This window comes from Isoptericola jiangsuensis, assembly GCF_048320105.1.
Classification (GTDB): Bacteria; Actinomycetota; Actinomycetes; order Actinomycetales; family Cellulomonadaceae; genus Isoptericola; species Isoptericola jiangsuensis_A.
This window is the reverse complement of record NZ_CP182942.1, coordinates 1,020,595-1,475,584: the sequence shown is the minus strand read 5'-3', so window position 1 is coordinate 1,475,584 and position 454,990 is coordinate 1,020,595. Positions and strand designations below refer to the sequence as shown.

Annotated in this window: 411 protein-coding genes, 8 tRNA genes, 1 other RNA gene and 7 pseudogenes (2 of these 427 running past the window's edge); 271 read left to right on the top strand and 156 right to left on the bottom strand. The window is 73.1% G+C overall.

Going from position 1 to position 454,990, the window contains the following annotated elements:
• Window positions 1–455, top strand: the end of a protein-coding gene (locus ACNHYB_RS06960) for an ABC transporter permease (protein ID WP_418277700.1). The gene continues 745 nt to the left of window position 1, outside the view; 455 of the gene's 1,200 nt are visible here — the last part of the coding sequence; its start codon lies beyond the left edge, outside the window; it ends in the stop codon at window positions 453–455.
• Between the two features lie 132 nt (window positions 456–587).
• Here ACNHYB_RS06960 and galK read toward each other — a convergent pair whose 3' ends face one another.
• The 4 genes from galK to ACNHYB_RS06940 all read right to left on the bottom strand — a co-directional run bounded on the left by galK (window position 588) and on the right by ACNHYB_RS06940 (window position 4,880).
• A complete protein-coding gene (galK, locus tag ACNHYB_RS06955; protein WP_418277699.1) occupies window positions 588–1,817 on the bottom strand; it encodes a galactokinase in 1,230 nt (409 codons plus the stop codon).
• Window positions 1,818–1,872: 55 nt separating this feature from the next.
• Window positions 1,873–3,039 (bottom strand): Mrp/NBP35 family ATP-binding protein, encoded by a 1,167-nt coding sequence (locus ACNHYB_RS06950; RefSeq protein WP_418277698.1) that lies wholly within the window; start codon window positions 3,037–3,039, stop codon window positions 1,873–1,875.
• A 67-nt stretch (window positions 3,040–3,106) separates the two neighbouring features.
• On the bottom strand, window positions 3,107–3,616 hold the full coding sequence (locus ACNHYB_RS06945) for a DUF1003 domain-containing protein (protein ID WP_418277697.1): 510 nt from the start codon (window positions 3,614–3,616) through the stop codon (window positions 3,107–3,109).
• Complete coding sequence (locus ACNHYB_RS06940) at window positions 3,609–4,880, bottom strand: magnesium transporter MgtE N-terminal domain-containing protein (protein WP_418277696.1); 1,272 nt, start codon at window positions 4,878–4,880, stop codon at window positions 3,609–3,611. The genes ACNHYB_RS06945 and ACNHYB_RS06940 overlap by 8 nt, the downstream gene beginning before the upstream one ends.
• Window positions 4,881–4,995: 115 nt before the next feature.
• On the opposite strand from ACNHYB_RS06940, the gene ACNHYB_RS06935 reads away from it, so the two are divergent.
• Window positions 4,996–5,874, top strand: a complete 879-nt coding sequence (locus tag ACNHYB_RS06935; protein ID WP_418277695.1) for a general stress protein — start codon at window positions 4,996–4,998, stop codon at window positions 5,872–5,874.
• Between the two features lie 159 nt (window positions 5,875–6,033).
• Here the strand turns inward: ACNHYB_RS06935 and ACNHYB_RS06930 are convergent, their stop codons facing one another.
• Both ACNHYB_RS06930 and ACNHYB_RS06925 read right to left on the bottom strand, forming a co-directional pair.
• Window positions 6,034–7,551: an aminopeptidase P family protein gene (locus tag ACNHYB_RS06930; protein WP_418277693.1), complete on the bottom strand. Its 1,518-nt coding sequence runs from the start codon at window positions 7,549–7,551 to the stop codon at window positions 6,034–6,036.
• 62 nt (window positions 7,552–7,613) lie between these two features.
• Window positions 7,614–8,414 carry an alpha/beta fold hydrolase gene (locus tag ACNHYB_RS06925; protein ID WP_418277692.1) on the bottom strand — a complete coding sequence of 267 codons (801 nt, stop codon included), beginning with the start codon at window positions 8,412–8,414 and terminating at the stop codon, window positions 7,614–7,616.
• Between the two features lie 102 nt (window positions 8,415–8,516).
• On the opposite strand from ACNHYB_RS06925, the gene ACNHYB_RS06920 reads away from it, so the two are divergent.
• Entirely contained in the window at window positions 8,517–9,368 is an 852-nt protein-coding gene (locus ACNHYB_RS06920) for a PHP domain-containing protein (RefSeq protein WP_418277691.1), read from the top strand.
• A gap of 6 nt (window positions 9,369–9,374) precedes the next feature.
• On the opposite strand, the gene ACNHYB_RS06915 is transcribed toward ACNHYB_RS06920, so the two are convergent.
• Window positions 9,375–9,668, bottom strand: a complete 294-nt coding sequence (locus tag ACNHYB_RS06915; protein ID WP_418277690.1) for a DUF1905 domain-containing protein — start codon at window positions 9,666–9,668, stop codon at window positions 9,375–9,377.
• A gap of 102 nt (window positions 9,669–9,770) precedes the next feature.
• The gene (locus ACNHYB_RS06910; RefSeq protein WP_418277688.1) at window positions 9,771–11,444 is read right to left on the bottom strand and encodes a DEAD/DEAH box helicase; all 1,674 of its coding nucleotides are present in this window, start codon (window positions 11,442–11,444) and stop codon (window positions 9,771–9,773) included.
• A gap of 219 nt (window positions 11,445–11,663) precedes the next feature.
• On the opposite strand from ACNHYB_RS06910, the gene ACNHYB_RS06905 reads away from it, so the two are divergent.
• Window positions 11,664–12,386: a ferritin-like fold-containing protein gene (locus tag ACNHYB_RS06905; RefSeq protein ID WP_418277687.1), complete on the top strand. Its 723-nt coding sequence runs from the start codon at window positions 11,664–11,666 to the stop codon at window positions 12,384–12,386.
• 69 nt (window positions 12,387–12,455) lie between these two features.
• On the opposite strand, the gene ACNHYB_RS06900 is transcribed toward ACNHYB_RS06905, so the two are convergent.
• On the bottom strand, window positions 12,456–12,680 hold the full coding sequence (locus ACNHYB_RS06900; RefSeq protein ID WP_418277686.1) for a DUF3107 domain-containing protein: 225 nt from the start codon (window positions 12,678–12,680) through the stop codon (window positions 12,456–12,458).
• Window positions 12,681–12,854: 174 nt separating this feature from the next.
• Here ACNHYB_RS06900 and ACNHYB_RS06895 point away from each other — a divergent pair, with 174 nt between their 5' ends.
• Window positions 12,855–16,220: an ATP-dependent helicase gene (locus ACNHYB_RS06895; protein WP_418277684.1), complete on the top strand. Its 3,366-nt coding sequence runs from the start codon at window positions 12,855–12,857 to the stop codon at window positions 16,218–16,220.
• Window positions 16,217–19,891 (top strand): UvrD-helicase domain-containing protein, encoded by a 3,675-nt coding sequence (locus ACNHYB_RS06890; protein WP_418277682.1) that lies wholly within the window; start codon window positions 16,217–16,219, stop codon window positions 19,889–19,891. Before ACNHYB_RS06895 ends, ACNHYB_RS06890 begins: the two co-directional genes overlap by 4 nt.
• 6 nt (window positions 19,892–19,897) lie before the next feature.
• On the opposite strand, the gene ACNHYB_RS06885 is transcribed toward ACNHYB_RS06890, so the two are convergent.
• Window positions 19,898–20,821 (bottom strand): macrolide 2'-phosphotransferase, encoded by a 924-nt coding sequence (locus ACNHYB_RS06885; RefSeq protein ID WP_418277681.1) that lies wholly within the window; start codon window positions 20,819–20,821, stop codon window positions 19,898–19,900.
• Window positions 20,822–20,938: 117 nt separating this feature from the next.
• Here ACNHYB_RS06885 and nudC point away from each other — a divergent pair, with 117 nt between their 5' ends.
• Entirely contained in the window at window positions 20,939–21,934 is a 996-nt protein-coding gene (gene nudC, locus ACNHYB_RS06880) for an NAD(+) diphosphatase (protein ID WP_418277680.1), read from the top strand.
• A gap of 27 nt (window positions 21,935–21,961) precedes the next feature.
• On the opposite strand, the gene ACNHYB_RS06875 is transcribed toward nudC, so the two are convergent.
• Window positions 21,962–22,228: a mycoredoxin gene (locus tag ACNHYB_RS06875; protein WP_418277678.1), complete on the bottom strand. Its 267-nt coding sequence runs from the start codon at window positions 22,226–22,228 to the stop codon at window positions 21,962–21,964.
• 58 nt (window positions 22,229–22,286) lie between these two features.
• Here ACNHYB_RS06875 and ACNHYB_RS06870 point away from each other — a divergent pair, with 58 nt between their 5' ends.
• From ACNHYB_RS06870 to ACNHYB_RS06860, 3 genes are all read left to right on the top strand, one after another.
• Window positions 22,287–24,350 carry an ATP-dependent helicase gene (locus tag ACNHYB_RS06870; RefSeq protein WP_418277677.1) on the top strand — a complete coding sequence of 688 codons (2,064 nt, stop codon included), beginning with the start codon at window positions 22,287–22,289 and terminating at the stop codon, window positions 24,348–24,350.
• 141 nt (window positions 24,351–24,491) lie between these two features.
• A complete protein-coding gene (locus tag ACNHYB_RS06865; protein WP_418277676.1) occupies window positions 24,492–24,653 on the top strand; it encodes a hypothetical protein in 162 nt (53 codons plus the stop codon).
• A 166-nt stretch (window positions 24,654–24,819) separates the two neighbouring features.
• Entirely contained in the window at window positions 24,820–25,191 is a 372-nt protein-coding gene (locus tag ACNHYB_RS06860; RefSeq protein WP_418277675.1) for a WhiB family transcriptional regulator, read from the top strand.
• Window positions 25,192–25,271: 80 nt separating this feature from the next.
• Here ACNHYB_RS06860 and ACNHYB_RS06855 read toward each other — a convergent pair whose 3' ends face one another.
• Window positions 25,272–26,396 carry a ThiF family adenylyltransferase gene (locus tag ACNHYB_RS06855; protein ID WP_418277674.1) on the bottom strand — a complete coding sequence of 375 codons (1,125 nt, stop codon included), beginning with the start codon at window positions 26,394–26,396 and terminating at the stop codon, window positions 25,272–25,274.
• 126 nt (window positions 26,397–26,522) lie between these two features.
• On the opposite strand from ACNHYB_RS06855, the gene ACNHYB_RS06850 reads away from it, so the two are divergent.
• Window positions 26,523–27,077 (top strand): M48 family metallopeptidase, encoded by a 555-nt coding sequence (locus ACNHYB_RS06850; RefSeq protein ID WP_418277673.1) that lies wholly within the window; start codon window positions 26,523–26,525, stop codon window positions 27,075–27,077.
• 4 nt (window positions 27,078–27,081) lie between these two features.
• Here ACNHYB_RS06850 and ACNHYB_RS06845 read toward each other — a convergent pair whose 3' ends face one another.
• Window positions 27,082–28,533 carry a zinc-dependent metalloprotease gene (locus tag ACNHYB_RS06845; protein ID WP_418277672.1) on the bottom strand — a complete coding sequence of 484 codons (1,452 nt, stop codon included), beginning with the start codon at window positions 28,531–28,533 and terminating at the stop codon, window positions 27,082–27,084.
• A 187-nt stretch (window positions 28,534–28,720) separates the two neighbouring features.
• Between ACNHYB_RS06845 and ACNHYB_RS06840 the strand changes: the two genes are divergently transcribed.
• From ACNHYB_RS06840 to ACNHYB_RS06810, 7 genes and pseudogenes are all read left to right on the top strand, one after another.
• The gene (locus ACNHYB_RS06840; protein ID WP_418277671.1) at window positions 28,721–29,854 is read left to right on the top strand and encodes a PDZ domain-containing protein; all 1,134 of its coding nucleotides are present in this window, start codon (window positions 28,721–28,723) and stop codon (window positions 29,852–29,854) included.
• Between the two features lie 144 nt (window positions 29,855–29,998).
• Window positions 29,999–33,045, top strand: a pseudogene (locus ACNHYB_RS06835) (UPF0182 family protein).
• A gap of 98 nt (window positions 33,046–33,143) precedes the next feature.
• Window positions 33,144–33,220 (top strand) — tRNA-Met (locus ACNHYB_RS06830).
• Window positions 33,221–33,446: 226 nt separating this feature from the next.
• Complete coding sequence (locus tag ACNHYB_RS06825; protein ID WP_418277670.1) at window positions 33,447–33,716, top strand: DUF7218 family protein; 270 nt, start codon at window positions 33,447–33,449, stop codon at window positions 33,714–33,716.
• A 130-nt stretch (window positions 33,717–33,846) separates the two neighbouring features.
• A complete protein-coding gene (locus tag ACNHYB_RS06820; protein ID WP_418277669.1) occupies window positions 33,847–34,710 on the top strand; it encodes a transporter substrate-binding domain-containing protein in 864 nt (287 codons plus the stop codon).
• 4 nt (window positions 34,711–34,714) lie between these two features.
• The gene (locus ACNHYB_RS06815) at window positions 34,715–35,617 is read left to right on the top strand and encodes an amino acid ABC transporter permease (protein WP_418277668.1); all 903 of its coding nucleotides are present in this window, start codon (window positions 34,715–34,717) and stop codon (window positions 35,615–35,617) included.
• Window positions 35,614–36,372, top strand: coding sequence for an amino acid ABC transporter ATP-binding protein (locus ACNHYB_RS06810; protein WP_418277667.1), 759 nt, complete (start codon window positions 35,614–35,616; stop codon window positions 36,370–36,372). Before ACNHYB_RS06815 ends, ACNHYB_RS06810 begins: the two co-directional genes overlap by 4 nt.
• 131 nt (window positions 36,373–36,503) lie before the next feature.
• Here ACNHYB_RS06810 and ACNHYB_RS06805 read toward each other — a convergent pair whose 3' ends face one another.
• From ACNHYB_RS06805 to ACNHYB_RS06795, 3 genes are all read right to left on the bottom strand, one after another.
• A complete protein-coding gene (locus ACNHYB_RS06805) occupies window positions 36,504–36,881 on the bottom strand; it encodes a universal stress protein (protein WP_418277666.1) in 378 nt (125 codons plus the stop codon).
• Window positions 36,882–36,957: 76 nt separating this feature from the next.
• Window positions 36,958–37,410: a SufE family protein gene (locus ACNHYB_RS06800; RefSeq protein ID WP_418277665.1), complete on the bottom strand. Its 453-nt coding sequence runs from the start codon at window positions 37,408–37,410 to the stop codon at window positions 36,958–36,960.
• Between the two features lie 72 nt (window positions 37,411–37,482).
• Window positions 37,483–38,388, bottom strand: a complete 906-nt coding sequence (locus ACNHYB_RS06795) for a sulfurtransferase (protein ID WP_418277664.1) — start codon at window positions 38,386–38,388, stop codon at window positions 37,483–37,485.
• Window positions 38,389–38,555: 167 nt separating this feature from the next.
• On the opposite strand from ACNHYB_RS06795, the gene ACNHYB_RS06790 reads away from it, so the two are divergent.
• The 4 genes from ACNHYB_RS06790 to ACNHYB_RS06775 all read left to right on the top strand — a co-directional run bounded on the left by ACNHYB_RS06790 (window position 38,556) and on the right by ACNHYB_RS06775 (window position 43,000).
• A complete protein-coding gene (locus tag ACNHYB_RS06790; protein WP_418277663.1) occupies window positions 38,556–39,830 on the top strand; it encodes a GAF domain-containing protein in 1,275 nt (424 codons plus the stop codon).
• A 144-nt stretch (window positions 39,831–39,974) separates the two neighbouring features.
• On the top strand, window positions 39,975–41,498 hold the full coding sequence (locus ACNHYB_RS06785; RefSeq protein ID WP_418277661.1) for an aldehyde dehydrogenase family protein: 1,524 nt from the start codon (window positions 39,975–39,977) through the stop codon (window positions 41,496–41,498).
• A complete protein-coding gene (locus ACNHYB_RS06780) occupies window positions 41,498–41,920 on the top strand; it encodes a DUF779 domain-containing protein (RefSeq protein ID WP_418277660.1) in 423 nt (140 codons plus the stop codon). The genes ACNHYB_RS06785 and ACNHYB_RS06780 overlap by 1 nt, the downstream gene beginning before the upstream one ends.
• Before the next feature lie 51 nt (window positions 41,921–41,971).
• Window positions 41,972–43,000 (top strand): hypothetical protein, encoded by a 1,029-nt coding sequence (locus ACNHYB_RS06775; protein WP_418277659.1) that lies wholly within the window; start codon window positions 41,972–41,974, stop codon window positions 42,998–43,000.
• A 9-nt stretch (window positions 43,001–43,009) separates the two neighbouring features.
• On the opposite strand, the gene ACNHYB_RS06770 is transcribed toward ACNHYB_RS06775, so the two are convergent.
• The 8 genes and pseudogenes from ACNHYB_RS06770 to aceA all read right to left on the bottom strand — a co-directional run bounded on the left by ACNHYB_RS06770 (window position 43,010) and on the right by aceA (window position 50,328).
• Entirely contained in the window at window positions 43,010–43,489 is a 480-nt protein-coding gene (locus tag ACNHYB_RS06770; protein ID WP_418277658.1) for an HNH endonuclease, read from the bottom strand.
• A 234-nt stretch (window positions 43,490–43,723) separates the two neighbouring features.
• Complete coding sequence (locus tag ACNHYB_RS06765) at window positions 43,724–43,948, bottom strand: HNH endonuclease (RefSeq protein WP_418277657.1); 225 nt, start codon at window positions 43,946–43,948, stop codon at window positions 43,724–43,726.
• A 25-nt stretch (window positions 43,949–43,973) separates the two neighbouring features.
• The gene (locus tag ACNHYB_RS06760) at window positions 43,974–44,900 is read right to left on the bottom strand and encodes a hypothetical protein (protein ID WP_418277656.1); all 927 of its coding nucleotides are present in this window, start codon (window positions 44,898–44,900) and stop codon (window positions 43,974–43,976) included.
• Window positions 44,901–44,955: 55 nt separating this feature from the next.
• On the bottom strand, window positions 44,956–45,561 hold the full coding sequence (locus ACNHYB_RS06755) for a DUF6318 family protein (protein ID WP_418277655.1): 606 nt from the start codon (window positions 45,559–45,561) through the stop codon (window positions 44,956–44,958).
• A 147-nt stretch (window positions 45,562–45,708) separates the two neighbouring features.
• A complete protein-coding gene (locus tag ACNHYB_RS06750; RefSeq protein WP_418277654.1) occupies window positions 45,709–46,635 on the bottom strand; it encodes a CHAD domain-containing protein in 927 nt (308 codons plus the stop codon).
• A gap of 101 nt (window positions 46,636–46,736) precedes the next feature.
• Window positions 46,737–47,171: a hypothetical protein gene (locus ACNHYB_RS06745; RefSeq protein WP_418277653.1), complete on the bottom strand. Its 435-nt coding sequence runs from the start codon at window positions 47,169–47,171 to the stop codon at window positions 46,737–46,739.
• 84 nt (window positions 47,172–47,255) lie between these two features.
• Window positions 47,256–48,985: pseudogene (gene aceB / locus ACNHYB_RS06740) on the bottom strand (malate synthase A).
• 26 nt (window positions 48,986–49,011) lie between these two features.
• Entirely contained in the window at window positions 49,012–50,328 is a 1,317-nt protein-coding gene (aceA, locus tag ACNHYB_RS06735; RefSeq protein WP_418277652.1) for an isocitrate lyase, read from the bottom strand.
• 185 nt (window positions 50,329–50,513) lie between these two features.
• On the opposite strand from aceA, the gene ACNHYB_RS06730 reads away from it, so the two are divergent.
• Window positions 50,514–52,028 (top strand): helix-turn-helix domain-containing protein, encoded by a 1,515-nt coding sequence (locus tag ACNHYB_RS06730; RefSeq protein WP_418277651.1) that lies wholly within the window; start codon window positions 50,514–50,516, stop codon window positions 52,026–52,028.
• A gap of 114 nt (window positions 52,029–52,142) precedes the next feature.
• Here ACNHYB_RS06730 and ACNHYB_RS06725 read toward each other — a convergent pair whose 3' ends face one another.
• The 3 genes from ACNHYB_RS06725 to ACNHYB_RS06715 all read right to left on the bottom strand — a co-directional run bounded on the left by ACNHYB_RS06725 (window position 52,143) and on the right by ACNHYB_RS06715 (window position 55,424).
• The gene (locus ACNHYB_RS06725) at window positions 52,143–53,336 is read right to left on the bottom strand and encodes an acetyl-CoA C-acyltransferase (RefSeq protein ID WP_418277650.1); all 1,194 of its coding nucleotides are present in this window, start codon (window positions 53,334–53,336) and stop codon (window positions 52,143–52,145) included.
• Window positions 53,337–53,398: 62 nt separating this feature from the next.
• A complete protein-coding gene (nhaA, locus tag ACNHYB_RS06720; protein ID WP_418277649.1) occupies window positions 53,399–54,643 on the bottom strand; it encodes a Na+/H+ antiporter NhaA in 1,245 nt (414 codons plus the stop codon).
• A gap of 199 nt (window positions 54,644–54,842) precedes the next feature.
• Complete coding sequence (locus ACNHYB_RS06715) at window positions 54,843–55,424, bottom strand: DUF1697 domain-containing protein (protein ID WP_418277648.1); 582 nt, start codon at window positions 55,422–55,424, stop codon at window positions 54,843–54,845.
• Window positions 55,425–55,679: 255 nt separating this feature from the next.
• On the opposite strand from ACNHYB_RS06715, the gene ACNHYB_RS06710 reads away from it, so the two are divergent.
• Window positions 55,680–57,020, top strand: a complete 1,341-nt coding sequence (locus ACNHYB_RS06710; RefSeq protein WP_418277647.1) for a PhoH family protein — start codon at window positions 55,680–55,682, stop codon at window positions 57,018–57,020.
• A gap of 263 nt (window positions 57,021–57,283) precedes the next feature.
• On the opposite strand, the gene ACNHYB_RS06705 is transcribed toward ACNHYB_RS06710, so the two are convergent.
• The 4 genes and pseudogenes from ACNHYB_RS06705 to ACNHYB_RS06690 form a co-directional block, all read right to left on the bottom strand.
• Window positions 57,284–58,717, bottom strand: a complete 1,434-nt coding sequence (locus ACNHYB_RS06705) for a class II fumarate hydratase (RefSeq protein WP_418277646.1) — start codon at window positions 58,715–58,717, stop codon at window positions 57,284–57,286.
• 86 nt (window positions 58,718–58,803) lie between these two features.
• A complete protein-coding gene (locus ACNHYB_RS06700; protein WP_418277645.1) occupies window positions 58,804–59,439 on the bottom strand; it encodes a carbonic anhydrase in 636 nt (211 codons plus the stop codon).
• The gene (locus ACNHYB_RS06695) at window positions 59,436–60,359 is read right to left on the bottom strand and encodes a carbohydrate kinase family protein (RefSeq protein ID WP_418277644.1); all 924 of its coding nucleotides are present in this window, start codon (window positions 60,357–60,359) and stop codon (window positions 59,436–59,438) included. Before ACNHYB_RS06695 ends, ACNHYB_RS06700 begins: the two co-directional genes overlap by 4 nt.
• Window positions 60,359–60,570, bottom strand: a pseudogene (locus tag ACNHYB_RS06690) (exodeoxyribonuclease VII small subunit). The gene ACNHYB_RS06695 and the pseudogene ACNHYB_RS06690 overlap by 1 nt, the downstream one beginning before the upstream one ends.
• A gap of 173 nt (window positions 60,571–60,743) precedes the next feature.
• Between ACNHYB_RS06690 and ACNHYB_RS06685 the strand changes: the two are divergent.
• Window positions 60,744–62,363 (top strand): ABC-F family ATP-binding cassette domain-containing protein, encoded by a 1,620-nt coding sequence (locus tag ACNHYB_RS06685; protein ID WP_418277643.1) that lies wholly within the window; start codon window positions 60,744–60,746, stop codon window positions 62,361–62,363.
• A 27-nt stretch (window positions 62,364–62,390) separates the two neighbouring features.
• Here ACNHYB_RS06685 and xseA read toward each other — a convergent pair whose 3' ends face one another.
• The gene (xseA, locus tag ACNHYB_RS06680) at window positions 62,391–63,665 is read right to left on the bottom strand and encodes an exodeoxyribonuclease VII large subunit (RefSeq protein WP_418277642.1); all 1,275 of its coding nucleotides are present in this window, start codon (window positions 63,663–63,665) and stop codon (window positions 62,391–62,393) included.
• Window positions 63,666–63,811: 146 nt separating this feature from the next.
• Here xseA and ACNHYB_RS06675 point away from each other — a divergent pair, with 146 nt between their 5' ends.
• Window positions 63,812–64,852 (top strand): 4-hydroxy-3-methylbut-2-enyl diphosphate reductase, encoded by a 1,041-nt coding sequence (locus ACNHYB_RS06675; protein ID WP_418277640.1) that lies wholly within the window; start codon window positions 63,812–63,814, stop codon window positions 64,850–64,852.
• Between the two features lie 9 nt (window positions 64,853–64,861).
• On the opposite strand, the gene rmuC is transcribed toward ACNHYB_RS06675, so the two are convergent.
• Window positions 64,862–66,439, bottom strand: a complete 1,578-nt coding sequence (gene rmuC, locus ACNHYB_RS06670; protein WP_418277639.1) for a DNA recombination protein RmuC — start codon at window positions 66,437–66,439, stop codon at window positions 64,862–64,864.
• Between the two features lie 15 nt (window positions 66,440–66,454).
• On the opposite strand from rmuC, the gene ACNHYB_RS06665 reads away from it, so the two are divergent.
• From ACNHYB_RS06665 to ACNHYB_RS06585, 17 genes are all read left to right on the top strand, one after another.
• Window positions 66,455–67,327 (top strand): ABC transporter ATP-binding protein, encoded by an 873-nt coding sequence (locus ACNHYB_RS06665; protein WP_418277638.1) that lies wholly within the window; start codon window positions 66,455–66,457, stop codon window positions 67,325–67,327.
• On the top strand, window positions 67,297–68,907 hold the full coding sequence (locus ACNHYB_RS06660) for a hypothetical protein (protein ID WP_418277637.1): 1,611 nt from the start codon (window positions 67,297–67,299) through the stop codon (window positions 68,905–68,907). Before ACNHYB_RS06665 ends, ACNHYB_RS06660 begins: the two co-directional genes overlap by 31 nt.
• A 57-nt stretch (window positions 68,908–68,964) precedes the next feature.
• Window positions 68,965–70,017, top strand: a complete 1,053-nt coding sequence (locus tag ACNHYB_RS06655) for a GNAT family N-acetyltransferase (RefSeq protein ID WP_418277636.1) — start codon at window positions 68,965–68,967, stop codon at window positions 70,015–70,017.
• 52 nt (window positions 70,018–70,069) lie between these two features.
• The gene (ychF, locus tag ACNHYB_RS06650) at window positions 70,070–71,155 is read left to right on the top strand and encodes a redox-regulated ATPase YchF (protein ID WP_418277634.1); all 1,086 of its coding nucleotides are present in this window, start codon (window positions 70,070–70,072) and stop codon (window positions 71,153–71,155) included.
• A gap of 49 nt (window positions 71,156–71,204) precedes the next feature.
• On the top strand, window positions 71,205–73,076 hold the full coding sequence (locus tag ACNHYB_RS06645) for an ABC transporter substrate-binding protein (protein WP_418277632.1): 1,872 nt from the start codon (window positions 71,205–71,207) through the stop codon (window positions 73,074–73,076).
• A gap of 342 nt (window positions 73,077–73,418) precedes the next feature.
• The gene (locus ACNHYB_RS06640) at window positions 73,419–74,933 is read left to right on the top strand and encodes a peptide ABC transporter substrate-binding protein (protein WP_418277631.1); all 1,515 of its coding nucleotides are present in this window, start codon (window positions 73,419–73,421) and stop codon (window positions 74,931–74,933) included.
• Window positions 74,934–75,159: 226 nt separating this feature from the next.
• The gene (locus tag ACNHYB_RS06635) at window positions 75,160–76,086 is read left to right on the top strand and encodes an ABC transporter permease (protein WP_418277630.1); all 927 of its coding nucleotides are present in this window, start codon (window positions 75,160–75,162) and stop codon (window positions 76,084–76,086) included.
• The gene (locus ACNHYB_RS06630; RefSeq protein WP_418277628.1) at window positions 76,079–77,053 is read left to right on the top strand and encodes an ABC transporter permease; all 975 of its coding nucleotides are present in this window, start codon (window positions 76,079–76,081) and stop codon (window positions 77,051–77,053) included. The genes ACNHYB_RS06635 and ACNHYB_RS06630 overlap by 8 nt, the downstream gene beginning before the upstream one ends.
• A complete protein-coding gene (locus tag ACNHYB_RS06625) occupies window positions 77,050–78,810 on the top strand; it encodes a dipeptide ABC transporter ATP-binding protein (RefSeq protein ID WP_418277627.1) in 1,761 nt (586 codons plus the stop codon). Before ACNHYB_RS06630 ends, ACNHYB_RS06625 begins: the two co-directional genes overlap by 4 nt.
• Before the next feature lie 107 nt (window positions 78,811–78,917).
• A complete protein-coding gene (locus tag ACNHYB_RS06620; RefSeq protein WP_418277625.1) occupies window positions 78,918–80,672 on the top strand; it encodes a BCCT family transporter in 1,755 nt (584 codons plus the stop codon).
• A gap of 55 nt (window positions 80,673–80,727) precedes the next feature.
• Window positions 80,728–82,638: a translational GTPase TypA gene (gene typA, locus ACNHYB_RS06615; protein ID WP_418277623.1), complete on the top strand. Its 1,911-nt coding sequence runs from the start codon at window positions 80,728–80,730 to the stop codon at window positions 82,636–82,638.
• Between the two features lies 1 nt (window position 82,639).
• Window positions 82,640–83,629, top strand: coding sequence for a PIG-L family deacetylase (locus tag ACNHYB_RS06610; RefSeq protein WP_418277622.1), 990 nt, complete (start codon window positions 82,640–82,642; stop codon window positions 83,627–83,629).
• Entirely contained in the window at window positions 83,626–84,081 is a 456-nt protein-coding gene (locus ACNHYB_RS06605) for a DUF6113 family protein (RefSeq protein WP_418277620.1), read from the top strand. Before ACNHYB_RS06610 ends, ACNHYB_RS06605 begins: the two co-directional genes overlap by 4 nt.
• A gap of 1,081 nt (window positions 84,082–85,162) precedes the next feature.
• On the top strand, window positions 85,163–86,881 hold the full coding sequence (locus ACNHYB_RS06600) for a VanW family protein (RefSeq protein ID WP_418277619.1): 1,719 nt from the start codon (window positions 85,163–85,165) through the stop codon (window positions 86,879–86,881).
• The gene (locus tag ACNHYB_RS06595; protein ID WP_418277617.1) at window positions 86,881–87,771 is read left to right on the top strand and encodes a hypothetical protein; all 891 of its coding nucleotides are present in this window, start codon (window positions 86,881–86,883) and stop codon (window positions 87,769–87,771) included. Before ACNHYB_RS06600 ends, ACNHYB_RS06595 begins: the two co-directional genes overlap by 1 nt.
• The gene (locus tag ACNHYB_RS06590; protein WP_418277616.1) at window positions 87,768–88,799 is read left to right on the top strand and encodes a prephenate dehydratase; all 1,032 of its coding nucleotides are present in this window, start codon (window positions 87,768–87,770) and stop codon (window positions 88,797–88,799) included. The genes ACNHYB_RS06595 and ACNHYB_RS06590 overlap by 4 nt, the downstream gene beginning before the upstream one ends.
• Window positions 88,796–89,926, top strand: a complete 1,131-nt coding sequence (locus ACNHYB_RS06585; protein WP_418277615.1) for a prephenate dehydrogenase — start codon at window positions 88,796–88,798, stop codon at window positions 89,924–89,926. The genes ACNHYB_RS06590 and ACNHYB_RS06585 overlap by 4 nt, the downstream gene beginning before the upstream one ends.
• Before the next feature lie 10 nt (window positions 89,927–89,936).
• Here the strand turns inward: ACNHYB_RS06585 and ACNHYB_RS06580 are convergent, their stop codons facing one another.
• Window positions 89,937–90,248: a DUF6725 family protein gene (locus ACNHYB_RS06580; RefSeq protein WP_418277613.1), complete on the bottom strand. Its 312-nt coding sequence runs from the start codon at window positions 90,246–90,248 to the stop codon at window positions 89,937–89,939.
• A 70-nt stretch (window positions 90,249–90,318) separates the two neighbouring features.
• Between ACNHYB_RS06580 and fdxA the strand changes: the two genes are divergently transcribed.
• The 3 genes from fdxA to ACNHYB_RS06565 all read left to right on the top strand — a co-directional run bounded on the left by fdxA (window position 90,319) and on the right by ACNHYB_RS06565 (window position 93,274).
• The gene (gene fdxA, locus ACNHYB_RS06575) at window positions 90,319–90,636 is read left to right on the top strand and encodes a ferredoxin (RefSeq protein ID WP_418277612.1); all 318 of its coding nucleotides are present in this window, start codon (window positions 90,319–90,321) and stop codon (window positions 90,634–90,636) included.
• A 17-nt stretch (window positions 90,637–90,653) separates the two neighbouring features.
• A complete protein-coding gene (gene dapC, locus ACNHYB_RS06570) occupies window positions 90,654–91,802 on the top strand; it encodes a succinyldiaminopimelate transaminase (RefSeq protein WP_418277611.1) in 1,149 nt (382 codons plus the stop codon).
• Window positions 91,803–91,972: 170 nt separating this feature from the next.
• Window positions 91,973–93,274 carry a citrate synthase gene (locus ACNHYB_RS06565; protein WP_418277610.1) on the top strand — a complete coding sequence of 434 codons (1,302 nt, stop codon included), beginning with the start codon at window positions 91,973–91,975 and terminating at the stop codon, window positions 93,272–93,274.
• Between the two features lie 147 nt (window positions 93,275–93,421).
• Here ACNHYB_RS06565 and ACNHYB_RS06560 read toward each other — a convergent pair whose 3' ends face one another.
• Both ACNHYB_RS06560 and dapD read right to left on the bottom strand, forming a co-directional pair.
• Window positions 93,422–94,351, bottom strand: a complete 930-nt coding sequence (locus tag ACNHYB_RS06560) for a hypothetical protein (protein ID WP_418277609.1) — start codon at window positions 94,349–94,351, stop codon at window positions 93,422–93,424.
• Window positions 94,351–95,316: a 2,3,4,5-tetrahydropyridine-2,6-dicarboxylate N-succinyltransferase gene (gene dapD / locus ACNHYB_RS06555; protein WP_418277607.1), complete on the bottom strand. Its 966-nt coding sequence runs from the start codon at window positions 95,314–95,316 to the stop codon at window positions 94,351–94,353. The genes ACNHYB_RS06560 and dapD overlap by 1 nt, the downstream gene beginning before the upstream one ends.
• Window positions 95,317–95,404: 88 nt before the next feature.
• Between dapD and dapE the strand changes: the two genes are divergently transcribed.
• From dapE to ACNHYB_RS06535, 4 genes are all read left to right on the top strand, one after another.
• Window positions 95,405–96,517: a succinyl-diaminopimelate desuccinylase gene (gene dapE, locus ACNHYB_RS06550; protein WP_418278007.1), complete on the top strand. Its 1,113-nt coding sequence runs from the start codon at window positions 95,405–95,407 to the stop codon at window positions 96,515–96,517.
• A 9-nt stretch (window positions 96,518–96,526) separates the two neighbouring features.
• Complete coding sequence (locus tag ACNHYB_RS06545; protein ID WP_418277606.1) at window positions 96,527–97,306, top strand: TIGR00730 family Rossman fold protein; 780 nt, start codon at window positions 96,527–96,529, stop codon at window positions 97,304–97,306.
• A complete protein-coding gene (folP, locus tag ACNHYB_RS06540) occupies window positions 97,303–98,256 on the top strand; it encodes a dihydropteroate synthase (protein WP_418277605.1) in 954 nt (317 codons plus the stop codon). The genes ACNHYB_RS06545 and folP overlap by 4 nt, the downstream gene beginning before the upstream one ends.
• 140 nt (window positions 98,257–98,396) lie before the next feature.
• A complete protein-coding gene (locus ACNHYB_RS06535; RefSeq protein WP_083972980.1) occupies window positions 98,397–98,564 on the top strand; it encodes a DUF3117 domain-containing protein in 168 nt (55 codons plus the stop codon).
• 68 nt (window positions 98,565–98,632) lie between these two features.
• On the opposite strand, the gene ACNHYB_RS06530 is transcribed toward ACNHYB_RS06535, so the two are convergent.
• Entirely contained in the window at window positions 98,633–99,202 is a 570-nt protein-coding gene (locus tag ACNHYB_RS06530; protein WP_418278006.1) for an O-methyltransferase, read from the bottom strand.
• A 161-nt stretch (window positions 99,203–99,363) separates the two neighbouring features.
• Between ACNHYB_RS06530 and sigE the strand changes: the two genes are divergently transcribed.
• The 7 genes from sigE (at window position 99,364) to ACNHYB_RS06495 (ending at window position 105,525) form a co-directional block, all read left to right on the top strand.
• On the top strand, window positions 99,364–99,924 hold the full coding sequence (gene sigE / locus ACNHYB_RS06525) for an RNA polymerase sigma factor SigE (RefSeq protein ID WP_418277604.1): 561 nt from the start codon (window positions 99,364–99,366) through the stop codon (window positions 99,922–99,924).
• Complete coding sequence (locus ACNHYB_RS06520) at window positions 99,921–100,820, top strand: zf-HC2 domain-containing protein (protein ID WP_418277603.1); 900 nt, start codon at window positions 99,921–99,923, stop codon at window positions 100,818–100,820. The genes sigE and ACNHYB_RS06520 overlap by 4 nt, the downstream gene beginning before the upstream one ends.
• Entirely contained in the window at window positions 100,817–102,244 is a 1,428-nt protein-coding gene (locus tag ACNHYB_RS06515; protein WP_418277602.1) for a S1C family serine protease, read from the top strand. Before ACNHYB_RS06520 ends, ACNHYB_RS06515 begins: the two co-directional genes overlap by 4 nt.
• A 45-nt stretch (window positions 102,245–102,289) precedes the next feature.
• A complete protein-coding gene (locus tag ACNHYB_RS06510; RefSeq protein ID WP_418277601.1) occupies window positions 102,290–102,673 on the top strand; it encodes a twin-arginine translocase TatA/TatE family subunit in 384 nt (127 codons plus the stop codon).
• A gap of 64 nt (window positions 102,674–102,737) precedes the next feature.
• A complete protein-coding gene (gene trpS, locus ACNHYB_RS06505) occupies window positions 102,738–103,793 on the top strand; it encodes a tryptophan--tRNA ligase (protein ID WP_418277600.1) in 1,056 nt (351 codons plus the stop codon).
• Window positions 103,790–104,332 carry a 2'-5' RNA ligase family protein gene (locus ACNHYB_RS06500; protein WP_418277599.1) on the top strand — a complete coding sequence of 181 codons (543 nt, stop codon included), beginning with the start codon at window positions 103,790–103,792 and terminating at the stop codon, window positions 104,330–104,332. The genes trpS and ACNHYB_RS06500 overlap by 4 nt, the downstream gene beginning before the upstream one ends.
• A 161-nt stretch (window positions 104,333–104,493) precedes the next feature.
• On the top strand, window positions 104,494–105,525 hold the full coding sequence (locus ACNHYB_RS06495) for a YihY/virulence factor BrkB family protein (protein ID WP_418277598.1): 1,032 nt from the start codon (window positions 104,494–104,496) through the stop codon (window positions 105,523–105,525).
• Between the two features lie 207 nt (window positions 105,526–105,732).
• Here ACNHYB_RS06495 and ACNHYB_RS06490 read toward each other — a convergent pair whose 3' ends face one another.
• The 4 genes from ACNHYB_RS06490 to sdhC are packed head-to-tail and all read right to left on the bottom strand — an operon-like array spanning window position 105,733 to window position 109,231.
• Window positions 105,733–106,506: a succinate dehydrogenase iron-sulfur subunit gene (locus tag ACNHYB_RS06490; RefSeq protein WP_418277597.1), complete on the bottom strand. Its 774-nt coding sequence runs from the start codon at window positions 106,504–106,506 to the stop codon at window positions 105,733–105,735.
• Window positions 106,506–108,341, bottom strand: a complete 1,836-nt coding sequence (sdhA, locus tag ACNHYB_RS06485; protein ID WP_418277596.1) for a succinate dehydrogenase flavoprotein subunit — start codon at window positions 108,339–108,341, stop codon at window positions 106,506–106,508. The genes ACNHYB_RS06490 and sdhA overlap by 1 nt, the downstream gene beginning before the upstream one ends.
• A 54-nt stretch (window positions 108,342–108,395) precedes the next feature.
• Window positions 108,396–108,848, bottom strand: coding sequence for a succinate dehydrogenase hydrophobic membrane anchor subunit (locus tag ACNHYB_RS06480; protein ID WP_418277595.1), 453 nt, complete (start codon window positions 108,846–108,848; stop codon window positions 108,396–108,398).
• Window positions 108,848–109,231: a succinate dehydrogenase, cytochrome b556 subunit gene (sdhC, locus tag ACNHYB_RS06475; protein ID WP_418277594.1), complete on the bottom strand. Its 384-nt coding sequence runs from the start codon at window positions 109,229–109,231 to the stop codon at window positions 108,848–108,850. The genes ACNHYB_RS06480 and sdhC overlap by 1 nt, the downstream gene beginning before the upstream one ends.
• 171 nt (window positions 109,232–109,402) lie before the next feature.
• On the opposite strand from sdhC, the gene ACNHYB_RS06470 reads away from it, so the two are divergent.
• From ACNHYB_RS06470 to ACNHYB_RS06390, 17 genes and pseudogenes are all read left to right on the top strand, one after another.
• Complete coding sequence (locus ACNHYB_RS06470) at window positions 109,403–110,518, top strand: mannose-1-phosphate guanylyltransferase (RefSeq protein WP_418277593.1); 1,116 nt, start codon at window positions 109,403–109,405, stop codon at window positions 110,516–110,518.
• Window positions 110,515–111,678: an amidohydrolase gene (locus ACNHYB_RS06465; RefSeq protein WP_418277592.1), complete on the top strand. Its 1,164-nt coding sequence runs from the start codon at window positions 110,515–110,517 to the stop codon at window positions 111,676–111,678. Before ACNHYB_RS06470 ends, ACNHYB_RS06465 begins: the two co-directional genes overlap by 4 nt.
• Window positions 111,679–111,847: 169 nt before the next feature.
• Window positions 111,848–112,939, top strand: coding sequence for a BMP family lipoprotein (locus ACNHYB_RS06460; RefSeq protein ID WP_418277591.1), 1,092 nt, complete (start codon window positions 111,848–111,850; stop codon window positions 112,937–112,939).
• A 146-nt stretch (window positions 112,940–113,085) separates the two neighbouring features.
• Window positions 113,086–114,609 carry an ABC transporter ATP-binding protein gene (locus ACNHYB_RS06455; RefSeq protein WP_418277590.1) on the top strand — a complete coding sequence of 508 codons (1,524 nt, stop codon included), beginning with the start codon at window positions 113,086–113,088 and terminating at the stop codon, window positions 114,607–114,609.
• Window positions 114,606–115,970 carry an ABC transporter permease gene (locus tag ACNHYB_RS06450; protein ID WP_418277589.1) on the top strand — a complete coding sequence of 455 codons (1,365 nt, stop codon included), beginning with the start codon at window positions 114,606–114,608 and terminating at the stop codon, window positions 115,968–115,970. Before ACNHYB_RS06455 ends, ACNHYB_RS06450 begins: the two co-directional genes overlap by 4 nt.
• Window positions 115,967–117,259, top strand: coding sequence for an ABC transporter permease (locus ACNHYB_RS06445; RefSeq protein WP_418277588.1), 1,293 nt, complete (start codon window positions 115,967–115,969; stop codon window positions 117,257–117,259). Before ACNHYB_RS06450 ends, ACNHYB_RS06445 begins: the two co-directional genes overlap by 4 nt.
• A 2-nt stretch (window positions 117,260–117,261) precedes the next feature.
• A complete protein-coding gene (locus tag ACNHYB_RS06440) occupies window positions 117,262–117,651 on the top strand; it encodes a cytidine deaminase (protein ID WP_418277587.1) in 390 nt (129 codons plus the stop codon).
• On the top strand, window positions 117,648–118,943 hold the full coding sequence (locus ACNHYB_RS06435; RefSeq protein WP_418277586.1) for a thymidine phosphorylase: 1,296 nt from the start codon (window positions 117,648–117,650) through the stop codon (window positions 118,941–118,943). The genes ACNHYB_RS06440 and ACNHYB_RS06435 overlap by 4 nt, the downstream gene beginning before the upstream one ends.
• Window positions 118,944–118,953: 10 nt before the next feature.
• Entirely contained in the window at window positions 118,954–119,862 is a 909-nt protein-coding gene (locus ACNHYB_RS06430) for a hypothetical protein (RefSeq protein WP_418277585.1), read from the top strand.
• A 19-nt stretch (window positions 119,863–119,881) separates the two neighbouring features.
• Window positions 119,882–120,106 (top strand): hypothetical protein, encoded by a 225-nt coding sequence (locus ACNHYB_RS06425; protein WP_418277584.1) that lies wholly within the window; start codon window positions 119,882–119,884, stop codon window positions 120,104–120,106.
• A gap of 79 nt (window positions 120,107–120,185) precedes the next feature.
• On the top strand, window positions 120,186–121,289 hold the full coding sequence (locus ACNHYB_RS06420; RefSeq protein WP_418277583.1) for an adenosine deaminase: 1,104 nt from the start codon (window positions 120,186–120,188) through the stop codon (window positions 121,287–121,289).
• Entirely contained in the window at window positions 121,286–121,990 is a 705-nt protein-coding gene (deoC, locus tag ACNHYB_RS06415) for a deoxyribose-phosphate aldolase (RefSeq protein ID WP_418277582.1), read from the top strand. The genes ACNHYB_RS06420 and deoC overlap by 4 nt, the downstream gene beginning before the upstream one ends.
• A gap of 57 nt (window positions 121,991–122,047) precedes the next feature.
• Window positions 122,048–122,692, top strand: coding sequence for an ABC transporter ATP-binding protein (locus ACNHYB_RS06410; RefSeq protein WP_418277581.1), 645 nt, complete (start codon window positions 122,048–122,050; stop codon window positions 122,690–122,692).
• Window positions 122,689–123,663, top strand: a complete 975-nt coding sequence (locus tag ACNHYB_RS06405) for a hypothetical protein (protein WP_418277580.1) — start codon at window positions 122,689–122,691, stop codon at window positions 123,661–123,663. The genes ACNHYB_RS06410 and ACNHYB_RS06405 overlap by 4 nt, the downstream gene beginning before the upstream one ends.
• Window positions 123,639–124,253 carry a hypothetical protein gene (locus ACNHYB_RS06400; RefSeq protein ID WP_418277579.1) on the top strand — a complete coding sequence of 205 codons (615 nt, stop codon included), beginning with the start codon at window positions 123,639–123,641 and terminating at the stop codon, window positions 124,251–124,253. Before ACNHYB_RS06405 ends, ACNHYB_RS06400 begins: the two co-directional genes overlap by 25 nt.
• 59 nt (window positions 124,254–124,312) lie before the next feature.
• Window positions 124,313–124,840 (top strand): annotated as a pseudogene (locus ACNHYB_RS06395) (siderophore-interacting protein); the annotation flags it as partial.
• A 116-nt stretch (window positions 124,841–124,956) separates the two neighbouring features.
• Window positions 124,957–125,115 carry a hypothetical protein gene (locus ACNHYB_RS06390; protein ID WP_418277578.1) on the top strand — a complete coding sequence of 53 codons (159 nt, stop codon included), beginning with the start codon at window positions 124,957–124,959 and terminating at the stop codon, window positions 125,113–125,115.
• Window positions 125,116–125,221: 106 nt separating this feature from the next.
• Here the strand turns inward: ACNHYB_RS06390 and ACNHYB_RS06385 are convergent, their stop codons facing one another.
• On the bottom strand, window positions 125,222–126,997 hold the full coding sequence (locus ACNHYB_RS06385) for a phospho-sugar mutase (protein WP_418277577.1): 1,776 nt from the start codon (window positions 126,995–126,997) through the stop codon (window positions 125,222–125,224).
• Window positions 126,998–127,008: 11 nt separating this feature from the next.
• A complete protein-coding gene (locus tag ACNHYB_RS06380; RefSeq protein WP_418277576.1) occupies window positions 127,009–127,857 on the bottom strand; it encodes a purine-nucleoside phosphorylase in 849 nt (282 codons plus the stop codon).
• 54 nt (window positions 127,858–127,911) lie between these two features.
• Between ACNHYB_RS06380 and ACNHYB_RS06375 the strand changes: the two genes are divergently transcribed.
• A complete protein-coding gene (locus ACNHYB_RS06375) occupies window positions 127,912–129,363 on the top strand; it encodes an NAD(P)H-quinone dehydrogenase (protein ID WP_418277575.1) in 1,452 nt (483 codons plus the stop codon).
• Between the two features lie 40 nt (window positions 129,364–129,403).
• Here the strand turns inward: ACNHYB_RS06375 and ACNHYB_RS06370 are convergent, their stop codons facing one another.
• Together ACNHYB_RS06370 and ACNHYB_RS06365 are read right to left on the bottom strand one after the other, a co-directional pair.
• Window positions 129,404–131,401, bottom strand: coding sequence for an endonuclease/exonuclease/phosphatase family protein (locus ACNHYB_RS06370; RefSeq protein WP_418277573.1), 1,998 nt, complete (start codon window positions 131,399–131,401; stop codon window positions 129,404–129,406).
• Window positions 131,398–131,913 (bottom strand): NUDIX domain-containing protein, encoded by a 516-nt coding sequence (locus ACNHYB_RS06365; protein WP_418277572.1) that lies wholly within the window; start codon window positions 131,911–131,913, stop codon window positions 131,398–131,400. The genes ACNHYB_RS06370 and ACNHYB_RS06365 overlap by 4 nt, the downstream gene beginning before the upstream one ends.
• 85 nt (window positions 131,914–131,998) lie before the next feature.
• Between ACNHYB_RS06365 and ACNHYB_RS06360 the strand changes: the two genes are divergently transcribed.
• Window positions 131,999–133,288, top strand: a complete 1,290-nt coding sequence (locus ACNHYB_RS06360; RefSeq protein ID WP_418277571.1) for an MFS transporter — start codon at window positions 131,999–132,001, stop codon at window positions 133,286–133,288.
• A gap of 4 nt (window positions 133,289–133,292) precedes the next feature.
• On the opposite strand, the gene ACNHYB_RS06355 is transcribed toward ACNHYB_RS06360, so the two are convergent.
• Window positions 133,293–135,089: an acetyl/propionyl/methylcrotonyl-CoA carboxylase subunit alpha gene (locus tag ACNHYB_RS06355; protein ID WP_418278005.1), complete on the bottom strand. Its 1,797-nt coding sequence runs from the start codon at window positions 135,087–135,089 to the stop codon at window positions 133,293–133,295.
• Between the two features lie 184 nt (window positions 135,090–135,273).
• On the bottom strand, window positions 135,274–135,921 hold the full coding sequence (locus ACNHYB_RS06350; protein ID WP_418277570.1) for a Maf family protein: 648 nt from the start codon (window positions 135,919–135,921) through the stop codon (window positions 135,274–135,276).
• A gap of 147 nt (window positions 135,922–136,068) precedes the next feature.
• On the opposite strand from ACNHYB_RS06350, the gene ACNHYB_RS06345 reads away from it, so the two are divergent.
• The 7 genes from ACNHYB_RS06345 (at window position 136,069) to ACNHYB_RS06315 (ending at window position 141,618) form a co-directional block, all read left to right on the top strand.
• On the top strand, window positions 136,069–136,395 hold the full coding sequence (locus ACNHYB_RS06345; RefSeq protein ID WP_418277569.1) for a Dabb family protein: 327 nt from the start codon (window positions 136,069–136,071) through the stop codon (window positions 136,393–136,395).
• Window positions 136,392–137,330 (top strand): DMT family transporter, encoded by a 939-nt coding sequence (locus ACNHYB_RS06340; RefSeq protein ID WP_418277568.1) that lies wholly within the window; start codon window positions 136,392–136,394, stop codon window positions 137,328–137,330. Before ACNHYB_RS06345 ends, ACNHYB_RS06340 begins: the two co-directional genes overlap by 4 nt.
• Before the next feature lie 28 nt (window positions 137,331–137,358).
• Window positions 137,359–137,754 carry a DUF2000 domain-containing protein gene (locus ACNHYB_RS06335; protein ID WP_418278004.1) on the top strand — a complete coding sequence of 132 codons (396 nt, stop codon included), beginning with the start codon at window positions 137,359–137,361 and terminating at the stop codon, window positions 137,752–137,754.
• A gap of 16 nt (window positions 137,755–137,770) precedes the next feature.
• Window positions 137,771–139,159, top strand: coding sequence for a phenylacetate--CoA ligase family protein (locus tag ACNHYB_RS06330; RefSeq protein WP_418277567.1), 1,389 nt, complete (start codon window positions 137,771–137,773; stop codon window positions 139,157–139,159).
• Window positions 139,156–140,049, top strand: a complete 894-nt coding sequence (locus tag ACNHYB_RS06325; RefSeq protein ID WP_418277566.1) for an aminotransferase class IV — start codon at window positions 139,156–139,158, stop codon at window positions 140,047–140,049. The genes ACNHYB_RS06330 and ACNHYB_RS06325 overlap by 4 nt, the downstream gene beginning before the upstream one ends.
• An 80-nt stretch (window positions 140,050–140,129) precedes the next feature.
• Window positions 140,130–140,690 carry a hypothetical protein gene (locus tag ACNHYB_RS06320; protein WP_418277564.1) on the top strand — a complete coding sequence of 187 codons (561 nt, stop codon included), beginning with the start codon at window positions 140,130–140,132 and terminating at the stop codon, window positions 140,688–140,690.
• Window positions 140,674–141,618 carry a hypothetical protein gene (locus ACNHYB_RS06315; protein ID WP_418277563.1) on the top strand — a complete coding sequence of 315 codons (945 nt, stop codon included), beginning with the start codon at window positions 140,674–140,676 and terminating at the stop codon, window positions 141,616–141,618. The genes ACNHYB_RS06320 and ACNHYB_RS06315 overlap by 17 nt, the downstream gene beginning before the upstream one ends.
• 13 nt (window positions 141,619–141,631) lie before the next feature.
• Here the strand turns inward: ACNHYB_RS06315 and ACNHYB_RS06310 are convergent, their stop codons facing one another.
• The 3 genes from ACNHYB_RS06310 to ACNHYB_RS06300 form a co-directional block, all read right to left on the bottom strand.
• Window positions 141,632–142,447, bottom strand: a complete 816-nt coding sequence (locus ACNHYB_RS06310) for a TrmB family transcriptional regulator (protein ID WP_418277562.1) — start codon at window positions 142,445–142,447, stop codon at window positions 141,632–141,634.
• A 76-nt stretch (window positions 142,448–142,523) separates the two neighbouring features.
• Window positions 142,524–143,444, bottom strand: coding sequence for an AEC family transporter (locus ACNHYB_RS06305; protein WP_418277561.1), 921 nt, complete (start codon window positions 143,442–143,444; stop codon window positions 142,524–142,526).
• Entirely contained in the window at window positions 143,444–145,201 is a 1,758-nt protein-coding gene (locus ACNHYB_RS06300; protein WP_418277559.1) for a DUF885 domain-containing protein, read from the bottom strand. Before ACNHYB_RS06300 ends, ACNHYB_RS06305 begins: the two co-directional genes overlap by 1 nt.
• Window positions 145,202–145,324: 123 nt before the next feature.
• Between ACNHYB_RS06300 and ACNHYB_RS06295 the strand changes: the two genes are divergently transcribed.
• Window positions 145,325–146,239 carry an SDR family NAD(P)-dependent oxidoreductase gene (locus ACNHYB_RS06295; protein WP_418278003.1) on the top strand — a complete coding sequence of 305 codons (915 nt, stop codon included), beginning with the start codon at window positions 145,325–145,327 and terminating at the stop codon, window positions 146,237–146,239.
• The gene (locus tag ACNHYB_RS06290; RefSeq protein ID WP_418277558.1) at window positions 146,232–146,852 is read left to right on the top strand and encodes a TetR/AcrR family transcriptional regulator; all 621 of its coding nucleotides are present in this window, start codon (window positions 146,232–146,234) and stop codon (window positions 146,850–146,852) included. Before ACNHYB_RS06295 ends, ACNHYB_RS06290 begins: the two co-directional genes overlap by 8 nt.
• Window positions 146,853–146,865: 13 nt before the next feature.
• Here ACNHYB_RS06290 and ACNHYB_RS06285 read toward each other — a convergent pair whose 3' ends face one another.
• The 5 genes from ACNHYB_RS06285 to ACNHYB_RS06265 are packed head-to-tail and all read right to left on the bottom strand — an operon-like array spanning window position 146,866 to window position 150,572.
• Window positions 146,866–147,588 (bottom strand): tyrosine-protein phosphatase, encoded by a 723-nt coding sequence (locus tag ACNHYB_RS06285; RefSeq protein WP_418277557.1) that lies wholly within the window; start codon window positions 147,586–147,588, stop codon window positions 146,866–146,868.
• A gap of 50 nt (window positions 147,589–147,638) precedes the next feature.
• Entirely contained in the window at window positions 147,639–148,220 is a 582-nt protein-coding gene (locus tag ACNHYB_RS06280; protein ID WP_418277556.1) for a hypothetical protein, read from the bottom strand.
• Window positions 148,196–148,435: an acyl-CoA carboxylase epsilon subunit gene (locus ACNHYB_RS06275; protein ID WP_418277555.1), complete on the bottom strand. Its 240-nt coding sequence runs from the start codon at window positions 148,433–148,435 to the stop codon at window positions 148,196–148,198. Before ACNHYB_RS06275 ends, ACNHYB_RS06280 begins: the two co-directional genes overlap by 25 nt.
• Window positions 148,432–148,971, bottom strand: coding sequence for a hypothetical protein (locus ACNHYB_RS06270; RefSeq protein ID WP_418277554.1), 540 nt, complete (start codon window positions 148,969–148,971; stop codon window positions 148,432–148,434). The genes ACNHYB_RS06275 and ACNHYB_RS06270 overlap by 4 nt, the downstream gene beginning before the upstream one ends.
• A 23-nt stretch (window positions 148,972–148,994) precedes the next feature.
• Window positions 148,995–150,572, bottom strand: a complete 1,578-nt coding sequence (locus ACNHYB_RS06265; protein WP_418277553.1) for an acyl-CoA carboxylase subunit beta — start codon at window positions 150,570–150,572, stop codon at window positions 148,995–148,997.
• Window positions 150,573–150,707: 135 nt separating this feature from the next.
• On the opposite strand from ACNHYB_RS06265, the gene ACNHYB_RS06260 reads away from it, so the two are divergent.
• Both ACNHYB_RS06260 and ACNHYB_RS06255 read left to right on the top strand, forming a co-directional pair.
• Window positions 150,708–151,559, top strand: a complete 852-nt coding sequence (locus tag ACNHYB_RS06260) for a biotin--[acetyl-CoA-carboxylase] ligase (RefSeq protein ID WP_418277552.1) — start codon at window positions 150,708–150,710, stop codon at window positions 151,557–151,559.
• A gap of 48 nt (window positions 151,560–151,607) precedes the next feature.
• Entirely contained in the window at window positions 151,608–152,660 is a 1,053-nt protein-coding gene (locus ACNHYB_RS06255; protein WP_418277551.1) for an adenylate/guanylate cyclase domain-containing protein, read from the top strand.
• A 13-nt stretch (window positions 152,661–152,673) separates the two neighbouring features.
• On the opposite strand, the gene ACNHYB_RS06250 is transcribed toward ACNHYB_RS06255, so the two are convergent.
• Window positions 152,674–153,447, bottom strand: coding sequence for an SOS response-associated peptidase (locus ACNHYB_RS06250; protein ID WP_418277550.1), 774 nt, complete (start codon window positions 153,445–153,447; stop codon window positions 152,674–152,676).
• 129 nt (window positions 153,448–153,576) lie between these two features.
• On the opposite strand from ACNHYB_RS06250, the gene ACNHYB_RS06245 reads away from it, so the two are divergent.
• The 3 genes from ACNHYB_RS06245 (at window position 153,577) to ACNHYB_RS06235 (ending at window position 158,623) form a co-directional block, all read left to right on the top strand.
• A complete protein-coding gene (locus ACNHYB_RS06245) occupies window positions 153,577–154,809 on the top strand; it encodes a multidrug effflux MFS transporter (protein WP_418277549.1) in 1,233 nt (410 codons plus the stop codon).
• A 105-nt stretch (window positions 154,810–154,914) separates the two neighbouring features.
• Window positions 154,915–157,209: an esterase-like activity of phytase family protein gene (locus ACNHYB_RS06240; RefSeq protein ID WP_418277548.1), complete on the top strand. Its 2,295-nt coding sequence runs from the start codon at window positions 154,915–154,917 to the stop codon at window positions 157,207–157,209.
• Window positions 157,210–157,333: 124 nt separating this feature from the next.
• Complete coding sequence (locus ACNHYB_RS06235) at window positions 157,334–158,623, top strand: LCP family protein (RefSeq protein ID WP_418277547.1); 1,290 nt, start codon at window positions 157,334–157,336, stop codon at window positions 158,621–158,623.
• Here ACNHYB_RS06235 and ACNHYB_RS06230 read toward each other — a convergent pair.
• Window positions 158,600–159,541 (bottom strand): LysR family transcriptional regulator ArgP, encoded by a 942-nt coding sequence (locus ACNHYB_RS06230; protein WP_418277546.1) that lies wholly within the window; start codon window positions 159,539–159,541, stop codon window positions 158,600–158,602. The two genes, ACNHYB_RS06235 and ACNHYB_RS06230, sit on opposite strands and share 24 nt — an antisense overlap.
• Before the next feature lie 73 nt (window positions 159,542–159,614).
• Here ACNHYB_RS06230 and ACNHYB_RS06225 point away from each other — a divergent pair, with 73 nt between their 5' ends.
• Complete coding sequence (locus tag ACNHYB_RS06225) at window positions 159,615–160,232, top strand: LysE/ArgO family amino acid transporter (RefSeq protein WP_418277544.1); 618 nt, start codon at window positions 159,615–159,617, stop codon at window positions 160,230–160,232.
• A gap of 9 nt (window positions 160,233–160,241) precedes the next feature.
• Here the strand turns inward: ACNHYB_RS06225 and ACNHYB_RS06220 are convergent, their stop codons facing one another.
• Window positions 160,242–161,456 carry a pyridoxal phosphate-dependent aminotransferase gene (locus ACNHYB_RS06220; RefSeq protein WP_418277543.1) on the bottom strand — a complete coding sequence of 405 codons (1,215 nt, stop codon included), beginning with the start codon at window positions 161,454–161,456 and terminating at the stop codon, window positions 160,242–160,244.
• 350 nt (window positions 161,457–161,806) lie between these two features.
• On the opposite strand from ACNHYB_RS06220, the pseudogene ACNHYB_RS06215 reads away from it, so the two are divergent.
• The 3 genes and pseudogenes from ACNHYB_RS06215 to ACNHYB_RS06205 form a co-directional block, all read left to right on the top strand.
• Window positions 161,807–162,430 (top strand): annotated as a pseudogene (locus ACNHYB_RS06215) (ATPase, T2SS/T4P/T4SS family); the annotation flags it as partial.
• Between the two features lie 252 nt (window positions 162,431–162,682).
• Window positions 162,683–163,456 carry a nucleotide-binding protein gene (locus ACNHYB_RS06210; protein ID WP_418277542.1) on the top strand — a complete coding sequence of 258 codons (774 nt, stop codon included), beginning with the start codon at window positions 162,683–162,685 and terminating at the stop codon, window positions 163,454–163,456.
• Between the two features lie 432 nt (window positions 163,457–163,888).
• Complete coding sequence (locus tag ACNHYB_RS06205) at window positions 163,889–165,364, top strand: recombinase family protein (RefSeq protein WP_418277541.1); 1,476 nt, start codon at window positions 163,889–163,891, stop codon at window positions 165,362–165,364.
• A gap of 182 nt (window positions 165,365–165,546) precedes the next feature.
• Here ACNHYB_RS06205 and ACNHYB_RS06200 read toward each other — a convergent pair whose 3' ends face one another.
• The 6 genes from ACNHYB_RS06200 to ACNHYB_RS06175 all read right to left on the bottom strand — a co-directional run bounded on the left by ACNHYB_RS06200 (window position 165,547) and on the right by ACNHYB_RS06175 (window position 171,906).
• Entirely contained in the window at window positions 165,547–166,221 is a 675-nt protein-coding gene (locus ACNHYB_RS06200; RefSeq protein WP_418277540.1) for a recombinase family protein, read from the bottom strand.
• A 309-nt stretch (window positions 166,222–166,530) separates the two neighbouring features.
• Window positions 166,531–167,493 (bottom strand): hypothetical protein, encoded by a 963-nt coding sequence (locus ACNHYB_RS06195; RefSeq protein ID WP_418277539.1) that lies wholly within the window; start codon window positions 167,491–167,493, stop codon window positions 166,531–166,533.
• Window positions 167,490–169,964, bottom strand: coding sequence for a phage tail tape measure protein (locus tag ACNHYB_RS06190; protein WP_418277538.1), 2,475 nt, complete (start codon window positions 169,962–169,964; stop codon window positions 167,490–167,492). Before ACNHYB_RS06190 ends, ACNHYB_RS06195 begins: the two co-directional genes overlap by 4 nt.
• Window positions 169,965–169,966: 2 nt before the next feature.
• Complete coding sequence (locus tag ACNHYB_RS06185) at window positions 169,967–170,248, bottom strand: hypothetical protein (RefSeq protein WP_418277537.1); 282 nt, start codon at window positions 170,246–170,248, stop codon at window positions 169,967–169,969.
• A 987-nt stretch (window positions 170,249–171,235) separates the two neighbouring features.
• On the bottom strand, window positions 171,236–171,580 hold the full coding sequence (locus ACNHYB_RS06180; RefSeq protein ID WP_418277536.1) for a DUF2958 domain-containing protein: 345 nt from the start codon (window positions 171,578–171,580) through the stop codon (window positions 171,236–171,238).
• Window positions 171,577–171,906: a hypothetical protein gene (locus tag ACNHYB_RS06175; protein ID WP_418277535.1), complete on the bottom strand. Its 330-nt coding sequence runs from the start codon at window positions 171,904–171,906 to the stop codon at window positions 171,577–171,579. Before ACNHYB_RS06175 ends, ACNHYB_RS06180 begins: the two co-directional genes overlap by 4 nt.
• 617 nt (window positions 171,907–172,523) lie before the next feature.
• On the opposite strand from ACNHYB_RS06175, the gene ACNHYB_RS06170 reads away from it, so the two are divergent.
• The 7 genes from ACNHYB_RS06170 to tcmP all read left to right on the top strand — a co-directional run bounded on the left by ACNHYB_RS06170 (window position 172,524) and on the right by tcmP (window position 178,554).
• Window positions 172,524–172,838 carry a hypothetical protein gene (locus tag ACNHYB_RS06170; RefSeq protein WP_418277534.1) on the top strand — a complete coding sequence of 105 codons (315 nt, stop codon included), beginning with the start codon at window positions 172,524–172,526 and terminating at the stop codon, window positions 172,836–172,838.
• Entirely contained in the window at window positions 172,831–175,002 is a 2,172-nt protein-coding gene (locus ACNHYB_RS06165; protein ID WP_418277533.1) for a hypothetical protein, read from the top strand. Before ACNHYB_RS06170 ends, ACNHYB_RS06165 begins: the two co-directional genes overlap by 8 nt.
• A 132-nt stretch (window positions 175,003–175,134) precedes the next feature.
• Window positions 175,135–175,746, top strand: a complete 612-nt coding sequence (locus tag ACNHYB_RS06160; RefSeq protein ID WP_418277531.1) for a hypothetical protein — start codon at window positions 175,135–175,137, stop codon at window positions 175,744–175,746.
• Window positions 175,739–175,933 (top strand): hypothetical protein, encoded by a 195-nt coding sequence (locus ACNHYB_RS06155; RefSeq protein ID WP_418277530.1) that lies wholly within the window; start codon window positions 175,739–175,741, stop codon window positions 175,931–175,933. The genes ACNHYB_RS06160 and ACNHYB_RS06155 overlap by 8 nt, the downstream gene beginning before the upstream one ends.
• 2 nt (window positions 175,934–175,935) lie before the next feature.
• Window positions 175,936–176,664 (top strand): hypothetical protein, encoded by a 729-nt coding sequence (locus ACNHYB_RS06150; protein WP_418277529.1) that lies wholly within the window; start codon window positions 175,936–175,938, stop codon window positions 176,662–176,664.
• Between the two features lie 111 nt (window positions 176,665–176,775).
• Complete coding sequence (locus ACNHYB_RS06145; RefSeq protein ID WP_418277527.1) at window positions 176,776–177,270, top strand: hypothetical protein; 495 nt, start codon at window positions 176,776–176,778, stop codon at window positions 177,268–177,270.
• 114 nt (window positions 177,271–177,384) lie between these two features.
• A complete protein-coding gene (gene tcmP, locus ACNHYB_RS06140; RefSeq protein WP_418277526.1) occupies window positions 177,385–178,554 on the top strand; it encodes a three-Cys-motif partner protein TcmP in 1,170 nt (389 codons plus the stop codon).
• On the opposite strand, the gene ACNHYB_RS06135 is transcribed toward tcmP, so the two are convergent.
• Complete coding sequence (locus ACNHYB_RS06135; RefSeq protein WP_418277525.1) at window positions 178,541–179,287, bottom strand: DUF5131 family protein; 747 nt, start codon at window positions 179,285–179,287, stop codon at window positions 178,541–178,543. The two genes, tcmP and ACNHYB_RS06135, sit on opposite strands and share 14 nt — an antisense overlap.
• A 78-nt stretch (window positions 179,288–179,365) precedes the next feature.
• Between ACNHYB_RS06135 and ACNHYB_RS06130 the strand changes: the two are divergent.
• From ACNHYB_RS06130 to ACNHYB_RS06100, 7 genes and pseudogenes are all read left to right on the top strand, one after another.
• Window positions 179,366–180,013: pseudogene (locus tag ACNHYB_RS06130) on the top strand (CpaF family protein); the annotation flags it as partial.
• Window positions 180,013–180,870: a type II secretion system F family protein gene (locus ACNHYB_RS06125; protein WP_418277524.1), complete on the top strand. Its 858-nt coding sequence runs from the start codon at window positions 180,013–180,015 to the stop codon at window positions 180,868–180,870. The pseudogene ACNHYB_RS06130 and the gene ACNHYB_RS06125, both read left to right, overlap by 1 nt.
• Complete coding sequence (locus tag ACNHYB_RS06120; RefSeq protein ID WP_418277522.1) at window positions 180,867–181,802, top strand: type II secretion system F family protein; 936 nt, start codon at window positions 180,867–180,869, stop codon at window positions 181,800–181,802. Before ACNHYB_RS06125 ends, ACNHYB_RS06120 begins: the two co-directional genes overlap by 4 nt.
• 24 nt (window positions 181,803–181,826) lie before the next feature.
• Window positions 181,827–182,018: a hypothetical protein gene (locus ACNHYB_RS06115; RefSeq protein WP_418277521.1), complete on the top strand. Its 192-nt coding sequence runs from the start codon at window positions 181,827–181,829 to the stop codon at window positions 182,016–182,018.
• A 91-nt stretch (window positions 182,019–182,109) separates the two neighbouring features.
• A complete protein-coding gene (locus ACNHYB_RS06110; RefSeq protein WP_418277519.1) occupies window positions 182,110–182,469 on the top strand; it encodes a TadE/TadG family type IV pilus assembly protein in 360 nt (119 codons plus the stop codon).
• Window positions 182,466–182,969, top strand: coding sequence for a pilus assembly protein (locus tag ACNHYB_RS06105; RefSeq protein WP_418277518.1), 504 nt, complete (start codon window positions 182,466–182,468; stop codon window positions 182,967–182,969). Before ACNHYB_RS06110 ends, ACNHYB_RS06105 begins: the two co-directional genes overlap by 4 nt.
• A complete protein-coding gene (locus ACNHYB_RS06100) occupies window positions 182,966–183,427 on the top strand; it encodes a hypothetical protein (RefSeq protein WP_418277517.1) in 462 nt (153 codons plus the stop codon). The genes ACNHYB_RS06105 and ACNHYB_RS06100 overlap by 4 nt, the downstream gene beginning before the upstream one ends.
• Window positions 183,428–183,467: 40 nt before the next feature.
• Here ACNHYB_RS06100 and ACNHYB_RS06095 read toward each other — a convergent pair whose 3' ends face one another.
• Window positions 183,468–184,592 carry a pectinesterase family protein gene (locus tag ACNHYB_RS06095; RefSeq protein WP_418277515.1) on the bottom strand — a complete coding sequence of 375 codons (1,125 nt, stop codon included), beginning with the start codon at window positions 184,590–184,592 and terminating at the stop codon, window positions 183,468–183,470.
• A gap of 126 nt (window positions 184,593–184,718) precedes the next feature.
• On the opposite strand from ACNHYB_RS06095, the gene prfB reads away from it, so the two are divergent.
• From prfB to ACNHYB_RS06040, 11 genes are all read left to right on the top strand, one after another.
• Window positions 184,719–185,828: a peptide chain release factor 2 gene (prfB, locus tag ACNHYB_RS06090; protein ID WP_418277514.1), complete on the top strand. Its 1,110-nt coding sequence runs from the start codon at window positions 184,719–184,721 to the stop codon at window positions 185,826–185,828.
• A 174-nt stretch (window positions 185,829–186,002) separates the two neighbouring features.
• A complete protein-coding gene (gene ftsE, locus ACNHYB_RS06085; RefSeq protein ID WP_418277513.1) occupies window positions 186,003–186,884 on the top strand; it encodes a cell division ATP-binding protein FtsE in 882 nt (293 codons plus the stop codon).
• A gap of 3 nt (window positions 186,885–186,887) precedes the next feature.
• Window positions 186,888–187,799 carry a permease-like cell division protein FtsX gene (ftsX, locus tag ACNHYB_RS06080; protein ID WP_418277512.1) on the top strand — a complete coding sequence of 304 codons (912 nt, stop codon included), beginning with the start codon at window positions 186,888–186,890 and terminating at the stop codon, window positions 187,797–187,799.
• A 5-nt stretch (window positions 187,800–187,804) separates the two neighbouring features.
• Complete coding sequence (locus tag ACNHYB_RS06075) at window positions 187,805–189,346, top strand: peptidoglycan DD-metalloendopeptidase family protein (protein WP_418277511.1); 1,542 nt, start codon at window positions 187,805–187,807, stop codon at window positions 189,344–189,346.
• Window positions 189,347–189,455: 109 nt separating this feature from the next.
• Window positions 189,456–189,956 (top strand): SsrA-binding protein SmpB, encoded by a 501-nt coding sequence (gene smpB / locus ACNHYB_RS06070; protein ID WP_418277510.1) that lies wholly within the window; start codon window positions 189,456–189,458, stop codon window positions 189,954–189,956.
• A gap of 153 nt (window positions 189,957–190,109) precedes the next feature.
• Window positions 190,110–190,479, top strand: a transfer-messenger RNA (tmRNA) gene (gene ssrA / locus ACNHYB_RS06065).
• A 313-nt stretch (window positions 190,480–190,792) separates the two neighbouring features.
• Window positions 190,793–192,547, top strand: a complete 1,755-nt coding sequence (locus ACNHYB_RS06060) for a BCCT family transporter (RefSeq protein ID WP_418277508.1) — start codon at window positions 190,793–190,795, stop codon at window positions 192,545–192,547.
• Window positions 192,548–192,691: 144 nt separating this feature from the next.
• Window positions 192,692–194,650: a family 20 glycosylhydrolase gene (locus ACNHYB_RS06055; RefSeq protein WP_418277507.1), complete on the top strand. Its 1,959-nt coding sequence runs from the start codon at window positions 192,692–192,694 to the stop codon at window positions 194,648–194,650.
• A complete protein-coding gene (locus tag ACNHYB_RS06050) occupies window positions 194,647–196,365 on the top strand; it encodes an N-acyl-D-amino-acid deacylase family protein (RefSeq protein ID WP_418277506.1) in 1,719 nt (572 codons plus the stop codon). The genes ACNHYB_RS06055 and ACNHYB_RS06050 overlap by 4 nt, the downstream gene beginning before the upstream one ends.
• Window positions 196,362–197,528 carry an alanine racemase gene (locus ACNHYB_RS06045; protein ID WP_418277505.1) on the top strand — a complete coding sequence of 389 codons (1,167 nt, stop codon included), beginning with the start codon at window positions 196,362–196,364 and terminating at the stop codon, window positions 197,526–197,528. Before ACNHYB_RS06050 ends, ACNHYB_RS06045 begins: the two co-directional genes overlap by 4 nt.
• A 9-nt stretch (window positions 197,529–197,537) precedes the next feature.
• On the top strand, window positions 197,538–197,939 hold the full coding sequence (locus ACNHYB_RS06040) for a RidA family protein (RefSeq protein WP_418277503.1): 402 nt from the start codon (window positions 197,538–197,540) through the stop codon (window positions 197,937–197,939).
• Window positions 197,940–198,043: 104 nt separating this feature from the next.
• On the opposite strand, the gene ACNHYB_RS06035 is transcribed toward ACNHYB_RS06040, so the two are convergent.
• Window positions 198,044–199,066 (bottom strand): DUF4349 domain-containing protein, encoded by a 1,023-nt coding sequence (locus ACNHYB_RS06035; RefSeq protein ID WP_418277502.1) that lies wholly within the window; start codon window positions 199,064–199,066, stop codon window positions 198,044–198,046.
• Window positions 199,067–199,243: 177 nt separating this feature from the next.
• On the opposite strand from ACNHYB_RS06035, the gene ACNHYB_RS06030 reads away from it, so the two are divergent.
• The 8 genes from ACNHYB_RS06030 to ACNHYB_RS05995 all read left to right on the top strand — a co-directional run bounded on the left by ACNHYB_RS06030 (window position 199,244) and on the right by ACNHYB_RS05995 (window position 207,855).
• Entirely contained in the window at window positions 199,244–200,398 is a 1,155-nt protein-coding gene (locus ACNHYB_RS06030) for an ROK family protein (protein ID WP_418277501.1), read from the top strand.
• Window positions 200,399–200,468: 70 nt separating this feature from the next.
• Window positions 200,469–201,776 carry an extracellular solute-binding protein gene (locus ACNHYB_RS06025; RefSeq protein WP_418277500.1) on the top strand — a complete coding sequence of 436 codons (1,308 nt, stop codon included), beginning with the start codon at window positions 200,469–200,471 and terminating at the stop codon, window positions 201,774–201,776.
• A gap of 98 nt (window positions 201,777–201,874) precedes the next feature.
• The gene (locus ACNHYB_RS06020; protein ID WP_418277499.1) at window positions 201,875–202,828 is read left to right on the top strand and encodes a carbohydrate ABC transporter permease; all 954 of its coding nucleotides are present in this window, start codon (window positions 201,875–201,877) and stop codon (window positions 202,826–202,828) included.
• Window positions 202,829–202,985: 157 nt separating this feature from the next.
• A complete protein-coding gene (locus tag ACNHYB_RS06015; RefSeq protein ID WP_418277498.1) occupies window positions 202,986–203,747 on the top strand; it encodes a carbohydrate ABC transporter permease in 762 nt (253 codons plus the stop codon).
• 1 nt (window position 203,748) lies between these two features.
• Complete coding sequence (locus ACNHYB_RS06010) at window positions 203,749–204,741, top strand: ROK family protein (protein ID WP_418277497.1); 993 nt, start codon at window positions 203,749–203,751, stop codon at window positions 204,739–204,741.
• 61 nt (window positions 204,742–204,802) lie between these two features.
• Window positions 204,803–205,585 carry a glucosamine-6-phosphate deaminase gene (gene nagB / locus ACNHYB_RS06005; protein WP_418277496.1) on the top strand — a complete coding sequence of 261 codons (783 nt, stop codon included), beginning with the start codon at window positions 204,803–204,805 and terminating at the stop codon, window positions 205,583–205,585.
• A gap of 93 nt (window positions 205,586–205,678) precedes the next feature.
• Entirely contained in the window at window positions 205,679–205,996 is a 318-nt protein-coding gene (locus tag ACNHYB_RS06000) for a DUF3039 domain-containing protein (protein ID WP_418277495.1), read from the top strand.
• A 77-nt stretch (window positions 205,997–206,073) separates the two neighbouring features.
• The gene (locus ACNHYB_RS05995) at window positions 206,074–207,855 is read left to right on the top strand and encodes a DEAD/DEAH box helicase (RefSeq protein ID WP_418278002.1); all 1,782 of its coding nucleotides are present in this window, start codon (window positions 206,074–206,076) and stop codon (window positions 207,853–207,855) included.
• 141 nt (window positions 207,856–207,996) lie between these two features.
• Here ACNHYB_RS05995 and ACNHYB_RS05990 read toward each other — a convergent pair whose 3' ends face one another.
• From ACNHYB_RS05990 to ACNHYB_RS05980, 3 genes are all read right to left on the bottom strand, one after another.
• On the bottom strand, window positions 207,997–210,375 hold the full coding sequence (locus tag ACNHYB_RS05990) for a hypothetical protein (RefSeq protein ID WP_418277494.1): 2,379 nt from the start codon (window positions 210,373–210,375) through the stop codon (window positions 207,997–207,999).
• A complete protein-coding gene (locus ACNHYB_RS05985; RefSeq protein WP_418278001.1) occupies window positions 210,372–211,016 on the bottom strand; it encodes an ABC transporter ATP-binding protein in 645 nt (214 codons plus the stop codon). Before ACNHYB_RS05985 ends, ACNHYB_RS05990 begins: the two co-directional genes overlap by 4 nt.
• A gap of 99 nt (window positions 211,017–211,115) precedes the next feature.
• Window positions 211,116–211,445: a hypothetical protein gene (locus ACNHYB_RS05980; RefSeq protein WP_418277493.1), complete on the bottom strand. Its 330-nt coding sequence runs from the start codon at window positions 211,443–211,445 to the stop codon at window positions 211,116–211,118.
• Window positions 211,446–212,072: 627 nt separating this feature from the next.
• Between ACNHYB_RS05980 and ACNHYB_RS05975 the strand changes: the two genes are divergently transcribed.
• From ACNHYB_RS05975 to ACNHYB_RS05960, 4 genes are read left to right on the top strand one after another with little or no spacing between them, the layout of a single operon-like run.
• A complete protein-coding gene (locus ACNHYB_RS05975) occupies window positions 212,073–212,711 on the top strand; it encodes a recombinase family protein (protein WP_418277492.1) in 639 nt (212 codons plus the stop codon).
• A gap of 12 nt (window positions 212,712–212,723) precedes the next feature.
• A complete protein-coding gene (locus ACNHYB_RS05970; protein WP_418277491.1) occupies window positions 212,724–214,121 on the top strand; it encodes a Mu transposase C-terminal domain-containing protein in 1,398 nt (465 codons plus the stop codon).
• A gap of 12 nt (window positions 214,122–214,133) precedes the next feature.
• Window positions 214,134–214,940: an AAA family ATPase gene (locus tag ACNHYB_RS05965; protein ID WP_418277490.1), complete on the top strand. Its 807-nt coding sequence runs from the start codon at window positions 214,134–214,136 to the stop codon at window positions 214,938–214,940.
• A gap of 2 nt (window positions 214,941–214,942) precedes the next feature.
• Window positions 214,943–215,569 (top strand): recombinase family protein, encoded by a 627-nt coding sequence (locus tag ACNHYB_RS05960; protein ID WP_098462614.1) that lies wholly within the window; start codon window positions 214,943–214,945, stop codon window positions 215,567–215,569.
• Window positions 215,570–215,640: 71 nt separating this feature from the next.
• On the opposite strand, the gene ACNHYB_RS05955 is transcribed toward ACNHYB_RS05960, so the two are convergent.
• Entirely contained in the window at window positions 215,641–217,080 is a 1,440-nt protein-coding gene (locus ACNHYB_RS05955; RefSeq protein ID WP_418277489.1) for a nicotinate phosphoribosyltransferase, read from the bottom strand.
• Window positions 217,081–217,178: 98 nt separating this feature from the next.
• On the opposite strand from ACNHYB_RS05955, the gene clpS reads away from it, so the two are divergent.
• From clpS to ACNHYB_RS05930, 5 genes are all read left to right on the top strand, one after another.
• Window positions 217,179–217,493, top strand: a complete 315-nt coding sequence (gene clpS, locus ACNHYB_RS05950; protein WP_418278000.1) for an ATP-dependent Clp protease adapter ClpS — start codon at window positions 217,179–217,181, stop codon at window positions 217,491–217,493.
• The gene (locus tag ACNHYB_RS05945) at window positions 217,490–218,275 is read left to right on the top strand and encodes a DUF2017 family protein (RefSeq protein ID WP_418277488.1); all 786 of its coding nucleotides are present in this window, start codon (window positions 217,490–217,492) and stop codon (window positions 218,273–218,275) included. The genes clpS and ACNHYB_RS05945 overlap by 4 nt, the downstream gene beginning before the upstream one ends.
• A 120-nt stretch (window positions 218,276–218,395) precedes the next feature.
• Window positions 218,396–219,199 carry a glutamate racemase gene (gene murI / locus ACNHYB_RS05940; RefSeq protein ID WP_418277486.1) on the top strand — a complete coding sequence of 268 codons (804 nt, stop codon included), beginning with the start codon at window positions 218,396–218,398 and terminating at the stop codon, window positions 219,197–219,199.
• Window positions 219,196–219,999 (top strand): MBL fold metallo-hydrolase, encoded by an 804-nt coding sequence (locus ACNHYB_RS05935; RefSeq protein WP_418277485.1) that lies wholly within the window; start codon window positions 219,196–219,198, stop codon window positions 219,997–219,999. Before murI ends, ACNHYB_RS05935 begins: the two co-directional genes overlap by 4 nt.
• A gap of 10 nt (window positions 220,000–220,009) precedes the next feature.
• On the top strand, window positions 220,010–220,396 hold the full coding sequence (locus tag ACNHYB_RS05930) for a DUF3054 domain-containing protein (protein WP_418277484.1): 387 nt from the start codon (window positions 220,010–220,012) through the stop codon (window positions 220,394–220,396).
• A gap of 48 nt (window positions 220,397–220,444) precedes the next feature.
• Here ACNHYB_RS05930 and ACNHYB_RS05925 read toward each other — a convergent pair whose 3' ends face one another.
• The 7 genes from ACNHYB_RS05925 to ACNHYB_RS05895 all read right to left on the bottom strand — a co-directional run bounded on the left by ACNHYB_RS05925 (window position 220,445) and on the right by ACNHYB_RS05895 (window position 226,557).
• Entirely contained in the window at window positions 220,445–221,104 is a 660-nt protein-coding gene (locus ACNHYB_RS05925) for a non-canonical purine NTP pyrophosphatase (RefSeq protein WP_418277483.1), read from the bottom strand.
• Entirely contained in the window at window positions 221,101–221,835 is a 735-nt protein-coding gene (rph, locus tag ACNHYB_RS05920) for a ribonuclease PH (RefSeq protein ID WP_418277482.1), read from the bottom strand. Before rph ends, ACNHYB_RS05925 begins: the two co-directional genes overlap by 4 nt.
• Window positions 221,836–221,860: 25 nt before the next feature.
• Window positions 221,861–222,670, bottom strand: a complete 810-nt coding sequence (locus ACNHYB_RS05915) for a LytR/AlgR family response regulator transcription factor (protein ID WP_418277481.1) — start codon at window positions 222,668–222,670, stop codon at window positions 221,861–221,863.
• A 5-nt stretch (window positions 222,671–222,675) separates the two neighbouring features.
• A complete protein-coding gene (locus ACNHYB_RS05910; protein ID WP_418277480.1) occupies window positions 222,676–223,995 on the bottom strand; it encodes a sensor histidine kinase in 1,320 nt (439 codons plus the stop codon).
• Window positions 223,982–225,670 carry a cation acetate symporter gene (locus ACNHYB_RS05905; RefSeq protein WP_418277479.1) on the bottom strand — a complete coding sequence of 563 codons (1,689 nt, stop codon included), beginning with the start codon at window positions 225,668–225,670 and terminating at the stop codon, window positions 223,982–223,984. Before ACNHYB_RS05905 ends, ACNHYB_RS05910 begins: the two co-directional genes overlap by 14 nt.
• Window positions 225,667–226,008, bottom strand: a complete 342-nt coding sequence (locus tag ACNHYB_RS05900; RefSeq protein WP_418277478.1) for a hypothetical protein — start codon at window positions 226,006–226,008, stop codon at window positions 225,667–225,669. The genes ACNHYB_RS05905 and ACNHYB_RS05900 overlap by 4 nt, the downstream gene beginning before the upstream one ends.
• Window positions 226,009–226,092: 84 nt before the next feature.
• Complete coding sequence (locus ACNHYB_RS05895; protein WP_418277477.1) at window positions 226,093–226,557, bottom strand: hypothetical protein; 465 nt, start codon at window positions 226,555–226,557, stop codon at window positions 226,093–226,095.
• Between the two features lie 272 nt (window positions 226,558–226,829).
• Here ACNHYB_RS05895 and ACNHYB_RS05890 point away from each other — a divergent pair, with 272 nt between their 5' ends.
• Window positions 226,830–227,153, top strand: coding sequence for a DUF4212 domain-containing protein (locus ACNHYB_RS05890; protein WP_418277476.1), 324 nt, complete (start codon window positions 226,830–226,832; stop codon window positions 227,151–227,153).
• Window positions 227,150–228,826, top strand: coding sequence for a sodium:solute symporter family protein (locus ACNHYB_RS05885; RefSeq protein WP_418277475.1), 1,677 nt, complete (start codon window positions 227,150–227,152; stop codon window positions 228,824–228,826). Before ACNHYB_RS05890 ends, ACNHYB_RS05885 begins: the two co-directional genes overlap by 4 nt.
• 288 nt (window positions 228,827–229,114) lie before the next feature.
• Here the strand turns inward: ACNHYB_RS05885 and hpxO are convergent, their stop codons facing one another.
• Genes hpxO through uraD form a run of 3 tightly spaced genes read right to left on the bottom strand, consistent with a single transcriptional unit; the run spans window position 229,115 to window position 231,155 of the window.
• Entirely contained in the window at window positions 229,115–230,311 is a 1,197-nt protein-coding gene (gene hpxO / locus ACNHYB_RS05880; protein ID WP_418277474.1) for an FAD-dependent urate hydroxylase HpxO, read from the bottom strand.
• Between the two features lie 5 nt (window positions 230,312–230,316).
• Complete coding sequence (uraH, locus tag ACNHYB_RS05875) at window positions 230,317–230,646, bottom strand: hydroxyisourate hydrolase (protein WP_418277473.1); 330 nt, start codon at window positions 230,644–230,646, stop codon at window positions 230,317–230,319.
• Window positions 230,643–231,155, bottom strand: a complete 513-nt coding sequence (uraD, locus tag ACNHYB_RS05870) for a 2-oxo-4-hydroxy-4-carboxy-5-ureidoimidazoline decarboxylase (protein WP_418277472.1) — start codon at window positions 231,153–231,155, stop codon at window positions 230,643–230,645. Before uraD ends, uraH begins: the two co-directional genes overlap by 4 nt.
• A 153-nt stretch (window positions 231,156–231,308) precedes the next feature.
• Between uraD and ACNHYB_RS05865 the strand changes: the two genes are divergently transcribed.
• From ACNHYB_RS05865 to ACNHYB_RS05840, 6 genes are all read left to right on the top strand, one after another.
• Window positions 231,309–232,028, top strand: a complete 720-nt coding sequence (locus ACNHYB_RS05865; RefSeq protein WP_418277471.1) for a helix-turn-helix domain-containing protein — start codon at window positions 231,309–231,311, stop codon at window positions 232,026–232,028.
• A 109-nt stretch (window positions 232,029–232,137) separates the two neighbouring features.
• Window positions 232,138–233,523 carry an allantoinase AllB gene (gene allB / locus ACNHYB_RS05860; protein WP_418277470.1) on the top strand — a complete coding sequence of 462 codons (1,386 nt, stop codon included), beginning with the start codon at window positions 232,138–232,140 and terminating at the stop codon, window positions 233,521–233,523.
• Window positions 233,524–233,570: 47 nt separating this feature from the next.
• The gene (locus ACNHYB_RS05855; RefSeq protein WP_418277469.1) at window positions 233,571–234,674 is read left to right on the top strand and encodes an acetamidase/formamidase family protein; all 1,104 of its coding nucleotides are present in this window, start codon (window positions 233,571–233,573) and stop codon (window positions 234,672–234,674) included.
• Entirely contained in the window at window positions 234,671–236,296 is a 1,626-nt protein-coding gene (locus tag ACNHYB_RS05850) for an AtzH-like domain-containing protein (protein ID WP_418277468.1), read from the top strand. The genes ACNHYB_RS05855 and ACNHYB_RS05850 overlap by 4 nt, the downstream gene beginning before the upstream one ends.
• Complete coding sequence (locus ACNHYB_RS05845; protein ID WP_418277467.1) at window positions 236,293–237,525, top strand: pyridoxal-phosphate-dependent aminotransferase family protein; 1,233 nt, start codon at window positions 236,293–236,295, stop codon at window positions 237,523–237,525. Before ACNHYB_RS05850 ends, ACNHYB_RS05845 begins: the two co-directional genes overlap by 4 nt.
• Complete coding sequence (locus tag ACNHYB_RS05840) at window positions 237,525–238,847, top strand: allantoate amidohydrolase (RefSeq protein ID WP_418277466.1); 1,323 nt, start codon at window positions 237,525–237,527, stop codon at window positions 238,845–238,847. The genes ACNHYB_RS05845 and ACNHYB_RS05840 overlap by 1 nt, the downstream gene beginning before the upstream one ends.
• A 3-nt stretch (window positions 238,848–238,850) precedes the next feature.
• Here the strand turns inward: ACNHYB_RS05840 and ACNHYB_RS05835 are convergent, their stop codons facing one another.
• From ACNHYB_RS05835 to ACNHYB_RS05795, 9 genes are all read right to left on the bottom strand, one after another.
• The gene (locus tag ACNHYB_RS05835; protein WP_418277465.1) at window positions 238,851–239,438 is read right to left on the bottom strand and encodes a TetR/AcrR family transcriptional regulator; all 588 of its coding nucleotides are present in this window, start codon (window positions 239,436–239,438) and stop codon (window positions 238,851–238,853) included.
• Between the two features lie 118 nt (window positions 239,439–239,556).
• Window positions 239,557–240,360: an ABC transporter permease gene (locus ACNHYB_RS05830; protein ID WP_418277464.1), complete on the bottom strand. Its 804-nt coding sequence runs from the start codon at window positions 240,358–240,360 to the stop codon at window positions 239,557–239,559.
• The gene (locus ACNHYB_RS05825; RefSeq protein ID WP_418277463.1) at window positions 240,357–241,166 is read right to left on the bottom strand and encodes an ABC transporter permease; all 810 of its coding nucleotides are present in this window, start codon (window positions 241,164–241,166) and stop codon (window positions 240,357–240,359) included. The genes ACNHYB_RS05830 and ACNHYB_RS05825 overlap by 4 nt, the downstream gene beginning before the upstream one ends.
• On the bottom strand, window positions 241,166–242,017 hold the full coding sequence (locus ACNHYB_RS05820) for an ABC transporter ATP-binding protein (RefSeq protein ID WP_418277462.1): 852 nt from the start codon (window positions 242,015–242,017) through the stop codon (window positions 241,166–241,168). Before ACNHYB_RS05820 ends, ACNHYB_RS05825 begins: the two co-directional genes overlap by 1 nt.
• An 8-nt stretch (window positions 242,018–242,025) precedes the next feature.
• The gene (locus ACNHYB_RS05815; RefSeq protein WP_418277461.1) at window positions 242,026–243,138 is read right to left on the bottom strand and encodes an ABC transporter substrate-binding protein; all 1,113 of its coding nucleotides are present in this window, start codon (window positions 243,136–243,138) and stop codon (window positions 242,026–242,028) included.
• A 182-nt stretch (window positions 243,139–243,320) separates the two neighbouring features.
• Window positions 243,321–245,993 carry a molybdopterin-dependent oxidoreductase gene (locus ACNHYB_RS05810; RefSeq protein ID WP_418277459.1) on the bottom strand — a complete coding sequence of 891 codons (2,673 nt, stop codon included), beginning with the start codon at window positions 245,991–245,993 and terminating at the stop codon, window positions 243,321–243,323.
• Window positions 245,990–246,859 carry an FAD binding domain-containing protein gene (locus tag ACNHYB_RS05805; RefSeq protein WP_418277458.1) on the bottom strand — a complete coding sequence of 290 codons (870 nt, stop codon included), beginning with the start codon at window positions 246,857–246,859 and terminating at the stop codon, window positions 245,990–245,992. Before ACNHYB_RS05805 ends, ACNHYB_RS05810 begins: the two co-directional genes overlap by 4 nt.
• Before the next feature lie 2 nt (window positions 246,860–246,861).
• Window positions 246,862–248,220: an 8-oxoguanine deaminase gene (locus tag ACNHYB_RS05800; RefSeq protein ID WP_418277456.1), complete on the bottom strand. Its 1,359-nt coding sequence runs from the start codon at window positions 248,218–248,220 to the stop codon at window positions 246,862–246,864.
• Complete coding sequence (locus ACNHYB_RS05795) at window positions 248,217–249,344, bottom strand: XdhC family protein (protein ID WP_418277455.1); 1,128 nt, start codon at window positions 249,342–249,344, stop codon at window positions 248,217–248,219. The genes ACNHYB_RS05800 and ACNHYB_RS05795 overlap by 4 nt, the downstream gene beginning before the upstream one ends.
• A 44-nt stretch (window positions 249,345–249,388) precedes the next feature.
• Here ACNHYB_RS05795 and ACNHYB_RS05790 point away from each other — a divergent pair, with 44 nt between their 5' ends.
• Both ACNHYB_RS05790 and ACNHYB_RS05785 read left to right on the top strand, forming a co-directional pair.
• Window positions 249,389–249,985 carry a nucleotidyltransferase family protein gene (locus ACNHYB_RS05790; protein ID WP_418277453.1) on the top strand — a complete coding sequence of 199 codons (597 nt, stop codon included), beginning with the start codon at window positions 249,389–249,391 and terminating at the stop codon, window positions 249,983–249,985.
• A 169-nt stretch (window positions 249,986–250,154) separates the two neighbouring features.
• Window positions 250,155–251,792, top strand: a complete 1,638-nt coding sequence (locus ACNHYB_RS05785; RefSeq protein ID WP_418277452.1) for an ABC-F family ATP-binding cassette domain-containing protein — start codon at window positions 250,155–250,157, stop codon at window positions 251,790–251,792.
• Window positions 251,793–251,810: 18 nt separating this feature from the next.
• Here ACNHYB_RS05785 and ACNHYB_RS05780 read toward each other — a convergent pair whose 3' ends face one another.
• Complete coding sequence (locus ACNHYB_RS05780; protein ID WP_418277451.1) at window positions 251,811–252,392, bottom strand: NUDIX hydrolase family protein; 582 nt, start codon at window positions 252,390–252,392, stop codon at window positions 251,811–251,813.
• A 146-nt stretch (window positions 252,393–252,538) separates the two neighbouring features.
• On the opposite strand from ACNHYB_RS05780, the gene trxA reads away from it, so the two are divergent.
• A complete protein-coding gene (gene trxA, locus ACNHYB_RS05775; protein WP_418277450.1) occupies window positions 252,539–252,916 on the top strand; it encodes a thioredoxin in 378 nt (125 codons plus the stop codon).
• Window positions 252,917–253,006: 90 nt separating this feature from the next.
• On the opposite strand, the gene ACNHYB_RS05770 is transcribed toward trxA, so the two are convergent.
• From ACNHYB_RS05770 to bcp, 3 genes are all read right to left on the bottom strand, one after another.
• Window positions 253,007–255,994 carry a glycosyl hydrolase gene (locus ACNHYB_RS05770; RefSeq protein ID WP_418277449.1) on the bottom strand — a complete coding sequence of 996 codons (2,988 nt, stop codon included), beginning with the start codon at window positions 255,992–255,994 and terminating at the stop codon, window positions 253,007–253,009.
• A gap of 189 nt (window positions 255,995–256,183) precedes the next feature.
• Window positions 256,184–256,265, bottom strand: a tRNA-Leu gene (locus ACNHYB_RS05765).
• A 38-nt stretch (window positions 256,266–256,303) separates the two neighbouring features.
• On the bottom strand, window positions 256,304–256,777 hold the full coding sequence (bcp, locus tag ACNHYB_RS05760) for a thioredoxin-dependent thiol peroxidase (RefSeq protein WP_418277448.1): 474 nt from the start codon (window positions 256,775–256,777) through the stop codon (window positions 256,304–256,306).
• A gap of 96 nt (window positions 256,778–256,873) precedes the next feature.
• Between bcp and ACNHYB_RS05755 the strand changes: the two genes are divergently transcribed.
• The 5 genes from ACNHYB_RS05755 (at window position 256,874) to trmB (ending at window position 258,910) form a co-directional block, all read left to right on the top strand.
• Entirely contained in the window at window positions 256,874–257,227 is a 354-nt protein-coding gene (locus ACNHYB_RS05755; protein ID WP_418277447.1) for a GroES family chaperonin, read from the top strand.
• A 136-nt stretch (window positions 257,228–257,363) separates the two neighbouring features.
• Window positions 257,364–257,436, top strand: a tRNA-Lys gene (locus tag ACNHYB_RS05750).
• Between the two features lie 46 nt (window positions 257,437–257,482).
• A tRNA-Lys gene (locus ACNHYB_RS05745) sits at window positions 257,483–257,558 on the top strand.
• Window positions 257,559–257,615: 57 nt separating this feature from the next.
• The gene (locus ACNHYB_RS05740) at window positions 257,616–258,026 is read left to right on the top strand and encodes a pilus assembly protein CpaE (RefSeq protein WP_418277446.1); all 411 of its coding nucleotides are present in this window, start codon (window positions 257,616–257,618) and stop codon (window positions 258,024–258,026) included.
• Between the two features lie 98 nt (window positions 258,027–258,124).
• Window positions 258,125–258,910, top strand: a complete 786-nt coding sequence (gene trmB, locus ACNHYB_RS05735; RefSeq protein ID WP_418277445.1) for a tRNA (guanosine(46)-N7)-methyltransferase TrmB — start codon at window positions 258,125–258,127, stop codon at window positions 258,908–258,910.
• A gap of 95 nt (window positions 258,911–259,005) precedes the next feature.
• Here the strand turns inward: trmB and ACNHYB_RS05730 are convergent, their stop codons facing one another.
• Genes ACNHYB_RS05730 through ACNHYB_RS05710 form a run of 5 tightly spaced genes read right to left on the bottom strand, consistent with a single transcriptional unit; the run spans window position 259,006 to window position 263,565 of the window.
• On the bottom strand, window positions 259,006–259,620 hold the full coding sequence (locus ACNHYB_RS05730; protein ID WP_418277444.1) for an energy-coupling factor transporter transmembrane component T family protein: 615 nt from the start codon (window positions 259,618–259,620) through the stop codon (window positions 259,006–259,008).
• Window positions 259,617–260,300, bottom strand: a complete 684-nt coding sequence (locus tag ACNHYB_RS05725) for an energy-coupling factor ABC transporter ATP-binding protein (RefSeq protein ID WP_418277443.1) — start codon at window positions 260,298–260,300, stop codon at window positions 259,617–259,619. The genes ACNHYB_RS05730 and ACNHYB_RS05725 overlap by 4 nt, the downstream gene beginning before the upstream one ends.
• The gene (locus ACNHYB_RS05720; protein ID WP_418277442.1) at window positions 260,297–261,472 is read right to left on the bottom strand and encodes an acetyl-CoA C-acyltransferase; all 1,176 of its coding nucleotides are present in this window, start codon (window positions 261,470–261,472) and stop codon (window positions 260,297–260,299) included. The genes ACNHYB_RS05725 and ACNHYB_RS05720 overlap by 4 nt, the downstream gene beginning before the upstream one ends.
• On the bottom strand, window positions 261,469–262,881 hold the full coding sequence (locus ACNHYB_RS05715) for a class I adenylate-forming enzyme family protein (RefSeq protein WP_418277441.1): 1,413 nt from the start codon (window positions 262,879–262,881) through the stop codon (window positions 261,469–261,471). Before ACNHYB_RS05715 ends, ACNHYB_RS05720 begins: the two co-directional genes overlap by 4 nt.
• 3 nt (window positions 262,882–262,884) lie before the next feature.
• Window positions 262,885–263,565, bottom strand: a complete 681-nt coding sequence (locus tag ACNHYB_RS05710; RefSeq protein ID WP_418277440.1) for a biotin transporter BioY — start codon at window positions 263,563–263,565, stop codon at window positions 262,885–262,887.
• A 221-nt stretch (window positions 263,566–263,786) separates the two neighbouring features.
• Here ACNHYB_RS05710 and ACNHYB_RS05705 point away from each other — a divergent pair, with 221 nt between their 5' ends.
• Both ACNHYB_RS05705 and ACNHYB_RS05700 read left to right on the top strand, forming a co-directional pair.
• The gene (locus ACNHYB_RS05705) at window positions 263,787–265,277 is read left to right on the top strand and encodes a dihydrolipoyl dehydrogenase family protein (protein ID WP_418277439.1); all 1,491 of its coding nucleotides are present in this window, start codon (window positions 263,787–263,789) and stop codon (window positions 265,275–265,277) included.
• Window positions 265,278–265,336: 59 nt separating this feature from the next.
• A complete protein-coding gene (locus ACNHYB_RS05700) occupies window positions 265,337–266,248 on the top strand; it encodes an ATP-grasp domain-containing protein (protein ID WP_418277438.1) in 912 nt (303 codons plus the stop codon).
• A 49-nt stretch (window positions 266,249–266,297) separates the two neighbouring features.
• Here the strand turns inward: ACNHYB_RS05700 and ACNHYB_RS05695 are convergent, their stop codons facing one another.
• The 7 genes from ACNHYB_RS05695 to ACNHYB_RS05665 all read right to left on the bottom strand — a co-directional run bounded on the left by ACNHYB_RS05695 (window position 266,298) and on the right by ACNHYB_RS05665 (window position 270,755).
• Window positions 266,298–267,206, bottom strand: coding sequence for an ABC transporter substrate-binding protein (locus ACNHYB_RS05695; RefSeq protein ID WP_418277436.1), 909 nt, complete (start codon window positions 267,204–267,206; stop codon window positions 266,298–266,300).
• A gap of 30 nt (window positions 267,207–267,236) precedes the next feature.
• Window positions 267,237–267,968 carry an ABC transporter permease gene (locus tag ACNHYB_RS05690; RefSeq protein ID WP_418277435.1) on the bottom strand — a complete coding sequence of 244 codons (732 nt, stop codon included), beginning with the start codon at window positions 267,966–267,968 and terminating at the stop codon, window positions 267,237–267,239.
• The gene (locus ACNHYB_RS05685; RefSeq protein WP_418277434.1) at window positions 267,965–268,606 is read right to left on the bottom strand and encodes an ABC transporter permease; all 642 of its coding nucleotides are present in this window, start codon (window positions 268,604–268,606) and stop codon (window positions 267,965–267,967) included. The genes ACNHYB_RS05690 and ACNHYB_RS05685 overlap by 4 nt, the downstream gene beginning before the upstream one ends.
• Window positions 268,603–269,436 carry an ABC transporter ATP-binding protein gene (locus tag ACNHYB_RS05680; protein ID WP_418277433.1) on the bottom strand — a complete coding sequence of 278 codons (834 nt, stop codon included), beginning with the start codon at window positions 269,434–269,436 and terminating at the stop codon, window positions 268,603–268,605. The genes ACNHYB_RS05685 and ACNHYB_RS05680 overlap by 4 nt, the downstream gene beginning before the upstream one ends.
• Before the next feature lie 232 nt (window positions 269,437–269,668).
• A tRNA-His gene (locus ACNHYB_RS05675) sits at window positions 269,669–269,744 on the bottom strand.
• 112 nt (window positions 269,745–269,856) lie between these two features.
• The gene (orn, locus tag ACNHYB_RS05670; protein WP_418277432.1) at window positions 269,857–270,495 is read right to left on the bottom strand and encodes an oligoribonuclease; all 639 of its coding nucleotides are present in this window, start codon (window positions 270,493–270,495) and stop codon (window positions 269,857–269,859) included.
• Between the two features lie 5 nt (window positions 270,496–270,500).
• Entirely contained in the window at window positions 270,501–270,755 is a 255-nt protein-coding gene (locus ACNHYB_RS05665; RefSeq protein WP_418277431.1) for a hypothetical protein, read from the bottom strand.
• 213 nt (window positions 270,756–270,968) lie between these two features.
• Here ACNHYB_RS05665 and ACNHYB_RS05660 point away from each other — a divergent pair.
• A tRNA-Arg gene (locus ACNHYB_RS05660) sits at window positions 270,969–271,041 on the top strand.
• Window positions 271,042–271,073: 32 nt separating this feature from the next.
• On the opposite strand, the gene ACNHYB_RS05655 is transcribed toward ACNHYB_RS05660, so the two are convergent.
• The gene (locus ACNHYB_RS05655; RefSeq protein WP_418277429.1) at window positions 271,074–271,709 is read right to left on the bottom strand and encodes a transcriptional regulator; all 636 of its coding nucleotides are present in this window, start codon (window positions 271,707–271,709) and stop codon (window positions 271,074–271,076) included.
• On the bottom strand, window positions 271,706–272,101 hold the full coding sequence (locus ACNHYB_RS05650) for a DNA-binding protein (RefSeq protein ID WP_418277428.1): 396 nt from the start codon (window positions 272,099–272,101) through the stop codon (window positions 271,706–271,708). Before ACNHYB_RS05650 ends, ACNHYB_RS05655 begins: the two co-directional genes overlap by 4 nt.
• Before the next feature lie 58 nt (window positions 272,102–272,159).
• Between ACNHYB_RS05650 and ACNHYB_RS05645 the strand changes: the two genes are divergently transcribed.
• The 10 genes from ACNHYB_RS05645 (at window position 272,160) to ACNHYB_RS05600 (ending at window position 285,057) form a co-directional block, all read left to right on the top strand.
• Window positions 272,160–273,335 carry a PEP/pyruvate-binding domain-containing protein gene (locus ACNHYB_RS05645; RefSeq protein ID WP_418277426.1) on the top strand — a complete coding sequence of 392 codons (1,176 nt, stop codon included), beginning with the start codon at window positions 272,160–272,162 and terminating at the stop codon, window positions 273,333–273,335.
• Between the two features lie 120 nt (window positions 273,336–273,455).
• On the top strand, window positions 273,456–273,776 hold the full coding sequence (locus ACNHYB_RS05640; protein ID WP_418277425.1) for a DUF3467 domain-containing protein: 321 nt from the start codon (window positions 273,456–273,458) through the stop codon (window positions 273,774–273,776).
• A 72-nt stretch (window positions 273,777–273,848) separates the two neighbouring features.
• The gene (locus ACNHYB_RS05635) at window positions 273,849–275,504 is read left to right on the top strand and encodes a GTPase (RefSeq protein WP_418277424.1); all 1,656 of its coding nucleotides are present in this window, start codon (window positions 273,849–273,851) and stop codon (window positions 275,502–275,504) included.
• Window positions 275,501–277,084: a GTPase gene (locus ACNHYB_RS05630; RefSeq protein ID WP_418277423.1), complete on the top strand. Its 1,584-nt coding sequence runs from the start codon at window positions 275,501–275,503 to the stop codon at window positions 277,082–277,084. Before ACNHYB_RS05635 ends, ACNHYB_RS05630 begins: the two co-directional genes overlap by 4 nt.
• 53 nt (window positions 277,085–277,137) lie before the next feature.
• Complete coding sequence (locus ACNHYB_RS05625) at window positions 277,138–277,692, top strand: single-stranded DNA-binding protein (protein ID WP_418277422.1); 555 nt, start codon at window positions 277,138–277,140, stop codon at window positions 277,690–277,692.
• 101 nt (window positions 277,693–277,793) lie between these two features.
• The gene (gene ettA, locus ACNHYB_RS05620) at window positions 277,794–279,476 is read left to right on the top strand and encodes an energy-dependent translational throttle protein EttA (RefSeq protein ID WP_418277421.1); all 1,683 of its coding nucleotides are present in this window, start codon (window positions 277,794–277,796) and stop codon (window positions 279,474–279,476) included.
• Between the two features lie 186 nt (window positions 279,477–279,662).
• Complete coding sequence (locus tag ACNHYB_RS05615; RefSeq protein ID WP_418277420.1) at window positions 279,663–280,613, top strand: phosphotransferase family protein; 951 nt, start codon at window positions 279,663–279,665, stop codon at window positions 280,611–280,613.
• A gap of 82 nt (window positions 280,614–280,695) precedes the next feature.
• Window positions 280,696–282,798: an ABC transporter gene (locus tag ACNHYB_RS05610; RefSeq protein ID WP_418277419.1), complete on the top strand. Its 2,103-nt coding sequence runs from the start codon at window positions 280,696–280,698 to the stop codon at window positions 282,796–282,798.
• Complete coding sequence (locus tag ACNHYB_RS05605; RefSeq protein ID WP_418277418.1) at window positions 282,795–284,468, top strand: GTPase; 1,674 nt, start codon at window positions 282,795–282,797, stop codon at window positions 284,466–284,468. Before ACNHYB_RS05610 ends, ACNHYB_RS05605 begins: the two co-directional genes overlap by 4 nt.
• Window positions 284,469–284,559: 91 nt before the next feature.
• Complete coding sequence (locus ACNHYB_RS05600) at window positions 284,560–285,057, top strand: acyl-CoA thioesterase (protein ID WP_418277417.1); 498 nt, start codon at window positions 284,560–284,562, stop codon at window positions 285,055–285,057.
• A gap of 135 nt (window positions 285,058–285,192) precedes the next feature.
• Here the strand turns inward: ACNHYB_RS05600 and ACNHYB_RS05595 are convergent, their stop codons facing one another.
• The 5 genes from ACNHYB_RS05595 to ACNHYB_RS05575 form a co-directional block, all read right to left on the bottom strand.
• The gene (locus ACNHYB_RS05595; RefSeq protein ID WP_418277416.1) at window positions 285,193–287,619 is read right to left on the bottom strand and encodes a glycoside hydrolase family 9 protein; all 2,427 of its coding nucleotides are present in this window, start codon (window positions 287,617–287,619) and stop codon (window positions 285,193–285,195) included.
• A 160-nt stretch (window positions 287,620–287,779) separates the two neighbouring features.
• Window positions 287,780–290,548: a cellulose binding domain-containing protein gene (locus tag ACNHYB_RS05590; protein WP_418277415.1), complete on the bottom strand. Its 2,769-nt coding sequence runs from the start codon at window positions 290,546–290,548 to the stop codon at window positions 287,780–287,782.
• Between the two features lie 202 nt (window positions 290,549–290,750).
• Window positions 290,751–292,232, bottom strand: coding sequence for an endo-1,4-beta-xylanase (locus ACNHYB_RS05585; protein ID WP_418277414.1), 1,482 nt, complete (start codon window positions 292,230–292,232; stop codon window positions 290,751–290,753).
• A 198-nt stretch (window positions 292,233–292,430) separates the two neighbouring features.
• The gene (locus ACNHYB_RS05580; protein ID WP_418277413.1) at window positions 292,431–294,746 is read right to left on the bottom strand and encodes a glycoside hydrolase family 6 protein; all 2,316 of its coding nucleotides are present in this window, start codon (window positions 294,744–294,746) and stop codon (window positions 292,431–292,433) included.
• A 117-nt stretch (window positions 294,747–294,863) separates the two neighbouring features.
• Window positions 294,864–295,952, bottom strand: coding sequence for a LacI family DNA-binding transcriptional regulator (locus ACNHYB_RS05575; RefSeq protein WP_418277412.1), 1,089 nt, complete (start codon window positions 295,950–295,952; stop codon window positions 294,864–294,866).
• Between the two features lie 86 nt (window positions 295,953–296,038).
• Here ACNHYB_RS05575 and ACNHYB_RS05570 point away from each other — a divergent pair, with 86 nt between their 5' ends.
• Together ACNHYB_RS05570 and ACNHYB_RS05565 are read left to right on the top strand one after the other, a co-directional pair.
• On the top strand, window positions 296,039–298,696 hold the full coding sequence (locus ACNHYB_RS05570; protein WP_418277411.1) for a substrate-binding domain-containing protein: 2,658 nt from the start codon (window positions 296,039–296,041) through the stop codon (window positions 298,694–298,696).
• A gap of 94 nt (window positions 298,697–298,790) precedes the next feature.
• Window positions 298,791–301,463: a glycoside hydrolase family 48 protein gene (locus ACNHYB_RS05565; protein ID WP_418277410.1), complete on the top strand. Its 2,673-nt coding sequence runs from the start codon at window positions 298,791–298,793 to the stop codon at window positions 301,461–301,463.
• Window positions 301,464–301,506: 43 nt separating this feature from the next.
• Here the strand turns inward: ACNHYB_RS05565 and ACNHYB_RS05560 are convergent, their stop codons facing one another.
• The 4 genes from ACNHYB_RS05560 to ACNHYB_RS05545 form a co-directional block, all read right to left on the bottom strand.
• The gene (locus ACNHYB_RS05560; protein WP_418277409.1) at window positions 301,507–303,036 is read right to left on the bottom strand and encodes an SDR family oxidoreductase; all 1,530 of its coding nucleotides are present in this window, start codon (window positions 303,034–303,036) and stop codon (window positions 301,507–301,509) included.
• Entirely contained in the window at window positions 303,033–304,013 is a 981-nt protein-coding gene (locus ACNHYB_RS05555; protein WP_418277408.1) for a DNA topoisomerase IB, read from the bottom strand. Before ACNHYB_RS05555 ends, ACNHYB_RS05560 begins: the two co-directional genes overlap by 4 nt.
• Window positions 304,014–304,083: 70 nt before the next feature.
• A complete protein-coding gene (locus ACNHYB_RS05550) occupies window positions 304,084–304,977 on the bottom strand; it encodes an acyl-CoA thioesterase (protein ID WP_418277407.1) in 894 nt (297 codons plus the stop codon).
• Between the two features lie 64 nt (window positions 304,978–305,041).
• Entirely contained in the window at window positions 305,042–305,428 is a 387-nt protein-coding gene (locus tag ACNHYB_RS05545; RefSeq protein WP_418277406.1) for a globin, read from the bottom strand.
• Window positions 305,429–305,565: 137 nt separating this feature from the next.
• On the opposite strand from ACNHYB_RS05545, the gene ACNHYB_RS05540 reads away from it, so the two are divergent.
• Entirely contained in the window at window positions 305,566–305,805 is a 240-nt protein-coding gene (locus ACNHYB_RS05540; RefSeq protein WP_418277405.1) for a glucose PTS transporter subunit EIIB, read from the top strand.
• A 185-nt stretch (window positions 305,806–305,990) separates the two neighbouring features.
• On the opposite strand, the gene ACNHYB_RS05535 is transcribed toward ACNHYB_RS05540, so the two are convergent.
• Window positions 305,991–307,007 (bottom strand): mechanosensitive ion channel family protein, encoded by a 1,017-nt coding sequence (locus ACNHYB_RS05535; protein WP_418277404.1) that lies wholly within the window; start codon window positions 307,005–307,007, stop codon window positions 305,991–305,993.
• A 137-nt stretch (window positions 307,008–307,144) separates the two neighbouring features.
• On the opposite strand from ACNHYB_RS05535, the gene malQ reads away from it, so the two are divergent.
• Window positions 307,145–309,319, top strand: a complete 2,175-nt coding sequence (gene malQ / locus ACNHYB_RS05530) for a 4-alpha-glucanotransferase (RefSeq protein ID WP_418277403.1) — start codon at window positions 307,145–307,147, stop codon at window positions 309,317–309,319.
• A gap of 62 nt (window positions 309,320–309,381) precedes the next feature.
• Here the strand turns inward: malQ and pepN are convergent, their stop codons facing one another.
• On the bottom strand, window positions 309,382–311,979 hold the full coding sequence (gene pepN / locus ACNHYB_RS05525) for an aminopeptidase N (RefSeq protein WP_418277402.1): 2,598 nt from the start codon (window positions 311,977–311,979) through the stop codon (window positions 309,382–309,384).
• Window positions 311,980–312,434: 455 nt separating this feature from the next.
• On the opposite strand from pepN, the gene ACNHYB_RS05520 reads away from it, so the two are divergent.
• Window positions 312,435–313,316, top strand: a complete 882-nt coding sequence (locus ACNHYB_RS05520) for a hypothetical protein (RefSeq protein WP_418277401.1) — start codon at window positions 312,435–312,437, stop codon at window positions 313,314–313,316.
• Window positions 313,317–313,328: 12 nt separating this feature from the next.
• Here ACNHYB_RS05520 and ACNHYB_RS05515 read toward each other — a convergent pair whose 3' ends face one another.
• Window positions 313,329–315,341 carry a M13 family metallopeptidase gene (locus tag ACNHYB_RS05515; RefSeq protein WP_418277400.1) on the bottom strand — a complete coding sequence of 671 codons (2,013 nt, stop codon included), beginning with the start codon at window positions 315,339–315,341 and terminating at the stop codon, window positions 313,329–313,331.
• Window positions 315,342–315,430: 89 nt separating this feature from the next.
• On the opposite strand from ACNHYB_RS05515, the gene ACNHYB_RS05510 reads away from it, so the two are divergent.
• Together ACNHYB_RS05510 and ACNHYB_RS05505 are read left to right on the top strand one after the other, a co-directional pair.
• A complete protein-coding gene (locus tag ACNHYB_RS05510) occupies window positions 315,431–315,892 on the top strand; it encodes a ribose-5-phosphate isomerase (RefSeq protein ID WP_418277399.1) in 462 nt (153 codons plus the stop codon).
• 1 nt (window position 315,893) lies between these two features.
• A complete protein-coding gene (locus ACNHYB_RS05505; RefSeq protein WP_418277398.1) occupies window positions 315,894–316,886 on the top strand; it encodes an Fpg/Nei family DNA glycosylase in 993 nt (330 codons plus the stop codon).
• A gap of 28 nt (window positions 316,887–316,914) precedes the next feature.
• Here the strand turns inward: ACNHYB_RS05505 and ACNHYB_RS05500 are convergent, their stop codons facing one another.
• Window positions 316,915–318,216, bottom strand: a complete 1,302-nt coding sequence (locus tag ACNHYB_RS05500) for a GNAT family N-acetyltransferase (RefSeq protein WP_418277397.1) — start codon at window positions 318,214–318,216, stop codon at window positions 316,915–316,917.
• 90 nt (window positions 318,217–318,306) lie between these two features.
• On the opposite strand from ACNHYB_RS05500, the gene ACNHYB_RS05495 reads away from it, so the two are divergent.
• Window positions 318,307–318,651 carry an MGMT family protein gene (locus tag ACNHYB_RS05495; RefSeq protein WP_418277396.1) on the top strand — a complete coding sequence of 115 codons (345 nt, stop codon included), beginning with the start codon at window positions 318,307–318,309 and terminating at the stop codon, window positions 318,649–318,651.
• A gap of 122 nt (window positions 318,652–318,773) precedes the next feature.
• Here ACNHYB_RS05495 and ACNHYB_RS05490 read toward each other — a convergent pair whose 3' ends face one another.
• Complete coding sequence (locus ACNHYB_RS05490; protein WP_418277999.1) at window positions 318,774–319,805, bottom strand: LLM class F420-dependent oxidoreductase; 1,032 nt, start codon at window positions 319,803–319,805, stop codon at window positions 318,774–318,776.
• A gap of 194 nt (window positions 319,806–319,999) precedes the next feature.
• Between ACNHYB_RS05490 and ACNHYB_RS05485 the strand changes: the two genes are divergently transcribed.
• Window positions 320,000–320,311, top strand: coding sequence for a hypothetical protein (locus ACNHYB_RS05485; protein ID WP_418277395.1), 312 nt, complete (start codon window positions 320,000–320,002; stop codon window positions 320,309–320,311).
• A 61-nt stretch (window positions 320,312–320,372) separates the two neighbouring features.
• Here the strand turns inward: ACNHYB_RS05485 and ACNHYB_RS05480 are convergent, their stop codons facing one another.
• From ACNHYB_RS05480 to ACNHYB_RS05455, 6 genes are all read right to left on the bottom strand, one after another.
• Window positions 320,373–321,359 carry a DUF1648 domain-containing protein gene (locus tag ACNHYB_RS05480; protein ID WP_418277394.1) on the bottom strand — a complete coding sequence of 329 codons (987 nt, stop codon included), beginning with the start codon at window positions 321,357–321,359 and terminating at the stop codon, window positions 320,373–320,375.
• Window positions 321,360–321,398: 39 nt separating this feature from the next.
• Complete coding sequence (locus ACNHYB_RS05475) at window positions 321,399–321,869, bottom strand: hypothetical protein (protein ID WP_418277393.1); 471 nt, start codon at window positions 321,867–321,869, stop codon at window positions 321,399–321,401.
• Window positions 321,870–322,050: 181 nt separating this feature from the next.
• Window positions 322,051–322,662 carry a serine O-acetyltransferase EpsC gene (gene epsC / locus ACNHYB_RS05470; protein WP_418277392.1) on the bottom strand — a complete coding sequence of 204 codons (612 nt, stop codon included), beginning with the start codon at window positions 322,660–322,662 and terminating at the stop codon, window positions 322,051–322,053.
• Window positions 322,663–322,714: 52 nt separating this feature from the next.
• The gene (cysK, locus tag ACNHYB_RS05465; RefSeq protein ID WP_418277390.1) at window positions 322,715–323,650 is read right to left on the bottom strand and encodes a cysteine synthase A; all 936 of its coding nucleotides are present in this window, start codon (window positions 323,648–323,650) and stop codon (window positions 322,715–322,717) included.
• Window positions 323,651–324,110: 460 nt separating this feature from the next.
• Entirely contained in the window at window positions 324,111–325,199 is a 1,089-nt protein-coding gene (locus tag ACNHYB_RS05460; RefSeq protein ID WP_418277389.1) for a lytic polysaccharide monooxygenase, read from the bottom strand.
• Window positions 325,200–325,349: 150 nt separating this feature from the next.
• Window positions 325,350–325,420 (bottom strand) — tRNA-Gly (locus tag ACNHYB_RS05455).
• Between the two features lie 145 nt (window positions 325,421–325,565).
• Here ACNHYB_RS05455 and ACNHYB_RS05450 point away from each other — a divergent pair.
• Window positions 325,566–325,642 (top strand) — tRNA-Pro (locus tag ACNHYB_RS05450).
• 54 nt (window positions 325,643–325,696) lie between these two features.
• Here ACNHYB_RS05450 and ACNHYB_RS05445 read toward each other — a convergent pair.
• Entirely contained in the window at window positions 325,697–326,815 is a 1,119-nt protein-coding gene (locus ACNHYB_RS05445; protein ID WP_418277388.1) for a lycopene cyclase family protein, read from the bottom strand.
• 32 nt (window positions 326,816–326,847) lie between these two features.
• On the opposite strand from ACNHYB_RS05445, the gene ACNHYB_RS05440 reads away from it, so the two are divergent.
• On the top strand, window positions 326,848–327,291 hold the full coding sequence (locus ACNHYB_RS05440; protein ID WP_418277387.1) for a hypothetical protein: 444 nt from the start codon (window positions 326,848–326,850) through the stop codon (window positions 327,289–327,291).
• Here ACNHYB_RS05440 and ACNHYB_RS05435 read toward each other — a convergent pair.
• Genes ACNHYB_RS05435 through ACNHYB_RS05425 form a run of 3 tightly spaced genes read right to left on the bottom strand, consistent with a single transcriptional unit; the run spans window position 327,234 to window position 330,921 of the window.
• Complete coding sequence (locus ACNHYB_RS05435) at window positions 327,234–328,415, bottom strand: cytochrome P450 (RefSeq protein ID WP_418277386.1); 1,182 nt, start codon at window positions 328,413–328,415, stop codon at window positions 327,234–327,236. The genes ACNHYB_RS05440 and ACNHYB_RS05435 overlap by 58 nt on opposite strands.
• A gap of 47 nt (window positions 328,416–328,462) precedes the next feature.
• Complete coding sequence (locus tag ACNHYB_RS05430; RefSeq protein WP_418277385.1) at window positions 328,463–330,139, bottom strand: FAD-dependent oxidoreductase; 1,677 nt, start codon at window positions 330,137–330,139, stop codon at window positions 328,463–328,465.
• Window positions 330,136–330,921 (bottom strand): methyltransferase domain-containing protein, encoded by a 786-nt coding sequence (locus ACNHYB_RS05425; RefSeq protein WP_418277384.1) that lies wholly within the window; start codon window positions 330,919–330,921, stop codon window positions 330,136–330,138. Before ACNHYB_RS05425 ends, ACNHYB_RS05430 begins: the two co-directional genes overlap by 4 nt.
• A 98-nt stretch (window positions 330,922–331,019) precedes the next feature.
• On the opposite strand from ACNHYB_RS05425, the gene ACNHYB_RS05420 reads away from it, so the two are divergent.
• The 11 genes and pseudogenes from ACNHYB_RS05420 (at window position 331,020) to ACNHYB_RS05370 (ending at window position 341,082) form a co-directional block, all read left to right on the top strand.
• A complete protein-coding gene (locus tag ACNHYB_RS05420) occupies window positions 331,020–331,589 on the top strand; it encodes a dihydrofolate reductase family protein (RefSeq protein WP_418277383.1) in 570 nt (189 codons plus the stop codon).
• Window positions 331,590–331,670: 81 nt separating this feature from the next.
• Window positions 331,671–332,702, top strand: coding sequence for a cation diffusion facilitator family transporter (locus ACNHYB_RS05415; protein WP_418277382.1), 1,032 nt, complete (start codon window positions 331,671–331,673; stop codon window positions 332,700–332,702).
• A 34-nt stretch (window positions 332,703–332,736) separates the two neighbouring features.
• The gene (locus ACNHYB_RS05410; protein WP_418277381.1) at window positions 332,737–333,357 is read left to right on the top strand and encodes a DUF4190 domain-containing protein; all 621 of its coding nucleotides are present in this window, start codon (window positions 332,737–332,739) and stop codon (window positions 333,355–333,357) included.
• Between the two features lie 111 nt (window positions 333,358–333,468).
• A complete protein-coding gene (locus ACNHYB_RS05405) occupies window positions 333,469–333,837 on the top strand; it encodes a DUF4190 domain-containing protein (RefSeq protein ID WP_418277380.1) in 369 nt (122 codons plus the stop codon).
• A gap of 104 nt (window positions 333,838–333,941) precedes the next feature.
• A pseudogene (locus ACNHYB_RS05400) lies at window positions 333,942–334,136 on the top strand (helix-turn-helix domain-containing protein); the annotation flags it as partial.
• Window positions 334,137–334,754: 618 nt separating this feature from the next.
• Window positions 334,755–336,167 carry a trigger factor gene (gene tig, locus ACNHYB_RS05395; protein ID WP_418277998.1) on the top strand — a complete coding sequence of 471 codons (1,413 nt, stop codon included), beginning with the start codon at window positions 334,755–334,757 and terminating at the stop codon, window positions 336,165–336,167.
• A gap of 173 nt (window positions 336,168–336,340) precedes the next feature.
• On the top strand, window positions 336,341–336,979 hold the full coding sequence (locus ACNHYB_RS05390) for an ATP-dependent Clp protease proteolytic subunit (RefSeq protein WP_418277379.1): 639 nt from the start codon (window positions 336,341–336,343) through the stop codon (window positions 336,977–336,979).
• A gap of 46 nt (window positions 336,980–337,025) precedes the next feature.
• Window positions 337,026–337,739, top strand: a complete 714-nt coding sequence (locus ACNHYB_RS05385; RefSeq protein WP_418277378.1) for an ATP-dependent Clp protease proteolytic subunit — start codon at window positions 337,026–337,028, stop codon at window positions 337,737–337,739.
• 156 nt (window positions 337,740–337,895) lie between these two features.
• On the top strand, window positions 337,896–339,161 hold the full coding sequence (clpX, locus tag ACNHYB_RS05380) for an ATP-dependent Clp protease ATP-binding subunit ClpX (RefSeq protein ID WP_418277377.1): 1,266 nt from the start codon (window positions 337,896–337,898) through the stop codon (window positions 339,159–339,161).
• A gap of 75 nt (window positions 339,162–339,236) precedes the next feature.
• The gene (locus tag ACNHYB_RS05375) at window positions 339,237–339,614 is read left to right on the top strand and encodes a chorismate mutase (RefSeq protein ID WP_418277376.1); all 378 of its coding nucleotides are present in this window, start codon (window positions 339,237–339,239) and stop codon (window positions 339,612–339,614) included.
• Between the two features lie 220 nt (window positions 339,615–339,834).
• Entirely contained in the window at window positions 339,835–341,082 is a 1,248-nt protein-coding gene (locus ACNHYB_RS05370) for a hypothetical protein (RefSeq protein ID WP_418277375.1), read from the top strand.
• 90 nt (window positions 341,083–341,172) lie between these two features.
• Here ACNHYB_RS05370 and valS read toward each other — a convergent pair whose 3' ends face one another.
• Entirely contained in the window at window positions 341,173–343,947 is a 2,775-nt protein-coding gene (gene valS / locus ACNHYB_RS05365) for a valine--tRNA ligase (protein ID WP_418277373.1), read from the bottom strand.
• A gap of 103 nt (window positions 343,948–344,050) precedes the next feature.
• Here valS and ACNHYB_RS05360 point away from each other — a divergent pair, with 103 nt between their 5' ends.
• From ACNHYB_RS05360 to ACNHYB_RS05345, 4 genes are all read left to right on the top strand, one after another.
• Window positions 344,051–344,971 carry a bifunctional helix-turn-helix transcriptional regulator/GNAT family N-acetyltransferase gene (locus ACNHYB_RS05360; RefSeq protein WP_418277372.1) on the top strand — a complete coding sequence of 307 codons (921 nt, stop codon included), beginning with the start codon at window positions 344,051–344,053 and terminating at the stop codon, window positions 344,969–344,971.
• 62 nt (window positions 344,972–345,033) lie between these two features.
• Window positions 345,034–346,038, top strand: a complete 1,005-nt coding sequence (locus tag ACNHYB_RS05355; protein ID WP_418277371.1) for a TIGR03557 family F420-dependent LLM class oxidoreductase — start codon at window positions 345,034–345,036, stop codon at window positions 346,036–346,038.
• Window positions 346,035–346,910, top strand: coding sequence for a coenzyme F420-0:L-glutamate ligase (cofE, locus tag ACNHYB_RS05350; protein WP_418277370.1), 876 nt, complete (start codon window positions 346,035–346,037; stop codon window positions 346,908–346,910). Before ACNHYB_RS05355 ends, cofE begins: the two co-directional genes overlap by 4 nt.
• 239 nt (window positions 346,911–347,149) lie before the next feature.
• The gene (locus tag ACNHYB_RS05345; RefSeq protein WP_418277369.1) at window positions 347,150–347,938 is read left to right on the top strand and encodes an alpha/beta fold hydrolase; all 789 of its coding nucleotides are present in this window, start codon (window positions 347,150–347,152) and stop codon (window positions 347,936–347,938) included.
• Between the two features lie 24 nt (window positions 347,939–347,962).
• Here ACNHYB_RS05345 and ACNHYB_RS05340 read toward each other — a convergent pair whose 3' ends face one another.
• Window positions 347,963–349,231 carry an AI-2E family transporter gene (locus ACNHYB_RS05340; protein WP_418277368.1) on the bottom strand — a complete coding sequence of 423 codons (1,269 nt, stop codon included), beginning with the start codon at window positions 349,229–349,231 and terminating at the stop codon, window positions 347,963–347,965.
• Between the two features lie 97 nt (window positions 349,232–349,328).
• Between ACNHYB_RS05340 and ACNHYB_RS05335 the strand changes: the two genes are divergently transcribed.
• Both ACNHYB_RS05335 and ACNHYB_RS05330 read left to right on the top strand, forming a co-directional pair.
• On the top strand, window positions 349,329–349,808 hold the full coding sequence (locus ACNHYB_RS05335; protein ID WP_418277366.1) for a cold-shock protein: 480 nt from the start codon (window positions 349,329–349,331) through the stop codon (window positions 349,806–349,808).
• Between the two features lie 17 nt (window positions 349,809–349,825).
• The gene (locus ACNHYB_RS05330) at window positions 349,826–350,584 is read left to right on the top strand and encodes an ABC transporter permease (protein WP_418277365.1); all 759 of its coding nucleotides are present in this window, start codon (window positions 349,826–349,828) and stop codon (window positions 350,582–350,584) included.
• Between the two features lies 1 nt (window position 350,585).
• On the opposite strand, the gene corA is transcribed toward ACNHYB_RS05330, so the two are convergent.
• On the bottom strand, window positions 350,586–351,731 hold the full coding sequence (gene corA / locus ACNHYB_RS05325) for a magnesium/cobalt transporter CorA (RefSeq protein ID WP_418277364.1): 1,146 nt from the start codon (window positions 351,729–351,731) through the stop codon (window positions 350,586–350,588).
• Between the two features lie 276 nt (window positions 351,732–352,007).
• On the opposite strand from corA, the gene ACNHYB_RS05320 reads away from it, so the two are divergent.
• The gene (locus tag ACNHYB_RS05320; RefSeq protein ID WP_418277363.1) at window positions 352,008–354,332 is read left to right on the top strand and encodes a M28 family peptidase; all 2,325 of its coding nucleotides are present in this window, start codon (window positions 352,008–352,010) and stop codon (window positions 354,330–354,332) included.
• A gap of 113 nt (window positions 354,333–354,445) precedes the next feature.
• On the top strand, window positions 354,446–354,787 hold the full coding sequence (gene cutA / locus ACNHYB_RS05315) for a divalent-cation tolerance protein CutA (protein ID WP_418277362.1): 342 nt from the start codon (window positions 354,446–354,448) through the stop codon (window positions 354,785–354,787).
• A 219-nt stretch (window positions 354,788–355,006) separates the two neighbouring features.
• Here the strand turns inward: cutA and ACNHYB_RS05310 are convergent, their stop codons facing one another.
• From ACNHYB_RS05310 to ACNHYB_RS05300, 3 genes are read right to left on the bottom strand one after another with little or no spacing between them, the layout of a single operon-like run.
• Complete coding sequence (locus tag ACNHYB_RS05310; protein WP_418277361.1) at window positions 355,007–355,855, bottom strand: hypothetical protein; 849 nt, start codon at window positions 355,853–355,855, stop codon at window positions 355,007–355,009.
• A gap of 37 nt (window positions 355,856–355,892) precedes the next feature.
• Window positions 355,893–356,957 carry a glutathione S-transferase family protein gene (locus tag ACNHYB_RS05305; RefSeq protein WP_418277360.1) on the bottom strand — a complete coding sequence of 355 codons (1,065 nt, stop codon included), beginning with the start codon at window positions 356,955–356,957 and terminating at the stop codon, window positions 355,893–355,895.
• On the bottom strand, window positions 356,954–357,547 hold the full coding sequence (locus tag ACNHYB_RS05300) for an HhH-GPD-type base excision DNA repair protein (protein WP_418277359.1): 594 nt from the start codon (window positions 357,545–357,547) through the stop codon (window positions 356,954–356,956). The genes ACNHYB_RS05305 and ACNHYB_RS05300 overlap by 4 nt, the downstream gene beginning before the upstream one ends.
• A 58-nt stretch (window positions 357,548–357,605) precedes the next feature.
• Between ACNHYB_RS05300 and ACNHYB_RS05295 the strand changes: the two genes are divergently transcribed.
• The 4 genes from ACNHYB_RS05295 to ACNHYB_RS05280 all read left to right on the top strand — a co-directional run bounded on the left by ACNHYB_RS05295 (window position 357,606) and on the right by ACNHYB_RS05280 (window position 359,715).
• Entirely contained in the window at window positions 357,606–358,193 is a 588-nt protein-coding gene (locus tag ACNHYB_RS05295; RefSeq protein ID WP_418277358.1) for a GNAT family N-acetyltransferase, read from the top strand.
• Between the two features lie 10 nt (window positions 358,194–358,203).
• Window positions 358,204–358,581, top strand: a complete 378-nt coding sequence (locus tag ACNHYB_RS05290; RefSeq protein ID WP_418277357.1) for a DoxX family protein — start codon at window positions 358,204–358,206, stop codon at window positions 358,579–358,581.
• 103 nt (window positions 358,582–358,684) lie between these two features.
• The gene (locus ACNHYB_RS05285) at window positions 358,685–359,575 is read left to right on the top strand and encodes a hypothetical protein (RefSeq protein ID WP_418277356.1); all 891 of its coding nucleotides are present in this window, start codon (window positions 358,685–358,687) and stop codon (window positions 359,573–359,575) included.
• On the top strand, window positions 359,572–359,715 hold the full coding sequence (locus ACNHYB_RS05280; RefSeq protein ID WP_418277355.1) for a hypothetical protein: 144 nt from the start codon (window positions 359,572–359,574) through the stop codon (window positions 359,713–359,715). Before ACNHYB_RS05285 ends, ACNHYB_RS05280 begins: the two co-directional genes overlap by 4 nt.
• Window positions 359,716–359,767: 52 nt before the next feature.
• On the opposite strand, the gene ACNHYB_RS05275 is transcribed toward ACNHYB_RS05280, so the two are convergent.
• From ACNHYB_RS05275 to ACNHYB_RS05265, 3 genes are read right to left on the bottom strand one after another with little or no spacing between them, the layout of a single operon-like run.
• The gene (locus tag ACNHYB_RS05275) at window positions 359,768–360,613 is read right to left on the bottom strand and encodes an ABC transporter ATP-binding protein (RefSeq protein WP_418277354.1); all 846 of its coding nucleotides are present in this window, start codon (window positions 360,611–360,613) and stop codon (window positions 359,768–359,770) included.
• The gene (locus ACNHYB_RS05270) at window positions 360,610–361,692 is read right to left on the bottom strand and encodes a putative F420-0 ABC transporter permease subunit (protein ID WP_418277353.1); all 1,083 of its coding nucleotides are present in this window, start codon (window positions 361,690–361,692) and stop codon (window positions 360,610–360,612) included. The genes ACNHYB_RS05275 and ACNHYB_RS05270 overlap by 4 nt, the downstream gene beginning before the upstream one ends.
• The gene (locus ACNHYB_RS05265; RefSeq protein ID WP_418277352.1) at window positions 361,685–362,716 is read right to left on the bottom strand and encodes a putative F420-0 ABC transporter substrate-binding protein; all 1,032 of its coding nucleotides are present in this window, start codon (window positions 362,714–362,716) and stop codon (window positions 361,685–361,687) included. The genes ACNHYB_RS05270 and ACNHYB_RS05265 overlap by 8 nt, the downstream gene beginning before the upstream one ends.
• Window positions 362,717–362,885: 169 nt before the next feature.
• Between ACNHYB_RS05265 and ACNHYB_RS05260 the strand changes: the two genes are divergently transcribed.
• Window positions 362,886–364,457: a molybdopterin-dependent oxidoreductase gene (locus ACNHYB_RS05260; protein WP_418277351.1), complete on the top strand. Its 1,572-nt coding sequence runs from the start codon at window positions 362,886–362,888 to the stop codon at window positions 364,455–364,457.
• Between the two features lie 57 nt (window positions 364,458–364,514).
• Here the strand turns inward: ACNHYB_RS05260 and ACNHYB_RS05255 are convergent, their stop codons facing one another.
• The 3 genes from ACNHYB_RS05255 to ACNHYB_RS05245 are packed head-to-tail and all read right to left on the bottom strand — an operon-like array spanning window position 364,515 to window position 366,560.
• A complete protein-coding gene (locus ACNHYB_RS05255; protein ID WP_418277350.1) occupies window positions 364,515–365,153 on the bottom strand; it encodes a LysE family translocator in 639 nt (212 codons plus the stop codon).
• A gap of 4 nt (window positions 365,154–365,157) precedes the next feature.
• The gene (locus tag ACNHYB_RS05250; RefSeq protein WP_418277349.1) at window positions 365,158–366,066 is read right to left on the bottom strand and encodes an aminotransferase class I/II-fold pyridoxal phosphate-dependent enzyme; all 909 of its coding nucleotides are present in this window, start codon (window positions 366,064–366,066) and stop codon (window positions 365,158–365,160) included.
• The gene (locus tag ACNHYB_RS05245; RefSeq protein WP_418277348.1) at window positions 366,042–366,560 is read right to left on the bottom strand and encodes a GntR family transcriptional regulator; all 519 of its coding nucleotides are present in this window, start codon (window positions 366,558–366,560) and stop codon (window positions 366,042–366,044) included. Before ACNHYB_RS05245 ends, ACNHYB_RS05250 begins: the two co-directional genes overlap by 25 nt.
• Before the next feature lie 187 nt (window positions 366,561–366,747).
• Between ACNHYB_RS05245 and ACNHYB_RS05240 the strand changes: the two genes are divergently transcribed.
• The 38 genes from ACNHYB_RS05240 to ACNHYB_RS05055 all read left to right on the top strand — a co-directional run bounded on the left by ACNHYB_RS05240 (window position 366,748) and on the right by ACNHYB_RS05055 (window position 408,172).
• The gene (locus ACNHYB_RS05240) at window positions 366,748–367,596 is read left to right on the top strand and encodes a nitrilase-related carbon-nitrogen hydrolase (protein WP_418277347.1); all 849 of its coding nucleotides are present in this window, start codon (window positions 366,748–366,750) and stop codon (window positions 367,594–367,596) included.
• Between the two features lie 61 nt (window positions 367,597–367,657).
• On the top strand, window positions 367,658–369,091 hold the full coding sequence (gene hydA, locus ACNHYB_RS05235; protein WP_418277346.1) for a dihydropyrimidinase: 1,434 nt from the start codon (window positions 367,658–367,660) through the stop codon (window positions 369,089–369,091).
• Window positions 369,092–369,101: 10 nt separating this feature from the next.
• On the top strand, window positions 369,102–370,133 hold the full coding sequence (locus ACNHYB_RS05230) for a TIGR03842 family LLM class F420-dependent oxidoreductase (protein ID WP_418277345.1): 1,032 nt from the start codon (window positions 369,102–369,104) through the stop codon (window positions 370,131–370,133).
• Window positions 370,130–370,990 (top strand): ABC transporter permease, encoded by an 861-nt coding sequence (locus tag ACNHYB_RS05225; protein ID WP_418277344.1) that lies wholly within the window; start codon window positions 370,130–370,132, stop codon window positions 370,988–370,990. Before ACNHYB_RS05230 ends, ACNHYB_RS05225 begins: the two co-directional genes overlap by 4 nt.
• Complete coding sequence (locus ACNHYB_RS05220; RefSeq protein ID WP_418277343.1) at window positions 370,987–371,856, top strand: ABC transporter ATP-binding protein; 870 nt, start codon at window positions 370,987–370,989, stop codon at window positions 371,854–371,856. The genes ACNHYB_RS05225 and ACNHYB_RS05220 overlap by 4 nt, the downstream gene beginning before the upstream one ends.
• On the top strand, window positions 371,853–372,623 hold the full coding sequence (locus ACNHYB_RS05215) for an ABC transporter permease (protein WP_418277342.1): 771 nt from the start codon (window positions 371,853–371,855) through the stop codon (window positions 372,621–372,623). The genes ACNHYB_RS05220 and ACNHYB_RS05215 overlap by 4 nt, the downstream gene beginning before the upstream one ends.
• Before the next feature lie 58 nt (window positions 372,624–372,681).
• The gene (locus tag ACNHYB_RS05210) at window positions 372,682–373,827 is read left to right on the top strand and encodes an ABC transporter substrate-binding protein (RefSeq protein ID WP_418277340.1); all 1,146 of its coding nucleotides are present in this window, start codon (window positions 372,682–372,684) and stop codon (window positions 373,825–373,827) included.
• A gap of 103 nt (window positions 373,828–373,930) precedes the next feature.
• Window positions 373,931–375,262: an aspartate aminotransferase family protein gene (locus ACNHYB_RS05205; protein WP_418277339.1), complete on the top strand. Its 1,332-nt coding sequence runs from the start codon at window positions 373,931–373,933 to the stop codon at window positions 375,260–375,262.
• Between the two features lie 90 nt (window positions 375,263–375,352).
• Window positions 375,353–376,144: an SDR family oxidoreductase gene (locus ACNHYB_RS05200; RefSeq protein WP_418277338.1), complete on the top strand. Its 792-nt coding sequence runs from the start codon at window positions 375,353–375,355 to the stop codon at window positions 376,142–376,144.
• A gap of 268 nt (window positions 376,145–376,412) precedes the next feature.
• Window positions 376,413–379,769 carry an isoleucine--tRNA ligase gene (gene ileS / locus ACNHYB_RS05195; protein ID WP_418277337.1) on the top strand — a complete coding sequence of 1,119 codons (3,357 nt, stop codon included), beginning with the start codon at window positions 376,413–376,415 and terminating at the stop codon, window positions 379,767–379,769.
• Window positions 379,766–381,175: a bifunctional folylpolyglutamate synthase/dihydrofolate synthase gene (locus ACNHYB_RS05190; RefSeq protein ID WP_418277336.1), complete on the top strand. Its 1,410-nt coding sequence runs from the start codon at window positions 379,766–379,768 to the stop codon at window positions 381,173–381,175. Before ileS ends, ACNHYB_RS05190 begins: the two co-directional genes overlap by 4 nt.
• A gap of 85 nt (window positions 381,176–381,260) precedes the next feature.
• Window positions 381,261–382,256, top strand: coding sequence for a dihydroxyacetone kinase subunit DhaK (gene dhaK, locus ACNHYB_RS05185; RefSeq protein ID WP_418277335.1), 996 nt, complete (start codon window positions 381,261–381,263; stop codon window positions 382,254–382,256).
• Window positions 382,253–382,978, top strand: coding sequence for a dihydroxyacetone kinase subunit DhaL (dhaL, locus tag ACNHYB_RS05180; protein ID WP_418277334.1), 726 nt, complete (start codon window positions 382,253–382,255; stop codon window positions 382,976–382,978). Before dhaK ends, dhaL begins: the two co-directional genes overlap by 4 nt.
• The gene (dhaM, locus tag ACNHYB_RS05175; protein WP_418277332.1) at window positions 382,975–383,736 is read left to right on the top strand and encodes a dihydroxyacetone kinase phosphoryl donor subunit DhaM; all 762 of its coding nucleotides are present in this window, start codon (window positions 382,975–382,977) and stop codon (window positions 383,734–383,736) included. Before dhaL ends, dhaM begins: the two co-directional genes overlap by 4 nt.
• 58 nt (window positions 383,737–383,794) lie before the next feature.
• Window positions 383,795–384,394 carry a TetR/AcrR family transcriptional regulator gene (locus tag ACNHYB_RS05170; RefSeq protein WP_418277330.1) on the top strand — a complete coding sequence of 200 codons (600 nt, stop codon included), beginning with the start codon at window positions 383,795–383,797 and terminating at the stop codon, window positions 384,392–384,394.
• A 58-nt stretch (window positions 384,395–384,452) separates the two neighbouring features.
• Entirely contained in the window at window positions 384,453–386,162 is a 1,710-nt protein-coding gene (locus ACNHYB_RS05165) for an MDR family MFS transporter (protein WP_418277329.1), read from the top strand.
• Window positions 386,159–386,602: a DUF4233 domain-containing protein gene (locus ACNHYB_RS05160; protein ID WP_418277328.1), complete on the top strand. Its 444-nt coding sequence runs from the start codon at window positions 386,159–386,161 to the stop codon at window positions 386,600–386,602. The genes ACNHYB_RS05165 and ACNHYB_RS05160 overlap by 4 nt, the downstream gene beginning before the upstream one ends.
• Window positions 386,603–386,624: 22 nt before the next feature.
• Window positions 386,625–387,065, top strand: a complete 441-nt coding sequence (gene ndk / locus ACNHYB_RS05155; RefSeq protein WP_418277327.1) for a nucleoside-diphosphate kinase — start codon at window positions 386,625–386,627, stop codon at window positions 387,063–387,065.
• A 134-nt stretch (window positions 387,066–387,199) separates the two neighbouring features.
• A complete protein-coding gene (gene smc, locus ACNHYB_RS05150; RefSeq protein WP_418277326.1) occupies window positions 387,200–390,814 on the top strand; it encodes a chromosome segregation protein SMC in 3,615 nt (1,204 codons plus the stop codon).
• Window positions 390,815–390,824: 10 nt separating this feature from the next.
• A complete protein-coding gene (locus ACNHYB_RS05145) occupies window positions 390,825–391,145 on the top strand; it encodes a hypothetical protein (RefSeq protein WP_418277325.1) in 321 nt (106 codons plus the stop codon).
• A gap of 91 nt (window positions 391,146–391,236) precedes the next feature.
• The gene (gene ftsY / locus ACNHYB_RS05140; RefSeq protein ID WP_418277324.1) at window positions 391,237–392,403 is read left to right on the top strand and encodes a signal recognition particle-docking protein FtsY; all 1,167 of its coding nucleotides are present in this window, start codon (window positions 391,237–391,239) and stop codon (window positions 392,401–392,403) included.
• Between the two features lie 243 nt (window positions 392,404–392,646).
• Window positions 392,647–393,894, top strand: a complete 1,248-nt coding sequence (locus tag ACNHYB_RS05135) for an ammonium transporter (protein WP_418277322.1) — start codon at window positions 392,647–392,649, stop codon at window positions 393,892–393,894.
• Window positions 393,891–394,229, top strand: coding sequence for a P-II family nitrogen regulator (locus ACNHYB_RS05130; protein WP_402467729.1), 339 nt, complete (start codon window positions 393,891–393,893; stop codon window positions 394,227–394,229). Before ACNHYB_RS05135 ends, ACNHYB_RS05130 begins: the two co-directional genes overlap by 4 nt.
• 2 nt (window positions 394,230–394,231) lie before the next feature.
• Entirely contained in the window at window positions 394,232–396,100 is a 1,869-nt protein-coding gene (locus ACNHYB_RS05125; protein ID WP_418277321.1) for a DUF294 nucleotidyltransferase-like domain-containing protein, read from the top strand.
• A 44-nt stretch (window positions 396,101–396,144) separates the two neighbouring features.
• Window positions 396,145–397,779, top strand: a complete 1,635-nt coding sequence (gene ffh, locus ACNHYB_RS05120) for a signal recognition particle protein (RefSeq protein ID WP_418277320.1) — start codon at window positions 396,145–396,147, stop codon at window positions 397,777–397,779.
• Window positions 397,780–397,824: 45 nt separating this feature from the next.
• Complete coding sequence (locus ACNHYB_RS05115; RefSeq protein WP_418277318.1) at window positions 397,825–398,934, top strand: amidohydrolase family protein; 1,110 nt, start codon at window positions 397,825–397,827, stop codon at window positions 398,932–398,934.
• Window positions 398,935–399,106: 172 nt separating this feature from the next.
• Entirely contained in the window at window positions 399,107–399,523 is a 417-nt protein-coding gene (gene rpsP / locus ACNHYB_RS05110; RefSeq protein WP_418277317.1) for a 30S ribosomal protein S16, read from the top strand.
• The gene (locus ACNHYB_RS05105; RefSeq protein ID WP_418277316.1) at window positions 399,523–399,759 is read left to right on the top strand and encodes an RNA-binding protein; all 237 of its coding nucleotides are present in this window, start codon (window positions 399,523–399,525) and stop codon (window positions 399,757–399,759) included. Before rpsP ends, ACNHYB_RS05105 begins: the two co-directional genes overlap by 1 nt.
• A gap of 109 nt (window positions 399,760–399,868) precedes the next feature.
• On the top strand, window positions 399,869–400,414 hold the full coding sequence (rimM, locus tag ACNHYB_RS05100; RefSeq protein ID WP_418277315.1) for a ribosome maturation factor RimM: 546 nt from the start codon (window positions 399,869–399,871) through the stop codon (window positions 400,412–400,414).
• A gap of 1 nt (window position 400,415) precedes the next feature.
• Window positions 400,416–401,375 (top strand): tRNA (guanosine(37)-N1)-methyltransferase TrmD, encoded by a 960-nt coding sequence (gene trmD / locus ACNHYB_RS05095; RefSeq protein WP_418277314.1) that lies wholly within the window; start codon window positions 400,416–400,418, stop codon window positions 401,373–401,375.
• A 144-nt stretch (window positions 401,376–401,519) separates the two neighbouring features.
• The gene (gene rplS / locus ACNHYB_RS05090; RefSeq protein WP_418277313.1) at window positions 401,520–401,876 is read left to right on the top strand and encodes a 50S ribosomal protein L19; all 357 of its coding nucleotides are present in this window, start codon (window positions 401,520–401,522) and stop codon (window positions 401,874–401,876) included.
• Window positions 401,877–401,997: 121 nt separating this feature from the next.
• Entirely contained in the window at window positions 401,998–402,786 is a 789-nt protein-coding gene (gene lepB, locus ACNHYB_RS05085; RefSeq protein WP_418277312.1) for a signal peptidase I, read from the top strand.
• Entirely contained in the window at window positions 402,783–403,622 is an 840-nt protein-coding gene (locus ACNHYB_RS05080; protein WP_418277311.1) for a ribonuclease HII, read from the top strand. The genes lepB and ACNHYB_RS05080 overlap by 4 nt, the downstream gene beginning before the upstream one ends.
• Window positions 403,623–403,629: 7 nt before the next feature.
• Window positions 403,630–403,929, top strand: a complete 300-nt coding sequence (locus tag ACNHYB_RS05075; protein ID WP_418277310.1) for a DUF2469 domain-containing protein — start codon at window positions 403,630–403,632, stop codon at window positions 403,927–403,929.
• 132 nt (window positions 403,930–404,061) lie between these two features.
• Window positions 404,062–404,418, top strand: coding sequence for a YraN family protein (locus ACNHYB_RS05070; RefSeq protein ID WP_418277309.1), 357 nt, complete (start codon window positions 404,062–404,064; stop codon window positions 404,416–404,418).
• A complete protein-coding gene (locus ACNHYB_RS05065) occupies window positions 404,418–405,956 on the top strand; it encodes a YifB family Mg chelatase-like AAA ATPase (protein ID WP_418277308.1) in 1,539 nt (512 codons plus the stop codon). The genes ACNHYB_RS05070 and ACNHYB_RS05065 overlap by 1 nt, the downstream gene beginning before the upstream one ends.
• Window positions 405,949–407,163, top strand: coding sequence for a DNA-processing protein DprA (gene dprA / locus ACNHYB_RS05060; RefSeq protein WP_418277307.1), 1,215 nt, complete (start codon window positions 405,949–405,951; stop codon window positions 407,161–407,163). The genes ACNHYB_RS05065 and dprA overlap by 8 nt, the downstream gene beginning before the upstream one ends.
• Window positions 407,164–407,227: 64 nt before the next feature.
• Window positions 407,228–408,172, top strand: a complete 945-nt coding sequence (locus ACNHYB_RS05055; protein ID WP_418277306.1) for a tyrosine recombinase XerC — start codon at window positions 407,228–407,230, stop codon at window positions 408,170–408,172.
• Between the two features lie 13 nt (window positions 408,173–408,185).
• Here ACNHYB_RS05055 and ACNHYB_RS05050 read toward each other — a convergent pair whose 3' ends face one another.
• Window positions 408,186–408,893 carry a M23 family metallopeptidase gene (locus ACNHYB_RS05050; protein WP_418277304.1) on the bottom strand — a complete coding sequence of 236 codons (708 nt, stop codon included), beginning with the start codon at window positions 408,891–408,893 and terminating at the stop codon, window positions 408,186–408,188.
• Between the two features lie 466 nt (window positions 408,894–409,359).
• Between ACNHYB_RS05050 and rpsB the strand changes: the two genes are divergently transcribed.
• The 11 genes from rpsB to ACNHYB_RS04995 all read left to right on the top strand — a co-directional run bounded on the left by rpsB (window position 409,360) and on the right by ACNHYB_RS04995 (window position 420,112).
• Complete coding sequence (gene rpsB / locus ACNHYB_RS05045; protein ID WP_418277303.1) at window positions 409,360–410,325, top strand: 30S ribosomal protein S2; 966 nt, start codon at window positions 409,360–409,362, stop codon at window positions 410,323–410,325.
• 81 nt (window positions 410,326–410,406) lie between these two features.
• Window positions 410,407–411,246, top strand: a complete 840-nt coding sequence (gene tsf, locus ACNHYB_RS05040) for a translation elongation factor Ts (RefSeq protein WP_418277302.1) — start codon at window positions 410,407–410,409, stop codon at window positions 411,244–411,246.
• Window positions 411,247–411,405: 159 nt separating this feature from the next.
• Window positions 411,406–412,170, top strand: a complete 765-nt coding sequence (gene pyrH, locus ACNHYB_RS05035; protein ID WP_418277301.1) for a UMP kinase — start codon at window positions 411,406–411,408, stop codon at window positions 412,168–412,170.
• 44 nt (window positions 412,171–412,214) lie between these two features.
• Window positions 412,215–412,772 carry a ribosome recycling factor gene (frr, locus tag ACNHYB_RS05030; RefSeq protein ID WP_418277300.1) on the top strand — a complete coding sequence of 186 codons (558 nt, stop codon included), beginning with the start codon at window positions 412,215–412,217 and terminating at the stop codon, window positions 412,770–412,772.
• Complete coding sequence (locus ACNHYB_RS05025) at window positions 412,772–413,602, top strand: phosphatidate cytidylyltransferase (RefSeq protein ID WP_418277298.1); 831 nt, start codon at window positions 412,772–412,774, stop codon at window positions 413,600–413,602. The genes frr and ACNHYB_RS05025 overlap by 1 nt, the downstream gene beginning before the upstream one ends.
• 98 nt (window positions 413,603–413,700) lie before the next feature.
• Complete coding sequence (rlmN, locus tag ACNHYB_RS05020; protein WP_418277997.1) at window positions 413,701–414,810, top strand: 23S rRNA (adenine(2503)-C(2))-methyltransferase RlmN; 1,110 nt, start codon at window positions 413,701–413,703, stop codon at window positions 414,808–414,810.
• Between the two features lie 29 nt (window positions 414,811–414,839).
• A complete protein-coding gene (locus tag ACNHYB_RS05015) occupies window positions 414,840–415,361 on the top strand; it encodes a DivIVA domain-containing protein (RefSeq protein ID WP_418277297.1) in 522 nt (173 codons plus the stop codon).
• Between the two features lie 25 nt (window positions 415,362–415,386).
• The gene (gene dxr / locus ACNHYB_RS05010; RefSeq protein ID WP_418277295.1) at window positions 415,387–416,568 is read left to right on the top strand and encodes a 1-deoxy-D-xylulose-5-phosphate reductoisomerase; all 1,182 of its coding nucleotides are present in this window, start codon (window positions 415,387–415,389) and stop codon (window positions 416,566–416,568) included.
• 80 nt (window positions 416,569–416,648) lie between these two features.
• Window positions 416,649–417,914 carry a M50 family metallopeptidase gene (locus ACNHYB_RS05005; protein ID WP_418277294.1) on the top strand — a complete coding sequence of 422 codons (1,266 nt, stop codon included), beginning with the start codon at window positions 416,649–416,651 and terminating at the stop codon, window positions 417,912–417,914.
• 92 nt (window positions 417,915–418,006) lie between these two features.
• A complete protein-coding gene (ispG, locus tag ACNHYB_RS05000; protein ID WP_418277293.1) occupies window positions 418,007–419,170 on the top strand; it encodes a flavodoxin-dependent (E)-4-hydroxy-3-methylbut-2-enyl-diphosphate synthase in 1,164 nt (387 codons plus the stop codon).
• 48 nt (window positions 419,171–419,218) lie between these two features.
• A complete protein-coding gene (locus ACNHYB_RS04995; protein ID WP_418277292.1) occupies window positions 419,219–420,112 on the top strand; it encodes a GNAT family N-acetyltransferase in 894 nt (297 codons plus the stop codon).
• A 6-nt stretch (window positions 420,113–420,118) separates the two neighbouring features.
• Here the strand turns inward: ACNHYB_RS04995 and ACNHYB_RS04990 are convergent, their stop codons facing one another.
• Window positions 420,119–421,003 carry an Fpg/Nei family DNA glycosylase gene (locus ACNHYB_RS04990; RefSeq protein ID WP_418277291.1) on the bottom strand — a complete coding sequence of 295 codons (885 nt, stop codon included), beginning with the start codon at window positions 421,001–421,003 and terminating at the stop codon, window positions 420,119–420,121.
• 60 nt (window positions 421,004–421,063) lie between these two features.
• Here ACNHYB_RS04990 and ACNHYB_RS04985 point away from each other — a divergent pair, with 60 nt between their 5' ends.
• Window positions 421,064–422,905, top strand: a complete 1,842-nt coding sequence (locus ACNHYB_RS04985) for a proline--tRNA ligase (protein WP_418277289.1) — start codon at window positions 421,064–421,066, stop codon at window positions 422,903–422,905.
• Between the two features lie 172 nt (window positions 422,906–423,077).
• Here the strand turns inward: ACNHYB_RS04985 and ACNHYB_RS04980 are convergent, their stop codons facing one another.
• Window positions 423,078–424,253 carry a DUF4439 domain-containing protein gene (locus tag ACNHYB_RS04980; RefSeq protein ID WP_418277288.1) on the bottom strand — a complete coding sequence of 392 codons (1,176 nt, stop codon included), beginning with the start codon at window positions 424,251–424,253 and terminating at the stop codon, window positions 423,078–423,080.
• A 158-nt stretch (window positions 424,254–424,411) separates the two neighbouring features.
• Here ACNHYB_RS04980 and rimP point away from each other — a divergent pair, with 158 nt between their 5' ends.
• From rimP to truB, 6 genes are all read left to right on the top strand, one after another.
• The gene (rimP, locus tag ACNHYB_RS04975; RefSeq protein WP_418277287.1) at window positions 424,412–424,954 is read left to right on the top strand and encodes a ribosome maturation factor RimP; all 543 of its coding nucleotides are present in this window, start codon (window positions 424,412–424,414) and stop codon (window positions 424,952–424,954) included.
• 2 nt (window positions 424,955–424,956) lie between these two features.
• The gene (nusA, locus tag ACNHYB_RS04970) at window positions 424,957–426,045 is read left to right on the top strand and encodes a transcription termination factor NusA (protein WP_418277286.1); all 1,089 of its coding nucleotides are present in this window, start codon (window positions 424,957–424,959) and stop codon (window positions 426,043–426,045) included.
• Window positions 426,042–426,407 (top strand): YlxR family protein, encoded by a 366-nt coding sequence (locus tag ACNHYB_RS04965; RefSeq protein ID WP_418277285.1) that lies wholly within the window; start codon window positions 426,042–426,044, stop codon window positions 426,405–426,407. The genes nusA and ACNHYB_RS04965 overlap by 4 nt, the downstream gene beginning before the upstream one ends.
• 185 nt (window positions 426,408–426,592) lie before the next feature.
• Window positions 426,593–429,475 (top strand): translation initiation factor IF-2, encoded by a 2,883-nt coding sequence (gene infB, locus ACNHYB_RS04960; RefSeq protein WP_418277284.1) that lies wholly within the window; start codon window positions 426,593–426,595, stop codon window positions 429,473–429,475.
• Window positions 429,476–429,583: 108 nt separating this feature from the next.
• Window positions 429,584–430,012, top strand: coding sequence for a 30S ribosome-binding factor RbfA (gene rbfA, locus ACNHYB_RS04955; protein WP_418277283.1), 429 nt, complete (start codon window positions 429,584–429,586; stop codon window positions 430,010–430,012).
• A 7-nt stretch (window positions 430,013–430,019) separates the two neighbouring features.
• Window positions 430,020–430,982 (top strand): tRNA pseudouridine(55) synthase TruB, encoded by a 963-nt coding sequence (gene truB / locus ACNHYB_RS04950; protein WP_418277282.1) that lies wholly within the window; start codon window positions 430,020–430,022, stop codon window positions 430,980–430,982.
• Here the strand turns inward: truB and ACNHYB_RS04945 are convergent, their stop codons facing one another.
• Complete coding sequence (locus ACNHYB_RS04945) at window positions 430,983–432,125, bottom strand: ABC transporter permease (RefSeq protein ID WP_418277281.1); 1,143 nt, start codon at window positions 432,123–432,125, stop codon at window positions 430,983–430,985.
• A 128-nt stretch (window positions 432,126–432,253) separates the two neighbouring features.
• On the opposite strand from ACNHYB_RS04945, the gene ACNHYB_RS04940 reads away from it, so the two are divergent.
• The 7 genes from ACNHYB_RS04940 (at window position 432,254) to ACNHYB_RS04910 (ending at window position 439,358) form a co-directional block, all read left to right on the top strand.
• Complete coding sequence (locus ACNHYB_RS04940) at window positions 432,254–432,847, top strand: TetR/AcrR family transcriptional regulator (RefSeq protein ID WP_418277279.1); 594 nt, start codon at window positions 432,254–432,256, stop codon at window positions 432,845–432,847.
• Between the two features lie 63 nt (window positions 432,848–432,910).
• Window positions 432,911–433,885, top strand: a complete 975-nt coding sequence (locus tag ACNHYB_RS04935; protein WP_418277278.1) for a bifunctional riboflavin kinase/FAD synthetase — start codon at window positions 432,911–432,913, stop codon at window positions 433,883–433,885.
• Window positions 433,886–434,057: 172 nt separating this feature from the next.
• Window positions 434,058–434,327: a 30S ribosomal protein S15 gene (gene rpsO, locus ACNHYB_RS04930; RefSeq protein ID WP_418277277.1), complete on the top strand. Its 270-nt coding sequence runs from the start codon at window positions 434,058–434,060 to the stop codon at window positions 434,325–434,327.
• A gap of 209 nt (window positions 434,328–434,536) precedes the next feature.
• Window positions 434,537–436,792: a polyribonucleotide nucleotidyltransferase gene (locus tag ACNHYB_RS04925; RefSeq protein WP_418277276.1), complete on the top strand. Its 2,256-nt coding sequence runs from the start codon at window positions 434,537–434,539 to the stop codon at window positions 436,790–436,792.
• Between the two features lie 9 nt (window positions 436,793–436,801).
• The gene (locus tag ACNHYB_RS04920; protein ID WP_418277275.1) at window positions 436,802–438,142 is read left to right on the top strand and encodes a M16 family metallopeptidase; all 1,341 of its coding nucleotides are present in this window, start codon (window positions 436,802–436,804) and stop codon (window positions 438,140–438,142) included.
• Window positions 438,139–438,894 (top strand): 4-hydroxy-tetrahydrodipicolinate reductase, encoded by a 756-nt coding sequence (gene dapB / locus ACNHYB_RS04915; RefSeq protein ID WP_418277274.1) that lies wholly within the window; start codon window positions 438,139–438,141, stop codon window positions 438,892–438,894. Before ACNHYB_RS04920 ends, dapB begins: the two co-directional genes overlap by 4 nt.
• Window positions 438,891–439,358: a hypothetical protein gene (locus tag ACNHYB_RS04910; protein WP_418277273.1), complete on the top strand. Its 468-nt coding sequence runs from the start codon at window positions 438,891–438,893 to the stop codon at window positions 439,356–439,358. Before dapB ends, ACNHYB_RS04910 begins: the two co-directional genes overlap by 4 nt.
• A gap of 121 nt (window positions 439,359–439,479) precedes the next feature.
• Here ACNHYB_RS04910 and ACNHYB_RS04905 read toward each other — a convergent pair whose 3' ends face one another.
• Both ACNHYB_RS04905 and ACNHYB_RS04900 read right to left on the bottom strand, forming a co-directional pair.
• Window positions 439,480–439,968, bottom strand: a complete 489-nt coding sequence (locus ACNHYB_RS04905) for a hypothetical protein (RefSeq protein WP_418277272.1) — start codon at window positions 439,966–439,968, stop codon at window positions 439,480–439,482.
• Between the two features lie 85 nt (window positions 439,969–440,053).
• Window positions 440,054–441,292, bottom strand: coding sequence for an MFS transporter (locus ACNHYB_RS04900; protein WP_418277271.1), 1,239 nt, complete (start codon window positions 441,290–441,292; stop codon window positions 440,054–440,056).
• Window positions 441,293–441,409: 117 nt separating this feature from the next.
• On the opposite strand from ACNHYB_RS04900, the gene ACNHYB_RS04895 reads away from it, so the two are divergent.
• On the top strand, window positions 441,410–442,456 hold the full coding sequence (locus ACNHYB_RS04895; RefSeq protein ID WP_418277270.1) for a DUF308 domain-containing protein: 1,047 nt from the start codon (window positions 441,410–441,412) through the stop codon (window positions 442,454–442,456).
• Window positions 442,457–442,461: 5 nt separating this feature from the next.
• Here ACNHYB_RS04895 and ACNHYB_RS04890 read toward each other — a convergent pair whose 3' ends face one another.
• From ACNHYB_RS04890 to ACNHYB_RS04875, 4 genes are read right to left on the bottom strand one after another with little or no spacing between them, the layout of a single operon-like run.
• Complete coding sequence (locus ACNHYB_RS04890; protein WP_418277269.1) at window positions 442,462–442,968, bottom strand: N-acetyltransferase family protein; 507 nt, start codon at window positions 442,966–442,968, stop codon at window positions 442,462–442,464.
• 9 nt (window positions 442,969–442,977) lie between these two features.
• The gene (locus tag ACNHYB_RS04885; protein ID WP_418277268.1) at window positions 442,978–444,240 is read right to left on the bottom strand and encodes an MFS transporter; all 1,263 of its coding nucleotides are present in this window, start codon (window positions 444,238–444,240) and stop codon (window positions 442,978–442,980) included.
• Window positions 444,241–444,263: 23 nt separating this feature from the next.
• Window positions 444,264–444,584: an AzlD domain-containing protein gene (locus tag ACNHYB_RS04880; RefSeq protein ID WP_418277267.1), complete on the bottom strand. Its 321-nt coding sequence runs from the start codon at window positions 444,582–444,584 to the stop codon at window positions 444,264–444,266.
• Complete coding sequence (locus ACNHYB_RS04875) at window positions 444,581–445,285, bottom strand: AzlC family ABC transporter permease (RefSeq protein ID WP_418277266.1); 705 nt, start codon at window positions 445,283–445,285, stop codon at window positions 444,581–444,583. The genes ACNHYB_RS04880 and ACNHYB_RS04875 overlap by 4 nt, the downstream gene beginning before the upstream one ends.
• Window positions 445,286–445,419: 134 nt before the next feature.
• Between ACNHYB_RS04875 and dapA the strand changes: the two genes are divergently transcribed.
• Together dapA and ACNHYB_RS04865 are read left to right on the top strand one after the other, a co-directional pair.
• A complete protein-coding gene (gene dapA / locus ACNHYB_RS04870; protein WP_418277265.1) occupies window positions 445,420–446,343 on the top strand; it encodes a 4-hydroxy-tetrahydrodipicolinate synthase in 924 nt (307 codons plus the stop codon).
• 21 nt (window positions 446,344–446,364) lie between these two features.
• The gene (locus ACNHYB_RS04865) at window positions 446,365–448,050 is read left to right on the top strand and encodes a ribonuclease J (protein ID WP_418277264.1); all 1,686 of its coding nucleotides are present in this window, start codon (window positions 446,365–446,367) and stop codon (window positions 448,048–448,050) included.
• Here ACNHYB_RS04865 and ACNHYB_RS04860 read toward each other — a convergent pair.
• On the bottom strand, window positions 447,995–448,693 hold the full coding sequence (locus ACNHYB_RS04860) for a TetR/AcrR family transcriptional regulator (RefSeq protein ID WP_418277263.1): 699 nt from the start codon (window positions 448,691–448,693) through the stop codon (window positions 447,995–447,997). The genes ACNHYB_RS04865 and ACNHYB_RS04860 overlap by 56 nt on opposite strands.
• A 76-nt stretch (window positions 448,694–448,769) precedes the next feature.
• Here ACNHYB_RS04860 and ACNHYB_RS04855 point away from each other — a divergent pair, with 76 nt between their 5' ends.
• Window positions 448,770–449,180, top strand: a complete 411-nt coding sequence (locus ACNHYB_RS04855; protein WP_418277262.1) for a hypothetical protein — start codon at window positions 448,770–448,772, stop codon at window positions 449,178–449,180.
• Window positions 449,181–449,551: 371 nt separating this feature from the next.
• Complete coding sequence (locus tag ACNHYB_RS04850; protein ID WP_418277996.1) at window positions 449,552–452,110, top strand: DNA translocase FtsK 4TM domain-containing protein; 2,559 nt, start codon at window positions 449,552–449,554, stop codon at window positions 452,108–452,110.
• A 48-nt stretch (window positions 452,111–452,158) separates the two neighbouring features.
• Here ACNHYB_RS04850 and ACNHYB_RS04845 read toward each other — a convergent pair whose 3' ends face one another.
• Window positions 452,159–453,448, bottom strand: coding sequence for a CapA family protein (locus ACNHYB_RS04845; protein ID WP_418277261.1), 1,290 nt, complete (start codon window positions 453,446–453,448; stop codon window positions 452,159–452,161).
• A gap of 88 nt (window positions 453,449–453,536) precedes the next feature.
• Between ACNHYB_RS04845 and pgsA the strand changes: the two genes are divergently transcribed.
• The 3 genes from pgsA to ACNHYB_RS04830 form a co-directional block, all read left to right on the top strand.
• Window positions 453,537–454,151 (top strand): CDP-diacylglycerol--glycerol-3-phosphate 3-phosphatidyltransferase, encoded by a 615-nt coding sequence (gene pgsA, locus ACNHYB_RS04840; RefSeq protein ID WP_418277260.1) that lies wholly within the window; start codon window positions 453,537–453,539, stop codon window positions 454,149–454,151.
• Window positions 454,148–454,624, top strand: coding sequence for a CinA family protein (locus tag ACNHYB_RS04835; protein ID WP_418277259.1), 477 nt, complete (start codon window positions 454,148–454,150; stop codon window positions 454,622–454,624). The genes pgsA and ACNHYB_RS04835 overlap by 4 nt, the downstream gene beginning before the upstream one ends.
• 205 nt (window positions 454,625–454,829) lie before the next feature.
• Window positions 454,830–454,990, top strand: partial view of a helix-turn-helix domain-containing protein gene (locus ACNHYB_RS04830; RefSeq protein ID WP_418277258.1) — the 5' end (the start) only. It continues 169 nt past the right edge of the window; 161 of the gene's 330 nt are visible here — the first part of the coding sequence; it begins with the start codon at window positions 454,830–454,832; the stop codon falls past the right edge of the window.

The following is a 454,990-nucleotide window of genomic DNA, read 5'->3' as shown; positions in this document are numbered from 1 at the left end:
GCGTCCCCTTCGACGTGCAGCAGCCCTGGGACGAGGGCTTCGCCCTGGACGGGGCGACGCGCTGGATCATCCTCGGGGTCGGCGGGTTCGCCCTGCTGCTGGGCGGGCTCGGTCTGCTCAACATCGCGCTGGTCACGGTGCGCTACCGCATCCGTGAGATCGGCATCCGCCGGTCCTTCGGCGCGACCGGTGGCCGGGTGTTCTTCGGGGTGCTCATGGAGTCCGTGGTGGCCACGGCCGTGGCCGGCGTGGTCGGCGTCGTGCTGGCGGTGCTCGTGGTGAGGAGCATCCCGGTCGAGGCGATCTTCGGGGCCGGGCTGCAGGACGTCCCACCGTTCCCGTTCAGCGCCGCAGCCGTCGGCATGGTCTGCGCGGTGGGGATCGGAGCGCTGGCGGGGCTCGTCCCGGCGATCTATGCCGTGAAGGTCCGCCCGATCGACGCGATCCGGTACTGACCGGACCTGGCTGTCCCGGCCTGCACCGACCGACCTGCACCGACAGGCCTGCACCGACAGGCCTGCACCGACCGACCTGCACCGACAGGCCTGCGCAGAAGGGCCCGGGCGCGGGTCGGTCGGGACGGCAGGTCAGCGGGCCGGTTCCGACGGCGGCGCGAGCAGGAACCCCGGCGCGGTGAGTCCGGCCTCGGTGAACGCGCCGTCGACGGCCGCGACGACGCCGTCGACGTCCGCGGAGCGCACCAGCGCGATGGCGGACCCCCCGAACCCGCCGCCCGTCATCCGGGCCCCCAGCGCGCCGGCGGCGAGCGCGGTGTCCACCACGAGGTCCAGCTCGCGGGCCGAGACCTCGTAGTCGTCCCGCAGCGATGCGTGGGAGTCGTTCATCAGCGGTCCCACCTCGGTGATGCGGCCCCGGCGCACCAGGTCGGCGAACCGTGCGGTCCGGTCGATCTCCGACACGACGTGCCGGACGCGGGCGCGCAGCACCTCGGCGTCGGGCTCGGCGTCGAGGCGGGCGAGCGCGTCGTCGAGGTCCTCGGGTGCGACGTCGCGCAGGGAGGCGACGCCGAGCACCTCCGCCGCGCGTTCGCACGAGGCGCGGCGCCGGGCGTACTGGCCGTCGACGAGGGCGTGCTCGGCACGGGTGTCCACGACGAGCAGCGTCAGCCCCGCCGCCGTCAGGTCGAACGGCACCGGGGTCGCGGACTCCAGCGGCGTCAGGCCGGGGCGGCAGTCCAGCAGCAGGGCGTGACCCGCGGTGCAGCGCAGCGACGCCGCCTGGTCCATCCCGCCGGTGGGTGCACCGGCGATCTCGTTCTCCGCGCGCACGCAGGCGCCGGCGAGCGCGGCCCGTCCGGCGTCGTCGTCGGCCAGGCCGAGGCCGGCGACGGCGTCGAGCGCCACGGCGACGGCGCACTCGAGCGCGGCGGAGGACGACAGGCCCGCGCCGAAGGGCACGCACGAGTCGACGACGGCGTCGAAGCCGGGGACGTCGTGGCCCGCCTCGCGCAGCGCCCACGCGACACCGGCGACGTAGGCGCCCCACCCCGTGGTCGCCCCCGGGGCGACGTCGGCCAGCCGTGTCTCCCAGGTCTGCCCGGGCGCCTGCGCGGACGCGAGGCGCACGACGTCGTCGGTGCGGGGACGCAGGGCGACCCAGGTGCGGTGGGGGAGCGCGACGGGCAGGGCGAGCCCCGCGTTGTAGTCGGTGTGCTCCCCGATGAGGTTCACCCGGCCGGGAGCCGACCAGGTGCCCACCTCACCGCCGTCGTCGCCGAAGGAGGCGGCGAAGAGGGTGCGGACGCGTGCTCCGCCGTCGTCGGCGGTCCAGGACTCGAGCCACTCGGGAGACGTCATGGCGACCAGTATGGACGACCTGTGCACGCTCCCTGGACCGCGTCCCGCCGAGCGGTCAGGAGGGCCCGGAGACGGGAGTGACCCCGAGCTGCATGCCCGCGAGGCCCCGGCGGACGCCGGCGAGGCGACGGGCCACGTCGCGCAGGACCTGCGCACCCGGGGACTCCGGGTCGGTGAGCACCACGGGCGTGCCGGTGTCCCCGCCCTCGCGCAGCGCGAGATCCAGGGGCACCTGGCCCAGCAGGGGGACGTCCCGCCCGACCGTGCCGCTCAGCCGCTCGGCGACCCTCGCGCCACCACCGGACCCGAAGAGCTCCAGACGGGTGCCGTCCGGCTGTTCCAGCCACGACATGTTCTCCACCACGCCCAGGAGCCCCTGCGACGTCTGGGTCGCGATCGACCCGGCACGCTCGGCGACCTCGGCGGCGGCCTCCTGCGGCGTCGTCACCACGAGGATCTCGCTGGAGGGCAGGAGCTGCGCCACCGAGATGGCGATGTCACCGGTGCCCGGCGGCAGGTCCAGCAGCAGCACGTCGAGGTCGCCCCAGAACACGTCCGCGAGGAACTGCTCGAGCGCGCGGTGCAGCATCGGGCCGCGCCACACCACCGCCTGGCCCGCCGGGACGAACATGCCGATCGAGACGACCTTGACGCCGTGGGCGATCGGCGGCAGGAGCATCGAGTCCACGCGGGTCGGCTGCCGGTCCACCCCGAGCATGCGGGGGATCGAGAAGCCGTAGATGTCGGCGTCGACCACGCCCACGTTCAGGCCCTCGGCCGCCATCGCGACCGCGAGGTTCGCCGTCACGCTCGACTTGCCCACCCCGCCCTTGCCGGACGCCACCGCGAACACCTTCGTCAGGGAGCCCGGCTGGGCGAACGGGATGACCGGGTCGCCGCTGCCGCCACGCAGGCGCGAGCGCAGCGAGGCGCGCTGCTCCGGCGTCATGACCCCGAGCTCCACGTGCGCCGACGCCACACCCTCCACCGCCTCGGTCGCGGCCGTGACGTCGGCGACGAGCGTGCCCTTCATCGGGCACCCCGCCACCGTCAGGTCGATGCCGACGGTCACCCGGGCGCCGCCCTCGGCGTCCTCGGCGTCCTCGATGTCGACGGAACGGACCATGTCCAGCTCGGTGATGGGGCGGCGGATCTCGGGGTCGGCGACGGTCGCGAGCGCGGCGCGCACACGTCCGTCGAGGCCCTCGGTGACGGTGCTCATGCCTCGATCCTACGAGCGCGTCCTCCCGGCCCGGTGCCACGACCGGGTGCGCAGGTTCCCGACGCCCTCAGTCGTCCGCCGCAGCCGGCCGGGTACGGTCCGGCTCGCGCTCGTCGAGCTCCTCGAGGAGGTTGCGGATCTCCGAGCGCACGAAGTCGCGCGTGGCGACCTCGCCGAGTGCCAGCCGCAGCGCCGCCATCTCCCGCGCCAGGTACTCCGTGTCGGCGAGGTTGCGCTCGGCGCGCTGGCGGTCCTGCTCGGCGGTGACACGGTCCCGGTCGTCCTGGCGGTTCTGCGCCAGCAGGATCAGCGGGGCCGCATAGCTCGCCTGCAGCGACAGCATCAGGGTCAGGGCCGTGAAGCCGTTCGCCGCCGAGTCGAACCGCAGGTCCACCGGACCCCACGAGTTCCACACCAGCCAGACCAGGCAGAACACCGTGAGGTAGATGAGGAACCGCGGGGTGCCGAGGAACCGGGCGATGCCCTCCGTCGCCTTGCCCACGGCGTCCTGGTCCATGCGCGGACGGGGGATGAAGGTGCGCCTGGCCTCCTTCGGCTGGTCGAGACGGTCAGCCACGGGGCACCTCCTGCAGGTCCTCGTCCAGGTGCTCGCGCCAGTCGTCCGGGAGGATGTGGTCCAGGACGTCGTCCACCGACACGGCGCCCAGCAGCCGCTTCTCGGCGTCCAGCACGGGCAGCGCCAGCAGGTCGTAGGCGGCCAGCATCCGCGTCAACCGGCCCACCGGGGCGTCCGGCGTGAGCGAGCCCGAGTCGGTGTCCAGCACGGTCCCCACCGCCGCGTGCGGCGCCTCGCGCAGCAGCCGCTGGAAGTGCGCCACACCGAGGAACCGGCCGGTGGGGGTCTCCAGGGGCGGCCGGACCACGAACACCATCGACGCCAGCGCCGGCGGGAGGTCCTGCTTGCGGATCTGCGCCAGCGCCGTCGCGATCGTCGTCTCCGGGCCGAGGATCACGGGCTCGGTCGTCATCAGGCCGCCGGCGGTGTTCTCGTCGTAGGTGAGCAGCCGGCGCACGTCCTCCGCCTCGTCGGGCTCCATGAGCTCCAGCAGGCGGGCCGCCTGGTCCTCGGGGAGCTCGTGCAGCAGGTCGGCGGCGTCGTCGGGCTGCATCGCCTCGAGCACGTCCGCCGCCCGTCCGACCTCGAGGCGCGACAGGATCGCGACCTGGTCGTCCTCCGGCAGCTCCTCGAGCACGTCGGCGAGCCGCTCGTCGTCCAGGGCGGACGCCACTTCCTGACGCCGGGCGTCGCCGAGCTCGTGCAGCGCGTCGGCGAGGTCCGCCGGGCGCATCCCGTCGTACGCCTCGAGCAGCTTGGCGGCGCCCTGCTCCACGGTGGCCCCCGCGAGTCCCGACACGCTCTCGACGGGGACGACGAGCGTCTCCCCGCGACGACGCAACGACAAGCCTCGGGACGGTTGCCCGCGCCGGACGAACAGCTGGTCGACCATCCAGTCGCCGCTGCGCTGGCGCGTGATCGACAGGTCCTCCACCGTGACCTCGCCGCTGCCGTCCGTGAACCGCACCCGACGGTCCAGCAGCTCGCCGAGGACCAGCGACTCCGGTGGACGCTGCTCGAACCGGCGCATGTTCAGCAGGCCGGTGGAGATCACCTGACCGGCGTCGATGCTGGTCACGCGGGTCAACGGCAGGAAGACCCGCCGTCGGCCCGGCACCTCGACGACCAGGCCGACCGCCCGGGGCGCCCCCTGGGCGCGCACCAGGACGACGACGTCACGCACCCGGCCCACCTCGTCCCCGATCGGGTCGAACACCTGGGTGCCGGCGAGGCGTGCCACGAACACTCTGCTTGCCGCGCTCACGCCGTCAGCCTACGCGCGCAGACGGCATCGTTCCTGGTCGCCGTGCGATCGGTCGCGCGGCGGCGCCGCACCGGTCGTGGTGGTGGCGCCGCGACGGTTGGTACAGACTGTGCCCATGAGCTTCTCGCGCCCGAACCCCGTGCCCCGGGTCCCCACGCTGCCGCAGGGTGACGAGGTCGCCGCCTACGAGAGCTACCTGGAGGCGCAGAAGGCGGTGGACTACCTCTCGGACGAGAAGTTCCCCGTGCAGCACGTGACGATCGTGGGCACCGACCTGCGGATGGTGGAGCGGGTCACCGGGCGGCTCACGTACGGTCGCGTGGCGCTGGCCGGAGCACTGTCGGGCGCCTGGTTCGGGTTCTTCGTCGGCCTGCTGCTCACGCTGTTCGCCGGCGGCGAGACCACCGTGCTGCTCGTGGCGCTGGCGCTCGGTGCCGGGTTCGGCCTGATGTTCTCCGTGCTGTCCTACGCCTTCACCGGTGGTCGCCGCGACTTCACGTCGCAGTCCCAGATCGTCGCCTCGACCTATGCCCTGCTGTGCGCCTCCGAGCACGCCGGCGAGGCGCGGCGGATGCTCGCGGCCTCCCCGTCGGGGGTGGGCAAGCAGCGCCGGCCCGCGACGTCCACGGCGCCCTCCGGCCCGTCGGCGCCCTCGAACCCCTCGAACCCCTCGAACCCCTCGGCCCCCTCGGCTCCCGACCCGCGGTGGACGATGCCCGACGGCGCGCCCCGCTACGGCGCGATGCGGCCCGGCGCGGGTGGCGCTGCCGGTTCCGGTGCTGGTGGGGCGGGCACGCCGTCGGACTCCGGGACCTCCGGCTCGTCGACGTCGTCCGTCGCGGGTGGCGAGGGAGAGTCGCACCCGCAGCCGCCGTCCTCCGGCCCGGTGCCTCCGAGCACCGACGACGGGGCCGTCCCGCCCGCCGTCCCCGGCAGCACGACACCGCCGCCCGACGGCGACGACGACCCCTGGGCCCCGCCGCCCACCCGGTAGCCGCAGTCCTCGGCCCCGCCGCCGCATCCTCCTGCCCTCCTGCCACCACCACCTCGACTCGGCAGAGTGCCACCGATTCGGCACGGACGAGTGCCGAATCGGTGGCGGAGTGCCGAAGCGAGGGTCGCGGGCGACGGGCAGCGGACCGTGTCGGGCCGATCAGTCGCGCAGGCTCGCCATCCAGGCCTCGACGTCCTCCGGCCGACGCGGGAGCGCCGCCGACAGGTTCTCGTTGCCGTCGGCGGTGACGAGCACGTCGTCCTCGATCCGGACGCCGATGCCGCGGTACTCCTCGGGCACCGCCAGGTCGTCGGCCTTGAAGTACAGCCCGGGCTCGATGGTGAACACCATGCCGGGCTCCAGCACCCCGTCGAGGTACATGTCGCGACGCGCCTGCGCGCAGTCGTGGACGTCGAGGCCCAGGTGGTGCGACGTGCCGTGCACCATCCAGCGGCGGTGCTGCTGCCCCTCGGGCGACAGCGACTCCTCGGCGGAGACGGGCAGCAGGCCCCACTCCTCGAGCCGCGCGGCGATGACCTCCATCGCGGCGGCGTGCACGTCGCGGAACCTCGCGCCCGGCACCGCGACGGCGAACGCGGCGTCGGCGGCGTCCAGGACGGCCGTGTAGATGCGGCGCTGGACGTCGGTGAACACCCCGTCGACCGGCAGCGTGCGGGTCACGTCCGCGGTGTACAGCTCGTCGATCTCCACCCCGGCGTCCACGAGCACCAGCTCGCCCGGCCGGACCACGCCGTCGTTGGTGATCCAGTGCAGCGTGGTCGCGTGGTCCCCGGCGGCGGCGATGGTCTCGTAGCCCACCGTGTTGCCCTCGAGCCGGGCGTGGGCGTCGAACGTCGTCTCGATGACGCGCTCGCCACGGCGGTGCTCCACGGCCCGCGGCAACGAGAGCACGACCGCCTCGAACCCGTCGACGGTGCGCCCCACCGCCTCGCGCATGAGGTCGATCTCGAGGTCGTCCTTGACCAGGCGCAGCTCGGAGGCGGCTTCGGCGAGGGACTCGTCCGACGCGGTCTGGGCGACGCCGGCCTCCTCCCGGAGCGCCTCGACCAGCGCGGTGATCGCGTCGTCCGCCTCGGCGACCACGAGCACCTGCACGCCGTCGGCGCCGACGTCCTTGGCCAGTGCCTCGCGCAGCTCGTCGACGTGCCGGGCCTCGATGCCGGTCAGCGTGGTGACGTCGTCGAGGGTGGGGCGGGCACCGACCCAGAACTCGCCGTAGCGGGAGTCGGCGTAGAACTCCTCGGTGTTGCGCGGCGCGAGCGGGCGCACGTAGAGCACGGCGTGGTGGTTCGAGCCACCGTCCCCGTCACCCTCCTCGGTGGGGTGCAGCACGAGGACGGCGTCGGGCTCCTGGTCGGTCCCGAACCCGGTGAGGTGCGCGAACGCGGAGTGCGGGCGGAACCGGTAGTCGGTGTCGTTCGAGCGCTGCTTGAGCGGTCCGGCGGGAAGCACGAGCCGGGTGCCGGGGAACGCCACGGAGATCCGCTCACGACGGGCGGCAGTGAAGGCGGCAGCGGGCCCGGGGGTGACGCCCAGGTCGGGGCGGGGCTCCCAGCCGGAGGTGATGAAGTCCTTGAAGGCCTGGGAGGAGGGGCGGTGGGAGCGGTTGCTCCCACGGTCCTCGGCGGGCTGCTCGACGGGGGTCTTGTCGTTCATGGCCTCAGTCTCGCACCGAACCCTGGGGTGATGCCCGGTCGGGTGCACCGCCCGGGCGACCCTCACGCGCGGGAGAACTCGTCCAGGGCGCGCGACAGGATCCTGTTGTAGACGTCGGGGGCGTCGAGCTGGACGTCGTGCCCGGTGCGCGGCACGACCACCAGCGCGCACCGCTGCCCGGTGCGCAGGTAGCGCTGCTGCTGCCAGCGCAGGTGGCACCGGGAGCCGTTGACCAGGTAGACGGGTGCACGCACGGCGGCCAGGTCCGTGAGCGCCGACCGCCCCGCGAGCTGCCCGAGCGCGTCCGTGACCAGGTCCCAGCCGGGCCGCTGCACCGATGCCGACGTCCCCGACGTCTCGGGCGTCCCCGCGGGCACGGGGACCTGTGCCCGGCCCACCAGCCGTCGTCGGACCGCCGCCGCGGCGCGGGCGACGGCGTCCGCCACCGACCCGTAGGCGGCCACCGGCTTGCCCCGCGGGTCGGTGCTGCAACCCGAGGCGACCACGCCCACCAACCGTGTCCCCGGGTCGTCCGCGCGGCCGTGCCGCGCCGCCCACCCGAGGCAGACGTACCCGCCGAGGGACTGCCCGACCAGGACGACGGGCATGCCCGTCGGGAAGGTCGCCACGGCCTCGTCGACGACGTCGTACGCGCCCTCGAGGGTGAAGCGTTGCGACAGCCGGGCGCCGTGCCCGGGCAGGTCGACGGGCACGACCCGGTGCCCGGCGTCCGTCAGGTGCTTCTCCTGGGCGGCCCAGGTGCGTCCGTGCTGGCGCATCCCGTGCACCAGGACCACCCCGAGGCGCTCCGGCGTGCTCCGGGGGGCGGACGGGGCGGGTGGCGGGAGCGTCGTCGCGGTCATCCCTCCATCGTGGGACGCGGCGGGGGAGGGCGGGCGTCCGGAGCGGGCGGGGCCGGTGGAGAACGTGTGGTGGACGGGCGCCGGCTCCCTACACTGGGCGAGGTGATCGACCTCCACACCCACTCGTGCGTCTCGGACGGCACGGAGACCCCCGCTCGGCTGATGGAGTCGGCCGCAGCCGCCGGGCTCGACGTCGTCGCCCTGACCGACCACGACACCACCGCCGGGTGGGACGAGGCGGCGGCCGCCGTCTCCCGGACCGGGGTGGCGCTCGTGCGCGGGACAGAGATCTCCACCCGGGTCGTCGAGGCCGGTTCCGCGATCAGCGTGCACCTGCTCGCCTACCTGTACGACCCGGCGCACCCCGCGCTGGTCGCCGAGCTGCAGCGCACCCGCACGGCGCGCTACGAGCGGGCCCGCCGGATGGTCGACCTGCTCGCGCAGGACCACCCGGTGACGTGGGACGACGTCGTCGCCCAGACGCACGACGGCGCCACGATCGGGCGCCCGCACCTCGCCGACGCGCTCGTGGCGGCCGGCGTGGTGGCGAGCCGGGACGAGGCGTTCGCGACGATCCTGCACCCCGGGGCGCGCTACTACGTCCCCCACTACGCGCCCGGCACGGCCGAGACGGTCCGGGCCGTCGTCGCGGCCGGGGGAGTGCCGGTGCTGGCGCACCCGCGGGCGGGCAAGCGGGGGCGGGTGGTCAGCGAGGGGACGATCGCCGCGCTCGCGGACGACGGGCTCGCCGGCCTCGAGGCCGACCACCGCGACCACGACGACGCCGATCGCGCCCGGCTGCGGGAGGTCGCCGCCGACCTCGGCCTGCTCGTGACGGGTGCGAGCGACTACCACGGCGCGGGCAAGCTCAACCGGATCGGCGAGCACACCACCGACCCGGCGGTGCTGGCGGAGATCGCCGGGCGGGGTCGGCTCGAGATCCTGAGTCCCTGAGTCCCCTCAGAGGTCGATCGTCGAGAGCCGGACGTCGACCCGGGAGCCGGGGCCCAGCCCTTCGGCCCGGCGCACGGCCTTCTTCATCGGCAGGACGTAGCTCTCCTTCGAGGGGAACACCGACGTGCGCCACGTCGTCGCGCCGACGGTGACCTCGACACGGATCGAGCCGAAACCGCGCGGTGGCAGCGGCAGGTCCGCCAGCAGGTCGGACTCGTCCACGGGGACGGTCACGAACCACCAGGCGTCGTCCTGCCGAGCCTCCCACTGCCACAGCGGAGCCGAGAACGAGATCTCCATGCCGGCCACGCTACGGTCCGCCCCTGACAGGTGCGCGGACAGCAGGACGGGCGGGGCCTGCCCCCGAGGGGAGGCCCCGCCCGTCCGGCGAGGGTGCGCAGGTCAGCTGTCGGTGGGTGCGCCCCCGGCCGCGTTGCCCGCAGAGCTGCCGCCGCGGGTGCGGCGACGGCGACGACGACGCTGGCCCTCGCCCGAGCCCTCGGCGCCCGCGGGCTTCTCGCCGGACGACGCGGCGGCGTCGGAGGTGCGCTGCGACGGACGGCGGTCCGCGTCGCGGCCACCCTCGCGCTGCGAGCGCCCGCCGCCGGACCGGCCACCCGGGCGACCGTCGCGCGAACCGTTGCGACCGCCCTCGCGGCCACCGGAGCGCGAACCGCCACCCTGGCCGGCGCCCGTGCGCTTGCCGGTCTCGCCGAGGTCCTCGAGCTCCTCGGCGTCGAGGCCGCCGAGCGCCTGCTTGTCCCTCGGCAGGCGGCCCTTGGTGCCCTCGGGGATGCCGAGGTCGCTGAACAGGTGCGGCGACGACGAGTACGTCTCGACCGGCTCGGGGAAGCCGAGGTCGAGCGTGCGGTCGATGAGCTGCCAGCGGGGCACGTCGTCCCAGTCGACGAACGTGATCGCGGTGCCCTTGTTGCCCGCGCGGCCGGTGCGGCCGATGCGGTGCAGGTAGGTGCGCTCGTCCTCCGGGCACTGGTAGTTGACGACGTGGGTCACGTCCGAGACGTCGATGCCGCGGGCGGCGACGTCCGTGGCGACCAGCACGTCGATGTGCCCGTGGCGCAGCGCGCGCAGGGCCTGCTCACGAGCGCCCTGTCCGAGGTCGCCGTGGATCGCGCCGGCGGCGAACCCGCGCGCCCGCAGCTCGTCCGACACCTTGGCGGCGGTGCGCTTCGTGCGGGCGAACACGATGGTGCGTCCGCGTCCGTCGGCCTGCAGGATGCGGGCCAGCACCTCGACCTTGTCCAGCGCGTGCGCGCGGTAGACGACCTGGCGGGTGTTCTTGACGGTCGCGCCGTCGTCGTCCGGGTCGGCCGCGCGGATGTGGGTCGGCTGCTTCATGTACCGCCGTGCCATGGACACGACGGCGCCCGGCATCGTGGCGGAGAACAGCATGGTGTGCCGCACGGCGGGGGTCTGGGCGAGGATCCGCTCGACGTCGGGCAGGAACCCGAGATCGAGCATCTCGTCGGCCTCGTCCAGCACGACGGTCGCGGCGCGGGTGAGGTTGAGGTGACCCTGGTTGAGCAGGTCGACCATGCGGCCCGGGGTGCCGACGACGACCTCGACGCCACGGTTGAGCGTCTCGATCTGCGGCTCGTAGGCGCGCCCGCCGTAGATCTGCACGATGCGCACGGCGCGGTGGCGGGACGCCGTCTCGAGGTCGCGGGCCACCTGGGAGGCGAGCTCGCGGGTCGGGGCGACGACGAGCGCCTGCGGCTTGCCCGGTGCGGGCAGCGCGTCGAACTCGGGCTCACCGGGAGCGGCGACGCGGTGCAGCAGCGGGACGCCGAAGCCGAGGGTCTTGCCGGTACCGGTCTTCGCCTGGCCGATGATGTCGTGGCCCGACAGGGCCACCGGCAGCGTCATCGCCTGGATGGGGAAGGGGTGGGTGATGCCCGCGTCGCGCAGGGCCTGGACGATCTCCTCGCGGACGCCGAAGTCCGCGAAGCTGACGTCCTGGGCCTGGATGGCCGCGGGGGTGGAGAAGTCGGGTCCGTCGGAGCCGGTCGCGGGAACGTGCGCCGCGTCGTCGGCGGTGATGTCGGTGGTGGTCACTGGTGCCTTCGCATGTCGTCGGCGCGGTGGACCACGTGGTCAGACCGCGGATCGTACGCTGCGCCGAGGTGGTCGGCAGCCGATCGCGGAGGTGCGTCGCGCTGAGCGCGGGGGGTCATTCGTCGGGACGACCGGTCAACCGAGGTACGTCAGCCATGATAACGGACGTGCGAGGAGACGTGGAGGAGTCCTTCGTCACGTGCCACCTATCCTGGTCCGGTGAGCACCTCCCCGCGCGCCGACGGCGTCGACCCCGCGTCCGCACCGTTCCACGAGCTGGTCGGGTTCGCGGCCTACACCGAGCTCGCCGGCTTCGGCCTCCTGGCGGCGCTGTCCGTGGACGCCGCCGACCTCGCGACACGTCAGGCGCTCGCCGACGGTGCCGAGCGTGCGCTGGCACGGCAGCGGGCGCTCGTGGCGCTGGTGGCGCCGAAGGGCGGTCCCACGTCGGGCACCGCCGCGCAGGTCATGGCCCCCTTCGACGGCGTGCTGGCCGAGTTCGACACGCGCACCCGCACCGCCGACTGGGCGGAGGGCCTGCTCACGGGGGTCGTGGGTCACGGCGTCGCGCAGGACTTCTGCCGGGCGCTGGCGACCGGCGTGCCCGGCTCGCAGGGCAAGGACCTGCGCGCGGTGCTCGACCGGCTGGCCCACCCGTCGGCCACGCCGGGCGAGGCCGAGCCGATCCTGGTCCTCGGCCGGGCGGCCGCCGCGGACGACGTCCTCGCCTCCCGGTTGGCCCTGTGGGGCCGGCGTGTGGTGGGGGAGGCGCTGAACCTGGTGACGGGTCAGCTCGACTCCCGGCCGATGCTCGCCGGCCTCGCTGCCGACGCCGCCCGCGCGGCGGGTGCGGACGTCGGCAACGGGGGGCGCTCCTGGCTGGTCACCCGACTGACGGGCGAGCACACGCGTCGCATGGACCGCCTGCGGCTGGCGGCCTGAGCCGCTGGCCGGGGTCGGCGGCGCGTCCCGTCGGACGGGTCCGCGGACCCGTCCGCGCGGAGGCGACGCTCAGAGCGAGTTGAACCCGACGGGCCGCTGGTCGCCGCTGCCGATCTCGACGTAGCCGATGGTCGCCGCCGGGACGAGGACCTGACGACCGCGGGAGTCGGTGATCTCCAGCACGCCGTCACCACCGAGCGCCTTGCGCACCGTCTTGGCGAGGTCCTCGGCGCTCTGGTCGGTCTCGACGACCAGCTCGCGGGCCAGGTTCTGCACACCGATCGTGATCTCCACGTTGACTCCTTCGCGCGCGGGGCGCCGCGATCTGCGACGCCGGTTTCCAGCTGGTCCGATCCTATGCACGGCCGTGACCACCGGGTGGCGTCGTCCGCGCAGGGTGAACGCGGGCACCTGCGGCCGTCCGGGTGCGGGCGGGCGCTGTCGGTGGCACGTGGTCGAATCTTCCCCGTGAGCCCCCAGACCGCCGTCCGCCTCGTGCCGGCCCCCGCGCAGAGCGCCGGGGCCGGCGTCGCGCTGGACGAGACGCAGGCCGACGCCGTCGCGGCAGCCCTGGCGTCCCCGGCCACCCTGGTCGTGGGCGCGCCCGGCACCGGCAAGACGACGGTGGCCCGGGAGGTCGCGGTCCGTGCCGTCGCAGCCGGGACGGACCCGTCGCGCGTGCTCGTGCTGGCGGCTTCGCGGCGATCGGCCGCGCGCCTGCGCGACGACGTCGCCGCCCACGCCGGACGCACCATCGGTGCGCCGATGGTGCGCACGGCCGCGTCGGCGGCGTTCTCCGTGCTGCGCACGCGTGCCGCCGTGCTGGGCGAGCCGCCCCCCACGCTCGTCTCCGGTCCGGAGCAGGACCTGGTCCTCGCCGAGCTGCTCGAGGGCCGGCTCGAGGGCGAGGGCCCTGCGCTCCCGCTGCCGGCGGACCTCCCGGCCGAGGCGCTGGGGCTGCGGGGGCTGCGGCAGGAGCTGCGCGACCTGCTGATGCGTGCGGCCGAACGGGGCCTCGACCCCGTCGACCTGGCCGAGCTCGGGCAGCGTCACGACCGGGCGGAGTGGGTGCTCGCGGCACGCCTCTACGAGGAGTACCTCGACGTCATGACCCTGCGGGAGACCACGCCGGACGCCGGTGCCCGCTACGACCCGGCCGGCGTCGTCGACGAGGCGGCCCACGCCCTGACGACGTGGGACGACGTCGTCCCCGGCGTCGACGCGCCGACGTGGGACCTCGTCGTGGTCGACGACCACCAGGAGTCGACGGTCGCCACCGCCCGGTTCCTCGGGGTTCTGCACGACGCCGGGGCGCGGCTGGTGCTGCTGGCCGACCCGGACGCCGCCGTCCAGGGGTTCCGGGGTGCGGCGCCCGGGCTCGTGGGGCGGGCGGCCGCGCGGCGCGGCACCACCGGGGCCTTCGACGCCCGCACCGTGGTGCTGGGCACCGCCTGGCGTCAGCCGCCCGCGCTGCGGACGGTGACCCATGCGGTCACGCAGCGCGTCGCGACGGTCTCCGGAGCGCTGCACCGGGGCGCGGCGCCGCGCCCGGGCGCCGAGGCGGCCGAGACTCCCGGCGCGACCGGGGCGGACGAGGCCCGCGCCGAGGTCGCCGTGCTCGCCGGTGCCGCGCAGGAGGCCACCTACATCGCGCGCGAGCTGCGTGCCGAGCACCTGCTGCGCGGCACGCCGTGGGAGCGGATGGCGGTGGTGGCGCGCAGCGGTGACCGCCTGGCGTCGCTGCGTCGTGACCTGGTGGCCGCGTCCGTCCCGGTGGCGCTGCTCGGCTCCGACGTCCCGCTGCGCGACGAGCCGGCGGTGGTGCCTCTGCTCACGGCGCTGCGGGCGTGCGTCGCCCCGCACGGCCCGGAGCGGGTGCTGACGGAGCTGGACCCGACGTCGAGCCTCGACGCCGAGGCGGCGGCGCTGCTGCTCACCTCGCCGCTCGGTGGGCTCGACGCCGTCTCCCTGCGCCGGCTGCGGCGCGCGCTGCGGGCCGAGGAGCTCTCCGGCGGCGGCGGGCGGTCGTCGGACGCGCTGCTCGTCGAGGTGCTGGGGGACCCCGACCGCGCCGCCACGCTGCCGGGCGGCGTGCGACGCGGCCCGGTCGCCGTCGCCCGCGTGCTGGCCGCCGGGCGGGCGGCCGCAGGCGTCGAGGGTGCCACGGCGCAGACGGTGCTGTGGGCGGTCTGGGCGGCGACCGGGCTCGCCGACAGGTGGCGCGACCTGGCCCTCGCCGGGGGGCCGGCCGGGGTGCGGGCGGACCGCGACCTCGATGCCGTGCTCGCGCTCTTCCGTGCCGCGGAGACGTATGTGGAGCGCATGCCGGGAGCGCCGGTCGCGGCGTTCGTCGACTACCTCGACTCGCAGGACCTGCCCGCCGACTCCCTGGCCGCCGCCGCGACGGGCGCACGGTCCGTGGAGGCCCTCACCCCGGCCGGTGCCGCCGGGCGGGAGTGGGACGTCGTGGTGGTCGCCGGAGTGCAGGACGGGGTGTGGCCCGACCTGCGGCTGCGCGACTCCCTCCTCGGTTCCCAGGCGCTGGTCGAGCTGCTCGCGGGCCGTGCGCAGGACGCCCACGGCGTCGGCCGCGAGGCACGCGCCCAGGTGCTGGCGGACGAGCTGCGCGCCTTCGTCGTCGCGACCTCACGGGCGCGGCGGCGCCTGCTGGTCACCGCCGTCGAGGACGCCGAGGACGCCCCCAGCGTGTTCTGCGACCTGGTCGCCCCGCGCGGGGACGACGACGTGGAGGGACCGGACCCCCGCCGTGTCCCCGTCGGACCGCCGCTGGACCTGCGTGGCGTGGTCGCTGCGGCTCGGGCCGAGCTGGTGCGGGCCGCCACGGCGTCCCTCGTCGCCGACGCGGCGTCCAGCACCTCGCCGCCCTCGACGTCGGCGGTGACGCCGCCCGGGACGCCGCCCTCGACGCCGCCGTCGGGTCCGGTGCCGGACCTCGCGCGGGCGGACGCCGCCGCGGCACTCCTGGCCCGTCTCGCCGAGGCGGGGGTCGCCGAGGCCGACCCGCGCACCTGGTACGGCGTCGCGGAGGTCTCCAGCGACGCGCCGCTGTGGGAGCCCGACGACGAGGTGACGGTCTCGCCGTCCAAGGTCGACACCGTCACGACGTGCGCGCTGCGGTGGGCCTTCGAGTCCGCCGGCGGCACCGCTCCCGACGCCACCCACCAGACGCTCGGCACGCTCGTGCACAGCATCGCCGAGGAACATCCGTCCGCGCCGCTGACCGTCCTGCGCGCCGAGCTCGACCGGCGCTGGCCCGAGCTCGCGCTGCCCGAGGGCTGGCCCACGCGCCAGCTGCGACGTCGCGCGGAGGCGATGGTGGAGCGCCTCGCCGCGTACACGGCGGAGTCGGGTGAGCCGTTGCTGATCGAACCGGACTTCGACGTCACGCTGGGGCGTGCCCGGCTGCGGGGCAAGATCGACCGCGTGGAGGCCGACGGCGAGGACACGGTGACGGTCGCCGATCTGAAGACCGGCAAGAACGCGCCGTCCCAGGCGCGCACCGCCGAGAACGCCCAGCTGGGCGCCTACCAGCTCGCCGTCACCGAGGGTGCGCTCGACCTGCCGGAGGGCACGCGCAGTGCCGGAGCGCGTCTGGTCTTCGTGGGCACGGACACCAAGGGGCCGTCGCTGCGCCACCAGGGCGCGCTGGAGCCCCAGGAGGACGGGACGAGCTGGGCGCGCGCGCTCGTCGAGGAGGCGGCCGACACGATGGCGGCATCCGCGTTCGTCGCCCACGAGAACGACCTGTGCCCCCGGTGCCCGGTGCGGCGCAGCTGCCCCGTGCAGAGCGAGGGCAGGAAGGTGGTCTCATGACCCCGCGACCGTCGAGCCGAGCACCCGACGAGCACGAGCGCGAGCACCACCACGGTCGTGACCACCACGGTCGTGACCACCGCGCCGACAGCGACCCGTCGGCGCCGTCGCTGCTGGACGACGTCGACCGCGCCGCCCTCGACGTCCCGGGGCGCAGCGTCCAGCTCGGGTTCCCCGAGCTCGACGATCCCGCGTCCGCCCCCGGCGGCACCGTCGGCGAGCCCGGCACCGCTGCGGCCGCGGCGCACGACGGTCCCCGGCTGTCCGCCCGCGACATCGCCGAGCTCCTGCGGCGCCCGGCGCCCACCGACGAGCAGGTGGCCGTCATCGAGGCCCCGCTGGAGCCCGTGCTCGTCGTCGCGGGCGCGGGCTCGGGCAAGACGGAGACGATGGCGGCGCGCGTGGTGTGGCTGATCGCCAACCGGATGGTCGAGCCGGACGAGGTGCTGGGCCTGACCTTCACGCGCAAGGCGGCCGGTGAGCTGTCCACGCGGGTGCAGTCCCGGCTCGGCCAGCTCGCCCGCGTCCAGGGCCGCAGCGCGGACGACCTGGACCTGCTCGCCCGCCCCACGATCGCCACGTACAACGCCTACGCGGCGTCCCTCGTGGCCGACCACGGTCTGCGGCTGGGGGTGGAGCCGGGCTCGCGGCTGCTCGGCGAGGCGAACCAGTGGCAGCTCGCGGCCGAGGTGGTGGAGTCCTGGGACGGTGACCTCGGCACGGACAAGGCGGTGAGCACCGTCACCGGGGCGGTGCTGTCCCTGTCCGGTGCGCTGGGCGAGCACCTGCTCGACGTCGCCACCGCGCGCGACGCCCTGGACGACGTCGTCGCCCGCCTCGAGGCCCTCCCGCTCGGACCGAGGCAGAAGCAGCGCACCCAGGAGGTCGACAGGCTCGTCGCCTCGGTCGCGGAGCGCTCGCGGCTCCTCGACGTGGTCGCCGAGTACCGCCGGCGCAAGCGCCTGACGGACTCCCTCGACTTCGGCGACCAGATCGCCTTCGCGGCCGAGCTCGCCCGCACGGTGCCCGCGGTCGGCCTCGCGGAGCGCGCGCGGTACCGCGTGGTGCTGCTCGACGAGTACCAGGACACGTCGTACGCGCAGGTGGAGCTGCTGGCGGGGCTGTACGCGGGCGGCCACGCCGTCACGGCGGTGGGCGACCCGCACCAGTCGATCTACGGCTGGCGGGGTGCGTCGGCGTCCGGGCTCGCGCGGTTTCCCGAACGGTTCGCGCACGCGGACGGCGGACCGGCGGCCGTGCGCTACCTGAGCACGTCCTGGCGCAACGACGCGGCCGTGCTGACGGCGGCCAACGTGGCCTCGGCACCCTTGCGCGAGGGTGGCCCGACGGCGGCGGTGCAGGTCCCGCCGCTCGACCTGCGGCCGGGTGCCGGTACCGGCTCGGTGCGTGCCCACGTAGCCGCCACGCTGGAGGAGGAGGCGGAAGGTGTCGCCGACTTCGTCGAGGCCCGGTGGCGCCGTGCGGTGCGCCCGGACGGCGCGGACCGCGTCACCGCCGCGGTGCTGTGCCGTGCGCGGTCGCAGTTCGCGGCGATGGAGGTCGCGCTGCGCCGACGCGGGCTGCCCGTGGAGGTGGTCGGGCTCGGCGGGCTCCTCACGACCCCCGAGGTGGTCGACGTCGTCGCCCTGCTGGAGGTGGTGCACGACCCGTCCCGCGGCGACTCCCTGCTGCGTCTCCTGACGGGACCGCGCGTGCATCTCGGCGCCGCCGACCTGCACGCGCTCGGTGCGTGGGCGGCCGACCTGGCACGGCGGGACGCGCCCCGCCGTCCGGTCTCCGACGGCGACGCGCACGTCACCGGTGAGCCGGATCCCGCCGTCGTCGTGGAGGGGGACGTGACCGACCACCGTTCCCTCGTCGACGCCCTCGACGACCTGCCGGAGCCGGGCCGGGCCGCCCGCGACGGGCGCGTCCTGACGCCGGACGGCCACACGCGGCTCACGGCGTTGTCGCGGCTGCTGCGCGAGCTGCGCTCGCTGACGTACCTGTCGCTGCCGGAGCTCGTCGTCGCGGCCGAGCGCGCCCTGGGGCTCGACGTCGAGGTCGCCACCGCCGAGCTGCTCGCCGACGGGCTCGCCGCGGCAGGCTCCGCGCCGGGCGAGGGGGTGAGCCGCCGGGGACGCGAGCACCTGGACGGGTTCCGGGACGTCGCGGCGAGCTTCGCGCAGTCCGCCGACGTCGCCACCCTGGGCGCGTTCCTGGCCTGGTTGGGTGTGGCCGACGAGCGGGAGCGAGGCCTGGACATGCCGGTGCGCGAGCCGGACCCGGACGCCGTGCAGATCATCACCGCGCACGCCGCCAAGGGCCTGGAGTGGGACGTGGTGGCCGTGCCGGGACTGGTCGACGGCGTCTTCCCGACCCTTGCGGAGACGTCGAAGGGGCGGGCGGACAGCGGGTGGCTGACCGGTCTCGGCGACCTTCCGTACCACCTGCGCGGCGACGCCGACGACCTGCCCACGTTCACGTTCGCGCAGGCCAGCGACACCAAGGACCTCGTCGCACGGCGGGACACGTTCCGGCTCGACTGCGGCGCCCACCAGCTCGCGGAGGAGCGCCGTCTGGCCTACGTGGCGTTCACCCGGGCGCGCCGCGAGCTGTACTGCAGCGCCCACTGGTGGGGCAGCGGGTCGCGTCCTCGGGTGGTCTCGCCGTTCCTCATCGAGCTCGTCGAGGCCGGCCTGGTGGACGCCGGCTCGTGGGCGCCAGCACCCGACGGGACCGACAACCCGCGTGACGCGATCGAGCACACCGGCACGTGGCCGGCTCCGGAACCCGGCAGGGCCCCCCGGCGCGACGCGGGCGACGGGTCGCCTGCGGGTGACGCTGCGCCGGCGGACGGCCTCCTGGTCTCGCCCCGCGAGGTGCTGCAGGCCACGGCCGCGCGGGTCGCGGACGCGAGGCGCTCCGGCGCCGTCCCCGACGACCAGGTGCTCCTCGACGACGCCGGGCACGACCTCGTCGACCTCACGCGCGTCCTGCTCGCCGAACGGACCGAGCGTGACGACCCGCAGGTCGAGATGCCTGCGCACGTGTCGGCGTCGGGCCTGGTGCGCCTCGCCCGCGACCGCGCGGAGTTCGCCCGCCAGCTGCGTCGGCCGGTGCCCGTGGAACCCACGGTGCACGCACGGCGGGGGACGCTGTTCCACGCGTGGGTCGAGCAGTACTTCTCGTCGTCGTCCCTGATGGACGTCGACGATCTTCCGGGTGCCGACGAGCCCGACGTCGCGACCGACCTCGCGCTGGACGACCTGCGGCGACGGTTCGAGGACCTGCCGTGGGCCGCCATGGTCCCGGTCGCGATCGAGCAGGACGTCGAGACGCCGATCGGTGCGGTGATGGTCCGCTCCCGCATGGACGCGGTGTTCGTCGACCCCGACGCGCCGGCCCCGCAGGACGGAGAGCCGGCGGCGGTCGTCGTCGTCGACTGGAAGACGGGCAGCGAGCCGCGCGACCCCGCCGACCGGGCCCAGCGGGAGGTGCAGCTCGCCGTGTACCGCCTGGCCTGGTCGCGCTGGACGGGGCTCCCGGTCGAGAAGGTCAGCGCCGCGTTCGTGTACGTGGCGCAGGGGACGACGGTGCGTCCGTCCGAGCTCCTCGACGAGGAGGGCCTGGAGGCGCTGGTCCGCGGCGCCGAGCCCGGCCGCCCGTGAACCGGGTCAGGCGGGGGTGTCCTCGCGGGTCGCCTCGTCCAGGTCGGCCAGCATCGACTCGGCGTCCTGCACGACGTCGGGCAGTCCACGACGGACGCCGTGCAGCAGCCAGCGTGCCAGCGCCAGCTCCCCGACGAGCAGCGCACGGTCCACGAGCCGCGGGTCGCTGAGCTCGGTGCGCCGCAGCTGGTAGGCCTCCATGATCGCGTCCACGCACTCCGGCGGTGCCGCCGCGAGCAGCCAGGCCAGGTCGTCCGCCGGGTCCGCGACGCGCGCCTCGGACCACCCGGAGATGCTGGTCACGCGGGTGCCCGTGACGAGCACCTGGTCGGGGGCGAGGTCACCGTGCACGACGACGGGCTGGTACCGCCACAGGCTCACGTCCTCCAGGGCGGACTCCCAGCGTCGCAGCAGGTCGGTGGGCACGCGGCGGGTCGCTGCGGCCTCGTCCAGCTCCACGAGCCGGCGCTCGCGGTACTCCGCGGCCGTGTACGACGGCAGGCCGCACGCCTCGACGACGGCGGCGGGCAGCTCGTGCACGGCGGCGAGGGTACGGCCGAGGTCGGCGGCGAGCCCGGGTCCCGGGCGCAGGGCGGCGACGTCCAGGGGTGCTCCGGTGAGGCGGCGGTGCACGACGGCGCGCCCGCCCTCCGGGAGCAGCGCCGACCCGACGACCTGCGGGACCTTGAACGGCAGGACCCCGGCGTCGACGTACAGGTGCAGCGACTCCAGCAGCTCCACCTCGGCCTCGAGCGCCGCGCCGGCCAGGGTGGTCGCCGGTGCACGGACCAGCCACTCCTCGCCGTCGCCCGTGGTCACGATCGCGACGTCGTAGTCGCCGGTGACGTCCTCGGGGTGCACGCTGCGCGCGTCGAGGCCGGGAACGGCGGCCGTCGAGAGCGCGGCGAGGGCGAGGGGGCTGCGGGGCACGTGCTCACCGTAGTGCGCCGGTGGGGCGTGGCCGTCGTACGGGCGCGGGCGTGTCCTGGAGCGGCACGTTCCTGCGGTCCGCGTCCGGTGGCGCCGGCGATGCTCTACGGTCGCTGGGTGCATCCCCTGGACCTGCCGTTCACCCGGACCCGTCACGACCGGGCCGCCCGTCGCCGCGCCGAGACGGACGTCGTCGAGGCTTCGCTCGCCGACCCTGCTGCCCGGACCCTGGTGCTGCACCGCGGGCTCCTCGCCGTCGCCGGGACGCACGTCCCGACCGCCGCCCTGCTCGCGCCGGTCGGGCTGCCGGCGGGGCAGTGGTTGTTCCTGGGGGAGCACGACGGCGCACCGTGCCTGGCGCTCGTGCTGCCCGACGGCGCGGAGCAGGAGCTGCCGCCCGGTGCCGACGCGTGGCTCGGTCTGCGCGAGGTGGCCCGGGGGGCGGGTGCGGTGTCCGGCGCGGGGTCGGGCGGGCAGTCGGGCGGGCAGCCCGGTCCGGACGCCGTCGCCGACGCTGACGCCGAGGTCCTGGCGCACGGCCTCGCGGTCGAGGCCGTGGCGCTGGCGGGCTGGCACCGCACGCACGCGCGATGCGGACGCTGCGGAGGGCCGACGACGGCGGTGCAGGGCGGGTGGGCCCGGTACTGCCCGGTGGACGAGCGCGAGACCTACCCGCGGACCGACCCGGCGGTGATCATGGCGGTGGTCGACGACGCCGACCGTCTGCTGCTCGGGCACGCGGCCGCCTGGCCGGCGGGCCGGTTCTCCACGCTGGCGGGGTTCGTCGAGGCCGGCGAGTCGTTGGAGGACGCGGTGCGGCGGGAGGTCGCCGAGGAGTCGGGCGTCCAGGTGGGCAGCGGTCCCGGCGACGTCCTCTACCGGGGATCGCAGCCGTGGCCCTTCCCGGCGTCCCTGATGCTGGGGTTCCGGGCGCGGGCCACGACGACGGCGGTACGCACCGACGACGAGGAGGTCACCGAGGCGCGCTGGTTCACCCGCGAGGCGCTGCTCGCCGCGGTGACGGCCGGCGACGTGGGGCTGCCGGGCAGGCAGTCGATCGCCCGCGCGCTCATCGAGGAGTGGTACGGCGGCGAGCTGCCCGGCGCGTGGTGACCTAGGGCGGTGCCCCGCGGGGCCGCCTCAGCCGGCGAGCGCGGCCTTGACGTCGGCGAGCGACGGGTTGGTCGCGGCGGAACCGTCCGGGTAGACGACGGTCGGCACGGTGCGGTTGCCGCCGTTGACCTCCTCGACGTACCGGGCGGTCTCCGGCTGCTCCTCGATGTCCACCACGGTGTAGCCGATGCCCTCGGAGTCGAGCTGGGTGCGCAGGCGGCGGCAGTAGCCGCACCAGGCGGTCGAGTACATGGTGATGGTGCCGGGCGCGGGGAGCGTCGGGGCGACGGTCATGAAGATCTCCTGGGGATAACCGGTTCCGTGTGGGCAGCGCCTGCGACAATCGCAGACGATGGCAGTAGAGACCAACTCCCCGGGCACCCCGCTTCATCCCGACGCGATCCTCGACGCGCTCGATCCCGAGCAGCGCGAGGTGGCGCTCGCCCTGTCGGGGCCGGTGTGCGTGCTCGCGGGCGCCGGGACGGGCAAGACGCGTGCGATCACCCACCGCATCGCCTACGGGGTGCGCACCGGCGCCTACCCGCCGACGTCGGTCCTGGCGGTCACGTTCACGGCGCGCGCGGCGGGCGAGATGCGGACCCGCCTGCGCGACCTCGGCGTCGCCGGGGTGCAGGCACGCACCTTCCACGCCGCCGCGCTGCGCCAGCTCGGCTACTTCTGGCCGCGGCTCGTCGGCGGCGCGCCCCCGCAGATCCTGGAGCACAAGGCGTCCGTGGTCGCGGAGGCGGCGCGGCGGATCGGGGTCAGCGTGGACCGCATCGCGGTGCGCGACCTGTCCAGCGAGGTCGAGTGGGCGAAGGTCTCGCTGGTCACCGCCGAGGACTACCTCAAGGCGGCCGCCGCCGACGACCGTCCGGCGCCGTCGGGCTACGACCACCAGACGGTGGCCCGCCTGATCACCGCGTACGAGGACGTCAAGACCGAGCGCGGCGTGATCGACTTCGAGGACGTGCTGCTGATGCTCGCCGACATGCTGGGCTCGCACCCGCACGTCGCGGACCAGGTGCGCTCCCAGTACCGGCACTTCGTCGTCGACGAGTTCCAGGACGTCTCCCCGCTGCAGCAGTTCCTCCTCGACCAGTGGTTGGGGGAGCGTCGCGAGCTGTGCGTCGTCGGTGACCCGTCCCAGACGATCTACTCGTTCACCGGCGCGACGCCGCACTACCTGCTCGACTTCACGCGCACCTACCGTGACGCCCAGGTGATCCGGCTGGTGCGGGACTACCGCTCCACCCCGCAGGTCGTGCACCTCGCCAACGACGTCCTGCGCCGCGGGCGCGTGACGGGCGCGCTGGAGCTGGTCGCCCAGCGCCCGGCGGGACCGCCCGTGTCCTACACGACCTACGACGACGACGAGGCCGAGGCCGCCGGGATCGCGGCGCGGGCCGCCCGGCTGGTCGCGAGCGGCGTGCGGGCGAGCGAGATCGCCGTGCTGTACCGCACCAACGCGCAGTCGGCCGCGTTCGAGTCGGCGCTGTCCGACGCCGGGGTCAGCTATCAGGTGCGGGGCGGGGAACGCTTCTTCACCCGCCGGGACGTGCGGGACGCCGTCGTCCTCCTGCGGGGCGCGGCACGGTCCTCCGACCCGGACGTGCCGATGCCGGAGCAGGTGCGTGACGTGCTGGCGTCGGCGGGCTGGGCGGAGAAGCCCCCGGCGTCCCGGGGTGCCGCGCGCGAACGGTGGGACGCGATGCAGGCGCTCGTGGCGCTCGCGGACGACCTGGCCGCCGCGGCCCCGCAGGACGCCCCCGCCACGCTGGAGACGCTCGTGGCGGAGCTGTCGGAGCGCGCCGCGGCGCAGCACGCACCGACCGTCGACGGCGTGACGCTCGCCTCGTTGCACGCCGCGAAGGGGCTGGAGTGGGACGCCGTGTTCCTCGCGGGGATGAACGAGGGCCTCATGCCCATCTCGCTGGCGGAGACCGACGAGGGCGTCGCCGAGGAACGGCGTCTGCTCTACGTGGGGATCACGCGTGCGCGCGAGCACCTGGACGTCTCCTACGCGCGGGCCCGCAACCCCGGGGGGCGGGCGTCGCGCAAGCGCACGCGGTTCCTCGACGGCCTGTGGCCGGACGACCCTCGGGGGCGAGGCTCACGTGCCGGCGGGGCGAAGGGTGCCAAGGGGCAGGCGCGCTCGCAGCTCACGGGCGAGGCCGACGTCGCGCTGTTCGACGCGCTGCGCGAGTGGCGGCTGTCCGTGGCCCGGGAGACCGACAAGCCCGCCTACACCGTGCTGGGTGATGCGACGTTGGCGGCGATCGCGGAGCTGAGGCCTTCCTCGACGGCTCAGCTCGCCCGGATCAACGGCATCGGCCCGGCGAAGATCGACCGGTACGGGGACACGCTGCTGGCGCTCGTCGGCGGGTCGGCTGCGGGGGCTCACGGCGGGATCTGACGGCTCGCGAGGACGTCGACGAAAAAGTTCGAATAAAAGATGTGGCGTGCTCCGTGGGCGGGTCTATGCTCGTGCTGACCGAGTTCGTTCCGGCCGTCACCGAGAGGTGAGGGCCCGAGATCAGTGAGGAGGGGTGAAGTGATGAAGACCAAGCAGCAGATGATCGGTGCGGCCGAGATCTACGCGGGGGAGAACTCTGCCCTGCGCGCATTCGTGCCGTCCGTGCGTCGTCGCACGCGCCACGCAGGATTTCTTGCAGATATTTCACCCGACTCCGTTCCCTGGAGACCTCCGGTCGACTGACCGATCCAGGCCGCGGAGTCCACTTGGGACCCGCGGCCTTCGTCATTCCTCACCAGGAAGTCGGCCTCCTCGGCCGGACGAGCCGGCCCCCTGACACCAGGGGGACCATCCGCAGGTCCTGAACACCGACGTTCAATCAACACCCAGGACCTGACGGAGGAACATCGTGCGTCTCGCACAGCTGTTGGACGAGCGGCTGGTCGACGCGGCCCCCGCCGGTGGCAGCCGCCAGTGGACCCCCCACCAACCCGTGACCCAGGACCCGCTGGAGGTCGCCGAGCTGGACCGCCAGTTCGCCGAGCTCCTGCCCTGCCGGACCAACGACCCGGAGCTCTGGTTCGCCGAGCACACCGCCGAGGTGGAGCGCGCCAAGGCGCTCTGCCGCGACTGCCCGCTGCAGGCCGGCTGCCTGGCGGGCGCCCTCGAGCGTGCCGAGCCCTGGGGCGTCTGGGGCGGCGAGGTCTTCGTCGACGGTGCGGTCGTCGCGCGCAAGCGCGGTCGGGGTCGGCCGCGCAAGTCGGAGCAGGCGGCGGCCTGAGGGCCGCTCCGCCATGCCGAGCCGACGACGTCGAGCCCACGAGAGTCCGCTCTCGTGGGCTCGACGTCGTCCCGGCGGTCTCACGGCAGCCGGCCTCCAGGTGGTGTGACGCAGCCGCACCCCCGATGGGGCGCGAGCGGGCGCAGGCGCGGCACGGCGTCGGGCAGCCGGACCGTCGCGACGGCGTCGCTCAGTCCTGGTCGGCCCCCGTCGAGGTGCGCCAGGACCTGGCCGACGGCGATCGCGGCCGCGGTGGTGGCCAGCACCGTCTCCTGCGCCGCGGGCGGTTGCTCGCGCAGCTGGGCGGCCAGGCGGGGCCAGGCGGCGTCGACGTCTGCCTCCTCCCGGTGACGGCACCCCACGCAGGCCGACGTGCCCGGCAGGACGAACGGTCCGACGCTGACGTCGGCCTCGCCGACGACGAGGCTCAGGTGCGCGACCCCGAAGCTCATCAGGCGTGCGAAGCGTTCCGGCCGGTCGACGTGGTCGCCCACCACCACGACCGCTGCCGGCGGGGCGTCGTCGCGCCAGGGCGTCGCCGTCGCGGTGCGGGGGAACTCCTGGGCGAGCGCCGCCGTCAGACGCTCGTCACGCCGGTGGCCCACGTCCGCCTGCCGGTACGGGCCGAGACCGAGGTCGGAGATCTGCACAGGAGCGGCGTCGTCGAGCAGGAGCGTCCCGACGCCGGCGGCGGCGAGATGGCCCGCGACGAGCCCTCCGATCCGGCCCAGTCCCACGATCCCGACCCGGCGCGTCGCCCGGCGCGCGAGGGTGGTCATGCCGTTGCCGTCCGGCACGAGCGCCCCGAGGGCGGGCGCGTCGGCGGCACCGCCTCCGGCCGCGGCGACGTCGGGCCGGGTCCGGGGCGGTCGGACGAGGAATCCGCACGCGGTCAGCAGTCGGGTGATCTCGGCCAGGCGGGACTCCGTCACGCCGGACCGTCGCGCGGTCCGCGCGAGCGAGACGTGTCGGCGGGTGGAGGCGGCCTGCAGCCACCCGACCTCGTGTACGTCGAGGCCGTCGACCACCAGGGCCCAGCGGGGGTCGGTACCGAGCTGCACCTGGCCGTCGCCGCGGGCGAGCACCGGCGTGCCGGGGCGCAGGCACAGGTCCGCCGGCGGGTCGGGCGGCGCCGACGTCGGTGGCGGGGGTGCTGGTGCTGGTGCTGGTGCTGGTGGTCGTACGACTGGAGGCGACGGTGGCATGGCACGACGCTGCCAGGACGGGCCGGAGCGCGGGAACGGCGTCCACAGGGTGTGGAAAAGTCGTCTATGACCTGATCTGGTGTGTCCTGTCACACGTTCATGACGTGCTCCCGGTAGTGTCATGGCGTGGCCCGGGACTCGGTGGCGTCCGTCGAGGTCCGGCGGAGCCGCCGCCGGACCGCCACGGTGAGCGCGTACCGCGACGGTGACCGCACCGTCGTGGCCATTCCCGCGCGCTTCTCGCAGGCGCAGGAGCGTGAGTGGGTGGCCAAGATGCTCGCCCGCCTCGACGACAAGGAACGTCGTCGCCGCCCCTCCGACGACGAGCTCGTCGAGCGGGCCCGCGAGCTGTCGGCCCGCTACCTCGACGGGCGAGCCCGCCCGACCAGCGTGCGGTGGGCGGCGAACCAGGAGCGGCGGTGGGGGTCGTGCACCCTGACCGACGGTTCCATCCGGCTGTCGACGCGGTTGCAGGGCATGCCGGAGTGGGTCATCGACTACGTGCTCCTGCACGAGCTCGCCCACCTGCTGCACGCCGGGCACGGTCCCGACTTCTGGCGGCTCCTGGAGACCTACCCGCGCACCGACCGGGCGCGCGGGTTCCTCGAGGGCGTGTCCTTCACCTCGGACAGCTCCGACGGGACGCCGGACGACATCGACTCGGGGTCGACGCCGTCCTGACGGGTCACGACGGGCTGTCCGCCGGCGGGGCCTCGCCCCGCCCCTCCGCGGCGGCGTCGTCGGACTCCTCGAAGATCTGGGCCAGGGCGGCGTCCAGGTCGGTCTGCTCGTCCGCCTGGGCGGCGCGGCGGTCGGCGTAGCCGGCCGGGTCGTCGAGGTCCTCGTTGCCGGGCAGCAGGTCGGGGTGGTCCCAGACCGCGTCGCGCGCCTGAGGTCCCCCGGTGGACAGCAGGTGGGCGAACAGGGCGGCGGCGTCGCGTGAGCGGCGCGGCCGCAGCTCGAGCCCGACGAGGGACTTGAACGTGTGCTCGGCCGGTCCGCCGGCGGCACGACGTCGGCGGACCATCTCGCGCAGCGGCACCGAGTGCGGCAGGTGCGCGAGGGCGGCAGTGGCGGCGACCTCGGACACCCAGCCCTCCACGAGGGCCAGCGCGGTCTCGAGCCGCAGCAGCGTGGCCTCCTGCTCCGGGGTGTGGTGCAGGCCGAACACGTCGCCCGTCAGGGCGCCGCGCAGCGCGTCCGGGTTGGACATGTCGATGTCGCGAACCTGCTCCTCGAGCGCGTCCAGGTCGATGGTGATCCCGCGGGCGTACTGCTCGACGAGGCCGTGCAGGTGGGCGCGGAGCCACGGCACGTGCACGAACAGGCGGGCGTGGGCCGCCTCGCGCAGCGCCATGTAGAGCTGCACCTCCTCGTAGGGGGAGTCCAGGCCTTCGGCGAACTTCGCCAGGTTGGTCGGGAGCAGCACGGTCGCGGGCTCGTCGAGCAGCGGCACCCCGACGTCGGTCGCGCCGAACACCTCGCGCGACAGCGTGCCGGCGGCCTGGCCGACCTGCATGCCGAACACGGCCGAGCCGAGGGACCGCATCATCGCGGCGGGGTCGAGATCCGACAGCCCGCCGCCGGGGAAGACCGGCAGCCCCGCGGTGAGCTCGCCGGGCAGGCCGGCGCCGTCCTCGCCGAGCTGGTCACGCATCACGGTCGCGAGCGCGTCGGCCACCGACGTCGCCACGGGGGCGACGAGCCGCTGCCACGCGGGCAGGGTCGCCTCGACCCACTCGCTGCGGCTCCATGCCCGTGCCGGTCCGCCCGACGGCGGCAGGTCGGTCACGGCGTCGAGCCACAGCTCGGCGACGCGCAGGGCATCGGTCGCGGAGCGTGCCTGGCCGCCCGTCAGCGACGGGTCGCCCTCGGCGACGGCGACCTGGCGGGCCAGGTCGTGCGCCACCTCGGTGTTCACCGGGCCGTCGCCCGAGGTGAACATCCGCTGGAGCTGGCTCATCAGGTGCTGCATCGTCGCGGGGTCCGGGGGCGCACCGCCGAGCAGCGCCGCGGGGTCGAGACCCTGGGCGCGCATCTGGCCGAGCACCTCGTCGGTCCGGTCGCCGAAGATGCCGCGCAGGGCTTCGCGCATGCGTTCGTCGCGCTCGTCGGGGTCGTCGGGCAGGTCGCTCATGGCAGGTCGTCGGCTCCTTCCGGTGCGGCGCGTGCCGCACGCTCACGGTAACCGTGTCCGACGTCGCGGGGCGGTCGGCGGTTCCGGCTTTCGCTCTCGGCGCACGCCGCACGCCGCACGCCGCACGCCGCACGTCCCGGCGCGCTGCGCGCACGGGCGGGCGGCCGACATCGGCGATGATGGGGCGGTGAGCCTCGAACCCGACCCCTTCGCGCCCACGGCGCCCGACGCCGGCGCGGACGTGCGCCCCGGCGGCATGACCCCCCGCTCGGTGACGATGGTGGTCTCGCTGCTCGTGACCGCGGTGCTGGCCGGGATCCTCATGACCATGCCGGCGCCCTACGCGATCCGGACCCCCGGGCCCACCGAGGACACCCTGGGCGCCCAGGACGGCGGCGAGGGGCAGAGCGCGACCGAGGTGCCGCTCATCGAGATCTCGGGGGCGCAGACCTATCCCGCCTCCGGCGAGCTGCGGCTGACGACGGTGTCGGTGTACGGCGGTCCGGGCGGGGACGTGCTGCTCGGGGACGTGCTGTGGGGCTGGACGTCCGAGGAGCGGTCGGTGCAGCCGGTCGAGGCGATCTTCCCCGAGCAGGTCTCCAGCGAGCAGCAGCAGCAGCTCGGCCAGCAGCAGATGCTCAGCTCCCAGGAGTCGGCGACGGTCGCGGCGCTGACCGAGCTGGGCTACGAGGTGCCCACGACCATGACGGTGGTGGAGACGTCCCCGGGCACAGGGGCGGACGGCGTCGTCGAGGTCGGCGACGTCATCGTTTCCCTCGACGGCGAGCCCACCGAGACGTACGCCGAGCTGCTGGCGCTGCTCGACGACGTCGAGCCCGGTGCCGACGTCGTCCTCGGCGTGGAACGCGGCGGTGAGCAGGCCGACGTCACCGTCACCACCGGCCAGGGCGACGGCCGGGCCCTGCTCGGCGTGCTCATCGACCCGGAGTACGACTTCCCCGTGGACGTGACGATCCAGATCGACGACATCGGCGGCCCCAGCGCGGGCACCATGTTCGCTCTCGGGATCATCGACCTGATGACGGCCGAGGACGAGCTCGACGGCGCGGTCGTCGCGGGCACCGGCACCATGGACGTCGACGGCCGGGTGGGTCCGATCGGCGGCATCGAGCAGAAGATGTACGGGGCGCTGCGTGACGGTGCGCAGTGGTTCCTGGCACCGACGGACAACTGCTCCGAGGTGGTCGGGCACGAGCCGGACGGCCTGCAGGTCGTCGCGGTGGCGACCCTGTCCGACGCCAGGGCGGCGATGGAGGCGATCGGTGCGGGGGAGGGCGGCGACCTGCCGCGCTGCCCCTGAGCGCCGATCGTGACCGTCTCGTGAGCGTCCTGCTGCTGCACGGTGCGCAAAACGTGGGAACCTGGACGCACGCCGAGGCGTTGACCTGACGTCTGGCCTGCCAGCACGCGTCCCAGTCCCGAGCACAGATGAGGTGCCCGCACCGTGTCCTTCGCCCCACCCCGACGTCCGGACGGACCGCCGCCGGCCCGGCGTCGCAGCCCGCTGCTGATCACCCTGGTGGTGCTCGGCGCGCTGATCGCCCTGCTGCTGCTGCTCGTGAACTTCTGGACGGAGGTCCTGTGGTTCACCCAGGTCGGCTACGCCGACGTCGTGTGGACGCAGTGGATCGCCCGTGGCGTGCTGTTCGTGCTCGCCTTCCTCGTGATGGGCGGCGCGGTCTTCAGCTCGTTCTCGATCGGGTACCGCACCCGGCCGATCTACGCGCCCTCGACGCCCGAGCAGGCGACCCTCGACCAGTACCGCGAGGCCGTCGAGCCGCTGCGCAAGGTCGTCACCTACGCGGGCCCGGTGCTGATCGGTCTGTTCGCCGGTGTGGCCGCGTCGTCGCAGTGGCGCACGGTCCTGCTCGCCCTCAACGGGCAGTCGTTCGGCGAGGCGGACCCGGAGTTCGGCATCGACGTCGGCTTCTACGTGTTCACGCTGCCGGTGCTGCGCTTCGCCGTGAGCTTCCTGCTGACGGTCGTGGTGATCTCCGCGGTCGCCGCGGTGGTCACCCACTACCTGTACGGCGGGCTGCGCATCGGTGCGGTCGAGCCGGGCGCGTCGCGCACGACGACGGCGGCCCGCGTGCACCTCGCGGTCCTCGGCACGCTGCTGATGCTGCTGATCGGCGTCAACTACTGGCTCGACCGGTACTCGATCCTCACCAACCGCAACGACCGCTACGACGGCGCCTCGTACACGGACGTGCACGCCGTGATCCCGTCCAAGGAGATCCTCACCGGCGTGGCGGTCCTCGTGGCGGTGCTGTTCGTCGTGGCGGCCTTCCGGGACACGTGGCGCCTGCCCGCCATCGGCGTCGGCCTCATGGTCGTCGCGGCGATCGCCATCGGCGGGATCTACCCGGCCGTCGTGGAGCGCTTCCAGGTGCAGCCGAACGCGCAGGCGCTCGAGGCGCCGTACATCCAGCGCAACATCGACGCCACGCGCTCCGCGTTCGACATCGACGACGTCGAGACCCAGCCGTACGACGCGACGACGGAGGTCACGGCCGGTCAGCTCCGCGACGACGCCGACACGACCACCCAGGTGCGCCTGCTGGACCCGCAGGTCGTCAGCCCGTCGTTCCGCCAGCTGCAGCAGAACAAGCAGTTCTACAACTTCACGGACAACCTGTCGGTGGACCGCTACGACATCGACGGGGAGTCGCGCGACACCGTGATCGCGGTGCGCGAGCTGAACCTCGCCGGCCTGGCGGACCGCAACTGGATCAACGACCGCACCGTGTACACCCACGGCTTCGGCGTGGTGGCGGCGTACGGCAACCAGCCCGGACCGGACGGCCAGCCCGCGTTCTACGAGGGCGGCATCCCGACGCAGGGCGCGCTGACGGACCTGACCGAGGGGGGCTACGAGCCGCGGATCTACTTCAGCCCGGAGTCGCCGACGTACTCGATCGTCGGCGCCCCGGAGGACGAGGACCCCTGGGAGCTGGACTACCAGGCCGACGAGGAGGGCGGTCAGCAGGTCCTGACGAAGTTCCCGACGGACGAGGTCGAGGTCGGGCCCGGGATCGGCTCGTTCTTCCAGAAGCTGCTCTACGCGCTGAAGTTCGGCGACGAGGAGATCTTCTTCTCGGACCGCGTCACGTCCGAGTCGCAGATCCTCTACGACCGTGACCCGCAGGAGCGCGTGGCCAAGGTGGCCCCGTGGCTCACGCTCGACAACGAGGTGTACCCGGCCGTCGTGGACGGTCGCGTGAAGTGGATCGTCGACGGCTACACGACGACGGACGCGTTCCCGTACTCGACGAGCCAGGCGATGCAGGAGGCCACGACGGACTCGCTCACGCTGGCCGCCCAGGGCGTGCCGGTCGAGCTCCCGCCCGAGGTGAACTACATCCGCAACTCGGTCAAGGCGACGGTCGACGCCTACGACGGCTCGGTCACGCTGTACGCGTGGGACGAGGAGGACCCGGTCCTCAAGGCGTGGGAAGAGGTCTTCCCGGGCTCGCTGGAGCCGATCTCGGAGATCTCCGGCGATCTCATGTCGCACGTGCGCTACCCGCAGGACATGTTCAAGGTGCAGCGCACCCTGCTCGAGCGCTACCACGTGACGGACGCCGTCGCGCTGTTCACCGGCTCGGACGAGTGGCGCACGCCGAACGACCCCGTCACCGGCGGTGACCAGGGCAGCTCGAAGCAGCCGCCGTACTACCTGACGCTGCAGATGCCCGGCGAGGAGGAGTCCGCCTTCTCCCTGACGAGCACGTTCATCCCCGGCGGCAACACCAACCGCGAGATCCTCACGGGGTATCTCGCGGCGGACGCCGACGCGGGCAGCACCGACGGCGAGGTCGCCGAGGAGTACGGGACGCTGCGGCTGCTCGAGCTCCCTCGGGACTCGACGGTCCCCGGACCGGGTCAGGTGCAGAACAACTTCAACTCGAACCCGACGATCTCCGAACAGCTGAACATCCTCAGCCGGGGGACTCGGAGGTCGTGCGCGGCAACCAGCTCACCCTCCCGGTGGGTGGCGGTCTGCTCTACGTGCAGCCGGTCTACATCCAGTCGGGCTCCGGGACGCAGTTCCCGCTGCTGCGCCGGGTGCTGGTCGCCTTCGGTGACCAGACGGGCTACGCGGAGACGCTCGACGAGGCGCTGGACCAGGTGTTCGAGGGTGACTCGGGCGCCGAGGCCGGTGACGCGGCCGACGCGGAGACGGACGTGCCGACCGACGAGGTCGAGATCGAGCCCGACACGGGCGAGGACATCGAGGGTGCGACGCCGTCGCCCACGCCGTCCGCGACCCCCAGCGAGGAGCCGTCCGCCGAGCCGACCGGCACCACCGCGCCGTCGGGCGACCCCCAGACGCGTCTGGACGAGGCGCTGCAGGAGGCGAACCAGGCGCTGACCGACAGCAACGCCGCTCTGCAGGACGGTGACTGGACCGCCTACGGCGAGGCCCAGGAGCGTCTGCAGGCCGCGCTGGAGGACGCGCTGGCCGCCGAGGGCGAGATCTCCGAGTGATCGGCGCCGGGCAGGTGGGACGAGTTGTGACGTGCGTCCCACCTGCCCGGATCGATTGGACTTCGTCCGAATCGGTGGCGTAGTGTTCATATCACCGACGCGGGGTGGAGCAGCTCGGTAGCTCGCTGGGCTCATAACCCAGAGGTCGCAGGTTCAAATCCTGCCCCCGCTACCACCGGAAGGCCCCCGGTCAGCAGAAATGCTGACCGGGGGCCTTCGTCATGTCCGGACCCTTCCCCGGCCGTCCCCCTCGGATCTCCGACCTCGGATCTGCGACCTCGGTCCTCGGACCGTGGACCTCGGAACTCGGGGTTGCTCGACTCCTCTTGCGCGAAGATGCACGCCGCCGCCGCCGGGGCCACGATGAGGACGTCGTAGACGAACGTGGAAGGAGCAGGACGATGCCGCAGCGTGACCCCGGGCCCAGCGTCAAGGACGACGAGCTGTACGAGAAGCTCCGCGACGAGGGCAACAGCAAGGAGAAGTCCGCGCGGATCGCGAACGCCGCGGCCGACCGCGGACGCAGCAGCGTCGGCCAGAAGGGTGGCGAGTCCCCCGCGTACGAGGACTGGACGGTGGACGACCTGCGCGGCAGGGCCGCCGAGCTGGACGTCGAGGGCCGGTCGTCGATGACCAAGGACGAGCTGATCGAGGCCCTGCGCAACCACTGACCGGCGCGCCGGCGGACGGCGTGACGGGGAGCACAGCCGGCGCGGGTTCTGGGCAGGGCCCGGCACGCCTAGGCTCGAACCCGGCCCGCGACGGCGAACCGCGCCGTCCGCCCGAGTCCGGAGGTACCCCGTGCGAACCCGTGCACTGGCAGCGCTCGTCCCCGTCGTCGTCCTCGGCCTGGCCGCCTGTTCCGCGGACGACGAGAACGACCGGGTGCAGGCCACCCCGTCCGCGTCCGCCGGTGAGCAGGCGTGCGCCGAGGGGCCGGCCCTGGAGACGCTCACCGAGGGCACGCTGACGGTCGGCGCGGGCGAGCCCTTCGAGCCCTGGTACGTGGGGGAGCCGTCCAGCGGCGAGGGGTTCGAGTCCGCCCTGGTGTACGCGGTGGCCGACGAGCTCGGCTACGAGCCCGAGGACGTCGTCTGGCAGACCGTGACGTTCGAGCAGATCATCTCCCCGGCGATCAAGCCGTTCGACGTCGCCGCCTACCAGACGACGATCACCCCCGAGCGCGAGCAGGCCGTCGACTTCTCCAGCCCCTACCTCACGAGCCGTCAGGGCGTCATCGTGGCCGACTCGGGCTCCTTCGCCGCGGCCGCGTCGCTCGCGGACCTCGAGGGCGCCCGGGTGGGTGTCACGGCCTCGCAGACGTCGCGCGACGTCGCCCAGGCCGCCTGGGGCGACGCCGTCGAGGTGGTGCCGTACAGCGCGGCGGGGGACGGCATGACCGCGCTGAGCTCCGGCACGATCGACGCGATGGTCATGGACGTCGACCAGGGCGTCGCCGCCTCGACGGTCTACTTCCCCGACACGCACGTCGTGGGGACGCTCCCGGCGGTGGGGGAGCCGGAGCAGCTCGGCCTCGTCCTCGACCAGGACTCGCCGCTGACGCCCTGCGTGTCCGCCGCCGTCGACCGGCTCGAGGAGGACGGCACGCTCGACGCCCTGCGCACCGAGTGGCTGCGGTCCGACGACGTGCCAGAGCTCTCCTGAACCGTTGCGCGCTCCCGAGGGTCCCGACGCCCCGGCCGCCGACGGCGGCTGGGTGCCCTCGGAGCGCGCCCGCGCCCGCACGGACTACCGGCGGGCGCAGCACCGCAGGGCGTTGCTCGTCGCGGGCGTCGCGACGGCTCTCGTGGTGGTCGTGGTCGTCCAGGTCGTCACGACCGCCCCGGGCTGGGAACGCGCCCGGGAGGCGTTCTTCTCGCCCGAGCGGGCCTGGGAGGTGCTGCCCGAGGTCGCCGAAGGCCTGTGGCTGAACCTGCGCGTGTGGGTCGTGGCCTCCGTCGTCGGGCTCGTCGTCGGCCTGGCGCTCGCCCTGGTGCGGACCTCGCGGATCCCGGCGCTCTTCCCTGCACGGCTGCTGACCGTGCTGTACGTGGACGTGTTCCGCGGGGTGCCGGTCCTGCTGGTGATCCTGCTGGTCGGGTTCGGGCTGCCCGCGCTGCGCCTGGAGTGGCTGCCGGTCGGGGCGGCGTTCCTCGGCGGGCTGTCGATCGTGCTCGCCTACACCGCCTACCTCGCCGAGATCTTCCGCGCCGGCATCGAGTCGGTGCACCCCTCGCAGGTCCTCGCGGCCCGGTCCCTCGGCCTGACCCGTGGGCAGGCGGTACGCCGGGTCGTGCTGCCGCAGGCGGTGCGCAACGTGTCGGCACCCGTGGCGAGCACCCTGGTGTCCCTGCAGAAGGACTCGGGACTGATCTCGATCCTCGGCGCCGTGGACGCCATCCGCGCCGCCCAGATCGCCACCACGGGCGACTACAACTTCACGCCCTACGTCGTCGCCGGCGTGCTGTTCCTCCTGGTGTCGATCCCGCTCACGCGGCTCGTGGACGCCTGGTCGGCGCGCCAGGGCTGGCGGGGGAGCCTGCGCGGCAGCGGGGCGGGGTCGGTGCGATGAACGAGGCGCTGCTGAGCCTGCGCGGCGTGCGCAAGACCTACCCCGACGGTCCTGGGCGACGCGCCGGGCGCAAGGTCGTGCTCGACGGCATCGACCTCGACGTCCGCGAGCACGCCTGCGTCGTGCTGGTCGGGTCCTCGGGCTCCGGCAAGTCGACGCTGCTGCGCGTCGTCGACCTCCTGGAGGACGTGGACGACGGTCAGGTGCTGCTCGACGGCGTCGACGTCGCCGACCCCTGGGTGGACGCCGACGCCGTCCGGGCCCGCCTGGCGATGGTGTTCCAGCAGTACAACCTGTTCCCGCACCTGCGCGTGCTGGACAACGTCACGCTCGCCCCGCGCGTCGTGCACGGGCGGTCGCGCGCGGCGGCCGAGGAGTCCGCGACGGCGATGCTGGAGAAGGTCGGGCTCGCGCACAAGGCCCGCGCGTACCCCGACCAGCTCTCCGGCGGCGAGCAGCAGCGTGCCGCGATCGCCCGCGCGCTCGCCGGCGGACCCGAGCTGCTGCTGCTCGACGAGGTCACCTCGGCGCTCGACCCGGAGCTCGTGGGCGAGGTGCTGGACCTGCTGACGACCCTGCGCGACGAGGGCACCACCATGTTGGTGGCCACCCACGAGATGGCGTTCGCCCGCCAGGTGGCCGACGAGGTGGTGTTCCTGCACGAAGGACGCGTGCACGAGCGCGGCACCCCGGCGCAGGTCCTGGACGACCCGCAGCGCGAGCGCACCCGCGAGTTCCTGCGTCGGCTGCGCTGATCACGGGTCCGCCGTGCGCGCGGGGGCCGTGCGCGTGGGGGCCGCCCGCAGGACGCCCGGTGAACGGTCCTGGCCGCCGCGTACGACGGGGCGTGCCCGCCCCGGGTCGGCCGTGTCCGGGTGCCGCCGGGTCAGGCGTCGTAGGTGTCCTTGACGACGAGCACGGGCACCGAGGCGTCCAGCAGGACGCGCTGCGTCGTCGAACCCATGAGGAAGGTCCCCTCGCTGGACCGCTTGCGCGATCCCACGACGACGAGGGTGGCGCCGGCGGCGTCGGCCGCGTCGAGGATCGCGTCGGCGGGCTCGGTGTGCTCGTGGCGGTAGGTGATCGACGGCTCACCGGCGTCGACGAGCAGCGCTGCGAGGCCGGCGGGGGTCGGGGCGTCCGTTGCCTGCGGATCCAGGACGACGACGTGCAGCGGGAGGTCGCGGCGGCGGGTCTCGGCGAGGGCCGTGCGCACGGCGGCCTCGCCGTGCGGTGAGCTGTTGTAGGCCACGAGCACCGTCATGGGCCCACTCTCGCACATCCGGGCAGAGGGGTGCACCCAGGTCCCGCGGTGGCCCGCGACAGCCGTCGGCGTCCGCTCAGCCCTCGGCGGCGGCGAGCTGTTCGATGACCTGGCGCTTGGCCCGGGTGAGCATCCCGGTCATCCCGTTGAGCCGCAGCGCGCTCACCGCGCGGGTGAGGCCGAGCTGCATGGGGAAGTCCTCGGGGACGTCCACGACCTGCTGCGGCGTCAGACCGGAGAGTCCCTGGGCGAGGATCGAGGCGAACCCGCGGGTGGTGGGCGCCTCGGGCGGCGCCGAGGCGTAGAAGGTGACGACGCCGTCGGCGACCTCCGCGAAGGCGCGGACGGGCGACTGGCACTCCTCGACCTTCTCGAGCATGCCGGGTGCGGCGGCGTAGCGGTCCGGCAGGGTCGGGAGATCGCGGGAGAACTCCAGCAGGAGCTGCAGCCGCTCCGGCTCGGTCAGCGCGAGGAAGTCCTCGCAGATCTCCTGCAGCGAAGCGGGCAGCGGCTTCGGGTCGTCGGTCATGTCCCCATCATCTCGTAGCTCGGCGTGGTGGGCGCCCGCCGGTGGCGCCGGGCGCCCACCACGCCCGGAGGGTCAGGCCGCGGGGGCCTCGCCGGGCTGGTCCCCGGCGACGATGGGCACGCGCACCGCGTTGCCCCACTCGGTCCACGAGCCGTCGTAGTTGCGCACGTCGTCGATGCCCAGCAGGTAGCGCAGCGCGAACCAGGTGTGGCTGGAGCGCTCGCCGATGCGGCAGTACGTGATCACCTTGTCGTCGAGCTGCAGGCCGAGGCCGCCCTCGCGGTAGATGGCCTCGAGCTCGGCGCGGGGCTTGTAGGTGCCGTCCTCGGCCACGGCCGTCGCCCACGGCACGTTGTTCGCGGTGGGGATGTGCCCGCCGCGCAGCACCCCCTCCTCCGGGTAGTCGGGGATGTGCAGGCGCTCGCCGGTGAACTCCTGCGGGGAGCGGATGTCGACGAGGGGACCGTTGCCGAGGTGGGCGAGCACGTCCTCCTTGAAGGCGCGGAACGTGGAGTCGTCGCGCTCGACGTGGGGGTACTCGACGGCGGCGGGGGACGGGACGTCGGTGGTCAGCTCGCGGCCCTCGGCGACCCAGAGGTTGCGGCCGCCGTCGAGCAGGCGGACGTCCTCGTGGCCGAACAGCGTGAAGACCCAGGCGGTGTACGCCGCCCACCAGTTGTTCTTGTCGCCGTAGAGGACGATCGTCGTGTCGCGGCCGATGCCCTTGGACCCGAGCAGGTCGGCGAACCCGGGACCGTCCAGGTAGTCGCGCTCGACGGGCAGCAGCAGGTCGGTGTGCCAGTCGATCTTGACCGCGCCCGGGATGTGGCCGGTCTCGTAGAGGAGCACGTCCTCGTCGGACTCGACGACGACCAGGTCGGGGGACCCGAGGTTCGCGGCCAGCCACTCGGTGGTGACGAGGCGCTCAGGGTGGGCGTACTCCTGGAGCCGCGGGTTCGGGTCGAGCGAAGCAGACATCGTGTCCTCCGGTGGTGTGGGGTCTTGGGCCACCCTAGGGGTGGGCCGACCAGGGGTGACAAGTCGTGTCCATGATGTGGGACCAGTATTTGAGACGACTCACGGCGTGGCCCGAGCGTGCGCGTCCTACACTGACGGCACCACCGCACGACGACGTCGGAGGCGCCATGGAGCACCGACCCCACCCCCGTCCGGCACCGGACGCGCCGGTGCCGGCGAAGGCGGCCGCCGTGGCCCGCGACCGCCGCACCGTCCGCACCGCCTACGACCGGTTCCTCGTCACCGGCTCCGCACCGACAGGCCTCGACCCGCTCGTCGTCGCCTCGTGGCGTCGCAGCCTGCGATCCGGCGTCGACCCCGAGCACGTCCGCACCGCCGCGGCCATGGACGCCGCCGCGCTCGACGAGTACCGCACCTCCCACCCCCTGGCCGACGTCATGCCGATGGTCCGCGACCTCGTCGTCGACGGCGCCCGGGACGACGGCCTCGTGGTCGCCGTGTCCGACGACGTCGGACGCCTGCTCTGGGTCGAGGGCGACCCCCGCACCCGCACCGTCGCCGAACGCGTCGGCTTCCTGCCCGGCGCCGTCTGGCGCGAGCGCGACGTCGGCACCAACGCACCCGGCACCGCGCTCGCCACCCGCCGAGCCGTCCAGGTGCTCGGTGCCGAGCACTTCGCCCGCCCCGTCCAGGCGCTCAACTGCGCCGCCGCCCCGATCCACGGCCCTGACGGGCACATCGTCGGCGTGCTCGACGTCACCGGCGGGCGGGCCGCCGGGTCCAGCGTCGCGCTCTCCCTCGTGCGCGCCGTCGTCGCCGGCGTCGAACGAGAGCTCGTCCGGCTCGGCACCCAGGCGACCGCCGGCCCCCCGGTCGACGTCCGGCTGCTGGACCGCCCCACCGTCCGCACACCCCGGGGAGAACGCCGCCTCACCGGCCGGCACGCCGAGATCCTCGCGCTGCTCGGCGAGCACCCGAACGGGCTCAGCGTCGAGGAGCTCGCCGTCCTGCTGCACCCCGGCGACCTCTCCGCCGTGACCGTGCGGGCCGAGGTGTCCCGGCTGCGCCGCGCCGCCGGGCCCCTCGTCGTCGGGTCACGGCCCTACCGGCTCGCCCCCGGCGTCCGCACCGACGTCGCCGTCGTGCGCGCCCGCCTCGCCGACGGCGACGTCCACGGGGCGCTCACGACCTACACCGGCCCGCTCCTGCCCTGGTCCGTGGCGCCCGGTGTCGAACGTGCCCGCACCGAGCTCGCCGCGGAGATGCGCTCCGCCGTCCTGGCCGACGGCGACCCGGGAGCCCTCGACGCCTGGACCCGCACCGACGACGGCGCCGCCGACCACGCCGCCTGGAGCCTGCTCACCCGCCGCACCGCCCCCGCCAGCCCGCTCGGGGCCCGGGCCCGCGCCCACCTCGCCGTCCTGGACGCAGACCTGCGCTGAGCCGGCCCGCGGGCGCGACACCTCTGCAACGCCGCTGCAACGCCCCGTCCCTAGCGTGGGCACCACGACGCGACGACGCGTCGACGTCGGACCCGCACACCGGGCCCGACGGGTTGTGCACCGCACGCAAGGAGGCAGCGAGCCATGACCGTCTACGCGGCACCCGGACAGCCGGGAGCCATCGTCGAGTACCGCGCACGCTACGACCACTGGATCGGCGGCCAGTACGTGCCGCCCGCGAACGGCGAGTACTTCGAGAACCCCTCACCCGTCACCGGACAGACCTTCTGCGAGGTCGCGCGCGGAGACGCCGCCGACATCGAACGAGCCCTCGACGCCGCCCACGGCGCCGCCCCCGCGTGGGGCCGCACGAGCGCCGCCGAACGGGCCGGCATCCTCAACAAGATCGCCGACCGCATGGAGGCGCACCTGGAGGAGATCGCCGTCGCCGAGGCCTGGGAGAACGGCAAGCCCGTGCGCGAGACCCTCGCCGCGGACATCCCCCTCGCGATCGACCACTTCCGCTACTTCGCCGGAGCGATCCGCGCCCAGGAGGGCGGGATCTCCGAGATCGACGAAGACACCATCGCCTACCACTTCCACGAACCGCTCGGCGTCGTCGGGCAGATCATCCCGTGGAACTTCCCCATCCTCATGGCCACCTGGAAGCTCGCCCCGGCGCTCGCGGCGGGCAACGCCGTCGTCCTCAAGCCTGCCGAGCAGACGCCGGCCTCCATCCTGTTCCTCATGGACCTCGTCGGTGACCTGCTGCCGCCGGGCGTGGTCAACGTGGTCAACGGGTTCGGGGCCGAGGCGGGCAAGCCGTTGGCGTCCAGCCCACGGATCCGCAAGATCGCGTTCACGGGCGAGACGACCACGGGCCGCCTGATCATGCAGTACGCGTCGCAGAACATCATCCCGGTCACCCTCGAGCTCGGCGGCAAGAGCCCGAACATCTTCTTCTCCGACGTCGCGGCCGAGCGGGACGACTTCTACGACAAGGCGCTCGAGGGCTTCACCATGTTCGCCCTCAACCAGGGCGAGGTGTGCACGTGCCCCTCGCGGGCCCTCATCCAGTCGGAGATCTACGACCAGTTCCTCGGCGACGCGCTCGAGCGGACCCGGGCCGTCAAGCAGGGCAACCCCCTGGACACCGAGACGATGATCGGCGCGCAGGCCTCCAACGACCAGCTGGAGAAGATCCTGTCCTACATCGACATCGGCAAGGCCGAGGGGGCCACCGTGCTCACCGGTGGAGCGCGGGCCGAGCTCGACGGGGACCTGGCGGGCGGCTACTACGTGACCCCCACCGTGTTCGAGGGCAAGAACTCCATGCGGATCTTCCAGGAGGAGATCTTCGGTCCCGTCGTCGCGGTCACCGCCTTCGACGACTACGACGACGCGATGAAGATCGCCAACGACACCCTCTACGGCCTCGGAGCGGGCGTGTGGACCCGCAACGGGTCGACGGCGTACCGCGCCGGGCGGACCATCGAGGCCGGTCGGGTGTGGACCAACTGCTACCACGCCTACCCCGCCGCTGCCGCGTTCGGCGGGTACAAGGGCTCCGGCGTCGGGCGGGAGAACCACAAGATGATGCTCGACCACTACCAGCAGACCAAGAACCTGCTCGTCAGCTACTCGGGGCAGAAGCTCGGGTTCTTCTGATGGCGACGGCGACGCGCGTCGCCGTCACCCGCGACGCGGCCGGGCTGCTGGCCCGGCTGCGTCGCCGGCACGGCGAGCTGATGTTCCACCAGTCGGGCGGCTGCTGCGACGGGTCGAGCCCGATGTGCTACCCGGCGGGCGACTTCCTCACCGGCGACGCCGACGTCCACCTCGGCGACCTCGAGGTGGGCGCTGACCCGGACGGCGCCGCGGACGCAGGCGAGGCCTTCACCGTGCCGGTGTGGATGTCCAAGGCGCAGTTCGAGTACTGGAAGCACACGCACCTGACCATCGACGTCGTCCCGGGCCGGGGGGCCGGGTTCAGCGTCGAGGCACCCGAGGGCGTGCGGTTCATCATCCGGTCACGGCTGCTCACCGACGACGAGTCCGTCGCGCTGGCGGAGGCCGACCGGAGCCGCTGATCTCGGGCGACCCCTGTCCCGGGACACCCGGACGGGGTATGTTCTGGATCCGTGAGCACCGAAGTCGACGCCCTCCCGTCCGTCTCGTCCCTGCCCGCCTGGCTCGTGCCCTCGGTGTACCTGAACTGGTCCACCGAATGGCTGCGGGAGTCGGTGGCGATCGCCACGCGGTCGCGCGAGCACTCCCTGCCGGGCGGCCCCGACGGCCCGAAGCGCGGCGACGTCGTCGTCACCGTGCTCGGCGAGGCGGGCGTCGTGGCGTCCGTCGAGCTCATGGGCGCCTCCGACGGCGACTCCTGGGTGACCGACGAGCTCTTCGGCCCCGACCGCCCCATCGTGTGGGCCGACCTGTTCGACGGCGCCGACGCCTACATCGGCTCGTCGGGCTGGCTGCCCGCCGAGCACGCCCGCGCGGTGCTGGACGGCGTCGCCAACCAGTTCCACGACGGACCGGTGCACACCATCGACCCGGGCGACTGCGGCTCCGGGCAGACGGTGCCCGACGTGCACGTGCTGCGCCTCATCGGCCACCGCGCCGTCACCGGATGGGCCATGCGTCGCGAGGAGCGCTGCGCCACCTGCGAGCGGTTCGTCGACGTCCACGAGCTCCAGGCGCACGACGACGGCGCCGTCCGGCTCGGGACGACGACGGCCGGCGGACGCACCCTCGACCAGGTCATCCGCGACGTCCACCTGCTGTGCGCCCAGTGCCACGACCTCATGCACGAGCACTCGGTCACCTCCCAGCGCAACCGCCTGCGCCCCCAGTGCCCCGGCTGCGGGGTGCGCGGCCGCACCAAGCGCATCGTGTGGGGCATGACCTTCAGCGACGACGTCGTCAGCGCCGAGCCCGACGTCGTCTACGGCGGGTTCGAGGTGCCGGTGCCCACCCCGGAGTGGTACTGCACCGAGTGCCACGCGAACTTCGGAGCCACCGTCGTCGCCTCCCGCGTGCTCGACGCCAGCGGGCCGGCCGTCCCGCAGCCCGTCACCGGCGCCATCACCAAGGTGGGTGACGCGTTCCCCGCCGAGGTGACGGAGAACGGCGAACGTCGCTGGGAGACGGCCGACGAGAACTGACGGTCCGCGTCAGGCCGCGGCCAGCGGTCTGGTCCGCCGACGTCGTCGGACCAGACCGTGGTCGGCCGCCGGCACGTGGGGCGCCACGCGCAACGGCATCCCCGCCTCGAGAGGAGTGCGGTCCGCCTTGCGATGGTTGCAGGGCTCGCAGGCCGCCACGAGGTTCAGCCACGAGCTGTCGCCCCCGCGGGAGCGAGGGACCACGTGGTCGACCGTCTGGGCCGGTCCGCCGCAGTAGGCGCAGGCGCCGTCGCGCCGCTTGACGCCGTCCTTGGTGACGGCCGGGCGCCCACCGCCGCGGTACACCCAGCGCATCGTCACGTAGCGGACCAGCCGGAGCACCCGGGGGAGCGGGTAGGGGCCGAACGACGCGCCCTCCACGAACTCCTCCACGACGGCGACCTCGCGCACCAGCATCGTGATGGCGTGCTTCATCGACACGCGGTGCAGCGGCTCGTAGCCGGCGTTGAGGACCAGCACGTCGGCCACGGTCCTGCTCCCTCCTGGCGGTGCGCGCCGACCCTGCGGTCGGTGTGCGCTCGGCGGCTCCCTGCGGTGGACTGCTCGACGGCGACGGTCCGGGCAGGACCGTCGGACGGGTGCACTGTGGCGTCCGTCACGATGAAAGTAGAGGCGCGGAGGGCGGAAGTCCAGCACTTAGCGGATCGGAGGTCTTCCCGATGCGCCGATCTGAGGCTTTTGAAGGGATTGGTGCCCCGGTCCTCAGGTGGGGCCCATGGCCTGCGCGATGACCGGGACGTCGCCGAGGTGGACGTCGGAGCGGAGCAGCAGGCCGTTCTCGAGGACGTTCCTGGACGCGCCGTCGAACCGGTCGACGTGCGCGGCCTGAAGGATGGTGGGGTCGTCCGAACCGGTGACTGCGCAACGGCCGGCGCAGGCCAGCAGGAGGGCGGCACTCAGGAGCGACCGGCCCTGTCGGGCAGGCACGAGCTGCTCGCGACGGCAGAGGGCCTCAGCAGGTGCTGTTGCCGGACAGGTCGCTGCAGACCAGGCGCACGCGGGCTTCGGTCACCCGGACGGGGTCGAGGGTGGTCGTGGTGGTGATCTGACCGTCGATGGGCGTCCAGATCGAGGTCCCGGCGAGCTGGAAGCTCCCGTGCCAGGTGGTGACGAGCGTGGTCGTGACCTCGCCGCGATACCAGTCGCCCTCGTCGTCGCGCTCGGTGCCGGGGTCGACGTCGGGGTCGCCGAGGTGGGTGTAGCGGTGCGCCACCCATGAGGCGTCGGGCTCGGGGTCGCCGTCGACCCAGTGCCTGCCGGGGTCGGTCGTGACGAGGACGCCGCCTCCGGGGGAGTAGGGGTCGTCGAAGTCCCAGGCGAACTCGACCGGATCGGCGCGGATGACGACCGGGACGCCGAGGAGCTCCACCTCGGTGGTGATCGCGGTGGCCGTGGTGCTGGCGGGGTGGAACCGGTTGACCAGCAGCACCTCCCCGCCCTGGACGTCGGCCTGCGGGGTCGGGATGTGCAACCGGGCGAACGCGCGCTGCGCCTCGGCGGCGACGTCGGCCGGGGTGACGCACTCCCGGCCCGAGACGTACTCCGGCTCGCTGAACCCACCACCGGCCAGGGCGCGCTCCACCCACAGTGCCGGCAGCTCGACGGCGCCGTCCTCGCACGGAGCCGGGATGACCTCGAACTCCGCCACGCCTTCCGGACAGCCACCGATCGCGGTGTACCACCGGGGCTCGTCGAAGAGGTCCGCCTCGTCGTCCTCGATGCAGGTCGCGGAGTCGGCGCGAATGTAGCGGTCCTTCGGACCGTCGTGGTCGGCCGGACGGGTCCCGTCGCCGACGCCTTCTGCAAGAAATTCATCCTGCCGATCGTCGGCAAGGGTATCGATCTTCGGAGGGGGTGCAGGAGACGGAGAGTGAGTCATTGGCAGGAGCGCAAGCCCGATGCCCAGAACGTTCGTGACGACTGTACCCATCTGACTACTGGTCCAATCCTGTGATTCCGACGATGGTCCATCGACCGTTGTCTCGGACGACCTCGACCCGATTCATTGCGGACACCGCCTCCAAGCTCTGCACTTCGGCCCCGTTGGCGTCCACGAGCGACGCGGGCTCCACCGACGAGTAGACGTCGACGGGCCAGATTCGCGTTGCGCTGTCCTGTTCGTAGACGTGGTCGACACGAACTTCGGAATCTCCGCCTGTATAGGTGTATGCGCTGTCGGCGATGGTCTGGGCCTGCTCCAGACGGGCTGCGCAGGTGCTGCACTTCTCGTGGGACATGGCCTCCCACTCGGCGGTGTCGTTCGTCTTCATGATGTAGTCGTCGAGCTCGATGAAGTACTCCGCGGCCGCCGAGGCGCCCTCGTAGCCGTCGTCGTCCATCGCGGCGGGTCGTGGAGGAGCGACGATGACCGGGTCCGCCTCGCTCCGAGACGACGACGGGGCCGGCGCGGGTTCCGACGAAGCGGTGGCGTCGGGCGCCGGGCTCTGCCCGGTCGCGTCCGGAGGGGCGGGTGTCGTGCAGCCTGCGAGCAGTAGGATCGCAGCCCCGAGCGCGCAGAGGGCAGTGCGAGGGCGGGGCATCGGGGGCTCCTTCACCAGGGAGTCGACGGTGACAACCCGGACACCGTAGCGAAGGCGACCCTCGAGCGGCACGGCCCTGTGGAAAAGTCTCACCAGCTGGGCACCCGGGGCGACCCTGGGCACCCCGGGGACCTGTGCCGTCGGCGGTCAGTCCGTCGCTTCACGCAGGGCTGCGACGGCGCTCGCGGCCTCGTCGAGAGCCTCCCGGCCGCGGCGGCGTGCGGCATGCGCGAGCCGGTCGTACCCGGAGCGGTCGCCGCCACGGGACGCGACGGTGTCGCCGACCTCGTCGGCGTACCGGGCGAGCAGCAGCATGTCGCGGTGGTCGCCGAGCGTCGACTGGATCCGCTTGCCGATCTCCCCGAGCGCGCGCGTGGAGGAGCCCAGCACCTTGGTGGGGTTGCTCGTCACGGCACGGGCGGCATGGGTGAGTCGGCGGCCGGCCTTGCGGAGGCGGTGGGCGCGCGCCATCTCCTCGTCCTCGACGCCGCCAGGTGCGACGTCGACGTCGACGTCGGCAGTGGCGGTCAGGTCGACGTCGTCGGCGGCCCGCAGCGCCTTGGCGACCGCCTTCCGCAGCCGCTTGCGCGCGACCTTGCGTGCGGGCTTGCCGGCAGCCTTGCCCCGCGGAGGGGTGGCGACCCATCGCACCAGCTCGCCGGAGAGCTCGTCCCACTCGGGCCCCTGGCACCAGTCCACGAGCCGTCGGTGCGCCTCCGCGTGCCGCGTGTCGAGCGCGGAGACGAGGTGTGCGCGGGCGTCCAGGGAGACGCGCGCGTCCCGCCCGACGGACTCCACGTCGGCGCGGCGGACCTCCAGGTCGCGGGCGGTGCCGAGCACGTCGCCGAACCGTGCCAGGTGCTCCCGGAGAGCGGTGGCCTCGGCACGGTCGAACACGGGCCGGTACACCGACAGCACGGTGCGCAGCCGCCGGACGGCGGCGCGGAGCCGGTGGACGGCGTCGGGCTCGTCGGTGACCGCGGCCGGGACGCGCTGCTGGATCCGTCGGACGTGCTCGGCCACGACGTCGGCGAAGACGTCGGCTGCCTGGTCTGCTGCGCGCTGAGGTGCCATCGCCCCACGGTAGGCAACCCGGGCCCGCAGCGCAGCGGTACAGCAGTACGGCAGCACGACGGCGCAGGAGTGCAGCTCAGCTGCACGCTCCGGCCGAATCGCTACCCGGCGTCGTCCAGGGCGAGCGGCCGCACCGCGCGACCGTCTCCCACGTACAGCCCGTGCAGGGTGAAGCCGTGGGTGGCGGCCTGCTCGCGCAGGGCCACGTTCCAGGCCCTGTCGGAGTCGGTCATCGTCTGCCCGTCCGGTCGGACGTGGACGGCGACGACGCTGCCGCCGGGTGCGGACTGCTCGGTGACGGAGGCGATGACCATGCCGAACCGGGCGGCGTCGTCGGACCCGGGCAGCGCGGGGACGTCGCGCACGGGCACGGCGACGCCGGAGAAACGCCGTTCGGCGTCGATCCACGAGAGGCACAGGGTGCGACTGCGGGGCAGCGCCGCCCCGGCGAGCATGGTCGCGAGGTCGAGACGGTCGGCGTCGGACAGGACGAAGTCGCCGGGGCGGACCACGGCGGGTGCGGTGTCGGTGCTCATGCGTCAGACCCTGCCCCGCGCAGCGCAGACGCCGCCGCCGTCGTCCACAGGCTGTGGACGACGGCGGCGGCGCAGGGAGACGGATCAGAAGTACCGGGCGTAGGCCCCCGTCGTCAGGAACGGCGGGAAGTCGTCACCCAGGGCGACCTCGCGGAAGATCGACGACGCCCGCTCGAGCCCGTCGCCCGGCGTCCGCGGCGCCGTCCGGAGGAACTCGCGCACCATCGCCTCGCACAGGTCGCGCGTGATGGTCACGCCGTCCTCGGTGACGGTGCGGGAGTGCACCCACTGCCAGACCTGCGACCGCGAGATCTCCGCCGTCGCCGCGTCCTCCATGAGGTGGTCCAGCGCCGCAGCGCCCGTCCCGCCCAGCCACGAGGCGATGTACCGGATGCCGACCGAGATGTTGGTCCGCAGCCCCGCCTCCGTGACGGTCGCACCGCCGCGCCGCGCCGAGGCGACGTCGAGCAGCTCGGCCTGGCCGACCCGGACGTCGTCCCGCTGCCGGCCCACCTGGTGCGGGTCCTCGCCGAGCACGGCGTCGAAGGCCTCCCGGGCGATGCCGATGAGGTCCGGGTGCGCCACCCACGACCCGTCGAAGCCGTCGCCGGCCTCGCGCTGCTTGTCCGCACGGACCTTCGCGAACGCGGCCTCGGTGACCTCCGGGTCGCGGCGGTCCGGGATGAACGCGCTCATGCCGCCGATGGCGTGCGCACCGCGCCGGTGGCACGTGGCGACCAGCAGCTCGGTGTAGGCCCGCATGAACGGCGCCGTCATCGTCACCTGCGCGCGGTCGGGCAGCACGTAGGAGTCCCCCGCGAACGGAAGCACTTGATGACGCTGAACAGGTAGTCCCAGCGGCCGGCGTTCAGGCCGGCGCAGTGGTCGCGCAGCTCGTAGAGGATCTCCTCCATCTCGAAGGCCGCCGGGAGCGTCTCGATCAGCACGGTGGCGCGGATCGTGCCCCGGGGGATGCCGAGGGCCTCCTGGGCGACCTCGAACACCTGGTTCCACAGGCGGGCCTCGCGGTGGCTCTCCAGCTTCGGCAGGTAGAAGTACGGACCCCGCCCGCGGGCGATCAGCTCGGCCGCGTTGTGGAAGAGGTACAGCCCGAAGTCGACGAGCGACCCCGAGGCGGGCTGGCTCGACCCGTCCGTGCCGGTGTAGGCCAGGTGCTTCTCGAACAGGTGCCAGCCCCGCGGACGGAACACGATCGTCGGCATCTGCGTGAGCTCGGTGGTGCGCAGCGCGTAGTGCTTGCCGGGCGTGCGGCCACCGTCGGGGGACGGGCCGTCGAACGTCAGCTCGCCCCGGATCGCGGACCGCAGCGCGAGCTGCCCGCCGACGACGTTCGTCCACGTCGGGCTGGACGCGTCCTCGGCGTCGGCGAGCCACACCCTGGCTCCCGAGTTGAGCGCGTTGATCGTCATCTTCGGGTCGGTGGGCCCGGTGATCTCGACTCGACGGTCCTCCAGACCGGGCGCCCCCGTGGAACCGGCCACGCGCCACGTCGGGTCCTCGCGGACGGGCCGGGTGGTCGGCAGGAAGTCGGGGTCGGCGCCGTCGGCGATCTGCCGGGTCCGGCGCTGACGGGTCAGGAGCAGCTCGCAGCGGGCGTCGGCGAACTGGTCGTGCAGCAGCGCCAGGAAGTCCAGCGCGGCGGGGGTGAGGATCTCCTCGGAGCCGGGCACGTGCGGCCCGACGACGTCCACGGTGCCTTCCGCGAAGGTCGCGGAGTCCGCGAGGGCGAGGCCGCGCGGCGGCGTGTGCGGCGAACCGGTGGAGGAGCGGGGCGGGTCGGCGATGGTGGTCATGATGATCTCCCGGTGGCGGGTGCGAGTCAGAACTGAGCGGTCTCGGTGGAGCCGGCGAGGGCGAGGGTGGCGGCGTCGGGGTTGAGCGCCGTGGACACGCGGTCGAAGTAGCCGGTGCCCACCTCCCGCTGGTGCTTGGTCGCGGTGTAGCCGCGGGACTCGGAGGCGAACTCGGCCTCCTGGAGACGGACGTACGCCGTCATCTGCTCACGCGAGTAGCCGTGGGCGAGGTCGAACATCGAGTGGTTGAGGGCGTGGAACCCGGCCAGGGTGATGAACTGGAAGCTGAAGCCCATGGCGCCGAGCTCGCGCTGGAACTTCGCGATCGTGGCGTCGTCGAGGTGCTTCTTCCAGTTGAACGACGGCGAGCAGTTGTACGCGAGCATCTGGTCGGGGAACTCGGCCTTGACCGCCTCGGCGAACCGGCGGGCCAGGTCGAGGTCGGGGGTGCCCGTCTCCATCCAGATGAGGTCGGCGTACGGGGCGTAGGCGTGGGCGCGGGCGATGCAGGGCTCGATGCCGTTGCGCACCTCGTAGAAGCCCTCGCCGGTGCGCCCGCCGGTGAGGAACGGCTGGTCGCGCTCGTCGACGTCGGAGGTCAGCAGGGTCGCGGCCTCGGCGTCGGTGCGGGCGATGACCACGCTGGGCACGTCCGCGACGTCGGCGGCCAGGCGTGCGGCGTTGAGCGTGCGCACGTGCTGCTTGGTCGGGATGAGCACCTTGCCGCCGAGGTGGCCGCACTTCTTCTCGCTGGCGAGCTGGTCCTCCCAGTGCACGCCCGCGGCGCCGGACGCGATCATCGACCGCATGAGCTCGTAGGCGTTGAGCGGTCCACCGAACCCGGCCTCGGCGTCGGCGACGATCGGCGCGAGCCAGTTGCGGGTCGGCGTGCCGTTCTCCTCGACGTCGATCTGGTCGGCGCGCAGCAGCGCGTTGTTGATGCGGCGCACGACGGCGGGCACGGAGTTGGCCGGGTAGAGCGACTGGTCGGGGTACGTCTGTCCCGACAGGTTGGCGTCGCCGGCGACCTGCCAGCCGGACAGGTAGATGGCCTTCAGGCCGGCCTTGACCTGCTGCACCGCCTGGTTGCCGGTGAGTGCACCGAGGGCGTTGACGTAGTCCTCGCTGTGCAGCAGGTCCCACAGGACCTCGGACCCGCGACGGGCGAGCGTGTGCTCCTCGCCGACCGAACCGCGCAGCGCGACGACGTCCTGGGCGGAGTAGTCGCGGGTGGTGCCGGCCCAGCGGGGGTCGGTGGCCCACTGCTCGGCCAGGGCCTCGGCGGTGGCGACCTGGTCGCCGGGCCGGGTGGTCGTGGTCTGCGGTTCGAGCGTCGCGGTCATGATGATCGCCTTCCAGTCGTCGGAGCCTGCGGTGAGGGTCCGACGGCCCGTGCGCTGCTCGTGGAGCCTCGCCCGGGCCGCCGTCGTCGTCCCTCGATGACGACTCTGCGCCCTGCGCAACCCCTGTGGCGAGCGATCGTGAGAAGAAGTATCACGTTTCTTCTCCTTCCCAGAAGGCGTGGCGCATGTCACCCTCGAGCATGGCCCTGACGACGACGAACCGAGCGGCACCCGCCCTGCCGACCCCTCCGCCGACCGGCGAGGAAGCCGACGCCCTGACCATCGGACGGCGGATCCGGCACCTGCGCACCCGGCGCGGCATGACCCTGGCGGACCTCGCTGCCGCCATCGACCGCGCGCCGTCGCAGGTCTCCATGCTGGAGAACGGCAAGCGTGAGCCCACCATCGCGCGCCTGCAGGCCGTGGCACGAGCGCTGGGCACGAGCGTCGACGAGCTGCTCTCGCCCGAGGCGCCGTCGCGCCGCGACGCCCTCGAGATCGAGCTTGAACGGGTACAAAGAGGCCCGCTCTTCTCGGCGCTCGGGGTGAAGGAGGTCCGGGTGGGCAAGTCCCTGCCGACGGATGCCCTGGAGGCCATCGTGGCCCTGCAGGCCGAGCTCGAGCGCCTCCACTCCGAGCGAGCGCTGACCCCGGAGGAGGCCCGCCGCGCCAACACCGAGCTGCGGGCGGACATGCGCGCGCAGGACAACTACTTCCCGGACCTGGAGATGATCGCCCGCTCCCTGCTCGACGACGTCGGGCACACCCGTGGACCGGTGCCGCAGCGCGCCGCCGTCGACATCGCCGCCCACCTCGGGTTCTCCCTGCACTACGAGTCCGACCTGCCGCAGTCGACGCGCGCCGTCATCGACCGCCGTCACCACCGGGTGTACCTGCCCAGCGACGGGATCCGGGGGCGTTCCGACGCCCGCTCGGCGCTGCTGCAGGCGCTCGCGTCGCACGTGCTCGAGCACGCCGAGCCCCACGACTACGGCGAGTTCCTGCGCCAGCGCGTCGAGGCCAACTACCTGTGCGCCGCCCTGCTGCTGCCCGAGCGCGAGGCCGTGCGGCACCTGCGCGAGGCCAAGGAGGCGCGGGCGATCTCGATCGAGGACCTCCGGGACGCCTTCGCGGTGTCCTACGAGACGGCGGCGCACCGGTTCACCAACCTCGCCACCCGCCACCTCGGCATCGGGGTGCACTTCATGAAGGTCCACGAGTCGGGCGCGATCCACAAGGCGTACGAGAACGACGGCGTGCGGTTCCCCGCGGACGCGCTCGGGACGGTGGAGGGTCAGCACGTGTGCCGGCAGTGGACGGCGCGGGTGGTGTTCGGCCACGCCGACCGGCTCAGCCCCTACTACCAGTACACGGACACCCCGACGGGGACCTACTGGTGCACGTCCCGGGTCTCCAGCACCCCCGAGGGGCGGTTCTCCGTCAGCGTGGGAGTGCCGTACGCGCAGGTCAAGTGGTTCCTGGGTCGTGAGACGACGGCGCGGTCCACCTCCCGCTGCCCCGCGGACTCGTGCTGCCGGCACGCGCGTCCGCCCCTGGCGGAGCGGTGGGACGGGCACGCCTTCCCGAGCGCGCGCCCCCACGCCTCGATGCTGGCGGCGATGCCGTCGGGGGCGTTCCCCGGGGTGGACACCACGGAGGTGTACGAGTTCCTGGAGCGGCACGCGCCGGGCGCCGGGTGACGTCGGCAGGGGCGGCAGGGTCGGACGGCGGGCGGGCGGGCGCGCGCGGTGGGGCCGTGGGGGAGTGGTCGGGCGGGGCGTGGTCGGGCGGGGCGTGAGCGCCCTGGGCGAGGCTCAGGACTCCAGCAGCAGGGCCTCGCCCTGGCCCCCGCCCCCGCAGAGCCCGACGGCGGCACGTCCGCCGCCACGCCGGGCCAGGGCGTGCGCCGCGTGCACCGCGAGGCGCGCGCCCGACGCCCCGATGGGATGGCCCAGCGAGATGCCGCCGCCGTGCGGGTTCACGACGTCGCGCGACAGCCCGAGCGCCCGTGCGGACACCGCGACGACCGCCGCGAAGGCCTCGTTGATCTCGACGTGGTCGAGGTCGTCGGCCGACCACCCCTGGCGGGCCAGCGCAGCCGCGATCGCGCGGGCCGGCTGCGAGTGCAGCGACGTGTCGGGCCCGGCGACCTGGCCGGCCGCGCGCACGGTGGCGAGCACCGGCACCGACGCGGCGGCCGCCCGGCGGCGCGTCGTCAGCACCAGCGCGGCAGCGCCGTCGGAGATCTGTGAGGCGTTGCCGGCCGTGATCGTCCCCGCGGGGGAGAAGGCGGGCCGCAGGCGGGCGAGCGTCTCGGGCGTCGTGTCCGCCCGGATGCCCTCGTCGGCGGTCACGACGACGGCGTCCCCGCGGCGCTGCGGGACCTCCACCGGCGCGAGCTCGGCCGCGAGCACCCCGTCCGTCGTCGCACGGGCCGCCCTGCGGTGCGACGCCGCAGCCCACTCGTCCTGCTCGGGACGGTCCACGAACGCGTCGCCGACGTTGTCGTCCTCCGTGCCGAGGCCCATCGCACGACCGTCGAACGCGTCGGTGAGCCCGTCGCGCGCGACGGCGTCCAGCAGGGTGGCCTCGCCGTAGGGGAACCCGGCCCGCGCCCCGGGCAGGAGGTGCGGGGCGTTCGACATGGACTCCTGGCCACCCACGAGCACCACGGTCGCCTCGCCCGTGCGCAGCAGCCGTGCGCCGTCGATCACCGCGGTCAGCCCGGACAGGCACACCTTGTTGACGGTGACGGCGGGCACGTCCAGGGACAGTCCTGCGGCCACCGCCGTCTGCCGGGCGGGGTTCTGCCCTGCTCCGGCCTGGAGCACCTGACCGAGGACGACCGCGTCGACGTCGGCGGCGAGATCACCGGCGGCGGCCAGCGCCGCACGTGCTGCCACGGCGCCCAGCTCCACCGCGGACAGCGGGGCGAGCGCACCCCGGAGGCGCCCCTGCGGGGTGCGGGCGGCCGTGACGATGACGACGTCCTCGGGTGCGGTGTCCATCGGCGGCCTCCTCGCGGCGATGCTCTACCGACCACCGTACGCCGTCGGCCGGGCGCCGGAGGTCAGTGCTCCTTGCTGTCCTCTTCGTCGCCGATGAACGTCGTGACCTCGTCGGGCAGGTCGTCGCGGTTCATGTCGGGACCGCGCTCCTGCTTGGCGTCCCAGCGCAGCATGACCGCGCCGAGGACGGCCGCGATGACCGAGGCGATGAGGATCGCGGCCTTGGCGCCGACCGTGTGCTCGGAGTCCTCGCCGAACGACAGCTCGGCGATGAGCAGGGAGACCGTGAACCCGATGCCCGCGAGGAAGGCCACGGGCAGCAGGTCGCGCACGCCGATGCCCTGGGCGAGCCGCAGGGGGGTGATCCGGGTGACCAGCCAGGTGGTCCCCAGGATGCCGACGAGCTTGCCGACCACGAGCCCGCCGACGATGGCGAAGACCACCGGCTGCGAGAGGATCTCGGCCGGGCCGCCGCCGTCGACCAGGTTCACCCCGGCCGAGAAGAACGCGAAGATCGGCAGCGCCAGGCCCTGCGACCACGGCTTGACGGCGTGCTCGTAGCGGCTGGTGCGGGCCTCGTCCTCGCCGTGGGTCGGGCGGGCGGCGACGGTGAAGCCCATGAGCACGCCGGCGACGGTCGCGTGCACCCCGGAGGCGTGCATGAGCGCCCAGGCGACGAAGAACAGGGGGACCAGCAGCCACCACTTCGGGGAGCGGGTGCGGACGTACCAGCCGAACACGGCGATCACCAGCAGCGACGCGGCGAGCGCACCGAAGTGGATCTCCTCGGTGTAGAACACCGCGATGACGGTGATGGCGAGCAGGTCGTCGACGACGGCAAGCGTCAGCAGGAAGGTGCGGATCGCCACGGGCAGGCCCTTGCCGAAGACGGCGAGGACGGCGACGGCGAACGCGATGTCGGTGGCGGTGGGGATCGCCCAGCCGTGCAGCGCCCCGGAGTCGCCGAGGGTGATCACCATGACCGCGTAGATCGCGGCCGGGACGACCATGCCGCCGACGGCGGCGAGCATGGGCACGCCTGCCTGCTTGGGGTTGCGCAGCGACCCGGCGACGAACTCCTGCTTGAGCTCGAGCCCGACGACGAAGAAGAAGATCGCGAGCAGGCCGTCGGCGGCCCACTTCGCGAGCGAGAGGTCGAGGTGGACGTAGACCGGGCCGATGTACGCGGGGCCCACGACCGTCTGGGCCAAGGCCTCGTAGGTCTCGCGCCACGGTGAGTTGGCGAAGACCAGGGCGATGATCGCGGCGCCGATGAGCAGGGCGCCGCCGGTGGTCTCGCGGGACACCCAGCGCGCCAGGCGGGCGCCGAAGGACGGGTTGGACAGGTCGGTGCTCAGGGTGCACTCCTCGTTCTGCGAAGGACGTCGTCGAGTGCCGGTGTCTCAACCGGCGTCGCCGACCAGTCTTCCCGGCTCGCCATTGCCGGACACCTTACCGGCCGCGCCCGAGCGGGGGCGACGTACGGTGCGGGCCGCGTGGCGCGGATCACGGTCGCTCGTTCGCCATCGCGACGAGCCTGGTGACGGTGCGCCAGTTGCGCCCGGTCGTCCAGGTGCCGGCGGCCTCGTCGATCCGTGGGCCGTTCAGGCGGGTGCGGCCCAGCCCGTCGACGTAGTGCACGTACAGGGCGCCCTCGGCGGTGGCGAGCCGTTCGGGTCCGTCGTGCCGGGCGGCGAGCCGTGCCAGACCGTCGTCGTCCACGTCGCGGGGACCGAGGTGGAGCTGCAGCCGGGCGGGGTCCTCGTGGGCCGTCTCGGGGAAGGGGACGGCGGCGACGAGGCGTTCGAGCCGCGCGGCGGTGACGACCAGCAGCGGGACCTCGAGGCCCACCCGTCCGGCGAGGGCCGAGGCCAGCGCGTCCGCGACGTCCGTGACGTCGGCCGTTGGTGCGTCCGGTCCCGCGCCGTCGTCGACCGCGCTGCCGGCCGCGACCAGGTTGCCGCTGTTGGCGTACGTGCGGGCGTCGTGGAGGCCGGCGTCCGCGGCGGCGGAGCGCAGGTCCGACGCCGGGACGCGGCGGTTTCCCCCGACGTTGACCCCGCGCAGCAGCACCACGTACGTCGTCATCCCTCCATGGTGCCCCTCGGTCACCACGGTGTGAACTCTGCGTGACGAGTTCGCGACGCGCCGCCGCTGTGGTGCCGATCACAGGCTCACGGTCGTAACGTGACCGCAGGACGCCCACCCGCGGGCGTCCCCGGGAGGCCAACCGATGGAGTGCACGCTCCGTGCAGGAGGGCCGGCCCCGGTTCTCGTGCCTCACGTGCACGTGGCCGGTCGCCCGCCCCACCCAGCGTTCCGCTCTGCGCGAGGGAGCACATCGTGGCCCACACCGAAAACCCCAGCACCGACCGTCGGACGTTCGTCATCGACACGTCCGTCCTGTTGTCCGACCCCCGAGCGATCTACCGCTTCGCGGAGCACGACGTCGTCCTGCCCGTCGTCGTCGTCACCGAGCTCGAGGCCAAGCGTCACCACGCCGAGCTCGGATACTTCGCCCGCAGTGCTCTGCGGGCGCTGGACGACCTGCGGATCGAGCACGGCCGCCTGGACGCCCCGGTCCCGATCGGAGGGGACGGGGGGTCGCTGCGCGTCGAGCTGAACCACACCGACTCGCAGGTGCTGCCCGCCGGCTTCCGGCTCGGGGACAACGACACCCGCATCCTGTCGGTCGCGGCGAACTTCGCCGCGGAGGGGCTGGACGTCACCGTCGTCTCCAAGGACCTGCCGATGCGGGTCAAGGCGTCCGCCGTCGGGCTCCGGGCCGAGGAGTACCGCCACGAGCTGGCCGTGGACTCGGGCTGGACGGGGATGCGCGAGATCGCCGTGACGGACGAGCAGATGGGGGCCCTGTACGACGGGTCGGACGTCGAGCTCGCCGCGCTCGCTCCCGAGGTGGTCGAGGGCGCCTCGCCGCTGCTGTGCCACACGGGACTGGTCGTGCACGGCGGCACGGGGTCGGCGCTGGCGCGCGTGACGCCGGACAAGCACGTGCGGCTCGTGCGTGGGGACCAGGACCTGTTCGGCGTGCACGGACGCTCGGCGGAGCAGCGGGTCGCGGTCGACCTGCTGCTCGACGACGAGATCGGGATCGTCTCCCTCGGCGGCCGGGCGGGCACCGGCAAGTCGGCCCTGGCGCTGTGCGCGGGGCTCGAGGCCGTCCTGGAACGGCGCCAGCACCGCAAGATCATCGTCTTCCGGCCGCTGTACGCCGTCGGGGGCCAGGAGCTGGGGTACCTGCCGGGCAGCGAGTCCGAGAAGATGAACCCCTGGGCGCAGGCGGTGTTCGACACCCTCGGGGCGCTCGTCTCGCCGGCGGTGCTCGAGGAGGTGATCGACCGCGAGATGCTCGAGGTGCTGCCGCTGACGCACATCCGTGGCCGGTCGCTGCACGACGCGTTCGTCATCGTCGACGAGGCCCAGTCGCTGGAGCGCAACGTGCTGCTCACGGTGCTCTCGCGGATCGGTCAGTCCTCGCGCGTGGTGCTCACCCATGACGTGGCGCAGCGCGACAACCTGCGGGTGGGTCGTCACGACGGTGTCGCCGCGGTGATCGAGGCGCTCAAGGGGCACCCGCTGTTCGCGCACGTCACGCTGACCCGCTCGGAGCGGTCCCCGGTCGCCGCGCTGGTCACCGAGATGCTGGAGGGCCTGGACCTCTGACGTCCGGTGCCGGGAGCGTCAGGGGCGCCGCCAGGACCTCAGGTCGTGGCGGCGCCCCTGACGCGTGCGGTCCCGGCACAGCAAAAGGCGCGCTGCCTCGTGGAACCCCCCAGCCCCGCGCACCGGCAGCACGCCTCTCGCTTGACCCAGACACTAACAGGTGAGGTAAGGCTTACCAAAGGGGTGTCCGCCTGCTGAGACCTCCGTCACCCCGGGTGCGGTGGTGGACGTCCGACCGGGCCGGACGCCCACCGCCGCAGCGATCAGGCCTGCGGCGGACGCGTCATCGACAGCACGTCGAGCGCCTCGTCGAGCTGGGCCTCGGTGACCTCGCCACGGTCGACGAAGCCCAGGTCGAGCACGGCCTCCCGCACCGTGAGGCCCTGCTTGACCGAGTGCTTGGCGACCTTCGCCGCCGCCTCGTAGCCGATGACCCGGTTCAGGGGCGTGACGATCGACGGGCTCGACTCCGCCAGCGCTCGGGCGCGCTCGACGTTCGCGGTGATGCCGTCCACCGTCTTGTCCGCCAGCACCCGTGAGGCGTTGGCGAGCAGGCGGATCGACTCCAGCACGCCCTGGGCGATGACCGGGATCTGCACGTTGAGCTCGAAGGAGCCCGTCGCGCCGGCCCACGCGACCGTCGCGTCGTTGCCGACCACACGGGCGGCCACCATGAGCACGGCCTCCGGGATCACCGGGTTGACCTTTCCCGGCATGATCGAGCTGCCCGGCTGCAGGTCGGGGATCGCGATCTCGCCGAGGCCCGTGTTCGGGCCCGAACCCATCCAGCGCAGGTCGTTGCAGATCTTCGTCAGCGACACCGCGATCGTGCGCAGAGCGCCCGACAGCTCGACCAGGCCGTCGCGGGCCGACTGCGCCTCGAAGTGGTCGCGCGCCTCCGTGATCGGCAGGTCCGTGTCCTCGCGCAGCAGCTCGATGACGCGCTGCGGGAACCCGGCCGGGGTGTTGATGCCGGTGCCCACGGCGGTACCGCCCAGCGGCACCTCCGCGGCGCGCGGCAGCGCCGACTGCAGGCGCTCGATGCCGTAGCGGACCGCCGCGGCGTACCCGCCGAACTCCTGGCCGAGGGTCACCGGCGTCGCGTCCATGAGGTGGGTGCGGCCCGACTTCACCACGCCGGAGAACTCGTCCGCCTTCGCGCCGAGCGACGCCGCGAGGTGCTCCAGCGCCGGCACCAGGTCGCGCACGACGCCGGCGGTGGCGGCCACGTGCACCGACGTGGGGAACACGTCGTTGGAGGACTGCGAGGCGTTGACGTGGTCGTTCGGGTGGACGTCCCTGCCCAGCGAGCGCGTCGCCAGCGTCGCCAGGACCTCGTTGGTGTTCATGTTCGACGACGTGCCGGAGCCGGTCTGGAACACGTCGACGGGGAAGTGGGAGTCCAGCGCGCCCGAGGCGACCTCGTCCGCGGCGGCCACGATGGCGTCCGCGACGTCCTGGTCCAGCACGCCCAGCTCGGCGTTGGCGCGGGCGGCAGCCTTCTTCACACGGGCGAGGGCCTCGATGTGGCCCCGCTCCAGCGGTGTGCCCGAGATGGGGAAGTTCTCCACGGCGCGCTGCGTCTGCGCGCGGTAGAGAGCCTGGGCGGGCACGCGGACCTCGCCCATGGTGTCGTGCTCGATGCGGTACTCGGTCTCGGCGGCGGCGGTGCCACCGGCGACGATGTCGGAAGTCATGCGTCTATCGTGCCGCACCGACCACGGCGTCAGCGTGTGAGAGGTGTCACGCCGCGGCGGAGCGCCCCGCCGCGGCGTGACGCGCCTCAGGAGATCGGCTGCTCGCCGACGTCGCCCGCGACCTCGATCAGCCGTGCCGAGCCGTCGTCGAGGTCGTACTCGACGCCCACGATCGCGAGCCGGCCCGCGCTCACCGCGGCGTCCAGGGCCGCCGAGTAGCCCCGCAGCAGCGCAACCGTGTGCCGCACGTGCATGGTGCGCAGCCGGTCGGCGAACGGGGTGCCGTCCGGGCCGTCGGAGAAGTCCGCCAGCCCCGCGACCGACGGGATCACCTTGTCCACGACCGACCGCACGAACCCCGGCGGCTGCTCCCCGGTGCGCAGCGTCTGCGCCGTCGCGCCCACGGCGCCGCAGGAGTCGTGCCCGAGCACGACGAGCAGCGGCGCACCCAGCACCTCCACGCCGTACTCGATCGATCCCAGCACCGTCGTGTCGACGACGTGCCCCGCCGTGCGCACCACGAACAGGTCACCCAGACCCTGGTCGAAGATGATCTCCGCCGCGACCCGCGAGTCGGAGCAGCCGAACAGCACCGTGTGCGGGTTCTGCCCGGAGGCCAGCTCGTGCCGACGCGCCGCACCCTGGGACGGGTGCTCCGGCTCGTCACGGACGAATCGTTCGTTGCCGGACCGCAGCGCGGTCCATGCCTCGGTGGGGGTCATGCGTCCTCCAGCTCTCTCGCCCACGGCGGGTTCGCGCCCGCGCGGGACACCGTCACCGCCGCCACCGCCGCACAGCGCTCGAGCAGCCGCTCCACGGTGGCGAGGTCGATGGTACGCAGTGCCGCACGACGGTCCGCGCCGAGGAGGTCGGCCGCCCACAGGCCGTCCAGCAGCGCGCCCGTGAACGAGTCGCCCGCCCCCACGGTGTCGACCACCGCCACCGGGCGCGACGGCACGTGCACCTCTCCCGCGGCGGTGACCGCCGTGGCTCCCTCGCCGCCGAACGTCACCACCACGAGCGCTGCCCCGAGCTCGTGCACCCAGGACCGCGCCACGTCCAGGGGCGCCGTCCCCGCCGCGAGCCAGGCGAGGTCCTCGTCGCTGACCTTCACGACGTCGGCGAGCCGCACGAACGTCTCGACGCGCTCGCGAGCCGCCTGAGCCCCACCCATCAGCACCGGGCGGGCGTTCGGGTCGTAGGAGATCGTCGCCACCGCACGGGCCCGGGTCACCAGGTCCAGCACCGCGCCCGCACCCGGATCCAGCACCGCGGCGATCGAACCGGTGTGGACCGCGACCGTCCCGGCATCCGCCCCCGCCCCCGGTGGGACCTGCCACGTCAGGTCGAACTCGTAGGAGGCGCCGCCGTCGGCGTCCAGCGTCGCCCGTGCGACCGACGTCCGCTCGGCGCCGTCGCTGCCCGCCGTCGTCGCCACCCCCGACTCCGTCAACCAGGCCCGCACGACGTCGCCCCGTGCGTCGTCGCCCAGCCAGGTCGCGAGGCGGGCCGCGCGACCCAGGCGACCCAGCGTCAGGGCGACGTTGGCGAGGGAACCGCCCGGGTGCTCCGTGCTCGACCCGTCCGGCCGGGCCACCACGTCCACCAGCGCCTCGCCGACGGCGAGCACGTGACGCGCCATCAGCGGTGCTCGGCGGCGTCGGCCGCGCCCGACCGTGCGCCCGACTGTGCGGCCGCGAGGCGCTCGCGGGCGCCGTCGAGCCACTCCTGGCAGCGCGTGGCGAGCGCCTCGCCCCGCTCCCACAGGGCCAGCGAGGCCTCCAGCGGCTCGCCCCCGCCTCCAGGCGGGAGACGACCCGGACGAGCTCGTCGCGCGCCTGCTCGTACGTCAGCGTGCCGACGTCGGGCTGTGAGGTCCTGTCAGCGGTGGTGTCGGCGGCGGTGGTGTCGGCGGCGGCGTCAGCATCGGTCACGCACCCCAGTCAACCGCACCCCGCCGACATCCGGGACGGCCGGGCCCCCAAACGCGTTGCCCCGTGCCCTTCCGCCGTGCGATCTTCAGGCCATGGGTCATCTCGAGGTGGCGCACGTCGAGTACGTGCTGCCGGACGGACGAACGCTGCTCGACGACGTCTCCTTCCGCGTCGGCGAAGGCAGCACGACCGCCCTCGTGGGCCCGAACGGTGCGGGCAAGACGACGCTGATGAGACTCGTCACCGCGCAGCTGCGCCCCGACGCGGGCACCGTCACCGTCAGCGGCGGGCTCGGGGTGATGTCGCAGTTCGTCGGCTCCGTGCGGGACTCCACCACCGTGCGCCAGCTCCTCGCCGGCGTCGCCCCCGACCGGGTCCGGCACGCCGCTCGCGCCCTGGAGGACGCCGAGACCGCCGTCATGGAGGTCGACGACGAGGCCGCCCAGATGAGCTACGCGCAGGCGCTCGTGGACTGGGCCGAGGTGCAGGGCTACGAGGCCGAGACCCTGTGGGACGTGTGCACGACGGCGGCGCTCGGCATGCCGTTCGAGCGTGCCCAGTGGCGCGAGGTCCGCACGCTGTCCGGAGGTGAGCAGAAGCGACTGGTGCTGGAGGCGCTGCTGCGAGGGCCGGACGAGGTCCTGCTCCTCGACGAGCCCGACAACTACCTCGACGTCCCCGGCAAGCGCTGGCTGGAGGATCAGCTCCTCGCCACCCGCAAGACGGTCCTGTTCGTCTCCCACGACCGTGAGCTGCTCGACCGGGTGGCCGACCGCATCGTCGCCCTCGAACCCGGCCCCACCGGGACCGACGCCTGGGTGCACGGCGGCGGGTTCGCCACGTTCCACGAGGCACGGCGCGAGAGGTTCGCGCGGTTCGAGGAGCTGCGCCGACGCTGGGAGGAGAAGCACGCCCAGCTCAAGAAGCTCGTCCTCACCCTGCGCCAGCAGGCGGCCAACAGCCCCGACATGGCCTCGCGCTACCGCGCGTCCCAGACGCGTCTGCGCAAGTTCGAGGACGCGGGCCCGCCCCCGGAGCCGCCGCGCGAGCAGGACATCTCGATGCGGCTGCGCGGAGGACGCACCGGGACCCGCGCGATCATGTGCGAGGACCTGGAGCTCACCGGACTCATGAAGCCGTTCGACCTCGAGGTGTTCTACGGCGAACGGGTCGCCGTCCTCGGTTCGAACGGGTCGGGCAAGTCGCACTTCCTGCGTCTGCTGGCGGGGGACGACGTCGCGCACACCGGTTCCGCGCGCCTCGGTGCGCGGGTGGTGGTGGGCCACTTCGCCCAGACGCACGCCCATCCGGAGCTGGCCGGCCGCACGCTGCTGGAGATCCTGTGGTCGGATCACGCCAAGGACCGGGGCGCCGCCACCTCCGTGCTGCGTCGCTACGAGCTGCAGGGCGCGGCGGAGCGTCCGTTCGACCGGCTCTCGGGCGGTCAGCAGGCACGGTTCCAGATCCTCCTGCTGGAGCTGGGCGGCTGTACCGCGCTGCTGCTCGACGAGCCCACCGACAACCTCGACCTGGAGAGTGCCGAGGCGCTCCAGGAGGGCCTGGAGGCGTTCGACGGCACCGTGCTCGCCGTGACGCACGACCGGTGGTTCGCCCGTGGCTTCGACCGGTTCCTCGTGTTCGGCGCCGACGGCACCGTGCGCGAGACCCCCGAGGCAGTCTGGGACGAGGGGCGCGTGGCCCGCGCCCGCTGAGCGGTGCGTCGCCCCTGCTCGTGCCCGTCAGGCTCCGACCGACGTGACCGCGGCGTCCAGGGAACCGTCGGCGAGGCGCACGTGCACCGCGTCGCCGGTGGTGACGTCGTCGGCGGCCCGGACCACGGCGCCGTCGGCCCGCTGCACGACGGCGTAGCCGCGCTCCAGCGTCGAGGCGGGGGACAGGGCGCGCACCTGGCCCGTCAGGCGCCCCACCTCGCCCGCGCCCCGCAGCAGCGCCGCGTCCAGCAGGTGGCGGACGTGGCGCAGGTGCTGAGCGATCTCCGACTCGCGCTGGTCCACCATCGTGCTCGGCCGGGCGAGCACCGGACGGGACCGCACCGCGTCCAGGCCGTGCTGCTCCCGCGACAGCATGGCGGTCACCGACCCGCGGATGCGCTGGCGGGCCTGGGCGACCCGCTGACGCTCCTCCGCGACGTCGGGCACGATGCGTTTGGCAGCGTCGGTCGGGGTGGAGGCGCGGTAGTCCGCGACCAGGTCGATCAGGGGGGTGTCGGTCTGGTGGCCGATCGCGCTGACCAGGGGGGTCCGGCAGGCGGCCACCGCGCGCACCAGCGTCTCGTTGCTGAACGGCAGGAGGTCCTCCACCGAGCCGCCGCCGCGGGCGACCACGATGACGTCCACCTCCGGGCGGGCGTCCAGCTCGGCGACGGCCGCCCCGACCTCCTGCACGGCGCCGGCGCCCTGGACCGCGACCTCCCGGATCTCGAACCGGACCTGCGGCCAGCGGGCGCGGGCGTTGACGACGACGTCGTGCTCCGCCTTGGACTCGCGCCCGCACACCAGCCCCACGACCGACGGCAGGAAAGGCAGCGCACGCTTGCGGTCCGCGTCGAACAGGCCTTCGGCGGCCAGCACCGACCGGAGCTGCTCGATCCGGGCGAGCAGCTCACCCACGCCGACCTGGCGGATGCTGGAGGCGCGCAGGGAGAGCCGGCCCGTCTTGACCCAGTACTCGGGCCTGGCCTGCACGACGACGTGGTCGCCGTTCTGCGGCCGGGCGTCCAGGCCGTCGAACGCCCTGGTCAGCATGTGCACCGGCAGGGACGCCTCCACGTCGGTGTCCCGCAGGGTGATGAACTGCACCCCCGACCCGCCACGGTAGGTGTGCTCGACGACCTGGCCCTCGACCCAGACGCTGGTCATCCTCGCGACGTAGTCGCGGATCTTCGCCGACAGCAGCCGCACGGGCCACGGGCTGTGCGCGGTGGTGTCGGCGGCGCGCGCGGGCAGCGGCTGCGTCTCGGGCCCGGCACCGGGCGCGGGGTGGTCGTCGCTCACGTCCACCAGCATGCCGCACCCCACCCACACCCGGACCTGGACCCCCCGGACCCGCCCGGACCCGCCCGGACCGGTGCGCACGGGCGCGAACCGCTCCCGACGGTCACCGTCACACGCCCTCCACACCGGCCTCCTAGACTGGGTGCGTGACTGCGACCGCACCGGCCCCCGTCCGTCCCTCGACCAAGCGTGTGCTCCTCGCCGCCCCCCGCGGCTACTGCGCCGGCGTCGACCGCGCGGTCGTCGCCGTGGAGAAGGCCCTGGAGACGTACGGCGCGCCGGTCTACGTCCGCAAGGAGATCGTGCACAACAAGCACGTCGTGGAGACGCTGCGCGAGCGCGGCGCGATCTTCGTCGAGGAGACCGACGAGGTGCCCCACGGCGCGCGCCTCGTGTTCTCGGCCCACGGTGTGTCGCCCGCCGTCCGTGAGTCCGCGGCCGCCCGTGACCTCGACACGATCGACGCTACCTGCCCCCTGGTGACCAAGGTGCACAAGGAGGCCGTCCGGTTCGCCCGCGACGACTTCGACATCCTGCTCATCGGCCACGACGGCCACGAGGAGGTCGAGGGGACCGCCGGCGAGGCCCCGGACCACGTGCGGGTCGTCAACTCCCCGGAGGAGGTCGACGAGGTCGAGGTCCGCGACCCGAGCAAGGTCGTGTGGATCTCGCAGACGACGCTGTCGGTGGACGAGACGATGGAGACCGTGCGCCGGCTGCGCGAGAAGTTCCCCGAGATGATCGACCCGCCGAGCGACGACATCTGCTACGCGACCCAGAACCGCCAGGTGGCCGTCAAGAAGCTGGCCCCCGAGTGCGATCTCGTGATCGTCGTGGGCTCGGCGAACTCGTCGAACTCGGTGCGGCTCGTGGAGGTCGCCCTCCAGGCCGGAGCCCGCACGTCGTACCGCGTGGACCGGGCCGCGGAGATCGAGGAGTCGTGGTTCGACGGTGTGACGACCGTCGGGGTGACCTCGGGGGCGTCGGTGCCGGAGATCCTCGTCGACGACGTCCTGCGGCTGCTCGCCGACCGCGGATTCGGCCAGGCCGAGGAGGTGCGCACCGCGACCGAGGACCTGATGTTCTCGCTGCCGCGTGAGCTGCGGACGAGCCTGAAGGCGAGCGGCGCGCAGGACGGCCGGCCCCGGCCGGAGAAGCGGCGCGAGCTGCCGATCAGCCCGGCCTGACCGCGGGGCTCAGCCTGCCGCGGCGTCGGTCGACGACTCGGAGTCGCGCAGTTCCACGCGCAGGGAGAGCAGGCGGTGGTCGTCCTCCGCGAGGGAGTCGACGTCGGTGCGGCGCGGGTCCTCGTCGTCCGCCCCGGCGTCGATCGACACGACGCCCCCCTCCTCCGCGGCCAGGAGCTCGGGCTTGGTGATCGGTCGGGGCGTCTCCTGCAGACCCTTGACCTCCTCGATCTCGTCCTTCGCGTCGATGACGTCCAGCTCGACCATGCGCCGGGCCGACGTGAGGACGTTGCGCTCCAGCGAACCGATCATCGAGTTGTACGCCTTGGTCGACGCCTCCAGGGAACGGCCCATCTTGGTGACGTGCCCCGTCATGGTGACCAGGCGGGAGTGGAGCTGCTTGCCGACCCGCAGCACCTCCTGGGCGTTGTCGGCGAGGGACTGCTGACGCCAGGAGTAGGCGATGGTGCGCAGCATCGCCAGCAGCGTCGCCGGGCTGGCCAGGATGACGTTCTTGCGAGCGGCGTCCTCCATGAGGGCCGGGTCGCGCTCCAGCGCCGCCGACAGGAACGCCTCGGCGGGCACGAACATCACGACGAACTCCGGCGCGTGGTCGAACAGGTCCCAGTAGCGCTTTGACGCGAGGTCGTCGACGTGCTTGCGCACGTGGCGCACGTGGGCCGCCATGCGCTGCTCGCGCACCGCGGCGTCGTCGCTCTGCTGGGCCTCGAGGTAGCCGAGGAACGCGACCTTGGAGTCCACGACGATGCTCTTGCCGCCGGCGAGGTTGACGACCATGTCGGGCCGCAGCGTCTCGCCGTCGTCGTTGGTCACCTGCACCTGGACGTCGAAGTCGACCTGCTCGATCATCCCGGCCGCCTCGACGACCCGCTGGAGCTGCAGCTCGCCCCACGCCCCGCGCTCCTGCGACGACCGCAGCGCCGTCACCAGGTCGCTGGTGCCCTTGCGCAGCTCGCCGGAGACGTCCGCCAGGTGGCGCATGTTCTCGTTGATGCGCGAGTCGAACTCGATGCGCCGCTTCTCCTGCTCGACGACCTCGGCCCGGACCTTCTCCAGGCTCTTGCCGATCGGGTCCACGAGCGCCTTGAACGCCTCCTCGCGCTGGGCGAGGGTCTCGTCGTTCCTGACGGTCGTGGCCCGCAGCTTCTGCTCCGCGAGCTCGAGGAACTGCTTGTTGTTGCTGGACAGCACCTCGCCCGCCAGGGACTTGAACTGCTGGGCGGCGCGTTCCTGGTCACCCTTGGCCGCGGCGACCTGACGCTCGGCCTCGGCGCGCACCTCGGTGAGGCGCGCCTGCGCCTGCTCGTGGGCCACCGCGAGACGACGTTCGGTCTCCTGTGCCGCCACGGCGAGCCTGCGGTCGCCCTCGTCCTTCGCCGCCTGGACCTGCTCGCGCAGCCCTGCCACCTCGCGGCGAGCCGTGTCGAGCTCGGCGTGCCCGCGCACCGCCTCCATCTCCGCCGAGCGGTGCCGGCCGGCGGTGCGCAGCGCGTGCCACAACCACCCGAGCAGCACCCCGAGGGCGAGCGTGCAGGCCGCGATGAGCAGAACCGTCGTCGTCTCCATGCCGGTCAGGCTGTCATGCGCCACCGACAACCCCGGCCAGACGCTCCGCGGACCGACGTCATCGCCCACGGGCGAGCCGCTACGGTGGCCGGTGTGACCCAGCAGACACCACCGCCGGACCCTGGCGCCGCGCTGAGCGTGCGCGGGCTCTGGAAGCGGTTCGGGGAGAAGATCGCCGTCGCCGGGGTCGACCTGGACGTGCCCTCCGGGTCGTTCTTCGGTCTCGTCGGCCCGAACGGTGCCGGCAAGACGACGACGCTGTCCATGGCCACCGGTCTCCTGCGGCCCGACTTCGGCACGGCGCACGTGCTCGGGACCGACCTGTGGGCGCGGCCCGACGACGCCAAGCCGATGCTCGGCATCCTCCCGGACGGCCTGCGCCTGTTCGACCGCCTCACCGGGGCCCAGCTGCTGACCTACTCGGGCCTGCTGCGCGGGCTCGACCGGGACACGGTCACGACCCGCGTGGAGGACCTGCTGGTCGCGATGGACCTCGCCGACGACCGCGACACGCTCGTCGTCGACTACTCGGCCGGCATGACCAAGAAGATCGCGCTCGCCGGCGCCATGATCCACGCGCCGCGCGTGCTGGTGCTGGACGAGCCGTTCGAGGCCGTGGACCCGGTCAGCGCCGCCAACATCCGCGACATCCTGCGGCGCTACGTGGACGACGGCGGGACGGTGGTGGTGTCCAGCCACGTCATGGACCTCGTGCAGCGCGTCTGCTCGCACGTGGCGGTCATCGCGGGCGGGCACGTGCTGGCCGCGGGCACGGTCGACGAGGTGCGCGGCGCCCAGACCCTGGAGGACAGGTTCGTCGAGCTGGTGGGCGGGCGTCGGGACGCGGGAGGTCTGGAGTGGTTGCGCACCTCGTCCGCCTCCGGCTGACGCTCCTGGGCAACACGCTGCGGCGCAGCGTGTGGCAGACGATCGGGCTCGTCGTGGCGGCGACGTACGGGATGTCGATCGCCCTGCTGCTGGTCGGGGCGGCCGTCGTGGGCGGCGGGGCGAACCTCGCGCTGACCGCCCAGGGCCTCGTCGTCCTCGGGTCGGTGATCGTGCTCGGCTGGTGGTTCCTGCCGCTCTTCGCGTTCGGCGTGGACGCCACGCTCGACCCGATGCGGTTCGTCACCCTGGCGGTGCCGCGCCGTCGCCTCCTGCTCGGCCTCGCCGCGGCAGCCCTCGTCTCCGTCCCTGCTCTGGCGACGCTGCTGATCGGGGTCGGATCCGCCTTCGCGTGGCGCTCCGACCTGCCGGCGTTGCTGGCGGCCCTGGTCGGGGCCCTCGCCGCGCTGGCCCTGTGCATCCTGGGGTCCCGGGCGACCACCACGGCGCTCGCCCCGCTGCTCGACTCCCGGCGTCGGCGCGAGGTGCTGATGGTCGCCGCCGTGGTGCCCCTCGTGGCCGTCGGACCGCTCTTCGCCGGGCTCTCGGCGTGGGCGTCGAGGCAGAGCGCGTCGGGCACCTTCACCCTCGGCCGCGACGACGTGGCGGCCATGCTGGCCCCGCCGGTCCGGGTCCTGGCCTGGACGCCGTTCGGTGCCCCGTGGGCGCTGCCCGCCGCCGTGCACGAGGGCGCGTGGGGACGTGCGGCGGCGCTGGCCGGGATCATCCTGGTGTCGCTGGCGACCCTGGCCCTGGTCTGGGACCGGGCGATGGCCAGGGCGCTGGTCACCCCGCGCGGCGGCGGCGCGGCGAGCCGGGCGCGCGGGCTCGGCTGGTTCGGTCGGGTGCCCGCGACGCGGACGGGGGCCGTCGCCGCGCGGTGCGCCACCTACTGGCTGCGCGACCCGCGCTACACGGCGTCGTTGGCGATGGTGCCGCTGCTCCCCGTCGTCATCGTGCTCGTCGGGGTGACCACGGGTGCCGGCAGCGGGATGCTGCTGCTCGTCGCCCCGTTCGCCGCCTACTTCCTCGGCTTCGGACTGTCGAACGACGTCGGCTACGACAACACGGCGTTCGCCCTGCACGTCGCCACCGGCACCTCGGGCCTCGCGGACCGATGGGGTCGGGTGATCCCGGTCGCGGTCGTCGGGGTGCCGCTGGTCACCGCGATGGCCGTCGTGGCGGCAGGCGCCGCCGGGCGATGGGCGGCCGCCCCCGCCCTGGTCGGGCTGAGCCTCGGCGTCCTCGGCACCACGCTCGGCGTGTCCAGCGCGGTCTCCGCCCGCCTGGTCTACCCGGTCCCCAAGCCGGGCGAGAGCGCCTTCAAGACCCCGCAGGGCGCGACCGCGCCGACGGTGCTCGCCCAGACGCTCGCCTTCGCCGTCGTCCTCGCGCTCCTGCTCCCGACGCTCGTGCTCGGCCTGACGGCGCTGCTGGTGCCGAGCCTCGTGCTGGGCTGGGTGACGCTCGTGGTCGGGATCGGCTGGGCGGCGGTCGTCCTCGTCGTCGGCGTCCGGTCGGGCGCCCGCACCTACGAGCGGCGACTGCCCGAGCTGCTGGCCCGGGTCACGGCGTTCGCGTGACCGACGTCGCGCACCCGGTGGACCGGCGCTCGCGGCGAGCCTGACAAACTGGGGGGCGTGAGCTCTGTGAACGACCGACCTTCCCCGACCCTGCCCGACGACTGGACGGCGGTGGTCCCCGACCTCGACGACGTGCCCCGGCTGGGGGAGCTGCGCGGGCGGCAGGCCGAACCCTTCACCGGCTCGGCGGGCTTCGACACCGCGACCGTGGAGGCCGAGGTGGCCGGCCAGATGTCGTGGACGCGACGCCAGGTGGTCGTCAAGGACGTCGACGGCGTGGCCCGCGCCTGGGCGCACGCCCACGACCGCGCCGCCGGACGCGCCGTCATCGGCGTCGAGGTCGACCGCGAGCTGGAGCGTGACCTGCAGGACCGTCTCGCCGCCTGGTGCTACGCCTGGCTGGCCGACGCCGGCCGGGACTTCGCCCGGGTGCGCCAGCAGGACGCGACGCAGCTCGACGCGGGAGCGTTCGCCGCGGACGACGTCGGACGCGCGTGGCTGGAGGCCGCCGGGTTCCGCCGGGCCCGGTCGTGGTGGCAGATGACGCGACCGGTCGTCGCGGGGGAGGACGCCCCCGGGGCGCTCCCGGGCCCGAAGGAGGGCGTGACCGTGCGCCAGGTGGCCCACCACGAGAACGGCACGCCCGTGGCCGAGGACCTCACGGCGGTGCACCGCGTGCTCGAGGAGGCGTTCCGCGACCACTTCAACTCCTACATGGAGAGCTTCGCCGAGTTCGTGCAGCGCCTGCGGGAGGATCCCGGGCACCGGTGGAACCACTGGTGGCTGGCCTTCGTGGACGACCCGCAGGACCCGGACGCCGAGCCCGTCGCGGCCGGGGCCCTGGTCGCCACGGTCTCCCCGGCGGACGACGACGGCGCCGAGGGCACGTACGTCGACTACCTCGGGACGACGCCGCGGGCGCGTGGCCGCGGTGTCGCCACCGCGATGCTGCACACGGTCGTCGCCGACGCGGCGTCCCGCGGTCGCAACCGGGTGGGCCTCGAGGTCGACGCCGACAGCCCCACCGGCGCCGAGGGCCTGTACCGCCACCTGGGATGGCGTACGAAGTACGTCACGGAGTCCTGGCACCGCGACGTCGTCGTCGACTGAGCGCCCGGTTCGCTCGGAGCCCGGTCCCGGCCGACGCGTAGGATGGGCCGACGTGGCACTCACTATCGGCATCGTCGGCCTGCCCAACGTCGGCAAGTCCACCCTCTTCAACGCACTGACCCGCAACTCCGTGCTCGCCGCGAATTACCCGTTCGCGACGATCGAGCCGAACGTCGGGGTGGTGCCGTTGCCGGACGCGCGGCTGGACAGGCTCGCGGAGGTCTTCTCCTCGGAGCGCACGATGCCGGCGACGGTGTCGTTCGTCGACATCGCCGGCATCGTCAAGGGTGCGTCGGAGGGCGAGGGCCTGGGCAACAAGTTCCTGGCCAACATCCGTGAGGCGGACGCGATCTGCCAGGTGACGCGTGCGTTCGACGACGGCGACGTCGTCCGCGTCGAGGGCTCCACGGACGCGTCCGGCGACATCGAGACGATCTCCACCGAGCTCGTCCTCGCGGACCTGCAGACCCTGGAGAAGGCGCTGCCGCGGATGGAGAAGGAGGTCAAGATCAAGAAGGGCGACCCGGTCCTCTTCGCCGCGGCGAAGCAGGCCCAGGAGATCCTCGAGGCCGGCACCACCCTCTTCCAGGGCGCCGCCGCCGCCGGGCTCGACCTCGCCGAGATCGCCTCCCTGCAGCTCATGACGGCCAAGCCGTTCATCTACGTGTTCAACACCGACGACGCCGGCCTGGCCGACACGGCGATGCAGGAGCGGCTGCGCGAGCTCGTCGCGCCGGCGCACGCGATCTTCCTCGACGCGAAGTTCGAGGCCGAGCTCGTCGAGCTCGAACCGGCGGAGGCCGCCGAGATGCTCGCCGAGACGGGCCAGGAGGAGGCGGGGCTCGACCAGCTCGCCCGCGTCGGCTTCGACACCCTCGGTCTGCAGACGTACCTGACCGCCGGCCCCAAGGAGGCCCGCGCCTGGACGATCCGCAAGGGGTGGACGGCGCCCCAGGCGGCCGGCGTCATCCACACGGACTTCGAGCGCGGCTTCATCAAGGCCGAGGTGGTCTCCTTCGACGACCTCGTCGAGGCCGGTTCCGTCGCTGGTGCCCGGGCCGCCGGCAAGGCCCGCGTCGAGGGCAAGGACTACGTCATGTCCGACGGCGACGTGGTGGAGTTCCGGTTCAACGTCTGACCGGACGACGGGTGTGCCGAGGTCGCGTCGGGCGCCCTACGCTGACCCTGTGATCGCAGCCCCTGCCCTCGGACGACAGGTGACCACGAGGCGCCGGGGCGCGGTCGCGCTGCTGGTCGCCGGGGTGCTGGCGCTGACGGCCTGCACCTCCGAGAGCCCCCGGCCGGACCCTGCACCCCCGCCGAGCACCTCGGCGTCCGCCCCGGCGGAGGCACCGGCGGACCCGTGCCTCACCCCGGGCGAGGACCCGGGGTCCGTCGGACCCGCCGCCGACGCGATCACCACCTCGGCGGGCGAGGCGGAGCTGACCGGGTACAACACCCGGGCCCGTGGTGCGGACTCGACGGTGAACGAGGCCGTCATGGACCGCGTGCTCGGCTCCTTCTGGTACTGGGGCGCGGACGGCACGGTCTGTCGGGACACCGAGTTCGGGACCTACGAGGTCGTGTCCTCCGACCCGCTGCAGGTCGAGTACACGATCGACGCCGACGCCGTCTGGTCCGACGGTGTCCCGGTCACCGCGGCGGACCTCCTCCTGGACTGGGCGACCCAGGCGATCACGACGGACGGCACGGTGGTCGACAGCGTGGCCGACGGCGCCACCGCGCTGTTCGACCACACCGCCGGGCTGACCTTCGGCGACGAGGTGCCGGCCGGACCGCAGGCGGCGTCGGCCGACGCGAAGGAGGTCCGGTACGAGTTCGAGCGTGACTACGCCGACTGGCAGACCCTCGTCTCGGCCCCGCTGCCCGCCCACGTGGTGGCCGCCCACGCGGGTGTCACCGTCGACGAGCTGGTCGCGGCGATCCAGGAGCCGGACCTTGCGGTGCTCGGCCCGGCCGCCGAGTTCTGGAGCTCCGGCTGGTCGTTCGAGCCGGGTGCGGTGCCGGACGCCTCGCTGGTGCCGTCGTCGGGCCGGTACGCCCTGGCCGACGCGGGCCAGGACGCGGGGGAGCCCGGTGCGACCACCCTGGTCGCGAACGAGTCCTACTGGGGCACCCCGCCCGCCACCCGGGAGATCACCTTCCGCAGCACCTCCGCGGACGGGCTGGTCCGTGCCGTCCAGGACGGCGTGCTGGACGTCGTCGAGCCGCCGGCCTCCGTGGAGAACCTCACCCAGCTCGAGCAGATCGGCGGGGCGGTCACGGTCTCCACGGGGTCGACCTTCACCGCTGAGCACCTGGACTTCAACTTCCGTCAGGGCGTCTTCGCGGACAGCCTGGAGGCCCGCGAGGCCTTCGCCTACTGCGTGCCCCGTCGGCAGATCGTCGACGAGCTGGTCCGGCCGCTCGACGAGGACGCGGTCGTCATGGACGCGCGCGAGGTGTACCCCTTCGAGCCGGGCTACGACGACGTCGTCGAGGCGTCCTACGACGGGCGCTTCGACGACGTCGACCTGGACCTCGCCGCGGACAGGTTCGCCGCAGCGGGTCTCACCCCGGGGACCGAGGTGCGGATCAGCTATCCGGCGCCGAACCTGCGCCGTGCGCAGGTGGTCGCGGCGATCAAGGCGTCCTGCGACCGGGTGGGGTTCGACGTCGTCGACGCCGGCGACCCGGACTTCTACCGCTCGGTGCTGCACGCCGGGGTGCACGACGTCGCCCTGTTCGGCTGGGTGGGTTCCGGTACGGCCACCGACGGGGCGGCCGTGTCCGGCACCGTCGGCGCACAGAATCACGGTGGGTACTCCGACGCGACGGTGGACGAGGCGTGGGCGGCGCTGAGCGCGACCACGGACGAGGCGGTGCAGCAGGAGCAGACGGTGACCATCGAGAAGCAGCTGTGGGACACCCTCTTCAGCATCCCGCTCTTCGCTCACCCGAGCCTCCAGGCCCACCGGTCCGACGTGGAGGGGGTCCGGCCGACCGCCGGTCGCCAGGGCGTCGCGTGGAGCGCGGCGACGTGGGTGCGCACGTCCTGACGTGCGACTCCGCGCCGACGGCCGCAGAGTGAAGGTGTGCAGCGCTCGGGGGCCCGTGTTTCTGACCTGTACCAGTCAGGTCACGATTGAATCCCTTTCCCCGCGAATGCGTGATCGGGGCCACCAGGTGCAAGGTAGTATCCCGGCAATTGCTGCGGACCGCATCACGGGCCGCTCAAACCCGGTCACGGCCACCACGCCGTGGCGGGCACTCCCGACACTGGAGGACACGTGACACCTCGACGACGTATCGCAGGCATCGGCGCGTTCGCGCTGACCTCGGCCCTGCTGCTCTCCGCCTGTGGCAGCAGCGGTGAGGAAGAGACGGCCGAATCGGACGACATGGAGAGCGGTGCCAGCGCCGGCATCGTCTCCGTGAACGGCACCGAGCCGCAGAACCCGCTCACCCCCGGCATGACCAACGAGGTCGGCGGTGGCCTCGCCGTGAAGAACATCTTCGCCGGCCTGGTCTACTACGACGCCGAGGGCGCCACCCAGATGGAGATGGCCGAGTCCATCGAGTCCGAGGACAACCAGAACTGGACGATCACCATCAAGGATGGTTGGACGTTCGACGACGGCACCCCGGTCACCGCCCAGAGCTTCGTCGACGCGTGGAAGTACACCGCCGACCTCGACAACGGGCAGAACCAGCAGTACTTCTTCCACGACTTCGCCGGCTGGTCCGACGCCGAGAGCTCCGAGATCGCGGTCGAGGTCGTCGACGACCTCACCTTCACCGCCGAGCTCGTCGCGCCGTCCTCCGACTTCGAGCTGTGGCTGGGCTACTCGGCCTTCATGCCGATGCCCGAGGCGTTCTTCGAGGACCCCGACCTCTACGCCGACACCCCGATCGGCAACGGCCCCTACGTGGTCGACGAGTGGGCGCACGACAGCGTCATCTCGCTGCGCCCGAACCCGGAGTACCAGGGTGCGCGCACGCCGCAGAACGGCGGCATCGACATCAACATCTACACCGACGAGAACACGGCGTACAACGACCTGCTCGCCAACAACCTCGACATCATCACGAACGTGCCGTCCTCGGCGTTCCAGACGTTCGAGTCCGACCTCGGTGACCGTGCCGTCAACCAGCCGGCCGCCGTCGTCCAGGTCATCAACGTGCCGGAGTGGCGCGAGGAGTTCCAGGGCGAGGCCGGCACGATGCGTCGCCAGGCGATCTCCATGGCGATCGACCGCGACCAGGTCACCGAGACCGTCTTCGCGGGCACCCGCACCCCGGCGACGGACTTCACGTCCCCGGTCATCGACGGCTACTCCTCGGACATCCCGGGCTCGGAGGTCCTGACCTACGACGCCGAGGGCGCCAAGGAGCTGTGGGACCAGGCCGAGGAGATGGACCCGATCGGCGACTACACGCTGGAGATCGCGTCCAACGCCGACTCGGACCACCAGACCTGGGTCGACGCCGCGTGCAACACGATCCGCAACGCTCTCGACATCGGCTGCGAGTTCTACCCGTACCCGACCTTCGACGAGTTCCTGGACGCCCGCGACAGCGGTGAGGTGCCCGGCATCTTCCGCGGTGGCTGGCAGGGTGACTGGCCGTCGATGAGCAACTTCCTCGGCCCGATCTACGGCACGGGTGCCGGCTCGAACGACGCCCAGTACTCCAACGAGGAGTTCGACGCTCTGCTCTCCGAGGCCGGCCAGGCCGCCTCGCCGGAGGAGGGCATCGAGATCTACAAGCAGGCCCAGGAGATCCTGTTCCAGGACATGCCGGGTATCCCGCTCTGGTACAACAACGCCACCGCGGGTTACGCGGAGACGGTCGACAACGTCGCCTTCGGGTGGGACAGCGACCCGATCCTGTACCAGGTCACCAAGTCCGAGTGATCCCGGTCTGACCGTTCAGCGGCCGGCACGAACCTGTTCAACGGGTTCGTGCCGGCCGTTGGGCTGGCACCGGAGGGCCTGCGTCGCGTACGGTCGCGGGCGACCATCTTGACCCCTGGGCGGGAGCCGTCGTCGGCGACCGCCCTCCTCACTCGCCCCTGGCGCACAGCTCGGGGACCATGACCCGTCGTCCCGGAGACCCCGGGGCGAACGAGGAGAGACACGCATGCTCTGGTATCTCGGACGCAGGCTGCTCCAGGTGATCCCTGTGTTCATCGGCGCGACCCTGCTGTTGTACGCCCTCGTGTTCCTGCGGCCCGGTGACCCCGTGGCCGCGCTCGGCGGAGAGCGTGGCCTCCCCGAAGCGGTGCAGGACCAGATCCGTGAGCGGTACAACCTGGACGAACCGTTCATCATCCAGTACCTGCTCTTCATGAAGGGCGTCTTCACGCTCGACTTCGGTGTCGACTTCCGTGGCCAGGAGATCACGGACGTCATCACCCGGGCCCTGCCCGTGACCTTCCAGCTCGCCGTCATGGCACTGGTCATCGAGGCCGTCTTCGGTGTGCTCTTCGGCCTCATCGCCGGGATGCGCAAGGGCGGTCTGTTCGACAGCACCGTGCTCGTGCTGAGCCTCTTCGTCATCGCGGTGCCGACGTTCGTCATCGGCTTCGTGCTGCAGTTCTTCCTCGGCGTCCAGCTCGGAGTCTTCCCCGTCACCGTGGGACGAGATCCGACGTTCTACTCGTTGCTGCTACCAGCCATCGTGCTCGCGGCGACGTCGTTCGCCTACGTGATCCGGCTGACGCGCACGTCCGTCGCCGAGAACCTCAGCGCGGACTACGTGCGCACCGCGCGCGCCAAGGGTCTGAACCGGACCCAGGTCACCGGGCGCCACGTGCTGCGCAACTCGCTGATCCCGGTCGTGACCTTCCTCGGGGCGGACCTCGGTGCCCTGATGGGCGGCGCGATCGTCACGGAGGGCATCTTCAACATCAACGGCGTCGGAGGCACGCTCTTCCAGGCGATCCAACGGGGCGAGAACGTGACCATCGTGTCGCTGACCACCGTCCTGGTGCTCGTCTACATCGCGGCGAACCTGATCGTCGACCTCTTGTACGCCGCGCTCGACCCGAGGATCCGTTATGCCTGAGAACCGCATCGACACCACGGGTGCGCGCAAGCCGCGCCGTGGACAGGAGCACTTCGCCGCCGAGATCGACGAGGGCGGCCTCGGAGCCGTCGACGCCGTGCGCACCAGCGACGTCCCGTCGAACATGTGGCGCGACGCCTGGCGCGAGATGCGCCGTCGGCCCATGTTCTGGGTCGCGGCGGCCATCATCGTCCTGGTGGTGACCGTGGCTGCCTTCCCGAGCTGGTTCACCTCGGTGGACCCCCGGCTCGACTGCGAGCTGTCGAACTCGCTCCAGGGTCCGCAGGCCGGGCACCCCTTCGGGTTCGACTTCCTCGGCTGCGACATCTACTCCCGGACCATCTACGGCGCCCGGGCGTCGGTCGTCGTGGGTGTGCTCGCCACCTCGATGGTCGTCATCCTCGGTACCGCCATCGGGTCCGTCGCCGGCTACTTCGCCGGCTGGTTCGACACGGTGCTCTCGCGCCTGACGGACATCTTCTTCGCCGTCCCGCTGGTGCTCGCCGCGATCGTGATCATGAGCCTCACCGAGACCCGCACCTCGTTCACGGTGGCCATCGTGCTCGCCGCGTTCGGGTGGACGTCGATCGCCCGCATCACCCGCGGCACCGTCATGTCGGTGAAGAACAACGAGTTCGTCACCGCGGCGCGCTCGCTCGGCATGGGTCGCGGCGGCATCCTGGTGCGGCACGTCCTGCCGAACTCGGCCGCGCCGATCATCGTCTACGCCACGGTCGCGCTGGGAACCTTCATCGTCGCCGAGGCGACGCTGAGCTTCCTGGGGATCGGTCTGCCCCCGTCGGTCGTGTCGTGGGGCGGCGACATCGCCGCCGCGCAGCGCTCGATCCGCGTCGCGCCGCAGATCCTCTTCTACCCGGCCGGCGGCCTGGCCCTGACGGTGCTCGGCTTCATCATGATGGGTGACGTGGTCCGCGACGCCCTCGACCCGAAGGCACGGAAGCGATGACAGACCAGATCTCACTGACCGACGGCACCGAGGGCGCCCCGCAGGGGGCGCGTGGCGTGGCCGGCACGGACGAGCCGCTGCTCGAGATCCGCGACCTGGAGGTCTCCTTCACGACCACGAGCGGCGAGGTCAAGGCCGTGCGCGGGGGCAACCTCACCGTGTACCCCGGCCAGGCCGTCGCGATCGTGGGCGAGTCCGGGTCGGGCAAGTCCACGACGGCTCACGCCATCATCGACCTGCTGCCCGGCACCGGGAAGGTGACCGGTGGCTCGATCAAGTTCGACGGCCACGAGGTCACCGAGCTGTCCCGGCGCCAGATCGAGGAGATGCGCGGCCGGGACATCGGCCTCGTGCCGCAGGACCCGATGTCGAACCTCAACCCGGTGTGGCGCATCGGGACGCAGATCGACGAGGCCCTGCGCGCGAACGGGTTCTCCGGGGGCAAGGCGGAGCGCAAGGAGCGCGTCGCCGAGCTGCTGGCCGAGGCCGGCCTGCCGGACGCCGCCCGTCGCGCCCGGCAGTACCCCCACGAGTTCTCCGGCGGCATGCGTCAGCGCGCGCTGATCGCCATCGGGCTCGCGTCCCGGCCCAAGCTGCTCATCGCCGACGAGCCCACCTCGGCGCTCGACGTCACCGTGCAGCGCCAGATCCTCGACCACCTGGAGGAGCTGACCCGGGAGCTGGGCACGGCCGTGCTGTTCATCACGCACGACCTGGGGCTGGCCGCGGAGCGCGCCGAGCACCTCGTGGTGATGTTCAAGGGACGGGTCGTCGAGTCCGGTCCGGCACGCCAGATCCTCGCCGACCCGCAGCACCCGTACACCCGTCGGCTCGTCGCCTCGGCGCCGTCGCTCGCGTCCCGCCGGATCCAGGTGGCGCACGAGCACGGCGACGAGTCCGACCAGCTCATCGCCCACCACGGGGAGGTGGAGGTCGACGCCGCGGCGCCGGACGACGTCGTCGTGGCCAAGGACCTCACCAAGGTCTTCCAGATCCGCGGTTCCCGGCCGGGCTCCCACACGGACTTCAAGGCGGTCGACGACGTCTCCTTCCGTCTGGGGCGGGGCAAGACCCTCGCGCTGGTGGGGGAGTCGGGCTCGGGCAAGTCGACGGCGGCGAACATGGTCCTGGGGCTGCTGGAGCCGACGTCGGGCGTCGTCGAGTTCGACGGCGTCGACGTGGCCTCGCTGAACCCGAAGGCGGCGTTCGCGTTCCGTCGTCGGATCCAGCCGGTGTTCCAGAACCCCTACGGGTCCCTCGACCCGACCTACTCGATCTACTCCTCGATCGAGGAGCCGCTGCGGCTCCACAAGGTCGGCACCCGCAAGCAGCGCGAGGCCCGCGTGCGCGAGCTGCTCGACATGGTGGCGCTGCCGCAGTCGGCCATGCGCCGGTTCCCCAACGAGCTGTCGGGGGGCCAGCGCCAGCGCATCGCGATCGCGCGGGCGCTCGCCCTGCAGCCCGAGGTCATCGTCCTCGACGAGGCCGTGTCCGCCCTGGACGTCCTGGTCCAGGCGCAGATCCTCGAGCTGCTCGGCAAGCTCCAGGAGGACCTGGGGCTGTCGTACCTGTTCATCACGCACGACCTGGCCGTCGTCCGGCAGATCGCCGACGACGTCGTGGTCATGCAGAAGGGCAAGGTCGTCGAGCAGGCGACCACGGACGAGGTGTTCGACAACCCGCGCGAGCAGTACACACGCGACCTGCTCGCGGCGATCCCGGGAGCGACCCTGGAGGTCGACCCGATCGCGGGCTGACAACCCGAGGACCGGCACTGGACGCTGGTGAGCAGGGCCCACGGCCCCGCTCACCAGCGTTCCCGCTCACCAGCGTTCCCGCTCACCAGCGTTCCCGCTTGCCGGTCGTGAGCAGCCGGGTGATCGTGAACCCCATGGAACGTCGGCGCTCCACCCTGGCACCCGCAGTCTTCTACCCGGCCGGAGGACTCATCCTCCTCTTCGTGCTGGTCACCGTGGTCTTCGCCGACGGCGTGGCCGCGGTGATGTCGACCCTTCAGGAGAAGGTGATCAGCGGCTTCGGCTGGTACTACATCGTCCTCGTGGCGGTGTTCCTCATCTTCGCCGTCTGGGTCGGGGTGAGCCGGTTCGGCGAGATCACGCTGGGTCCTGACGACGAGGAGCCGCAATTCAGGCTGCCGGTGTGGTTCTCGATGCTGTTCGCGACAGGCATGGGCATCGGGCTGGTCTACTACGGCGTCGCGGAGCCGCTGGCGCACTTCGTCTCGCCCAAGCCCGGCGTCACGGGCGAGGACCCGTTCCTGGCGCAGACGGCGATGGGGCAGACTTACCTGCACTGGGGTTTCCACGCCTGGGGGATCTACGTCGTCGTCGGGCTGGCGCTGGCGTACGCCATCCACCGCAAGGGCCGTCCGGCGTCGATCCGGTGGGCGCTCGAGCCGATCCTCGGCGACCGCGTCAAGGGCTGGATCGGCAACGTCATCGACGTGCTGGCGATCTTCGGCACGGTGTTCGGCGTGGCGACCTCGCTGGGGTTCGGCGTGCTGCAGGTGGCCGCCGGCCTGGAGTACCTGGGGGTCGCGGAGGCGACGCTCGCCCTGGAGATGGGCCTCATCGCGGCGATCACCGCGGTGGCGGCCCTGTCCGTGGCCTCCGGGCTGGAGAAGGGCATCAAGTGGCTGTCCAACGCCAACATGATGCTCGCCGGGGTGCTGCTGGTCGTGGTGCTGGTGCTCGGGTCCTCGCTGTTCATCCTGCGCGAGTGGGTGCAGTCGATCGGCTTCTACTTCCAGAACGTCATGATGATGACGTTCGACACCCTCGCCTACCAGGGCGAGGCCGGCCTCGAGTGGGAGTCGGCCTGGACGATCTTCTACTGGGGCTGGTGGATCTCCTGGGCGCCCTTCGTGGGGCTCTTCATCGCCCGCATCTCCCGGGGCCGGACGGTGCGCGAGTTCGTCATGGGCACGCTCCTGGTGCCGATGATCGTCTCGACCGTCTGGTTCAGCGTCTTCGGCGGGTCGGCGATCCACCAGGAGCGCAACGTCCCGGGCTCGATGCTCTCGCCGGACCCGGTCACCGGCGACATGGTCGTCAACAGCGACACGGCCATGTTCCAGCTCTTCGACACGCTGCCGGGCGGGCCGTTCATGGCGGTCGCCGCGCTGATCCTCGTCATCGTGTTCTTCGTGACGTCGTCGGACTCCGGCTCGTTCGTGGTCGACATGCTCGCCAACGGGGGAGACCAGAACCCGCCGCTGTGGAGCCGCCTGTTCTGGGCGGTCCTCGAGGGCGGCGTCGCCATGGCGCTCCTCTACGCGGGAGGCCTGGCGTCCCTGCAGACCGCCGCCATCCTCACGGCCCTGCCCTTCACCCTGGTCATGATCGGCATGGCGCTGGCGGTGTGGAAGGCCCTGAGCGACGAGCACCGCGAGATGGCCCGGGTGGAGCGGCGCCTGCGGCGCCGCGAGATCACCGAGCACGTCACCGAGCACGTCACCGAGCACGTCACGGAGCACTTCTCCGAGCTCACCGGGCAGACCCCCGTGGTGACGGACGACCGTCCGGCGCGCCGGCGACGGTGGCGAGGGCCACGTCGCCGACGCCCCGGAACCGCAGACGACGACGGACCTACCGGGTAGGATGGATCGGCCCCGGGGTCCCGGCGGCCAACCTCCCACGGAAAGAGAACCGTTGATGTCTGTGCGCTCAGACCTGCGCAACGTGGCGATCGTCGCCCACGTCGACCACGGCAAGACGACCCTCGTGGACGCCATGCTGCGCCAGGCCGGCGCGTTCAGCGCGCACCAGCACGTCGACGACCGGGTCATGGACTCCGGCGACCTGGAGCGTGAGAAGGGCATCACGATCCTCGCCAAGAACACCGCGGTCCGGTACGCGGGTCCTGCCGCCGCAGCGGCCGGCGAGCCCGGTGGGATCACCATCAACGTCATCGACACCCCGGGCCACGCCGACTTCGGCGGCGAGGTCGAGCGCGGCCTGTCGATGGTCGACGGCGTCGTGCTGCTCGTCGACGCGTCCGAGGGGCCCCTGCCGCAGACGCGCTTCGTGCTGCGCAAGGCCCTCGCCGCCAAGCTGCCGGTCATCATCGTCGTCAACAAGGTCGACCGCCCCGACTCGCGCATCACCGAGGTCGTCGCCGAGGCGACCGACCTCCTGCTCGGGCTCGCGAGCGACCTGTCCGACGAGGTCCCCGACCTCGACCTCGACGCCGTCCTGGACGTGCCGGTCGTGTACGCCTCCGCCAAGGCCGGCCGCGCCTCCGTCGAGCAGCCCGCCGACGGCGCGCTGCCCGCGAACGAGGACCTCGAGCCGCTGTTCTCCACCATCCTGCAGAACATCCCGGCGCCGACCTACGACGAGGGCCACCCGCTGCAGGCGCACGTCACCAACCTCGACGCCTCGCCGTTCCTCGGGCGTCTCGCCCTGCTGCGCGTCTTCAACGGCACCCTGCGCAAGGGGCAGACGGTCGCCTGGGCGCGCCACGACGGCACGCTCACCCAGGTACGCATCACCGAGCTGCTCCGCACCGAAGCGCTCACGCGCGTCCCGGCGGAGTCGGCCGGCCCGGGCGACATCGTCGCCGTCGCCGGCATCGCCGACATCATGATCGGCGAGACCCTGACCGACGCCGACGACCCGCGGCCCCTGCCGCTCATCACCGTCGACGACCCGGCGATCTCGATGACCATCGGGATCAACACCTCGCCGCTGGCGGGCAAGGGCGGCAAGGGCCACAAGGTCACGGCGCGCCAGGTCAAGGACCGCCTCGACGCCGAGCTCGTCGGCAACGTGTCGCTGCGCGTGCTGCCCACCGCCCGTCCCGACGCCTGGGAGGTGCAGGGCCGCGGTGAGCTGGCGCTGGCCATCCTGGTCGAGCAGATGCGCCGCGAGGGCTTCGAGCTGACGGTCGGCAAGCCGCAGGTCGTCACCAAGGACGTCGACGGCAAGCGCCACGAGCCGATGGAGCGGATGACCATCGACGTGCCGGACGAGTACCTCGGTGCCGTGACCCAGCTCCTCGCCCAGCGCAAGGGCCGCATGGAGACCATGAGCAACCACGGCACCGGCTGGGTCCGCATGGAGTTCGTCGTCCCGGCCCGCGGTCTCATCGGCTTCCGCACCCGGTTCCTCACCGAGACGCGCGGCACCGGCATCGCCTCCTCCCTGTCGGAGGGCTACGAGCCGTGGCACGGCGTCATCGAGTCCCGGGCGACGGGCTCGCTGGTCGCGGACCGGTCCGGCGTCGTCACCCCGTTCGCCATGATCAACCTGCAGGAGCGCGGCTCGTTCTTCGTCGAGCCCACGCAGGAGGTCTACGAGGGAATGATCGTCGGTGAGAACTCCCGCAACGAGGACATGGACGTCAACATCACCAAGGAGAAGAAGCTGACGAACATGCGGTCCGCGTCGGCCGACAGCTTCGAGAACCTGGTGCCGCCGCGCAAGCTCACCCTCGAGGAGTCCCTGGAGTTCACCGCCGAGGACGAGTGCGTCGAGGTCACCCCCGAGGTCGTGCGCATCCGCAAGGTGGCGCTCGACGCCACCGAGCGTGCGCGCGCGGCGGCGCGGGCCAAGCGCGCCTGACGTGACGCCGTCGGGCCCGCTGCTGGCGGTGCACGCGCACCCGGACGACGAGACGCTCGCCACGGGTGCGCTGCTCGCCGCGTGGGCCCGGGCGGGGGAGGCGACCTGCGTGGTGACGTGCACCCGGGGCGAGCGGGGCGAGGTGATCGACTCCGCCTCGCACCCGACCGGGCTCGCGCACCTGGCGGGTGACGGGCCTGCGCTGGCCGTGCACCGCGAGCGGGAGCTCCACGCGGCCCTGGCGGCACTGGGGGTGACGGACCACGTGTTCCTCGACGCGGTCGGGGGGCACGACGACGGCACCCCCGTCCGCCTCGAGGACTCCGGCATGGCGTGGGTCGGTCCCGGCGTCGCCGGGCCGGCGCCGGACTCCGGCCCGGCGGCGTTCGTGCGCGCCCCGCTCGACGACGCGGCCTCCCGGCTCGCCGCCGTCGTCCGTGACCGACGTCCCGCCGTCGTCGTGACCTACGAGGCCGGCGGAGGCTACGGGCACCCGGACCACGTCCGGGCGCACGACGTGACCGTGCGGGCGCTGGAGCTCGCCGCCGACGCCACGGCGCCCCTGCCGGGCGGCCCGTGGGCGGCGACCCGGTGGGAGGTCGTGGCACCGTCCTCGGCCGTCCGTGCCGCCCGTGCGACGCTCGGCGCGGACCCGGGGGTGCGCCGGCTGCTCGCCGACGGCTTCACGCTGCCCGACCCGGACGGCGAGCTGCCCCCCGTGGCCGTCGCGGACGGTGAGGTGACCGGTCGGGGGCCCGGCGAGGGCGTCGTGGAGGTCGACGTCGCCGCAGTGCTCGACCCCCTGCTGGCGGCGCTGCGGGCGCACCGCACCCAGGTCCAGCAGGTCGCACCCCTGGACGCTCCCGGCGTGGTCGCCCGGTACGCCCTGAGCAACGACGAGCTGGCGCCGGTCCTGGCCGTCGCGCACCTGCGCGTCGTCGGTGGTGACGCCGGGAAAGGTGCGACGGCGCCGGTAGGCTCGGCACGGTGAGCGCGCCCACCCCCCACCACGCCCCGCCGCGGACCGAGCGGGCCGGGCTCCTCGGCGTCGTCGTCCGGGTCCTCATGGCCGTCGTCCTCGGGGGAGCCGTCGGGCTGATCGGCACGGTCGCCCATCGCACGCAGTGGGCCGACCTGCCGGGCGGGCTGGTGCTCGCCCTCCTCCTGACGGTCTCGGCCGCGATGATGTGCCGCGCGTGGTCGGGTCTGTCCACCCTGCTCGCGGCCGGCGCCGGGTGGCTCGTCGTCGTCCAGCTGCTCGCGACCACCGGCCCTGGCGGTGACGTCCTCGTCCCCGCCGACCTGACCGGCTACGTGTGGACCTACGGCGGCCTGGTGCTGTTCGCCGTGGCGGCTTTCCTGCCGTCCCGGTGGTTCTCCGACCAGGTCGCCCCGGAACGCGGCACCGATCCTGCCCCGCACCCGGCTCGACACCACGAGTAGGATCACTACTCGCGCGGAAACCCGTCGCGAGCAGGACGTCCCCCGGGGCAGACGCCTCCTTCGAGAACCAGCACGGAGCGTGTCGATGGGCCAGCCGACCGACGGCGACCAGAACCAGTCCGGTCCCGACGGATCGTCGTCGTCGGGCGCCGAGGACCCGTCGTCGACTCCTGCCTCGCCGCCTCGCGGAGCCGGGTCGCCCGCTGGTGCGTCGTCCGCGACGTCGCCGCTGGCGCTCCCACGGCGCACGCCGCCGGCCACCTCCGCTCCGGCGCCGTCCGCCTCGTCCGCCACGTCGCCGGCGGTGGCCACGTCGCCGGCAGGGGCCGCGTCCCCGGCTGCGGCCCCCGCACCGACCGCCTCGTCGGCCGCGTCGCCGACCGCGGTTGCCCGCCCGGCCGCCGCGCCCGCGCCCACCGCGTCGTCGGCACCTGCTTCGCCGTCACCTCCGCCGCCGGCTTCGCGGGCCACAGCAGCACCCGGCGCAGAGGCTCCGCCGCAGGCTTCCCGCGCAGTCCCGTCGCCGGGCGTCGCGCCGGCGGCCACCCCGGCGCCCACGACGTCGCCCGCCGCCTCGACACCGTCCGCCTCGACGCCGTCCGCCTCGACGCCGTCCGCCTCGACCCCGACTGCCGCGGCCTCGTCCGCCTCCGCCTCCGCTTCGCCTGCCTCCAGGAAGCCGCCGTCCACCCCGGCACCGGCCGCGGACGCCGGGGGGACGTCGAGCGCCGAGGACAGCGCCGAGGACAGCACCGCGGACAGCTCCGATGACGAGTCGACGCCCTATCAGCCGCAGGTACGCCGTTACGAGGAACGTCGCCTCGGCATCGTCGCCGCGCCCACGGGGCGCCCGTCGTCGGCGTCGGCCGGGACACCCACGCAGGCGATCCCGGCGGTCGCAGCGTCGGGGGCCGCGGGGGCCGCGGGGGCTCGGGCCGCGGGAGCGGCCGGGCAGGACCCGACCAGGCAGTTCTCGTCGCAGGCCCAGCCCTCCGCCGGCTCGGCCCAGCCCCCCGCCGGCCCGAGCGACGGCCCGATCGCGGGCCTGTCCGGCGACGGCGCTCCGAGCCGGTGGCCGAAGGTGCTGATCGGTGCGGGTCTGGCCGTCGTCGTGCTCGGGGGCCTCTACATGGGCGCCCAGTGGTTCGTCTCCGACGACGTCGCCAAGGGCACGACGGTGGCCGGCGTCGACATCGGCGGGCTCTCGGCCGACGAAGCGGTGTCCGCGCTGGAGTCCGAGCTGGGACCGCGCGCCGTGGAGCCGATCACCGTGCAGGCGGGTGACGCGACGAGCACGCTGGACCCGGCCGAGGCAGGGCTGACCTTCGACGCCCAGGCGACGGTCGACTCGGTCACCGGACTCACGCTGTCGCCGGGGCACCTGCTGGAGCACGTCGTCGGGGCCGGCGCCGTGGACCCGGTGGTCGACGTCGACCGCTCGGCACTGAGCGCCGCGGTGGAGCAGACCGGCACGTCGTTGGAGACCGAGCCCGTCGACGGGACGGTGCGGTTCACCGACGGCGAGCCCGTGGCGACCGACCCCGTGGACGGCACCCAGGTGGTCGTCGACGCCGCGGACGACGCGATCGTGGACGCCTGGCTCGTCACCACCGAGGCGATCGCTCTCCCGACCGAGTCGGTGCCGCCGGCCGTCGACCAGGCGGACACGGACGCGGCGATGGCCGAGGCCGAGCAGGTGGTCTCCGGGCCGGTGACGGTCCAGGTCGCCGATCAGAGCCCCGAGATCCCGGAGCGGGTGCTGGCCCGCTCCACGTCCTGGGTCCCGACGGACGGCGCGCTCGTGGCCCAGTACGACGGCGACCGCCTCACCAGCGCGATCGTCGACCGCACCGACGACCTGCTGCGCGAGCCCGACAACGCGCACTTCGAGTTCTCGGGCGGTGAACCCGTGATCGTCGGCGGGGAGACGGGCACCACCCTCGACCCGGACCAGGTGGCCGAGTCCGTCGGCGCGGCCGCCACGTCCACGGAGCGCACGGCGGAGGTCGAGCTCGTCGAGCAGGACCCCGAGGACTCGCGGGAGTCCCTCGAGGCGCTGGGCGTCAAGGAGGTGATCAGCGAGTTCTCGACGCCGTTGACCAGCGAGCCCATCCGCACGAAGAACCTGGTGCGTGGTGCCGAGCTCGTCAGCGGGACCCTGGTCAAGCCGGACGAGACCTTCTCGCTCGTCGACACGCTCTCCCCGATCGAGGTGTCCAACGGGTACTTCGCGGCCGGCGTGGTGAACAACGGCGTCCACTCCGACGCCGTCGGCGGTGGCCTGTCGCAGATGGCCACCACGACGTACAACGCCGGGTTCTTCGCCGGGTTCGACGACGTGGAGCACCGTCAGCACAGCTACTGGTTCAGCCGCTACCCGGCCGGTCGCGAGGCGACGATCTACGTCGGTTCGATCGACATGAAGTTCACCAACGACACCCCGTACGGCGCGCTGATGCAGGCGTACGTCTCCGGCGGTCGGCTGCACGTGAAGATCTGGTCGACGGAGTACTACCGCGTGGAGGAGTCGACGTCGGGCAAGCAGGACGTGGTGCCCGCCACCACCATCGACATGTCCAGCAGCGCGGACTGCTCGCCCTACCCGGGCGGTGAGGACGGCTTCGCCATCACCGTGTACCGCAAGGTCTACCTGGAGGACGAGCTCGTCAAGGACGAGTCCGACTTCTGGCGCTACAAGCCCGACAACGCGGTGTCGTGCTCGTCGGCGCGCGACGACGACAGCGCCGACCGCAAGGATCGCGACACCGAGCAGCCTGCTCGCGACGAGAAGGAGGACTGATGCTCGGACGGACCTCGCGCGAGTCCCCGGCGCACGCCGCGCTCGCCGCCCGCGGTGCCGGATGGTCGGGGGTCGCCACGGGCTCCCCGGTCGTCTCGGCGGTGACCGACGAGTCGACCGAGCTCCTCGACCTGGGAGCCATGCCGCAGGCGTTGGCCACGGTCGCCGGCATCGACGACCTGGCGGCGGTGGTGCACCTGGGCCACCCCGAGCAGCCGTCGCCGGAGCTGGAGCAGGCACTGCTCGACGGCGACTCCTCGCTGATCGTCACGGCGTCGACGGCGGTGCCCCGTCAGTGGGTCTGGGTCGCCCCGCCGGGCGGCGGTGGCGGTCAGGTGGTGGTCGACCAGGCCGGCGTGCGCGACTGCGCCGACCTGCTGCGCACGATGGGCGTCAGCCCGCGGCTCGTGCCCACCACGACGTCGGTGGCCGAGCGGGCGGCGATCGCCGGCGACCTCGGTTCGCTGGTCGTGGAGCGCTCCCGCGTGCCGGCTGGCTGGGAGGAGCTCCCGGGCAGCGAGCGTCTCGCCGGGCACGGGCCGGTCTGGTACGGGCTGCTCGAGTCCCGCGCCGGCTGGCCCCGCTTCGGCGCCGCGGCGCAGGTGTGGCTGGCGTTCGGTCCGTCGGACGACCACCGGGGTTCGCTGCGCCAGTCGTTGGGTGTGCTGGTCGACGCCGGGGTGGACCTGCAGCACCTGCGCAGCCATCCGTCGGCGTCCGGGCCGCACGTCTTCTTCACGTCGTTCCGGTGCCCGACGGTCGAGGCGCTGGACGCTCTCGTCGCGGACCTGACCGAGCGGTCGGTGGCGCACCGCACGCTCGCGGTCCTGCCGGGCGGGACGTTCGAGCCCGGTCCGGACGCGTTGTCGCCCCGGTGGGCGGGCGCGTGAGGATCGCCTACCTGGGCCCGGAGGGGACGTTCACCCATCAGGCGGTCCGTACGTGGGGCGCGGGCGTCGGCACCACGGGAGGCTCCACGGGAGTCGGTGCGGGACGTGGCCCGGAGGGCGACGCGCCCGGCCTGGGGGACGACGTCGTCGCGGTCCCGCTGGGTTCCGTCGGTGCGGTGCACGACGCCGTCGCCGCGGGCGAGGTCGACCTCGGGGTCGTCGCGATCGAGAGCTCGGTGGAGGGGCACGTCGTGCCCTCCGTGGACACGCTGCTCGCCAGCGCCGACGTCGTCGCGGTCGACGAGGTCGTCCTGCCGGTGTCGTTCGACGCGTTCGTCCGCCCGGGGCACGGCCCGTTGCGCGAGGTGACCGCCCATCCGCACGGGCTGGCGCAGTGCCGGCGCTTCGCCGCCGAGCACGACCTGGTGGCGGTGCCCGCGGCGTCGAACGCCGCGGCGTGCCGGGATGCGGGCCCGCACCAGGTCGCCCTCGGCCCGCGGCTGTGCGGGGAGCTCTACGGTCTGGAGACCTTCGCGGAGCGGGTGGAGGACTTCTCCGGGGCGCGCACCAGGTTCCTCGTGCTGGGACGACGGGCCGACGCGCCGGGACGGTTCCTGCGCGGACGCCACGGTGACGACCGCCCCGGTGCCGACCGGGACGGTGACACCTCCTGGCGCACGATGCTCGCGGTGACACCCGTGGTCACGGGCCCGGGCGTGCTCGCCCGGGTGACCCAGGCCTTCGCCGGTCGCGGGGTCAACATGTCGAGCCTGGTGACGCGGCCGCTCAAGGCGCGCGAGGGTCAGTACGTGTTCGTCGTGACGCTGGACGAGCCGCCGTGGCACGAGCAGGTGCGCGACCTGTGCGGCGACCTGCTCGCCGCGGGCGACGCCCTGAAGGTGCTCGGCGCCTATCCGGCCGCGCCGGGCGAGGGCGGCCTGGACGGCGTCCTGGCGGACCACACCCCGGTCGGGAGCGTCCGTGCGGGCGACTCCGCCACGGCCGTCGCCGCGGGACTGCTGTGGTGAGGGACGACGCGGTGCGGGACGACGCGGTGCGGGACGACGCGGTGCTCGGCGGTCCGGTGGGCGACGACGCGGCGGCCGGCGGGCTGCCCGATGCATCGATCGGCCGTGTCGCCGTCGTCGGCCTCGGGCTGATCGGCGGGTCGCTGGCCCGACTCCTGACGCTGCGCGGCGTGGACGTGGTCGCCACGGACGTGCTGGCGGCGTCGAGAGAGGCCGCCCGGCGCACCGGCCTGGCGGTCGCGGACGACGTGGCGGCCTGCGTCGAGGGCGCCGGCCTCGTGGTGCTGGCCGTGCCGCTGCGCACCATGACCGTGGTGGCCGAGCAGGTGGCCGCGCACGCGCCGGCGGGGGCGACGGTGACGGACGTGGGCAGCGTGAAGGCGCCGGTGCGGGAGTCCGTCGTCGCCGCCGGGCTGGGGGACAGGTACGTCGGGGCGCACCCGATGTCGGGGACGGAGCACAGCGGGTTCGAGGCGTCGGACGCCGACCTGCTCGACCAGGTGGCCTGGGCGGTGACGGTCGGCGACCAGGACGGCGTCGACGCCGACCGTCTCGCCCAGGTCCTCGCCCTCGTGACCGGCCCGTGCCGGGGGCGCGCCACCGTGCTGACGGACGACGTCCACGACGAGGCCGCGGCGCTGGTGAGCCACGTGCCGCACGTGCTGGCGACACAGCTCCTCAACGCGGCCACGGGTGCCCCGGTGGCCCGCGTGGCACAGGTGCTGGCCGCGGGCAGCTTTCGTGACGGCACACGTGTGGCGTACACGGACCCGGCGCGCACCGAGGCGATGGTCACGGCGAACGCCGCCTGGGTGGCGCCCGCGCTGCGCAAGGTGGTGCGCGACCTGGAGGCGGTGGTGCGTGACCTGGAGGCCAACGGCGCCGCCCACGAGTTCTTCCACGCGGCGGACCCGGCGCGTGCGGCACGCCGCGCCGGATCGGTCCGCGCACCCGGTCCGGACGCCCACCCGGTCCAGGACGCCGGCCTGTCCCAGGACGCCCAGGGGCCGGACGCCGGGAGCGTGGTCCCCCGCGAGGAAGGGTGGCCGGCGGTGCTGGTGCGCCGCTGCCTGCAGGGAGCCTTCGTCGTCGAGGTCTCGGCCACGCACGCCCGCCTCGCTGCCTGACGGCCGCGCCCTACCCGGCGTCTGGGTCGCGCCGCGGGTCCCGGCGCGGCGTCGGCCGCGGGGGGAGTCGCCTGACCGCGACGACGTCGTCGGCGGCCACCCGCACCTCGGTGCCGGCGCCCGGGTCCGAGCGACGGGCAGGGTCGCGGCGCAGCCGCACGCCGCCGTCGTCGATCGCGACGACGACGCCGATCACGTCGGTCCAGCGTCGCCCGCTGGTGGCGGCCTCGGTCGCGTCGAGGCGGCGCCGGACCACGACCCGGGCGTCCACCGGGATGTCTCGCCAGGTGGACGGATCGGGGTGGGCGTGCGGGGTTCTCACGTGAGCGATACTAGAGTTCCCCGTAGCACCGGAGCCCCGGGCTCCTCCCCGTCACCGGAAGGTAACTGCAGTGACCTACGTGATCGCTCAGCCGTGCGTCGACGTCAAGGACAAGGCGTGCATCGAGGAGTGTCCCGTGGACTGCATCTACGAGGGCTCCCGATCGCTGTACATCCACCCGGACGAGTGCGTGGACTGCGGGGCCTGCGAGCCCGTCTGCCCGGTCGAGGCCATCTACTACGAGGACGACGTCCCCGAGGAGTGGAACGACTACTACCGGGCCAACGTCGAGTTCTTCGACGACCTCGGCTCGCCCGGCGGTGCGGCGAAGATGGGTCTCATCGAGAAGGACGACCCGATGATCGCCGCCCTCCCGCCGCAGGCCTGACGCGCGGCCGGGCGTCGATGGGACTCGCCGACCTGCGCGACCTCGCCTATCCCTGGGACACCCTGGGGGACGTGCGTGCCACGGCCGCCGCCCACCCGGACGGACTGGTCGACCTGTCGGTCGGCACGCCCGTCGATCCGACGCCGCAGGTCGTGCGCGCCGCGCTCGCCGCGGCGTCGGACGCCCCCGGCTACCCGCTGACGTTCGGCACCCCTGCGCTGCGCGAGGCCGTGACCGACTGGTTCGCGCGGCGCCGGGGCGTGCCCGGGCTGGACCCGGACGGCGTGATGCCGACGATCGGTTCCAAGGAGCTCGTGGGCCTGCTGCCCTCGCTGCTGCGCCTCGGCCCGGGCGACGTCGTCGTGCACCCTGAGACGGCGTACCCGACGTACGACGTCGGGGCGCGGCTCGCGGGTGCGACCCCGCTGCCCGCCGACGACGTCGCGGCGTGGGCAGGGCGGTCCGACGTCCGGCTCGTGTGGGTCAACTCGCCCTCCAACCCGACCGGCGCCGTCGCGGACGTCGCCCACCTGCGCTCCGTCGTGGACGCCGCCCGCCAGATCGGTGCGGTCGTGGTGAGCGACGAGTGCTACGCCGAGCTCGGGTGGGATGGCGCGGCGGTCGACGCCGCGGGTGCCAGCGCCGTGCCGAGCATCCTGGACCCGCGGGTCACGGGCGGCTCGACCGACGGGCTGCTGGTCACCTACTCGCTGTCGAAGCAGTCGAACGTGGCCGGGTACCGGGCGGCGTTCGTCGCCGGCGACCCCCGGCTCGTGGCGGACCTGGTCGCCACCCGCAAGCACCTGGGCATGATCGTGCCCGCACCGGTCCAGGCCGCGATGGTCGCCGCGCTCGGTGACGAATCCCACGTCGCCGAGCAGCGCGAGCGCTACCGGCGTCGCCGCGACGCGCTCCTGGGTGCGCTGCGCTCCGCCGGTCTCGTCGTCGAGCACTCCGAGGCCGGTCTCTACCTGTGGACCCGGACGGCCGAGAACACCGCAGGTCCGGGCGCCTCGCGCGACCTCGCACGGCGCTTCGCCCGGTGGGGGATCCTCGTCGGGCCGGGCGAGTTCTACGGCACGGCGGGCTCCGCGCACGTACGGGTCGCGCTCACCGCGACCGACGACGCGATATCCCGCGCTGTGGCTCGCATCACAGCACCTTGACGCAGGGATTGGAACACCATGGGATAGGGGGGTAGTTTCATCCGCAGGCCGAGGCTGCTCTGCGGTCATGCCGTCCCTGACGGTCGTGGCAGGTAGCCCGTGACATTGCCAAGATTTCACGTGACCGGGACCCCGACGACGGGGGGCCGGACCCGTCAGGGAAGGAAGACATGACGTCCACCCACCAGACCCCTTCGGTCCGCCTGTCCGTCGACGACGCGGGGCACGACCTGTCGGTGGTCGGCGCGACGGAGGGCAACGACGGCATCGTCGTGTCGTCCCTGCTCAAGAACACCGGCATGGTGACGGTCGACCCCGGCTTCATGAACACCGCCTCCTGCGAGTCGACGATCACCTACATCGACGGTGACGAGGGCATCCTGCGCTACCGCGGCTACCCGATCGAGCAGCTCGCGGACAACTCGTCGTTCCTCGAGGTGTCCTACCTGCTGGTCCACGGCGAGCTGCCGTCGGCCTCCGAGCTGGAGGCGTTCACCGACCGTGTGAACCGCCACACGCTCGTGCCCGAGGCGTTCCGCACGTTCCTCGGCACCTTCCCGCGCGGCGGGCACCCGATGGCGATCCTGGCCTCCGCCACCAACGCGCTGGCCACGTACTACCCCGAGGCGCTCGACCCGCACGACGACGAGGCCGTCGAGCTCGCTACCGTGCTGCTGCTGGCCAAGACCCGCACGATCACGTCGTACGTGCACCGCGCCATGAAGGACGAGCCGCTGCTCTACCCGGACGCGGCCCGCGGGTACGTGGACGACTTCCTGCGGATGACCTTCGCGCGCCCCTACGAGGAGTGGCAGGCCAACCCGACGCTGGTCGCCGCGATGGACAAGCTGCTCATCCTGCACGCCGACCACGAGCAGAACTGCTCCACGTCGACGGTGCGCGTGGTCGGCTCCTCCAACGCGACGCTGTTCGCCTCGGTGTCCGCCGGCATCAACGCCCTGTCCGGTCCGTCGCACGGCGGCGCCAACGAGGCCGTGCTGCTCATGCTGGAGAACATCCGCAACGGCGACGACTCCGTCGAGACCTTCATGAAGAAGGTCAAGAACAAGGAGGACGGCGTCCGCCTCATGGGCTTCGGGCACCGCGTCTACAAGAGCTACGACCCGCGCGCCGCCATCGTCAAGAAGCACGCCGACGCCGTGCTCGACGAGCTGGGCGCCAAGGACGAGCTCCTCGACATCGCCCGCGGGCTCGAGGAGATCGCACTGAGCGACGACTACTTCGTGGAGCGCAAGCTCTACCCGAACGTCGACTTCTACACCGGGCTCATCTACAAGGCGATGGGCTTCTCGCCCGCGATGTTCACGCCGCTGTTCGCCCTCGGGCGCATGCCCGGCTGGATCGCCCAGTGGCGCGAGATGATCAAGGACCCGCAGACCAAGATCGGGCGCCCGCGCCAGATCTACACCGGACCGACCGAGCGCGACTTCGTGCCCGTCGAGAACCGCTGACGGTCCACCACCGCAGACGTCCGCCCCCGTGGCCCGGAGATCTCCGGGCCACGGGGGCGTCGTCTTCGGGGCCGGGGCCGGGGCCGGGGCCGGGGCCGGGGCCGGGCGCCGGGAGGCGGTGAGCCCGGAGGGCCGGGGCGACCCGGGTCAGTACAGCGAGGCCGGTTGAGGGCCGACGACGACCGTCACCCGCCCCTCCGGCTGCGGCTCGCCCTCGTCGACCAGGGTCCAGGCGCCGGTGCCCCGGGACCACACCTGGTCCGCGGCACGCACCTCGACGGCGCCGGTGGTGTCCGCGGTGGCGACCGCCCAGTGGGCCACGGTCCAGGTGGCGCGCTCCACCTCGTCGACCGGCAGGGCGGTCGCGTCGATCGCGAGGGCCACCCGGCCGTCGCCCTGCGGGTCGTCGACCTCGTCGACCGACCCCGTCGGCACGCCGAGGTCGCGCTCCAGCAGGTCGGTGAGCGTGGTGACGGCGGACGCGCCCGAGGGACCGTCCGCGCCCACGCCAGGCAGCTCGCAGGTCACCGACCCGGGGGAGTGGCCCGTCAGCGACGACGCCCAGGCGCGGGCCATCTGCTCGTGCTGGGCGTAGGCCTCGGGGAACGCCGAGCGCTGCACCTCCTGCGCGGCGTCGGTGACCTCCATGTCCTGCCAGCCGTCCACCTCGACGAGACCGTCGTAGAAGGCGTCGGTGGAGTACACCGGGTCCATGATCTCCTCGACCGTGCCCCACCCCTGCGACGGTCGCTGCTGGAACAGCCCGATCGAGTCGCGGTCGCCGTAGTCGATGTTGACCAGCCGGGACTCCTGCATCGCGGTGGCCAGGCCGATGGTCGCCGCGCGGGCCGGCAGGCCGCGCTGGACCGTCTGGCCCACGATCAGGGCGGCGTTGCCCGCCTGGACCGGGGACAGGGGGTGGTCCCGCCCGTCGAGGGTCGCCGCGCACCACTCGCGGGTCGCCGCAGGGTCGCGGGAGTCGAGGTACCAGACGACGGACGCGACCGCGGCGACCCCCACGGCGAGGATACCGAGCACGGCGCCGACCGGCGCAGCCGCCCGACGCCGTGGCGGCATCAGTTGGCGTGCAGCGCGGCGTTGAGCTCGATGCCGACGCCACCGCGGCCCAGCACCTCGACGGCGCCCGTGCGGGAGTTGCGGCGGAAGAGCAGGCCGTCGCGGCCGGAGAGCTCGCGGGCCTTGACGACGCGCGGCTCGCCCTCGTCGCCCATCTCGTCCAGCACCGTGACCTTGGTGCCCGCCGTCACGTACAGGCCGGCCTCCACGACGCAGTCGTCGCCCAGGGGGATGCCGAGACCGGCGTTCGCGCCGAGCAGCGACCGCTCACCCAGGGAGATGATCTCCTTGCCGCCTCCGGACAGGGTGCCCATGATCGAGGAGCCGCCGCCGACGTCGGACCCGTCGCCCACGACGACCCCCGCGGAGATGCGCCCCTCGACCATCGAGCTGCCGAGCGTGCCCGCGTTGAAGTTGACGAAACCCTCGTGCATCACGGTGGTGCCCTCGGCGAGGTGGGCGCCGAGGCGCACGCGGTCCGCGTCGGCGATGCGCACGCCGGTGGGCATCACGTAGTCGACCATGCGCGGGAACTTGTCCACCCCGTACACGGTCACCGGGGCGCCGGTCGAGGCGCGCAGCCGCAGCCGGGTCGCCTCGAAGCCCTCGACGGCGCACGGTCCGTGCGAGGTCCACACGACGTTGGTCAGCCTGCCGAACACGCCGTCCAGGTTGAGCCCGTGCGGCGGCACGAGCCGGTGCGACAGCAGGTGCAGGCGCAGGTAGGCGTCGGCGGTGTCGGCGGGGGCGTCGTCCAGGTCGATGCGGGTGAGCACGACCTGGACGTCCACCCGGCGCGCGTCGTCGCGCTGGGTCAGGGCCGCGAGGTCGGCGGGCACGTCGACGTCGTCGGGGGCGTCACCCAGGACGGGCGCCGGGTACCAGACGTCGAGCGTGGTGCCGTCGTCGGCGACCGTGGCGAGGCCGAGGCCCCAGGCGGAACGGGAGGTGGTGGTCGTGGTCATGCCCACCAGCCTATCGGCGCCGCGTGGCACGATGGGCTGCGTGACCGACCAGCACGCACCCGCCCCGCCCACCCGCTTCGACCCCCCGCTGGTCGATCCCCGGGTGGTGCCGTCGTCGGACCTGGTCGACCTGCTCGCGGCGGTGTGCGACGTCGAGTCCGTCTCGGGCGACGAGGCCGCCCTGGCGGACGCCGTCGAGGCGCTCCTGCGCGACCAGCCCCACCTGGAGGTGCACCGCGACGGCGACGCCGTCGTGGCGCGCACCACGCTCGGCCGGGACCGTCGGGTGGTGCTCGCCGGCCACCTCGACACCGTGCCGCTCACCGACCCGCCGAACCTGCCCGCCCGCCTGGAGGGCAGCGGCGACGACCGCGTCCTGCGGGGCCGCGGGACCGTCGACATGAAGGCCGGGCTGACGGTGTTCCTCGCGCTGGCGGTCGAGCTCGGCCGCCCCGGCAGCGAGCCGACGTCGGACGTCACCTACGTGTTCTACGATCACGAGGAGGTCGAGGCCACCAAGAGCGGCCTGGGCCGCCTTGTGCGCCACCGGCCCGACCTGCTGGCGGGGGACTTCGCCGTGCTCGGCGAACCGACGTCGTCGGGCATCGAGGGCGGCTGCAACGGCACGATCCGGGTGGAGGTGCGCACCCGCGGCAGGGCCGCCCACTCGGCGCGCGCCTGGCGTGGCGAGAACGCCATCCACGCCGCCGCCCCCGTCCTGGCCCGCCTCGCCGACTACGAGCCCGCCCAGGTCGAGGTCGACGGGCTCGTCTACCGCGAGGGCGTCAACGCCGTCGGGATCACGGGCGGGATCGCCGGCAACGTCATCCCCGACGCCTGCACCGTCACGGTCAACTACCGGTTCGCGCCGTCGCGCACCGAGGCGGAGGCCGAGGCGCACCTGCGCGAGCTCTTCGAGGGCTTCGAGGTCGTCGTCACCGACTCCTCGCCCGGCGCGCGCCCCGGGCTCGACGACCCGCTCGCCGCCGACTTCGCGGCCGCCGTGCTCGCCGCCACCGGTGGCGAGCCGCGGCCCAAGTACGGCTGGACCGACGTCGCGCGCTTCGCCCAGCTCGGCGTCCCCGCCGTGAACTTCGCCCCCGGCGACCCCATGCTCGCCCACGCCGACGACGAGCGCGTCCCCGTCGCCGAGCTGGCGGTCTGCCGCGAGGCGCTGCGCTCCTGGCTCCTGGGTGCCTAGGCTCGCCCCATGAGCGATCGCACCGACGACGGCGTACCCCAGACAGGCAGCGGCTACCGCAAGGGCCCCGTCCTGCTGCGCGGCGAGCACATCCCTGCCACCACCACCGACCAGCGCCTCCTGGCCCCCGGTGACGGGACCGACTGGGTCCACTCCGACCCGTGGCGCGTCATGCGCATCCAGGCCGAGTTCGTCGAGGGGTTCGGTGCCCTGGCCGAGATCGGGCCCGCCGTGTCCGTCTTCGGCTCCGCCCGCACCCGCCCCGACCATCCCGACTACGCCCTCGGCGAGGAGGTCGGGCGGCGCCTCGTGGAGGCCGGCTACGCCGTCATGACCGGCGGCGGCCCCGGCATCATGGAGGCCGCGAACAAGGGCGCCCTGCAGGCGCAGGGGACGTCGGTCGGCCTCGGGATCGAGCTGCCCTTCGAGCAGGGCATGAACGAGTACGTCAACATCGGGGTGAACTTCCGGTACTTCTTCGCCCGCAAGACGATGTTCGTCAAGTACGCCCAGGGGTACGTGGTACTGCCCGGGGGCTTCGGCACGTTCGACGAGCTCTTCGAGGCCGTCACCCTCGTGCAGACCCACAAGGTCACCGGGTTCCCCGTGGTCCTCGTCGGGTCGGACTACTGGGGCGGCCTGCTCGAGTGGGTGCGGTCCGCCGTCGTCGACCGCGGCATGATCAACCAGGCCGACCTCGACCTCATCCACCTGACCGACTCGGCCGAGGACGCCGTGGAGCACGTCGTGGAGCGCGGCCGCGCGCTCGCCGCCGAGTTCCGGTCGTGATCCCCGCGGCCGGCGCGCCGCTGGTCCTGCGCGGCCGCGAGGTGGGGCGCGACGCCGACGGCGCCGTCCGGCCGGTCGTCATGGCGATCGTCAACCGCACCACGGACTCGTTCTACGCGCCGGCGCGGCTGGCCGACGACGGTCCGGCGCTCGCGGCCGCGCACCAGGCGTGGGCGGACGGCGCGGCCATCCTCGACGTGGGCGGCGTGCGTGCCGGCGTCGGGCCGGAGGTCACCGAGGCCGAGGAGATCGACCGGGTGATCCCGTTCGTGGCGCAGGTCCGCGCCGAGGTCCCCGACCTGCTGGTCAGCGTCGACACGTGGCGCTCCGGCGTGGCGCGGGCCGCCGTCGAGGCCGGGGCGGACCTCCTCAACGACACCTGGGCCGGTCACGACCCGCAGCTCGTCGAGGTCGCCGGCGCGGCCGGCGTCGGCGTCGTCTGCTCCCACACCGGCGGGGCGCAGCCGCGCACCGACCCGTACCGGGTCGCCTACCCGGCGCACGACGACGACGGCGACCGCCACCACGACAGCGACGGCGCGGACCCGCGCGACGCTCTCACCCTCGACGTGCTGACCACGCTGCGCACCGCCGCCGAGCGCGCCGTGGCGTGCGGGGTGCCGCCGTCCTCCGTGCTGGTCGACCCCACCCACGACTTCGGCAAGAACACCTGGCACTCCGTCCACCTGCTGCGCCGCACCCAGGAGCTCGCCGCCCTCGGCCACCCCGTGCTCATGGCGCTGAGCCGCAAGGACTTCGTCGGCGAGGTGCTCGACGTCCCGCCCGACGCCCGGCTCGCCGGCACGCTGGCCGCGACGGCGCTCGCGGCGTGGCACGGGGCTCGGGTGTTCCGGGCGCACGACGTCGTGGCGACGCGGCACGCCCTGGAGATGGTCGCCGCCGTGCGCGACGAGGCGCCCCCGCGCGCGGCCGTGCGCGGGCTGGTGTGACCGGATCGTCGCTGGTCGACGGTAGAATGGTGCCGCACGCCTCTTCCCGGGTGGCCGTGTCGGCAGCGCGGACCCGCCGCCGAGGCGGCGGCAGGGTGCTGGCGGGCGAGGGAACCGGACAACGGAATGGAGAGCCACACATGGCTGCGATGAAGCCGCGGACGGGCGACGGACCGCTCGAGGTCACCAAGGAGGGACGCGGCATCGTCATGCGGGTCCCCCTGGAGGGTGGTGGCCGCCTGGTGGTCGAGCTGAACGCCACCGAGGCAGGCGAGCTGGGCGAGGCCCTCCAGGCCGTCGTCGGCTGAGCACCGCCGACAGACCCCGCACGAACCACGGGCACGGAGCGTCACGACGCTCCGTGCCCGTCGTGCTGTCAGCGACGCACGGCCAGCAGCAGGCCTCCGCCCAGCGGCACCATCGCGGGCACCAGCCGGTCGTCGTCGCGGAGCGCGGCGAGCGCCCGTCGGGCGTCGTGGGTGGCGTCGTCCCGCGCGGTCGCGTCGGTCACCCGACCGCCCAGGAGCGCGTCGGTGAGGGCCAGCACGCCGCCCGGTCGCAGCAGTCTCACGGCCGCGTCCAGGCAGGTCCCGAGCTCGTGGGGCTCGGTGCTCACCAGCACCAGGTCGTAGGCGCCGTCGGCCAGGCGGGGCAGGACCTGCGAGGCCGTCCGCGCGATCATGCGGGTGCGCGGCGCGGGCACGCCCTCCTCCGCGAAGGCCGCCTTCGCGGCGCGCTGGTGGGCGGCGTCGGGGTCGATCGTGGTGAGCACGCCGTCCGGTGCCATCCCGCGCAGCAGCCACAGGGAGGCGACGCCGCTGCCGGTGCCGATCTCGACCACGGCCCTGGCCTGGACCGCGGCGGCGGTGACGCGCAGCAGGGCACCGGTCGCGGGGGTGACGGCGGGTGCGCCGAGCTCGGCCCCACGATCGCGGGCACGGAGCAGCGTCTCGTCCTCGGTGAGGAACGTCTCGCTGAAGGCCCACGCGGCACCCTGGTCCTCGTGGGCGTCCGCCTCGGTCGTGATGCTGCCTCCTCGATCGCTGCGCTGATGCTACGTGGGAACCTCTCAGGTTGCTCGCACGTTCGCATGGGACGATGGCCACGATGACCAACAGCACCGACGTCGAACCCGAGACGACCGGTTGGGTCCCCCCGACGTGGGACCAGATCGTGCGCGAGCACTCCGCGCGCGTGTTCCGCCTCGCCTACCGGCTGACCGGCGACCGCCAGGACGCCGAGGACCTCACCCAGGAGACGTTCCTGCGCGTGTTCCGCTCGCTGTCGAGCTACACGCCGGGCACGTTCGAGGGCTGGCTGCACCGCATCACCACGAACCTGTTCCTGGACCAGGTGCGCCGCAAGAAGCGCATCCGCTTCGAGGCGATGGGGGAGGACGCCGCACGGGTCGAGTCCGGTGACGAGCGCACGCGGCCGGAGCGCGGGTTCGAGCACGCCAACCTCGACCACGACATCCAGTCCGCGCTCGACGCGCTGCGTCCGGAGTACCGGGCCGCGGTGGTGCTCTGCGACATCGAGGGTCTCAGCTACGAGGAGATCGCCGTGACCCTCGGCATCAAGATCGGCACCGTGCGCTCCCGCATCCACCGGGCCCGGGCGCAGCTGCGCGACGCCCTCGAGCACCGCCGGACGGAGCCGCGGGCGTGAGCGCGCACCTCGGGGACCTCGTGAGCGCGCTGGCCGACGGCCAGCTCCGCCCGCAGGAGACCGAGCGTGCGCTCGCCCACGTCGCCGCCTGCGACCTGTGCGCCGGCGAGCTGGCCGCGGCGCGCGCGTCCCGCCGCCGGTTGTCGGGTGCCTGCGAGGTGCTCCCGACGCCGGAGCTCACCGAACGGCTGCTGGCGCTGTCGGCGTCGATCCCCTCCACCGAGGGCGACCCGCTGCGGGCCCCGGACCGGGACACGGCGTGGGCGGCGCCCGAGGCCTGGCGCACCACGTTGACCGGCGACGTCGCGGGGGAGGCCCGCCGCCGTCGTCGCCGCCGGGCGCTGCTGGCCGGGGCCGGCGGCGTCGGGGTGCTGGGCTGTGCGCTCTTCGTCCTCGGCCAGGCACCGACGGTCACGCCCGACCCGTCCCGCGCCGCGGCGCTGACGACGCTCGCCGGGAGCGGTGCCGTCGGTGTGCAGGAGGTCTCCACGATGCAGGAGGACGGGCTGACCGAGGCGGGCTACGTGGTCCCGGAGGGGCTGCCGGCGTCCTACGAGGTGTCGGCGGTGCGCCACGACGGCGACGTGGTCGAGCTCGAGCTGACCGGCCCGGACGGCACGGTCATGGTGCGCGAGCAGCCGGGCCGCCTCGACACGTCGACCGCGACCACGACGTTCGACGGCGCGCCGGGCCACCGCGTCGTCGTGCTGTCCCGCGACCCCTGGCACATCGCCTGGCAGGCGGGCGACCTGGTCGTCGAGGTCACGACCGACGCGCCGCGCGACGTCCTGGAGCCCGTGGTCGCGGCGCTGCCCGCGCGTGACTACGATGCCGGGGTCCTGCCTCGTCTCACACGGGGCTGGTCGACCATGACAGGAGCGATCTTCCTTCCATGACCTCTTCCGACCCCTCGGACCTCTTCGCGCGGCCGGAGCCCGAGCCGCGGCCGACGACGCCGGAACCAGCGCCAGGGCCTCCCGCACCCGGACCTGCTGGCCCTGGACCGGCGGCGACCGGACCGGCCCCGGCGTCCGCCGCACCGCAGCCCGCCCCGGCGTCCGTCGTGCCCGCGGGGCAGTCGTCCGGGCACGCGGCGTCCGGGCGGCCGTCGTCGTGGGACGCGCGCCCGACGGCCCAGTACCCGACCCACCTGGTGCACCCGACGCCGTCGACGTCCGACACCGCCCCACAGGGCGCCGCCCGCCGTCCGCGCGCCCGCCTCGGCGCCGGCCGGACGGTGGCTGTCGCGCTGCTCGCCCTCGCCCTCGGGTTCGTCGGCGGGCTCGTGGGGTTCAACGTGGCCGACGGCGAGGACGACGCGCGGCTGGCCGACGCGGACCTGCCGGTCGCCGTGGACGACACCGACGGCGGCGCCGACTCCAGGCCCGCGGGGTCGGTCGCGGCGATCGCGGCGGACGTGCTGCCGTCCGTGGTCTCCCTGGAGATCTACGGCGACGACGGAACGGGCTCCTCCGGGTCGGGGTTCGTGCTGCGCGAGGACGGGTACGTCCTGACGAACAACCACGTCGTGGCCGGTGCCGTGGGCGGCGGGGAGATCGTCGTGGTGCTCGCCGACGGCAGCCAGCACGACGGCGAGATCGTCGGCCGCACCACGGACTACGACCTCGCCGTGGTGAAGATCGACACCGACGGCCTCGAGCCGCTCGTGCTCGGCGACTCCGACGACGTCGTCGTCGGCGACGCGGTGCTGGCGGTCGGTGCACCCCTGGGCCTCGACGCCACCGTCACGTCCGGCATCGTCAGCGCGCTGCACCGCCCGGTGCAGGCCGGCGACCAGGCGACGACGGCGTTCATCGACGCCATCCAGACCGACGCGGCCATCAACCCCGGCAACTCGGGCGGTCCGCTGGTGAACGCCGACGGGGAGGTCGTCGGGATCAACTCGGCGATCGCCCAGCCGCCCGGCTCGATGCAGGCGACCGGCAGCATCGGCCTCGGGTTCGCGATCCCGGCGAACCAGGCGCGGACCACCGCCGAGCAGCTCATCGAGACGGGCACCGCCACCTACCCGGTGATCGGGGTCCTGCTGGACGGCAGCTACACCGGGGAGGGCGTCAAGGTCTCCGAGGAGCCGCAGGACGGCGTCCCGGCCGTGACACCGGACGGGCCCGCCGACCTGGCGGGCGTGCGGCCGGGCGACGTGATCCTCGAGATCGACGGGCGACCGGTGTCGCGCAGCGACGAGCTGATCGTCGCGATCCGTGCCCTGCAGCCCGGCGACGCCGTCACGCTGCGGATCCGGACGGGCGAGGACGAGCGTGACGTGCGGGTCGTGCTGCAGGAGAGTGCGAGCGAATGACCCGGCGCTACCCGACCGACCCGACCCAGGGCTAGGCTGTCGCGCGTGCTGGGGATCAACGGGGCCGAGCTGGTCGTCATCATCGTCCTGGCGCTCGTGCTGATCGGGCCGGAAAAGCTGCCGCAGTACGCGGCGCAGCTGGGCTCGCTCGTGCGGCAGGGCAAGGTGCTCCTGCAGGACGCCAAGGGGCGCGTGGACGAGGAGTTCGGCGACGAGCTGCGCGACGTCGACTGGCAGCGGCTCGACCCCCGCCAGTACGACCCGCGCAGGATCGTCAAGGAGGCGCTCCTCGACGACGACCCGGCCCCGCGGGCACGCACCGGAGGTCGCGGTCCGGGCACGACGGCACGGGCCTCCGCGACGGCCGCTCCGGCGGCCCCCGCCACCACGACGGACCTGCCGGCGCCCTACGACGACGAGGCGACATGACCTGCACGGACCGGACAAACCTCGCATTGACGGCTCGGGCCGTCGACCTGCCAGAATGAGGGTCATGTCCGACGTCGTCAATGCACCGGGCACGCCGTCCGCGCCGCGCCCCCGCATCCTCTCCGGGATGCAGCCCACCGATTCGTCCCTCCACCTCGGGAACTACCTGGGTGCCCTGACCCAGTGGGTCGCCCTGCAGGACGAGCACGAGGCCCTGTACTGCGTCGTCGACCTCCACGCGCTGACCGTCAACCCCGACCCGGTCGCGCTGCGCGAGCGCACCCGCGCCACCGCCGCCCAGTACCTCGCCGGCGGTGTGGACCCCGCCCGCTCGGCCCTGTTCGTGCAGTCCCACGTGCCGGAGCACACCGAGGTCGCCTGGCTGCTGAGCTGCCAGACCGGGTTCGGCGAGGCGAGCCGCATGACGCAGTTCAAGGACAAGTCCGCCAAGCAGGGCACCGAGGGCACCACGGTCGGGCTGTTCACCTACCCGGTCCTCATGGCCGCCGACATCCTCGTGTACGACGCCGCGCTCGTCCCGGTGGGCGAGGACCAGCGCCAGCACCTGGAGCTGACCCGCGACCTCGCCGAGCGTCTCAACGCCCGCTTCGGCGCCGGGACCGCCGTCGTGCCGGACGCCCACATCGTCTCCGCCACGGCGAAGATCCAGGACCTGCAGAACCCCACCGCGAAGATGTCGAAGTCCAACGCGGGGGGCAAGGGGGTCATCTGGCTGCTGGAGGACCCGAAGAAGGCCGCCAAGGCGGTGAAGTCGGCCGTGACCGACGCCGACGAGTCCTACGCGGTGTTCTTCGACCGTGAGAAGAAGCCGGGGATCTCCAACCTCCTGACGATCTTCTCCGCCGTGACCGGCCGCGGGATCGACGAGATCGCCGCCGAGTACGACGGCCGCGGCTACGGCTACCTCAAGGTGGATCTCGCGGACGCGGTGGTCGCCTTCCTCGAACCCTTCCAGGAACGGGCCAACACGTACCTGTCCGACCCCGCCCAGCTCGACAAGGTGCTCGACGACGGAGCGGCGCGGGCGCGGGACATCGCCGGGGGCGTGCGCGACCGGCTGTTCGACCGCTTCGGGCTGCTCCCGAGGGGCGTCCGGTGAACCTGCCTCCGCGGGGTCCCGACCAGGCGCGTATCGGCATCGCGATCGCGGTGCCGGAGCCCTACGCGCGCCGTCTGCAGGACGCTCGCGCCGCCGTCGGCGACCCGCTCGCCGAGGCGATCCCGCCGCACATCACCGTGGTGGGGCCCACCGTCGTCGACGACTCGGTGCTCCCGGCGGTGGCGGAGCACCTGGAGAAGGTCGCCGGCGAGCTCGCCCCGTTCCGCGTCCACCTGCGCGGCACGGCGACGTTCCGGCCGATCTCCCCGGTCGTGTTCGTGTCCCTCGTGGAGGGGATCGGCGAGTGCGAGCTCCTCGAGGAGCTCGCACGCTCCGGGGTGCTCGCCCAGGAGCTGCGTTTCAACTACCACCCGCACGTGACCGTCGCCCACGACGTGCCGGATCCGGCCCTCGACCACGCCTTCGACACGATGAGCGACTTCGAGGCCGTCTTCGAGGTGGACGCCTTCTGGATGTACGAGCACGGCGACGACGGCGTGTGGCGCCAGGAGCGTTCGTTCGAGCTTCGCGGCGCCTAGCAGCACCGAAGCCCATCGGCTCCGAGGCCCAGCAGTCCCGGTGCCCATCGGCTCCGTGGCCGCCGGGAAGCAGGCCCGAGCACGTGCTGAGCGGCCCGCAGCCCGGGAGGCTCCCGGCGCGCGCCGCTGCCGCAGCGCACCCGCCCGGTTAGGGTCGTGGCGTGCCGGGACGGATCGAACAGCTGCGGGCCACCGCCATGCGCGTGGTGGAGTGGGCGAAGGACCTCCGCGAGGTGCGCGCCGTGCAGTGGTACCTGGCCCGCCGTGGCGCCCAGCTCTGCGGCGGCATCGCCTACTCGGCCCTGTTCTCCCTCGGTGCGGCGCTGACCATCGGGTTCTCCGTCTTCTCCTCGGCCCTGTCGCGACGCCCCGACCTGCAGACGGCGATCTACGACCAGATCGACACCTGGCTCCCGGGCCTCCTCGACAACGGCGACGGCAGCGGCGGCGTCGTGGCCGTGTCGGATCTCGACGTCGACACCGCGTGGAACCTCACCACGGCGGTGGCGGCGGTGGTCTTCCTGTGGACGGCGATCAGCTTCATGGGTGCGTTGCGGCACTCGGTGCGCTTCATGTTCGACGCGCCCGTGGTGGGTGTGAACCCCGTGCTGAACAAGGTGTGGCAGCTGGTGGGGTTCGCCATCCTCGGTGCCATGCTCGTCGTGTCGGCCGTCGCCAGCGTCGTCTCGCAGACGGTCGCCGGCCAGGTCGAGGCGTGGTTCGGCGACACGCGCGCGCTCGGGGTGCTGGTGGCCGCGGGGACGTTCTGCGTCGCCGTCGTCCTCGACGCCCTGCTGGTCTACCTGATCATCCGCGTCGTGGCCCGCGTGCACCCGCGTCGGCGCCGCGACCTCCTGATCGGCTGCCTCGCCACCGGACTGGTGACCGGAGGGTTGCGCTGGGCCGGGACGGCCGTCGTCACGGCGAGCGCGTCGCGCAGTGCGCTGCTGGCCCCGTTCGTGACGATCGTGGCGGTGCTGGTGCTGGTCAACTTCGTCGCCCGGGTGCTGCTGCTGCTCTGCGCCTGGATGTACGACCCGCCGCGTCTCGACGAGATCGCCCGTGCGGAGGCGGAGCTGGCGCAGATGCGCCGGGAGGAGGAGGTCGACCGGCTCGTCCACCAGGGGCGGGGTTCTGGCCGGCCGTACAGTCCCGTCGTCCGGGGCGTCCGGCGCGGGCTCTACGCCTTCTGAGCCTGCCGGCCGGCGGCGCCCCGCCGCCGGTCCGTACGTGCTGGCTCGCGGGGCCCTCGCCCACCCGGACGTGCTCCCTGGCGGTCTCGTCGGACGACGAGAGCCCGGCCGGCAGAGCGGCGCACGATCGTCCTCCACGACGTGGAGCGCCCCTGGGGCGCGTGGACGGGATCGTGCGCCGGTCCTGTCGACCGGGCTCTCACCGGATCAGAAGGCGCGGGTGATCATCGCCCGCTTGACCTCCTGGATGGCCTTGGTGACCTCGATGCCGCGCGGGCAGGCCTCGGTGCAGTTGAAGGTCGTGCGGCAGCGCCACACGCCCTCCTTGTCGTTGAGGATCTCCAGGCGCTGGGTGGCGCCCTCGTCGCGCGAGTCGAAGATGAAGCGGTGGGCGTTGACGATGGCGGCCGGGCCGAAGTACTGGCCGTCGGTCCAGAACACCGGGCACGACGACGTGCACGCGGCGCACAGGATGCACTTGGTGGTGTCGTCGAACCGGTCGCGGTCGGCCTGCGACTGGATGTTCTCGCGGCTCGGCTCGTTGCCGGTGGTGATGAGGAACGGCATGATCTCGCGGTAGGACGCGAAGAACGGCTCCATGTCGACCACGAGGTCCTTGACCACGGGCAGGCCCTTGATCGGTTCCACGGTGATCGGCTTGTCCGGGTTGACGTCCTTCAGGAGCGTCTTGCAGGCGAGCCGGTTGCGGCCGTTGATGCGCATCGCGTCCGAGCCGCACACGCCGTGCGCGCACGAGCGGCGGAACGTCAGCGAGCCGTCGATCTCCCACTTGATCTTGTGCAGGGCGTCGAGGATGCGGTCGGTGCCGTGCGCGGTGACCGTGTGCTCCTCCCAGGTGGGCTCGTCCGAGACCTCCGGGTTGAAGCGACGGATCCGCAGGGTCACCTCGAAGGTCGGGATCTCGCCGACCTTGGACTCCGGACCGGTGGTGTTCGCGGTGCTTTCCACAACAGCAGTCATCAGTACTTCCGCTCCATCGGCTCGTAGCGCGTCTGGGTGACGGGCTTGGAACCCAGGACGACCTTGTAGTCGTCGAAGGTCTCGACGTGGTCGAAGTAGCCCTCGACGTGACCGTCGGCGACGTCCGGGGCGGACGTCGGACGGCGGTACGCCATCGTGTGCAGCATGTAGTTGGTGTCGTCCCGGTCCGGGAAGTCCTCGCGGTAGTGACCGCCGCGGGACTCCTTGCGGTTCAGCGCGGCGACGACCGTCACCTCGGCGATGTCCAGCAGGAAGCCGAGCTCGATGGCCTCGAGCAGGTCCGTGTTGAACAGCTTGCCCTTGTCCTGCACGGAGACGTTGCGGTACCGCTCCTGCAGCTCGCGGACGTCCGCGAGGGCCTGGTTGAGCGACTCGCTGGTGCGGAACACCTGGGCGTTGGCGTCCATCGTGTCCTGCAGCGCCTTGCGCACGTCGGCGACGCGTTCGCCGTCGGGACGGTCGCGCATCTCGGAGAGCTGGGCCTCGACGCGGACGGTCGGGTTCTCCGGCAGCTCCTTGTGCCTGTCGACCGTCTTGGCGTAGGCGGCGGCCGACCGGCCGGAGCGCTTGCCGAAGACGTTGATGTCGAGCAGCGAGTTGGTGCCCAGGCGGTTGGAGCCGTGCACCGACACGCACGCGACCTCACCGGCCGCGTACAGGCCCTTGACGACGTTGTGCCCGTCGCGCAGCACCTCGCCGGCGATGTTCGTCGGCACGCCACCCATGGCGTAGTGCGCCGTGGGGAACACGGGCACGGGCTCGGTGTAGGGCTCGATGCCGAGGTAGGTGCGGGCGAACTCGGTGATGTCCGGGAGCTTGGCGTCGATGTGCGCCGGCTCCAGGTGGGTCAGGTCGAGCAGCACGTAGTCCTTGTTGGGGCCGGCCCCGCGGCCCTCGCGCACCTCGTTGGCCATCGACCGGGCGACGATGTCGCGCGGTGCGAGGTCCTTGATGGTGGGGGCGTAGCGCTCCATGAAGCGCTCGCCGTCGGCGTTGCGCAGGATGCCGCCCTCACCGCGGGCCGCCTCGGAGAGCAGGATGCCCAGCCCGGCCAGACCCGTGGGGTGGAACTGGAAGAACTCCATGTCCTCCAGCGGCAGGCCGCGGCGGTAGGCGAGCGCCATGCCGTCACCGGTCAGGGTGTGCGCGTTGGACGTCGTCTTGAAGATCTTGCCCGCACCGCCGGTGGCGAAGATGATCGCCTTGGCCTGGAACACGTGGATCTCACCGCTGGCGAGGTCGTACGCCACCACGCCGGTCGCGTTGACCTCGGCGCCGTCCTCGATGTCCTCGGTGGTGAGGTCGTGGTCGGTCAGCAGGTCGAGCACGTAGAACTCGTTGAAGAACTCCACGTCCTGCTTGACGCAGTTCTGGTAGAGCGTCTGCAGGATCATGTGCCCGGTGCGGTCCGCGGCGTAGCAGGCGCGGCGGACCGCGGCCTCACCGTGGTTGCGGGTGTGACCGCCGAAGCGGCGCTGGTCGATGCGCCCCTCGGGGGTGCGGTTGAAGGGCAGTCCCATGCGCTCCAGGTCGAGCACGGCGTCGATGGCCTCCTTGGCCATGATCTCCGCGGCGTCCTGGTCGACGAGGTAGTCGCCGCCCTTGATGGTGTCGAAGGTGTGCCACTCCCAGTTGTCCTCCTCGACGTTCGCCAGCGCGGCGCACATGCCGCCCTGGGCGGCGCCGGTGTGGGAACGGGTGGGGTACAGCTTGGAGATGACGGCGGTACGGACGTCCTTGGACGCCTCGAGCGCCGCTCGCATGCCGGCGCCGCCTGCGCCGACGATGACGACGTCGTACTGGTGGGTCTGCATCGGGGTCGATGCCTCCTGCGTGGGGATCAGCGGGCTGGGGGAGGTGCGCGCGGCTCAGGCCGTGCAGAACGAGGCGAGCAGCTCGGCCGGAGCGTCGGGCGGGCACGGGTCGAACGTGAAGATCACGAGCGTGCCGAGCACCACGGTGATGACGAACGCCAGGTAGAGCAGACCCTTGAGCACGCCGCGCGTGAGGTCCTTCTCGGCGTAGTCGTTGATGATCGTGCGCACACCGTTGGTGCCGTGGATCATCGCCAGCCAGAGCATGAGGAGGTCCCAGACCTGCCACAGCGGGTCGGCCCACTTGCCGGCGACGAAGCCGAAGTCGATGGCGTGCACGCCGTCGCCCACCATGAGGTTCATCCACAGGTGGCCGAAGATCAGCACGACGAGCACCACGCCGGAGGCCCGCATGAAGACCCAGGAGTACAGCTCGTAGTTGCCCCGGGTGGTCCGGCGTCGCGCGTAGGGCGAGCGCGGGGTGGGGATCGTGGTCTGCGTGCTCATCAGTGGCCACCTCCGAAGACGTTCATCAGGTGTCGGGGCAGGAAGCCCGCCATGGTGACCACGAAGAGGCCCATGACGACCCAGAGCATCACCCGGTGGTAGCGGGGGCCCTTCGCCCAGAAGTCGACGAGCGCGATCCGGATGCCGTTGAAGGCATGGAACACGATGGCGGCCACGAGGCCCGCCTCGCCGAGACCCATGATCGGCGTCTGGTACGTGCCGATGACGGCGTTGTAGGCCTCGGGGGAGACCCGCACCAGTGACGTGTCGAGCACGTGCACGAGCAGGAAGAAGAAGATGGACACGCCGGTCACGCGGTGCGCGACCCAGGACCACATGCCTTCTCGGCCGCGGTAGAGCGTGCCAGCGGGAGCAGTCGGCACGGGGGAGCCTCCATTGGCGGGAATTCGGTTCGTTGACTGACGTCACTGTAGTGACACCTTGTTGCGTTCCGGTCACAAGGGTGGAGGAGAACTGCGGGTTTGTGGTCATTCTGTGATTGATCGCACAGGCGTCACGTCGTTCGGGCCACGAGCGTCACTATGCTGCTTGACATGCCTTCTGCCATCCCGGGTTTTCGAGCCGTCATCCCTGCGGGCGGGGCCGGCACACGGCTGTGGCCCGTGTCGCGCGCCGGCGCGCCCAAGTTCCTGCACGACCTGACGGGGTCGGGCCGAACCCTCCTGCAGGGTACGGCGGACCGTCTGGCCCCGCTGGTCGGCGACGAGGGCCTCGTGGTGGTCACCGGTGAGCGGCACGTCGACGCGGTGCGCGCGCAGGTCCCCGCGCTGGGTGCCGACCAGGTCCTGGCCGAGCCGTCCCCGCGCGACTCGATGGCGGCGATCGGGCTGGCGGCGGCGGTGCTCGCCGAGCGGCACGGCGAGGTGGTGCTCGGGTCGTTCGCCGCGGACCAGGTCGTCACGGGCCAGGCGGAGTTCGAGCGGTCCGTGCGCGAGGCGGTCGAGGCGGCCCGCGCCGGCTACGTGGCGACGATCGGGATCGCCGCCTCGCGGCCGTCGGTGGCGTTCGGCTACGTGCACGGCGGGGCGCCGCTCGGCGTGGAGGGTTCGCCCAGCGCCGTCCACGTCACGGGCTTCACGGAGAAGCCCGACGCCGCCACGGCGCGGGAGTACCTGTCCTCGGGCGAGTACCGCTGGAACGCCGGCATCTTCGTCGTGAGCACCACGGTGCTCCTGGACCACCTCGCCCAGCAGCGCCCGGCCCTGCACGACGGCCTGCGCCGGATCGCGGCGGCCTGGGACACCCCGGACCGCGACGAGGTCGTCGCGGACACCTGGCCGTCCCTGGAGCGGATCGCGATCGACCACGCGGTCGCCGAGCCGGTCGCGTCCACCGGGGGCGTCGCGATGGTCCCCGGCTCCTTCGGATGGGACGACGTCGGCGACTTCAACTCCCTGGCGGCCCTGCTCCCCGCCGACGACGACGCGGGTTCCAAGGTGCTGGGCGAGAGCGCCGACGTGGTGCGCGTCCAGAGCGCCGGGTCGGTCGTCGTGCCGGCGGGCGGCCGTGTCGTGACGCTGCTGGGCATCGACGACGTCGTCGTGGTGGACACCCCGGACGCCGTGCTGGTGACCACCCGCGCCCGGGCGCAGCAGGTGCGGCGCATGGTCGACGCGGTCCGTGACCACGGACGGGGGGACCTGCTGTGAGCCGCCGCGTGGACGACCTCGTCGCCGGCCTGGAGGCCGAGCTCGTCGCGTTCCGGCGCGACCTGCACGCCCACCCCGAGGTGTCGGGCCAGGAGTTCCGGACGACGACGGTGCTGGCGGACCGGTTGCGCCAGGCCGGCCTGCGCCCGCGCCTGCTCCAGGGCACGGGGCTGGTCTGCGACGTCGGCGACGGGGTCGGTGAGCGCGGCCGGATCGCGCTGCGCGCCGACATCGACGCGCTGCCGCTCGAGGACGCCTGCGGCTGCGAGTTCGCCTCGACGGTGCCCGGCGTCGCGCACGCGTGCGGGCACGACGTCCACACCGCCGTCGTCCTGGGCGCCGGGCTGACCCTCGCCCGGCTCGCCGCGGAGGGCACGCCGGTGGGGGCGCGGCTGATCTTCCAGCCGGCCGAGGAGTCGATGCCGGGCGGCGCCCACGAGGTCATCGCCCAGGGTGCGCTGGACGGGGTCGTCAAGATCGGTGCGGTGCACGCCGAGCCGAAGCTCGACGTCGGCCGGCTGGGGACGCGGATCGGCCCGATCACCTCGGCGTCCGACATGGTGACGGTGACGCTCTCCTCCGGTGGCGGGCACACGTCGCGCCCGCACCTGACCGGGGACGTCGTCTACGCCCTCGGGCAGGTCATCACCCAGGTGCCGGCCGTGCTCGGTCGCCGGCTGGACCCCCGGTCCGGCGTCAACCTCACGTGGGGCGCCGTGCACGCGGGCAACGCGCACAACGCCATCCCGGCCACCGGCATGGCCCGCGGCACCCTGCGCTGCCTGGACGTGCGGGCCTGGGAGAAGGCCGGGCAGGTGCTCCAGGACGCCGTCGAGCAGGTGGTCGCCCCGTACGACGTCGACGTGACCGTGCACCTCGTGCGCGGGGTGCCGCCGGTGGACAACGACGCGGACGTCACCCACGCCCTGGAGGTCGCCGGGACGGCGACCCTCGGGGACGGCGGCGTGGTGCTCACCGAGCAGTCGCTCGGCGGCGAAGACTTCGCCTGGTACCTGACCAAGGTGCCGGGGGCGATGGCGCGGCTCGGGACGGCGACGCCGGGCGAGGCGCGGTACGACCTGCACCAGGGCGAGCTGCGGGTGGACGAGCGTGCCATCGGCATCGGCGCGCGGGTGCTGGCACGGTTCGCGCTGGGCTGAGCCCCCGGTGTGACGCAGGTCATTCCGAGCGTGTTCCCGTTCTATAACGACTCGGCCACGTCTGCTGGTTCTGTGCAGTTACCAGCCAGGCCTGTGGCTAGTCTGTGCGTCTTAGATCGTGAGATGGGATCAGCCCGTCCTCACGCCCTCACTGCGACAGGAGCTACTGGTGAAGAGTGCGATCCGTTTCACCGCCCTCGCCGGCGTGGCCGCGCTGACCCTCGCGGCCTGCGGCACCGCCCCCGAAGAGACCGGCGGTACCGACGAGTCGGCCGCGCCGGAGTCCGACTTCTCGGCCTGCATCGTCTCCGACCAGGGAGGCTTCGACGACAAGAGCTTCAACCAGCTCAGCTACGAGGGGGCGAAGAAGGCCGCCGAGGAGCTCGGCGCCGGCTTCAACGAGGTCCAGTCGACCTCCGCGACGGACTTCGCCCCGAACCTCCAGTCGCTCGTGGACGAGTCCTGCGACACCATCGTCTCCGTCGGCTTCGCCCTGTCGGCCGACACGGTCGAGTCGGCGAACGCCAACCCCGAGACGCACTACGTCATCGTGGACGACGCCGCGGACAACGACTTCGACGGCGAGACGGACGCGCCGAACATCAAGCCGCTGCTCTACAACACGGCCGAGGCCGCGTTCCTCGCCGGCTACCTGTCGGCCGGGTACTCCGAGGCGGGCAAGGTCGGCACGTTCGGCGGCGCCCCCTACCCGACCGTGACGATCTTCATGGACGGCTTCAAGCAGGGCGTCGAGTACTACAACGAGGCCAACGACGCCGAGGTCGAGGTCATCGGCTACGAGGGCGGCGAGGAGGGCGCGTTCACCGGCGACTTCGTCGCGAACGAGACCGCCAAGACCACCGCGACGAACATCCTGGACCAGGGTGTCGACGTGATCCTGCCGGTCGGCGGGCCCATCTACCAGTCGGCCATCGCCGCCATCGAGGACTCCGGTCGCGACGTGGCGCTGATCGGCGTGGACGCGGACTTCTACGAGTCCGACCCGACCACGCAGCCGTACGTCCTCACCTCCATCCTCAAGGCGATGGACCTGTCCACCTACGAGGCCGTCATGGCCTCCGGCCAGGACAGCTTCGACCCGACGGCGTACGTCGGCACCCTCGAGAACGAGGGCGTGGGCATCGCCCCGCTGCACGACTTCGAGTCGAAGGTCGACCCGGCGCTGTGGGAGGAGACCATGGCGCTCAAGGACCAGATCGTCTCCGGCGAGGTCACGGTCACGTCCTACCTCGACCAGTGAGCGGACCAGTGAGCGGACCAGCGAGCTGCTGAGGTCACGACGCTGCGGGACACGGGGTGCCTCCCCGTGTCCCGCAGCGTCGTGCGGCCTAGGCTGACCACGAGGCAAGGCCCCGAACGGACCGCGAGGAAGGCGGACGCACGACGATGAGGCTCGAGCTGCGAGGGATCACCAAGCGCTTCGGTGCGCTGGTGGCCAACGACCACGTCGACCTGGTGGTCGAGCCGGGGGAGATCCACTGCCTCCTGGGGGAGAACGGCGCCGGCAAGTCGACGCTGATGAACGTCCTGTACGGCCTGTACGACGCCGACGAGGGCGAGATCCTCCTCGACGACCAGGTGCAGTCGTTCGACGGCCCCGGTGACGCGATGGCCGCCGGCATCGGCATGGTGCACCAGCACTTCATGCTCGTGCCCGTCTTCACCGTCGCCGAGAACGTCATGCTCGGTCACGAGACCACCTCCGGCCCCGGCGTGCTCGACCTCGGGTCGGCGCGCGACGCCGTCCGCGCCACCGCGGACCGGTTCGGGTTCCAGGTCGACCCCGACGCCGTCGTCGAGGACCTCCCCGTCGGCGTGCAGCAGCGTGTCGAGATCATCAAGGCCCTCAGCCGGGACGCCCAGGTGCTCGTCTTCGACGAGCCGACCGCCGTGCTCACCCCGCAGGAGACCGACGAGCTGATGGGGATCATGCGCCAGCTCCGCGACGACGGCGTGGCGATCGTCTTCATCACCCACAAGCTGCGCGAGGTGCGCGCGGTCGCGGACCGCATCACCGTCGTCCGGCACGGCAAGGTGGTGGGCGAGGCCGCACCGACGGCGTCCGACGCCGAGCTGGCCTCGCTCATGGTGGGCCGCGCCGTCGAGCTCACGGTGCACAAGGAGGCTCCCCGCCCCACGGACAACGAGCTCGCCGTGCGCGACCTGGTGGTCTCGCTGCCCGGCGGCCAGGTCGTGGTCGACGGCGTGAGCTTCACCGTCCACGGCGGCGAGGTGCTCGTCGTGGCGGGCGTGCAGGGCAACGGCCAGACGGAGCTCACCGAGGCGCTCCTCGGTCTGCACCCCGACGCGGCCGGCTCCATCCGGCTCGACGGGTCCGAGCTCGTCGGACGGACGGTGCGCCAGGTGCTGGACGCCGGGGTCGGGTTCGTCCCCGAGGACCGTTCCACGGACGGCCTGGTCGGCGAGTTCACGATCGCGGAGAACCTCGTCCTCGACCGGACCGACGGCCCGCCGTTCGTCCGGGCCGGCAGCCTCCAGCTCGGCGCCCGCGACGAGTTCGCCCGCGAGAAGGTCCGCGAGTACGACGTCCGCACCACGGGCATCGACCTGCCGGTCGGCCGGCTGTCGGGCGGCAACCAGCAGAAGGTCGTGCTCGCCCGCGAGCTGTCCCGGGACCTGCGGCTCTTCGTGGCCGCCCAGCCGACGCGCGGAGTCGACGTCGGGTCCATCGAGTTCATCCACAAGCAGATCGTGGCGACCCGTGACGCCGGCATCCCCGTCGTGGTCGTCTCGACAGAGCTGGACGAGGCCGTCGCCCTGGGCGACCGCATCATGGTCATGTACCGCGGACGGGTCGTCGGGATCGTCCCGGCGGACACCCCGCGCGACGTGCTGGGTCTCATGATGGCGGGCATCGCTCCCGAGTCGACCGAAGGAGAGGCCGCGTGAGCGCCACACCGCCGAAGGGCGAGGAGCCCGGCACCCAGAACACCCTCGACGCGGCGCTCGACCACGTCGACGGCACCGTGGAGCCCGGCCTCGCCGAGGAGCTCGAGCAGGAGCGGGCCCGCGAGGCCGCGCTCGAGGTCGAGGAGTCGGGGGACCGGTGGCGCGACGCGCTGCGCCGGGCCACCTCCGGCGGCTGGGCCGTCATTCTCGGTGCCGTGGTGCTGGCCGTGCTGGCCGGCTCGCTGATGATCATCGTCACCGACACCGCGGTGCAGCAGGCCGCCGGGTACTTCTTCCAGCGCCCCGGCGACACGTTCGCCGCGGTCGGGGAGGCGGTCGGAGGTGCCTACTCGGCGCTGTTCCAGGGCGCGGTCTACAACTTCCGGGCGGACACGTTCGCCGCGGGCATCCGCCCCCTGACGCAGACGCTGACGAACGCGACCCCCCTCATCGCCGCCGGGCTGGGAGTCGCGCTGGCGTTCAAGGCGGGTCTGTTCAACATCGGTGGCCAGGGGCAGATGCTCATGGCCGCCACCGCCGCCGGCTGGGTCGGGTTCGGGATCACCGGCCTGCCGTTCCCGCTGCACCTGCTCGTCGCGCTCGTGGCCGGGCTCCTCGCCGGCGCCCTGTGGGCCGGCATCGCGGGCCTGCTCAAGGCCCGCACCGGTGCGCACGAGGTCATCGTGACGATCATGCTCAACTACGTCGCGTTCTACCTGCTGTCGTACTTCCTGGCGACGCCCGGCCTCATGCAGGCACCGGGCTCGGCGAACCCCAAGACACCGCCCATGCAGGAGTCCGCGATCCTGCCGAAGCTGCTCGGCGACCGCTACCCGCTGCACTGGGGCTTCGTGCTGGCCCTGCTGGCCGTCGTCCTGGTGTGGTGGATCCTCAACCGGTCCGCCGTCGGGTTCTCCTACCGTGCGGTCGGCGAGAACCCCCGGGCGGCCCGCGTGGCCGGCATCGACGTCCCGCGGGCCACGGTCTCGGTCATGCTGGTCGCCGGTGCGCTCGTCGGCCTCGCCGGGGTCTCCCAGGTCCTCGGCACCTCCACCACCGGGTTCGGGGCGGACATCGACGCCGGCATCGGCTTCGACGCGATCACCGTCGCGCTGCTCGGTGGCTCCAACCCGATCGGCGTCCTCGGTGCCGGCATCCTGTTCGGCGCGTTCAAGGCCGGCGGTTCCGCGATGCAGGCCTCCGAGGGCATCCCGATCGAGATCGTGCTCGTCGTCCAGTCGCTCATCGTGCTGTTCATCGCCGCGCCGCCCCTGGTCCGTGCCGTGTTCCGACTCCCGCAGCCGGGCAGCCGGCCCACCACGAAGCGGCAGCGTGCCGCGCGCAAGGAGGTGTCGGCATGACCACCGCCGTCCAGAACGCTCCCGGCGCCACGCCGGAGACGACCCGCCACGTCAGCACCGTGAGCTGGAAGACGACCGTCGGGCTCGGCGTCGTCCTCGTCCTGTACTGCCTGCTGCTGGTCCTGGTGCACCACGAGGGCAGCTCGCGCTTCGCGCTGTCCACGCCGAGCGACTTCTTCCAGCTCCCGGTGTACGTGATCCCGGCGATGGCCACCGCCTGGGTGTGCGCCGCGGTCGGCGCGGTGATGCTGGTGATCTCCGTCGTGGCCACGCGCGGCGCTCGGCGCACCCCGCTGTGGGCGGTGTCGGTGTTCGCCGTCGCCCTGCTGTTCGGCTTCCTGGCGTGGGCGTCGGCCGGCAGTCCCCGCGACCTGTCGGTCGTCGGCCTGCTCGGTGGCGCGCTCGTGCTGTCCGTGCCCCTGGTCTACGGCGCCATGACCGGCGTCATCGGGGAGCGCGCCGGGGTCACCAACATCGCGATCGAGTCGAACCTCCTCGCCGGGGCCTTCACCGCGGCGATCGCCGGGTCGCTGACGAACAGCCCGTGGGTCGGCCTGCTGGCCGCGATGGTCGCCTCCGCGCTGGTCTCCCTGGTGCTCGCGGTCTTCGCGATCACCTACCGGGTGAACCAGATCATCGTCGGCGTGGTCCTCAACGTGCTGGTCATCGGTCTCACCAGCTTCTTCTACTCGCTGGTGCTGGTGCCGAACACCGAGGCGCTCAACGCCACGACCCGCTTCGAGCGGCTCCCGATCCCGCTCCTGGAGCGCATCCCGGTGATCGGCCCGGTGCTGTTCGACCAGACGATCATCGTCTACCTCATGTACGTCATGGTGCCCGCGGTGTGGTTCGCGCTGTTCCGCACCCGGTGGGGGCTGCGGGTACGAGCCGTGGGCGAGCACCCGCGCGCCGCGGACACCGTCGGTGTCGACGTGCTGCGCACGCGGTTCCGCGCGCTGCTCATCGCCGGTGCCGTCGGCGGCATGGGCGGGGCCTTCTACACGGTGGTCTCCATCAACCAGTTCAACAAGGAGATGACCGCCGGTGCCGGCTTCATCGCCCTGGCCGCGATGATCTTCGGCAAGTGGGACCCGATCCGGGCCGCGCTCGCCGGGCTGCTCTTCGGGTTCGCGACGAACCTGCAGAACGTGCTCGCCGTCGTGGGGTCGCCCGTGCCGAGCCAGTTCATGCTGATGCTGCCGTACGTGGTCACGCTGTTCGCCGTCGCCGGCCTGGTCGGACGGTCCCGCCCGCCGGCCGCGCTCGCCGTCGCCTACACCAAGGAGTAGGGGTGACGGTCGACTGGGAGGCGCTGCGCACCGCGGCCCACGAGGTGTCCGCGCACGCCTACGCCCCCTACTCGGGGTACGGGGTGGGCGCCGCCGCGCTCGCCGACGACGGCCGCCTGCTGGTGGGCTGCAACGTGGAGAACGCCGCCTACGGCGTGACGCTCTGCGCCGAGTGCTCGCTGGTGTCCGCGCTGGTCACCGGGGGAGGGGGCCGCCTGACGGCGTTCACCTGCGTGGACGCGACCGGTGCGGTCATCACACCCTGCGGGCGGTGCCGTCAGCTCCTGTGGGAGCACGGGGGCGCCGACCTCCAGGTCGAGACGCCGGTGGGCGTGGTGCCCCTGAGCGAGATGTTGCCCCAGGCTTTTGGAGCGGAGAACCTGAACCGATGACCGAACCCTTCGACGCCGTCGACGTCATCCGCACCAAGCGGGACCGGGCCGAGCTGTCCGACGCCCAGGTGGACTGGGTCCTCGACGCCTACACCCGCGGCGCCGTCGCCGAGGAGCAGATGTCGGCCCTGGCCATGGCCATCCTGCTCAACGGCATGACGCGCGCCGAGGTGTCGCGCTGGACCGCCGCGATGATCGCCTCCGGGGAGCGGATGGACTTCTCCGGGTTGTCCCGTCCCACCGCGGACAAGCACTCGACCGGCGGGGTGGGGGACAAGATCACCCTCCCGCTGGCCCCGCTCGTGGCGGTGTTCGGCGTGGCCGTGCCCCAGCTGTCGGGCCGCGGGCTCGGTCACACGGGCGGCACGCTGGACAAGCTGGAGTCGATCCCCGGCTGGCGGGCCTCGCTGTCGAACGCCGAGATGCTCGCGCAGCTCGACGACGTCGGCGCGGTGGTGTGCGCGGCCGGCGCCGGCCTGGCGCCCGCGGACAAGAAGCTCTACGCCCTGCGGGACGTCACCGGCACCGTCGAGTCGATCCCCCTGATCGCCAGCTCCATCATGTCCAAGAAGATCGCCGAGGGCACCGGTGCGCTGGTGCTCGACGTGAAGGTCGGTTCCGGGGCGTTCATGAAGGAGCTGGACCAGGCGCGAGAGCTCGCGCGCACCATGGTGGACCTCGGCACCGACGCCGGCGTCCGGACCGTCGCGCTGCTCACGGACATGGCCGTCCCGCTCGGTCGCACGGCCGGCAACGCGCTCGAGGTCCGTGAGTCCGTCGAGGTGCTCGACGGCGGGGGCCCGGCCGACGTCGTCGACCTCACGGTCGCGCTCGCCGTGGAGATGCTCGACGGCGCGGGCCGGCCGACGGATCCCGACGAGGTGCGCCGTGCGCTGGGCGACGGCCGGGCCATGGACGCCTGGCGGCGCATGATCGCCGCGCAGGGCGGCGACCCCGACGCGGCACTGCCGGAGGCGGTCCACACCGAGCAGGTCGTGGCGGAGTCCGACGGCGTACTCGACACCCTCGACGCGTACGCCGTCGGTGTCGCCGCCTGGCGGCTCGGGGCGGGCCGGTCCCGCCGCGAGGACCCGGTCCAGGCCGGGGCCGGTGTGGAGATCCACGTGCGGCCGGGCGAGCCGGTGCGGGCCGGCCAGCCACTGCTGACCCTGCACACCGACACCCCGGAGCGGTTCGCCCGTGCGCGGGAGATCCTCGACGGCGGCTGGAGCGTCGCGCCGGTCGGCACGACGGTGCCCGACCGGCCGATCGTCCTGGACCGGATCGGCTGAGGAGCGGGGCGTGCCCGGGACGCTGCGACTCACCGACGTCGCCGCCCGGTTGCGCCTCTTCGCCGGCCCGCTGCCGCGGTGGGCCACCGGGTCCGCCACCACGTTCCCCGCGGTGCCGGCCAGGCCTCGGTCCCTCCCGCCCGACGTCGAGGAGCACCTGGCGGGGCTGCCGGCGTCGGACGCCGCCCGGGTCCGTGACCCGGCGGGCCGCGCCGCGCCGCCGCCGGTCTGGACGCCCCGCGCGCTGACGCTGCCGGGCGGCGGCGCCGCTCGCCAGGTCTCGCCGACGACGTGCGGGTCCGCGGTGCTCGCGGTGCTCGCGCTGGCCGGCGACCCCCGGCTCGCGCTGCGCCTGGCTCTCGCCGACGACCCCGCGGCCGGGTTCGCGGGCCTCCAGCAGACCCTGCAGCGTGCCTGCACCACGGGCCCGTCCGGGCTGCCGACCTGGCCCCGCGGGCTGGGCACGCCGCCGTGGGCGGCCGCGCGGCGCGCCCGGTACGGCGCGGTGCGCTACACCCACCGTGTCGTCGGGGGAGCCGACCACGTGGGCCGGTCCTCTCGCGGTGCGAGGGGGTCGGGCGGTGACGAGGCCCCTGGCGGGAGGGTGCTCCCCGCGGCGCTCCGGGCCGCGGCCGCCGGCGTGCCGGTCCCGCTCTACACCGGTGGAGACCTCTCGGGCGGGATCTCGCGCGCCCTACCGCGCCACGTCGTCCTGCTCACGGCGGTGCACGCCGCCGACACCCGCGGGCCCCGGGCGACGCTCTACGAGCCCTCGTCCGGCAGCCTGCACACCCTGCCCCTCGACCTGCTGCGGCGCGGCGCGGCCCCCGGGGACGCACGAGGCCTGGCGGCCCGGACCCGGGCGCTCGGCGGCTGGCCGCACGTCGTGTGGGCGGTCCTGCCGTGCACCCTGTCCTGACGGACGTCACCATGGACGGATGAGCACCACACCGTCCGACGCCTGGCGCGACGCCGGGCTCGAAGCACCCGAGGAGACCACCAGCCTCACCGAGGAGGTGACGTCACCGCGACCTGCCGCGGGCCAGGAGGACCACGTCCCGGGCTCGCCACGCCCCGACCTCGACGGGTCGGCCGACGAGGCCGACGTCGCCGAGCAGGCCGCCGCCGTCCCCGACGATCCGGACGACCCCGGCGCCGGGTGAGGCGACTCACCCCCGCACGGGCCCCTGCGGCGCCGGTGCGGTGCGGCGTCCGCCGGGTCGCGCCGGTAGGTTGGGCACCATGACCTCAGCGCTCCTCGACGCGATCCCCGACCTGCCCAAGGTCCTGCTGCACGACCACCTGGACGGCGGGCTCCGGCCGCAGACCGTCCTCGAGCTGGCCGCCGCCGTCGGGCACGACCTGCCCGCCCGCGACGCCGAGGCACTGGGCACCTGGTTCCACGACGCGGCCGACTCCGGTTCGCTGCCGCGCTACCTCGAGACGTTCGACCACACCCTCGCCGTCATGCAGACCCCCGAGGCGCTGGCTCGCGTGGCGAAGGAGGCGGTGCTCGACCTCGCTGCCGACGGCGTGGTCTACGCCGAGCAGCGCTGGGCGCCCGAGCAGCACCTCGCGCGGGGCATGTCGCTGGACGAGGCCGTCGAGGCCGTGCAGTCCGGCATCGAGGCCGGCGTGCGGGAGGCCGCCGCCGGGGGCCGCACGATCCGCGTGGGCCAGCTCGTCACCGCCATGCGGCACGCCGACCGGTGGCAGGAGATCGCCGAGCTCGCCGTCGCCCACCGTGACCGTGGCGTCGTCGGGTTCGACATCGCCGGCGCCGAGGACGGGTTCGCCCCCGACCGGCACGCCGGGGTGTGGCGCTACCTGGCGGAGCAGAACTTCCCCACCACCATCCACGCCGGCGAGGCCGCGGGCGCGTCGTCGATCGCGCAGGCCGTGCACCTCGGCCAGGCGGACCGCATCGGCCACGGCGTGCGGATCATGGAGGACGTGCGGCTGTCCGAGCACGACCGCACCGCCGAGCTCGGCCCGCTGGCGCACTGGGTCCGCGACCACCAGATCGTCCTGGAGGTGTGCCCGGTGTCCAACCTGCAGACCGACGCCGCCCCCGGCGTCACCACGATCGCCGACCACCCGATCACGCGGCTCAAGGAGCTGGACTTCGCCGTCACGCTCAACACCGACAACCGTCTGATGTCGCGCACGTCGTTGTCGCACGAGATGCGGCTGCTGGTCACCGAGGCCGGCTGGACGATCGACGACCTCGCCGACGTGACGCTGAACGCCGCCTGGAGCGCGTTCATGCACCACGACGAGCGTCGCGAGCTGGTCGACGAGGTCATCCTGCCCGGCTACCAGAAGGTCGAGGGAGCGCTGCGATGAGCACCGTGCCCACCACCGCGGCCGAGCTGGCCCGGTACGTCGACCACACGCTCCTCAAGCCGGAGGCGACCCCGGCGGACGTCACCGCGCTGGTGGACGAGGGCGCCCGGCTCGGCGTGTTCTCGGTGTGCGTGTCGCCGACGTTCGTCACGCACGCCGTCGAGGCCGCCGCAGGCCGGCTCGCCGTGGCGACCGTGTGCGGCTTCCCGTCCGGCAAGCACGCGAGCGACATCAAGGCCGCCGAGGCCGCCCGGTCCGTGCTCGACGGTGCCGACGAGGTCGACATGGTCATCGACGTCGGCGCGGCGAAGGCCGGTGGGTTCGACCTGGTGCAGGCGGACGTCGCCGCCGTGCGGGCTGCCGTCCCCGCCGACAAGGTCCTCAAGGTCATCATCGAGTCCGCCGCGCTGAGCGACGACGAGATCGTCGCGGTCTGCCGTGCCGCGGAGTCGGCGGGCGCCGACTTCGTCAAGACCTCCACCGGGTTCCACCCGGCGGGCGGCGCGTCGGTCCACGCGGTCGAGCTCATGGCGGCGACCGTGGGCGGGCGCCTCGGCATCAAGGCCTCCGGTGGTGTGCGGACCCTCGCCGACGCCCGCGCGATGATCGCCGCGGGTGCCACCCGGCTCGGGCTCTCCGGCACGGGCGCGGTGCTCGCCGGTTTCGACGGCGTCGACGCCCCGGCCGTCGACGGGTACTAGACCCGCCCGAGCGGGCGGCGCGAGGCCGGCGCCGCCCGCTCCGGTAGCCTCGCACGGGTGACAGCACCGGTCGTCGAGGTCCATGCCGCCACCCGCACGCACGGCACCGTCCAGGTGCTGGCCCCCGTCTCCCTGACCCTGCACCCGGGCCAGGCGTGCGCCGTCGTCGGGCCGAACGGCGCGGGCAAGTCCACCTTGCTGCGCCTCGTCGCCGGGACGGACACCCCCACGTCGGGGGAGGTGCTCGTGCTCGGGACGCCCGCCCGTGGGGCGCGGCTCGCGCACCGCGAGTCGATCACGCGCCTGCTCGGCCCGGCCCCCACCTACCCCGACCTGACCGTCGCCGAGCATCTGCAGCTCGTCCAGGTCGCCTGGGCGGGGCGGCACCCCGGACCCGACCTCGACGCAGCGCTGGCCGCCGCGCACCTGGAACGGGTCCGTGGGCAGTTCCCCGGGGAGCTGTCCTCGGGGGAGTCGCAGATGTTCGCGCTCGCCCTGGCGCTCTACCGGCCGGCGTCGCTGGTGCTGCTCGACGAGCCCGAGCAGCGCCTGGACGCCGCCTGGCGGCAGGTCGCCGTCGAGCTGGTGCTGGGGGCGCTCGACCAGGGCCGCGCCGTCCTGGCCGCCACCCACGACCCGGGGCTGCGCGAGGCGCTGGCCGCCCGGGGGCCGCTCGTCGAGCTCGACGAGCCCGCCCGATGACGGCGGACGCACCTCTGGTCATGGCGTACGGGCCGTGGCACCGGTGGGTGCGGGCCCTGCGGGCCCGTGGCGGTCGGCGCCGGGCGCTGTCCGACGGCGCCGACCCGCACGAGCGTGCCTACCTCGTCTACGGACTGGTGCTGGTCGTGCTCATGTACGCCCCGATCCTGTGGGCCGCGCTCGCCCGTGCTGCCGCGCCGCTCGCCGGGGGCGGGTCGGTCGGTGGGACGCTGGTCGCGACCGGGGCCGTCGTCCTCGGGGCCGCCGCCCTCGCCGGGGTGCTGCTGCACCGGTTCGGCGTCCCGTTGTGGGTCGCGCCGACCGACGCCGCGTACGCGCTGGCCGGGGTGTGGGACCCGCGGGTCGTCCTGTGGCGCCGGGTGCTCGTCCTCGTGACGGTGACGGCGGTGGTCGCGGGACTGGTCGGTGCGGCGGTGGCGTCCGGCGTGGTCGGCACCGAGGTCGGCCTCGAGGTCGGCGCGGTGCTCGCCTGGGGGGCGTGCGCCGCGGGCGCGGCGATGCTGCCCCTCGCGCTGGCCGTGGCCGCGCAGTGCCCCTCCTGGCGGACGGCGGCGCGCGCCGTGGCCGTGCTGATCGCCGCGATCGGGGCCCTGGTGGCGGTCCAGGGGCCCGGACTGGTCGTCCGTGACGCCTGCCCCGTCGCCGCGGCGCCCCCGTCCTGCGGTGCGGCAGCGCTGCTCGGCCCCCCGCCCGGGGTCGTCGGCTGGGCGGTGGCGCTCGCCGTCGTCGCGGTGCCGGTGCTCGTCGCCGTGCTGCCCCGCCATCTCGACGTCGATGCTGCGGCGGCCGCGGGGCAGCGTGTCGCGATGGCCGGTGCCGGGCTCCAGGGCGGTGACGCCGCGGGCGTGCGGGCGGTGCTCGGCCCGGCGCGGGCGGGCCGGCGCACGGCGGGGTTCCCGGCCCGGGTGCTGGCGCTGTCCCCCTCGTGGCTCGTGACCTGCTGGGGTTGAGGCGGCGTGCGGGTGCCGTGCTCGGGTCGGTGGTCTGCGGTGTGCTGGGCGTCGCGCTCCTGGCTGCGAGCGCCGGTGCCGGCGCGACGCTCGCCGTGGTGGCCGGCGCTCTGCTGCTGTACGCGGCGTCGGGCACGTGGGCCGCGGGGCTGCGGGCGATGGCCGAGCAGCCGGTGCCGGGCGGGCTGCTGCCCGGCCGGCTCGGACGGCAGGTCACGGCGCACCTGGTGGTGCCGGGCGTTCTCGCGCTGGTGTCCGGGGTCCTCGGGCTGGGGACGGCGGTGCTCCTCGGCGGCGGGCCGGGGTGGCGCACCGTCGTGCTGGTCGTCGGTGTGGTCGCGGTCGCCCTCGGGGCACGGGTCTGGGTGGCGGGGGCGAGCACCGTGCCGATCGCGCTCTTCACGCCGGTGCCGGGCCCCACGGGAGACCTCTCCATGGTCTCGGTGGCGGCGTGGTATCTGCGGGGCTGGTTGCTGGTGGGTGCTGCGGCCTGGGCGGTGGCCCGGTTCGGTCCGGTGGTCGGGGTGGTCTGTGTCGGGCTGGCACGGCTGCTGGTGCGCGCCGCCGTCCGACGTGCCGAGCGGGAGTGAGCCGGTGTGGGCCAGGACACACGGTCGCCGGTGTGCGCAGGAGGTTAGGCTCACCTTTGATGACAGACACCACCGAGCGCCGCGGCGCAACGCCGCCGGCCAAGCGCACGCCCCAGCACGCCACCGTCAGCGCCGTGCGACGGCTGACCCCTCACATGGTCCGGGTGACGGTCTCCGGCGGCGACCTCGCGGGGATCGACCCGACCGTCTTCACCGACCGGTACGTCAAGCTGGTCGTGGGGGAGCCGGCGGTCCCCGGTGGGCGCCCCGTGGTGCGCACCTACACGATCCGCGCGGTCCGGGACGGCGAGTGGGACCTCGACTTCGTCGTCCACGGCGACGAGGGGCTCGGGGGTCCGTGGGCCGCCCGGGTGCAGCCGGGCGAGGAGATCACGTTCCTCGGGCCGGGCGGCGGCTACGCGCCGGACCCCGAGGCGCCCTGGCACCTGCTGGTGGGCGACGACTCCGCCCTGCCAGCGATCGCCGCCGCCCTCGAGGCGCTGCCCGCCGGTGCCCGCGCGGTCGCGTTCGTCGAGGTCCCCGGAGCGGACGACGAGCAGCAGATCGCCACCGCCGCGGACACCACCCTCGTCTGGGTCCACCGGGGCGGCCGCGCGCTCACCGACGTCGTCCGGGCCGCGCACGCGGCCGGAGACCTGCCCCCGGTACGCCGCACGCCTTCCTGCACGGCGAGGCGTCCTGCGTGCGGGACCTGCGCCGCTGGGCACGCGCCGAGCTGGGAGTCGGCAAGGAACGCCTCTCGGCGTCGGGGTACTGGCGCCTCGGGCACGACGACGAGGCGTGGCGCGCCGCCAAGCGTGACTGGAACGCCGCCGTCGAGCAGGACGACGCCGCGCTCTAGGTGGACGCCGCGCTCCAGGTGGACGGCGGACGGCAGGCGGCGGACCGCAGACGTCAGGCGTCCCCGCGTGCCGCCGCGAGCAGCGCAGGGCCCGGCAGAACCCGGGTCACAGACCGAGGACGGCGGAGAGCTCCTTCTTCAACGTGCCGAGGCGCTCGCGGGAGGTCACGCGGGCCGTGCCGACGTCGAGCGCCGTCGCGTCCTCGGCCACCTCGGTGACGACCTCCAGGTAGCACTTCACCTTCGGCTCGGTGCCGGACGGGCGCACGATGACGCGCGTGTGGTCCTCGGCGAGCAGCAGCACACCGTCCGTCGGCGGGAGGCCGTCGTACCCGGCGGACAGGTCCACCACCGTCGACACGGGCGAGCCGCCCAGCGTCGCGGGCGGGGCGGACCGCAACCGGGACATCGTCTCGGGGATCTGCGCCAGGTCCTCGAACCGTGCGGAGAGCTGGTCGGTGACGTACAGCCCGTGCGCCCGCGCGACGTCGTCGAGGCCGTCCACCAGGGTGCGGCCGGCGGCCTTGAGGCGCGCCGCGAGGGACGCGACGACGACGGCGGCGCTGATGCCGTCCTTGTCCCGCACCGTGGCCGGGTCGACGCAGTAGCCGAGGGCCTCCTCGTAGCCGAACACGAGGTCGGGCGTGCGCGCGATCCACTTGAAGCCCGTCAGCGTCGTGGCGTGCGCGACCCCCGCGTCGGCGGCGATGCGTCCCAGCGCCCGCGAGGACACCACCGAGCTCGCGACCGTGGCTCCCGGTCGGCCCACGGCGCCCGCCACCGCCTCGGCGCCCAGCAGGACGCCCACCTCGTCGCCGTGGAGCATGCGCCAGCCGCTCGACCGGGCCGTCTCGACGCCCAGGTGTGTGCCCTGGGTGGTGTCCCGTACCGCGACGGCGCACCGGTCGGCGTCCGGGTCGTTGGCGATGACGAGGTCCGCTCCCCAGTCCTGCGCGAGCCCGAGCGCGAGGTCGATCGCCCCCGTCTCCTCCGGGTTGGGGAACGCCACCGACGGGAAGTCGGGGTTCGGGTCCGCCTGCTCCAGCACCGGCGCCACCGTGGTGAACCCGGCGTCCGCCAGGGCGCGTGCCAGCAGCGCCCCGCCGACGCCGTGCAACGACGTCGTCACGACGCGCAGGTCGGCGGCCGCCTCGACCGGCGCGGTGCGCAGCGGGGCCAGGGACGCCAGGTAGGCGCCGACGACGTCACGCTCCAGCACCGTCCAGCCGCCGTCGGCCCGGGGGACCTCGTCCGCGGGCGGCGCGCCGGCGATCCGCTCGGCGATGCCCGTGTCGTGGGGCGGCACGATCTGCGCCCCCTGACCGGCGTCCGTCACGACACGCCCGCCCAGGTAGACCTTGTAGCCGTTGTCCGCCGCCGGGTTGTGGCTGGCGGTGACCATGACGCCCGCGTCGGCGGTGAACCGCTGGACGGCGAACGCCAGCACCGGCGTCGGCAGCGGGGCGGGCAGCAGCAGGACCTCGGCGCCCGCCGCGGCGAGCACGGCGCACGTGTCGCGGGCGAAGTCCGCCGAGCGGTGCCGGGCGTCGTAGCCGACGACGACCCGCGGCCCGGCGCCCGGACCGAGGACGTCGGTGAGGTAGGCGCCCAGACCGGCCGCCGCCCGCGTCACCACGGCGCGGTTCATGCGGTTGGGCCCGGCACCCATCGTGCCGCGCAGACCGGCGGTGCCGAACTGCAGCGTGCCGTCGAACCGGTCGCGCAGATCGGCGAGGGTGCGCGGGTAGCGGTCGCCGTCGTCGGCACTGACGCGTTCGACGATGCGGCACAGCTCGTCGGCGTCCGTGTCGTCGACGTCGTGCCGGATCCAGGCCTCGACGCGGTCCAGCAGGGCGGGGAAGGGCTCGGTGGCGACGGTCATGACGGGTCTCCTCAGATCGCCCGGACGATGCGGGCGAGCAGGTCGCTGATCCGCGGGCCGGCGGCCTGCCCGGCCTCCAGCACCTCGGCGTGGGAGAGCGGCTGCGGGCTGATGCCCGCCGCGAGGTTGGTGACCAGCGAGACGCCGAGCACCTCCATGCCGCAGTGCCGGGCGGCGATGGCCTCCAGCGTGGTCGACATGCCCACCAGGTCGGCGCCGAGGAGCCCCGCCATCCGCACCTCGGCGGGGGTCTCGTAGTGCGGCCCGGGGAACTGGGCGTACACGCCCTCGGGGAGCTCGGCGTCCACGGACCGTGCCACCTCGCGCAGCCGGGCGGAGTACACCTCGGTCAGGTCGACGAACGTGGCGCCCTCCAGCGGGGAGCGGGCCGTGAGGTTGAGGTGGTCCTTGATGAGCACCGGCTGGCCCGGACGCCAGGCGACGTGCAGGCCGCCGCACCCGTTCGTCAGGACCACCGACGTGCAGCCCGTGGCCGCCGCCGTGCGCACACCGTGCGCGACGCGCCGCACGCTGCGGTTCTCGTACAGGTGGGTGCGGCCGCCGATGACCAGGGCGTACCGGGTGGAGCCGTCCGGCCGCTCGACCCGGATGGAACGCGTCGTGGCCACGTGCCCCTTGACCGACGGGCGGGCGAAACCGGGGATCTCGTGGGTGGGCACCTCCGCGACGACCTCGCCCACGAGCTCCGCCGCGCCGCCCCAGCCCGAGCCGAGCACCAGGGCCACGTCGTGGCCGGACACTCCCGTCGCCTCGGCGATGTGGGCGGCGGCGGCGTTGGCCACGTCGAACGGGTCGGTGCGGGGGTCGTCGAGGTCGAGGGTCGAGGCGTCGGTGCTCATGGCCCGAGCGTATCGTCGCCCGCACCCCCTCGCCGAGGCTGACAGAATGGTCCCGTGGCTTCCCAGAACTCTGTCCTCGCCGGTCCCAACCACAGCGTCGTCGTCGTCGGAGGTGGTCCCGGGGGCTACGAGGCCGCGCTGGTCGCGCGGCGTGCCGGGGCCGACGTCACCGTCGTCGAGCGCAACGGTCTCGGCGGTGCCGCCGTCCTGACCGACGTCGTGCCCTCCAAGACGCTCATCGCCACCGCGGAGTGGCTCACCATCGCCGAGTCTGCGCCCGAGCTCGGCATCCGCACCGGCGGGGCGCCCGTCGCGCCGGGCGACGACCAGGGCGCCCGGCGGGCGCTGGTCGACATGGAGGCCGTCAACACCCGTGTGCTGGCGCTCGCGGCCGCGCAGTCCGCCGACATCCGTGGGCGTCTCGAGCGTGAGGGCGTCACCGTCGTCGAGGGGTCCGGGCGTCTGGACGGTGCGAGCCGTGTGGTCGCCACCCCGTCCGACGGCGGCGCGGAGGTCGTGCTGGACGCCGACATCGTGCTCGTCGCCACGGGCGCCACGCCCCGCACCCTGCCGACGGCGGAGCCGGACGGCGAACGCATCCTCACCTGGACCCAGCTGTACAACCTGCCCGAGCTGCCCGAACGGCTCGTCGTCGTCGGCTCCGGCGTCACCGGCGCGGAGTTCGCGGGCGCCTACCAGGCCCTCGGCTCCGAGGTGGTCCTGGTGTCCTCGCGCGACCGCGTGCTGCCCGGCGAGGACGAGGACGCGGCCGAGCTGTTGGAGGGGGTGTTCCGCTCCCGCGGCATGACGGTCATGTCGCGCTCGCGCGCCGCCGGGGCCGAGCGCACCGCCGACGGCGTCGTGGTGACCCTCACCGACGGGCGCACCGTGGAGGGCTCGCACGTGCTCGTCGCGGTGGGCGGCGTGCCGAACACCGCCGGCATGGGGCTCGAGGAGGCCGGGGTGCGCCTGGCGGACTCGGGCCACATCGAGGTGGACCGCGTCTCGCGGACCTCGGTGCGTGGCGTCTACGCGGCCGGCGACTGCACCGGTGTGCTGCCGCTGGCGTCCGTGGCCGCCACGCAGGGCCGGATCGCGATGGCGCACGCCCTCGGCGACGCCGTCGCGCCGCTGCACCTCGGCAACGTCGCGGCCAACATCTTCACCGCCCCGGAGATCGCGACGGTCGGGTACTCGGAGCAGGCGCTGCGCGCCCAGGGCTCGCGCTACGTCACCACCACGCTGCCGCTGGCGCGCAACCCGCGGGCCAAGATGCACGGCGTCCGCGACGGGTTCGTCAAGCTGTTCGCGCACCCCGAGGCCGGCGTGGTCCTGGGTGGCGTGGTGGTGGGCCCCCGGGCCAGCGAGCTGATCTTCCCGGTGACGATCGCCGTCTCCGAACGGCTCACGGTGGACGACGTCGCCGAGACGTTCACGGTGTACCCGTCGCTGTCCGGCACGATCGCCGAGACGGCCCGCGTCCTGCACGGCCAGCTGACCCGCTGACCTGTGACCTGCTGACCTGCCTGGTTGCCGGGCGGGCCGCTCAGGGGAGGGTCAGCGTGGCGAGCAGCGGGCGGTGGTCGGAGTCGACGACGTCGAGCACCTCGAACGCCGTCGCCGGCAGGTCCGGCGTGGAGAAGATCCAGTCCACCCGGTAGCGCGGCACCACCGACGGTGACGTCAGGGCGGCGGGGTCGCCGACGGCGTCCTGGGCGCTGACCAGCCCCTCGTCGGTGATGGCGGTGATCTCGGCCCAGCCGGGCTCCGCGTTGAGGTCGCCCGCCAGCACGTAGGGGCCGGTGGGCGGCTCGGCGGCGAAGATCGCGTCGAGCTGCGCGAGCCGGGTCGCGTGGTTGTCCTCGCGGTGCTGCAGGTGGGTGGTGACGAGCCGCACGGGCGTGCCGTCCACGGTGACGGTCGCGGCCAGCACCGAACGCTGCTGGGGTCCCGTGCCGTACGGCAGCTCGATCCGGTCGAGGTCGGTGAGGTCCACCCGCGCGGGGTCCCACAGGAGCGCGTTGCCGAACTGCCGGTCCGCCGCCGCGGACCACGCGAGCTCCCGGCCGGTGGCGCGGGCCAGGTACGACGCGACGTCGGCGCCGCCGCCCAGCACCCAGCCGCGCGACGCCTCCTGCAGCACGACGACGTCCGCACCCGACGACGTCACGACGTCGGCCATCTCGTCGAGCCGCACCGACGGGTCGGAGCTGACCCCGTAGTGCACGTTCCACGACAGCACCCGCAGGGTGCCCGCCTCGTGGGGGGGACCGACCTCGGACGCGGACGCCGGCGCCACCGCGACGACGACCGTCCCACCCACGGCCAGCGCGGCCACCGCGCCGCTGAGCACGGCCGCGCCGGGCACCGGCACCGTGACCCCCTGGCGGGCCTGGACGACGGCGGGCAGGGCCACCGCCAGCGCGGCGACCACCGGGACCAGGCCGTTGGGGAACGGCAGGGGGACGTCGTAGTCGAGCTGGTAGACCAGCAGCGGCAGCGCGGTGCCGAGACCGACGGCCGCGGCCGTGCCCGTCAGCCACCAGGTGCTGCGAGGGTGCGCAGGCTGGGACCACAGCGGCGCTGCCGCGCGCGCGGCAGCGGCCGGGAGGGCGGTCGCGACCACCAGGAGCAGCCACGACACCATCGTGCTCGGCGGATCGACGCTCGGGGCCACCAGGAACAGCAGCCAGACGCCGATCACCAGGACGACGGACGCCGCCAGCGGTCCCGCCAGCGGCCGCAGCAACGACAGCGCGGCACCCGTGGCGAGCGTCGCGACCGCGAGCGCGCCACCGGCCACCACGAGCGGCAGGCCCGTGTCGGACGCGATGAACGCGGGGTTGGCGAACACCTGGACGCCGAGCGCCACGTACGGGCCGAGCACCCACAGGCTGCGCGTGCTCGGACCGGCGGGCCGGTCCCGGAGCTGCCACGCCTGCCACAGGGTGCCCGCGGACAGCAGGGCGACCACCACCCAGGCGGTGACCCCGGAGCGCCACACGGAGTCCCACGTCCCCAGGAGCATCCCGACGGCGCCGGAGCCGAGGAGCCCGAAGGTCACGCCCCGGGCGACGAGCGAGCCCCGGGCGGCCGGGGCGGCGGCACCGGGCTCCGGAGGGGGCTGGTCCCGCGCGGACGGTTCCGCCGTCGGCGCCGACACGAACGCCGCCACGACCACGAGGACGCCGAGACCCAGGGCGACCGTCGCCAGCCCGGCGACGTACCGCACCTCCCCGAGCGCCGGGGCGACGTCGACCGCCGCGATCCGGCCACCGAGGACCTGCAGGGCGAGCCGTGCCGCGACCAGGAGCGCCACCCCGACGAGCACCACCCGACCGGACACCCGCCGTCCCGCGACGAGTGCGGCGACCACCGCGGCCGGCGCCACGTAGGTGACGAGGGCGACGCCCGCTGCGGTCGTCACCCCCTGGGCGAACGCACGGTCCAGCAGCGGGCCGCTGGTGCGCACCAGCTCTGCCGCCAGCCCCGTGACCAGGGCGAGCAGGAACAGCTCGGAGCGTGCGCGCGACGCCGGGTTCACGCCGCCGAGGCTATCGCGAGCAGGGGCGCCACGGCGTCCGAGAAGGCCGGGTGCAGGGGCAGCGCGGCGAGCTCGGCGGTCGTCGCCCACCGCACCTCGATGCTCTCGGCGTCCGTCGCGACCGGCAGGACGTCCGTGCCGGGCGCGACCTCCGCCACGACCGTGGTGTACGACCACGGCCCGTGGTCCAGGACGTGCTCGCCGAGGACCCGTACCGCCGCAGGGTCGATGCCGGCCTCCTCGGCGGCCTCGCGCAGCGCCCCCGCGCGCGCCGACTCCCCGGGCTGCAACGCCCCACCGGGGATGCCCCACGTACCGCCCTCGTGCGACCATGCCGCCCGGTGCTGCACGACGACGCCGGTCAGGTGCACGCCGTCGTCGTCGACGACGCGACGCACCAGGAACAGCCCCGCCGCGCCGTGCAGACCCCAGTGGCGGTGGTCCCCGCACTCGATCCAGCCGTCGCCAGGACTCCGGTGGATCGCGTCACGGGGCGAGAAAGGGCTTGGCACGGGGCCAGGCTACCGGCGAAGGTTGACCCGTCGCCGTCCGCGCCACGCACGGTGCGCCGCCACCGACCGGGCCTGGAGGGCCGTCATGACCGAGCGTCACACCGCCCCTGAGGTGCAGGGCACCGCCGGGGCGCCGAGCGACCCGCGGTGGAAGCGCGACATCGCCGTCTTCCTCTCCGGGCAGACCGTCTCCCTGCTCGGCTCGATGCTCGTGCAGTACGCCGTCATGTGGCACCTGACCATCACCACCCGGTCCGGGTCGGTCCTGATGCTCAGCATCGTGTTCGGCATGCTGCCGCAGGCCTTCGTGTCGATCTTCGGCGGCGTGTGGGCCGACCGGCACCACCGCAAGCTGCTCATCGTCGGGGCCGACTCGGCGATCGCCGTCGCGACCCTCGCCCTCGCGCTCCTCATGGTGTCCGGCGTCGACGACCTCTGGGTCATCTACGTGGCGCTCGCGGTACGGTCGGCGTTCGCCGGCGTCCAGGCGCCCGGGGTGAGCGCGATGATCCCGCAGATCGTCCCCACCTCCCAGCTCGTCCGCATCAACGGCATCTTCCAGACCGTCCAGTCCGCGATGATGCTGCTCGCTCCGGTGGTCGCCGCCGCGATCTACGCCAACTTCGACATCGTGGCCGTCTTCTTCGTCGACGTCGTCACCGCGCTGATCGGCGTCGCCCTGGTGCTGGCGGTGCGGGTGCCGCGGCTGGTCCGCTCCGACGACGGCGCCACCCCGAGCTACTTCGGCGACCTCGTCGCCGGCGTGCGGTACATCCGGGCCCACGGCCCGGTGAAGTGGCTGATGACGGTGTTCGCCGTGACGATGGTCCTCGTCGGTGCGCCGTCGTACCTGACGCCGCTCATGGTGACGCGCACCTTCGGGGACGAGGTCTGGAAGCTCACCGCGAACGAGATCTTCTGGGCGGTCGGCATGCTGCTCGGCGGGATGGTGATGGCTGTCGTGGGGCCGCGCGTGACCCACCGGATGGGGTTGATCCTGGGGGTGGTGCTCGGCGCCGGCGTCTTCACGGCCGGGCTCGGTCTGGCCACCGACATGTGGGTGTTCTTCGCGTTCGGGCTCGTGGTCGGGACGTCGTTCACGCTGATGTCGGCCCCGGCGATGGCGATCCTGCAGGAGACCGTCGAGCCGGAGATGCAGGGCCGGGTCTTCGGGTTCGTCGGCATCGTCATGACGGTCGCGATGCCGCTCAGCATGGTCGTGTTCGGGCCGCTGGCGGACCGCTTCAGCGTGGAGAGCCTGCTGGTCGTCGCGGGAGTGCTGCTCACCGCGTTCGTCCTGGTGGTCCTGGCGATCCCCTCGGCGCGTCGCTCGTTGGCGGCGGTGTCCCGCCCGGCCGACCCACCCCAGGACTAGCGGATCAGGCCTCGTCGACGATGTCGCAGATCGCGGTCCCGGCGGTCACGCCCGCGCCCGGCTCGAGGGCCAGACCCTTGACGGTGCCGGCCCGGTGGGCGACGAGCGGCTGCTCCATCTTCATGGCCTCCAGGACGACGACGAGGTCGCCCTCGGCCACCGTGTCGCCCTCGGCGACGGCCACCTTGACGATGGTGCCCTGCATGGGCGAGGCGAGCGTCGTCCCGGTGGTGCCGCCGCCGCCGGAACGGGCGGCGCGACGGGCCGGACGCCGGCCGCCCCGGGCGTTGGCGGTGCGGGCGCGGGCCATGCCGAGACCGGCCGGGAGCACGACCTCCAGACGGCGACCGCCGACCTCGACGACGACTCGCTCGGGCTCGCCGTCGGCCTCGACGTCGTCGTCCGCGGGTGCCGCGGGAGCCGCCGGGGCGAGCGCCGCGAGCTGGTCGGTGAACTCCGTCTCGATCCAGCGGGTGTGCACACCGAACGAGGTCGCCGCCTCCCCGGAGGCCGGCACGAACGCCTCGGCGTCCAGCACGGCACGGTGGAACGGGACGACGGTGGGGATGCCGGCGATCTCGAGCTCGCGCAGGGCACGGCGGGCCCGTTCCACCGCCTGGGTGCGGGTCGCGCCGGTGACGATCAGCTTGGCGATCATCGAGTCGAACATCCCGGAGACGGAGTCGCCCTCGACGACGCCGGTGTCGACGCGCACGCCCGGGCCGGACGGCCAGCGCAGCGTCGAGATGGTGCCCGGCGCAGGGAGGAACCCGGCGGCCGGGTCCTCGCCGTTGATGCGGAACTCGAGCGAGTGCCCGCGCACGGTGGTCGATTCGTAGCCGAGCTCCTCGCCCGCGGCGATGCGCAGCTGCTCGCGCACCAGGTCGATGCCGGTGACCTCCTCGGTCACCGGGTGCTCGACCTGGAGGCGGGTGTTGACCTCGAGGAACGACAGGGTGCCGTCGGTCCCGACGAGGAACTCGCAGGTACCGGCACCCACGTACCCGGCCTCGCGCAGGATCGCGGTGGACGCGCGGTCCAGCTCGGCCTCCTGCTCGGGGGTGAGGAACGGGGCGGGGGCCTCCTCGACGAGCTTCTGGTGGCGACGCTGCAGGGAGCAGTCTCGCGTGGAGACGACGACGACGTTGCCGTGGGTGTCCGCCAGGCACTGCGTCTCGACGTGGCGCGGCCGGTCGAGGTAGCGCTCGACGAAGCACTCACCGCGCCCGAACGCTGCGACGGCCTCGCGCACCGCGGAGTCGTACAGCTCGTCGATCTCGTCGTGGGTGCGTGCCACCTTCAGGCCGCGACCGCCGCCACCGAAGGCGGCCTTGATCGCGATGGGCAGGCCGTTCTCGGCGGCGAACGCCCGGACCTCGGAGGAGTCGGCGACCGGGTCCTTCGTGCCGGGGACCAGGGGGGCACCGGCGCGCTGGGCGATGTGGCGGGCGCTGACCTTGTCACCGAGGGACTCGATCGCAGCCGGTGGCGGGCCGATCCACGTCAGCCCGGCGTCGATGACGGACTGCGCGAACCCGGCGTTCTCCGAGAGGAACCCGTAGCCGGGGTGGACGGCGTCGGCGCCCGAGCGGCGGGCGACGTCGAGCAGCTTGTCCACGTCGAGATAGGTGTCCGCCGCGCGGACGCCGTTGAGGGCGAACGCCTCGTCGGCGATCTGGACGTGCAGGGCCTGGCGGTCGGAGTCGGCGTACACCGCGACGGAGGCGATGCCGGCGTCGGCGCAGGCGCGGGCGATGCGGACGGCGATCTCGCCGCGGTTGGCGACGAGGACCTTCGAGATGGTGGGCACGGCTCACCGTAACGCGCCGTGCCCAGGTCGCCCGCACCCGTGCGGCATCGTCGTGGAAGTCTGTGTGGCAGGCCAACGGCCCTCGGGTGCGATTTGGAGGGTTCCCACATTGGCAACGGGCCCCGGCGCCCGGAGGTCGGGGAACGCTTGGTGGAATCGGCAGGTCGGGGCCCGATCAGCCTTCGCGCAGCGCGTGCCAGGGCACGTCGATCGCACCGAGCAGCTCGCGCAGCAGGGGCAGGCTCACGCCGACGACGCCGTGGTGGTCGCCCTCGATCCGTTCGACGTACGGACCGCCGATCCCGTCGATCGTGAAACCCCCGGCGACCTGCAGCGGCTCGCCGGTGGCGACGTAGGCGTCGATCTCGTCGTCGTCCAGATCGGCGAAGTGGACGGTCGTGGACGACGTCGCGCCGAGCGTGGCGCTCGTGCCGCCGTCCTCGGCGTCGCGCACGTCCACGATCCAGTGCCCGCTGTGCAGCACGCCGGAGCGGCCGCGCATGCGCTGCCAGCGCTCGCGGGCGACGTCGGGGGAGCCGGGCTTGCCGACGATCTCACCGTCGATCTCCAGCATCGAGTCGCAGCCGAGCACCAGGGCGCTCGGGCCGTCGGTGTCCTCGACGTGGTTCGCCACGGCCTCGGCCTTGGCCTGGGCGAGCGCGAGCACGGCGTCTTCGGGCGGCAGGTCGGCGAACCGGGCGCGGGCGTCGGCGAGCACGGCGTCCTCGTCGACCTCCGAGACGATCACGGTGGGCTCGACGCCCGCGGAGCGGAGCGTCGCAAGGCGGGCGGGGGACTGGCTGGCGAGCACGAGGTGGACCACGGTGCGACCTTAGCGGCCCCCGCTGTCCATGATGCAAGACGTTGGCGCTGACCTGTTGACGACGGCCAGGATGCCGTCCACGATGAAGTAGCCACCCAGGGGGTTACGCCCCGCGTCCGGCGTCTCGCTCACCCGAAGGGGCATCCCATGCTGAACGGCCGCGTCCTGCATGTGGTGACGTTCGAGCTGAACCCCGGTGTGCTGCGCGGAGACCCGCGAGCGGTCGATGCTGCGCTCATCAGCGAGGGGCACCCACGCCACATCCTCGAGATCGAGAGCTGGCGTTGCGGCTGGGACACCAGCAACCGTGCCGAGGCGGTCGACTTCGTGGTGCTCGCCACCTTCGCGTCCACGTCGGATCTGCGTGCGTTCCAGGTGCACCCCGACCATGCCCGCGGCAAGGCCGCATGGTCGGAGATCGCGACCTGGCGCGTCATCGATCTCGTCGAGTCACCTGATGGAGGCCAGACGTGACCCGCCACGGTGGCCTGGTGGCCGTCGTGGGCGCGGCGCTCCTGTGGAGCACGTCCTTCGCCGTCACCAAGGTGGTCCTGGATCAGGTGGGCGAGCTGACCCTGGGCGCGATCAGGTTCCTCGCCGCCGCCGCGGTCCTTGCCGTCGTGTGCGCCGTGACCTCGCAGAGCCTGCGTGGACCCGTGGAGGACCATCGCAACGCCGCGGCCCTCGGCCTCGTCGGCATCAGCGCCTACTTCATCCTCGAGAACTACGGGGTCGCGATGGCCACGGCGACCGATGCTGCGCTGATCGTGGCCTCGTACCCCGTCATCACGATGCTCGGCGAGTGGATCGTCCTGCGGTCGTCGCCCTCGGCGCTGATGGTGGTCGGCGCAGGCGTCGCGTTTCTCGGTGTCTTCCTGGTGGCCTACGAGCGTGCGCCGGAACCGGCTCCGGATCGCGGCTGGGGAATCCTGCTTCTCGTCATCGGTGGTGTCGTCTGGGCTGCCTACAACATGATGTCTGCCCGCCCGGCGTCCGCTCGCACGCGCCAGCGGTTCGGCGTCCTGGGCACCACGACGCTGCAGAACCTGTGGGGAGGGGTCGGATTCTGCGTCGCCGCCCTGGTCCTGCCGCAGAGCGCCACGTCGGGTGTCGACGGCTCGTCGTGGGTACTTGTGGCGTACCTCGCGCTCGGATGCTCGGCGCTCGCCTTCCTGCTCTACACCTTCGGCCTCACCACCATGCGGCCCGCCCAGGCGGTCGCCACCCTCAACCTGGTCCCCGTCTTCGGAGTGGTCTGGGCGGTGGTGATCGCCGGCGAGCAGCTCACCTGGGTGCGTGTCGTCGGCGCCGTGGTCATCGTGGCCGGCGTGGTGATGAGCACCAGCTCGCCGCGTCAACCGAAGACGGTCGGCGTGCTCCCAGAACCGAGAAGGACGACGAAGGAGTGAGAGCTTGAGCAACGCACCTCAGAGAAACGTGGTCGTGGTGGATCGCGACCTGGCCACCGGACTGGCCGTCAACGCCGCTTCCATCGCGACGTCGATGATCATCCACGCGGTGCCCGAGCTGATGGGTCCAGCGGTCAAGGCACGAGACGCCGAGCTTCCGGGAGTAATCCTCGTGCCGCTCCCCGTCCTTGGCGCTGACAGCGCGACACTGGAGGACCTGTGGAACCAGTGCCGTGGCGACGGCTCGGTGGTCGACCCCTTCCCGTTCAGCACCCTCGCCCAGAGCTGCAGGACGTACGACGAGTACGTGCAGCGGATGGCGGACTCGGAGATCGCCGACCTGCGGTTGGCAGCGCTCGGTCTGCACGGTCCGCACAAGGCGGTCAAGGCGCTGTGCGGATCGCTCCCCCTCTACTCCGGCTAGTGCGGAAGGCCTCGACATGATCCCTCTCGACGACGACGAAGCGTGGCGCCGCGCCAAGGACTTCACCGCCCTTCATCGGGCGCAGTGGTCCGGCACGATGGGCGCGGACCAGCTCGATGAGTACCAGCGGATGAACCTGGGTCGGACCCTCGATCACTGCCGGAACGGCTCACCGTTCTACCAGGCTCGGCTCAGCAGCGTCACCTCGACGACGCCGTTCCAGGCCGTCCCGTTGACCACGAAGGACGATCTGCGAACCCACCTCGACGACGTGCCGAGTCTTCGGCTCGACGAGTCGTGGGTCTACTACGAGACGACCGGGACGACCGGGACTTCCACGCCCTGCCCTCGGAACGTCGACGACTCCGTCCGCACGGCCGTCGCGCTGAGCGAGAGCTATCGAGAACTTCTGGCTCCGTACGGAAGGAACCTCGTCTTCGCCGTGATGGGTCCGACCGAACTGCACTCGACTGGAGACACGTTCGGGGACGTGTTTCGTAACCTGGGACATACGAGCGTCAAGATGTGGCCGCACTCGCCCGTCGTGGGGATGGGGCGCGCCGCCGAACTGCTGCACAGGCTGCAGGTCGACGCCATGGTCTGCACGCCAGGCATGGCGATCCTCCTGGCGCGCTACCTCTCTGATCACGGCATGCGTCCCGACAGCTTGGGCATGTCCGTCATCTTCACGCTCGGAGAGCTCGCCACACCCAGATTGCTGGAGCAGATCGGTCGCGTGTGGGGAACAGACGTTCACAGCTGCATGTACGCGTCCCAGGAGGCTTCCGTACTCGCCGTGCCGGGCCCAGACGGCGCCCTCAGGTCGACGCCTCTGAACTACTACTACGAGATGGTCGACCCCTCTACCGGCGATCTGTTGGACGACCGGCGGGAGGAACGCGAAGGTGAGCTGGTCGTCACGCACCTCTATCAGGGAGCCAAACCTCTGGTGAGGTACCGGACAGGCGACGTCGTCCGAGCGCGAGGCGTGGGGCAAGACTTCACGGTCGTCCCGGTCGGGCGAGTCCGCGACCGGATCGTCGTCGGCGGCCGAGACTACTCGGCTTTCGACTTCGAGGTAGCCCTGCTCGACGGCTGCCCGGAGTTTCTCGACTACCAGGTGACGATCGACGACCGGAACGGCCGGGACAGGCTCACGGTCCTGTTCGAGGCTCATGAGGACGCAAGGTGCTCCGGAGCGCAAATGGACCGGTACACCGAGGCCGTCCGACGCCACTTCGAGGTGCCCGTGACTGTGGCGTGGGGGCGGACGGACGAGCGAACGTCGACCGGCGCGATGGTCAGCTGGAAGGCGGCCCGGATCCGTGACCTCCGGTCATCGGGTGATGGTGAGGCCAGGTCGTCGGAGACGATCGCGGAGCAGCGGGCTGCGAGGATCGCATGACCACCTGGGCCTACCTGGACGGCCAGTGGGTCGATCCGGGCCGTCCGCACTTGAACTTGCACACGCAGGGGCTGCATTACGGCACGGCAGTGTTCGAGGGTATCCGGGCTTACCGGCAGGTAGACGGCGGGCCACCGGAGCCGTTCATGAGCGTCGAGCACCTCGATCGATTCCTCGCGTCGTGCGGGACGCTCCGGATCGATCTTTCCGAGTCTCGACAGGACCTGGAAGGGATCACGCGAGAGCTCGTCGCCCGGAGCGGGATCGAGGACGACTGCTACGTCCGACCCGTCGCCTTCAAGCGGAGTTTGTTGCCCGGCGTGCCGTTCGGCGTTCGGCTCCAAGGAGTTGGGCATGGGCTGTTCGTGACGGTCGTCCCCATGGCGACCCGCCTCGGTCGAGCGACCCGGCTTGGGGTGTCGACGGTCCGTCGGGTTCCCGACGTCTCCATCCCGACTAGGGCGAAGGTCAGTGGTGCCTATGTGGCCAGTGCTCTGGCGGTCGATGAGTGTGTCGCTGCCGGTCATGACGACGCCCTTCTCTTGACGGTGGACGGACGAGTTGCTGAAGGCTCTACCAGCAATGTCGTCGCCCGGATCGGGTCGTCGGTGGTCACACCGTCGATCGACCAGGGGATCCTCCCGGGCCTCACGCGGAAGGTGGTGCTGGAACTCGCTCGCTCTGCTGGCCTGCAGACCATTGAGCGCCCCATCGAGCTTGCCGAGCTGTACGCCGCTGACGAGCTGTTCCTGGTAGGCACGGGAGTGGAGATCGCGCCCGTCGTCACGCTCGGAGGCGTCGCAATCGGGTCCGGTGTTCCGGGGCCCTTGGTGCTCGACCTGTGTGACAGATTCGAGAAATTGGTGCGCAACCATGTTCCGAGGAGCTGACCGTGCTTTCGACGCGATCGTGCAATCTAACGCCCCACTTCGTGGTATCTGACCATCCACGACGAGAATTGGCAGCCAGCGTGGCCACACTCGGTCCCAGCGGCACGAGCAGCGAACGGGCAGCTGAACGACTGCTCGAGCTGCTCGGTTCTCCCGAAGGGGCAACTCTGTCCCTCTTCGACACCTACCAGGAGGCCAGCCGTGCCGTGATCGACGGTCGGGCGGCGCACCTGCTGGTGGCCAACGCTTTCCATGACGTCAACCTGTTCTACATGGATCCGCAGTTGTGCGTCGGCATTGTGTTTCACATGTTCACGCCCTTGTATGGGCTTGCCGCGCGCAACCTGGACACCCTTCGCGATGGAAGATCGCGCCAGCTCTCCGTCGTGTCGCATCCTGCGCCCGTCCCGCTGATCGCGGAGCTCCTTCCACCGGGGCTCGTCCTCGGCCCGGTCTCGGAAGCCTCTTCGACGGCGGCGGCCGCAACCTCGGTCGCGCGACGGGAGCATGACATCGCATTGACGACCGAACCCGCAGCGAGGGCCAGCGGTCTGACGTTCGTGTCCGGCATGAGGCCCATCGAAATGGTCTGGACGGCGTTCGTGCGGAGCGGGGAGGGTCTCGATGGTCGCGGTCGATGAGACGACACCGCGTTACAGTCCGGACCGGAGCCCTGACTTCTGGACGGAACTGGCCAGGGTGATGGAGGACGTACTCGTCCGGGCGGCGAACGGGGACGTGGCGGCGATCCCGCGAGGCATCGCACACTTGCCGTCGGGGGACGGCTTCGGGGTGATGGCCGCAGTCGACGCGGGCGACGGCTGGCCTGTCGTCGGGGTGAAGGTCGTGATGCTGCCCGCATCGCCGCGCGTCGGTGCGCCGTCACACCCTGGTTCGGTGCTGCTGTTCGATGCCAAGGATGGCGCTCTGCTCGCCAGGTTCGACGCCGATCTGCTGACCGGCCTGCGGACCGCTGCCACGACCGCTACCGTCACGCGTCGAGTACGTCCTGACGCGACATCGTTCGTGGTGATCGGGTCGGGCACGCAGGCGCGAGCGCACGTTCAGGCTCTGTCCGCACACTACCCGTCCGCGGATTTCGTGCTTTGGGGCAGGTCCGAGCAGTCCGCGCAGCGTCTGGCTCATGTCCTGCGCGCCGACGGGATCCGGGTGACGGCCGAGCGCGACCTGGCAGGCGCCCTCGCGTCGGCGGACGTCGTCACTAGCGTGACCTCCGCTCGCGAACCGTTCCTGGGGGCGAGACTCCTTGGTCCTGACGTGCACGTCAACGCGGTCGGCGCCTCGATCGCAGGACTTTGCGAGTGGCGACGGGATGTGTTCGACGTGGCGCAACTCCTGCTTTGTGACGACACGGGTGAGTGTGCTCGGCAGTCCGCCGAAGTCCCTGCCGACTGCCTCAGCAGGGCGTCGGACGTCGGCTGGCTGCTCAGACGCGGCAGCCTCGTCCCGATGGAATCGGGCGTGAGCGTCTACAAGTCTGTGGGAGTCGCAGCGCTCGACGTCGCGGCCGCGAAGTACTTGACCGACTTGGGCGGGAACGACTGCTGAGATCGCCCGAGCCTCAGCGCAGGGGGCCGTACTTGGAGCGCAGGAGCGTGAGCGCGGGACCGAAGGTGGCTTCCAGGACTGGTCCGTGAGCCTTCAGCATCTCCAGCTTGTACAGGTCGTGCCGGACGAGCTCGGTGATCGGCACGACCAGTCCGGGGTGCCTGGTCCATGCCGCGCGTGGTCCGTCGTCGCCCGAGACGTTGCCGGCGACCACCTCGCGGTCGTCCGCCGAGACGACGAGCCAGCGTCCTCTGAGTCCTCGTGTGACCTCGTCGGTGCCGGGGTGGGCGAACACGGTGGCGAACGGCATGTCGATGTCGCCGTAGGCGACGACGACCACCTCGACGCCTCGACTCGCGGCCGCCTCGAGCGATTCACGGAGCCGCTCGGCGTCGCCGCTCCAGATCTCGCACAGCAGCCGCTGCTCGGCACGGCTGACGACGCTCTCCGCACGGGCCAGGATCTCCGGGGCTCCCTGGAGGTCCCAGATCACGTCTTCGTCACCGGCGCGCGCGTGGTGGTCCCGCAGCACCGCCTCGGCGTCGGTCAACGCCCGGTCGGTGTGGCGGCGCTGAGCATCGACGAGCTCGTCCGGCGCGGTGGGGGAGTAGGTCTGCGGTCGGCTGTTGGAGACGCTCGCCGCGCCCTTCTCGACCAGGGATCCGAGCACCTCGTAGATGCGTCCGCGAGCGACGCCGGAGATCTTCGCCACGGCGTACCCGGTGCTCGGCGAGCTGCCCAGGAGCGCGAGATAGGCCTTCCCCTCCCACTCGGTCAACCCCAGCGCCCGCAGCTTGCGCGCCTGGTCCGCGTCGATCGCCTGGCTCACGCATCCCCCTGTCGAGTCGTGACATCGTAACGCCGACGATCGACCAGGCGGACGTGTGCGAGGCGATCCGCCGCGGTCACGTCAGCAGCACCGTCGCCACCAGCATCACGACGGGGGAGGCGAGCGTGGTCACCAGGACGATGTCGCGGGCCATGACGTCCCCGCGTCGGAACCGGGCGGCGTAGTTGTAGATGTTCTGCGCCGTGGGCAGGGCGGCGAGGGTGACGGCGGCGACCACCTCGGCGTCGTCGAGCCCGAACGCGTAGCGCGCCGCGACGAAGGCGACGGCCGGCATGACGACGGCCTTGAGCGCGGACGCCACGACGACGGGTGCTCGGCCCTCCTCGCCGCGCAGTGGCCGCGACCCGTGCAGCGACATGCCGAACGCGAGCAGGATCATCGGCACGGCCGCGCCGCCGAGGATCTCCAGGGGTGCGAGGACGACGTCGGGCACGCTCACGCCCGTCAACGACACCACCGCACCTGCGAGCGCACCCAGGATGATGGGGTTGCGCACCGGCTGGCTGAGCACGAACCTCCAGGACACCGTGCCGCTGGTGGTGGCGTCCAGCAGGAGCAGCACCAGCGGGCTGATGACGAGCAGCTGCAGCCCGATCACGGGGATCACGGCGGTGGCGTCACCGAGCACGTACACGGCCACGGGCAGGCCGATGTTGCCGGCGTTGACGTACCCGGCGCCGAGCGCCCCGATCGTGGCCTCCGGGACACGAAGACGGAACCAGACCAGGTTGACGACGACGAACACGGCGGCGACGGACACCGCCGCGACGAGCTGCACCAGCAGCGGAGCGCCCAGCAGGGCGCCGAGGTCGGCGTCGGACACGACGGTGAACAGCAGTGCCGGGCTCGCGACGAAGAACCCGATGCGGTTGAGCGCCGTCGTCGCGTCCGGGCCGCCGAGGCGCAGCCGCGCCGCGAGGTAGCCGGCGGCGATGACGACGCCGATGATCGCGAAGCCGGTGACGATCCCCTGCATCAGGCGAGCGCGTCGCGCAGCACGTCCAGCCCCACCGACCCGAGGCCGAGCGCGCGGGCGTGGAAGGCCCGCAGGTCGAGCTCCTCGCCGCGGGCCTGCGCGGCGGCCCGGGCTTCGTCCCGGACCTGCTCCCAGAGGCGCTGGCCCACCTTGTACGACGGCGCCTGGCCCGGCCAGCCGAGGTAGCGGTCCAGCTCGAAACGTAGGAAGGACTCGTCCATGTTGGCGTTGGCCGTCAGGAATCCCCACGCCTTGTCGGCGTCCCAGGTGCCGCCGCCCCACTGCTCGGGGCAGTCCTTGCCGAGGTGCACGCCGAGGTCGAGGACGACGCGCGCGGCGCGCAGGCGCTGGGCGTCGAGCATGCCGAACCGGTCGCCGGGGTCGTCCAGGCGGCCGAGGTCGGCCATGAGGCGCTCGGCGTACAGGGCCCAGCCCTCGCCGTGCCCGGACACCCAGCAGGCGAGGCGGCGCCATGAGTTGAGGGTGTCGCGGGCGGCCACGGCAGCGGCGCACTGCAAGTGATGGCCCGGCACGCCCTCGTGGTAGACGGTCGTGGTCTCGCGCCAGGTGGTGAACTCGGTGACGCCGGCCGGCACGGACCACCACATGCGGCCCGGGCGCGAGAAGTCGTCGCTCGGCGGGGTGTAGTAGATGCCGCCCGTCTGGGAGGGGGCGATCATGCACTCGATGGTGCGCACCGGGCCGTCGATGTCGAAGTGGACGCCCCCGAGGTCGGTGACGGCGCGGTCGGCCGTGGTCTGCATCCATGCGCGCAGCGCGTCGGTGCCGTGGAGCTGGCGGGCGGGGTCGGCGTCGAGCGTGGCGACGGCGTCGGCGACGGTCGCGTCCGGTCCGGCGATCTCCCGGGCCAGGTCCTCCTGCTCGGCGACGATGCGGGCCAGCTCGGCGAGGCCCCACTCGTAGGTCTCGTCGAGGTCGACGGCTGCGCCGAGGAACTCGCGCGAGTAGCGGGCGTACGCCTCGCGTCCGACGGCGTCGGCCTGCGGTGCCTGCGGGGCGAGCTCGGTCTCCAGGAAGTCGGCGAGCGCGGCGTAGGCCGTGCGGGCGGCGGTGGCCCCGCGTTCGAGCTCGGCGCGCACCAGGGAGCAGGCGGAGGACTCGTCGAGGACGCGGGCGGCGGCCTCGCTGCGCACGAGCGCCGTGAACGTGGAGTCCTCGCCCGCGAGGTCGCGGGACTGCTCGACGGCGGCGCGCACCTGCCGGATCGCGGCGACGCGGCCGCGCTCGGCGCTCCACCGCAGCGACTCGGTGTAGCCGGCGAGAGCCTGCGGGACGGCGTTCAGGCGGGCCGCGATGTTCTCCCACGCCTCGACGGTGCCCGTGGGTGCGACGTCGAACAGGTCGCGGAGCTGCTGCACGGGCGACTCGATGTTGTTGAGGCTGCGCTGCGGGTCACCGGCCTCGTGCTGCTCGACGGCGAGTCCGACACGCTCGCGCAGCGCGGCGAGCGTGACCTGGTCGACGTCGTCGACGGGAGCCTCGCCCGCCGTCTCGAGCTCGTCGAGGCGGCGCAGCAGGGCGCGGTCCACCTCGGCGCGGGCCTCGTGCCCGGCGGGGGAGAAGTCGGGGAGCTCGTGGTCGTGACCGGGCAGGCCCATCATCGTCGCGGCGATCGGGTGCAGGGCCGCGAGGTCCTTCACGTAGGCGTCGGCGACGGCGTCGAGCGGCGTCGGGGTGCGGGTGCCGGGAACGGAAGGAGTGCCCGAGGTGGGGGCGCCGGGGGTGTCGTGGGTCACCCGACGACCCTATCGCGTGGTCGGAAACCGCTTCCCGTGGCCTCGGGGGCAAGGGCTGTTGAGTTGACAGCGTCAACCTGGGTGCGCGCCCCATGCGGAAGCATCACGATCACGGGGGTGATCATGGACGGACCGGCGCTGATCACGGGCGCGACGTCGGGGCTGGGGCGTGCGACCGCCTTCGAGCTGGCCCGCCGCGGACACCCGCTCGTCCTGGTCGTCCGCGACCTGGATCGCGGGGAGGCGACCGCACGCGAGATCCGCGAGCAGCACCCCGGAGTCGTGATCGAAGTTCGTCACGGCGACCTGTCCGACCTGACCGGCGTCCACGTCCTGGCGGACAGCCTCCTCGTCGACGGCCTTCTCCCGCGCGCCGTGGTGTGCAACGCGGGACTGCAGGTCGTCGACGGCGTACAACGGACCGGCGACGGCCTGGAGATGACGATGGCGACGAACGTCGTGGGTCACGTCGCCCTGCTCGCGCCGCTCCTCGAGCACCTCCGTCCGGGTGCGCGCATCGTCACGCTCGGCAGCGAGACGCACCGTGGCGGACTGCGCGCGTTCGGGTTCCCCGCGGCGCGGTGGACCGGGATGCGGACGCTCCTCGACCCGCCCGCGGAGGCGCCGCGCAGCTCGAACGCCGGTCGCGTGCGCTACTCGACGTCGAAGCTGGCGTGCATCGCGCTGGCGTACGAGATCGACCGGCGCTGGCGCGATCGGGGCGTCCGCGCCGTGTGCTTCGACCCGGGGCTGATGCCCGCGACCGGGCTGGCCAGGGAGTATCCGCCGGCTGTCCGTGCCGTCTACGCGGCGCTGACGCCGGCGCTGGTGAGGATGCCCGGTGCGGGGAGCGTCAGCGAGTCCGCCGGGAACCTTGCCTGGCTGGCGGGCGACCCTGCCGCCGAAGGTCTCATGGGCTCCTACGTGTCCGGCCGGCGTGCCCGGAAGAGCTCTCCGGAGACCTACCGCGACGGGATCGGGGCGGAGATCTGGGAGACGAGCCTGGTGGCGGCCGGGATCGACCCTGTCGATGCGTGAGACGAGCCTCCGCGACGAGCTCGTCGTGGCGGCGACCCGACTCCTGGACGACGGCGGCCCGGACAGCGTCACGCTCCGAGAGGTGGGCCGGGTCGCCGGGGTCTCCCAGACCGCCCCCTACCGGCACTTCGCGAACAAGGCCGACCTGCTCGCCACCGTCGCTGCCCGGGAGCTGGACCGTCTGGTCGCCGCGGTCGAGGACCTCGTCGCGCACCGGAGAGGCCCGACCGAGATGCTGAGCACGGCTCTTCTGCACTATCTCGACTGGACCCGGAAGCGACCCGAGCGCTTCCGGCTCGTGTTCGGCCACTGGCCCCGGGAGAACGACGACCTGCGTTCCGCCGCCGCGCGCGCCACCGAGTCGATGGTCGTCCTCGTCGAAGGGGCGCAGGGCGCCGGTGCGCTGCCCCCCGGTGACCCGTGGCGAATCGGCGCAGCGATCCGCGCCTTCGTCCACGGTGTCGCGATCCTCGAGCAGAACGGACACCTTCTCGGCCGGGACCGGCTGCCGATGGACGGGGAGGATCTCGTCGAGTCGTTCCTCGCCGGTTCGGCGTACGGGGCCTTCCGGTGCAGTCCCCACGACGGCGAGCACCCGCGGGCGCAGCGCTGAGGCGCCGGAGGCGTCAGGCTGTCAGGAGGTCCCGCAGCTCCCGCCGGTGTGCCGCGGCGAGGCCGAGGGCGTCGAACGCCTCCGAGGTCCGTGCGGCGACGTCGTGGACGATCGGCACCGCGCGGGCGAGGAAGGCGTCCACCTGGGCGTCGGTCCACCCGCGCTGACGGTCCTGCGTGGGCGAGGCCGTCTCGGAACGGGCCATCTCACGGACGGACGTCGCGTAGTCGGCGGCGACCTCCTGCGGCGATACCCCGGCATTGCCCAGCAGCAGCGTGCTGAGCATCCCCGTGCGGTCGCGGCCCGCGCTGCAGTGCACGAGCACACCGGGTCCGGCGTCGGCGACGGCCTGCAGGCTCGTTCGCACGAGCGCCGGTTGGAGGCGCCAGTTGTGCGCCCAGTACTCGGGTGAGTCGAGGATCGGGAAGCAGACCCGGCGGAACTCGGGGTCGTCCTGGTCCTCGGTCGGCGCCAGGACGACGTCGATGCCGTCCCTGGCCGACCTCGCGACCTCCGGGTCGCCGTCGCGCCTGCCGACCTCGACGTCGCAGCGCAGGTCCACCACGGTGCGCAGGCCCCAGGCGCGGGCGTCGCCCCAGCCGCGCCCGGTGAGGAGCTCGCGCCGCGGCCCCCGGGCGACGCGACCGCAGCGGGTCGAGCCGGTCGGTGAGAGCGGGGTGGCGAGCCCGCCGAGGTCGCGGGAGTTCGGGTAGCCGTCCCAGGTCAGCGTACGCATCACGGCACGGTAGCGGCACGACGTCGCGGAGCGCGCTCCCCGGCCGGGAGTCAGCGTCCCGCGCGGCCTCGGAGCTCGTTGGCCCAGCCGCGGTGATACCGCGCGATGACGACGTCGGTGCCGGGCGCCCACCAGACCGCCACCGGGTCGCCGGGCCGGGGACCCGGCGCGTCGCCCTCGGCGACCATCAGCGACCAGGTGTCCTCGGCGGTCTCGTCATGGCGGGGATACGTCAGCAGGCCGCGCAGCAGGACGCCGTCGCCGGCGGGACGCTCCGAGACGGTCACCGAGCCCGTGGTCGAGCGGGCGTCCGCCCGCAGCGACTCCACCGCGCGGGTCTCCGTGGCCAGGCGCTGGTCGTCGCGGTAGCGGACCAGTGCCGCGACCGCGGTGACCACGAGCCCGCCCATGAGGCCGAGCATCAGCCACATCTCCAGCTCGCCGGAGGGCGCGTCGATCATCCGCCGCGCCACGTACACCCCGGCCGTCACCAGCAGGGCGGGCAGCCAGAGCCAACGCCGCACGAGTCCGGGTCGATCGGGCGCAGGCAGGTCACCGAGCGGCGCCTCCACCTCGGCGGGCGAGGACACCTGCTGCCACCGCACGCTCACGAGCGCAGGCTCCAGCGCCACGAGTCGATGTTGTGGCGGCCGGACCGGCCACCGAAGCTGCGGGCGGTGGCCGCACCGTTGCCGCGCAGGTTGCGTGCCCGGTTGGTCCACTCCTCGACGGGCGCGACGTCGTCGGGCAGGTCGTCGCGGGCGCTCACGGCCGCGAGCCCGGCCACCAGGGCCGCGACCTCGATGTCGTCGGGGGCGCCGCGCACCACCCGGACCGGCGGGGTCATTCGTCCTCCTCGTCGTCGGGGTCGTCGCCGAACCCCGGGGGCAGGCCGCGCGAGGCCGCCCACTCCATCACGTGGTACCCGCCGCCCACGAGCCGGGCGGCAGCCTGCACACCTGCCTCGTCCAGCAGCTCGATGACACCGTCGAGGGTCATCGAGGCCCCCGCGGGCGGGTCGGCCACGACGAACCCGAGGTAGAACGCCTCCGCGGGCACGGTGCCCTCGGGGAGCTCGCCCTCGTCGTCCTCGTCGTCGCCGGCCTCGGGCTCCCACACGGACGTCGTGAGGTCGGGGTGCATCCCGAGCGCGTCGTGCAGGGCGTCGAACAGCGTCGCGTTCAGCATGCCGACACGGTGCTCGAGGGCGAGGATCCGCGGATCCTCGTCGGCCTCCGCGGCACCGAACTCCGCGCGCACGCCCACCGCGGCGTCGACGTAGTCGTGCAGCGACGACGCCAGCCGGTCGACGGCGAGGTGGATGGGGTCCGGGTCCACCTCGCCCAGCGGAGCGGGGCCGTGGGTCGCGTCCTCGTGGCTCATCGGTCGATCTTCTCAGACGCCGGTCACAGCGGGATGTTGCCGTGCTTCTTGGGCGGCAGGCTGGCCCGCTTCGTCCGCAGGGCGCGCAACGCCCGCACCACCTGCACGCGCGTCTCGGACGGCTTGATCACGGCGTCGACGTACCCGCGCTCCGCGGCGTCCCACGGGTTCACGATCGCCTCGGTGTACTCGTCGGTCAGGCGGGCGCGCTCGGACTCGACGTCCCCGCCGTCGTCGGCCACCTGCTTCAGCGCGCGCCGCTGCAGGATGTTCACGGCGCCGGACGCGCCCATGACGGCGACCTGCGCCGTCGGCCAGGCGAGGTTGACGTCCGCGCCGAGCTGCTTGGACCCCATGACGATGTACGCGCCGCCGTAGGCCTTGCGGGTGATGACGGTGACCAGCGGCACCGTGGCCTCGGCGTAGGCGTAGATCAGCTTCGCGCCGCGACGGATGATGCCCTGGTGCTCCTGGCCGACGCCGGGCAGGAACCCCGGCACGTCCACGAAGGTCAGCACCGGGATGTTGAAGGCGTCGCAGGTGCGCACGAACCGGGCGGCCTTCTCCGAGGCGTTGATGTCCAGCGTGCCGGCCATCTGCTGCGGCTGGTTGGCGATGAAGCCCACGCTCTGACCCTCGACGTGCCCGAACCCCACGAGCACGTTCGGCGCGTACAGCGGCTGGACCTCCAGGAACGAGTCCGGGTCGAGCACCGCCTCGACGACGGCGCGCATGTCGTACGGCTGGTTGTCGCCGTCCGGGACGATCGTGTCGAGGACCTCGTCGTCGGGCGTGACCTCGAGGTCGACGTCGTCCTCGGGGGCGAACGTGGGGGCGTCGGACAGGTTGTTCTGGGGCAGGTAGCCGACCAGGTGGCGCACGTAGTCGATCGCGTCGTCCTCGTCCTCGCCGAGGTAGTGCGCGACGCCGGAGGTCGCGTTGTGCGTGCGCCCCCCGCCGAGCGTCTCGAAGTCGACGTCCTCGCCCGTGACCGTCTTGATGACGTCCGGGCCGGTGATGAACATGTTCGACGTCTGGTCCGCCATGACGATGAAGTCCGTCAGCGCGGGGGAGTAGACCGCCCCGCCCGCGCTCGGGCCGAGGATGAGCGAGATCTGCGGGATCACGCCCGACGCCGCGACGTTGCGTCGGAACATCTCCGCGAACTGCGTCAGCGCGGCCACACCCTCCTGGATGCGGGCGCCACCGCCGTCGGAGATGCCGATGATCGGCACCCCGGTGCGCAGCGCGAGGTCCTGCACCTTGGTGATCTTCTCGCCGTGCACCTCGCCCAGAGACCCGCCGAACACGGTGAAGTCCTGGGAGAACACGCACACCTGGCGACCGTCGATCGTGCCGTGCCCCGTCACGACGCCGTCGCCCGGCAGGCGCTTGGCGTCCATGCCGAAGTTGCGGCTGCGGTGCGTGGCCAGCGCGTCCAGCTCCACGAAGCTGCCCTCGTCGAGCAGGGCGTCGATGCGCTCGCGGGCGGACTTCTTGCCGCGTGCGTGCTGCTTGGTCCGGGCGTTCTCCTCGGGCTCGGTGATCGCGGCGGCGCGGCGGCGCTCGAGCTCGGCGAGCTTGGCGGCAGTGGTGTTCACCCTTGCGACCCTAGGTGCCGTGGTGTCTCGGATCGATGCGCGACAGGCCCGCAGGGTCGGGGCAGTTTTGTAGGAACCGCACAACGTGGCGCGTCGTGGTTCCGGCGAGCACCGACGGCGTAGGACGATGCCGCCATGACCCGCGCACCCCTCGACGTGGCCGCCCTGCGTCGCCGGCTCCTGGCTCCTGCCGGCCCCCTCGCCCGGCTCGACGTCGTCGACGAGACCGGCTCGACCAACGCCGACCTGCGTGCGGCCGCCGGGTCCTGGCCGGCGCCCGCCCTGCTGGTCGCCGAGCACCAGTCGGCCGGCCGGGGCCGCGCCGGACGCGCGTGGCAGACCCCGCCCGGTGCCGCCCTGGCGGCGTCGTTCCTGCTGGCGCCCCGGGTGCCACCGACGGCGCTCGGCTGGGTGCCGCTGCTGACCGGTCTCGCCGTCGTGCGCGCCCTGGCGCGGCACGGGATCACGGCGTGGGTGAAGTGGCCCAACGACGTGCTGCTGGCCGACGACGTCCCCCTCGACGGGTTCGGTGCCTTCCGCAAGGTCGCGGGGATCCTCGCGGAGGTCGTCCCGGGGGCGGGCCCGACGGGGACGGCGCGCGTCGTCGTCGGCGTCGGCCTCAACGTGGACCAGACGGCCGACGAGCTGCCGGTGCCCACCGCGACGTCGCTGGCGCTCACGGGAGGGCTCGCCGGGGACGGCCCGGAGCGGTCCGCGCTGCTGGTGACGCTCGTCGAGGAGGTGACCCGGCTCGTGGCGGACCTGGAGTCGGCGGGCGGGGACGCCCGTGCGGTCGGGATCTCCGCGGCGTACGCGACGGCGTCCTGCACGGTGGGGGCGACGGTCCGGGCCGAGCTGGCCGGAGGGAGCGCCGTCGTCGTCGGGCAGGCGGTGCGGGTGGCCGACGACGGTGCGCTGGTCCTGGCGACGCCCGCCGGGGAGCGGGTGGTCACGGCGGGGGACGTGCACCACCTGCGGCTGCGCTGAGCGTGGACGTCCAGCGGGCGCCCAGGTGACGAACACTACAGTGGGGGCGTGACCAGCAAGCCCTCGCACGAGACCCCGGAGGTCTCCTCGCCGCGCCTCCGCAGCACCGCACCGTCCGACATCGCCACGCGGATCGACGAGGAGATCCTCGGCGGTCCGCGGTGCTACGACCTCGAGGGCCTGCTGGAGGAGACCGGCCTGTCCCGGGAGTTCGTGGAGAACTACTGGCGGTGGCTCGGCCTGCCGGTCACGGACCGTCCCGAGGCGAGCTTCACCGCCGCCGACGTCCAGTCGCTGCGGGAGATCCGCGAGCTGATCGACGTCGGCGAGCTGGACGATCAGGCGCAGATGACGCTGATCCGTTCCCTGGGGCACACGGCCGACCGGCTGGCGCTGTGGCAGGTGGAGGCGTTCGTCGAGCACCTGGGGCGACGGTTCGATCTCGACGACGTCAGTGCTCGGCGCGCCACGCTGGACCGGATGCCGACCTTCGCCGACGTGCTCTCGCGGCAGCTCGACCACGCCTGGCGCCGCCAGCTCGCGGCGCTCATGGGCCGGTTCGCCACCGAGTTCGCCGACGGTGCCGAGGTGACGAGCGGGCAGCTCCCGCTGCGGCGGGCCGTCGGGTTCGCGGACATCGTCTCCTTCACGAAGCGGACCGCCGGGCTCGGGTCGCAGGAGCTCGCCGAGTACGTCCAGGTCTTCGAGTCGCGGGCGCGGGACGTCATCACCGAGGCCGGGGGCCGCGTGGTCAAGACGATCGGTGACGCGGTGCTGTTCGTGGCCGACGACGTCACCACGGGTGCCGAGTGCGCCCTCGGGCTGGCGGCGCCGCACGCCAGCGAGGAGGAGATCCCGGTGCGGGTCGGGTTCGTGTGGGGTCGGGTGCTGTCGCGGTTCGGCGACGTGTTCGGCCCGGACGTCAACCTCGCCTCGCGGATCACCGAGCTCGCCGAGCCCGCGTCCGTGCTGGTGGACCCGACGACGGCGGCGCTGCTGGCGTCGTCGTCCCGCTACGCGCTGACCGCGCAGGCCCCGCAGGCGGTGCAGGGGCTGGGTGAGATCCAGCCCGTGCGACTGCAGCGCTCCTACACCGGCTGAGGTCCCCGGCCGGTCAGCGGACGTCCTGGTCGCGCGGGTCGTCGTCGGCGTCCAGCAGCGAGGGGCGGTTGTTGCGCACGGATCCGACGGCGTCGCCGACCGGCCGTGCGGTGGTGGTGACCTGCGGTCCCCGGACGACGTCGGCGGCCTCCCCGGCGCCGACGGCCGGGTCGAGCCAGGTGTCCCAGACGTCACGCGGCAGGACCACGGGCATGCGGTCGTGGATGTGCTCGAGGTCGGGTGAGGCGGCGGTGGTGATGACGGTGGCCGAGACGAGCCAGCGGTCGGGGTCGTCGTCGGACCGGGTGGTGTCGCGCCAGAACTCGTACAACCCGGCCAGCGCGGCGACGTGGCCGCGCTCGGGGTGGATCCAGTAGGCCTGCTTGGGCACCTTGGCGCGGGCGGTGGCGCCGGCGGGCACGGGCAGCCTGCGCCACTCGAAGTAGCCGTCGGCGGGGAGCAGGCAGCGGCGCGTGGCGAGCGGCTTGGCGAACGCGGGCTTGTCGAGCAGGGTCTCGGAGCGGGCGTTGATCATCCGCGCGCCGATCGCGGGGTCCTTCGCCCACGAGGGCACCAGGCCCCAGCGGGCGAGCCGCATCGAACGGGTGATCTCGCCGATGTTCCTGCCCTCGATGCGCCGGGGGCGTTCGACGACGATCCGGACGTCGTCGGTGGGCGCGACGTTCCACGACGGCGGCAGCAGGCGCGCGTCGTCGGCGATCTCGGCGACCGCGAGGTCGTCGGCGATGTCCTGGGCGTCGCGGAAGGACGCGTAGCGGCCGCACATGTCCCCATGGTCGCGCACCCCACCGACATCGCCCCGGGTGCCACCGGCGCCGGGTCGCCGGAGCGGTTCCGTGAGGCGTGACACTCCGTGGAGGTCGACCCGATCGTATCGTTTCGATAGTATGCCGCCATGCCTGAGACCCCCTCCGGAGCGCCGTCGCGCGCCCGCTCGTCGTTCCGCTGGGTCGTCATGCTCGGGGCGCTCGCCGCGCTGCCGGCCTTCACGGTCGACATGTACCTGCCGTCGCTGCCCGAGATCGCCGCCGACCTCGGCACGTCCGCCTCCTACGCCCAGCTCTCCGTCTCGATCATGCTCATCGGCGGCGCCGCCGGGCAGCTCGTCATCGGACCGCTCTCCGACCGCTACGGACGTCGCGCCCCGCTGATGTGGGGGCTCGGCCTGCACGTGGTGACCTCCCTGCTGTGCGCCTTCGCACCCACCATGACCGTGCTCATCGGGCTGCGCCTGCTCCAGGGGTTCTTCAACGCGGCCTGCGGCGTCGCAGCCATGGCGGTCGTGCGCGACCGGTTCGTCGGCGCCGAGGCCGCCCGGATCCTCTCGCGACTCATGCTCATCATCGGCGTCGCCCCCATGCTCGCTCCCGCCTTCGGCTCCGCCGTCGCCGCCGCCGCGGGCTGGCGCTGGGTGTTCGCGTTCCTCGGCCTCGCCGGCGTCGCCATGGCCGTCGTCGTGTGGCGCTTCATGCCCGAGACGCTGCCGCCGTCCCGACGCCGGCCCGCCGGCGCCCGCAGCGTGCTCGGCGGGTACGCGACCCTCCTGCGCGACCGGCACTTCATGGCGCTCGCCGTCATCCCCGGCCTCGGCCAGGCCGTGCTCATGAGCTACGTCGTGGGCTCGCCGTTCGTGTTCCAGGAGTTCTACGGGCTCAGCCACACCCAGTTCTCGCTGTTGTTCGCCCTCAACGGGCTCGGCCTGGTCGTCTCGGCCCAGATCAACGCCTCGCTGGTGCGCCGGGTCGCGCCGATCCGGGTGCTGCGTGCCGCGCTGGTCATGCAGGGCGTCTTCGCCGTCGGTCTCCTCGCCGTCGCGATCACCCAGGCCGGCGGGGTCGTCGGGCTGCTCGTCATGCTCTGGATCGTCCTCGCGTTCCAGGGCCTCATCCCCGCCAACGCCTCGGCCATCGCCCTGTCGCGCCACGGGGAGCGCGCCGGCACGGCCGCCGCCGTCATCGGGGCCGTCCAGTCCGGCGTCGCCGGGCTGGTCTCGCCGCTCGTGGGCGTCCTCGGCGGTGACGCCGTCGCCATGTCCGCCGTCATGCTGGGCGCCTGGACCTGCGCGATGCTGGTCCTGGCGCTGGCGACCCCGGCCTACCGCCGCGGCGGCTGGGTCCAGCTCGCCTGAGCCACGGGGACGGGCAGCCCCCGTCCCCGAGGTTTCACCCACCGACAGCGCGAACTTCACCCGGTCGTCGCCCAGCGGCCTCCCTGCCGGGATCGCATGGTCGGCATGCGACGAACATCGAGGTCCGCTGCCCTTGTCCGTACCGCCGCGGCGACCACCGCCGTGACGCTCCTGGTCACCGCCTCGGCGGCGGCGGCGACGGCGACCACCGCCGCCACCGACCGCACCCACCAGAATGGCCGGCCCGACGACCACGGCACCCGCACCGTCGAGGTCCCCACGCTCGAGGGACGCGCCACCCTCAGCGCCGACTTCCTCGCCGAGGGTCCGCCGTCGGGGGCGCAGGCGAGCGCCGCCAACGGCCGCCAGGGACCGTGGGACGGTCAGGTCGTCCCGGGGTTCTCCGCCATGGTCGACAACGGGGACGGCACCTTCTGGGCCCAGCCCGACAACGGCTTCGGCACCCAGGCGAACTCCGCCGACTTCCTGCTGCGCAGCTACCTGGTCGAGCCGGACTGGGACACCGGGTCGCGCCGGGGCGGCAGCGGCGACATCGAGATCCTCGACCGCATCGACTACAACGACGCGAACCACGTGCTCGACTTCCCGATCGTCCACGAGGACACCACGGACCGGCTCCTGACGGGGGCCGACTTCGACGTCGAGTCCGTCGTGCAGGCCAAGGACGGCACGTTCTGGGTCGGCGAGGAGTTCGGGCCCTTCGTGCTCCACTTCGACGCCGAGGGCACCCTGCTCGACGCCCCGATCCCGCTGCCGGACGGCCTCGCGTCGCCGCAGAGCCCCTACCTGCCCGACGGTGCCGACGCCACCGTGCGGGCCAGCAGCGGGTTCGAGGCGATGAGCGCCTCGCCGGACGGCCGCTACCTCTACCCGATCGTCGAGAACGCCCTGGTCGACGAGACCGACGAGCGACGCCGCGTCGTCTTCGAGCTCGACACCCGTCGGGACCGCTACACCGGGCGCACGTGGAGCTACCAGACCGACCAGCCGGGCAACGTCCTCGGCGACGCGTTCACGGTCGGCCGGGGCGAGCTGTGGATCGTCGAGCGGGACAACTTCGACGGGCCGGCCGCCGTGACGAAGCGCGTCTACGAGGTGGACCTGGACCAGGTCGACGACGACGGCTTCCTGCGCAAGGAGCTGGTGCTCGACGCGCTGAACATCGCCAACCCCCGCGGCATCGACGCCGGCGAGGGCTACGGGCTCGACGAGACCTACGCCCTGCCCGTGCAGTCCTTCGAGACGGTGCTGCGCCTGCGTGACGGACGCATCCTCCTCGGCAACGACAACAACTACCCGGGCAACGCGGCGCGCGTGGCCGGCACCCCGGACGACACCGAGTTGGTCGTGATCGACCTCGAGCGCGAGCGGGTCCGCGACGACGGCGTCACCGTCGTCGGGCACCGCGGCGCCTCGGGGGACCGGCCGGAGCACACGCTGGCCGCCTACCAGCAGGCGATCACCCAGTGCGCGGACTACATCGAGCCCGACGTCGTGTCCACGGCCGACGGCGTCCTGGTCGCACGGCACGAGAACGAGATCAGCGGGACCACCGACGTCGCCGACCACCCCGAGTTCGCCGACCGCCGTACCTCCAGGACGATCGACGGCCGGACGGTCACCGGATGGTTCACCGAGGACTTCACCCTCGCCGAGCTGCGGACCCTGCGCGCCGTCGAACGGCTCCCCGAGGTGCGTCCGGACAACACACGCTTCGACGGTCTCTACCAGGTGCCGACGCTCGACGAGGTCATCGACCTCGCCCGGCGGTCCGTCACCTGCGACGGCGCGCAGGTCGGCGTCTACCCGGAGACGAAGCACCCCACGTACTTCGACTCGATCGGGCTCTCGCTGGAGGAGCCGCTGGTGGCCGCTCTCGAGGCCGACGGCCTCGACTCGCGGCGCGACCCGGTCATCCTGCAGTCCTTCGAGACGGGCAACCTGCGCGAGCTCGACCGCATGACCGACGTGCGGATCGCCCAGCTCGTCTCCGCGGGCGGCGCGCCGTACGACCTGGTCGCGGCCGGGGACGACACCACGTACGCGGACCTCGTCACCCGCCAGGGGCTGCGCGGGATCGCGCAGTACGCCGACGGCGTCGGCCTGGTCAAGGACCTGATCATCCCGCGCGAGGCCGACGGGACGCTCGGTCGGCCCACGTCGGTGGTGCGTGACGCGCACCGGGCGGGCCTCGAGGTGCACGGGTGGACCTTCCGGGCGGAGAACCAGTTCCTGCCCACCGACCTGAGGTCGTCGGAGGACCCGACCGCGCACGGCGACCTCGCCGCCGAGATCCACGCGTTCCTCGACACCGGGATGGACGGTCTGTTCGCGGACCAGCCGGGCCTGGCCGTCGACGCGATCGAGGCGTCGCACTGAGTCGTCGACGCCACCGCGGGCCGTGCCCGTCCCGACATCCCGGGGCGGGCGCGGCCCGCGTGCTCGTCCGACGTCTCGTGCCTCTCACTCCTCGCAGACACGACAAACGGCATACGATCGTTCAGTGACCAGTGATATTCCTCGGCACGCCGGAGCGCGCGCCGGCCATCCCGTGCGCCGATGGGTCGCCCTCGGGGCGACGGCCGTGCTGGCGTTCGCGGGGGTGGGCAGCGTCGCCGCCTACGTCGACCTGCGCTCGCAGATCGAGGTGTCCGACGTCGACTCGCTGCTGGGTCGCGACGCCGTGGTGCCGCGCGCCGAGGCCGTCGACGAGCCGGCCGACCCGTCCGACCCGTTCGCCGGGCAGGAACGCAACATCCTGGTCATGGGCACCGACTTCCGCGACAAGAAGAACGCGAAGATCGCCGGTGCCGGGGACGAGTTCCACTCGGACACGACGCTGGTGGTGCACATCAGCGGCGACCGCAGCCGGATCGAGGCGGTCTCGATCCCGCGCGACTCGCTGGTGGACATCCCGTCCTGCCCGCGCCCGGACGGCAGCACCACCGCGCCCCAGTACGGGGCGATGTTCAACACCGCGTTCGCGCTCGGCGGCGGTCCGGAGAAGGACGTCACCGGGGCCGCGGCCTGCACGATCCTCACCGTCGAGGCGCTCACGGGGCTGCGGATCCACGACCACGTCGTGGTGAAGATGTCCGGTGTGGTGGACATCGTGGACGCGCTCGACGGCGTGCCGATGTGCCTGCCCGAGCCCGTGGTGGGCGACAGCCGGTACAGCGACCTCGACCTGCCGGAGGGCAGGCAGGTGCTCGACGGCGAGACCTCCATCCAGTTCCTGCGGGTGCGCAAGGGCGAGGGCATGGGGCTGGAGTACGGCAGCGACCTCAAGCGGATCGAGCGCCAGCAGGCCTTCATCGACTCGATGCTCCGCGCCGTCCTGGACCAGAACCTCGTCACGGACACCCCGAAGCTGTACCGGATGGTGCGTGCCGCCCTGAAGGCGATGTCGACGAGCCCGGACCTGGCCAGCCCGAGTGCGCTCGCCGGTCTCGCGTGGAGCCTGCGCGACGTCGACCCGCAGAACATCGTCTTCCAGTCCGTGCCCGTCGTGGACTCGGTGTCCAAGCCGGGCCGGGTCGAGTGGACCGCGGAGGCCGACCCCATCTGGGCGAAGCTCGTCGCCGACGAGCCCCTGGTCGAGGAGCCCGAGCCCAGCCCGTCGCCGTCCGAGGACGCCACGGACGACGGCAAGGACGACGGCACGGACGAAGGCAAGGACGACGGCACGGACGACGAGGTCGTCGGTGACGACGACGTCGACGACGCCGAGCTGGTCGACACCGCCCCGGAGCCGTCCCCGGAACCGTCGCTACGTCCCGGCGTCTGCGCCTGAGAGCGGGGCCACCGGCGGCAGCGCGCGGCGGGCGTGCGTCCGCAGCGCGTCGGTGACCCGGTCGAGCACGCTCGATCGCAGCCGCCACTGCTGCAGGTGGAGCGGGACGTCCACCGTCTCGTCGGCGAGCGGCACGACGTCGTCCGCCGGTTCGAGCACGTCGAACCCCGCGCCAGGTCGGGGCAGCGGCCCCCACATGCCCCAGCCGAGCCCGTGGCGGATCGCGGACAGGAACTCCGCGGTCGACGGCACGTGGTGGCGCGGCGGGGCCGGCACGGGTGCGCCGGCCCGGTGGGCCACCCGGCGCAGCCAGGCGTCCTGGAGGTCGTCGCTGCGGGCGAAGACGACCATGGGCGCGGCGGCGAGCGTCCGCGGGGTGACGCCGTCGGGGAACCAGCGGGCAGCGAACTCCCTGGACGCGGTCGGTCGGTAGCGGGTCAGGCCCAGCGGCACCGAGGTGCACCCCTGGACGGGCTCGCGCCGGGAGGTGACGGCCGCCATGACGACGCCGGCGGGCAGGAGGTCGACGGTGCGGTCCTGGTCGGCGACGTGCACGTCGAAGCAGACGCCCTCGACGGCGGCGAGCGCCGGCACGAGCCAGGTCGCCAGGGAGTCCGCGTTGACGGCGAGGGGCACGGTGACGGGGCGGTCGCCGGACTCGGTGGGGCCGAGCTCGGCGGCGGCCTCGTCGCCGAGCAGCTCGACCTGGCGGGCGAGGCGCAGCAGGGTGCGTCCCGGGCTGGTGGGTTCGACGGGTCGGGTGCGGCGGACGAGCACTGTGCCGACGGAGCTCTCCAGGGCGCGGACACGCTGGCTGACCGCGGACGGGGTGAGGTGCAGGACGTGGGCGGCGGCGTCGAACGATCCCTCGGTGACGACGGCGGCGAGGGCGGCGAGCTGTCGGGTGTCCCAGTCCATGGATGAAGTATCGCTTCATCAATCGCAGAAAGAGTTGTTGGACTTCATCAGGGCCGCGTCCTAGCGTCGAGCCGTGCTCATCTTCCTCACCGGCCTCGGGTTCGGTCTGTCCCTCATCGTGGCGATCGGCGCGCAGAACGCCTTCGTCCTGCGGCAGGGGGTGCGTCGGGAGCACGTGGGCGTGGTGGTGGCCGTCTGCGCGGCGTCCGACGCCGTGCTCTACGTGGCCGGTTCGGCCGGCCTCGGCGCGCTGGTCCAGCGCCATCCGCTCGTGGTGGAGGTCGCGCGGTGGGCGGGTGCCGCCGTCGTGCTGGGGTACGGGGTGCTGGCCGCGCGGCGGGCGTGGCGCGGCGGCGACGAGCTGGTGGCCGCCGGGGGCACCGACGTCGTGGACGCCGGTCGTCGGGTGCGCCCGGTGGTGCTCACGGCGCTGGCGCTGACGTGGCTCAACCCGCACGTCTACCTGGACACGATCGTGCTGCAGGGCTCGGTCGCGGCCGGCTACGGGGACGCACGCTGGTGGTTCACCGCCGGGGCGGTGGTCTCGAGCGTGCTGTGGTTCGTGGTCCTGGGCTACGGCGCGCGCCTGCTGGCACCGTTCCTCGCCCGGCCGGGAGCGTGGCGCGTGGTCGACGGCGTCGTCGCGCTGATCATGCTGGCCGTCGCGGTCTCGCTGGCGGCGGGCGCGTGAGCCCGCCGGCTACCGCGAGGCCCTGCGGCCACGGAGGCCGCCGAGGCGGCCGACCGCCTCGTGCAGCACCTCGGGGCGCTTGACGAACGTGAACCGCACCCGCGAGCGCAACCGGTCGGCCGCCGTCGAGCCGGCACGGCAGAAGGCCGACACGGGCACGCCGACGACGCCGGCGAGGTCGGGCAGACGCCGGCACAGGTCGTGGCCGTCGTCGAAGCCGAGCGGTGCGCCGTCGGCGACCACGAAGTACGTGCCGGCCGGGACGACGACCTCGAAGCCGGCGGCCAGCAGGCCCTCGCAGAGCAGGTCGCGCCGGGCGGAGAGCGAGGCGGCCAGGGCGCGGGGCGTCTCGTCGTCCGCGAGGGCCAGGGCGATCGCCGGCTGGAACGCCGATCCCGAGGTGTAGGTGACGAACTGCTTCACCGTGCGCACGGCGGTGACCAGCGGCGCGGGACCGTGGACCCAGCCGACCTTCCACCCGGTGAGGCTGAAGGTCTTGCCCGACGACGACACGGTGAGGGTGCGCCCGGCCATGCCCGGCAGGGTCGCGAGGGGGACGTGCACGGCGTCGTCGTAGACGAGGTGCTCGTAGACCTCGTCGGTCAGGACCAGGAGGTCGCGCTCGCGGGCGACGGCGGCGACCTGCTCGAGCTCGGTGCTTCTCAGTACGGTGCCGGTCGGGTTGTGCGGGGTGTTGACGACGAGCAGCGCGGTGCGGGGTCCGACGGCGGCCCGCAGGGCCTCGGCGTCGAGGCGCAGCCCGGCGGTGAGCGGGACGGGCACGTGGGTGGCGCCCGCCATGGCGATCGCGGCGGCGTGGGAGTCGTAGAACGGTTCGAGGGTGACGACCTCGTCGCCGGGTCCGGTCAGGGCGAGGATCGCGGTGGTGAGGGCCTCCGTGGCGCCGGTGGTGACGAGGACCTCGGTGTCCGGGTCGACGTCGAGGCCGTAGTGGCGGCGCTGGTGGTCGGCGATCGCCCGGCGCAGCTCGGGCACGCCGTCGCCGGGGGAGTACTGGTTCCGCCCGGCGTCGATGGCGGCCTTGGCGGCCTCCTTGACGTAGTCCGGGCCGTCCACGTCGGGGAACCCCTGGCCGAGGTTGATCGCCCCGGTGCGGTGCGCGAGCGACGTCATCTCGGCGAAGATCGTCTGGGACACGGCGCCGTCGTCGGCGAGGAGGCCGGTCGCGGCGGCGACGGCTCGCCATCGTGGCGTGGTGCTCATGGGCCGACCCTACCGATCGCCCCGGGGCGGTGCGCCGAGCGCGGACCCAGGCCGACCCGGTGCCCCTGACGCGGTCTGACCACGTCCGCCATGTGAGAGCCGTGATGTGATGCGCGCCACACGGTCGGGCGGCAGGCGTGACTCGTGTCCCCCCGACGGGTACGCCGCTGACCAGCATGTTTACGGGCGGTCGTCGGGTCGTGACGGGGTCGGCGGGCCGCCGACGTCGTCCGAGGCCGATGTTGTCCACAGGTGTGGGAGCGCTACCGCACGGCGCTTCGCTACGCTCGCAGCGCTGGTGGAAGGTCCGGATTGTCCCCGACGGAGAGGTTGACCCGGTGACCATCGAAGTGACGCGGGACGACGGCGCGGACGTCCTGACGCGGGAGGTGCGCGAGCTCGTCCGGCGACGCGGCATCGACCCCGTGGCCGACCGCCCCGCCCTCGACCGCCTCGTGGCCGAGGCCGCCGCCGACTACGCCGAACGCGCCCTCGCCGGCGTCGTGCCGCAGCTCGCCGACTCCGACGCGGCAGCGCGCGGCATCGTGGACGCGCTGGGTGGGCTCGGCCCCCTGCAGCCCTACCTCGACGACCCCGAGATCGAGGAGATCTGGATCAACTCCCCGGCCCAGGTGTTCGTCGCGCGCCGGGGCATCAGCGAGCTCACCACCACCCTGCTGACCGCCGACCAGGTGCGCGACCTCGTCGAACGGATGCTCAAGGCCTCCGGACGCCGCCTCGACCTGTCCAGCCCCTTCGTCGACGCGACCCTGCCCGGCGGCGAACGGCTGCACGTGGTCATCCCGGACGTCACCCGCGACCACATGGCCGTGAACATCCGCAAGCACGTCGTGCGGGCCCACCAGCTCGACCACCTCGTGCGGCTCGGAGCACTCGGGCACCACGCCGCACGCTTCCTGGACGCCGCCGTCCGGGCGGGGTCGAACATCCTCGTGGCCGGCGCCACGCAGGCAGCAATCAAACCACGTGCTTACCGCTGGACCGTGGCCTGATGAGCGGGCGAGAGCGCGGGGGTGTGCCCGGTTGGCTACTCGTCGGCCTGATGGCCGCAGCCCTCGGAGTTGCGGTTGTGGTGCTGGTGGCACCGTAAGGGACGCACTACTGCCTGGCCTTCCACCTCCGAACTCAAGGACTCGACGTGGTCCAAGTAGTAGCAGGCCCGGACCTACTCACCAGGCGGGCCGCTGTCACCTATCGTTGGCTCCGTGTCAACTTCTGATCAGCCCATCCGGATCTTCATTGGCTCGTCCTCCGAAGGGAACTCGGTGGCGAGGAACTTGCAGGACGAGCTGGAGAGCATGTCCCTGTGCGAGGTCACGCGGTGGGATGTCAACGTGTTCGAACCTGGTGGATACACGCTGGACTCTCTGATACGGCAGGCGCGTTCGGTGGACTTTGCTGTCCTGGTGGCTACGGCGGATGACGTGGTAATCAGTCGTGGACAGGAGTCATCGTCGATGCGTGACAACGTGCTTCTGGAGCTGGGGATCTTCCTTGGCATTCTGGGGAGAGATCGTGCCTATCTGCTGGCAACGACTTCCAACATCAAGATTCCATCTGACCTCCTCGGTTTGACGCGCTTGGGCTACCAGAATCGGAGTGACGGCAACGAGAGGGCCGGAGTGAACGGAGCGGTGCTGCAGATCGAGCGCCAGGTCCGCACTCTTGGACCCCGAGTGGTTGATAGGACGCGCGCCAGTGCTGCTGGGACCAGCAGTAGTAGCGCTTCAACAGCGCTTGACGCGGAGATTGACTTACTCTGCACCAACGCGGTCGCACAAGGCTGGACGGTTCGGACCAATAGTCCTACGACCTTGAGGCTTCGCAGCCCTCAGGGTCGTAACCACACGCTTTCGAAAGGCAAGCCGGACGCGACACGCGTAGCCCTACGGCGGTTCGCGAGTCAACTCCGATCAGGCGGACTGCGAGTGAATCGGAGCATCCGCGGTCCTGTTGAAGAGTCGCCGCACTTGCCCTGAGGGCGGCATGCCCCCCTGTGTCGGCTGGCCGTGCGGCCCTGTCCAACCAGGGGGGCGGCGCTCCAACTCGGGCTCTACCGAGAACTCCCTACGCTTGCAGGGATCGCCGCGCCTCGATCGCGTAGCCATGCTCAGGTGGTGCAAGGCATCTCGCCTCATCATCGCCTCCTGGGTGATGATCACCTGGCTGGTGCGGCGACTCCCCGATCCTACGGCACATGATGTGGCGTACCCGTACCCGCCTGGATCGCCGAATGCCCCCATGCGGGTGAAACCACGCCGCTACGAATCGCGAGGACGATGACATGCCGGGGACCTAGCTTCCTCAGAGTGCTGGAACCCGCCTCAGCCCAAGCCGGGTAGTCGCCAGTATGTTCGGGGCGTAGCCTGCCGCTGGGCTGGCACCGTGCCAGCCCGGACCGGAGGTACCTCGTGCGCGTCGTCGTCTACGCCAGGCTCAGCGTCACTACCGAGGAATCGGTCAGCATCAGCCGCCAGATCGAAGCCGCCACGAAGTACGCCGACGCCCGCGGCTGGGAGGTGCTGGGGGAGCCGTTCGTCGACGATGGCGTGAGCGCCTCGAAGAACAAGCCGGAGGACCGCCCCGCCTGGCGTGCCCTGCTGGCTAGCGCCCGCGCCTACGAGGCCGTGCTCATCTGGAAGGTCGACCGGCTGGCCCGCCGCGTGCTCGACTTCCTCCACGCCGACGAGGCCCTGCAACAGCGCGGTGCTGGCCTGGTGGCCGTCGAAGACCCCATCGACATGACCACGCCGCAGGGCCGTGCCTTCGCGACGATGCTGGCCGTGTTCGCCGAGATGGAGGCAGCAGCCACCCGTGCCCGCGTCGCCGCCGCCCGCCGTCACCTGATCAGGGGCGGGCGTGCCGTGGGCGGTGCCGTGCCCTACGGCTGGCGCAACGTGCCCAACCCGCAAGGCCCGGGCATGGTCGTGGCCAAGGACCCCGACCGCATCGCCTACGTCGAGGGCATGGCGCAACGCACCTTCGACGGGCACACGCTCTACTCCACGATGCAGTGGCTCGAAGAAGTCGGTGCCCCCGCCCCCAGCGGCGACCGCTGGCACTACTCGACCGTCGAGCGCCTCCTGCGGCACCCGCTGCTCGCGGGCCTCACCACGTTCAACCCCGGCAACACCGACAGTCATCGGCGCGGTACCGAAGTTCTCCGCGGCGACGACGGGTTGCCCCTCGTCAACGAGGCGCTGGCGGTGCTGCCGCTGCCCCGCTGGCGGGCGCTTGTACGGCTCCTAGACGGTCGCGGGGACACCAGCCCGCAGGCCCGCCCCCGCGCCATGCGATCGAAGACCTCGGGAGTCCTCAGCGGCCTCGTGTGGTGTGGCGAGCACCCCGACCCGGTGCGCATGCACCGGGGCACCACGCAGGGACGCCCGTCGTACCAGTGCCCGCAGTGCTTCCAGACGGTGTCGTCGTACCTGGAAGAGTGCGTGGTCGAGAAGTTCCTCTGGGCCAAGTGCGAGTACGTGCGGTGGAACAAGGTCGAGTTCGTCGACGAGGGCGCCGCCGCGATGCTTCCCGAGATCGAGGCGCGTCTGCAGGAACTCGGCGAACTGATTACGCAGGAGCGTGACCGCGATGCCCGCCTGGCCCTGCTGGAGCAGGTGGACGCCCTGCAGGAGCTTCAGGAGCAGGGGCGACACGCAGACCCGGAGGTGCGGCTGGTCGAGTACGGCGAGGCCGTGTCCTTCGACGAGGCGTGGGCCAGTGCCGACGACGACACCGAACGGCGCGCGGTGCTGGGCGATGCCATAGAGCGAGTGCTCGTCAGGCGAGGCCGTCCGGGCAGGGGCAGCAGGGAGAAGACGGCGGAGCGGCTGACCTTCGAGTGGCGGTTCCCGGAGCAGGTCGGCCCGGTGGAAGATTCCCTATAGGGGCGAGAAACCTCGCGCAAAATTTGACGCGTGATCCGATTGGGACGTTTCTCATCCCGTACACGCAAACGACCCATGACCGCTATGGGCGGACGGCAATCTCCACGGTTGTCAGCCGACCCTCTGCGCCACGAAAACGCGCCTGGGGCACGCAAACCTCAGTCGGCTACGCGGGGGACCGTTCAGCCCTCGGCCACGGCGGCGCTCGTAGCGTCGAGCACCCGCTTCACGGTCGCCGGGTACCAACGGCCAGCGCCGGTCGGCGTCGTGTGGCCCTCGCCAGTCAGGGTGTCGGCGATCGCCTTGAGGGATGCCCCGCCCGCCCGAAGCTCCTGCACCCGTTCCGCCGTGCTGTCTGCCAGCGGCGCACGCGGCCGACCGCCGTTGCGCATGCGGTCGCGCACGTCATCGGGGAGCATCGCCATCGCGTCGCGGGTGCGTTCGGCAATGCGGCGGCGTTCCATCTCTGCGAACACCACGGTCACCTGAGCCATTGCCCGACCGGTGATGGTGGTGGTGTCGACCCCCAGGTCCAGGGCCACCACGCCCCAGCGCTGCCGCTCTGCGTCATCGAGGATGCGAGCGAAGTCAGCAACGGAGCGGGAGAGGCGGTCGACCTTCGACACGACGAGGGCTTCCGCCCTGCCCGCCTTCAAGTCGGCCAGCACACCCGCCAGCACGGGGCGGTTCTTCAGCGACTTGGCGCTGGCAGCGTCCTCGCGCCGGAGGTCCAGGTTCCACCCCCGGCGCTGGGCCTCCGCTTCCAGTGCGGCGATCTGCACTTCCGGGCCGATGTCCTGCTTGTCAGTGCTGACTCGGACGTACCCGATGACTGTGAGCGGGGCTGCTGTGGCCATGGCGCAAGCATACCATAACAGAAAGGGGTGCCCCATTACGTTACGGGCGTGCCTCCAACGCCGTCCGTACTCCGTCCAACCAGCCTTCTAGGCGTGCTCGGGTGACCTTGTCCAACTGGTCGTTGGGGTCCGGGGGCAAAGCAGCCAGCAGTGCCTCGGCCTGCTCGACGGCCTGGCGGAGTTCGTCGACATTCATGGGGTCACCTTTCCATCCGCGCCGTACGGCTCGCAGGGACACCGGGCGGGTTGCTGGCCCACCCGGTGCCCCTGCTACCGTTGAGAAGGCGTGAGGCAACGCTCGGTGATGACCTACCGGCCAGCACCGGCCAGGCTGGCGTAGTAGTCGGCGACGGCGCGGTCCTGAATCGGCTTGAGCGGCCAGGTCAGGGGGAGTGCGCAGCAGTCCGCGAAGGCGATGCCGCTGCCACAGTCGCAGTTTTCGGCCAGCAGCGGGGCGGCGTGGCACGCGATCCACGGAGTATCGCTTCCGCAGGAGCAGGGTGCCATCTGCGACGACGGGTGCATGGTTCCGGCCATGATGCTGACCAGGTCTTCGTCCGAGAAGTCGTGGAGGCGAGCGGTGCTCACGCCGTCACGCGTCAGGTGCGTGCGGTACAGGCTGCCGCCGACTAGCACCTTGAAGCCCGTGCTCGGGGGCATCTTGGCGCGGCTGTCTCGCACGAACTCGGCGAAGCCCACCAGGGCATCGTCGTCCAGGCCAGTGGGGATTTCGTAGTCCGACGACAGCAACATGGCCAGGTTGCGCTCGTGAATCTGCCGCGCCTCGTCGGTCGCGGCGTTGGCGACGACGTCGCCGCCGCGCTCCTCGACGCGCTCCCGCTGGTGCTCGTCTGAGCGGTACCCAACCGGGGTGGGGTGAACGAACACGTCAGAGGCGAGCGGCTCGGCGACGAAGTCATGTCGGGAGTTGAACACCGTAGTCGTGAAACGCGCCGCCGCGTCTGACCATCCGACGTGAAGCACGAGGCTGTCGGACGGTGTGTGGCGGAGGCCCGCCCAGATGCGGCGAAGGTGCCCCGGCGCTTCGTCGTTCACGACGTCGTAGGTAGAGGCGCTGAGGCTGTCGAGGGTCGCTACCCACGTCGCGCCCAGCGTGACGTCGCCCTGGGTGGCGACGGCCATCCGACGATGGGGGAAGGCATGACACTTGTCCGTGATGCCGAGTTCCCGGGCTGATGAGGTGTAGGCCCAGGTGTCGGTGGCGATGGTCGCCGAGTCACCGGCACTAGTGTCGATGTGGATGTACGTCATGGCTGGAATCTCTCTCCGGGATTGATGGTGTTGATGGCGTCGGTATGTGGACCTGCGACGGGGCCACCGAACGCGAAGCCGGGGCGGGTGGTACCGCCTGAGTTCGGAGTGGTGTTCGCGCCTCGTCGGATGATCTCTTCGACCCGTCGGGTGGTGATGGTGACGGTCTTGTCGTGGAGGTCGGCGAGCTCACCCTGGATGTTGTCGACCGTGGGGGTCACGTCGTCCTGAGCCGTGAGCAGGGTGGTGACGTTCTCGGGGATCAGCCCGTACTCGTCGGCGAGTTCGTGCGCAGCCTCCTTGGTCAACCCGGCGTCCATCGCCATGTTGACGAACTGCTTCCGGGCGCGCTGCATCTTCCCTTCGACGTCCTCGACGGAATCGCCGGACTCCCACATCGCCTCCGCCTGGTCCAGGGCAGCCCCGGCCACGTCGCGGAGTGCAGCCGAAGCGTCCCGGCCCGCCTGGGTGTTCAGATCGAGGCTGTCCTGGTTCTTCTTCAGCGTCTTGGAGTACTGCTCGGTGTCGTTGTTTGCCTCGCGGATGGTCTTGCGTGCGTCGTCGACGGACTGCTCGTAGTCGGCCATGGCCGCGTGTGCACCCATGTTGACCCCGGCCAGTTCCATCCAGGCGTCGATGGCCTCCTGGACCGCGCTGGTCTGGTACTCGACGACATCGGTGGTGTCCGCGATTGTGTCGGCTGCAGCACCCTCGGTCACGCCGAGTTCCTTGTTGGCCTCAGCCTTCTGCAGGACCTGCTTCTCCGCGTCGCTGAGGCTGCCCGCTGTGTCGTCGAGCATGTTGAGGAACTCGCGGCCACCAGCGCGGGCGTACTCCCTCTGGTTGTCGTAGATCGACGTGGCTTCGATGTTGCGCTCCACCGCCTCCGTCACGCGATCGACGTCCTCGGGAACACCCTGGATGTAGCCGACCATGTCCTGAATCGTGAGGCCGTAGCGCTTGGCCATGTCGATTGCCGACTCCGGGTCGCGCCCGAACATCTTTTCGACGATGTTGTTCTGGTCCTCCGACAGGATGTCCGTCAGGCTGGTGAGCGTCTCGTCTGTGGTGTTCCCGAACTGATCGAGGCTGCTCGCCAGGAAGTCCGTCTGGGCCTGGGCCTCTGCTGCTTCCTGCGCCCAGAGCGTGAGGCCAGCGGCAGCGACGGACAGCGCGGCTCCGACACCCCCCGCCGCGATGCCTGCCGTCTTCGCAGACAGGTTGAGCGCCTTCATCGCGTCGCGAGTCTCGTTGATACCGATCACGAGTTTGCCCATGCCTGCCAGCCCAAGCGCCACCAGGCCACCGCCGCCGATGATCGCCATGAGTGCCTGCTGTGCGCCGTCGGGCAGGCCATTCAGCGCGTTGATGACATCGGTGACGCTCTGCACGAGGCCCCGGAGCGGCCCATCTGCGCCCTCACCCATGCCGATGAGCAGCGTCTCGAACGCGCCACCGAGGGCTTCGAGGTCACCCTTCAGGTTGTCGAGGCGCTTCCCCGCAGCCTCAGCGGCGTAGCCTTGGTCGTCGACCTTGGCGATCCACTCGGTAAGGCCGTCCGCTCCCGCCTCGTAGAGGTAGTTCGCGGCGCGGTAGGCGTCGTTCCCGAAGATCTGTGCCAGCGCTGCGTTCCGCGTGGCCTGGTCCAGCCCGCTCAGACGATCCTGAAGTTGGCCTGCGAGGGCCTCCATCCCGATGAAGTTGCCGCTGGCGTCGTAGGCGTTGATGCCGAGCTTCTCCATCTCCTCGGCGGTCTTGCCTGCCGGGTTGGCCAGGGCGATCAGCATCGTCTTCAGGGAGGTGCCAGCGTCCGAGCCGATCATGCCGTTCTCGGCGAATAGGGCTAGCGTTGCTGTCGCATCGACGATGTCGATACCGAACGAGTGCGCGATGCCGCCTGCCTGGTTGAGCGCCTGACCGAGGTCGTCGGCGCTGCCCTGGGCCTTGCCCGCGCCAGCCGCGAGCAGGTCGGCGACGTGGGTAGCGTCCCCGCCTTCCAGGTTGAACTGGCCCATGGCCGACGCCATGATCTCCGCAGCGTTGGCGACGCTCATGCCCTCGGACGCCGCGAGGTCGAGAGCACCGGCTAGCGCGCCCCCGGTGATCTCGGCGGTCGTGAGGCCCGCCTTGCCGAGTTCGGTGATAGCACCGGCAGCCTCGGTCGCCGAGTAGACGGTGCTGGCACCGGCTTCCAGCGCTGCTGTGCGCAGAACCTCCATGTCGGCAGACGAGGCGTTCGTTGCACTCGACACGGTGCTCATCGCGGCGTCGAAGTCCGCGAACTTCTTCACGGCCAGCGCGGCAAACGCAGTGAGGCCGGTGCCCAGGAGGCCGATCTGGGTCGTCAGGTGGCTGAGCGCGGCCTCGTTCTTCTTGGTGGCATCGAGCATGGAGTTCGACGCCTTCTGCAGACCACTAGTCCACCGGCCTGTGGTCACGATGAGGTCGACGACGACGGTGCGATTGGTCATGGTCAGACCTCCTGGAGGACCTTGGAAGTGATGGCTCGTTGGGCACCGTGCATCTCACGAAAGGCAGAACCCATGAGCATCGCGCCGAGGCGCACACGCTCGGGGATGGTCAGGTGGTCGAGGCGTCGATTGATCTCACGCTCGACGTAGGCAGCCTCGAGGGCGGCTTCCGCTTCTGCGATACGCGTGGGATCACCGCAGCCTCCGCCGTTCGCGTGGCGGTGGGCCACCGCAAGACGCGCGGTGGCAGTTCGAACCGGGTCGAGTTCCTGTGGTCTGACCATTGCCTCAGGCTACCAAACAGTCGAACGAATGTTCGAATGTTTGGTACACTGGGGCTGTTCGGCCTAGTCCTCCGAATGGCTCCATCGGTCGGTGCAGCAGAAGAGGCCCTTGTCGCGCTCCATGTGCGACAAGGGCCTCTTCTGCGTCCGGCGTAGGACTGTTGAGCGCGTCCCTGGTGGTCGCAGGGCAGGCGGGTCTGGCGCAGGGCGGGGCCGTGTCGTGTGCGCCGCAACCGTCCGTGAGCAGCCTCTCGATGACGTCCTAGGAAGCTCTGTGTCGGCGGGAGGAAGCTGAAACCTAGACGGTTGCTCCGCGCAACCGCCCTGAGTTCCGCCGATGGGATGGGTGCGCGGAGCAACTATCGGATTCTCAGGCGCTTGCAGACGCCGAGGCTAGACCCGCTCGGAGTGCTGACGGCCTCCTGGGGCGTCGCAGGTGGCGGCGGGGGAGTGGCGTGCCTGAGCGCGCTGCGCGTGCGCCTCGCGCGCGTGAGGGCAGCGCTGGTGACTCTCCAGGAATTCTCTCGCCAGAACGCGGCCCGGTGGCCCGGTGACCCGGTGACCCGGTGGCCCGGTGGCCCGGTGGCCCGGTGGCCAGGTTGATTTGTTTTCCCGGAGTACTCAATCTGCTAAGATGTTCCGCGTAGCGGACCCCTCACCTTTCAGAGCGGGTCCGTTTCTCATGTCCCTGGTGCCCCGAACGGGGGTCGGCAGAGCCGTCATAGAAGGGGGTACCCCGTTGGCCGTTTTGAACGGGGTACGGGGTACGTGTACCCCGTTCGCTGGTGTGTTTGTGCCTGCTCCCCTATAAAAGTGGAGAGTTCTCTCTCTTTTTATAGTGTTTTTCACGGTTACACACCCTGTTACACACACGGAACGGGGTACGGCGTACCCCGTACCCCGTTCAGTACACGCGCCCCAAACCGCACGACAAGAGGCCCACCACCCGCGACAGGTGGTGGGGCTCTCAGGGCCACGCCGGGTTGGTCAGCGCGCGATCTGTCCAAACGGCACCGGCGACCAGTGCAGGTCCCGCTCGACCACATCGCCGAGCGGCCCTGCCGCGACGGATTCCAGTTCCGGCAGGTACACGTACCCCCACTCGCCGCCGTGGCCGAGGTCGCAGAAGCCGAACGCGTTGCCGGTGGTCCAGTCGGCCTCGACGAGCCACCAGTCGGCCGCGCCGATGAAGTAGTGCAGGTGCGCCACCTTGTCGGCGGCGGGGGTGTCCTCGGTTCCGTACAGCGGCGGCACGGCGGCGCGCAGGACGGCGGGAGGGTAGAAGTCGTGGCCGCGCCGCAGCCGCTGCGACTCCACGAGGCGGACGCTCACAGCGCCACTCGCAGCCAGGTGCCGTTGCCGCGCACGCTGCCGTGCCCTGCCGTGGCCCATGCCTCGACCTGCTCCTTGTCGGCGCGGACGTCGACGTTGCCCCGGTTCACGTACAGGGCACCGGTGCTGGTGCTGACCTTCTTGCCGATGCCGGCGAACTCCCCGGTGACCGTGATCCCGAGAAGCTCCGCCACGCGCTGTGCGTCGGCCAGACCCCGAGCAGGCTTCTCAGGAGCCGCGGGGGAGCTGGGGGAGGTGCTGGTGCCCGGCGTCGCCTTGCGAGCGGTACGCGTCGGCTCAGAGGTCTTCTTGACGGTGCTGGCCATGATCGTCTCCTTGACTATTCCGTGGGCTAGCCACCCACGCGGGTAGGCCAAACTTTGCCTGACGTGTGACCTGGCTCACAAACAGTCTGGTGAGGTGACGATTTACGGAAGCCCTGGTCAATAGGGGTGCAGATTGCATTGATGGGTATGTATGCTTCTGCTTGTCGGCCCAAGCAGTGGGCCGGTGGTACGGGTTGCAGCGGGTCGCTCCGCTGGCCTAGGGACTCGGCCCCGTGGAACGGGCAGGGTGTACGCATCTCCGGAACGTACGGAGGGCGGCGGCGGGGCAGGCAGCCCGCCGCAGGACATCGGTAGAAGCGCCGGTTGGCTACCGGACGGAAGACGGGCACCACCGAGATGGTGCCGGTGATGCCTACGGGCCTCATCAGAGGACTTCCGATGACACCCCTAGTCCCGCCTCTTCGAGCAGCGATTGCTCAGTTGGCGTCGCGCCACCGCCACCACCCGAATGACGCCATCCGCCTCGAAGAGGCCAGGCGTGACCTCAGCGCGGCTCGTGTCGCTGCCGCAATCGAGAAGGCCCTCGCGGAAGACTCGCTTCCGACGCCCGAGCAGCGCGCCGTCCTCGCCCAGATGCTTCTGCGCGGTGAGGCGAAGTGAGCGCCCGGGAGCGCGTTGCCGAGGCCCTGTGGCAGAACGGCTTCGCCGTCGAGGACGCCGGGTTCTACGCCGACGAGTGGTTGCGCGGCGACCAGCGCGGACAGCATCACTGGCTCGGCACGCCGGATGCCCATGACATCGAGGCGCACGCCCTGGTGGCCGTGGCCGCTGTGGCCCTCGCCGGGATGCAGCACGACCTCGCACTGAAGCTCCTGGCCGACGCGCAGGAGCGGATCACCTCCGGCGCGAGCCGGTCCGTCGCACACCGGGTCAAGGCCCTGCGTGAGTCCGGGGAGGTGCGCTGTGGCTGACCTCAAGTTCCCCATCGCCACCGCTCCGCGCAAGGACTCCAAGACGTGGACGCAGGGGTGGATCACCTGGGACGAAATGCTCGCCTGGCTGAAGTCGCCCGCGTCGGTGAAGGAGTGCGGCGGCTACGTGCTGGGCACATTCGACGGTGAACGCCGCACCCGAGAGACGGTGGTGTCGAGGGCAGCACTCACGCTCGACGTGGACACCCCCGACTCGAGTTTCATCGCCGACGCCGCGCTGAGCCTCGACGCACTGTTGCTGTGGCACTCGACCTACTCGTCTACGCCCGACGCTCGTCGGTACCGGCTGGTGATTCCGACAGATCGGGTGATGACCCCCGACGAGTACCGGCAGGCGGCTGCCGTGGTGATGCACCGCCTCGGCCACGAGCAGTTCGACCCAGGTTCGGCACAGCCCGAACGCTTCATGTACAAGCCGTCGGCGAAGAAGCCCGAGTGGTTCGAGGGGGACAGCCTGGCGGGCGACCCCGTCCGCGTGGACGACCTGCTGGCCGAGTGGGAGAACCTGCCGCGCGAGTCTGCCGAGTCGTTGGCGGCGTTGCCGCAGGAATCGAAGGACTCCGACCTTCCCGAGGTGCCGGTGCAGAACCCGGGATGGGTCGCGGCGATGCTCCGCAACATCGTGTTCGAGATGACCGTCTCGGACGGCGACGTGGGCAACCGCAACAATCGGCTCTACGGGCTGGCGCTTCGTGCTGGTCGCTTCATCGCACGAGGGCACCTGGACGAGGCCGAAGCCCGCGAGGAACTGACCGAGGCCGCGCTGCTCGCGGGCCTTGAACCCGGCGAGGTCGAGCGAACGCTCAGCAACGGCCTCCGCGACGGGCGGCAGCACCCCGCCGACCCGCCCGCGCCCCGTGCGACCACCGAGCTTCTGGCGCTGTTCGAGGCGACTCCGGTGCTCCGACACATCCGCCAGGCCGCGCTCGCGCAGTTGGTGTCGTCACCCGCGCTGCTCGCGATGGTGCTGGGCCGCGTGCTGGCCGAGGTGCCGCCCGAGGTCTGCCTGCCGCCCGTGGTGGGTGGGCGCGCGGCCCTCAACCTCGGGGTGCTGCCTGTAGGCGGCAGCGGGTCGGGCAAGTCGGCTCTGCTGTCCACATCGAGGCGGCTGCTCGGCTGGGCTGGCGAGTGCCAGAAGGTGGAGCTGGAGCGGAACGTCGGGAGCGGTGAGGGCATCGTCGAGACGTTCCTCAAGACGAAGCGAGTCCCGAACCCCGACAACCCGAGCACGAACATCACGACGAAGGTGCTCGTCGACGACCCCCGCCGCATTCTCATCGCGGACGAGGTCGACGCCCTGGCCGCGCAGTCGGACCGGGCCGGGGCCACGCTCTCGGCGACGGTTCGAAGCGCACTGACCGGAGGTTCGCTCGGGCAGGAGAACGCCACCGCGGAGCGCAGACGACACGTGCCCGAGGGGGAGTACCGCCTGGTGATGGTGGTGGGGGTGCAGCCGTCGCGGTCCGGTGCGCTGCTCAAGGACACCGACGCTGGCACGCCGCAGCGGTTCCTCTGGGTTCCTGCCACCGACGCGACCCTTTCGCGTGACCCGGTCGCGTGGCCGGGCGAACTGAACTGGTCGCCCCCGGTCGACCTGCCTGACGAGATCGACTACCCCGACCACATCAAGGCCGAGGTGCGCCACACCCGGTTCCTGCAGGCGACCGGTGCTTCGACCGACGAGACCAAGGGGCACCTGATGCTCCTGCGGCTCAAGGTGGCGGCGGCGCTCGCACTGCTGCACGGCGAGATGGCCATCACGGACCAGTGGTGGTCGCTCGCAACCACGCTCACCGACCTTTCGGTCGAGACGCAGGAGTTGTGTCGGCGCGCGCTGGGCGAGCAGGCACAGAAGGAACTCCAGAACTCGACGACCGCCAAGGCCCGCGCGCAGGCCGTCGCGGAGGACGCCGTGGCCGAAGACCAGGTGCGAACCCTGGCGAACCAGGTGCTCGGCAAGGTCCGCGAGGCAGGCGACGACGGCCTCCCGAAGAAAGCGGTTCGTCCACGCCCCGAGCGGCGGCACCTGCTGGACGAAGCCATCGACCACCTCGTCGCCAGCGGGCAGGTCGTCACGTCGGAGACCCGCGCTCGCAACGGCGGCATCTCGGTCCGCCTTCGCTACGCGGGGAGCGACCGATGAGCCGGAGCAGCAAGAACGTCGACGCGCTCCGGCAGCGCAAGGTCCGCCGCGAGGCCGAGCGCAGCCAGGCCAACCAACACCGAGACAAGTACGCGCATCTGTCGCGTAGGACCGACTCGAAGGAGAACCGCCGTGGATGACCGACCCATGCACCCGCTGCTCCTGGCGGTGCTCTACAAGGAGGCCGAGGACACCGGCGACGACGCGGACGTCGACTACTACTGGAACTGTCTGCTCGACGCCGCGCCGCAGATCACGATCGAGGGTGCTCCCGCCGAGTCCGTCAACGACCTGTTCAAGGCTGGACTGGGCGGGCTCTTCACCCTCGCATCGTGGGGCAGCGTCGACGCCCTGGACCTCCTCATAGAGCTCCTGCCGGACGAGCCCAAGCCCGCACCTCGCCCGGTGCAGTCGCGATCCTCACGCGAGCGTGTGGCGCGCCTCGGTGAGGACGTGGCCCTCAACCGGTTCCTGAGTGCGGCGTACGAAGTGTTCGGCGACGAGGCCTGGACCTCGCGGATGGCTGTCGAGCAACTCGGCGACGCCCTCCCAGTCCTTCCCGTCATCGGCAACCCGATCGCGCACCTGGGCACCTGGCTCAGGGGCCGTCGTGGCATGACCACCGCCGCAGGGCGTCGAGTCGACTGCCTCGGCAAGAGCCAGAGTCTGCCCGTCGACAGCCCCGACTGGGGCCGCAACCAGTACCGCATCACCATCACCGACAAGGAGAACTCCGATGCCTGACCTCACCGACGCCGAGTTCAGCGCCGCCCTCGCGGCGCTGAAGTCCGGCCAGCAGAACGACGCCCTCGACCGTGCGAGCCGTATGAACGACCTCAAGTCGCAGGGAGCGTCGCGCCGCGCCCGTGCCCGCGACCGCGCCGCGCTGCTCGACTCCATCAAGTCCGACCGCAAGAACAAGGAGGCCTGACCATGGCTGCGAAGACGAAGACCCCGACCACCTCCGACGCGCAGAAGGCCGTGGCCGCTGCCGAGTCCGACCTCGCCCGCTGGGAGAAGGCGCTCGCCGAGGCGAACGTCGCCCTGCTCACCGTGCGCGGCACGAAGCCGAAGTCGCCGGCGGAGGCCGACACCCTCGCCTCTGACCGGTCCACCGCCGAGAACCGCGTGGCCATCCTCGGCGAGGCTGTCGCCGAGGCGGAGTTGGCGGTCACCGCTGCGAAGGCGGACGTGCTGCTGGCGCTCGCGACCGAAGAGGATCAGCGGGCTGCTGCCGCCAACGCGCAGTGCGACTCCGCCCGGACCAAGATCGCCGCGCTGGAGGGCGACCTCAAGACCGCGAAGGCAGTGCTGGCGAAGGCGCTCGGCGAGGCGTCGCTGGCCGACACCCGTGCGAAGGTCCACCGCTACGCGGCGGCGAACCAGCAGGTGCCCGACGGTCTCACGGCCTACGAGGCGGGCATCGGTGACACGTTCGCCCGCCTCCAAGTGAGCGGGGCCGAGGTGATTCCGCCCGAGGCGCGCGAGTTCGCGGGCCAGTTCGCCCCTGAGGTCGTCGACGACGCCCCGTACGTCAACGGCTCCAAGCGCTACGGCGTCGGCTGGGAGGGTGCTCCCGACGACGACGCGGCCACGGTGCTCACGACCGGCGAGCGCACCCAGTCCCTCGACCCGGAGACGGCTCACCTCGACCGGGACTAGGGCGGCGGGCCGACAGCGCGGGTGGGAAGCCGCCCGCGCTGTCGGCGTCGCACGGTGAATTCACCCGTGGCCAGGCACCCTCACTACCCGTCACCTTGGAAGGATTCGGACATGAGCAACGTCAAGATGGTCGTGATCGCAGTCGTGACGCTGGTGGTGATCGCTGCCGGTGTGGGTATCGGTGTCACCGTGGCGCTCGACCACCGGGACAAAAAGCAGGCCGAGGCAGCCGCCGTGGCACTCGCAGCGGCGGAAGAAGAAGCCGCCGCCGAAGCGGAAGCGGCTGCCGCAGCAGAAGAAGAGGCCCGCGACCAGGAGTGTGCGGCTCTGACCGAGGGGTACATCGACGAGAACCTCAGCACCTACGTCGACCACGGCCCCGACTACGAAGCAGGCGACTTCCGCTTCGGTGAGAACGGGGCGAACCTGATCGCGCGGTACACGGCGGAGTGGGCTGGGGAGAACCTCGTACCCCTGGACTGCGCCGACGACTACTACGTGGACCTGTTCATCGCGGCGAAGGCCGAGGCGGACGCCTACATCGAGGTGAACGCGCCGAGCGCGAAGGAACTCGCGCCCGAGTACGCGGCCCTCATCGGTCACTGAGGAAACCCCGCCACGCCGGGTGAAAGCACCCTTTCCGGCGTGGTGAACACGCACCTGAATAGGACTTTCGCCCTATTCTTGGCGCGAACCCCCACCCGTCTCTCCGGAGGATCCGTGAACGCGTTCCATGAGGCGAAGAAGCCTGCCGCGGTGCTGAAGCACGCCATCTTGGACCAGTATGTGACGCCCTTCGCGAGCAAGACAGGAAGCACGTCGCCCGGAGGGCGGGTGGCCTTCATTGACGGGTACGCGGGGCCGGGGTACTACGAGGACGGGTCGGAGGGGTCAGCCGCGATGCTGATCCGGAAGGCTCACGAGCTGAAGGCGATGCAGCGCCCACGACGGGCAGAGCTTCACTTCGTGGAGCAGGACGCTGCGGTCGCCACGAGGCTTCGAAGCGTGGTTGAGAGAGAGGGGCAGGGCCTTGAGGTCACTGTCCAGGACGGGGACATCGCCGCTCACCTGCCCGGGTTGCTTGAGCATGCCAGTGGAATTCCGCTGTTCGCCTACTTGGACCCCTGCGGCCTCATCATCCCGATGGACCAGGTCGCCTCGATCTTCCACAGGCCGGGAAACCCCGCAGCGACCGAAGTCCTCATCAACCTGACCGCGCATCTCCGTCGCTTCGGGGGCATCTTGTCCAACGGAAAGTCGGACAAGAGCAGCGTGGCGTCGTTGAAGCGCATCGACGACGTCTGCGGCGGCACCTGGTGGCGCGACGCATGGTTGGAGAAGTGCCCCGACCAGGAGGCCTCCGACGACGACCGGACCGCTGCAGAACTGGCCGTCGTCGAGGGGTACGCGGCGAAGCTCCGTGAGCACATTGGGGTCGCAGGTTCGTGGGTGATCGACGTGCGCCCCCGTGCGGACCTCAAGCCGATCTACTACCTGATCTTCGCCACGCGCCACGTCGCCGGGATGACCACGTTCGGAGCGTCGTCTTCGCTCGGCCTGAAGGCGTGGCGGAAGTACCTCGCGAAGGCTGCTGCCCAGGACACCCTCTTCGGCGACGGCGGCGCGTGGGAAGAGGACTGGAAGGCCGCAGAGAAGGTGCTCGATGAGCAGTGGGTCCGCACGCTCGTCGAGCGGATCACCGCGGAGTTGGAGAAGGGGCAGCCCTTCAGCATCGCAGGAAACGACGAGATCCTGCGGGATGATCTGGCCGGTGTCGTGCGCAACACGCACTTTCGCGCGGCCATCAATCAGGTCCGTGCCGCTGGGAAGACCACGACGGAGACCAGGGGCGTGGAGAACTGCATGACGCTTGTGATCACGCCTGCGTAGTCAACGGCATCTCGTCCCAGAGCCGCCCGTCGAGTTCGCGCCCGTTGCTCTTCGGTGTGCGCCCACCCCATTGCTTGAAGAAGAAGGCGACGCTCTGTCGCTGGCACTCGTCGCGGAGTTCTCGTACCCACTCCGGGTCGAGTGGCCGATGGTTCGGACCACTCTCGCCACCCGCGATGAGCCAGTGCATCCCGGTCAGGTCGATCCCTGCGAGTGAGCCGAGCAGCGGCTCCGCGGAGACGAAGCGTGTCGCTGCTGGGACCGCGCGTAGTTCGTCCAGCCGCCACAACTGGTCCGTGGTCTCCACGCTCACACCGAGCCAGACGTTGCTAGGCCAGGGGAGTTCCCGAGCCATGCGTGCAGCACGACGGGGCCGCTTCGTCAGTACCTGGTAGGTGTGCCGAGGCGTCTCCGCCATCACCTTGAAGACCTCCTGGATGAAAGTCGTAGAGATCCGCGCGTGGAACAGGTCGGACATGCTGTCGACGAAGATCACCCGGGGGGCGGACCAAGACCTGGGGATGTTGAGCGCTGACGGGTGCTCGGTGATGGCGAACCCTGGGCCGCTAGTGCGTGGGTCACCGTCCACTTGATACTTGGGGTTGCCCATTGCCTTCAGTCGCTTGGCCAGCGTCAGCGCGTAGCAGTTGTCGCAGCCTGGGCTGATGCGGTCGCACCCCGTCGTGGGGTTCCAAGTCGCCTCTGTCCACTCGATCCCGCTGCCGTCCGCCATGAAGACACCGTAGGCCACGCGATGCGTAGGTTCGCGCATCGCGTGGCCCGACGTCAGGACATACCTCAACACCGTGGTTTGAGCACGGCCCGTACCCAGGCCGGCAAGACGACCATGCTCAACGCCCTCGCGGGCTCGATCCCGTCCGGGCAGCGCGTCATCTCCTGCGAGGAGGTCTTCGAGCTGCGCCTGCCCGTCCGCGACCACGTCGCGATGCAGTGCCGTCAGCCCAGCCTGGAGGGCACCGGCGAGATCCCGCTGCGTCGGCTGGTCAAGGAGGCGCTGCGGATGCGCCCGGACCGGATCGTGATCGGCGAGGTGCGCGAGGCCGAGAGCTTCGACCTCCTCGTCGCCCTCAACGCCGGTGTTCCCGGCATGTGCACCATCCACGCGAACTCCGCCCGCGAGGCGGTCACGAAGATGTGCACGCTCCCGCTCCTGGCCGGGGAGAACGTGTCCGCACGCTTCGTCACGCCCACCGTGGCGTCATCCCTGGACGTGGTCGTGCACCTCGGTGTGGCCCCGGACGGCGTGCGCCAGGTGCGCGAGATCGTGGCCGTCACGGGACGGGTGGAGTCGGACCGCGTCGAGACCGCGCAGATCTTCCACCGCCCGTCGGGGGCCCGCGGCGGGGACCTCGTGCGCGGCGACGGCTTCCCGACCGGCGTCGAACGGTACGAACGGGTGGGCATCGACGTGCACGCCGTGCTGGCGGAGGCCGGCTGATGGGCGTCGTGATCGGGATGACGGGCGGCGTCGGGCTCTTCTGCCTCTGGTGGTCATGCTGGGAACGGGTCCCCCGGCCGCGTCGGCGCAGCCGCCGGCACCAGGCGCTGCAGGACCTCCTGGTCCAGGCGGACGCGGGATCCGTCACCCCCGGCGGGCTGTACGCGTTCGCGGCCGGCGTCGCCGCCGTCGTCCTCGTCGTGGGCCTGGCGATCACCCGCTCCCCGGCCATCGCCTGCGCGTTCGCCGCCATCGCCGCGGTCGGCCCGGAAGCGATGGTCCGGGCACGGGCTCGCAAGCGCCGCGACGACCTGCGCGAGGTCTGGCCCGACGTCGTCGACCACCTCGCCTCGGGTGTGCGCGCGGGGCTGTCGCTGCCGGAGGCCGTGGCCCAGCTCGCCGAGCGCGGACCCGTCGCGCTGCGGGAGCCGTTCGGCAGGTTCGCCGCGGACTACCGCACGACCGGTCGGTTCGGCGAGTGCCTCGACCTCCTCAAGGAACGCCTCGCCGACCCCGTCGCGGACCGCATCGTCGAGGCGTTGCGACTCACCCGCGAGGTGGGTGGCACGGACCTCGGCCGCCTGCTGCGGAGCCTGTCGGAGTTCCTGCGCGAGGACGCCCGTACGCGCGGGGAGCTCGAGGCCCGCCAGTCGTGGACGATCAACGGGGCCAGGATCGCCGCGGCCGGACCCTGGATCGTCCTCGCGCTCCTCGCGTCCCGCCCGGAGACGGCCCAGGCCTACGACTCGGCCGCGGGCGTCGCGGTGCTCGTGGCCGGGGCGGGCTGCTCCCTGGTCGCCTACCGGCTGATGCGCAGGATCGGCCGCCTCCCCGAGGAGAGCAGGGTGCTGCGATGACCCTGGCGACCACCGGCGCCGTGCTGGGACTGCTCGGCGGGTTCGGTCTCGTGCTGATCGTGGCGGGCGTGCGGGGGCGTCGCATCACCCTCGACGAACGTCTCGCGCCCGCGCTGCGGCACCGCGACCGCACCTCGGTGCTGCTCCGCGTCGCGGAGGTGCGGCCCGGACGGTTCGGCTCGGTCGAGCGGCTCGTCACGCCCTGGGTGTCCGACCTCGCCACGTGGTTCGAGCGGTTGGGCTCGGGGCGGGCCGACGTCCAGCGCAGGCTCGACCGCGCGGGGTCCGCGGACACCGTCGAGCAGTTCCGTGCCCGACAGCTCGTGTGGTCCGCGCTGGGCCTCGCCGGCGGGCTGGCCACCGCCGTCCTCCTGGCGGCGACCCGGGGGAGCTCCGTCGTGGTGCTCGGTGCCCTGGTGCTGCTCGCCGGGGCGAGCGCCTTCGTCGCCTGCGACCTGCGGCTCTCGTCGGCGGCGAGCCGGCGCGAGGAGCGCATGCTCTCGGAGTTCCCCACCATCGCCGAGCTGCTCGCCCTCGCCGTGACGGCCGGGGAAGGCCCGGTGCAGGCGCTCGAACGGGTCTCGACCACGGCACGCGGGGAGCTGTCGAGCGAGTTCGGCGCGATGCTCGCCGAGGTCCGCGCGGGCGCGCCGATCGTGGGAGCCCTCGGTGCGATGGCCGACCGCACCGGGCTGCCCGCCCTCACCCGGTTCGCCGAGGGCGTCGCGGTCGCGCTGGAGCGCGGGACCCCGCTGGCCGAGGTGCTGCGCGCACAGGCGCAGGACGTCCGCGAGTCCGGCCGGCGCGCCCTGATGGAGGCCGGCGGCAAGAAGGAGATCGCCATGCTCGTGCCCGTCGTCTTCCTGATCCTGCCGATCACCGTCGTCTTCGCCGTGTTCCCGTCGCTCGCGACCCTGCAGATCGGGTTGTGAGCACCACCCATGGAAAGGTCAGACATGTCCCGAGGCCCGCAGCACCCCGATCCCACGACGCGCCCCGGTGCGGACGACCCGGAACGGGGGGACGTCCCGGGGTGGGTCCTGGTGACCCTGATGACCGCAGGCCTGGTCGTCGCGCTCTGGGCGCTCGCCGGACCGCTGCTGGAGCAGACCTTCAGCGAGGCGATCAAGAGCGTCACCGGACCGTGATCGCGGGACCGGCACGCACGAGCTCCTCGAGCACGAGCACGAGCCCCGCGCGCACGGCTCCACGTACCGGCCCGGGGAGCAGGGGTCGGCGGTGGCCGAGTTCGTCCTCGTCTCGGCGCTGGTGGTCGCGCTGTTCCTGGGCGTCGTGCAGCTCGCCCTGGCGCTGCACGTCCGCGGGCTGGTGATCGACGCCGCCGCTGAGGGCGCCCGCGTCGCCTCGCGCGCCGACGCGGACCTCGCCTCCGGCGCGGAGCGCACCCGGGCGCTGCTCCGCTCGGCGTTGTCGCCGCGGTACGCCGAGGACGTCGTGGTGGCGCGGACGGTGCAGGACGGCCTCGACGTCGTCGAGGTGACGGTGCGTGCCCCGCTGCCCGTGGTGGGGATCCTCGGCCCGGGCGGCTCGATGACCCTGACCGGTCACGCGTTGGACGAGGGACCGTGGGGCCGGTGACCGCCGGAGTGCCGGTCGACGCTCGCGCGCCACGGCCGGGTGCCGCCGCGCGGCACCGCGACGCGGCCGACCCCGAGGAGGGTTCCGCGCTGCTGGAGTTCCTGGCGGGCAGCGTGCTGTTCCTGGTGCCGCTGGTCTACCTGGTGGTCGCCGTCGGTCAGGTGCAGGCGGCCGCGTTCGCCGTGGAGGGGGCCGCGCGGGAGTCGGCGCGCGCCGTGGTGACGGCCGACAGCTCCGACGAGGGCGTGGAACGGGCGGCGGCTGCCACCCTGCTCGCGCTGGAGGACCAGGGCTTCGAGGCCGACGCCGAGGACGTGCTGGACCTGGCGTGCTCGCACGACCCCTGCCTCACCCCCGGAGCGACGGTCGGTGTGACCGTCCGCTACGAGGTGCCGCTGCCGCTGGTCCCGGCCGCGCTCCAGGGCTGGGTTCCCCTGGCCGTTCCCGTCGAGTCGTCGCACGTCGCTGCGGTGGGAGACGTCGCGGCGGTGCGGCCGTGAACCATCAGGGCGAGGAGGGTCGCATCCTGCTGCTGACCGTCGGCTTCCTGGCCGTCGGCCTGATGCTCGTCGCCGCGGTCGCCTCCGCCGCCTCGGTGCACCTCGATCGCAAGCACCTGTTCGACCTGGCGGACTCGCTCGCCGTCGCGGGCGCCGACTCGGCACGTGCCGCGGCCCACTACGCGGGTGCGGAGCCGGGGGAGTCGGGCTCGGACGTGGTGATCGTGCTGTCCGACGCCGAGGTGGCACGCGAGGTATCCGAGCACCTGGCGAGCCAGCCGGGGACGACGGCGCCGGGCCTGCGGGGCGTGCAGGTCGCCGAGGCGACGAGCCCGGACGGCCGCAGTGCCAGGGTCACCCTGGTCGCGACGTCCCACCCGCCGCTCCTGCGCTGGTTCACCGACAGCTTCACGGGCGGCTTCGCCCTGACGGCGACGGCCACCGCCCGCGCCGGGTGAGCGCAGGCGGTGGCCGTCGTGGTGCAGCGGGCGGCGCGGGTCAGCAGCGACCCTTGCCGTGCCGCTTCTCGGACTGCGGCGCCCAGCCGTCGTCGCCGGAGAGGTAGTCCGCGACCTCGTGGTCGCGGGCCTCGGTGCGGGTCAGCTGCGGGCGGTCGTCGTCGACCTTCGCGCCCGGACCGGAGTTGCGGTACTCGGCGTTGCTGCCCTCGGCCCAGTCGTAGCCCGACATGGTCGTCCACGGGTCGGCCTTGACGTGCGCGCCGAGCCAGGAGTCACGCACGACGACGCGGGGGTCGTTGTCCGGGGCGCTGCTCGGGTGCCAGGGCCGGCCGAGGAAGAAGCTGCCGTCCGCGGCGTCGGTGGTGAACCGCGAGCCCACCACGAGGAACCCGTGCGCGAAGTCCTTCGAGGTGCTGGGGGCGAACACGTAGCCGCTCGGGTCGGAGTCGCGGTCGAGCGCCTTGATCGTCGAGTCCTCGATGACGGCCGTGGCGCGTCCGAAGATGAAGTCGACGTCACCCTCGACGTAGCTGTCGCGCACGTACACGCGGGACGGCACGTCCGCGGACGGGGTGTCCAGGTAGAGGGTGTCCTGGTTGCCGAGGAACCGGACGTCGTCGAACACGATCTTGTCGGCGCGCGTCTTGACCGCGACGGCCTGGTGGCCGGAGATCTCGGGGTGGGCGGCCTCGTCGAACGCGTTCTCGAAGGTGACGGACGTGGCGTGGAACTCGGCCCCGGACACCGTCACGGTGGCGCTGCCGGTGGTGCCCCAGGTGCCGCCCTCGGGCTTGGCGGTCCCGGCGGCCCGGTCGTCGGTGATGACGACGTCGGTGGGGTCGCCGGTCGAGCCCACGAACGACAGGCGCGGGTGGGCGGAGTCGACGTCGACCCGGCCCTGGTAGACGCCCGGACGGATGAGGATCTCGATGCGCTCGGTCGAGTTCTCGGGGGCGAGGTCGATGGCCTCCTGGATCGTGCCGGCGTCCCCGGAGCCGTCCTGGGCCACGACGATGCGGGGACCGTCGTCGTGCCGGTCGCCGTGGTGGTGGTCGCGGTGGCCCCCGGCCTGGGCGGGGACGGCCGTCGCGAGACAGGCGCCCGCGGCGGTGAGCGCGGCGATCGTGCGGATCGCGGCGTGGTGGCGAGTGGTCGTGGGCATCGTTGCCTCCTGGTGTCGACGTCGACGTAGACCGCGAGAAACCGGTTCCCGACGGCGAGTGCAACGTTGTCACAGGTGAGCGCCGATGGCAACGGTCCACCCGACCCGGCGGTAGGGTGGGACATCGTGGCCACCATCGACTTCCCCGCAGAGATCAAGGGGCTCCGCTCCACCCTCGAGTCCATCGAGTCCGTGAGCGACCCCACCGCCCTGCAGGCGAAGGTCGACGACCTGTCGGAGCAGGCCGCCGCCCCCGACCTGTGGGACGACCCCGAGCAGGGGCAGAAGATCACCTCGGCCCTGTCCGCGACGCAGTCCGAGCTGGACCGGGTCGAGCGGCTGGCGCAGCGCATCGCCGACGTCGAGACGCTGGTCGAGCTGGGCCACGAGATGGACGACGCCGACTCCCTGGACGAGGCCGAGGCCGAGGTCGCCGCCATCCGCAAGGACCTGGACGCGCTCGAGATCCGCACGCTCCTGGCCGGCGAGTACGACGCGCGCGACGCCGTCGTGACGATCCGTGCCGGCGCCGGCGGCGTCGACGCGGCGGACTTCGCCGAGATGCTGATGCGCATGTACCTGCGCTGGGCCGAGCGCCACGGCTACTCCACCAAGGTCATGGACACCTCCTACGCCGAGGAGGCGGGCCTGAAGTCCGCCACGTTCGAGGTCAACGCCCCGTACGCGTTCGGGAACCTGTCGGTGGAGGCGGGCACTCACCGCCTGGTGCGGATCTCGCCGTTCGACAACCAGGGTCGCCGCCAGACGTCGTTCGCCGCCGTCGAGGTGGTCCCGCTCATCGAGCAGACCGACTCCATCGAGATCCCCGAGTCGGAGCTCAAGGTCGACGTCTTCCGGTCCTCCGGGCCCGGCGGCCAGTCCGTCAACACCACGGACTCCGCGGTGCGCATGACGCACCTTCCCACCGGCACGGTCGTGTCGATGCAGAACGAGAAGTCGCAGATCCAGAACCGGGCCGCCGCCCTGCGCGTCATGCAGTCCCGCCTGCTGCTCATCCGCCAGCAGGAGGAGGCCGCGAAGAAGAAGGAGCTCGCCGGCGACATCAAGGCGAGCTGGGGCGACCAGATGCGTTCCTACGTGCTGCAGCCGTACCAGATGGTCAAGGACCTGCGCACCGAGCACGAGTCGGGCAACACCCAGGCCGTGTTCGACGGCGCGATCGACGACTTCATCGAGGCGGGCATCCGCTGGCGACGGTCCGGCACCGCGTCCTGAGCTCCGGCACCGCCCTCTGAGGACCCGCTGACGCCCCGGATCGGGTTGTCCAGGGCAACGGACTGACCCGCGGCTCCTCGGCGTGTCCTTCCTCCCGGGTGCGGGGCCCCCGTGCGACTCTCGAATCCGGGTCGTCGCCCCCACCTTGGTGACGTGCCCGGAAAGGGGCACGTCGTGATCCGGTTCGAGAACGTCTCGAAGGTCTACGCGCGCGGCGCGAGACCTGCGCTCGACGACGTCTCCGTCGACGTCGAACGAGGGGAGTTCGTGTTCCTCGTCGGCGCCTCGGGCTCCGGCAAGTCCACGTTCCTGCGCCTCGTGCTGCGCGAGGAACGTCCCACGGACGGGCGCGTCTACGTCGCCGGCCGCGACCTGACCCGCCTGTCGTCGTGGCGCGTGCCCGGGCTGCGCCGGGGGATCGGCATGGTCTTCCAGGACTTCCGCCTGCTGCCCAACAAGACCGTCTACGAGAACGTCGCCTTCGCCCTGCAGGTCATCGGGCGCCCCCGGCACGCGATCCGCACCACGGTCCCCGAGGTCCTCGAGTGGGTGGGCCTGGACGGCAAGGAGAAGCGCCGTCCGCACGAGCTGTCCGGCGGGGAGCAGCAGCGGGTCGCCATCGCGCGGGCCTTCGTCAACCGTCCGCAGATCCTGCTCGCGGACGAGCCCACCGGAAACCTCGACCCGACGACGTCGCTGGGGATCATGCGCCTGCTCGACCGCATCAACCGCACCGGCACCACCGTGGTCATGGCCACCCACGACGACGAGATCGTCAACGAGATGCGCCGCCGGGTGGTCGAGCTCTCCACCGGCAAGATCGTGCGCGACGAGGCCGAGGCCGCGTACGGCCGACGCGAGGAGATCCTGCCCGCCGTCGGACCGGCGCCCGTCCTGGACGCACCCGGCCGCGGCGTGCCGGTCCAACGCATCACCGTCCAGCCTGAACCCGGTGACATCGCGGCCGAGGAGGCCGCCGAGCGCGCGGCCGACGAGGCCGACGAGCAGGGCCCCTTCGAGCTGTCGGGCACGGCCGCCGGGCGCGAGGAGGCCTGAGACGTGCGTCTGCAGTTCATCCTCGCCGAGGTCCTCCAGGGCCTGCGCCGCAACGCGACGATGGTCGTCTCGGTGATCCTGGTGACGTTCGTGTCGCTGACGTTCGTCGGTGCCGCCGCCCTGCTGCAGATGCAGGTGACCAAGCTCAAGGGCGACTGGTACGACCTCGTCGAGGTCTCGGTGTTCCTGTGCCCCGACGGCTCCACCGCCCCCACCTGCGCGGCCGGCGAGGCCGACGAGGACCAGGTCGCCGCGATCGAGCGCACCATCGAGACGGACCTGGGCGACATCGTGGCCACGACGTTCTTCGAGTCCAAGGCGGACGCGTTCGAGGCGTTCACCGCGCGCTACCCCGACGGCTACCAGGGCACCCAGCTCACCGAGGACGACATGCAGGCGTCGTTCCGGCTCAAGCTCGCCGACCCCGAGCAGTACCAGGTGGTCGACGACGTGCTGTCCGGACGTGACGGCGTGGAGGTCGTGGAGGACCAGCGAGCGGCGTTCGAGCCGCTGTTCCTGGCGCTCAACCGGGCTTCCCTGGTCGCGGTCGGGCTGGCCGCCGTCATGCTGCTCGCCGCCGCCCTGCTCATCATCACCACCATCCGGCTCTCCGCCGTCTCGCGCCAGCGCGAGACGGGCATCATGCGGCTCGTCGGGGCCTCGACCCTGTTCGTGCAGCTCCCGTTCATGCTGGAGGGAGCGATCGCGGCGCTCGTCGGCGCGGTGCTCGCCGTCGGCGGGCTGTGGGCAGCGGTGCAGTTCCTGGTGGTGGACTGGCTCGCCGCGTCGGTCGACTGGGTCGACCACGTCAGTACCGCCGACGTCCTGACCATCGCGCCGCTGCTGCTCGTCGTCGCAGTGGTCCTCGCCGGGGTGTCGTCCGCCGTCACCCTGCACCGGTACACGAGAGTGTGATCCCCATGGCCACCCCCGCCTCCCGAACCTCTCGCCTGCGCCGTGTCGTGGGCGCCGTCGTCGTCGCGCTGCTGGTCCTCGGACCGCAGTCGTCGCCCGCCCTGGCCGACGACCTCGACGACCAGCGCGCCGCCGCCGAGGCCCAGCAGCGCAAGAAGGAGGCGGAGCGCGAGGACCTCCAGCACGACCTGGAGGACGCCAACGACGCCTTCCGGCAGGCCGTGCTCGACCTCAACGAGGTGGAGGGCCGGCTGCCCGTCGCGCAGGCCGAGCTCGCCGAGGCGCAGGCGCGGCTGGCCGAGGCGCGTCGCAAGGCGGCGGTCCTGGCGGACCGTCTCACCGACGCCGAGCAGGAGGAGAAGGAGGTCTCGGGGCGGATCGAGGCGGACGAGGGCAAGACGGAGGAGGCCCGGTCCGACGTCGTGGCGATGGCGCGCGAGGCCTACCGGCGCGGCGACGACGTCAGCACGCTCGGGCTGGTCACGGGGGCGCAGTCCACCCAGGAGTTCCTCGAGGACGTCGCAGTGACGTCGTCCGCGGCGCGCAGCCGGTCCCGTGCGGTCGCGGAGCTGCAAGAGGCGGAGACGGTGGCCCGCAACCAGCAGGCCCGGCTCGACGCGATCCGTGCCACGATCGCCGACCTCAAGGCGGAGGCCGACGCGAACGTCGTGGCGGCCGAGGAGGCCGAGGAGGAGGCGGCGGAGCGCAAGGCCGAGGTCGAGCGGCTCATCGCCGAGCAGGAGGAGCTCAAGGCGACGATCGCGTCCCAGCGCGACGAGACGATCTCCGAGCTCGAGGAGAACGACGCCCAGCGCGAGTCGCTCAAGTCCGAGATCAAGGACCTCATCGTCAAGCAGGAGGAGCGGGACCGTCGGCTCGAGGAGGAGCGGCGCCAGCGCGAGGAGGCCGAGCGCAAGAAGCGTGAGGCGGAGGCCGCCGAACGACGCAAGGCGGAGCAGGAGGCGGCGGAGAAGGAGCGCGAGTCGAACAAGGGCGGCTCCGGAGGCTCCAGCTCGGGCGGCGGCTCCGGCGGCGGATCGTCGTCCGGCGGCGGCTCGGGCGGTTCCGGTTCGGGCGGCAGCTCCGGCTCCGGCAGCTCGGGCGGCTCCGGCGGCGGGGGCGGCGGCGGGTCGAGCTCCAGCGGGACGTTCCTGGGCTGGCCGACGGCGTACCACCACGTCACGAGCTCCTACGGCATGCGCTTCCACCCGGCCCTGAACTACTGGAGGCTGCACGCGGGCACCGACATCCGCGCCTACTGCGGCACCCCCGTCTACGCGGCGGAGAGCGGCTACGTCGAGAAGGCGTACTACGGCAGCGGCCCGGGCAACAACGTGCTCATCAACCACGGGCGGTACAAGGGCGACAGCGTGATGACCCGGTACCTGCACCTGTCACGGGACACGGTGTTCGTGGGGGAGAAGGTCGACAAGGGCGAGATCATCGGGTACTCGGGGACCACCGGCACCTCCACGGCGTGCCACCTGCACTTCGAGGTCTACGTCAACGGCGACACCGTCGACCCGATGAAGGGCTGGCTCGGCTGACGTCCTCCCTCCCGACACTGCCTACGCCGGGGAGAAAACGCCTGGACCGACGTCGTCGGACGCGTATCCTGGGACGTCGCGAGCCCACGCACCCGGGAGGAGGAAGCCTGTGTCCAACAAGGCCAAGGGCGCCAAGAAGAAGGCCGACGACCCGCGCAAGGTCGTGGCGAACAACAAGAAGGCGCGTCACGACTATGTGATCGAGGACGTGTTCGAGGCGGGCATCGTCCTGTCCGGGACCGAGGTCAAGGCCCTGCGGATGGGGCGGGCGTCGTTGCTCGAGGGCTACGTGGCGATCGACCGCGACGAGGCCTGGCTGGAGAACGTCCACATCCCGGAGTACTTCCAGGGGACGTGGAACAACCACGCGCCGCGGCGCAAGCGCAAGCTGCTGCTGCACCGCGACGAGATCGACCGGCTGGGCGTGAAGTCGCGCGAGAAGGGGCACACGATCGTGCCGCTGCGCCTGTACTTCCTCGACGGTCGCGCCAAGGTGGAGATCGCGCTGGCGCGAGGCAAGAAGGAGTACGACAAGCGCCAGACCCTGCGCGAGAAGCAGGACGTCCGCGAGGCCCAGCGCGCCATGCGCTCCCGCGAGCTGCTCGGCTGACGTCGGCCGGCCGGGGGAACCCTCGGGAGGACCGGCGGGAATTCTCGTGCGGCCGACGTCGTTGATCCACTACGATGGGAGACGTCGGCGTCCGCGCCGGCAGGTCCGGACCAGATTTCCTGGGTTGCTCCGGACCGGATTGACAACACCACAGGGGCTGATCGGTTTCGACGGTGGTCGTGCTTCAGAGTGAAGCGGGCCGAGGATGCAGACTCATCTCGTGAACGACTGTCTGTCAACCTATAGGTGCCGATAACAACAAGCGCACCGACTTCGCCCTCGCCGCCTGAGCGAGCCTGAAGTCCGTCGGCCCGGGGATGCTCTCGCCCCGGTAGCCGGCGTCATCTAGAGAGCCACTGCTCGTCGTCCCTGTCACCGGGGCGGCGGGGACTTCTTGGTGACTGGGCCCGTCCGCACCTTGTCTGCGTGAGTGCGGGGGCCGAGAAAAGCACAGCAGACTGCGCCCGGAGAAGCCTCCGAAAAGCGCCACCGGACCCGGGTTCGATTCCCGGCAGCTCCACAGCCCCGAGAGGCCCCGCCACGGCGGGGCCTCTCGCATGTCCGGACACCGCATGTCCGGACACCGCATGTCCGGACCCGCACGCAGGTCGCTGCCCTGTGCGCGACCCGCCCTGCCCCGCCCCGCCCCGCCCCGCCCTGCCCTGCCCTGCCCCGCCCCGCCCCGCACCGCACCACACAGCCCCGCCGCGGACTCGGCTGTCCGCCCGGATCGGCAGGAGATGCCCGTTCAGGTGGACAGCCACCGTCATCGTCGCCAGGGTGGAGGGCACCATCGCGGCGGGCGACCCCCGACGCACGACGGCGGGAGGATCCACGTGCCCCAAGGAAGACTCGACACGCTGGCCAAGCGGCTCGGCCTGCGGACGGACCCGACGATCTTCTTCGTCTCGGCCGGACTCATGGTGCTGTTCCTGGTGGTCCTGCTGATCTTCCCGACCCCCATCGGGCAGGCGTTCGGCGCCGGTCGCGAATGGGTGGTCACCAACCTCGGCTGGTTCTTCATCCTGGGGGTGACGATCTGGCTGGTCTTTCTCGCCTACGTCGCCCTCAGCCGGTACGGGCACCTGCGGCTGGGGCCCGACGACTCCCGGCCCGAGTACAGCAACCTGTCGTGGTTCGCGATGCTGTTCGCCGGTGGCATCGGCACGGTGCTGATGTTCTGGGGGGTGGCGGAACCCATCTCCCACTTCGGCAACCCGCCGTTCGCGGGCGTGGAGCCCTACTCGGCGGAGGCCGCCGAGGACGCGATGTCCGTGTCCCTGTACGACCTGGGGCTGCACACGTGGACGATCTTCACGCTGCCGGGCCTCGCGTTCGGCTACTTCGTCTACCGCCACGACCTGCCGCTGCGCGTCAGCTCGGTGTTCTACCCGCTCCTCAAGCAGCGGATCTACGGGCCGATCGGCAAGACCATCGACATCTTCGCCGTGCTGGGCACCCTGTTCGGCCTGGCGGTGTCGCTGGGGCTGGGCACCTCGCAGATCGGCGCGGGCATCAACCACCTGCTGCCCGAGGTGGACAACAGCATGTGGCTGCAGGTCGGGATCATCACCGTCCTGACCGCCGTCGCGGTGACCTCGATCGTCGCGGGGCTCGACAAGGGCGTGAAGCGGCTGTCGAACATCAACATCCTCATGGCCGTCGGCCTGATGATCTTCATCCTGATCTCCGGCGACACGATCTTCCTGCTGCGCCAGGTCCCGCAGAGCATCGGCGTGTACCTGCAGGACCTGACGGGCCTGGCCTTCTGGAACGACGCGATGTCGCCCTTCACCAAGGACGGCGGCTGGGGCTGGCAGGGTGACTGGACGGTCTTCTACTGGGCGTGGACGGTCACCTGGGCGCCCTTCATGGGCGTGTTCCTGGCGCGCATCTCCAAGGGGCGCACGATCCGGCAGTTCGTGGCCGGCGTGCTGCTCGCCCCGACGCTGTTCACCGTGGTGTGGTTCGTGGTCTTCGGGTGGTCGGCGATGGAGCTCGACGGCATCGGAGGGTCCGGCGGGGTGATCTCCGAGGCGGTGTCGGAGGACGTCGCCCTGGCGATGTTCACCTTCTTCGAGCAGTTCCCGGCCGCGACCCTCGTCTCCGGGATCGCGGTGGTCGTGGTGGCGTTGTTCTTCGCCACGTCGTCGGACTCGGCGTCGCTGGTGGTGGACATGCTCTGCGTGGGCACGTCGGACGCCGGGCCCACCCGGCAGCGCGTCTTCTGGGGCGTGAGCGAGGGTGCTCTGGCCGCGTCGCTGATCATCCTCGGCGGGTTGACGAACGCGGACGGCATCGGCGCCCTGCAGCAGGTGATCACCGTCATCGGGCTGCCGATCTTCGTCCTGGTCTTCATCATGATGTTCACCCTCCTCAAGGCGCTGCACGGTGAGCGGCAGGCCGCCGTCGAGGCGCAGTTTGCCGGGGTGCTGGCCAAGGCCGAGCACGGCCGCGGGCGGCCGAAGGTCGCGGGCCAGGGCCGGTCCCGGGGGCGTGAGTCGTCGCCGGAGCAGGCATCCGTGCCCGCGTCGGGGTCCGGGGACGGCGCCGACGAGTCGGAGGAGACGGGCGATCCAGGTCGGAGCTGAATTGTGAGGGATGCTGCGTAATGCCGCTAGGGTGACGGTGTGCTCGACGACACACCGCTCCCTGGGGCCCCAGCTCCCGCCGACCGGACCGCGACCGGGATGTCGGCAGGGTCGCCGACCGGTTCGCCGACGGGGTCGCGGCCGGTGACGACGGTGCCGGTGACGACGGTGCCGGTGACGACGGTGCCGGTGACGACGGTGCCGGCCCCGGTCCGCGCCGGTGACGGTTCCTCCGGCGGCTCCGGCGGCAGCATCGGCGACCGCACCGTCGTGCTCAGCGACGGCGTCCGTCTCGACGCCCATCCCGACCTGCGGGTCGCGGCGCGCTGGTGGCGTCGTGTCACCGAGGACGCCTTCGGCATCGACATCGTCCCCGGTGCGCCCGACGTCGCGGCGACGGCCCCGTCCGACGTCGCCGCGCAGGTCGGGCACGAGGGAAGCCCCGGCGAGCCGGCGCCGGTGTCGCGAGTCGTCCTCGACGTCGACGACACCCTTCCTGCGGGCGGCTACACGCTCGACATCGGTGCGAGCGCCGCCGTCGTCCGGGTGTGCGCCGCCGACCTCGACGGCGCGCACGCCGCCGTGCAGACGCTGCGCCAGCTCGCCGGGCCGCGGGCCTTCCGGCGCGCTCCCGTCCAGCCCGCCCGGCCTGCGCCGTCCGCGGACCGGCAGACCGCGCCGGAACCGAGCCCGCCGAATCCGACTGTGCCGGAACCGAGCCCGCCGACCGCACCCACCCTGACCCTGCCCACCCTGAACCTGCACGACGCGCCCGCGCACCCGTGGCGGGGCGTCCTGCTCGACGTCGCCCGGCACTTCCTGCCCAAGGCCGACGTGCTGCGCTTCGTCGACCTGGCGGCCGCGCACCACCTCAACGTCCTCCAGCTGCACCTCACCGACGACCAGGGCTGGCGGTTCACGTCGCACCGGCATCCGCGCCTGACCGCCGTGGGGTCCTGGCGGCGCGAGTCGACGGTGGGCACCTGGCGCACGGGTGTCGGCGACGGACGCCCGCACGGCGGGTCCTACACCCAGGACGACCTGCGCGAGATCGTCGCGTTCGCCCGGGAGCGCGGCGTCGTCGTGGTGCCCGAGATCGACGTGCCGGGGCACGTGCAGGCCGCGCTCGCAGCCTTCCCGGAGCTCGCCGCCCGCGACGGCGAGCACGAGGTGAGCACCACCTGGGGCATCTCTGCCGACGTCCTGGACCCCTCGGAGCGCTCGCTGGAGCTGTTCCGCGACGTGCTCGACGAGGTCTGCGACGTCTTCGACGCGCCCTTCGTCGCCCTCGGCGGCGACGAGGTGCCGACGACGGCGTGGCGCGAGCGACCCGACGTCGTCGCCCGGGCCGCAGCGCTCGGCCACCTCGACGACGACGGCGTCGGGGACGTGGCGCGGCTGCACGGATGGTTCCTGGCCCGGCTGGCCGACCACCTGCGCACCCGCGGCCGTCGCGCCGTCGTGTGGGACGAGGCGTTCGGTCCCGACCTGCCGCGCGACGCCGTGGTGCTGTGCTGGCGGGGGCACGCCGTCGCCGCGGACGCCCTGGCGGCGGGCCACGACGTCGTCATGGCGCCCGAGCAGCACACGTACCTCGATCACCGCGCCGGGGACGGACCGGACGAGCCGATCCCCGTGGGGTTCCTGCGCACCGTGGCCGACGTGCACGGGTTCGAACCGCTGCCGGCGGCCTTCCGTGCGGCACGGCCCGACGTCGCCGCGGCAGCAGGACGCGTGCTCGGCGGGCAGGCGCAGGTGTGGACCGAGCACCTCGACTCGGTGCGCCGCGTCGACTACGCCACCTATCCGCGCCTCGCGGCCTTCGCCGAGGCGGTCTGGGGGACGGGGCGCGGCCCGGACGGCACGCGCCGGGCCGGCACGCAGGAGTTCCTGGAGCGCCTCGAGCAGCACCACCTGCCGCGCCTGGACGCCTACGGCGTCGAGTACCGGCCACTGGACGGCCCGCACCCCTGGCAGCGGCGTCCCGGCGTGGCCGGCCACCCCCGCGACCTCGCTGCCGAGACCGCCGCGGGCGGCTGGACGGGCGTGGGCGGCTGGGTCGAAGGTCGCGACGGTGCCGAGCCCGCGGGAGACGGCACGTGACCGGCGTCCGGGGTGTCGACGTCGTGCACGGCGCCGTGCTCGCCCGACCGGACGGGACCACCACGGGCCCGGTCGACCTGCACCTCGGCGCAGGACGCGTCGTGGAGGTCCTGCCCGCCGGGTCCCGTCCGGGCCACGGCCGCACCCTCGACGCCGGCGGCCGCCTGGCACTGCCCGGATTCCTCGACGCCCACGTGCACGGTGGTGCCGCCGTGTTCGACGAGCACGTCCAGCACGCGCTGCTGCGCCAGGGCGTCACGGGCATCGTCGTGGGCGCGGACGGCATCGGCGCGGCACCGTCCGACGCACGGTCCGCGGCGTGGGCCGCCGGCTACTTCGCCGCGATCGACGGCGCGCACCCGGGCTTCGCCGGCGGCAGCGTCGGCGACCTGCTCGCCACCTACGACGGCACCACGCCGATCGGGGTGGCGACCCTCGTGCCGCACGCCACGCTGCGCTGCACCGTCATGGGCACCGCGCAACGGGCCGCAACACCCGCCGAGGTCGAGGAGATGGTGCGGCTCGCCACGCAAGCCTTCGACGACGGCGCGGTCGGCCTGTCGACCGGCCTGGAGTACGTGCCCGCCGCCTGGGCGGAGGCGGACGAGCTGGTCGCGCTCGCCCGGGGGGCCGCCTCCCGGGGCCTGCCGCACGTGTCCCACATGCGGGGGTACGAGGCGGCCGCCGGACCGGCGTTCGCCGAGCTCCTGGCGATCGCCGCGGCGTCCGGGGCGGCGACCCACGTCTCGCACCTGCACGGCCCGGCCGACGACCTGGTCCGGTTGCTCGACGACGCCCGCGCCGCCGGGCACGACGTCACCTTCGACTCCTACCCGTACCTGCGGGGCTGCTCGATCCTCGCGATGGTGGCCCTGCCCTCGTGGCTGCCGCTCGCCGACCCCGACGCGGCGCTCGCGGCGCTCGCCGACCCGCCCACGGCGGCCCGCGTGCGCGCGCACCTCGACGGTCTGGACGACCTGTGGCCGCGCGTCACCCTGGCGTGGGCGCCGGGCCTCGACGGCGTCGCCGGTGCCGGTGCCGGTGCCGGTGGGGCCGATGGCGCTGACGGGGTCGCCGGGTCGAGGCTGACGGACGTGGCCGCGCGGTGGGGCCTGCGACCCGCCGACGCCGCTCTGCGGATCCTGGTGGAGACCCGCTTGCGGGCCGGCTGCGTCTTCGCCCAGCCCCCGACGAACAGCGCCGCGTCCGTGCGGTCGCTGGCGAACCACCCGGCGCACCTGGCCGGTTCGGACGCGATCTACCAGCCGCTCGCCGGCGGCGGACGGCCGCACCCGCGCGGATGGGGCACGTTCGCGCGCTACCTGGCCGAGCACGTCGTCGCCACGGGGGACTGGACGTGGCACGACGCCGTCCAGCACCTCTCGGCGCGTGCGGCGGCGCGCTTCGGCCTGCCGGACCGCGGGCACCTGTCGCCGGGCGCCGCCGCGGACGTCGTCCTCGTGGACCCGGCGACGGTGAGGGACCTGGCCACCTACGACGCGCCGCGCACGCCTGCCACCGGGATCGACGACGTGCTGGTCGCGGGAACCGCCGTGCTCGCGGACGGCGACCTGACCGGGGCCACCCCGGGCGGCCCGCTGCGCGCACGGCGCCGGCCCCGCGCCACGGCAGGACACCGCGCCACGGCAGGGCTCAGCACCGCGGAGGGCCTGCCCGCCGCGGAAGGCCGAACCGCCACGGAAGGACGACGATGAGGATCGACGACCCGGGCCGCTCCTGGCCGCTGCTCACGGTGGACCGCGAGGCCCTGGAGCACAACGTCGCGACGGTGGCGGCCGCGGTGTCCGCGGCCGGTGCCGAGCACGCCCCGCACGTCAAGACCCACATGTCCCGGTCGATCTGGGCACGCCAGTCCGCCGCGGGCGCCTGGGGCGCCACCGTGGCGACCCCCGGCCAGCTCCGCACGGTCCGGTCCTGGGGTGTGCGGCGCGCCCTGCTCGCCAACGAGCTCGTCGACCCGCGCGACGTCGCCTGGTTGCGCGCCGCGCTCGACGCGGAGGGGCTCGACGCGGAGGGGCTCGACGAGGCGTGGGTGTACGTCGACTCGGTCCGCGGCGTGGAGACCCTGGCCGAGGGCGTGCGCGGCGCGGCACGGCCGGACGCCCTCGGTGTGCTGGTCGAGCTGGGCGTCCCCGGCGGCCGGACAGGGCTGCGCACCCGGTCCGAGGTCGTGGACCTGGCCGCGGTGGCGGCCCGGGCCGGCCTGCGCGTGGTCGGTGTCGCGGGCTACGAGGGACCCGTCGCTGCGGGTACGAGCGCGGAGGACCTCGCGGCGGTCCGGACCTGGTGCGGAGACCTGCGCGCGGCGGGCGCCCAGGTCGCCGACCTCGTCGACGGTCCGGTCGTGCTCTCGGCGGGCGGCAGCGCGTGTGCGGACGTCGTGCTCGGCGAGCTGACGCGGTCGGACGGAGCGCGGGTCGTGCTGCGCTCGGGCGCGTACGTCACCCACGACCACGGCCACTACCGGCGTGCCGACCCGTGGACGAGGCTCGGGACCGCCGCCCTGCGCCCGGCGATCACCGTGTGGGCCTCGGTGCTCTCCGTGCCCGAGCCCGGCATGGCGATCTGCGGGATGGGCCGGCGCGACGTGTCCTTCGACATCGACCTGCCCGTCCCGCTGCGGGCGCGAACGACGGACCGCGACGGGCGTCTCGGCGCCGCGCGGGAGGTCGACGCGCAGGTCACGGCGCTCAACGACCAGCACGCCTACCTGTCCGGGCCGGGGACCCGTGACCTGACGGTGGGGGACGTGGTCGCCTTCGGCATCTCGCACCCCTGCACGACCCTGGACAAGCACCGCACCGGGCTGCTCACCGACGGCGACGACGTCGTCGAGGAGCTGTCCTTCGATCTCTGAGGAGAACCCATGGCCAAGACTCCGATCAGCACGCCGGACGCACCCGCGCCCGCCCACACGTTCCACCAGGGGGTGCGGTCGGGCCCGTTCCTGCAGGTCTCCGGGCAGGGGCCAGTCGACCCGGCGTCGGGGGAGTACCTGCACGCGGGTGACGTCGCCGCGCAGACGACCCGCACGCTGGAGAACGTGCGTGCCGTCGTCGAGGCGGGCGGAGCGACGTTCGACGACGTCGTCATGCTGCGCGTCTACCTCACCACGCGCGACGACTTCGCGGCGATGAACGAGGCGTACGGGGCGTTCGTCACCGAGCACTGCCCGTCCGGGGTGCTGCCGAGCCGCACGACGGTGATGGCGGGGCTGCCCCGCCCGGAGATGCTGGTGGAGATCGACGCCTTCGCCGTCGTGCAGTGACCGGGTGACCGGCCCGGCCCGGCCCGGCCTGACGTGACCTGACCCGGCCCGGCCCGAGGCGACCTGACGTGGTTCGCCCGCGGGGCCTGCCGGGTCGGGGTCGCTCAGCGACGGACCAGCGCGGGCTCGCGCTCGTGGTCCGCGGCGGGGGCGTCGTCACCGGAGCCGGTGCCGTCGTCGGCCGGGCCGTCGTCGTGGGGTCCGGCGCCGTGGGGACCGGCGCTGCCGCTCGTCGGCGGTGCGTCGCTGCGGCGACGCCGCACGACGCGCACGACGAGCAGCACGACCGCGGCCAGCGCGAGCCAGGGGAGCAGGACGCCGAGCACGAGCACGATGGTCTGCACCGTGGCGCTCAGCGCGCTCCAGCCGGTGGCCAGGCCGTCGACGAAGCCGCTGCGAGGCGCCGTGACCGGGGCGGTGTCCGCCGTGATGGAGATCCAGATCGTCGACATGGCGACCTGGTCGGAGAGCGCGTCGCGCTGGGCGCTCAGGGCGTCCAGCTCCGCCTGGCGGGTGGCGAGCTCGCGCTCGACCTCGAGGAGGTCGGCGGTGGACCCGGCCGAGGCGAGGAGCTCGGTGAGGCGGTCGGTGGACGTCGTCAGCGCGGAGATCCGGGCGTCGAGGTTCTGCCCCTGGCTGGTGACGTCGTCCTTGGCGATCTCGACGTGGCGGACGGTGGCGACGTCGGACATGGCCTCGACGGCGCTGGTGGTGCGGTCGGCCGGGATGCGGACGGTCAGCGAGGCGTCGCCCGGCTCGCCGTCCGTCCCGGGGGACTCGGTGAGGCCGTCGATGCGTCCGCCGGCCTGCTCGACCATGCGGGAGATCTCCTCGGCCGTGGCGGCCGGGTCCTCGGCGACGAGGTCCATCGAGCCGGTGACGACGATCTCGCGGTCGACGACGGACGTCGCGTCGGCGGCGCTGGCGGCCTCGGCGGCGACGTCCCCGGACTCCGTCTCGCCGGACCCGTCGTAGGCGGCGTCGGGAGCGATCTCGGAGGTCATGGCGCCCGTGGCGTCGGCGTCGGACGCCGATTCGTCCCCGCTCCCGGAGCAGGCGGCGAGACCGAGCGTGAGGAGCAGGGCGGTCGCAGCGGCTGCCGCTCGGCGGGGCACCAGGAGGGTCATGGGCACGACGATAGGGCCCTGACCTGCCAGGACGCAGCACGTCTCGCGCGATCGTGATGCGACCGTGCCGAGACCGTGATCTGGGGGCTGTGAGTTCGGTCACGAACAGTAACGATCGAATAACGAAGGACTCCGGACGATAGACAAGGAATCTGTAAGGACGCTCTACTAACAAACATGACCACGACGACGACGCGAACCAGCCGCCGAGGGCTGGGCAGCGGACTGCGTGCCACCTCCAAGGTGCTCCCGGAGCACGCCCGGGCGCACAACCGCTCCCTGGTGCTCCAGCACCTCTTCCACGCCGGACCCACGTCCCGCGCGGACCTCGCCCGGTCCACCGGGCTGACCCGGGTCACCATCTCCGACCTCGTCGGCGTCCTGCTCGCCGAGGACCTCGTCGAGGAGCTGGGCACCCAGCCCGGCCGTCGCGTGGGCAAGCCGGCGATCCTCGTCGGCATGCGGACGGACGCCTACCAGATCGTCGCGCTCGACCTCTCCGACGACACCGTCCTGCGCGGTGCCGTGCTCACGCTGACCGGTGAGGCGGTCGAGCGTCGCTCGCTCGAGGCGGAGGGCCGACGCGGCGACGACCTCGTCGACCTCATCACCCGCTTCGCACGGCTCCTCGTCGCCAACGCGTCCCGCCCCGTGATCGGTGTGGGCGTCGGCTCCCCGGGCGTCGTCGACCCCGCCGGTCGCATCGTCGAGGCGCCCAACGTCGAGTGGGCCGACCTGCCGCTGGCCGCCGTGCTCACCGAGCGGCTCGGGCTGCCCGTGCACGTCGCCAACGACGCGAACTCGGCCGCCCTGGCCGAGTACACCTACGGCGGCGCCAGCGGCTCCACCCTCGTGCTCACCGTCGGCAAGGGCGTCGGCGCCGGCGTCATGGTCGACGGCGCCCGCGTCCACGGCGCCCGCGACGCCGCCGGCGAGCTCGGGCACGTCACCGTCGTCGACGAGGGCGGCCAGACCTGCGCCTGCGGACGCACCGGCTGCCTCGAGACGATCCTGTCCGCACCCGCCCTGCGCCGCGCCGTCGAAGGGCTCGACGCCCCGGCGGCCGACGCCGTCCTCGCGGACGTCGGACGCACCCTCGGCACGGCGCTCGCGCCCGTGGTCGGCGCGCTCAACCTCAGCGAGGTGCTGCTCGCCGGCCCGCCCGAGCTCCTCGGCGGAGCGCTGCGCGACGCCGTCCACCGCACGCTCACCGCTCGCACGATGCCGGTCATCGCGGCCGACCTCGACGTCCGGATGGCCGCGCTCGACGACGACGTCGTCCTCGCCGGCGCCGCCGTGCTCGTCCTGGGCGCCCAGCTCGGCGTCTCCTGACCTTCCACGTCCACCCCAACCCCCGGTGGTCGGCAGACCTGCCACCCACCCCAGTGAGAGGAAATCCCCAGTGAAGAGGAACCGTCTGGTCGCCGCCACCGCGGTGTCGACCGTCACCCTGGCGCTCGCGCTCACCGCCTGCTCGTCCGACACCGACGCGCCGGCCGACGACGCCCAGGCCGGCGAGTCCGGCGAGATGGCGTCGGGCGACATCCGCGTCTGGCTCGTCGGCAGCGACACCCCGGACGAGGCGCGCGACTACCTCAAGACCACGTTCGAGTCCGAGAACGAGGGCTCCACGCTCACCATCGAGGAGCAGTCCTGGACCGGGCTGGTCGACAAGTACACGACCGCGCTGTCCGGCTCGGACAGCCCCGACCTCGTCGAGATCGGCAACACGCAGGCCCCGGCCTTCACCTCGGCCGGCGCCTTCATGGATCTGACCGACGACTACGACGCGCTCGGTGGCGACGACCTGCTGCCCGGCTTCGTGGAGTCCGGCTCGTACGAGGGCAAGTTCTACGCCGCGCCGTACTACTCCGGTGCCCGCATCGGCATCTACTCGACCGACGTCACCGGCGACACCCCCGCGCCGACCACGTGGGACGACTACCTGGCGAACATCGAGTCCCTCGCCAGCGACGACGTCTCCGGCCTGTACACGCCGGGCAAGGACTGGCGCAACGGCATGGCCTTCGTGTGGGTCAACGGCGGCAACATCGCCACCGTCGACGACGCCGGCACCTGGACCGGTGGCTTCTCGGAGCCCGAGGCGATCACCGGCCTGGAGCAGCTCCAGGACGTCATGCTCAACGCGAACCACGCTCCGGCCGACTCCGACGAGACCGACCCGCAGGTGCCGTTCTGCGCCGGCGAGGTCGCCTACCTCACCGCGCCGAACTGGGTCCGCTGGTCCATCGCGGCGCCCGAGGATGCCGAGGCCCCCGGCTGCGCCTCGACCTACGGTGCCGAGGACAAGCTGCAGGCCTTCGCCCTGCCCGGCATGACCGAGGGCGAGTACGCCCCCGTGCTCGCCGGCGGTTCGAACGTCGCCATCCCGACCAACGCCCCGAACCCGGAGCTGGCCAAGAGCGCGCTGGAGATCATCCTGTCGGACGGCTACCAGCAGATCCTCGCCGAGAACGGTCTCGTCCCGGCCAAGGTCTCGCAGGCCCAGTTCATGGCGGACGACGCCTTCAGCCAGGCCGCGTCCAACGCTGCCGGTGCGGCGCAGCTGACCCCCGCCTCGCCGGCGTGGGCCGACGTCGAGGCCTCGGGCGTGCTGGAGGACTCCTTCGTGAAGATCGCCCAGGGCGAGGACGTCGCCACGGTGGCGGCCGAGCTCGACGCAGCCGTCGAGGAGACCCTCAACGGCTGACCTGACCGGTCGGCACGGCGGTGCCGGTGACCCACCGGCCACCGGCACCGCCGTTCCCCTGCCCGACGTCCGCACCAGCTCGACCCCGGAGCACCCCTGTGACCACCACCCCCGACGCGCCTCCCGCGGTCGCCGCGACCACCCGGCCGCCGCAGCAGCTGCGCGCCAAGCGGCCGACCCTCTTCCCCTACGCGCTGCTCGCCCCGGCGATCGCCGTGCTCGCCCTGCTGGTCGCCTGGCCGATCCTGCGACTGATCATCACGTCGTTCCAGGAGTACGGCCGCGCCCAGGCCTTCGGCGCACCGCCCGAGTGGATCGGGTTCGACAACTACACCGAGGTGCTGACCTCCTCGGAGTTCTACGCCGTGCTGGCCCGCAGCTTCGCGTTCATGGTCGTGGCCGTGGCCGTCACGATGGCCCTCGGCACCCTCGTCGCGCTGCTCATGATGCGTCTCGGTCGGGCGATGCGCCTGCTCGTCACCGTCGGGCTGCTGCTCGCCTGGGCGATGCCCGCGCTGTCGTCGGTGATGGTGTGGGGCTGGATGTTCGACACCCGGTCCGGCGTCGTGAACTACCTGCTGACGAAGATCACCGGCGACGACTGGACCGGGCACTCCTGGCTCATCGACCCGCTGTCGTTCTTCCTGGTGCTCGGCCTGATCGTGGTGTGGATGGGTGTGCCGTTCATCGCCTTCACCATGTACGCCGGGCTGACGCAGGTGCCCGTGGACACCCTCGAGGCGGCCCAGCTGGACGGCGCGAACGGCCGGCAGCGGTTCTTCCTCATCCAGGTGCCGTTCGTGCGCAGCATCATCCTGGTGCTCGTCGTGCTGTCGGTGATCTGGGACCTGCGGGTGTTCGCCCAGGTCTACGCCCTGCAGGGGATCGGCGGCCTGTACGAGAAGACCTCCACGCTCGGCGTGTGGATCTACCAGAAGGGCACCGCGAGCGGTGACTTCGGGTTCGCCGCCGCGGCCGCCGTGGTCATGGTCTTCATCCTGCTCATCATCTCCTTCTCCTACGTGCGCCAGACCCTCAAGGAGGACGACTGACCATGGCTGCCTCCACGATGCCCGCCACCGTCGCGGTGCCCGCCGCGTCCCGCCGTCCCGCGCGACGCCCCGTCCCCCGGCGCGACGCGCCGCCAACATCGGCTTCGGCCTCATCGCCGTCGTCGTCTTCGTCTGCTCGGCGTTCCCCGTCTACTGGATGGTGTCGTCGTCGTTCCTGCCGACGAACCTCATCCGCAACGTCACCCCGACGTTCTTCCCCGGTGCGGACTTCACGGTCGACAACTACGTGCGTGCCGTCACCGACGACACGCGGGCCGACTTCGTGCCCGCGCTGCAGACCTCGCTGACGGTCACGTTCCTGACGCTCGTCGCCGCGCTGGTCATCGCCTTCGTCGCGTCGGTGGCGATCGGTCGCTACCGGTTCCGTGGCCGCAAGCAGTTCATCGTCGCGATCCTCATCGTCCAGATGATCCCCGGCGAGGCGATGCTGCTGACGTACTTCCAGCTCATCGACGGCTGGCACATGCTCAACACGATCATGGGCCTGACGATCCTGTACGTCGCCATGGTGCTGCCGTTCACCATCTGGACGCTGCGCGGGTTCGTCACGGCGGTCCCCGCCGAGCTCGAGGAGGCCGCGATGATCGACGGCTGCTCGCGCACCCGGGCGTTCTGGAAGGTGACGTTCCCGCTGCTGGCCCCCGGCCTGGTCTCGACCGGCGTGTTCGCCTTCATCCAGGCCTGGAACGAGTTCGTGCTCGCGCTGGTGATCATGTCCCGCCCGGAGTCGATGACGCTGCCCGTGTGGCTGCGCACGTTCCAGCAGGCCACGAAGGCCACGGACTACGGGGCGCTCATGGCCGGCTCCGTGCTGGTCGCCATCCCGGTGGTCATCTTCTTCCTGCTCGTGCAGGGCCGGATGACCGGCGGCCTGGTCGCGGGCGCGGTGAAGGGCTGACGTGGACGAGTACCTCTCGGCGGCCCCCGTGCCGCCGCCCGGTCTTGCCGTCGGCCTGGACATCGGTGGCACCAAGACCCTCGGCGTCCTGCTCGCCCCGGACGGCGAGGTCGTCGCCCAGGCGCGGCTCGCCACCCGGCCCGGGCCCACCGACGTGCTGGACGGCGCCGTGCGCGCCGTCGAGGGCGTCACCCGGCAGGCCGGCGTGGCGATGTCCGACGTCGTCGGCGTCGGGGTGGGCGTGCCGGGCCTGGTGGACGCCGACGCCGGCACCGTGCGGCACGCGGTCAACCTCGGCATCGACGGTCGCCCGCTCGCACTCGCGGAGCTGCTCTCGGCGCGGCTCGGCGGGGTCGGCGTCGGGATCGAGAACGACCTCAACGCCGCCGCCGTCGGTGCGGCGCACCTGCTCGAGGCGGAGGAGGGCCACGGGTCCGCCGACCTCGCGTTCCTCGCGCTGGGCACGGGCCTGGCCGCCGGGCTCGTGCTGGACGGCCGGCTGCGCCGGGGCGCCCACGGCGCCGCCGGTGAGATCGGTCACGTGCCCGTGGACCCCTCGGGCCCGCCGTGCGCCTGCGGGCAGCGTGGCTGCCTGGAGCTGTACGCCTCCGGATCGGCCGTCGCCGCCCTGTGGCCGACGACGTCGGACCGTCCCGCGCCGGTCGAGCTGTTCGAGGCGGCCGAGCGCGGCCACCTCGACGCGATGCTCGCCCGCGACCGTTACGCGCGCGCCGTGGCCGGTGCCGTGCGCATGCTGGTGCTGAGCGTGGACGTGCGTCACGTCGTCCTCGGCGGCGGGGTCGCCCAGCTCGGCGACCCCCTGCTCGACGCGGTGCGCGGTGCGCTCGAGGACGAGTCGGCGGCCTCGGCGTTCCTGCGCTCGCTCGACCTGCCCGGCCGGGTGCGGCTCGCGCCGGGGCGGGTGTCCGTCGGCGCGGTGGGCGCCGCCGTCGTCGGTCGGGGGCGGTTCACGCTCCCGGCGTCCGCGGCCTGAGCGGCGCCCGCCCGCTCGCGGTCCTCACCCGGACCGCCCGAACCTTCCGGAAGGAGACCTCATGGAGGTCGTCATCGCTCCCGCCGAGGAGCTCGCCGTGCTCGCCGCCGACGCCGTGGAGGCGCTGCTGCGCCGTCGCGCCGACGCGGTGCTCGGGCTCGCCACCGGGTCGAGCCCGCTCGCGGTGTACGACGAGCTGGCACGCCGGCACGCGGCCGACGCGCTGTCGTTCGACCAGGCGCGCGGCTTCATGCTCGACGAGTACGTGGGCCTTCCCGCCGACCACCCGGAGCGCTACCGCAACGTCATCGCCACCGAGATCGCCGAACGGGTCGACTGGCCCGCCGACCAGGTCCGCGGTCCGGACGGTCTGGCGGAGGACCTGGCGGCCGCGTGCGCCGACTACGAGCGCGCGATCGCCGCGGCCGGGGGGATCGACCTGCAGATCCTCGGCATCGGCACCGACGGGCACATCGCGTTCAACGAGCCCGGGTCCTCGCTCGCGTCGCGCACCCGCATCAAGACCCTGACCCGCCAGACGCGGATCGACAACGCGCGGTTCTTCGGCGACGACGTGGACCTCGTGCCCACCCACTGCCTGACCCAGGGGCTGGGCACCATCATGGACGCTCGTCACCTGGTGCTGCTGGCCACCGGGCGGCACAAGGCGGAGGCGGTGCACCAGCTCGTCGAGGGACCGGTCTCGGCCATGTGGCCGGCCACCGTGATGCAGCTGCACCCGCACGCCACGGTGCTGGTCGACGAGGCGGCGGCGTCGCGCCTGCAGCTCGCCGCCTACTACCGCCAGACCTACGACGCGAAGCCGGACTGGCAGGGTCTGTGAGGCGGGGCGGTACCCGGCGCCGTGACGGGGCGGGCGCGGCGCCGGCGTGGGCCGGTCGGGGCGTGTCGGTGGCCGGTGCGTAGGATGGCGGCCATGAGCGACCCCCTCTCCACACCCCCCGCGGAGCCGTCGAAGGACACCGGTGCGGGCACCAGCGTCCTCGAGCGTCCGGACACGCGCGAGCAGGCCGCCGAGCCGGGGGACCACGAACGTTTTGCGCACTACGTGCGCAAGGAGAAGATCATGGAGTCGGCGATGTCCGGCAAGCCCGTGATCGCGCTCTGCGGCAAGGTCTGGGTCCCCGGTCGTGACCCGTCGAAGTTCCCCGTGTGCCCGATCTGCAAGGAGATCTACGACGGACTGAGGGAGCCCCAGGACGGCGGGAACGACCAGGGCGACCCGGGCAAGTGAGCGCGGGGCCGTTGCCCGGGTCGGAGTCCCTCGACCTCTTCGCCGCCGCCGCCGAACCCACCGAGGCCGCCAAGCCGCTGCCGCAGTCGCCGTCCGCGGTCGCGGCGTCCCACCTCAGCCCGGCCTACCCGCGCCGTGCACCGTGGGGCACGGCGTCGAACCTGCGGGCGTGGCAGGCCGAGGCGCTGAACCTCTACCAGGAGCGGGCCGCCCGCGACTTCCTCGCGGTCGCCACCCCCGGGGCGGGCAAGACGACGTTCGCCCTGCGCGTCGCCACGGAGCTGCTGGAGGCCGGGACCGTGCGGCGCGTGACGGTCGTCGCGCCCACGGAGCACCTCAAGCACCAGTGGGCCGACGCCGCGGCGCGGGTGGGCATCCGCATCGACCCGTCGTTCAAGAACAGCCAGGGACGCCACGGGTCCCACTACGACGGCGTCGCGCTGACGTACGCCCAGGTGGCCGCGAAGCCGGCGCTGCACCGGGCGCGCACCGAGACGGCTCCCACGCTGGTGATCCTCGACGAGGTGCACCACGGCGGCGACGCCCTGAGCTGGGGTGACGCCGTGCGCGAGGCGTTCGAGGACGCGACGCGCCGGCTCGCGCTGACGGGCACGCCGTTCCGCTCGGACACCTCGGCGATCCCGTTCGTCACCTACGAGGCCGACGCCGACGGGATCCGCCGCTCCAAGGCCGACTACACCTACGGCTACGGCGACGCGCTGCGCGACCACGTGGTGCGTCCCGTGCTGTTCATGACGTACTCGGGCGAGATGCGCTGGCGCACCCGGGCCGGTGACGAGGTCAGCGCACGCCTCGGCGAGGCGATGACCAAGGACATGCACGGCCAGGCGTGGCGCACCGCGCTGGACCCGAACGGCGAGTGGGTCCCGTCGGTGCTGGCCGCGGCGGACAAGCGACTCACCGAGGTGCGTCGCGCGGTGCCGGACGCCGGTGGCCTGGTGATCGCCTCCGACCAGACCGACGCCCGCGCCTACGCCGGGCACCTGGCCCGCATCACCGGGACCTCGCCCGTGGTGGTGCTGAGCGACGACGACGGCGCCAGCGCGCGCATCGACGAGTTCAGCGCCGGCACGCAGCGGTGGATGGTCGCCGTGCGGATGGTCTCCGAGGGCGTCGACGTGCCGCGCCTCGCCGTCGGCGTGTACGCGACCAGCACCTCCACGCCCCTGTTCTTCGCCCAGGCGGTGGGACGGTTCGTGCGGGCACGTCGACGCGGCGAGACCGCGTCGGTGTTCCTGCCGAGCGTGCCGCTGCTGACCGGGCTGGCGAACGAGATGGAGGCGGAGCGCGACCATGCGCTGGACCGTCCCCGGACGGCCGAGGAGCAGGGCATCGAGTACGACCCCGAGGCGGCGCTGCTCGCGGCGGCGAACAAGGAGGAGAAGGCCTCGGGCGAGCTGACCGGGTCCTTCGAGGCACTGGAGGCGCAGGCGTCGTTCGACCGGGTGCTGTTCGACGGCGGCGAGTTCGGGACGGGCGCGGACATCGGGTCCGCCGCCGAGCAGGACTTCCTCGGGCTGCCCGGGCTGCTCGACGCCGACCAGGTCACCACCCTGCTGCGGGAGCGTCAGGCCGCGCAGTCGAAAGGGCGGGCGGGCGCGGGTGACGGCGCCGCCGAGCTGGAGCGCTCCGAGCAGGAGCACCGCAGGGCCGCCGCGCTGCGCAAGGAGCTGTCCAAGCTGGTCTCGGCCTGGGCGCGCAAGGCGGGTCGTCCGCACGGGTCGGTGCACACCGAGCTGCGGCGTCGCTGCGGTGGGCCCGAGGTGCCCCTGGCGACCGCCGACCAGCTCTCCGCCCGCGTGGAGATGGTGCGGGGCTGGTTCGTCGGCAAACGGTGAGTCGCCGGGCCGCCGGGCTGTGACTTTGATCGTAGGACGGCGCGCTCTTTCGATCACTAGTTGGCGGCTAGTAGCCCCGCCAACCGCTCGAGTGCTCGGACGACCGCCCCCTTGTTCGGCACGGGGGTTCAGCCTGACGCCTCAACGCCTTCGAGCGTTTCTACTCGGGCCAAGGGCCAGGCGCATCAGTACCCAGAACAAGCCTGCAGCACCGACGATGATCGGAAGCGGGGTCACAGGGCTAGCCCAGTCGACAGGTGCGGAGTCCCACAGTGGCATCGCCACGGCGATCCCAACCGGAACAGCAAGGAGCACGACGAACGGTTCGACGAGCATCGCGGACGCGACGCGCCAGCGAGTGGACCGCGTGGCTCCTAACGAGTCGACCAACGTGCAGAACGGTTGGCTCGATCGGATCAACCCGGCACCTAGAACGACGACCATGACGCCGACCAGGAGTGCTGCCCCGAGGGAGACGAACGCCATGAACTCTGTCAGTCCGCCATCGTCATACCCTGTCTCTACCACCACGCGCGTGGCTGGTGTCGAACCTGCAATGGAGGCGCCGATGCGGGTCAACTCGTCCTCGGCGAGCGCAGAGCCGTCCAGAACAATCTGCTTATTGCCGACGGGCGCGATGTCGAGATCTGCCGCGATCTTTGATTCCGGGTCGACGACGACACCGGGTAGAAAGTTCCCCAAGGATTGCATTCCTTGGGCCGGGACGATCCAGCTGCCGACTACCTGCCCGTCACTGGTGGTTCGCAGGAGTCCGACATTGCCGTCTACGATGAGATCTGGATCGGCCAGCACGCCCCCTCGAGGCGCGTCGCCGAGAGCGACATCGGTGGGGTTTACGGTGATGCGCTCGGGCACTGGGCAGCGCGCGTCATTGTTGATTCCACCTTGGCCTTTGGCGCATTCGACGAACTCTGGGCTAGAGGCGAAGAGTCGGTCGTTTGCTCCTGCCCGGGCGATCGGTAGAGCCCACGGCTCACTCGGTTGCTGAGGTGTGGCGCTGCGCCACGCGGAGGTGACGAGGCGGGATGTCTCGTCGCCGACCTCATAGGCGACGATGGACATCGGCGGCTGGTCGGGAATGTAGGCCTTTTGTTCGGTGTGGAGCGCATTGTTGACCATGCCCGACAGGAGTGTCCCTGACAGGGTGATCACTCCGACGACAAGACCGATGATCCATCCCGATGCCGATGCCCGCTTGGCTCCCACGAGGAGGTTGCTCGGACCACGCCTAGCGACTGCGTCGCTGATGAGCAGGGACGCACCGGAGGCAGCCACCACGGTGGCGAGACCGACGATGACTGCCGCGTAGTACGGGTTGATCACATCGGTGACGCCTGCCACCCAGCTCACGAGACCCACTGATGCCGCAACTGCTGCAGATCTCAGACGCTGGCGTCGATTCGGGACTCTCCGCTGAGCTGCGAACCGTGTGTGATTGCGGATCGTGAGTTCAGTCGCAACAAGAATCGCCAAAACCGTTGCGACAAGGAACAGCGAGGTACGCAGCAGACTGACCGCGCCGACCTGCCACGCCTGGTCGACCACTCGGCCTAGCGTTCGATAGAGAAGTAGGAGGCCGAGTTGACCGATAGTGGCGCCGGCGAGGACGCCTAGCACAGCTGTGGTGGCGCAGGCACGCCGCACGACGCTCATCGCCTGACTCGCCGTCAGGCCGAGCGCGGTGAACGCGGTATTGTGCCGGGTCAACCGAGGACGCACCAGAATCAGCACAGCGACCCATGCTGCGGTCGCGACCAGCAAGCCAGCCGGACCGACAAACGTCAACGCCATGAAGCGTCCGGATTCTAGGACATCGACCTTCTCCTGGGCGAGACCGGTCGAGGATCGAACTTCGAAGTACTCGGAGCCCAACTGATCGAGCGACTCATTGAGTTCCGGATCGGAGAAATCTACATCGTTCAGCAACCATCGAGTCGAGCCTGTCGGGCCAGCCTCGACGGGAGCCGCGACGATCACGAATCGAGCGTCAGGTTCGGACGGGATCACGAAAACGCGACCCACTTCGGCCGTCGTCGACCAGCCGTCCGTGCTGACCTCGACCGTGTCCCCTATCGAGGCCTCATAGTCGCGCGCCACGGCCTCGGACACGGCCACCGCAGCCGTGCCGCGGGCTTCGCTACCACGGACGTCCAAGCCGTAGGTCTCAACGACTTCTGCTTCGGTGCTGGCCACGATTGTGACGCTGCCCAGCGAATCCTGAGTGGCGATCTCGCCGATGGTGGTTGTCAGCCGCGGGATCGGAGCCTTGGTCAGCGCTTCGATGCCGTCGGGGTGGCTGACCTGAAGCGTGTAGTCGTACCCGGCGTTCATCGCAGATGTGCTCTGCTCCTCCGCCCGTGCGCCCGATGCGCGCATCCCATCGAGCAGGACTACGACACCGACGCATAGCGCAATGCTCGCGGCGAGTAGTGCGAAGACGCTGAACTGGCGCGTCATCAACCGGCGCCCGATCTTACGTTGAGCGCCCTGCTCCGTCATCGGCCGCTTCCATGCATTGCAACGAGGTCGTTGACAAGGTGACCATCTTGGAGATCCAAGACGGTCTCTGCAACCGCAGAGACCAACGGATCGTGTGTCGCCAGCACAACTGCTGATCCATGCCGTCGGGCAGCCTCGAGGAAGGTGTCTACGACATGCCCCGCAGTAGTTCGGTCTAAGGCCGCCGTCGGCTCATCTGCCAAGATTAGGGCCGGTTCGCACGCTACCGTTCGAGCGATGGCGACCCTCTGCTGCTGGCCACCGGACATTTCGCCAGGGAGCCTGTCCGCAATATCTTCGACGCCCAGCAGGGAAAGCTCGGCGCGTGAGCGTTCCACCGCTTCGGTTGAGCGATGCCCCAATATTTCTAGTGCCATCGCGACATTTTCGAGCGCAGTAAGGAACTCCACAAGCCGGAAATCCTGATAGACAAATCCAACACCGGGATCACGTCGGGCCTCTGGCGGCGACGCGCCCCCAACTGTCACCTGCCCGGAGTCTGGCTCAAGATCTCCGGACAGCACTCCCAGCAAGGTCGACTTACCGCTGCCGCTTGGACCACGAACTGCGACAACCTCGCCCTTGCCAACTTCTAGGTCGAGTCCGCGCAACGGAGTCGTGCGCGTCCCTCCGGACCCCACACTGACCGTCATCTTCGTGCAGACAACGAGCGGGGACCTGCCAGAAGCGACACGGTCCCCGCCCGGTGCTGTGCTCAGGTTGCTCAACGTCCGACCGCGTCAGACGTTCGCGATCTCGCACGCGGTGTCGACCGCGAAGCTCCTGTAGGGCGAGTAGTACCTCTTGCCAGAGTCGTCGGTGAACCACGACGTGTACGCGTTCGGGACGAGCGCTGAGCGCACGAGCTCGCCGCGCGCCTTCTTGTTGGCGTCGAGGTTGGTGCTGTAGGCCACCACGCGGGCGCTCGAATCCGACGGGTGGTCCTGCTTGTACGCCGAGCAGTTCGAGACCGCCCAGGCGTCGTCTGACGCGACGACGAGCCCTCCGGCGGCCAAGGCGGCCGCGAAGGTCAGGCCGATGACCTTCCTGCTGGATCGCGCGATTTCCACGCCAGCACCCTTCGTTGGATCGGATCTTCCATCGTGCACCGCCGAAGTTACCAAGAGTCAGGAGGGATGCAATCCGGGCCGGCGCGTTGCGAATCCGTGTTCGGGCCACACAAAGGCACACCGATCGCCTGCCATGCGGTCGGACCAGCGTTTGCCCTGTATTGAATTGTGTTCATCTCCTTGTCGCCTCTGCCCTCCATTTCAGTCGAAGTTGCGCGACGCCGCGCCAACCAGCGGTAGACGGACGGTTAAGACGCCCGCACGCCGCCCGTCGATAGGGGTAGTTGCCGGCAGTCGCGCTTCCACTACGCCATCCACGGCGATCGTTATCGACTCGTTACATTCAGTCCGGTAGCGACTGAGCCGGTAGCGACTGAGCAGCGCGCACCTGCCTCGAGGTTCGGCATCCCTCCTCGACGCCTCGCGTCTGCTCGAGGCCTCGAGCAGACGCGAGGCGACATTCGCCCGTCTCGGAAATCTGTAGGTTTCTGAGACGGTGGCGGTCGGTGGGCGGAGGCGTTGGGGATCCGCAGAAGAACCGCGCCAGTCGGTGCCGTCTCGGAAAGTCGTCTCACCCTCGGGGCGTCTCACAGAGGTGCGACTGACGGTTGGTGAGACAATCCGGTCATGGGCCGTCTCTTGGGGTACACGCGGGTCTCGACTGCCGAGCAGGGCCCGCGACTGCAGATTGATGCGCTGCTCGGCGCCGGGGTCGAGGCCCGGGACGTCTTCGGCGATGTCACCTCCGGGGCCAAGGCGGCATCGTCACGGCCAGGCATGGCTCGGCTGCTGGAGTACGCACACGACGGCGACACTGTAGTGGTGTGGCGGATTGATCGGCTCGGGCGATCGCTGCTGGACGTGCTGGCCACGGTCGACGACCTCGCAGCCCGGGGTATCGGGGTGAAGTCGCTGCAGGACAAGATCGACCCGACCACCTCCACGGGCAGGTTGCTGCTCGGGTTGCTGGGGTCGCTGGCGGAGTACGAGCGCGAGCTGATCACCGAGCGGGTCAACGCCGGGATCGCTGCGGCCAGGAACGCTGGCACCCGGTTCGGCCGCCCGCCCCTCGACCGGGTTGAAGTGGCGGAGAAGCTGCGGATCGTCGCCGAGGCCCGCGCGGCCGGCCGTACCGCGGCCGACGCCGCGAGGCTGGTCGGGTGGTCGAGGGCGACGCTCTACCGCCATCAAGCAGCGACTCAGACCGACACGTCCATCAAGGCGCCCACCGAGTCGCTTGCCGAGCCTCTCCCCGACGCCGTGTGAGGGCGTGTGGTGATGACGGTGCATGCGGTAGACGCGCTCGATCGGTGGCGGGTGCTGCGCCTGCACGTCGAGGACGGGATCCCGCTGACCGTGCTGGCCGACTCCTCGGGGGTGGGGCTACGGACGCTTCAGCGCTGGCACCACGCCTACCAAGCGGAAGGAGTCGCTGGGCTGGCGCCCCGTCGGCGCCGAGACGCGGGTGTGCGGCGCACACGGGCCGAGATCGTGTCCTTCGTCGAACGTCTGGCCCTGACCTGCCCGCGTCCGGCGATCGCAACACTGCACCGCCAGGCGATCGCCGAGGCCGAGCGGCAGGGAGTTTCCGCGCCGTCGTACGCGACCGTGCGGAACATCGTCGGGGCCCTGGACCCGGCACTGGTGACTCTCGCCCTGGAAGGGCCGGAGTCCTACCGGGACAAGCACGAGCTGGTCTACCGGTTCCGCGCCGCCCGGCCGAACGCAACCTGGAAGGCTGACCACACCGAGCTCGACATCCTGATCCTCGGCGCCGACGGGAAGCCTCAGCGCCCGTGGCTGACCACCGTGATCGACGACTACTCCCGCGCGGTGTGCGGGTACATGGTCTTCACCGGGGCGCCGTCGGCGATCAACACGGCGCTGGTGCTGCGGCAGGCGATCTGGCGCAAGTCCGAACCTGCCTGGGCGATGTGCGGGATCCCGGACGTCCTGCACGTCGATCACGGGTCGGACTTCACCAGCCGGCACCTGGAGTACACCGCCCTCGGGCTGAAGATGCGGCTCATCTTCTCTCGCATCGCCCGCCCGCAGGGGCGCGGGAAGGTCGAACGCTTCTTCGGCACGGTCAACACCGAACTGCTGGCCACCCTGCCCGGCCACCTCGCGCCGGGCGCACGCACGCCGACGCCCACCCTGGGCCTGCCGGCCCTGGACCAGGAGATCGGAGCGTTCGTCGGCCGGTACAACGAACGGCCCCACCCCGAGATCGGAGCCAGCCCGAAACAGGCGTGGGTAGGCGAGGGATGGCTACCGCGCATGCCCGAGTCCCTCACCGAGCTCGACGGTCTGCTGCTGACCGTGCCCAAGCACCGCACCGTGCAATGCGACGGCATCCACTTCCAGGGCCTGCGATACATGTCCACAACTCTGGTCCCGTACGTCGGGCGGCCCGTCACGATCCGGTACGACTCGCGCGACGTCTCGGAGATCTGGGTCTACGACCGCGACGAGTTCGTGTGCGTCGCCATCGACGAGCAGCACCCCAACCAGCGCCTCAGCCTGCGCGAGATCGAGACCGCCCGGCGAGCTCGCCGCCGCGACCTGCGTCGCCAGATCAACGACCGGATCCCCGTCGCGACCATGCGCGAGGAGCCCAGCACCCGCCAAGTGCCGTCGCGCCGGGTCAAGCTGCGCACCTACGAAACCGAATGACGGGGCAGACTGATGGGCTTCATCGCCACCAAGGAACACCGCCGCTTCTGCGAGTTCGCCACCGCCGTGCGCAAGGAAGCCACGATCGGGATCTGCCATGGCGACGCCGGAGTCGGCAAGACCCAGTCAGCAAGCCGCTACGCCCACTGGAACACCCTCGGCCCCTTCATCACCGAGTGGGGGCGCCGCACCGACGACGACCTTAAGTACTACGCCGCCGCGAACCGCACGCGCACCGTCTTCTACACCCCCGAGGTCATGCCCCGGCACCGCGAGATCATGCGGGACATCGACCTGCTGCGCACCAGGCTCGGCGTCTGCGTCGACGAACACCGCCGCGCCGCCGGCAGCGGGACCGGCAAAGGGGGCACGAGCGACCTGCGCCGGTGGACCGAGCTGCTGATCATCGACGAGGCCGAGCGCTTGACCCCCACGATCCTGGAGATCCTCCGCGACCTCCACGACCGCCAACAGGTCCCGATCCTCTTCATCGGGATGCCCGGCATCGACAAAAGGTTCGCACACTACCCGCAGCTGTACTCCCGACTCGGGTTCTCCCACCAATACCGGACCCTCGGTCGCGAGGAGCTGCTGTTCGTCCTCGGACGGTACTGGAAACAACTGGGCCTGAGCCTCGACCCCGAAGACTTCACCGACGCCCAGGCCATCGCGACGATCGAACGCATCACCCGCGGCAACTTCCGCCTCCTGGAACGACTCTTCCCCCAGATCTCCCGCGTGCTGAAGATCAACCAGCTGCAATCCATCACCGACGACGTCGTCGAAGCCGCCGCGAGCATCCTGGTCATCGGAAACTGACGATGCGGCTCGGATACGCCCGCCCCAGCCACCAGGGCCCCGACCTGACCGCGCAACTCCAGGCACTCCACGGCGCCGGAGCTGAACGAATCTGGGAAGAACGTGAACTTGGCACGCAGTCCCGGCAGCCGCTCCTGGACGACCTGCTGCTACAGCTACGCCACGGCGACGCCCTGATCGTGCTCCGCCTGGACCGCCTCGCCCGCAGCCTGCACCACCTCGCGCTGATCGCCACCACGATCCGGGAGCGCGGCGCGGACCTGATCAGCCTGACCGACGCCATCGACACCACCACACCCGACGGCCGGATCTTCTTCCACGCCGTAGGAATCGCTGACGACCTCGAGCGAACCCTCCTCGCTGAGGACACCATCAGCGGACTGAATGACGCCCGAGCCCGAGGCGTCCAGCTCGGCCGGCCGCGAGTCCTGACACCCGAACAGATCGAGCAAGCCCGACGCCTTCTCACTGAGCCCGGCGCCACGACGACGAGCGTCGCTGAACACATGGGAGTGTCCCGATCCACCATCAACCGACACGCCCTGCCAGTCGTCGAGGACACGGGCACGGTGCTGCCGGCAGTTGCGCCTCCGCCCGAGGCGCCGCGCGGCGGACGGCACGCCACGTAGCGATCACAGAGGACCGCCATCGACTGCTCAACTCCACACCGCCGGGCCGCCGAACCGGCGACCTGCGGGGCTCAGGTGAGCGTGACCTCCACCGTCGGGATGGCGGGGTCGCCCGCCGACAGCCGGCGTGCCCCGCGGGGCAGCTCGGCCCGGGAGAGCCGGTGGCGCTGCACCGCGTTCTCCACGCCGTAGGCCCCGACCCACCGCGAGTCGACCGCTCCGTCGGTGACCAGCGGCACCTGGAGCTGGCGCAGCTCGCCCGCCGAGTCACCGTCCGTGCCGTCCGGCTCCCACGCCACGACCGCCTCGTCGGGCCCCGTGACCAGGACCTCCTCGACCGCGCGACCGTCGTCGTCCAGGCGCCGTGCGGCGGCCTTGCGCCCGCCCCGGCTCGTCTTGAGGGTGGACGCCTTGGCGACCGGCTGCAGCACGCCCTCCGAGTCCGCGCGGGCGACCAGCTTGTAGACCATGCCGCACGTCGGCGCGCCCGAACCGGTGACCAGGGACGTGCCCACGCCGTAGGAGTCGACCGGCGCGGCGGCGAGGCCGGCGATCGCGTACTCGTCGAGGTCGGAGCTGACGACGATCTTCGTGCCGTGCGCACCGAGCTGGTCGAGCTGGGCGCGCACCTCGACCGCCAGGACGCCCAGGTCGCCGGAGTCGAGCCGGACGGCCCCCAGCGAGGTGCCCGCGGCCTCGATCGCCCGCTCGACCCCGCGACGCACGTCGTAGGTGTCCACGAGCAGCGTGGTGCCGACCCCGCCGGAGGCGACCTGCGAGACGAAGGCCGAGGTCTCGTCGTCGTGCAGCAGCGTGAAGGCGTGCGCCGCGGTGCCGATGGTGTCGACGCCGTAGCGGTAGCCGGCCTCGAGGTTGGACGTCCCGGCGAAGCCGGCGACGACGGCGGCCCGCGCCGCCGCGACGGCCGCCTGCTCGTGCGTGCGCCGCGCCCCCATCTCGAGGCACGGGCGGTCCACGGCGGCGCTGGTCATGCGGGAGGCGGCCGACGCGATCGCGGAGTCGTGGTTGAGGATGCTCAGCACGAGCGTCTCCAGCAGGACCGCCTCGGCGAACGTGCCCTCGACCTGCAGGACGGGAGAGCTGGGGAAGAACGTCTCGCCCTCGGCGTACCCGGTGACCGTGCCGGTGAAGCGGTAGCCGCGCAGGAAGTCGAGGGTGCGGTCGTCCACCACGCCGGCGCGCTCCAGGAACGTCAGCTCGGCCTCGCCGAACCGGAACGCGGGCAGCGCCTCCAGCACGCGTCCGGTCCCGGCCAGCACGCCGTAGCGGCGTCCGGCGGGCAGGCGTCGGGTGAAGACCTCGAAGACGCAGTGCCGGTGCGCGGTGCCGTCCGCGAGCGCGGCCTGCAGCATCGTCAGCTCGTAGCGGTCCGTCAGGAGCGCGAGCGACGGGCGTACGGCGGGCAGCGGGGCGGCGGGCAGCGACTGGGGCGCGGCGATCGTCGCGAGGGGGGTGGGCGGAGCTCCGTCGCCCCGGAACGCATCGGTCATGGGCCCACGGTAGAGGCACGCCGCCCACCAGGCCCGCTCGACCCGCCCTGCGGACACCCTGGTGGTGGTGCCCCTAGGGTGGTGGCGTGACCGCCACGATGTCGGAGACCGAGCAGGACACCAGGGTCGCCGCGGCGACCCTGGCCGACGACCCCTGGATCACGATCGTCTGGAACGATCCCGTGAACCTCATGACCTACGTGAGCTACGTCTTCGAGAGCTACTTCGGCTACCCGCAGGCCAAGGCCCGCAAGCTGATGATGCAGGTCCACCAGGAGGGCCGCGCCGTGGTCTCGACAGGACCGCGCGAACGGATGGAGGTCGACGTCCAGGCGATGCACGGGTTCGGCCTGTGGGCCACCATGCAGCAGACCGGGGACCCCGGTGGCACGGGCGAGGGGGACGGCGCATGACCCCGTTCCGTGCCACGCCCGCCGGTTACGTCGCGACGTGGGAGCCCGTCGAACGGCAGGTGCTCGCCCGGGTCGCGCGTGATGTGGCCGAGCTGCTGCGGGCCGACGCCGGGCTGCCCGACGACGCGACCGACGTCGACCTGGCGTTCACGGGCGTCTCGCGGGTGCCCCGTGACCCGGCGGTGCAGCGCCTCCTGCCGGACGCCCACCGCGACGACGCCGACGTCGCCGCCGAGTTCCGTCACCTGACGCAGACGGACCTGGCGGCGGGCAAGGTCAACCGCCTGCTGGCGTTCGCGGGGACGGTGGACCCGGACGGAGCCCCTGACGACGAACCGGACGGTGCCGCTGTCGGGACCCGGGCGTCCGGCCCGGACGCGCCCGGTGACATCGACGCCGCGGACGCCGGGGTGCGGACCGGCGGCGCTGCCTCCACCGGTGCGGACCAGGTGCTCGTGGCGCGCGACGCGGCGTCCGACTTCGCCGGTGCGCTGACCGACGTGCGGCTCGTGCTCGCCGAACGGCTGGCGCTCGACGACGACGACGCCGTCGAACGGCTGCACCACCTCGTCCTGGCGGGCGGCGACGACCCCCGCGACGACGAGCACGACCACGGCGGCGGCATCGACGACGGCGGCGGCATCGACGACGAGCAGGATGCCGGTCCGGACGCCGAGCAGCGCTTCTACTGGGGCGGCGTGTTCGTCGCCGCGGGTTTCGCCCAGGAGTCCCTCACCGAGGAGATGCTGGCGGACCTGCGGGCCCGGCGTGACCCGTCCTGACGGACCGTGCGCCGGACCGCGCGCCGCGACCGCGCCGACGACGTCGCTGTGGTGCGCGCCACGCGTGTCCCCGCTCACCACCAGCGGTGACGGCCGCCGTCCGCGGATAGGCTGCCAGCCGTGAACGACGCCCCGATCGGGATCTTCGACAGCGGGGTGGGCGGTCTGACGGTCGCCCGCTCGGTGCTCGACCAGCTCCCTCACGAACAGCTGCACTACATCGGCGACACGGCCAACGGCCCCTACGGGCCCAAGCCGCTCGCCGCCGTGCGGGCGATGGCGCTGGCCGTCATGGACCAGCTCGTCGACGACGGCGTCAAGATGCTCGTCATCGCCTGCAACTCCGCCTCCGCCGTGGCGCTGCGCGACGCCCGCGAGCGCTACACGGTGCGTCGGGGCATCCCCGTGGTGGAGGTGATCCTGCCGGCCGCGCGCCGTGCGGTGGTCGCCTCGCGCTCGGGCCGGATCGGTGTCATCGGCACCAAGGCCACCGTCGACTCCCTGGCGTACGACGACGCGTTCGCGGTCACGCCGGGTCTGGAGATCACCAGCCGCGCCTGTCCGGAGTTCGTGCGTCTGGTGGAGCAGGGCACGACGTCGGGCCCGGAGGCGCTGGCCATCGCGGGCGACTACCTGGCGCCGATCAAGGCGGCCGGGGTCGACACGCTGGTGCTGGGCTGCACGCACTACCCGTTGCTGACCGGGCCGATCTCCTACGTGATGGGGCAGGACGTCACGCTGGTGTCCTCGGCGGAGGAGACGGCCAACGACGTCTACCGCAAGCTGGTCGCCCACGACCTGGAGCGTTCCCCGCAGGCCGCGCCGCCCGTGCACCGGTTCGCCGCCACGGGCAGCCCGGAGCCGTTCGAGCAGCTCGCCCGCCGGTTCCTCGGCCCGGAGGTCACCCTGGTGGAGGCCGCATGAGGCTCGTGACCGTGGGCGTGTCGGGGTCGATGCCGGGACCGGCGTCCCCGGCGTCGTGCTACCTGGTGCAGGCCGAGGACGGCGAGCGCCGCTGGAACGTGGTCCTCGACCTGGGTTCCGGGTCGCTGGGGGCGCTGCAGCGGCACGTCGACCCGGCGGAGCTCGACGCCGTCGCCCTGTCGCACCTGCACCCCGACCACTGCGCCGACCTGTCCGGGCTGTACGTGTACCTGCGCTACCACCCGGGTCACGGGTCGCAGACCACCGGGGCGCCGCGCCGGCTGCCGGTGGTGGGTCCGGTGGACACGCGCGAGCGCGCCGCCGCGATGTACGGGCTGGAGCCCGCCGAGCACATGGACGCCGAGTACCGGTTCTGCACGTGGACGCCCACCGAGCCGGTGACGGTGGGGCCGATGACGCTGGAGGCGTTCGCCGTGAACCACCCGATCGAGGCGTACGGCATCCGTGTCACGGGGCCCTCGACGCAGCGACCGGGGGAGCGGGCGACGCTCGTGTACTCCGGTGACACCGACACGTGCGCGTCCCTGGTCGAGGCGTCCCGCGGGGCCGACCTGCTGCTCTGCGAGGCGGCCTTCCAGGAGGGGCGCGACGACGGGATCGAGGGGATCCATCTCACCGGTCGCCGCGCGGGAAGGGTCGCCGCCGACGCCGCGGCGGCGCGGCTGCTGCTGACGCACCTGCAGCCGTGGACGGATCCTGAGGTGGTGCTGGGCGAGGCCCGTGCCGAGTACGCCGGCCCGGCGGAGGTCGCCACGGCCGGCGGGACGTACCTGCTGTGAGCGTGGGACGGTGAGCGCGGCGGACGGGCGCCGGGCACCGGTGTGGCCGGCGGTGGTGTGCGACCTGCTGTGCGTGACGGTGTTCGCCCTGGTCGGGACGGCGAACCACGGCACGGGCGGGCAGGCCGGTCACGTGGTGGGCGTGGCGGTGCCGTTCCTCGTGGGGCTCGCCGCGGGCTGGGTCGGCGCCCGTGCGTGGCGCGACCCGGCACGCCCGTGGCCCACGGGCGTGGCCGTGTGGTGCGCGACGGTGGTCGGCGGGCTGGTGCTGCGGCCGCTGCTCGGGGGCGGGCTGGAGTGGTCGTTCGCGCTGGTGACGGCGGGGTTCCTGGCGCTGACGATGCTCGGCTGGCGGCTGCTCGCCGGGCAGATGCTGCGGCGTCGTCCCCGCGCCTGACCGCGGTCGTGCAGCGCCCGGCGGGCCGGAGCCGCGAGCGGGGCTGCGTCAGAGGGCGTCGGCGACCGCCGGGGCCAGCGCCCGCAGGGCCTTGCCGCGGTGGCTGATCGCGTTCTTCTCCTCCGGGGTGAGCTCGGCCGACGTCCGCGTGCCCGGCGTCCCGTCCGGGCCGACCGGCTGTTCCGCCGGCACGAGGACCGGGTCGTAGCCGAAGCCGTGCTCACCGCGGGGCTCGCGCACGAGCACGCCGGGCATCTCGCCGAGCGCGACCTCCTCGCGCCCGTCGGGCGTCACGAGCGCCGCGGCGCACACGAAGGCGGCCGTGCGGTGCTCGTCGCGCACGTCCCCGAGCTGGGCGAGCAGCAGGCCGAGGTTCGCGACGTCGTCCCCGTGACGTCCGGCCCACCGGGCGGAGAAGATCCCGGGCGCACCCCCGAGGACGTCGACGCTCAGCCCCGAGTCGTCGGCGACGGCGGGCAGGCCGGTCGCCAGGGCGAGGGCGCGGGCCTTGACGAGCGCGTTCTCGGCGAACGTCACGCCGTCCTCGACCGGCTCGGGCGCACCCAGGTCGCCCGCCGTCACCACGGCGTCGTCGGCGAGCCCGTCCAGCCCGGGCTGGGCGCGCAGGATCGCCAGCAGCTCCACGAGCTTCTTGCGGTTGTGCGAGGCCAGGACCAGGCGGGCGCCCGGCGGGACCACGACCGTCACAGGTCGCCGTCCAGGGCCTCGCGCTGGATCCGGGTCAGCTCGGCGGTGCCGGCGACGGCGAGATCGAGCAGCGCGTCCAGCTCGGCACGGTCGAACGGCGCGTGCTCGGCGGTGCCCTGCACCTCGACGAACGCCCCGGACCCGGTGGTGACGACGTTCATGTCGGTGTCGGCGCGCACGTCCTCGACGTACGGCAGGTCGAGCATGGGGACGCCGTCGATGATGCCGACGCTGACGGCGGCCACCGAGTCGGTCAGGACCTGCTTGCCGCCCTTGACGTGCCCGTGGCGGGTGCCCCACGCGACCGCGTCGGCGAGCGCCACGTAGGCGCCGGTGATCGCGGCGGTGCGGGTGCCGCCGTCGGCCTGCAGGACGTCGCAGTCCAGCACGATCGTGTTCTCGCCGAGCGCGCTGACGTCGACGACGGCGCGCAGGGCACGCCCGATGAGGCGGGAGATCTCGTGGGTGCGGCCGCCGATCTTGCCCTTGACGGACTCGCGCTGGCTGCGCTCGTTGGTGGCGCGGGGGAGCATGGCGTACTCGGCGGTGACCCAGCCCTCGCCGGAGCCCTTCTTCCAGCGGGGCACGCCCTCGGTGAACGAGGCGGTGCACAGCACCCGTGTGCTGCCGAACTCGACGAGCACGGATCCTTCGGCGTTCTGGGTCCAGCCGCGCGAGATGGTCACGGGGCGGAGCTGGTCGGGGGTGCGGCCGTCGTGGCGAGTCGTCATGGAACTCACCCTATGCGCGCCGACCTCACAGGCCGAAGCGGCGGCGCAGCTCGCGGGCGTGACGGCGGGCGACCTCGACCCGGGAACGCTGACGGTCGTCCATCACGACGACCAGCGCCCCCTGGAAGTCGGGCACCAGCTCGCGCACGTGGTCGAGGTTGACCAGGTAGGACCGGTGCGCCCGGAAGAAGTGCCCCCGCAGGCGCCGCTCCAGCTCGTTGAGGGACATCGTCACCAGCAGCCGTTCGTCGGCGAGCTTGAGGTAGGAGTACCCGCGCGCGGCGCTCGCGTACACGATGGAGGCGCCGTCCACGAGCACGGTGCGACCGTCCTTCTGCACGGGGATCCGCACCAGGGAGTCGTCCTGCGTCGACGACGCCGTCGTGGTCGGGTCCGCCGTCGACCCGCCGGCCGGACCTGCCGGGCTCGACGACGCCGGCGCGGCCGGGCTCGACGCCGTCTCGGCGCCGCCGTCCGGCCCCAGCGCCCGCTCGATCGCGCGGGCCAGGCGTTCGGCGTCGAACGGCTTGAGCAGGTAGTCCGCGGCCGCGAGGTCGAAGGCGTCCACGGCGTGGTCGGGGTAGGCCGTGGTGAAGATGACCTTGGGGGCCTCGGCACGCCCCTGCAGCGCGGCGGCCACGTCGAGCCCGGACCCGCCGGGCATGCGCACGTCCAGCAGCACCAGGTCGTAGTCCACCGAGCCCAGCAGGAGCAGCGCCTCCTCGCCGTTGGTCGCCTCGCCCACCACCTGGACCTGCCCGACCTCCTCGAGCAGGTAGCGCAGCTCCGCGCGGGCGGGGGCCTCGTCGTCGACGATCAGGGCCTTGGGTCGCACGCGCGTCACCTTAGCGGGATCTTCAGGTCGACGGTGGTGCCCTTGCCGGGCGAGGAGGCGACGTCGAACGTGTAGCGGTCGCCGAACAGGGCGTCCAGCCGCTGGGAGATGTTCCACAATCCCACCCCCGAGTGCTTCGAGGTGCCGTCGGCCTGCCCCGGACGCCGGCCTGCCAGCAGCCTCTCCAGCACCTCCGGCGCCATCCCCGCCCCGTCGTCGGACACCCGGATCGACGTGGTGCGCGTCAGCGGGTCCACCCGCGTGCGCAGGTGCACGGTGCCGCCCGTGACCGAGTCCGCCACGCCGTGCTTGACGGCGTTCTCCACCAGCGGCTGGATCACCAGCACCGGCACGCGACTGGTCAGCACCTGCGGGTCGATGTCGTAGCGCACCGTCAGCCGGTCCCCGAACCGCGCCTGCTCCAGCGACACGTACGTGCGCACGAAGAAGTACTCCTGGCTGAACTCGGCGAAGTGGCCGTCCTGCCGCACCGCGTACCGGAAGAAGTCGCTCAGGCGCAGCAGCAGCTGGCGCGCCTCGTCGGGGTCGGTGCGCGACTTCGAGGCGATCGTGTTGAGGATGTTGAACAGGAAGTGCGGGTTGATCTGCGCCCGCAGCGCGTCGAGCTTCGCGTCCGCGGCGAGGTGGCGCTCGCGGTCCATCTCCGCCAGCTCCAGGTGCAGCGACAGCATCGAGGCCATGTCGTCGACCAGCACGCGCGGCGGCGGCTCGTCGTGGACGCGGTACACCTTGAGCGTCCCGACGACCCGCTCACCGATGGCCAGGGGCGCCACGACGGCGGTGCGCAGCGGGCAGTCGGGTTCGGGGCATCCGATGCCGTCGCGGGCGTGCACGACGACGGTGCGCCGCTTGCCGAGCGCGACCTTGGCGATGCGGGTCTGCAGGCCGCCGCCGACGTGGTGGTGGTCCGCGCCCGGCCCGACGAACGCGAGGACCTGCTCGGTGTCGGTGATGGCGATGGCGTCACCGCCGAGCAGCGGCCGGATGAGCTGGGCGGTGCGGCGTGCGGCGTCCGGGGTGAGGCCGTGGCGCAGCGGCACGGAGCGACCGGCGGCGGCGATCGTCAGACCGTCGCGCACGCCGCGCGGGTCCTTCGGCGCCTGGGTCGGCCGCGGGGGGCGTGCGGCGCGGGGGCCGCGCAGCGCGGACGGGTAGCCGAGCACGACGACGGTGCTCACCACGACGCCGGCGACCACGGTCGCCAGGGGCGCCAGCGGTGGGGTCACGAGCACCTGGGTGACCAGGTAGACGACCGCCCAGGCACCGGCCAGGACGGCCGCCAGCAGCGGGCTACCGGCGCGCACGGCGCACCTCCCGTCGTCGTCGGCCCTCCGCGACCACGAGCCGGGCGAGACGTTCGGCCCGGCGGTCGGCGGCGGTGCCGTGCATGATCAACCACGACTCCTCGACGTCGGGCGGGGGAGCAGTGCGCCGGGAGACCAGCACCGTCACGGCGGCGGCGAGCGGGGCGGCCACCAGGGTGGGCGTCACGAGGACCTCGTCCAGGAGCCCGCCGTCCGCCAGCGCCCCCGTGGTGAACATCGCGACGGCCGCGGTCAGCCCGGTGAGCATGCCCGTCACGGCGCCGCGCGCCGTCGTGCGCCGCCACCAGATCGCCAGGATGAACACCGGGGTGAGGGCGGACCCGGCGATCGCGAACGCCCACGTGACCATCGTGGCCACGATGGACGGGGTGACGCCGTCGAACGTGCCCGGCCGCAGCGTCAGACCGAGCACGGCCGCCGCGCAGGCGGTCAGCAGCGTGAACACCCGCCCGGCCAGCACGGCCTGGCGCTGCGTCGCCCGCGGGTTGATGTGCCGTTCGTACACGTCGTGGCCCCACGAGGCGGCGGCCGCCAGGAGCAGCCCGGCCACGGTCGACAGCACCGCGATGAGGGCGGCGGCGGCCACCACGCCCATGCCGGCGTCCCCGCCGAAGATCCGTCCCAGGACGGGCAGCGCGTGCTCCGGGGTGGTCAGGACGCCGTCGACGGTGAGCTCCCGGAGCCACGGGTGGTCGTCCACGGCGGCGGGCACGAGCTCGCGGGCGGCGGTGCCGAGCATGACGGCCAGCGAGTAGAACACGCCCGCCAGGCACAGCACCCACACCGTCGTGGTCCGTGCCGCCGAACCGGTGGGGGACGTGAAGTACCGGTTCATGACGTGCGGCAGTCCTGCCGTGCCCATCGCGAGGGTGACGATGAGGGCGAACTGGCCGAGCCCGCCGTACCGGGCACCGGGCTCGCCGAACACGGCCGGCTCACCGGGGTGCAGCGCGCTCTGCTCCGGGACGACGTCGCCGTCGGTCGCGTTGCCGAGCGGTTCGGTCGAGATGTGCGACACGGCGTCGCCGTAGTCGAACCCCTCGGCCACCACGGTCGCGGCGAGCCACACCAGGGCGGCGAGCAGCAGCAGGAACTGCACGGCCTGTGTCCACGTCGTCCCGCGCATCCCGCCGAACGCCACCAGGGCGGCCACGACGGCGGTCGACACGAGGATCCCCGTCGCGTACGGGGACAGGCCGCCGATCCCCTCGCCCACGAGCAGCTCCCAGGTGATCCCCGACCCGACGGTCTGGGGCACCAGGTAGGACAGGATGATGATCTGCACGACGCCGACGGCCACCAGGCGCACCTTCTCCGAGCCGAGCCGGCGTCCGAGGAAGTCCGGGATGGAGAACTCCCCGAACCGGCGCAGGGGGGCGGCGACGAACAGCAGCACGGGCACGAATCCGGCCGCGAACCCCACGGCGTACCAGGCGCCGTCGAGCCCGGTGGCGTACACCGCGGCCGCGACCCCCAGGAACGACGCCGCCGAGAAGTAGTCGCCGCAGATGGCCCACGCGTTCGTGGCCACGCCGACCCGCTGGCCCGCGAGGTAGAAGTCGACGGTCGAGGTGCCGCGCGGTCGCGTCAGCACCGCCACGGCCAGCACCACCGCCAGCACCCCGAGGAGCGTCCCCGTCCCGGCGCCGGTCACGGCGCCTGGTCCTCGAACGGTCGCGCGGTGGCGTCGTCGGACCCGGGGGCGTCGTCACCGCCGAGCATGCGCTGCTCGACGGCGGACGACAGCCGGGCGGCCGCGAGCCCCAGGACGGCGAAGAAGACGTACAGCCCGAACGCCGCGACGAGGAAGCCCGGGCTCATGCCGCCCACGAGCCGTGCCGTCGACCACCAGTCCAGCGTCAGGGAGAGCACGGGGAAGGCTGCCACGACGAGCAGGAACACGGCGAAGTAGCCCACCGCGACGCGCCGCAGCGTGCGGAAGGTGGCGTCCACCTCCGCCGCCGTGTCGCGGGCGTCGACGTCGTCGTCCATGTCGGTGCACACTACGGAGCGCGGCGCCCGGAGGAAAGGCCTCCACGGGGGGTGCGGGCGGTTCTCACCCACGCCCGGGTACCGTCACCCGCCCTCGACGACCGCCGGGGTGCGCAGCAGGCGCACGGCGGTCGCGAGCAGGACGACGGCGCCGCCGGAGACGAGCACCAGCCCGATGCCCGGCATCGCCTGCCCCCACGCGTCCGTCGCGGCGCTGACCTGGACCAGACGGACCAGCTGCCAGCCGGCCACCAGGGCGACGGTGCCGCCCGCGACGAGGGCGTGGATGATCGCGAACCAGCGCCGGGGGAACAGTGCTCCCGCGACGGCGATGAACCCGCCGCACAGCGTCCACAGGCCGGGACCGGCCGTGCCGCTGAGGGTGCCGACCGGGGTGATGACCCACGGCAGGAGGCTGCCCACGATCACGGCGAGACCTCCCACCAGCATGCCCACGCTTCCGGGGTGCAGGATCCGCTTGCGCCGCGTCGGGACCCGGCCACCCGCCCGGAGCAGGTTGGCGAGGGACGCGCTCGTCGTCGAGGCCATGGACCGACTGTAGGTGCCGGGCGACGCCGTGACGGCGGCGGATCGACGAACGGCGGACTTCGTCCCGCCAACGGTCCTGCCACGCCCCCGAACGGTCGTGGTGGGGCCGTTCGCCGGTCGGGGCCCCGGACCGACCGTTCGCGGGATGCTCCGCGCCGTCCGGCGTGAAGGTCTTGTGACCAGCACCGACGGTGCGATTCTCTCGTCGCGTACGGGTACGGACGTGCTGCGGACGACGACGTCCGCAGGCACCGCGACGAAGGGAGCGTCCGATGGCTGGCAGCGAACCGGAGATCTCACCCGAACCGGGGTCACCCCCGGTGAACGGGTGGCGCAAGGAGTACTGGAAGAAGAACCTGCGGCTGATGGTCGTGCTGCTGGTGATCTGGTTCCTGGTGTCGTTCGTGTGCGGCATCCTGCTCATCGAGCAGCTCAACCAGATCGTCATCGCCGGCTTCCCGCTCGGTCTGTGGTTCGCCCAGCAGGGCTCGATCTACACGTTCATCATCCTGATCCTCGTGTACACCCTGCGCATGGACAGGCTCGACGACGAGTACGGCGTCGCCGAGCGTGACGAGGAAGGACGCCGACTGTGAGCGCCATCCAGACCTGGACCCTCGTCTTCGTGGGGATCTCCTTCGCGGTCTACCTCTACATCGCCTGGCGCAGCCGGGTGAAGGAGACCAAGGGCTTCTACGTGGCCGGCCAGGGCATCCCGGCGGTCGCCAACGGGGCCGCCGTCGCCGCCGACTGGATGTCCGCGGCGTCCTTCATCTCCATGGCGGGCCTCATCGCCTTCCTCGGGTCGGACGGTTCGGTGTACCTCATGGGCTGGACCGGCGGCTACGTGCTGCTGGCCCTGCTGCTCGCCCCGTACCTGCGCAAGTGGGGCAAGTTCACCGTCCCGGAGTTCGTGGGCGACCGGTACTCCGAGTACGTGCGCCTCATCGCGGCGGTGGCCGCGATCATCGTGTCGTTCACCTACGTGGTGGGGCAGATGCGCGGCGGCGGCATCGTGTTCAGCCGCTTCCTCAACCTGTCGATCGAGGGCGGCGTGGCCGTCGCCGCGGTCGTCATCTTCCTGTACGCCGTGCTCGGCGGCATGAAGGGCATCACCTGGACCCAGGTGGCCCAGTACTCGGTGATGATCGTCGCCTACCTGATCCCGGCGTGGACGATCGCGCAGAAGATGACCGGGTTCCCCGTCCCGCAGGTGACCTTCGGCCAGATCCTCGGCGAGCTCGACGCGCTGAGCGAGAAGTTCGGGCTGGCGGCCTACACCGAGGCGTTCGCGGCCCGCCCGCAGATCGACGTGTTCCTCGTGACGATGTCGCTCATGATCGGCACCGCGGGCCTGCCGCACGTGATCATCCGCTTCTACACGACCAAGTCGGTCCGTGGTGCGCGGTTCTCCGCGTTCTGGGCGCTGGTGTTCATCGGGCTGCTCTACACGACCGCTCCCGCGGTGGGCGCGTTCACCAAGCTCAACCTGATGAACTCCGTGGACGGCGTGGCGGTCGCCTCGCTGCCGGCCTGGGTGAACAACTGGGCGGCGACGGGCCTGGTCACGGTGTCCGACACGGCGACCACGGTCACGACGCTGAGCAACGACCCCGCCTCCGGGGCGGACCTCATCGTCAACAACGACATCCTGGTGCTCGCCACCCCGGAGATCGCGGGCCTGCCCGCGCCGATCGTCGGCCTGGTGGCCGCCGGTGGTCTGGCGGCCGCGATGTCGACGGCGGCCGGGCTGCTGCTCGTCATCTCCTCCTCCGTCTCGCACGACCTGTACTTCCGGGTCGTGAAGAAGGAGGCCTCGGAGTCGCAGCGTCTGCTCGTGGGACGCATCGCGATGGGCCTGGCCGTGGTCGTGGCCATCTACGGCGGCATCAACCCGCCGGCCTACGTGGCCCAGGTGGTCGCCTTCGCCTTCGGGCTGGCGGCGTCGACGTTCTTCCCGATCCTCGTGCTGGGGATCTTCTGGAAGCGCGCCAACGCCGTCGGGGCCGCGGCCGGCATGATCACCGGTCTGGTGTTCACCGCGTCCTACATGGTCTACACCCTGGACGTGTTCGGCACGTCCGCCCACGAGTTCGTGGGGGGCGTCTCGCCGGAGGGCATCGGTGCGCTCGGTGCGCTGGTCAACACGATCGTCACGGTCGTGGTGTCCAAGCTGACCGCACCACCGTCCGAGCACGTCCAGGAGATGGTCGAGGGCATCCGCTACCCGGCGGCACGGGTGGAGGCGCCGGCGACCGAGTCCGAGTAGGTCGAGGTCGGGTGGGAGTGCTGCTCCCCGCGCGGGGAGCAGCACTCCCACCCTTTTCGTGGGTGGGCTGAGCAGTCGATGGCGGTCCTGGGTGATCGCTGCGTGGCGTGCCGTCCGCCGCGCGGTGCCTCGGGCGGAGGCGCAGCTGTCGGCAGCACCGTGCCGGTGTCCTCGACGACTGGCAGGGCGTGTCGGTGGATGGTGGATCGGGACGCTCCCGTGTGTCCAGCGACGCTCGTCGTCGCGGCGGGCTCGGTGAGAAGGCGTCGGGCCGAGACCCACCCGCCGTCAGTCAGACAGACCCACGCCCAGGTTGACGGGGGAGCCGGAGATGTTGCCGACGATGCCGCGGATGATGTCGGTGCCGTCGGTGCCGGCCAGGCTGTCGTACCAGGCGGCGGTGGTGGCGGCGTCGTACCCGTGGGTCTCCTCACCGCGGGCCCGGGCCCGCAGCACGAGGTCGGCGGCGCGCTGCGAGCGGCTCGCGGCGTAGCGGCGCAGGGAGTCGGGGACGCTGACGGTGTTGGTCGCCAGGATGATCGCCAGGGCGAACGTGTCCTCCAGGGCGAGGCACGCGCCCTGGCCGATGTCGGGCGCGGTGTTGTGGGCGGCGTCGCCGAGCAGCGCCACGCGGCCACGGGTCCACGTGTGGAACGGGTCGATGTCCCAGATCTCCACGCGGTTGAGGGACACCGCCGGGTCGATCGCCGCCAGGAGGGTCTTCACCCCGGGTGCCCAGCCGGCGAACGCCTGCTCCAGCGGGGCCTTGCCGTCGGCGCGGTCGTACGGCAGTCCCGCCGGCTGGGGGACGTCGAACCAGAAGTAGAAGCGGTCGTCGGCCACCGGCATGACGGCGGCCCGCTTGCCGTCCGCGACGTACGTGGTCCACCGGTCCGACGGTCCGATCGCCGGGTCCACCGGGATCAGCCCGTTGAAGTTCGTGTAGCCCGAGTAGGTGCGCTCGATGCGTTCGCCGCCCTCGTCGGCGGCGGTGACGTGGTCCCGTGCCCGGGATCGGGCGCCGTCGGCGGCGATGAGCAGGTCCCCGGTGTCGGTGGAGCCGTCGGCGAACGTCACGGTGACCTGCTCGCCGTCGTCCTCGATCCCGACCATCTCGTGGCCGAGGTGCAGGTGCTCGGCACCCACGGTGTCCATCAGGAGGCTCTGCAGGTCGGCCCGGGCCACGGGGTAGGGGCGCTGGCCGGTCTGCTCGGTCACGGGGGCCAGGCTGAACGCGCACAGCTCGGCGCCCGTGCGCCCGTCGAGGTAGGCCATGTCGTCCATGCGGCCACCGAGCGCGGCGACCTCGTCGCCCAGGCCCAGCCAGTTGAGCACCTTGACCCCGTTCGACCACAGGGACAGCGCGGCGCCCACGGGCTTGTTCTCGCGCATCCGGTCGTGCACGACGACGTCGTGCCCGAGCCTGCGCAGCGCGATCGCGGCGCTGGCGCCCCCGACGCCGGCGCCGACGACGATGATCCGCACGGCGCTCAGCTCCCGCGGTAGGTCGAGTAGGCGAAGGGGCTCAGCAGCAGCGGCACGTGGTGGTGGCGCTGCTCGGTCCCGGCGGTGACCTCGAAGGCGACGGTGACCTCCGGGTAGAACGTCTCCACCCCGCGTCCGGCGTGGTAGGCGCCCGTGGCGAACGTCAGGCGGTAGACGCCCGGCGCCAGCGTGTCGGGGCAGAGGGCGGCCCGCCCGTCGGCGTCCGTGACGGCGGCGGCCACGAGGGCGTCGCCCCCGTCCGTCAGCTCGACCCCGACGCCGACGGCGGGCGTGCCCGTCCCGGCGTCCAGCACGTGCGTCGTCAGGTGGCTCACGGGGTGGTCCTCTCGTCGGTCACCACGCCGTGCAGGCGCGTCAGGGCGATCTGGGCGAGCTGTGCGCAGGCCTCGGCGACCTCGGTGGCGTCGTCGTTGGCGAGCCGGCGCTCCAGCTCGGCGAGCATCTCGGGGCCGGTGCGGCCGGCGGCGCGGACGAGGAACACCCGTCCGAACCGCTGCTCGTAGGCGCGGTTGCCGGCCGCCATCCGGGCGGTCACGTCGGCGTCCGCGGCGGACATGCTCGCCTGCTCGCGCCGGGACGCCTCGGCCTCCGGGCCGGTGCCCCTCGGCCGGTCGCCGATCCGGGGATGGTGGGCGAGCGCGGCGTCCAGCTCGGGTCGCGACCACGAGGCGGCGAGGTCGGCGGCGCGGTCGGCCAGCGCCGTCGTCGTGGCGTAGGGCCGGCCCGCCACGAGGGCGTCGACCCAGCGGGGGACCGCTGCCCAGACCGCGACGACCGTACGGGCCGTCGCGGGGTCCAGGGTGTCGAACTCGTCGATGTGCACGCCGGCTCCTCTCGTCGGGCGAAGGTACGTCGCGCAGGATGCGGCCGGGTTTCGGGTCTGTGACGACGAGGTGTCGTCGGTGATCGTCCTGGTCGCGGCCTCGCCGGGCGGGTGGACGACGGTCGCGTGCGGCCTACGATGCGTCCACACCTCGTGACGGGAGACAACGTGGACGACACCTCGCTGCCCACGCAGATCGGTACCCGGCTGCGCAGCCTGCGCACCGCCTCGGGACGTTCCCTCGCCTCGGTCGCCCAGGAGCTGGGGATCTCCTCCAGCGCGCTGTCGCAGATCGAGACGGGCGTGATGAAGCCGTCGGTGCAGCGGCTCGTCGAGCTGGTGGGGGTGCTGGGGGTGCCGGTCTCGGCGATCTTCGACGACGTCGCGGTGGCGACGCCGCGGCCGGGCGCGGCCGGGGCGGACGTGGCCGAGCCGGTGCCCGGGGTGCTGGTGTCGCGGGGTGAGGAGGCCCGGCCGGCCCACCTCGGCGAGGGGGTGACGTACCGGCAGCTGTCGCCGGCGCCGCTGCGCGGTGTGACGTTGTTCGAGTCCACGTACCCGCCGGGGGCCTCGTCGAGCCCGGACGGGGAGATGCTGGTGCACGCGGGGTACGACTGCGGTCACGTGGTGGCGGGCGAGCTGACGTTCGAGTTCGCCGAGGGGTCGGTGCGCCTGGGACCGGGGGGCTCGTTGTCGTTCGCCGCGTCGCGCCCGCACCGGGTGGTCAACGCCACGGACGAGGTCGCGGTGTCGATCTGGCTCACCCTCGACGCCGCGGGGGCCCCAGGGGCCGCAGGGCCCGCCGGAAGCGATGCGGACCCGCCCCAGGAGGCGTCCGCGCTGCAGGGCGCAACGGCGGCGTTACCGGAGTGAAACCCCAGGGTGTTAAGCAATGACTTGACATGTTCGGTGGCGCCTCGGGCGCCCTGCCCCTGGGAGTCCTCATGCCGGTGACACCGCCCCCCGCCACCCGGGCGACCCCGTGACGCGCGTCGTCGTCCGCGCCGAGCGGACCTTCACCGGCGGTGCGTTCCGCCCGGCCACCGTCGTGGTCACCGACGGCGTCATCACCGACGTCCTGCCCCTCGACGCGACCCCGGACGTCGGCGCGGGCACCGAGACCGTCGACGTCCCCGCGGACGCCGTGCTGCTGCCCGGGCTGGTCGACTCGCACGTGCACGTCAACGAGCCCGGCCGCACCGAGTGGGAGGGTTTCGCCTCGGCGACGGCGGCCGCCGCGGCCGGCGGGGTCACCACGATCGTCGACATGCCGCTGAACTCCCTGCCCCCCACCACCACCGCCGAGGCATTGGAGATCAAGCGCGCCGCCGCCGCGCCGTCGGCCCGGGTCGACGTCGGTTTCTGGGGCGGGGCCGTGCCCGAGAACCGCGGGAGCCTCGCGCCGCTGCACGACGCGGGCGCGTACGGGTTCAAGTGCTTCCTGTCGCCGTCGGGGGTGCCCGAGTTCGGCCACCTGGACCGGCCCGGCCTCGACGCCGCGATGGCGGAGGTCGCGGTGCTGGGCTCGCGGCTCATCGTCCACGCCGAGGATCCGGACCTGCTGCACGGCGACGGCGCGCTCGGCCGTGGGTACGAGGCCTTCCTCGCCTCGCGCCCGGCCGCGAGCGAGGCCGCGGCGATCGGCTCCGTCGTCGCGGCGGCACGTCGCACCGGGGCGCGCGCCCACGTCCTGCACCTCAGCGACGCGGCCTCCCTGCCGGTGATCCGCGAGGCCCGCGCCGACGGCGTCGCCCTCACGGTCGAGACCTGCCCCCACTACCTGACCCTCGTGGCCGAGGAGATCCCGGACGGCGCCGCCGAGTTCAAGTGCTGCCCGCCGATCCGGGCCGCCGCGAACCGTGACCTGCTGTGGGCGGGCCTCCTGGACGGCACCGTCGACGCGATCGTCTCCGACCACTCGCCGTCGACCGTCGAGCTCAAGGGCGCCGGGGACGGCGACTTCGGGCTCGCCTGGGGCGGCATCTCCGGGCTGCAGGTGGGCCTGTCGGCGGTGTGGACCGAGGCCCGCACCCGCGGCGTCCCGCTGGAGCGGCTCGTGCCGCTGTTCACCACCGGGCCGGCGGCCGTCGCCGGGCTGGAGGGCGTCGGCGTGATCGAGCCCGGCGCCGTCGGGCACCTGACGGTCTTCGGACCGGACGACGCGTTCGTCGTCGACGCGGGCGCGCTGCTGCACCGCAACCCCGTCTCCGCCTACGACCACCGCCCCCTGGTGGGGCGCGTGCGCCGCACCCTGCTGCGCGGTGAGACGGTGTTCGACCTCGACGGCGGGGGAGTCGTCGGGCACCCCGCAGGACGCCTGCTGTCGGCGCGCGCGGCGCGGACCACGGTCGCGGCGGGCGGACGATGACCCGGGCCACGCCGACGGCGGCGCCCACGACCACCGGCACGGAGCCCATGACCGCACCCGTCCTCCAGCCCGGCCGGGGCGAGACCCCCGGCGACCACTACCTGCCGGCGACGCCGGGCACGGTGCAGTGGGGCAGGCTGCCCTGCGCGGCCGACGCCCCCGTGCTGACCATCGCCCCGGGCCGGAGCGTCACCTTCGACACCGTCAGCCACGAGGGCATCCTCGAGGACCAGGGCAAGGACCCGGTCGCGTACTTCACGGGCCACGGCGTCCCGCGCGAGGCCGTCCTGGACGACGCGATCGAGATCGCCCGGGAGCTCGCCCGGGACCCCGTCGCCGACGGCCCGCACGTCGTCACCGGGCCCGTCCGCGTCGAGGGTGCCCGGCCGGGCGACCTGCTGCGGATCACTGTGGAGCGTCTGGTGCCACGCGTGCCGTACGGCGTGATCTCCAACCGGCACGGCAAGGGGGCGCTCGCCGGCGAGCTCCCGCGCGGCGAGGGCAACGTCAGCGTGTTCTGCCCCGTCGCCGAGCGCGACGGGCGCCTCGTCGGCACCCTGCCGGTGTCCGACGGCGGCCCGCGGGTCGTGGAGTTCCCGCTCGCGCCGTTCCTGGGCACGATGGGCGTCGCCGTCGCGGGTGACGCCCGGCCCCACTCGGTGCCGCCGGGCGACCACGGCGGCAACATCGACATCAACCTGCTCGTCGAGGGTGCGGTGCTGTACCTGCCCGTGCAGGTCGACGGCGCGCTCGCCTACGTCGGCGACCCGCACTTCGCCCAGGGCGACGGCGAGGTGGCGCTGACCGCGCTCGAGGCGTCGCTGCGCGCGACGCTGCGGTTCGACGTCGTGCCCCGCGCACGGGCGCTGGCCGCCTTCGGCGAGGTGACCGGACCGCTCGTGCGGGCCGGCGGGTACCTGGTGCCCACCGGGATGGACCAGGACCTCGACGAGGCGATGCGCCGGGCCGTCCGCGCCGCCATCGCGCTGGTCCGTGCACGCTGGGGGCTCGACGAGCACCTCGCCTACGCCTACCTGAGCGCCGCCACCGACTTCGACATCTCCCAGGTGGTCGACGTCGTCTGCGGCGTCCACGCCCGCATCCGCGAGGCCGACTTCGACGCCGTGGTGCTGCCGGAGCAGGACGCATGACCGGGATCGTCGGCGCCGACGCGGTGCCCGCTGACCTGCTCGACGCCTTCCTCGCCTACGAGGCCGCCGTCGTCGCCAACGACCTCGACGCGCTCGACGCGGCCTTCGCGCCCGGCGAGGGCTCGCTGCGCGGCGACGGTGCCGGGCTGCTGGTCGGCCACGACGCGATCTCGGCGTTCCGGCACACGCGCACGCCCGTGTCGGCGCGCGTCATCGAGCGCGTCGAGCACCGCGAGCTCGGCCCGGACGTCGCCCTGCTCGTCTCGGTGTCCCGGTACGCCCAGGGCGGCACCGGCCTGCAGACGCAGGTGTGGCAGCGCCTCGAGGGGCGCTGGCTCATCACCGCGGCGCACGTGACGCCGCGCGCCACGGCGCTGGACCGCAGGGTCTGGCGGACCGTCGGGGACCCGCTCTACCAGGGCGCCTGGACCGGTCCGCTGGCGGGCCTGACGGTGGCGGTCAAGGACCTGTTCGCCCTGCAGGGCTACCGCATCGGCGCCGGCAACCCGACCTACCTCGACCACGCACGGCGGGAGACGTCCACGGCCCCGGCGGTGTCGGACCTGCTGCGCGGCGGGGCGTCGCTGCGGGGGATCGCCCGCACCGACGAGTTCGCCTACTCCGTGGCAGGCGACAACGCCCACTACGGCACCCCGCCCAACGGGGCCGTCCCCGGGGCGCTGCCCGGGGGATCCTCCAGCGGCCCGGCGTCCGCGGTCGCCACCGGCCAGGCCGAGGTCGGTCTCGCCACCGACACCGCCGGGTCCGTGCGCGTCCCGGCGTCGTACCAGGGGCTGTGGGGCCTGCGCACCACGCACGGGCTGGTGCCCCGGCAGGGCATGCTGCCGCTGGCGCAGTCGTTCGACACCGTCGGTTGGCTCACGCGCGACGGCGAGACCCTGCAGCGCGTCGCCGACTGGTGCCTGAGCTACGACGGCTCGCAGTCCACCGAACGGGTCTACGGCGAGTCGGGCGACGACCTCCCCTGGCACCTCGTGGTCCCCGCGGAGGTGCTCGACGTCGTCGAGCCCGCCACCCGGTCCGCCTTCGAGGCGCTGCTGGCCGCGCTCGCCGACCACCCGGACGCACCGCAGGTCACCACCGCCTCGGTCGGCCCGCTGCAGGACTACCTCGACCCGTTCCGCACGGTGCAGGGCGTCGAGGCGTGGCGCAACCACGGGCAGTGGCTGCGCGAGCACCCCGGCGCGGTCGACGGCGCGGTGGCCGCACGGTTCCGTGCCGCCGCCACCCTCACCGCCGACGACGAGGCGGCGGCGCGCCGTGCGCTCGCCCCGCTGGCCGCCCGGCTGCACGGTCTCGTCGCGGACGGGACGCTGCTCCTGCCGACCGTGCCGGGGCCCGCGCCGATGCGCACCCGCGACGCCACCGCCCTGGACGCGGTGCGCGCCGCCACCCTGCGCATGACCACCCCGGCCGCCGTCGCCGGCCTGCCCGCCCTGTCCGTGCCGCTGCTGACCGTGCCGTCCCGTCTCGGTCCAGCCCCCGTCGGGGTGAGCCTGGTGGCGCGCAGCGGCACCGACATCGCCCTCGTCCGACTCGGCCGGCGCCTCGCCCGCCTCGCCGCCGACGTCACGCCAGCCCCCGGAGGTACCCCCGCATGACCCACGCACCGCTGCCCGGCCCGATCGACCCGCCCGCCCGCCTCCTCATGGGACCCGGCCCCATCTCGGCGTACCCGAGCGTGCTGCGCGCGATGTCGGCGCCGCTGGTCGGTCAGTACGACCCGTTCATGACGGCGACGATGAACGAGACCCAGGAGCTGTACCGCGGCGTGTGGGCCACCGACAACGACGCCACGGTGCTCGTCGACGGCACCTCCCGGGCGGGCATCGAGGCGGCGCTGGTGTCCCTCGTGCGCCCGGGCGAGCGCGTGCTGGTGCCGGTGTTCGGGCGGTTCGGCCACCTGCTGGCCGAGATCGCCGAGCGTGCCATGGCCGAGGTGCACACCATCGAGGCCGAGTGGGGCCAGGTGTTCACCGTCGCCGCGATCGAGGAGGCGATCGTGCGGGTGAGGCCGCACGTGCTGGCGATCGTCCAGGGCGACACCTCCACGACGATGAACCAGCCGCTCGACGAGCTCGGGGCGATCTGCGCCCGGCACGGCGTGCTGTTCTACACCGACGCCACCGCCTCGCTCGGCGGGAACGACTTCGAGGCCGACGCCTGGGGGCTCGACGTCGCCACCGCCGGTCTGCAGAAGTGTCTCGGCGGGCCGTCCGGCTCGTCGCCGATCACGCTGTCGCCCCGCGCCGTCGACGTCGTGGCCTCCCGCAAGAAGATCGAGGCCGGCATCCGCGAGGACGGCGACCCCGAGGCGGCGGACTTCGTGCGCTCCAACTACCTCGACCTCGGCCAGATCCTCGACTACTGGGGGCCGCGGCGCCTCAACCACCACACCGAGGCGACGTCCATGCTCTACGGTGCGCGCGAGTGCGCCCGCCTGCTGCTCGCCGAGGGGCGTGCCGCCGTCGTCGAGCGGCACCGTCTCGCCGGCGCCGCCATGCTCGCCGGGGTGCAGGCCGCGGGACTGACGGTATTTGGGGACGTCGCCCACAAGATGAACAACGTCGTCGCCGTCGAGATCCCCGACGGCGTGCCCGGGGACGCCGCCCGCGGCGCCCTGCTGGACGACTTCGGCGTCGAGATCGGCACGTCGTTCGGACCGTTGCACGGTCGCGTCTGGCGGATCGGCACGATGGGCTACAACGCCCGTCAGGACGCCGTCCTGACCACGCTCGCCGCGCTGGACGTGGTGCTGCACCGGTTCGGGGCGACGGTCCGGCCCGGCGAGGGCGTCGCCGCGGCCGCCGACGTGTACCGGTCCGCCTGATGGCGGGCCCGCTCCTCGTCGCCGAGGGCGACCGCGTCGCCGTCGCCGCCCGCCGTGTCATGGCGCGCTGCGACGAGCTCGCCCGCGTCTCGGCGACGTCGGACGCCATCGAACGGGTGTATCTCTCGGCCGAGCACGCCCGCGTCAACCGGCTCGCCGCCGAGTGGATGCGAGAGCTCGGCATGACGGCGCGCCAGGACGCCGCGGGCAACCTCGTCGGCCGCCTGGACACGGCCGGCGCCCCGGACCCGGACGCCCCCGCGCTCGTCCTGGGCTCCCACCTGGACACCGTCCCCGACGCCGGACGCTACGACGGCATCGTCGGGGTCCTCATGGCGCTGGAGGTCGTGCGTCTGCTGCGCGTGCCGCGCGCCGACGGCGACGGCGACGGGCGAGGGTTCGTCTCCCCGCTGCCGTTCGCGTTGGAGGTGATCGCCTTCTCCGACGAGGAGGGCACCCGGTTCGGCAAGGCGCTCCTCGGTTCGTCGGCGGTGGCAGGGCTCTGGCGGGACGACTGGTGGACCCTCACCGACGCCGACGGCATGACGTTGCGCGAGGCGTTCGTCGAGTTCGGGCTGGACCCCGCACGCGTCGGGGAGGCCGCGCGCCGCCCCGCGGAGCTCGTCGGGTACCTCGAGGCGCACATCGAGCAGGGCCCGGAGCTCGACGACCGCGGCGAACCCCTCGCGGTGGTGTCCTCCATCGCGAGCGCACGGCGCTTCCAGCTCGTCGTCACCGGCGAGGCCCGGCACGCCGGCGGCACCCCTTACGACCGGCGTCGCGACGCGCTGCTCGGTGCCAGCGAGGCGGCGCTCGCCGTCGAACGGATCTGCCGCGCCGAGCACCACGTCATCGGGACGGTGGGCCGGCTCGAGGCCTATCCCGGGGCGGTGAACGTCGTGCCCGGGGAGGCGCACCTGAGCCTGGACCTGCGCGGCGAGCTCGACGAGCGCCGCGACGCCGTCTGGGGCTCGATCGAGGCCGAGCTCGACGCGATCATGGGCCGGCGCGGCCTGCGCTGGCAGGCCCGCGAGGTCCACAGCGCACCGGCCGTGTTCTGCGCGCCGCTGCTGCAGGACGTCGTCCGCGAGGGCATCGTCTCGACGCTGCCGCGCGGCGGGGACGCGCCGACGACGCTGTTCAGCCCGGCGGGGCACGACGGCATGTCGATCGGTGCCGTGACGGGCGTGGGGATGCTGTTCCTGCGCAACCCGGACGGCATCAGCCACCACCCGGGGGAGTCGGTGTCCACCGCGGACGTGGCGCTCGGGGTGCGGGCGCTCGCCGAGTCGGTGCTGCAGCTCGCCTCCGACCGGGGCTGAGCCTCAGGCGGACGCGCCGGACTCCCGGAGCCACCACCGTGGTCCGGCCGCGAGGATCGTCCGGGCCATGCCGGGGATCTCGGACCGGTCGGCGTCGCGGTGCAGCCAGACGGTGATCGCCGCGACGGTGCCGGCGGCGCAGTACGCGACCACCACGGCGCGCGTCGCGTCGTCGTCGGGCAGCCCTGCCGGGACGTGGGGCAGCGCGTCGGGGACCGCGCGGAGGAAGGCGTCGAGGCGTTCGGCCACGACGTCGTGCAGGACGTCGCGGATCGCGCCCTCGGTGCTCCGCAGGAGGGCGCCCTGGTAGACCGGCGCGTGGGTCGCGACGTGCTCCAGCAGCCGGGTGACCGCGTCGAGGAACTCGTCGGCGCTCCCGCCGGGTCCCAGCTCGATACGGTCGAGCTCCTCGGCGAGCACTCCGGCGAGCAGCTCCACCGGGCCCGTGCAGTGGCGGTAGAAGGTGTCGCGGGTGATGCCCGCGGCGCGCGCGACCTCGGCGACGGAGAGGCCGCCGACCGGCCGGAGCGCGGCGAGGTCGAGGATCGCGGACCTCAGGTGCGTCCGGGTGCGCTGCTGGCGGGCGTCCATGGGCACATGATGGCACCGCTCAGCATTAACTGACACATGTCAGATTGGGGTATCGTCTGGGCGGCCCTCGTGGGCCGACGACCGGCCGGGGATCCCCCGAGACCCGGCCGGTCGTCCCTCAGCGCTGCGCCGAGGTCATCGCCATCCGGGCGAGCACGGCGTTCTCGACGACCTGGACCACGTTGTACAGCAGCAGCGTGATCACCGTGATGAGGGCGACGCTCGCCCACAGGTCGTCGAACTTGGCCGACGCGGTGAACTTCACGATCGAGCCGCCGATGCCCTGGCCCGTGGACAGCCACTCGGCGAGCAGGGCCCCCGTGACGGCGCCCGGCACCGAGACGCGGGCGGCCGCGAACAGCGCCGGCAGGGCGCCGGGCACGTTGACCTTGCGCATCGCGGTCAGACGGGAGCCGCCGTAGACGTGCACCAGGTCGAGGCTCTGCACGCTGGCGCGGCCCAGGCCGAACAGGATCGAGGCGAGCGCGGGGAACAGCACGACGATCGAGCCGATGACGGCGACGGACGCCTGCGTGCCGCGCCCCGTGATGAGGATGATCACCGGGGCGATCGACACCAGCGGGATGGAGCGCAGCAGCAGCGCCAGCGGCATGACGCCTGCCTCGATCGTCCGCGACAGGGAGAAGGCGACCGCCAGCGCCCCGGCGACGACCATGCCGACGACGAAGCCGAGCGCGGCGTCCTGCAGGGTCCGCACGAGCAGCGGCACCAGCTCGGCACGGTTCGTCGCGGCGTCCTCGGCGGTCACGAGGAACGACCAGACGTCCGCCGGGCCCTTGGCGACGTACGGCGAGATGCCGGTGAGGTGCACGACCGCCCACCACAGGGCGAGGACGATGACGAACGTGAGGGCCGCGTTGACCACGGCCCGTCCGACGGGGCGCCAGGAGCCGGCGGTCATGCGGTGCTCCGTCCCGCCACCCAGGGGGTGGCCAGTCGTGACAGGAGTCCGACGACGCCGTACCCGATGAGGGCGACGGCGGCGGTCAGCAGGAACACGGCCCACACGCGGGGCGAGTCGAGCTCGCCCTGGAGCCGGATGAGGGTGATGCCGACGCCCCGGTCGATGCCGCCCATGTACTCGCCGAGCACGGCACCGAGGAACGCCGACGGCACGGCGATCTGTAGCGCGTTGAGGATCGCGGGCGTCGCGGCCACGAGGCGAACCTTGCGCAGCTGGGTGAACCGGGAGCCGCCGTACACGTGCACGACGTCGAGGCTGGCGCGGTCGGCGGACTTGAAGCCGAGCAGCGCCCCGACGACGGTGGTGAAGAACACGGCCAGCGCGGCGAGGAAGATCGCGGTGCTGCTGGGGTCCCCGGGCCGTTCGGCGCCTCCGAGCACCACGATCGCGATGCCGCCGACGGCGACCACGGGCAGGCAGTAGCTCACGACCGCGATCTGCATGACCACGGGTTCGATGCGCGGTGCCAGCAGCACGGTCGCGGCCAGCAGCAGGGCGATGGCGTTGCCCCACGCGAAGCCGACGAGCGCCTCGGTGATGGTCACCTGGAACACCGTCCAGTACGGTGCCAGGCCGTCGGAGACCAGCGTCTGCGCGACGACCAGCGGGGACGGGACCGGGGTGAACGTGGTGCCCGGCGGCGGCTGGAAGACGGTGGCGGAGAACACCCACCACGCCGCCACCAGGGCGACGGCGCCGACGAGTCCGGCGAGCCAGGTGGGGACCGAGGTGCGCCCGCGCATCAGGCCTCCGCCGCGGCGCGGCCGTCCGTGCCGAACAGCAGCTCCGAGGCGCGGTCCACCAGCGCGTGGAACTCGGGGGTGCGCATCATCTCGGGGGTGCGGGGCCGGGGCAGGTCGACCTCGATGATCTCCTTGATGCGGCCTGGCCGCGGGGACATCACCGCGACGCGGTCGGCGAGGAAGATGGCCTCGGAGATGCCGTGCGTGACCAGCAGCGTCGTGGCCGGCTTCTCGGTCCAGATGCGCAGCAGCTCCAGGTTGAGGTTCTGGCGGGTCATGTCGTCCAGCGCGCCGAAGGGCTCGTCGAGCAGCAGCACCGAGGGCTTGAGAGCCAGGGCGCGGGCGATCGAGACGCGTTGACGCATGCCACCGGAGAGCTGGGCGGGCTTGGCCTTCTCGAACCCGGACAGCCCCACGAGCTCGATCAGCTCGTCGACGTAGGCCTTGTCGACCTTGCGGCCGGCGACCTCGAACACGAAGCGGATGTTGGACAGCACGCTGCGCCAGGGCAGCAGCGCGTGGTCCTGGAAGGCGATGCCGAGCTCGGAGTCGCGGCGCAGCTGCGCGGGCGTCTTGCCGTCGACGAGCACGGTGCCGGACGTCGGCTGCTCGAGGTCGGCCAGGACGCGCAGGATCGTGGACTTGCCGCAGCCGGACGGGCCGAGCAGGGCCAGGAAGGAACCCTGGTCGGTGTGCAGGTGGGCGTCGGCCAGCGCGGTCACGCTCTTGCCGCGACCCGTGGGAAAGGTCTTGGTCAGGCCGTCGATGCTGATGCCGGTACCGCCCGGGGTCGGCGCAGTCTCCTGCGACGACCCCGGGGCGGCGACGTCCGACGTGGTGTCGTGGGTCATGGGTTCCCTCAGGGGAGGTAGTCGACGAGCTCGGGCGACTCGGCGTAGATCTCGTCGATGATCGAGGTGTCGAAGAGCTGGTCGGTGGTGACCTCCCAGCCGGCGGCGGCCAGGGAGTCGACGGTCTGCTGCTGCAGCTCCTCGGAGATGGTGAACAGGCCGTTCGCCTCGGTCTCCTCGGTGGAGATCAGCAGCTTCTCGGCCGCCAGGCCCCTCTGCGTCTTCTCGGGGTCGAGGGCGCCGAACACGGCCTCCAGCCCTTCCTCCGACTCGGCGGCGGCAGCGTTGTAGTGCTCCTCGACCAGGGCGACCGTGTCCTCGGCGGGCTCGGTGAACACGTGGCTCCAGCCCTTGATCTCGGCGGTCAGGAACGCCTTGAGCAGCTCGCGGTTCTCGGCGAGGTACTCGTCGGTGACGCTGAACGTCTCGGCGACGTAGGGCACGCCGTTCTCCGCGTAGGCGAGGTTGGTGACGTCGTAGCCGGCGAGCTCGACCGTGAGGGCCTCGTTGGTGAGGTAGGCCATGAAGCCGTCGACCTCACCGTTCATCAGCGGCGTGGGGTCGAAGTCCACGGGGACCACGGTCACGTCGCCCTCGTCGATGCCGTTGGCGCGCAGCAGGGCGGCGAACACCGAGGCGTTGGAGTCCTGCACGCCGATGGTCTTGCCGACCAGGTCCTGCGGCGAGGCGATGTTGCCGCCGTCGGCCAGCGACAGGATGGTGAACGGGTTCTTCTGGAAGGTGGCGCCGATGATCTTCAGCGGGGCCTCCTGCTCGGCGATGGCCGCGCCGATCGAGGCGGCGTCGGACAGGGCGACCTCCACGGTGCCCGACAGCAGCTTCGCGACGCCGGTGTCCGGGCCGGAGATGCCCAGGACGTCGTCGAACCCCGCCTCGTCGTAGTAGCCCTTGTCGTACGCGTAGAACTCGCCCGCGAACTCCTCGTTCTTGATCCAGGAGTACTGCACGCTGATCTCGCCGTACGACGCCTCGGCGTCGTCGCCGCCAGCGGCGGTGGGTTCCTCGCTGGCGCACGCGGTCAGGAGGAGGGCGGACGCGGCGACCGATGCGCCGAGGGCGCTGAGGCGGGCTCGGCGCGAGGACCTGCTGTGGACTGCCATGGGTGGGGCTCCGCTCGAACGTCTGGTGATGGGACGTACCGCAACGTAGGGAGCCGAGGTTTCAGGCCTAGCGTCCCAGCGTTTCGGCGGAGTTAAGTGATCACTTCACCCGTGCTCGAGTGGTGCACGACGGCGTCGACGTCGCCGGGGCGTCAGCATGGGGAGGCTGCTTTGCCCGTTCCTCAGGAGGGGGTCGGTGCTGAGCCCGGCGCGGGCTGTTTCTGCGCGAGCCGCCACACGCGCTCGCGGGTGAACGGCTGGCGGAACGGTCGGCGTCCGAGCGCCCGAGCGATGGCGTTGCCGATCGCGGGGGCCACGGGGTTGTACGGCGACTCGCTCATCGACTTCGCACCGAACGGCCCGATGGTGTCGTGCGTGTCCGCGAAGTACACCTCGGTGTCCGGCACGTCGGCCGACTGCGGCACCCGGTAGGTGCGGAACACCGGGTTCTGCACCGCGCCGTCCGGCCCCAGCAGCACCTCCTCGTACAGCGCGCTGCCCAGCCCTTGCGCGGCACCGCCCTCGACCTGCCCGCGGCACTGGGCCGGGTTCATGACGAACCCGGCGTCGGCCGCCTGCACGGACTGCAGCACCCGCACCGACCCGGTCTCGGCGTCGACGGCCACCCGCACCGCGTGCACGTTGAACGCCATGCTGCGTTCCTTGCCGTCGTCGTACCCGTGGGTGGTGAGGCCCTCCGGCCCGACGGCGGCGCCGTCGGCGAGCAGGTCGCGCAGCGCCGTGCACGCGCTCGTCAGCGCCTTGCCGGCGACGACGGTCCCGGCCGACGCGAACGCTCCCGTGTCGTGGTCGACGAGGTCGGTGTCCGCGGTGCGCAGCTCCACCTTCTCCGGTGGCGCGCCCAGCACGGTCGCCGCGATCTGGCGGAACACGGTGGACGTCCCGTTGCCGAACTCCGCCGTCCCCACGGCGAGCACGTAGGTGCCGTCGGCGCGCAGGGTTGCCGAGGCGTGCGCGTGGTGCCCGCCCGGTGCGGCCCCGGCGATCAGGGAGATCGCCATGCCCTCACCGCTCAGCCAACCCTGCGGGGCCTCGACGCCGTTGCCGCGGCGCAGCGCGCCCTGCGCCAGGTCGAGGCACTGGTCGAGCCCGTAGCTTCCCCACCGCAGGTCGGGCTCGGGCTCGTCGTGCACGGTGAGCAGCGCGTCGCCGTCGCGCACCGCGTTGCGGCGCCGCAGCTCGAACGGGTCGATCCCGAGCTCCTCGGCCAGCATGTCCATCGCCGACTCGACGCCGAGGATCACCTGCCCCAGCCCGTACCCGCGGAACGCCCCCGACGGCACCGTGTTGGTGTACACGACCTCGGCGTCGACCCGCTTGACCGGGCAGTTGTAGACGTTGATCGACTCCGCGACCGAGTGGAACATCACCCCGATGCCGTGGTTGCCGTACGCGCCGGTGTTGCTCAGCACGTCGACCTTCATCGCCGTGAGCCGGCCGTCCGGGTCGGCGCCGAGCGACACCGCCACGCGGAACGGGTGGCGCAGCGCCGCCCGCCGGAACTCGTCGGTGCGCGCGAACTCGTAGGCCACCGGCCGCCCGGTGCGCAGCACCGCGAGAGCCACGAGGTCCTCGACGAACAGCTCCTGCTTGCCGCCGAACCCGCCGCCGAGCCGCGCGGCGTGCACCCGCACGCGGTCGCGCGGGAGGTCGAACAGGTGCGCGAGCTCGTTGCGGGCGAGGAACGGCACCTGCGTGCTGGAGCGCAGCACGAGGCGTCCGTCGTCGTCGAGCCAGCCGATGGCGCCGTGCGTCTCGAGCTGGGCGTGGGCCACGCGGCCGGTGTGCCAGGTGCCGCTGACGATGGCAGCACTGGCCGCGAGCGCGGCGTCGACGTCGCCGCCGCGGCCTTCGTGCAGGCTCGCCAGGACGTTGCGGCCTGCTTCGGCGACGCGGTCGGCGGGGGTGCGGTCAGGGTGGATCAGCGGCGCGCCGGGCCGCCTCGCTTCCTCGGGGTCGAGGACGGCGGGCAGGACGTCGTAGGTGACGTCGACCAGGCGCAGCGCGGCGTCGGCGGCCTCGGCGGTCTCGGCGACGACGGCGGCGACGCGCTGCCCGACGAAGCGGACGACGTCGTCGAGCACGCGCGTGTCGTCGGGGTCGTCGGTGCGGTGCTCGTGCCGTCCGGTGGAGAACCGCTTCTGCGGGGCGTCCTCGTGCGTCAGGACGGCGACGACGCCGGGCAGCGCGCGGGCGGCGCGAGCGTCGATCCCGGTGACGCGGGCGTGGGCGTGCGGCGAGCCGAGCACCCGCAGCACCAGTGCGCTGGTGGCCAGCGGGGTGTCGAACGTGAACGGCTCGCGGCCCTGCACCACGCGGCGGGCAGGTTCCGGCGTGACCGAGCGGCCCACCCCGTGCCCGTCGTCGTGCCCGCCGCAGGCCGCCGCGGCGTCCGGGGCGCCGTCGTCGAGCACGGACCGGATGGCCGTGCGGATCGGCCGGTAGCCGGTGCACCGGCACAGGCTGCCCTTGAGCCGCTTGTCGAGGCGCGGCAGATCCTCGGGGGTGAGGCACGACGCCGTGACGCTCATCCCGGGGGCGCAGAAGCCGCACTGGAACCCGAACTCGCGCACCAGGGCCTCCTGCACGGGGTGCAGGTCGTCGCCGGGCGCGAGCCCCGCGGCCGTCGTCACCGAGGCACCGTCGGCGCGCAGCGCCGGGACGATGCACGAGTGCACGGGCTTGCCGTCGAGGACGACGGCGCAGGCTCCGCAGTCGCCCGCGTCGCAACCCTTCTTGACCTCGGTGTGCCCGTGCTCGCGCAGCAGCGTGCGCAGGCACTGGCCGGGGCGCGGGTCGGTGTCGTGGGTGGTGCCGTTGACGTCGATCTTCATGCGTGGTCCTTCGTGACGGTGCCCGTGGCGGTGCCCGTCGCCGTGCCCGCCAGGTCCGCGCGCAGGCGCGTCGCGAGCACGGCGCTCACCCCGCGCCGCCAGTCCGCGGCACCGAGGGGGTCGGTGTAGTAGCCGGGGGCGGCGTCGACGTCGGCGGCCAGCGTCGCGGCGTCGGGCAGGGCGTCGTAGCGCAGGACGACGGGACGCACGACGGCGGCCGTGACCGCGAACGCGCAGGCGCCGTCGGGGTCGAGCCGGCCGGTGACGACGGCGCCCGACCGGCCCAGCTCCGCGAGCGCGATCTTGGCGAGCGCGGCGTGGGAGCGCAGCGCCGCGGCGGGCAGGTCGATCGCTCGCAGCACCTCGCCGCGGGCCAGGTCGGTGGTGCCGTTGCCGGTGACGAGCCGCTCCACGGGCGTGCGGCGGGTGCCGCCGTCGGGCGTCCAGATCTCGGCCACGCCGTCGAGCGCGACGGCGAGCGAGACCATCGCCGCCGCCGGGAACGCGCGGCACACGTTGCCGCCCACGGTGGCGGTGTGCCAGATCTTGAAGGACGCCAGGAGCGCGTCGACGGCGTCGGGGACCATCGCGACCGCCGTCCAGCCGTCCGGCACGGCGACGTCGCCGCGGCCCTCGGCCCAGGCGCGCAGCGTCGCGATCGGGCACGTCGCGCCGATGCGCAGGCCGTCGGGGGAGACCTCGAGGTCGGGCCAGCCGAGCGTGGTGAGGTCGACGAACCCGGTGGTGCCCGGCTGCGGCTCGCTCATCAACCAGGTGCCGCCGCCCAGCAGGGTCTCCCCGGGGGCGAGGGCGAGGTCGGCGCGCGTGCGCGCCCGGCGGAATCCCGTCACGGAGGTGACGTCCATGCTCAGAGCCGTTCGGCCAGCTCGCGCGAGGCGTCCGCGACACCGCGGGCGAGCGCCCGCTCGTCGGCGGTCACGAGGCAGGCGTCCTCGACGACGGCGCGGCCGCCCACGTAGAGCCGCTTCAGCGGGGGCAGCGCGCCCAGACCGAGCGCCGCGACAGGGTCGAGGATCCCGGCGTGCTCGACCCCGTCGACCTGCCAGACGGCGATGTCGGCGAGCTTGCCGACCTCCAGGGAGCCGATCTCCTCGTGGCGGCCGAGCACACGGGCGCCGCCGATCGTGGCGACCCGCAGGGCGTCGCGCACGCTCATCGAGTCCGCGCCGGTGCGCAGCCGGTTCATGAGCACGGACTCGCGGATCTCGATGCCGAGCTGGCCGGACTCGTTCGACGCCGCACCGTCGACCCCGAGCCCGACCGGCACGCCCGCGTCGAGCAGGTCCCGCACCGGCGCGATGCCCGCCGCGAGGCGCGCGTTCGACGACGGGCAGTGCGCCACCCCCGTGCCGGTGGCGGCGTAGCGGGCGATCGCCACGTCGTCGAGGTGGACGCCGTGCGCCATCCAGACGTCGTCGCCGAGCCAGCCGAGCTCCTCCAGGTACTGGGTGGGCGACATGCCGAAGTGCTCGGCGCAGTAGGCGTCCTCCTCGACCGTCTCCGAGGCGTGCGTGTGCAGGCGGACGTCGAGGGAACGGGCGAGCTCGGCGGCCTCGCGCAGCAGGTCCTTGGTCACCGAGAACGGCGAGCAGGGGGCGATCGCGACGCGCACCATCGAGGTGCGCGAGGCGTCGTGGTACGTCTCGACGGCCTCCTGCGACGCCTTGAGCGCCGCGCCCGTGGTCTCCACGGCGAAGTCCGGCGGCAGCCCGCCCTGGGACTGCCCCAGGTCCATCGACCCGCGCGTGGCGTGCAGCCGCACCCCGACCGTCGCGGCCGACTCCACGAGCGCGCCGACGATGTCGCCCGACCCCTGGGGGAACACGTAGTGGTGGTCGCCGACGGTGGTGCATCCCGACCGGGCGAGCACCGCCATCGCACCGGCGGCGCCCGCGCCGGTGAGCCCCGCGTCGATGCGCGACCACAGCGGGTACAGCGAGGTCAGCCAGTCGAACAGGATGGAGTCCTGGGCGTAACCGCGCGTCAACCACTGGTAGAGATGGTGGTGGGTGTTGATCAGGCCCGGAGTGACCAGGGCGCCGCTCGCGTCCACGACCTCGGCCCCGGCGCGCAGGTGCTCCGGCGCCCGGCCCGGCCCGACGGCGGTGACGACGCCGTCCTCGACGACGACGTGACCGCCGGGGTGCTCGGTGCCGGCGGCGTCGACGGTGGCGACGTGGCCGTTCTCGATGACGGTACGGGTCATGGCCGTGCTCCTCGCGTGCAGGTGGTGCCGGTGCGCGTGCTGGTACCGGTGGTCGAGCTGGTCGAGCTGGTCGAGCCGGTGGGGCGTGTCGTCGTGCCGACCTCGCGGTGGATCCGCCCCGACGTCTCCCGCAGCGGCACGCCCGACCCGCCGTGGCGGGAGGCCACGATCTCCGCGAGCACCGACAGGGCGGTCTCCTCCGGCGTGGTGCCGCGCAGGTCGAGACCGAGGGGGGAGTGCAGGCGGGCGAGGTCGACCTCGCCCACCCCGGCGGCGCGCAGCAGGGTGGCGCGGTGCGCGACGGTGCTGCGGGCGCCCAGCGCGCCGACGAACCCCACGGGCATCGACAGCGCCGTACGGATCGCGGGGACGTCGAGGCGCTCGTCGTGGGTGAGGACGCACACCGCGGTGCGGGCGTCGGTGTCGGCGCCGTCGAGCGAGGCGAGGTACTCGTGCGGCAGGGCGACGACGAGCCGGTCGGCGGCAGGGAAGCGCGCGGCCGTGACCAGCGTCTCCCAGGTGTCGCAGACGGTCACGGCGTACCCGGCGGCGGCGCCGAGGCGGCACAGGGCGGCGGCGTGCTCACCCGCGCCGAGCAGGATCAGCCGGGGGCGCGGGGCGTACCGGAGCACGAGCAGGTCGGCGCCGTCGTGGGCGGCGGGCAGGAGCACGCTCCGGTCGGTCGGGTCGCCGGGCGCGGCGGCAGGTGCCGGCACGACCCGGCCGGCGTGCGGCCCGGAGGTGACGACGCCGACGGCGGTGGCCCGGTCGGCGGCGACGTCCTCCAGCGCCCGCACGGTGACGGCGTCGTCCGGGTCGAGGCGGTGCGCCACCACGTCGATCTGCCCGCCGCAGGCGAGGCCCGCGGCGTGGGCGGTGGCGTCGTCGAACCCGAACCGCGCGGTGCGGGCCTCACCGGTCGCGGCGGCGAGCCGGCCGAGCACCACGGCCTCGCCCTCCACGCAGCCGCCGGAGATCGACCCGATGACCGCGCCGTCCCCGGTGACGGCCATCGCGGCGCCGACGCCCCGCGGCGCGCTGGAGCCGACCTGCGTGATCGTCACCGCGGCGACCGGCACGCCCGACCGCAGCAGCGGCAGGAGGTCGAGCGCCATCTGAAGCATGGGCTTAACGTAGGCCGGTCGTGTTTCGGGCAGACTACGCACACATGACGCCAGGGAACAGGCCGCCGGTGCGGCTCGGAGGGCTGGTGCTCGCGGCCGGCGCGGGCACACGGTTCGGCGGCCCCAAGGGGCTCGCGCGCACCACGGCGGGGGAGCCGTGGGTGCAGCGCGCCGCCGGGATGCTGCGGGCCGCCGGGTGCGACGTCGTGCTCGTCACCGCCGGGGCCCGCGGCCAGGTGGTCGCCGCGCTCGTGCCGTCGTCCGCCGTCGTGGTGAGCGTTCCCGACTGGGCCGACGGGCTGTCGGCCTCGCTGCGGGCCGGGCTGGTCGCCGCCGCCGCGCTGCCCGCTCCTCCCGACGCCCTCGTCGTCACCCCGGTCGACACCCCGGAGGCGCCGCCGTCCGCCGTGGTCCGCGTGCTCGAAGCCGCGCACTCGACCGGGGGTGCGCCCTCGCGCCTCCTCGCCCGGGCGGTCTACGACGGACGCCCCGGCCACCCCGTGCTGATCGGCCGGGACCACTGGGACGAGCTGCGCGCGACGCTCCGCGGCGACACCGGCGCCGGGCGCTACCTGGCAGCCCACGGCGCCCTCGACGTCGAGTGCGGCGACCTGTGGTCGGGCGACGACGTCGACCGCTGACCCTCGTGCGTAGCTCGCAGGGACGCCGATCACGACGATCACGGTGCCCGCAGGAACGTGAGCCGGGGAGCGCTGGTGCACGTGCTCGCCCGCCCGGCGGGTCGGTCACCGGCCCAGGTCGACGACCCCCGCGGTCCGTCCAGCACGGATGCCCGCCTACGCTGGTGCGGTGCACCTCGTCGCCTCCGACATCTCCTTCGCCTACCCCGGCCGTCCCGTCCTGGACGGTGTCGGCCTGCGGGTGTCCGACGGCGTACGCCTCGGCGTCGTGGGGGAGAACGGTTCCGGCAAGTCCACTCTGCTGCGGGTGCTCGCCGGCGAGCTGAAGCCCAAGGAGGGCCGGGTCCGCCGTCGTGGCTCGCTCGCGTACGTGCCCCAGGAGCTCACCGAGCCGGCCGGGCGCACCGTCGGCGACCTCGTCGCGGACACCCTGGCGGAGCTGCGGGCGCTCGCGGCCGACCTGGAGCAGGCGGCCGCCGCGTTCGACCACGACGACGGGGACCTGCGCGAGCTGGGCGACCTGCTGGCCCGTGTGGAGCACCTGGCCGCGTGGGACGCGGACCGGCGCGTCGACGTCGCGCTCACCCGCCTCGGAGCGGTCCGCGACCCGGCCCGACGCCTCGACACGCTGTCCGTGGGGCAGCGGTACCGGGTGCGGCTCGCCTGCCGCCTCGCCGAGCGTGCCGACCTGCTGCTCCTCGACGAACCCACCAACCACCTCGACGACTCCGGTGTCGCCTACCTCACCGAGACCCTGCAGACGTGGCGCGGTGGCGTCGTCGTCGTGACGCACGACCGCGAGCTGCTCGACGACGTCGTCACCGCGATGTTCGACCTCGACCCCGCGATGGACGGGCGCCCCGCCCTGTACGGCCAGCCCGGCTACCACGAGTACCGGTTCGCCAAGGCGCAGATGCTCGCCCGCTGGCACCAGCGGTTCCGGGCCGAGCAGAAGCGGGCCGCCGAGCTCGCGTTCCGCCTCGACCGCTCCTACGAGGGGCTGTCCGACGAGTGGCGTCCGCCCAAGGGGTCCCAGAAGCACCGCCGCGGCACCCGCGCACGGATCCACGTCAAGGCCGCCGACCGGCTCGTGGAGAAGCTCGAGGCCGAGGCGGTCGACGTGCCGCCCCCGCCCCCTGCGCTCGCCTTCCCGGACCTGCCGGCACTGTCGGCGGGGTGGGAGCCGGGCGAGGCGCTGGTCGAGCTGCGCTCGCCGCGTGTGGTCGCGCCCGACGGCGCCACCCGGCTCGACCTGCCGGGCACGCGCGTGGCGGTGCCGCCGTCGGGCCGGCTGCTCGTCACGGGCGCGAACGGCACGGGCAAGTCGACGCTGCTCGCGGCGTTCGCGGGCGTGCTTGCGCTGGAGCGCGGGCTGCGCACGGCACGCGACGGGCTGCGGATCGGGGTCGTCACGCAGGAGAGCGACGTCGTCGGGCCCGAGAACCTGCAGCGTTCCGCGTTCGACGCCTACGCCGCGCACGCCCTGGAGCTGCTGAGCCGCGGCGAGCTCGACCCGGACCACCTGGTGCCCGTCGCAGCGCTCGGGCTGCTCGCCGAGGACGAGCTCGACCGTCCCGTCGCCGAGCTGAGCGTGGGTCAGCGCCGCCGCTTCGACGTCGCGCTCGCGCTGCTGCACGCGCCGCACCTGCTGGTGCTCGACGAGCCCACGAACCACCTGTCCGTCGACGTCATGGACGCCCTCACCGCTGCCCTGCTGCGGACGTCCGCCGCCGTCGTCGTGGCCACCCACGACCGCCGCATGCGGGCCGACCTCGCCGACTGGCCGGTGCTCGACCTCACGGCCTGATCGCCCAGGCCCCCGAGGTCAGTCGAGGCGCCCCACGTGCGCCATCGCCTGACGCACCAGCGTGCCCTGACCGTTGACCATCTCGGCCTGCACGGTGTCGCTGCACGCCTCCTCCGGCGTCAGCCAGGCGAGGTCGAGCGCGTTCTGCTGCGGGCGGCAGTCGCCGTTGACCGGCACCACGTAGGCGAGGGAGATCGCGTGCTGGCGCGGGTCGTGGAACGGGGTGATCCCCGGGGTGGGGAAGTACTCGGCGACCGTGAACGGCTGCGGCGAGGCGGGGATCTGCGGCAGCGCCACCGGTCCGAGGTCCTTCTCGATGTGGCGCAGCAGTGCGTCGCGCACCCGCTCGTGGTAGAGCACCCGACCGGACACGAGCGCACGCGTCATGCTGCCCAGCGGGGTGGCGCGCAGCAGCAGACCCACCGAGACGACGTCGCCGGACTCGTCGACCTGCACGGGCACGGCGTCCACGTACACCAGGGGGAGCTGGGCGCGGGCGGCGGCGATGTCCTCGGGGGTGAGCCAGCCCGTCGGCGCGGCCTCGAAGCCCGTGTCGCGGGCGCGGTCGTCGTCGGGCGGGAACTCGGCGGTGTCGGTCACTCCTCGTTTCTACCACCCGCGGAGCGCTCACCCGAGCCGGGCGGGTTCGGGTGGGGCGGGCCCGGGGCTCGGGTGGGACCGGCCCGGCGGAATACTGCGGGCCCGTGGGACGCTACGCCTGGAGGCAACCCACGAGAGGACTACGCATGGCTACCGTCGAGCTGACCGACGACACGTTCGAGCAGGCGATCAAGGACAACGACATCGTGCTGGTCGACTTCTGGGCGTCCTGGTGCGGCCCGTGCCGCCAGTTCGCCCCCGTCTTCGAGGCGTCGAGCGACCAGAACACCGACATCGTGCACGCCAAGATCGACACCGAGGCGCAGCAGCAGATCGCGTCCGCCGCGGGCGTGACGGCGATCCCGACCCTCATGGCGTTCCGTGAGGGCATCATGGTGTTCAACCAGGCCGGTGCGCTGCCCGCGCCCGCGCTGAAGCAGGTCGTCGACGCCGTCAAGGACCTGGACATGGACGACGTGCGGCGCCAGCTCGCGGCGTCCGAGAGCAGCGAGCAGCAGGCCTGAGCCTGACGCCCCGCACGACGACGGAGGCCACCTGCGGACCCGGTCCGCAGGTGGCCTCCGTCGTGCCCGGCCCGGGGGCCGGGCACCGGGTCACTCGAAGGGCAGCGTCACCGACGACGCCTCCCCGGTGCCCACGCTCGGGCTCGCGGTGCCGAGCGCGCTCCACACCTCGACGCTCACGGTGCCGCCGTCGAGGTCGTCGAGCGCGCCGCCGGTGACGGTGACCGGACCACGGGTCGACGTGTACGACTCCGCACCCGGCACGGGGTCGGTGGCGAAGTACGGGTACGTCTCGGTGCGGTCCACCGTCCCGTCCCCGGTGAGGTCGTAGCCGACGCGCACCTGCACCGCCAGCCCGACGACGTCACCGGCGTCCACCGCCAGGGCGAACGCGGTGTCGCCACCGGTGTAGGCCGCCGTCAGCCCTGTCGCGGCGAACGTCGTCGCCCGGTACGGGGTCCCGTCGCGGGTCGCGCCCTGCGCGCCCGCCAGGTCGGTCCAGCCCTGCGGCCCGGGCGCGGCGGCCAGGGTCGCGGCACCGGCGTCGAGCACCAGGTAGCGCTGGGCGGCGAAGGACGGCTCGGGCGTCGGGTCCGGGCTGACGGTCGGGTCCGGCGAGGGTTCCGGCGACGGCTCCGGGGACGACGGTTCCCCGCTGGGTTCCGGGTCGGGCGTGACGCTCGGCTCGGGCGACGCCGTCGGACCGCCGCCGGCGCTGCCGCCGGACCACTCGTGCGCCCCGAGGGCCACCGTGCGGCCCGCCGGGACCTCGACCTCGGTGCCGTCGGTGAACGTCACCGTGATCGGCGCCGACGTCACGTTGGACGCCACGTAGGTGCGTCCGTCGCCGTCGAACGCCACGGCCAGCGGATGGTCGGCGCGCACGTCGCTCGCGACCGTTCCCAGCTCCGCCAGGTTCGCGATCCAGTGGTAGGTGTGCGCGCGGGTCTCACCCTCCTCGGGCGTGAACGACGTACCCTCCCACGCCTGCAGCGCCCGGGGCGCGTCGCCGAGGGCGAGGTGGTTCCACGCGATGTCCTGCCAGACGGTCGGCGGGCCGCCGTTGACGGACACCAGGTGCTCGTAGAGGTCCACGACGTTCTCGGGTGAGGACCCGAGGTACAGGTGCGAGCCCGTGATGGGCAGCGTGTTGATGCCCTGGATCATCTCCGGCTCGCCGCTGAACCACGTGGCGTACGCCCCGCCGTCGCCCCACACCATGCCGACCACCGGGTGGCCGAACTCCTCGGGGAACGTGGAGCCCTCGACGTCGAACCAGTAGCGGTCGATCGCCGCCGCCTGGGTGGCGAACACGTACGCGCCGGCGTCGCGCACCTCACGGTCGCCGGTCGCCTCGCCCCACTGGATCAGGGCGCCCGCGAAGTTCATGCCCTCCGAGCTGGACTCCTGGTTGTTCCCCGCGGCGAACGCGCCGTGCCCCGACGCCCAGTCGTGACCGGCGTAGATGTCGAAGTCGCGCAGGTAGGGGAACCGCGTCTCGTCACGGTCGTAGCCGTTCGCGTCGCGGATCAGCAGGTCCACCATCGGTCCGTAGTCGGCGGCCCACTGCGGGTCGAACCGCGCCAGCGTGGCCGCCGCGGCGATGAAGTACCCGTAGTGGAAGTGGTGGTCGTTGAGCTCGGTGTCGGACCCGTACGACGCCGGGAAGCCGACCAGCGTGCCCCAGTCCGCGTCGTACGCGAACACCTGCTCCGTCTTGCCGGTGGTCGCGGTGAACCAGTCGGTGAGCACCGCGCGCACGTCCGCCAGGGCGGCGTCACGCTGCTCGGTGCGGCCGAGCTGGTCGGCGATCTCGACGATGCGGGTGGCGCGGCCGAGGGCCTTGCCCGTCCAGTACGTGTCGGCCTTCTGCTGGCCGAGGGGGTCGCCCAGCTCGTCGAGCAGCGCCTCCAGCGTCGCCCGGCCCGCGCCCGACGACGTCGCCACGGCCGGGACCTCCGGCAGCAGCCCGCCGAACGGGGTCGCGGTGGTGAACCCGTCGACCCCGGTGAGCACCGCCAGGTCGCCGCGGGCGGAGACGTAGGTCGCCCCGGAGGGTTCGTCGCCGGTGAGGTAGGCGCTCTGGTGCGGGTAGAGCGCGGCGACCGTGCCGGCGTCGTCGGCGCCCGGCCACGGCGTCGTCTCGATCGCGTACGTGGTGCGCACGACGCCGTCGGCCTCGTCGTAGACGTAGTCCGCCCGCGTGCCGGTCACCGGGGCGCGGCCGGACGCCGTGTAGGCGTCCACGAGCGCGTCCCGCTCGGACGCGCTCCCGTCAGGAAGCAGCGCGACGGCGAACCTGTCCGTGGGTGCGGTGCGGGTCGTGCCGCTGCCCGTCCAGCGGACGTCGGCCGGGACGACGGCGAGGTAGTCGGCGCCGCCGACGCTCAGGCCGATCCGTCCCGGCTCGTCGAGCCACACCTGCGGCGTGCCGGCGAGCGTGAGCTGCGCGTCGCCGCCGTCGGCCTCGAACCAGGCGATGGGCAGCCCGTGGCCGATCGTGGCGCGCAGCGACTGCTGACCGTCGTCCCAGACGGGGTCCACCGTCCAGTCCGTCCAGCCGCCCACGGAGACGTGGTCGGCGTCGAGCCCCGCCACCCCCGCGCGCAGGTCCTCGGTGTAGGGGAAGTGGTACTCGGAGACCCCGGTGGGCGTGCCGCTGATCGACGGCGTGGTCGTGTACGAGATCCCCAGCCCGCCCGCGGACGGCTGGTAAGACGCGGGATGGGCGTGCAGCGGCGCGCTCCAGGCGCAGTCGAACTTCTTGAACGCCAGCGACGACCACCAGTCGTTGGTGGGCAGCGGGGTGTCGGGCGCGTCGTCGGTGACGAAGGCGCGCGGATCGGCCTCGATCGCGGCGCAGCCCTCGGGCGACGGTCCCACGGGGTCGGTGGTGTAGCTGCCCTCGCCGGCGTCGACGATCTCGGCGCTCGCGGGGGAGGCCGTGGCGACGAGCGCGCCGCCGACCAGGAGCGCGAACGCGGCGGCGCCGGCGGTGCGTCGGCGGTGGGTCCTGCGGCGGGACAGTGAGTGATGACTCGTGTCACTCGGTAAGGCGGACTGATGCTTGAACGTCATCGTTCGGTCACCTCGGGGAGTTCGGCATCCTCGCGAGCGACCGCCCGGCGCCCCCTTGTCGGCCTCGTCGCCGGCCCCGGAGCGGGCTCGTGGATGCGTGTGAACACGAGGTTACGCGGTTTGGTGACACGTGCAACCCTGAGGGTCCCGGCTGAGGGCCCGTGGCCGAGGATGCGGCCGGCCGATGCGTGCGCGAGACGGGAGTCGAACCCGCACGTCCGGGGACACTGGGACCTAAACCCAGCGCGTCTGCCTGTTCCGCCACTCGCGCGTACCCCCGAATCCTACGGCGCGGGGAGGGCGGCGAGGTCAGTCGATGCCGAGGGACCTGCGCAGCCGGGCGACGTGCCCCGTGGCCTTGACGTTGTGCTGGGCGACCTGCACGACGCCGTCGGTGCCCACGACGACGGTCGACCGGATGACGCCGGTGTAGGTGCGCCCGTAGTTCTTCTTCTCGCCCCAGGCGCCGTAGGCCTCGAGCACCGTGTGCTCGGGGTCGGACGCGAGGGGGAACGTCAGGGCGTCCCGCTCGGCGAACTTCGCGAGCCTGGCGGGCTCGTCGGGGGAGATGCCGACCACGGTGTACCCGGCGCCCTGCAGCGCGGCCAGCGAGTCGCGGAAGTCGCACGCCTGCGTCGTGCAGCCCGGCGTCATCGCCGACGGGTAGAAGTACACGACGACCCCCTTGTCGGCGCCCTCCAGCACGTCCGCGAGCGCCACGGTGCCGCCGTCGGCGGTGGGCAGGGTGAAGTCGGGGGCGGTGTCGCCGACGGCGAGCGTCACGAGGTCTCCTCGGGTCAGGGTGCGGGCCGCCGTCGAGCCTAGCCTCCCGGCGGGCGGGGTTGGAGACGTGCGCCCGGGCTCGCGTAGCGTGGGCTCGTGAGCTCCGCAGCGCCCAGCACCTCGACGTCGGGTACCGACCCCTTGCCGATCCGCATGCTCCACGACCGGATCCTCGTCGACCCGGAGGTCGACGCCTCCGAGCGGCAGTCGTCGGCCGGCCTCGTGATCCCGGCCACCGCCGCCGGGCCCAAGCGTCTGGCGTGGGCGAAGGTCGTCGCCAAGGGTGAGCACGTGCGCCAGGTGACCGTGGGCGACCGGGTGCTCTACGACCCGGAGGAGCGCGCCGAGGTCGACCTCGGCGGCACCGACTACGTGCTGCTGCGCGAGCGTGACGTCCACGCCGTGGCGGAGCGTTCCGACGACGACGGGTCCACCGGTCTGTACCTGTGACCTGCGCGGGGACCGGCCCGGCCGGCGCGACGGTCGCGCGGCGCTCGCGGTCCGGCTGTCACGGAGGTCACAGCCCGTGCGGCGTCGTCACGGTGCCGCACGGGGCCCGGAGCCTGGTAGAGTTTCCAACCGCGACGCGCCATTAGCTCAATTGGCAGAGCAGCTGACTCTTAATCAGCGGGTTTGGGGTTCGAGTCCCTGATGGCGCACCGGCAACGGCACTTCTCCGCCTCGGCGGAGGGGGTCCGCGCCCACGCGCCATTAGCTCAATTGGCAGAGCAGCTGACTCTTAATCAGCGGGTTTGGGGTTCGAGTCCCTGATGGCGCACCAGCGAGGCCCTCGCCGCATGCGGTGGGGGCCTTCGTCGTGCGGTGGCACGATGGGTCGATGATCTCCACCGCGCTCGCCGGCCGTCTGAAGGACGCCGGGCTGGTGTGGAAGCCCGCCGACGGCGACCGCTTCCACATCGACGCCCCGGACCTCGGCGCCGACGTCTTCACGGTCTCGACGATGACGATCGAGGCCCACCACTTCCCGACCGGCACCGTCCTCGGGTTCAACGGCACCACCGAGTGGGCGCTGGACTCCGTCAGCATCGAGGACACCCTCTGGCTCCCGCGCGAGGACCAGCTCCGTGACCTGCTGGGCGGGACGTTCCGCGGGCTGCGGCACGACGACGGCGCGTACGTCGTCGACGTCGACCTCCTGGGCGAGCAGCGCACCTTCAGCGCACCCGAGGCGGCGGACGCCTACGGCGAGGCCCTGCTCGCCCTCGTGGACCTGTCGACGGCGGACTGACGCCCGTTCCGCGGCCGGCGACGGAGCGGTTGACCGGACGGTCGGGGCCGATTGACGGGGCGGTCGGGGGCGGCGTCGTCGGCCCGTAGGCTTGTCCGGTGCCCGACACCCCTGCCCGAGAACCGGTCGACCCGCGCCTGCACCGCCAGCCGTTGAGCTACGTGCGGCGCACCGCGCGCCTCACCCCGAGCCAGCAGCGGGCCTGGGACGCGCGGCGCCACCGGTACGTCGTCGAGGTGCCGCACGAGCACGAGGACCGCGAGCTGTCCGTGCTGCCGGGCTGGACGTTCGACGCGGCCGCCGCGTTCGGGCGGACCGCTCCGCTGGTGATGGAGATCGGCACAGGGCTGGGGGAGTGCATCGTGCACGCCGCCGCCACCCACCCGGAACGTGACCACGTCGCCGTCGAGGTGTACACCCCGGGGGTGGCGCAGACCATCGTGCGTGCCGGGCATGCCGGCACCGACCCCGCCGACGCGGGCGGCGCGCCGGGCCAGGAGCTCACGAACCTGCGGATCATGCAGGTCGACGCCGCCCAGCTCCTGGCGCGTGCGCTGCCCGAGGGCAGCCTCGACGAGCTGTGGGTGTTCTTCCCGGACCCGTGGCCCAAGCAGCGCCACCACAAGCGACGGCTCGTCACCCCGGAGTTCGCCGCGCTGGCCGCGCGGGTGCTGCGGCCGGGCGGGCGCTGGCGTCTGGCGACGGACTGGGCGGAGTACGCCGAGGTGATGCTCGCCGTCGGGGACGCCGCCCCGGGCTTCCGCAACGCGCACGGCCCGGGTGGGCGTGCCCCGAGGTTCGAGGGCCGGGTGCTCACCAGCTTCGAGCGCAAGGGACGTGACGCCGACCGCGCGGCGACGGACCTGGAGTACGTGCGTCTCTGACGCCCCCGCCCCACCCCCCCTCTCACCGCACCCACCTCCGCCGAGGTGGTGGGTGCTGGGGGAGGAGTGTCGGGCGGCCCTGCACGGCGGGTCCGTCAGTCGTCGAGGCCGCGGGCGCGCAGCGCCTCGCCGAGCGCGTCGGCCCGCCGCAGCCCGCCCACCACGAGCGGCACCGCGAACGCCCGCAGGTCCCGCTCACGGCCCCTGGCGCGCTGGGCGTCGCGGACCTCGCCGGCCAGGTCGGCGACCACCGGCACCGACCGCACGGCGAGCGCCAGCACGAGCGCGACCCGTTCGGCGTCGACGCCCAGCCGCGCGAGCGGGCGCAGCGCCCCCTCGAGCGCGTCGAGGATCGCCGACGTCGGCGTGGTGAGGGTGACCAGCCCGGCCAGCGCCACGAGCACCAGCAGGCGCGTGGTCAGCACGACGGCGCCCAGCGGCCCCAGCGTCCACACCTGGACGGCCAGCAGCACGGGCACGAACCAGCGCAGCGGGCGCACCTGCGACCACAGGGCGCGCGGGCCCAGGCGCGCGAGGGCGTACAAGACCAGGGTGACGACGACGGCGACCGCCACACCCGGCACGGAGTCCACGGCGAGCAGCGCGATCGAGCACACGGCGAGCGCGACGAGCTTCACCCCGGCCCCGAGCCGGTGCACGAGGCTGCTCGCCGGCGGAGACTGCACCGCGCGCGTCGTCCAGGCCGTCATGCGCTCATCAGCGTCCGGTAGGCGGGCACCGCCACGGAGGGCACGTCGTCGACGACGACCCGGCCGTCGTCGACGACGAGCACCCGCTCGTAGTCCGCGACGAGGTCCAGGTCGTGGGTGACGAGCACGACGGACTGCTCGAGCCCGGCCAGCAGGGCGGCCACGCGCGCGGTGTTGCGCAGGTCGAGCAGCGTCGTCGGTTCGTCGGCGACGACGAGCGCCGGGTCGGTGACGAGCACGCTGGTCAGCGCCAGGAGCTGCTTCTGCCCGCCGGACAGCAGGTGCGCGGGGTGGTCGGCGTGCCCGTCCAGGCCGTGCCGGGCCAGCTCGGCGTCGACGCGGGCGGCGATCTCCTCGCGCGACAGGCCGCGTCGGCGCAGCGAGTAGGCGACGTCCTCGGCGACGGTGGGCATGACGATCTGGGCGTCGGGGTCGGTGAACACGAACCCGACGCGACGGCGCACCTGCCTGCCCTGGCGGCGTGTGCTGAGCCCGTCGACGCGCACCTCGCCGGACGTCGGCAGCACCAGTCCGTTGAGGAGCCGCGCCAGGGTGGACTTCCCGGAGCCGTTCGCCCCGATGACGGCCACCCGGCGTTCCGTGATCTCCAGGGTCACCCCGCGCAGCACGTGGCGGCCCTCGCGGCGCACGTGGACGTCGTCGAGGAGGATCTGCGTCATCGGACCACCTCCACCAGGACGGCGACGCCCTGCCCGCCCGCCGCGGCCGCGGCAGCCACCCCCAGGGTGCCGGGCGCCGCGCCGCCACGGACCAGCCGCGCGAACAGCCGGACCGCGGCCACGGCGCCGCTCGCGCCGAAGGGGTGGCCGTAGCCGAGCGCGCCGCCGTCCGGGTTCCAGCGGGGGTCGTGGACCACGTCGACGCCGAGGTCCTGCCCGGTGGCGAGCACCTGGACGGCGAACGCCTCGACCACCTCGAACGCACCGACGTCGTCCAGGCCCACCCCGGCGCGGTCGCACACCCGGCGGACCGCCGCGCCGACGGCCAGCGGGGCGTCGGCGGGCACCCCCGCCACGGTGGCCGTCGCCACCAGCCGCAGCCCGCCGACGCCGGGCGGGCGCGCGTCGTCGGCCACGAGCGCCACCGCGGCGGCGCCGTCCGCCGGGGGCGCGGCGGACAGGGCCGTGACGGTGCCGTCGGGGGTGAATGCGCCGGGCAGGCGTGCCCGCACGGCGTCCGGCAGGGCGCGGGCGTGCTCGTCGGCCGCGAGCGTGCCCACCGGGACCGTCTCGGCGTCGAGACGTCCGGCCTGGTGGGCGGCGAGCACCCGCTGGTGCGAGGCGGTGGCGACGGCGTGCTGGGCGGCGCGTCCCAGGCCGCGGTCGCGGGCGAGCACCTCCGCGGCGACGCCGAGGTCCGGGTCGGCCCACGGCGGGGGAGCGAACGAGGCCCGCGCGTAGTCCAGCGGGCCGTGCGCGCGTCGCGGCGCCAGCCCGGCCACCTCGACCCCGCCGGCGAGCACCGTGGCGGCCTGACCGGCGTCGACCAGGGCGGCGCCCAGCGTGATCGCCGCGAGGCCCGAGGCGCACTGCCGGTCCACGCCGACCCCGGGCACGTGGCGGCCGAAGGCGGCCAGGGCGGCTCGCCGTCCGACGTCGCCGCCGTGCCCCGCGGCGTTGCCGAGCACGACCTCGTCGACCTCGACGGTGCGGCCCGGTGCGGCACCGAGCGGTCCGGCGGGCGCGAAGCCGCCCGGCGGGGTGCGGGTCGCACCGGCGTCGTGGGCGCAGGCGCTCAGCACGGCCGCGGCGAGGGTGGTCTCGTCGTGCGCGCCGTGGCCCGCCCCGGCGCGGCTGATCCAGGTGCGTCGCGCGGCCACGACGACGCTCATCGCAGCGGTTCCAGGCCGGCGAGTGCGGGACTGTGCGTCCCGGCGACGGCCGAGCCGATCGCGGCGCGGGCCGGCTTGCCGGCGCCGGTGCGCGGCAGCGCGTCGAGCCGGTACCAGCGCCGCGGTCGTTGGGCCGGCGCGAGGGTGGCGCGGGCGACGCGTTCGAGGTGGGCCCGCAGCCCGGGCCGCGCGTCCGCCTCGACCACGGCGACGACGACGGCGCCGAGCCGGCGGTGCGGGGCCCCGACGACGACGACGTCGCGCACCCCGGGGACGGGCCGCAGCGCGACCTCGACGTCCTCGGGCACGACGGTGGCGCCCGCCGTGAGGATGGCGCCGTCGCCGCGGCCGCGCAGCACCAGCGGCTCGTCGCCGTCGCCGTCGGGCAGGTCGGCGAGGTCGCCGACCGTGCACCAGCCGCCCTCTCTCCGCAGCGGACCGCGCGCGCCCGCCAGGTAGCCGTCCGCCGTCCAGGGCGAGCGCACCCACACCTCGCCGAGGTCGGTGCCCTCCTGGGGGCGCACGTCGATCTCCACGTCGGGGAAGGGGCGCAGCCCGGCGCCGGTGTCCACGGCCACGAAGCTCAGCTCGACCGCCCCGTAGTAGGCGACGACGCCGATGCCGTGGGCTGCCGCCCGCTCGCGCTGGGCACGGTCCAGCCCCGCCCCGCCGACGACGACGGTGCGCAGCCGGGAGGGTGCGCCGGCGTCGAGGGCGTCGAGGACGTCGTCCAGCCGGGACGGCACGACGTGCGCGACGTCGCCGTGCGCCAGGGCCGCCGTCGTCGTCGCCGGGGTGGGCACCAGGTCGGCGCAGGCCCCGGTCCCGAGGGCGTGCAGGGCGGCGAAGCAGTGCAGCGAGCTGGCGAGCGGTCCGGTGATCAGCACGGTGTCCTGCGGTCGCGTGCCGGTGAGGTCGGAGACGTGGCCGAACGAGCGGGTCCACGACCCGCGGCTGCGCGTGATGGCGCGGGGGCGCCCCGTCGAGCCGGACGAGAACCCCGCCCACGCGGGGGCCTCGAGGTCGGGCTCGCTGCAGGGATCGGGGTCGATGCCGGGCGGCAGGCCGACGTCGGCCGCGCGGGGCAGCGGCACGGCGACGACGACGGCAGGTTCCAGCGTGCGCAGGACCTCCGCCCGCTGGTGGACACCCCAGGCGGGATCGCCGACCAGGGCGACCCCGCCCGCGTGGTCGACCGCCAGCAGGGCGACGAGCGTGTCGAGCGCGTCGCCCAGGGTGAGGGCCACGAGGTCGCCCGGTGTGAGCCCACCCGCGCGCAGGTGCGCCGCCCCCGCACGCACGTCGGCGGCGAGCTCGGCGTACGTGCGCCGCCGGTCGTCGCCGACGAGGGCGGTGCGCCCGGCGTCCGGTCCGGCGCCGCGGCGCAGCACGAGGTGGGCGACGGGCACCGCTCAGGCCTCCGGGCGGTGGTGGGCGAACGCGGCGGGGTAGGCGCGGGCGACCCCGACCGTGACGGACGCGCAGGCGAGCGCCTTGAGGACGTCGCCGGGCAGGAACCCGAGGGACAGCACGGCGGTCTCGCCGAGGGGCGTCCCGGTGACGAGGGCCTGCACGGGGATCCCGATCGCGTAGATCACGGCGACACCGCCGACGAGGCTCGCGGCCAGCACCCCGAGGAACGTGACCCGGCGCAGCCGTCCGACCAGCAGACCCACGACGAACGCCCCGACCACGAACCCGAGGAGGAACCCGGCGGACGGGCCGGCGAAGGCTCCGAGCCCCCCGCGGCCACCGGCGAGGACGGGCAGGCCGGCGGCGGCCAGCGCGAGGAAGGTCAGCACGGCCAGGGCCCCGCGGCGGGCCCCGAGGATCGCCCCGGCGAGCATGACCCCGAGCGTCTGCAGGGTGATCGGGACGGCGTTAACGAGCACGCTGATCGTCCCCGGCATGCCCAGCACCGCGATGAGCGCGGCGAACGTGGCGATCCGGGCGGCGTCGGCGGCCACCATCGCCCCGGCGCGCACCGTGGCGTCCTGCGTGCTGCCGCCCGCGGCACCCGCCGCGTCGCCGCCCCCGGGACGCGGGGCCGGGCGGTCGGCGTGGTGGGCGGTCGCGGGCTCGGTGCCGGTCATCGTGCTCCTTCGTCGAGGGGATCTGGCGCAGTCACCACTGTGTGCGCCCGGCGCCCGGCCCGTCGTCCGCCACCGGGCCAGGTGCGCGCCGTCGTCGTGCACGGATCGCACAACCGGTTGTCCGGTCCCACCCAAGCATCCGGCGCCGGTTCGGGGGAAGTCTCCAACATCGCAGGGCGTCTCGGGCTGCGCGGCCGGGCGCGGCGCGACACGATGCCGGTATGGAGACCTACGACGTCATCGTCATCGGAGCGGGCCCCGTGGGGGAGAACGCCGCCGACCGTGCCGCCCGGACCGGGCTGTCCGTCGCGATCGTGGAGGCCGAGCTGGTGGGAGGGGAGTGCTCCTACTGGGCGTGCATCCCCTCCAAGACGCTGCTGCGTCCCGGTGCTGCCCGCGAGGCGGCCCGGCAGGTGCCGGGCCTCGCCGACCCGGGCGCCCCCGACGCGGCCGCCGTCCTGGCCTGGCGCGACGAGATGACCTCCGACGGCGACGACGCCGGCCAGGTGCAGTGGCTCGACTCGGCGGGCCTGGCGCTCGTGCGCGGCCACGGACGCCTCGTCGGCGAACGGCTCGTCGAGGTCACGCCCGCCCAGGGGGTGGACGACGACGCACCCGGCGAGCCACGACGCCTCGAGGCGCGCTACGCCGTCGTCGTGGCCACGGGCAGCTCGGCCGTGCTGCCCGGTGTGCCCGGACTGGCCGAGGCCAACCCGTGGACGTCCCGCGAGGCGACGTCGGCCGAGGCGGTGCCGGAGTCGCTGGTGGTCGTGGGCGGGGGAGTCGTGGGCTGCGAGATGGCCACGGCGTACGCCGACCTCGGTGCCCGGGTGACCCTGCTGGCGCGCAGCGGACTGCTCACCGGAGCCGAGCCGTTCGCGGGCCGGGCCGTCGAGGAGTCGCTGCGCGCGGCGGGCGTCGACGTGCGGCTCGGGGCCGAGGTGCAGGGCGTCGAGCGGCCGGAACCCGGCGGCCCGGTCACCGTGACCGTCGTCGACGCCGACGCGGGCGCCCCGGCGCAGGTCACGGCGGCCGAGCTGCTGGTCGCGACCGGGCGTCGACCCCGCACCGGCGACGTCGGCCTCGACACCGTCGGCCTGGACCCGCACGCGGCCCTCGAGATCGACGACACCACCGCCGTCGTCGGCGCCGCCCCCGACGCCGCGGGCAGGCCGTGGCTCTACGCGTGCGGTGACGTCACCGGCCGCGTCGCGACCACCCACCAGGGCAAGTACCAGGCCCGCGTGAGCGGCGACGTCGTGGCCGCCCGCTTCGGGGCGGACGGCGCACGAGCAGCCGAGGTGCCGACGTCGGACCAGGGCGGCTGGAGCCGCTACGAGGCCCGCGCCGACCACGGTGCCCAGACCCAGGTGGTGTTCACCCGACCGCAGGTCGCCTGGGTCGGGCCCACCGAGTCCCAGGCGCGCGCCGCGGGCCTGGCCGTGCGCGCCGTGCCCTTCGACCTCGCCGGTGTCGCCGGGGCGAGCCTGCTGACGCCCGAGTACTCCGGGCGCGCCCAGGTGCTCGTGGACACCGAGCGCGAGGTGATCGTCGGGGCGACGTTCGTGGGACCCGAGGTCGGCGAGATGCTGCACGCCGCCACCATCGCCGTCGTCGGCGAGGTGCCGCTGCACCGCCTGTGGCACGCCGTGCCCGCGTTCCCCACCGTCAGCGAGGTCTGGCTGCGGTTCGCCGAGGAGTACGGACTGTGAGGACGCCCGCGGACCGGGCGGCGTCCGCGGGCGAAACATCCGCCCGATAGGCTCGGGGCGTGACCACGACGAAGCGAGTCGGACTCGCCACCTGCTCCGTCCTGCCCGACCTCGACGCGGACGACCGCCCGCTGCTCGCCGCCCTCGCCGCCCGCGGCGTGAGCGCCGACGCGGTGGTCTGGGACGACGAGTCCACCGACTGGTCGTCGTACGACCTCGTCGTCGTACGGTCCACGTACGACTACTCCCCGCGCCGCGACGAGTTCGTCGAGTGGGCGCGGACCGTGCCGCGGCTGGCGAACTCCGCCGAGATCATCGCCTGGAACACCGACAAGACGTACCTGCAGGCGCTGGAGAAGGCGGGGGTGCCCGTCATCCCCACGATCTGGCTGGACCCCGAGCGCCACCTGTCCAAGCGCGCCATCCACACCCGCATGCCGGCGTTCGGCGACTTCGTCGTCAAGCCCGTCGTGTCCGCCGGGGCGCGGGACACGGGCCGCTACCAGCCCGTCAGCGCCCAGTCGCGCTCTCTCGCGATCGACCACGCCAAGGACCTCCTCGACTCCGGGCGCGCCGTCATGATCCAGCCGTACGTCACCAGCGTCGACACCGCGGGCGAGACGTGCCTGATCTTCGTCGAGGGCGAGCTGCGGCACTCCGTGCGCAAGAACGCGCTCCTGACCGGCCCCACCGCCCCCACCCAGGGGCTGTACCGCAAGGAGCAGATGCAGGCGATCGAGGCCACCGACGCGCAGGTGGAGGCGGCGCGCAAGGCGCTCGCCGTCGCGCACGAGGCCGTGGGGGAGTCCACGCCGTTCCTCTACGCCCGCGTCGACCTGGTGGCCGGGGCGGACGACGTCCCGACCGTCATCGAGCTGGAGCTCACCGAGCCGTCGCTGTGGCTCAAGTACGCCGGCGACGCCGACACCACCGGCAAGCTGGCGGACGCGATCGTCGCACGCGTCGGCTGAGCGGACGGCGAAGGGCCGGGAGGCCTCCCGGCCCTTCGCCGTACCCGGGTCAGCCCAGCCCGTTCTCCGCGAGCCAGTCGGCGGCGATGTCCTCGCTGGAGCGCTGGTCCTCGGTGGACTGCACGTTGAGGTCCACCAGGCCCTCCGGGGTGAGGGCCGCGCTGACGGGGTCGATGACGTCGGCCACCTGGTCGGCCACGTCGGCGCTCACGAGCGGGACGACGTTGGAGGCCAGGAACAGCCCGTCGGGGTCCTCGAGGGTGACGAGGTTCTCCGTCTGGATGCGCGGGTCGGCGCTGAACACGTTCGCCACGTTGACCGTCCCGGCGACGAGGTCCTGCACGGTGGTGTCGCCGGTCGCCTCGAACGCCACGTCGACGCCGTACACGTCCGCGAGCCCCTGGGGGCCGTAGGGGCGCTGCTCGAGCTCGGCGGGGCCGCCGACCACGAGGTCGGGCACGCCCGCGAGGTCGCCGATGGAGGTCAGACCGTTCGCCTCGGCGAAGTCGGCCGTGACGTTGTAGGAGTCCTGGTCCGTGGCGGGGGACTGCTCCAGCACGGCCAGACCCTCCGGGAGGGCCTCGGTGAGCGCCGCGTAGACGTCCTCCGACGACGTCGCCGTGGTCTCGGGGTCGTAGAACTGCAGCAGGTTGCCGGTGTACTCGGGGAACACCTGGACGTCGCCGGCCTCCAGGGCCGGCATGTAGGCGTCGCGCTGACCGATGGTGAAGTTGCGTTCCACGGTCATGCCGGCGCCCTCGAGCGCCTGCGCGTAGATCTCGGCGATGATCTCGTTGGAGTAGTACGCCTGGGATCCGACGACGATCGTGTCGGACGACATCGACTCGTCGGTGCCGGAGTCCTGCTCCAGCGGGTCGGAGTCGCCGCCGCAGGCGGTGAGGGTGAGCAGGGCGGCCGCGCTTGCCGCGACGAGGGCCGTGCGTCGAGTGGTGGGCATGGTGAGCCTTTCTCTGCGATCGATCGTCAGTCAAGCACCCGGTGCCCGGTTCGTCCTGTTCAGGCGGCGTCCCCGGGGTGATCCGGCGTCGCGGCCGGCTCGTACGCCGCGCGGGACCACGGCCCGTTCGGCGATCGCGAACAGCAGGTCGAGCACCACGGCGAGCGCCACGATGACCAGGGAGGCACCGAGGATCTGGGGGAAGTCGCGCAGCTGGATGCCCTGGACGATGTAGAAGCCGAGCCCCCAGCTGCCGACGTACCCGGCGAGGGTCACCGTGGCCACGACCTGCAGGGTCGCCGAGCGCAGGCCGCCGATCAGCAGCGGCAGGCCGAGGGGCACCTCCACCTTGCGCAGCACCTGGCCGGACGTCATGCCGACGGCACGGGCGCCGTCGACGACGCGTCGTCCGACGGCCTCCACGCCTGTGTACGCCCCGGCGAGGATCGGGGGGATCGCGAGCAGCACGAACGCCGTGGTCGCCGCGCCGACCTTGTGGGTGACGCCGAACACGAGGACCAGCAGCAGCACCAGTCCGAACGACGGGACGGCGCGCGCCGCGCCGGACAGTGCGACCGCGGCCTCGCGGCCCCGTCCGGTGTGCCCGACGAACCAGCCGGCCGGCACGGCCAGCAGGGCCGCGACCAGGACCGACACGGCCGTGAACGCCAGGTGGGTGCCGAGCGCCTCCGACAGGGGCAGGGACCCGGTGGCGCGGTCGGGGGAGAAGATCCACGCGAACGCCTCGGCGAAGAGGTTCATGACGCCCCCTCCCGGGCCCACGGCATGAGCGCCCGCCCGATCACGACGAGCAGCCGGTCCACGACCAGGGCGATGACGACGACGGCGACGACGCCGGCGAGGATCTCGGCGACGATCTGGCGCTGGTAGCCGTTGGTGAACAGGTAGCCGAGGTTGTCGATGCCGATGAGGATGCCCACGGTGCACAACGAGATCGTGGAGACCGCGGTGACGCGCAGGCCGGCGAGCACGACGGGCCCGGCGAGCGGCAGGTCCACGAGCCAGAACCGTCGCCAGGCCCCGTAGCCGACGGCGTCGGCGGCCTGGCGGACGGACGGCTCGACCGAGCCGAGGGCGTCGGCGACGAACCGGGTCATGATCGCCACGGCGTAGATCGTCAGGGCGATGATCAGGTTGATCTCGGACAGGAAGCTGATGCCGAGCAGCGGCGGCAGCAGCGCGAAGAGGGCCAGCGACGGGATCGTGTAGAGCAGCCCGACGACGGTGAGGACGAGTCCGCGCGTGAGCCGGAACCGGAACGCGAACCAGCCGGCCGGGATTGACAGGACCAGCCCGAGCAGGATCGGCAGGGCGCTCTGGCGCAGGTGCTCGACCGTCAGCCTGCCGATGAGGTCGAGGTTGTTCGCGACCCAGGTCACCGGGCCTCCCCGGCTGCGCCGTCGACGAGCACGCCCTGGGTGCGGCCGTTGGCGTCCACGAGGACGGTGCCCTGGTCGGTGTTCTTGGCGCGCAGGGCGCGGGCGCCGCGGTCCACGCCGATGAACGACGCCACGAAGTCGTCCGCGGGGTGCTCGATGATCTCGCTGGGGGAGCCCATCTGGGCCACCGTCGCGCCCTGGGAGAGGATGACGACCTGGTCGCCGAGCAGGAACGCCTCGTCGATGTCGTGGGTGACGAACACGACCGTCTTGTTCAGCTCCTGCTGCAGGCGCAGCGTCTCGGTCTGCAGCTCGGCCCGCACGATGGGGTCGACGGCGCCGAAGGGTTCGTCCATGAGCAGGATGTTCGGGTCGGCCGCCAGGGCGCGGGCGACGCCCACGCGCTGCTGCTGCCCGCCGGAGAGCTGGCTGGGGTAGCGCTCGGCGAGCGCGCGGTCGAGGCCGACGACGTCGAGGACCTCCAGGGCGCGCTCCCGGGCGACGGCCTTGGCGGTGCCCTCCAGGCGCAGCACGGTGGCGACGTTGTCGACGACGCGGTGGTGGGGGAGCAGGCCGCCGTTCTGCAGCACGTACCCGATGCTGCGGCGCAGCCGGACGGGGTCGCGTCCCGAGACGGGCTCGCCGTCGATCTCGATGGTGCCCGACGTCGGTTCCACCATGCGGTTGATCATCCGCAGCAGGGTGGTCTTGCCGCTGCCCGAGGACCCGACGAGCACCGTGGTGCGGTGCGGGGGGATCACGAGGTCGAAGTCCGCGACCGCCACCGTCCCGTCGGGATAGGTCTTCGTGACGGAACGGAACTCGATCATGGTGGCGCCTCCCGTGGCTGCGTCGTCGACGTCCTAGCCGATCACACACCACCGACACGCGCGAGGCGGCGGGGGGACGGGCAGGTGGTCCCGAACGCGACGAGGCCCGAACGCGACGAGGCCCGAACGCGACGAGGCCCGAACGCGACGAGGCCCGAACGCGACGAGGCCCGAACGCGACGAGGCCCGAACGCGACGAGGCCCGGACGCGGACGTCCGGGCCTCGTGCTGGTGGGGTGGCTAACCGGGCTTGAACCGGCGACCTCCTGGACCACAACCAGGCGCTCTACCGACTGAGCTATAGCCACCACGGCGTCGTGACGACGCCACGCGACCTCGATGCCGACGCAGAAACCTCAGCACCGGGCCGTCGAAAAGTGTACATGCTCCCGACCGTGGTCCCGACATCGGGACCGGCGGTCACGGGGTCGGGACGTGCTTCGTGACGGACGTCTCCTTGACGCGCTCGGCGATCCCTCGCGCGGTCCTGGTGTCCGGGCCGGGCTGCGCCACGAACAGGGCCTCGCGGTAGTAGCGGAGCTCGTCGATCGACTCCAGGATGTCGGCCAGGGCGCGGTGGCCCCCGTCCTTGGACGGCGAGGCGAAGTAGACGCGCGGGAACCAGCGCCGGGCCAGCTCCTTGACGCTGGACACGTCGATGATCCGGTAGTGCAGGTGGCCGGTGAGCTCGGGCATGTCCCGGTCGAGGAACATCTTGTCCGTGCCCACCGAGTTGCCCGCCAGCGGGGCCTTGCCGGCGTCCGGCACGTGCTCGCGCACGTACGCGAGCACGCGGGCCTCGGCGTCGGCGAGCGTGGTGCCGGCGTCGAGCTCGTCGAGCAGCCCGGACCTCGTGTGCATCTCGCGCACGAAGTCGTTCATCTGCTCCAACGCCTCGGCAGGAGGACGGATGACGACGTCGACACCGTCCCCGAGCACGTTCAGCTCGGAGTCGGTGACGACGGCCGCAACCTCCACCAGGGCGTCCGCCCTGGTGTCGAGGCCGGTCATCTCGCAGTCGATCCAGACGATGCGTTCGTTCGGGTTGCTCGGGCTCACGGACGTCAGCCTACGTTCCGCGCCGTGGCGCGGTCGTGCTGCGCCGTCGCCGGGCGCGGCGACCACAGGCGGTGCAGGAGCTCGACGGTGCCGTGCCACCACCGGTGGCGTGCCGTCAGCAGGTGGGCCGGAGCCGTGCGCCGGACCCGCAGGGACCGTCGAGCCGCCTGTGCGGCGCGAGCTCGTCGGTACCTCTGGGCCTCGGCGACCAGCTCGTCGTGGGTGACCCGGAACTGGGTCGCCCATTCGAGGGGTTGCATGAGAGTCGTCCTTCGTGACGTGGGTTGCTCGGTCCTGGCCGAAGGACCACCCGGCCGCCGGCATCTGGCCGGCGGACGCCACCGCGGTGTGCTTCCAGGATGCCTGGAGCGCCGTCGCGAAGCACGGCATTTAATCAGGCAGGGGCGGCGTCACGTCCGTGGGTTCGCGCCCGGTGGCTACTATGGGCGCGCGCCCTGCCCGGTCGGGCGCGAGCCCCCATAGCTCAATGGATAGAGCAACGGCCTTCTAATCCGTAGGTTGCAGGTTCGAGTCCTGCTGGGGGCACCCTCCCTGTGTGCTCAGCGCCTCGCTGAGCCCTAGGTGCCCGCGCCTCGCTGGATGCCGAGGGTGGCGACGAGGTCTTCGTGGAGCTCGAACCAGACCCGGTGGCACGAGTCGACGTCGCCGCCGTCGACCCAGCCGTGACCACCCGCTTCGGCGCGGTGCAGGGCGGTCGTGAATCGGGTGCCGTAGCCGGTGAAGCGTTCCAGGACGGCGCCGAGGCGCCGGGCGAGCGGGGCGAGCGCGCGGTCGACGGCGGCGAGCTCGGCCAGGACGTCGGCGTCCCAGGCGGGGTCGGCGTGATCGTTGGTGGCGAGCCGGTCGCCGGGCGCAGGGCGCAGCTGCCAGTGGGTGCAGGCCTGTCGGAGCCGGGCGTTCAGCGGCAGGAACTCGCGGTGGACCGCGCGGACCTCGTCCCTTCGGCCGGTCAGGTCGAGCTGGGCGGCGAGCTGGCGTTCGTTCTCCTGGCGGCCCGCATCGGTCAGGGACCAGCCCTCGATCCCGGCGAAGCCGGTGCGAACCACCCAGCCGTGGGCCTCCGCATCCTTCAGGACCTCGGACGTCTCGGTCGGGTCGAGCCCGAACCGACCGGCGAGCACGGGGGTGTCGGCGAAGCCGCTGATGCGGACGGCGTGCAGGGCGAGCAGGGCGGTGGTCGACGTCCGGGTCATGGCCGGGCGCCCGTCCTGGCGGCCAGGCGATGGAAGTGCTGCTGGCAGGCCTGCGGGGAGTTGAACCCCATCGCGTCGGCGATCTGCGCCCAGGTCGCACCGTCGCTGCGGGCCGTGAACAGCAGGCCCGCTTCGAGCGCGTCGACCTCGGCCCGTGCCGCGGGCAGCAGCGCGAGGGCGCTCAGCGTGGTCGCGGAGGTCGACCCGGGGGACCGCCAGAGCCCGAAGTGGGCGAGGTCGACGTCGGACGGCGGGACGGGCGCCGGGCGCCACGGCCGGCGAGCCAGCGCGTCGGCCCCGAGCGCGAGCAGGTGGTCCTTCGCGTCCTGCTCGCGTCGCGCCCGGGCGTGGTCGGTGGCGACGGTGTTCGCGTCGCCATGCTTGCGTTCCATGCGTCGATCCTGAAGAATCAACAGGTCGTTGTCAATGAAGTGTTGAAGGGCGCCCTGGATGATCGTTCCTCTCCGGAACGCTGTGGCGGCCACCTGCGGTCCCAAGGCCGGCGTGCTCGGCGCGCTGCTGCGCGCGGGGTTCCCGGTGCCTGACGGGTTCGTCGTCCCGTTCGAGGCCCACCGCACGACCCTGACGCTCGACGTGCTCGCACCGGCACTGCAGGGCGTCGGCGACGGGCCCGTGGCCGTGCGCTCCTCGGCGACCGGCGAGGACACCGGCCATCGGTCGGCAGCAGGTCAGCACGAGAGCGTCCTCGCGGTGAGCGGCGTCGAGCACGTCGCCCGTGCGATCGTCGCGTGCTGGGACTCGCTGCACTCGCCTCGTGCGGTCGCCTACCGCGGCACCGGGGCCACCGACAGCTCCCGAGAGGTGCCGACGATGGCCGTCGTCGTGCAACGCCTCGTGGACGCCGAGGTCTCCGGCGTCCTGTTCACCGCCGCCGCGCCAGGAGGAGCCGCCACCGTCGAGGCCTCCTGGGGCCTCGGGCCGAGCGTCGTCGAGGGCACCGTCACCCCCGATGCCTACCGCGTCGAAGCCGACGGCACGATCACGCGCACGGTCGGGGAGAAGCGGACCCGCCTCGACCGTGACACCGCACCGTCGTCCACCGGGCTGGTCGTGAGCGACGTGCCGACCGCCGAGCGTCGCAGACCCGCGCTCGACGACGCGGCCGTCACCCGGCTCGTCCGCCTCGGGCACGACGTGGCCGCACGGCTCGGCGGGCCGCAGGACGTCGAGTGGGCGCTCGCGGACGGTCGGCTCTGGCTGCTGCAGGCCCGGCCGGTCACCGCTGCGCTCCCACCGGCTCGGTCCGGACCGTCAGCGCCTCCTGGACCCCGTGAGCCGGGTGCGTCGCTGACCGGGACGCCGGCCGGCCGCGGCATCGCGACCGGAACCGCCCGGATCGTCGCCGGCCCCGCCGACTTCTCCCGGGTCCGGCCGGGCGACATCCTGGTCTGTCCGCTCACCGACCCGGCCTGGACACCGCTGCTGCGCATCGTCGGTGGCGTGGTCACCGAGACCGGGGGAGTGCTCTCCCACGCCGCGATCGTCGCCCGCGAACAGCGCATCCCCGCCGTCCTCGGTGTCGCGGGCGCCACGACCGCGATCCGCGACGGCGTCCGGGTCACGATCGACGGTGCGACGGGCAGCGTCGAGCTGACGGTCGCCTGAGGGTCGAGGGGCGCTCGCCTCGATCGTCCCCGCTCGGCGCACCGCCGTCGGCGTCGACCCCTGCGAGGTACGGTCGAACGACCCGCACCGCTACCCCGGACCACCACCGAGAGGACCGTCATGGCCAGCTCCGAGCTCAAGCTCCAGGTCGACCTGCCCAGCGACCAGGAGACGGGGGTCCCGGCGGACTTCGCCTCCGTGTGGCACACGTCGACGTCGTTCGTCGTGGACTTCCTGGCCGCCAAGTCGCCGCCGAAGCCCGCGGTCGACGCGTCGACCGGCACGCAGACCGGCGGGCGGGTCATGCCGGCGCGGGTCGTGTCCCGGGTACGCATCCCCCCGCAGCAGGTGTTCGAGCTTGCGCGGGCCCTCACCCAGCAGCTCGACGCGTGGGAGCGGGAGACGGGACGCAAGGCCGACGGTTCCGCGCTGGAGGGCTGAGGCAGGGTCCGATACCGGACACGTCCGGCGTGCGCGTTTGGCAGGGATCGCATCGCACGCCAGGATGAGCGCGTGACATCCACTCCGCGCGTCCACCGACTTCTCGGTGGTGGGCGCGACGCCGACGCGACCGCCGAGCTCGGGCTGACGGTCCACGACGTCGCGAGGGACCTGCGCCGCGACGTCGCCGCCGTCCGGCTGCCCCTGCCGATCGACGGTGCCGGGGACGCCCTCGCCTCCCGCGACCGCCTGCTCGCCCAGCTCGACGAGCACCTGCTGCCGCGCCTGGTCGAGCTCAGCTCGCCGGCCGTCGTCGTCGTGGCGGGCTCCACGGGCGCCGGCAAGTCCACCCTGTACAACTCGCTGCTCGGCGAAGAGGTCTCGCGGGCCGGTGTGCTGCGTCCCACGACGCGCGAGCCGGTCATCGCGTTCAACCCGGCCGACGTCGACGTCATCGCCGACGGGCCGATGACGCAGCTGTCCCGCGTGGTCCACCACGCCGGGGTGCCACGCGGCACCGCGCTGCTCGACGCCCCCGACCTGGACTCCTTCGACGCGGAGAACCGCACGATCGCGCACCAGCTCCTCGAGGGTGCGGACCTGTGGCTCTTCGTCACCACGGCCTCGCGCTACGGTGACGCGCTGCCCTGGCAGGCGCTGTCGCGGGCGACCGAGCGCGGCGCGTCGGTGGCCATGGTGCTCAACCGGGTGCCGCGGTCCGACCTCGCCACCATCCGCGGGGACCTCATGGCGCGGCTGCGTCACCACGGGATGACCGACACCCCGCTGTTCGTCGTGCCGGACGTCGGCCCGCACGAGGGTCTGCTGGAGGACGACGTCGTCGCGCCCGTCAAGCGCTGGCTGAACATGCTCGCCGGGCCCGACCGCTCCCGCGCCGTCGTCGTGCGCACCCTCAAGGGATCCCTCGCGGCGCTGCCCGCCTGGGTGACGACGCTCGCCGACGCCGTCGACGCCCAGGCGCAGGCCGCCACCACGCTGCGCCGCGCCGTCGACGCCGAGGTGCCCGCGGCACGCCGGCTCGCCGAGGACGCCGTGCGTGCCGGGGTCGTGGCGGGCGCGTCCGTGGAGGCCCGCTGGCGCGAGCTGTCCGGCACCGCCGGGGTGGACCGCGTCAAGGTCAAGGGCGGCCGGGTGCGCAGCACCCGACGGGCGGGACGGAGCCGTTCGACGGCGCTGGACCTCCTGCGCGACGACGTCGTGGCCGCCGCGGGACGCACGCTCACCGCGTCCGGCGCCCGCGTGGAGGACCGGCTGCGCGCCGTGAGCGCGGGTCCGTCCGCCCCGCCGGGAGGGTCGTGGGTCGCCCCGGACGCGCAGGCACGTTCCGCCGCGCGCGAGGAGACGGTGCCGCGCACCGTGGCCGGCTGGGTCGAGGGCGCCGACCGTCGGGTCGAGGAGCGCCTGGCGGGCCAGGCGGACGAACGTGTCGTCGCCGCCGCGAAGGCGTTCGGGGCGCGCGGGCTCGCGACCCTGCTGCTGGCCGCCTCCGCCGGGAGCGACGACGCCGCCCGGTTGCTGGGCCGGGTGCTGGGCGACGCCGTCGCACCCGACACCGAGGCGCTCGCCACCGACCTGGTGGACCGGGCCGCCGCCGTCGTGGACGGCGAGATCGCCGCGGTGCGCGACGTCCTGGACGGGCCTGATCTCGCGGACGACGCCGCCACGGCGCTGCGTCTGCGACTCGCCGAGCTGAGGAGACTCACATGACGACCTCGCACGACGCGACCCTGCGGGCGCGCACCGAGGACCTCGCCGCCGCCCTGACGCTGGCGGGCGCCCGTCTGGACCAGGCGACGTCGAAGCGGGTGGGCACGGCGGTCGAGGGCGTGCGCCAACGTCTCGCCCTGGGCGTCGACCACACGGTCGTGGCGTTCGCCGGGGGCACCGGCTCGGGCAAGTCCAGCCTGTTCAACAAGATCTCCCGTCTCACCTTCGCGGACGTCGGGGTGAAGCGGCCGACGACGGCGCGCGTCACCGCCTGCGCGTGGTCGGGCGAGGCGGAGCCCCTGCTCGACTGGATCGGGGTCGACCGGGAGCGGCGGATCACCCACAGCGAGGACCTGGAGGGCGACGGGGCACGTGCGCTGAGCGGTCTGGTGCTGCTGGACCTGCCCGACCACGACTCGGTGGAGCCCGCGCACCGCGAGGTCGTGGACCGGGTCCTGCCGCTGGTGGACCTGCTCGTGTGGGTCGTCGACCCGCAGAAGTACGCCGACGACGCCCTGCACTCGGGCTACCTGCGCGACCAGGTCGGCTCCGAGTCCTCCATGGTCGTCGTGCTCAACCAGATCGACACGGTCCCCGACGGCCAGCGCGAGAACCTCGCGGACGACCTGGGCCGCCTGCTCGCCGACGACGGCCTGGAGGGCGTGCACGTGCAGCCGGTGTCGGCGCGCACCGGGGAGGGCATCGCGCGGGTGCGCGAGATCCTCGAGGAGGCCTGCGCCCGACGCTCGGTCGCTGCCGGGCGGGCGGCGGCCGAGCTCGACGCCGCGGCCGGCGCGCTGCTGACGCAGGTCCCTGCGGACGTGCCCTGGCAGCTGGACGCCGCCGTGGACCGTGAGCTGGAACCCGTGGTGCAGGCCACGGGTCTGGACCAGGTCGCCAACCAGGTCGGTGCCGCGGTGCGCAACGGGTACGGCATGCCGGAGCTGCCCGTGCCGGACCGTGACGCGATCGCCCTGTCGAGGGCACGCTGGCTGACCCGCGCCGGGGCCTCGTTGCGTCCGGGCTGGCAGCGTTCGCTCGCCGAGTCGGTGGCGGGCGCGGACCGGCTGCGGGCCTCGATCGTGGCGGCGCTGCGCGAGGTGGACCTCGAGGTGCGGGGGCCGTCGTCGTCGCGTGCGCTGCGCCAGGGGGCGTGGGTGTGCGCGGCCGCGGGGCTCGTGCTGGGCGTCGTCGGGGTGCTGGCCCTGGTGGGTGTGGTGCCGTGGGAGTCGCCCTGGGGTGCGGTGCTGGTCGGGGGCGGCGTGCTCCTGCTGGTCGTGGCGGGCGCGCTGGAGGTGGCGCGCGGGGTGCTGCGACGTCGTCTCGCGGCACGCCGGACGGCGCAGGTGCGGCGCGACGGTCGCGAGGCGTTGCGAGGGGTGCTCGTGGAGCACCTGGGCGAGCCGACCCAGCGGGTGCTCGTCGAGCACCGGCAGGTCCGCGAGTCGGCGCTCGCCGCGCGGGAGATGCCGTCGGCGCAGCCGCTCACCGGTGCGGTACGGCTGCCCACAGCCCGTGACCTGAAGACCGCGTCCACAGATTCCACCGACCCCCAGGACCGCGAGCCCGCCTCCACGTGACGCTGGGCGCACCGGTCGGCGCCGTGCCGACCGGATGCGACCCAGGAGGAATCATGAGCGAGGCCACCGTCACCGTGACCGGCTACGTCGGCACGACCCCCGAGCTCCACGTGTCCGCCAACAAGGTGCCGTGGACCAGCTTTCGCGTGGCGAGCACCCGTCGCGTCAAGGACACGACGTCCGGAGAGTGGCGCGACGGGGCCACCACGTGGTTCACCGTCAAGGCGTTCCGTGCGGCCGCGCGCAGCGTCTGCGAGTCGCTGGTCCAGGGTCAGCCCGTGGTGCTGACCGGGCGGTTGTCCACCGAGGAGTGGACGGACCGCGAGGGGCGTGCGCGCTATGCGTTCGTCGTCGACGCCGACGCCGTCGGCCCGGACGCGACGCGTGGCTGGACCCGCTTCGCCAAGGTGCGCGACGACGCAGCCCCGCGACCGGCGGGCGCGCCGGAACCGTCCCCCTGGGACACCTCCTCACCCCGGGCGGAGGACGGCGAGAGGACCGAGGACGACCAGCGCGGCGACGACGCCTTCGAGGCCATGACCGACCCGTCCGTCCTGACCGCCGACGGCGAGGTGGAGGACCCGGTGCTCGTTCCCGCCGGGGGTTGAGACGACCTGTCGCGTAGGCTGGGGGACCGGCTGCACGCCGGTCCTCCGCCGTGCCTGCCGTGACCCCACACACAGCGCGATCGAACGGTGGAAACGAGCCAGTGGCTGAGTTCATCTACTCCATGTACAAGGCGCGCAAGGCGCACGGCGACAAGGTCATCCTCGACGACGTGTCGCTGAACTTCTACCCCGGCGCCAAGATCGGCGTCGTCGGCCCCAACGGTGCCGGGAAGTCCACGATCCTGAAGATCATGGCCGGGCTCGACCAGCCGTCCAACGGCGAGGCACGGCTGTCCCCGGGCTACTCGGTGGGCATCCTGCTGCAGGAGCCGCCCCTGAACGAGGACAAGACGGTCCTGGGCAACGTCGAGGAGGCGGTCGGCCCGATCAAGGCCAAGCTCGACCGCTTCAACGAGATCTCCGCGCTGATGGCGGAGCCGGACGCCGACTTCGACGCCCTCATGGCCGAGATGGGCGAGCTGCAGGAGGCGATCGACGCCGCGGACGCCTGGGACCTCGACTCCCAGCTCGAGCAGGCGATGGACGCGCTGCGCTGCCCGCCGCCGGACGCCGACGTGTCCGTGCTGTCCGGTGGTGAGCGACGCCGTGTCGCGCTGTGCAAGCTGCTGCTGGAGAAGCCCGACCTGCTGCTGCTGGACGAGCCCACCAACCACCTGGACGCCGAGTCCGTGCTGTGGCTCGAGCAGCACCTGGCGACGTACCCCGGCGCGATCCTCGCCGTCACCCACGACCGGTACTTCCTGGACCACGTCGCGGAGTGGATCTGCGAGGTCGACCGCGGCCGTCTCTACCCGTACGAGGGCAACTACTCGACCTACCTGGAGAAGAAGCAGGAGCGTCTGCAGGTCCAGGGCAAGAAGGACCAGAAGCTCGCCAAGCGCCTCAAGGAGGAGCTGGAGTGGGTGCGGTCCAACGCCAAGGGCCGTCAGACCAAGTCCAAGGCGCGTCTGGCCCGCTACGAGGAGATGGCTGCCGAGGCCGAGCGCACGAGGAAGCTCGACTTCGAGGAGATCCAGATCCCCGCGGGCCCGCGGCTGGGCAGCGTCGTGCTGGAGGCGAACAAGCTCCAGAAGGGTTTCGACGAGCGTCAGCTCATCGACGGGCTGTCGTTCACGCTGCCCCGCAACGGCATCGTCGGCGTCATCGGCCCCAACGGTGTCGGCAAGACGACGCTGTTCAAGACGATCGTGGGGCTGGAGCCGCTCGACGGCGGCGACCTCAAGGTCGGCGAGACCGTGAAGATCTCCTACGTCGACCAGTCGCGCGGCGGCATCGACCCCAAGAAGACGCTGTTCGAGGTGGTCTCGGACGGGCTGGACTTCATCAAGGTCGGCAACGTCGAGATCCCCTCGCGCGCCTACGTGGCGTCGTTCGGGTTCAAGGGACCGGACCAGCAGAAGCCCGCCGGCGTGCTGTCCGGTGGTGAGCGCAACCGCCTCAACCTGGCGCTCACGCTCAAGCAGGGCGGCAACCTGCTGCTGCTGGACGAGCCCACCAACGACCTCGACGTCGAGACCCTCGGCTCGTTGGAGAACGCGCTGCTGGAGTTCCCGGGCTGCGCCGTCGTGGTCTCCCACGACCGGTGGTTCCTCGACCGGGTCGCCACCCACATCCTCGCCTACGAGGGCACCGAGGAGGACCCGGCGAACTGGTACTGGTTCGAGGGCAACTTCGCGTCCTACGAGGAGAACAAGGTCGAGCGCCTCGGTGCGGACGCCGCACGCCCGCACCGGGTCACCTACCGTCGCCTCACGCGCGACTGACCCTCCCGCAGGTCCGGCGCACCGCGGTCCCGACGCCCCCACGACCCGCGAGGTCGTGGGGGCGTCGTGCGTCCCGGACCCGGACCTGGACCCGGACTCGGACGTGGACCGGAGGTGGACCCGGCGGTTGCGCATCGCGGGGCAATCGTCCTTGAACACCGCGGGCGAGGACGGCAGGGTCGGCGCATGACCTCGACCGCCGCTCGCCGCCGTCCGACCTGGTCCGCCCTGCCGCGCGGCGTGCGGGCCGCGATCGAGCAACGGCTCGGAGCCCGCGTCACCGGCGCCACGAGCCACGACGGCGGCTACTCCCCGGGCCTGGCCTCGACGCTGATGACGCCCGACGGCCCGGTCTTCGTCAAGGCGGTCGCCGTCGAGCACGAGTTCTCGGCGCGGGTCTACCGCCAGGAGGTCCAGCGGTTCGCCGTCCTGCCCGCGGGGACGCCCGCGCCGCAGGCCCGCTGGGCGCTGGAGATCGACGACGACGGCGGATGGGTCGCGATCGCGTTCGACGCCGTCGCCGGTCGCACGCCCGGCACGCCGCTGGTCGGCGTCGATCTCGACGCCGTCGCGCGGCTCGCCCTGGAGATCGGCACGCACCGGATCGCACCCGGACTGCTGCCCGAGCTGATCGACGAGCTGCCGCACACGCACGTCGCCGGGCTCGCCGACGCCCGGCCCGCCGGGCTGGCGACCTACGACCCGTGGTTCGCCGCGAATCTCGACGCCCTGGCCGCCATCGAGCAGGACGTGCCCGACGCCGTGCGGGGTGACGCCCTCGTGCACGGGGACCTGCGCGGCGACAACGCCGTCCTGCTCGGCGAGGGCGAAGGGCTGTGGGCCGTGGCCGTGGACTGGCCGTACGCCGGTCGCGGCTGCGCGTTCGTCGACCTGGTGGCGATGCTGCCGGCGGTCCACGCCGGCGGCGGTCCTGCGCCGGAGGTCGTCCTGGCCCGGCACCCGCTGCCGCAGGGCACCGAGGACGACGCGGTGACGGCCGTGCTGGTGGCGCTCGCTGGCTACTTCGTGGCGTCGTCCCTGGATGCGCCCCCGCCGGGCATCCCGCACCTGCGGGCCTTCCAACGGGCGCAGGGCGAGGCGTCGGTCGCGTGGCTGCGCCGCCGCCTGGGCTCCTGAACGCGGCCCAGCGGCGGCGGGCGGGCGACACGGCGGGGCAGGGGTTGCTGCACGGAACGCCCGAAGTGGGCACACTGGGCACATGACCGACACCGGCCCGCTGGGAGACCACGCCGAGGAGCCGACGGCCGGCGGCGACCGTCCCGGTGCTGGTCAGGAGCCGCCAGCGGCGACGGGTCCCGAGCGCGCGGCCGAGGAGGCCCGTGCCCGGGCGCGGGCCCGCGGGCCGGTCTCCGCGAACTCGGCGCTCACGCCGGACTCCGGGACCGCGGCGCTCGTGGACGCCTTGGACACCCTGCGCGGCCGTCTGGGTGCGCTGCACCTGCCGCTGGACGCGCCGGGCGTGCACCACGCGCGCACGGACCTGGCCCGGGCCGTCGACCAGCTCGACGACTACCTCCTGCCGCGGCTGCGCGCCGAGCGGGCGCCGCTGCTCGTCGTCGTCGGCGGATCCACGGGCGCCGGGAAGTCCACGCTGGTCAACTCCCTGCTGGGCGAGCAGGCCACCACCCCCGGCGTGCTGCGGCCCACCACGCGCTCCCCGGTGCTGGTGCACCACCCCCTGGACGCACGCTGGTTCAGCGGGGACCGGGTGCTGCCCGGTCTGGCACGCACGAGCGGCGGCGGCGCGGACGGCCGCGCCCTGCGGCTCGTCGCGAGCGCCAGCCTGCCGCAGGGGCTCGCGCTGCTCGACGCGCCCGACGTCGACTCGGTCGAGACCGCGAACCGTGAGCTGTCCGCCCAACTGCTGGCCGCGGCCGACCTGTGGCTGTTCGTCACCACGGCCGCCCGGTACGCCGACGCCGTGCCCTGGGACCTGCTGATCTCGGCGGCCCAGCGCCACGCCCAGGTCGCGATGGTGCTGGACCGGGTGGACCCGGGGACGGAGGAGGTCGCCGGCGACCTGCGCCGGCTCATGGCGGAGCACGGACTGGGGGAGGCGGCGCTGTTCGTCGTCCCGGAGGCCCAGGGCGAGGACCAGCTCACGGACGGGCTGCTGCCGGAGGCGGCCGTCGGGGAGCTGGCCACCTGGCTGTCCGGGCTCGGCGGCGACCCGGACTCGCGGGCGCGGGTCATCACCGCGACGCGCGACGGCGTCGTCGACGACCTCGTGCGACGCACCGACGCCCTGGCGGCCGCGGCCGACGTCCAGCACGACACCGACGCCCGGCTGCGGGACGCCGTGGAGCGGCACCACGCCGAGGCGCTGCGCCAGGTGGAGGCGGCCACGTCGGACGGCGCGCTGCTGCGCGGCGAGGTGCTCGCCCGATGGCAGGACTTCATCGGAACGGGCGAGTTCTTCCGTGCGGTCGAGGAGGGTGTCGGCAAGGTGCGCGACGCCGTCGGACGCTTCTTCCGGGGCCGGCCGAAGGAGGCGCCGCACGTCGAGCAGGCCATCGCGCACGGTCTGGAGTCGGTGGTGCTCGACGCCGCCGAGCAGGCTGCCGAACGGACCTACGCCGACTGGCGCGGCGACCCGGCCGGCGCGGGGCTGCTCGACGGCCTCGAGCTGTCCCGCACCGCGCCGAACCTGCGCCCCGAGGTCGCCGGCGCCGTGCGGGCCTGGCAGGGCGACGTGCTCGCCCTCGTCCGGGAGCAGGGTGGGTCGCGGCGCGGGACGGCGCGCGCGCTGTCGTTCGGTGTCAACGCCCTCGGGGTGAGCCTCATGGTCGTCGTCTTCGCCTCGACGGCGGGACTCACCGGGTTGGAGGTGGGCATCGCGGGCGGTACGGCCGTGGTCGCCCAGAAGCTCCTGGAGGCCGTCTTCGGGGACGACGCCGTCCGGCGGCTCGCGGCGCAGGCCAAGGACCGGCTCACGGCGCGTGTGGACGCGGTGCTGCGCGGCCAGGGGGCCCGGTACACCGCCCAGCTCGACGCGCTCGGCACCGAGGCCCTGCACGGCGACCGGCTGCGCGAGGCGGCCCGGGCCGTGGCGGACGCGGCCCGCGGTGAGCGCTCCCTGCGCACCACGGGTGCCGACGGGCTGACGCGTCCGTGGAGCGGCGGGCTGCTGCGCGGCGCCGGCACGTTCCGCCCGCCGACCAGCCCGGACGGCATCCCGCTGGGGCCCGGCGCGGTGGCCGGGACGTCACGCGCGGCCGCCGCAGCCGTGCCGGCGAAGGACCCGACCCGATCACGGCGCCCGTTCTGGCGCCGCCGGCGCCGCCAGGAGGACGACGCATGAAGCCCGACCTCGCGACCCGCACCGCCGCTCTGGAGCAGGCGGCCGAGGCGGGTCACGGCCGGCTCGACCCCGAGCTCGTCGGTGCTGCCCGTGCCGTGGTGGGGCGGGCGCGGGAACGCGGCGGGCTGTCGGCCGACCACACCGTCGCGGCGCTCGCCGGTGCGACGGGATCGGGCAAGTCGAGCGTGCTGAACGCCGTCGCGGGCGCCCAGCTCGCGGAGCCCGGCCTCCAGCGCCCGACGACGTCGCACGCGCTGGCGGCGGTGTGGGGCGACGGCGCCGAGGAGCTGCTGGACTGGTTGGACGTGCGCCGCCGTCACGAGATGGATCCGCCGCAGGCGGAGCCGTCCGGCTCCCGGCTGCGGCGCGGCCGGGTCCCGGCGGGCATCTCCACCGGTCTGGTGCTGCTCGACCTGCCCGATCACGACTCCGTCGTCGTGGAGCACCGGGTGCGCGCCGAGCGGCTCGTGGAGCGCGCGGACCTGCTCGTGTGGGTGGTGGACCCGCAGAAGTACGCCGACGCCGCGCTGCACGAGCGCTACCTGCGTCCCCTCGCCGGACGTGCCGAGGTCGTCGTCGTCGCCTTGAACCAGGTGGACCGCCTCACGCCCCAGGACCGCACGGCCGTGCTGGCGGACCTTCAGCGTCTCGTCGCGGCGGACGGCCTGGCGGGGGCCCGGGTGCTGGCCGTGTCGGCCCGCACGGGGGAGGGCGTCGACACCCTGCGGGGCCTGCTCGCCGACGCCGCCCGACGCCGCCAGGCGGCGACCACGCGGCTCGCCGCGGACGTGAAGGCGGTCGCCGGTCAGGTCGTGGCGGCCTGCGGTCAGGCGCCGTCGGCCCGCGGCGCCGACCGCGCGCAGGGGGCTCTCGTGGACGCGCTGGAGGACGCTGCCGGGGTGACCACCGTGGTGGCGGCCGTGCGGTCCTCCGCCCGGCGCGACGCCCACCTGGCGACAGGCTGGCCCGTGACCCGCTGGATCGCGGGTCTCCGCAAGGACCCGTTGCGACGGCTGGGGCTGCGGCGCGACGACGTGCGGGTGCCGGTGGAGCGCCCGGACCTGCAGCACACGTCCCTGCCGCAGGCCCGACCGAGCGTGCGTGCCGCGACGGCGACGGCGGTGCGCGCCTACGTCGACGAGGTCGCCGGCGGTGCGCCGGACGCCTGGGTGCTGACCGTGCGCGAGAAGGGCACCCGGGCCACCGAGAGCCTGCCGGACGCGCTCGACCTGGCGGTGGCCTCCACCCGGCTGGAGGCGGAGCGTCGGCCGTTCTGGTGGCGGGCGGTGGGCGTGCTGCAGTGGGTCCTCCTGGCGGCCGCCGTGCTCGGCCTGGCCTGGCTCGGCGTCGGGGCGCTGCTCGCGTACTTCCAGCTCCCGCCTCTGCTCACCCCCGACCTCACCCTCGACCTCACGCGCTGGGGCGGCGGCACCCTCGACGTTCCCTGGCCGACGGTGCTGGCGATCGGCGGGATCCTGGCGGGTCTGCTGCTCGCGCTGGTCTCGCGCGGCGTCGCCGCGATCGGTGCCCGACGGCGGGCGGCCCGGGTGCGTCGCCGGCTGCGGGAGTCCGTCGTCGCGGTCGCGGTGGAACAGGTGCGGGGACCCGTGGCCGAGGAGCTGGACGCGCTGGCGACGTGCCGGGCCGCGGCGCGCACGGCGGCCGCCTGAGCCCGGCGTCGGACGCCGTCGGCCACGCGCGGGTGGGCTGAGGCGCCGTCCGGGCACGGACGTCCCGCGCCGGCGTGCGACGATGCTGGGCATGAACCGCCTGCACGTCCCCGTCTCCCTGCGCTGGTCGGACCTCGACGCGTACCAGCACGTCAACAACGTCGAGATGTTCCGGCTGCTGGAGGACGCCCGCATCACCGCGTTCTGGCGCCACCCGGAGGCGGAGGACCCGTGGCCGACGGCGATCCTCGACACCGGCCCGCACGCCACCTCGCACACGCTGGTCGCGGGCCAGCAGATCGAGTACCTGCGCCCGCTGCAGTTCTCCCGCGACCCGGTGCGGGTGGAGATGTGGATCGGTTCGCTCGGCGGCGCGTCCCTGGAGGTCTGCTACGAGGTGCACGACGGCGCGCCCGGCGGGTTCGCGCGGACGGGGCCGCCCTCGGGGGCGGAGCCGTACACCCGGGCCGTGACGACGATCGTGGTGATCGACGCGGCCTCGGGGAGCCCGCGGCGGATCACGCCCGAGGAGCGGGCCGTGTTCGAGGAGTTCTCCGGCGACCCGATCGAGTTCCGCCGGCGCCGCTGAGCCGGGTGCCCGTCGCCGGACGCGCGGCAGGGGCAGGACGCCGGTCCGGCGTCCTGCCCCTGCCTGCCTCTGCCTGACCCCGACGGCACCCGTGCCGGTCAGGGCGGTGGGGTCAGGGCGGTCAGGTCAGGCTCGTCAGGTCAGGGTGCACTCCGACCCGCCGAGTCGTACCGCCTCGACCGGCGCAGGGGTGCCCGAGCCGATGAAGCCGACGGTCGCCGAGGCGCCCGGCGCGAGGTCGGGCTGCCAGCCCGGGTGCGTGAACCGGGCCGTGGCCCCCGCCTGGGTGGCGGTGCCGCCCCAGGCCTGGGACACCTTCTCGGACCCGCCGAAGTCCACCTCGACGGACCATCCGGAGACCGTCTGGTCGCCCGTGTTCGTCACGGTGAGGGCGCCCTGGAAGCCGCCCTGCCACTGCCCGGCGACGCTGTAGCGGGCGGTGCACGCGGCGTCGGTCGGCGGCGTCGGGGAGGCCGAGGGGCTGGGGCTGGGGCTGGGGCTCGCGCTGGGCGTCGGCGTCGGCGAGGGCGTCGGCGTCGGCGAGGGCGTGGGCGTGGGCGTCGGTGTGGGCGTGGGCGTGGGCGTCGGTGTGGGCGTCGGGCCCTCGGCGGGCTCGTCGCCCCAGAGCAGCTCGTCGCCCTCGTAGAGGGTGATGCGGCCGTTCTTCGTCATGTCCGCACCGGTCGACACCTCGCCGAACGACCAGTCGTTCGACGGGTCCCAGCCGGGCGCCGCCACCCGGAACTGGATCTCGCGACGGTGCTGCGACTGACCGCCGGGGTAGACGACCGAGTCGCCGCAGTCGATCTCCACGTAGTACTGGTCCCCGCCGGCGTGCCCGACGCTCGTCGTCGCACCGGCGCACTCGGAGTAGTTGGTGGACGCCGTCACGGCCGAGGGGTCGGTGCCCTCGTCGAGGGTGAACCAGTACCGCAGCCGCACGTCGTCCAGCACCCGGGCGGGGAACGCCGACCGGTTGCGCAGGATCGCCTTGACCTCCGTGAACTGCGTGCCCGGCTGGTTGAGCTTCGACTCGACGAAGTACTCGTCCTGGTCCGGGGTCTCCGGCTGCGGGAAGTCGGCCAGCGGCGTGCCGCCGTACTCGTCGACGAGGAACGCCAGCGCCGAGGTGAACCCGGCGTTGTAGTCCGTGGCGACCTCGTTGGAGACGTAGTCCGAGCGGTCGTCGGTGTACGAGTCGTCCGCCGCGCCCGGCCCGCCGACCAGCGCGCCGTACAGCACGTGCCGGGTGTCGGTCGGCTGGGTCAGGGAGTCCAGCCACGAACCGTGAGCGGTCCGGTGGTGCGGGTTCTGCGGCGAGTTCTCCCCGTAGCCGACCACGTACGACGACCCGCGCGGGTTGTCCCCGAGGGCGTAGTCGATCTGCCGCACCCCGAAGTCGTGGTACGTCTGCGCGCGGGCGGCGTCACCGTTCTCGGCCAGCCAGTCGCCGTACGTCAGCGCCACGAAGGCCGTGTTGGCGGCGTAGCGCAGCGAGCCCCAGGTGTCGAGGAACGCCTGGCCGCCGGGGGAGTAGCGCACCCGGTTGCCCTGGTAGCCCGTGGTCCAGTAGTCGAGCCACCGGTTCGCGTCGTCGACGTACTGCTGCTTGCCCGTGGCCTGTGCCAGCAGCGCGTAGGAACCGTAGGACTTGTCGTCCCACGCCACGGTCCACCGGTACGAGCGGGTGCTCGTCTGCGGTTCGGTCGACAGCCCGGAGTACTCGGCCTCCGCCTTGGCCAGGTAGGCCGCGTCACCGGTGGCCTCGTACAGCCAGTACGCGCCCCAGACCAGCTCGTCCTGGTAGCCCGACCACGAGTTGTAGAAGCTGCCCGCCGGGACGCAGTCGGAGTACTCGCCGCGGTAGGTGTCCGCGAACGAGTAGAGCTGCTTCGCGTGACCGAGCAGCTCGGCGGCGTAGGCCGCGTCGTGCTCCGCGAACACGATGGACGACGCCGCCATCGCCGCCGCCGTCTCGCCCGCGACGTCGCTGCCCGGGCAGGACGCGTCGACCTTGAACGCGGGACGGTCCATCTGCATCGCCTCGGCCGGGCCCCACCACTTGTGGTCGTCGTCGCCGTCGCCCACCTGGGCGTACAGCACGTTCGGCTCGGGGTGGGCCTTGATGAAGTAGTCGTTCACCCAGCGCAGCGAGTCGAGGAACTCGTCCTCCTGCCCGGCCGCCGCGTACCCGTCGGGGGAGGCGATCGCACCCCAGGCGAGCATCGTCGTCGTGAACGCCATCGGCAGGCCGAACTTCACGTGGTCCCCGGCGTCGTACCAGCCGCCCGTGAGGTCGAGGCCGACGTCGGCGCCGTCGTCGAGCCCGGAGTCGCCGCGCCACGAGACGCGGAAGTCGTCCGGCAGGTCGCCCGACCGCTGCGCGTCGTAGAAGAACAACGACTTCTGCAGGGCCTCGGCGTAGTCGGGGTCGGCGGCGCTCGCGGCCGGGGCGGCGTGCACGGCGGGAGCGGCGGCGGCGCCGGCGGCCAGCATCGCGCTGGTGGCGACCAGGGCGGCGGCCCTCCGGGCCGCACCTCGGGTGGTGGATCGGGGGTGCATCGGTGCCTCTCGGGTCCGTCCGCGTCCACGTCGACGCGGGTGCTCCCATCGTTCGAGCCCGGTGGCGCACGGGCAAGGTCGCCCGTGCGCCCGAATCGTTTAGGCGCACGACGACGGCGCGGGCGGACCCGCGGGCCCGCTCGCGCCGTCGTCGGGGTGGTCAGGAGACCGTGCAGGCCTGACCCCCGGAGGACATCGAGGTCACGGCGCCGGGCGTGCCCGAGCCGATGAACCCGACCGACGCGGACTCGCCGGGGGCGAGGTCCGGGCGCCAGCCGGGAGCGGTCGCCGTCACCGTGGTGCCGGTCTGGGCGATGCTGCCGCCCCAGCCCTGGGTGACCGACTCGCCGCCGGAGAGCTCCCAGCTCAGCGACCACGACGTGAGCGGCTGGTCACCGGTGTTCGTCAGCGACGCCTCACCCTGGAACCCGCCCGGCCACCGGCCGGTGACCTCGTACGTCGCGGCGCACCGGGTGTCGCCCGGGTCCTCGGTGGGCTCCTCGGTGGGCTCCTCGGACGGCTCCTCGGACGGCTCCTCGGACGGCTCCTCGGACGGTTCCTCGGTGGGCTCGTCCGTCGGCGTGGCCGTCGGGTCCGGCGTGGGCTGGGCGCCTGCGAACTCGCCGACGACGATGCCGCGACCGTTCGTCCCGACGTACACCCGTCCGTACACGTCCGGGTCACCGGTGACGACCTTGCCCGTCCAGGCGTACTGGTGGTCGTCGTCGTTGATCCGCACCCAGGTCGCCCCGGCGTCGTCGGACCGGAAGATGCCGCGCACGCCGTCGATCCTGGACGACGTGTAGACGGCCGGGTGGTCGTGACCGGCGGCCGCCCTGCCGAAGCCGACCGCGTCGCCCTCCTCGACCCCGGCCACCGGCTGGAACGTCGCGCCGTAGTCGGTCGAGCGCCACATGCCGTAGACGCCGTCCTCCTCGCCGCCCGCGATCCACACGTGACCGGCCTTGCCCGGCACCGTCTCGACGGTCTGGCTGCCTGCGGCCGGCAGCCCCGACGCGGCGGACGCCGTGAACGTCGCACCGCCGTCGCGCGAGGTGTAGAACGTCCCGCCGGCCAGGGCGTAGAACGCCGTGGCGTCCTCCTTGTCGGACGTCACGACCGCCCCGGCCGGGACGCCCGTCGACGCCGTCCACGACGACCCGAGGGAGGTCGAGACGTGCACGCCCGTGCCCTCCGGGCTCCACACGACGGACGTGCCGTCCGCGGCGAGCGCCACCGTGCCCGGACCGGTCGCACCGGACGGCTGCTGGCCCGCCCACCACGAGTCGCCGCTGGAGGTGGACACCCCGAGGAGCTGCTCGCCGCCGGTGCCCACGCGCACCATCGTGGCCGGCTTCTTCCACGCGACGTCGAGGCTCAGCACGCCCGAGTGGTACGGCTGGGTGTAGGCGAACCCGCTCGGCACCTCGGTGACGTCGCGGTGCACGAAGCCACCGATGTCGTACATCCCGGAGACGAGCTCGACGTCACCGGGAGGGGAGACGAGGTCCTGGATCGCCGTCTCCTCGATGCCCTGGGCCTTGACGGAGATGTCGACCGTGCCGCCGCTGTCCCAGTCGGTGAGGTCGTCCCCGCCGTAGATCGTGGCACCCGTGCCGTACATGAAGCCGTCGGAGTCGAAGGGGTCGATCTCGAACGACTCCATCATCCAGCCGAGCTTGGGGCTGTCCTCGGGTGCGGTGCCGGCGCTGCCGAAGTCCAGCCACGGCGCGCCGGAGATGTCGAGCGTGTAGTGCTTGGTGCGCGAGGGGTAGCCCGCCCACTCCCAGATCGGCTTCCACGTCTCGCCGCGGTCCGTGGAGCGGTAGACCTGGTTGTCCGGGTACCAGGACATCTGCGAGGTGACCACGAGCGTGTCCGGGTCCTGACGGTCGACCGACAGCCCCGAGTAGCCGAAGTAGGCGTCGGGCGAGCCGGAGGCCACCGGCGAGATGTCGGTCCACGTGCCGTCGGCGGTGTCGAGGCGCCAGACCTCGCCGAGCTCACCGTCGTAGGGGCCGCCCGTGCTCGACGTCGTCACGTAGAGCCGTCCGTCGGCCAGCTCCGCCTTGTGGGGCAGGAACCCGGTCGGCTGACCGGGCACGCGCTGCCACGTCGCGCCCGCGTCGGTGGAGCGGTAGACGTTGTTCTCCTTGTCCGCGACGCCCACGTAGAGCGTCGGGGTCGGGGAGCCCGCGGTGCCGGAGGCCTCGTCGAACACGGTCCAGAGCACACCCTGGTTCGTCGCGCCGTACTCGTCGGACGGGTCGGCGACGTAGTTGCCCGCGTTGGGGAAGCTGGTCACCTCGGCCCAGGTGACCCCGGCGTCGGTGGAGCGCCACAGCCCGTTGCCGCCCTCGCTGCCCAGGTAGAGCACGTCGTTGTCGTTCGGGTCGATCATGAGGCGTTCGCCCATGCCGCGGCCGGGCATGTTGCCGCCCACCTTGAACGGCAGGTCGGTGCGCTCCCAGGTCTCGCCGCGGTCGCGCGAACGCAGCACCGCGCCGTTGTTCGGGTCCCAGGAGTTCGTGTACGTGCCGACCATGACGTAGAGGTTGTCGGGGTCGACGCGGTCGGTCGCCAGGGACAGCACGCCGCTGTGGCTCCAGTCGTCCCAGCCGACGTGGTCCAGCAGCGGGACCCATCGCTTCGTGGTCTGGTCGAGCCGGTAGGCGCCGCCGATGTCGGTGCGGGCGTAGACCAGGCCGTCCTCGCCCTCGTTGTAGACGATGCCGGGGACGAACCCGCCGCCCACCATCTCGACGTTGCCCCAGGTGTAGTCCGCGGCGGCGCTCGCCGGCGCTGCGGCGAGCGCACCGGCGAGCGCACCGGCGGGCGGCCCGGTGGGCGTGGCCGCGACGGCGACCCCCGCTCCCGCGGCGACGAGTCCGGTGGTCGCCAGGGCGGCGACCGCTGGTCGAAGTCTCATCGGAGATCTCACTTCCTCGTGCTTCCGACCGGACCGAGGCGTCGGTGCCCGTCCGGTGGCACGCCGTCGTGCCCTGCCGCCCAACCTATTCGAAGCGCTTCGACGGCACGAGAGGGTCCCCGTGCTGCTAATCGATTAAGACCGCTCTCGCCGTCGTACCACCGGGTCGCCGGGACCGCGGCCCGGTGGTACGGCGCGCAGGTCAGGAGCAGGCGGCGCCGTTCACCGACACGGCGGCCGGGGCGGCGGTGCTGCCCGTGTGGGACGCGTTGTACCCGATCTGCACCGAGGTGCCGGGCGGCACGGAGCCGTTCCAGGCCGCGTTGGTCGCCGTCAGCGTGGAGCCGGACTGCGACCACTGCGCCGACCAGCCCTGCTGCAGCGTCTGACCGGCCGGCAGGGTCGTGGTCATCGCCCAGCCCGCCCAGGCGGTGTCCCCGGTGTTGGTGAGCGTCACCGATCCGGTGTGACCGGTGTTCCACGAGCTCACCGACCAGGAGGCCGCGCAGTCGGCGTCCCCGGGCTCGCCGGTCGGCTCGCCCGTGGGCTCGCCGGTCGGCTCGCCCGTGGGCTCGCCGGTCGGCTCGCCCGTGGGCGTCGGGGTCGGCTCGCCGCCCTCGAGCCCGGCGCCCAGCGCCTCGGCGACGGCGGTGTAGGCCGGCTTGCTCTGGTAGGACGCGTCCCACGGCAGCGCCGCGCCCTGTCCGCTGAACACGCCGGGCACCCAGGAGTGGCCGTCGTCGATGCCCCAGACGGTCACGCCGTCGCAGCGGTCGACGGCGAGGCACGCCGACACGACGGTGCCGTAGTCGCGGGCCTGCTGGGCGAGGTTCGCCGCGCTCGCCGGGACGTTCATCCGGATGTCGACCTCGGTGATGCGCACGTCGACGCCGAGGTCGGCGAAACGCTGCAGGTTCTGCCGGTAGGTGCTGGGCACCTGGCCGACGACGAGGTGCGACTGGAAGCCGACGCAGTCGACGGGCACGCCGTCGGCCTTGAGGTCGGCCACGAGGTCGTACATCGCGGTGGACTTCGCGTTGATGCCGTCGGTGTTGTAGTCGTTGAGGCACAGCTTGGCCGTCGGGTCGGCCTGCCGGGCCCGCTGGAGCGCCTCGGCCACGTACCCGTCGCCGAGCAGCCGCTGGAACACGGAGTCGCGGCGGGTGCCGTCGTCGTTCCACAGCTCGTTGACGACGTCCCAGGCCACCACGTCGCCGGCGTACCGGCCCGCGACGGCGTCGATGTGGTCGTTCATGGCGTCCCGCAGGTCGGCGGGGTCCGTGATGCCCGTGACCCAGCCGGGCAGCTGGGAGTGCCAGACGAGGGTGTGGCCGTACAGGTCGGCGTCGATCGACTCGGCGAAGTCGGCGACCTGGTCGGCCTGGCCGAAGGAGAAGGTGCCGCGGGTCTGCTCCGTCGCGTCCCACTTCATGGCGTTCTCCGCCACGACCAGGTTGAACTCCCGCTCGGCGATCGCGCGGTAGCCGGGGGTCGCCAGGTGTCCGGGGCTGAGGGCGAAGCCCAGGGTGACGTCGTGGCGGTCGGCGGCGTCGCGCCATGGTTCGCGCACGGGCTCGGCCCCCTGGGCGGGGGCCAGGACGGCGCCGCCGAGCAGCAGGGCCCCGGCGGCGGCGGCCGAGGTGGCGGCGAGCGCCGCGCGCGCTCGTCGTCGGGTCGTGCGCACGGTGGCGGGTCGGGTCGGCGGCCCGGCTGGTTGGTAAACGATTTCGGTCTGCTCTCGCATCGTCACTCCTTGACTGGTGGAACCCGCGGCCGGGACGGACGTCCCGGCCGCGGGGGGTCGAAGGGTGCTGCGGGCAGGAGACCTGCGGTTCCGGCGATGAGCCGGACGAGGGATCTCCTGCCCGCAGCAGGCCGTGCGTCAGGCGACGTCGCAGGCGACGCCGTCGAGGGTGAACGCGCTCGGGTCGTTGTTCGTCCCGGAGTGCGTCGCGTTGAAGCCGAACGACACCGAGCCGCCGGCCGGGATGGACGAGCTCCAGGCCGCCGGGGTGACCGTCACGGTCGAACCCGTCTGCGCGTACTGGGCCGACCAGCCCTGGGTGACCTTCTGACCGTTGGCGAAGCTGAACTCCAGCTCCCAGCCGTTCAGGGCCGCACCCGAGTCGTTCGTCAGCGTGATCGACCCGGTGAACCCGCTGTTCCAGGAGTTCGCCGAGTAGTCGACCGTGCAGGCGCCGCCGGGGGTGACGTCGCCGCCCTCGGTGGTCACCGAGACGGCTGCGGAGGCCGCCGAGGCGTTGCCCGCCGCGTCGAACGCCACCACGGAGTACGAGTACTCCGTGTCGGCGTCGAGCCCGGTGTCCGTGGCGGACGTGCCCGCCACCTCCGCGACGACCTCGCCGTCACGCAGGACGCGGTAGCCCGCGACGCCGGTGTCGTCGCTGGAGGCGTTCCACGACAGGGCCACGGAGGAGTCCGTGACGGTGCCCGCGGCCAGGCCGGCCGGGACGCTGGGCGCCTCGGTGTCCTCACCGCTCCCGCCCGCCAGGGTCGTGATCGTCGTCGCGGCCGACGCTGCCGACACGTTGCCGGCTCGGTCGCGTGCCGTCACGGTGACCTCGTAGCTCGTCTCGGGCGACAGGCCCGTGACGGTGTACGACGTCGTGGCGCTGGTGCCGGCGGGCTCGCCGTCGACGAGGACGGTGTAGCCCGTCACGCCCACGGCGTCCGTCGAGGCGCCCCACGTCAGGGCGACCGACGACGAGGTGGCCGTACCGGCCGTCACCGCACCGGGCGCCGTGGGCGCCGTCGTGTCGGCGGGGGGCGGGGTGCCACCCTCGATGGCCGGGTAGGCGTTCGCCACGAGCATCTCGAACTGGTCCTGGAACCACTGACCGGCCACCGGGGCGCCGGACAGCGCGCCCGTCAGGTTGCCGCCGAGGCGGACGGAGTCGGAGTACGTGGGGTCGCACATCCGGTCGAAGCCCTTGCCCTGGTCGTTCGGGATCTCCTCGGAGTTGCCGTCGGACTCTCCCGGCGGCTTGACCCAGACGAAGGCGTGCAGGTGCGACTCCGGGCTCACGCTCGGCGTCACGGTCGGGCGCTCGCCGATACCGGCGCCGTCCGGGTTGCACCAGGCGCCGCGGTGGTTGCGGCGGTCGGCGCGGGACTCGTCGACATAGGTGTTCAGCGACGTCGACGTGCTCTCCGCGGTGGGGCGCGCCGGGCCTCCCCAACCGTTCCGGGAGGTGTCGATCAGCATGCCGATGCGCTCGGGCGCGCCCTGGGCGACCATCCGCGCGTGCAGGTCGGCGGTCCAGGAGAGCTCGTCGAAGTGCGGGTTCCACTCGTAGAACGACGACTGGCGCACGAACGTCCCGGACGTGAAGTTCTCGTCCTCGAGGAACGGCTCCTCGGTGGGGGTGGTGTTGGCCGTGTTGGTCACGAACCCGGCGACGGCGTCGTAGCCGTAGGCGTTGTCCATGATCACGTCGTGGAACTCCTGCGCGGCACCCTGGGCGTTGTTCTCCCAGCCGAGCCAGCCGGAGTGGGCGGCGTCGATGTAGGAGTAGACGTTGCCCACCTCGTAGAGCTTCTCGAGGGTGTAGGCGATCCCCTCGCGGTAGTACGGCGCCGCCACCTGGCACGGCCCGTGCGAGGAGTTGGTGACCATGTTCGGCAGCGAGTCGGGTTCGATCGTCGCGACCACGCGCAGGTCTTCGTACTGCGGTTCGGCCAAGATGTCGGCGATGACGTCGACGTACTCGTCCTCGTACTGCTGGAGCCCCGCCGGCGTGGCGGGAATGAGCCCGTTCGACGCCAGAGCGAAGCAGTCGCGGCCGGGCAGGTTGTAGATCACCAGGTTGAACACCATGGGCGTGTCGCCCTGCTGCTGCTCGAGTGCGGCGTCGAGGTGGTACCGCAGGCCGGGGCCGTCGGCGTTGCCCTCGATGGCGCTGGTGCGGTCCATCCACACCGATGTCGGGGTGTCGGCGATGGCGAGCATCTGCTCGCCCAGCTCGCCGCCGGCTTCGGCGGCGGCCTCCACCACGTTGTCCGACCAGAACTCGTTCACGTACTGGTCCGCACCGACGTACGGGTTGTCGACGCGTTCTGCTGCGTTGGCCGATGTCGCGGCGACGGTCACCGGCACGGCGGCCAGGGCGAGGGTCGCGGCGACGGCGAGCGGCCGGACCGCCGCACCGTCGCGGGGTCGCAAGGATCGTGAGCGCACGAGATCCTCCAGGGGCTCGGGAGCACGGGCGGCTCTGCCCGTGCGTCGGGGGTTGGCCCGACCTCTCCAACCTGTCCTGGTTGCGCTCCCACGCGAAGGGCCCGAAACGTTTAGGCGCTACGACGCCGGTGGCGGGGCCGTCGTGCCACGGATGATGAGCCGGGCGACCGGCACCACGAGACCGGGGGTGGCGCCGCCGTGTCCGACCTCGACCGAGGCGTTCGCCCCGGCCGGGTGCGCGCCCCCGGAGAGGCCGAGCGCGGCCGCCACGACCGGTGCGAGAGCACGCCACGGTCGGGAGATCGCCGTCAGCTGGGGGTCCACCAGCCGGCACGTCTCGGCGTCGGTCCCCGAGACGACCGACAGGTCCCAGGGCACCTGCAGGCTGCGGTGGCGGGCGGCCTCCAGCACGGCCAGCGCCGTCACGTCACCGTCGGTGACCACGGCGGTCGGGTGGACGGCCTGGGCCAGGAGGCGGGTGGCGGCCGCGCTCGCCTCCGACGCGGAGAGCACCTCGACCACCTCGACGGTGGCCCGCAGGCCCGCGGTGGCGTCGAGGAGCCCGGCGTGCAGCGCCCGCGCGACGTCGCTGCGGGAGTCCTGCACGAGCAGGGCGATGCGGCGGTGGCCGAGGTCGGTCAGGTACCGGCCCACCGTGGCCTCCGCGCCGCCGTCGAACCAGACCCCGCGGGTCACGCCGGCGGACTGGACCTCCGGCGGGGTGATCGCGACGACTGGCGCCCCGATGCGCGCCGCGGTGCGGGTGCGGGGGTCGTTGAGCAGGAGGTCCTGGAGCACGAACGCGGCGTGGCGGCGCTCGGTCCACGCGTCCTCCAGCTCGTGGGCGCCTGCGTCGCGGTCCGTCGTCACGTCCAGGGAGAGGGCCACGTCGCCGATCGCCGACCTCAGCCCGCAGGCGAGGTCCAGCGCCGCCGAGCGGCTGTGCGTGCTCCCCACGAGCGCCTGCAGCCCCACGCTCGACACCGCCGTCGAGCGCATCGAGCGGGCCGCCGCGTTCGGCCGCCAGCCGAGGTCGTCGGCGACGCGCAGCACGTGGCGGCGCGTGCTCTCCGAGACTCCTGGTCGCCCGTTGAGGGCGTAGGAGACGACGGCGATGGAGACACCGGCCGCGCGGGCGACGTCGGTGATCGTGACGCGCCTTCCGGGGGTCGGTCGTGGGCTGCCGCGACGCTGCGATCTAGACACGCCTCCACACTCTGCCGGTTTTCAGGGCATGATGCACCTTGCGGGGGGACGTACGGCAGTACTCGACGACGAGGACGGTGGTACAGGTGTCTGTCTGGACTCAGGGCACCGGGGGTGGACGCGGCGAGCCGCTCACGATCGGGGTCTTGTGCCCGGTGGTCGGCGGTTACTACTTCGGACGCATGCTGGCGGGGATGGCTCGTGTGCTGCGCGCCGAGGGGCACCGGCTGGTCGCGGTGCAGACCTATCCCGCGGATCTGGACCGCGACGAGTTCCCGGTCCCGCCCTTCCGGCGTCAGGCCCCCGGCCTCGGCGCGTTCGACGGCCTCATCGCGGTGACGACGGCGGTGGGGGACGACGACCTGCGCAGGCTGGACGCGTCCGACCTCCCGCTGGTCGCGCTCGGGGTCGCCGCGGAGCGGCTGCGCGCCCCGGTGGTGGCGCCGGACAACGTCGGCGGGGTGCGTGCCGCCGTCGACCACCTCGTCGAGCACGGGCACCGGCGCATCGGGTTCCTCGGCAACACCGACCAGCGCGACATCGCCGAACGCTACGACGCGTTCCGCGAGGCGCTGGCCTGGCACGAGCTGGAGCACGGCCCGGAGCACTTCTACCGCACCCGCGACAACCAGGAGGCGGGCGCGGAGGCCGTCGCCCGGCGCGTGGCGGAGCACGGCCTGCCGACGACGGCGACGCTCGCCGCCACGGACCGCAACGCGATCGGGTTCATGCGTGGCCTGCACCTGGCCGGGCTGGAGGTGCCCGCCGCGCAGGCGGTGGTCGGGTTCGACAACTCCGACACCGGAGCGCGCACCTGGCCGCGGATGACGTCGGTCGACCCGATGCACGACGTGGTGGGGGAGCGCGCCGCCGAGCTGGTGCTGGCCCGGATCCGCGGCGAGGACGTCGGCGGCGAGCACCGGCTCGACCTGGCTGCCCTGGTGATGCGCGAGTCGTGCGGGTGCACGCGCGGCACCCGGTCCGCCGTCGTGCACGCCGGCTCGACGGCGGCCTCCGGGTCGGACCCGCTGGCCGCGGTCGCCAAGGTCGTGTTCGCCCGCACCGACGGCGTGCGGCGCGGGGCGTCGGAGGCGTGGCTGACGACGGTGCGCCAGATCCTCGAGTCGGTGGTCGTGACCGCTCAGCGTCCGCCCGCTTCGGCGCTGCGCGCGCTCGGCGACCGCACCGCGGCGCTGCGCCCCGGGGCGGGCGCGCTCGAGCAGCTGGTCCCGGCCCTGCGCGCCGAGTGTCAGCGGGTGCGGCGCCACTTCGCCGACCGGGCGGCCGCCCGGGACGACGGCGAGAGCCGGCTGCGCGGCCTGGAGCCCGGGCGCGCCGACGAGGTCGAGGAGGCGTTGTGCCTGGTCATCGCGGCGTTGGCCCGCGGTTGTGGGCACGGTGACCTGGCGCGGGCCGGCCGTCTGGAGCAGGATCTCGTCGACCAGAACGGGGTCGACCTCGAGCTCATGCGGTCCGACGGCGAGGCGTTGCGCAACCTCGACTGGATGCCGAGGACCCGGATCTCGACGGCGGCGCTGGCGCTCTGGGAGGACGATCCGGACAACCCCGGGGAGCGGCTCCTGCGGGTCGTGGGTGCTCGCGGGGCGCACGCGGCGAGCGAGTCGCTCGTCGGCCAGGCCATGTCGCCCTCGCAGTTCCCGCCCCCCGCGCTGACGGACCCGCGGTCCCTGACCGTCGTCGTCCCGGTGGCCTTCGGCCGCTCCGACCGCGGCTTCCTCGCGGTGGGCGGCCTCGTCGACACCCGGGCGACGAGCACGCGGGCCCGGTACAACCACTGGGCCGCCATGCTCGCGGTCGCGCTGGACGCGGAGGAGGCGCTGACGTCGTTGCAGGACCAGCGACGCTCGCTCGCCGAGGCCGCCGAGCGGGAACGGGCGCTCGCCGTCGACGTCGCCGCCGGGGAGGAGCGCAACGCCCTGGTGTCGATCGCCTCGCACGACGGGACCTGGGACTGGGACGTCGAGGCGGGCACGATCCGTTTCTCCGAGTCGTGGGCACGGCTGGTGGGCAGCGACCGGGCGTCCCTCGGCGACGACCCGCAGGAGTGGTTCTCCCGCGTGCACCCCGAGGACGTCCAGCGCGTGCACGTCGCGGTGGCCGCGCAGCTCTCCGGCGCGCGCGAGCCGCTGGACGTGGAGCACCGGATCCGCGTCGCCGACGGCTCCTTCGTGCGGGTGCGCTGCCGTGCCGTCACGGTGCACGACGCCGGTGACCGACCGGCACGGCTGGTGGGGGCGATGGCGGCCCTGCCCGACCCGGTGGCCTACCGCTCCGAGCTGAGCGAGCGTCCGCTGGTGGACGCCGACTCCGGCCTGGTCCACCGCGAGCTCTTCCTCGACCGGCTGGACCGGGCGATCAGGCGGCGTCGCCGACTGCCGGGCTACGAGTGGCAGATCCTGTCCCTCGGGTTCCCGGCCCGGCCGGCGGTGCCCCTGCTGCACCGGCTGCACGCCGAGATCGGCGAGGACGACTGCGTCACCGAGCTGGGGCCCTGCGGGGTGGCGGTGCTCCTGGACGGTCAGGACGAGGCGACGGCACGACGCCGTGCCGCCCGGCTGTCCGGCGTGCTGGGCGGACGGGCCACGGTCGAGGTCGTCGCCACCGACGCCTCGGACGGTGCCGAGCTCGTGGCCGACGACCTGCTGCAGCGGGCCTACCAGGCCACCCGGCCGGGCCGGGCCTCCCGTCTGGGCCCGACCTTCGCCGTCGAACTGCGGGTGTAGGGGTAGCGCTTCCACCTAAACGTTTCGCCGGATTGTGGGATCGCTTCCATCCGGCCACCGTCGGGGTATCCCTCAACGAAGAGAGGTGGCAACGATGCCCCGCAAGCTCCTGACCTCCCGCCTGGTCGCGGGCGTGACGGTGTCGGCCGCGCTGGCCGCACTGTGCACGTCCGTCCCGGCGGGCGCGGCACCACCGGCCGTCCCGGCCGCCGTCCCCGCCACGGTCGCGACCGCCGTCGACGAGCTCGACACCGACGGCGAGTACACCGAACGCTTCCTCGACCTCTACGCCAAGATCCACGACCCCGCCAACGGGTACTTCTCGCCCCAGGGCATCCCGTACCACGCCGTGGAGACCCTCATGGTCGAGGCTCCCGACTACGGCCACGAGACCACCAGCGAGGCCTACTCGTTCTGGCTGTGGCTCGAGACGTCGTACGGCCAGGTCACCGGCGACTGGGAGCCCTTCAACCACGCGTGGGACACGCTCGAGGCGTACATGATCCCCACCACGGAGAACCAACCCACCAACGGCGCCTACGACCCGGCCAAGCCGGCGACCTACGCCCCGGAGTTCAACCACCCGAGCCAGTACCCCTCCGAGCTCGACACCGGCGTCCCGGTCGGCACCGACCCCATCGCGGCCGAGCTGAAGTCCACCTACGGCACGTCCGAGGTGTACGGCATGCACTGGCTCGCCGACGTCGACAACGTGTACGGCTTCGGCGCCGCACCCGGGTCGAGCACCCTGCTCGGACCGGACCACGAGGGCACCAGCTACATCAACACCTTCCAGCGCGGCCCCCAGGAGTCCGTCTGGGAGACCATCCCGCAGCCCTCCATCGACGACTTCTCCTACGGCGGCGAGAACGGCTACCTCGACCTGTTCACCGGGGACGCCTCCTACGCCAAGCAGTGGAAGTACACCAACGCCCCCGACGCCGACGCGCGCGCCGTCGAGGCCGCCTACTGGGCCAACAAGTTCGCCACCGAGCAGGGCCAGCCCGAGGCCGTGGCCGACACCGTCGGCAAGGCCTCCAAGATGGGCGACTACCTGCGCTACGCCCTGTTCGACAAGTACTTCAAGACCCCCGGCTGCGAGTCCACCTCGTGCGCCGCAGGGTCCGGCCGCGGCAGCGCCCACTACCTGCTGTCCTGGTACTACGCCTGGGGCGGCGCCCTCGACACCGCCTCCCCGTGGGCCTGGCGCATCGGCTCCAGCCACGCGCACTTCGGCTACCAGAACCCGATGGCGGCCTGGGCGCTGGCGAACGACCCGGCCCTCGAGCCGGCCTCGCCGACCGCCGCCGACGACTGGGCCACCAGCCTCGACCGGCAGATCGAGCTGTTCCAGTGGCTCCAGGCACCCGAGGGCGGCATCGCCGGCGGGTCGACGAACAGCTGGGACGGCCAGTACGCCGATCGTCCCGACGACGTCGCCACGTTCTACGACATGGGCTACACCGAGGCGCCCGTCTACCACGACCCGCCGTCGAACTCCTGGATGGGCATGCAGGGCTGGGGCGTCGAGCGCATCGCCCAGCTCTACGAGGAGACCGGTGACGAGCGCGCCGGGGACATCCTCGACAAGTGGGTGCCGTGGGTCATCGACCACGTCACCGTCACGGAGGACTCCTGGCAGATCCCGTCCAACCTGGCCTGGGAGGGCCAGCCGGACGACTGGGACCCGGACAACCCCGGTGACAACTCCGGCCTGAGCGTCGAGGTCACCGCCTACGGTCAGGACGTCGGCGTCGCCGGCGCGCTCGCCCGCACGCTGATGTACTACGCGGCCGAGTCCGGCGACACCGCCGCCCAGCAGACCGCGCACGACCTGCTCAACGCGATCTGGGAGCAGAACCTCGACGACGTCGGCGTCGCCAGCACCGAGACGCGCACCGACTACGGCCGCTTCGACGACGTGCTGTCGTCCGCGGACGGCGACGGGGTCTACGTCCCCGAGGGCTGGAGCGGCACCATGCCGAACGGCGACGTCATCGAGCCGGGCGTGTCCTTCCTGGACATCCGTTCCTTCTACGAGGACGACCCCGAGTTCGACAAGGTGCAGGCCCACCTCGACGGCGGCCCCGCACCCGAGTTCACCTACCACCGCTTCTGGGCGCAGACGGCGGTCGCCACGGCGCTCGCGGACTACGACCGGCTCTTCGGCGAGCCCGTCGAGACGCCCGAGGACACGCAGGCGCCGACGGCGCCCGCAGGCCTGACGGCGACCGCGGACGGCACCACGGTGTCCCTGACGTGGACCGCCTCGACGGACGACGTGCGGGTGACCGGCTACGACGTCTCCCGGGACGGTGAGGTCGTGGGCAGCGTCGGCGGCACGGTGACCTCGTTCACGGACGAGGGCCTGGAGCCGGAGACCGAGTACACGTACACGGTGACGGCGCACGACGCCGCGCAGAACGTCTCCGAGGCCTCGGCCCCGGCGACGGCCACCACGGGCGAGGAGGACGAGGAGCCCGTCCCGAGCGGCGCGTGCACGGCCACCTACGCCACCGCCGGCTCGTGGGGCGGCGGCTACCAGGGGTCGATCACGGTCACTGGTGGCGCGAACGGCGTCCAGGGCTGGTCGGTGACGCTGCCCGCCGGCGTCCAGAGCACCACCATGTGGGGCGGCACCCTGACCGGTGGGGTCGTGACCCCGGCGGCCTGGAACGGCAACCTCGGGTCGGGCCAGTCCACGACGGTCGGCTTCATCGGCAACGGCACCCCGCCGGCTGCCCAGGCGCTGACCTGCACCGGCTGACCTGTCGGGCGTGAGCTCCTGAGACGCACCGCCGCGGTGCGTCTCAGGAGCTCTCGGCGCGTCGTTCGGCCGCCTCGGCCACGTTGCGCTGCATCCCGCCGAACACGATCCCGTGGAACGGCGCCACCGACCACCAGTAGGCCTGACCGCCGAGCCCGTGCGGGTGGAACAGGGCGCGCTGGGCGAAGTACGTGCGGTCCGGCCCCGACGCCTCGGACGGGTCCGGGCCGTCGTCGTCCGGGTCGGTGACCTCCGTGGCGGCCGAGTCGACCCGGAGCTCCAGCCACGCCAGGCCCGGCAGACGCATCTCGGCACGCAGCAGCAGCCGACGGCCCGGCTCGATCGCCTCGACGCGCCAGAAGTCCAGGGCGTCGTCGACCCGCAGGTGGTGCTCGTCGCGCCGGCCGCGGCGCAGACCCGGCCCTCCGACGAGCCTGTCCACCCAGCCGCGCGCCCGCCATGCCAGCGGCCACGAGTACCAGCCGCCACGGCCGCCGATCTCCTCGATGACCTGCCACAGCACCTGCGAGGGGGCGTCGACGACGGTGCGGCGCTCGTCCACGTACAGCGACCCCCCGGCCCAGTCGGGGTCGGTCGGCAACGGGTCCGACGGCGCGCCCGGCATCGACGCCGACGTCCAGCGGGTCGTCACCTCGCCGTCGTGGATGCGGGTCAGGGCGAGCTCGATGGCACCGTCGATCCCCAGGCGCCCCCCGGGCGGGTCGGGGACGAACCGCAGCACGTCGTCCTCGCGGCACACCACCTCGTGGACGAGGGACTCCACCAGCGGGCGTGCGATCCCGGACGGCACCGGCGTCACCAGGCCCACCCACAGGCTCGACAGGCGAGGGGTCAGCACCGGTACCCCGACGATCAGCCGTCGCGGCAGACCTGCCGCGTGCGCGTAGCGCTGCATCATCTGGCGGTAGGTGAGCACGTCCGGGCCGCCGATGTCGAAACCCCGCGAGACGTCGTCGGGCATCGACGCCGCCCCCACCAGGAAGCGCAGCACGTCACGGATCGCGATCGGCTGGATGCGGTTGTCCACCCAGCGCGGCGTCGTCATCGCGGGCAGGCGCTCGGTGAGGTAGCGCATCATCTCGAACGACGCCGACCCCGACCCGAGGATCACGGCGGCACGCAGCACCGTGGTCGGCACCCCGGAGGCCAGCAGGATCTCCTCGACCTCCTTGCGCGACGACAGGTGGGGCGACAGGTCGCCCTCCGGCACGTCGGGGTAGAGGCCGCCGAGGTAGACGATCCGCCCGACCCCGGCCTCGCGCGCCGCCCGGGCGAACGTCAGCGCGTTGCGCCGGTCCCGCGCCTCGAACGTGCGCCCGGTGCCCAGGGAGTGCACCAGGTAGTAGGCGACGTCGGCACCCTCCAGCGCGCTGCGGGTGGTGTCCAGGTCAGAGACGTCCGCCTCGACGGCCTCCACGTCGTCCGCCCACTCCCGGCCCGCCAGCCGGGCCGGGTTGCGCGTCAGGGCCCGCACCGTGAACCCGGCGTCCAGCAGCTCCGGCACGAGCCGGCCGCCCACGTACCCCGTCACGCCGGTGACCGCCGCCCTCATGACAGCAGCTCCAGGACGGCGGACTCCGCGGCCGATCTCGACCGGGTCGCCCCGATCGTGCGGCCGTGCTCCCACAGGTCGAACAACCGTGGGTCGACGTACGACGACCGCGTCACCGCGGGGGTGTTGCCGAGCTCCTCGGCGACGTCGCGCACCACGGCGGCGACCACACGCCGTCGGGCCCGCTCCGCCGTCGGCGGCGGCCCGGCCTCCGCCAGCGCGCGCGCCGCCAGCACCGTGGCGTGCCAGGTGCGGAAGTCCTTCGGGGTGGCGTCCTCACCGAGCCGGTCGCGCACGTCCGCCTGGACGTCCGCGCTCGTGACGTCGTGCCACCGGGCCCCGTCGGCCTCGTCACGCCACGCCAGGAGCTCGGTGCCGCCCCGGCGCCGCTTCAACGTGGAGACCAGGTCCGCGACCACGGGGTCCTCGACCAGCACGTCACGGACCTGCCCCGACTTCGCCGGGTACCGGAAGTGCACCGAGCCGTCCCGGTGCACGGTGGCGTGCTCCTTGCGGATCGTGGCCAGGCCGTAGCTGCGGTGCCGCTGCGCGTACACCTCGCCCCCCGCGCGGAAGTACGCCTCGTCGAGCAGCCGGAACGCCAGCGCCAGCGCCTTGGGGCGCGGCAGGCCGGGCATCCCCAGGTCACGGGTCACCCCCCGGCGGGCCACCGGCAGCCGACGTCCCACCTGGAGGACGTGGTCGTGCTTGGCGCGGGCACGACGACGCTGCCACTGCTCGTGGTAGAGGTACTGGCCGCGGCCGGCGTCGTCCCGGCCGAAGGCCTGCACGTGACCGTTCGCGAACCGGCAGATCCACACGTCGGACCACGCCGGCGGCACCGCGAGCCGGGTGCACCGGACGACCTCCTCGTCGTCGGTCAGCGGCAGGCCCTCGACGTCGAGGAACACCCAGCCCTCACCCTTCGGACGGCGGGAGTAACCGGGGGAGTCGACACGAACACGGCGCAGGCGCATGGCCACAGTCTGCGACCCGGTGACCCGTCGTGCAGGTCGTGCCGGTCGACCGGTGCTCGACCGGCGCCGGTCACCCCGGCAGCCGCACCATGCCCTCCTGGGCGATCGTCGCCACCAGGGCACCCGACCGGTCGTACACCCGGGCCAGACCCAGCCCCCGACCGCCCTGGGCCGCCGGCGACTCCTGGACGTACAGCAGCCAGGAGTCCGCTCGCGCGTCGCGGTGGAACCACATCGCGTGGTCCAGGCTCGCCATCGGCACCCGGCCCCCCACGTCCCGCCACGACGTCCCCGCCTGGCGGAGCACCGGCTCCAGCATGACCTGGTCGCAGCCGAACGCCAGCAGCGCACGGTGCAGCATCAGGTCGTCCGACTCGACCGGGCGGCGGGTGCGCATCCACACCATCTGCTCCGGACGCGGGTCCGTCGCCGCCCCCAGGTAGATCGACCCGCCCACGTGGGCCAGCTCGAACGCCGAGCCCTCGGTCCAGAACCGGGCCGCCGGATGGTCGACGCCCGCCAGCACGTCGAACGCCGACGGCACGTCCTCCGGTGCGGGCACGCCGTCCGGCATCGGCACGTGCGTCTCGTAGCCCGGCTGGTCCACCTGGAACGACGCCGTCAACGACAGGATCGGTCGCCCCGCCTGGATCGCGTGCGTCCGCCGGGCGCTGAACGACCGCCCGTCCCGCAGCCGTTCCACCGCGAAGTCGATCGGCTCCTCCAGGGTGCCCTCGCGCAGGAAGTACGCGTGCAGGGAGTGGGGGAGCCGGTCGTCGTCGACCGTGCGCCCGCACGCCAGCAGCGCCTGGGCGAGCACCTGGCCGCCGTAGACCCTGCGCGCCGGGCCGGGCACGGAGTCGCCGCGCAGGACGTCGTCCTCGCCGCGCGGGCCCCAGCCCTCCAGCCGGCGCAGGTCGAGTGCGGTCAGGAGGCGGCCCAGAGGGTCGGGGGAGTGCGTCACGCGGGATCCTCGCTCGAAAGTTCGCAGGGGGACGGCAGGTGCTGCGGGATGATGCTGCTGCGCATCATTCCTCGAAGGTGTTGAGCAGGCTGTGGGCCGCGCGCTCCAGGTAGTCCCACAGCTGGGACTCGTGGGCCGGGGCCAGGTCGAGGGCCACGACCGCGGCCCGCATGTGCGTCAGCCAGCGGTCGCGCGCGTCCGGGTTGACCTTGAAGGGCGCGTGCCGCATCCGCAGGCGCGGGTGGCCGCGCTGCTCGCTGTACGTCGTCGGACCGCCCCAGTACTGCTCGAGGAACATCGTCAGGCGCACCTTCGCCGGTCCCAGGTCCTCCTCGGGATACATGGGGCGCAGGACCTCGTCCGTCGCCACGCCCTCGTAGAACACGTCCACCAGGCGCACGAACGTGTCGTGGCCGCCGACGTCGTCGAAGAAGCTGGGGGTCGTCGTCACCCGCACATCCTCCCAGATCGGGCGGGGACGACGACGGTGGCGGACGTCACGTCGTCGCGGGCGGGGCCGTTCGGGTTAGGCTGGGTGCGGACCTGCAACGACGCGATCCGACACCTTCGTGACTGGGGAGAGACCGAATGAGCAAGGCGGAGAACATCCTCGAGGCGCTCGGCGGCAAGGCCAACGTGGTCGAGCTCGAGCCGTGCATCACCAGGCTGCGTGTTCAGGTGTCCGACCCGGCTCTCGTGGACGAGCTGGGTCTGAAGACGTCCGGTGCGTTCGGCGTGGTCCGGTCCGGCCGGGTGATCCAGGTGATCGTCGGCCCGGAGGCGGACAACCTGGCCGCGGAGCTCGACGGCCGGCTCGCCTCGGCCTGACACCTGGTCCCCGATGCCGCAGCGCCGGTCCGGAGCGCCGGCAGCTGCGCTGCGACACCTGACCGTCGACACCTGACCGTCGACACTTGACCGTCGACACCTGAGCAGCACCACGAGCTGGAACCGCGACGGCGGGTCGCGCCCTGCACCGGGCGTGGCCCGCCGTCGTCGTGTGTCCCGGCCCGTCAGCCCTCGTCGGGCTCGAGGATCGCGTCCGAGCGCAGGACGCCCGCGGCGAGCAGCTCGCGCTGCGAGGCCCGCAGCAGCTCGCGGGAGATCTCCCACTGCATCCCGGGCCGCACCTGGGCGAGCACCGTGAAGGCCATCGTGAAGTCCGAGACGGCGTCGACGCCGTTGCGCACCGCCGGCGGCTCGAGGAACTCGGCGGCGTAGGTCTCGTCCGCCGCCACGGCGTCGGCGGCGCGTCCGAGCGCCGCACGCACGAGGTCGACGTCGGTGTCGACCGGCACCCGGACCTCCGCCAGGGCGCGCGACCAGCGCTGAGTGCGGTTGCCGGCGCTGAGGATCTCGCCGTTGCGGACGTACCAGAGCGTGCCGTCCAGGCCGCGCACCTGCGTGATGCGGAGCTGGACCTCCTCCACGACGCCCTCGGCAGCACCCAGGACGACGACGTCGCCCACCCCGTACTGGTCCTCGATGAGGATGAGGATGCCCGAGATGAAGTCCCGGACCAGGGACTGGGCGCCGAAGCCGAGCGCGACGCCGGCGACCCCCGCGGTGGCCAGGAGCGGGGCGACGTTGACCCCGAGCTCACCCAGCACGGCCAGGAGCACCATGACGCCGACGGCGATGTTGGCCGTGGAGTTGAGCACCGAGCCGACCGTGCGGGCACGCTGGGCGCGTCGCTCGTGCGCCAGCGGGTTGGCCACGGCGATGGCGTCCTTGACGAGCGGCGCCTTGCGGAACCAGTCACGCCAGCTGCTCTGCGACTGACGTGGCGAACCGGTCGCGATGCGCTCCGTGACGTGGTTGATCACCCGACGCACCAGGACCAGCAGGACGATCCCCACCACGACGATGATGATCACGGCCAGCGGCCAGCCGGAGAACCACTCCCAGAACTCCGAACCCGCCCAGCCCGCGAGGTCCGAGGTCTGCTCCAGGATGTTCTCGCTCTGGGTGGGCTCGGGCTCCGGGGTGGAGGCGGACGGCAGGAACATGGTGGGTGTCGGGGTCAGCACGCACGCCACCGTAGCGTTCCCGCCCCGCGACGTGCAGGGGCCGTGGTGGGGCCCGTGGCCCGGTCCGCCGCTCGCGGCGGTGATCCACGCCGGGCCCGGTCGGTGCCCCGGTGCGGTGAAGATGGCAGGATCGTCTCGTGAGCATCCAGAAGAATCCCCAGGCCGTGGCCGACGACGCGGAGCCCGGCGCGCTGCACGAGCTCGCCGCCGCGCACGGGGTGCTCACCGAGTACCAGCAGTACGGCGGAGCCACGGCCCACGTGACCGACGCCACCCTGTCCGCGGTGCTCAACGCGCTCGGGGTGGCCGCCCGGACACCGGGCGAGGTGGCGCACAGCCTGCGCCGCGCACGCGACGAGGAATGGCGCACCGTCCTGCCCCCCACCGTCGTCGTCCGCCAGGGCACCGGCGTGCACGTCCCCGTCCACGTCAGCGACGGCGCGTCGGTCCACGTGTGGATCGAGGTGGAGGGCGCCGAACCCGAGGCGCGGCCCCACCAGGTGCGCCCTCGGCGCGACCTGGAGCAGGTCGACCTCCTGGTCGAGCCGCGCGACGTCGACGGACGCCGCGTCGGGCGGGCGACCTTCGTGGTTCCCTCCGACGTGCCGCTCGGCTGGCACACCCTGCACGCCCTGACCGAGGGCCACGAGACGAGCACCACCCTCGTGGTCACCCCCGCCCGCCTCGAGCTCGGGTCCGACCTCGGGCGCCACCAGGCCTGGGGGCTGCTCGCCCAGCTCTACTCCGTGCGCTCGCGCACCTCGTGGGGGATGGGGGACCTGGCCGACCTGGCGGACCTCGCCTGGTTGTCCGCGCACCGCGGCGGCGCCGACTTCGTGGCCGTCAACCCGCTGTCGGCCACCGAGCCGATCACGCCCGTGACGCCGTCGCCCTACCTGCCGACGTCGCGGCGGTTCGGCAGCCCGCTGTACATCCGTGTCGAGGACATCCTGGAGACGGCCTACCTGTCCGCCGCGGACCGCTCGCTGGTGGAGTGGGCGGCCGACCCCGTGCGAGACCTGGTCACCGACTCCGGGCCGATCGACCGCGACGCCGTCTGGGAGGCGAAGAAGGCGGCGCTCGAGGTGGTCCACACCGCCCCGCGTCGCGCCGCCCGGCAGGCCGCCTACGAGGACTTCGTCGCCGCCCAGGGCAAGGGGCTGCAGGACTTCGCCACCTGGTGCGCGCTCACCGAGGAGCTCGCCGGTGCGCCCTGGCCCGCCGACCTCGCCGACCCCGCCTCGCCCGCCGTCGCCGCCGCCCGGGACCGGCTCGCCGGACGGATCGACTTCTACTGCTGGATGCAGTGGGTGTTCGACGAGCAGAAGCACGGCGCCCAGCGCGCGGCGGTCGACGCCGGCATGCGGCTCGGGATCGTGCACGACCTCGCCGTCGGGGTGCACCCCGACGGAGCGGACGCCTGGGCCAACGCCGGCGTGCTGGCCCACGGCGTCGGCGTCGGCGCACCGCCCGACATGTACAACCAGCAGGGCCAGAACTGGTCGCAGCCGCCGTGGAACCCCCGCGCGCTCGCCCACGCCGGCTACGCGCCCTACCGGGACATGCTGCGGACCGTGCTGCAGCACGCCGGCGCCCTGCGCGTCGACCACATCCTCGGCCTGTTCCGCCTCTGGTGGGTGCCCGAGGGCATGAGCCCCACCGAGGGCGCCTACGTGCGCTACGACCACGACGCGCTGGTCGGCATCCTCTGCCTGGAGGCGCAGCGCGCCGGAGCCGTCGTCATCGGCGAGGACCTGGGCGTGTTCGAACCGTGGGTGCGGGACTATCTCGCCGACCGCGGCGTGCTCGGCACGTCCGTGTTCTGGTTCGAACGCACCGACGACCGCCCCACCCCGCCGGAGCACTACCGTCACCTCACCCTCGCCACCGTCGGCACCCACGACATGCCCCCCACCGCCGGCTACCTCGCCGGTGAGCACGTGGACCTGCGCGAGCGGCTCGGGCTCCTCAACGACGACGCCCAGATGCTCCGCTCCCGCGCACGCTCGGAACGCACCGGAGCGGTGATGGCGCTCGCCGAGCGCGGCCTCGTCGGGGACAACCCGTCCGAGCGGGAGGTCGTCGAGGGCCTGCACCGCTACCTGCGGCGCTCACCGGCCGCGCTCGTCGGTGCCCAGCTCGTCGACGCCGTCGGCGAGCGGCGCTCGCAGAACCAGCCCGGCACCGACACCGAGTACCCGAACTGGAAGGTGCCGCTGGGGGACTCCTCCGGTGCGCCGGTGCTCGTCGAGGACCTCCTGAAGAACGCCCGCCTGCAGTCGCTCTTCGCCGCGATGGCCTCCGGTCGCTAGCAGCGTGCGGACGACGACGGCCGGGTGACCTCGGGGTCACCCGGCCGTGGCCGTGCCGCCACTCAGACGGCGTCGGCCGCCTGGGCGTCGACCGCCTGGGCGTCGACCGCCTGGGCGGCGAGCGCACGCTCGGTACCGGCGAGGGCCTCGACGACCATGCGGCGCAGCGCCGCCGGCGCGTCGGGGTGGGCCTTCAGCCAGCCGCGCACCGTGTCGCGCAGCGCCGGGGACGCCAGCGGCGCCGGGTAGAGCCCCTCGATGAGCTCCTCGGCGATGTGGTAGCTGCGGCTCTCCCAGATGGGCAGGAGCGCGTCGACGTAGCGCTGGGCGAACGGCTCCAGGACGCTCGGGTCGACGACGTGCACGAAGCCCGCCGCCGTCGCCCGGATGATCGCGTTCGGGGCGTCGGCGTCGTCCACGACGGAGGCGAACGCCGCCGCCTTGCCGTCCGGCGTCGGCAGGGACGCCCGGGCGCGCGCGGCGGCCTGTCGGCCCGTGGCCGTGTCGTCCGCGGCCAGCGCCGTGTCGACCTCGGACCCGCCCGCGGCACCGAGGAGCACCAGGCTCTGCAGGAGCTCCCAGCGCAGGTCGGTGTCCACGCTGAGACCGTCCAGCAGGACGGACCCGTCGAACAGGCCCCGCAGCGGGGCCACGTGGTTCTCCGTGGAGGCCAGCGCCGCGAAGTACTTGACGAGCTGGAGCTGCAGGTCCGAACCTGCCTGCGCCTGCTGGGCGAGGGTCCACAGGGTGTCCCCGACGCGCTGCAGCGTCTGCGCGCGACGCTCCGGGGCCACGTAGGAGCGCGCCGCCAGGCCGAGCTGGGCCAGCGTGGTGCGCACCGTCGTCGACTCGGTCTCGGCGGCGATGTTGCCCAGCACCAGGTCGACGTACGACGACGCCGGCGTCTCGCCGTCGCGCACCGCGTCCCAGACGGAGCCCCAGACGAGCGAGCGGGCCAGCGGGTCGCTGATGCGCGAGAGGTGCTCGACGGCGAACGCGAGGGAGGCGTCGTCCAGCCGCACCTTGGCGTAGGCGAGGTCGTCGTCGTTGACCAGCACCAGGCCCGGCAGGTCCGCGCCCAGGAGCTCGGCGATCTCGGTGCGCTCCCCGGCGACGTCGACGTGCACCGACCGGGTGCGCACCACGGCTCCGTCGACGAGGTCGTAGAAGCCGATGCCGAGCCGGTGCGGGCGGATGGTGGGGTGGTCGGCGGCGGCGGACTGCTCGATCGCGAACGCGGTGACGCGGCCGGCGTCGTCCGTCTCGATCGCGGGGCGCAGGGTGTTCACCCCGGCGGTCTCCAGCCACGCCTTCGACCAGGCGGCGAGGTCGCGGCCGCTGGTGGCCTCCAGCTCGACCAGCAGGTCGGCGAGCACGGTGTTGCCCCACGCGTGCTTGCGGAAGTAGGCCGACACGCCCGCGACGAACTCCTCGCGACCCACCCAGGCGACGAGCTGCTTGAGCACCGAGGCACCCTTCGCGTAGGTGATCCCGTCGAAGTTGACCTGGACGTCCTCCAGGTCGTTGATCTCCGCGACGATCGGGTGCGTCGAGGGGAGCTGGTCCTGGCGGTACGCCCAGGTCTTCTCCATCGCGCTGAACGTGGTCCAGGCGGCCTCCCACTCGGTCGCCTCGGCGGTGGCGAGCGTGGAGACGTACTCGGCGAACGACTCGTTCAGCCACAGGTCGTTCCACCACTTCATGGTGACCAGGTCGCCGAACCACATGTGCGCCAGCTCGTGCAGGATCGTCACCACGCGGCGCTCGCGCACGGCGTCGGTCACCTTGGAGCGGAACACGTAGGACTCGGTGAACGTGACGCAGCCCGGGTTCTCCATCGCGCCCATGTTGTACTCGGGCACGAAGAGCTGGTCGTACTTGTCGAACGGGTACGGCACCCCGAAGGTGTCCTCGTAGAACGCCAGGCCCTGACGGGTCGTGGTCATGATGGCCTCGGCGTCGAGGTGCTCCGACAGCGACGAGCGGCAGAACACGCCCATCGGGATCGTGCGCCCGTCCGACGACGTCGCCTCGCCGCGCTCGACGGCGTACGGCCCGGCGACGAGCGCCACGAGGTAGGTCGAGATGCGCGGCGTGGGGCCGAACTCCCAGCGGGCGGCGTCCTGGCCGGGAGCGGTGGCGTGCTGCGCCGACGTGGGCTCGGGGGTGGGCTGGTTGGAGACGACCTGCCAGGCCGCGGGCGCGGTGACCGTGACCTGGAACGTCGACTTCAGGTCCGGCTGCTCGAACGTGGCGAACACGCGGCGGGCGTCGGGCACCTCGAACTGGGTGTAGAGGTAGACCTCCCCGTCGACCGGGTCGACGAACCGGTGCAGGCCCTCGCCGGTGTTCGTGTAGCCGCAGTCGGCGACGACGCGCACCTCGTTCTCGGCGGCCAGGTCGTCGAGCGCGATCCGCGAGTCCGCGAAGACCGTCGCGACGTCGAGCGTGCGCCCGTTGAGGACGATCTCGCGCACGGACGGCGCGACGAGGTCCAGGAACGTCGAGGCGCCGTCGACGGCGGAGAACCGGATCGTCGTCGTGGACGCGAAGGTCTCCGGGCCGGTGGTGAGGTCGAGGTCGATGACGTAGGACTCGACGGCGGTGACGACGTCGGCGCGGCCGATCGCCTCGGCGCGGGTCAGGTTCTCTCCGGGCACGGATGCTCCCTCGGGTCGGTGGTGGCCGCGAGGTCGCCGCGGCCCGCCGTCGATCATGCCACCTCCCGAGGTCGACGTCCGTCCCGCGAACGCGGCCTGCGCGCGGGTCCCGAGGCCCCCGCGGGTTCGACCCCTCACCGGGTGTCGTGACATCCTGCGCTGTGCGTGTCATCGTGTCGGCCGCCACGGCAGGTCCGACGCGGGAGGGAGCACACATGTCCGGCAACGTGCCGCCACCCCCGCCGCCCCGGCCTGCACCGCAGGACCGGGACGGAGCTTCGTCGCGCTCGCCCGAGGCCGCGGAACCGGTCCGGCAGGCGCCCCCGTCGTTCGCACCCGGTGCACCGGCGCGCAACCAGCACGCGCCGATCCCGCCCGCGCCGACGCAGGCCGGGCCAGCGCAGACTGGGCCGGCGCAGACTGGGCCGGTCGACGCCACGGCGACCCAGCCCTGGATGCAGCCGTCCCCGGCGCAGCCGCCCGCCGCCCAGGTGCCGCACCGCCAGCCGGTGTTCTCGGCGCCGCCGCAGCAGTACGGCTACGTGGCTGCACCGCAGGCCGCGGAGCCCGCCTACCAGCAGACCGCCTACCAGCAGCCGAGCCACCAGCCCGGCTACCAGCAGCCGAGCCACCAGCCCGGCTACCAGCAGCCGAGCCACCAGCCCGGCTACCAGCAGCCGAGCCACCAGCCCGCCTACCAGCAGCCGAGCCACCAGCCCGCCTACCAGCAGGCGCCGGCACCTGCCGACCCGCCCACGACCCAGAACCCCGCCGTGGGCAGGTCCCGGCGCAGGCTCACCCCGGGATGGATCGCGTTCATCGCGCTCGACGTGGTGCTCATCGTGGTCGTCGGGATCTTCGCCTTCAACGCGATCACCGGCCCGAGCCCCCAGGTCGCCCCCACCGGGGACGTCGCGGCCGCCGCGGACCCCAGCCAGGAGCCGGGCGACGAGGACGCCGACGCGGCAGCCGACCCGGGCGAACAGCTCGCCGAGTTCGCCTCGCCGTCGCGCAACATCACCTGCCAGTTCTTCGAGAACGCCGTCACGTGCGGCATCGCCGCGCTCGACCAGCAGCCGGCACCCGTCGAGAGCTGCGACGGCACCACCGGCTACGTGGTCACGCTCGACGCGGACGGTCAGGTGTCGCTGCCGTGCGTGGAGTCCGGCGACTCCCCGAAGAAGGCCTCCAAGAAGACCGACCAGGTGCCGTACGGCGAGTCGGTGACCGAGGGCGACTTCACCTGCGAGTCCCGTCAGGACGGCATGCACTGCGTGCACGACCCGTCGGGCAACGGCTTCTCGCTGGCGCGCGCCGGGATCGGCACCAACGGCTGACGCCCGCCGCCGTCACCAGATGTGCACGCGCTCCTCGGGCGGCAGGTAGAGCGCGTCGTCGGGGCCCACGCCGAACGCCGTGTAGAACTCGTCGACGTTGCGCACCACGCCGTTGCAGCGGAACTCGTTGGGGGAGTGGGGGTCGGTGGCGAGGCGTCGCACCATCTCCGCGTCGCGGCCCTTCGACTGCCACACCTGGGCCCAGCCGAGGAACACCCGCTGGGTGCCGGTCAGGCCGTCGACGACGGGCGCGTCGTCCAGCGGCCGGCCGAGCGCGATCCGGTAGGCGGCCAGGGCGATCGACAGGCCGCCGAGGTCGCCGATGTTCTCCCCGATGGTGAGCGACCCGTTGACCGTCGGGCCGTCCTCGCCGAGCTGGGCGGGGCGGTAGGAGTCGTACTGCTCGACCAGGGCCGTGGTGCGCTTCTCGAACTCCTGGCGGTCGGACTGCGTCCACCAGTCCTCCAGGCGGCCGGCGCCGTCGTACTTGGAGCCCTGGTCGTCGAACCCGTGACCGATCTCGTGGCCGATCACCGCACCGATGCCGCCGTAGTTGACGGCGTCGTCGGCCTGCGGGTCGAAGAACGGCGGCTGCAGGATCGCCGCGGGGAAGACGATCTCGTTCATGCCGGGGTTGTAGTAGGCGTTGACCGTCTGCGGGGTCATGAACCACTCGTCGCGGTCCAGGGGCCTGCCGATCTTGCCGAGCTCGCGGTCCTGCTCGAACGCGTGGGCGCGACGCACGTTGCCCACGAGGTCGTCCTCGACGACCTCGAGGGCCGAGTAGTCCTTCCAGCGGACCGGGTAGCCGACCTTGGGGGTGAACTGCTCCACCTTGTCGAGCGCGCGGGCGCGGGTGTCGTCGGTCATCCAGTCGAGGCCGGCGATGGACTCGCGGTACGCGGCCACGAGGTTCGCGACGAGCTCGTCCATGCGTTCCTTGTGGCTGGGCGGGAAGTGCCGCGCCACGTACTCCTGGCCGACGACCTCGCCGAGCGCGCCCTGGACGACGCTGACGCCGCGCTTCCAGCGCTCGCGGACCTCCTGGGCCCCGGACAGCGTGCGGCCGTAGAAGTCGAAGTTCGCCTCGACGACGGCGTCGGTCAGGTAGGGGGCGCGTGCCGTGACGAGGTGGTACGCGGCCCACAGCCGCCAGTCGGCGAGGTCGGCGCCGGTCCACAGCTCGGCGAAGCCGGTCGCGAAGGAGGGCTCGCGGACCACCAGGTCGTCCAGGGACCCGGCGGGGGCGCCGAGGGCCTGTGCCCAGGCGTGCCAGTCGAAGCCGGGAGCGGTCGCGGCGAGGTCGGCCAGCGTCATGGGGTTGTAGGTGGCGGTCGCGTCGCGGTCTCGCACCACGTCCCAGTGGTGGGCGGCGAGGCGGGTCTCCAGCGCGACGACGCGCCGGGCGGCGTCGGCCGGGCTCGCGCCCCAGGAGTCCTCGTCGACGCCGACGAGCCGGAGCATCCGCTCGACGTGCGGGGCGTACGCCGCGAGCACGGGGGCGTACTGCTCCTCGCGGTAGTAGGCCTCGTCGGGCAGCCCGAGGCCGCCCTGGACGAGGTAGACGACGTAGCGCTCGGGGTCCTTGGCATCGTTGTCGACGTACATGCCGACGACGCCGCCCCCACCGGTGCGCTCCAGCTCGCCGAGCACGCGCGTCAGGGCGGCGGTGTCGCCCGCGTCGCGGATCGCGGCGAGCTCGTCGGCGATCGGGTCCGTCCCGGCGGCCTCGATCCGGGCGGTGTCCATGAAGCTGGCGTACAGGGCGCCGACCTGGGCCTGCGGGCCGGTGGCCTCGCCGGCCCGCACGGCCTCGCCGGCGTCGACGATGATCTCGCGCACGTGCTCCTCGGCGGCGTCGTGCAGGACGCGGAACGCGCCGTCCATGGACCGGTCGGCGGGGATCTCGTGCGTGGCCAGCCAGCGCCCGTTGACGTGGCGGAACAGGTCGTCCTGGGGGCGGACGGCGTCGTCGAGGGCAGTCAGGTCGATGCCGGACCGCAGCCCGGTCGCGTCGGTCGTCATGGCGCCACGATACGCGCCCGGAGCACGTGCGTTCCGCCCGACGTGGGACGCTGCAGCACGCCGCCGCCCGATGTTGGACAATGGCTCTCATGCGTCTGCACATCGCCGCCGATCACGCCGGATTCGAGCTCAAGTCCCACCTCGTCGAGCACCTGACCGCCGCCGGTCACGACGTCGTCGACCACGGAGCCCACGACTACGACGCCCAGGACGACTACCCCGCGTTCTGCTTCGCCGCGGGCGAGGCCGTCGTGGCCGATCCCGGCTCGCTCGGCATCGTCATCGGCGGGTCCGGCAACGGTGAGCAGATCGCCGCCAACAAGGTGCCCGGCGTGCGCGCCGTCCTGGCCTGGTCGCTCGATACGGCGACGCTGGGCCGCCAGCACAACGACGCGAACGTGATCTCCGTCGGCGGCCGCCAGCACTCGCTGGCGGAGGCGACGTCCTTCGTGGACGCGTTCGTCGCCGAGCCGTTCTCCGGCGACGCCCGTCACCAGCGGCGCGTCGACCAGCTCGCCGCGTACGAGGCCGCACGGCCCGCCGCGTCCTGACGTGCCCGAGGGGCACACCGTCCACCGGCTGGCCCGGACCCTGACGACGCTGTTCGCCGGGCGCCGGCTCGCCGTCACCAGCCCGCAGGGCCGCTTCGCCGCCGGGGCCGCACTGCTCGACGGTGCGGTCCTGGTGCGCGCCGAGGCGTGGGGCAAGCAGCTCTTCTGCGGGTTCGCGCCGACGCCGCACGCCGAGGTGCAGCACTGGCTGCGCGTCCACCTCGGCCTGTACGGGGCGTGGACGTTCGCGGGCTCCGGGGACGACGTCGTGCACGCCATCGGTGCCCCGCGTCGCCGCATCGGGGAACGGGACTCGACACCGGTCGTCGTCGATGCGTCCGACGGTCCGTGGACGCCGCCGGCGCCGCGCGGTGCCGTGCGCGTGCGTCTCCTGGCGGACGACGCCGTCGCCGACCTCACCGGGCCCACGGCCTGCGAGGTCCTCACCGGGGCCGAGAAGTCGGCGGCCGAGGCGCGACTCGGTCCGGACCCGATCCGCCCCGACGGGGGACGGGCCTCGCTCGACGCCGCACGGGACGCCTTCGTGGACCGTGTGCGCCGCTCGCGGGTGACCGTGGGCCAGCAGCTCATGGACCAGGCCGTGGTGGCGGGCGTCGGCAACATCTACCGCGCCGAGGTCCTGTTCCGGGCCGGGTTGGACCCGCTGCGCCCGGGCCGCGACGTGCCCGCCGGGATCCTCGGTGCCGTCTGGGACGACCTCGTGGCGCTCATGAGGGACGGCGCGGACACCGGCCGGATCGTCACCACCCGGCCCGCCGACCGGGACGGCACGCGCGGCGTGCCCGACGTCCCGGACGGTGCCCGGCGCCGCACCCGGCAGAACACCGACGGCGATGCCGGTGCGGTGCCGGCGGACGAGGCCTTCTACGTCTACCACCGCGACGGCCTGGGGTGCCGCGTGTGCGGCACGCCGGTGGCAGTCGCGGACCTCGCGGGCCGGAACCTCTTCTGGTGCCCGTCCTGCCAGGCGTGACCGGCGCCGCGCGGCGGCCGCGGGTGGCTCAGAACACCCAGGAGCACACCGGGGCGACGGGCCACCCGAACGCGGTGCTCGCGGCGGCGAGCGCGCCCGGCGCACGCTCGGTCACGAGCCCTGCCGTCCCGAGCACCGCGAGGGACGTGCCGCCCAGGTAGGCCGCACCGAGCTCGCGGACGTCGAGGGCGAGGTCGGCCTCCGCCGCGGCGCCGTCGACCGGCTCGCACGACGCGGGGCCGAAGGCGGTGGCGCGCAACCGCCACACGCCGGCGTTGGCCGGCAGGCGCGCATCGGTGACCGCGAGCGTGACGTCGACGTCGGCGGCGTACTGCCGTCCGGCCAGCGCGACCGGCAGGTCCACGAGCCGCACCCACACGTTGTCGACCCGCTGCTGGGCCGCGGCGCGCGGGTTCTCCAGGAGGGTGAGGACGGGGTCGTCGGGCGCGAGGACGAACGTCCGGGTCTCGGTCATGAGGTCGAGGTCGACCAGCACGCCCCACAGCGCTCGCGCGGCCGCGGCGTCCAGGGCCACCGCCTCGTTCACCGACACCGTGCCGCTCGTCCCGGTCGGCAGCCACTCCAGCGTGCGGCGCAGCAGCGCGTACCCGCGCGGCTCGCCGCCATGCTCCACGACGACGATACGGCGCGGTTCCTGCCCGCCCCGGAAGGCCGGGGGGTCGTCCCAGAGGCGTGCCTGCAGCTCGTCGGTCTCGCGCGTCGCCCAGCCGGGACGGTTCACGCCGACGCCGCCGGGACCACGTCCGGCCGCGCGGTGCACGGCATCGACGAGCGCGCCGTGCCGCTCGGCGTCGGCGAGCTCGATGCGCACGGTGTGGTCCGCGGCACCGGGGACGTCGCGCAGCCGCGCCCCGCGGGGGATGGTCAGTCGGACGTCGTCGGCTGCCTTGCCGTACCCGAACCGGCCGTAGATGGCGTACTCGGCGGCGAACAGCGCCGACAACGCCTCCCCCCGCTCGCGGCACCGCGCCAGGTGACGGTCGATCATCGCCGTCGCCAGCCCGCGGCGCCGGTGCTGCGGATGGACGCCGACCCAGGTGAGCCCCGCGGTCGGCAGGGTGGCGCCCGGCACCTCGAAGCGGGAGAACGGGTACGACGAGTGGATCGCGGCGAGCGAGACCTCGCCGTCGTCGCCGGTCACCTCCACCCCGACGGTGCGCTCCCACGTCAGCGGGGACGGCAGCGCGTCGTGGTCCTCGAGGGGGACTCCGGTGGGGAACGCCCACGCGTCGAGCCGGGCCGCGGCGGCCTTGTCGGCCGGGTCCAACGTCCGGAAGCGGTACCCGGGGGGCAGGTGCGGGGTGTCCATGACCTGATCCTGGGCCGGGGGGCGGGTCCCGCGCCACCGGATTTCACCCCGCGACGCCCCGCCGTGGGCGGCTGGTGCGATAGTCGGGCCATGACGTCGCGCCCGCTGCCACCGACCGACCGGCCGACCCCGGCCGAGGAGTACCTCGGCGAGGTGCTCGCCGTCGTCGAGCAGGTGCCGGCCGGCCGGGCGACGACCTACGGGATCGTGGCCGACGCCGTGGCCGACGTGCTCGGCCGCGGCGGGCCGCGTCAGGTCGGGCAGGTGATGGCCCGCGCCGGGTCGGGCGTGCCGTGGTGGCGGGTGGTCAACGCCGCAGGCTCGCCCCCGGCGCGTCACCTCGACCGTGCGCTGGCCGAGCTGCGGGCCGAGGGCTGCCCGCTCACCCGGGACGGGCGCCGCGTGGACCTGCGGCGTGCCGTCTGGCTGCCCTGAGCCTGCCGCCGACGTCGCGGCGTGCTCATCGCAGTCCTGGTGCCGCAGCCTGACGTGGAAGCCCCGGTTCCGCAGCCCCGGCTCCGTGGCCGTCGCTCCGCGGATCGGCGGCGGGGGAGCGGTCAGGCCCCGAGCAGCGCCGCCACCGAGGCGGGGTCGCCCTGGGCCAGCAGCGTGGTCAGCGCGGTGCCCTCCCAGCGGGCCAGGTCGGCGCGCACCTTCTCGGCCGGGCCCACCAGCGCGATCTCCTCGACCATCTCGGTGGGGACCGCCCGGGCCGCGTCCTCCTTGCGGCCCGCCAGGTAGAGCCGCTGCACCTCGTCGGTCACCTCGCCGTAGCCGAGACGGTCGAGGGACGCCTTGTGGAAGTTCGCCTCCTTGGAGCCCATCCCGCCCGCGTACAGCGCGATGTGGGGGCGCACCACGTCCGCCGCCTCCTCGACGTCGTCGCGCACGACGACGGGGATGGTGGCGGCGACCTCGAAGTCCGCCGGGTCGGAGCGCTCCTCGGCGCGCCGCGCGAACCCGTCGGCGAGCAGCTCCCGCTGCTCCGCGTCGGCCCGGGGCGCGTAGAAGCCGGCCATCCAGCCGTCCGCGATCTCGGCCGCCAGGGCGACGTTCTTCGGGCCCTGCGCGGCCAGGACGATCGGCACCTCGCGCAGGGGGTGCACCGTCGACCTGAGCGGCCGGCCGAGGCCGGTGGCCCCCGGCGTCTCAGGGCCCACGGGCAGCGTGTAGAACTCGCCGTCGTACGTCACGGGGCGCTCGCGGGCGATGACCTCGCGGACGATCTCGACGAACTCGCGGGTGCGGGCGAGCGGGCGGCGGTAGGGCTGGCCGTACCAGCCCTCGACGACCTGCGGCCCGGAGGCGCCGAGCCCGAGCACGAAGCGACCGCCCGAGAGGTGGTCGAGCGTGAGGGCGTGCATGGCGGTGGCGGTGGGGGTGCGGGCCGCCATCTGGGCGATCCCGGTGCCGAGTCGCAGCCGTGAGGTGTGCGATCCCCACCAGGCCAGGGGTGTGAAGGCGTCGGAGCCGTAGGCCTCGGCCGTCCAGACCGAGTCGAGGCCGGCGGCCTCGGCGCGCTGCAGCATCTCCACGATCCCCGTCGGCGGCCTGCGGGACCAGTAGCCGGTCTGGATGCCGATGCGCAGCGTGGTCATGGGTCTCCTCGTCGAGCGGTTTACCTGAGACGTGGCGTCGCAGGCACCTCGCACCCTATCCGACGTGCGCGGGGAGACGCTGTCTCGCACGCTGGGGATCGTGACCACCTACGACGACGTCGCCCGTCTCGCTCGCCCTGCCCGGCACCGACGAGGGCTCCTCGCGCGGGTGGCGGGTCTGGCGCGTGGGCGGGCGCATGTTCGTCTGGGAGCGGCCGTTCTCCCAGGCCGACCTGCGGCGGTACGGGGACGACCCCGTGCCCGCCGGGCCGATCCTCGCCGCCGCCGTGGACGGCCTCGACGAGAAGGACGCCGTCCTGGCGTCGCTGCCCGGCTCGCACTTCACCATCCCTCACCTGGACGGCTTCGCCGCCGTGCTCGTGCGCCTCGACGTCGTCCCCGAGGCCGTGCTGGCCCGGACCGTCGAGGACGCCTGGTACGCCCGCGCCCCCCGACGGCTCGCCGAGACCCGTCGGCCCTCGACCGGCGAGGCCTGAGCGCGACCTGAGGCAGTGCGCGACCGGAGACAGGCGATCGGGGGGCGTGCGCGACGGCCGGTCAGGACCGGGCGCGATCGGCGACGGTGTTGAGCAGCGCGGCGGCCTCGGCGGCGTCGTCCACGGTGACCACGAAGACGCGGTCACCGGTGCGTTCCACCGTCAACGCGTCGCCGGTGCGCAGCACCACGCCGACGCTGCGCCGGTCGAACCCGGCACGCCAGCCCCAGCCGCCGAAGTCGCCCAGCGGGTTCACCTGGGTCACCGAGGCCCGCACGACCTCGTCGGCGGGGACGTGCGTCCGGGGCCACCCGAGCACCGACCGGACGCGGAGCCCGTCGGTGTCGATGCGGGCCGTGAACGCCAGGACGGCGGCGAGCAGGACGACGACCGACGCCGCGGGGATCAGCAGCACCCACAGCCGGGTCAGCACCGCGCCGGCCACCATGCCGCCCGCGACGGCGACCGACACCACGAGGCCGGTGGTCCCGACGCCGATGCTGGCGGTCCACACCGGCTCCTGGCCCGGGGCCAGGGCGGCCCGCGGCGCGTCGGCCGGCACGGGGTCGGCGGTCGGGCGGTGCGGGTCGCCGGGGACCAGTGCGGCGGCGATGATCGCGGGCACCACGGGTGCCAGGAGCACCAGCGCGAGCAGCCAGCCCGGCATCGTCGCCTGCGAACCGTCCGCGAGGTCGCGCTGCGGCGCCAGGGAGAGCATCAGTGCCGCGCCCAGCCCGCCCGACCAGACGATCGCCCCCGCCAACGTGCGACGCACCGACGCGTTCCGCCCGAGCGCGAGGCACAGACCGGCGAACAGCACCGTCATCGCCACCGCGGTGAGGGTGGCGAAGAGCACGAACTCCTCGACGCTCTGGGTGTCGTCCACCGTCCCGGTGCCGTCCCAGTGGGAGCCCACCCGGGCCGGGAGGTCGTCGCGCCAGGACAGCGTGACGGCCGCGGCCGCCCCCGTCAGGAGCAGGCCCACGACCGTCGACCACCAGGCCGCGGACCGTGCTCGTCGCCGCCAGTCGTCGTCGTGCAGGGGCATCGCCGGGTGGGCCTTTCGTCGAGGTGATGGTGGGTGAGCTCAGCGTGTGCGGGTGGCGCGGGAGGCGGACGACAGGGCCCGCGCCGCGCCCGCGGCGTCGTCGACCGTGACCACCACGGGTGCGTCGTCGCGCCGGTCGACGGTCAGTGCCTCGCCGTCTCGCAGCACGACGCCGCGCACCTCGCCGGGGTTGGTGCGCCAGCCGTGGCCCCCGAAGTCCGTCAGGGGCGAGACGTGCGTCCGTACCTCCGCGCGCAGGACGTCGCGGGCGGGCACGTGCAGGCGGGGCCGGCCGATCATCGCGCGCACGGTGAGGCCGCTCGCGTCGATGCGGACGTCGACGACGGAGCGCATGAGGTTGACGCCCATCACCACCGGCACGACCAGGAGGATCCAGGCCTGCAGCCACACGGCGGCGACGGCGATCACGGCCAGTGCCCCGACGACCCAGCGCGTACCGCGGGGGACGACCCGTTGGTGCCAGGCGCCGTCGGGCAAGGAGTCGGACAACAGCGGCCTCCGGCTGCGCAGTCGATGGCAGGAGCAGGGTAAGTGGTGCGGAGCGCCATTGCACCGCACCGCCTTCCTTTCTAGTGGTAGGCAAGGATCCCTACAAGGTTCGTTGCCGAATCGCAATCACCGGATACGGCGCGGGGGCCGTGCGACGGGTCGCACGGCCCCCGTGGCCGAGTCAGATGACGTACTCGAGCAGCTCCGAGGCGTCCTCGACGTGCTGACCGTGGTCCGGTCGATGGCCCGGCGCACGGACCTGCGCCGGGACGCCCACCGCGACCATCCCCGTGGGGACGTCCTTGGTGACCACCGCGTTCGCGCCGATCTGTGCGTCGTCCGCGATCCACAGGGGGCCGAGCACCTTGGCGCCCGCCCCGACCATGACGCGGTCCCCGAGGGTGGGGTGCCGCTTGCCGTGGGTCATCGAGCGCCCTCCCAGCGTGGAGCCGTGGAAGAGCACGCAGTCGTCGCCGATCACCGTCGTCGCACCGATCACGACGCCCATGCCGTGGTCGATGAACAGGCGTCGGCCGATCCTCGCCCCGGGGTGGATCTCGATCCCGGTCAGCCATCGCGCGAGCTGGGACACCAGCCGGGCCGGCAGCCGCAGGCCCGGCCGGTGCCACATCCGGTGCGTCAGCCGGTGCGCCCACAGTGCGTGGACGCCCGGATAGCCCAGCGCGACCTCGATCCTGCTGCGCGCCGCCGGGTCGTGGGCGTGCGCTGCCCCGAGATCCTCGACGAGGATCTCCAGCAGGTGGCGCAGACCCGGCCGGTGCCCGGCAGGCATCGGGTGATCCGTGGCGTCGTCGTGGTGGTCGTGGTCCTGGGCCCGCTCCACGTCAGTCGAGCAGGTCGGAGAAGAGCACGGTGGACAGGTAGCGCTCGCCGAAGCTGGGGATGATCACGACGATCGTCTTGCCGGCGTTCTCCGGGCGCTGGGCGACCTGCGCGGCCGCGGCGAGGGCCGCGCCGGACGAGATGCCCACGAGCAGGCCCTCCTCCTGAGCGGACCGCTTGGCCCACTCGACCGCGGTCTCCGCGTTGATGTCGATGACCTCGTCGTAGATCGAGGTGTCGAGGATCTCGGGGACGAAGTTCGCCCCGATGCCCTGGATCTTGTGCGGTCCGGGCGCGCCGCCGTTGAGGATCGGGGACTCCTCGGGCTCGACGGCGATGATCTGCACCTCGGGCTTGCGCTCCTTGAGCACCTGGCCGACGCCGGTGATGGTGCCGCCCGTGCCGACGCCGGCGATGACGATGTCGACCTCGCCGTCCGTGTCGGCCCAGATCTCCTCGGCCGTGGTCTCGCGGTGGATCTTCGGGTTGGCCTCGTTGGCGAACTGCCGTGCCAGCACGGCGCCCTCGCGCTCGGAGGCGATCTGCTCCGCGGCGGACACCGCGCCCTTCATGCCCTCGGACGCCGGGGTGAGGATCAGCTCGGCGCCGTAGGCGCGCAGCAGCGCACGGCGCTCCTTCGACATCGTCTCCGGCATGGCGAGCACGACGTCGTAGCCGCGCGCCGCACCGACGAAGGCGAGCGCGATGCCGGTGTTGCCCGAGGTGCCCTCCACGATGGTGCCGCCCGGCTTGAGCGCGCCGGACGCCTCGGCGGCGTCGACGATGGACACGCCGATGCGGTCCTTGACCGAGCTGGCGGGGTTGTAGAACTCGAGCTTGGCGACGACGGTCGCCGGGGCACCCGCGGTGAGGCGGTTGATCTTGACCAGAGGGGTGCGGCCGATGAGCTTGGTCGCGTCCTCGTAGATGGCTGCCATGGTGATGTTCCTTCGGTGGGTTGCGGTGTTGCTGCGGGAGGTGACACCCGTGCACGACGCCGGCGCTCGCCGTCGGCGTGAAGCCTGCGTCGCGGTGGGAGGGAGCGTGGGCTGCGAGCGTCGCACGGTCGCCACGACCCCGCGGGTCAGGCGTGGCGCGGACGCCCTATCGACAGCAGCGGGCCGGCATGGTGGCGGAGACGGTCGCGGGGAGCGCGTCGACCACGGTGCTGACCACGGTGCGGCATCCCCTCTCCGCGGCACGATGCCGCGCGTTCACGTCTCGGCGGGGAGATCCTCCCTGCGGCTGCGAGCCTATCCAGCAATCCACCGATCGACAAGGCCGACGTCACCGATCGACACCTTCGATGAGTTGGGCGGTTCGGCGCACGGCGTGGCCCCGACCGGACCTGGACGAGCCAGGACCGGCCGGGGCCACGCCGTCGTCGGACCGTGCTGATCAGACGCCGGTGCAGTCGGCCGTCAGGCCGGACGGGTCGCCCGAGCCGATGAAACCGGCCGTCGCGGTCCCACCAGCGGCCAGCGAGCCGTTCCACGCCGCGTTGGCGATCGTGGTGCCGGACGCCGAGCCGCCCCACGCCTGGACGATGCTCGCCCCGGCGACGTCGACCTGCCAGCCGGAGATCGCGGCGGCGCCGGCCGTGACCGTCACCGTCGCCTGGTAGCCGCCGGACCACGAGCCGACCACGGTGACCTCGGCGGAGCACCCCTCGCCCGGCTCGACCGGGGGATCGGTGGGGTCGACGGGCGGGTCGGTCGGGTCGACCGGGGGATCGGTGGGGTCGACGGGCGGGTCGGTCGGGTCGACCGGGGGATCGGTCGGGTCGACCTCGCCGTCGCCCGGAACCAGGTCAGGGCCGCCGATGTTGATGTCGGAGCACAGGTAGTAGTTCTGGTCGGCGTGCGACGCCTTCCAGATCGTGAACAGCACCGCACGCCCCTCGTACCCCGTGAGGTCCACGTCCGTCACGTAGGGCGACTGCGTCGGGTAGGAGCCGGTCTCCTTCACCAGGTCGAGGTCGTCCCAGCCCAGCGCCTCGGTCGTCGGGTCGAAGTCCGGCTTGGACACGTAGATCAGCAGGTAGTCGGCCCCGTGGTTGGCACCGTCGGTGAGCGTCAGCTCGAACTGGTGGTCCACGCCGGTGGCGTACCACTCGCCAGGGTCGTCCAGCGCGTCGTAGCGGCCGCCCTCGGCCTGCCCGCCGCTGCAGAGCTGACCGTCGGGCAGCGCTCCCTGGTGGTCCCCGTAGACCTGCTCGCGGTACAGGCCGTTCCAGTTCCACATCGCCGCGGGCTCGGCCTGCCAGGCCTGCCAGCACTGCGGGTCGAGGTCCGCCATGCCGGGGTTCTGGAAGTCGTCGCCCCACCGCTCCCAGCAGCCGTAGTTGCGCGTGGGCGGGTCGGTGACGGATCCGTGCGCCGCCGCGGACGTCGCGGTGCCGGTGACGGCGACGGCCAGGGCGAGCGGGGCCACGAGGGTCGCGGCCGCCGCCATCGCCGCTCGGCGTCGTCGGGTGGTGTGGGACATCGTCGTCCTCCGTGCTCGTCGGGGGCCGCGGGCGCGGCCCGGTCGTGCACCATCACTCCACGCGGTGTGCGCGTGGACCACCCGGCGAACCGTTTAGGTGCTCGGGACGACGACAGCCGGCCCCGGGAGATCCCGGGACCGGCTGGAGGGAGCGGGCGACGGGAATCGAACCCGCGTAGCCAGTTTGGAAGACTGGGGCTCTACCATTGAGCTACGCCCGCGACGAAGCCCGACGAGGTGTCGGGATGCGGCGCCAGCCTAGCAAAGCCTCCAGGGTGCCGACGCCCTCGGGGCGGTGGAGGGGCGGCGCGTGTCGGCCCACTACACTGGCGCCCGGACCCGCCGTCTCCGGGCGGACGGGCACCACGGGGTGTGGCGCAGCTTGGTAGCGCATCTGCTTTGGGAGCAGAGGGTCGCAGGTTCAAATCCTGTCACCCCGACCACCGCCCACCTGCACCGGTACCACTCGGAGCAGGTGGGCGAACCCGTCCGGAAGCTCAGGAGCGGCCCACCGTGGCGCGGACCAGCTCCGCCTTGGCGCTCGTAGGCATCGTCGCGAACATCCCCCACATGGTGCGCGCCAGATCGGCGGCGCCGGTGTCGCGGGAGAGGAGGTCGCGTCGGCGTGCGGCGGGCAGACGACCGAAGCCCTCGAAGAGCTCCAGCGTGCCCTGGGTGCTGAGCCGGAGCAGCGCGCGCAGGCCGATCTCGCGGAGGCGTTCGGCGGCGTCGAGCGGGTCGGCGTCGGCCGGGACGTCTCCTCGGGCGAGGGTCTCGGCCAGCGCGCAGGCTCGGCGCAGCGAGTGCGCGACCGAGTATCCCGTGATCCGGTGCCCACCGCGGCCCGCGGTACCGACCGCCAGGACGCCCGAGGGGGGCGCCGCGCCACGGCCTCGCATCGGGATCCGGACGACCTCCCGGTCGAGCGGGTCGTCCACGGCGGACGCCGCGACACCACGGGACAGGAGCCGACGACGGAGCCGGGCCCGCAGGTCCGCGACGGGCAGCCCCGGCGCGGCGGCCAGGCAGGTCTCCTCCAGGAGCATCCGGCCCTCGCCCACGGGGATCGCGTAGAGGAAGGTCGGTGTGGCGGTCGGCCGCTCGTGCTCCGACCAGTCGGTGCGCCAGTCCATGAGCAGCGCCTCGGCGCCCTGCAGTGCCGCGGTGGCGGCCTCGGTCGGCACGACGATCCCGTAGGCGGTCTGCATCGGTGCCGGGTCGTCGGTGCGCAGCCCGGCAGGCCGTGCGCCACGCGCGTCGACCACGACGCGGGCCTCGCGGCGCAGCGCGGTGACCTGCGCGTCGTCCAGGCGGGCGGTGCGGAGCTCGACGCCGTCCAGCGGCAGCGCCGCCTGCAGCGCCGCGTTGTCGAGGACGAGGTAGGCGCGCTCGAGCGGGTGCACGCCGAACGACCGCAGCTCGGGGTTCGCCGCCCGCGCACGGACCACGGCGGAGGGCAGATCGCCGAGCTCGTCCGCCCAGATGCCGTAGGTCGGGGTCCACACCGCGTCGGGCCGCGGGTCGACCGCCAGCACCGACAGCCCGCGAGTGGCGCACCGCGACGCCAGGGCGCGCCCGGCCGGGCCGAGCCCGACGACCGCCACGTCCTTCATCATGGTGACCGACCCTACGTCGACGGGAGTTCGTCATGAGCGCAGCACGGGGGCCACGCCGGCCCACGCTGCCCCACCCGCACCTGATCTGGCTGCGCAGCGCCGCCACGATCGTGCTGAGCTGCGTCGTGGCGCAGGCGGGCTGGGCCGCGGCGCTGCTCGGCGGGCAGCCGGGATACCTGGTCCAGCACCGGGCGGGCGCCTGGGTGACGCTGGTGGTCGCCGTCGCGGCCGCGGGCGTCTACGTCGTGCTCCGCCGTTCCGCGGGCCCGGTCAACGTGACGCTGGCGCTCGCGGTGGCGGTGCTGGTGAGCGTGCAGGTCACCCTCGGCGAGCTCGGCGTCGACTTCCGGTCGGTGCACATCTTCACCGGGGTGCTGCTGGCGATGCTCGTGACGGCCCTGACGTCGTGGACGTACCGTCACCGGCTGCCGGCCGGGCCGGACGGCAGCTCCAGCTCCAGCCCCCGCAGCGTGTAACCCTCGATGAGGTCGTCCCAGCCCACCTCCGGCTCCCGCACGACGCGCGGCGAGCGAGCCAGGAGCCGGGTGAGCAGCCGGTCCGACTCCAGGATCGCCAGCGGCTGGCCCGGGCACCGGTGGGCACCGTCGCCGAAGCTCAGCCCCGCAGCGTTCACGCCCCGCGGCAGCGTGCGGCCCGGACACAGGTCCAGGCCGTCCTCGTCCGTGGCCTGCGGGTCCGCGTTGGTGGACCGCACGCACACGTCGACGAGGTCACCCGCCTCGATCGTCCACGAGCTCTCGCCGTCGGAGACGCTGATCGGCTCCTGAGCCCGCCGGTAGAGGTGCCCCACGACGGGTTCCAGCCGGATGACCTCGTGCAGGATCGCGAAGCGTTCCTGCTCTCCCGCCACCAGGTAGCGCTCACGCAGGACGTCGTCACGCAGCAGGTGCCACGCGGCCATCGTGACGAACTCGCGCGTGGTCACCATGCCGGCGGTGCCGTACGTGACGCACTCGACGAGGATGTCCACGTCCGAGTAGCCCTCGTCGATCAGGTGGCTGATGACGTCCTCGCGGCGCTGCCGGCGGCGCTCGCGGATCGCCGGGCGCACGTCCGCCAGGAAGAAGCGTCCGACGGGCAGCAGCCCGTTCCACGCCGCCAGCATCCACTGGCGGGGGGTGCGCCCCAGGTCGCGGCGGGTGATGTCGAAGGGCGGTTGGCGGAAGAAGCTGACCAGGCGGCGCGACATGCGCGGCACGGACGACTCCGTCAGGCCGACCACCTCGGCGGTGACCTCGACCGTGTAGTGCAGCGCGAGCTCGTCCAGCGTGAGGCGGCCACCCGGCGGTGTCCGGCCGAGCAGGCGGTCCGCGCACTCCTCCATCTGCGCCGTGTAGCGCTCGGCCACCACCACCGGGGCGAAGAACCGGGCGACCTTGCTGCGCTGCTCGTCGTGCAGCGGCCCGTCCGAGACGAGGATCGGGTGGTGCTTGAGCCGGCCCTGCGGGATGGCCTCCGCGGTGAAGCCGGCCTGCGTCGTGGCGTGCCGGGCGCGCAGCACCTGGCGTGCGGCCTCCAGCGACCGGATGCGCCACACGGTGCTCGCCCCGGGGCGTCCGTCGCCACCCTGCCGTTCCACCCGGGGCGTGCTCGGCTCGCCGGGGCGGACCGCCCGTCGTCGCGCCGTCATCGCCGGCCGAGGGGCAGACGGTCCCGCACGGCCCGTGCGCTCCGCGCCACTGCCGCGCCCGCTGCCGACAGGTCCGGACGACGGCGCATCACACCCTGCAGCGGAACGGTCCAGACGTCCTCGCCCCGCACGCCCCAGCCCTGCAGCAGGTGGTTGGCCGCCAGCACCCCCGTCACGGCGGCGCGCTCCATGAGGGCGATCGGCCAGTCGACCCGCAGGCCGTCGCCGGCCAGCGCCAGGCCGGGGTAGGGGGTGTCGACGGTGAGCCGGTCGCGCCACGGGCCCGTGCCCACCAGGCCGCAGTCGTCCTCGACGAGCAGCTCGGAGTGCACGGTGCGCAGCTCGCGCGTCTCGGGGTAGACCTCGTGCAGGGCGTCGAGGAGCCGGTCGCGCAGGCGAGCGGTGTCCAGCCCGCACGGCCCGTCGCCGGCGAGGTCGGGGTCCCGTTCAGGGTCCGTGGCGTAGCCGTGCAGCTCCACGACGGAGCCGCCGTGCTCGCGGGCCCAGTCGGCCGCACCCTGCTCGAAGCGCTCCAGGACCGTGACGTTGTCGAGCAGGTCGTAGCCGCTGGTGCCCAGGAAGGCCTCGCGCTCCGGCGCCACGGGGCCGTCCAGCCACACCCGCAGCACGGCGAAGGGCGGTGCGTTGCGCCCGGCGGCGACGCGGCGGTGCCAGTCCCGGCGCTCGGCGTCGTCAGTGGTCTGGCCGGGCCCGTCGTCGAGCGGCGAGAGCAGGTCGCGCGCGACCCGTGGGTCGGTGGCGACCACGACCGCGTCCGCGACGACGTCCCCGGACGCCGTGCGCACGCGCCAGGACCCGTCGTCGTCCCGGTGGAGGGACTGCGCCCGGGTGCCGGTGCGCACGTCGGCGCCCAGCTCTGCGAGGTGGCGACCCAGCGGGGCCCACAGGGCGGTGTCGTAGTCGTCGTCGGGGACGTCGAAGAGCAGACCTTCCGAGGACCCGGCGAAGTAGGTGTGGAACATGCCCACCAGCTCGCCCGCACCGAAGTCGGTCGGATGGGCGAAGAACGACCGGGCGAACACCTCGAGGGCGAGGTGCCGCGCACCCTCCGGGAAGCGCAGGCGGTCGAGGAAGTCCTGGGCGGACTCGCCGTCGTAGCGCTCGTGGCTGGCGGGGTAGGAGACCGAGACGAGCTCGATCGCGCTGGGCAGGTGCACCGACGGCAGCGCCGAGAGCGGGAAGGTGGGGCTGCGCACGACGAACGCCGCGAGGTTGACGGGCGGTGTCAGCGGCAGCGCCGCGAAGCTGTCGGTGAGCCCGTCGCCGCGGCGCAGGGGGTAGTCGTCGACCGGCACCAGGTGGGCGAGCGTCGGGTCGCTGCGTCGCAGCAGGGCGCGCAGCGTGTAGTACTGCCGGAAGAAGGCGTGGAACCCGCGGCTCATCGTGCGCGGAGCGGTGTCGTCGTGCGTGCCGTCCGTGTGCTCGGCGGGGTCCGCGACCGGCCAGGCGCGCACCCGGCCGCCGAGCTGGTCGCACGCTTCGAGCAGGGTCACGCGCACGCCTCGCTCGGCCAGGATCGTCGCCGCGCCCAGGCCCGCGATGCCGCCGCCGACGACGACCACGTGCCGGTCGCCGGTGGACCGCTCGGCACCGGGCTCGGCCGGGTGCAGGACGGCGCCGCGGTCGCGCCCCGGCGGGACGGGGCGACTCATGCGGGGTCGGCCTGGGGTCGACGGGCCAGGACGGTGTGCAGGATGCCGCGCTGCCAGCCGGTGCCGGTGCGCCAGGTGATGCCGGTCAGTCCGGCGCGCTCGAGGCGTGCCTGGAGCTGCGCGGTGCTGTCGTTGTCCACCACGCTGCGCCACAGGTAGCGGTAGATCGCCGGATTGCCCCGCACGACCACCGACAGCGGCATGACGACCCCCCAGCAGACGACGGTCCAGACGGCCGTGGCGACCCGGCGGTCCTTGACGTGGTAGTCCTGCAGGGCGATCCACCCGCCCGGCTCCACCTGGTCGCGGATCGCGGCCACGACGTCGTCGCGCTGGTCCTCGGGGACGTTGCGCAGCAGGTACGCGGCGAACGCGCCGTCCGCGTCGTGCTGTCCGTGCTCACGTGCGACCCGAGGCAGGTCCTGGGCGAAGGCCTGCACGAACCGGACGCCGCTCGGCCAGGACTTCGCCTCGGCGTGGCTCAGCATCCCGCCCGAGGCGTCCAGCCCGACGACGCGGGCGTCCTCGCCGGCGGCGTCGAGGAGGGCGCGCGTGGACAGCCCCGAGCCGCACCCCAGGTCCCACAGCGTCAGCGGCCCTGCACCCGATCGCCTCGTCAAGCGCGAGACCAGCTCGCGTGCCGCGGTGCGCAGGGCGCGGTGGTAGCCGGGGTTGAGTCGCGTCAACAGGTCGTAGCGGTCGGCGGCACGGTCGAACTCGTCGGCGAGCCGTGCTCCTCGCACCTCGACGGGACCGGCGGCATCGGAGCGTTTGCGAAGCACAGCCACACCTTACGGGTCGGACCGATGAGAAGCGGCGTCAACCGCGGTCTCACCGAGGACCGCAACCATCACACCGCTCGGACGGCGAGGCGACGACCATGAGGCTCCTGCGCTACGCGATCAACGTGACGCTCGACGGCTGCTGCCACCACGAGGCGGGGCTCCCGCCCGACGAGGAGTCGATGAGCTGGTGGACCCGGGAGATGCAGCGGGCCGACGCCGTCCTGTTCGGCCGCGTGACCTACGAGATGATGGAGTCGGCGTGGCGGCGGCCGGCCACGGGCCGGTGGCCCGACTGGATGCAGCCGTGGGAGACCCCGTTCGCCGAGGCGATCGACCGCGTGGAGAAGCACGTCGTGTCGAGCACGCTGGACGCGGTCGACTGGAACGCCGAGCTGGTGCAGGGCGACTTGGGTCAGGCGGTGCGCCGCCTCAAGGAGCAGCCGGGAGAGGGCCTGTTCGTCGGTGGCGTGCAGCTCCCGCTCGCGCTGGCGGACCGGGGACTGATCGACGAGTACGTGTTCCTCGTGCAGCCCGTCCTGGCCGGCCACGGACCCACGCTGCTGTCCGGTCTGCGCGAGCGCGTCCACCTCGAACCCGTGGACCGCCAGGTGCTGCGGTCGGGAACGGTGGCCCAACGGTTCCGCCCCGTGCGGTCCGGCGGGTGAGGCGAAGGCTCGGGGGCGTCCTGCCGGAGCCACCCGGAGGTCGACGCGCGCGCCGGCGTCGAGCCTGGTAGACCGAGGGCCATGGCGAGCACACCCGACCAGCTCTCTGGTCCCGACGGGCAGAGCAGCGCCCGCGTCGTATCCGGTGACGCGGGCGGGGAGAGCACCGCCACCGTCGTCGTCGCGTTCGTCGCCAACGCCGTGGTCGCCGTCGCCAAGACGGGCGCGGCCATGATCACCGGTTCCGCCTCCATGCTGGCCGAGGCGGTCCACTCCTGGGCGGACACGGGCAACGAGGTCTTCCTGCTGATCGCCGACCGTCGGTCGCGCCGGCCCGCCGGTCACGACCATCCTCTCGGGCACGGGCGCGAGGCGTACGTGTGGTCGATGTTCGCCGCCATCGGGCTGTTCGCCGTCGGTGCGGGCGTCTCGGTGGTGCACGGCATCCAGGAGCTCGTCCATCCCGAGCCCGCCGAGAACCTCGGCATCGCGTACGCCGTGCTGGCGATCGCGTTCGTGCTGGAGGGCGTGTCGTTCGTCAAGGCGGTGCGGCAGGCGCGCGGTGAGGCGCGTCGCTCGGAGCGTGACCTCGTGGAGCACGTGCTGGAGACGTCCGACCCGACGTTGCGAGCCGTCGTCGCCGAGGACGCCGCCGCGCTGGTCGGCATCGTGATCGCCTTCGTCGGTGTGCTCGCCCACCAGATCACCGGGTCGGCGGTGTGGGACGCGGTGGGATCGATCGCCATCGGCGTCCTGCTGGCGGTCGTGTCCGTGGTGCTGGTGGACCGCAACCGCAGGTTCCTCGTGGGGGAGGTGGGGCGTCCCGAGCTGCGTGACGCCGTCCTGCGTCACCTGCTCGAGCTCGACGAGGTGGAACGCGTGACGTACCTGCGCATCGAGTACGTCGGTCCCCGCTCCATCTACCTCGTGGTCTCCGTCGACCTGCCGGGCGAGGACCGTGAGACGGCCGTGGCCCGTCGGCTCGACGCGCTGGAGCGGCGCGCGATCGGTCAGCCGGGCGTCGCGGGGGCGGTCTTCACGGTGTCGACGCCGGAGGAGCCGTCGCTGCACCCTCTGGGCCGGCCCGAGGTCGAGACGGCGCCCGCTCGGTAGGATCGAGGCCCACCTCTTCTTGCCGGGAGCCGTCGTGACCGACCCGAACGACCCGTACGCAGCGCCGCCGCCTCCGGCCCCGCCCGAGCCGACCGGCGCCGCCCCGGCGCACCCCCAGCAGTTCGCGACGCAGCCGCTCCCGACAGGTCCGACGTCGAGCGACACACCTGCCGACGTGCGGCGGCCACCGGTCGGGTCTTCGTCGCCGCAGGGGCATGCACCCCCGCAGGGCTATGCACCCCCGCAGGGCTATGCACCCCCGCAGGGCTATGCACCCCCGCAGGGCTACGCGCCGGGCTCGGCCGGTCCCGCCGCCGAGATCGAGCCGTACGCCGCCCAGCCCTCCGCCGTGCAGCCGTACGGCGCACCGCCGTACGTCCCCGGCCCCTACGGGTACGCGTACCCGGTGCGCCGGACCAACGGGATGGCGATCACCTCGCTGGTGCTCGGGATCCTCTGGCTCTACTGGGTCGGCAGCATCCTGGCGCTCGTCTTCGGGTACGTGGCGCTCGGTCAGATCAAGCGCGCCCCGGCACAGGCTCCCCAGGACGGCCGCGGCCTGGCGATCGCCGGGGTGGTCCTGGGCTGGGTCGGGGTCGCGACGCTGCTGCTCCCGCTGGTGTTCCTCGTGCTGCTGGTGCCGCTCGGGCTCTGAGCCCCGATCCGGGCCCGGGTGGTGGAAGGGTCTCGACCACGCCGCAGCACCACTGCCATGATGTCGGCCGACCGGACGCCGCCGATGCCGGTCGACTCTTCGAGGAGGACCATGACCACCCCAGAGCCCCAGAACACCCCGTACGCGCCCGCCGTCGGTGCGCCCGCCGGCCACCCGGCAGGTCCGCCCGTCGAGAACCCCGGCAGGTCGATGGGGATCGCCGGTCTGATCCTCGGCTTCCTCGGCCCGCTGTCGGTGGTCGGCCTCATCCTGTCGATCATCGGCCTGCGCAGGTCGAAGAAGGTCGGCCAGTCGAACGGTGTCGCGGTCGCCGGCATCGTCGTCAGCAGCATCGTGCTCGTCGGCGTGATCATCCTGGCCGTCATGCTGGGCGTCGGTCTGATGCACCTCGTCGGGACGTGCAACGACCTCGGCCCCGGTGTCCACCAGCTGGACGGCATCACCTACACCTGCAGCTGACTCCGGTGCCGACCCGGCCCGCCGCGACCGCGACGTCGTGGCGGGCCGTCGTCGTCCCGGGCGAGGGGGGCACCTCGCCGGGTGCCGCTGGCAGACTGGGTGCCATGCACGACGACGGCGCGCACCGCGCGCACCCCGGTGACGGTGACGAGCCGGTCACCACGGCGTTGGCCGGCGTCGGCAGCCGGCTGCGCACCCTGCGGACCGACGCCGGCCTCACCCTGGCCCAGGTGTCCGGGCGCACCGGCACCTCGGTGAGCACCCTGTCGCGCCTCGAGTCGGGATCCCGGCGCCCCACCCTCGAGCTGCTGCTGCCCCTGGCGAGGACGTACGGCGTCACCCTCGACGACCTCGTCGACGCGCCCACCACCGGTGACCCCCGGGTGCACATGCGCCCCGTGAGCGCGAACGGTCTGACCAGCATCCCCCTGACGCCCGGCGCGACCGCCATCGGCGCCTACAAGCTGATCCTGGAACCCGGCTCCCGCCCCGCCCCGGACCCGCGCAGCCACGACGGCTACGAGTGGCTCTACGTCCTGTCGGGGCGGCTGCGGCTCGTCCTCGGTCACCACGACGTCGTCATGGGACCGGGGAGGCCGCCGAGTTCGACACCCGGGTGCCGCACTGGTTCGGTCCCGCCGACGACGGCGCCGTGGAGCTGCTGTCCCTGTTCGGCGAGCAGGGCCAGCGCGCGCACACCCGCGTGCGCCCCCGCGCGAAGGACTGACGGGGCCGCGCCGGGTGGTGCATCACACGGTCCGCGCCCTGTCGGCCGTCACCGCGCGTGCCGTATGATCGACGGGTTGCCCGTACGTCCGTCGTGCGGGCCTCCTGCCCAGCATCACGCGCCGCAGCAACCCGCACTCCCTCCCGGAGAGACGCGCGCGCACGCACCCGACACGTTGGAGATCATCGAAGTGAAGAGCGCCGTCGAGACCCTGGACCCCACCAAGGTCAAGCTGACCGTCGAGGTGGGGTACGACGAGCTCAAGCCGAGCATCGACCACGCCTACCAGCACATCGCGGAGCAGGTGAACATCCCCGGCTTCCGCAAGGGCAAGGTCCCCCCGCGCATCATCGACCAGCGCGTCGGCTGGGGTGCCGTCGTCGAGCACGCCGTCAACGAGGGGCTCTCCGGCTTCTACCGCGAGGCCGTCACCTCGGAGTCGCTGCGCCCCCTGGGCCAGCCCGAGGTCGAGGTCACCGAGATCCCCGCCAAGGCCGGCGAGGGCCAGCTCGCCTTCACCGCCGAGGTCGAGGTCCGCCCCGAGATCGAGCTGCCCGAGCTGTCCGGCATCGAGCTGACCGTCGAGACCACCGAGGTGTCCGACGACGACGTCGCCGAGCGCCTCGACTCCCTGCGCGAGCGCTTCGGCACCCTCGTGGGTGTCGACCGTCCCGCCGCCGAGGGCGACTACGTCGTCATCGACCTCAAGGCCGTCATCGGCGACGAGGAGATCGACTCGGTCTCCGGCGTCTCCTACCAGATCGGCTCCGGCAACATGCTCGACGGTCTCGACGAGGCGCTCACCGGCCTGTCGGCCGGCGAGACCACCACCTTCGCCACCGAGCTCGCCGGCGGCGAGCGCCAGGGCGAGGAGTCCTCCGTCACGGTCACCGCGACCTCCGTCAAGGAGCGCGAGCTGCCCGAGGCCGACGACGACTTCGCCCAGATGGCCTCCGAGTTCGACACCATCGACGAGCTCAAGGCCGACCTGCGCGAGCAGGTCGCCTCCTCCAAGACCTCGAACCAGGCCGTCGCCGCCCGCGACGCCCTGCTCGAGAAGCTCCTGGAGCTCGTCGAGATCCCCGTGCCCGCCGGCGTCGTCGAGGCCGAGGTGCACCGTCACCTCGAGTCCGAGAGCCGCCTGGAGGACGACGAGCACCGCGCCGAGGTCACGGTGGACGCCACCAAGGCGATCACCAACCAGATCCTCCTGGACACCCTCGCCGAGAAGCTCGAGGTCAAGGTCGGCCAGGGCGAGCTCATCGAGTACCTGGTCCAGGCCTCCCAGCAGTACGGCATGGAGCCGCAGCAGTTCATCCAGACTCTCGACCAGGGCGGCCAGATCCCCGCCATGGTCGGCGAGGTCGCCCGTTCCAAGGCGCTCGCGGTCGCCCTGCGCGACATCGAGGTGAAGGACGCCGACGGCACCGTCGTCGACCTGTCCGAGTTCATCGGCTCCGACGAGGAGGACGCGGCCGAGGCCGCTGCCGCCGAGGCCAGTGCTGAGCAGTCCGCCGAGTCCGCCGACTCGTCCGCGGAGTCCGCCGACTCCTCGGCCGACTCGGTCGACTCCGCGGACGACGCGGAGACCGCCAAGGCCTGACCCGCCCGCCGCACCACGACGGCCCGCACCCCGCATCGCGCGGGGTGCGGGCCGTCGTCGTCCCCGCCGCCGCACGACTCGTGTGCGCCCGCAGCGAAACAGGCCTGCTCCGGGACTTGTCGGGGCACCGGTGCACGTTAGGGTCGAGCGACAGCGAACTGAAGGAGACGGACGTGAACGACCTGCTGCGGACGGACCAGACCGCACCCCAGGGCCGGGGCGAGGGACAGGGCCTCGGCCTCAACGACTCGATCTTCAACCGGCTCCTCAAGGAGCGCATCATCTGGCTGGGCTCGGAGGTTCGCGACGACAACGCGAACGCCATCTGCGCGCAGATGATGCTGCTCGCGGCCGAGGACCCGAACAAGGACATCTACCTCTACATCAACTCCCCGGGCGGTTCGATCACCGCGGGCATGGCGATCTACGACACCATGCAGTTCATCCAGCCCGACGTCGCGACCGTGGCGATGGGGATGGCCGCCTCGATGGGGCAGTTCCTGCTGTCCTCGGGCGCGCCGGGCAAGCGGTACATCACCCCGCACGCCCGGGTGCTCATGCACCAGCCGTCCGGCGGCGTCGGCGGCACCGCCACCGACGTGCGCATCGGCGCGCAGCTGATCATGCACATGAAGAAGGTCCTCGCCGAGCTCACGGCGGAGCAGACCGGTCAGCCGCTCGAGAAGATCCTCAAGGACAACGACCGTGACAGCTGGTTCACGGCGGACGAGGCCCTGGAGTACGGCTTCGTCGACCGCGTCGTCACCAACGCCTCCTCGGTGGCCGGGGGCGGCGGCACGACCGCCGACTGACCCGACGACCTGGTCGACAGACCCCGACTTCCCACCGAGGAGAACCATGAGCTACTCACCCGAGTACCAGTTCGCGATGACCGCGGAGCGCCTCGCCGGGGGTGCCGCCCGTCCGGGCGGCGTCGCCCTGCCGCACGGTGCGCCGTCGTCGCGCTACGTGCTGCCCCAGTTCGAGGAGCGCACCCCCTACGGGTTCAAGCGCCAGGACCCGTACACCAAGCTGTTCGAGGACCGCATCATCTTCCTGGGCGTCCAGGTCGACGACGCCTCCGCGGACGACGTGATGGCGCAGCTGCTCGTCCTGGAGTCCCAGGACCCGGACCGCGACGTCATGATCTACATCAACTCGCCCGGTGGCTCGTTCACCGCGATGACGGCGCTGTACGACACGATGCAGTTCATCAAGCCGCAGATCCAGACGGTGTGCCTCGGGCAGGCGGCCTCGGCGGCGGCAGTGCTCCTGGCGGCCGGGCAGGCGGGCAAGCGGCTCGCCCTGCCCAACGCCCGCGTGCTGATCCACCAGCCCGCGATGGAGGGTGGCGGCTACGCGCAGGCGTCCGACATCGAGATCCACGCCAACGAGCTCATCCGGATGCGCGAGTGGCTCGAGGAGACGCTGGCGCGGCACTCCGGCAAGGACGTCGCCGAGGTCCGTGACGACATCGAGCGCGACAAGATCCTCACCGCGGCCGAAGCACGTGACTACGGTCTCGTGGACCAGGTGCTCGACTCCCGCAAGCCGGCGCAGATCGCTCGCTGACCTGCGCTGACGAACCTTCGGCGCTGCTGGTCGACCCGGGCTCCTCGCCTTCACCGCGAGGGGTCCGGGTCGCGCCACACCGGGGAACTCTGCTGACAAGAGCGCGTCGGTGGTGTGGAATGGAGCTCAGACGTGCACGAGACAAGGAGGCCCCCGGTGGCTCGAATCGGTGACGGTGCAGATCTGCTCAAGTGCTCGTTCTGCGGTAAGTCCCAGAAGCAGGTCAAGAAGCTCATCGCCGGACCTGGGGTCTACATCTGCGACGAGTGCATCGACCTGTGCAACGAGATCATCGAGGAGGAGCTCGGCGAGGCCACGGAGACGGGCCTGACCGAGCTGCCGAAGCCTCGGGAGATCTTCGAGTTCCTGGAGCAGTACGTCATCGGCCAGGAGGGCGCCAAGCGAGCGCTCGCCGTCGCCGTCTACAACCACTACAAGCGGGTCCAGGCGGCGCCCGTGGCCAAGAGCGACGACGACGGCGTCGAGATCGCCAAGTCGAACATCTTGCTGGTCGGGCCCACCGGCACCGGCAAGACGTACCTCGCCCAGACGCTCGCCAAGATGCTCAACGTGCCCTTCGCCATCGCGGACGCCACGGCGCTCACGGAGGCCGGCTACGTCGGCGAGGACGTCGAGAACATCCTGCTCAAGCTCATCCAGGCCGCCGACTACGACGTCAAGAAGGCCGAGACGGGCATCATCTACATCGACGAGGTCGACAAGGTGGCCCGCAAGGCCGAGAACCCGTCGATCACCCGCGACGTGTCGGGGGAGGGCGTGCAGCAGGCCCTGCTCAAGATCATCGAGGGGACCAGCGCGTCCGTGCCGCCCCAGGGCGGCCGCAAGCACCCCCACCAGGAGTTCATCCAGATCGACACGACGAACGTGCTGTTCATCGTGGCCGGTGCGTTCGCCGGGCTGGACGACATCATCGCGGCACGCGCCCGGCGGCGCGGCATCGGGTTCTCCGCCCCCATGGAGTCCGCGGCGGACGAGGACCTCTTCGCCGAGGTCCGGCCCGAGGACCTGCACAAGTACGGGCTCATCCCCGAGTTCATCGGCCGGCTTCCCGTCATCGCGGCGGTCTCCCCGCTCGACCGTGAGGCACTGGTGCGCATCCTGACCGAGCCGCGCAACGCGCTCGTCAAGCAGTACCAGCGCATGTTCGAGATCGACGGCGTCCGCCTGGAGTTCGACGACGGCGCGGTGGACGCGATCGCCGAGCAGGCGCTGCTGCGGGGGACCGGCGCACGCGGACTGCGCGCCATCATGGAGGAGGTCCTCCAACAGGTGATGTTCGACGTGCCGAGCCGCGACGACGTCGAGGGTGTCGTGGTCACCCGGGAGGTCGTCGAGGAGAACGTCAACCCGACGATCGTGCCCCGCGCCTCCGGCCCGGTGCGCAACCGCAAGTCCGCCTGATCCCGGCCGTCGTCGCTGCCGGTGCGCCCGGCGTCCGAGGACGTGCGCCGTCCGGCAGAACCGTAGGATCGAGGCATGGCAGACCCCTACGACGAAGCGCCCGTGCCCGTGACCGGCCGCGCCGTGCCGCCCGAGATCCTCGCGCTGCGCAGCACGATCGACAACATCGACGCCGCACTGGTGCACCTGCTCGCCGAGCGGTTCCGCGCCACCCAGCGGGTCGGGGAGCTCAAGGCGACCGTCGGGCTGCCGCCGGCCGACCCCCAGCGGGACCGCCAGCAGATCGAGCGGCTCAAGACCATCGCCTCCGGCTCGGGGCTCGACCCCGACTTCGCGGAGCTGTTCCGCAACTTCATCGTCTCCGAGGTGATCCGGCACCACGAGCGGATCGCCGCCGAGCACGCGGCGGCCGGACGTGCCGACCAGGCGCCGCCGCTGGACACCTACTCCTGAACCCCCGCGCAGCACGCGCGCCGCGAGGCAGCACGCGCTGTCGCGGGGCAGCGGCGCGCACCGTCAGGTAGCGGGGGCGCGGGCACGCGCGAGCGGATGTGCCGATCGTGTCGAGGTCGCGCACCGGTCGGTCGAACGTGGTCCGCCGGGGTGGCGCGCAGCATCGTTCCGTCGCAAGGTGGAGTGCACAGTCCACGGACCCGAAAGGGGGACTCCCTGCATGACTACCCGATGGCTCAAGCCACTGGTCGGACGCCCAGGGCCGTTCGCGACGGTCTACCTCGATGCCACCCGCTCGGCCCAGGCCGGCGACAAGGACGTGGCCAACCGATGGCGTGCCGTACGGCGCGCGCTGGAGAAGCAAGGGGCGCCGACGACGGTGCTCGACGAGCTGGACGAGGCGGTGAGCGTGCCGACCCGCGGGCCAGGCACCCATGGCCGCGTCCTCATCGCGGACGACAGCGGCGTGCTGGTCGACCGGCTGCTGCGTGAACCGCCGGCCGTCACCGCCGGCGTCTGGCACGAGGTCCCCTCCCTGATGCAGGCGGCGCGCTCCGCCGACGAGTCGGTCGACGCGCTGTGCGTCACCGTCGACCGGGTGGGGGCGGACTTCTGCGCCGTCGACGCCGACGGGCGCACGGCGAGCGCGGTGGAGAGCTTCGACGGTCCGCACGACGAGGTCTCCAAAGCGTCGAGCACGAGCGTCAAGCGCGCCACCATCGAGTCGCGCGCGGAGGACTCGTGGCGTGGCAACGCCGAGGCCGTCGCTGCCGAGATCGAGCGCAGGCTGGCCGAGCACAGGCCGGAGGTCGTGCTGATCAGCGGCGACGTGCGCGCGTTGCGCCTCGTGCGCGGGGCGCTGGGGCAGGAGGCCGAACGCCTCGTCGTGGAGGTCCCCGGCGGTGGTCGTGGACCGGGAATCCATCAGGGTGCGTTCGCCGAGGCGCTGGCCGACGCGATCGACTCCTACCGGGGGCGTCGCAGCGAGCTCGTCCTCGCCGAGCTCCGCCAGGGTCTCGGACGGGAGGACGGCGCGGTCACCAGCATCGACGACGTCGTCCAGGTTCTCGCCCGCGGCCAGGTCAAGCACCTGGTCCTGTCGGAGGAGCTGGCGGACGCCGCCTCGCTCGCGCTGCAGCGCTGGGCGTCCGGGGACGACGAGGGTCCCGGCTTCGCCGGCCTGCTCGACGGACGCAACCTGTGGATCGGGCCCGCCCCGATGGACATCGCGGTCGCGCGCGCAGAGCTGACGGGCCGGGGCGTCACCGACGGGCTCCAGGAGCTCCCGGCGGCGTCGGCGCTCATGCGAGCGGCCCTCGCCCAGGACGCCGAGCTGACCTTCGCCCCGACGGGGTCGGTCGAGCTCATGGACGGTGTCGGGGCGACCCTGCGGTGGTCCGACGGCGGTACCCCGCACGAGTCCGCGGCGTCGATGAGCGGTGACGGGCGACGCCTGCGGGCCGTCTGACCCCGGGCTGCCCGGCAGACGCGCCGAGGGCGGCGGGAGGACGATTCCTCCCGCCGCCCTCGGCGTGTGCGAGCGGTTGCCGGGAGCGGTTCAGGCGCGCGGCTGCTTGACCGGCGGTTCGCCGAGCTCGTGCTCGACGACGACGATCCCGCCCTGCACGTCCGGGTCGCCCTGTCCGTCGCTCGCCTCGACGAGGTCGAGCGGACCGGTGACCCGGCCGGCGCCGCGGACGTCCTCGACGGCGGACCGCACGCCCGGCAGCATGGTGGCGGGCACGGCCACCGTGGCGGCCAGGATCGGCGTCTTCATCGAGACCTTGGCGGCCGACTTCAGCTTGCGCAGCGCGGCCAGGGCGTTGCCGGCGGCGGTGAGGCCCTGAGGGGCGGCCCCGCCGGCCGCGGAGCGCAGGGGCTCCGCCGTCGGCCACTCGGCCCGGTGCACCGAGCCGGTGCGCCACCAGGACCAGACCTCCTCGGTCGCGAACGGCAGGAACGGCGCCAGGAGGCGCAGCATGACGTCGAGCGCGACCGCCAGGGCGGTGCGTGCCGACACCGTCTCGGCGGAGAGGTCGTCGGCGGAGGCGCCCGCACCGTAGGCGCGGTCCTTGACGAGCTCGAGGTAGTCGTCGCAGAACGCCCAGAAGTAGGACTCGGTGACCTCGAGCGCCCGCGTGTGGTCGTAGGCGTCGAACGCGGCCGTGGCCTGGTCGACGACGTCCGCGAGGCCTGCGAGCATCGCCCGGTCGAGCTCGGCGGTGACGGCCGCCGGGTCCAGCACGATCTCGCCGGCACCGGTGGTGGGGTCGACGCCGAACGTGAGGGCGAACTTGGAGGCGTTGAGCACCTTGATCGCCAGGCGTCGACCGATCTTCATCTGGCCGACCTCGAACGCCGCGTCCGTGCCGAGGCGAGCGGCGGCCGCCCAGTAGCGCACGGCGTCCGACCCGTGCTCGACGAGCAGGTCCATGGGCGTGACGACGTTGCCCTTCGACTTGGACATCTTCTTGCGGTCCGGGTCGAGGATCCAGCCGCTGATCGCGGCGTTCTTCCACGGCAGCACGCCGCACTCGAGGTGCGAGCGCACCACGGAGGAGAACAGCCAGGTGCGGATGATGTCCTGGCCCTGGGGGCGCAGGTCCATCGGGTAGACGCGCTCGAACAGGTCGGCGTCGCGCTCCCAGCCGGACACGATCAGGGGGCTCAGCGAGGACGTGGCCCACGTGTCCATGACGTCGGCGTCGCCGACGAAGCCCCCGGGTGCGCCCCGCTGGGACTCGTCGTAGCCGGCCGGGGCCTGCGACGTCGGGTCGACGGGCAGCTCGGACTCGGCTGGCAGGATCACCTGGTCGTGGTCGACGGCGCCGTGCTCGTCCACGCCGTACCAGACCGGCACGGCCACACCGAAGAAGCGCTGGCGCGAGATCAGCCAGTCGCCGTTGAGTCCGCCGACCCAGTTGTCGTAGCGCACGCGCATGAAGTCGGGGTGGAACCCGAGCTCCTTGCCGCGGCCCAGCAGCTCGTCCTTGAGGTCGCGCTCCTCCCAGGAGCGACCGCCGTTGCGGATGTACCACTGGCGGGAGGTGACGATCTCGAGGGGCTTGTCGCCCTTCTCGTAGAAGTTCGTCATGCGCTGGGTGGACCTGGGCTCCCCGTCGAGGTCGCCCGAGGCGCGCAGCGCGTCGACGACGGCGGTACGGGCGCTGAACGCCGTCCTGCCGGCCAGCGACTCGGCGTACAGGCCGGAGCCCGGCCCTTCGGCGATCCAGGCGGGCGTCTCGCGGGAGAGGCGGCCGTCGCGCTGGATCACCGAGCGGGTGGGCAGCTGCAGCTCGCGCCACCACTGGACGTCGGTGAGGTCGCCGAACGTGCAGCACATGGCGATGCCGGCGCCCTTGTCCATGGCGGCCGCGGGGTGCGCGAGCACGGGCACCTCGACGCCGAACAGGGGCGAGACCACCGTGGTGCCGAACAGGTCCTGGTAGCGCTCGTCGTCCGGGTGGGCGATGAGCGCGACGACGGCGGGGATGAGCTCGGGGCGCGTCGTCTCGATGTGGACCGGTTCGCCGCCGGGGCGGTGGAACGCCACCCGGTGGTAGAAGCCGGGGTACTCGCGGGCCTCGAGCTCCGCCTGGGCGACCGCCGTCTGGAACGTGACGTCCCAGAGGCCGGGGGCCTCGGCCTGGTAGGCCTCGCCGCGGGCGAGGTTGCGCAGGAAGGCGCGCTGGGAGGCGGCACGCGAGGTGGCGTCGATCGTCTGGTACGTCTGCGACCAGTCGACGCTGAGCCCGAGCCTGCGCCACAGCTCCTCGAACTGGCGCTCGTCGTCGGCGGTGAGGCGCTCGCACAGCTCGATGAAGTTGCGTCGGCTGACGGGCACCTGGTCACCGGGCTTGACGTTCTTGCCGTCGGTGCCCTGGTGCGGGGGCTCGAAGCCCTCGACGTAGCCCAGGGAGGGGTCGCAGCGCACCCCGAAGTAGTTCTGCACGCGACGCTCGGTGGGCAGGCCGTTGTCGTCCCACCCCATGGGGTAGAAGACCTCCTTGCCCTGCATGCGCTGGTAGCGCGCGACGACGTCGGTGTGGGTGTAGCTGAAGACGTGCCCGACGTGCAGGGAGCCGGAGACCGTCGGGGGCGGGGTGTCGATCGAGTACACCTCGTCGCGGGTCCTGGTGCGGTCGAAGGTGAAGGTGCCCTCGGCGGCCCAGCGCTCGTCGAACTTCGCCTCGAGGCCCTCGGTCGTGACCCGGTCCGGTACCCCTCGGACCACCGCGCGCACGACGTCGGCGGTTACCCGGCCGGACGTGGTGGCTGCTGCGGGGGTCTGCTCGGGCGCCTGGTGCGCCGCGGGGTTCGGGAAGTCGCTCATGGTCAGCCATTGTCCCAGATCGACGACCTGCCTCCACCACGGTCCCGCACCGCGAAATCCTCTGACTATGATCAGCAAGATGATCGACCAAGGAGCTGCGCCCGTGAACCCCGCGACCCCCGTGCTGCCCGAGCAGACGGACGTCGTGCGACGGTTCAACCGGAGCTACACCCAGCGCGTCGGGGTGCTCGAGGACTCGTTCCTCGGGCTCGGCATGCCGCTCGGCACCGCGCGACTGCTCTACGAGATCGGCCTCGAACCCTGCACCACCCGAGACCTGCGGGCGCGCCTCGACCTCGACTCCGGCTACCTGAGCCGGTTGCTGCGCAGGCTCGAGTCCGACGCGCTGGTGACCGTCGAGCCCGACCCGGCCGACCGCCGTCGCCGTCGCGTCGGCCTCACCGCGGCGGGGAGCCGGGCCTGGGAGGAGCTCGAACGCCGCTCCGACGACCGCGCCCGGGACCTCGTGGCCCCCTTGACGGACCGGCAGCGTGCCCGCCTCGCCGCCGCGCTCGCCGAGGCCGACCTGCTCGTGCGGGCGGCCACGGTGGCCGTCGCGACGACGGACCCGGCCTCTCCGCTCGCCCGACAGGCCGTCGAGGCGTACTTCGAGGAGGTCGGGGCCCGGATCGGCGACGCGGGAGAGTTCGACGTCGTCGGCGCGCTCGACGCCGACGCGCGCAACCTCGTCGCGCCCCACGGGGCCTTCGTGGTCGCGAGCTCCGGCGGTCGGCCCGTGGCGTGCGGGGGAGTGCAGTCCCTCGGCGGCGGCGTCGGGGAGATCAAGCGGATGTGGGTGGACGGCACGTGGCGCGGCGCGGGGCTCGGCTCTCGGCTCCTGCGCCACCTCGAGTCGGTCGCCCGCGACCTCGGCCACACCGAGGTGCGGCTGGACACCCACGGTGCGCTCGTCGAGGCGGTCGAGATGTACGAGCGTGCGGGCTACCGGGAGGTGGACCGCTACAACGACAACCCGCACGCGACGCACTTCTTCGCCAAGCGGCTCCGGCGAGACCCGACCTGAGACGGTGGGTCGGAGGCAACGTTCCCCTCCGCGGCCCGCGGGGCGGGGATAGGCTCGGTCTCATGGCCTCTGATCTCACCGTCGGCTACGCCGCGATGCTCGAGCAGTTCCACCCCACCGACGTCGTGGAGTACTCCGCGTACGCCGAGGAGCACGGCTTCTCCGGCGTCATGGCGGCCGACCACTTCCAGCCGTGGGTACCCCAGCAGGGCGAGGCGGCGTTCGTCTGGAACGTGCTCACCGCGCTCGGCGAACGCACGCGCGGCGACCTGGGGCCGGGCGTGACCTGCCCGTCCTTCCGGTTCCACCCCGCGATGGTGGCGCAGGCGTCGGCGACGCTCGCCGCGATGTACCCGGGGCGGCACTGGCTCGGGCTCGGCTCCGGCGAGGCCCTGAACGAGCACGTCACGGCCGGCTACTGGCCGGAGGCCCCGGAGCGCATCAACCGCATGTTCGAGGCGATCGACGTCATCAAGAAGCTCTTCGCCTCCGGACTGGACGGCAAGGAGGTCAAGCACTCCGGGCAGTTCTTCAAGATGGAGTCCACGCGGCTGTGGACCATGCCGGAGGTCGCCCCGGAGATCCTCGTCGCCACGGCCGGGCCGATCACCGCCAAGCGGGCGGGCAAGCACGCCGACGGCCTCATCACGGTGGGTGCGCCGCTGGAGAAGATCGAGATGCTGTTCGGCCGGTTCGACGCCGGCGTCAAGGAGTCCGGCCGCGACCCCGAGGGCATGCCCAAGGTGCTCCAGGTGCACATGTCGTGGGCCGAGACCGACGAGGAGGCGCTCACGAACGCGATGACCGAGTGGCCGAACGGCGGCATGAAGTTCCCCAAGGCCGACATCCGCTCGCCGCACGACTTCGCGCAGATGGCCAAGCTCGTGCGAGCCGAGGACTTCGAGGGCCGCATGGTGATCTCCGCCGACCCCGACGAGCACCGCGCCGCGATCCAGAAGTACGTCGACCTCGGCTTCGACCGCATCTACCTGCACAACGTGGGGCGCAACCAGAAGGAGTGGATCGAGGTCTTCGGTCGCGAGGTGCTGCCGAAGCTGGTCCGGTGACGGGCGGGCCCACCGGAGCGTCCGACGGCGGCACGGGCGTCCTGGACGGCGCCCGGCTCACGCTGTGGGCGCCGTCAGGGCTGGGGGAGGTGCGGCCCGGGGACGACCTGGCGGGCCTCGTGGGCGACCTGCTCGCCGTCGACGCGGCGTCGCACGACGCGCTCGCGGAGGGCGACGTCGTCGTCGTCACGTCGAAGATCGTCTCCAAGGCGGAGGGGCGCGTCGTCGCCGCGGCCGACCGTGAGCAGGCGATCACCGACGAGACCGTGCGGGTCGTGGCCACCCGTCCACGTCCGGGCGGCCTGCCGCCGCTGCGCATCGTCGAGAACCGCCTCGGTCTGGTCATGGCGGCCGCCGGGGTGGACGCCTCCAACACCCCCGAGGGCACCGTGCTCCTGCTGCCGGTCGACCCCGACGCCTCCGCCCGGGTGCTGCGCGCCGCGTGGCGCGCGCGCTTCGGGATCGACCGTCTCGGCGTCGTCGTCACGGACACGGCCGGTCGCCCGTGGCGCGACGGCGTGACCGACGTCGCGATCGGCGCGGCCGGGATCTCCGTCGTCGACGACCTCCGGGGCGGTGTCGACTCCCACGGCCGTCCGATCTCCGTGACCGTGACGGCCGTGGCCGACGAGATCGCGGGTGCCTCCGAGCTGGTGCGGGGCAAGGCGACCGGTCGCGCGGTCGCCGTCGTGCGCGGCGTCGGGCGATTCGTGTTCGCCGGGGACGACGCCGGGGCCGGGGCACGCACGCTCGTGCGGACCGGGGCCGACGACCTCTTTCGCGAAGGATCGGCCGAGGCGTACGCACGGGGCGTGGCGGCGGGTGCGGCAGGCGCCGGGAAAGACGTCGACCTCGCGGCCGGCCGTCCCTAGCGTCGTCCTCGTGGACAGGGACGGACGGATCGAGCACCGACGCCGTGGCGACCGCGAGCACGTCGGGGGGATCCGGCCCGACGGCGTGGGCCGGGTCGCGCCGTCGCTCCTCGGTGAGGACCGCACCGGCCCGGTGGACGGCTCGCGGCCGAGCAGGTCCGAGAGGGCGAGCAGGACGCCGTCGGTGGTTACCGCTACCGTCACGGGGTGAAGATCGCCGCAGGGCGGGAGGAGACGAGATGACACAGCACGCGACCAGCGTCGCCGGGGACCACGTCGGGTTCGACAGGTACGGACAGGGACCGGCCGTGGTGTTCGTCGCCGGTGCGGGACCCGACCGGGCGACCGACCCGGTCACGACCCGCACCGCCGAGCTCGTCGCCGAGCAGGGGTTCACGACCGTGGTGTACGACCGGCTCGGGCGCGGGGACAGTCCCGCCGAGGGTGTTCTCGACCTCGGTCGGGAGATCTCCGCGCTGGGCGCCGTCATCGACGTCGCCGGGCTGCCGGCGGTGCTCGTCGGGCACTCCTCGGGGTGCGCCATCGCGCTGGCTGCGGCCGACGCCGAGCAGCCGGTCGCCGGCCTGCTGCTCTGGGAGGCGCCGCTCGCGGGGAACCTGGCGGACGTCGAGGAGTGGATCGGCGAGTTCGAGCGTCGCCTGGACGCCGAGGACTTCCTGGGCGCCACCGAGCAGTACATGAAGGACATGCCGCCGCAGTGGCTCGCCCAGCTCAAGGCCTCGCCCGACGTCGAGATGCTCGCGCGGACGTCGGTCAGCAAGCGCGCGGACGGTCAGGCGCTGGTCCGCGCGACGGAGCTGCTCGAGACGGGAGCGCTGCGCGAGCTCGCGGTGCCCGTCCTGGCCACCTACGGCTCCGAGACGTTCCCCGAGATGCCGGTCGCGGCCGCACGCATCGCCGAGACCGCCACGCGCGGCAGCGTCGAGGAGGTCGCCGGGGCGCAGCACTCCTGGGATCCGGAGGCGATGGCGGACCGCATCGTCCGGTTCGCGCGCGACGAGCTCTGACGCTCACGCACCGACGAGGCCGTCTCAGCGACCGGCGCCCGGCGCCGGTTCGTCGTGCCCGCCGTCGTGCCCGCCGTCGTGCCCGCCGTCGTGCCCCTCGTCGTCCGGCGTCGGGGCAGCGCCCGTTTCGGGAGCGGCTGAGGGCCCGGCATCGTCCGGCGCGGCGGCGTGCGCGGCGTCGCCCGCTGCCGGCGGCCCGTCCTCGGGCACGTCGTCGCCCGACAACCAGCGCAGCCAGTGGTTGGCCGGGTCGCCCTCCAGGACGAGGGCGCGCACGAGCAGGGTGAGCGGGATCGACAGGATCGCGCCCAGGGGACCGATGATGAACGTCCAGAAGACGACCGACACGAAGCTGAGCGTCAACGACAGGGACACGGCGTCGGAGACGAACTTCGGCTGGACGAACACCTGCAGCACCACGTTGACCACGCAGTAGACGGCCACGACCGCCAGCGCCAGCTGCCAGCCCCCGGCGACGAACGCCATGACGGCCGGGGGCACGAGCCCCAGCACGAAGCCGATGTTGGGCACGAAGTTGGTGACGAACGCCAGGATCGCCCAGATGGCCGCGCCGGGCACGGAGAGCAGGGCCAGCGCGATGCCGTCGATGACGGCGACGACGGCACCGAACGTCGCGTTGACGACGTAGTAGCGGCGCACGCCCGAGCTGAACCGGACCGATCGGTCGATCGCTCCCGCGTGCGTGGAGCCGAACCGCTCGGTGGCCGTGGCGTAGCGGGCACCGTCGGCGGCCATGAACACCGCGTAGGCCAGCACGAAGAAGAACGCCGTGCCGATGCTGAGGGCGGCGGTGCTGACCGACCCGGCGATGGACACGATGTTGGAGGGCTGCAGCCAGGTCGTGGCGGCGTCGGCGATCTGCGAGTCGATGCCCACCGCGGCGAGCTGGTCCTGGATCTCGGACACCGAGGCGGAGAGCTGGGGCAGGAACTCGCGCACGAGCGCAGCGAAGCGGAACCCGGCCCACACGCCCATCGCGAGCAGCGCCGCCAGGATGAGGTACGCCACCACGATGACCGCCGTGGTCGCCGCCCACCGGGGCCAGCCGTGCGCCATGAGGGGGAAGCGCACGGGGTGGCAGATGATGATGATGACCGCGGCGAGGAAGAGCGGCGCGATGACCTCGGCGGCCGCGTGCATCCCGGCCAGCACGATCACCGAGCAGCCCAGGACGAGCAGGGTCCGGGCGGCGGGGGAGAGCACCGGAGCAGGGCCCCCGGCCGGCGCGGTCGGTCCCGTGGGCGTGGTGCGCGAGGTGCTGGTCGTCGTCACGCTGGAACCCTAGCCGTGGGGCCCGGCGACCTGCCCGTCGCCGCGCCGCGCGCGGGTCTATGCTGCGAGGGTCCGACGGCGGAGACGAGGTGGGCACGTGCGCGGTGACGTGGTGCGGTACGACGCGGCGAGGGGGTACGCGTTCGTGGCGGCGGACGAGCTCGGGGAGGACGTGTTCCTCCACGTCAACGACCTCGACTTCGACAAGGCGCTGATGGCGGTGGGCACGGTGGTCGACTTCGACCACGAGGACGGCGAGCGGGGTCCGCGCGCCACCCGCGCCGCGCTGGTGTCCTCCCCGGTCGCGGACGCAGTGCAGGCGGCGCTCGGAAGCGGTCCGACGACGGGTGGCACGGCAGAGCCTGCGCCTCACCACACCGGCCGCGACACCGGCCGCGACACCGGCCAGGACAGCGGCCACGACGGCTTCGCGGACGTGCTCTCGGCGGCCGAGCTGCGCACGGAGGTCACCGAACGGCTGCTCGCCTCCGCGGGTGACCTCACAGGCCGTCAGGTGCTCGCCGTCCGGGCCGCCGTGGAGCAGATCGCGCGGTCCCACGGCTGGCTGGACGCCTGACGCCCAGGGCCTGACCGGTGCAGGTCGAACCGGGGTGGGGGCTCGCGGCGGCGCTCGTCGCGCTGGTCGTCGTCGCGGTGGTGGTGTCCGCCGTCGGCCGGCTGCGCCAGGAACGTCAGATCGCCTCGGCCGCGGCGCGCGCCGTCGTGCAGCTCGCCGCCGTCTCGTTGGTCATCGCCGCCGCGCTGGCGTCGTGGTGGTGGTCGGCGCTGGTGGTCCTGGTCATGGTGGGGGTCGCCGTGGCGACCGCCGCCCGCCGCACCGGCGCGGGTCGGGCCTGGCCCTGGGTGGCCCTGGCGATGCTGACCGGCCTGCTCCCGGTGCTCACCGTCGTGTTCCTCAGCGGCGCGGTGCCGTGGCAGCCGGCGGCGCTGGTGCCGGTGGCGGGCATCGTCATCGGGGGCACGATGACGGCGCTGTCCCTCGCGGGCCGACGTGCGTTCGCCGGTCTGCGCGAGGAGCGCGGCGCCTACGAGGCAGGTCTGAGCATCGGGCTGCCACGGGCCGAGGCCGTCGGGCTCGTCGTCGACCGGCGCCTGCCCGAGGCGCTCCTGCCCGGGATGGACCAGACCCGCACGGTGGGCCTGGTGACCCTGCCGGGCGCGTTCATCGGAGTCATGCTCGGCGGGGGCAGCCCCGTCCAGGCGGGCGCCGCCCAGGTGCTGGTGCTGTGCGCGCTGCTGGCCGCGCAGACCATCGTGGTCAGCGTCGTCGGACGGCTCGTGCGTGCGGGCCGGCTGCTGCCGGCCGACCTGCGCCACGACCTGCCGCGGTGAGCTACATCCACTTCTTCCAGCGGAAGACGCCGTAGAGGCCGGCGCTGACGGCGAGCATGAGCAGCAGCGCGAACGGGTAGCCCCACGTGGCGTGCAGCTCGGGCATGAGGTCGAAGTTCATGCCGTAGACGGCGCCCACCAGGGTCGGCGCGAAGAGGATGGCCGCCCAGCCGGAGATCTTCTTGACGTCCTCGCCCTGCCTGATCGACACCTCGGTCAGGTGCGTCATCTCCTCGTTCTGGCGCTGCGCCACCAGGGTCGCGTTCACGGTGAGGATGTCGCGCAGCGCGACGCGGAACGTCTCGACGGACTCGGCGACCTCGGTGAGGTGGTCGGCGACGTCGCGCAGGTAGGCCTGCATCTCGTCGTCGACGCGGTACTTCTCCGCCCCCTTGGCGAGCGACTGGCACACGTTCTGCAGGGGACGCACGGCCCGCTGGAAGTCGACGACCTCCCGGGACAGCTCGTAGATGCGCCGCGAGACGTGGGCGTCGCCTGAGAAGACCTCACCCTCGATCTGGTCGATGTCGAAGTCGAGGCCGGACACGACGGGCGCGTAGTCGTCGACGATGCGGTCCATGATCGCGTAGAGGACGGCCTCCGGCCCCCGCGCCAGCATCTGCGGCGTCGACTCGAGGCGGGCGCGCACGGCCGCCAGGTCGGGGGAGTCGCCGTGCCGGACGGTGACGACGAAGTCCGGGCCGATGAACACGTGCAGCTCGGAGAACTCCACCTCCTCGACGGAGTCGAGGTAGCGGGCCGCGTGCAGCACCACGAACAGCGTGTCGCCGTACCGTTCGATCTTGGGTCGCTGGTGGGCCTGGATGGCGTCCTCGACGGCCAGGGGGTGCAGGTCGAACTCCCGGGCGAGGGCCGCGAGCTCGCGCTCGTCGGGTCGTTCCAGGCCGATCCACGCCATCGCGCCGGGCTGGGAGCGCAGCGCGCGGAACGTGTCGGCCAGGCGGGTGAAACCGGCGGTGCGGTGGCCCGACTCGTCGTAGACGGCGGCCGCCACGATCGCCGAGCGCGACCTGGTCGGTGCGGGCGCGGGCGTCGGCGCGGCGTCCCCGCCGACGCCCGGGCGCCGGGGGCGCAGGGCGTCGAGCATCTGACGGGTGCGGACGGAACGGTTGGAGCTGAAGGCCATGAGGACTCCCCGGCGTGCAGGAACGGTGGTCTGCGTGCTGGTCTCCGCGAGGTCCGGTGCGCTCGGCGGCGCCCGGGCGACGGTGTGCGTCGTCCTGGGCGCGGGCAAAGGGGGTGGCGTGAACCGGGTCAGTCGCGGGTCCGACTACTGGGAGGTTCGCTGCGGGACACGGGCGATACCTCCTTCGTGGTCGGTGCGGGGCCGCCCACATCGTACTCCGCGTCCGGCGATCATCACGATTGGGCCACGACGGGTACCCGGGCGTAGCGTCCCGCCGTGACCACGACCCGGCTCCGGGCGACGACGCTCGCGTGCACCCTGTTCCTGCTCGTCCTGGCCGCGCTGTCGGTCTGGACGGTGCTGCCCCCGAGCCCGCAGGGCTCCGACGCGCCCGCCACGGACTTCTCCGCCGAGCGCGCCTTCGACGTCGTCGAGGCCGTCGGGACCGAGGTGCACCCCCACGGCACCCCGGCGAACGACGAGGTGCGCGACCACCTCGTGCAGCGCCTCGAGGAGCTGGGCCTGGCGCCCGAGGTGGTCGACGGCGTCGGGATGTACGGCGCGCTCGGGTCGCAGAGCCGGGTGGCCGCGACCCGGAACGTCGTGGCGACCGTCCCGGGCACCGACCCGACGAAGCCGCTGTTCCTGATGGCCCACTACGACTCCGCCGAGGTGTCCTACGGCGGCAACGACGACGGCGCGGGACTGGCGACCATCCTGGAGTCCGTGCGAGCCCTGGGCGAAGGACCCGCGCTGCGCAACGACGTCGTCGTCGTGCTCACCGACGCCGAGGAGGCGTGCCTGTGCGGCGCCGAGGCGTTCGCCGGGGCCGACCCGCGGGCCGCCGACGGGGGAGTGGTGCTGAACTTCGAGGCACGCGGCTCCGGTGGGCCGGCGATCATGTTCGAGACCTCCGACGGCAACGCCGACCTGGTGGCCGCCTACGCGGACGTGCCCTACCCGGTGGGGAGCTCGCTCGCCGTCGAGGTGTACCGGATCCTGCCGAACGACACCGACTTCTCGCCGTTCCTCGACGACCCCGAGGGCCGGTTCACCGGCCTCAACACGGCCTACATCGACGGGTCCGCCGCCTACCACTCCCCGCAGGACACCCCAGATCGCATGTCGCTCGGCTCCCTGCAGCACCACGGCTCCAACGCGCTCGCGCTCGTGCGCACGCTCGGCGACGCGGACCTCGCCGCGCTCTCCGCGCCGTCGTCGACGGACGCGACCTACTTCCCCCTGCCCGGCCGGATGCTCGCCACCTACCCCGGATGGCTGGTCTGGCCCCTCGCGCTCGGCGCGCTCGGGGCGGTCGGGGCGCTCGCCGTCCTGGTGGTGCGGCGCCGGTCCGACGACGGCACCCGCCTCGTGAGCCCCGGGCGCCTCGCGCTCGGCATCGTCTCGGCCCTGCTGCCGCTGGTCGGCGCGGTGCTCGGCGCCATGGGCCTGTGGTGGCTCATGGTCGCCGTGCGGCCCGGCTACGGCGAGCTGATCGACCCGTGGCGCCCGTGGGCCTTCCGGGTCGCGCTCCTGGGGATCGTCGCGCTGGTCGTCACGGGCTGGTTCGTCGGGCTGCGTCGTCGGCTCGGCGTGGCGGCGCTGGCCGTCGGGGCGCTGACCTGGTTGGCGGTGCTGGGCGTCGTGCTCGCCCTCGCCGCACCCGGCGGGTCCTACCTGGCGGCCCTGCCCGCGCTCGCCGGCGCCGTCGCAGGGATCGTCGCGCCGGGTCGGGGCGCGGTGGGCCGGACCGTCGCCGTCACCGCCGGGACCGCCGTCGGCGTCGTGGTGCTCACCCCCGTGCTGATGCTGTTCTTCCCGGCGCTGGGACTGGCGACCGGCGCCGCACCCGCCGTGGTCGCCGCGCTCCTCGGACTGGCCCTGGTCCCCGTGCTGGCGGTGGCGCTCGGTCGCCGTGCCGGGCGGTGGGTGGTCGGCGCGTGCGGTGCCCTGACCGTCGGGGCCCTGGTGGTCGGGTTCGCCGTCGACACGTTCGACGCCGAGCACCCGCAGCCGACGGCGCTCGGCTACGCGCTCGACGCCGACACCGGCGACGCGTGGTGGGTGTCGGACGAGGTCGCGCCCGGCGACTGGACGTCGCAGTACGTCGACGGTCGCTCCGCCCTGTCGCCGCAGTTCCCGCCCCTGCACGACGACGTGTGGGTGGGGACCGCCGAGGTCGCCGACCTGCCGGCACCCGTGGTCGAGGCCGTCGACGACACGACGGCCGGCGAGGAGCGGACCCTCACGCTGCGGATCCGACCCGGTGACGGGGAGATCGGCACGGCCGGCGCCCTGCGCTACGTGGACGTCAGCGGTGCACCGATGGCGCCCGGCACGGTGCGGTCCGCGACCGTCGCCGGGCGGGAGGTGCCCGTCGAACCCGCAGGGGTCCTCGACACCCGGTACTACGCTCCGGGCGCGGACGGCGTCGAGGTGACCGTGACCGTCCCGGCCGGGTCCGACGTCGAGCTCCGCGTGGTGGCGGCCGGTGGCGGACTCGACGGGCTGCCAGGTTTCGTCGAGCGCCCGGCCGGTGTCGGCGTGGCGGGCTCGCACACGGCGGAGCTGGTGCTGGTCGGCACGACGGTGGTGCTCTGAGGCTGTCGCGCCCTGCCGCCGGAGGGGTCGGTGCACGGTGTCCACGACGTCGTCGTGACACCTTCACACCGATCCGCTGGCGCGGCACCGACCCTGCTGCAACGCTGCAGGGCATGGCCATCGACCTGTCGAACCCCCGAGAGCCCCTCGCCCTCGTCGCCACCACCGTCGACTCCGTCGAGGTGGCGCAGGACCTGGCCACCGAGGCGGTGAGCAAGAGGTTCGCCGCCTGCGCCCAGGTCGACTCGCCGATCACCAGCACCTACTGGTGGCAGGGAGAGGTCGTCACCACCACCGAGGTCCGGCTGACGTTCAAGACGACCGCCGGGCGGGCACCGGACCTGGAGGAGTGGATCGTCGTCCGGCACCCGTACGACGTGCCGGAGGTGCTGCGCACCCTCGTCAAGGCTGCCGGCTCCGGCTACCAGACCTGGGTGCGGGCCGAGGTGCGGTAGGTCCGGCCCGGCAGGCTGCGTGCCACCGGCACCAGGACGCCGACCTCGAGACAGTGGTAGCGCCCAGGGCAACGATCCGGCAGTCCGGCGCGACCCAACCTGCCCTGGTACGGCAGCGTCCTCGGAGCGACGTGGCCGGGCAGTGCACGGACACCCACGAACCGCTGCGGTCGTGGTGGTGACGCGAGCGACGCCGAGGGTGGCGTCGCTCGCGCAGGCTCAGCCGAGGCGGGCGTTCAGCACGATCTCGTCGCCGACGTCCAGGGTGACGTCCGTGAGCCGCACCCCGGGCGGGAGGGCGTCGGCCAGGTCGACGCGTCGTCCGGCGGCCTCCTCGATCCGGCCGCGCATCGCGGCGAGCATCGCCGCCACGATCGGGTTGCCGCTGGAGATCTTCACGTGATCGACGGTCAGCACCATCTGCCGGTCGATCGACGCGGCGGCCGAAGCGGTGACCTTCGCGGACAGGAACATGCCCTTCTTGATCGACGCGACGACCTCGATGCGGGCGTCCCGCGGGCCGGTCTGGTCGATGTGAAGGTCGAAGTCCGTGAGCTGCAGCCCGCTGCTGCTCAGCGCGACGGCGAGCAGCCCCTGCACGGTGCCGGCGAGGCCCGCCCGGGACGTCGCGGCACGCGCGTGCCCGGTGACGGGCGTGGCGTTCGTCGGCTTGATCAGCTCGGCGCCGAGCAGGCCGTCGTCGGTCGTCACCCAGGCGAAGCGCAGGCCGGACAGCTCGGCTGCCAGATCGACGGGGAGGTCGACGGCGGTCAGCGGGTGCGCGTCCAGGCGCAGCGTCCGCAGGACGGCGGCGTCGCGCTCCTCGATCTGCGGGCTCCAGGGCGTGGGTGCCGTCTGGTCGGCGGGCGGGACGCCGACGGCGACCCCGGTCAGGTCGATGTCGAGGGTCGCGAGGTCGGAGCCGTCGAGCACGGGCATGATCTTGGCGGCGTCGAGGCCCTGGACCTGCTCGCCGGAGAGCGCGACCAGCGCGTCCCGCAGACGGTTGGCGAGCTCGTGGTCCGAGTCGGGGCGCGGCGCGGGGCCGAGAGGGAGCAGTGCGTCCATGGTGCCCGAGCCTAGCGGCCGGCGCCGGGGTCGAGGCTCACTCCCGTGCCAGGGGGGTGTGGTCCGGGTCTACCTGCTCACCGGGTGACGGTGGTCCCGGGGGTGTGCCCCCGCCCCACGGGTCGCCACCGAGCGCCTCGCGCCCGTGCGCCGTCGTCCAGCCCGACAGGTCCGGGCCCGCCGGCACGATGCCGGTCGGGTTGATGTCGCGGTGCACCACGTAGTAGTGCTCCTTGATCTGGGCGAAGTCGACCGTGTCGCCGAAACCGGGGAGCTGGAACAGGTCTCGCGCGTACGCCCACAGCACGGGCATCTCGGTGAGCTTGGTCCGGTTGCACTTGAAGTGGCCGTGGTAGACGGCGTCGAACCGCACCAGCGTGGTGAAGAGCCGCACGTCCGCCTCGGTGATCGCGTCCCCCATCAGGAAGCGGCGGTCTGCGAGCCGCTCGGTCAGCCAGTCCAGCGCGACGAAGAGGCGGGCGTAGGCGTCGTCGTACGCCTCCTGGGACCCGGCGAACCCGCAGCGGTAGACGCCGTTGTTGACCTCCGTGAAGACGCGCTGCACGACGGCGTCCATCTCGGCGCGCTGCTCGGGGTCGTCGGGCAGGAGCCGCGGCGCCCCGCGCCGGTGGTGCTCCGACCACTCGGTCGACAGGTCGAGCGTCATCTGCGCGAAGTCGTTGGTCACCACCGCGCCGTCGCGGGTGTCGACGATGGCCGGCACCGTGATCCCGCGGGGGTAGTCGGGCTCGCGCCGGAAGTACGCCTCCTGCAGCCGTTCCACACCGAGCACCGGGTCCTTGCCGCCGGGGTCGAGGTCGAACGTCCAGCTGCGCTCGTCGTGCGTGGGTCCCGCCAGCGCCAGGCTGATCGCGTCCTCCAGGCCGAGGAGCCGTCGCACGATGATCGCGCGGTTCGCCCACGGGCACGCGCGCGCCGCCACGAGCCGGTACCGGCCCGTCTCGACGGGGTAGCCGTCGGCGCCGTCGCGCGTGATCCGGGTCGACAGGTACCGCTGGTCGCGCACGTACTCCTTGCCCTCGACCGAGTAGGTCCCGCCCCGGGAGTGCTCGGGCCGTTCGGTGGCCGGTGCGTCGTTCATCGTGCCTCCTTGGCGGCGGCCTTGGCCGCCTTCTTGAACGCCCGGACCTCCTGGAGCGACTCGGCGCTGGTGACGTCCGCGATGGAGCGCCGCGATCCCTCGTCGCCGTAGTGGCCGGCCGCCTCGCGCCACCCCTGCGGCTCGACGCCGCGCTGCTTGCCCAGCAGCGCGAGGAAGATCTGCGCCTTCTGCGCCCCGAACCCGGGCAGCGCGTTGAGCCGCCTGCGCACCTCCGCCCCTGTCGGCGCGCCGCCGTCGGGGCCCGCGCCCGTCCAGATCCTGGTCACGTCGCCGTCGTACTCGTCCACGACGGCGCGCGCGACGGCCTGGACCCGCCCCGCCATCGAGCGACCGTAGCGGTGGATCGCCGGGGGAGTGGTCGCCATGGTGACGAACTCGTCCGGGTCGGCGTCGGCGATCGCGTGCGGATCGAGCGTCCCGAACCGGTCGACGATCTTGCGCGGCCCGGCGAACGCGTGCTCCATCGGGTACTGCTGGTCGAGCAGCATGCCGATGAGCAGAGCGAACGGGTCGTCGCCGAGCAGCTTGTCCGTCGCGTCGTCACCGGTGATCCACAGGTCGGTTGCCATGGCACCATCCTGCAGGAATCTGGTGACGGGCGCCGCTGACGGGGCCCCGATCGTCTCCGTGGCGCACGCTACGCTCGACGGTGTGCTGATCCGTGAGCGGGAGGCGGCCGACCTCCATCGGCTCGTCGAGATCCTGCGGACCACCCACCTGCGCGACGCGTACCCGTTCCGTCCGGAGGCCGCTGCTCCCGGCTGGCTGGTGCGCCACTCGGGGCCGTCGTGGGTCCTGACCGTCGACGACGTCGTCGTCGGGCACGTCGCGCTCGACCGGTCGGACCCGCAGAGGGGTGCGGAGATCGTCCGCTACTTCCTGGCACCGCAGGCGCGCGGGACCGGTGGGGCGTCGATGCTGTTGCGGCACGCGCTCCACCACGCCATTCCCGACGGGCGGGACCCGTGGCTCGTCGTGATGCCGCACAACGTCGCGGCGATCGCGGTGTACGAGAGTGCGGGATTCGTGCCCGACGGCGAGGGCGGCTGGACCGACCCCGACGGGACCTGGCACAGGGTGCTCCGGTACCGGTTCTCCGGACCGGTGGAGGGTCAGGGTGTGGTTGACGCCCCGAGCGCCCCGAGCGCCCCGAGCGCAGGTGGCAGGCCGCCTGCCGGCGCGGGTCCAGGTCAGGTGGCGGGACGGACCGGATAGCCTCGTCCGCATGTCTCGTTCCACGAACCTCCTGGCCGGCAGCCTCGCTGCGACGCTCACGGTGACGGGAGCCCTGCACCTCGCGCGCCCCGAGGTGTTCGAGGGGCTCGTCCCCGAGGCGCTGGGTTCTCCGCGTGCGTGGGTGTACGGCAGCGGGGTCGCCGAGCTGGCGTGCGCGGCGGCGGTGGCGGTCCCGGCGACCCGCCGGGTCGGTGGGATGGCGGCGGCCGCGCTGTTCGTCGGGGTGTTCCCGGGCAACGTGAAGATGGCCCTCGACTCGCACGCGGGTGCGCGGCACTGGTCGCGCAAGCGGTCCGTCGCGTGGGGCCGGCTGCCGCTGCAGGTGCCGCTGGTGGCCTGGGCGTGGAAGGTCGCGCGCACGGCGTAGCCGCGCCGCCGCCCCCAGGTCCGGTGCTCCGGGCAAGGGGGTTCGTCCACAGGCTGTGGAAAGTCGCAGCGGGTGGTCGCGAGCCGTCACTACGGTCGCGCTCATGAGACAGCGACCACGCACCGACCTGCCCGCCCACCTGCTGCTCCTGGTCGCCCTGACCCTGGGCGGGTGCTCGTCGCCGGCGGACGGCGGGACGTCCGGCGGTTCGTCGGCGGTCCAGGTCGGTGGACCTTCGCCCGAGGCCGTGCCCGCCACGACGCCGGAGCAGGCGGTGCTGGACTTCTTCGCGGCGTACGACCAGGTCGTGTTCACCGGGGACACCAGCCACTGGACCGAGCTCTCCTCACCCGACTGCACGTACTGCCTCGAGGTGGCCGACGCCGCCAGGGTGTACGCCGTCGTCCTCGGTGCCCAGGGCAGGGACAGCGACGTGCTCGTCGAACGCGGCTACACCGGGTTCGAGGTGACGATCCTGTCCAGCAGCGGCCCCACCGAGGACGACCGGGACACCGCGACGGTGGACGTCGAGATGGAGCTGGTCCTCAGCGACGGCGTCGGCGGCACGGACCTGGACACCGGCGGTCTGCGACGGGCCAGGGTGTTCATGGCGCGCACCGACGGCCGGTGGATCGTGCAGGACGTCACCGCGGTGCCCGCGACGGAGGCCGGATCGGGGAGCGGGGCGGGCGGCGACGCGACGAGCGCCGACGTCGACGAGGTCGACGCCGCCGCCGCGCTGGAGGACTACCTCGAACGGGAGCGGCAGGTCGCCGTCACCGGCGACACCACGGCGGTCGAGGAGATGACGGATCCGGAGTGCGCGGCGTGCCGAGACAGGGTCCGGCTCGCCCAGGACGCCGTGGCGGCCGGTATGGAGCTGTCCGGGGGCGAGTGCACCGTCGCGCTGGAGCGCCGGATCCCCACGGCCGACGTCCTCGGCCCGCCCGGACCGGGGAAGCGGCCGTTCACGAGCAGTTCTTCATCCTCATGACCACCGTCGAGCGCGCCGAGGTGACGGTCCGCACGCACGACGGCGTCCAGGAGATCCCCCCGGGGTCCTTCACGCTGAGGGCGACCCTGTGGCACGACGGGTCCCGGTGGTACGTCGTGACCCTCGCCGAGTCGACGTGAGGGCGCGCAGCCCTGCCGGGTCGGTACACCCGGGGCCGCGTCTCAGGGCTCCTCAGGGTTGGTCGAACACCAGCACCGGGCGGCCCGTGCGCGGGTGGCGCAGCACCGTGGTGCGCACGCGGTAGACCGGGTCGATCACCTCGGGCACCAGCACCTCGTCGACCGGCCCCGCGGCCACCACGTGCCCCGCCGGACCGGGGGCGAGCACGACGGCGTGGTCGCACGTCGCCGCGGCGAGCGACAGGTCGTGCAGGGCGGTCAGCACGGTGACGCCGTCGGCGGCGAGCTCGCGCACCAGGCGCATGGTGGACAGCTGGGCCGCGACGTCGAGGTGGTTGGTCGGCTCGTCCAGCAGGAGCAGTCTCGGCTGCTGGGCGAGCGCGCGCGCCATGTGCACCCGTTGTCGTTCACCTCCGGAGAGCGTGGCGATCTCGCGCGAGGCCAGGTCGGCCGCCCCGACACGTTCCAGGGCGGACCGGGCCAGGGCCCCGTCGGCCGTGGTCGGTCCGGCCAGCATCGAGCGGTGCGGGGTCCGCCCGAGGAGCACGGCGTCGAGCACGGTGACGGGCAGCTCGCTGGTGGCGTCCTGCTCGACGAACGCCACCTGCCGGGCGCGCCGCCGGCGGTCCATGGTCAGCAGGTCGGCGCCGACGAGGCTCACCCGGCCGCCGTCGGGTCGTTGCACCCCGGCGACGAGGCGCAGCAACGTCGACTTCCCGGTGCCGTTGGGGCCGAGCAGGCCGGTGACGGCGCCGGCCGGGGCCGTCACGTCGACGTCGTCCAGCACGAGGCGACCCTCCACCGACCAGCGGACCCGTTCGGCGCTCAGCGTGGCCGGCGGTCCGGGCGTGGCGACGGGGTCGACGGCGGCAGTGGTGCGCGACGGGATCGACGTCATCCCCGGGCCCTGCCCTTCCAGAGCAGGGCCGCGAACACCGGGGCCCCGATGGCGGCGGTGACGATCCCCACGGGCAGCTCGCGCGGGGCGAACACCGTCCGCGCCAAGGTGTCCGCCCAGACCAGGAACGTCGCCCCGCACAGCATCGACAGGGGCAGCAGCGCGCGGTGGCGCGCACCGACGACCAGCCGCACCGCGTGCGGCAGGATCAGGCCGACGAACCCGATCGCCCCCGACTGCGAGACGAGTGCGCCGGTCAGCAGCGCCACCACGATCAGCAGGCCCCAGCGCACCCGGGCCACCGGTACGCCCAGCGCCGCCGCGGCGGTGTCGCCGAAGGTGAACGCGTCCAGCACCGAGCCGGTGGTGGCCAGCAGCGTGCCCAGGACCAGGGTGGCTCCGCCCGCCACCAGCACCGACGTCCAGGTCGCGCCCGCCACGGACCCGAGCATCCACGACAGGATCTCGCGGTACTGGTCGCCCTGGGCGGACCAGAAGATGACGAAGCTGGTCGCGGCGGCCGCGAGCTGGGAGACCGCCAGCCCCGCCAGGACGGTGCGGGCGGGTGACAGCCCGCCCGCACCGCGGCCGGCCGCCGACGCGAGCGCCAGGGTCGTGACCAGCGCCGCCGTCGCCCCGACGAACGCCGCCACCGGCAGCACGGCGAGCCACCCGAGCACCAGCACGCACACCGCACCCAGCGACGCCCCGGAGCTCAGGCCGAGCAGGTACGGGTCGGCCAGCGGGTTGCGCGTGAGCGACTGCATGACGACGCCGCACACCGCCAGACCCGCGCCCACGGCGGCCGCGGTGAGCACACGGGGCAGGCGCAGCTGCCACACGATGCCGTCGTCGAGCCGGTCCGGCGTCGCCAGCCCGAGCAGGTCGCCGAGCCCGAGGCGGGTCGCCACGACCTGGGCGACGTCCGACGGCGTCAGCCCGGCCGGTCCGATCGTCACCGCCACGACGACGCTCGCCAGGAGTGCCGCCGTCGTCCCCGCCACCCAGGCCAGCACGCGACCGCGCGACAAGGTCGCCGGTCGGGTGCCGGCCGGCGACGGGGAGAGGCGCTCACTCATCGAGGTCGAGATCTCCGAGCTGTCGGGAGAGGTCTGCGGCCGCCTCGACGTTGCGCACCCCGGCCTCCGTGGCAGGGAACGGCACCACGAGGAACCGCCCCTCGCGCACGGCCGTCAGCTCGGCGGTGGCGGCGTTCTCCTGCAGGGCCTGGATCTTGCTGCCCGCCGTGTTCCACGCGGCGTCCACCAGGACGATGACGTCGGGGTCGGCGTCGACGACCTCCTCCCACGACATGGAGGTCCACGTGTCCTCGACGTCCGCGGCGACGTTCTGCAGGCCGACGGCGTCCAGGATCATCTGCGGGGCACCGATCCCGGCACCCACGTAAGGGATGTCGCTACCCGAGGAGTACCACAGGGCACTGAGCCCGCGGTCGTCGGCGGTGACGTCGTTGAGCAGCGCGCGCTGGTCGGCCACGAGGTCGGCCGCGGCGTCGGGGACGTCGAAGACGGTGCCCACCTCGGTGATCTCGTCGAACACGGCGTCGAAGGTCAGGGGATCGGGCATGTAGGCCGGGTCCTTGCAGGCGGCCGGGGCGACGTAGGTGTTCACGCCCAGGGAGGTCAGGGTCTCGCGGTCCCCGATCCCGTCGGCCGACACGTTGGACTCCCAGCCGGCGTAGACCAGGTCGGGCTCGAGCTCGAGGGTCGCCTCCGTGCCCGGCACCTCGTCGCTGAACGGCTCGGCCACCGCGGTGCCGGCGGCGTCGTCCGTCAACCAGCCCGGCACCTCGCCGTCCAGGAACGCGGCGCCCACGATCCGGTCGCCCAGGCCGAGCGCCAGCAGGGTCTCCGCGGTGGAGGACTTCACGGTCACGACGCGCTGCGGCGCGGACTCGAACGTGACCTCGGCGCCGCAGTTGTCGAGGGTCAGGGGGTAGGTCGTGCCGGACGCCGCGCCCGACGGGGCGGATCCGGCCGCCGGGGTGTCGGCGCTGCACGCGGCCAGGACCGCGGTGGCGGCGAGGGCGCCGACAGCGGCGAGGGTGCGGGCGGGCAGGGTGGTGCGGTGCGCTCGAGGCACGTGCGGGACTCCTGTGGGCAGGGGTGGTCAGGGGCGGGGCGCGTCATCTCGCACCAGCCGGACCTGCGGCCCAGAGCAGGGGCCGCACCGACGGGCGATTACCGGGGCCCGTGGTCCGCGTACGTCCAGCCTAGTACCGCCCGGCCTCTCGGGATGGCAGGGTAGGCCCATGAGCAGAGAGCACCGTGGTGGCGGCTGGGCGGCGTTGGCAGGAATCGTGGCGGCCGGCGCGGGGCTCGCGCTGGCCGAGCTGGTGGCCGCGATCGTCGACCCGGCGTCCTCACCCGTGCTCGCGCTGGGCGGCGTCGTGGTCGACAACGTCCCCCCGGCCCTGAAGGACTTCGCCGTCGAGTGGTTCGGCACCGCCGACAAGCTCGTCCTGCTGTCCACGATGGGTGTGGTCCTCGCGGCCGGTGCGGCGCTCTCCGGATGGCTGGAGCTGCGTCGTGCGCCGTTCGGCCAGGTGCTGCTCGGCGCGGTGGGTCTGGTGCTGGCCGTGATCTCCGCCACCCGCCCCGGCGCGACCTGGCTGTGGGCACTGCCCGCGGTGGTCGGAGTCGGTGTCGCCGTCGTCCTGCTGCGGCTGCTGGTCGCACGGATCCCGGCACCGGGCGGTTCTGTGACGGGCGAACCGGTGACGCCTGACGGCGACACCCCGCAGACCTCCGGCGCGTCGCGCCGGACCTTCCTGGCGTGGACCGGCGGCACGGCCGCCGCCGGTGTGCTCGCCCTGGTGGCGTCGCGGGCTCTCGCCGCGGGCAGCCGCGCCGTCGGCGTCGTGCGCGAGGCGATCCGGTTGCCGTCGCCGGCCGTCGCGGCCGACCCGGTGCCGGCGGGCGCGGACCTGGGCGTCCCCGACGCCGAGCCGTACGTGACGCCCAACGACGACTTCTACCGGATCGACACCGCGCTGCGTGTCCCGCAGGTCGATCCGGCGTCCTGGTCGCTGCGGGTGACCGGGCTGGTCGACGAACCGTTCGAGATTTCCTGGGACGAGCTGCTCGAGCTGCCCATGACCGAGCACCACGTCACCCTGACGTGCGTGTCGAACGAGGTCGGTGGCGATCTCATCGGCAACGCCCTGTGGCTCGGGTACCCGCTGCGCGAGCTGCTGGCCCGCGCGCGCCCGCAGGACGGTGCCGACATGGTGCTGTCGTCGTCGGTGGACGGGTGGACGGCCGGCACCCCGCTGGAGGTCCTCACCGACCCTGACCGGGAGTGCCTGCTGGCCGTGGGCATGAACGGTGAGCCGCTGCCCGAGCAGCACGGGTTCCCCGCCCGGCTCGTGGTGCCGGGGCTGTACGGGTACGTCTCGGCCACCAAGTGGGTCACCGAGCTCAAGGTCACCCGGTTCGCCGACGACGAGGGCTACTGGACCCCGCGCGGCTGGTCCGAGCTCGGCCCGATCAAGCTCCAGTCCCGCATCGACGTGCCGCGCTCCGGCGCGTCCGTCACGGCGGGGGAGGTCGTCGTCGCGGGCGTCGCCTGGGCGCAGCACACCGGGATCGAGGCGGTCGAGGTCAGCGTGGACGGCGGGGAGTGGCAGGCCGCCGAGATCGCCGAGACCGTGGGGCCCGACACGTGGCGCCAGTGGCGCTTCATGTGGGACGCGCCGGCCGGACGGCACGAGGTCGCCGTGCGCGCGACGGACGCCGACGGCCAGGTCCAGACCGACCAGACCGCCCCGCCCGCCCCGGACGGCGCCTCCGGCTGGCACACCATCGAGGTGGAGGTCGGCTGACCTCACCGGCCCGCGGCTGCGCTGGGCCACCCGGCCTGTCGGCGCCGTGCCGCAGGGTCAGGTGCGTGCCGCCACGGCCAGGCGTGCACCGAGGGCCACGAGCACGCCGCCCGTGACCCGGTCGACCCACCGCACGGCGTCCGAGCGGCGCAGCCGTGGCCCCAGCGACCCGGCGACCAGGACCACGCCGGTCAGCCACGCCGACCCCAGGATGCAGTGCGCCAGCGCCAGCAGGGCACCCATCGCGAGCGGGTTCACGCCGTCGGGCACGAACTGCGGGATCGTCGCGACGTAGAACACGCCGACCTTCGGGTTCAGGAGGTTCGTGACCAGGCCGGTGGCGAAGTCCCGGCGACGGCCCCCGACCGGCAGCGGCACCACGTCGGGGGTCGCGGCCGGCACGGTCCGGAACGAGGACCACAGCATCGACGCCCCGAGCCACACCAGGTAGACGGCCCCGACGACGGTGAGCACGCGGTAGGCGGTCTGGCTCGCCGCCAGCAGCGCCGCCGCACCGGCCGCCGCCGTGACGCCCCAGACCAGGATGCCCACCTGGATGCCGCAGAGCGCGGCGACGCCGTGCGAGCGCGAACGTGACACCGTGCTGCGCAGCACCAGCGCCGTGTCGAGCCCGGGCACCACGGTGAGGAGCCCGGCCACCACGGCGAACGCCAGCACTGCCTCGAGGATCGTCACGGTGTCACGGTAGCGGCCGCGCCCCGACGGCGAGCGCGACCGCGGCGGCGACCGCGTCGAGGTCGTCCCGCAGCATGCCGACCGTTAGGCGCACGTGGCCCAGCCCCGGCGGGGCCACGTCGCGGCGCGCCCGGAACGGCGACCCCGGGGCGGCCCGCACGCCGGCGGCCTCCAGCCGCACCAGGGCGGTGGCCTCGTCGGGCACCGGCAGCCACAGGTTGACGCCGTCACCGGGCGCCACGTCCAGCCCGTGGGTCGCCAGCGCCGCGGCGAACCCGCGCTGACGCGCGTAGTAGAGACGCCGGGCGTGCTCGACGGCGGCCACCGCGTCGGAGTCGGTGAGCAGGTCCACCAGCACGCGCTGCAGCAGGCGGCTCGTCCAGCCAGGACCGAGCATGCGCCGTGCCACCAGCGGGTCGAGCACCGTGGCCGGCCCGCCGACGGCGGCGATCCGCAGGTCCGGCCCGTGCGACTTGGAGAACGAGCGCACGTGCACGACGCCGTCGGGCAGGTAGGTGCCGAGGCTGACGTCGCGCGCCGAGGCGATCTGGCCGGAGTGGTCGTCCTCGACGACGACCACGGGCGAGGCGTGGCGCCGCACGAGGCGCGCGAGCTCGCGCGCCCGCGTCGAGGTCAGGCTGCGCCCGGTCGGGTTCTGCGCGCGGGGCTGCACGACGACGGCCCGCACGTCGCCGGCGAGGGCGGCGGCGAGCGAGGCGGGCCGCACCCCGTGGGCGTCGAGCTCGAGCGGCACCCGCTCCATCCCGAGCTGGTCGAGCAGGTCGAACAACGGCGGGAACCCGGGGTCCTCCACGGCGACGCGGTCCCCGAAGCCCGCCACCTGCTCGAGCGTGCGTCCGATCGCGTCCAGGGCGCCGTCCACCACGCTCAGGCGCTGCGGGGGAACGGCCACGAGGTGCGCAGCAGCGACTCCAGCTCGGGGACCAGCGGTGTCTGCAGGTAGCTGGCCGTGTCCGCCGCGGGGACGAAGCGGGCGGCGCGCGCGAGCGCGGGGCCGAGCCGGGGGAGCAGCTCGGCGTCCGGGGTGCCCCCGGACAGGTCCACGCGCGGGGCGTGGGCCGGGCGCCCGGCGTCCGTGCCGCCGTCAGCCATCGACCGGTACCGCGGCGGGAGCCAGCCGCGCGGCTCCGGCAGCACGAAGGTCCCCGCCCGTCCGCGCGAGACGACCAGGCCGACGGCCGACAGCGCCTGGAACGCCCCGGACACCGTCGCCGGGCTGACCCCCATCGCAGCGGCCAGGTCGCGGACCGTGGGCAGCCGGTCCCCGGGCCGCACCTCTCCCGAGCGCACGAGGCGGGCCAGTGCCGCGGCGATGCCGCGCGGGCTGCGGTCGGTGATCTCGGCGGTGCGGGCGACGACGTCGACCCGGTGCTCGGGGTGCTCCACGCCCCCATGGTGCGCGCCCTCGGGCGTGCCGGGGCGCGGGGGACGCCGTCGTTACCGGGACGTGCCCGAACCGACCCGGGACCGGAAAGGAACGGTTACGCCACAGAAATGTTCACGCCGCAGAGTCACATTCATCGCCCCTCCGTGGCAGGTCAGCAGGCCACGGACGATCAGCCGGAGGTACTGCATGTCCGTCGTACGCGTCGCGTTCACCCAGGCTCGCTGGACCGGCGACAAGGAGTCGATGATCGCCCTGCACGAGCACTGGACCCGCGAGGCCGCCTCCCAGGGCGCGCAGCTCGTCGCCTTCCAGGAGCTGTTCTACGGGCCGTACTTCGGCATCACGCAGGACACCGCCTACTACGACTACGCCGAGTCGGTGCCCGGCCCCACCGTCGACCGGTTCGCGGCGCTCGCGGCCGAGCTCGGCGTCGTCATGGTGCTGCCCGTCTACGAGGAGGAGCAGCCCGGGGTGCTCTACAACACCGCCGCGGTGGTGGACGCCGACGGCACCTACCTCGGCAAGTACCGCAAGCACCACATCCCGCACCTGCCGAAGTTCTGGGAGAAGTTCTACTTCCGGCCCGGCAACCTGGGCTACCCCGTCTTCGAGACCGCCGTCGGCAAGATCGGCGTGAACATCTGCTACGACCGGCACTTCCCCGAGGGATGGCGCAACCTCGCGCTGAACGGCGCCGAGATCGTCCTCAACCCCAACGCCACCGCACCCGGGGTCTCGAACCGGCTGTGGGAGATCGAGCAGCCGGCCGCGGCCGCCGCCAACGGGTACTTCGTCGTGGCCAACAACCGGGTCGGCAGCGAGGACAACGAGTACGGCGACGAGGCCGTGACCTTCTACGGCAGCTCCTACGCCGTCGGCCCCGACGGCAACTACGTGGGCGAGGTCGCCAGCTCCACCGACGACGAGCTCGTGCTGCGCGACCTCGACCTCGCTCAGATCCGCGAGGTGCGTCAGCGCTGGCAGTTCTTCCGCGACCGCCGCCCGGACGCCTACGGCCCGATCGTCGCCCCGTGAGGCCGACATCGACCGTCACCCCGTCCGTGCCAGGTCCACCCGGACCCCGAAGGGAGCACCCATGATCACCCTCATCACCGGCGGCACCGTGGTCAACGCCTCGGGCCGCACCCGCGCCGACGTGCTCATCGACGGCGAGAAGGTCGTCGCCCTGCTCGAACCCGGCCAGACGACGCTCGGCGTCGACCTGGCGGGCGTCGCCGACACCGTGATCGACGCGGCCGGCAAGTACGTGGTCCCCGGCGGGATCGACGCCCACACCCACATGGAGATGCCGTTCGGCGGCACGTTCGCCTCCGACACGTTCGCCACCGGCACGACGGCGGCCGCGTGGGGCGGCACCACGACGATCATCGACTTCGTGGTCCAGTACCCCGACCAGGACGTGCTCGAGCAGTACGCGCTGTGGCAGGACAAGGCCGCCGGCAGCTGCGCCGTCGACTACGGGTTCCACCAGATCCTGTCCGACGTCCAGGAGTCGTCCCTGCACGCCATGGACGAGCTCATCGACGAGGGCGTCACCAGCTTCAAGCTCTTCATGGCCTACCAGGGCGTGTTCCTCTCGGACGACGGCCAGATCCTGCGGGCCATGCAGAAGGCCGCCGACAACGGCGCGATGATGATGATGCACGCCGAGAACGGCGCCGTCATCGACGTGCTCGTGCAGCAGGCGCTCGCCGCCGGCCGCACCTCGCCCTACCACCACGGCACCACCCGCCCCTGGCAGGCGGAGGCCGAGGCGACCGGCCGGGCCATCATGCTCGCCGACCTCACCGGGGCGCCCCTGTACGTCGTGCACGTCTCGGCCAAGCAGGCCGTCGAGCAGATCGCCCTCGCCCGGGACCGTGGCCAGAACGTCTTCGGGGAGACCTGCCCGCAGTACCTCTACCTCTCCCTGGAGGAGCAGCTCGGCGCGAGCAGCGAGCAGTGGGGCGACTTCGAGGGCGCCAAGTGGGTCTGCTCCACGCCGCTGCGCTCGCGGGCGGAGGGTCACCAGGACCACATGTGGCAGGCCCTGCGCACCAACGACCTGCAGCTCGTCTCCACCGACCACTGTCCCTTCTGCATGAAGGACCAGAAGGAGATGGGGGTCGGGGACTTCTCCAAGATCCCCAACGGCATCGGGTCGGTCGAGCACCGCATGGACCTCATGTACCAGGGGGTCGTCACCGGGCAGATCAGCCTCGAGCGGTGGGTCGAGATCACGTCCGTCACCCCCGCGCGGATGTTCGGCATGTACGGGCGCAAGGGTGTGATCGCGCCCGGGGCGGACGCCGACGTCGTGGTCTACGACCCGGCCGGCCGCACCAGCATCGGCGTGGGCAAGACCCACCACATGAACATGGACTACTCCGCCTGGGAGGGGTTCGAGGTCGACGGGAAGGTCGACACGGTGCTCTCCCGCGGCAAGGTCCTCGTCGCCGACGACACGTTCGTCGGCGAGGTCGGCCACGGCCGCTACGTCAAGCGTGACCTGTCCCAGTACCTGGTCTGAGGAGGACCCCATGGACTTCGGCGTCGTCCTGCAGACCGACCCGCCCGCCTCGCGCGTCGTGGAGCTCACCCGTCAGGCCGAGACCCACGGTTTCGACTACGCGTGGACCTTCGACTCGCACCTGCTGTGGCAGGAGCCCTTCGTCGTCTACTCCGCCATGCTGGCCGCGACCCGCAAGATCGTCGTCGGGCCGATGGTGACCAACCCGGCCACCCGCGACTGGACCGTGCTGGCCTCGATGTTCGCGACCCTCAACGAGATGTACGGCAACCGCACGATCTGCGGGATCGGGCGCGGCGACTCCGCGGTGCGCACCCTCAACGGGCGCCCGTCGAACCTCGCCACCCTGCGCGACGCGGTCCACGTGGTGCGCGAGCTAGCCAACTCGCGGTCGGTCGAGCTGAACGACCGCACCGTCCGCTTCCCCTGGAGCACCGGCTCCGAGCTCGACGTGTGGGTCGCGGCCTACGGGCCGAAGGCGCTCGAGCTCACCGGGCAGGTGGGCGACGGGTTCATCCTGCAGCTCGCCGACCCGGACATCGCCGCCTGGATGATCCGCGCGGTGCGCGACTCGGCCGAGGCCGCGGGGCGCGACCCCGACGAGGTGACCTTCTGCGTGGCGGCGCCCGCCTACACCGGTGACGGCGACTCGCCGGCCGCCCGGGCGCACATGCGCGAGCAGTGCCGCTGGTTCGGCGGGATGGTCGGCAACCACGTGGCGGACATCGTGGCGCGGTACGGCACCGACTCGGCGATCCCCAAGGCGCTGACCGACTACGTCCGTGACCGCGAGGGGTACGACTACAACGAGCACGGCCGGGCGGGGAACTCGCACACGACGTTCGTGCCCGACGAGATCGTGGAGCGCTTCTGCGTGCTCGGCTCACCGCGGGAGCACGTCGCCAAGCTCGGGGCGCTGCGCGACCTGGGCGTGCAGCAGTTCGCCGTCTACCTGCAGCACGACAACAAGGACGACACCCTGCGCACGTACGGCGAGCGGGTCATCCCGGCGATGCGCGAGGCCGTGGTGGCGAGCGCATGAGACGCCAGGTGCTGCTGGGTGCGGCCGGCGTCGTCGTCCTCGGGCTCGCCTGGGAGACGTACAAGGCGCTGGCGCCCGACGACGGCGTGGTGGTGGCGGGCGTGACCGTGCTGCCCCGCTCGAACGACGTCGCCATGCCGCACCTGTGGGACATGGTGGCGCGCGCCCTGGAGCCCGTCACCGCGGCCGACGGCGCGCCGCCGCTGTGGTTCGCCGTCGCCCAGGCCGCCCTGTTCACCCTCGGGGTCGCCGCCGTCGGCTGGCTGCTCGGGGTGGTGGTGGGACTGGCCACGGCCACCCTCATGCAGCGGTTCCGCACCGCCGAGGCGGCCCTGCTGCCCTGGGTGGTGCTGAGCCAGACCGTGCCGCTCATCGCCCTCGCGCCGCTGGTGCGGCGCTGGGGCAGCCAGCTCGAGATTGGCGGGTTCGACTGGCAGGACTGGATGTCGGTGGCCGTCATCGCCTCCTACCTCGCGTTCTTCCCCGTGTCGGTCGGCGCGCTGCGCGGCCTGTCCTCGCCGGACGCCGTGCACCTCGACCTGCTGCGCTCCTACGGCGTCGGCTGGTGGCGCACCTACCGCACGCTGCGCCTGCCGGCCGCCGTCGGGCACCTGCTGCCCGCCCTGCGGCTGGCCGCGGCCAGCGCGGTCGTCGGCGCCGTCGTCGCCGAGGTCTCCATCGGCCTGCGCGGCGGCATCGGCCGCATGATCGTCGAGTTCGGCGCCAGCGCGAGCGCCGACCCCGCCAAGCAGTGGTCGCCCATCGCGGGCGCCGTCGCCGTCGGTCTCGTCGCCGCGGGGGCGTGCGCGCTGATCGGGCGCCTTCTCGACCGCTACCGCGTCCCGGAGGCCTCATGAGCATCACCACCACGAACCCCGAGGGCGCGCCGTCCGGCGCGGGGACCGGGCCTGCCGCGGGTCCCGCGCCGGCCGTCGAGGTCCGCTCGGTGAGCCGCCGCTTCACGACCCGCTCCGGCGACGTCGTGGCGCTGTCCGACGTGGACCTGTCGGTGGCCGCGGGGGAGTTCGTCTCGCTGATCGGGCCGTCGGGCTGCGGCAAGTCCACGCTGCTGCGGCTGGTGGCCGACCTGGACACCCCGACGTCGGGCGAGGTCGCCGTGTTCGGCCGACCGCCCCGCGTGGCGCGCCAGAACCACGACTTCGGGATCGCGTTCCAGCAGGCGGGCCTGCTGCCGTGGCGCAGCGTGCGGGCGAACGTCGAGCTCCCGCTGGAGCTGCACGGCACCGGCCGGGCCGCACGCCGTGCCCGCGCCACCGAGCTGCTCGAGCTCGTCGGGCTCGCCGACTTCGCCGGGCACCGGCCCGACCAGCTCTCCGGGGGCATGCAGCAGCGCGTCGCGATCGCCCGCGCGCTGGCCGAGAGCCCGAGCCTGCTCCTCATGGACGAACCCTTCGGGGCGCTCGACGAGATGACGCGCGAGCACGTCCAGACCGAGCTGCTGCGCCTGCGGGCGGAGTCCGGCGCGGCCGTCGTGTTCGTCACGCACTCCATCCCCGAGGCGGTGTACCTCTCCGACCGGGTGGTGGTCATGTCGGCCCGCCCCGGCCGGGTGCGCGAGATCGTGCCCGTGGCCCTCGGGGCGGCGGACCAGCGGGCGGCGGACCTGCGCGAGGACGACGCGTTCTTCGACCGGGTGCGCGCGGTCCGCGAGGCGCTGCACGGCACCGACGGCGCCCCCGGGCGCGGGACGGACCTGCGGTGAGGGGCTCGGCCGGCCGGATCACCACGGTCGTCGCGCCGGTCCTGCTCGGCGTGCTCGCGCTCGCCGCGTGGCAGGCGCTCGTCGTCGGTCTGGAGCTGCGCCCGTTCGTGGTGCCCAGCCCGCTCAGCATCGCCACCGAGGTCGCCGAGCACGCAGACGTCATCGCCGCGGCGGCGCTGTCCACCGCGACCAACGCGCTGGTCGGCCTCGTCGTCGGCGTCGCCCTGGCCCTGGTGGCTGCGGCCGTCGCGGCGTCCGTGCGGGTGCTCGACGAGATGTTCTCCCCGCTCGTGGCCGCCGCGGCCGTGGTGCCCGTCGTGGCGCTCGCCCCGGTGCTCTACACGATGTTCGGGGCGAACGCCCAGACCGCTCGCGTCATCGTGGCGGCGATCGTGTCCTTCGTGCCCGTCTACGTCAACACGCTGCGCGGCCTGCGCACCGTCGCCCCCGTGCACCGCGACCTGATGCGGGTCCTGGCGGCGACGCGGCGCCAGGCGACCCGGGTGGTCACCCTGCCCGGTGCGCTGCCGTTCTTCTTCAGCGGCCTGCGCATCGCGTCGTCGGTGGCGGTCATCTCGGCGCTCGTCGCCGAGTACTTCGGCGGGCCGGTGGACGGGCTGGGCAAGGCCATCACCTCGGCCGTGTCCTCCAGCAACTACCCCCTGGCCTGGGCCTATGTCGTCGGTGCCGTCGGCATCGGGCTCGTCTTCTTCGCCGCCACCGCCGCGCTCGAGCGCGGCGTGCTGCACCGCAGGTCCCACCGCTAGCGCGTCGCCCACGGCGGCGCGCGTCCCGAACAGGTCTGACCCACGAGAGGAACGGAACATGAACCACGCACGGCGCACCACCCTCGGCATCGGAGCGACTGCCACGGCAGCCCTCGTCCTGGCGGGATGTGCGAGCGAGGCCGACACGGCCGACGCCGGCGGCGACGACGCGTTGACACCCGTGACCCTGCAGCTGCAGTGGGTCGCGCAGGCGCAGTTCGCCGGCTACTACGCGGCCGTCGACCAGGGCTACTACGCCGACGCGGGCCTGGACGTCACGATCGCCGAGGCCGGGACGGACACCGTCCCGATCGACGTCCTGGCGGCCGGTGACGCCGACTACGCGATCTCCTGGGTGCCGAAGGTCCTCGGCTCCATCGAGCAGGGCACCGAGGTGACCAACGTCGCCCAGGTGTTCGAGCGGTCGGGCACCCTGCAGATCGCGATGGCCGACTCCCAGATCAGCGGACCGGAGGACCTGGCGGGCAAGAACGTCGGCTCCTGGGGCTACGGCAACGAGTGGGAGCTGTTCGCCGGCATGCAGGCCGCGGGCCTCGACACCACCGAGGACATCTCCCTGGTCCAGCAGGCGTTCGACATGAACGGGTTCCTCGCGGGGGACATCGACGCCGCCCAGGCCATGACCTACAACGAGTACGCGCAGGTGCTCGAGACGGTGAACCCCGACACCGGTGAGCTCTACCAGCCCGACGAGCTCGTCGTCATCGACTGGAACGAGGCCGGCACCGCCATGCTCCAGGACGCCATCTGGGCCGACACCGCCCGCCTGGCCGACGACGAGGAGTACGCCGAGACCACGGTGGACTTCATCAAGGCGTCCCTGCAGGGCTGGGCCTACGTGCGCGACAACCCCGAGGAGGCCGCCGACATCGTCACCGCCGCCGGGTCCACCCTCGGCGCGAGCCACCAGCTCTGGCAGGCCAACGAGGTGAACAAGCTCATCTGGCCGTCCACCTCCGGCGTCGGCACCATCAACGCCGACCAGTGGGACCAGACGGTCCGGATCGCGATGGACACCCGCAACGAGACCGGCTCGACGATCATCACCACCGAGCCGCCGGAGACGGCCTACACCAACGAGTACGTCGAGGAGGCCCTCGCCGAGCTCACCGAGGACGGTGTCGACGTCATGGGCGAGGAGTTCGCGCCCGTCGAGGTCACCCTCAACGAGGGCGGCGCCTGACAGACCCCGGGCGGGCACAGCGAACCCCCCCGGCGCCGCGCCCGCCCGGTACCTCCCGACGGCGAGAACCGTCGAACCCCCACCCCCACGCGGAAGGACCCCGATGACCCTCAGCGAGCCACCGACCGGCGCGGCGCTCGACGCCGCCGTCCTGGAGGCCGACCACCGCGACGTGATGCACTCGTGGTCCGCCCAGGCGCACCTGCCGTCGTTCGTCCTCGCCGGCGGGTCGGGGAGCCGGGTCTGGGACCACGCCGGCACCACGTGGCTGGACTTCTCCAGCCAGCTCGTCAACACCAACATCGGCCACCAGCACCCGGCCGTGGTGGAGGCGATCAAGGCCCAGGCCGACGTCCTGACGACCGTCTCGCCGGCCACGGCCAACCGGACGCGGGCCGCCGCGGCCGAGCGGATCCTGGCCCGGGCCCCCGGGTCGTTCGCCAAGGTGTTCTTCACCAACGGCGGCGCCGACGCGAACGAGAACGCCCTGCGCATGGCCCGGCTGCACACCGGGCGCGACAAGGTGGTCTCCGCCTACCGGTCGTACCACGGCAACACCGGCTCCTCCGTGGTCGCCACGGGGGACTGGCGCCGCGTGCCCAACGAGTACGCCCGCGGCCACGTCCACGTGTTCGGCCCGTACCTGTACCGTTCGGAGTTCTGGGCGACGACGCCGGCCGAGGAGTGCGAACGCGCCCTGCACCACCTGGAGCGGGTCATCCGGTGCGAGGGGCCGGAGTCCGTCGCCGCCGTCCTGCTCGAGACCGTCCCCGGCACCGCCGGGGTCCTCGTGCCGCCGCCCGGCTACCTCGCGGGGGTGCGGGAGATCTGCGACCGGCACGGCATCGTGCTCGTGCTCGACGAGGTCATGGCGGGCTTCGGGCGGACCGGGTCCTGGTTCGCGTTCGAGGCGCACGAGGTCGTGCCGGACCTGATCACCTTCGCCAAGGGCGTCAACTCCGGCTACGTGCCCGCCGGTGGCGTGATCGTCAGCGCGCCGATCGCGGCCACCTTCGACGACCGCGTCTTCCCCGGCGGGCTGACCTACTCGGGCCACCCGCTGGCGATGGCGGCGATCGTCGCCACCCTGGACGCCATGGAGACCGACGGCGTCGTCGAGCACGCCGCCCGCATCGGCCGCGACGTGCTCGCCCCGGGGCTCGCCGAGATCGCCGCCCGGAGCCCGCTGGTCGGCGAGGTGCGGGGGACCGGGGTGTTCTGGGCCGTCGAGCTCGTCGCCGACCAGGGCACCCGTGAGCCCCTGCCCGCGGCCGACGTCGCCCGGGTCAAGGCGCTGTGCCTCGGGCGGGGGCTGCTGCCCTTCGTGGCGGAGAACCGGGTGCACGTCGTGCCGCCGTGCGTCGTGACCGACGACGAGGCCCGCGAGGGTCTGGAGATCCTGGCGGGCGTGCTGGGCGACGTCGTGCTCACCTGAGATCCTGTCGTGCCGGCACCTGGACCGGCACCTGAACCAGCAGTTCGACCAGCAGTTCGACCAGCAGCTCGACCAGCACCGAGGAGAACCATGAGCACCACCCCCGAGCCCGCACGCCGCGTCCTGGTCACCGGTGCCTCGTCCGGCATCGGGGCGGCGACCGTGCGCCGGCTGCGTGCCGAGGGTTTCGACGTCGTGGCCGCCGCCCGCCGCCTGGACCGGCTCGAGGCGCTCGCCGCCGAGACGGGCGCCGAGGCGTACGCGCTCGACGTGACCGACCAGGGAGCCGTCGACGACCTGGTGGCCCACCTGGAGGCTTCCGGCGGCCTGGACGGCGTGGTCAACAACGCCGGAGGTGCGTTCGGTCTCGACCCCGTCGAGGACGCCGACGTCGAGCAGTGGCAGCACATGTACGAGCTCAACGTGGTCGGCACGCTGCGCGTCACCCAGGGGGTGCTGCCGCTGCTGCGGGCCGCGGCCGAGCGTCGCGGCGGCGCCGAGGGCGCCGGGGCCGACGTCGTGTTCGTGACCTCGACCGCCGCCCACGGCGCCTACGAGGGCGGCGCCGGGTACACCGCGGCCAAGCACGGGGAGCGGATGCTGTCCACGACGCTGCGCTGGGAGCTCGCGGGCGAGCCGATCCGTGTCGTCGAGGTCGCCCCGGGCGCCGTCGCGACCGAGGAGTTCTCCCTGGTGCGGTTCGACGGCGACGCCGCCAAGGCCGCCGCCGTGTACGAGGGCTACCAGCCCCTGCAGGCCGCCGACGTCGCCGACGTCATCGGGTACGCCCTGACCCGGCCGCCGTACGTCAACATCGACCTGCTGGTCGTGCGGCCGCGTGCGCAGGTGCACAACTCCAAGGTCGCGCGCACGGGCGTCTGAGGTCGGGGCTACCATGGTGGGCACAGGCGTCGACCCGGCCATCACCGGTGAGCCTCCGGAAGAACGGTCCGCCGCCGCAGGTGGCGGGCTCAGTAGAACCGGACGGGTAGGCCCGTCACAGCCGTGAACGAGCGGCAGGTCCAGGAGCACCGGGCCCGCAAGCGGGGTGGTACCGCGGTACCGCCGTCCTCCGGGGCGGTGGCGTCGTCCTCGCACAGCAGTCGACGTCGTACCACCGCCCGCCAGCTCGTCCGCTCAGGAGCCCACCATGGCCTACCCGTTGCACCGCTCGTCCGACCCGTCGTCCGGGAACCACGCCGGCGCCGCCTTCGGCATCGCCGGCGTCCCCGCGTCACCGGACCTGCCGGCCATCGAGAACGGCGTGCTGGACCACTGGGAGGCCGACGACACGTTCCGCGCGTCGGTCGAGAAGAACCCTGCCGGTGAGAACGGCTCCAACGAGTTCGTGTTCTACGACGGTCCGCCGTTCGCCAACGGGCTGCCGCACTACGGCCACCTGCTCACCGGGTACGCCAAGGACGTGGTGCCGCGCTACCAGACGATGCGCGGCAAGCGGGTGGAGCGGCGCTTCGGGTGGGACACGCACGGCCTGCCCGCCGAGCTCGAGGCGATGAGCCAGCTCGGCATCAAGACCAAGGACGAGATCGTCGAGCTCGGCATCGAGAAGTTCAACGAGGCCTGCCGGTCCTCGGTGCTGAGGTACACCGACCAGTGGCGCGAGTACGTCACCCGCCAGGCCCGCTGGGTGGACTTCACCGGCGACTACAAGACCCTCGACACCACCTACATGGAGTCGGTGCTGTGGGGCTTCAAGCAGCTGTACGACAAGGGCCTCGTCTACTCCGACTACCGGGTGCTGCCGTACTGCTGGAACGACCAGACGCCGCTGTCCACGCACGAGCTGCGCATGGACGACGACGTCTACCAGAACCGTCAGGACCCGGCCGTCACCGTGGGGCTCGACGTGCTCACCGCCCCCGCCGACGGCGCGCTGCGCCCCGGGGACAAGCTGCTCGTGTGGACGACGACGCCCTGGACCCTGCCGTCCAACCTGCTGGTGATGGTGGGCGAGGACATCGACTACGTCGTCGTCGAGTCCTCCTTCACCGGCACGTCGCAGCGCTACGTGCTGGCCGAGGCGCGCGTGGCGGCCTTCGCCCGCGAGCTCACGGACGACGGCGCCGACGAGCCGCGCGTCGTCGCGCACCTGACGGGCCGCGACATGTTCGACGCGACCTACCGTCCGCCGTTCTCCTACTACGAGGGCCACGAGCGGGCGCACCGCGTCGTCGGCGCCGACTTCGTCACCACCACGGACGGCACCGGCCTGGTGCACTCGGCCGGCGCGTTCGGCGAGGACGACAAGGTCGTCTGCGACCGCGAGGGCGTGGCGTCCGTGATGCCCGTCAAGGCGGACGGCACGTTCGTGCACCCGGTCGACGAGTACGCCGGGCTGCAGGTGTTCGACGCGAACCTGCCGATCATCGACCACCTCAAGGCAGCGACCCGGGGCGAGGGCGAGGCGGGTTCGGTCACCGCGGGCACCGTGCTGCTGCGGCGTGAGACCTACGACCACTCCTACCCGCACTGCTGGCGCTGCCGCCGGCCGCTGATGTACATGGGCGTGTCCTCGTGGTTCGTGCAGGTCACCAAGATCAAGGAGCGCATGCTCGAGCTCAACCAGGAGATCTCCTGGACGCCCGAGCACATCAAGGACGGCCAGTTCGGCAAGTGGCTCGCCGGGGCCCGCGACTGGTCGATCACGCGCAACCGGTTCTGGGGCTCCCCGGTGCCGGTGTGGACCTCGGACGACCCCACCTACCCGCGCACCGACGTCTACGGCTCGCTCGCGGAGATCGAGCGTGACTTCGGCCGTCTGCCGGTGAACGCCGCCGGGGAGCCGGACCTGCACCGCCCGTTCGTGGACGACCTGACCCGGCCCAACCCCGACGACCCGACGGGCCGCTCCACCATGCGCCGGGTCGAGGACGTCATGGACGTGTGGGTGGACTCCGGGTCGATGCCGTACGCCCAGGTCCACTACCCGTTCGAGAACGCGGACTGGTTCGAGCACCACTTCCCGGGCGACTTCATCGTGGAGTACATCGGCCAGACGCGCGGCTGGTTCTACACGCTGCACGTGCTCGCCACCGCGCTGTTCGACCGTCCGGCGTTCCGCTCGGCCGTGTCGCACGGCATCGTGCTCGGCTCCGACGGGCGCAAGATGAGCAAGTCGCTGCGCAACTACCCGGACGTGCGCGAGGTCTTCGACCGTGACGGCTCCGACGCGATGCGCTGGTTCCTCATGGCCTCGCCCATCCTGCGCGGCGGCAACCTCGTCGTCACCTCGGAGGGTATCCGTGACGCCGTGCGCCAGGTGCTGCTGCCCTTGTGGAGCACCTACTACTTCTTCACCCTGTACGCGAACAGCGCCACCGGTGCCACCGGTGCCACCGGCGCCGACGGGACCGGACAGGGCTACCGGGCGCAGCCCGTCACCGCCGAGCGCGTCCCCGGCCTGCCGGCCCTGGACCGCTACCTGCTGGCCCGCACCCACGACCTCGTCGTGCGCGTGACCGACCAGCTGGACGCCTACGACATCGCCGGGGCGTGCGAGTCGGTGCGCGAGCACCTCGACGTCCTGACCAACTGGTACGTGCGCACCCAGCGTGATCGCTTCTGGGCCGAGGACGCCGACGCGTTCGACACCCTGTACACCGCCCTGGAGACGCTCACCCGGGTCATGGCGCCGCTCGCACCGCTGCTCACCGAGGAGATCTGGCGCGGTCTCACCGGCGGCCGCTCCGTGCACCTGACCGACTGGCCGACGGCGTCGCAGGGATCGTCGTCGGATCCGGCGCTCGTGCCCGACGACGCCCTCGTCGCCGCGATGGACGAGGTGCGTGCCGTGGTGTCCAGCGCGCTCGCGCTGCGCAAGGCCAACCAGCTCCGCGTGCGCCAGCCCCTGGCCCGGCTCACCGTCGCCGTGCCCGACCCGGCGGCGCTGGCGGACTACGTCGGCCTGCTCGCCGGCGAGCTGAACGTCAAGGCCGTGGACCTCGTGGCGGCCGACGCCGAGGCGTCAGCACGGTTCGGCATCACCGAACGCCTCGCCGTCAACGCCCGCGCGGCCGGTCCGCGTCTGGGCCGTGGCGTGCAGGCCGTCATCAGGGCGGCCAAGGCGGGCGCCTGGTCGCGCGACGACGACGGCGCCGTGGTGGTCACCACCGACGACGGTCCGGTGCGGATGCTCGAGACCGAGTACGACCTGACCACGGTGGTGGGCGACGCCGCCGGCGACCAGGTGGCCGTGAGCGTGCTGCCGGGCGGCGGGTTCGTCGTCCTCGACCTGACCCTCGACGCCGCGCTGCTCGCCGAGGGCTACGCCCGCGACGTCGTCCGGGACGTCCAGGACGCGCGCAAGGCCGCAGGCCTGGAGGTGAGCGACCGCATCACGCTGGAGCTCGACGTCCCGGCCGCGCACGTCGCCGACGTCGAGGCGCACCGCGACCTCGTGGTCCGCGAGACGCTGGCCGCCACCCTCGTGGTGACCGGCACCGAGGGTGACGCCCGCGCGGTGCGCGTGGCGAAGGAGGACGCATGAGCGACAAGAAGTCACGCGCCGACGAGCGCGCGGCGGCCCGGGCCGCCGCGGACGACGCCGCCGCCCGCGAGGACCTGGAGCGCGTGTACGCGCACATCGTGTCCCGCGCTCCCGAGCACGACGTCGCGCCGACGATCGACGACCGGGTGGGGCGGCTGCTGGAGCTCCTCGGCGACCCGCAGCGGTCCTTCCGCGTCATCCACCTGACCGGCACGAACGGCAAGTCCTCGACGGCCCGCATGACCGAGCGCCTCGTGCGCGAGCACGGGTTGCGCACCGGCCTGTTCACCTCCCCGCACCTGACCAGCGTCACCGAGCGCATCTGCGTCGACGGCGAGCCGCTGGGCGCCGCACGGTTCGTCGAGGTGTGGCACGACGTCCACCCCTACGTGCAGGTCGTCGACGCCGAGCTGACCGAGGCCGGCAGGTCGCCGCTGCACTTCTTCGAGGTGCTCACCGCGATGGCCTTCGCGGCGTTCGCCGACACCCCCGTCGACGTGGCGGTGCTCGAGGTGGGCATGGGGGGCACCTGGGACTGCACCAACACCGCGGACGCCGACGTCGCGGTCGTCACCCCGATCAGCGTCGACCATGAGCGGTGGCTCGGCTCGACGCCTGCCGAGATCGCCGAGGTCAAGGCCGGGATCATCAAGCCCGGCAGCATCGCCGTCACCGCCGAGCAGCGTCCCGAGGTCGACGAGGTGCTCGCCGAACGGGTGGCGCAGGTCGGCGCGCGGATGCTGCGCGAGGACGTCGAGCTGGAGGTCGTCGACCGCCGCGTCGCCGTCGGAGGCCAGCTCGTGGCGCTGCGCACGCCCGCCGCGACGTACACGGAGATCTTCGTGCCGCTGCACGGCGAGCACCAGGCCCACAACGCCCTGCTGGCGCTCGCGTCCGTCGAGCAGCTGCTCGGGGGCCGGGTGCTCGACGGGGGCGTGGTGGAGACCGCGTTCGCCGACGTGGCGGTGCCGGGCCGACTGGAGCTGGTGCGCTCCAGCCCGACGGTGCTGGTCGACGTCGCCCACAACCCGCACGGTGCGCGGGCCCTCGTGGCGGCGCTCGACGAGGCGTTCACCCTGCGCACCGTCGTCGGCGTGGTGGGGATCATGGCCGACAAGGACGCCGAGGGCATGCTCGCCGAGCTGGAACCGGCCTTCGCGCACGTGGTGCTCACGCGCAGCTCCTCGGACCGTTCCGCGGACCCCATCGACGTGGCCGAGGTGGCGCGCGAGATCTTCGGCGAGGACCGCGTGCACGTGACCGAACGGCTCGACGAGGCGCTGCAGGTCGCCACGAACCTCGCCGAGGCGGACGACGCCGTCGGTGTCGGCACGGGCACGGGAGTGGTGGTGACGGGGTCGGTCGTCACGGTCGCGGACGCGCGGATCCTGCTCGGCCGGGGTTGAGGGCTGCGCCGCGGATGCTGCAGGGTCGGGAACGGGGGTGTTGGATAGGCCCCGTGGGGAAACCGGCGAGGAGGGGCGCTGCGCGATGAAGAAGCTGCTGGACGACCCGAACGAGGCGGTGACGGACTCGCTGCGCGGCCTGGGTCTCGCGCACGCCGACATCCTGGCGGTCCGGCACGACCCGACGTACGTGGTGCGGGCCTCGGGGACACCGGCCGGTCGGGTCGGCGTCGTCAGCGGGGGAGGCTCCGGTCACGAACCCCTGCACGTGGGGTTCGTGGGCGAGGGGATGCTCGACGCCGCCGCTCCCGGGGCGGTGTTCACCGCGCCGAGCCCGGACCAGGTGGCCGCCGCGGTGCGGGCCGCCGACGGCGGGGCGGGCGTGGTGGTGATCGTGAAGAACTACACCAGCGACGTGCTGAACTTCGAGGTGGGTGTCGAGATCGCCGAGGAGGCCGGGGCCCGGGTGGCCACGGTCCTGGTGGACGACGACGTCGCGGTCGAGGACTCCGTCTACACGGCGGGTCGGCGAGGTGTCGCGGGCACCCTGTTCGCGGAGAAGATCGCCGGCGCGGCCGCCGCGCGGGGCGCCGGCCTCGACGAGGTCGTCGCGGTGACCGAGCGTGCCGTCTCCCGGGTGCGCACGATGGGCGTGGCGCTGACGTCCTGCACCGTGCCGCAGGTCGGTCGGCCGGGGTTCGACCTGCCCGACGACGAGGTCGAGATCGGGATCGGCATCCACGGGGAGCCAGGACGCTACCGGGTCCCGGCGGCGGGGGCGGGCGACATCTGCCGCCGGCTCGTCGACGCCGTCCTGGACGATCTCGCGCTGCCGGTGGGCGCGCAGGTCCTGCTCCTGGTCAACGGGATGGGTGGTACGCCGTCGAGCGAGCTGTACGTCGCCTACGCACGGGCCCGCGACCGGGTCGAGGAACGTGGCCTGGAGGTCGCACGGTCCCTCGTCGGGACGTTCGTGACCTCGCTGGAGATGCAGGGGGTCTCGATCTCGGTCGCGCTGCTCGACGACGAGCTGACGGCGCTGTGGGACGCCCCGGTGCGGACAGCGGCGCTGACGTGGTGACGCGGCTCGACGTCGCGTGGGCCGAGCGGTGGGTCCGCCGCGCGGCCGCGGAGATCCACGCCCGGCGCGACGAGCTCACCGAGCTGGACCGGCACGTCGGCGACGGGGACCACGGGGCGAACCTGGACCGGGGCTTCGCCGCCGTCGTCGCGCGGCTGGACGAGTCGGACGGCGCCCCGCGGCAGACCGTCGGTCAGGTGCTGGGCCTGGTGGCCACGACCCTGATGTCGACCGTCGGGGGAGCGGCGGGTCCGCTGTACGGGACCGCGTTCCTGCACGCCTCGCGGGTCACGGGGCGGGCGTCGCTGGACGCGACGGGCGTCGTGGCGCTGGTCGAGGCCGCGGCGGACGGCGTCGTGAGCCGGGGGCGGGCGGAGGTCGGCGACAAGACGATGGTGGACGCCTGGGAGCCGGCCGTGGAGGCCGCGGGCCGGGCCGTCGCCTCGGGCGACCCGGTCGACGTGCTGCGCGCGGCGGCCGACGGTGCGCGCCAGGGCGCAGCCTCGACGGTCCCGCTGGCCGCGGCGAAGGGGCGTGCCGCCTACCTGGGTGGGCGCAGCATGGGCACCGAGGACCCGGGGGCGCGGTCGACGGTCCTGCTCCTCCAGGCGGCCGTCCAGGCCGCCGTGGTGGTCGACGCCTCGAACGACGTCTCTGGCGGTGCCGCGAACGGTGCCTCGAACCGTGCCTCGAACCGTGCCTCGAACGAGGCGGCGTCATGACGGTCGGTCTGGTGCTGGTCTCGCACTCGGTCCGTCTTGCCGAGGGCACCGCCGAGCTCGCCGCGCAGATGGCCCCCGACGTGGTGGTGGCTCTGGCGGCGGGGGACGTCGACGGAGGTCTCGGCACGTCCTACGGGCTGGTGGTCGAGGCGTTCGCGGAGGCGTTCGCGCAGGTGGACGAGGTGGTGGTGCTGGCGGACCTCGGGTCGGCGGTCCTGACGGTCGAGAGCGTCTTCGACGTCGACCCGCAGGTGCCCGCCCGGGCGCGGCTCGTGTCCGCCCCCTTCGTCGAGGGGGCGGTGGCCGCCGCGGTGACGGCCCAGCAGGGCGCATCGCGCGAGGCGGTGGTGCGGGCCGCCGAGAGCGCGGCCTCGTCGATCGGGCCCGGTCCTGTCCTGGAGCTCGTCGAGGCGTCCGCGTCGGACAGCCCGCCGGCGGTGGCGACCACGACGCACGGCGAGGTGGTCCCGGCGCCGGGTCCGACGTCGTCGGGCAGCCCGGACGAGGTGCACGCGCGGGTGCGGCTGCGCAACCCGCTGGGTCTGCACGCCCGACCCGCTGCCGTCGTCGCGCGGGCGGTGGGTGAGCTCGGCGTGGACGTGAGGATCGACGGCGCGGACGCCGGGAGCGTGCTCCAGCTGATGTCGCTGGGCACCTCCGAGGGCCAGGAGATCGTGGTGGCGGCGCGAGGGCCGGGCGCCCAGGGTGCCGTCGCGCTGGTGGTCGGGCTCGTCGAGGGGGGCTTCGGCGAGGTGTGAGCGGGCCCACGAAATCATGCATTGACTGCAAAGTTGCACACACTGCATGATTCGGTCCGTGAACTCCTCCGCAGACGTCGGACTGCGCGAGCGCAAGAAGCGCGAGCGCTCCGCCGAGATCGTCGACGCCGCGCAACGGCTCGTCCTCGACCGCGGCCTCGACGACGTCACCGTCGAGGAGATCGCGGAGGCCGCCGGCATCTCGCCGCGCACGTTCTTCAACTACTTCGAGACCAAGGACGACGCGGTGCTCGGCCAGTCCACGGCGGAGCTCGGCGAGGACTTCGCCCGCACGTTCGTCGACGGCGGACCGACGGGCGACCTCTGGACCGACGTCGAGCACCTGGTCCTGGAGCTCGTGGACCACGCCGGCGACGGCGCCCGGGTGCGGCGCGCGTTCGAGCTCATGCACGTCGAACCCCGTCTGCTGGCCCGGCACGTCGCCTGGATCGAGACCTACCGCGGCCGCGTCACCGACCTCTTCGCCGAGCGGCACGCCCGCCGCCCCCTGCCCGCCTCCGCCGACCTGTGCTCCCTGATGACCTTCACCCTGCTGCGCGTCGCCGGCCAGCGCTGGGAGGCCGCCGGGCGCACCGGCACGCTCGCGGAGCACCTGCACGACGCCGTCGCCGAGATCGTCGCGCTGGCCCGCGCCTGACGGGCGCCACCCGCCCGACCCCCGACATCCACCACCCACCGCACCGAACGAGGTTCCCATGGCCCACCCGCCCGCACCGGCGCCCGACAAGCCGCTCGTCGTCCTGACGCAGCGCACCGTCTGGCTGATCTTCGGCGCCCTCCTGGCGTCCATGTTCCTGTCGTCCCTCGACCAGACGATCGTCGGCACCGCGATGCCGACGATCGTCGGCGAGCTGCACGGCGTCTCCCACCAGGGCTGGGTCATCACCGCCTACATCCTCGCCGTGGCGATCGCGATGCCCCTGTACGGCAAGTTCGGCGACCTGTACGGCCGACGCTGGCCGTTCCTCGTCGCCATCGGGCTGTTCACCGTCGCGTCCGCCGGCGCGGGCTTCGCGGACTCCATGGGGGCGCTCGTCCTGTGGCGTGCCGTCCAGGGCCTCGGCGGCGGCGGGCTGATGATCCTGTCGCAGTCGATCATCGCGGACATCGTGCCCGCCTCCGAGCGCGGGAAGTACATGGGTCCGCTCGGTGCCCTGTTCGGCGTCTCCGCGGTGCTCGGGCCGCTGCTCGGCGGCTGGCTCACCGAGGGTCCGGGCTGGCGCTGGGCGTTCTGGCTCAACATCCCCATCGGCATCGCCGCCTTCGCGATCGCGTGGCTCACCCTCAAGCTCCCCACGCACCGCTCCTCGCGCCCCGTGGACCGCGCCGGCATCGTCTCGATGGCCCTCGCCACGACCGGCATCGTGCTCGTCACGAGCTGGGAGTCCCTCGTCGACGGCGGCTACGACTGGTCCGACTGGCGCCTGTCCGGTCTCGTGCTGCTGACCCTGGCCGCCGTCGCGACGTTCGTCGTCGTGGAGAACCGGGCCGCCGAGCCCCTCATCCCGCTGCGGCTGTTCAAGAACCGCACCTTCACGATCACGACCCTCATCGGCCTCGTGCTCGGCATGGGCATGTTCTCCGCGATGGCGATGATCCCCACGTTCCTGCAGATGTCCACGGGCGCCGGGGTCACCGAGTCCGGCTGGCTGATGCTGCCGATGATGGCGGGCGTCATGCTCACCTCCATCGTCTCCGGCATCGCCGTGTCGAGGACGGGTCGCTACAAGGCCTACCCGATCGTGGGGCTCTCGGTCGTGGCCGCCGCGATGGTGTGGCTGACGACCCTGTCCGGCGACATGTCCATGTGGCTGTTCGGCACCATGATCTTCACCCTCGGTGCGGGCATGGGCCTGGTCATGCAGGTCATCGTGCTGGCCGTGCAGAACGCCGTCGACCCGCACGAGCTCGGCACGGCGACCAGCGCGAACAACTTCTTCCGCGAGATCGGTGCGGCCGTCGGGACCGCGCTGTTCACCACGATCTTCACCACCCGGCTCACGGACAACCTCGCCGAGGTCTTCGCGGGCGCCCCGACGGACGCCACGGCCGGCGGTCAGGACAGCCTGACCCCGGCCCAGGTGCAGGCCCTGCCGGAGCCGCTGCGCACCGGTGTCGTCGACGCCTTCGCCGACGCGCTCGCGCCGTCCTTCTGGTACCTGGTCCCGCTCGTCCTGGTCGGCCTGGTCCTGGCGTTCTTCCTGCCCGTCATCAAGCTGTCCGACGTCGCGGGGATGGTCGCGCGCGGCGAGGCGGTCACCGACCAGAAGGACCTGCCCGTGCCGGGTGAGGTGGCGGGTGCTGAGTCCGGCACCGGGTCCGGCACAGCGTCCGGCACCGGGTCCGGCACAGCGTCGCCGGCCGCGACCGGGGGCCGCGCCCCGGCGGATACCCTGGACCGGTGAGCCGCAAGAAGGACGACCGCCCCCGCGAGGGCGACACGATCATGCCCCGCAAGCCCGCCAAGGTGCAGTTCGCCGCGACGGTGCTGCAGCTCGAGGCGTTCGTCGTGGCGTTCGCCGCCGTGGCCCTGCACGGGCTGCGGGAGTCGGTGTACGAACGTGGTCCGCTCGCCCTGGACCCGACCACCACGTGGATCGTCACCGGTGTGCTGTTCGTGGTGCTGATCGCGCTGTCCCGGATGGTCGCGAGCCCGGGCGGGTACCTCGCCGGGTCGGTGGTGCAGGTGCCGGTGCTGGCGCTGGGGCTGCTGCTGCCCATGATGTACGTCGTGGCCGGGGTGTTCGTCATCATGTGGTGGGTGGCGTTGCGGCTCGGCGGCCGCATCGACGCCGAGCGCGCCGCCTACGACGCCGAGCACCCGGAGACTGCGCCGAACGTGTGAGCGTGGCGGATAGGGTTGCGGCATGAGCGAAACCACCACGCCCGCCGTCGAACGCACCCTCGTCCTCGTCAAGCCCGACGGCGTCCGCCGCGGCCTGTCCGGGGAGATCCTGCGTCGCATCGAGGCCAAGGGGTACGTGCTCGCGGCCGTCGAGCTCAAGCACGCGACCCCCGAGCTGCTGGCCCTGCACTACGCCGAGCACGAGGGCAAGCCGTTCTACGCCCCGCTGGTCGAGTTCATGCTCTCCGGTCCGGTGCTGGCCGTCGTGGCCGAGGGCCAGGGCGTCATCGCCGGGTTCCGGTCGCTCGCGGGAGCCACGGACCCGACGGCCGCGGCACCGGGCACGATCCGCGGTGACCTGGGTCGTGACTGGGGCCTGAAGGTGCAGCAGAACCTCGTGCACGGCTCCGACTCGACGGAGTCGGCCGAGCGCGAGATCGCCCTCTGGTTCCCGGAGGTCTGACCGGCCGCCCAGCCGGCACCCCGCAGGCACGACGGATGCCGCCCCGGACCGCTCCGGGGCGGCATCCGTGCCGTGTGCAGGGATCACCGCGGCAGGTCCCCGACGATCCGGCCGACGGCGGCTAGGCTCGCCGCGTGCACCTCAAGACGCTCACGCTCCGAGGCTTCAAGTCGTTCGCCTCGGCGACGACGCTGAGCTTCGAGCCGGGCATCACGTGCGTGGTCGGCCCGAACGGCTCGGGCAAGTCGAACGTCGTCGACGCCCTGGCCTGGGTGATGGGCGAGCAGGGTGCCAAGACGCTGCGCGGCGGCAAGATGGAGGACGTCATCTTCGCCGGCACGTCCGGGCGGCCGCCGCTCGGCCGCGCCGAGGTCGCGCTGACGATCGACAACACCGACGGCGCGCTGCCGATCGAGTACACCGAGGTGACGATCTCGCGCACGCTCTTCCGTTCCGGAGGGTCGGAGTACGCGATCAACGGCAGCTCGTGCCGGCTGCTCGACATCCAGGAGCTGCTCAGCGACTCCGGCATCGGCCGGGAGATGCACGTCGTCGTCGGCCAGGGGCAGCTCGACGCCGTCCTGCGGGCGACGCCGGAGGACCGGCGAGGCTTCGTCGAGGAGGCGGCCGGGGTCCTCAAGCACCGCAAGCGCAAGGAGAAGGCGCTGCGCAAGCTGGAGGCCATGCAGGGCAACCTCGCGCGCCTGACCGACCTGACCGCCGAGCTGCGCCGCCAGCTCGGCCCGCTGGGACGTCAGGCCGAGGCCGCACGCCGCGCCCGCACCGTGCAGGCCGACCTGCGTGACGCCCGGTCCCGGCTGCTCGCCGACGACCTGGCCCAGCTCGGGGCGCAGCTCGAGCAGGAACGGTCCGACGAGGCGGCGCTCAAGCAGCGGCAGGAGGCCGTCCAGGAGTCGCTCTCCGGGGCGCGCGACCGGCTCGCCCGGCTGGAGGCCGAGCTGTCGAGGGTCGCCCAGGTGGCCTCCCGGGCAGCGGACACCTTCCACGGCCTGTCCGGCGTGCGCGAACGGTTGCGCGGCCTGGCGTCCCTCGCGGACGAGCGTGTCCGGCTCCTGGGCGTCGTCGAACCGGCACCGCGGGGGCAGGACCCGGACGAGCTGGAGGCGCAGGCCGAGCGGGCGCGGGCGTCCGAGGCAGAGCTGGCCCGCGAGGTCGAGATCGCCCGCACGGCCCTCGGTGAGGCGGAGGCGGCACGTGGCGAGGCCGAGCAGGCCGCCGCGGCCGTCGAGCGGGAGCTCGCCGCGCTGCAGCGCGGTGCGGCCGACCGTCGCGAGGGCCTGGCACGGCTCGCGGGCCAGGTCGCCGCGCGCCGCAGCCGCGTGGAGTCCGCCGACGCCGAGCTGGAGCGGGTGCGCGCCGGGCTGCAGGAGGCCGAGGACCGGGCCGCTCGCGCCGCCCGCGACTTCGCCGAGCTGGAGGCGCAGGTCACCGGCGCCGAGGCCGGCGAGGAGGGCCTCGACGCCGAGCACGAGGCGGCGGCCCAGGCCGTCGACGCGGCCGACGCCGTCGTGCGGGACCTCGAGTCCGGGGCGAGCACCGCAGAGCGGGACCGTGCCACCTGGACGGCGCGGGTCGAGGCGCTCGAGCTCAGCCTGGACCGCAAGGACGGCGCAGGTGCGCTGCTGGCCGCGGACCAGCCGGGCGTGCTCGGTTCGGTCGCCGCGCTGCTCGGGGTCGAGCAGGGGTACGAGGAGGCTGTCGCGGCCGCGCTCGGCCCGCTCGCCGACGCGGTCGCGGTCGAGTCGCTCGGGGCGGCGGTCGACGCGCTGCGGCTGCTGCGGGACGACGACGCCGGTCGGGCCGGGCTCGTCGTCGGCGGCGTGGTCGGCCCCCCGGTGGGTGCCGATCCGGTCGACGTGCCGGGCGCGGTGCGCGCCCTGGACGTCGTGACGGTGAACGGCCCCGCCGCGGCCGCGCTGCGCACGCTGCTGGCCGACGTCGTCGTCGTGGAGGACCTCGCCGAGGCGCGCGACCTGGTCACCCGGCGGCCCGACGTCGCGACGGTGACGCGCGCGGGCGACGTCCTCGGTGCGTCACGGGCGTCCGGCGGGTCGGCCGCCGCTCCGAGCGTGCTGCACCTGACGAACGCCCTGGACGAGGCGCGGGCGGGTCTGGACGACGCCCGGGCGCGTGGCGAGCGGTGCGAGGCCGAGCTGGTGGGCGCGCGCGAGGCGCTGGCCGCGGCGCAGCAACGGCACGACGCCACCCTGGAGCGGCTGCACGAGTCCGACGCCGCCCTCGCGGCCGTGGCCGAGCAGCTGGGCACCCTCGGTGCGGCTCGGCGGGCGGCGCAGACGGAGGCCGGGCGCCACCGCGAGGCGCTGGCCCAGGTGACGCAGCGGCGTGATGCCGACACCGCCGAGCTGGCGGGGCTGGTGGAGCGGCTCGAGGTCGCCGAGGCGGAACCGACCAGGTCGCAGGAGGACCTGGAGTCGGTGACCCGGTCGCGCGACGAGGCCCAGGCCGCGGCGACGTCGGCGCGCCAGACCGAGACGGAGGCGCGCCTGGCGCTGCGCACGGCCGAGGAGCGGGCCCGAGCGGTCGCCGGCCGGGCGCACGGGCTGGCGCGGGCCGCCGAGCAGGAGCGCCGGGCCCGGCGCGAGGCCGAGGAGCGGGCACGACGCCGCGCTTCCGAGGCCGAGCGGGCGGCCGTGGTCCGCGAGGACGCGCGCACGGCCCTGGACCTGCTCTCCGCGTCGTCGGAGCGGGTGAGCGCCGAACGGGCCGAGGCGGAGGCCGAGCGCGACCGCCGGCGCGGCGAGCGGGCGCAGGTGCGCGCACAGGTCGAGACCCTGGACCGCGAGCTGCGCGACCTGACCGACGTGGCGCACCGCGACGAGGTCGCCCGTGCACAGCAGCTCGCACGCCTCGACCAGCTGCGCGCCCGCGCCGTCGACGAGCTCGCCACGGACCCCGACGTGCTCGTCGAGGAGTTCGGGCCGCACCGTGACGTCCCGGTGCTGCCGGGCCCCGACGAGGCGGGGCAGGCAGGGGCCGGTCGGGGTGAGGCCGGCCAGGGTGAGGCGGACGACGAGGAGCAGGCTCCCCGCGCCGTGCCCTACGTGCGGGCCGAGCAGGAGAAGCGGCTCGCCGTCGCCGAGCGCGCCCTGCGCAAGATCGGCACCGTCAACCCGTTGGCGCTGGAGGAGTTCGCCGCGCTGGAGGAACGCCACCAGTTCCTGAGCACCCAGCTCGCCGACCTGCGCAAGTCCCGCGAGGACCTGCTGCAGATCGTCGCCGAGATCGACGACCGGGTGCAGCAGGTGTTCGCCGAGGCGTACCAGGACACCGCCGCCCAGTTCGAGAGGGTGTTCGCCCGGCTCTTCCCCGGCGGCGAGGGGCGTCTGGTGCTGACCGACCCCGGCGACCTGCTCACCACGGGCATCGAGGTCGAGGCGCGGCCCGCCGGCAAGAAGGTCAAGCGGCTGTCGCTGCTGTCCGGCGGGGAACGGTCGCTGACGGCCGTGGCGTTCCTCGTCGCGATCTTCAAGGCGCGCCCGAGCCCGTTCTACGTGATGGACGAGGTCGAGGCCGCCCTGGACGACGTCAACCTCGGTCGCCTGCTCGAGATCTTCCGCGAGCTCCAGGAGGACTCGCAGCTCATCGTCATCACCCACCAGAAGCGCACGATGGAGGTCGCGGACGCGCTGTACGGCGTCACCATGCGCGGCGACGGTGTGACCACCGTCATCTCCCAGCGACTGCGCGAGACCGCAGAGGCCGGGTGACAATATCGCCATGGTCACGTTCGTCGTCTGGCTCGTCATCTCGCTGCTCCTCGCGGGCGCCGTGTTCCTCGTGGCCAGCGTCATGGAACGCCGCGAGGGCGACGAGGACGTGCGCGGTCTGCGCGCGTTCGTGCGCGACTTCCGCGCCGGCCTGCGGCTGCGTCAGGACGCCGCGCCGCGCCCGACGGACACCGACATGGACGACTTCTTCGCCGCGAACGTCGAGACGGCGCCGGGCTACGTCGACGCCGAGGAGCTCACCGAGGTGCTCTACCGCGCCCAGGTCCGTGTGCGCCACCCGCACCAGGAGTCGCACCGCACCGACGCCTGACCCGGTCGCGCCGGGCACGTGACCCGGTCGCGCCGATCTCCTGGCCCGTCGCGCCGACACCGGTGCCCCGCGTCTGGGAGACTGGGGCACCGTGACTGACTACACGTGGCTCTGGATCGTCCTCGGTGTCCTGCTCGTCGCGGGCCTCGGCTCCGCCCTCGTCGTGCCGCGGCTGCGCCGCAGGTCCGACGCCGCACCGGGGCCGGCGTCCACCGACGAGGTGGTGTCCCCCGACGGTGGAGCGGCGTCGGACGCGTCGGCGACCGGCACGGTCGTGATCGCACCGGAGGCCGCCGTCGAGGCGCCCGCGCTCGAGACGCCCGAGCCCGCGGCCGGACGGATGGTCCGGCTGCGCGACCGGCTGGCCCGGTCGGGGTCGCCGCTGGGCGCGCGGCTGCTGGCGATGCTGTCGCGCGACGAGCTCACGGCCGACGACTGGGACGAGATCGAGGAGACGTTGCTGCTCGCGGACCTCGGCGCGGGCCCGGCCGAGGAGCTGCTGGAGGCGCTGCGGACCCGGGTGCGGGTGCTCGGTCTGCGCGAGCCCGCCGCGGTGCGCGCGCTGCTGCGCGAAGAGCTCGTCAAGGTGGTCGACCCCACGATGGACCGCTCCCTCGCGCTGGACGGACCGGTGGTCGACGGCGTCGCCAAGCCGGCCGTCGTGCTGGTCGTGGGGGTCAACGGCACCGGCAAGACGACGACGGTGGGCAAGCTGGCGCGCGTCCTGGTGGCCGAGGAGCGGTCGGTGGTGCTGGGCGCCGCGGACACGTTCCGGGCGGCGGCCGCCGACCAGCTCCAGACGTGGGGAGCGCGCGTGGGCGTCCCCACGGTCCGGGCCGACCGGGACGGGGCGGACCCCGCGGCGGTCGCGTTCGACGCGGTGCGCCGGGGTACGGTCGACGGCGCGGACGTGGTCCTGGTCGACACCGCGGGGCGGCTGCAGAACAAGGCCGGCCTCATGGACGAGCTGGGCAAGATCACCCGGGTGATCACCCGGGAGGCGCCGCTCGGCGAGGTGCTGCTCGTGCTGGACGCGACCACCGGCCAGAACGGGATGCAGCAGGCGAAGGTCTTCGGCGAGGTCGCCGGCGTGACCGGCATCGTCCTGACCAAGCTCGACGGCACGGCCAAGGGCGGCATCGTCGTGGCGGTGCAGCGCGAGCTGGGCGTCCCGGTCAAGCTCGTCGGTCTCGGTGAGGGTCCGGACGACCTGGCGCCGTTCGAGCCCGAGCAGTTCGTCGACGGCCTGCTCGGCTGACCGTCGCGCCGTGTCGCGGGACGGACACGGTGAGGTCACGGGCCGATCACGACGGCGCCCGAATCGTCTCGATGGGTGGACCGAAACTGGATGTTTACCCCAGGGCGAGGTTCGTCACACGGCTGTAACACCCTCTCTGTCCGGACGAAACGCTGCGACGCCACGGTGGTCTCCGACCGGCCACACGGGCTGGCGAGGGGAGATTGACAGATGGTGGAGCTGGATACCGGAGCTACCGCGTGGATGCTGACGTCAGCATCGCTCGTGCTCCTGATGACGCCCGGCCTGGCGCTGTTCTACGGCGGCATGGTCCGGGGCAAGTCCGTCCTGAACATGATGATGATGTCCTTCGGTGCCATCGCGGTCACGGGCGTGGTCTACGTCCTGTGGGGCTGGTCGATGTCCTACGGCAGCGACATCGGCGGGATCATCGGCAACCCGTTCGACCAGTTCGCGCTGCAGGGTGCGATCTACGACGACGCCGGCCAGTTCCTCATCGACGACTTCGGTGTCCCCGGCATCGTCGGCGTCGGCTTCCAGGCGACCTTCGCCATCATCACCGTGGCGCTCATCTCCGGTGCGATCGCGGACCGCGTGAAGTTCGGCACCTGGATGGTCTTCGTAGCCCTGTGGGTCACCTTCGCCTACTTCCCGATGGCCCACATGGTCTGGGGCGGCGGACTGCTCTCGGGTGAGGGTCCGTTCGTCATCGGGGACGCCGCGCCGATCGACTTCGCCGGTGGCACCGTGGTGCACATCAACGCCGGTGCGGCCGCGCTGGTCCTGGCGCTCGTCGTCGGCAAGCGCAAGGGCTTCGGCACCGAGCCGATGCGCCCGCACAACCTCACGCTCGTCATGCTCGGCGCCGCGCTCCTGTGGTTCGGCTGGTTCGGCTTCAACGGCGGCTCGGCCTTCACCGCCGACGGCTTCGCCGGCCTCGCCTGGGTCAACACCACGGCCGCGACCGCTGCTGCGATCCTCGGCTGGCTCGTCGTGGAGAAGCTGCGTGACGGCTCCGCCACCTCGCTCGGTGGCGCCTCGGGCATCGTCGCCGGTCTGGTCGCGATCACGCCGGCTGCCGGTTCCGTCAGCCCCCTCGGCTCCCTCGTCATCGGCGTGGTCGCCGGTGGCCTGTCGGCCTTCGCGGTCGGCCTGAAGTACAAGCTGGGCTACGACGACTCGCTCGACGTCGTCGGCGTCCACCTGGTCGCCGGTCTGTGGGGCACGCTCGCCATCGGCTTCCTCGCCACGGAGACGGGCCTGTTCTACGGTGGCGGCGTCAACCAGCTCGCCGTCCAGGCGATCATCGCGATCGTCGCGATCGTCTTCTCGGCAGTCGTCACCTTTATCCTGGCGATCATCCTCAAGGCCACCATGGGCTGGCGGGTCTCCGAGGAGGTCGAGGTCAACGGGATCGACCTCGCCGTCCACGGTGAGTCCGCGTACGAAGGGATCTCGTCGGGTTCCGTCATCAAGGAGGTCCGCGCATGAAGCTCGTCACCGGAGTCATCCAGCCCCACCGTCTCGACGACGTGAAGTCGGCCCTGGAGGCCGCCGGCGTCCGAGGGATGACCGTCAGCGAGGCCAGCGGCTACGGTCGGCAGAAGGGCCACACCGAGGTCTACCGCGGTGCCGAGTACACCGTCGACCTGGTGCCCAAGGTCCGCATCGAGATCCTCGTCGGCGACGCCGACGCCCCCTCGATCGTCGACGTCGTGGTCAACGCGGCGCAGACGGGCAAGATCGGTGACGGCAAGGTCTGGACGGTGCCGGTCGACGACGTCGCCCGCGTCCGCACCGGCGAGCACGGCGACGCCGCGCTCTGACGATGACCGACCACCCGACACCGGGCGGTCCGCAGCAGGCCCCGCACCCCGCCCCCGGGGTGCGGGGCCCTGTCGTGGGACTGCGCGAGGACCTGCTCGCCGCCGCCACCGACCTCACCGGCCCCGGACGTTCCGGGGTGGCCCGTCGGGCCACCCTCCAGCAGATCGTCGTCGACCGGCTCGGGCCCCTGTATGCCGAGGCGACCGCCGACGTCGACCCGACCGGGCTGGCGCTGGCCGCCGTGGGCTCCCTGGGCCGTGGTGAGCTGGGTCCGCTGTCCGACCTCGACCTCGTGCTCGTGCACGACGGCCGCACGCACAAGCCCGACGAGCTCGCCACCGTGGCCGAGCGACTGTGGTACCCCCTGTGGGACTCCGGGGTGGACATCGACCACGCCGTGCGCTCGCTCAACCAGACCCGCCAGCTCGCGATGCGCGACCTGCCTGCCGCCGTCGGCTGGCTCGACGTGCGGCCCGTGGCGGGCGACGCCGTGGTGGTGCACCGGGCGGCGTCCGGGATCCTCACCGACTGGCGCTCCGCGTCCCGGCGGCGGCTGCCGGAGCTGCTGTCGTCCGTACGGGAACGCGCCGAGCGCTCCGGCGACCTGGCGTACCTCATCGAACCGGACCTCAAGGACGCCCGTGGCGGCATCCGCGACGCCGTCGTCCTGTCCGCGCTGGCGGCCACCTGGCTGACGGACCGCCCGCACGGCCGGGTGGACTCCTCGTACGCGCACCTGCTCGACGTGCGCGACACGCTCCAGGTCGTCACCCGGCGCCGCGCCACCCGGTTGCTGCTGGCCGACCTCGACGAGGTCGCCGCGCTGTGCGGCCACGACGACCCGGACGAGCTGCTCGCCTCCCTCGCCGAGGCTGGGCGCGAGATCTCGTTCGCGCTCGACTCCACGATCCGCCGCGCCCGCCAGGCGCTGCAGCGCCCGGCCGCCCGCAAGCCCGTGCTGGTCCGCGGGCGCCGTCAGCCGCCGCGGCTGCGGTCGGTGGGGGACGGGCTCGTGGAGCACGACGGTGAGCTCGTGCTCGGCGTCACGGCCGTCCCGGCCGAGGATGCGGGGCTCTCGCTGCGCGCGGCCGCGACCGCAGCACGCACCGGTCTGGTGCTGTCACCGGTCACCATGCAGTCCCTGGCGGAGTGCCCGCCGCTGCCCGAGCCGTGGCCGGCGCCCGCGCGTGCCAACCTGCTGACCCTGCTGGGGTCGGGGGCCGCCCAGGTCCACGTCTGGGAAGCACTCGACCTGGCCGGGGCGGTCACGACGTGGATCCCGGAGTGGTCCGGGGTGCGCAACAAGCCGCAGCGTGCGGCGATCCACCGGCACACGGTGGACCGGCACCTGGTGGAGACCGCCGCGCTGGTGGCGGGCGTCCGCAAGGCGCAGATCGCTCGCGGCGTCCCCGCGGAGCTGCTGCCGCTCGACCTGCTCGCCGTGACCGCCGTCCTGCACGACATCGGCAAGCGGCGCGACGCCGTCCACGACGACCACTCCGACGAGGGAGCCCGCGTCGTGGGCGCGATCGTGCGCCGGATGGGCTTCGAGGAGACCTTCGTGGCCGACGTCGAGCTGCTCGTGCGCCAGCACCTGACCCTCGCCGGTCTGGCGACGCGGTCGGACCCGCAGGACCCGGCGACCGTGGAGAGCCTGCTGGTCGCGCTGGACCGTCGCGGGGACCTGCTGGAGGTGCTGCGCGCCCTGACCGAGTGCGACGCCACGTCGCTCGGACCGGCGGGCTGGACGGGGTGGCGGGCTAGCCTCGTGGACGAGCTCACCTCCCGGGCGCGGGCCGTGCTGGCCGGGGAGCCCGCAGAGGCGCCCGCCGAGGGGCAGGCCGAGGAGGCAGCCGCCGACGGCCGGTAGGCTGGGGGACCGCACGCTATCCATCCCGTGAAGAGGACCACCTGGTGTTCAACTCCCTGTCGGACCGGCTCACCGCCACCTTCAAGAACCTGCGCGGCAAGGGTCGGCTCTCCGAGGCGGACATCGACGCGACGGTGCGCGAGATCCGTCGCGCCCTGCTCGACGCCGACGTCGCGGTGCCGGTCGTGCGCGAGTTCACCGCGGCGGTGCGCGAGCGGGCGCTCGGCGCGGAGGTCTCCGGTGCGCTGAACCCGGCCCAGCAGGTCGTCAAGATCGTCAACACCGAGCTGGTCGAGATCCTCGGCGGCCAGACGCGCACGCTCCAGCTCGCCAAGACGCCGCCCACGGTGATCATGCTGGCGGGCCTGCAGGGCGCCGGCAAGACGACCCTGGCGGGCAAGCTCGCCCTCGCGCTGAAGGAGCAGGGCCACACCCCGCTGCTCGTCGCGGCCGACCTGCAGCGACCCAACGCGGTCACCCAGCTCTCGGTCGTCGCGGACCGCGCCGGGGTGCCGGTCTTCGCCCCCCACCCGGGCAACACGAGCGGGGCCGACGCGGAGACCGGGGCCGTCATCGGCGACCCGGTCGGTGTCGCCCGTGACGGCGTCGCCCAGGCGCGTGCGCGCCAGCACGACGTCGTCATCGTCGACACCGCGGGCCGGCTCGGCGTCGACCAGGTCCTCATGCAGCAGGCCGCGGACATCCGCAGCGCGATCACCCCGGACGAGGTCCTCTTCGTCATCGACGCGATGATCGGTCAGGACGCCGTGAACACGGCGCAGGCCTTCCTCGAGGGCGTCGACTTCACCGGTGTGGTGCTGTCCAAGCTCGACGGCGACGCGCGCGGCGGTGCGGCCCTGTCGGTCGCGAAGGTCACGGGCCGGCCGATCATGTTCGCCTCGACCGGTGAGAAGCTCACCGACTTCGAGGTGTTCCACCCCGACCGCATGGCCTCACGCATCCTCGACATGGGCGACGTGCTCACGCTCATCGAGCAGGCGGAGCGCGCGTTCGACGCCGACGAGGCCGAGCGGATGGCGGCCAAGGTCGCCGGCGGCGAGGACTTCACGCTGAGCGACTTCCTGGTGCAGATGCAGCAGATGAAGAAGATGGGCTCCATGAAGAAGATGCTCGGCATGATGCCGGGCATGGCCCAGATGCGCGAGCAGCTCGAGAACTTCGACGAGCGCGAGGTCGACCGGGTCGAGGCGCTGATCCAGTCGATGACGCCCGCCGAGCGCGACAACCCGAAGATCATCAACGGGTCGCGCCGTGCGCGTATCGCGCGTGGTGCCGGCCAGACGACGGCCGCGGTCAACGGGCTCCTCGACCGGTTCTCCCAGGCCCAGAAGATGATGCGCCAGATGTCCAAGGGCGGAGGGATGCCGGGCATGCCCGGCGGGATGCCGGGGATGCCGGGTCTGCCCGGGGGCGGCAAGAAGGCGCGCGGCCGCCAGCAGCCCGCCAAGAAGGTCAAGGGGAAGTCGGGCAACCCCGCCAAGCGGGCCCAGCAGGAGAAGGACGCTCTGCAGCGCGCCCTCGGGGGCGGTGCGAAGCCGTCCGCCCCGGCCGGCTCCGCGTTCGGCGTCCCGAAGGACCGGGAGGCCGACGGCGGCGCGGACCTGGACAACCTGCGGCTGCCGGGTGACCTGGGCAAGCTGCTCGGGGGCGGTCGCTGACCGGGGGTTGCCGCCGCGAGGTGTGGTGACGGCTAGGCTGCCGACATGTCGGTACCGCACGTCCCCCTGCACGTCACCGGTCACGTCCTGCTCGACGGCGACCGCGAGGTCGGGGACGCCTGGGTGCGTGACGGTCGCATCAGCCTCCTGCGCCCGACCCCGCAGGGTGCGGCCGCGACCCGCCTGGAGGGCTGGGTGCTGCCCGGTCTGGTGGACGTCCACTGCCACGTCGGTCTCGACGCGGGGGGCGCCACGGACCCGGCCACGGCCGCCAAGCAGGCCACCGCCGACCGGGACACCGGGGTGCTGCTGATCCGGGACGCCGGTTCGCCGCTCGACACGGGCTGGGTGGCCTCCCGGCCCGACCTGCCGAGGCTCGTGCGGGCGGGCAAGCACCTGGCCCGGCCCAAGCGGTACCTGCGCGGCTACGGCCTCGAGCTCGACGACGTCGCCGACCTCCCGCGGGTGGTGCGTGAGCAGGCACGGGCGGGGGACGGCTGGGTCAAGCTCGTGGGGGACTGGATCGACCGTGACCTGGGCCCCGACGGCGACCTGCGCCCTCTGTGGCCGGCCGACGTGCTCGCCGAGGCCGTCGCCGTCGCGCACGCCGAGGCGGCGCGGGTCACGGTGCACGCCTTCTCCGAGGAGGTCGTCGCCGACCTCGTCGCGGCGGGGGTGGACGGCATCGAGCACGGGACCGGGATCCGACCCGACCAGATGGCCGAGATCGCCCAGCGCGGCATCCGGGTGACGCCCACGCTGCTGCAGGTGGGTCAGTTCGCGAACATCGCCGCCCAGGCGGACGGGAAGTACCCCGTCTACGCGGCGCGGATGCGGCGCATGCACGAGCGTCGGTACGCCCAGGCGCGCGACCTGTACGACGCCGGGGTCCCGCTGCTCGTCGGCACGGACGCCGGCGGGACGATCGACCACGGGCGCGTCGCGAACGAGTGCGCGGAGCTGGTCGCGGCGGGGATCCCCGCCGCCGAGGTCGTGGCGATGGCCACGTGGCGTGCGCGGGCCTTCCTCGGGCACGGTGCGATGGTCGAGGGTTCCAGCGCCGACTTCGTCGTGTACCCGGCGGACCCGCGCGAGGACGTCGAGGTGCTGCGGCACCCGACCGCCGTCGTCCTGCGGGGACGCATCGTCGCCTGACGCCGGGCCGCCGATGTTGGGTTCAGGGCTTGCGTCTGGCACAATGTCCGGGTACTCGGCGTGCCCAGGCCCCTCTCTCCTCGGCAGGCCCGGTCCTGACCTCGTCCACCGTGCCGGACCCCACCGGCGTGGAGCACGGGTCGTCCCCACAGAACCAGGAGAGTCCACACAAGTGGCCGTCAAGATTCGTCTGAAGCGTCTCGGCAAGATCCGGGCACCCTACTACCGTGTCGTCGTGGCCGACTCGCGCACCAAGCGCGACGGTCGTGTCATCGAGGAGATCGGGAAGTACCACCCGACCGAGGAGCCCTCGCTCATCGAGATCAGCTCCGAGCGTGCCCAGTACTGGCTCGGCGTCGGCGCGCAGCCGACCGAGCAGGTCGCAGCCCTGCTGCGCGTCACCGGTGACTGGCAGAAGTTCAAGGGCCTCCCGGGTGCCGAGGGCACCCTGAGGACCAAGCAGACCGCCGGCGACACCGCCGCAGCGGTCGAGGCCGTCCACGCCGAGGCCGAGAAGGCCAAGGCGAAGGCGTCCGAGGCCAAGTCCGCCAAGGCGGCCGAGCCCGCCGAGGACGAGGCCGACGCCTGATGCTCGCCGACGCTCTCGAGCACCTCGTGCGCGGCATCGTGGACAACCCGGACGACGTCCGGGTGGCGGCACGCAGCCAGCGGCGCGGTGACCTGCTCGAGGTCCGGGTCCACCCCGACGACCTCGGGCGTGTCATCGGCCGCGGCGGACGCACGGCCAAGGCCCTGCGGACCGTGGTCGGCGCGCTCGCGTCCGACCCGGTCCGGGTCGACGTCGTGGACGTCGACCGCCGCTGATCGCGGTCACGAGAGCATCGACGACGAGGCCCGGTCCCCCCGCGGGACCGGGCCTCGTCGTGTTCACTGGCAGGCGCGGGCCCCTCGGTCCGCCGACGAAGGAGACGACATGGAGCTCGTGGTGGCTCGGATCGGCCGCGCCCACGGCCTGCGCGGCGAGGTCGGGCTGGAGGTCCGCACCGACACCCCCGAGGAGCGGTTCGCCGTCGGGCAGGTGCTGACGACCGACCCGGCCGGGGTCGGTCCGCTCACCGTGCAGGGCACCAGGGTCCACCAGGGTCGCTGGCTCGTGCGGTTCGCCGAGTCCGCCGACCGGTCCCACGCCGAGGCGTTGCGCGGCGTGCTGCTCGTCGTCCAGCAGGACGGCTCCGACGAGGAGGATGCCTGGTACCCGCACGAGCTGGCCGGGCTGCGCGCGGAGCTCGCCGACGGGACCATGGTCGGCGAGGTCGTGGGTCTCGAGCACCTGCCGGCCCACGACGCGCTCGTGGTGCGCGAACCCACCGGGGAGCGCACGCTCGTGCCGTTCGTGCACGCGATCGTGCCCACGGTCGACGTCGCCGGCGGGAGGGTCGTCCTGACGCCGCCGGGCGGGCTCCTGGCCCGGGACGCCGACGCCGTCGAGGTGGTCCGCCCGGGCGAGGGCGAGGCCTGAGGTGCGTATCGACGTCGTCTCCATCTTCCCGGACTACCTGGCGGCGCTGGACCTGTCCCTCGTCGGCAAGGCGCGCCGCAGCGGGCTGCTGGACCTGAACGTGCACGACCTGCGCGACTGGACCGACGACCGCCACCGCACCGTGGACGACACGCCGTTCGGCGGCGGGGCGGGGATGGTCATGCGGCCCGACGTGTGGGGGCGTGCCCTGGACGAGCTGCTCGGTGCTCCCGGTGCTCCCGGTGCTCCCGGTGCCCCCGCGGCCCCCACGGCCCCAGGGGCACCGGGGCAGCCGGCGCAAGCAGGGGAGGCGGGGCGACCGGGGGAGCGACCTGGAGCGACGCCGGCCCACCTGGTGGTGCCGACGCCGTCGGGCGAGGTGTTCACGCAGCGGCACGCCGAACGGCTCGCGACCGAGGAGCACCTGGTGCTGGCCTGCGGGCGGTACGAGGGCATCGACTCGCGCGTGGTCGACCGGTATCGCGACGCCGGGCACCGGGTCTCGGAGCTGTCGATCGGCGACTACGTCCTCAACGGCGGCGAGGTCGCCGCCCTCGTGGTGGTCGAGGCCGTGGGCCGGCTCCTGCCGGGGGTCGTCGGCAACCCGCACTCGCTCGTGGAGGAGTCGCACGGCGCGGCCGGGCTGCTGGAGTACCCGGTGTACACCAAGCCGCCGTCCTGGGCCGGGCACGACGTGCCCGACGTCCTGCTGTCCGGCCACCACGCGAAGATCGAGCGCTGGCGCAGGGACCGTGCCCTGGAACGGACCGCGCGACGGCGTCCGGACATGCTGGCCTCCCTCGACGTCTCGACGCTCGACGCCCACGACCTGCGCGTGCTCGCCGACCTGGGGTGGGAGGTCGTGCCGGACGGCGGCGCCTCTGACGGGGTGCCCGACGGAGCTCGCGACGGACGTCACGACGGATCACCGGTGCTGCGCCCACGAGGTGTGGCACAATAGTTCGTCGGTGTGCCGCAGCCCGGACTCTGCCACAGGGGAGACCATCGGGCCGAGTGCCGGCGCACCACCTTCGACGACATCCGGCCCGCGCCGTCGCACGGGCCCCAGAGCTTGCGCTGACCTGTGGCAGGGCGGGGAGAAACCATGAAGACGCTCGACTTCGTCGACGCAGACGCACTGCGTTCCGACATCCCGGACTTCCGTGCCGGTGACACCGTGAAGGTCAACGTCAAGGTCATCGAGGGCAGCCGCTCCCGTGTCCAGGCGTTCCAGGGTGTCGTGATCGCCCGCCGCAACGGCGGCATCGGCGCCACGTTCACCGTCCGCAAGATCAGCTTCGGCGTCGGCGTCGAGCGCACCTTCCCGGTGCACGCCCCGACGATCGAGTCGGTCGAGGTCGTCACCCGTGGTGACGTCCGCCGCGCCAAGCTCTACTACCTGCGCAAGCTCCGCGGCAAGAAGGCCAAGATCCGCGAGAAGCGCGAGACCCCGGCCAAGTGATCCGAGGCGGCCGCAGCGCCGCCGCACCGACGGGCGGTCCCTCCACGGAGGGGCCGCCCGTCGGCGTTTCGCCGCCGTGTGCGGCTCGTGGGAAGGTGTGCTCGTGGCAGACTCCGATCCCGTGACTTCCTCGAGCGGCCCCTGGTCCGACGGCGACGACCCGGCTGGTCGGGCGGACGACGGCGCGCGCGCCGGGATGCCGCCCGCGCACGCTGCGGTCCACCCGGAGCCGCAGGGGAGCCGCGGGCTGAGCCTCCTGCGCGAGACCGCGATCATCCTGATCTCGGCGCTGGTGCTGTCCTGGATCATCAAGACCTTCCTGGTGCAGGCCTTCTACATCCCGAGCGGATCGATGGAGGACACCCTCCAGGTGGGCGACCGGGTGATGGTCTCCCGCCTGGTGCCCGACGCCTTCGACGTCCACCGTGGCGACATCGTGGTGTTCAAGGACCCGGGCGGGTGGCTGCCGCCCTACCAGGAGGAGGACCGGGGCCCCGTGGGCAACGCGCTGCGCGACGCCGCGACCTTCGTGGGGCTGCTCCCGCAGGACACCGGCGAGCACCTCATCAAGCGGGTCATCGGCCTGCCGGGCGACACCGTCGAGTGCTGCGACGCCGAGGGCCGGGTCATGGTGAACGGCGTCGCGATCGACGAGTCCGAGTACCTGGCGGCGGGCGCCATCCCCAGCGAGATCGAGTTCTCGGCGACCGTGCCCGAGGACATGGTCTTCGTCCTCGGCGACAACCGTCAGCACTCCAAGGACTCCCGCTACAACACGGGCAACCCGGGTGGCGGGTTCGTCCCGATGGACAACGTCGTGGGCAGCACCTTCGTCATCGTGTGGCCCTTCGCGGACGCCCAGCTCCTGCGCAACCCGGGCGACGTGTTCGCCGACGTGCCCGCACCATGACGGTCGTCGGACGCCGCCGCAGCCCCACCCTGCGCACCGAGCGGGCCCTGCTCGCCGAGGGCGCACGTCTCGTCGGCGGCATGGACGAGGTCGGGCGCGGTGCGCTCGCCGGGCCGGTCAGCGTGGGGCTGGTGGTCGTCGACGCCTCGACCCGCACCGCACCGCGTGGCCTGACGGACTCCAAGCTGTTGTCGCCCGCCGCCCGGGAGGCGATGATCGGCCCGCTGCGGGGCTGGGCGCTGGCCTGGGCCGTCGGCCACGCCGGACCTGCCGAGATCGACGCGCACGGGATCGTGGCCGCGCTGCGGCTCGCCGGGCGCCGGGCGCTGTCCCAGGTCCGGCGCACGCTGGGCGACGTGGACGTCGTCCTGCTGGACGGCTCCCACGACTGGCTCAGCCGCCCGCACGCCGACCTCTTCGAGGCTGCCGCGCTCGATCCCGGTGCCGGACTCGACGCCCCCGAGCCCGGGGTGCGCACCCTGGTCAAGGCGGACCTGCAGTGCTCGTCCGTGGCGGCGGCGAGCGTGCTCGCGAAGGTCGAGCGCGACGGTCTGCTGCGGCGTCTGGCGGCCCAGTACCCCCACTTCGCGTGGGAGCAGAACAAGGGCTACTCGGCGCCGGCGCACCTGGACGCGCTGCGCCGGCTCGGTCCGACGCCGCAGCACCGACGCTCCTGGAACCTGCGCGTGCTCGACGACGCGCCCACCACCGACACACCCGGCGCCGGTGCGTCCGCCACGGACGTTCCCGGCCCCGGTGCTCCGGGCGTCGCCGAGGTCGTGACGCTGGAGTCGACGACGGACGCCGACGTGTCGCTCGGCTCGCGGGTGGGATGATGGCCGCGTGAGCACAGAGGACCTCGAGAACTACGAGAACGAGATGGAGCTCGCGCTCTACCGCGAGTACCGCGACGTGGTGGGACTTTTCTCGTACGTGGTGGAGACCGAACGACGGTTCTACCTGGCGAACCAGGTCGACCTCCAGGTGCGGTCCGCGGCCGGTGAGGTGTACTTCGAGCTCCGGCTCTCGGACGCCTGGGTGTGGGACGTCTACCGGTCCGCCCGGTTCGTGAAGTCCGTGCGGGTCGTGACGTTCAAGGACGTCAACGTTGAGGAGCTGGCGAAGGCCGACATCGCGCTCTGAGTGGACCGGGGTCGCATCACCGCGCCCCAGGGCTGCACGGCCGCCCACAGGTCAGGGGCGTCCCCAGGACCACGCCTGTCCTCGGCCCGCCACCGTCCACCGCCGCCAGGCTGTGGCGCGGAGGTGGTTCTCATGCGGGCGAAGGACGCCGTGGGACGGTACGGGGAACGGTTGGCGGAGCGGTACCTGGCCGCCCAGGGCCTGGAGGTGCTGGACCGCAACTGGCGGGGCGACACCGGGGAGGTCGACCTCGTCGCCCGGCAGGGCCGCACGCTCGTCGTCGTCGAGGTGAAGACCCGGCGCGGCACCGGCTACGGCCACCCCGCCGAGGCCGTCACCCCCGCCAAGCTGCGGCGGCTGCGCCGCCTGGCCGGCCAGTGGCTCCACGAGCACCCCGGCTCCTGGGCCGAGGTGCGGATCGACGTGGTGGCGGTCGTCCTGCCGCGCTCGGGCGCCGCGCAGGTCGAGCACCTCGTCGGGGTGAGCTGATGAGCTACGCCACCACCGCCGCCGTCGCCCTGCGCGGCATGGAGGGGCACGTCGTCGAGGTGCAGGCGCAGCTCGCCGCCTCGGTCCCCGGGTTCAGCCTGGTCGGCCTGCCGGACGCGGCGCTCGCGGAGTCACGGGACCGCGTCCGGGCCGCGGTGCTCTCCACGGGCATCGAGTGGCCGCACCGCAAGATCACCGTGAACCTGTCGCCGGCGTCCCTGCGCAAGTCCGGCTCGGGCTTCGACCTCGCCGTCGCGGTGGCCGTGCTGGCCGGGCACCGGCAGCTGCCGTCGTCCGGACTCGACCGTGTCGTCCATCTCGCCGAGCTCGGGCTCGACGGCAGGCTCCAACCCGTGCATGGTGTCCTCCCGGCCGTCGCCGCGGCCGTGGGTGCGGGCTACACCGACGTCGTCGTGGCCTCCGCGGACGCCGCCGAGGCGCGGCTCGTGCCCGGGGCGCGGGTCGTGGGGGCGGCCCACCTCGCGGACGTGGTGCGGTTCCACGGCGGCGAGCCGAGGTTCACCGGCACCGCGGAGCCGGTCGTCCTGCCGCCGCCCGAGCACGTCAGGCGGCCGGTCGGCGACCTCGCGGACGTCCTCGGTCAGCACGAGGCGCGCCTGGCCCTGGAGATCGCCGCGTCCGGCGGCCACCACCTGCTCATGGTGGGCCCGCCGGGAGCGGGCAAGACGATGCTCGCCGCCCGGCTGCCGGGGATCCTGCCGGACCTCACCGACGCCGAGGCCGTGGAGGTGACCGGGGTCCACTCGGTGGCGGGCACGTTCGATCCCGGTGCGGGGCTGCTGCGCAGGCCGCCCTTCGAGGACCCCCACCACACCGCGACGCCCGCCGCGATCGTCGGGGGTGGCTCCGGGACGGCTCGTCCCGGGGCCGTCTCGCGCGCCCATCGCGGTGTGCTGTTCCTCGACGAGGCGCCGGAGTTCACTCCACGGGTGCTGCAGACGCTGCGGCAGCCCCTGGAGTCCGGGGAGCTGGTGCTGCACCGCACCGGCGGGGCCACGCGCTATCCCGCCCGCTTCCAGCTGGTGCTCGCGGCGAACCCGTGCCCCTGCGGCATGGCGGCCACCGACGCCGGACTGGCGTGCGGGTGCGCGCCCCTGGCCCGGCGCCGCTACCTCGGCAGGTTGTCCGGACCGCTTCTGGACCGGATCGACCTGCACGTGCGGCTGGACCAGCCGACCCGGGCGGAGCGGGCGCTCGCGTCCTCGGGGGAGTCCTCGGTGGTGGTCGGCGCCCGGGTGGCCGCTGCCCGTGCGGCTGCGCGCGAACGGCTCGCCGGCACGCCGTGGAGCACGAACGCGGAGCTGCCAGGTCCGTGGCTGCGCTCCAGGCTGCGCGGTGAGCCGGGCGTGCTGGGCCGGCTGGAACGGCAGATCGACGCGGGAACCCTGTCGCTGCGCGGCGCCGACCGGATCCTGCGGGTCGCGTGGACGATCGCCGAGCTGGACGGTCGGGGTGTGCCGGTGGGGGACGACGTCGACGCGGCCGTCGTGTTCAGGACGGGGGACCAGCGTGGCTGAGGCACTCTTCACCCTCGCGTCCACCGGGACGCCGGGCCTGCGTTTCGACGGCGACGACCCGCGCCTGGCGGCCGCGGCCTGGAGCCGGATCGCCGAGCCGGGGGACCCGGTCGCCGGGGCTCTCGTCGGCCACCTCGGTGTCGTCGAGGCGCTGGCCTGGCTGGTCGACGCCGCGCGCGACCCGTCGCAGGTCCCTGTCGCAGACCTCGCCGGCGTCCGACCGGCGTCCGCCGAACGCCTCGCCCAGGCGGTGGCACGGTGGGCGCCACGGCTGGGCAGTCTCGACCCGCGGCGCGAGCTGCGGGTCCTGGAGCGCTGCGAGGGAACGCTCCTGGTCCCGGGCGACGAGCGATGGCCGGACGGTCTGGCCGGCCTCGGTGCCGCCGCGCCGTTCGCCCTGTGGGTGCGCGGGAACGCGGACCTGTCCACCTGGGCCCGACGGTCCGTCGCCCTGGTCGGGGCGCGGGCCTCGACCGCCTACGGGGAGCGGGTCGCCGCGAACCTGGCCTGCGGGCTCGTGGACCGTGGTTTCGCCGTGGTCTCCGGCGGTGCGTACGGGATCGACGCGGCCGCGCACTCCGGTGCCCTGGCCGCCGAGGGCGTCACCTGCGCGGTCATGGCCGGTGGCGTCGACCGCTTCTACCCGCAGGGCAACGACGACCTGCTGCGTCAGGTGCTCGCCACCGGGACGGTCCTCAGCGAGGTGCCGCCGGGCTCGGCGCCGTTCCGCCAACGGTTCCTGGCCCGCAACCGTCTCATCGCCGCGCTGACGGGTGCCACGGTCGTGGTCGAGGCCGCCCACCGCTCGGGCGCGCTGTCCACCGCCCGGCACGCCGTCCAGCTCCACCGGCCGGTCGGCGCCGTGCCGGGTCCGGTGACCTCGATGGCCTCGGCCGGCTGTCACGCGCTGCTGCGTGACGGCGCGGCGGTCTGCGTGACGGGAGCGGAGGACGTCGCCGAGCTCGCTGGCGCGATGGGTGACGACGCCGCCGCGGCGGAGAGGTCCGCACCGGTCGGGCCGCGGGACGGTCTCGACCCTGACGAGCGGATGCTGTGGGACGCGCTGCCGGTCAGGTCGGGGGCCACGACCGACTCCGTGGCGGCCTCGGCCGGGCTTGCTCCGCGCCGGGTGATGACCCTGCTGGGGTCCTTCGAACGCCGGGGGCTGGCGCGTCGCGACGGTGCGCGGTGGGTGCGCGGTTCCTGAGCCGGATGCGAAACGCCGCGCGACCTGCGGGGTCACGGCCCGGCGCCGCGGCAGTATGTCGATGATGTCGGATCCGGACGTCCCGCCGCTGCCCACCGCGTTCGTCACCGCGGTGGACGCGTTCACGCGCCACCTGGAGGTGCGGCAGGGCCACTCGGCCCACACCCGCCGCGCCTACCGGGCCGACGTCACCGGACTCCTGCGCTACGCCCACCGGCACGGAGCCGCCTCCCTCGAGCAGATCGACCTGACCCTGCTGCGTGGTTGGCTCGGCCATCAGGCGGACCGCGGGCTGTCGCGCGCGACCCTGTCGCGCCGGGGCGCCGCCGCGCGGGCCTTCCTGCGCTGGGCCCAGCGGGACGGGTTGATCGCCGTCGACCCGTCCGTGCGGCTCGCGAGCCCGAAGATCCCCCGGTCGCTGCCCACCGTGCTCTCCACGACGGCGGCGGCACGCCTGCTCGACGTCGCGGCGCGGACCGCGGACGAGGCGCCGGCGGAACATCGCCCGGCCGCCCTGCGGTCGTGGGCCGCGGCCGAGCTCCTCTACGGCTCGGGCGTGCGGGTGGGTGAGCTGGTGGCGGTCGACCTGGGTGACCTCGACGCGACCGACCGGCTGGTGCGGGTCCTGGGCAAGGGCGGCAAGGAACGTGTGGTCCCCTTCGGGGTCCCCGCCGCCCGGGCGCTCGCCGCGTGGACGTCACAGGGGAGGGCCGAGCTGGTCCGGGCGGACTCGCCCCCCGCGCTGTTCCTCGGGGACCGAGGCGGACGCTGGGGGCAGCGGCAGGCCCGTGAGGCGGTCCACGCGCTGGCCGCCGCTGCGGGCGTGGACGACGTCGCGCCGCACGCGCTGCGCCACTCGGCGGCGACGCACCTGCTCGCCGGGGGGTCGGACCTGCGGTCCGTGCAGGAGGTGCTGGGGCACGCGGACCTCGGCACGACACAGCGCTACACGCACGTGGACGCCGAGCGGCTCCGGGCGGTGTTCCAGCAGGCCTTCCCCCGGGCGTGAGGCGCCCGCCGGCTCATCCGGCGGGGAGCAGCACGATCGGCTCGGCCCGGCCCAGCAGCGTGGCGGGGTCGAGGTAGACCTCGCCGCGACGAACCCCCCAGTGCAGGCAGGACCCGGGGGAGCAGTGGGACGCGGGGGACTCGACGACCGTGCCGACACGATCACCCGCCCCGACGACGGTGCCCACGTCCACGGTCGCCTCGACGGGTTCGAGGCTCGAGCGCAGCGCGCCGTGGGAGATCACCACCACGGGTCGTCCTGCGACCTGGCCCGCGAAGGTCACGGTGCCGGGCGCCGGCGCGACGACGGCGCTGCCGGCGCTCGCGGCGAGGTCGATCCCGCGGTGGCCCGGTGCCCAGGGCTGCGCCGGCAGGTCGGCCGGTCGCACGACCTCACCGGCGGTCGGGGGCCGCCAGTCCTCGGAGACGGCGGCGCCGAGCGCCGCCTCGGTGCCCGCGGGCGCGGACCACGCCGCCGCGCCCGTCGTGAGTGAGGGGACGGCGACGGCCACGGCGACGGCCACGACGACGACCGCGACGACCTGGGCGAGGACGCGGCGCACGGCGGGCCGCGCGGTCCGCCGTGCGCCTCGCCCCGAATCGCACAGCGAATCGCACAGCGGGTTGCGCAGGGGGTTGCGCAGGCTGTTGCGCAGCGGCTTGCACAGCGAGCTGAGACGTCGGGTGGGACACGGGCGGGTCGGGCCGGTCGGAGGGGTCATGACGGCAGGCTGACATGCTGGGGCACGAGCCCACCGAGCCAGGTCGGCACCTGTGGACCCCCGGCGCGGTCCACGGGCCGGGCATCGTGCTCAACGCCACGTCATCGGCCCGCGACGGCCGGTGCCGCGCCGTTGCCCGGTCGGGTAGACTCGCCCGTGCGACCAGTCGTGTCCACCCTCTCGTCTTCCTCCGGGTCCGCCCCGGTGTGCCGTGGAGGTGGGGCGTCAGGTCGACATCGCGCGTCACGTGCGCGCCGTGCGGCCCCCGGGTCCTCGGCGCGATCACGATCGGCAGCGGTCCGCCCCCTCGACGGGTGCGGTGCCGGTCGGTGTGACGCCAGGGGTGCCAGGTCAGATGCCCGGCACCGACAACCGAGTGTGCGACCGGCCCAGGGACTCCCGGGGCGGTCGCCCGACGCGCGTGCGCACCGGGTCGATCCCGGGCCTCGCGGTGAAAGGAATCGTCATGGCCGTCGTGACCATGCGCCAGCTCCTCGAGAGCGGTGTCCACTTCGGGCACCAGACCCGCCGTTGGAACCCGAAGATGAAGCGCTTCATCTTCACGGAGCGCAACGGCATCTACATCGTCGACCTGCAGCAGTCGCTGTCGTACATCGACCGTGCCTACGAGTTCGTCAGCCAGACCGTCGCCCACGGCGGCAGCATCCTGTTCGTCGGCACCAAGAAGCAGGCGCAGGAGCCCGTCGCGGAGCAGGCCTCGCGCGTCGGCATGCCGTACGTGAACCACCGCTGGCTCGGTGGCATGCTCACCAACTTCTCGACCGTGCACAAGCGTCTGCAGCGCCTCAAGGAGCTCGAGGAGATCGACTTCGACGACGTCGCGGGTTCGTCCCTGACGAAGAAGGAGCTGCTCGTCCTGCGTCGCGAGAAGGACAAGCTCGCGCGCACGCTCGGCGGCATCCGGGACATGGCCAAGACCCCGTCGGCGGTCTGGATCGTGGACACCAACAAGGAGCACCTGGCCGTCAACGAGGCGCGCAAGCTGGGCATCCCCGTCGTCGCGATCCTGGACACCAACTGCGACCCCGACCACGTCGACTACGCGATCCCCGGCAACGACGACGCGATCCGTTCCGTCACGCTGCTGACCCGTGTCATCGCGGACGCCGTCGCGGAGGGCCTGATGCAGCGCGCGTCGGGCAAGAAGGGCGAGTCGACCACGGACGAGGCCGAGCCGCTGGCCGAGTGGGAGCGCGAGCTCCTCGCCGGTGCCGAGGCGACCGAGGCCGCTCCGGCTGCCGAGGCCGCGGAGCCCACCGACGCTGCTCCGGCTGCCGAGACCACCGAGGCTGCTCCGGCCGCCGAGGCGACCGAGGCCGCTCCGGCCGCCGAGGAGGCTCCCGCCGCCGAGGAGACCCCGGCTGCCGAGGCCGCTCCGGCCGCCGACGAGGCCGACGCGAAGTCCGAGTGATCCCCGGTGCGGGCCGGCCCCTGGCGGGCCGGCCCGCACCGCTCACCGCTTATCGACATCCCAGCACGGAGGACACCACCCATGGCGAACTACACCGCCGCTGACATCAAGGCCCTGCGCGAGCGCACCGGTGCCGGCATGCTCGACGTCAAGAAGGCGCTCGACGAGGCCGACGGCAACGCCGAGAAGGCCATCGAGATCATCCGCAAGAAGGGCCTCGCCCGCGCCGCCAAGCGCGAGGGCAACGCCACCTCCGAGGGCCTGGTGGCCGTCAAGGTCGTGGACGGCGACGCCGGGCAGTCGGCCACGATGATCGAGCTGAACTCCGAGACGGACTTCGTCGCGAAGAACGACCAGTTCATCGCGCTGGCCGACTCCGTCCTGGAGGCCGTCGCGGCCGCCGGTGCCGCCGACCTCGACGCCGCGCTGGCCGCGCCGGCCGGTGACGGCACCGTGGGCGACCTCGTCGCCGCCCAGGGTGCGACGATGGGCGAGAAGATCGTCCTGCGTCGTGCCGCACGCGTCGAGGGCCCGAAGGTGACGGCCTACCTGCACAAGACGGCCAAGGACCTCCCGCCGTCGATCGGTGTCCTCGTCGTCACCGACGAGGCCGGCGAGGCCGCCGCGAAGGACGTCGCCCAGCACGTCGCCGCGCTGGCGCCGCGCTACCTGACCCGCGAGGACGTCCCGGCCGACGTCGTCGACAAGGAGCGCGAGATCGCCCGCGAGGTGTCGATCGCCGAGGGCAAGCCCGAGGCCGCGCTGCCGAAGATCGTCGAGGGTCGTCTGAACGGCTTCTTCAAGGACGCCGTCCTCGTCGACCAGCCCCTGGCGAAGGACACCAAGACGACGGTCGGCAAGCACGTCGCCGCCACCGGTGGCAACCTGCTCGGCTTCGTCCGCTTCCGCGTCGGCAACTGACGCGTCACGGCCCGGTCGCACCCACGGGTGCGGCCGGGCCGTCGCATGCGCGCTCCCGGCCGCCGTGCTGGGTGGGCGGAGCAGCGCATCCGGTGCCAGGATGCGCCAGGAGACCTCGTTCCGGGCGGAGAGCCCGGGCTCACAGAGATGGACGGTGTCATGACCCAGATCGACCAGACCCAGCCGGCGGCCGCGGACCTCCCGGTCAAGGGCGCTGACACCCGCCGTGTCCTGTTGAAGCTCTCCGGCGAGACCTTCGGCGGCGGCAGCGTCGGCCTGGCGACCGACGTCGTGCGGCGGGTGGCCCAGGAGATCGGTGAGGCGGTCCGCCAGGGTGTGCAGGTGGCGATCGTCGTCGGCGGCGGCAACTTCTTCCGCGGCGCGGAGCTGTCCCGTGCCGGGCTCGACCGGGCCCGGGCCGACTACATGGGCATGCTCGGCACGGTGATGAACTGCCTCGCGCTGCAGGACTTCCTGGAGCAGGACGGCATCAAGACCCGCGTGCAGACGGCCATCACGATGGGCCAGGTTGCCGAGCCCTACATCCCGCTGCGTGCCATCCGCCACCTCGAGAAGGGGCGCGTGGTGATCTTCGGCGCCGGCGCCGGCATGCCGTACTTCTCCACCGACACGGTCGCCGTGCAGCGCGCGCTGGAGACCCACTGCGACGAGGTCCTGATGGGCAAGAACGGTGTCGACGCCGTCTACTCCGCGGACCCGCGCGTGGACCCCGACGCGCAGCGCCTGGAGCACGTGACCTACACCGAGGCGCTCGTGCAGCGTCTGGGCGTGATGGACGACACCGCGCTCGCGCTGTGCCGCGACAACGAGGTGCGCATGCGCGTCTTCGGTCTCGAGGAGACCGGTAACGTGACCCGTGCACTGCTCGGGAACAAGATCGGCACCTCGATCACGACCCGCTGAGCGACTTCTACCCACCAGACAGCGACGAACACAAGGAGCACCGGGTGATCGACGACACCCTCCTCGAGGCCGAGGAGAAGATGGACACGGCGATCGAGGTCGCCAAGGAGCAGTTCGCGGGGATCCGCACCGGCCGTGCGAACTCAGGCATGTTCGCCTCCCTGCACGTGGACTACTACGGGGCGCCGACGCCGCTGCAGCAGCTGGCGTCGTTCAACATCCCGGACGCGCGCACGGTGCTGATCTCCCCGTTCGACAAGAGCTCGATGCCGGCGATCGAGAAGACGCTGCGCGAGTCCGACCTGGGCGTGAACCCGTCCAACGACGGCAACGCCATCCGGATCGTCATGCCGACGCTGACGGAGGAGCGCCGCCGCGACTACGTCAAGCTCGCCAAGACCAAGGCGGAGGACGCCCGCATCTCGGTGCGCGGTGTGCGCCGCAAGGCCAAGGAGCAGATCGACCGGCTGGTCAAGGACGGCGAGGTCGGCGAGGACGAGGGTTCCCGGGCGGAGAAGGAGCTCGAGTCCCTCACCAAGAAGCACGTCGACCTGGTCGACCAGCTCCTCGTCGGCAAGGAGAACGAGCTGCTCGAGGTCTGATGTCTTCCGTCGACGCCCCGCGCACGTCCCGCGCCGGCCGCAACCTGCCGGCGGCGGTCGCGGTCGGGGTCGGGCTGCTGCTGCTCCTCGGTGCGTCCCTGTGGTTCCGACCGGAGCCCTTCGTGGCCCTCGTCGTCGTGGCGCAGAGCGCGGCGCTGTGGGAGCTGCGCTCGGCGTTCGCCCGGCGTGACATCCACATCCCGCTGACCCCGCTCGTGGTGGGCGGGGCCGGGATGTCGGTCTCGGCGTTCGTGGCCGGGCCCGAGGCCCTGCTGGTCGCCTTCGTGCTGACGGTGGGCGCCGTCGTCGTCTGGCGCGTCCTGGACGGGTCCGGCCCGCGCGCGCTGCGGGACGCCTCGGCGGGGATCTTCGCCGCGACGTACCTGCCGTTCCTGGCCGGGTTCGTCCTGCTGATCCTCGATCAGCCGAACGGCGAGCTGCGGGTGGTGCTCTTCGTGCTGCTCGCCGTCGCGAACGACGTCGGCGGCTACGTCGCGGGCGTGATCTTCGGCCGGCACCCGCTGGCACGCTCGATCAGCCCCAAGAAGAGCTGGGAGGGGCTGTTCGGGTCCGTGGCGCTCGCCGTGGCCGTCGGTGTGGTCGGAGCGGTCTTCGTCCTCGACGCCCCGTGGTGGCTCGGCGTGGCGCTCGGAGTGCTGACGGCGGTGACGGCCACGCTCGGCGACCTCGCCGAGTCCCTCATCAAGCGCGACCTCGACCTCAAGGACATGGGATCCTTGCTACCTGGACACGGGGGCGTGCTCGACCGGCTCGACTCCCTGGTCATCACCGTGCCGTTCGTCTACCTCGTCCTGGCCGCGACAGTCTGAGCCGAAGGAGACCCCTCATGGCACACCCGAACGCACCGACCGGCTCGACCACCGAGCTCGGCGTGCCCGCCGTCCGGCCGTCCGACGAGACGGCGCCGATGCCGCTGCAGATGGCACCGCGCCGTCGCGGCAAGCCGCCGAAGCACTTCGCCGACCTGTCGCCGGAGGAGCGCCGGGCCTCGGTGGTCGCGATGGGGGACAAGCCGTTCCGGGCCAAGCAGCTCGCGAACCACTACTTCACGCACTTCACCTCGGACCCCGCCGAGATGACGGACCTGCCCAAGGCCACGCGCGAGCAGCTCGCCGGCACCATGTTCCCCGAGCTCATCCGCCCGACGCGACGCCTGGAGGCGGACGGCGGCACGACGGTCAAGACCCTGTGGCACCTCTTCGACGACGCCCGGGTCGAGTCGGTGCTGATGCGCTACCCGAACCGCACCACGCTGTGCGTGTCGTCGCAGGCGGGCTGCGGCATGGCCTGCCCGTTCTGCGCGACCGGGCAGCTGGGGCTGACCCGGAACCTGTCGACCGCGGAGATCGTCGAGCAGGTCCGCGCCGCGTTCCGCTCCCTGGACCGCGGGGAGATCCCCGGGGGACCGGCCCGGCTCAACAACCTGGTGTTCATGGGGATGGGCGAGCCGTTGGCGAACTACCGGGCCGTCATGGAGACGGTGCGCACGCTGGTCGCGCCGCAGCCCGACGGGCTGGGCATGTCGGCGCGCAACATCACGGTCTCGACGGTCGGTCTGGTGCCGGCGATGCGCCGCCTCGCGGACGAGGGCGTCCCGGTGACGCTCGCGCTGAGCCTGCACGCCCCCGACGACGACCTGCGCAGCGAGCTCGTCCCGATCAACACCCGCTTCAGCGTGGACGAGGTGCTCGACGCCGCGCGGCACTACTTCGAGGTGACGGGTCGGCGCGTGTCCATCGAGTACGCGCTGATCAAGGACATGAACGACCACGCCTGGCGTGCCGACCTGCTCGGGCGCAAGCTCAACGAGCGCGGCCGCGGCTGGGTCCACGTCAACCCGATCCCGCTGAACCCGACGCCCGGGTCGATCTGGACCGCGAGCGAGCGTTCCGTCGAGGACGAGTTCGTGGCACGATTGCGCGGGCACGGTATCCCGACCACGATCCGTGACACCCGTGGGAGCGACATCGACGGCGCCTGCGGGCAGCTGGCCGCCGAGGAGGACGACGACGAGTGAGCAGCACGCTCTTTTCCACCGTGTCGAAGATGCGCAACGGGTACGACCCTGACGAGGTCGACGACTTCTTCGACCACGCCCGTCAGGCCTACGAGGGTCGGACCCCGGAGCCGATGACGAACGCGGACATCGCGACCTCGACCTTCGAGCTGGTCCGCGGGGGCTACAACACCCACGAGGTCGACGCCGCCCTCGACCGCCTGGAGGGTGCGTTCATCGCCCGCCAGCGCGCGGAGTTCGTCAACCAGCACGGCCAGGAGGCGTGGATGGGCGCGCTCGCCGAGCGGGCGCGCACGCTGTACGGCCGTCTCGGGCGCCGCGACGGCCAGAAGTTCGCCCCTGCCGAGCGGGGACAGCAGGGCTACGACATCGACGACGTCGACGCGATCTGCGACCGCCTGGTCGGCTACTTCGACCGTCAGGAGCCGCTGACGGCCGCCGAGCTGCGCTCGGCGACCTTCGGCCGTGCCAAGGGCACCGAGGCCTACGCCGAGGCGTCCGTGGACAAGTTCCTGGCCCGGGCCATCGAGGTGCTCCTCGGCGTCGAGTGACGTCCGGGCCTGGTTGGATGGCGGCATGAGTGCGCCCCGTTCCGTGACCCTGCTCGGCTCCACCGGTTCCATCGGGACCCAGGCGATCGACGTCGTGACGTCCCACCCGGGCCGGTTCCGCGTCGAGGCGCTGGCTGCCGGCGGGGCGGACGTCGAGCTCCTCGCCGCCCAGGTGGACCTGCTCGGCGCACGGTCGGTGGCCGTGGCGGACGCCTCCCGTCGTGACGACCTGGTGGCCGCGCTCGCCGCGCGCCTCGGCCCTCGTGCGGCCGAGGTCGAGGTGCTGGCGGGTCCTGACGCCGCCACCGAGCTGGCCGGACGCGGGGCCGACGTCGTGCTCAACGGGATGACCGGCTCGGTGGGCCTGCGCCCGACGCTGGCGGCCCTGCACGGCGGCTCCACGCTGGCGCTGGCCAACAAGGAGTCGCTCGTGGTGGGCGGCCCGCTGGTCAGGGCGGCGGCGGCACCCGACCAGATCGTCCCCGTCGACTCCGAGCACTCGGCGATCGCCCAGGCGCTGCGTGGCGGCCGGGCCGAGGAGGTCCGCCGGATCGTGCTGACCGCCTCCGGCGGGCCGTTCCGGGGGCGCACGCGGGACCAGATCGAGCCGGTGACGGCCGAGCAGGCGCTCGCCCACCCGACCTGGGCGATGGGGCCCGTGGTCACGGTGAACTCCGCCTCGTTGATGAACAAGGGGCTCGAGCTCATCGAGGCGCACCTGCTGTTCGACGTCCCGACCGACGACATCACCGTCGTCGTGCACCCGCAGTCGGTGGTCCACTCCATGGTCGAGTTCCACGACGGCTCCACGATCGCCCAGGCCTCTCCGCCGGACATGCGGCTCCCCATCGCGCTGGGCCTGTCGTGGCCGGATCGCCTCGACGTCGTCTCGCCGCCGTGCGACTGGTCGCAGGCGGCGAGCTGGACGTTCGAGCCGCTCGACGACGCCACGTTCCCGGCGGTGGGCCTCGCGCGCGCCGCGGCGTCGGCGTCGGGGACCCACCCGGCGGTGTACAACGCGGCCAACGAGCAGGGCGTGGCGGCGTTCCTGGCGGGCCGGATCGGGTTCCTCGACATCGTGGACACGGTCGAACGGGTGCTGGCCGAGCACGACGGCGTCGCGGCGTCCGAGGTGACGCTGGAGGCCGTCGAGGCCGCCGAGGCGTGGGCGCGCGGCCGTGCCGACGCCCTCCTGGCGCGCACCTGACGCCGATCCCTTCACGTCATCTCCGCAGGACGGCCCACGGCCTGTGGGGAGAGCCGCCGCGCGTGACCTAGGCTCGTGGCGTGGACATCCTTCCCGTCGTCGTCGGCATCGTCGTCGTGGTGCTCGGCATCCTGGTCTCCATCGCGCTGCACGAGGTGGGGCACATGGTCCCCGCGAAGAAGTTCGGGGTGCGGGTCAGCGAGTACATGGTCGGTTTCGGACCGACCCTCTGGTCACGCACCAGGGGGGAGACCGAGTACGGGATCAAGGCGATCCCGCTGGGCGGGTACGTCCGCCTCGTCGGGATGATGCCGCCCGCCCCGGCCGGCGCCCGGCAGCGCCAGGGCTTCTTCGGCCAGGTGATCGCCGACGCCCGCGACGCGAGCGTGAGCGAGATCCGCCCGGGGGAGGAGCACCGGGCCTTCTACCACCTGTCGACCCCGAAGAAGCTGGTGGTGATGCTCGGCGGGCCGGTGATGAACCTGGTCATCGCCGTGGTGCTGCTCGCGGTGGTGTTCCTCGGGATCGGGATGCCGACGGTGACCACCACCGTCGAGTCCGTGGGCGACGGGTCGGCCGCCGCGAGCGCGGGCGTGGAGGCCGGGGACGAGATCGTCTCCTTCGACGGCGTCGCCGTCGAGGACTGGTCGCAGCTCGTCGGGATGGTCAACGACCGCGCGGACGAGACGTTGCCGCTGGTGGTCGAGCGGGACGGGGAGCTGGTGACCCTGGACGTCACGCCGGTTCCCGCCGAGCGACCGCTCACCGACGACGAGGGCCTTCCGGTCGTGGACGACGCGGGCGACCCCGTGATGGTCGACGGCGCGCTGCTGGGTGTCACCTCCGCGGTGGAGCGCCAGGCGCAGCCGGTCTCCGAGGTGCCGCAGGCGGTGTGGATGCAGGTCTCCGCCACGGCGGGGGCGATCGTCACGCTGCCGGTGCGCATCTACGACGCGGCCCACCAGGCGTTCACCGACGAACCGCGCGCCCAGGACTCGGTGATGTCCGTGGTCGGTGTCGGGCGGGCCGCCGTCGACACGGCCGGTAACGAGGACTACTCGGTGCTGGCACGGGTCCAGCTCATGCTCATGCTGCTGGCCTCGCTCAACATCGCGCTGTTCATGTTCAACCTCATCCCGCTCCTGCCGCTCGACGGCGGCCACGTGGTGAACGCCCTGTACGAGGGTGCTCGGCGCACCGTGGCCCGGGTGCGGGGGGCGACGCTGCCGGGTCCGGCGGACGTGGCGCGGATGATGCCGGTCGCCTACGTCGTGTTCGTGCTGCTGATCGGGGTGGGCGCGGTCCTGATGGTCGCCGACGTCGTGGATCCCGTCCGGCTGTTCTGAGGTGTGAAGTTCTCGTGGGGGTCGGGGCCACGATCGGGTGACGATGCCGGTCGTGGTGTGTCGAGGTCGCCGGGACGCGCGATACTGGGCGCGTGACTGCTGTGAACCTCGGCCTGCCCGCACCGCCCGTGCCCACGCTGGCCCCGCGCCGCAAGACCCGCCAGATCAAGGTCGGTGACGTGCTCGTCGGCGGTGACGCGCCCGTCAGCGTCCAGTCCATGACGACGACGAAGACGACGGACATCAACGGCACGCTCCAGCAGATCGCGGAGCTGACGGCCTCGGGCTGCGACATCGTGCGGGTGGCCTGCCCGACGCAGGACGACGCGGACGCGCTGCCGATCATCGCCAGGAAGTCGCAGATCCCGGTGATCGCGGACATCCACTTCCAGCCGAAGTACGTCTTCGCGGCGATCGAGGCGGGGTGTGCCGCGGTGCGGGTCAACCCGGGCAACATCAAGAAGTTCGACGACCAGGTCAAGGAGATCGCCCAGGCGGCGAAGGACCACGGCACGTCGTTGCGGATCGGCGTGAACGCCGGGTCGCTGGACAAGCGTCTGCTGGAGAAGTACGGCAGGCCCACGCCGGAGGCGCTGGTGGAGTCGGCGGTCTGGGAGGCGAGCCTCTTCGAGGAGCACGACTTCCACGACTTCAAGATCTCGGTGAAGCACAACGACCCCGTCGTGATGGTGCGCGCCTACGAGCTGCTCTCCCAGCGGGGCGACTGGCCGCTGCACCTGGGTGTGACGGAGGCGGGTCCCGCGTTCCAGGGCACGATCAAGTCCGCCACGGCGTTCGGCGCCCTGCTCAGCCAGGGGATCGGTGACACGATCCGGGTCTCGCTGTCGGCCCCGCCGGTGGAGGAGGTCAAGGTCGGCATCCAGATCCTGCAGTCGCTGAACCTGCGCGAGCGCAAGCTGGAGATCGTCTCCTGCCCGTCCTGCGGGCGCGCCCAGGTCGACGTCTACACGCTCGCCGAGAAGGTGACCGCTGGTCTGGAGGGCATGACGGTCCCGCTGCGCGTCGCCGTGATGGGCTGCGTCGTCAACGGACCGGGGGAGGCCCGCGAGGCCGACCTCGGCGTCGCCTCGGGCAACGGCAAGGGGCAGATCTTCGTCAAGGGCGAGGTGATCAAGACCGTTCCGGAGGCGATGATCGTCGAGACGCTCATCGAGGAGGCCCTGCGGATCGCCGAGTCGATGCCCGCCCCCGAGAACGACGCCCAGGCGGGTGCACCCGTCGTGTCGGTGTCCTGACGGCGGCGAGGGACGGTGGGCTGGCGGCCGGCGTCGTGGGGTCCGCGGGTGCTGCCCGACCGCGGCCCTGAGGCGGCCGCCGCCCGCGTCCTGGCGGCCGCCGACCTGGCCGAGGCGCGGCGCGTGTGCGAGGTGGATCCCGTGTCCTCCGTGCTGGCCGCATCCCGGGTCGACGTCGCCTCCCGGGCCGGCCTCGCCGCCGCCGGCGGGCAGCTGTGGGGCTTTCCTGCCGAGGGGCCCCTGGCGGCCGTGTGCTGGGCCGGGGCGAACATCGTGCCGGTCGTGCCCGCCACGCTGAGCCGGTCCGAGCGCGACGACGCCGTGATCGCCTTCGCGGCGTCGGCGCGCCACCTGGGCCGGCGTTCCAGCTCCATCGTGGGCGACAAGGAGGTCGCCCTGCGGCTCTGGGAGCTGCTGAGCAGGGTCTGGCCACCCGCCCGGGAGGTGCGCACCGACCAGCCGTCGCTCATGATCGACCGCGACCCCGACGTGGAGCCCGACGCGAGGGTCCGCCGCTCCGACCCTGCCGAGCTGGACCTGGTGCTGCCGGCCTGCGTGCGCATGTTCACCGAGGAGGTCGGGTACTCGCCGGTGTCCGGCGGGAGCGGTGCCTATGCGTCGAGGGTCCGCTCGCTGATGGCCGACGGGCGGTCCTTCGTCCGGGTGGACGCCGACCCGCAGGGGCGGCCCATGATCGGTTTCAAGGCGGAGCTCGGAGCGGTGGCCGGGCAGGTGGCGCAGGTGCAGGGGGTGTGGGTCGATCCGCTCCTGCGGGGCCGGGGACTGTCGGCCCCGGGCATGGCCGCGGTGGTCACGCTGACCCGGCAGCACGTCGCGCCGACGGTCTCGCTGTACGTCAACGCCTTCAACGCCCCCGCGCTGCGGACCTACCGCAGGGTCGGGTTCGAGCAGGTGGGGACGTTCGCCACGGTGCTGTTCTGAGGACGGTCAGCGCACGATGCGCGACAGCCTCCGGTCGGCGAGCACCTTGCCGTCCGTCTGGCAGGTGGGGCAGTACTGCAGGGAGCTGTCGGCGAAGCTGACCTCACGGACGACGTCGCCGCACACCGGGCACTCGAGCCCGGTTCGTCCGTGCACCCGCATCCCGGCCCGCTTGGCGTCCTTGAGCTCGGCGGCCGGCCGGCCCGACGCCGCGGCCACGGCGGTGCTCAACGTCGACACGATCGCCTCGTGCAGCACGACCACGTCGGCGTCGTCGTAGGTGCCCGTGAGGCGGAAGGGCGAGGTGCCCGCGACGTGGAGGATCTCGTCGGAGTAGGCGTTCCCGATGCCGGCGATGACCCGCTGGTCCCGCAGCAGGCCCTTGACCTGCTGGTTCCTCGCCCGCATCAGACCGCCCAGCACGGCGGGGCCGAAGTCGGCCCCGAGCGGGTCGACGCCGAGCGTCCGCACCTGCTCGACCTCCTGCGGGTCGCGGACGACGTGGACGGCGAGGCGCTTGCGCGTCCCGGCCTCGGTGAGGTCGAGGCCGGAGGCGTCCTCCAGGCGTACCCGGAGCGCGAGCGTCGCAGCCCGTCCACCGCCGCCGCCCCCCAGGCGCGCACGGACCGGTGTCGTCGGGGACCGCTCCGACCAGCGCACCCAGCCGCCGCGCGACAGGTGGAAGACCAGGTGGACGCCGTCGGCGTCGACGTCGAGCCACTTGCCGTGGCGTGCGACCCCGGTCACGGTACGCCCGACGAGCGCGCCGAGGGGCGGGTCGTACGTCTTGAGCGCCGCGATCTGCGCGACGTCGGCGGCCACCACGGTCCGGCCCCGCAGGCGTTCGGCGAGGAACGTCGCGAGGCCCTGCACCTCGGGAAGCTCGGGCATGGGTCCATCCTCCTCGCCGACCGCGCCGGGCGCACCCCGCCCGCCGATAGGCTGTGCGGCATGTCGATCGTGTCCGCCCCCGGTGCTGCCCGTCGTGGCGAGCTCCTGCGCCTGTCCACCCTGTTCGTCCGTACCCTGCGCGAGGACCCGGCCGACGCCGAGGTCGCGAGCCACCGCCTGCTGGTGCGGGCCGGCTACATCCGTCGCGCGGCGCCGGGGATCTACACCTGGCTGCCGCTCGGCCTGCGCGTGCTGGCCAAGATCGAGGCGGTCGTGCGCGAGGAGATGACAGCGGCCGGAGCGCAGGAGGTGCACTTCCCGGCGCTGCTGCCCCGCGAGCCCTACGAGGCGACGGGCCGGTGGTCGGAGTACGGGCCGAACCTCTTCCGACTCCAGGACCGCCGGGAGGGCGACTACCTCCTGGCGCCCACGCACGAGGAGATGTTCACGCTCCTGGTCAAGGACCTGTACTCCTCGTACAAGGACCTGCCGCTCACCCTGTTCCAGATCCAGACCAAGTACCGCGACGAGGCGAGGCCGCGGGCGGGCCTGATCCGGGGCCGCGAGTTCATCATGAAGGACGCCTACTCCTTCGACCTGGACGACGACGGCCTGGCGACCTCCTACGAGACGCAGCGCTCGGCGTACCAGAGGATCTTCGACCGACTGGGTCTGGAGTACGTGATCGTCGCGGCCACGTCCGGTGCGATGGGCGGTTCCCGCTCCGAGGAGTTCCTGTCGCCGTCGCCGATCGGCGAGGACACCTTCGTGCGGTCCGCCGGCGGGTACGCCGCCAACGTCGAGGCGGTCGTCACGCCGGTGCCGGACGCCCTGCCCGTCCAGGACGCCCCGGCCGCTCACGTCGAGGACACCCCGGACACCCCGACGATCGCCTCGCTGGTGGCGTGCGCGAACGCCGACCACCCCCGTGAGGACCGTGCCTGGACGGCCGCCGACACCCTGAAGAACGTCGTGCTCGCGGTGACGCGTCCCGACGGGCGCCGCGACGTCGTCGTCGTCGGGCTCCCCGGCGACCGCGACGTGGACGTCAAGCGCCTGGAGGCCTCGCTGGCCCCGGCCGAGGCCGAGCCGGCCACGGAAGCGGACTTCGCGGCGCACCCGGAGCTCGTCAAGGGATACATCGGCCCCGGCGTGCTCGGTCCGCAGGGCGCCCGGGTCGTCGACGAGGAGACGGGTGAGGAACGGTCCGCGATCCCGTACCTGCTGGACCCCCGCGTCGTGCCGGGCACCCGGTGGATCACCGGCGCCGACGCACCGGGCCACCACGTGTTCGACCTGGTCGCGGGGCGCGACTTCATCGCCGACGGCACGATCGAGGCCGCGGAGGTGCGGGCCGGTGACCCCGCGCCGGACGGCTCCGGCCCGCTGGAGCTGGCGCGCGGCATCGAGATCGGGCACATCTTCCAGCTCGGTCGCAAGTACGCCGAGGCCCTCGACCTCAAGGTGCTCGACCCGAACGGCAAGCAGGCCGTGGTCACGATGGGCTCCTACGGCATCGGCGTGACCCGCGCCCTCGCCGCGCTCGCCGAGGCGAACCACGACGAGCGTGGCCTGGCCTGGCCCGCGCACGTGGCGCCCGCCCACGTCCACGTCGTCGCGACGGGCAAGGGGCAGGAGGTCTTCGCCGCTGCCGAGGACCTGGCGGCCGCCCTGGTCGACGACGGTGTCGAGGTCCTCTACGACGACCGGCCGAAGGTCTCGCCGGGCGTCAAGTTCGCCGACGCCGAGATCTTCGGCGTGCCCCTCGTGGTGGTCGTCGGGCGGGGGCTGGCCGACGGTGTCGTCGAGCTCCGTCCGCGAGCGGGCGAGGCGGTGCAGGTGCCGGTCGAGCAGGCTGCGGCCGAGGTCGCCCGACGCGTGCGCGCGCTCCTCGACGCCTGACGCCTGACGCCTGGCGCCCGACGCCTCACGCCCGACCCTGGGCCCGCTGTCCGGCGGGGCCCAGGGTCGTCGGTGTCACCGCTGTGTCGTCGCCGGGTCGTCACTTGGTCGTCGCGGGTCACCGCGGAGGCAGGTGCGGCGTCGTCAGCACGGCGTCGTCAGCACTGCGGAGTCACTGCGGCGCCTGCTCCGGCAGACCGGGGAAGGGCACGGGGTCGGCACCCCACGCGTCGAGGGTGAGCGCCGACTCGACGAGAAGGTCGACGAGGACGGCACGCGTCCCGACGGCGGTCGTGGCGACGAGCGTGGCGTAGCCGGTGGCCAGGTCGTCCTCGACGGCGCGGACCAGCTCGTCGTCGTCGCTGCCGCGAGGCACGGCGTACGCGACCTGGCGCGGATCCTGCTCGGTGCCGCCCACCCCGGCGACGAGCGCCCAGGCGCGCGACCGCTCGTCGTGGGCCTGGGCTCGCTCGGCGAGCCGCGCGCGGGCGTCGTCGTCGCGCAGCGCCGCCCGCAGGTCGAGGGCGTAGGCCGCCGAGTCCTCCGACTCGACCAGCGTGCGCAGGTCGGCGACGGTGAGGCCGCGGGGCACGACGGCCGGCTCGTCGGGGTCCGGGACGGTGCTGGAGACCACGTCCGCGTCCTGCTCGCCCTCCTCGGTCTCCTCCGCGTCCTCGTCGTCCTGCTCGACGACGGTGGCGGCCGCGCGCTCGGCGAGGCGGGAGGTGGGCGTGGCCTCGACGGGGGAGGGGTCCTGGGTGTCCGGCTCGTCGGTGACCACGGGGGTCTCCTCCGGGGCCGGGACGACCGGGTCGACGCTGATCGGGACGGTGTCGCCGTAGGCCCCGACGCGGACGGCGGACACGGTCTGGGCGGCGCCGACGGAGGCGAGCAGGCGCGCCAGCGGGCCGTCGTCGGTGGTGCCGGCCGCGGTCCTGCTCCGGCCGGAGGCGTCCACGAGCGCCGTGACGACGTCTTCGGTGCTCACCGGGTCGTCGCTCGGGCCGGGCGACGACGCGGGGGCTTCGGGCTCGAGCCCGGAGTCGTAGGTGCCGCCCAGCTGTTCGGCCTGGTCGCGGGAGTCCTCGGCGATGCGTTCGAGCTCGGCGGTCAGCCGTGGCCGCTTGCCCGCCAGGGTCGAGACGGCGCCGTCGGCCTGCTCCGCGACGAACAGCGCGTCCGCCACCGCCGTGCGCCGCACGATCTCGACGGCGTCCGGGTCGGGCTCCGCGGGCGGGGGTGTCTCGAGCCGCAGTCCGCACCCGCCGAGCAGCACCGCTGCGAGCACGGCGAGGGCGACCGCCCGACGTCGGCGTCGGGGGGCGTCGGAGGCGGCGTGCGGATCCATCGGTGCTGATCTTGCCATGTCCGGGTGTGACGTTCCTCCACCTGCCGGCGCGGGTCGTTCGGCACGCGGGGCCGACGGCGTTCGTTACGCTGGACGACGCACAACGAAACACGAGCCGCGGGGACCACCCGGCGCGCAAGCACCAGCGGGAGGCAGCGATGGCAGCAGGGCGGAGCCCTCAGGACGACGGCGTCCGGACCGTCGTCGAACCGGTGGTCAGCGGTGCCGGACTCTTCCTGGAGGACGTGCGGCTGGTCCGGGCGGGCGGCGCGACCGTGGTGCGCATCACCCTGGATCTTCCGCAGGACGAGGTCGGCAGCCTGGACTCCGACCGGCTCGGGGAGGCGTCGAGGGCGATCTCGGCGGCGCTGGACGAGGCCGACACGGTGCCGGGCCACTACACGCTCGAGGTGTCGACCCCGGGAACGTCGCGTCCGCTGACGGCTCCGCGGCACTTCCGTCGGGCGCGGACCCGGATGGTGCGCCTGACGCTGGTGGACGGCTCCACGGTGTCGGGCCGCGTGGTGGACGTGGTTCCTGCGGCAGATGCTGCGGGTGACGGTGCCGGCGGCGAGGCGGTGGTCCTGGACGACGGTTCGCGGGTGGCGCTCGACCAGGTGCGCAAGGGCAAGGTGGAGGTCGAGCTCAAGAGGCTCGAGGACGACGAGGCGGGCGCTGCCCGCGACGGTGAGGAAGGCTGACGATGGACATCGACATGAGCACGCTGAGGCTGTTGGAGCGCGAGAGGGAGATCAGCCTGGACGTCCTGGTCGAAGCCATCGAGCAGGCGCTGCTGTCCGCGTACCACCGCACCCCCGACGCGTACCAGCGTGCCCGCGTCGAGGTCGACCGGCGCAGCGGTCACGTGACCGTCTGGGCGCGCGAGGAGATCCGCACCCCGGACCCGGCCGACCCCGAGGGTCGTCCCCTGGTCGAGAGCGGGCCGGAGTTCGACCACACGCCGGCGAACTTCGGCCGCATCGCCACGGCGACCGCTCGCCAGGTGATCGTCCAGCGGCTGCGCGACGCGGAGGACGACCAGGTCCTGGGCATGTTCAAGGACAAGGAGGGCGAGGTCCTCGCCGGCGTGATCCAGCAGGGCCGCGACCCCCGCGTCGTGCTGGTGGACGTCGGGGACACCGAGGCGGTGCTGCCGCCGCACGAGCAGGTGCCCGGCGAGGAGTACGTGCACGGCGAGCGTCTGCGCGCCTTCGTGGTGGAGGTCGCCCGCGGGATGAAGGGGGCCCAGGTCACCCTGAGTCGCACCCACCCCGGGCTCGTGCGCAAGCTCTTCGAGCTCGAGGTCCCGGAGATCGCCGACGGCTCCGTGGAGATCACGGCGATCGCCCGTGAGGCGGGGCACCGGACCAAGGTCGCCGTCCGGTCGAACGTGTCGGGTCTCAACGCCAAGGGCGCGTGCATCGGGCCGATGGGCGCCCGGGTGCGGGCCGTGATGGCCGAGCTGCACGGCGAGAAGATCGACATCGTCGACCACCACGACGAGCCCGCCCGGTTCGTGGCGAACGCGCTCTCGCCGGCGCGTGTGAGCTCTGTCACCGTCGTCGACCTCGAGGCGCGCGCCGCGCGCGCGGTCGTGCCGGACTACCAGCTGTCGCTCGCGATCGGCAAGGAGGGGCAGAACGCGCGCCTCGCCGCGAAGCTCACGGGTTGGCGCATCGACATCCGCTCGGACGAGGAGCCCACGGAGCCCGTGATCACCGCCACGACGGCGGGCACGACGACGGGTACGACGGCCGCCGGGTCGACCGAGGGGTCCACCGAGGAAGAGTGAGCTGGTCGAGCGATGTGAGCGAGCAGGTTAGACTGACAGGGACCGGGCCGCGTGCCCAGGACCCGGCCTGCCCACGTCCCCTCCCCGCCTCGTCGGCGGGTCCGGTGCGCACGTGTGTCGGCTGCCGGGGCCGTGACCTGCGGTCGGAGCTCTTGAGGCTGGTCCTCGCGACGTCCGACGGTGACCAGCTGGTCGTCGTCGACGAGCGGGGGAGCCGGCCGGGCCGCGGCGCCTGGATCCATCCGGACGCCCGGTGCCTGGCTCTCGCCGTCCGACGGCGGGCCGTCCCGCGCGCTCTGCGCGCCGACGGGCCGCTCGACCTGTCGGCGGTCCGGACCCTTCTGGAACCGGACGACCGTTGAAGAACCTGGTCGGCGCGTCGAGCGCCGGCCAGAGCACGACCGGGGCACCTCGTCCCGGCCGCACCACGTGTACGTCGACAAGGAAGCGGGTCAGAAGCCGATGGGCACCCGATGAGTCCCCAGCGATGAGTACTCGGTACTAACGACGGTCCTGCCTGTCTCGGTGGGGCCGAGACAGGAGAGATGTGGCGAAGATCCGCGTCCACGAGCTCGCGAAGCAGCTCGGAGTGGAGAGCAAGGCCCTGCTGGCAGAACTGAAGTCGGCAGGTGAGTTCGTGCGTTCGGCGTCCTCGACGCTCGAGGCGCCGGTGGAGCGCATGATGCGCGACAAGCTCCAGAGCGCCGGAGGCGCCTCGGGGTCGGGCGGGTCCAGGCCCAGCCCCGCCCCGCGGAAGCCTTCCGCACCCAAGCCCGGAGCGGCCAGGACGGCGCCCGACGCTCCCAAGCCCGGGAACAAGCCGGCACCCGCACCCACGGAGCAGAAGTCCGCGGCCCAGCCGGAGAGCACTGCCCCGCAGGCCCCCGCTCCGCAGAACCCTGCTCCGCAGGCGCCCGCACCGCAGGCTCCGGCCCCGCAGGCTCCGGCCCCGCAGGCCCCCGCCGCGCAGGGCGGTACGCCGGCGGCCAAGCCCGGTGCACGCCCCGACGCCGCGCCCAAGCCGGGCGCCAAGCCCAACCAGCAGCGTCCCGCCCAGGGCGGGCGTGGCGGTCAGCCGCGTCCGGGCAACAACCCCTACGCCTCCCAGCAGGGGATGCAGCGCGGCCCGCGCCCGGGCAACAACCCCTACGCCTCGAACCAGGGCATGCCCCGTTCGCAGCGCGGTGAGGGTGCACCCGCGGCCGAGCGGCCGGGTGGTCCCCGTCCGGGCGGTCCGCGTCCCGCGGCCCCGCGTCCGGGCGGTCCGCGCCCGAACCCCGGCATGATGCCGGGCAAGACGAGCATGCCCCGACCCGGTGAGCGTCCTGCTGCCGGCGGTCGCGGCGGTGGCGGTGGCGGTCGCGGTCGCGGCGGTCCCGGCGGCGGAGGCCCCGCGGGCAACCGTGGTGGCGGCGCAGGTGCCGGTGCGGGCGGCGGCGTCCGTCCCGGTGGCGGCGGTGGGTTCCGCGGTCGCGGCGGCGCAGGTCGTGGCAGCACCCAGGGTGCGTTCGGCCGCGCCGGTGGCCGTCCCGTCCGGGGGCGCAAGTCGAAGCGGGCGAAGCGCCAGGAGTTCGAGCAGATGCAGGCTCCGTCGCTGGGTGGCGTCTCCGTCCCCCGCGGCAACGGCCAGACGGTCATCCGCCTGCGTCACGGCTCGTCCCTGAACGACTTCGCCGACAAGATCGACGCCAACCCGGCGTCGCTCGTCACGGTGCTGCTGCACCTCGGTGAGATGGCCACGGCGACGCAGTCGCTCGACGAGGACACGTTCGCGACCCTCGGTGTCGAGCTCGGCTACGTCATCGAGATGGTCTCCGCCGAGGAGGAGGACCGCGAGCTGCTCGGGTCCTTCGACATCGACCTGCAGGCCGAGGAGGCCGGCGAGTCGGACGAGGACCTCGAGGCGCGTCCGCCGGTCGTGACCGTCATGGGTCACGTCGACCACGGAAAGACGAAGCTGCTCGACGCGATCCGTTCGACGGACGTCGTCGCGGGCGAGGCCGGTGGCATCACCCAGCACATCGGTGCCTACCAGGTGCACGCCGAGCACGAGGGCGCCGACCGCGCCATCACGTTCATCGACACCCCGGGTCACGAGGCGTTCACCGCCATGCGTGCCCGTGGTGCGCAGGTGACGGACATCGCGATCCTCGTGGTCGCGGCGGACGACGGCGTGATGCCCCAGACGATCGAGGCGCTCAACCACGCCCAGTCGGCCAACGTGCCGATCGTGGTCGCCGTCAACAAGGTGGACAAGGAGGGGGCCAACCCCGCCAAGATCCGCCAGCAGCTCACCGAGTACAACCTGGTGGCCGAGGAGTACGGCGGCGACACGATGTTCGTCGACGTCTCCGCGCTGCAGCGCAAGGGCATCGACGACCTCCTGGAGGCCGTGCTGCTCACCGCGGACGCGGCGCTGGACCTGCGGGCCAACCCGTCCAAGGACGCCCGGGGTGTCGCCATCGAGGCGCACCTGGACAAGGGTCGCGGCTCGGTCGCGACCGTCCTGGTGGAGTCCGGCACCCTGCAGGTCGGTGACGCGATCGTGGCCGGTACGGCTCACGGTCGGGTCCGGGCCATGCTCGACGAGCACGGCGAGACGCTGTCCGAGGCGGGTCCGGCCCGTCCGGTCCAGGTGCTCGGTCTGTCGTCGGTGCCGGGAGCGGGCGACACGTTCCTCGTGGCACCCGACGAGCGCACCGCTCGTCAGATCGCCGAGAAGCGCGAGGCCGCCGAGCGTGCCGCCCTCCTGGCCAAGCGCCGCAAGCGCATCAGCCTCGAGGACTTCACCAAGGCGCTCGAGCAGGGCAAGGTCGAGACGCTCAACCTCGTCCTCAAGGGTGACGTGTCCGGTGCCGTCGAGGCCCTCGAGGACGCGCTGCTCAAGATCGACGTCGGTGACGAGGTCGACCTGCGTGTCATCCACCGCGGTGTCGGTGACATCACGCAGAACGACGTCAACCTCGCCACGGTCGACAACGCCGTGATCCTCGGCTTCAACGTCAAGTTCGGTCCTCGTGTGGAGGACCTGGCGGACCGCGAGGGCGTCGAGGTCAAGTTCTACTCGGTGATCTACCAGGCGATCGACGACATCGAGGCTGCCCTGAAGGGCATGCTCAAGCCGGAGTACGAGGAGGCGCAGCTCGGTACCGCCGAGATCCGCCAGGTGTTCCGGTCCTCGAAGTTCGGCAACATCGCCGGTTCGATCGTCCGGTCGGGCACGATCCGTCGCAACACCAAGGCGCGCGTGCTGCGCGACGGCAAGGTGGTCGGCAACGACCTCACCGTCGAGTCGCTGCGTCGTGAGAAGGACGACGTCACCGAGGTCCGCGAGGGCTTCGAGTGCGGTATCGGTCTCGGGTCGTTCAACGACGTCACCGAGGGCGACATCATCGAGACCTTCGAGATGCGGGAGATCCCGCGTTCCTGAGGTCTCGGACCGTCGGTCGGCGCCCCGTCCGCTGCCAGGAGCAGCGGACGGGGCGCCGTCGGCGTCAGGACGAGATGGACGCCGTCGGCGTCGATATCAGGAGGATTCATGAGTGAGAACCCCAGGGCCCGCAAGCTCGCGGACCGCATCAAGGAGATCGTCGCCGGGCTGCTCGACACCCGGATCAAGGACCCCCGTCTGGGCTTCGTCACGGTGACTGACGTCCGCGTGACCGGCGACCTCCAGCAGGCCTCCGTGTTCTACACGGTGCTCGGCAGCGACGAGGACCGGGTCGGGACCGCGGCCGCGCTCGAGAGCGCCAAGGGCATGATCCGCTCCGAGGTGGGCAAGCAGACGGGGATCCGCCTGACGCCCACGGTGGAGTTCCACCTGGACTCCGTCCCGGAGACGGCCGCGCACCTGGACGCGGCGCTGCACGAGGCCCAGCGGCGCGACGCCGAGCTGGCCGCGCTGCGCGAGGGCAAGGCGTTCGCCGGGGACGCGGACCCCTACCGCAGCGACGAGGACGAGGACTGACGGGCGCGTGGTGGGCCGTGGCGCGGAGCGTCCCGCACGCCGCCCGACGGCGCCCGACGGTCTGCTGATCGTCGACAAGCCGGCGGGCTGGACGAGCCATGACGTGGTCGCCCGGTGCCGGCACCTCGCGGGTACCCGCAAGGTCGGGCACGCCGGCACGCTCGACCCGATGGCCACGGGCGTGCTGGTGGTGGGTGTCGGGCGTGCCACGAAGCTCCTCACGTACGTCGTGGGCGCGGACAAGGCGTACGACGCGACGATCCGCCTCGGTGCGGCGACCACCACAGACGACGCCGAGGGGGAGACGACGACGGCGTCAGGGATCGGCTCCGGGGTCGACCCGGACGCCCTGGCGACCGCGGTCGCGGCCCTGACGGGCGACATCGCCCAGGTGCCCAGCACCGTCAGCGCGGTCAAGGTCGACGGCAAGCGGGCCTACGCACGCGCACGCGCCGGCGAGGACGTCGAGCTCACGGCCCGGCCGGTGCGGGTGGACGCCTTCGAGGTCCTCGCCCGCCGCGAGGCCACCACGGCGGACGGGTTGCCCGTGCTCGACCTGGACGTGACCGTGGTGGTCTCGTCCGGCACCTACGTCCGGGCGCTCGCGCGGGACCTCGGCGCCGCCCTCGGCGTGGGCGGTCACCTCACCGCCCTGCGCCGGACCCGGGTCGGTGGCTACGGCCTCGACCTGGCCCGCACGCTGGACGAGCTCCTCGCGCAGGCCGACGGCGACGGCGTGCTGGCCACGGTGCCGCTCGCGCAGGCCGCGCGGGCCTCCTTCCCGGTGCGCGACCTGACCGAGGCCGAGGTCCGGGCGCTCGGCTACGGGCAGTGGGTGGCGCCGTCGGACGCCCCCGGCACCCGGGCGGGCATCGGTCCCGACGGAAGCCTGATCGCCCTGCTGGAGGACACCACCCGACGTGGTGAGCGGCTGGCCAGACCGGTCCTGGTGCTGGCGCCGGCGTCCTGATCAGTCCTCCAGGGCTGCCTCGACGTCCGGTTCGACCCCGCCGGCGGTGCGGAAGTGTCCGACCAGGGAGAACATGACCCCGAGCGTGGTCCACGCCCCGAGCGCGATCCAGGCCGCGGCGGTGTCCGCGGCGGGGAAGTAGGACAGGTCGCGCAGGAGGGTGCCGCTGGCCCCGGGCGGGAACCACTGGCCGAGGGCGCCCCAGTGCCACGGCAGGAACTCCGGCGGGACGGTCGCCCCGGAGATCGGGTTGGCGACGAGCATCATGAGCACGGCACCGACGGCGATGCCCGCCCGGCCCAGCAGAGCGACGAACCCGGTGAGAGGGGCGGCGACCGCCGCCAGCGCCAGGGCGATCGCCGCGGCGTTGGTCCACCAGTCACCCTGGAGCGACCCGAACCAGCCCTGCAGCACCGCGGTGAGCACGAGTCCGCCGACGACGGCGTAGACGGCCACGGCCAGGACGCGCCGCCCGGCGCCGACGACGGCCAGGGAGATGGCGATGCCCCCGGCCATGCCGCCGAGCAGCAGGGGGAACAGCGCAGCCGTCATCCCGGTGCCCTGCGGGTCGTCCGGCGACAGGGGGACGACCTCGGTCACGGTGACGGTGGGCGGGCCGTCCTGCGGGAGGTCCGTGCCCTGAGCCGCCTGCTGCTGCAGCGCGGCCACGGCCTGCGCGGTGACCCGGGCCTGCAGACGGGAGGCGAGCCCGGTCATGAGCTGGGTGGGCGCGGAGCCGGCCGCGGGGGCGGTCAGGACCTCCGGCGTCGGGCCGAGCACGAGGGCGCCGACGACGTCGCGCTGCTCGACGGCGGTGACCGCGTCGTCGCGGTCGGCCGTCTCGACCAGGTCGACGACCCCGGGCTGTTGGCTCTCGAGGGTCTCGGCGAGCTCCTGGACCGCGTCGGCGGGTCCCACCACGGCCACGGGCACGTCACGGGGCTCGGCGGTGACCGCCGGCCAGGAGAAGGCGAGCTCGACGAGGGTGACGACGGCGGCGATCGCGAGCCCGACCACGACGACCCTCGTCCAGGGCGTGTGCGGTGCAGGGGCGTGCCCGGTCGGGGGTGTCGGCGGGGTCGTCGCCGGGTCGGGTGTGGGGGCGGGTCCGGTGGACGTGGACGTGGACGTGGAGGTGGACATGGTGCTCCCGGGATCGGCCGTCGCAAAGATCGTCAATAGAAAAACGACCGTTCGTTTTGCAGCTAGAGTGATGCCGGCCGCGTAGGCTTGTCAACCGCCCAGGCCAGATGGGGAAAGGGGTGCGGTCCGTGCCACGAGTCAGCGACGAGCACCGCGAGGCGCGCCGCCGTCAGATCCGGGAGGCCGCCCTGCGCGCCTTCGCCGCCAAGGGCTACCAGTACGCGTCGATCGCGGACGTCGTGGCCGAGTCCGGCCTGTCGGCAGGGGCGATCTACACCCATTTCTCCGGCAAGCAGGAGCTGTTCGCGGCCGTGGCCGAGGAGGTCCTGTCCCGGCGCGGAGCGGAGATCGACGCGGCGTCCCGGCACGGACTGCCGCCGTCGCCCGGCGAGGTCCTGACGATCCTGGCCGGGGGGATGAGCCGCGACCTCGTGGACGGCCGGCTGCTGCTGCAGCTCTGGGCGGAGTCGACGGTGGACCCGGAGATCCACGACGTCGTCGAACGGGTCGTGGGGTCGTTCCGCCGGGTGTTGCGCGAGGCCCTGCAGGCGTGGTTCGCCGCCCGCCCCGACCTCGCGCCCGACGGCGCGGAGGTCGCTGCCGAGCGGCTGCTCCCGGTCATGATGGCGCTCGGGCAGGGCTTCCAGCTGCAGCGCGCGATGCTCGACGAGTTCGACGGCGAGGAGTACCTCGCCGCGGCTCGTGCCGTGCTGCCCGCCTGAGCGGGACTATCCTGGTCCGTCGGCGCCGGTCCAGGCGTTCCCCCGATCGAGGAGCACGAACCGGTGCAGGTGTTCACCCACGTCGACGAGGTCCCCGACGGCTTCGGGCCGTCGGTGGTGACGATCGGCAACTTCGACGGCGTCCACCGCGGGCACCAGGCCGTGCTCGGCCGGCTCGTGCGGCTGGCGCACGGTGACGACCGGGCCGCCGTGGCGGTCACCTTCGACCCGCACCCGGCCCGGGTCCACCGGCCCGAGGTGGCGCCCGAGCTGATCACCGGGCTGGACGACCGCCTGGAGCTGATGGCCGCCACCGGGCTGGACGCGGTGCTCGTGGTGCCCTACTCGCTGCAGTTCGCCGCGCAGTCGCCCGAGGAGTTCGTCACCCGGTACCTCACGGGCGCCCTCGGGGCGCGCAGCGTCGTCGTCGGGCACGACGTCCGGTTCGGCTCCGGCAACGTGGGCACCCTGGCCACCATGGTCGAGCTGGGCGGCAGGCACGGGTTCGAGGTCGTCGCCGTCGACGACGAGGGCAGCGTCCCGGAGCCGGCGGGAGGCCGCCAGCGATGGTCGAGCTCCGCCGCTCGCGCGCTGCTGGCCGAGGGCGACGTGGCCCAGGCCGCCGACGTCCTCGGTCGGTGGCACCGCGTGCGCGGGACCGTCGTCCACGGGGACGCGCGAGGGCGCGAGCTCGGCTTCCCGACGGCGAACCTGGGCTCGATCTCGGGCATGGTCCCGGCCGACGGCGTCTACGCGGGCTGGTTGCGCCGTCCGACGCTCGCCGCGCGTGACGCCCGGCACGACGACGTCCTGCTGCCGGCCGCCGTGTCGATCGGGACGAACCCGACGTTCGACGGCGTGGAGCGCCGCGTCGAGGCGTACGTGCTGGACCGTACCGACCTCGACCTCTACGACGAGGTGGTGGTGCTGGAGCTCGTGGAGCACCTGCGCCCGACGCTCCGGTTCGACGGCGTGGCGGCGCTGGTCGAGCAGATGCACGACGACGTCGCCCGGGCCCGGCAGGTCCTGGCTGGCTGAGCGCGTCGCCCGCGCGTCGTGGGCGTGTCGAGCGCCACGGTTCCGGCCGCCCGCGCGGCGACCGGCGTGGTCGGTGCGCTGCTAGGATGGGACCGCCGTATTTCGGCCGCGGATCCAGAGCGCCCGGTGAACGAGTCCCGGTGCACCGCGCAACGACACCAGAAGGAGAGCCATGCCGCTCGACGCTGCCACCAAGCAGAACATCATCACCGAGTACGCCACTCACGAGGGCGACACCGGCTCGCCGGAGGTGCAGACCGCGCTCCTGACCCAGCGCATCAAGGACCTCACCGAGCACCTCAAGGAGCACAAGCACGACCACCACTCGCGTCGTGGCCTGCTCCTGCTGGTCGGCCAGCGCCGCCGTCTGCTCGGCTACCTGCAGAAGGTCGACATCGCGCGGTACCGCGCGCTCATCGAGCGCCTCGGTCTGCGCCGCTGACCTCCCCGACCAGCCCGGTCCCTGTCGCAGGGCCCGGGCTGGTCTGGTGTGATGTCCTAGCAAGCCACCCACATCGCGCCGCCGGGCCGTCGTCCGGTCCTCGGTAGTGGCCTCCCGATCTGCCCGGCTCGTCCGGCGTGCGGCTCCGGGGGCCTCGATCGAAGACCGTCGCACGGATGGCGGCGCCTTCGAGAACAAGGAGGGCACCCATGGAGGGTCCCGAGATCCAGTTCGCCGAGGCCGTCATCGACAACGGTCGCTTCGGCACCCGCACCGTCCGCTTCGAGACGGGCCGCCTCGCCCGCCAGGCCGCCGGCTCCGTCGCCGCCTACCTGGACGGCGAGACCATGCTCCTGTCGGCCACCACGGCCGGCAAGCACCCCAAGGAGCAGTTCGACTTCTTCCCCCTGACGGTCGACGTCGAGGAGCGCATGTACGCCGCGGGTCGCATCCCCGGCTCGTTCTTCCGTCGTGAGGGTCGCCCCTCGACCGAGGCGATCCTCGCCTGCCGTCTCATCGACCGTCCGCTGCGCCCCCTGTTCGTCAAGGGTCTGCGCAACGAGGTCCAGGTCGTCATCTCCGTCCTGGCCATCCACCCGGACGACGCCTACGACGTGCTGGCGATCAACGCCGCGTCCGCGTCCACGCAGATCTCCGGCCTGCCGTTCTCCGGTCCGGTCGCGGGTGTGCGCATCGCGCTCATCGACGGCCAGTGGGTCGCCTTCCCGAAGTACTCCGACCTCGAGCGCGCCGTGTTCAACATGGTCGTGGCCGGTCGGGTCGTCACGGGTGCCGACGGTCAGCCCGACGTCGCGATCGCGATGATCGAGGCCGAGGCGACCGACGACGCCTGGAAGCTCATCAAGACCGAGGGTGTCGCCGCGCCGACCGAGGAGGTCGTCGCCCAGGGCATCGAAGCGGCCAAGCCGTTCCTCAAGTCGCTGTGCGACGCGCAGGCGTCGCTGGCCGCCCAGTCCGCGAAGGACGTCCAGGACTTCCCGGTGTTCCCGGAGTACGCCGAGGACGCCTACGCCGCGGTCGAGTCCGCGGTCGCCGCCCCGCTGCGCGAGGCGCTGACCATCGCGGACAAGCAGGAGCGCGAGAGCCGTCTCGACGAGCTCAAGGCGCAGATGGTGCAGGACGTGACCGGCTCCGGTGCCTTCGAGGGCCGCGAGAAGGAGCTGTCCGCCGCCTACCGTTCGCTGCAGAAGCAGCTCGTGCGCCAGCGCGTCCTGACCGACGGCGTGCGCATCGACGGTCGTGGGCTCGCGGACATCCGCACCCTGTCCGCCGAGGTCGAGGTGCTCCCGCGCGTGCACGGGTCGGCCATCTTCGAGCGCGGCGAGACCCAGATCATGGGTGTCACCACGCTGAACATGCTGCGCATGGAGCAGCAGATCGACTCCCTCGGGCCGGTCACGCGCAAGCGCTACATGCACAACTACAACTTCCCGCCGTTCTCCACGGGCGAGACGGGACGCGTCGGGTCGCCGAAGCGTCGCGAGATCGGTCACGGCGCGCTCGCCGAGCGTGCGCTCGTGCCGGTGCTGCCCAGCCGCGAGGAGTTCCCCTACGCGATCCGCCAGGTGTCCGAGGCCCTCGGGTCCAACGGCTCGACCTCGATGGGCTCGGTCTGCGCCTCGACGCTGTCGCTGCTCAACGCGGGTGTCCCGCTGAAGGCTCCGGTCGCGGGCATCGCCATGGGCCTCATCTCCGACACCGTGGACGGTGAGACCCGCTACGCGGCGCTCACCGACATCCTCGGTGCCGAGGACGCCTTCGGCGACATGGACTTCAAGGTCGCCGGCACCAGCGAGTTCGTCACCGCCATCCAGCTCGACACGAAGCTCGACGGCATCCCCGCGTCCGTCCTGGCCGGGGCACTGACCCAGGCCCGCGACGCGCGCCTGACGATCCTCGAGGTGCTCGCCGAGGCGATCGACGTGCCGGACGAGATGAGCCCGAACGCGCCGCGCGTCATCGCGGTCAAGGTCCCCGTGGACAAGATCGGCGAGGTCATCGGGCCCAAGGGCAAGATGATCAACCAGATCCAGGAGGAGACCGGCGCCGACATCTCGATCGAGGACGACGGCACGGTCTACATCGGTGCGACCGACGGTCCGTCCGCCGAGGCGGCGCGGGCGGCGATCAACGCGATCGCAAACCCGCACGTTCCCGAGGTCGGCGAGCGCTTCGTCGGCACGGTCGTCAAGACGACGTCGTTCGGCGCGTTCATCTCGCTCTCCCCGGGCAAGGACGGGCTGCTGCACATCAGCCAGCTCCGCAAGCTCGTGGGCGGCAAGCGGGTGGAGAACGTCGACGACGTGCTCTCCATCGGCCAGAAGATCCAGGTCGAGATCGGTGAGATCGACCCGCGCGGCAAGCTCTCGCTGGTCGCCGTGACCGAGGACGACGAGTCCGAGGCGGAGGCTCCCGCCGAGTCCGAGCAGCCGACCGAGGCCTGATCGGAACCCATGAGCCAGCACCTCCCGCTCGTCAGAGCGGGCCAGCCGGGTGCCGAGCTGACCGCCGGGCAGGACGGTGCGACGATCCGTCGCACCGTCCTGCCCGGCGGTGTCCGTGTGCTCACCGAGCAGATGCCGGGCCTGCGCTCGGCCACGGTGGGCGCATGGGTCGGCGTCGGCTCCCGTGACGAGACCGACGGGCACCACGGATCCACCCACTTCCTCGAGCACCTGCTGTTCAAGGGGACACCGCGGCGCAGCGCGCTCGACATCGCCGAGGCGTTCGACGCCGTCGGCGGTGAGGCCAACGCCGCCACCGGCAAGGAGCACACCTGCTACTACGCCCGTGTGCTCGACGACGACCTGCCGATGGCCGTGGACGTCATCGCCGACATGGTCACCTCCGCACGCCTCGACGCGGACGAGCTCGAGACCGAGCGCGGCGTGATCCTCGAGGAGATCGCGATGACCGAGGACGACCCGGGTGAGGTCGTCCACGAACGGTTCGCCGAGGCAGTCCTCGGTACGCACCCCCTCGGGCGGCCGATCGGCGGGACTCCGGAGACGATCCGGGCGGTGCCGCGCGACGCCGTCTGGGAGCACTACCGCTGGCACTACCGGCCCGAGACGCTCGTGGTCTCGGCCGCGGGCGGCGTCGACCACGACCGTCTGGTCGAGCAGGTCGGCGAGGCGCTGGCGGCCGGGGGCTGGGACCTCGACCCGGACCGGGTGCCCCGTGCGCGACGCACCGGTGACCCGCAGGCCGACGGCGTGCCCGCGCAGGGCTCCGAGCTGACGGTGCACCGTCCCGTCGAGCAGGCGAACGTCGTCATCGGGTCGACCGGCCTGAGCGCGACCGACGACCGCCGGTTCGTGCTGACCGTGCTCAGCGCCGTCCTCGGGGGCGGCATGTCCTCGCGGCTCTTCCAGGAGATCCGGGAGAAGCGCGGCCTAGCGTACGCCACCTACTCGTTCGCGCAGGGCCACGGCGGCCTCGGCCTCTTCGGGATGTACGCCGGGTGCGCCCCGGCCCGCGTCGACGAGGTCACCGCCCTGATGGTCGCCGAGCTGGAGCAGCTCGCCGACGGCGGGATCACCACCGCCGAGCTGGAGCGGTCCGTCGGGCAGCTCTCCGGCGGTCTCGTCCTCGGCCTGGAGGACTCCGGCTCCCGCATGAGCAGGCTCGGCAAGTCCGAGCTCGTGCACGGAGAGCTGATGACGGTGGCGGAGTCCCTGGAGCGGGTCCGGGCCGTCACCGCCGAGGACGTCCGCGAGCTGGCGGCCGACCTCGCCGCACGACCCCGCACCACGGTCCGAGTCGGGCCGTTCACCGACGAAGGAGTGCAGTGAGCAGCATCGCAGTGGCCGTCATCGGCGCGGCCGGACGCATGGGCCGTCAGACGTGCGAGGCCGTCGAGGCCGCCGACGGGCTCGACCTCGTGGCGCGGATCGACGTCGGTGACGACGTCGCCGCGGCGCTGCGGGACGCGGGCGCACAGGTCGCGGTGGACTTCACGGTCCCGGCGGTCACCGAGGCGAACGTGCACGCCGCGCTCGACGCGGGCGCGCACGTCGTGGTCGGGACGACCGGCTGGGACGAGGGGTCCCGTGGTCGGGTGGTCGAGCACCTGGAGCGTCTGGACGCGGGTCTCGGGGTGCTGATCGCCCCCAACTTCGGACTGTCGGCCGTGCTGGCGATGACCTTCGCCGCCAAGGCCGCCCGCTACTTCGAGTCGGCGGAGGTCGTCGAGCTGCACCACCCGGACAAGGTGGACGCCCCGTCGGGCACCGCGCGGCACACGGCGGCCGCGATCGCCGCCGCTCGTGCCGAGGCCGGGCTCGGTGCGCAGCCGGACGCGACGCAGGAGGGCTTCGAGGCCCGCGGCGCGGACGTCGACGGTGTGCGGGTGCACGCGGTGCGGCTGCGCGGCCTCGTCGCGCACGAGGAGATCCTGTTCGGCAACGCCGGCGAGCAGCTGACGATCCGCCAGGACTCGTTCGACCGGGCCTCCTTCATGCCGGGCGTGGTGCTCGCCGTGCGGGAGGTCGTGTCGCGGCCGGGCCTGACCGTGGGTCTCGAGAACGTGCTGGACCTGTCGTGACGGGCGAGGCGCCGCGTCGTCGGCTGCCTCGCGGGCTGCTGGGGGCGCTGGCCGTCACGGCGCTGCTCGCGATCTACGTGTGGGCCATCGGGCGCCGCGGGGTGGCGATGATCGGCACCGGCGAACCGGTGCTGATCGGGATCGGGGCGGCGGTGCTCGTCATCCCGCTGCTGGTGATCGGACTGATCGTGCGGGAGTTCTGGCTGGCCTCGCGGGTCCAACAGATGGCCGACACCCTGGCCGCGGCGGGCGAGCTGCCCGCCGACGACCTGCCGCGCTCGCCGGGTGGTCGGATCGACCGGTCGGCGGCGGACGAGGCGTTCGGGGCCGCCCAGGCGGCGGTGGAGGCCGACCCCGAGAGCTGGCGGACCTGGTACCACCTGGCCTTCGCCTACGACGCCGCGGGGGACCGCCGTCGTGCCCGCGCGGCGTTGCGCAAGGCGTCCGCGCTGTTCCGGCCCTGACGTCCGCGCACCTGGGAACGGGGACGACGGGCCGAGCGACGTGGGGTCATGCGACGTGGGGTCATGCGATGTGGGGTCGAGCGACCACGGGTCAGGGGACGACGGGTCAGGGGACGACGGGTCAGGGGACGACGACGTCGACGGTGTCCAGGCGCGCCCAGCAGTAGAGCCGGTGGCGCACGTCGCAGGCACGGCCGGCGAGGTCGCCGAGCGCCAGGAGGGACGCCGCGAGCGCGGCCGCCATCGTCGGCGACAGCCCGCGGGCGCGTGACCACCGTCGTGCGGCGTCGGTGAGCTGCTGGGGCGAGCCCGCCGCGAGGTCCGAGGTGAGGTCGTCCGAGACGGTGACGACGAACGGCCCGTCGTCCTGACCGCCGATGAGCGTGCCGTGCCTGGGGTGGGCGGTGATCTCGCCGTAGGGCCGTCCGCAGAACACCTCGGCGAGGCTGCCGAGCTGCACGAACGGGTCGATCGACGGCAGCCGGACCGTGTCGAACAACGCCTCGCCGGACCCGCGGGCCGGCGCGGCGGGCCCCAGGTGGGAGTGGAGCACGGTCGCGGCCAGCGCGTCGGTGGGCGCCGCGAAGTAGTCGGTGACGAACGTCGTCACGTGCCGACTTCCCTGCCTCGCCGTTCTGACCTGGGCCATGGCCGACAGCATCCCAGCATCGTGCTACGGCACGGTCACGGTCCCGTTACCGGTCGCGAACGACGTCCTCACCCGTGCCGTCGTCCGACGGCGACCGGTCCGACGACGGCGTGGCAGGGAAGGCGCTGCGCGCGGACACCACGACCAGCAGGGAGACGACCACGATCGCGGCTCCGGTCAGGGCGAGGTCGGCCGGGCCGCCCTGGGCGAAGACCACGGAACCCACCGCGGCCCCGACCCCGATACCGAGGTTCGAGGTGCTGTTGACGAACGCGCCCGCGACGTCCGGCCCGGCACCGTCGGCGCGCAGCGCCGCGGCCTGGAAGGTCGCCGGGACGGCACCGAAGGCCGCGAGCCACACCGCGCACGCGACCAGGACGGGCACCATGGCGGGCAGGGTCCACGCGACGGCGACGAGCGAGGCGGCGATGGTCCCCATCGCGGCGAGCGTCAACGCGCGTGGTCGGCTGTCCAGGAACCGCGCTGCGGCCCACAGCCCGACCAGCCCGACGGTGCCGAGGACGAACAGCGCCGGCCCGAGGGCACCCTCGGTGAGCCCGGTGGTCAGCAGGATCGGCGAGACGTAGGTGTAGACGGCGTAGTGCCCGCAGAACAGGACCGTGTTGGCGCCGACCACCAGGGCCAGGCGGACCCGACGGCGTCGTCCGGGACGGTCCTCGGTCCGGATCTCCGCGGCGTCGACGGCGGGCAGGAGCCGTGCGACGAGGACGAGCGTGAGCAGGCAGAGCCCTGCGAGGGCGCCGAACGACCACCGCCACCCGACGGCAGCACCCAGCGAGGTCCCCAGCGGCACCCCGAGCACGAACCCGAGCGTCCCGCCCGCGGTCACGTAGGTGAGCGCCTTGCCGGTGTGCAGCGGTCCGACGAGGCGGGCCGCGTAGGCGATCGACACCGAGAAGAACACGGCGTGACCGATGCCGCCGAGGGTGCGGGCCGCCGCCACCGCGGCGAACGACCCGGAGCAGGCGACCAGGACGTTGCTCGCCACGTAGACGCCCAGCGTGCCCAGCAGCAGCGGCTTGCGGGGCAGCTTCCGGGTGGCGACGGTGAGCGGGACCGCCAGTGCAGCCACCACGAACGCGTACACCGACACCAGGAGCCCTGCGGTCGACTCGGTGACCGAGACTCCGCGGGCGAGCTGCGGGAGCAGGCCGACGGGCAGCACCTCGGTGGTGATGGCGACGAAGTTGGCCACGGCGAGCACGACGATCCCGGCCGCGGAGTCACGGACGCTGCGACGGGAGAAGGGGACGGGGGAGGGCACGCCCCATCCTGACATCCCGTGCGGACCGCGCGCCGGGTGCCTAGGCTGAAGCGCAGGTCACGGGCCGGACGGTCCTGATGGCCGCTGGGTCGGACCAGCCCGACGGAGGGGGACACCATGGCACGCCGCACGGGTGGGACGGACGTCGAGGCCGAGCCGGGAGCCGGACCCGACGGGGGCGACGAGGCGGGCGGGCGCAACCCGTTCCGCCGGGTGTGGTGGCTGCCGGTCGTGCGGGGGTCGGCGTTCATCGTCCTCGGGCTGCTGCTGATGATCGAGCCACTGGGCGAGCTGGAGGTGCTGCGGCTGCTGCTCGGGGCGTTCCTCGTGCTCGACGCCGTGCTGGTGCTGGTGCAGTGGTCCGTCCACCGCCGCCAGGAGGGTTCGGCCTGGTGGCTCGCGCAGAGCGCGGTGAACGTGGTGTTCGGCGTGGCGGTCGCCTTCTGGCCGGACCTGACCGCGACCCCGCTGTACTACGTGATGGCGAGCTGGACGATCGTGCTCGGCGTCGTGGCCCTGGCGGGAGGGGTGGCGCTGGCGCGCAACCGGGACCTCGGATGGCCGTGGATGGTGAGCTTCGGCATGACCGCGGGTCTGTTCGGCATGCTGCTGGTGACCCGGCCGTTGGACTCCCTGGACGTGCTGCGTCTCGTGACGATCGTGTTCGCGCTGTTCGCGTTCGTCGCGGGGGCGACCCACATCGTCTCCGGGTTCGCCGTGCGGTCCGTGGCCCGCGAGCTGCGGGACCTGCGCGAGCAGGCGCAGAAGGTGGGCGTGGTCGTCACGGGGGGATCGGTGCTGGGTGCGGCGAACCCGTCGGCGGCGCCGGCCTCGGCGACCGGCCCGCGGATGGTGCCCTCCGGCGCAGGGGGTGCACCGGTGACCGAGGCGGAGCCGTCGTCGACGCCGGACGCGCCGTCGGCGCCCGCGATCCCGGGCACCGGGGCCCCGACGGCGGGCACGTCGGCGGGCACGTCGGCGGACACGACGGCGGAGACCTCGCCGGCCGGATCCTGGGCAGCCGACCCCAACGGGGCCGACCCCACCTCGGCCGACCCCACCTCGGCCGATCCCACGTCAGCGGGCACGGGGACACCGCCGACCGCCCCGGACGGCCGGAGCGTGGGAACGGACGACGGACCCGGGCGGCGTCCCGCGGACTGACCCGCTCAGATCGAGGCGGACCAGCGCCGTTCCACGACGTCGCGCACCCCGGTCGCGAGCGCGCGCTCCGTGCCGTCCGGGCCGAGCCCCGACTGGGTGAGGAAGCGTTCTCGGGCCTCGTCGCCGTCGAGCACCCAGGTCACCATGTCCGTGGACCCGTCCGTGCGGAGGCGGTCGACGGCGGCGGCGAGCAGCCGCGAACCGTGCCCGCCCTGACGGGCGCCGGGAGCCACCTCGAGGGCCAGCACCTGCCCCGGGCCGACGGCGGCGAACCCGACGACCCGCGGGCCGTCCAGGGCGACCAGCACGGCGAAGCCGGGGCCGGGCGGGCTCGAGATCGCGTCCGCCCAGCGCCGGCGCATCACGTCGACGTCGAGGGCGTCGACGGCACCGCCGAGGGTCTCGGCGTGCGTGGTGCGCCAGGCCTCGACCTGGACGTCGGTGACGGCGTCCTCGTCACCGGGGACGGCCGGGCGGACGGAGACGTCGGCGGCCTCGCGGAACAGTGCCATGGGCCCACCCTAGGGGGCGTGGGCGCCCGTCCGGTCGTCCGTCGCGCCGTCCTCGGTCAGGGGGCGGACCCGGCCGGACACGGCCAGGCTGAGCACCACGGCGGCGCAGATGGCCAGCAGGGCGTGGCGCACCCCGACCGCGTCGGCCAGGAGGCCGAGCAGCGGCGGCGCGCTGAGCATCGCGACCGTGGAGAACGAGGTCGCCACGGCGACGCGTGGTGCCGCGTGGACGGGTTCGTCCGAGGCGGCCGAGATCGCGATGGGGTTGGCCAGCGCCGCGCCGCACCCCCACAGCACGACGCCGACCCAGGCGGTCACGATCGAGGGCGACAGCCCGAACAGCAGCAGGCCGACCAGGGCGCTGGCACCGGAGGCGCGCAGCACGGCGACCCGGCCGTACCGGTCGATCAGGCCGGTGCCGGCGAACCGGACGACCGTCATCGACGTCACGAACGTCCCGTAGGCGACGGCGCCCACGGCCTCGCGGGCCTCGAACCCGTCGACCACGGCGAGCGACATCCAGGTGCCTGCCGAACCCTCCGAGAGCGACGCGGCGAGCAGCACCAGCCCGATCAGCAGGGTACGGGGCTCCCGCCAGGCGCCCAGCGCGGCGCGCACCCCGGACCCGCGTGCGGCGCCGGCTCCGTCCGTGCCGACGGCGCGTTCGGGCGCGAGCGCCGTCGACGGCACCACGAGCACGGCACGCAGCACGGTGACGACGAGCATGACGGCGACGAGCTGCGTCGCGACGGTCATGCCGAGCGCGGCGAAGCCGGCGGCGACCAGCGCCCCGAGCGCGGCACCGATGGAGAAGCAGGCGTGGAAGTGGGGCAGGATCGCCCGCCCGACGGCCCGCTCCACCGACGCGGCGTTGATGTTGATCGGGATGTTCACCAGGGCGCCCGAGACACCGTTGAGCGCCGCTCCTGCGGCGAAGGGCACCACGTCGCCCGTGCTGGTGCCCACGGCCAGCAGCCCGAACCCGGCCACGTTGCCCGCCGTGGCCGCCACGAGCGTGGCCCGGGTGCCGAACCGGGCCACGACCGCCCCCGTCCCGAGCACCGCGACGAGCGTGCCCACGCCGCCCACGACCAGCAGCGAACCGAGCTGCCCGGCGGACAGGCCCAGGTCGGCGCGGATCGAGGGCAGCCTGCTCATCCAGGAGGTGCCGAGCACCCCGAAGAGCGCGAACTGCGCCATGAGGGACCAGCGGGTGGTGGTCACCGACCGGGGTGCGGGCGCGCGCGGACTCGGGTCGAGGGGGGTGGGCACCCGGCGATCCTACGCGGGCCCGGTCAGCCCCAGCCGAGCGCGCGCAGCCCCGCGGCGGTCGCGGCGGCCAGGACGACGACGGCCAGGAAGGGGACCCGCAGCGCCAGCGCGGCGGCCGCCACACCGAGTGCCGGGACCCGCGCGTCGAGGACCACGGCCTGTCCGTCGGTGAAGGTCTGCACGACGACGAGGGCGACGAGCAGCGCCACGGTGACCAGGCCCGAGGTGCGCTGCACACGGGCGGTCGCGAGCCAGTGCTCGGGCACGAGATGACCCGCGAGCTTGAGGGCGAACGCCGCCAGGGAGGCGACGAGCACGGTCACCCACAGCGCGGTGGCGGTCATCGTGCGCCCGCCGTCCCGCGGCCGGTCGGCGTCGAGGACACCAGGCCCACGACGACGGCGAGGCCTGCGGCAGCCAGCACCGGCACACCCGCGGGTGCGACGGGGACGAGCGCCAGGGTGGCGACCACCGCGAGCCCCGCGACGACCTGGGCCCGACGCTCGGCCAGCCGGGGCCACACCAGGGCGAGGAACGCGGCACCGGCGGCCGCGTCCAGACCCCAGGCCCGCGGGTCGCCGAGCGCGTCGCCCGCCAGCGCGCCGACGAGCGTGAAGAGGTTCCACAGCACGAACACGCCGATCCCGGTGGTCCAGAACCCGGCGCGCACGGCGGTCCGGTCCCGTTGGCCCACCGCGACGGCGGTGGACTCGTCGATGGTGAGGTGCGCCGCCGCCCACCGGCGTGCGCCGCGGACGTCCAGGAGCGGGGCGACGACGGCGCCGTACAGCGTGTTCCGTGCCCCCAGCAGGGTGGACGTCGCCACGGCGGCGACGGGCGACCCGCCGGCGGCGACCACACCGATCAGGGCGAACTGCGAGCCGCCGGAGAACAGCAGCAGGCTCAGCGCCATGGTCTGGGCGAGCGTGAGTCCCGACACGACGGCCAGCGCACCGAAGGAGACGCCGTACAGGCCGGTCGCGACGGAGACGCCGAGGCCCTGCCGCACGGCGGCGGACACGGCCGGGGAGGAGGGAGGTCGCACGCCGTCAGGAAAGCACGAGCGGGTCGCGCGGCGGAAACCCGCCACCGGTGCCGGGGCGCTCCTGCGACAGGTGCTCGTGCGATGGTGCCCGTGCCGCGGCGCTCGGAAGGGCTCGTGAACGGTACGGTGTTCCCATGACGCTGCCCGCCACTCCTGCGCGCCCGTTCGGCGCAGTCCTCACCGCGATGGTCTCGCCGATGACGGACACGGGAAAGCTCGATCTCGACGCAGCCGCGCGCCTGGCCGTCCGGCTGGTCGACGAGGGCAACGACGGCATCGTGCTGTCGGGGACCACGGGTGAGGCGTCCGCGACGCACACGCCCGAGAAGGTGGACCTCCTGCGCGCCGTCGTCGACGCCGTCGGCGACCGTGCGGCGGTGCTGTCCGGCGCAGGGTCGAACGACACCGCGCACGCCGTGCGCATGGCCGAGCACGCTGCCGAGGCCGGTGCCGACGGCCTGCTGGTCGTCTCGCCCTACTACTCGCGCCCCACCCAGGAAGGCCTTGCCCAGCACTTCGAGGCGGTGGCGGACGCGACCGACCTGCCCGTGATGCTCTACGACGTCCCGGCGCGCACCGCGGTGCGGATCCTGCCCGAGACGTACGTGCGGGTGGCCGCCCATCCGCGGATCGTGGCCACCAAGGACGCGTCCGGCGACGTCGCCGCCGTGCCTGCCCTGCGGGCGCTGACCGGCCTCGCCTGGTACTCGGGCGACGACTCGCTGCTGCTCCCGTTCCTCGCCCACGGCGGCGCGGGCATCGTCTCCGTCAGCGCCCACGCCGTCGGACGCGCCTTCGCCGAGACGGTGCGCCGCTTCGACGCGGGGGACCACGCGGGCGCGCTCGAGGTCTTCTCGACCACCCTTCCCGTCATCGCCGCCATGAACGGCGCCGGCGCGCAGGCCGTCATGGCCAAGACCGCCGTCGAGGCCCTCGGCCTGCACACCAACCGGGCCATGCGCCTGCCGAACGTCGAGGCCACGGCCGACGACGTCGCGCTCGTGCGGTCCGCCCTCATCGCCAGCGGCGTCCTGGACGCCGCCGCCACACCTCAGTAACCCACCAGGCCAGGAGGCCCCGTGAGCCACCCTCACCCCGAACTCTCCCTCCCTCCCGCGCTGCCTTCCGGCGGCCTGCGGATCGTCGCTCTCGGCGGTCTCGGAGAGGTCGGGCGCAACATGGCCGTGCTCGAGTTCGCCGGCAGGCTGCTCATCATCGACTGCGGCGTCCTCTTCCCCGAGGACCACCAGCCCGGCGTGGACCTGATCCTGCCGGACTTCGAGTACATCGCCGACCGGATGGACGACATCGAGGGCATCGTCCTCACCCACGGCCACGAGGACCACATCGGTGCCGTGCCCTACCTGCTGCGGCTGCGCCGCGACATCCCGATCTACGGCTCCCAGCTGACCCTCGCCTTCGTGGACGCCAAGCTCAAGGAGCACCGCATCCGCCCCGTGCTGCGGGTCGTCCGGGAGGACGAGACCGTCAAGGTGGGGGAGTTCTCCTGCGAGTTCGTCGCGGTCAACCACTCGATCCCCGACGCGCTCGCCGTGGCGGTCACCACCGCCGCGGGCACTGTCCTGCACACCGGCGACTTCAAGATGGACCAGCTGCCCCTCGACGGGCGGGTCACCGACCTGCGGGCGTTCGCCCGCCTCGGCGAGCAGGGTGTCGACCTGTTCATGGTCGACTCCACGAACGCCGAGGTCCCCGGCTTCGTCACGAACGAGGTCGAGATCGGCCCCGTCCTGGACAGCGTCTTCGCCCAGGCGGAGAAGCGCATCATCGTGGCGTCGTTCTCCTCCCACGTCCACCGCGTGCAGCAGGTCCTCAACGCCGCGCACGCGCACGGCCGCAAGGTCGCGCTGGTCGGCCGCTCGATGGTCCGCAACATGGGCATCGCCGCCGACCTCGGCTACCTCGACGTACCGCCGGGCGTGCTCATCGACCTCAAGCGGGCCGGCGACCTCGCCGACGACCGCATCGTCTACATGTCCACCGGCTCCCAGGGCGAGCCCATGGCCGCCCTGAGCCGGATGGCGAACGGTGACCACCGGGTGCAGGTCGGCCACGGCGACACCGTGATCCTCGCGTCCTCGCTGATCCCCGGCAACGAGAACTCCGTGTTCCGCGTCATCAACGGCCTGACCCGGCTCGGCGCCCGCGTCGTCCACTCGGGCAACGCCAAGGTGCACGTCTCCGGCCACGCGAGCGCCGGCGAGCTGCTCTACTGCTACAACATCCTCAAGCCCCGCAACGTCATGCCGGTGCACGGCGAGGTCCGGCACCTCGTGGCCAACGCGGCGCTCGCGGTCCGTACCGGGGTGCCGGCCGAGCGCGTGGTGCTGGCGGAGGACGGCGTCGTCGTCGACCTCGTCGATGGCAAGGCGTCGGTCGTGGGGGCGGTGCCGTGCGGGTACGTGTTCGTCGACGGCTCCTCGGTCGGCGAGGTGACCGAGAACGAGCTGAAGGACCGGCGCACGCTCGGCGAGGAGGGCTTCGTCTCCGTCTTCGCCGTCGTCTCCACGGCCACCGGCAAGGTGCTCGCCGGACCGCAGATCCTGGCGCGGGGCATGGCGGAGGACGACGCCGTCTTCGAGGACATCCAGCCGGAGGTCGTCCGGGCGCTGGAGGACGCCATCAGCGGTGGCGCCACCGACACCTACCAGCTGCAGCAGGTGATGCGACGCGTGATCGGGCAGTGGGTCAACCGTCGGTTGCGTCGCCGCCCGATGATCGTCCCGGTGGTCGTCGAGGCCTGACCTCCTGATCGCCGTCGACGGCGTCGGACCGGTTCGCCGGTCCGGCGCCGTTCGTCGTGCCCCCGGAGAGTAGGCCCGGTCCGGCGGCGCCGAGCGCCGCCGCGTACCGGGCGTCGCGCTCGGCGCGGGTGCCCGGCAGCAGGCCGGCGAGCTCCAGGCTCACCAGGCCGTGCACGAGGCCCCAGAGCGTCGAGGCCGTGTCGGCGAGGGCGTCGCGGGGGGCGTCCGGGGCGATGCGCGCGACGGCGTCGCTCAGGGCCCGGAAGGTCGGCTGGGCCCGGGGGTCGGGCTGGGCAGGGTCCGGTCGGACGCCGTGGGCGAACATCACGGCGTAGTAGTGCGGGGCGGTGAGGGCGAAGCTGCGGTAGGCGAGGCCGAGCGCGGTCAGGTCACCCTCGGCGTCCGACGTGCGGGGTGCACGGGCGAGGTGGTCGGCGAACCGGGCGAAGCCCTCGGCGGACACGGCGGCGAGCAGGGCGTCACGTCCGCCGAAGAGCGTGTAGACGGCCGACGGGCTGGTGCCGGCGGCCGAGGCCAGGGACCGGACCGACAGCGCGGCCTCGCCGTGGGCCGCGACCTCGCGGGAGGCGAGGTCCAGGAGCCGGTCGCGCAGGGCGGCGTCGTGCAGACGTGGTCGAGCCATCCCGTGAGTCTAGAGGCCTTGACGTCGGTTCTCGAACGGTGTTCTATAACAGTGTTCGCAAACTAGGGAGATCATCGTGCTGGAGCTCACCGACGCCGCCCGCGTCACCGCCGGGATCGTGCTGCTGACCGTCGTCGCCATCGAGTCCGGTGGCGCCTTCCTCGTGGCCGTGGTGACCGGCAAGGTCCCGGCCACGAGCTTCCAGACCGCCTTCTACCGGGCAGGTCACGCGCACGCCGGCGTGCTGGTGACCCTGGGGCTCGTGTGCCTGCTGCTCTCCGAGGCGACGGACCTCGACGGCCTCTGGCGCTGGCTCGCGGCCACCGGAGTCCTCGTCTCGGCGATCCTGCTGCCCGCCGGGTTCTTCCTGTCGGCGCTCGGGCCAGGGCGCGAGAGGCCCGGACGAGCGGTGGTCCTGCTGCCCGTCGGCGCGACCGTGCTGGCCGCGGGGCTCGTGACCCTCGCCGTCGGGCTGCTGACCGCCTGAGCCCGCCCGTCAGGCCCGGCCCGGCCCGGCTCGGCACGGCCTGCCGGGGGCGACGCCGCCGGGTCGAGGAGACACGCAACCCCGACCTGCCCGAGCACCTGCGTCGCGCCGGGTACGGTGTGAGCATCATGGCCACCCGTAGCCCTGCTCGACGTACCACCGGCTCCGGTCGGACCGGCGCTACGTCGAGGACCACGACGGCGCGCGCCCGCGGGGGCGCCGCGTCGACGAAGCGTGCACCGGCACGGACGGGTGGCACCGGACAGCGCACCACGAGCGGTTCCGCACGGCGGACGCCGTCCCGGGCTCCGCGTCGTCCGGCCTGGCCGGTCCGTGCCGTGCGGGGCGCCTACCTCGGCGTCGCCCACGGGATGGGCTCCGTCACCCGATCCATCACCAAGGGAGCAAGAGACCTGGAACCCGAGCACCGTCGAGACGGCGTCGCCTTCTTCCTCATCGCCATCGCGCTCGTCGTCGCGGCGCGCGAGTGGTGGGGAATCCCCGGGGTGTTCGGCGACGCCGTGCACGCCGTCGTCGCGGGAACCTTCGGCATCGCCGGCGTCGCGCTGCCCGTGCTGCTCATCTGGCTCGGGGTGCGGATCATGCGCCATCCGGAGCGGGGGAGCGCCAACTCCCGGGTCGCCATCGGTGTGAGCCTCCTGGTGATCTCCGTGTGCTCCCTGGTGGCCGTCGCCGAGGACACCCCGTCGCCGCAGGACGGCTTCGCTGCCGTCCAGGACGCCGGCGGGATCATCGGCTACCTCGCCGCGACCCCCGTCGTCGCCGGGGTCACCGAGTGGGTCGCCGTGCCGTTGTTCCTGCTCCTGGGGTTCTTCGGGCTCCTCGTCGTCACCGCCACCCCGGTGCACCGCATCCCCGAACGGCTCCGCGGCCTCTACGACCGCCTCACCGGCAACCATCGCGCCCAGGTGGACGAGGACGGCCTGCAGCTCGCCGACGGCGTCTCCGCGCACGACGGCGCCGAGCCGGCCCCCGCGAAGAAGCGCCGTCGTCGTCCCACCAAGGCGGAGCGCGAGGCGACGGCGGCCGCGGCCGCCGCCGAGCTCGACGAGTACGCGGGCGACCACGCGTTCGACAAGGCGGCCACGCTCGCCCCGGCCGACGGCCCCGCTCCGGGGACCCGCAAGGTCGAGGGCTCCGGCGCGACGCAGAAGGTCCCCGCGGCGGCAGGTGCCGCTGCCGGGAGCGTCGCGGCAGCCGGCCCCCGTGCAGCCGCCTCGGCATCCGACGCCCCGCCGCCGCCGACCTCCCCGGCCCCGATGGGGCGCGCCGAGCAGCCCATGCTCTCGGGCGACACCGTCTACCTGCTGCCCGAGGAGGACGCGCTCGGCAAGGGCGCCCCCCACAAGACCCGGTCCGCGGCGAACGACCGCGTCGTGGAGTCCCTCGAGGGGGTCTTCGAGCAGTTCGGCGTCGATGCTCAGGTCACGGGCTTCAGCCGCGGCCCGACGGTCACCCGCTACGAGGTGGAGGTCGGCCCGAAGGTCAAGGTCGAGCGCATCACGTCGTTGTCGAACAACATCGCCTACGCGGTGGCCAGCGCGGACGTGCGGATCCTGTCACCCATCCCCGGCAAGTCCGCGATCGGCATCGAGATCCCCAACACGGACCGCGAGACCGTCGTGCTGGGCGACGTGCTGCGCTCCTCGGCGGCGCGGCGCACCGAGCACCCGATGGTCATGGGCGTCGGCAAGGACGTCGAGGGCGGCTACGTCGTGGCGAACCTCGCCAAGATGCCGCACATCCTCGTCGCCGGGGCGACCGGTGCCGGAAAGTCGAGCTTCATCAACTCGATGATCACCTCGATCCTCATGCGGGCCACCCCCGAGCAGGTCCGCATGATCCTGGTGGACCCCAAGCGGGTCGAGCTGACCATGTACGAGGGCATCCCGCACCTGATCACCCCCATCATCACCAGCCCGAAGAAGGCCGCCGAGGCGCTCGACTGGGTGGTGCGCGAGATGGACGCGCGCTACGACGACCTCGCGACGTTCGGCTTCAAGCACGTCGACGACTTCAACGCCGCGGTCCGGGCCGGCAAGGTCGTCCCCCCGCCGGGGTCCGAGCGCAAGGTCGCGGCCTACCCGTACCTGCTCGTGGTGGTCGACGAGCTGGCGGACCTCATGATGGTCGCGCCCCGCGACGTCGAGGCCTCGATCCAGCGGATCACCCAGCTCGCGCGGGCCGCCGGCATCCACCTGGTGCTGGCGACCCAGCGCCCCTCGGTGGACGTCGTCACCGGTCTGATCAAGGCGAACGTGCCCTCCCGGCTGGCCTTCGCGACGTCGTCCCTGGCGGACTCGCGCGTCGTGCTCGACCAGCCCGGCGCCGAGAAGCTCATCGGGCAGGGCGACGCCCTGTTCCTGCCGATGGGCGCGGCCAAGCCGATGCGTGTCCAGGGCGCCTGGGTCACCGAGTCCGAGGTCCACGCCGTCACCGAGCACGTCAAGGCCCAGCTCAAGCCGACCTATCGCAAGGACGTCACGGCGCCCGCCGCGGCGAAGAAGCAGATCGACGAGGACATCGGCGACGACCTCGACCTCCTGCTCCAGGCCGCCGAGCTCGTGGTGTCCACCCAGTTCGGCTCCACGTCGATGCTGCAGCGCAAGCTGCGGGTCGGGTTCGCGAAGGCCGGGCGCCTGATGGACCTGCTGGAGTCGCGCGAGATCGTCGGCCCGTCCGAAGGTTCCAAGGCCCGCGAGGTGCTCGTCCAGCCGGACGACCTGCCCTCGGCGCTCGCCCTCATCCGCGGGGAGACGCCCCAGGCGTACGACCAGGACGACCCGGCGGACGGCGGCACCGCTGCGCCGGCGGACCCGTACGCCGACGGGACGGACGGTCACCGGCCGCCGATGGCCGACGACTACCACGACGGCGCCGACACCGACGCCGAGAACCCGGTGCGCTGAGCCCCACCTGGAGCCACCGCCCGGCGGGCGCGGGTCGCCGGAGCGGGCTCAGCGGTCGAGCACCTCGGGCTCCGGCCCCGTCGCCTCAGGAGCCTCGGTCCGCTCGCCCGCCGCGTCACCGACGGCGTCGGCGACGCGGTCACGACGTTCCTGCAGGGTGCTGCCCGACAGGGTGGTCGCCCCCGGGTCGTCGAGGACGTCCGGCAGCGCGTGCACCCGGTGCCCCGCGGCGAGGTCGACGGTCGTCGCCGTCCACGCGACCTCCGTGACGAGCGTCGGGCCGCCCGGGCGCTCCTGCGTGGCCTGTGCCGTCAGGAGCACGCCGTTGCTGGTGCGGGCGTCGCAGCAGGCCGACGACTGGTTCGAGAGCAGGTTGCCCAGCCCGTACGCCACCCACATGCCCGTGCCGTCCGGACCGCCGTCCACGTGCTCGATCCGCTGGGGGATGTGGGCGTGGTGGCCGATCACCAGGTCGACCTGACCCGAGCGGGCCAGGGCGTCGACGACGTCGACCTGCTGGTCGGTGAGGGTCTCGGTGTACTCGACGCCGGCGTGGAGGCTGACGAGCACGAGGTCGGCCCCGTCCTCGCGCGCCCGGCGCGCCTGGTCGACCAGGGTGTCGGCGTCGATGAGCTCGACGGCCCAGGGCGCCTGGGACGGCATCGGCAGGCCGTTGAGCCCGTAGGTCGCCGAGAGCTGGGCCACGACGACGTCGCGTCCCGACCGCTCGAGGCGGAAACGCTGCGGCGCCTCCTCCTCGGCCTTCGAGCGCGCCGTACCCACGTGACCCATCCCCACGGCGTCGAAGGCGTCCAGGGTGGCGACCACGCCGTCGTAGCCGCGGTCCACCGAGTGGTTGGACGCGGTCGAGCAGCCGTCCCACCCCTGGTCTGCCAGCGCGGGGACGAGCTCCTCGGGGGCCCCGAACATCGGGTACCCGCTCGGCTCCGTCCCGGGCGGGGCGACCGGGACCTCCATGTGGCACAGCGCCAGGTCCGCGCCGGCGACCCAGGGATCGAGGCCGGCGAGGAGGCTGCCGAAGTCCGCGCCGTCGTCCGCGGACCGCACCACGGGACCGTGCGGCAGCAGGTCGCCGGCCGCCAGGACGGTGAACGTCACCTCGGGCGACGGCGACGGCGGGGCGGCCTTCGCGACGGTGAGCTCCGGGGAGGCCGTCACCGTCGGGGCGACGCCCGGGTCGTCGTCCAGGACCTGGCAGGCCGTCACGAGCCCCAGCGCGGAGGCGAGCAACGCCGTCGAGGCGACGAGCGTCGCCGAGCGGGCGCCGGTTCGGGCCCCGGACCGGGCGGCAGCGTGCCGCGGTGTGGCGGGTTGCACCGCGCGAGCGTACCGCCGCGCGCTCCGGCGCGCCGTCCGGGTCCGGGCCGGATGCGGTTCGAGGTCCTCACCCCAGTAGGCTGGCGGGATGACCGATGCTGCCCCCTCGCCGTGGAACATCGCCAACGTCGTCACCATGGCGCGCATCGTCATGGTGCCCGTCTTCGCGTGGGCGCTGCTCGTCGACGGCGGCGACTCCGTGCTCTGGCGTCTCGTCGCGACGGGGATCTTCCTCGTCGCCGCGCTCAGCGACCGGGTGGACGGCCATCTGGCGCGTTCGCGCGGGCTCGTGACCGACCTCGGTAAGATCCTGGACCCCATCGCGGACAAGGCGCTGACGGGTACCGCGCTGGTGCTGCTGTGGTGGCCGCTCGGCGAGCTGCCCTGGTGGGTGCCGGCGGTCATCCTCGTGCGCGAGCTCGGGATCACGGTGATGCGCATGTTCATGCTGCGCTACGCCGTGATGCCCGCGTCGCGCGGCGGCAAGATCAAGACCGTGCTGCAGGTCGCCGCCATCACCCTGTTCCTCCTGCCGCTGGCCCAGCTGCCCGCCGCCGTGATGGTCCTGGCCTGGGTCGTCATGGCCGCGGCGATCGCCGTCACGCTGCTCACCGGCGTCGACTACGTCGCCCAGGCCGTCCGCCTGCGGCGCGGTGCGGGCGACGACGACGGCCCGGGTCCGCGGGCCGGCGCGACGGCGTGACCGCACGCCGTGTGCTGGCCGCCGCCGCGGCGCGCGGCTGGACCCTGGGCGTCGCCGAGTCCCTGACCGGGGGAGCTGTCGCGGCGGAGCTCGTCGAGGTGCCGGGCGCGTCCCGGGTCCTGCGTGGTGGTGTCGTCGCGTACGCGACCGACCTCAAGGCGAGCCTGCTCGCGGTCGACGCGGACCTGCTGGCCGCCCGGGGCGCCGTCGACCCCGACGTGGCGCTCGCGATGGCGGCGGGGGTGCGGCACGCCGTCGGGGCCGACGTCGGGCTCGCCACCACCGGGGTGGCGGGCCCCGACCCGCAGGACGGCGTCGAGCCCGGGGTCGTGTTCGTCGCGGTCGAGGCACCGACCGGTCGTCGGGTGCGGCGCCTCGAGCTGCCGGGCGATCGTGCCGGCGTCCGTGCCGGGGCACGGCGCGCGGTGCTGCGGCTCGCCCTCGACCTGCTGGCGGATGCGTCGCCCCGGTGAAGACGGCGTGGTGCTCCTGCACGCATCCGGCCCGGGTCCCGCGCGCGGGAACACGGCGTCGGCGCCGCGCGTTCCGGTAGATGTGATCGCAGACAGGCCACGAAACCGTGTCGATGTGTCCCGTGCCCCGCGCGCCCATCGCGGGTCGGGGTACGGTAGTGCCACCCCGGGCCCCGGGGCGGCCGGTGAAGGAAGGGGGCGCGAGATGATCGTCCTGCGACGAGAGATCGGAGACGTGCTGCGTGATGCGCGGCAGCGTCAAGGGCGCACCCTGCGAGAGGTGTCGTCAGCAGCACGGGTCTCGCTGGGCTACCTCAGCGAGGTCGAGCGCGGTCAGAAGGAGGCGTCGTCCGAGCTGCTCGCCTC

Bases quoted from the DNA above. Each gene is read 5' to 3' on its own strand.
- ACNHYB_RS05560 (WP_418277409.1), bottom strand. From the start codon at position 303,036: ATGAGGGCGGCGGTCACCGGCGTGACGGGGTACGTGGGCGGCCGGCTC.
- ACNHYB_RS05260 (WP_418277351.1), top strand. From the start codon at position 362,886: ATGAGCAGAGAGCACCGTGGTGGCGGCTGGGCGGCGTTGGCAGGAATC.
- ACNHYB_RS05610 (WP_418277419.1), top strand. From the start codon at position 280,696: ATGACCGACACCGGCCCGCTGGGAGACCACGCCGAGGAGCCGACGGCC.
- ACNHYB_RS05595 (WP_418277416.1), bottom strand. From the start codon at position 287,619: ATGCACCCCCGATCCACCACCCGAGGTGCGGCCCGGAGGGCCGCCGCC.
- ACNHYB_RS06565 (WP_418277610.1), top strand. From the start codon at position 91,973: ATGACGTCCACCCACCAGACCCCTTCGGTCCGCCTGTCCGTCGACGAC.
- ACNHYB_RS05025 (WP_418277298.1), top strand. From the start codon at position 412,772: ATGTCTTCCGTCGACGCCCCGCGCACGTCCCGCGCCGGCCGCAACCTG.
- ACNHYB_RS05540 (WP_418277405.1), top strand. From the start codon at position 305,566: ATGAGCAAGGCGGAGAACATCCTCGAGGCGCTCGGCGGCAAGGCCAAC.
- ACNHYB_RS06040 (WP_418277503.1), top strand. From the start codon at position 197,538: ATGGCCAAGACTCCGATCAGCACGCCGGACGCACCCGCGCCCGCCCAC.
- ACNHYB_RS04850 (WP_418277996.1), top strand. From the start codon at position 449,552: ATGGGCTCCGTCACCCGATCCATCACCAAGGGAGCAAGAGACCTGGAA.
- ACNHYB_RS05695 (WP_418277436.1), bottom strand. From the start codon at position 267,206: ATGCCCACCACTCGACGCACGGCCCTCGTCGCGGCAAGCGCGGCCGCC.
- ACNHYB_RS05495 (WP_418277396.1), top strand. From the start codon at position 318,307: ATGACGTCGCGCCCGCTGCCACCGACCGACCGGCCGACCCCGGCCGAG.
- ACNHYB_RS06730 (WP_418277651.1), top strand. From the start codon at position 50,514: ATGTCACCCTCGAGCATGGCCCTGACGACGACGAACCGAGCGGCACCC.
- ACNHYB_RS06360 (WP_418277571.1), top strand. From the start codon at position 131,999: ATGACCGAGCGTCACACCGCCCCTGAGGTGCAGGGCACCGCCGGGGCG.
- ACNHYB_RS06155 (WP_418277530.1), top strand. From the start codon at position 175,739: ATGCCTGACCTCACCGACGCCGAGTTCAGCGCCGCCCTCGCGGCGCTG.
- clpS (WP_418278000.1), top strand. From the start codon at position 217,179: ATGTCGGAGACCGAGCAGGACACCAGGGTCGCCGCGGCGACCCTGGCC.
- ACNHYB_RS05080 (WP_418277311.1), top strand. From the start codon at position 402,783: ATGACGGTCGTCGGACGCCGCCGCAGCCCCACCCTGCGCACCGAGCGG.
- ACNHYB_RS05375 (WP_418277376.1), top strand. From the start codon at position 339,237: ATGGCAGACCCCTACGACGAAGCGCCCGTGCCCGTGACCGGCCGCGCC.
- sigE (WP_418277604.1), top strand. From the start codon at position 99,364: ATGACCAACAGCACCGACGTCGAACCCGAGACGACCGGTTGGGTCCCC.
- ACNHYB_RS05705 (WP_418277439.1), top strand. From the start codon at position 263,787: ATGGAGACCTACGACGTCATCGTCATCGGAGCGGGCCCCGTGGGGGAG.
- sdhA (WP_418277596.1), bottom strand. From the start codon at position 108,341: ATGCAGACCCACCAGTACGACGTCGTCATCGTCGGCGCAGGCGGCGCC.
- ACNHYB_RS06870 (WP_418277677.1), top strand. From the start codon at position 22,287: ATGGCAGTAGAGACCAACTCCCCGGGCACCCCGCTTCATCCCGACGCG.
- dhaK (WP_418277335.1), top strand. From the start codon at position 381,261: ATGAAGAAGCTGCTGGACGACCCGAACGAGGCGGTGACGGACTCGCTG.
- ACNHYB_RS05820 (WP_418277462.1), bottom strand. From the start codon at position 242,017: ATGACCCACGACACCACGTCGGACGTCGCCGCCCCGGGGTCGTCGCAG.
- ACNHYB_RS04980 (WP_418277288.1), bottom strand. From the start codon at position 424,253: ATGGATCCGCACGCCGCCTCCGACGCCCCCCGACGCCGACGTCGGGCG.
- ACNHYB_RS05955 (WP_418277489.1), bottom strand. From the start codon at position 217,080: ATGACCGATGCGTTCCGGGGCGACGGAGCTCCGCCCACCCCCCTCGCG.
- ACNHYB_RS05200 (WP_418277338.1), top strand. From the start codon at position 375,353: ATGAGCACCACCCCCGAGCCCGCACGCCGCGTCCTGGTCACCGGTGCC.
- ACNHYB_RS05615 (WP_418277420.1), top strand. From the start codon at position 279,663: ATGACCTCGACCGCCGCTCGCCGCCGTCCGACCTGGTCCGCCCTGCCG.
- ACNHYB_RS06330 (WP_418277567.1), top strand. From the start codon at position 137,771: ATGATCCCTCTCGACGACGACGAAGCGTGGCGCCGCGCCAAGGACTTC.
- ACNHYB_RS05305 (WP_418277360.1), bottom strand. From the start codon at position 356,957: ATGAACGACGCACCGGCCACCGAACGGCCCGAGCACTCCCGGGGCGGG.
- rbfA (WP_418277283.1), top strand. From the start codon at position 429,584: ATGAGTGAGAACCCCAGGGCCCGCAAGCTCGCGGACCGCATCAAGGAG.
- ACNHYB_RS06260 (WP_418277552.1), top strand. From the start codon at position 150,708: ATGACCCGCGCACCCCTCGACGTGGCCGCCCTGCGTCGCCGGCTCCTG.
- ACNHYB_RS05415 (WP_418277382.1), top strand. From the start codon at position 331,671: ATGGCGAGCACACCCGACCAGCTCTCTGGTCCCGACGGGCAGAGCAGC.
- rmuC (WP_418277639.1), bottom strand. From the start codon at position 66,439: ATGGAGACGACGACGGTTCTGCTCATCGCGGCCTGCACGCTCGCCCTC.
- ACNHYB_RS06790 (WP_418277663.1), top strand. From the start codon at position 38,556: ATGGAGCACCGACCCCACCCCCGTCCGGCACCGGACGCGCCGGTGCCG.
- ACNHYB_RS05065 (WP_418277308.1), top strand. From the start codon at position 404,418: ATGAGCTACGCCACCACCGCCGCCGTCGCCCTGCGCGGCATGGAGGGG.
- ACNHYB_RS05240 (WP_418277347.1), top strand. From the start codon at position 366,748: ATGTCCGTCGTACGCGTCGCGTTCACCCAGGCTCGCTGGACCGGCGAC.
- ACNHYB_RS06560 (WP_418277609.1), bottom strand. From the start codon at position 94,351: ATGCCGCCACGGCGTCGGGCGGCTGCGCCGGTCGGCGCCGTGCTCGGT.
- pgsA (WP_418277260.1), top strand. From the start codon at position 453,537: ATGACCGATGCTGCCCCCTCGCCGTGGAACATCGCCAACGTCGTCACC.
- ACNHYB_RS04920 (WP_418277275.1), top strand. From the start codon at position 436,802: ATGAGCCAGCACCTCCCGCTCGTCAGAGCGGGCCAGCCGGGTGCCGAG.
- ACNHYB_RS06490 (WP_418277597.1), bottom strand. From the start codon at position 106,506: ATGACTGCTGTTGTGGAAAGCACCGCGAACACCACCGGTCCGGAGTCC.
- ACNHYB_RS06780 (WP_418277660.1), top strand. From the start codon at position 41,498: ATGGCGACGGCGACGCGCGTCGCCGTCACCCGCGACGCGGCCGGGCTG.
- ACNHYB_RS05145 (WP_418277325.1), top strand. From the start codon at position 390,825: ATGGTCACGTTCGTCGTCTGGCTCGTCATCTCGCTGCTCCTCGCGGGC.
- ACNHYB_RS06665 (WP_418277638.1), top strand. From the start codon at position 66,455: ATGCGCCACCGACAACCCCGGCCAGACGCTCCGCGGACCGACGTCATC.
- ACNHYB_RS06035 (WP_418277502.1), bottom strand. From the start codon at position 199,066: ATGACCCTCCTGGTGCCCCGCCGAGCGGCAGCCGCTGCGACCGCCCTG.
- ACNHYB_RS05210 (WP_418277340.1), top strand. From the start codon at position 372,682: ATGAACCACGCACGGCGCACCACCCTCGGCATCGGAGCGACTGCCACG.
- ACNHYB_RS06865 (WP_418277676.1), top strand. From the start codon at position 24,492: ATGAAGACCAAGCAGCAGATGATCGGTGCGGCCGAGATCTACGCGGGG.
- ACNHYB_RS06220 (WP_418277543.1), bottom strand. From the start codon at position 161,456: ATGAGCACCACGCCACGATGGCGAGCCGTCGCCGCCGCGACCGGCCTC.
- ACNHYB_RS05835 (WP_418277465.1), bottom strand. From the start codon at position 239,438: ATGGACGCCCGCCAGCAGCGCACCCGGACGCACCTGAGGTCCGCGATC.
- ACNHYB_RS05290 (WP_418277357.1), top strand. From the start codon at position 358,204: ATGTCTCGTTCCACGAACCTCCTGGCCGGCAGCCTCGCTGCGACGCTC.
- ACNHYB_RS06925 (WP_418277692.1), bottom strand. From the start codon at position 8,414: ATGACCGCGACGACGCTCCCGCCACCCGCCCCGTCCGCCCCCCGGAGC.
- rlmN (WP_418277997.1), top strand. From the start codon at position 413,701: ATGCCGCTGCAGATGGCACCGCGCCGTCGCGGCAAGCCGCCGAAGCAC.
- ACNHYB_RS06015 (WP_418277498.1), top strand. From the start codon at position 202,986: ATGGTGTCGTCGTCGTTCCTGCCGACGAACCTCATCCGCAACGTCACC.
- ACNHYB_RS05770 (WP_418277449.1), bottom strand. From the start codon at position 255,994: ATGACGTTCAAGCATCAGTCCGCCTTACCGAGTGACACGAGTCATCAC.
- ACNHYB_RS06845 (WP_418277672.1), bottom strand. From the start codon at position 28,533: ATGAGCGACCTGCCCGACGACCCCGACGAGCGCGACGAACGCATGCGC.
- ACNHYB_RS05190 (WP_418277336.1), top strand. From the start codon at position 379,766: ATGAGCGACAAGAAGTCACGCGCCGACGAGCGCGCGGCGGCCCGGGCC.
- ACNHYB_RS06935 (WP_418277695.1), top strand. From the start codon at position 4,996: ATGAGCTTCTCGCGCCCGAACCCCGTGCCCCGGGTCCCCACGCTGCCG.
- ACNHYB_RS06445 (WP_418277588.1), top strand. From the start codon at position 115,967: ATGACCACCGCCGTCCAGAACGCTCCCGGCGCCACGCCGGAGACGACC.
- ACNHYB_RS05650 (WP_418277428.1), bottom strand. From the start codon at position 272,101: ATGGAACGCAAGCATGGCGACGCGAACACCGTCGCCACCGACCACGCC.
- ACNHYB_RS05680 (WP_418277433.1), bottom strand. From the start codon at position 269,436: ATGATCGAGTTCCGTTCCGTCACGAAGACCTATCCCGACGGGACGGTG.
- ACNHYB_RS06825 (WP_418277670.1), top strand. From the start codon at position 33,447: ATGCCGCAGCGTGACCCCGGGCCCAGCGTCAAGGACGACGAGCTGTAC.
- cutA (WP_418277362.1), top strand. From the start codon at position 354,446: ATGGCCATCGACCTGTCGAACCCCCGAGAGCCCCTCGCCCTCGTCGCC.
- ACNHYB_RS05665 (WP_418277431.1), bottom strand. From the start codon at position 270,755: ATGCAACCCCTCGAATGGGCGACCCAGTTCCGGGTCACCCACGACGAG.
- ACNHYB_RS06425 (WP_418277584.1), top strand. From the start codon at position 119,882: ATGAGCACCACACCGTCCGACGCCTGGCGCGACGCCGGGCTCGAAGCA.
- ACNHYB_RS06795 (WP_418277664.1), bottom strand. From the start codon at position 38,388: ATGTCTGCTTCGCTCGACCCGAACCCGCGGCTCCAGGAGTACGCCCAC.
- ACNHYB_RS05855 (WP_418277469.1), top strand. From the start codon at position 233,571: ATGACCGCACCCGTCCTCCAGCCCGGCCGGGGCGAGACCCCCGGCGAC.
- dapC (WP_418277611.1), top strand. From the start codon at position 90,654: ATGGGACTCGCCGACCTGCGCGACCTCGCCTATCCCTGGGACACCCTG.
- ACNHYB_RS05130 (WP_402467729.1), top strand. From the start codon at position 393,891: ATGAAGCTCGTCACCGGAGTCATCCAGCCCCACCGTCTCGACGACGTG.
- galK (WP_418277699.1), bottom strand. From the start codon at position 1,817: ATGACGTCTCCCGAGTGGCTCGAGTCCTGGACCGCCGACGACGGCGGA.
- ACNHYB_RS04945 (WP_418277281.1), bottom strand. From the start codon at position 432,125: ATGTCCACCTCCACGTCCACGTCCACGTCCACCGGACCCGCCCCCACA.
- ACNHYB_RS06075 (WP_418277511.1), top strand. From the start codon at position 187,805: ATGGCCACCCCCGCCTCCCGAACCTCTCGCCTGCGCCGTGTCGTGGGC.
- ACNHYB_RS06810 (WP_418277667.1), top strand. From the start codon at position 35,614: ATGAACGAGGCGCTGCTGAGCCTGCGCGGCGTGCGCAAGACCTACCCC.
- ACNHYB_RS06785 (WP_418277661.1), top strand. From the start codon at position 39,975: ATGACCGTCTACGCGGCACCCGGACAGCCGGGAGCCATCGTCGAGTAC.
- ACNHYB_RS05520 (WP_418277401.1), top strand. From the start codon at position 312,435: ATGCAGCCGTCCCCGGCGCAGCCGCCCGCCGCCCAGGTGCCGCACCGC.
- ACNHYB_RS06115 (WP_418277521.1), top strand. From the start codon at position 181,827: ATGTCCCGAGGCCCGCAGCACCCCGATCCCACGACGCGCCCCGGTGCG.
- ACNHYB_RS06285 (WP_418277557.1), bottom strand. From the start codon at position 147,588: ATGCGTACGCTGACCTGGGACGGCTACCCGAACTCCCGCGACCTCGGC.
- nagB (WP_418277496.1), top strand. From the start codon at position 204,803: ATGGAGGTCGTCATCGCTCCCGCCGAGGAGCTCGCCGTGCTCGCCGCC.
- ACNHYB_RS05555 (WP_418277408.1), bottom strand. From the start codon at position 304,013: ATGCGCCTGCGCCGTGTTCGTGTCGACTCCCCCGGTTACTCCCGCCGT.
- dapD (WP_418277607.1), bottom strand. From the start codon at position 95,316: ATGACCACGACCACCACCTCCCGTTCCGCCTGGGGCCTCGGCCTCGCC.
- ACNHYB_RS06315 (WP_418277563.1), top strand. From the start codon at position 140,674: ATGGTCGCGGTCGATGAGACGACACCGCGTTACAGTCCGGACCGGAGC.
- corA (WP_418277364.1), bottom strand. From the start codon at position 351,731: ATGGCCTTCAGCTCCAACCGTTCCGTCCGCACCCGTCAGATGCTCGAC.
- ACNHYB_RS06725 (WP_418277650.1), bottom strand. From the start codon at position 53,336: ATGGACACCGCACCCGAGGACGTCGTCATCGTCACGGCCGCCCGCACC.
- ACNHYB_RS06435 (WP_418277586.1), top strand. From the start codon at position 117,648: ATGACCGAACCCTTCGACGCCGTCGACGTCATCCGCACCAAGCGGGAC.
- ACNHYB_RS04990 (WP_418277291.1), bottom strand. From the start codon at position 421,003: ATGCCCGAGCTTCCCGAGGTGCAGGGCCTCGCGACGTTCCTCGCCGAA.
- ACNHYB_RS05125 (WP_418277321.1), top strand. From the start codon at position 394,232: ATGACCGACCACCCGACACCGGGCGGTCCGCAGCAGGCCCCGCACCCC.
- rimM (WP_418277315.1), top strand. From the start codon at position 399,869: ATGGAGCTCGTGGTGGCTCGGATCGGCCGCGCCCACGGCCTGCGCGGC.
- ACNHYB_RS06305 (WP_418277561.1), bottom strand. From the start codon at position 143,444: ATGCAGGGGATCGTCACCGGCTTCGCGATCATCGGCGTCGTCATCGCC.
- ACNHYB_RS06135 (WP_418277525.1), bottom strand. From the start codon at position 179,287: ATGGCGGACGGCAGCGGGATCGAGTGGACAGAGGCGACTTGGAACCCC.
- ACNHYB_RS06890 (WP_418277682.1), top strand. From the start codon at position 16,217: ATGACCCCGCGACCGTCGAGCCGAGCACCCGACGAGCACGAGCGCGAG.
- ACNHYB_RS05720 (WP_418277442.1), bottom strand. From the start codon at position 261,472: ATGAGCGTCGTCGTGGCCGCGCGACGCACCTGGATCAGCCGCGCCGGG.
- ACNHYB_RS05840 (WP_418277466.1), top strand. From the start codon at position 237,525: ATGGCGGGCCCGCTCCTCGTCGCCGAGGGCGACCGCGTCGCCGTCGCC.
- ndk (WP_418277327.1), top strand. From the start codon at position 386,625: ATGAGCGAAACCACCACGCCCGCCGTCGAACGCACCCTCGTCCTCGTC.
- ACNHYB_RS05355 (WP_418277371.1), top strand. From the start codon at position 345,034: ATGGCCTCTGATCTCACCGTCGGCTACGCCGCGATGCTCGAGCAGTTC.
- ACNHYB_RS05420 (WP_418277383.1), top strand. From the start codon at position 331,020: ATGAGGCTCCTGCGCTACGCGATCAACGTGACGCTCGACGGCTGCTGC.
- deoC (WP_418277582.1), top strand. From the start codon at position 121,286: ATGAGCACCGTGCCCACCACCGCGGCCGAGCTGGCCCGGTACGTCGAC.
- aceA (WP_418277652.1), bottom strand. From the start codon at position 50,328: ATGACCGCGACGCTCGAACCGCAGACCACGACCACCCGGCCCGGCGAC.
- ACNHYB_RS06175 (WP_418277535.1), bottom strand. From the start codon at position 171,906: ATGGCCAGCACCGTCAAGAAGACCTCTGAGCCGACGCGTACCGCTCGC.
- ACNHYB_RS05900 (WP_418277478.1), bottom strand. From the start codon at position 226,008: ATGGACGACGACGTCGACGCCCGCGACACGGCGGCGGAGGTGGACGCC.
- ACNHYB_RS06755 (WP_418277655.1), bottom strand. From the start codon at position 45,561: ATGCCCCGCCCTCGCACTGCCCTCTGCGCGCTCGGGGCTGCGATCCTA.
- ACNHYB_RS05515 (WP_418277400.1), bottom strand. From the start codon at position 315,341: ATGACGACCGACGCGACCGGGCTGCGGTCCGGCATCGACCTGACTGCC.
- ileS (WP_418277337.1), top strand. From the start codon at position 376,413: ATGGCCTACCCGTTGCACCGCTCGTCCGACCCGTCGTCCGGGAACCAC.
- ACNHYB_RS06470 (WP_418277593.1), top strand. From the start codon at position 109,403: ATGCCTTCTGCCATCCCGGGTTTTCGAGCCGTCATCCCTGCGGGCGGG.
- ACNHYB_RS06120 (WP_418277522.1), top strand. From the start codon at position 180,867: ATGACCCTGGCGACCACCGGCGCCGTGCTGGGACTGCTCGGCGGGTTC.
- ACNHYB_RS06420 (WP_418277583.1), top strand. From the start codon at position 120,186: ATGACCTCAGCGCTCCTCGACGCGATCCCCGACCTGCCCAAGGTCCTG.
- ACNHYB_RS06545 (WP_418277606.1), top strand. From the start codon at position 96,527: ATGAGCGATCGCACCGACGACGGCGTACCCCAGACAGGCAGCGGCTAC.
- ACNHYB_RS06295 (WP_418278003.1), top strand. From the start codon at position 145,325: ATGGACGGACCGGCGCTGATCACGGGCGCGACGTCGGGGCTGGGGCGT.
- nusA (WP_418277286.1), top strand. From the start codon at position 424,957: ATGGACATCGACATGAGCACGCTGAGGCTGTTGGAGCGCGAGAGGGAG.
- ACNHYB_RS06045 (WP_418277505.1), top strand. From the start codon at position 196,362: ATGAGGATCGACGACCCGGGCCGCTCCTGGCCGCTGCTCACGGTGGAC.
- ACNHYB_RS06915 (WP_418277690.1), bottom strand. From the start codon at position 9,668: ATGGAGATCTCGTTCTCGGCTCCGCTGTGGCAGTGGGAGGCTCGGCAG.
- ACNHYB_RS05220 (WP_418277343.1), top strand. From the start codon at position 370,987: ATGAGCATCACCACCACGAACCCCGAGGGCGCGCCGTCCGGCGCGGGG.
- ACNHYB_RS05480 (WP_418277394.1), bottom strand. From the start codon at position 321,359: ATGCCCCTGCACGACGACGACTGGCGGCGACGAGCACGGTCCGCGGCC.
- ACNHYB_RS05690 (WP_418277435.1), bottom strand. From the start codon at position 267,968: ATGAACCTCTTCGCCGAGGCGTTCGCGTGGATCTTCTCCCCCGACCGC.
- ACNHYB_RS06405 (WP_418277580.1), top strand. From the start codon at position 122,689: ATGACGGCGGACGCACCTCTGGTCATGGCGTACGGGCCGTGGCACCGG.
- ACNHYB_RS06535 (WP_083972980.1), top strand. From the start codon at position 98,397: ATGGCTGCGATGAAGCCGCGGACGGGCGACGGACCGCTCGAGGTCACC.
- rpsB (WP_418277303.1), top strand. From the start codon at position 409,360: ATGGCCGTCGTGACCATGCGCCAGCTCCTCGAGAGCGGTGTCCACTTC.
- ACNHYB_RS05850 (WP_418277468.1), top strand. From the start codon at position 234,671: ATGACCGGGATCGTCGGCGCCGACGCGGTGCCCGCTGACCTGCTCGAC.
- ACNHYB_RS05710 (WP_418277440.1), bottom strand. From the start codon at position 263,565: ATGACCGGCACCGAGCCCGCGACCGCCCACCACGCCGACCGCCCGGCC.
- ACNHYB_RS05825 (WP_418277463.1), bottom strand. From the start codon at position 241,166: ATGCGCGGGCGCACCTCGGTCCCCACCTGGCTCGCCGGACTCGTCGGC.
- tsf (WP_418277302.1), top strand. From the start codon at position 410,407: ATGGCGAACTACACCGCCGCTGACATCAAGGCCCTGCGCGAGCGCACC.
- ACNHYB_RS05135 (WP_418277322.1), top strand. From the start codon at position 392,647: ATGCTGACGTCAGCATCGCTCGTGCTCCTGATGACGCCCGGCCTGGCG.
- ACNHYB_RS05960 (WP_098462614.1), top strand. From the start codon at position 214,943: ATGCGGCTCGGATACGCCCGCCCCAGCCACCAGGGCCCCGACCTGACC.
- ACNHYB_RS06190 (WP_418277538.1), bottom strand. From the start codon at position 169,964: ATGACCAATCGCACCGTCGTCGTCGACCTCATCGTGACCACAGGCCGG.
- ACNHYB_RS04860 (WP_418277263.1), bottom strand. From the start codon at position 448,693: ATGGCTCGACCACGTCTGCACGACGCCGCCCTGCGCGACCGGCTCCTG.
- ACNHYB_RS06745 (WP_418277653.1), bottom strand. From the start codon at position 47,171: ATGAGCACCGACACCGCACCCGCCGTGGTCCGCCCCGGCGACTTCGTC.
- ACNHYB_RS06950 (WP_418277698.1), bottom strand. From the start codon at position 3,039: ATGAGCACCGTCACCGAGGGCCTCGACGGACGTGTGCGCGCCGCGCTC.
- ACNHYB_RS05790 (WP_418277453.1), top strand. From the start codon at position 249,389: ATGACGCCAGGGAACAGGCCGCCGGTGCGGCTCGGAGGGCTGGTGCTC.
- trpS (WP_418277600.1), top strand. From the start codon at position 102,738: ATGTCCGACGTCGTCAATGCACCGGGCACGCCGTCCGCGCCGCGCCCC.
- dapA (WP_418277265.1), top strand. From the start codon at position 445,420: ATGACGCTGCCCGCCACTCCTGCGCGCCCGTTCGGCGCAGTCCTCACC.
- ACNHYB_RS06750 (WP_418277654.1), bottom strand. From the start codon at position 46,635: ATGGCACCTCAGCGCGCAGCAGACCAGGCAGCCGACGTCTTCGCCGAC.
- ACNHYB_RS06245 (WP_418277549.1), top strand. From the start codon at position 153,577: ATGCCTGAGACCCCCTCCGGAGCGCCGTCGCGCGCCCGCTCGTCGTTC.
- ACNHYB_RS05975 (WP_418277492.1), top strand. From the start codon at position 212,073: ATGGGCCGTCTCTTGGGGTACACGCGGGTCTCGACTGCCGAGCAGGGC.
- ACNHYB_RS06385 (WP_418277577.1), bottom strand. From the start codon at position 126,997: ATGACCGTCGCCACCGAGCCCTTCCCCGCCCTGCTGGACCGCGTCGAG.
- ACNHYB_RS06030 (WP_418277501.1), top strand. From the start codon at position 199,244: ATGACCACGACGACGACGCGAACCAGCCGCCGAGGGCTGGGCAGCGGA.
- ACNHYB_RS06595 (WP_418277617.1), top strand. From the start codon at position 86,881: ATGCTCGGACGGACCTCGCGCGAGTCCCCGGCGCACGCCGCGCTCGCC.
- ACNHYB_RS05460 (WP_418277389.1), bottom strand. From the start codon at position 325,199: ATGTCCCACACCACCCGACGACGCCGAGCGGCGATGGCGGCGGCCGCG.
- ACNHYB_RS06875 (WP_418277678.1), bottom strand. From the start codon at position 22,228: ATGACCGTCGCCCCGACGCTCCCCGCGCCCGGCACCATCACCATGTAC.
- ACNHYB_RS05895 (WP_418277477.1), bottom strand. From the start codon at position 226,557: ATGGCCTCGACGACGAGCGCGTCCCTCGCCAACCTGCTCCGGGCGGGT.
- ACNHYB_RS06640 (WP_418277631.1), top strand. From the start codon at position 73,419: ATGGAGAGCGGTGCCAGCGCCGGCATCGTCTCCGTGAACGGCACCGAG.
- ACNHYB_RS04895 (WP_418277270.1), top strand. From the start codon at position 441,410: ATGGCACGCCGCACGGGTGGGACGGACGTCGAGGCCGAGCCGGGAGCC.
- ACNHYB_RS06380 (WP_418277576.1), bottom strand. From the start codon at position 127,857: ATGAGCACCGACGCCTCGACCCTCGACCTCGACGACCCCCGCACCGAC.
- ACNHYB_RS06195 (WP_418277539.1), bottom strand. From the start codon at position 167,493: ATGACGTACATCCACATCGACACTAGTGCCGGTGACTCGGCGACCATC.
- ACNHYB_RS06240 (WP_418277548.1), top strand. From the start codon at position 154,915: ATGCGACGAACATCGAGGTCCGCTGCCCTTGTCCGTACCGCCGCGGCG.
- ACNHYB_RS05270 (WP_418277353.1), bottom strand. From the start codon at position 361,692: ATGAGTGAGCGCCTCTCCCCGTCGCCGGCCGGCACCCGACCGGCGACC.
- ACNHYB_RS05300 (WP_418277359.1), bottom strand. From the start codon at position 357,547: ATGGCAACCGACCTGTGGATCACCGGTGACGACGCGACGGACAAGCTG.
- ACNHYB_RS06700 (WP_418277645.1), bottom strand. From the start codon at position 59,439: ATGACCCCCACCGAGGCATGGACCGCGCTGCGGTCCGGCAACGAACGA.
- ACNHYB_RS05115 (WP_418277318.1), top strand. From the start codon at position 397,825: ATGTCGGTACCGCACGTCCCCCTGCACGTCACCGGTCACGTCCTGCTC.
- ACNHYB_RS06630 (WP_418277628.1), top strand. From the start codon at position 76,079: ATGCCTGAGAACCGCATCGACACCACGGGTGCGCGCAAGCCGCGCCGT.
- ACNHYB_RS05285 (WP_418277356.1), top strand. From the start codon at position 358,685: ATGAGACAGCGACCACGCACCGACCTGCCCGCCCACCTGCTGCTCCTG.
- ACNHYB_RS05440 (WP_418277387.1), top strand. From the start codon at position 326,848: ATGAGCGCAGCACGGGGGCCACGCCGGCCCACGCTGCCCCACCCGCAC.
- dxr (WP_418277295.1), top strand. From the start codon at position 415,387: ATGAGTGCGCCCCGTTCCGTGACCCTGCTCGGCTCCACCGGTTCCATC.
- ACNHYB_RS06290 (WP_418277558.1), top strand. From the start codon at position 146,232: ATGCGTGAGACGAGCCTCCGCGACGAGCTCGTCGTGGCGGCGACCCGA.
- epsC (WP_418277392.1), bottom strand. From the start codon at position 322,662: ATGCCTGCCGGGCACCGGCCGGGTCTGCGCCACCTGCTGGAGATCCTC.
- ACNHYB_RS05345 (WP_418277369.1), top strand. From the start codon at position 347,150: ATGACACAGCACGCGACCAGCGTCGCCGGGGACCACGTCGGGTTCGAC.
- ACNHYB_RS06270 (WP_418277554.1), bottom strand. From the start codon at position 148,971: ATGAGCCACGAGGACGCGACCCACGGCCCCGCTCCGCTGGGCGAGGTG.
- ACNHYB_RS05565 (WP_418277410.1), top strand. From the start codon at position 298,791: ATGCCCCGCAAGCTCCTGACCTCCCGCCTGGTCGCGGGCGTGACGGTG.
- ACNHYB_RS06150 (WP_418277529.1), top strand. From the start codon at position 175,936: ATGGCTGCGAAGACGAAGACCCCGACCACCTCCGACGCGCAGAAGGCC.
- ACNHYB_RS05645 (WP_418277426.1), top strand. From the start codon at position 272,160: ATGATCGTTCCTCTCCGGAACGCTGTGGCGGCCACCTGCGGTCCCAAG.
- dhaM (WP_418277332.1), top strand. From the start codon at position 382,975: ATGACGGTCGGTCTGGTGCTGGTCTCGCACTCGGTCCGTCTTGCCGAG.
- ACNHYB_RS06000 (WP_418277495.1), top strand. From the start codon at position 205,679: ATGAGCGACCCCCTCTCCACACCCCCCGCGGAGCCGTCGAAGGACACC.
- ACNHYB_RS05275 (WP_418277354.1), bottom strand. From the start codon at position 360,613: ATGACGTCGATCCCGTCGCGCACCACTGCCGCCGTCGACCCCGTCGCC.
- rimP (WP_418277287.1), top strand. From the start codon at position 424,412: ATGGCAGCAGGGCGGAGCCCTCAGGACGACGGCGTCCGGACCGTCGTC.
- ACNHYB_RS05625 (WP_418277422.1), top strand. From the start codon at position 277,138: ATGAGCGAGGCCACCGTCACCGTGACCGGCTACGTCGGCACGACCCCC.
- ACNHYB_RS06325 (WP_418277566.1), top strand. From the start codon at position 139,156: ATGACCACCTGGGCCTACCTGGACGGCCAGTGGGTCGATCCGGGCCGT.
- ACNHYB_RS05430 (WP_418277385.1), bottom strand. From the start codon at position 330,139: ATGAGTCGCCCCGTCCCGCCGGGGCGCGACCGCGGCGCCGTCCTGCAC.
- ACNHYB_RS06805 (WP_418277666.1), bottom strand. From the start codon at position 36,881: ATGACGGTGCTCGTGGCCTACAACAGCTCACCGCACGGCGAGGCCGCC.
- ACNHYB_RS05730 (WP_418277444.1), bottom strand. From the start codon at position 259,620: ATGACGGCCTGGACGACGCGCGCGGTGCAGTCTCCGCCGGCGAGCAGC.
- ACNHYB_RS05945 (WP_418277488.1), top strand. From the start codon at position 217,490: ATGACCCCGTTCCGTGCCACGCCCGCCGGTTACGTCGCGACGTGGGAG.
- valS (WP_418277373.1), bottom strand. From the start codon at position 343,947: ATGAGCGACTTCCCGAACCCCGCGGCGCACCAGGCGCCCGAGCAGACC.
- ACNHYB_RS04985 (WP_418277289.1), top strand. From the start codon at position 421,064: ATGTCGATCGTGTCCGCCCCCGGTGCTGCCCGTCGTGGCGAGCTCCTG.
- ACNHYB_RS06635 (WP_418277630.1), top strand. From the start codon at position 75,160: ATGCTCTGGTATCTCGGACGCAGGCTGCTCCAGGTGATCCCTGTGTTC.
- ACNHYB_RS06705 (WP_418277646.1), bottom strand. From the start codon at position 58,717: ATGACTTCCGACATCGTCGCCGGTGGCACCGCCGCCGCCGAGACCGAG.
- ACNHYB_RS05370 (WP_418277375.1), top strand. From the start codon at position 339,835: ATGACTACCCGATGGCTCAAGCCACTGGTCGGACGCCCAGGGCCGTTC.
- rph (WP_418277482.1), bottom strand. From the start codon at position 221,835: ATGACGACTCGCCACGACGGCCGCACCCCCGACCAGCTCCGCCCCGTG.
- ACNHYB_RS06230 (WP_418277546.1), bottom strand. From the start codon at position 159,541: ATGGACTGGGACACCCGACAGCTCGCCGCCCTCGCCGCCGTCGTCACC.
- ACNHYB_RS06125 (WP_418277524.1), top strand. From the start codon at position 180,013: ATGGGCGTCGTGATCGGGATGACGGGCGGCGTCGGGCTCTTCTGCCTC.
- ACNHYB_RS05445 (WP_418277388.1), bottom strand. From the start codon at position 326,815: ATGATGAAGGACGTGGCGGTCGTCGGGCTCGGCCCGGCCGGGCGCGCC.
- ACNHYB_RS06455 (WP_418277590.1), top strand. From the start codon at position 113,086: ATGAGGCTCGAGCTGCGAGGGATCACCAAGCGCTTCGGTGCGCTGGTG.
- ACNHYB_RS06695 (WP_418277644.1), bottom strand. From the start codon at position 60,359: ATGGCGCGTCACGTGCTCGCCGTCGGCGAGGCGCTGGTGGACGTGGTG.
- ACNHYB_RS05225 (WP_418277344.1), top strand. From the start codon at position 370,130: ATGAGACGCCAGGTGCTGCTGGGTGCGGCCGGCGTCGTCGTCCTCGGG.
- ACNHYB_RS05640 (WP_418277425.1), top strand. From the start codon at position 273,456: ATGGCCAGCTCCGAGCTCAAGCTCCAGGTCGACCTGCCCAGCGACCAG.
- ACNHYB_RS05830 (WP_418277464.1), bottom strand. From the start codon at position 240,360: ATGACCGCCGGCTCCTGGCGCCCCGTCGGACGGGCCGTGGTCAACGCG.
- ACNHYB_RS05280 (WP_418277355.1), top strand. From the start codon at position 359,572: ATGACCACCGTCGAGCGCGCCGAGGTGACGGTCCGCACGCACGACGGC.
- ACNHYB_RS06480 (WP_418277595.1), bottom strand. From the start codon at position 108,848: ATGAGCACGCAGACCACGATCCCCACCCCGCGCTCGCCCTACGCGCGA.
- ACNHYB_RS06800 (WP_418277665.1), bottom strand. From the start codon at position 37,410: ATGACCGACGACCCGAAGCCGCTGCCCGCTTCGCTGCAGGAGATCTGC.
- ACNHYB_RS05230 (WP_418277345.1), top strand. From the start codon at position 369,102: ATGGACTTCGGCGTCGTCCTGCAGACCGACCCGCCCGCCTCGCGCGTC.
- ACNHYB_RS05990 (WP_418277494.1), bottom strand. From the start codon at position 210,375: ATGACGGAGCAGGGCGCTCAACGTAAGATCGGGCGCCGGTTGATGACG.
- ACNHYB_RS05935 (WP_418277485.1), top strand. From the start codon at position 219,196: ATGAGGCTCGTGACCGTGGGCGTGTCGGGGTCGATGCCGGGACCGGCG.
- ACNHYB_RS06685 (WP_418277643.1), top strand. From the start codon at position 60,744: ATGGGTCATCTCGAGGTGGCGCACGTCGAGTACGTGCTGCCGGACGGA.
- ACNHYB_RS06855 (WP_418277674.1), bottom strand. From the start codon at position 26,396: ATGCCACCGTCGCCTCCAGTCGTACGACCACCAGCACCAGCACCAGCA.
- ACNHYB_RS04890 (WP_418277269.1), bottom strand. From the start codon at position 442,968: ATGGCACTGTTCCGCGAGGCCGCCGACGTCTCCGTCCGCCCGGCCGTC.
- ACNHYB_RS05800 (WP_418277456.1), bottom strand. From the start codon at position 248,220: ATGACCCGTACCGTCATCGAGAACGGCCACGTCGCCACCGTCGACGCC.
- hydA (WP_418277346.1), top strand. From the start codon at position 367,658: ATGATCACCCTCATCACCGGCGGCACCGTGGTCAACGCCTCGGGCCGC.
- ACNHYB_RS06185 (WP_418277537.1), bottom strand. From the start codon at position 170,248: ATGGTCAGACCACAGGAACTCGACCCGGTTCGAACTGCCACCGCGCGT.
- ACNHYB_RS05815 (WP_418277461.1), bottom strand. From the start codon at position 243,138: ATGGCAGTCCACAGCAGGTCCTCGCGCCGAGCCCGCCTCAGCGCCCTC.
- ACNHYB_RS06200 (WP_418277540.1), bottom strand. From the start codon at position 166,221: ATGGCCACAGCAGCCCCGCTCACAGTCATCGGGTACGTCCGAGTCAGC.
- ACNHYB_RS05630 (WP_418277423.1), top strand. From the start codon at position 275,501: ATGACGACCTCGCACGACGCGACCCTGCGGGCGCGCACCGAGGACCTC.
- ACNHYB_RS05510 (WP_418277399.1), top strand. From the start codon at position 315,431: ATGCGTCTGCACATCGCCGCCGATCACGCCGGATTCGAGCTCAAGTCC.
- ACNHYB_RS05015 (WP_418277297.1), top strand. From the start codon at position 414,840: ATGCGCAACGGGTACGACCCTGACGAGGTCGACGACTTCTTCGACCAC.
- ACNHYB_RS05810 (WP_418277459.1), bottom strand. From the start codon at position 245,993: ATGAAGATCGACGTCAACGGCACCACCCACGACACCGACCCGCGCCCC.
- ACNHYB_RS05500 (WP_418277397.1), bottom strand. From the start codon at position 318,216: ATGGACACCCCGCACCTGCCCCCCGGGTACCGCTTCCGGACGTTGGAC.
- ACNHYB_RS05970 (WP_418277491.1), top strand. From the start codon at position 212,724: ATGACGGTGCATGCGGTAGACGCGCTCGATCGGTGGCGGGTGCTGCGC.
- ACNHYB_RS06930 (WP_418277693.1), bottom strand. From the start codon at position 7,551: ATGAACGACAAGACCCCCGTCGAGCAGCCCGCCGAGGACCGTGGGAGC.
- ACNHYB_RS05050 (WP_418277304.1), bottom strand. From the start codon at position 408,893: ATGACCCCTCCGACCGGCCCGACCCGCCCGTGTCCCACCCGACGTCTC.
- ACNHYB_RS05055 (WP_418277306.1), top strand. From the start codon at position 407,228: ATGTCGGATCCGGACGTCCCGCCGCTGCCCACCGCGTTCGTCACCGCG.
- ACNHYB_RS06515 (WP_418277602.1), top strand. From the start codon at position 100,817: ATGACCTCTTCCGACCCCTCGGACCTCTTCGCGCGGCCGGAGCCCGAG.
- cysK (WP_418277390.1), bottom strand. From the start codon at position 323,650: ATGGCAGCCATCTACGAGGACGCGACCAAGCTCATCGGCCGCACCCCT.
- rpsO (WP_418277277.1), top strand. From the start codon at position 434,058: ATGCCGCTCGACGCTGCCACCAAGCAGAACATCATCACCGAGTACGCC.
- pyrH (WP_418277301.1), top strand. From the start codon at position 411,406: ATGACCCAGATCGACCAGACCCAGCCGGCGGCCGCGGACCTCCCGGTC.
- ACNHYB_RS05590 (WP_418277415.1), bottom strand. From the start codon at position 290,548: ATGAGACTTCGACCAGCGGTCGCCGCCCTGGCGACCACCGGACTCGTC.
- ACNHYB_RS05405 (WP_418277380.1), top strand. From the start codon at position 333,469: ATGACCACCCCAGAGCCCCAGAACACCCCGTACGCGCCCGCCGTCGGT.
- ACNHYB_RS06250 (WP_418277550.1), bottom strand. From the start codon at position 153,447: ATGTGCGGCCGCTACGCGTCCTTCCGCGACGCCCAGGACATCGCCGAC.
- ACNHYB_RS05740 (WP_418277446.1), top strand. From the start codon at position 257,616: ATGATCTCCACCGCGCTCGCCGGCCGTCTGAAGGACGCCGGGCTGGTG.
- ACNHYB_RS05965 (WP_418277490.1), top strand. From the start codon at position 214,134: ATGGGCTTCATCGCCACCAAGGAACACCGCCGCTTCTGCGAGTTCGCC.
- ACNHYB_RS05105 (WP_418277316.1), top strand. From the start codon at position 399,523: ATGCTCGCCGACGCTCTCGAGCACCTCGTGCGCGGCATCGTGGACAAC.
- ACNHYB_RS05385 (WP_418277378.1), top strand. From the start codon at position 337,026: ATGAGCTACTCACCCGAGTACCAGTTCGCGATGACCGCGGAGCGCCTC.
- ACNHYB_RS05165 (WP_418277329.1), top strand. From the start codon at position 384,453: ATGGCCCACCCGCCCGCACCGGCGCCCGACAAGCCGCTCGTCGTCCTG.
- ACNHYB_RS06095 (WP_418277515.1), bottom strand. From the start codon at position 184,592: ATGCCCACGACCACTCGCCACCACGCCGCGATCCGCACGATCGCCGCG.
- ACNHYB_RS05070 (WP_418277309.1), top strand. From the start codon at position 404,062: ATGCGGGCGAAGGACGCCGTGGGACGGTACGGGGAACGGTTGGCGGAG.
- ACNHYB_RS05655 (WP_418277429.1), bottom strand. From the start codon at position 271,709: ATGACCCGGACGTCGACCACCGCCCTGCTCGCCCTGCACGCCGTCCGC.
- ACNHYB_RS04880 (WP_418277267.1), bottom strand. From the start codon at position 444,584: ATGACCGCCACCGCGCTGTGGGTGACCGTGCTCGTCGCCTCCCTGGCG.
- ACNHYB_RS05845 (WP_418277467.1), top strand. From the start codon at position 236,293: ATGACCCACGCACCGCTGCCCGGCCCGATCGACCCGCCCGCCCGCCTC.
- ACNHYB_RS05795 (WP_418277455.1), bottom strand. From the start codon at position 249,344: ATGCTTCAGATGGCGCTCGACCTCCTGCCGCTGCTGCGGTCGGGCGTG.
- ACNHYB_RS05605 (WP_418277418.1), top strand. From the start codon at position 282,795: ATGAAGCCCGACCTCGCGACCCGCACCGCCGCTCTGGAGCAGGCGGCC.
- ACNHYB_RS06275 (WP_418277555.1), bottom strand. From the start codon at position 148,435: ATGACCCCGCCGGTCCGGGTGGTGCGCGGCGCCCCCGACGACATCGAG.
- ACNHYB_RS06760 (WP_418277656.1), bottom strand. From the start codon at position 44,900: ATGACTCACTCTCCGTCTCCTGCACCCCCTCCGAAGATCGATACCCTT.
- ACNHYB_RS06345 (WP_418277569.1), top strand. From the start codon at position 136,069: ATGCTGAACGGCCGCGTCCTGCATGTGGTGACGTTCGAGCTGAACCCC.
- trxA (WP_418277450.1), top strand. From the start codon at position 252,539: ATGGCTACCGTCGAGCTGACCGACGACACGTTCGAGCAGGCGATCAAG.
- ACNHYB_RS05310 (WP_418277361.1), bottom strand. From the start codon at position 355,855: ATGGACGCACTGCTCCCTCTCGGCCCCGCGCCGCGCCCCGACTCGGAC.
- ACNHYB_RS06715 (WP_418277648.1), bottom strand. From the start codon at position 55,424: ATGACGACGTACGTGGTGCTGCTGCGCGGGGTCAACGTCGGGGGAAAC.
- ACNHYB_RS06625 (WP_418277627.1), top strand. From the start codon at position 77,050: ATGACAGACCAGATCTCACTGACCGACGGCACCGAGGGCGCCCCGCAG.
- ACNHYB_RS04925 (WP_418277276.1), top strand. From the start codon at position 434,537: ATGGAGGGTCCCGAGATCCAGTTCGCCGAGGCCGTCATCGACAACGGT.
- ACNHYB_RS05890 (WP_418277476.1), top strand. From the start codon at position 226,830: ATGGCTGGCAGCGAACCGGAGATCTCACCCGAACCGGGGTCACCCCCG.
- typA (WP_418277623.1), top strand. From the start codon at position 80,728: ATGTCTGTGCGCTCAGACCTGCGCAACGTGGCGATCGTCGCCCACGTC.
- ACNHYB_RS05205 (WP_418277339.1), top strand. From the start codon at position 373,931: ATGACCCTCAGCGAGCCACCGACCGGCGCGGCGCTCGACGCCGCCGTC.
- ACNHYB_RS05805 (WP_418277458.1), bottom strand. From the start codon at position 246,859: ATGGACGTCACCTCCGTGACGGGATTCCGCCGGGCGCGCACGCGCGCC.
- ACNHYB_RS06145 (WP_418277527.1), top strand. From the start codon at position 176,776: ATGAGCAACGTCAAGATGGTCGTGATCGCAGTCGTGACGCTGGTGGTG.
- rplS (WP_418277313.1), top strand. From the start codon at position 401,520: ATGAAGACGCTCGACTTCGTCGACGCAGACGCACTGCGTTCCGACATC.
- ACNHYB_RS05725 (WP_418277443.1), bottom strand. From the start codon at position 260,300: ATGACGCAGATCCTCCTCGACGACGTCCACGTGCGCCGCGAGGGCCGC.
- ACNHYB_RS05600 (WP_418277417.1), top strand. From the start codon at position 284,560: ATGAACCGCCTGCACGTCCCCGTCTCCCTGCGCTGGTCGGACCTCGAC.